Genomic DNA, 461,373 nt, shown 5'->3' on the forward strand with positions numbered 1-461,373 from the left:
CTCACGGAATACGGTACCATCCAGGATATTACGGATAGTCCCGTTGGGGGATTTCCACATCTGCTTCAGATTGAATTCCTTTACGCGGTCTTCATCCGGTGTAATGGTAGCGCATTTAATACCTACGCCTACTTCCCTGATAGCATTGGCTGCATCAATGGTTACCTGGTCGTTGGTAGCATCGCGGTGTTCCATGCCCAGGTCATAATATTTAATTTCAACATCCAGGTATGGAAGTATCAGTTTATCCTTGATGAATTTCCAGATGATTCGTGTCATTTCATCACCATCCAGTTCAACTACCGGATTAGCAACTTTAATTTTTTCTGCCATTTCGGGTTTTTTAAAATTAGATTAAAAAGCTTTTCACAACAATTATTCAAGCGGGTCCCAATTGGGATAATCACGAAAAATACGAATAGCTGGGAAAAAAACAAAATTTCGCGGATATTGTCTTTTTCAGGATTAAAAGGATTAGGGGAGATATAAGCGGATATATTCGCTCACTTCTCCCCTAATCCTTTTAATCCTGAAAAAGTCCAAAAAGTAAAATCAAGGTAATCAGTATAATCAGCGTAATCCTGAAAAAGACAACCTTCGCTTAGTGTTGCATCTGCTTGATCACTTCATCCGCAAATTCGCTGGTTTTCACCAGGGTGGCATCATCCATCAGGTTGTAGAAGTCGATGGTAACGCGTTTGCGCATAATAGCGGTGCTGAGGCCGTGAACAATGATTTCAGCCGCTTCTTTCCAGCCCATGTATTCCAGCATCATTACGCCGCTCAGGATTACTGAAGAGGGGTTCATGGTGTTGGTGTTGGCAAAGCGGGGTGCAGTGCCGTGTGTGGCTTCAAACACAGCGTAGCCGGTCAGGTAGTTGATGTTGGCGCCGGGGGCAATACCAATACCGCCTACCGCAGCAGCCAGTGCATCGGAAATATAATCGCCGTTCAGGTTCAGCGTAGCTACTACAGAATAGTCCTGTGGCGCCAGCAGGATCTGTTGCAGGAAGTTATCCGCAATTACATCCTTGATCAGCAGCTTTCCTTTTGCCAGGGCTACTTTCAGCTCTTTGTTGGCTTCTTCTTCGCCCAGGTCTTTCTTGGTTTTTTCCCAATGTTCCCAGGTGTATACTTTATCGCCGAATTCTCTTTCTGCCAGTGCATAGCCCCAGTTTTTGAAACCACCTTCGGTGAATTTCATGATGTTGCCTTTGTGTACCAGGGTGAGTGACGGACGTTTGTGCTCCAGCGCATAGCTGATAGCAGCGCGTACCAGTCGTTCCGTACCTTCAATAGATACCGGTTTAATACCCAGGGAAGAAGTTTCCGGGAACCTGATCTTTTTAACGCCCATTTCATTTTGCAGGAAATCGAGCAGTTTCTTTGCTTCAGGTGTCCCCGTCATATATTCAATGCCGGCATAGATGTCTTCCGTGTTTTCACGGAAAATCACCATGTCCACTTTCTCCGGATGTTTCACCGGGGAAGGTACTTTATTGAACCAGCGTATGGGCCTTACACAAGCATAGAGATCCAGCTCCTGGCGCATAGCAACGTTCAGGGAGCGGATACCACCGCCAACGGGAGTAGACAGGGGACCTTTGATAGACACCAGGTATTCTTTCAGTGCATCCAGCGTAGCCTTTGGCAGCCATTCACCTGTTTGCTGGAAGGCTTTCTCACCTGCCAGTACTTCTTTCCATTCAATTTTCCTATCACCGCCATAAGCTTTCTCTACAGCTGCGTCGAATACACGTACACTGGCTCTCCAGATGTCCGGACCTATTCCGTCGCCTTCAATAAATGGGATGATGGGTTGTGCAGGGACCTGTAACAGGCCATTGTTCATCGATATTTTTTCTGCCGGCATAAAACGGTTTCTTTATGCGTTACGTAATTGTTGTAATCGCGTGCAAAGGTAAGGCTTTTCCGTTTACGCAGGGGTAAGATTTACCCTTTATTTCAGCAAATTTAACACCTGCATATAACTTTTTGCTTATGTTAGGATTAATGTTATTTTGCTGCTCATTTTTTTGCAGCAACAAAATCTCAGATACCACCATGATTCCTGTTACATATCTCGCCCTCGGCGATAGTTATACTATAGGTGAACAAGTTTCTGCCTCCGAACGTTTTCCTGTACAGGCAGCCGCTTTACTCCGGGAACAGGGCTTTGATGTAACAGATCCCGAGATCATTGCCACCACCGGTTGGACCACCGGTGAACTGGAAGCCGGTATTGCCGCTGCTCATATAAGTAAAACCTATGATATAGTAACACTGTTGATAGGCGTAAATAACCAATACCGCGGCCGTTCCGTGGAGGAATATGAAACTGAATTTACCGCCCTGCTGCAAAAGGCGATTGTTTTTGCCGGCAACAATCCTTCACATGTGGTAGTGCTGTCTATTCCCGACTGGGGCGTAACGCCATTTGCGGCCGACCGCGACCGGGAACAGATCCGCCGGGAAATAGATGCGTATAACGCCGCCAATAAAGCCATTGCAGAAGAATGGCTGGCGCCTTACCTGGATATCACGCACTTTACCCGGGAAGCCGCCCGGGATCCGGAACTGGTGGCAGGTGATGGATTGCACCCCTCCGGAAAGGATTACAGCCGCTGGGCCAAAGCCTTGCTGCCTTTGTTGCAACAGGTATTGCACTGAGAACGAAAATATCCTACATTCATATTAAAGAAAACCTGAACCAATGGAAAGCCATATCGTAAAAATCCTGGCCGTTACCCCCGTAACACATAACGTCCGCCAATTCACCGTGGAAAAGCCCGCCGGATATACTTTTGTGCCCGGCCAGGCTACAGAAGTAGCGGTTAATAAACCCGGGTGGGAAGAAGAAAGACGCCCCTTTACCTTTACCAGCCTTACCGAATGGGATCACCTGGAATTTACCATCAAGATCTACGACGACCATAGCAGCGTTACCCACGAACTGGGGCAGCTGAAAACCGGTGATGAACTGATCCTGCACGATGTATGGGGTACCATTCATTATAACGGGGAAGGCACTTTCATCGCCGGCGGCGCAGGCGTTACCCCTTTCATCGCCATCCTGCGCGACCTGCAGCACAAAGGCCGGCTGGGCAATAATCAACTGATCTGCTCCAATAAAACCCTGGGAGATATTATCCTGAAAGATGAATTTGAAGAAATGCTGGGCAACCGTTTTATTAATACGCTTACCGCGCAGGAAGTTCCCGGCTACGACCACCACACCATCGATGAAAACTACCTGAAAGAGAAGATCAGGGATTTCAACCAGCATTTCTATATCTGTGGCCCCGATCCTATGGTACAGCAACTGAAAGCCATCCTCGTAAAACTGGCCGGAAACGATGCCCTGGTAACGGTAGAAATATAGCCCGCCGTTTTCACCGGCAATTTCCTGCTTTTTACCGGTGAGGGTACTTTATTAGCCTAAACCCTGTTTTCAGTAACAGCGTGCCGTTCTACATTTGTATCATAAATAGTAAAACAAATGAAAAACGAAGATATCGACGCATCAAGAAGAAAAGGCCGCTTTATAGGCGGTGCGGTTTTCATCATCGTTGGCGCCGGCCTGTTATTACAACGCCTGGATCTCAACCTGCCTCACTGGCTGTTCTCCTGGCAAATGATCCTGATAGCGGTTGGTATCGTGATAGGGGCAAAGCATAGCTTCAGATTTGGAGGATGGGTTGTGATGGTGCTGGTAGGCGGGATTTTCCTGGCAAACGAAATACTCAATCTGCCATACGCCACCGGCAGGTTTATATGGCCGGTAGCATTGATCCTGGTAGGTATTATGCTGATCTTTAAAAGGAACTATCACGGAACGGAATGGCCGTCCAAAAAGCACAGCTTCGGCTCCAGCGAGGAATTTGCCACCGGGGAAGATATGCTGAGCGCCAACGCCATTTTTGGCAGTGTGAATAAAGTAGTGATGTCTAAAAACTTTAAGGGAGGCGATGTAAGCGCTATCTTCGGCGGCGCAGTCATCAACTTCATGAACGCCGATATCAACGGCACCGCTACTATGGACGTTTCAGCCGTTTTCGGTGGTTGTGAAATCATTGTACCGGCCAACTGGAAGGTGCAGGTGGATATAGACGCCATCCTCGGCGGTGTGGAAGATAAACGTAATACCGGCGTAATATCTGCCGGACCCATTGAGAAACTGCTGATCCTGAAAGGATCCTGCGTATTCGGTGGCGTGGAAATAAAAAGTTACTGATCCTTAAACATCCATATCTCAACCTCTATTCTATCTTCTCCAACTTTTAAATTTTAATTTTATGCATTGGTTTGTTGCGAAAGTAGTATATCAGATCATCTGCGGTGAAGGCAATCACACCCCGCAATTTGATGAACAATTAAGACTGATCAGCGCTGTTACCAAGAAAGATGCCTGCGATAAGGCCCGTGGAATTGGTATGCAGGAACAATATGCTTTTAAAAATCAACAACAGGAACTGGTACAATGGAAGTTCATCAACGTACCGGAAGTATATACCCTGGATCAGCTGACAGACGGTATGGAATTGTACTCCCGCATCGAAGAGCCGGGTGACCCCAATTCCTACATCGCCTGGTTGCAGATGAAATCTGCACAGCTACAGGGACAACAGTACTTTGAACTTAACGTATAACAGATAAATCACCTTCTTTGGTAAAGCAACTGATTAAAGGTAATGCATGGTGGGCTTTCCTCGCCTCCTTCGCCATATGGATGTTCCTGTATGGCGGATTGCTGTGGTACTGGTTCGACCTTCCCCTCTGGCAGTCGGTCACCGACAGTGCAGTGCACGTCATACTACTGGGAGCCGCCGGTATTGTAATAAGCCATAACGTGGCTTATTACCGCCCGGCAGACGGCACCATGAAGTTTGGCTATGTAGCTGTCCTGAGCTTTGCTTTGTCGGTATTGTGGGTATGCCTGAGCCGCTGGATACTGGTATCTGCCTTCCCCGAAGATACATCGTATCTCAACTGGCTGAACAATGCTATCCCCGTTCACGCCATTGTTGGATGCATGCTGATTGCAGGTATCGGATTCAGGAGCCAGATGTGGTATGATGAGGAAGAACAACAGGAATATCGGCAACGTAAAGAAGCTACTGAAAAGATTGTAAGAGAAGCAGAACTCTTTAAACTGCGGCAGCAACTACAGCCGCATTTCCTGTTTAACAGCCTCAACTCTATTAATGCACTCATCATGCTGCGGCCAAAAGAAGCCCGCGAGATGGTACTGAAGCTTTCCGACTTTTTAAGAGGATCATTGAAACGTGAAGATGACCAGTGGATCACACTCGCGGAAGAACTCAACTACCTGCAGCTCTACCTGGATATAGAGAAAGTACGTTTCGGACATCGTTTAACCACCAACGTTGTTCCTTATGAGGAAGCCGATAAAATGATGATGCCGCCGATGCTGCTGCAGCCGGTAGTGGAGAATGCGATTAAGTTCGGACTATATGATACCACCGGTGATATCACCATCAGCATAAAATCATGGCTGCAGGATAACATGTTGTATATCGCCATACAAAATCCGTTCGACAACGAACTGCAGCAACCCAATAAAGGAACCGGTTTCGGCCTGACTTCCATACAACGCAGGCTGTACCTGCTGTTTGCACGGCAGGACCTGCTGGAAACCACGGCCATTGATAATATATTTACTACCATTATTAAAGTACCACAATCGCATGATAAAAGCAGTATTAATTGATGATGAATCATTGGCCCGTGAAGTGGTGAAGGAATACCTGTTAAGCTTCCCGCAAATAGAAGTGGTGCAGGAATGCAACGACGGATTTGAAGGATTAAAGGCCATACAACAGCATCAGCCGGATATCATTTTCCTGGATATACAAATGCCAAAGATCACGGGTTTTGAAATGCTGGAACTCGTGGAAAATATGCCTGCCGTGATCTTTACCACGGCCTTTGAAGAGCATGCTATCAGGGCCTTTGAAGTGCATGCGGTCGACTACCTGCTGAAACCCTTTTCCAGCGATCGCTTCGACAAGGCCGTACAAAAATGGCTGGATCATTTTCAAACACCTGTTGCCACCAATACGGAAGCATTGCTGGAAACCGCTGCGGCCACACCTTTGCAAAGCAACCGCGTGGTAATAAAGATCAATGGTAAAATCAAAATCATCCCGGTACAGGATATCCACTACCTGGAAGCAGCAGACGATTACGTGAAGATAATGACACAGGAAGGCAGCTTCCTGAAAAATAAAACAATGTCGTTCTTCGAAAAAATGCTGGACCCGCAACAGTTTACACGGGTGCATCGCTCTTATATACTCAACGTAAACCAGGTAACACGTATAGACCCCTACGAAAAAGAAAACCACCTGGCTATACTGCGCAGCGGCGCCAGGGTGCTGGTGAGTAAAACCGGTTACCCGCGACTGAAAGCTGCGTTGGGGTTGTAGCGGGAGGATCGCCTTCGGCGATTTTAAATTGTCTTGGAGCAGGATTACGCTGATTATACTGATTTTAAGGATTTGATTACGTTTGGATTTTATTAAAAGATTAGGGGGAGATAAAAGCGGATATCTTTGCTTCTATCTCCCCTAATTACTAAAATCAAAACATAATCAAATCCTTAAAATCAGTATAATCAGCGTAATCCTGCTCCAAGACAATTTAAAATCGCCGAAGGCGATCCTGCGCGAATAGTTTCTCCAGTTTTTCTTTAGAAAGAATTTTCTGCACCTGTATACCTGTAGCAATCATACGGCCGTTGCAAACGGCTTCGTAACTACAGGTGATTTCATGATGTTGTATTTGTGTGATAACGGCCGTAAAGTCCACCCGGCTGCCGGTTAAAGCAGGAGAGAGATGTTCCACAGTAAGCCGCGTGCCAATGCCTTCTTCGGATGATTCCTTCATATCAAGCACAAACAAACGGCAGCACCATTCTGCATCCCGCGCCAGTGCAAAGGTGGCATACACAGGATGAACGTGCCCGCTGTCAAAAGAGGCACAGTCTTCCGGCCGCACGATGCGGCTGAAATGTTTGGTATCACCGGGTTTGAATAACGAAAGCATACTTTTAAAATTTTATTGCACTACCAGCACCGGGATCTTTACCTGGTGACGCACCTGGTTAGCTGTTTCGCCATACAGCCAGTCTTTAAAGCCCCTGTGGCCGTGGCCTCCCAGTACCAGGAAGTCCGCTTTTTCTTCGTGTACGATGCGGGCAATTTCACGGGCGCGCCGGCGGAAGCCAAGTACGCCTTTGGCGCTGATATTGCGGCTTTTCAGCAGGGCAATATAGGTATCCAGCTGTTCCTGGTCGCGGCGTGTTTCCAGGTCGTCCGATTCTGTACCAAAGTATTTGGCGGAAGCGCTTTCCACAATGTGAATAAGAATATACTGCGTGTGTTCGTTTCCGTGAGCAATGGCGTTGGTCACAATATCCTTGTCGCGCTCCGAGAAATCAAGGGCCATAGCAATACATTGATAGGTAGGCTTTTCCATGTCTCCCAGCGACACCTGTGTGGTATGGATGCCAGCGGCGGCATCTTCGCGGTAGCGGCGGCGCAGGGGATACACGATGGTGATGAAAAGCAGCGCCACAAAGCCGAGGCAGCCGGCCATAATTAATCCATCTACAAAAATATTCCCGGTACCAGACATATAATCAAAGGCTTCTGATAATACCATCCGCATATTAAGGTACACCAATAAACTGGTGACCAGCCAGCTGAAAATTTTGGTAACGGGCTTAATGGCAAAGGTACCCATCGTTTTTTTATCGCTTACAAAATGGATGAGCGGGATGATGGCAAAGCCAAGTTGTAAGCTGAGCAATACCTGGCTGAATACCAGCAGTGCGCCTACTTCTTCATCGCCGGCAATGAGGATCACCAGCAGGGCAGGGATGATGGCAAGCAGCCGGGTGATAAGCCGCCGCAGCCACGGGTTAATGCGCAGGCGGAGATAGCCTTCCATTACAATTTGCCCGGCCAGGGTGCCGGTTACTGTGGAGCTTTGACCCGCTGCAATCAACGCCACCGCAAACAGGATAGGCGCCAGTTTGCTTCCCAGCAGCTGATCCAGCAGCCGGTGGGCATCCTGGATTTCGGCCACATCGGTTCTGCCGCTTTTGAAAAATACAGCGGCAGCAAGTATTAAGATCGCAGCATTCACCAGGAACGCGAGGTTCAGGGCTATGGTGCTGTCGATAAAGTTCATTTTAATGGCCTGCTTAATACCGGCGTCGTCCCGTTTTATTTTCCGCGTTTGTACCAGTGCTGAATGCAGGTACAGGTTATGCGGCATCACGGTGGCGCCGATAATACCAATGGCAATATATAATGCGGTGTTATCCGGGATGGTGGGAATAAAACCCTGCACTACTTCGTGCACCTGGGGTTTTACGAGGATCAGTTCTACCAGGAAGGAGGCGCCTACAATGGCAACAAGACTGATAATAAACCCTTCCATTTTACGGATGCCGTAGCGTTGCAGGATCAGGAGCAGGAAGGTGTCCAGCACGGTGAGGCTTACACCCCATACCAGCGGCAGCCCTGTGAGCAGCTGGATACCGATCGCCATTCCCAGCACTTCTGCCAGGTCGGTGGCTGCTATGGCGATTTCCGCCAATACATATAAGATGAAATTCACTACCGGCGGATAGGTTTCCCGGTTAGCCTGCGCGAGGTCGCGGCCACGCACAATGCCCAGCCGGGCGCTCAGGCTTTGCAGCAGCAATGCCATGAGGTTACTCATGAGCAATACCCATAATAGTTTATAACCATACTGGCTGCCGCCGGCCAGGTCGGTGGCCCAGTTGCCGGGGTCCATATAACCCACGCTTACAAGATAGGCGGGGCCAAAGAAGGCGAAGATTTTTTTCCACCTGGATTTTCCATTCGTTTCTACACTCTGATGTACCTCACTTAACGATGCTGATGAATGTGTATGCTCGATGCTCATAGTATATTGCTGATAATTAAACGGGTCTGACCATTATATTTTTTGCCACCTGCTCACTGATGGTGATGGCAGTGTGGCCTTTTACTTTTATTTCTATAGAATTGTCGTATTCATAATGCGCTGCTATTTCCAGCTGGGTGCCCAGTTTAATTCCTTTGGCGTTGAGAAAGGCCAGCAGGGCGGTGGATTGGTCCGATACCGCTGTAACTACCAGTCGTTTGGCGTTGGCCTGATCCAGCGAGGTTTGCGGACGTGGTTTGGCCAGTTTTCCGTTGGCATCGGGAATCGGGTCGCCATGTGGATCTATCACCGGGTTTCCGAGGAATTCGCTGAGCCGGTTGGTGAGTTTTTCACTGCGTACATGTTCCAGTTCTTCTGCCAGCTCGTGTACTTCTTCCCAGCTGAAGGAGAGTTTATCTACCAGGAAGCACTCCCACAGGCGATGTCGCCGTACAATCTGCAGGGCGGCTTTTCTGCCGTCTGCCGAAAGCGTGATGCCTTTGTATTTCTCGTATTCAATCAGCTTCTTCTCTTTCAGCTTTTTGGCCATGTCTGTTACCGATGCCGGCTTCGTATCCAGTTCATAGGCCAATGCGTTGGTGGTTACTACGGCGTCGCCTTCCTGCAGCTTATAAATCGATTTGATATGGTTTTCCTCTGCGATCGATAAATTCATGTTATCTAAAATATTATTTAGACAAATCTAAATAATAAATCTGAACATTTCTCTATCCGGTATGTTTTTTGATTTTTAACGCGCACATATAAAAATTATATCTAACTTTTCGCCCAGAATTAACTTTTCTAATGAAGCGTTTCCTTTTATTATTACTGGCAATCGGCGTGTTGGCAGCCTGCAAATCGAAGAAGAAATCAGGCAGCGGCGACGAGCCCATGACATTTGAAGACTTCCAGGCATTGTTTACGCCTGGCGCCCTGCCCTACAGGCTTACACCGGATACGCTCCAGCTGAAACAACCAGATTCACTGCGGCTGGATACTGCTGCTATGCGGTTTCTGACAGATACGCTGACGAAAGGAGATTTCGGTAAGAATGAGCCGGTGAAATACTTCCCGCTGCAGCGGATTCCCGGCAGCGTAGTAAACTATATGACTGTGAAAGCTGCGGGCAGATCGCAATCTGTAGGCTATCTCTGCTTCCTGGATAAAAAAGGGAAATACCTCAACAGAATACGTGTAGCCAACACAGGTAGTGCGGATGGTACAGTTACCTCCCTGGTAATAGACAGTAAGAATGTAGTGAAGATCAGCAGCGAAACAAAATTGTCGGGCAGCAGGAGCGCATTGAGAGAAGATTTTTACATGGTGAATCCCGATGGTTCGGTAACGCTCATCATGACTAACTCCAACGGACCTACGAACGCCGGGCAGATTTTCAACCCGATTGATACGCTGCCCCGTAAACATAAATTCTCCGGCGATTATACGGCCGGCGATATGAGCATCGTATCCATCCGTGATGGAGAGGATACCAGGTCTTTCCAGTTCTTCATCACCTTCTCAAAAGATAATGGTAACTGTAAAGGGGAACTAAGCGGCAGGGGACATTACATTGGCGGCAACCGGGGCGAATACAAGGACAAGGAATCTTCCTGTGGTATTGCTTTCCAGTTTACCGGCAACCGCGTGAGCATCCGCGAAATAGGCGGCTGCGGCGCTTATCGTGGTATCAAATGCTTCTTTGAAGGCGGCTTTGTGAAGAAGGTGGAAAAGAAGAAAAAGAAGTAGGATCGCCTTCGGCGATGAAATTGTCTTGGAGCAGGATTACGCTGATTATACTGATTTCACTGATTTGATTACGTTGGATTTTTATTAAAATATTGGGGGAGATAAAAGCGAATATACCCGCTTATATCTCCCCCCGTTATTAAAATCAAAACGTAATCAAATCAGTGAAATCAGTATAATCAGCGTAATCCTGCTCCAAGACAATTTCATCGCCGAAGGCGATCCCTCCGCTCTTTCCGCGTTTTTTTCAAAAAATATTTGGTAGAATAAAAATAGTTTATACCTTTGCGATCCAATCGAACGAAAGGGACGATAGGTAAGAAACAAAAGAGGGAGCTTAGCTCAGCTGGTTCAGAGCATCTGCCTTACAAGCAGAGGGTCACTGGTTCGAATCCAGTAGCTCCCACACTACAGTATTTGACATATTTTTCCAAAGATCTTTAAGAGGGAGCTTAGCTCAGCTGGTTCAGAGCATCTGCCTTACAAGCAGAGGGTCACTGGTTCGAATCCAGTAGCTCCCACACTGCAAAACAACACCTCCAAAAGATCTTTACGGGAGCTTAGCTCAGCTGGTTCAGAGCATCTGCCTTACAAGCAGAGGGTCACTGGTTCGAATCCAGTAGCTCCCACACTACACACCAATAAAAAAGGTCCTGCAGCAATGCGGGACCTTTTTGCGTTTAGCCGTCACGGGCTATCCATTATTTCTTAAATATCCTTTTCACCGCTTTGCCCAATTTATTCAGATTCGCAATTTGCTCCTGTATAGGCGCGAGCGTCAGATCTTCGGATTGAAGACCCGCTTCGAGTGAATCAAACTCCCTTTGTTCCGGGTACAGCAGGATTACGTTATTGTCTTTAAAATGACGTTCTAATTTAGCGGGAATGCCATCCATATAGGCATGATAGGAAAGCGTGCTTTTACGCGCAGTGACTACCACTACCAGGTCGTCCCTGGTTATTTCCCTGGAAAGGATCAGGAAATCCTCGATGGTATCAAACTGGCGGAAACTAAGGTCCACGCTCATTTTCGTTTGCTCTGCAAAAGCAGTGGTGATGGTTTGTGTTTTCTCATTACAGAAAACCATTAACCTGGCGCCCGCCTGTTTGGCCAGCATAAACATTTTCTGCATGTAATGCAGGAACCCCAGCTCATACTCCGCGTTGGGCGGCATTACCAGCACCATTTTTTTAGTGGTATTGAGTGGCGAATGGAAGTTGCACACATACACGGTTTCCCATACCCGTTGTAATACATTGTCGAGGGTGGTACCGAAGATGCTGCCCAGCCAGCGGTCGGTGGTGCTTGTTTTATCGGTCCAGCCCAATATCACATCACTGATCAGCAGTTCCTTTGTGGCGCGCGTAATACCGTCGGAAACGTTGAGGTCTATGCGGGTTACCACCTGCACCGCGCTTTCGGTGGCGGCGGCATGTATCACCGCTTTTTCCAGCATCTTGTTGGTGAGATGGATTTTTTCTTTAGCTTCTTCATTATCCTGTACTACAGCCAGCGGATAAATAGGAGTAGGGGCATTGCTGTCCTTGATCATTACTGCAAAGTCCAGCAGGGCCTCAATACGGTCGGGGTTGGAAACCGGTACCAGTATGCGTTCCGGCTGATCGTCCGCTGCCGGTTTACCTTCTGCCTCCTGTATGGCCAGCCGGCGGCCGGCATTTTCTGTTACAAAAGAGCTTACCAGGCAGGTAATGAGGATCAGTATCACCGTGCCATTCAGCACATGTTCATCCACAATATGCATATTATACCCGATGAGTATTACTGCAATGGTAGCGGCAGCGTGGGCGCTGCTGAGCCCAAAGATCACCTTGCGCTGGTTGGCGCTGTATTTAAACACCAGCTGCGTAAACAGGGCCGCCAGCCATTTGCTGCCAAGCGCCATCAGGGTGAGCGCACCGGCAATGATGAGGGCTTCAGGGCCCTTCAGTAATACCCGCAGGTCTACCAGCATCCCTACACTGATCAGGAAAAACGGGATGAAAATAGCGTTGCCCACAAATTCAATCCGGTTCATCAGCGGGGAGGTATGCGGGATCAGCTGGTTAAGCGCCAGCCCCGCCAGGAACGCCCCGATAATGCCTTCTACCCCTGCCAGTTCGGCCAGGAAGGCGGAAGCAAATACCAGCGCCAGCACAAATATGAAATGCGAAGTTTTATCGTCTTTGATCTTCTTAAAAAACCAGCGGCCAAGCATTGGCATCAGCCAGAGGATGATAGCGGCAAAAATGGCCAGCGAAATGCCAAGCCGCACCCAGAAATAAGTATTGAGGTTGCCTGCCTGCGCACCGGTGATCACAGCCAGTATCAGCAGTACGGCAGTGTCAGTAATAATGGTTCCGCCCACAGCTACGGTAACAGCCTCATTTTTTGTAATGCCCAGCCGGCTTGCCAGCGGATAAGCCACCAGCGTGTGGGTGGCAAACATACTGGATACCAGCAGCGTAGCCATGAAATTAAATTGCAGTACATAGGTGCATACCACAAACCCCATTATAAGCGGGATAAAGAAGGTAAAGGCGCCGAAAACCATGCTCCGGTAGCGGTTCTTACGGAATTCTGTCATATCCAGTTCCAACCCCGCGAGGAACATAATATACAATAGCCCGGCTTTGGCAAAGAGATCGATACTATCTTTCTGTATAATTTTAAAACCATGATCGCCAATCAGCATCCCGGCAATGATCAGCCCTATGATGCTCGGTATCCGCAGTTTGCGTAACAGGATAGGCGCCAGCAGTATTATAAACAACACCAGCGAAAAGATCGGCACCGGATCTTTTAACGGCAAATTCGTATTCATCAATAAAACCAGTCCGTTCATCATAACCATTTTTTAAATTCGGAAGTATCCTGAAATCAACAGATCTCTGCTAAAGATGGATAAATTAACGAATAATCCATGTAATTTTGCATAAAGCTTTTATTAAAGATGAGCGATCGTACAAGTACAAAAGGATTACCAGAGGAAGACGTAGATGTGCTGGTGGCGGAAGATGAACAGTTTCCGTTCAGCCTGGTAGTCTGGAATGATGAAGTGAATACATTCGACTGGGTCATTGCTTCACTGATGGAGGTATGCGGTCATACGCATGAACAGGCAGAGCAGTGTGCGCTGATCATTCATTTTAATGGAAAGTATGCCGTAAAGCAGGGAGAATACCTGAAACTGCGTCCCCTGTGTGAAGCCCTGCAGGAGAGAGGACTGAGTGTTACTATTGAAGAAATGGCAGGCAGCTGATTCCTGATATGTCCGTTTTCCGTCTTAACAAGCAACTGATTTTTCCACCCGTTCAGCTTTCCGAGCCAGACGGATTACTCGCCGTGGGTGGGGATCTGTCTGTTGAAAGATTGTTGCTCGCTTACCGGTCCGGTATCTTTCCCTGGTACGATGAACCCCCTATCCAGTGGTGGAGCCCCGATCCCCGCTTCGTATTGTTTCCGGATGAACTGAAAGTATCTGCCAGCATGAAGCAGGTGCTGCGCAAAAACCAGTTCCGGATCACGTTCAATGAAGATTTTGCAGGCGTAATTGCCCGCTGCAGCAGTATTCCCAGGGCAGGGCAAACCGGCACCTGGATCACTCCCGAAATGCAGGAAGCTTATATCCGGCTGCACGAGGCTGGCTACGCTATGTCGGTGGAATGCTGGCAGAATGATGCACTGGTAGGTGGCCTCTACGGCGTTAAAACAGGTCCCTTCTTTTTTGGTGAGTCAATGTTCGCTACTGTCAGTAACGCATCCAAAGCGGCTTTTATCACCTTTGTACAAACCTATGCACACGAGTTGGAAATGATCGACTGCCAGGTACATACCGACCACCTGGCCTCATTGGGCGCGGGATTTATTACCCGGGAGGAATTTCTGGAGATCATCGGTTTTTCGTAACTTACCCACTAATCTTCTTACTTATTAACTCCCGTTTATTTACTGGCACTTTAAATATTATCCACGATGAAAAAACTATCGCTGCTGCTTGCTATTGCTGTCTTTTCCGCGGTCACCGCTTTCCGGCCTGTTACCAGCGTCAGGGAAGACAGAAGCCTCCTGATCACTCAGCTGCAACAAACAAAAGATCAGCTCCTGAAGGATGTGCAGGGGCTCACAGATGCACAGCTGGAATATAAGCCTGCGCCGGATCGCTGGTCGGTGATTGAATGCGTAGAGCACATCACCCTGATTGAAAAAGCCATCATGGAAGGAGAACAGCACCTGGTACAGCAACCCGCCAATCCTGAAAGAAGAAAGGATATCAAAACTACCGACGAACAACTCATTAAGAATGTGGAAGACCGCAGCCACAAAGTAAAGGCGCCTGAATCCGGTATTCCCAGACATAGCTATTCCTCCAATGCAGAAACTATAAAAGCTTTCACCGACCAGCGGGATAAACTGATTGAATATGTAACCAGCACGAAAGACGCCATGCGTGATCACATCATGGATCACCCGGTGCTGGGGCCTATCGACGCGTACCAGTTATTGTTGCTGGATGCAGCACATACTAACCGGCATACACAGCAGCTGCAGGAAGTAAAAACAGATCCCGGTTTCCCGAAATAATTACCTGAGATCCCAGTCGATCAGCTGGTTGTGCCATTCCTGGCGGAAAGGAGTGGTTACCTTGATGTAGTTATCGGTATAACCTTCCATCATACCATCTTTACCCAGCGATTCAAACAGCACCTTTCTCGTTTGATGGAGGTGTTGTTCGTTAAAGTATTGCTGTTTTTTGTGGCTGAGGTTACGCAGCATTTTGTTGCGTTCGTTCCTGATATGAACGGGTACTACCGGTTTAATGTCCAGCGCACTGGTGTTGGTGCGTTCTGAGTAGGTGAATACGTGCAGATAAGACACATCCAGTTCATGCAGGAAGTCGTAGGTTTCGCGGAAATGCGCATCGCTTTCAGATGGGAAGCCTACAATTACATCCACGCCGATGGCGCAGTGTGGCATAAATTGTTTGATCAGGGCTACTTTTTCTGCATACAGTTCACGGCGGTAACGGCGGCGCATCAGCCCCAGGATCTCGTTACTGCCGCTTTGCAGCGGAATATGGAAATGAGGCATAAACCTGCGGCTGTTGGCCACAAATTCAATGATCTCGTTAGTGAGCAGGTTAGGTTCTATGGAAGAAATGCGATAGCGGGAAATGCCTTCCACTTTATCCAGTTCCTGTGCCAGTTCAAAAAAGGTTTCTTCTCTTTTCTTCCCCCCTTCAAAGCCTTTACCAAAATCACCCAGGTTTACACCGGTGAGCACAATTTCCTTTACACCGGTGGCAGCCAGGTCCTGCGCATGTTTTACCACATTGGCAACACTGTCGCTGCGGCTTTTGCCACGGGCCATTGGAATGGTGCAGAAGGCACAGGTATAATCACAGCCGTCCTGTACTTTCAGGAAAGTGCGGGTACGGTCGTTAAGGGAATAGGAGGCATGGAAACTATTCACCTCGTCGATGTCGCAGGAGCAGATTTTAGCGCTATCTCCTTTGGTGAGTGTTTTGAGGTGTTCGGCGATGTTGAATTTTTCTGCGGCGCCCAGTACCAGGTCCACCCCTTCAATAGCCGCAATTTCTGCGGGTTTCAGCTGGGCATAGCAACCGGTAATTACTACCATGCTGCCCGGTGCGCGGCGCTGTATGCGGCGTACCAGCATACGGCATTCCTTATCGGCATTGTCTGTTACAGAACAGGTGTTAATCACGTATACATCCGCTGTTCCGTCGAAATCCGTTTTTACAAACCCATCCTGTTCCAGCAACCTGCTTATTGAGGAGGTCTCTGAAAAATTCAGCTTGCAGCCGAGAGTATGAAATGCTACTGTTTTTACCTGTTCCATAAAGGGAAGCAAAGGTAGGAACTTTTTATGTCATAGTCAGGTAAGGAATTTTTGACTATTTTGCGCGGCGTTCTATTGTTTTTATGAAATCAATGCAAAAGTACCTTCCCGTTCTCCTGTTATCCATCTTATTGCTTGCCGGCTGGCAGCAGAAGTGGTGGAAAAGTGCGCCCACAGCCCCTTCCACAGGCAGCCGCCCCGTGGTAGCCCGTAGCAATTCCAACAGTCCCGCTATCGCCAACGAAGTTATTAACCGGCATGCCCATCTCGAATATACCAAACATGCCATTTGTCGGATGGATTGCCGTCAGGTGACAACTGCCGAAGTGGAGGAGATCCTGGCAGAAGGTAAGATCAACCCGGAAAAGTCCAACCCGGAAGACCATCCCTGCCCAACCTATGCGCTGGAAGGCTATTCCAGCGAAGGCCAGCACCTGCGGATCGTTTTTGCGCCCTGCGATTCGCAGAACGCCAAAGTAATTACCTGCATCGACCTGGATAAGGACTGGGTTTGCCACTGCGATTAAATCGGCCCTGGTTCCACGTAATTAGTAATTTTCTTCGTAGTTTTCCGCCATATTAAACCTTCCGAGGCGTTTATGAATTTTTTACTGAAACCGTTGCGTGTTATTTATGTGATATACGCCGCCGCCACTTTCCTGGGCATCATGTTTTTAATATTGCCGCCCATTTTCCTGGCCTCTTTACTGGGCCGGCAGAAAGGAGGTAACATTATATTTTATTTCCTGCGCTTCTGGGCCCATACCTGGTTCCCGCTGGTAGGAATGTGGGTAACCCGTAAATACTTATGCGAGCGCGACAACGAGCCCTGCATCTACGTGGTAAACCACCGCTCTTACCTCGATGCTGCCATCGCCGTAAAAGTAATGCGCCTCCCTTTCCGCCCGCTGGGAAAAGTGGAAATGTCTAAAATCCCGTTCTTCGGTTTTATCTATAAAAATTCTGTGGTACCGGTCGACCGCTCCAGCGCCGCCGCCAGGGCCCGCAGCGTACGGGAAATGATGACTGCCCTCAAAGCCGGCATCTCCATCCTCGTATTCCCGGAAGGCACCACCAACGACACCGGTCAGCCATTACGCCCCTTTCATAACGGCGCGTTCCGGATGGCCATCGAATTGCAAAAACCAATTAAGCCGGTACTGTACCTCGATGCAGGCCACCGCTTACCACATAAAGGACCTATGCACATCTCCCCCGGCAAATGCCGCGTGGTATTCCTGCCGCCAATACCCGTAACAGGAATGACACCCGATGATATCAATACCCTTAAACAACAGGTGTTTGATGCAATGGACACCGAATTACGCAAGTATCACAAATATCCAACCCTGCAGCCAATAGCATGAAGTACGCAGATGTAATATTGCCATTGGCGTTACCAAAAAATTATACTTACGCGGTTCCTGAAAATATGTCTACCCTGAAGGTAGGAAGCCGGGTAGCTGTACAACTGGGAAAACAAAAGAAATACGCCGGTATCGTGAAAGCCATTCACGAACAGGCCCCCCTGTATAAAACCAAGCCCCTGCTGGATATGCTGGATGCAGAGCCTATCGTATATCCCACCCAGTTAGCCTTCTGGACCTGGGTAGCCGCTTACTATATGTGTACAGAAGGAGAAGTGCTGAATGCCGCACTGCCGGCCCACCTCAAACTTTCCAGCGAAACACTCCTGCTCTTCAACGATGCTTTCGGCGACGACTTTACTTCCCTCAACGATGATGAATACCTCATCGCGGAAGCACTTCTCATCCGCAAAGAACTGCGGATTGAAGAAGTACAGATGATTCTCGATAAATCTGGAGTATACTCTGTTATCAAAACACTGATAGAGAAAAAGGTACTGCTGGTATACGAAGAACTAAAAGAAGTATACCGGGAGAAACAGGAGAATTATGTGCAGTTACATGCGGATTACCAGGAAGAAGAACAACTGGCGGCACTGTTCAATGACATGGGCCGCGCGCCCAGGCAGATGGAACTCCTGCTCGCTTATCTTCACCTGCTGAAAACACAGGGCGTTGTACTGCAAAAAGAACTGCTGAAAAAATCCGGCGCTACTACCGCCCAGCTAAAAGGACTGGTAGATAAAAACATCCTTTGGGTGGAGAAACGCACGATAGACCGTATTCCTACCGGTAAGGTAGATACGCAGATCGATTTTGACCTGAGTCCCGCGCAGGAAACCGCCCTCGCAGAAGTACAAACTCACTTTAAAGATAAACAGGTAACCCTGCTCCACGGCGTTACCTCCAGTGGTAAAACACAGGTATATGTGAAGATGATGGAAGCCTGCCTGGCCACCGGTAAACAGGTGCTGTACCTGCTGCCCGAAATAGGACTCACCACGCAGATCATCCGCCGCCTGCAGAAACATTTTGGCGCCAGCATCGGCATCTATCATTCCCGGTTCAACAACAACGAACGCGTGGAAATATGGAACAAGGTAAAAACGGGAGAGCTGCAAATTATACTGGGCGCCCGTTCCAGCCTGTTGCTGCCTTTCCGCGACCTGGGCCTCATCATCCTTGATGAAGAGCACGATGCGTCCTACAAACAACAGGACCCTGCTCCCCGCTACCACGCAAGGGATGCGGCTATTTATTATGCCGGCCTCTTTAAAGCTAAAGTCCTCCTCGGTTCTGCCACGCCTTCCCTGGAATCGTATTTTAACGCCCAACAGGGAAAATATGGACTTGTTGAACTGAATGAACGCTTTGGCGGTGTGGAAATGCCCGCCATAGAAATAGTGGATATCAAAAAGGAAATGGCGGAGAAAACAATGGACGGCCATTTTACTTCCGCCCTCAAAGCCGCCATCACACAAAGTATGGCCGACGGCAAACAGGTGATCCTGTTCCAGAACCGCCGCGGCTACGCGCCTTTCCTTTTATGCACTACCTGCGGATGGATCCCGCATTGCAAACAATGCGATGTTTCCCTCACCTATCACAAAAACCAGGATAAGCTGCATTGCCATTATTGCGGCACAAGATATCCATACGTACATACCTGCGCAGCCTGCGGCTCGCAAACCATTGAACCAAAAAGTTTTGGTACCGAGAAAATAGAAGACGACCTCCAGGTAGCCTTCCCCGAAGCCCGCATCGCCCGTATGGATGTGGATACGGTGAGGAACAAAGACAGCCACAATAAACTCATTCAACTGTTGGAAGACCGCAGTATAGACATCCTCGTGGGCACCCAGATGGTGGTAAAAGGACTGGACTTTGAAAACGTGAACCTGGTAGGGATCCTGAGCGCCGATAACCTCCTGGGCTTCCCCGATTTCAGGGTAAACGAAAGAGCCTTCCAGATGATGGAACAGGTTAGTGGCCGCGCCGGCCGTAAAAACGGGCTGGGAAAAGTACTGATCCAGGCCAGCAACACCCGGCACCCGGTATTGCATTACGTAATGGCGCACGATTATAAAGCCATGTTTGAGGCAGAAATTGCCGAACGGCAGGTATTTGGTTACCCTCCCTTTTTCCGTTTACTGAAACTTACCATCCGGCATAAAAACCAGCAAACAGCAGAACAGGCCGCACAGATCCTGGCCAGCTGGCTGCAGCCGCATATCGGCGCACAACTGGTAGGACCGGCAGCTCCGCTGGTAGCAAGAGTGCGCAATAATTATTTACAGGAAATGCTGATCAAACTGCCCCGTGAAGCCAGGCTGATCACCCATATCAAAAGGGTATTGCAGGAGTTTATTATTCAGCTGAAAACGGAAAAAAGATTCCGTTCCGTAGTGATCATTCCGGATGTAGACGGGGTGTAGGATTTATTCTTTCACCAGTATGAGGTCCTGCTGCTGAAGCCTATGGATCCTTTCCAGCAATTGCCCGAATACCGCTTTACTGCTTCCGGAGAAATCCGTTTTCTTATACCACTCCAGCACAAAAATGCGCAACTGGTTGCCGTCCTGCTCACACCGCATTTTAAAACCCAATGCAGGATCAGCTCCTTTATCATTTATTTCTGCCGAAAAATCTTCTTTGTTCGCTACTTTATAACCTGCCGGCAGGGGAACAATCACGCGTTTTTCCTGGTAATAAGGAAAAGTAATCTGCACGGGCAGATCGCCTGGCGGAAGCGGGATATCCACCGGCATATTACCACCCAGTAAAGGACCAACGTGGATAACAATACTGTTGTTTTTATTTTCTACGGAAGATGCGGTAAGCAACGTACTGTTCAGCAACACAGGCTTATCCAGGGTGCGGTTGTTAAACACTTCGTTTTCTGCTTTCACTTCCGTGGGTTTCCTGATACCCGGTTCAAAAGGAAGGATGGCATTGTATACCTGCAGCCTGCCATCCGGTGTGCTGCCGGTACCGCCAAAGGCTGTTTTCAGGTTAGAGGCAGGGTAGCCGCCAAAAGATTGCTTTACATCCCAGGTAGGATCTGTTACCGACCGGAGCGTAGCCTCGGTGGTAATGTTACTCAGGGTATACGGCGGCGCCGGCGTTTGAATAAAATCTGTCAGCACTTTACTTTCCCCGGCCACCAGTGTATCACGGCAGCGCAATGCAGGAATACCGGTCCACAACGACGGGTAACATGGAAAACGTGTATTCGTTTCCGTTGGCGCCAATGCCTGTTGCAGTCCGGGGAAATACAGCAATACATTGGTGGGCAGCTGCCGGTACACCAGCTGGCTATCCATCAGTAAACTGTCGCGGGAAGTGGTAAACAATACCTGCGTGGGGATATTCAGCATGTAATACACCGCATTCAGCAAACGGGTAAACCCTGCTTTCTCTGCCTGCTTATTACGGATAATGGAAATGATATCCGCCGTTTCGCCGGTTTCAGCAGGCGCTACCAGCCGGTAGTTGGATTTTATAAATTGTTCTACCAGGTAGATCATCTGCGGAACAGGAATCCGTTGTTTCAGGAAAGGCCACTTCTGCAATTCTTTTTCCAGTTGCTTATATTCTGCCTTTGATACCGCTACAAAAGGGATATAACTATCTTCTCCAAACTTCTGCCACGTCATATGTACGGTATCTTTTCCTTCTATTGCCTGCTTCAATCCGAAATCAATCCGTTTCAGCTGTGGCAGGTAAAAATACAGGTCGCTGTTGGGAAGGGCCGGCATATTCTGTACGCTTAACCGGTAGTAGTGGTTGTTACCGGCAATACTATCCTGCAACGCGGGTAAACCGGCGCTGGGCTTCACCACAAAATCAAGCGTTTTTGGCGCTATCAGCACAAAACTAAGTTGGTTACAGGGAATACCGGACTGCAGGTAGTCGGTGCCGGCGTAATCGTATTGTACTTTCAGGCTCAGCTCATACTCAATTTCACAGCCGGCTTCCAGCGTAAGGTTGTTAGCCACTATTGCTTTCCGCTCGCCGTCCATTTCAATCATCCTTACCTGGTCGTTGAGGCTGGTCACTGTGCCGCCGGGATGTATTACCCGGATGCGTAAGCCACGCAAGGCTTCGCTGGGTTCCATTGACATTACCAGGCGGGTGAGGCTATCTGCCGCGCGCTGTGTGTTAACCTTTATATTTTTATACAGCGTTTTATAGTGCGAGGTGGCTTGTGCTTTATCACGCGGACTTACATTAAAATCCCTGACCATTCTGTAATCAACGATCGTGTAAGGAGCATCGGTAGATGGAGTGGTATGCAGCTGTGGATTGTCTTTCCATATCTCAGGAAAGTAGCTGTTTACCTGCGCCTGCATAGATAGCGGCAGTATTACAATACCTGCAACAGCCAGAAGAAGGACCCATTTTTTCATACGGGTTAAAGATAAGACTCAAATTCCGGATTTTCACGACTCGCCTATGCGCTGAATAGCATCCGATTCAAAGATGCTCACGCCTTCATCATTCTCCTTTGCTGCTATGATCATGGTATTGGCAACGGTTGCCGCTTTGATGCCCCGGTATTTTTTCCATCTTCCCTGTAATAAAAAATAAAAAAGCTGGATAAGATATTTGCCGATCCATTCTCCTAACCTGAATTCTTTCCGTTGACCTATCAGCACCGAAGGCCGGAAGATATTCACGCTATGGAAACCCACTTTCTGAATGGCTTCTTCTGTTGCTCCTTTTGTACGCAGATAAAAGTTGCGGGAGTTAGGATTGGCGCCGATAGAAGACATCAGCAGGAATTGGGTGACGCCCTGCTCCTTCGCAATCCGGGCGCATTTCACAGGAATACCATAATCCACCGCCCTGAAATTTTCCTGGCTGCCGGCCTTTTTGATGGTGGTGCCGATACAGCAAAAAAGAATATCCCCGTGCAACGCCGCCGCCAGGCTTTCCTCTTGGGCAAAGTCCACAATGATGCTTTCCAGTTTCGGCCGGGCATGCGCCCAGGGCCGTCGCACCAGTACCTTCACTTTGCTGAAGGCCGGGTCGTGCAGCAGGGCTGCCACCAGATGTGTGCCGGTGAGACCTGTTGCGCCTATTACAATCGCCGTTTTATTCATGAAACTGGATTATAGGATTTATGATTTCTAAATGATTTGCGGCTATCTTTGCTGACCATAAATTTAAGTTATTATGCAGGTATCAGAAAATGTTCTGCTCAAATCATATAATACTTTTGGTATCAACGCCACTGCACGTTATTTCGCGTCCTTTTCCTCCGCGGAAGAGCTGACGTCGTTCACGGCACATCAACAGAAGGACGGCCTGCCCCAGATGATCCTGGGTGGCGGCAGCAACATCCTGTTTACACAGGATTTTAACGGCTGGCTGCTGAAAAACGAAATCAAAGGCATCACCGTTACCGGGGAAGACAACGACTACGTATATGTGAAGGCAGGAGCAGGAGAAAACTGGCACGGGTTTGTGCAACACTGCATCGCACAAAATCTCGCCGGCCTGGAAAACCTCTCCCTGATACCAGGTAACGTAGGCGCCAGCCCCATGCAGAATATCGGCGCCTATGGCGTGGAAATTAAAGATGTATTTCATGAGCTGGAAGCCCTTCACCTGAAAGATCACAGCATCGTTACTTTCAATAATGCCGATTGTCATTTCGGTTACCGCGAAAGCATCTTCAAAAAAGACTATAAAAACCAGTTTGCTATTTTATCCGTTACCTACCGGTTAAGCAAACAACCACATTTTAATACCAGCTACGGCGCTATCAATGAAGAACTCCGGCGTATGAATGTGCAGGAGCTTTCTATCCGGGCTATCAGCCAGGCAGTGATAAACATCCGTTCTTCCAAACTGCCCAACCCCGCAGAAATAGGGAATGCAGGCAGCTTCTTTAAAAACCCAACTGTCACTAAAGCCGTGTATGAACAACTGCATGCAGCGTTCCCTGCTATGGTAGCCTATCCTGTGGCAGATGAACATTTCAAGCTGGCTGCCGGCTGGCTGATTGAACAATGTGGCTGGAAAGGATACCGTAACGGCGATGCCGGCGTACACGCGCGGCAGGCACTGGTGCTGGTGAATTACGGTCATGCACAGGGAGGCGAAATTTATCACCTGTCCCAACAGGTAATGGATAGTGTAAAGGAGAAGTTCGGGGTAGAGCTGGAGCGCGAGGTGAACATTGTTTGATGCGGAGGGAGCGCCTTCGGCGCTGGTAAATTGTCTTGGAGCAGGATTACGCTGATTAACCGTGATTACCCTGATTTGATTATGTTTTGATTTTTATTTTGGATTTTATAAAGGATTAAGGGAGATATAAGCGAATAGATCTGCTTATATCTCCCTTAATCCTTTATAAAATCCAAAATAAAAATCATTAAAATCAATATAATCAGTGTAATCCTGCTCCAAGACAATTTACCAGCGCCGAAGGCGCTGCTCTACGCATTCGCCTTGATATGCATCATAATCTTTTCCGCATGATCCCGCGAGTTTTCAATAAACCACACATGCGTGTTCATCCCGCCGCAAACCACGCCGGCTAAGTAAATGCGCGGCATATTGGTTTCCATTGTTATCGGATTATACGCAGGCAGTTTGAGCTTATCATCCGACAATGCAATGCCGGACTTTTGCAGGAGGCTGAAATTAGGCTGGTAGCCGGTCATGGCGATGACGAAATCATTGGCAATGGTAACAGGACCATCGGGGGTAGCAATATCCACTTCTTTATCGCGGATGGCGGTGAGCGATGAATTAAACCACGCTTTGATAGAACCTTCTTTGATACGGTTTTCAATATCGGGCCGTACCCAGTACTTTACGCGGGAGCCAATGTCTTCCTGGCGGATCACCATTGTTACGCGGGCGCCTTTACGGTAAGTTTCCAGTGCGGCATCTACGGCGGAGTTATGGGCGCCTATCACTACTACATCCTGTATGGCATAGAAGTGAGGATCTTTATAATAGTGCGTTACTTTGGGCAGATCTTCGCCGGGTATGTTCAGCAGGTTGGGGATATCGTAAAAGCCGGTGGCAATTACTACATGTCGCGCATGATAGACGCTTTTTTTGGTAGTAATCGTATATTCGCCGGCGTTAGGCGTTACCTGTTCCGCTTCTTCAAACAGTTTTATATTCAGTTCATGCGAGGTGGCCACCCTTCTGTAATATTCCAGTGCCTCCGGCCGGGTAGGCTTCGGGTTGATGGACACAAAGGGAACGTTACCGATTTCCAGTCGCTCAGAGGTAGAAAAAAAGGTCATGTACAACGGGTAGTTATACAGGGAGTTCACCACACAACCTTTTTCGAGGATAATATAGCTCAACCCCGCTCTTTTGGCTTCCAGTGCACAGGCGAGACCAATAGGTCCTCCGCCGATAATCAATACATCAAACGCAGCAGTCATACGATCATATTTTATTTACAGCGCTGCCATATAATCCAGCAGGCGGTACATGGTTTCAGTATTTTGTGTCAGCAGGTTCATATGCTGGCGGATCTTTTCTTCATTTTGCACAAACGGCCCGCCGGCTGCAATGGCGCCGGCGCCGTGCAGGATCATTTCCTGCAAACTTTCTGCCGTTAATTCCATATGGAACTGGAGGCCAATTACACGGTCGCCGTAAATGAATGCCTGGTGGCTGCAGGCGGCTGAGGCTGCGAAGCGGGTAGCGCCTGCGGGCACATCAAAGGTATCGCCGTGAAAATGAAAGGTATTAAAATGATGAGGCAGCACTGTTTCCAGCGGGGCTGCCTGGTCCTGGAAGGTCAGGTCCAGCGGGAACCAGCCGATTTCCGGCTGCGTATGAGGGTATACGTTAGCACCGAGAGCCGCCGCCATCAGTTGTGATCCCAGGCAGATGCCCAATACCTTTTTATTTTGTTGGATAGCTTCCCTGATAAGGGCTATTTCGGTGGTCATCCACGGATGATGATCCTGTTCATACACGCCCATCGGTCCACCCATGATGATGAGCCAGTCGGCGGCTGCAAGCGCAGTAGTGTCGGTGCTTTCATACCAGCGGGTATAGGTTAGCTGGTGCTGATGACTATTGGCCCAGTCGGCAATGCAGCTGAGTCCTTCAAATGGCACATGTTGAAAGTAGTGAATATGCATATGCAGAACGCTAAAATGATGCACCGAAGATACGGCTGCTATTTCACTTCTGCTCTTACTACTCTTAAATATTCATAGCCTTTCATCTGCTTACTCTTTTCTCCGAAATATTTTGCGCGATAATCTTCGCCGCCGCCATCATAGTGCAGCTTCATATGATGTAATTCCAGGAAGGCATAGAGTTCTTCCGGACGGATACCGAAGTCCCAGTTCTCACCGCTGCGGCTTAGCAGCTTATTGATACGCACAAATCCATAAAATGCGGTTGGATTTTCCAGCACTGCTTTTTCTACATAAGTAAAGATGATCTGTGTACCCGGACTAAAATTTTTCACATGATGGAAAATCGTTTCCGCCTGTTTGGCTTCCTGCCGGGTAGTGATTCCTTCCCAGAGGAACAATGTTTTTAAATGTGCGCCGTAGAAGAGTTCCGGGAATACTTCAGAGATCTGTTGCGTGTTCAGATCCAGCTGCACATAATCCACATGAATGGTTGGTAATCCTACCAGGCCGGCAAGTATTTTCTTCTTGGTATACTGAAGTGTTGGGTGATCCATTTCTACATAATGCAGTGGTACGCCAACATTCAGGCGGTGAGCCCTGGTATCAAAAGTAGCATTGAGAATGATCACCTGGTTAATACCCTGCGATCTTACCGCATGGATGATCATGTCATCAATCAGCCTTGTTCTGGCAACAGCGGCGGTGAAGCTGCCGGGCCAACGGAGCTGGATACAGGCGGTAACTATTTTCCTGATGAAAGCAATTGCGCAACCCGCCAGTAAGATCTGATAGAATCTTGACAGAAACGCGCTGGCAAACGGATCATACAACAGGCGCTCTTTCCCAGGTTTTGTACTTTCTATTGCCCGGAATGCAGCCATATAAGTGCCGGATTTGGTGGCAGGCGACCGGCTCATAAATTATGTGTAGTCATCTTGGTTATTGAGATAAAGGATGCGAGTATCACAAATGATCGATGATCAAATATATGTAAAAATGAAAATAGGATTATCATGGGATTTTCCCCGGTATCAGGCCAGGCAGCAGATAGCCAGCAGGGTTCCGGCGCTGATCAATACCCATAGTATTACCCCGTGGATCAATGGTTTGCGCCCGATTCCACGCAACGCCTCGCGGCTGAGATTGGTGCCTATCAGGAACAGGGTGAGCGACAAACCCGTTTTAGCGCTTTTTACCAGGAAGGGGCCTACTTGCTGAAACAATGGTACCCAGGTATTAAGCAGCATAGCAGCGATGAACACGGCAATAAACCACGGAATCTTTATATTGCCCGCATCCGTTTTAAACAACAGGGTGGTAATGAAGGCCACGGGAACAATCCACAGGGCGCGGGATAGTTTCACCGTGGTGGCTATTTGCAGGGCCTCTTCTCCATATTTGTTGGCGGCGCCTATTACAGAGCTGGTATCATGGATAGCGATGGCGCTCCACAGGCCAAACTGTTGCTGGGATAAATGCAGCCCGTGGCCTACTGCCGGGAAAATAAAAAGGGCCAGTGCATTCAGCAGGAAGATGATACCCAATGCCACGGAAATCTGTTTCTCACCGGCTTTCATTACCGGTGCAATGGCGGCTATGGCACTGCCGCCGCAGATGGCGGTGCCGCAGGAAATAAGATGGGCGGTTTTTTTATCAATCCCCAGCAGCTTGCCCAGCACGGCTCCTGTTAGTAACGTACCGGCAATGGCCGTAATTGTAAAAAGAAATCCTTCGCTGCCGGCTTTCAGCGCGCTGTGCACATTCATGCCAAAGCCCATTCCTATAATTGATAGCTGCAGCAGCCAGTGGGTAATGCGTGGTGTTATTGCCGTGAAAGGATTGCCACTGGTTTGCGCCAGTGCAAATCCCAGCAGTAACGCCACCGGCGGGGTTACTACCGGCAGCAGCGTAATAGCTGCCGCAATGAGGAATATAATTTTCTGTGTGTTCTCCGGTAGCCAGGTGGCCGCTGTCTTCTCTTGTTGCATACACGAAACGTTTGTAATTGGATTACAAAGGTCCGTATCACAGGCCCGGAAGTCAAATGTCTATAAGTGATAGGTGATAACCAAAAGTTATGGACTTAATCAACAGAGAGAATGAACTTGTTGAACTTCACGGCGAAATCTTCCTTCAGGCTTTTATCAATGCCGTTGAGATAATTAACAGTAAAGCCGCGTTGCAACCTGCGCGGAGTGCCGCCATCAAGTTGAATGGGCCGGGAGTGCAGCACGCCTATGAGTTGTTGCCCCTGGAAAACAAGGGCCAGGCGATACAACGGGCTGGGATCATCAATACCGCTTTCATAGTTGAAATACAGCACATAGGGCTTGAGAGTGGTTTCTTCTTCCAGTTTGAAATTGTGGATAAAGGGTTCCATATCAGCGGCGCTGCGACCGGTATGTTGTTTCAGGTAGCTGCTTAAAGCAGATTCAATGATGGTACCGTTACGGATACTTTTCTTTTGCGTATAGCCGTTAATGGTAGCCCACATCTTTTCCCCGTTAGTGGCTACGGGCAGTTTGATGTCGCGTTGCAGTACGCCTGCATCCACGCCATTTACTTTTATTTTCCGACCCTTGCGAAAAAGGGGTTTGCTGAATTCATCTTTCGTAATATCAAAATCCACGCTTACCGGGTACCAATCCTTTTTTACAGGCGCACAACGCAGCGGGATATAATCTACCAGGGTAACCAGTGGTTCTCCGCCGGGATTATTCAGTATGGCGGCAGCGCCGTTAATTCTTTCGCCAACAATGGGAGCCTTGCTACGGGCGGGTTTGGCAGCAGTTTCGGCAGCAGTTTTTTTATTATCTTTTGCGACGTTTTCTTCGTTATCGTATTTGCTTGGTTTGTTATTCAGGTTGCACGATACCAGTAATACTGCCAGTATGAGGCAGGATAAATGTTTGTTGAGATGCATATGAAAGTTACTGTTTTATGGGAATGGAAGGACTCCGGCTTCCAGCCCGTACTGCATCTGCACAAAGATTGGGCCTAGAATTCCGTGAATATAACGGTGTCGCCTATCTGCAGGCGGCGAACCTGTTTCATAGTGGAAAACGGGTCCGGTGTGGCGTAAGTCAGGTTAGATACAGCGGGTTCAGTTTACAAAATATATGCATTAAAAAAGCAGGCTGTAAGCCTGCTTATATTCAAGGTGTTATTTTTCTTTTTTATCACCGGCTTCTTCATCCCATTCGTCATCTTCCTCCCAGTCTTCATCCTCTTCCCAGTCATCGTCTGCCTCGTCATCGTCAATCAGCAAACTTTGTTCGGAGCCGGGTTCTATGTGGTTTTCCCGCCAGTGGGCCACAATTTCATCTGCTTTCTTTTGCACAGGGGCAAAGTCGCTGATGACGGAACCTTCAAATTCAACCTCCACATCAGGTAAAGCCTGAAGGGCATTGAAGCAGTCCTGCAGGAGGCTGATAGTTACGGGAGCGTTGCGTAATGCGCTGTAAGATAGCCGGATAGCGTCGAACGGGCCGCCGTTATGAAATACTTCTTCCCCGTTGATCATGGGGAAAAGCCATATCAGTACGTCGTCGCCTGATTCTTCACTGTTAAGGATACCAAAAAAATCATCGAGTTGTTCAAAACCCAATGGGGCCAGCTGTGCAAATGCTTTGTTCCTGGCCGGAAATTTAGGATGCTCTTCTCCTGTAATTAAGAATAATTCACCGAACCTGGGCTTCTCTTTTGCAGCAAACCTAAAGTCAATGAGGATATCGTTTTCCATTGATGGCTATTCTGTTTTCTACTGTAATTTAATAGTTTAATCGGAAGGCGTTGAAAAAATATTCTACTGGATAACGGCGGCAGCTATCCGGCGGTAAGCGTGCAGGTATTTGTTCAGGCGGGCAATATCTTTTTCCTTTACGTCGGTCATACGCCTGATATCCATGTTGTCTGTAAGGTCGTTGAGTTTAACCATACAGGCCAAACGGTTCTGAAGGGTCCGATCCACAAAGTGGTCATAGTCTTCGTCCTCATCCAGCTTGGTCACACAGTAAAGAGCGGCCAGCAGGTGAGGAGCCAGCCCTTCCTGTTCAAGGGCTTCAAAGGTCCAGTTGGTGTCTTCCACCACATCATGCAGCACACCTACGATCTTTTCGTCTTCGGTGCGGCCCATTTGCATTACACGGAACACATGCCCTATATAAGGCTGCCCGTATTTGTCTACCTGGTCTTTATGGGCGGTGGTGGCTATTTCTATGGCTCTGCTCAGATTCATATAAAAAAATAAAGGGACTGCGATGGTTATCACAGTCCCCTAAAATTATGATTTATTTACATAAAATGGTAACGTACAAATGCTTCCATAGCGGCATATTTCTGTAAACCTAAACGGTCGTACAGGTCGGCCGTGTTGGCGTTACGGTCTTCTGCACGCTGCCAGAATTCGCGGAGATCGGTTCCCTGGAAAGGCACCACATCTTTCTGACTCTGGTGAATGAAGATGCCGAGACGCTTCTGCATCACCTGGTCGGGGCTCATGGGAACAGCCATTTCAATTTCATGTATTTCCCACTCCTGCCATGCACCTTTATACAGCCATACCCAGCAATCTTTCGCCCAGTCTTCTGTTTTCACAATTTCCAGTGCAGCAAAAATTATATCCAGGCACACCTTATGCGTTCCATGCGGATCGGCAAGGTCACCGGCGCAGAAGATCTGTTGCGGCTTCAGCTTACGCAGCAGCGCTACTGTCAGCGCCACATCTTCTGGTCCCATTGGTTTCTTTTCCACCAAACCGGTTTCATAGAAAGGCAGGTTCATGAAATGGGCGTTTTCTTCCGCAATACCTACATAACGGCAGGTAGCTTTTGCTTCGCAACGACGGATCAAACCTTTGATAGCGCGGATTTCAGGGGTATCTTTCTGGCTTGGCTTCTTGGTGCGGATAAATGCTTTTGCTTCATCCAGGATCAGGGAGCTTTTGCTTTTATCAATGTCGAACATACCTTCAAAACCTACGGCAAAATCGATGAAACGCAGCAGGAACTCGTCTGTTACAGCAATGTTGCCGGAAGTTTGATAAGCTACGTGTACATCATGCCCCTGTTCGTGCAGGCGGATGAAAGTACCACCCATAGAAATGATATCATCATCAGGATGCGGGGAGAAGATCAGCGCGCGCTTTTTAGCGGGTTCTGAACGCTCCGGGTGGTTTGGTAACTGCGGACCAGGCTTGCCACCAGGCCAGCCGGTAATGGTATCGCGGATGGCGTTAAACTCTTCGATATTCAGCTCATAGGCAGAACCATACTGTACGATCAGGTCGTTCAAACCATTTTCGTTATAGTCCTTGTCAGTGAGCATCAGGATAGGCTTGTTCAGTTTCAGCGCCAGGCTGGTTACTGCTTTGCGGATCAGGCCCGGAGTCCATTCGCAATCGCCGGTGAGCCACGGTTCGTTGAAACGGGTCAGTTCAGCCGCAGCTTGTTCGTCGATGATGAACTTGCAGTTAGGATGCTGTTGCAGCAGGGAAGCAGGCACCTGGTCGGTACTGTGTCCTTCTACAGAACGGCGAACGATTTTGGATTTATGCGAACCCCACGCCATCAGTAAGATGCGTTTTGCCTTAAAGATGCTGCTAAGGCCCATTGTAATAGCCAAACGGGGCACCTGGCTCATATTCGGGAACTCGTACGCATTGGCCAAACGGGTACTGTTGTCCAGTGTAACGAGACGGGTGTGTGAATTAATATTGGCGCCTGGTTCGTTGAAACCAATGTGGCCGTTGTTACCAATACCCAGCACCTGGATATCGATACCGCCCAATTCTTCAATACGTTTGTCGTAAGCCTCACAATATTTCTTGATCTGATCCTTTGGAATCGTACCATCCGGAATGTTGTACTGACCTTCAGGGATATCAACGTGATTGAACAGGTGCTCTTTCATAAAGCGGTTGTAGCTCTGTAAAGCATCCGGCTCTATAGGATAATATTCATCCAGGTTAAAGGTGATGACGTTCTTAAAGCTGAGTCCTTCTTCTTTGTGCAGACGTACCAATTCTGCGTACAGATATTTAGGAGTAGAGCCGGTGGCCAATCCTAAAATACATTTTTGGCCGGTAGCCTGTCTTTCGCGGATCAGTGCGGCAATTTCCTGTGCTACTGCTTTGGAACCCTCTTTGGCAGAAGGATGTATTTCCACAGCAATTTGTTCAAAGCTGTCGATCAGTTCGATTTCCTGATGATTAATCGTCATTTGTAAACGTTTTTGATTAGATGCGGTTTAAAAACGAGCCGGAAAATTAAAGAATTTACTGCTAATGCACATTATTATTTAGCAATATTTAAATTATATTTCTTTAGCTTGTTATAAACCATTTAATATTTGATCTCGTTAATATGTTTAGCACACAGCGGTTGAAGGCCGTATCATATATTTTGGTGTAGGAGTCATAAAATGAAAACCGTTCCGCATTTACCGGGACGGTTTTCGATTTTTAGTTTATGATAAACTCATCTGCAAACAACCATGCGCCGTTGCCAGCTCCTGCTGCACCGGCAGGGATCTTACCAAAGTTCTGCATCTGCACTTTCACAAAGCGGCCGCGAACAGCCTGCAAATGGCCTCTTACTTTATTGATGCCCGGCTGTGCAAAAGTGTTTTGTTTGTAAACTTCCTTATAGGTTTTACCATCGTCAGATACAGCAAACACCACCTGCTTCGGTGGGTAGATCCAGTCGCCCTTCACATTGATCGTATTAATGCCTACCAGGTGAATATCCTGCACACTGTCCAGCTCTACTACTGCTTCCATATCTGTTCCTTTAAAGCCAAACCATTCGTTATCGTTGTAAGCAGCATTGCCTTCCACTCCATTTACCAGGGTAAAGTCACTGGCAGGGCGGTGACCTGCATCCGCTGCGGAAGCCATGCTTACCTTTTTAGCCAGTCCTTTGTGAAACAGGAACGTTTGATCGTACTCGTTGCCAAAAGGTTTGCCATCCAGAAATACCTGTGCACGGAGTGTTCCGCTGCGGGTAATTTGTACAGGCGCTGTATAAGGAGTCGCCTGAGGGGCAGGAGCAGTACTATCGGTAGTGAAAAATATTTTACCGCCATCCAGTTTTGAATTCAATACTACGGCCACACCACCTTTGCCATTATCGGTTACTTTGCCGGTAACTTCAAAAACATGTTTGGCATAATTTACCTTTTTCAGGTCCAGTCTTTTTACATGTACTTTCAAACGGTCTACAAAGTTGTCGTAGTTACGCTTGTCCTTTGGCGACCACAGTACTTCTGATAATGCAGCTGCACGCGGGTATACCATGTATTCCAGGTAATTGGTGTTGTTGATGTATTCTGTCCATACGTTGGCCTGGGCGCCTTTGATGTATTTAGCTTCATCGCTGCTCAGCTCCGCCGGAATGGGCTCGTAGGCATATACCTGGCTTACCGGCAGGAATCCGCCTATCGCCAGTGGTTCATTCGTACCTTTGGACTGGTAGTGATCAAAGTAGCAGAATTCACCCGGCGTCATGATCACATCATGCTTTTGTTTGGCTGCTGCAATGCCGCCTTCAATGCCTCTCCAGCTCATCACTGTAGCATTGGGAGCCAGGCCGCCTTCCAGGATTTCATCCCATCCAATGATTTGCCGTCCTTTGCTGTTCAGGTATTTCTCCATCCGCTGAATGAAATAGCTCTGTAACGCATGTTCATCTTTCAAACCTTCCTGCTTCATGCGCGCCTGGCATTTAGGACATTTTTCCCAGCGTACTTTGGGAGATTCGTCTCCGCCGATGTGGATATATTTGCTGGGAAACAATGCCATCACTTCATCCAGCACGTCCTGCAGGAAAAGATAAACGCTGTCGTTGCCCGCGCAGTATACATCATCGTAAACGCCCCAGCGGGTGCCTACTTCATACGGGCCACCGGTGCAGCCCAGGTTGGGATACGCCGTAAGCGCTGCAAGTGAATGTCCCGGCATTTCAATTTCCGGGATAACGGTGATGAAGTGATCGCTGGCATACTGTACTACTTCTTTCACCTGTTCCTGTGTATAAAAGCCGCCATAAGGCTTGCCATCGTATTTATTGTCGGCATAACGGCCGGCCATTGTTTCTTTTCTTTTGGAAGCCACTTCCTGCAGGCGCGGGTATTTCCTGATTTCAATACGCCAGCCCTGGTCTTCTGTCAGGTGCCAGTGAAACGTATTTAACTTGTGCATCGCCATCAGGTCGATATACTTCTTTATAAAATCAACAGAAAAAAAATGACGGCCCACATCCAGGTGCAGCCCGCGGTAAGCGAAACGCGGCGCATCGGTAATATTTACGCCAGGTACAAACATGGCGCGCGCTTTTTCAACCGGCAGTAACTGGATCAGCGTCTGTACGCCATAAAAAGTACCGGCGCCGCTGTTGCCTTTGATGGTAATGAGGTGGTGATCCGCAGTAAGCGTATATCCTTCTGCGTTAGTAGTGTCATTGCCGGTTTGTAACAGGATGGCATTTTTATCTCCCTGTTCTTTCACCGCCAGTTCATACCCGGTTAGTTCTTTGAGCCAGGCATTAAATAAAGCGGCTGTTTTTTTGTCGCTTTCATTATTGGCAACAATCACCGTTTGCTTATCCAGCAAAAAAGAATCAGCTGTTTCGCTGACGCTGGCAGGCATAGGAATGATGCTCACACTGCCTTTAGGGGCAACGGGCTGCTGAGTGGTACAACTCCACAGTCTTGTTGCTGCCATCAGTAAGCACAGGTGAATTACTCTTTTCATTGTCATATAATGGATTGTTTTTTCTCTTATTTCATTTCAAGTTCACACAACACCGGGCGATGATCGGACGCTACTGTTTCTTCAATGATACGGGCGCCGGTGATCGTCCACCGGTGTTTGGGAGCAAGCATGATATAGTCCAGTTTTATTGTCGGTGAATCAGCAGGAAAGGTGGGTCCCATCTGGCTGGTGGCATCCGCAAATACCTGTTTGAGTACATTGATTTCCTTTGAAGCAGGAGGGGCGTTGAAGTCGCCCGCAATAATCACGGGAGTAGCCGTTGCCTTGAAATAGTCTGCCAATGCATTGGCCTGTGCAATGCGGTCGGTAGCCTTTTTACCTGCATCCAGGTGAGTAGTTACAAACTGGAGGGAGCTGTCTCCCGGAAGCTGCACGGTAACAATACCGGCGGCCCTGGGCTCATTGCCTTTTGCAGAAGGTAACATCAGGGTAGTATTGCTGCTGATGGGAAAACGGGAAAGGATGCCGGTGCCATAACCGCCGCCGTCAAAATCCATTGATTTGGCAAAATAGGTGTACATGCCGGTGATGGAGGCCAGTTCTTTCAGCTGATCACGCTGGCTGGTGCGGCCGGTGGCGCTGTCTACTTCCTGCAACGCTACCAGGTCGGGATTGGTGGCCAGTATTACATTGGCGATTCCCTGAAGATCCAGTACCTGTTTCATGTTTTCCCCGTGATGAATGTTGTAGGTGAGCACCTTTACTTTTTGCGTTTGCGCAAAAAGGACACTACCTGCAAAACATACCACCGTAAAAAGCAGCATTTTTTTCATATCAATATCATTTGAACGCTTCCGTCACTGGCCTTCCGGTCCACACCTGCGGTGTTTTCAACTCATCGTATTATCCTACATTCCCGCATCTTTCACTGCCTGCAGAATTTTTCCCGGCAACACATCATTCTTTGCTACCTGGCCGAAGTAAGGCTGTATATTATGACCAATATTGTGCCCGGTTCCATCGGGTTCATCAAAATGGATGAACAGGAAATCCGGTTTCTTTTCTTTGATATAGGCTACAGATGCCGCAGTAGCCAGGCTGTCGTTGTCGTGTGTACCAGGATCTTTGTTTACCGCTGCTTTTGGAAACAAATAACCGATACCGTCCCAGTTATAAATAACGCCTACCTCTGCCTTTGGTTTTTGTTCACGTAACAGGGTATATATAGAAGGAAACATGCCATACTGATCCAGCTCACGGGAAGGCAGTTCAGGTTTCCGGCTGTCCCATGCTGTATAACCGTGTACTTCAGGACCTGCGCCCATCACCATAGAGGCCCGGTTAACTGCACTGGGGGAAGGCAATACACTGCGGGCCTGTAAAGTCCACGCACCGTCCTGCACGAAGAATCCGCCAAGCAACAAACCTGTTACAATGATCAGTTTTTTCATTTCGTTGTTCACTTTTAAGCTAACATGCGTTAGGCTGTAAAATTAATAATGGGTTTTCAATAAATCCTTAGCTAAACATCGTGGGCTAAGATAGTAATGTTTTCTCGCCTATTTCACGGATTAATGTTACTTCTTTTTTCTGCGTGGCGGAGATGCCATATTCAGGAACGCCGGGAACGCCGCCCATACTCACATTGGGATTGCGATAGATCATCCCGCTTTCTTCATAGCCTTTTGCGGAAGTATGATATTCCGTAATACCGGTAGCGGCAATTAATTGTGCAATATTGTTGGCCCGAACGCCGGAACCGGCCATAATGGCGATGCGGTCGTTGGCTCTTTCTACCAGCTCTTTCAGCAGGGAAGCGCCTTCCAGGGCGGTATTGTGTGCGCCGGAAGTAAGGATCCGTTCGCAACCAATGGAAATAATATCTTCCAGGGCTTCAAACGGGTTGTCTGTCATGTCAAAGGCGCGGTGAAAAGTAACGCCCATTGGCCACGCGAGGTCAACGAGTATTTTGCATCTTTGTTTATCCACGCGGCCATCGGGCAGGAGGATACCAATTACCACACCGTTACAGCCCAGTAGTTTGCTCTGCTCAATATCGCGTTTCATCACTTCAAACTCCAGGTCGGAGTAAAGGAAATCGCCGCCACGCGGGCGGATAATAGGGTAGAGGTCTATTTTTACTTTTTCCCTGGCCAGCGCAATGGTACCATAGCTGGGCGTAGTGCCGCCTTCCAGCAGGTTGTCGCAGAGTTCTATCCGGTTTGCGCCACCTTCTTCTGCAGCAATGCAGGATGCTACTGATCCTGCGCATATTTCGAGGGTGAAAGGCATAAAAAACAGCTTTTGAATGAGGTATCAGTACAGGGATCAGCCGTTATCACTGATCCCTGCCTGCTAAAAATGATGTTTCCCGTCAATTAAAATATTGCTGGTATCACTGGTGCACACGGCATAGCTAAAGCCCTTCTGAAGGCAATAAGCCCCATGCTCTCCTTTTTTATTGAGGGCCAGGAAACCAACCTGGATTTCTTTTGCTTTGGACGGACTTCTTTTTACAATGCGGTCTACTGCTTCCTTACATGCCTTTTCCGGTGAATAACCCTGACGCATCAGTTCCACCACCAGGTGACTGCCTACTATTTTGATCACTTCTTCTCCAACACCGGTGCTGGTAGCAGCGCCAACTTCATTGTCTACATATAATCCTGCGCCGATGATGGGAGAATCGCCCAGGCGGCCATGCAGCTTAAACGCCATGCCGCTGGTAGTGCAGGCGCCCGACAGGTTACCGTCGGCGTCCATTGCTACCATGCCTATTGTATCGTGGTTGTATACATTCCCCGGCAGCATCAGCGGGTTAAACGCGGTGGCGCCGTTGGTGGGTGTATACGATTTGTTTTCTATGTTGATGATGGGCTTATATTCTGATGTTTTCAGCCACTCTTTCCATGCTTTTTCTGATTCCGGCGTCAGCAGGTTTTCTTTCCGGAAGCCGTTGGCCAGTGCAAACTGCAAGGCGCCATCGCCTACCAGCATCACATGCGGCGTTTTTTCCATCACCAGGCGGGCTACTGAAATAGCATGGGTAACGTGTTCCAGCGCACCTACAGCGCCGCAGTTCCCATGTTCATCCATGATGCAGGCGTCGAGTGTAACACGACCATCACGGTCGGGGTAACCGGAGAAACCAACGGTGTGGTTGTTGGGATCTGCTTCCGGTATCTTTACGCCGGCTTCCACAGCGTCCAGCGCGCGGCCGCCTTTCTTCAGCACCTCCCAGGCGGCAGCATTGGCCGCACGGCCAAAGTCCCAGGTAGATACCACAATAGGCTTTCCTTTTACTGGTCCGCGTTTTCCCTGCGAACGTGCAGGCGTTCCCGTTACTCCATCCAAAGAGAAAACAGCGGCGCTGAGGGCCGCTGTTTTCAGGAATGATCTTCTATTACTCATATAAAGCATTTTATACTTTTCTGCTTCCGCTGAAAGCTAGTCTTTCATTTCCCATGCCAGGGCGCTGGCGCCCAGAATAGCTGCATCGCTTTCTTTCAGTTCAGAGAACAGCAATTTAACCTTATTCTGGAAAATAGGAAGCAGGTTCTTCTCCATATGCTCCCGTACCGGTTTCATGATGAGGTCTCCGGCTTTGGTTAAACCGCCGAACAGCACAATGGCTTCCGGGCTGGAGAACATCACGAAATTGGCGAGGGCTGCACCGAGTATTTTGCCGGTGAACTCATATACTTCCATTGCCAGGGGATCGCCCTTCATGGCGGCTTCGTAGATGAGCTTGGAGTTGATTTCTTCCTTGGTGTGCTCCCGCATGATGCTGTGCGTATCCGGGCGGGTAGCCAGGAATTCAATGGCAGTATTGGTAACGCCGGTGGCGGAAGCATACGCTTCCAGTGAACCATGCGCTCCGGTACCGCTATGCAGCCTGCCGTCGGGAATCACAATACAGTGACCCAGCTCACCGGCAAAACCATCATGACCATAAATCAGTTGCCCGTTGGCCACAATACCGCTTCCCACACCTGTACCCAGGGTGATTACGATAAAGTCTTTCATACCCCTGGCAGCGCCGTAGATCAGCTCACCCAAAGCTGCCGCATTGGCGTCGTTGGTGAGTACGGTTGGTAAACCGAATTTCTGTTCCAGCAAACTGGCCAGTGGCACTACGCCTTTCCAGCGCAGGTTTGGCGCATATTCTATATTACCGGTATAGTAGTTCCCGTTAGGAGCGCCTACGCCGATACCTTTCATGTTTTCAATGCCGCCTGCCTCGTTAATAAGAATAGTCAGGTGTCCATGTAATTCATCCAGGAAGCCATTTACATCTTCATGCTGATTGGTCAACATCCGACCATCACCAATAATATTACCCCTGCGATCTACAATACCGAATTTGGTGTTAGTACCCCCGATATCAATGCCCACCGCTAACTGCTGACTCATAATCAATTCCTTGAGATTTTAAAATGGTTTTAACTCTAAATGCGAAGAACGCGAGATAAGCAAAGCACAGCGCCGGAATAACATAAGAGGCGTGGATACCAATGCTTGCAATGTCTGCCAGACCGCCCTGTACAGGAGGAATGAGAGAGCCACCGAGGATCATCATTACCAGGAACGCAGAGCCCTGACCAGTATATTTGCCCAGACCTGCGATAGATAATGCGAAAATGCTTGGCCACATCACAGAGCAGAATAATCCGCCGCTGATAAATGCAAATGTAGCCAGCTGACCGGTGGTAAATAATCCGATCAGAACAGAGCCAACACCCAGCAAACCAAAGATGGTAAGGGTTTTGGCAGGTTTGTCCTGGCCGGCAAAGAAGCCAATGATCTGCACCACTATACAGATAGCATATGGATATAAAACACTGATATCATTACCCTTGATGCTGTTGGCGCCGAGAATAACACCATAAGCTACAAAAGGAACAATTACACAGAGGATATTACGGGTGGTTTTAGATACGTTGAATACGCTGATGGCGCCGGTCCAGCGGCCAATCATCATACTTCCCCAGAACAGGGATACATACGGATCCAGTTCTGATTCTGCCAAACCTTTTACGGTCAGGAAACCAGGATGCTTCAGCAATGCGCCGAGATTACTGGCAATGGATACTTCCACACCCACATAGATAAAGATAGCCAGCATACCCAGGATCAGCTGCGGATATTTCATCGCGCCCCAGCCTTCACTATTGTTTGCAGACGCCATTTTGGTATAAAAGAGGATACCGATAATACCCACAATACCCGCAATGAACATAGGCAACTCAAATTTCAGTATCAGGCCCATGAGGATCAGCACAAACATAAATGTGATAGCCAGTAACGACCTGGTAGCTTTGGGAGAAGATTCAAACCCTTCTGTATCCTGACTTTCCGGCATCTTCACAAAAGCAAAAATAGCAGCTGCCACGAGGAACAGTCCAATAAGGAGGAAATATAAAGTATTGATCTTGCTGATATCCGTACTTACTTCGCCGCCTTTAATATTACCAAACAGCAACATGCTCACGATAATAGGTCCGATGGTAGTGCCGAAGGAGTTAACACCTCCTGCCAGGTTCAAACGGTGAGTACCTTTGGCAGGATCTCCCAGTAAAATTGCAAATGGATTGGCAGCGGTTTGCTGCAGTGAAAATCCTAAGGCTACTATAAATAAAGCCATGAGGATAAGGGCAAAATATCCAAACGTAACGGTTTGTTTATAGTCTGTATCCAGTACAGTTACTATCTTTTCCAGGTTAGCTTTTGTAAAACTGGCAGCATATTGTTTATGCTCCTCATCTTTTGTAAAGCCTCCGGAAACTGCGGAAATTAACTGCGGATTCGTGGTGTACTTTTCAGCTGATTCATTACTGCTGATCAGGAGGGAATAGGTGTCAGGATCTTTCTCACGGCGGATCTTCACCTGCCTGTCGGAAGTCTGCAACTGCTGCTCTACCTGGAAACCGCTGATGTCAGCAATCGTTTCTTTAATAGGAACAATCTTCTCCTTATTCACACATGGAATCATAATTACCGAGCCAAGCACGGAAATCAGCAACCCGTAAATAATACCCTTCTTGTACCCGATCTTGTTGAGGATATCCACTTTCCTTGCAGTGGAAGCCAGGTACAGGATCAGCGAACCTATAAAATAGGCACTGTAAAAAGAGAAGTCGATAAGCTGCGACTCCAGCTGGGTAAGGTTAAAGTGAGATTTGCAAAACGGGATAAAGATACTGTTGGATGCAGCCAGAAATCCCCAGAAAAAGAAAACCAGAATAAGCACAAAGAACGAAGGATGGGTGCTTTGTGCGCTTTGTTTTGATTGCTGAATCATAAACGTGTTAAGTTACGGTGAAATTTTGCCGGTTAAATGTATAATTATTTTTTTAAAATTTTTTAAAAAGTCAAAATATTCTTGCAATTTAGCGATCTGATAAAACGTTTTAGCAAAAATAATTGCGAAATATACAAGAAATATAGGAGAAGTTTAATTATGTTCGTGCTTATCAAAAAAAATAATTCTGACAGCTTATGTCCAACCAAACAGTAACAATGAATGTCCCTTCCAAACAGGCCGGGTATGCGCAATCAATGGCCATTATCGGCATATTGTTTTTCGTATTCGGGTTTGTTACCTGGCTCAATGGAACACTGATCCAGTTTTTCCAGATCGTATGTGAACTGAACGTATCCCAGGCGCTGCTGGTAACAATGGCCTTTTATATGGCCTACTTCTTCCTCTCCATTCCTTCTTCCTTTATCCTGAACAAAACAGGTTTTAAGAACGGGATGGCCTTAGGACTCCTCATTATAGCCATTGGCTCCCTGGTGTTTATACCTGCCGCCAACGCACGCAGCTTCGCTATGTTCCTCACGGGCCTGTTCATCCAGGGCGCGGGATTATCATTGCTGCAAACCGCTTCCAACCCTTACGCCAGTATCATCGGGCCAAAGGAAAGTGCGGCAAAGCGTATCAGTATCCTCGGTATCTGTAATAAAAGCGCAGGCGCCCTGGCCCCACTGATCCTCAGCTCTATTGTACTGAAAGGAGCCGACAAGCTGGAAAAAGATATTGCTGCTGCGGTAGACGCAGTACAGAAAAATGCTTTACTCGATAGCCTGGCTTCCCGCGTAATAGGGCCCTATGTAGCTATCGCCATCATATTAACCATACTGGCGTTTCTCCTGAAACGTTCTTCTTTACCGGAAATAGATACTAATACGGAAGATGCAGCCACCGCTGCAGCTACCACCGGTAAAACAAGCGTATTCCAGTTCCCTCAGCTGGTACTGGGCGTACTCTGCATCTTTGTTTATGTTGGCGCGGAAGTAATGGCCGGCGACGTGATTGGTCAGTATGGAAAAGCCCTCGGCATGAGTGTGGACGACACCAAGTACTTCACCACCTTTACCCTCGTAGCCATGCTGGCAGGTTATGTAATAGGGATCGCTACCATCCCGAAATACCTCTCCGGTAAAAAAGGATTACAGATCTCCGCTATACTGGGCGTACTGTTTACCGTGGCCGCCTATTTCGCTACCGGCTTCTCCGCGGTAACGTTCATCGCTTTACTCGGACTGGCCAACGCGCTCATGTGGCCCGCCATTTTCCCAATGGCCATCGACGGGTTGGGCCGCTTCACCAAAATAGGCTCCGCCTTACTGGTAATGGGTATCGCCGGTGGTGGCGTGATCCCGCAGATCTACAGCGGTATGTTTGACCAGCACAGCATGTTCAGCTTCCTTTACAGCAGCAGCATCGATTTCAGACACGCATTCCTGTACTGCATGGTGCCCTGCTACCTGTACATCCTGTTTTATGCCCTGGTAGGCGATAAAGTGGGCAAGAATTAACTACTCCTGATATTTTTTGAAAGGTTGTTCTGATTTTCAGAACAACCTTTTTTTATTCTCAATCATTTTTATATTTTTAGGTGTAAATTTTACGTTTAATAATCTTTTAATGATACAAGAAACCAGGGAGCAGTTTATCCACTTATTTGAAAAAGAGCCACTGATGGTCGTTTCGCCCGGACGAATCAACCTGATCGGTGAACATACAGATTATAATGATGGTTTTGTTTTACCCGCAGCTATCGATAAAAAAATTGTATACGCCATTGCGCTCAACAATACACAGCAATGTAACGTGCACGCCGTTTTCACCAATGAAACGGTGTCGTTCAGCCTGGAGGAGGTAAAGCCAACTCCCGGATGGATCAACTATCTCATGGGCGTAGTGTATCAGTTGCAGGAACGCGGGCTGCCCGTACAGGGCTTCGATTGTGTACTGGCCGGCGATATTCCCGTAGGCGCAGGCATGTCTTCTTCCGCCGCCGTGGAAGGAGGTCTTGTAGCCGCACTGGATCATATCTTCGCGTACGGACTGGATCGTATGCAAATGGCCCTCATCGGTCAGAAGGCAGAACATACCTTCCCGGGTGTAAAATGCGGCATCATGGACCAGTTTGCCAACCTGCATGGTAAAAAAGACCAGGTAATGCGCCTCGACTGCCGCAGCCTGGAATTTGAATATTTCCCCTTCAACTTCCCCGATTACAAAATAGTGCTGTGCAATTCTATGGTACATCACTCGCTTGCTTCCTCTGAATACAATGTACGCAGGCAGCAATGCGAGGAAGGGGTAAAGGCTATCCAGGTAAATCACCCCGCCGTGAAATCCCTGCGGGATGCAGATATGAACATGCTCAACGAAGTACGCGCACAGCTTTCTTCTAAAGTATATGACCGCTGTAATTACGTGATCGCTGAAATACAACGGGTACAGGACGCTACTGCACTGCTGAAAAAAGGCGACCTGCAACAATTCGGTGAACTGATGTATGCCACCCACGAAGGATTGAGTAAACTCTATGAAGTAAGCTGCCCGGAACTGGACTTCCTCGTATCACTGGCCAGGGAAAGAAAAGAAGTGGCCGGCGCCCGCGTAATGGGCGGAGGTTTTGGCGGTTGCACCATCAATCTCGTAAAAGCTGATAAAGTAGATGAATACGTATCCTTTATCAAATCACGGTACCTGGATCAATATGGTAAGGAGCCGGAAGTATATGTAACCATTATTGAAGAAGGGGTTTCCATTATTGATTAGGCGCCTTCGGCGCTTTTAAATTGTCTTGGAGCAGGATTAGGCTGATTATACTGATTTACCTGATTTTATTTTCTGGGATTTTTTTAAATGATTAAGGGAGATAAAAGCGAATACCCGCTTCTATCTCCCTTAATCATTTAAAATCAAAACGTAAGCAAATCAGGCAAATCAGTATAATCAGCCTAATCCTGCTCCAAGACAATTTAAAAGCGCCGAAGGCGCTCCCTGCGCTTAGTACTGGTCGTCCAGTGCGAAGATCGGCGTTCTGTTCATCCAGCGGCCACGGGTGAAGTCCGGAATGAATTGCACACTGCCGCTTTCTGCTACGGATTGCTCACTCAGCGGAGTGATAGCGTACCAGGTAGCCATGTCGTATACATCCAGCGGATAGGGCGCACCACGTTTGATACATTCCAGGAAAGAGTTGAGTACAAACCAGTCCATACCGCCATGACCCGCGCCTGCAGCATCGTTGGCATACCTTTTCCACAATGGGTGGTCGTATTTGCCAAAGTAGCTGTTGGGGTCTTTAAAGTCGCCGGTCTTTTCCCACTCGTCGTGCTTACTTTTCTTTTCTACGTAAATAGATTCCTGGTCATCCATCCACAAACCATTGGTACCCTGAACACGGAAGTTCAGTGAGTAAGGCCGCGGAGAGTTGGTATCGTGCGACAGCATGATCGTTTCACCATTATTGGTTTTGATCAGGGTAGACACGATATCACCCAGTTTGAATTCTACCTTTGCATTTGGATGGCTTTCACCGCCGTTATCCACAATGTATTTATGTAAACCACGGGATTTGGTAGCCACGGATGTCAGCGACAATAAGCGGTTACCACGGTTAATATTGATATAGTTGTTCACCGGACCCAGGCCGTGTGAAGGGTACAGATCCCCGTTGCGGTGTACAGAGTGGGCTGTTCTCCACTTGGCTTCGGACAATGCTTTTTCTCCAAATTCCACACCACCGCCATAATATTGCTTGCCGTTATTAAACTTAACGCCACGCAGATCGTGCTGGTAACCACCCTGCAAGTGGATCAGCTCACCAAATAAACCCTGGCGTACCATGTTCAGTACGGCCATCACATCCCTGCGGTAACATACGTTTTCCATACCAAATACAGGGATACCGGTTTCTTCACTGGTATTTACCAGTTCCCAGCATTCCTGGATATCTGATGCGCCACAAACTTCCACCGCCGGTGTTTTACCTGCTTTCATACAGGCTACCGCCATGATAGAATGCCATTCCCACGGAGTGGCAATGATCACCGCATCAATGTCGTCACGTTTCAGCATGTTGCGGAAATCTTCCGGACCGTTCGTGTATTCAGCTACTTTTCTTTTGCCGCCGTATACCTTTTCGATCATGGCCCGTACCTTTGGCAGGGTGTAAGTGGTGTCAGGATCCGCGAAAGCAACTACTTCCGCGTCTTCCCGATGGAGACAGAAATTCAGGTGACCGAGTCCGCGGGCGCCAACACCTATCAGACCGATTCTAACTTTTGGTTTCTTTTCGTTGGCAAATAATTTGGCAGAAGAGCCGAGCATAGAAAGTCCTACGCCAGCTGCTACCGTGTTTTTCAGAAAACTTCTGCGATGCAGTGGATTTTTATTCATTGTTCAAAGTTTATCAGCGTATACATTATACGTCTTAGGAGGGACTAAATTTATAAAAATTGATTTATCTAAACCAACCTACTGTAGAATAATCTTACATTTTTGTGATAAACGGCGGGGGATCACCACTTATCCCGTCCTCCACAGACGGGGGAAAGCAGATCAAGTCCACCTCAAAGGCATGTCAAAAGCTGGGTTTTGGCATGTACCAGGTATGCGCTATTCAGAGATAACTCATAGATAAGCCATATATAAGCCATAGTTAAGTCATATATAAGCCATACCTATAGAGATACGGGTTATCTATCACTTATCACTGTTTTTTTTATGGGTAAAGTATAACTATACCTGGGCTGGTCCCAGGATAGTTTATTGTTTATGGCTTTTCTTACTATGGTATTTCCCTACAGTTAACGGAACCTTAAAGGCCGGTTTAAGCTAAAATTGAATTAATAATAGGGAATTTGAGATTGAAGGATTCTGATTATCTGCTATATCTTCGCTCACATCGTAATCCGTAACTTTTATTTCAGGCAATGAAGAAAAACACGTTACTCCTCGCGGGGCTGCTCGGCTTCAATATGGCAATGGCCCAGGAGATCAAACCTTACGGCGCCCTGCCTTCCAAAGCGCAGGTATCCTGGAATGACATGGAATATTACATGTTCATTCATTTTGGACCCAACACTTTCACCAACAAAGAATGGGGACATGGGGATGAAGATCCGAAAGTATTCAATCCTACCCATCTGGATGCCCGTCAGTGGGCGCGTACCGCCAAGGCGGCCGGTATGAAAGGAATTGTGATCACCGCGAAACACCATGATGGCTTCTGCCTCTGGCCCAGCAAATACAGTACCCATACCGTACGCGAAAGCGCCTGGAAAGGCGGTAAAGGCGATGTGCTGGCTGAACTGTCGGCTGCCTGTAAGGAGTACGGTCTGAAGTTTGGCGTGTACCTCTCTCCGTGGGACCGCAACCATCCCGAATACGGTAAGCCTGGTTATAACCAGGTGTTTGCCAATACACTTAATGAAGTACTTTCCAGCTACGGCCCTGTATTTGAACAGTGGTTCGATGGCGCCAATGGCGGTAATATCAAACAACCGTACGACTGGAACCTGTTTCACAGCGTGGTATATAAAAATCAGCCCAATGCCGTGATCTTTAGTGATGTGGGCCCTGGCTGCCGCTGGGTGGGTAATGAGAATGGTATTGCAGGTACTACCAACTGGAGCACACTGAATGTAAAAGGTTTTGCACCGGGCGCAAATGGTCCGGCCACCAAATCACTCAATGAAGGTAATGAGGATGGCGAACAATGGATCCCCGCAGAATGCGACGTATCTATCCGGCCAGGATGGTTTTACAGCCCTGAAACAAACGATAAGGTAAAATCCGTGTCCTCGCTGCTCGATATCTATTACGGCTCTGTGGGCCGCAACGGTAACCTGATCCTTAATGTGCCGGTAGACCGGGATGGTCTTATTCACCCGAACGACTCTACCCGCCTGATGGAGCTGCGCCGTGTGCTGGATGCGTCTTTCAAAAACAACCTGGCAAAGCGTGCAGTAGTAACAGCCACCAACACCCGCAGCAACAATAAAGCTGTAAAGGTGGGTCACCTGATTGATGGCGCCAACACCACTTACTGGGCCGCCACCGACGATGCCACCACCACTACCATCACGCTTACCTATAAACAACCGGTTACTTTTAACAGGCTGGTACTGCAGGAATATATTGCGCTGGGTCAGCGGGTGAAGGCCTTCAACGTAGAAGTGCTGGAACAAGGCGCCTGGAAGCAAATTGCCAACGAAACCACCATCGGGCACAAACGTATTTTGCGTTTGAAGGATTACACCACTACACAGGTGCGTATTAACATCCTGGATGCAAAAGCGGCGCCGGTGATCAGTGAAGTGCAGCTGTACAAAGCGCCGGGGTTACTTACTTTGCCACAGATTGGCCGCACCGCCGACGGGAAAGTATGGATCCACAGCGAATCCGGCGACCCTGAGATTCACTACACCCTGGATGGCAGCGAACCTACCGTGAAGTCGCCGAAGTATATATCTGCAGAAACTACTGTTATCAACCTGCCCCAGGGCGGTGTGGTACACGCCAAAGCGTTCCTGGATAACGGCAAAACTGCCAGTGAAACAGCTACCGCCACCTTTGATATCGCTGCTGCCAAATGGAAAGTAATTTCCCCGGAGGCAACCAAAGACAATGACCCGGCTAAAGCAATAGATGGCAGCAACGCTGCTATTTATGTGGCAGACAATAAAGGATATCCGCATGAGTTGCAGGTGGATCTGGGCGAAACCCTTTCCCTGAAAGGATTTACGTACACTCCTCCCGGTAGCGGCGGAATCATTTACGGCTATGAGTTTTACACCAGCACCGATGGCAAAAACTGGGGCAGCCCGGTAGCCAGCGGTCAGTTTGCCAATATCAAAAACAACCCGGTACAGCAAACGGTGGCATTCAAAAAGACCAGCGCCCGCTACATCCGCTTTGTGGCTACTTCGCCGGCCGATGAAAAGCAGCCGCAGGCAGCCATTGCCGAGTTAGGGGTAATTACCCGCTAAACGCGGATGTTGTCTTTCTCAGGATTACGCTGGTTATACTGATTTGCCTGATTTTACTTTTTAGATTTTATAATGATTTTAAAGGATTTGGGGAGATATAAGCGAAAATATCCGCTTATATCTCCCCAAATCCTTTAAAATCCAAACAGATCAAATCCCCTAAATCAGTATAATCAGCGTAATCCTGAGAAAGACAACATCCGCGGTTGTTAAAATTCTTCTCTACTCAAAAAAAATTCGACTATTTAAAAGGATATTGTTATAACTTTGCCGATAATCTAAACTAAAGACAATATTTATAACAATTTAACGCTGAACTGAAGTTGGAAAAAACCGCAACTCATACCAACATTTCTGCATATCATCCCGCTTTAACCGAGGGGGTATATTCTGTTGGGTTCAATGTCTTTAGATTTCTTTCCCGACGACCTAGAATTTGATAGCGCTTGTCTGAATATGGCCGCTATCGCACCGCGATTCCCCAATCCTCCGGTGAACCTTTCCAGCAATGGAATTTCAAGTTAGTTTATTGATTCACGATTTCAATTTAAAAAGTTGGAAAATCAACATATCATCGTTAGGGTAGCCACTCCTGACGATATTCACTATTCAAATACCATCACAGACGAGATGGAATCATCTGCAAAAGCAAGAGGAACCGGCATTGCGAAGCGTTCCCCTGACTATGTAGAGCTGAAAATGAACGAAGGCAAGGCGGTAATTGCGGTTACCGACAAGGGCGAATGGGTAGGCTTCTGCTATATTGAAGCCTGGGGTCATGAGAAATTTGTGGCGAATTCGGGTCTGATCGTTAATCCCGCCTTCAGAGGCCACGGTGTGGCTAAATCGATTAAAAAGAGAATATTTGAACTGTCGAGGGAGAAATACCCGGATGCCAAGATCTTTGGTTTAACCACCGGCCTCGCAGTAATGAAAATCAACTCCGAACTCGGATACGAGCCGGTAACCTATTCCGAACTCACCGATGATGAAGAGTTCTGGAAAGGCTGCAGAAGCTGCGTGAACTTCGATATCCTCACTATGAAGGACAGGAAAAACTGCCTGTGTACCGCCATGCTGTACAACCCACTGGAGAAACTGAAGGAAGCAGAAGAAAAAGCAATGGCCGAAAAAGCGCCTCTTCCTGAACCTGAACCACAACCGCAGCCACAATTATCCGTGAGCGCCAGCGGTCATATGCACCACGCCAGACGCCGCCGTAGATTTAAAGGAAACATAAAGCTCTACGAGCGATGGTTACGTTTTAAAAGATTTGTTTTGCTGAAAAGCAAAAAAGAAGGTGGCGCCACCGGATCTAAAAAGAAATTTTTCCTGTTCTGACTACAGGGTCGTCAATATTGTTATCTGGATTTATAAAAAAAGATGTCATAATGAAAAAAGTAGTACTGGGATTTAGCGGAGGACTTGATACTTCCTATTGCGTTAAATATCTGACCGAAGAAAAAGGATATGAAGTGCATTCAGTGATCGTAAACACTGGCGGTTTTTCTGAAGAAGAATTGCAGGAAATAGAAAAGCGCGCTTACAGCCTGGGCGTTAAAAGTCATAAAACTGTTAATGCAATACGTTCTTATTATGATGGTGTGATCAAATACCTCATCTTCGGTAATGTACTGAAAAATAATACCTACCCGCTGAGCGTAAGTGCAGAGCGCATGAGCCAGGCACTCGCCATCGCGGAATATGTGAAGGAAGTAGGCGCCGACGCAGTAGCGCACGGCAGCACCGGCGCAGGTAACGACCAGGTACGTTTTGATATGGTGTTCCATATCATGATCCCCGGCGTGGAAATCATTACCCCGATCCGTGATCTGAAACTGAGCCGTGAAGAAGAGATCTCCTACCTCAAATCCAAAGGAGTAGAAGTGAACTTTGAAAAAGCCATGTACTCTATCAATAAAGGTATGTGGGGAACTTCTGTTGGCGGAAAAGAAACACTCACCTCCAATGGTATGCTGCCTGAAGCGGCATGGCCTACCCAGCTCACAAAGCAGGGAGAAGAACCCGTGAAATTAACTTTCGAAAAAGGTGAGCTTACTGGTGTGAATGACAAAAAATTTGGTCATCCGTCTGAAGCTATTCAATATTTACAAACCATCGCCGGTCCTTTTGCCATTGGCCGCGATATCCACGTAGGCGATACTATCATCGGTATCAAAGGACGTGTAGGATTTGAAGCCGCTGCGCCGATGGTAATCATCAAAGCGCATCACGCACTGGAAAAACATGTGTTAACAAAATGGCAGCTGAGCTGGAAAGATCAACTGGCCCAGTTTTATGGTAACTACATGCACGAAGGTCAGATCATGGACCCCGTAATGCGCGACATTGAAGCCTTCCTGCAAAATACCCAGGAAAATGTTTCCGGCGAAGTATTTGTTACCCTCATGCCTTACCGTTTCCAGGTTACCGGTATCAGCTCCCCTTACGATCTGATGAGCAGCAAGTTTGGTAAATACGGTGAAATGAACACCGGCTGGAGCGGAGATGACGTAAGAGGATTCAGCAAAATTTTTGGTAACCAGACCATGATCTGGCATCAGGTTAAAAATTCTATCTAAATCAGCAGGCAATGGCAAATGATAAAAAGATAAGAGCAGGAATTGTAGGCGGGGCAGGTTATACAGGCGGTGAAATGATCCGGCTTTTATTGAATCACCCGGATGTTGCTATTTCGTTTGTACATAGCCGTAGTAATGCAGGCAATCCTTTGTACGCAGTACACGCAGACCTGCTGGGCGAAACAGAACAACTGTTTACCGGCGATCTGAGCAACGATATTGATGTGATGTTCCTTTGCCTGGGCCACGGGGAATCTAAAAAATTCCTCGAAGCAACTGAGGTGGCTGCCCATGTAAAAGTAATTGACCTGAGCCAGGATTTTCGTTTAGGCGAAACCGTAAAGGACCGCACTTTTGTATACGGCCTGCCGGAAATGCAACGCGACCTGATAAAAACTGCGCAGAACATTGCCAACCCCGGCTGCTTTGCTACCGGTATCCAGCTGGGGCTGTTACCACTGGCCAAAGCGGGCCTGCTCACTGAAGTACATACCACCGGTATCACCGGTTCCACCGGGGCGGGGCAGAGCTTGCAGGCTACCTCGCACTTTACCTGGAGAGCCAATAATATTTCCACCTATAAAGTGCTGAATCATCAGCACCTGAAAGAAATACGACGAAGCCTGCAGCTGTTGCAGCCAGGCTTCAATGGTGAGGTGAATTTTGTTCCCGTACGCGGCGATTATCCAAGAGGAATATGGGTAACCTCGTACCTGCAAACCGACTTATCGCTGGAAGACGCTGTGAAGCTGTATAAAGACTTTTACGCCGGTCATCCGTTTACACATGTAAGCGATAAACAGATCGATCTGAAACAGGTAGTGAACACCAACAAATGTTTGATTCAACTGGAAAAAACCGGTAACAAACTGGTGATCCACTCCATTGAAGACAACCTGTTGAAAGGCGCTTCCGGTCAGGCAGTGCAAAACATGAACCTGATGTGCGGACTGGATGAAACGGCAGGACTGAAACTGAAGTCCATCGTATTCTAAGTGTTTTTATCATTTTCAATTTATTGCCGACATGAAACTTTTCGACGTTTATCCCGTTAACGATATCATCATAGAAAAAGCCCAGGACTCGCATGTTTGGGACAACAAGGGCACACAATACCTGGACCTGTATGGCGGGCATGCAGTGATCTCCATTGGTCATACGCATCCACATTATGTAAAGCGCCTTACAGATCAGTTGCATAAAGTAGGCTTTTATTCCAATTCTGTAAAGATGCCTTTACAGGAAGAGCTGGCGACCTTGCTGGGCAAGGTTTCTGGTAAGGAAGACTACCAGCTGTTCCTGTGTAACTCCGGTGCGGAAGCCAATGAAAATGCACTGAAGCTGGCCTCTTTTTACAACGGTAAAAAGAAAGTCATTGCCTTTAAAAAAGCATTTCACGGCAGAACCTCCCTGGCAGTAGCAGCTACCGACAATCCGAAGATTGTAGCGCCGGTAAATGAAACAGACAACGTGGTATTTTTACCCTGGGAAGATGAAGCTGCACTGGAACAGGCTTTCCAGCAATATGAAGTATCCTCCGTGATCATTGAAGGTATCCAGGGTGTAGGAGGTATCAACGTAGCCAGCGAATCTTTCCTGCGGAAGATCAGGAGCCTGTGTGATGCGCACAACGCCGTGTTCATTGCAGACTCCGTACAGTGTGGATATGGCCGCAGCGGTAAATTCTACTCGCACGATTTTGCGGGTATAAATGCAGATATCTACAGCATGGCGAAAGGAATGGGAAATGGTTTCCCGATCGGCGCTATCATCATTGCACCTAAATTCCATGCGGTGTATGGTATGCTGGGTACTACCTTCGGCGGTAATCACCTGGCCTGCGCAGCAGCCCTGGCAGTACTGGAAACCATACAGGCGGAAAAACTGATGGACAACGCAGCTACGGTAGGTAACTATCTCATGGAACAGCTACGCACATTTGATAAGGTGAAAGAAGTAAGAGGCCGTGGTTTGATGATCGGTATAGATCTCCCGGAAGAATTATCACAGGTGAGAAAAGAACTGCTGTATACCCATAAGATCTTTACCGGTGAAGCAAAACCAAACGTAATCCGTTTGCTCCCTTCCCTGGCGCTTACACAGGCCCACGCAGATCAGTTCCTGGAAGCATTCGGAAAAGCATTAAATAAATAAGTAAACAACCATGTACGGCAGGCAGTGTGCCTTTAACATCTTTCCACTGCCTGTTTAAAGCCTATAAGCGAAATGAAACAATTTATTTCTACAGCAGATGTTCCCAGTGTCCCGCGGTTAGTGGACATTGCGCTGAACTATAAGAAAGATCCTTTCAGGGATAAGGAATTAGGTAAGAACAAAACAGTGGGAATGATATTCCTGAATCCCAGTTTGCGAACACGTTTAAGTACACAGATCGCTGCAAAGAACCTGGGTATGGAAGCGATCGTATTTAACATCGACAAGGAAGGATGGGCGCTGGAAATGAATGATGGCGTAGTGATGAATGGCAACACCACCGAACACGTGAAAGAAGCGGCGGCAGTAATGGGACAGTATTTCGATATACTGGCCATCCGTACTTTTCCGGGGTTGAAAAATAAAGAAGAAGATTATACAGAGAAATATATTAACCAGTTCATTAAGTACGCCGGTGTGCCGGTAGTAAGCCTGGAAAGCGCTACCCTGCACCCTTTGCAGAGTTTAACAGACGTAATTACCATAAAGGAAAACTGGCAGCAAACCCGTAAACCTAAAGTGGTAATGACCTGGGCGCCTCACGTAAAAGCGCTGCCACAGGCTGTTCCCAACTCCTTTGCACAATGGATGAACGCATGGGGCGAAGCAGATTTTGTGATCACCCATCCCGAAGGCTACGAACTGGACGGGAAATTTTCCGGTAATGCACAAATTGAATACGATCAGGATAAAGCCTTGCAGGACGCGGATTTTGTATATGTGAAAAACTGGTCATCCTACAAAGACTATGGCAAAATCACCTGCACAGACCCTTCCTGGATGTTTACCAACGAAAAACTCAAACTCACCAATGCTGCCAAAGTAATGCACTGCCTGCCCGTAAGAAGGAATGTAGTGATTGCAGATGAAGTACTGGACGGTCCACAATCCATCGTTATCCGGGAAGCCGGTAACCGGGTATGGGCAGCCCAGGCAGTTTTGAGTGAAATACTGAAAGGATAATTATGATCGACTTATTTATTATCAAAGTAGGCGGGAACGTAATCGATAACCCGGCGTTGCTGCAAACCTTCCTGGAGAAGTTTGCAGCAATCCCCGGTAAAAAGATCCTGATACACGGCGGCGGCAAAATTGCTACCCGTATCGGTGATAAGCTGGGTATCGAATCGAAGTATGTAGACGGCAGACGGATCACCGATGCAGACACTATCGACGTAGTGACAATGGTATACGGCGGTTTGGTAAACAAACAGCTGGTAGCCAAACTGCAGGCCAATGGCTGTAATGCCATCGGTTTAACCGGCGCCGACGCCAACATCATCCCCGCTGTAAAAAGACCGGTAAAGGAAATCGACTACGGTTTTGTAGGAGATGTTCGCACGGAGATCCTGCATACCGGTCCGCTGAAAGCATTGCTGGATACCGGTATTACGCCGGTGTTTGCCCCGCTTACGCATGATGGTAATGGCCAGATCCTGAATACCAATGCAGATACTATTGCCTCTTCGCTGGCTATTGCTTTATCGCAGCACTACAGCGTACGGCTGATCTATTGCTTTGAAAAGAAAGGGGTGTTGCGTGATCCTGCAGATGATGAATCCGTTATTAATCTCATCAACAAAGAAATTTACCAGCAACTGCTGGAAGAAAAAATACTGACAGACGGGATATTGCCTAAACTGCAAAACGCTTTCGGGGCAATTGATAATGGTGTAAAAGAAGTGCTGATAGGACATGCAGATGATGTTCTGAGCAATACAACCCCGAAAGTGGCAGGCACTCTAATATGCTAACCTATGTGGAACGAAAAACTATATGATGTGGCGGTGGCCCTGCTTAAACAGATGATCGCCACTCCTTCATTAAGCCGCGAAGAAGACGGCACCGCGCAACTGATCAGTGAGTTCCTGACGGCAATGGATATTCCGCATGAGCGGCATCTCAATAATATCTGGGCCCTCAATAAACATTACGATCCCTCCAAACGTAATATACTCCTGAACTCCCATCATGATACCGTAAAACCCAATCCACAATATAGCCGCGATCCTTTTAGCCCGGATGTGGAAAACGGAAAGCTCTACGGGCTCGGTAGCAATGATGCCGGCGGTTGCCTGGTTAGCCTGATTGCGACGTTCCTGCATTTTTATCATCGTAGTAACCTGAGCTACAATATCATCCTCACAGCCACCGCAGAAGAAGAGATCAGCGGCGCCAACGGGATAGAAAGTATCCTGCCAAAACTGCCCGCTATTGAGTTTGCCATTGTGGGAGAACCCACTTTAACACAACTGGCCATTGCCGAAAAAGGACTGATGGTACTGGATTGCACCAGCTACGGCAAAGCAGGCCACGCCGCGAGGGAGGAAGGAGAAAATGCGTTGTATAAAGCATTGCCTGATTTAAACTGGTTCAAGGATTTCCGCTTCCCGAAAGTATCGGAAACACTTGGGCCTGTGAAGATGAGCGCCACCGTGATCAGTACTTCCAATAAAGCACATAACGTAGTACCGGCCGACTGTACCTTTGTGGTGGATGTACGGGCTACCGATCAATATACCCTCGAGGAATTACTGGAAATTATCCAGGCCAATGTATCCTGCGAAGTAAAGCCACGGTCCATGAGAATGCGGCCCTCCTTTATTCCAATGGAGCATCCGTTTGTGCAGGCAGGCATAAGTGTGGGTAAAACCTGCTACGGATCGCCTACCACGTCCGACCAGGCGCTGATCCCGGCTACCTCTGTGAAAATGGGTCCCGGCGATTCCGCCCGCTCACATACTGCAGATGAATATATTCACCTGCATGAAATAAAAGACGGTATCCAGAGCTATATTCAGTTACTTGAAATGATCCAGTAGTATGAATGGCAGCGTATCTTTGGTAAATATGATTTTTAATTTCATGCTTTAACACAGCATGGAAAAACTATAGTATTATGAAATTGTGGCAAAAAGATAAAGCCTCCTTAGCAGCGGTGGAAACATTCACCGTAGGAAAAGACCGTGAAATGGATGCCTTCCTGGCGCCGTTTGATGTGCTGGGTTCTATGGCACATATCACCATGCTGCAAAGTATAGGATTGCTGGAAGCAGAAGAACTCACGATATTAAAACAGGAACTCAAAAACATTTACCGGGAAATTCAATCCGGTGAATTTAAACTGGAAGAAGGAGTGGAAGATATCCACTCACAGGTAGAACTGTTGCTGACCCGCCGTTTGGGAGAAGTAGGCAAGAAGATCCACAGCGGCCGTTCCCGCAACGACCAGGTTTTGGTAGATCTGAAGCTGTTTCTGCGTCATGAACTGCAAACCATGACAGAGGAAGTACTTTCGTTATTCCACCTGTTACAGCAAAAAAGTGAAGCGCACAAAGCACACCTGATACCAGGTTACACCCACCTGCAAATTGCTATGCCTTCTTCCTTCGGATTATGGTTTGGCGCTTATGCCGAAAGCCTGGTAGACGACCTCACCATGTTACAGGGCGCCTATAAAGTAGTGAACAAAAATCCACTTGGCTCCGCAGCCGGTTACGGATCTTCGTTCCCCCTTGACCGTGAGCTTACCACCGCTTTGCTGGGTTTTGATTCGCTCAACTACAACGTGGTGTACGCCCAAATGGGACGCGGTAAAACAGAAAAAATAGTGGCTTTTGCACTGGCCGGCATTGCAGCCACCATTGCTAAAATGGCGATGGACGCCTGTTTGTTCATGAACCAGAACTTCGGCTTCATCAGTTTCCCGGATGAACTCACCACCGGCTCCAGCATCATGCCGCATAAAAAGAACCCCGATGTATGGGAACTGATCCGCTCTCATGGCAACAAGCTCCAGGCGTTGCCCAATGAAATTACCATGATGATCACCAACCTGCCTTCCGGCTATCACCGCGATCTGCAGCTGCTGAAAGAAAATTTATTCCCTGCTTTCCAAACGCTGAAAGACTGTATCCGTATGAGCCGCCTGATGCTGGAAAATGTGCGCATTAAGGAAAACATACTGGATGATGATAAGTACCAATACCTGTTCAGCGTGGAAGTGGTAAATAACCTGGTGTTGCAGGGGACGCCATTCCGTGAAGCCTATAAGAAAGTAGGCATGGATATCGAAAACGGCACCTTCTCACCTGATAAAGAAGTAAAACATACCCATGCAGGCAGCATCGGTAATTTAGGTACAGAACAGATTGCCGCGCAAATGGATGCCGTGATAAAAGGTTTCCCTTTTGAATCGGTAGATAAAGCGATAGAGAAATTGCTAAATAGTTGATAAGATACAGGCATAAAAAAAGCGAGGTGATCACCTCGCTTTTTTTATGCCTGTATCTTTTAGAATCCTATAGTCACTCCGGCAAAGAAATTAATGCCTGCCATCGGGTAATAGTAATTGTCGTATACCACGCGGTTGCTGGCCTGATCATAGCTGCTGTAAGTACTTCCGTTGGGTTCATACTTCACGTTGAAGATATTGTTCAGCATGAATTGCAGACCGAGTTCACGGAATAACGGTTGCGGCACTACGTAGTTGATACGCAGGTTGTTTACAAAGTAAGCATCCAGGCTGCCCGCTATATTGGAGGTGTTATCCATATACTGACGGCTTACATATTTACCCAGTACATCGATGTTGAGGTTCTTCACCGGTTTCACGGTTAACGTTAACCCACCTACGAAAGAAGGAGAGAACGAAATATCTGTTTTGTTGAACACCTGTGTATGCGGAGTATAGTCCGCATCGTAGGTAATGGCATGATAGTCCAGTACTTTATTCTGGCTCAAAGCTGCATTGGCAGCTACGCTCACCATGTTGCCCAGTTTTACATTTCCGTTTACTTCAATACCCATGCGGTAGCTTTTAGGAATGTTGGTGCGGATGTATGCGCCAACATCGTTGAGCATACCGGTTTGCACCAGCTGGTTTTTATAATTCATATAATAAACGTTCGCCTGGACAGCAGCGATGTTGTTGTTCCATGAATAGCCGGCTTCCACATCGCGGAGTACTTCCGGTTTGGGTGTTGTTGTGCCGAAGTTGTTTTCAAAATCGACGCGGTTAGGCTCTTTGTGCGCAATAGCAACCGAAGCGAATACACGGTTGGTAGGATTGATGTTGTAAGAGATACCTGCTTTCGGATTAAAGAAATTATAATTCACGTGTGCCATGTATGCAGGTGCGGCTTCAAAGCCATCCATGTTGTACATGATGTTGCGGTACTGCATATCTGCAAAAATGCTCAGTGCAGGCGTGAGTTTATATTCTCCTTTCCAGTAGATATTGAAATCGTTTTTGGCAGCGGGATAATTATAGTATTCGTGGTCTTTATTGATGCCTGTTTGCGCCCAGATGATTTTGCCATAATGATCGCCGGTATAGCGGTTCCAGCCGCCGCCCAGGCTCCAGTTGAATTTGTCGCCGGTGCGGTTTACGGAAAATACGGAGCCATAGAAGTAGTTATCGAGCCACAGCTGCCGGACAAGGTCGGTGGTATCTACTTTTTTACCGTTAATCACAGGGCCTTCCAGTCCGTATCCGGAGAACGCCTGCTGCGCTTTATATTGTTCGTAGTAGCCGCGTCCGCGGGTGAGGTGGAAAGCTACGTTGAAGTTGAGATGTGCATTTATTTCCTGGTTCAGGAATAGCTGGTAATGATCCTGTTGATAGTTGTCCGTTTCATTATCGTAGGGAGTGCCTGGTTTATCGGCGCCGGCAGAATTGTAGGTGCGGTCTGTTTCCAGGAGTGCCTGTGGTACGCCATTCCATGCCTGGTATGTTTTTTCTTTCCCGGAGAAGACATTCAGCCTGATGGCTGTTTTGGCAGAAACATAGGCGGCGGAAGTATAGAAAGAGCGCAGGTCTGAAGTGGCGCGGTCGATATACCCGTCTGATGAAATTTTGGAGAGGCGCGCATCAATGGTGAAGTGATCGTTGATGAGGCCGGAACCGGCTTTCACTGTATGTTTCCAGCTATTGAAAGAACCGTAGCTGTTGCTGATTTCGCCGTATGCTTTTTCATTGAATTCGTTAGTGCTGAGGTTCAGTGTGGCGCCAAAAGCGGCGGCGCCGTTGGTAGAGGTACCTACGCCGCGTTGCAGCTGAACACTGCTAACGGAGGAAGCAAAGTCGGGCATGTTCACAAAAAATGTTCCCTGCGATTCTGCATCGTTTACGGGGATACCATTTACGGTAACGTTGATGCGGGTGATATCGGAGCCGCGTACGCGCATACCGGTGTAGCCGATACCGGTACCGGCGTCTGAGTTGGTTACCACGCCAGGCTGCTGATCCAGCAGTATGGGCAGATCCTGACCGAGGTTTTGTTGCTTAATATCCGCTGCTGTTAAAGTGGTGTTTACGAAAGGCGAATTTTTGCCGGCGCGCAAGCTGCTGATCTCGACGGGCTTTACAAACAGTGCCGTTGTTTCCAGTGAAATATCCGTCAGTTGCGTGGTATTATTCGCAGTGATGGTAGTGGTAAATGTTTTGAAGCCAATATAGCTGGCGGTTAAGGGATAATTTCCTTTTTTAGGAAGACGAATACTGTAGTGGCCTCTGCTGTCGGTAACAGCGCCGGTTTGGTTGACGGAGATGGTAACACCCTCCAGTGGCTGGCCGCTGGCTTTACTGGTAACGGTACCCGTAACCAGGGATTGTGCATGTAAAGTGCCTGCTATGGATAGCAGCACTAATAACATTAGCTGTTTCATTTTAATGATATGTGTTTTCTGTTAGTTCATTCCTAACCAGCATTACCTGGTCCAGGTTCATTGGGTGTGATCTCAGCCTGAAAGTAAGGCACCCCATGTGTTGTGTTAATGCAAAGGTATACTTGTATCTATAATAAATCAGAAATTATTTTTTGGGAGAAGGAAAAAGGTGTAATTTTCAGAGATACTTCTCTCAGTCATCGTTTATAAATTTTTAATCATTTAAATCTTTATTTCTGATGATGAAACTTCAGTTTATCGGGCATCTTGGCCGCGATGTAGTGAAAAAAGAAGTCAACGGCGCCACTGTTTTCAATTTTCCGGTAGCGGTAAATGAGCGTTTTAAAAACGCGCAGGGCGTACTGGAAGAAAGAACCACCTGGGTGGATTGCTCGCTCTGGGACAAGGCCAATGTAGCTCCTTATTTAACGCAGGGTGTAATGGTGTATGTAGAAGGCGCTCCAAAACTGGAGGCTTATGTAAGTACCGTTACCGGTGCGTTATGCGGGGCCATCAGGCTCCGGGTGTTTTCGCTGCAGTTACTCAGCCGTAAGGACGAGGAAAAGCGGAAGACGCCGGTTGCTGAAATGACCGTACCCGAGGCAGAGCCCGTTCAGGAGCAGCCCGCTGACGATCTTCCATTCTAACAATGTATGAAGCATTCCAATATGAAAGCCAACCAGTTACGGTTGGCTTTTCGTGTTTCTTTTAAAAAAGATTTGGAGCGGATTGAAATATTTGTATCTTTGCACCCTCATTGCGAGGTAGAGCAGAGGTAGCTCGTCGGGCTCATAACCCGAAGGTCAGTGGTTCGAATCCGCTCCTCGCTACAAAATAGGTACGTCAGCGTCCATAAAAAAAGATTAAGAGCCGAAGAAATTCGGCTTTTTTTATTTCGGTAAGTTTGAGTTGTGAAAGCAACATCACCAGGTTTTAAATGTCATCATGCATAAGGCAGGTTTTGTAAATATTTTTGGTAAGCCCAATGCGGGGAAAAGCACGTTGCTGAACGCCATTATCGGCGAGAAGCTGGCTATTATTTCTCCCAAAGTGCAAACTACGCGGCACCGTATTACAGGCGTATTAACGGATCCTGCGTATCAGATCGTTTTTTCTGACACGCCGGGGATCATTGATCCAAAATACAAGCTGCACGAGAAAATGATGGGTGCGGTTAAATCTGCCCTCGAAGATGCGGATGTGGCTTTGCTGATCATGGATTCGAAAGATTCGATGGAAGAAAACCTGGAATTGTTTGATTCACTGAAACTGAAAGTACCTGTTATTCTCATCCTTAATAAAATGGATAATATCCTCAAAGAGGATATGGAAGTTTTAGTAGAACGCGCCAAAGCCTGGGGCAAAGCAGCAGCGGTAGTACCGGTATCTGCCATGCAGAAGAAAGGTATTAAGGAGCTGCTGGCTGAAATAATAAAACTGCTGCCTGATGGCAACCCGTTCTACCCGGATGACACACTAACGGACAAGTCTACACGCTTTTTAGTGGCAGAAATGATCCGTGAAAAAGTATTCCAGCTGTTTGAAGAAGAGATTCCTTATCACACCACGGTAATTGTTACACAATTCCAGGAGAAGGAAACACTGACGAAGATCACTGCTGAAATCATCGTAACCCGCGACACCCAGAAAGGAATTATCCTCGGTGAAAAGGGCAAATCCATCCGCGAGCTGGGAACATTGGCCCGGCAGGAGATAGAGAAATTTATTGAGCGGAAAGTATTCCTGGAACTGTTTGTGAAAGTACGCGGCAAATGGCGCGACAACGACACTTTCCTGAAGGAATACGGATATTAATCATTGCAAAATTCCTGGATGTATTATCCAGGTTAGTACGACAAAATATAATAAAAAATGGCAGGATTTACAGTAGCTATAGTGGGTCGCCCCAACGTAGGCAAGTCAACGTTGTTCAATCGTTTACTGGAACAACGGAAGGCCATCGTGGATGACCAGAGCGGTGTAACCCGCGATCGTCAATACGGTATTGCCGACTGGAACGGCAAAACCTTCAACGTAATCGATACTGGCGGATTTGTAACCAACAGTGATGATGTATTTGAGCGGGAGATTCGCAAGCAGGCAAAAGTGGCAATGGAAGAGGCCAATGTAATCATCTTCATGTGTGATGTAACCACCGGTATTACCGATCTGGATGCAGACGTGGCAAATATCCTGCGTCGTACCTCCAAACCGGTTTTCCTGGTAGTAAATAAAGTAGATAACAGTCAGCGTCAGCTGGAAGCCACAGAATTCTACAGTATGGGCTTCGATCATATCCACTTCCTTTCTTCCATGACCGGTAGCGGTACCGGCGAATTGCTGGACGACGTGGTAAGCTTTATTACCCCGGAGATGGAAGACGCAAGACTGGAAACAGATATTCCTAAAATAGCGATTATTGGTCAGCCTAACGTAGGGAAATCATCCCTGCTGAATGCACTGGTAGGCGTAGAGCGTAATATCGTTTCCGATATTGCCGGTACTACCCGCGATACCATTCACACCCGCTATAATATGTTCCAGAAAGATTTCATGCTGATAGATACCGCAGGTATCCGTCGTAAAACAAAAGTGCATGAAGACCTGGAATTTTATTCCGTGATCCGTGCCATCAAGGCGGTAGATGAATCTGATGTGGTAATGCTGTTGCTGGATGCTGAAAAAGGTATCACTGCACAGGATCTCAGCATTTTCAGTCTCGCTGCCCGTAAAGGTAAGGGCGTAGTGGTACTGGTAAACAAATGGGATCTCGTGGAAAAAGGTACCAACACCGCCCGGGATTACGAAAAAACGCTGAAAGAGCGACTGGCGCCGTTCTCTGATGTGCCTATCATCTTCACTTCTGTAACTGAAAAGCAACGTATTTTCAAGGCTATTGAAACAGCCCTGGACGTATACGAAAACCGTAAACGCCGGATCCAGACTTCCGTACTGAATGATGTGTTGCTGAAAGCGATTGAAGCGTATCACCCACCGGTGGTAAGAGGTATTCCTATCCGTATCAAGTATGTAACGCAGATCCCTACGCATACGCCGGCATTTGCCTTTTTCTGTAATCTGCCGGATGATGTGAAAACACCGTACCGTAACTACCTGGAGAACCAGATCCGTACGAAATTCAATTTCACGGGGGTCCCTTTGAAAATCTTCTTCAGGAAGAAATAAATAATGACCGAAAAAGCAGGCAGCAGATTTTGTATTTTATAAATTTTGCATACCTTTGCGGCGGTTTTAAAAATAAAACAACCTAAAAAATGAAAAAATTATTCGTATTCGCTGTTGCCGCTGGTATGTTCTTCGTTGCTTGTAACGGTGGTAGCACTCCTGCTGCTGATTCTGCTGCAATTGCACCAGTAGACACAATGAACGCTGCTCCAGTAGTAACTGCTCCAGTTGATTCTGCTGCTCACGTTGATTCTGCTGCTGTAACTGCTCCAGTTGATTCTGCTGCTGCTGCAACTCCAGCTAAGTAAGAGATTATTATCACAATAATATCTTTTCTTGCAAGAAATTGAAAAGCCCATCGCTTATGCGGTGGGCTTTTTAGTGTTTGCGCCTTCGGCGCTTTTAAATTGTCCTGGAGCAGGATTACGCTGATTATACTGATTTTCTTGATTTTTACTTTTTGATTTTATAAAGGATTAAGGGAGATAGAAGCGGATATATTCGCTTTTATCTCCCTTAATCCTTTATAAAATCAAAAAAAAATCCCAAAAGTAAAAATCAAGAAAATCAGTATAATCAGCGTAATCCTGCTCCAGGACAATTTCCGCAGCGCCGAAGGCGCGAAGGCGCGCTAATCTTCGAGTATACTCGCCAGGTTGATCAGCTCATCCTGTTTGTAGGCGTCTTTGTCGTCCCGGAAGCATTTGGATAATTCTTCCAGTAAGAACTGTACAATGCGTTTGTTGGATTGTGGTTTGAAGTAAGACGGCACCGGTGGTACAGATACCCTTTTCAGGTAGGTATCCACATCTTGCTGAGTGTAGATCTGGCCCTGTATGGGATCTATAAAGAACAGGATCCGGTGGTCATCAGGTTCTATCGGGGTGGAAAAATCAATGTAGCTGTCGAAATACGCCAGGATAAACTGCCGGGGAATGTTCACTGCATACACCGGTAAATCCAGCATGGCGCACAGGCCCTGGTAAATGATCCCATTGGTAACAGGGTTACCTTTTTTGGATTCTATCACCTGGTTAATAAAAAATTGATTTTTACGCTGGTAGGAAACTTCTTCTCCTTTGAGGCCAAAGTAGTTATAGATCATGCTGTTCAGCACATTGATCTGTTCCAGTGGTGTAAGATAATTATTGAGTTCCAGCCAGATATTACGTTTGATCCGGTCTATTTCCGCGATGATCTGTGCATCCATGAGATCGGGAAACTGGTACCGGGCCGCCAGTATGGCGCCCTGCATCAGGTCGTGTGTTTCTGAAAGTCCCCATACACGTAACGCCGCCTGCAAATCCTGGTAATGTACCCGGTGAATGAGCAGTTCTATCCTTTCCTGAATAGCCTCGTCAATTGTATTCTCCCACAAATTCTCCAGGTTCGGAATGATATCTTTACCGTACAGTAATATTTTACTGGCAACCGTATCAAATACCTCCAGATCCGGATCATCCAACAGGTGGAACAAAGCGTTTATTTCTCTGTTTTCGTTCATACCATCCATTATTATGATCATGTGGTAATCATTAAATAATGTGATCCTGTCGGCAAATTAAATAATAAGCATACCCTTCACACTGCAGTTATTATCATTGCCCCATTTTTCAGCATATTCTTACCACAGTGTTATTCAGCTTTCTTCTTTCTGGGAGGCGCCTTTTTCTTCGGTGGATTAGCTTTAACGTCTTCAATGATCGCTTTGGCATCTTCCACTGTTAAATCAGCTGCGTTATCTATTTTCTCCTTCGGTATCTTATAGTTCTTCAGGCCTTGCTTAATATAAGGGCCATATGGGCCCTTCAGGATCTGAATTTTCTCTTTTTCAAATATCTTAATGGTCCGTTCGTCTTTGGCAGTGCGTTTCTCCGCAATCAGCGGCGCTACTTCATCCAGTTCCACGGTGTAAGGGTCCATTTCCTTTTTCAGGGAATAAAACTTCTTATCGTGCTGTGCATAAGGACCAAAACGGCCAATGTTTACAATTACGTCGGAGTCCTCAAACTGCCCCAGGTTACGAGGCAATTTAAACAATTCCATCGCTTCATCCATCGTGATGGTTTCGATGCTTTGTGTGGACTTTAATTTGGCAAAGCGTGGCTTTTCCTCATCTTCCACACTGCCTATCTGGATCATCGGGCCATAGCGGCCCATACGGGCTACAATTGGCTTACCGGTAGCCGCATCGGTGCCCAGCGGACGTTCTCCTTTTACACGTTCTGCATTTTCCAGGGTGTTTTCCACATCTTTATGGAAGGGAGAATAAAATTCACTGATCATCGTGTTCCACACCTTCTTACCGCTGGCAATTTCATCAAATTCCTCTTCAATTTTGGCGGTAAAGCCGTAGTCCATTACATTATTAAAATACTGGTTCAGGAAATCGGTTACAATCATTCCCAGATCGGTGGGGAATAATTTTGATTTTTCCGCGCCGGTATTTTCTGCATCGGTTTGTTTAGTGATCTTATCTGCCTTGAGGGTCAGGATGCGGAAATCTCTTTTTATTCCTTCCTTATCTCTTTTTTCTACATAATTACGCTTCTGGATAGTAGTAATAGTAGGTGCGTAGGTAGATGGACGGCCAATGCCCAGTTCTTCCAGTTTCTTTACCAGGCTGGCTTCCGTGTAACGGGGAGCCGGGCGGGAGAACCTTTCCGTTGCTTTCATCTCTTTCAGATCCAGCGACTGTTTTACTGCCAGTGGCGGTAAGGAGCCTTCCTGTTCTTCTTCTGTTTCATCCTCATCGTCGCGGCTCTCCATATATACTTTCAGGAAGCCGTCGAATTTCAGTACTTCCCCGCTGGCGCTCAGCTCTTCGTGGTTAGTAGAGATGTCGATTTTAGCGGTGGTTTTTTCCAGTTCCGCATCCGCCATCTGGCTGGCGATGGTGCGTTTCCAGATCAGTTCGTACAGTTTGCGGGTATCGCTGTCATCTACTGTGGTGTTTTCCATGTAGGTAGGACGGATGGCCTCATGCGCTTCCTGTGCGGACTCATTTTTATTTTTGAATTTCCGGTGCTGATGGTATTTGTCACCGAAACTGGTTTTAATTGCTTTTTCAATTTCACCGATGGCGGTATCCGACAGGTTTACGGAGTCGGTACGCATGTAGGTGATATTACCGCTTTCATACAGCTTCTGGGCCAGTAACATGGTTTTGGAAACGCTGTAGCCTAATTTGCGGCTGGCTTCCTGTTGCAGGGTGGAAGTAGTAAAAGGCGCCGCCGGCGATTTTTTACCGGGCTTTACCTGTATGTCTTTTACAGTGTAGGCCGCTCCAACGCATTGTTCCAGGAATTTCTCCGCATCTTCTGCGGTTTTGAATTTACCGGGACCATCTGCTTTGAAGGAAATGCTTTTGCCATTTATATCCTTACCGGTGAAATAAGCTTCCACTTTAAAGGTGCTCACTGAATTAAAGGTGTTGATCTCTCTTTCCCTTTCTACGATCAGCCGCACTGCTACGGATTGTACGCGGCCGGCGGACAGGGAGTTGCGCATACTCATTTTGCGCCACAGTACCGGGGAGATTTCAAAACCTACGATGCGATCCAGGATACGGCGGGCCTGCTGTGCGTTTACACGGTCCATATCCAGTTTGCGTGGATGCTGTACCGCATTTTCTATGGCCGGCTTGGTAATCTCATGGAAAACAATACGTTTGGTCGTCTTTGGGTCCAGGTTCAATACCTCACACAGATGCCAGGAAATGGCTTCCCCTTCACGGTCCTCATCCGTTGCCAGCCATACCTCATCGGTATCCTTTGCCAGCTTCTTCAGCTCCTTCACCACCTTTTCCTTATCTTCCGGGATCACATACTTAGGCTTGAAGTTATTTTCAATGTCTATCCCCATGTCATCCTTCTCCAGGTCACGTATATGACCGAAGCAGGACCTGACTTCGAAGTCATTGCCCAATATTTTTTCTATGGTCTTGGCTTTCGCCGGGGACTCAACTATAACTAAATTTTTTGCCATGTATGCTTCTTTATTGTGCTGCTAAATACGCAAAATTCTGTAAAATAATTACTTCAATGAATTCCGCAATAATATAAAAGTACCTTCAAATTAAAAAATAAGGCCACTTTTAAACGTTAAAATACGTTGTAATGTAATGAAAAAAACGGGGACCCGCTAAAACACGTATATTAGAAACCACGAATCAGATGGATACCGGCGGTTTGTTATTTTAAAATTAATTATAATGGATGTAGTTATCGTTGGCACTGGCAATGTTGCGCATTGTTTCGGACACCTCTTAAAAATTCATGGTCACCAGGTAAAACAGGTGGTGAGCCGGGACAGGGAACACGCCAGGGAACTGGGAGAAATGCTCCACGCAGATTATACAAACGATCTGCAGGATATAAATATGGACGCAGATGTGTACCTGCTTGCGGTGAGTGATGCTGCTATCCCGGAACTGAACGATCAGCTGCGCTTAGGAAAGCGTATGGTGGCGCATACAGCAGGGGCTGTACCCCTGGCGGCTATCTCCCGGATATCGTCTAATACCGGGGTAGTATACCCCTTACAATCGATCCGCAAGGAAGTGAAGAGCTATCCGCCCATCCCGGTAATGCTGGAAGCCAGCAACGACGAGGTGCTGCGGCGGTTGCAATCGCTGGCCCAGAGTATTTCCGGCAGCGTTACCATTACTACTTCGGAACAGCGGCTGAAATATCATCTTACAGCCGTATTATGTAATAATTTTACCAATCACCTGATTGCACAGGCAAAGGCGTATTGTGAAAAGGAACAGCTGGACTTTAATTTACTGCAACCTATTATAAAGGAAACTTTCGACCGGCTGGAAAAATTTGCACCGGAGTCGGTACAAACCGGTCCGGCGTTGCGCCAGGATGAAACCACCATGAGCCTCCACCGCGAATTGCTGGCTGGTGATCCCTATCTGCAACTGGTTTACCAGGTAATGTCTGACGCTATTTACCAGTTCCATAATAAATAGAGAATAAGTGTTTCTTAATGCGTAATTGGCTATTTTTGGCCCCATGAACGTATTGGCTTTATTTAAATCTATCACCACCTTTGTGCTGGACGTGGATGGTGTACTCACCGATGGTACCCTGCAACTGCTGCCGGGTGGCGAAATGTCCCGCAGAATGAACATCAGGGATGGTTATGCTTTACAGCTGGCGGTAAAAAAAGGTTATCGTGTGGTGGTTATCTCCGGAGGAAAATCAGAAAGTGTGGTGAGCAGGTTACAGGGACTTGGTATAAAAGATATCTTCACCGGTGTACACGATAAGCTGGAGAAGCTGCAGGATTATGTTTTTGAAAATGATCTTCGCTGGGAAGAGATATTATATATGGGAGATGATATCCCGGATTATCTGGCTATGCAACTGGTGGCTTTGCCCACCTGTCCCGCAGATGCAGCGTCCGAAATAAAAAGTATTTCGAGGTACGTGTCCCCATTGCCCGGAGGCCAGGGTTGCGTGAGGGAAGTCATGGAAAAAGTATTGAAACTGAACGGACATTGGTTAATGGATGAAGGAATAGCATCGAAATAATAAAAGAGAAAATTATGAAGCTCTGGGCTGCATTTTTTAAACTGATCAGGTACCCGAATCTGATATATATTGGCCTTACCCAGTTTTTACTGCAATATTGCGTAGTAGAGCCGGTTTTACGCAGCTCCGGCGAAGAGCCGTCACTACCGGTTCCCCAATTTATTTTACTGAGCCTGTCTACCATACTGGTGGCTGCTGCCGGTTATATTATCAACGACTATTTTGATATTAACATAGACATTGTTAATAAACCGGATAAAATGGTGCTGGACAAAATTATCAGCCGGCGCTGGGCAATGGCCTGGCACACCATGCTAAACCTGGCCGGCGTGTCGCTGGGCTTCCTGGTAGCGTGGAAAACAGGACAGTTTTACCTCGGCTTCACCCAGGTGGTCTGTTCCCTGCTGCTCTGGTTTTATTCCACTTCTTTTAAAAGACAGGTGCTGATCGGGAATGTGATTATTTCATTGTTAACTGCCCTGGCAGTGGTGGTGGTAGGATTTTATGAAAAGCAGATCTATCATAGTTTTGAAGCGATCATGTCGCCCACGGGCAGGAAGCTGATCCAGGTCATCGGGGTGTATGCGCTGTTTGCATTCCTCATTTCTATGGTCAGGGAAATTGTGAAAGACCTGGAAGATATGATGGGCGACAGTAAAGACGGATGCCGTACCTTGCCCATTGCCTGGGGAGTGCTGGCCGCCAAACGTTTTTGTAATGCCCTGCTGCTGGCGCTGATCATTATTATTCTCCTGGTGGAGATCCGCGTGTGGATACTGGGCTGGTATATTGCCATCGGTTATTTATTCCTGTTTGTACAGGCGCCCTGTGTTTATATTTACCTGGTGCTTAAAAAAGCAAATCTGCCGGAACATTATCACCGGGTGAGTTCCCTGGTAAAAGTGATTATGCTCACCGGTATTTTATCAATGATATTTTTTAAACTTTATTTATAGAGATGTATAACCGCGCACCCGTAATCCTGGCTTCCCAGTCGCCGCGCAGAAAGCAGCTGCTGGAGCAGGCCGGAATCCCTTTCCAGGTGAAGGTGGTAGAAACCGCAGAAACTTTCCCTCCCGGACTGGCCATACCGGATATTCCTGTTCATATTGCGCGTCAGAAAGCGGCCGTTGTGCAGGAACTGTGTGAAACCGGCGATGTTATCATTGCCGCCGATACGGTAGTGGTACTGGATAACAACATTATCGGCAAACCCAAAGACCGTGAAGATGCCATTGATATTTTGTCGCGTCTCAGCGGACGCGAACATCGTGTAGTCACCGGCGTTATTATCCGGCAGGGGGAAAAGGAAGTTGCTTTTTCCAAAACAACGGCCGTACATTTCAAGCCGTTAACCACCGGCCAGATCACTTATTACGTGGATAAGTACAAGCCTTTTGATAAAGCCGGCGCTTATGCGATCCAGGAATGGATTGGCGCTGTGGGGATAGACAGTATTAACGGTTGCTTCTATAATGTAATGGGGTTGCCCGTAAGCAGGGTAGTGGAAGAACTGGAAAATTTTTAAGCAACAGTAACGGCGCAGGAAACTGCGCCGTTTTCATGATTGGTTTTTGCTTATTACATCTCTTTATTCCAATACCAGGATATTCACATCTTTATTTTTCAGCCAGCCGGCTTCTTGCAGTTTCTGTAAGTTGATAGTACCTACCACATAGCGCCATTCAGTAGATTCATATTTTTCAGAGATATTAAAGAACTCTGCCAGATCTACCTGGTCTGGTGTTTTGTAGCGCAGGTATACTTTCAGTTTTACATCGTTGGTAAAGCTGGGCTGATTGTTTTGTTTGATTTTTTTGTACTCGTAGCGGTAGTTGTATAACAGGGCAGAGATATCGGATAATACCGCGCTGCCGGTAGCAGTACCGCCGGCGCCTTTACCTACAAAGAACTGTTTGTCGGTGAATGCGCTTTCCAGCAGGATCCCATTGTATTCGTTATACACATCGTAGAGCAGGTTGTGTTCCCTGATCAGGTGCGGCAATACGTATGCAAATACGTGGCCGTTCTGACGGCGGCATTGTGCAATCAGTTTGATGGTACAGTTTCTCTGTTTGGCAAACTGTATATCAAAATCATTGAGGTGATGGATCCCGAAGTTGAATACTTCTTCCGGTTTCACAAAGGTGCCGAATGCGTGCAGCAGCAGGATCACTATTTTGAATTTCGGATCATATCCTTCGATGTCGAGAGTAGGATCTGTTTCCGCGAACCCCAGGTCCTGGGCCTGTTGCAGGGCAGTGGCAAAGCTGAGATTCTCTTCAAATATTTTAGTAAGAATATAATTCGTAGATCCGTTACAGATACCTTCCACGGCATTGAGCAGGTCGTTGTCATAATATTCTTCCAGGTTGCGGATAATGGGAATACTTGCACAGCTGGACGCTTCATACAGGAATGGCACTTTGTTTTCTGCCTGCAGCTGGTATAGCGCGGGCAGGTTTTCAGCGATCATACGTTTGCTGGCGCTTACTACGGCTTTACCGTTGCGGAGCGCTTTGCTCACTATTTCAAAAGCTGCTTCGGTGTCATTGATCAGTTCTACTACTACGTCAATGGTAGGATCTTCGAGGATTTCATTTTTATCTGTCGTAAAGTAACTGCTATCGATAGGTCTTGATTTATTAGGGTCTTTAATACAGATTTTTTTGATCCGTGCATTAATACCTTTTGTTCTGTTCAAAACTTCATAGAGTCCTTGTCCTACGACGCCGAATCCGAAAATGCCTAAATTGATGATCTTGTTTTCCATACTTTTTTTTGAGCTTTCAGCCGTAGTAGTCAGTCTTTCGCTGTGCAGAGATGATCAGGTTCTGAACATTGAAAGGGATATGCTAACCGCCAGCGGCTTATTGTAAAACAGTAATTTGCTTGCCGGCCGGATGATTTAATTTATCCAGCGCCTGTTTCAGGTCGTTGATCAGGTCATCGGCATCTTCGATGCCTACTGATAAACGGATGCAGGAGTCCTGCAGACCTGTTTTTCTCCGGAATTCTTCCGGAATGGTACGATGCGTCATGGTGGCCGGATGGGCCAGCATGCTTTTCACGCCGCCGAAGCTTTCTGCCAGCTTAAATAATTTGGTGGCGTTTACGATACGGATCGCATTTTTGATATTGTCGCTTTTCAGGGAAAAGCTGACCAGTGCGCCGTAATTTTTTTGTTGTTTACGGGCAATATGATGGTTTTTATGTGTGGCCAGTCCGGGATAAAATACTTTATCCACTGCGGGATGTGCGGCCAGCCAGTTGGCGATGGCATTGGCGTTGCTGCATTGTTTTTCCAGGCGCAGGTATAATGTTTCAATACCGCGTATGGTGAGCCATGCTTCAAACGGGCTGAGTATACTACCGGAAATATTCTGGTTATACCGGATCTGGTCTGCCAGTGTTTTTGAGTTTACTACTACGAGGCCGGCAATAACATCACAGTGTCCTGCAAGGTATTTGGAAGCGCTGTGGATCACCAGGTCGGCGCCCAGCGTTAGCGGCTGTTGCAGTAATGGTGTGCTGAAGGTATTGTCTACTGCCAGCAGGATATTATGTTGTTTGGCGATTTTGCTGATAGATTTAATATCAGAAACGCGCAAAGTAGGATTGGTAGGGGATTCCAGCCAGATGATCTTTGTATTGGGCGTGATGGCGGCCAGTACTTTATCGAGATTGCTGGTATCTACAAAATTCACTTTGATACCAAAGCGTTCAAACATGTGGTTAAAGATCTGGAAGATGCCACCGTAAGTGTCTTCCACGGCCATGATTTCATCGCCGGTTTTTAACAGCTTCAGCACCGCATCTATGGCCGACATGCCACTGGCAAACGCAAATCCGGCAAACCCTTCTTCCAGGTTGCAGATAAGGTCTTCCAGCACTTTTCTCGTGGGGTTGTTTGCCCGCGAAAACTCAAAGCCTTTATTGATGCCGGGCGATTCCTGCACGAAAGTGGACGTTTGATAGATAGGCACAGAAATGGCGCCTGTCAGTTCGTCTACCGGTATGCTGTGAATCAGTTGTGTAGCTGTTTTCATGTTATAAATTATTTTTAATGATGTTCAATGTGCACAATTGCCAACTGCAACGATATCATTAAAGATCAACTTAAACAACAACAAATCCATGAAAGGGGTGGGGAGGGGGCATAAAAAAAGCTCTCCCGATTGTTGGAAGAGCTCCTTTAGAAAGTTATATATATCTGTGAAGTATTATCTCTGCCAACTTATCTTTCCCCGATTTGCACCGGGGCAGGAATTAGCACCTTTTTCCTGATCATAATAATCAGGAAAGGTTGCTAAGGCATCGCAGGGCCAAGTCCCTCCGCCTTTCTGGATAAGTGATGTGTAAGAACTGGCGCAAAGGTAATATCACTTTGAGCAGATTTCCAAATTGGAATTGGAATTTATTTATTAATCGATGTTTTATTACCTTTGGATGATATTATTTTGTACCCAACCATATCTCTTATGTTTGTTAACCCGTTGCTCTCAGAAGAGCTGTTCCAGCACATCTGGGCATTCCGGCTATTTAAGCAGGATCATCTGACTACTACCGGCGGAGAATCAGTACAGGTGGTGTTTCCCGGTATTCATAACCACAATGGCGGGCCGGATTTTTCGGCCGCAAAAATCAGGATCGGAGCTACCCTGTGGGTAGGCCAGGTGGAGTTGCACCTGCGTACATCCGACTGGTTCCGGCATGGGCACCAGCACAATCCCCAATACGGGCGTATCATCCTGCACGTGGTGTTTGTACATGACATGCCCGCTGTGGGGATCAGGGAGGCGCCCTGCCTGGAACTGCAGCAGCATATTCCCAAACTGCTCCTGCAGCGGTATGAGGAACTGCGGCGGTTGTCGCCCTTTGTACCATGCGCGCCGCATGCCTCCCAGGTGCCGCCACTCATCTGGCTCAGCTGGAAAGAACGGTTGCTGGCGGAGCGCTGGGAAAGTAAGATCGGCAGCCTGCGGGCGTGGCTGCAGCACAATCGTTACAACTGGGAAGAAGTGTGTTACTGGGCGGTGGCGCAAAGCTATGGCACGCCCGTAAATGCCCTGTCGTTCCTGCAGGTGGCGCAGTCGCTGCCCTATAAAATGCTGATGCGGTACCGGCACCTGCTGCTCCAGCTGGAGGCCCTGCTGTTCGGTCAGGCCGGGATGCTGGAAGCGCCGCAAACAGACGGATATGCGTTACAGTTACAGGATGTTTATGGGCACCTGCAACACAAGTTCCGGCTAAGCCCTATGGCTGGCCATCAATGGAACTGGCTGCGGATGCGGCCTGCCGCCTTCCCTACCATGCGACTGGCTACCTTCGCGGCGCTTTTGCAGCAATCCCCTCATCTTTTTTCCCGGATCCTGGACGCCCCCGACATAACGGCGCTGGAACAGTTGTTCTTCGTACAGCCATCGGCGTACTGGCATACGCATTACCGTTTCGGGCATCCCGTAAACCGTACGCAGCGGCCGGGGAAACAGGCCGTGCAGGGCATCCTGATCAACACCGTGTTGCCTTTGCTGTTCCTGTACGGACAGGATAAGCACGGGAAATATTACCAGGAAAAGGCTTTGCATTTCCTGCAACAGCTACCGCCGGAAAAGAACCACATCACCGGCAGCTGGAGCCAGTTGGGCGTTACGCAGGAAAGCGCGATGGAATCACAGGCATTATTGCAGCTGAAGCAACACTACTGTGACGAGAAAAAGTGCCTGCAATGTGCGATAGGAGTGAAGATCCTCGCGGGCGGGTAAGGGATCGCCTTCGGCAATTTTAAATTGTCTTGGAGCAGGATTACGCTGATTATACTGATTTAGGGATTTGATTATTTTGGATTTTAAAAAGATTAGGGGAGATAGAAGCGGATATATCCACTTTTATCTCCCCTAATCTTTTTAAAATCTAAAAATCCAGAAAGTAAAAATCAAGCTAATCAGTATAATCAGCGTAATCCTGCTCCAAGACAATTTACAACCGCCGAAGGCGGTACTACCAGTTAAAAGTCACATCCTGTACAATATCCGGATGCACGCTCTTTGCCACAGGGCAGGTGAGTGCCGCTCTTTCCAGGATAGTTTTTTCCTTTTCACCGAGGGTGTGGCCTGCGGGGAAATCAAACACGATGGTTACGCCGGTAATACGGCGGGGATCCGACCCCATTATTTTCTGAACGCTTACTTTGGTGCCTTCAATAGCCCAGTTATTATCCAGCGCCTTGATGCCCATGATGCTGAGCATGCAGGAACCGAGGGCGGTGGCCACCAGATCAGTAGGGGAAAATCTTTCTCCCCTGCCCCGGTTATCAACAGGTGCATCGGTATCGATAACAGTGCCTGATTGCAGATGGGTGGCGGTTGTACGAAGTTCGCCGGTATAGATAATAGATGCTGTTTGCATGATATCTTTTTAAATGATCAATCCGTAAAATTAAATGTATTTTTATTATAAGTGTATCCCCTGGCAGTGAAGGCCCTGGTAAACTAAAAAAAAATTAGCTACGTTTGTAATATATACATAACAATACCTTTGTTCAAGCGTTTATTTATTATAATAATAGCCCACTGTGAAAAAAATATACTTAATCCTGTTTTTAGCAACAATATCCGGCGGCTTATTTGCGCAATCTACCTCACGGCAGCAGCAAAGCACGAAGAAAAGTGACAAGGAACAGCGTAAGCTGAAGAAGATCTCCATTTTCCGTGAACAGGAAGAGGGGGAAAATGTTTTCCAGCGCGACTTTTCTGCGGGAGCCCGGTTGAATACCGACGGATGGTCTGGCTTTGCGGAACTGGGATACCGGAAAACGAGGAAAAAAGTGAATTATTTCCAGTTTGAGTTTGGAGAGAAGAAAAGTAACAAGGAAGTAAAGATCAGCAGCGGTTACGCTTTTACCCAGCGTCCTTTTATATATGGTAAACAGAATAATTTCTACCAGGCTAAGCTGGGTGTGGGTCAGCGGTACCTGATCGGCGGCAAAGCCAATAAAAACGGGGTAGAAGTAGACGCTATCTATTACGGCGGCGTATCCCTGGGGCTGGTGAAACCTTATTACCTGAATGTGCAGAATGAAAACGGCGAGAATGTGGATATCAAATACACCCCGGAAACGGCGGACCTATTCCTGCACAAGGAACAGATCAACGGCGCCGGCGGTTTTGGAAAAGGCTGGAGCAATCTTAGTGTGGTACCGGGTTTACACGCCAAATTGGGCATGCGGTTCGACTGGGCCCACTTTAACGAGGTAGTGAGCGCCCTGGAAATAGGAGTAAACGGTGAATACTACACCAAAAAGATCCCTATTATGGTGGCAGTGGATGGCGTTGACCAAAATAAACAGTTCTTTTTTAATGCATATGTCAGCATCCAATTCGGGAAGCGCTGGAATAAGAGATAAGTATTAACTTTGCTCTTCTAAAGAAAGGAATAAGCGATGCAAGAACTACCCGTAATAGCCGCCGAACCGGCTACAACAAGAGTAAAAAAGCCAGACTGGCTGCGCGTTAAATTACCCATAGGCGAGAACTATAAACAGGTTAGAAACCTGGTAGATACCCATAAATTACATACGATCTGCGAAAGTGGTAACTGTCCCAATATGGGCGAGTGCTGGGGCGCCGGTACCGCTACTTTCATGATCCTGGGAAATATCTGTACCCGCAGCTGCGGTTTTTGCGCCGTTGCCACCGGGCGTCCGGAAGCAGTGGACTTTGATGAACCACAGCGTGTGGCAGAAGCCATTTACCTGATGAAAGTAAAACATGCCGTTATCACCTCTGTAGACAGGGATGAACTGAAAGACGGCGGTTCCATCATCTGGGCCAATACCATCAATGCTGTAAGGGCATTGAACCCGGAAACAACGATGGAAACCCTGATCCCGGATTTCCGTGGTCAGTGGGAAAACCTCCAGCGTATCATTGATGTGGCGCCTGAAATTGTATCACATAACCTGGAAACGGTAGAACGTTTAACCAAACAGGTGAGGATACAGGCCAAATACCACCGCAGCCTGGAAGTGATCCGTCGCCTGAAAGAAGGTGGCATGCGCACCAAGAGTGGTATTATGCTTGGTTTGGGTGAAACCAAAGAAGAAGTGGTACAGGCCATGCAGGATTTGTACGACAACGGTTGTGATGTGGTAACGCTGGGTCAATATCTCCAGCCAACGCCCAAACATTTGCCTGTTGCCCGCTTTGTTCATCCTGATGAATTTGCAGAATTACGCGAGATAGGTTACAACATGGGACTCGACTACGTAGAGTCAGGACCGTTAGTAAGATCATCCTATCATGCGGAGAAACATATTGTCAGCGGTCGTAATAAAGGATGACCGGAACTGATTTTCACTTAATTGTTAAAATCCACCCAAAGGGTGGATTTTTGTTTTCATAACGTTATCTTAGCGCCCGAATTCGTTTTACCTAAGCAACAGAATCATTTGTTGTTCACCTACTTCGCTGTTATACGTTGTATTCAGATACCTGGAACCGCCCTTGAAACCGTGCTGATAAAGTTTCAGAAGATTTTGAATTCGCAACTCTCTTATCAACCTACCTGTTTGCTGTAATGATTACAGCTTAACATGTTTTTGCGGCAATTAAAAATGTTGTAATGCGCACAGCGTTGCAGCAAATACGGGATAATAATGCTATGCCATTAAAGAAGCGAACCTTTTTTATGCGTGCCTTATTTTCTTTCGATTGGTACAATGATGAACTGAATGTCAAAAGCCTTTTATGAAAAGAGCATTTTATTTGTTAGCTGTGGCATGCGGATTATTTATATCCCCGCAGGTATTTTCACAGCAATCTACGGACTCTCTGTTAACCAGCGCTACCCTGCAGGAATGTGTACGGTATGCCCTTTCCCACCAGCCCGTCATCAGGCAATCGCGCATCGATGAAGCGATTACCGACAGAACAGTGAAAAGTAAGCTGGCCGACTGGTATCCACAGATCAACCTGGATTATAACATCCAGCATTACCTGGAACTGCCTACCTCTGTTTTTGGTGGTAATCCTACCAAAGTAGGCGTGTCTAATACTTCTACCGCGCAGTTCGGGCTGAATCAGAACCTCTTTACCCGCGACCTCTTACTGGCCACTAATACGGCAAGGGACGTACGAAAACAAAGCCGTCAGACTACCGCACGTAACCAGATAGACCTGGTGGCAGACGTGAGCAAGGCTTATTATGACGTACTCCTCACCACAGAACAGATCAAGGTACTGAGCGAAGACATTACCCGCCTGGAACGCAGCCTGAAAGATGCGAACAACCAGTACGCCAGCGGCATCGTGGACAAAACCGACGCCAAGCGCGCTACCATTTCGCTGAACAATGCCCGCGCACAACAGAAGGCAGCACGCGAACTGCTCACTTCCAAACAGGCATACCTGAAGGAACTGATGGGATACCCGCTGAACAGCGGTGATGTGCCGTTAACGCAGGACTCTTCTGCCGTAGCAGCAGAAGTAACCGGCGCAGATACACTGCTGACAGCCGACTACAAAAACCGCATCGAATACCAGTTACTCGAAACACAACAAAGTTTGCTGCAGGCTAACCTGAAGTATAACAAATGGAGTTACCTGCCCACCGTATCTGCTTTTATCAACTACTCTTTTGCTTATCAGAATGAGCAGTTCGGTAAGTTATACAGTGAGAATTTTCCCAACTCTTTACTGGGATTAAAATTATCCTTACCCATTTTCCAGGGAGGAAAAAGAGTACATAACATCCGCATGGCGGAACTCCAGATCCAGCGCACACAGTGGGATTTCGCGGCTTTAAGAAGCCAGATCAATTCACAGTACGCGCAGGCGATGGCTACGTATAAAAGCAACTACAACGACTATCTCACATTGAAAGAGAATGTACAGATGGCACAGGATGTATACGATATGTTGCAATTGCAGTACAAGGAAGGGATCAAAACTTATCTCGATGTACTGGTGTCTGAAACAGAACTGCGCTCTGCGCAACTGAATTTTTATAATTCCATGTTCCAGGTGCTGTCCAGCCGGATAGACCTGCAAAAAGCATTAGGAACCTTAACAGCTAATTATTAAATGGTAACCGGAACGGATATGAAAAAAATGAACAACATTGTCTTAATCAGCGCTGCCAGTATCCTGGGCTTTACGGCCTGTAAAGGTCCTGCCCAGAAAGGAGTGCCTGCTATGCCCCCTACACCGGTAAATATTACGGAGGCATCCGTAGCACCGGCCGTTTATTATGATAAATATCCCGCCACGGTGGTAGCGCTGAACCAGGTGGAACTGCGTTCCCAGGTGTCAGGGTTTATTACCGGGATCTTCTTTAAGGAAGGAGAAGTGGTGCAGAAAGGAAAGACCCTGTATGAAATAGACCGCCGTAAATATGAAGCGGCTTATCTGCAGGCACAGGCGAATGTGGCCAGTGCAAAAGCCAGCTTCGACAGGGCAAAAAAAGATGACGACCGTTACCAGCGACTGGCAGACCAGGACGCCGTAGCCCGTCAGATCCTGGATAATGCGAAGGCTACCCTGGAAACTTCCCGCAGCCAGCTGGCCGCAGCAGAAGCCAACCTCGCAGCGGTTCGTACTGACCTGGATTATTCCCTGATCAAAGCGCCGTTTACCGGGCGTATTGGTATTTCACAGGTAAAGCTGGGCGCCCAGGTGAGCCCCGGTACCACCCTGCTGAATACCATCTCCAGCGAAAATCCAATAGGTGTTGATTTCGTGGTAACAGAAAATGATATCTCCCGTTTTGCTGCGATGCAGGGAGGTAAAGCCAGCGACTCTACTTTCCGTTTGCAGTTGTCTGACGGTACAGAATTCGTTCATGCCGGCAAGATCCTCGCTATCGACCGTGGCGTGGATAACCAGACCGGTACCATCCGCGTGCGTATTGAATTCAGTAATCCTGACGACCGGCTGAAAGATGGTATGAGCTGCGTGTTGCGCGTACTGAATGAACAATCCGGCGAAAGACTGATCATCCCATACAAAGCGATCACAGAGCAGATGGGCGAATACTTTGTATTCATCGCAAAAGACTCTGTAGCAGCACAGCAGAAAGTACATCTCGGTCCAAAAATCGGCGACAGGATTGTGATTATGGACGGTGTTCAGGCCGGCGACAAGGTGATTACAGAAGGCTTCCAGCGCTTACGTGATGGCGGCAAAATACAGATAGGAATACCAGCCGCTCCAACAGGCGCGCCTGCGAAGAAATAGTTTATCAGTAGAATCAACAGCAGAAGATCATGATTGCAGATACTTTTATAAAACGACCCGTAACGGCTATAGTAATATCTATAGTACTGGTACTGGTGGGGATATTGGCGATGATGAACCTGGCCATTGGCCAGTATCCGGAAATTTCGCCCCCCACCGTACAGGTAACAGGTACCTATACCGGTGCGGATGCACAAACGGTAGAACAAACCGTTGCCACACCCGTGGAAGTACAGGTGAATGGTACGCCGGGCATGACCTATATCAACACCAACAACACCAGCAGTGGTCAGATGAGTATGACGGTAAACTTTGAAGTAGGTACCGACATCAACATTGCCGCACTGGATGTGCAGAACCGTGTGGGTATTGCGCAGCCTACCCTGCCGCAGGAAGTACAGCGTTTGGGCTTAACCGTTAGAAAACGTAACCCCAGCATTCTTATGCTGGTGGCCTTGTACTCACCCAAAGGCACACACGATATTACCTTCCTGGATAACTACACCAACGTATACGTAAAGGATGCATTGCTGAGAGCGAAAGGTGTGGGTGATATCTTTACCCGTGCAGATGATTTCAGTATGCGTATCTGGCTGAAGCCCGATAAGCTCGCGGAAATGGGCGTTACCGCCGATGATGTCCGCGCAGCGCTGGCAGAACAGAACGCGCAGATCACCGCAGGTTCCGTAGGGGCGCCTCCACAGCAAACAGGACAAACATTTGAATATAACATCTTCACCAAAGGACGTTTATCTTCTCCGGAAGAATTCGGGCAGATCGTGGTGAAAACACGTCCTTCCGATGGATCACTGGTGTACTTAAAAGATGTAGCCCGTGTTCAGCTGGGTAAATTCAACTATGCAGGTAATAACTTTGTGGATGGCAAACGTGCCGCCTATCTGCTGGTATACCAGGCGCCAGGCAGCAATGCCCTTGAAACCGCCGCCAATGTAACTGCCGCGATGGAAGAGCTGAAGAAGCAATTCCCCCAGGATGTGGATTATGTAGTGCCGTTTGAATCAGTATCCGTAGTAAAAGTATCCATTGAAGAGGTGGTACATACCCTTGTGGAAGCGCTGATACTGGTAGTGATCGTGGTATTCCTGTTCCTGCAGAGCTGGCGCGCCACCCTCATTCCGGTGCTGGCTATCCCGGTATCTATTATCGCTACATTTATCTTCTTTATTCCACTTGGATTTACTATCAACACCCTTACTTTGTTCGGTTTCGTACTGGCTATTGGTATTGTGGTGGATGATGCCATTGTAGTGGTGGAGGCAGTGCAGCATAATATTGATCATGAGAAGATGTCGCCGAGAGATGCCACCGCACTGGCCATGAAGGAAATATCCGGGCCGGTAATTGCGATTGCGCTTATCCTCGCAGCGGTATTTGTACCGGTAGGGTTTATACCCGGCATCGTAGGCCGCCTGTATCAGCAGTTTGCCATCACCATTGCCATCTCTGTAATGATCTCTGCTTTTGTGGCGTTATCATTAACACCGGCATTGTGTATCCTCCTGCTGAAACCTATGCACCTGGATAAAGATTCAAAAGGGCTCAACAAATTCTTCTTTAAATTCAACCGCTGGTTTGGACACACTACTTCCCGTTATTCAATGGGGGTTAAAAAGAGTATCCGCCTGTTCCGTCTCGTGATGGTGATCCTGGTTTGTATTTTCGTTGGTACGATGATGTTATTCAAGGCGAAACCCACCGGGTTTATTCCTACGGAAGATGAAGGCCGTTTGATCATCACTTTCGATTTGCCGGAATCATCTTCTACTGAACGTACCGTAGACGTAATGACGCATATGATGAAAGACCTGGAAAGCATACCGGGTATTGCCCACTATGCGGCGCTGGGAGGATTGAATGCAGTGAGCTTTGCCACTAAATCCAACAGTGGAACTATCTTCTGCTCACTGGAGCCGTGGAAAAACCGTGAGGCCGATTCGCTGCAAATTACCAACATGGTAGCCAAAGTGAAGAAAACACTCAGTAAATATAAAGAGGCCAACACAGTGGTGATACAACCGCCGGCTATCCCGGGTCTTGGACAAACTGCCGGTTTCTCCTTTGTACTACAGCAAAAGGGAGCAGGTGAAATCAAGGCGTTTGAAGGCGTGTTACAAAACTTCCTGGCTGCCGCTAACAAACGTCCTGAAATAGCGATGGCATTCTCCTTCTTTACGGCACGCACCCCTGGTTACCAGCTGGACATAGACCGTGAGAAAGCGAAGAAAATGGGGATCAAGATCTCTGATATTGCCACGGCATTGCAAACCTATATGGGTAGCGCCTATATCAATGACTTCACCATTTACGGCCGTAACTTCCGCGTGGTTACGCAGGCAGATTCAACTTACAGGGGAGATATTAAAAACCTGAGCCAGTTGTTTGTGCGCAATACAGCGGGTTCTATGGTGCCATTGAGTGCGCTCACTTCCTATAAAGTGATAGAAACGGCGCCGGTAATTTCTCACTATAACCTGTTCCGCTCTGCCGAAGTAAATGGTAACCCTGCACCGGGTTACAGCAGCGGTGATGCTATCCAGGCACTAAAAGAAGTGGCAGCAGAAACGTTGCCGGATGGATATGGCTATGAGTTCTCGGGTTTGAGCCGTGAGGAAATCCTGTCAGGTTCCAAAACGGTATACATCTTTGCGCTGTCTATCATCTTTGTGTTCCTGTTCCTGGCAGCTTTGTACGAGAGCTGGTCCGTACCATTCTCCGTACTCCTGGCAGTGCCTATTGGCGCCTTTGGCGCCATTACGGTGCTTACCTTCCTGCCTAAACTGAGCAACAACGTTTATGCACAGATCGGTTTGATTACCCTGATCGGTTTGTCGGCCAAGAATGCGATCCTGATTGTGGAGTTTGCGAAAGAGCGTGTAGACAAGGGAATGGACCTAGTAACGGCAGCAGTAGAAGCAGCCAAGCTGCGTTTACGCCCTATTATCATGACTTCCCTGGCCTTCCTGCTGGGTATCCTGCCGTTGGTATTTTCGTCCGGCGCAGGTGCGGAAGCGCGTAAAACAATGGGCTGGACCGTATTGGGTGGTATGTTCACTGCAACGTTCCTGGCCATCTTTATAGTGCCGGTGCTGTACGTGGTGATCACCCGTTTGGCTTATGGCAAGGAGAAACTCCGTAAGATGAAAGAAAATTATCAGTCTGTACCGGAGCACGATGTGCAGGGCAGACTGTAATAAGAAGAGAAGGGTTTATAATTGTACATACACGAAGGGGCGTTGCGAAAGCAGCGCCTTCTTTGTTTTATTCCGGAAGGATACGCTTACCGTCTTTATCGAAGTGACGGGTTAACTCCCACTCCGTATCTCCCACCAGGTACATGGTGCCCGCTACTACCGCGCCCACGGTGATATACCAGAACCAATCGGACTGGCTTTGAAAAAGGAGTGCGCATGCAACGCCGGTAACCACCAGTATAACGCCTACACGCCGCGAAATATAAGCGGCATATTCATTGGCGGAACGCCACATTTCAGGTGTTTTGGTAGACAATACGCTGCGGTAACCATACCAGGATTTGGTGCTTTTGGGCGGGAAACGGTGTATGAAATAACCCATGAGAAAGAAGAGGATACCCGCAAAAATAGCCGCATTACAATAAGTGGAATGTAGAAAGCGTAACCACATGGTCCGGGGGTTTGGTTACCATAAGTTACGAAAAAAAACGCGGATGTTGTCTTTTTCAGGATTACGCTGATTATACTGATTAGCTTGATTTTTACTTTTTGATTTTATAAAGATTTTAAATGATTAGGGGAGATATAAGCGAATATATTCGCTTATATCTCCCCTAATCATTTAAAATCAAAGTGATCAAATCCCTAAATCAGTATAATCAGCGTAATCCTGAAAAAGACAACATCCGCGTTAATGTTTTGTAGTATCCGCTGCCGGCTTCTTCTTTCCAAACAAGCCGTTCAGGGTATTCTTCACAGATTCGCCGGCTTGTTTACCCACATTGTCCAGTGGTTTGCCGGTGGCTGGTTTGGTGGAATCTTTCTTTCCGCTGAGCTGATCCTTCAGTTGATTTTTCAGGGAGTTGACGGCGGTATTTTTGATCTGGTTAAGGCTGTCTTTTACCGTATTTTTTACGGTGTCAATTTTGTTCTTTACCAGTTCGGTTGCCTGTGATTTGAGGTTATTGGCCGTTTCACGCAGGTCTGTTTTCACGCTGGGTTTGAGGATGTTTCCGGCCATCAATACCTGCAGGTGAACGCTGTCGCCCAGGTTAACGGGGATACCTTTGCTTTGTGCCTGCGATGCCAGGTTGTTCACCAGCGTGTTGCCTGCGGCGCCCATCATGCTACGTGGCAGGGCCAGTTGCAGCGTATAATCGAGCGACTGATCAAAGCCGTGGGAACCGGCAATATCCATTCGTATACCGTTCACCGTTACTTTGAACGGGTTTACTTTTACACGTCCGTTTTCAAAAGAGAAATAGTTTTTGATGTCACGCAGCGAGAGATCTTTCAGCTGTGTTACATTAAGGGAGTTGGCGAGCTGGTCAACCGGGGCAAACTGTTTCAGGAATCCTTGTACAAGCAGCAGGTTGCCATCTCCGGTAAGTGTACTCAGATCGGGTGACATGTCTTTTCCAAGTTTACCATGCATGGTTAACTGCGAGGTAATTTTACCGGAAAGGAATTTACCGATCGGCATTAATTTCTGTACCGTGTTGAAGGTGTTAAATGTTTGTTGTACATCCAGGTTTTGTACATCGTAGGCCAGGTTGATGTCCGGGTTTATTTTGCTGGCTTTGGTGCTGTAGCTGCCGTTGATTTCCATAGTACCCTGCAGGGCATTGGCTTTCAGCTGTTGCATGTTCACGGTTTCATCCTTCACCAGCAGCTTACCGGATACATTGGTAAGATCGGCTTTATCGTAGTGGATTTTATTCACATTGGCCTGGAGTCCCAGGTTCAGATTGGCGGGTACGGCAAACGGTGTAGCAGCAGCGGAATCTTTTTTTGCAGTGGCCGGATCTGCAGATGTGGTACTGCTGGTACCCATCCATTTATCGAGATTTATTTCATCTGCTTTGAAATTCATTTGTCCATCCAGCGGTTCGTTTTTAAACGTATAGGCGAGCAGGTTATTCACTTCTCCGTTGGCTTCAAAGTTGGTACCCAGGTATTGTCCGTTAAGGTCTTTTACGGTTACATTTTTAGGATTGAACTGTAAGAAGAGGTTATTCACTTTTACACCATCCGGATAATCCTTGCTTTTATAGAGCATATTGCTCAATTGCAGTGTGCCGGCAGCATAGAAGCGATCGTACTGTTGTTTTTCGATGGCGCTCATGTTGCCTTTGGCGCTGATGTCGGCATCCAGTAACCCGGATAAATTGGTACCTGCTTCGAGTTTTACAAATTGGGTGATTTTAGAAAGATCCAGTTTGCCTTTGGCAGCAGCATCCACATATAAATCAGATACAGGTGTTTTAACGAGCATTCGCAGGTCCAGCGGTGTGTTGTCCATTTCGAGGTGGCCGGTGGGCATGTCTATCACGGTATGATCCGGTACGCCATCGGGGTTGCTGATCTTCATGGCGATCTGGATATTTTTTACCGGTTTTGGAAGATCAGGATATTGGAAGAAGCCATCTTTTACGGCGAGGTCCAGTCCAAACGCAGGCATCTGCACAGGAGAGTAGCTGCCTTTTACGAATCCGCCAAAAGCAGCGGTACCACTGGTTTTTATCTTATCAAAATCTGTTTTATATACCGCAGGTATTAAAGACAACAGGTCTTTAAAATTGGTGGAAGGAGCTTTGAAGCTCATATCCATACCATAGGTAGAATCATTTACCAGCTTGAAGAAGCCTTGCAGCGCCAGTTCCAGGTTGTTGAGCGATGCTTTACCATCTTTAAACGTATAGGTGCTGGTGTTATTATCCACCTGGATACCTGCATCCAGCGTGGTTTTTACCTGCGACAAGTAGGGGATGAGGCCATAGCGGAAAGTAATGCCGCTGGCGGTGGTGCTGGTTTGCAGGAGAAACTGATCCTGTGTAAAATCGCCTTTGCCCTGGTGGTTCAGACCCGTAACCAGTAATTCCATATTGCCCTGGCGGTCGTCGTAACTCACCCAGCCATCTTCAATTTTATATTGCTGTAAACTAAGCGCGAAGCTGCTTTTACCGGTGTCGGCAGGATTTACGGCAGCAGTATCCGGTTTCATGATATCCCAGTTGGCAGCGCCGTTTTTATTTACAATAGCGTGTATGCGTGGCTGTAAGAGCGCAATGTTGTAGATATCCATTTTGTCTCCCTTTATCACACTCATCAGGTTAAGGGCCACATCTATCTGTTTTACAGCCAGAAGGGTATCGGCAGCAAACTCACCGGCGCCGGTGATTTGTAGGTCTTCCAGACCTACCGCCAGCCGGGGAAAGTGGCGGAACAGGCTGATATCCACATCTTTAAAATCCACTTTGGCGTTCAGCTGTTTATTCAGCTCCGTTTTTACTTTCGCTATTATCTTGTCTTTAAAGAAATAGGGTATGGCAATAGCGGCCAGTATCAAGACCACCATTGTGATACCCACAATTTTCAGGATCTTTTTGAGCATAGGTTTTTTGTATTTTGGGAGTGAAGATAAGCATAATGTGTAAACGAGGAAATGCGGGTGCAGGACCATCTCTGCACTATTTTGTATTTTTGCGTTAATATTCAGCGTATGACACCGGAAAGAAGAGAAAAATTATTAGCTGTATTGGGCAGGCGGCAGGCAAATTTAACCGTAGTGCTGGAGGATGTACAGGACCCTCATAATGTGTCGGCGGTGATGCGTACATGCGATGCCGTGGGGATACAGGATATTTATATCATCACATCAAAAGCGCCGCGGATAAAGAACTGGGGCCACAGAAGCAGCAGCAGTGCCAAACAATGGCTCACGATACATGATTTTGATAATGCAGCAGATTGTTTTGCCGCATTGCGCAGCCAATATGATAAGATATTAACCACACATCTTGCCGCGGATGCGGTGAGTCTTTACGATATTGACTTCAGTGGTTCTGTGGCATTGGTATTTGGTAATGAGCAGAATGGTGTGAGTGATGCCGCCAGGGCAATGGCGGATGGTAACTTTATTATTCCGCAGATGGGTATTATCCGTTCATTAAATATTTCGGTAGCCTGCGCAGTGAGTATTTATGAGGCCATGCGTCAGAAAACCATTGCAGGGCATTACAACAAACAGGGATTACCGGAGGAGCAGTATCAGACGCTATTAACTGAATGGGGATTCAAAGCTGCCGATCTTGAAGAAGAAAATTAACCGCTTCTTATGGCATTAACAGGTACACATTTCGAAGTTTCGCCGCCGTTGTCGGATATTGTGAAGCATTTTTATGTGATACAATCCGGCGGGGATTTCGTTACCACTACCGCGCACCTGTCGCCCAACTATGAAATGATGCTGCTGTTCAATTTTGGCGCCCCTGTACGGTTCTCTTTTGCCGCAGACCGGCTGGATAGCATGCAGATAGATAAAGTAGCTGTTTTAGGTCCTTTAAGGAAGATGTTGAACTACGAGTTGCTGCCGGAAACAGACCTGTTGGCCGTGGTGTTTAACCTGGACGGTTTTTACCGGCTGTTCCAGGTGCCTGTAGATGCACTGAACGGTGAACAGTTACATCAGCTGGATGATTTGTGGGAAGTATTGAAAAGAGCACCTTCTTCAGCAGAAAGGGTAAACATATTAAAGGATTATATCTCCACTGCTACACATGCGGCAGAGGATGGAGCATTGCCGCTGCTCAACGGGGCTGATTATTTTAATGATCCGATGTTACAGCCAGCGAAGGCCATTGCTGCGGATGCAGACTTGTCTGAACGTACCGTGCAGCTGCGGTTTAAAAAATATGTAGGCTATTCTCCCAAAGAAATGCTGCGGTTTCTGCGCTTCAAGCAGGTGATCAACAGCATAGTGCGTAATACTGCGGATACGATCGATTGGTTTGATCTGATCCACGACTTCGGGTATCACGATCAGAGTCATCTGATCAAGGATTTTCAGCATTACCTGGGAACTTCACCGGAAACGTTTATTAAACAGATTGCCCGTAAGGAATTTTGTACCACGAAGCCGGGTAAACGTTATTAGATAAGTGATTGCACAAAAAAATCCCTGGCCATTTGGCCAGGGATTCGCATTTATACTTACATAAACCCTTATGCACTGCAGGTAACGCAACCTTCTTCCATTGTGCAAACTGCACCCACTACTATTTCTTCTTCTGCATTGCCACCGGTAGCAACCATTGGCTGGATTTGCTGACCGCCTTGTTTTTCCACGGTAAACTGAACGGCCTGAGTGGCTGCCTGAGTACGCAGGTAGTACATACCGGTTTTCAGACCTTTCTTCCAGGCGTAGAAGTGCATGGAGGTAAGTTTGCCGGTAGTAGGCGTGTCAACGAACAGGTTCAGTGATTGTGACTGGCAGATGAAAGCTCCGCGGTCAGCCGCCATATCAATGAGGTTACGTTGTTTGATTTCCCAAACTGTTTTGTACAGTTCTTTAATATTTGCGGGTATTTCAGCAATGTTCTGGATAGAGCCATTGTGTGAAATAATCTTTGTTTTCATATCATTATCCCACAGTCCCAGTTCTACCAGGTCTTTCAGCAGGTGTTTGTTTACCACTACAAACTCGCCACTCAGTACACGACGGGTGTAGATGTTGGAAGTGTATGGTTCAAAACACTCGTTGTTGCCGAGGATCTGTGAAGTAGAAGCGGTTGGCATTGGAGCCAGCAGCAGGGAGTTGCGGATACCGTCTTTCACGATAGATTTTTTCAGGCTTTCCCAGTCCCAGCGTGCGGAAGGTTTCACGTCCCACATATCAAACTGGAGGATACCTTTGGAAGCAGGGGAGCCTTTGAAGGTTTCGTAGGCGCCGTCAACTTTTGCGAGATCGTTGGAAGCGTTTAAACCCGCGAAGTAGATAGTTTCAAATATTTCGCTGTTCAGTTTTTTGGCTTCGTCGCTTTCGAACGGATAACGCATGAGGATAAACGCATCAGCAAGTCCTTGTACACCCAGTCCTACAGGGCGGTGGCGCATGTTACTGCGTCTGGCCTCTTCAATAGGGTAGTAGTTGTTATCGATGATCTTGTTGAGGTTCAGGGTAGCCTGATAGGTTACTTCGTATAATTTCTGGTGATCAAATTTACCATCAATTACGAAGCGTGGCAGTGCCAGGGACGCCAGGTTACAAACGGCCACTTCATCTGAATCGGTATACTCGATGATTTCAGTGCACAGGTTGGAACTCTTGATGGTACCCAGGTTTTGCTGGTTGGATTTGCGGTTGGCTGCATCTTTATATAACAGGTAAGGGTTACCGGTTTCAATTTGCGCATCGAGGATGGCAAACCAGAGATCCTGTGCCTTTACTGTTTTGCGGGCGCGTCCTTCCTGTTCGTATTGAGCGTACAGGGCTTCAAATTCATCGCCCCAGCATTCGTGCAGTCCTGGTGCTTCGTGCGGGCAGAACAATGACCAGTCGCCATTGGATTCCACGCGTTTCATGAACAGGTCCGGCATCCAGAGGGCGTAGAACAGGTCGCGGGCGCGCATTTCTTCTTTACCGTGGTTCTTGCGCAGATCCAGGAATTCGTAAATGTCGGCATGCCACGGCTCCAGGTAGATAGCGAAAGCGCCTTTGCGTTTGCCACCGCCCTGATCCACGTAACGGGCTGTATCGTTGAATACGCGCAGCATAGGGATGATACCATTGGAAGTACCGTTGGTACCGCTGATGTAAGATCCTGTAGCGCGGATATTATGAATGCTTAAACCGATACCGCCGGCGCTCTGTGAAATTTTAGCCGTTTGTTTCAGGGTATCGTAAATACCTTCGATGCTGTCGTCCTGCATGGTAAGCAGGAAGCAGGAAGACATCTGCGGTTTTGGAGTGCCTGCGTTGAACAGGGTAGGCGTGGCATGTGTAAACCAGCGCTCACTCATCAGGTTGTATGTTTTGATGGCAGACTCAATATCTTCTTTGTGGATGCCAACAGATACGCGCATCAGCATATGCTGCGGGCGTTCCTGTACTTTACCGTCTGTTTTCAGCAGGTATGAGCGTTCCAGTGTTTTGAAACCGAAGTAGTCAAAGGCAAAGTCGCGGTCGTAGATGATGCTGGAATCCAGGATCTCTGCATTCTTCCTGATGATTTCCCATACATCGTCAGACAGCAGCGCTGCATTTTTGCCGGTTTTGGGATCAATATAATCATACAGTTTCTTCATCGTTTTGGAAAACGACTTGATGGTATTTTTATGCAGGTTACTTACTGCTATGCGGGAAGCCAGCAGGGCGTAATCCGGGTGTTTCGTAGTAAGGGAGGCGGCCGTTTCGGCAGCCAGGTTGTCGAGTTCGCTGGTGGTTACACCATCATACAAACCTTGTATCACTTTTTTCGCTACGTCTATGGCATCTACATATTCTGTATTGAAACCATAGCATAGTTTTTCAATACGCGCAGTGATTTTATCGAACTTCACTGCTTCTTTCCTTCCATCTCTTTTGATTACGAACATGGGTTTGCGAATTTAAGAGGTTAGTAATTCAAAATGTTTAAAAATCTTCTTCCAGGCTGAATGTCTGTGATTCTTTTGTACCACCCATTACGCCGGATTTCTGGTAATCTCCCACACGTTTTTCAAAGAAGTTGGTCTTACCCTGTAAGGAAATCATTTCCATGAAGTCAAAAGGATTAGACGCATTAAATATCTTGGTGTAGCCCAGTTCACCGATCCATCTGTCTGCCACAAATTCAATGTATTGCGACATCAGTTCGGCGTTCATGCCGATCAGTCCAACCGGCAGGGCTTCTGTAATAAATTCTTTTTCATAGCTCACGGCATCACGGATGATGTTGTGTACCTGTTCTTCACTCAGTTTATTTTCCAGCATGCTGTAAAGCAGGCACGCGAATTCGCAGTGCAGTCCTTCGTCCCGGCTGATCAGTTCGTTAGAAAAGGTTAATCCCGGCATCAGTCCTCTTTTCTTTAACCAGAAGATAGAGCAGAAACTACCGCTGAAGAAGATACCTTCCACGGCGGCAAATGCCACCAGGCGTTCTGCGAAGTTGCCATTCTCAATCCAGCGTAATGCCCATTCTGCTTTTTTCTTTACCGCAGGTACGGTGTCGATAGCGTGGAACAAACGATCTTTTTCTGCTGCATCTTTTACATAAGTATCAATCAGCAATGCATATGTTTCAGAGTGGATGTTTTCCATCATGATCTGGAAGCCGTAGAAACAACGGGCTTCCGGGATCTGTACTTCACTCATAAAGTTTACTGCCAGGTTCTCATTAACGATCCCGTCGCTGGCGGCGAAGAATGCCAGTACGTGAGAAATAAAATGACGTTCTCCATCATTCAGTCCTGCCCAATCTTTAAGATCACTGCTTAAATCTATTTCTTCCGCTGTCCAGAAACTGGCTTCGTGCTTTTTGTATTGCTCCCAGATTTTTGGGTATTTGATCGGCAATAGCACAAAACGGTCCTTGTTCTCTTTTAAAAGAATTTCATTCTCGTTACTCATCTTTAATTATTTTATGGGTACTGTCGAAGGTTTTTGGTTTTTCTTTTGGGGTCAGCATACCGAAATCTCACTTCTCTTTCCCACAAATCCCGTTTCAACATTTCTGCTTCCTAAAAATCCATACGTTCAGGATTACAAATGTAAGCATCCGGGTAAGGCATGCCCGATATAGTTTTCAACAGGTGTGGAAAAGATATACAACTTTAATGGGAGTATAGTGGCATCGCGTGTTTCACGCGTTTTGCACCTTGTGCATATGTGCGCATATGTAATATGATTAGCATGTGAAAAGCAGCACGCGAAAATCTGGCTTATATGATAATTTTTTAACTACTACGGCTAAATGTATGATGGTCAGTATAAAAATGTACCCGGAAAATTTTTGTTAAAAAGATAACCTTCCGTAGATATATATGCGATAATTTTTCATATTTACACTTTTAAGCTTTTTCATATGCCCGACCCGGTTATTGCCCTTCATGCTGTCAAGAAGAATTACCAGGATGTACCCATCCTGGATATTGCCCGACTGGAGCTGCCCGCCGGCATCTACTGGCTGCAGGGGGAGAACGGCGCCGGCAAAACTACCTGTATGAAGGTAATGGCGGGCTTAATCCCTTTCAAAGGGGAGATATTGCTGCAGGGAAAGGTGAGCAGCCGGGAACACCCGGTACAGTTTCGCCGCCTGATCAACTACGCGGAGGCGGAGCCACTTTACCCCTCTTTCCTCACCGGCCGCGATTTACTGGAACTTTACCTCAACACAAAAGGAGGGAACGCCCAGGAGATCCGGGCCATCAGCGAAAAACTGGGAGTGCATATATTTGTGAATAACCCGGTAAGCAGCTATTCGAGCGGCATGCTGAAGAAATTATCCCTGCTGCTGGCCTTCACCGGTAACCCGGCCCTCATCCTGCTGGACGAACCCCTGATCACCATAGACACCCGCGCACTGGCCGTTTTGTACGACCTGATCCGTGAATACAGCGCTAAAGGCGTTTCTTTTTGTATTACTTCCCACCAACCACTGGATGAGGAGGAATTAACGGTAACGGGCACACTGAAAGTAGCTCATAAAAACATTACGCTCAGCTAACATGCGTACCACCTCAGCGATACTCAGTAAGATATTCACACAACGGTTCTATATTCAGAATACGGGCTTTTTCCTGGTACTGTTTTACCTGCTGTTCGGCGTGGTAAATGGCGCCAACCTGCTCGCCTATCATAAAGGACTGATGCTCGGGTTCCTGGGCAACTATACCTTCCTGTTCCTGGTGCTCCTGCTGTGGACTTCCTACGCGCTCAAATGCGTGGGTTTTATACTGAAAACCTTTCAGCTGCAGGGATATGATTTCCTGTATGCTACTATAGGGAGTATCGGTAAACCGGCCCGCCGTGTCATCTGGCTGCGGCTTCATACCGCCATTTATATGCCGGTACTGGTGTATGCGGCTATTGCACTGGTGATTGCTGTTCAACAGGGATATTATCCACAGGCAGTGATCATCGCCGTTGTTAATATCGCCAATTGCATATGGCCGTTGGCGTTATATGAAAGAAAGCTGGAACAACCCGACGTGATCTTTTTTACCGGTCACTTGCAACGCTGGATCAACCGCCACTTTACGAAGCCGCCGGTATTGTTTTTCCTGTATGAACTGTTTACTAATTTTCCCCGTCGTATTGTGAGTACGAAACTGTTTTCCGCAGGAGTGCTGTGGCTCACATTCCTGATTATGGCAAGAGGGGATTATTTTGATCTCCGCGGATTGCAGCTGGGCGTTATGATCAGCGTGCTGTCGCATATGCAGCTGATGGTGCATCATCGCGCATTTGATGATACGTACCTCAATTTCATGGAAAATCTTCCTGTTAATTTATTTACCCATTATATGCGGCTGGCAGGCGTGTATGTGATTACTTTTTTACCTGAGATGATCATCATTACCGCTAATGCATATACGAAAACAACACCGTGGGGACTGATAACGGTTTTCTGCACGGCATTATCATTACTGATCCTGTTCCGGACCATGTTGTTTTTCCCGAAAATGAATCCGGAGGTGCATGTACGTTATACCATGCTTACCTCTTTCATTGTGCTGTTCATGATACTCGGACATTATGAATGGCCGGCTGTACTGTTGTTACAGACAGCATCGGCCATTATCTTCTTTACAAAATACCGTAGTTATGAACCTTATATAGAAACAGGTTCGTGACCCATTTTATCGCTCAGCCGCGCCAGTGAAAGCAACAGCAGCGGTATCTGTTTAATGGCCAGTTCATCTGTCAGGTTACCATCGGTATCAAATTTATGCTGGGCATTGCCGATCATGATCTCCGGTTTGTTGATCACAAACGCATTCAGGAACACCATTACCTGCCGTAAATGATACTGCATCCTGGCGGTGCCAATCTGCCCCTGCGATGCGCCCATAATAGCTACGGCTTTTTCGCTGAAGGGTTTGTCGGGGTGCCTGGAAACCACGTCTATCGCGTTTTTCAGGGCGCCGGGTATAGAGTAGTTGTATTCCGGTGAAACAATGATCACCCCATCTGATTCCTTAATCTTATGTACCAGCGGCACTACTTCCTCCGGCAACTGCTCCGTATGCAGGTCAGCATTGTACATCGGGATCTTATCGAAAAATACCTGCTCTACCGTGATGTTTGAGGGACACAGTTTTTGCAGTGCTTTCAGCGCCATTGTGTTGTAGGAGCCTTTCCGTAAACTGCCGGAAATGGCAACGAAATGATAATGTTTTTCAGCAGACATATGCTCATTTTTTATTTAAATGCGTTTTTCTTTGTTTATAAATTTCCGGTGAATAACTTCCTGCACCGGTATGTTCTCAATCTTACTTTCCAGCCAGGAAATAATATCCAGGTAAAGGAAGGAACGGCGTTCATACGGATCTTCTGAAATCTGCTCCAGCCGGTCTTTCAGATCCACGAAAGCATTGCGTAATGCTTTCGGATTGGCATAAATATAACGGCGGAGAAACTTCATGATTTCTTCCATCACCAAACCAAGATCCTTGTGTTTTGAAATAAAATGGTAAACAGATTTGATCAGGTATTCCACCAGGCTGTAATTCTCCAGTTCGTAATGTGCAATGAGATGCAGGATGCGGGCAAAGCACTGGATATCAGCCCGCAGGTTACCAATTTTTAAATTGATAATTTTATTAAGATAAACAATGGCTTTGCTGTTATCACCGCTACCAAAGTATAAGCAGGCAATCTTATAGTAAAATACCAGTACCCGGTGCTGGTCTATTTTCAGGGTATGCCTGCTGATCTCTGTTTCGAGTTCCGGCACCATCGCCAAACCCTGGCTGAACGTACCTTCCAGGAAGTAGCGGTTTATTTTGGCGGTATACAGGTATACAAAAGCAGAGGTGCGGGTGTTTTCGTGAAAATTGTCCTGGTTGTCCCGGATAAATTCTTCCAGGTCCTGCAGGGCGGTCTTGAACTTTTCAAAGTTGGAGGTATAAAAATGCGCGGTCAGTAAATTATGCTGCGCCTTAATATACAGGTCCATATCCGTTTGTTGCAGGGAGGGGTATTTGCGGAACAGGTCTACCCACTTCTGGGTGTAACGGTAATACATTACAAAGTCCTGCAGGATATAGTAATACCAGCTCGACGCCTGGTACATGTACACTTTTTCATAAAAGCTCATGTGCACATGTTGTAAAGGTGGCAGCTGGCTTTCAAAAAAGGACTTTACCATTTCGGCGTCCCGCTCGTTGCGGGCATGGCCCAGTTTGAGATACAAGCCATACATCCGCAGGGAAAGGGTAGACAGGCGGCTGATATTGGTAAGCTGCTGCTCTATCTGCCTGGACTCGGCGCTCAGTACTTCCGCCCGGTTTTCCAGGCTCCGCGTGATATGCCGCGATTCAATCAGCTTTTCAAACTCTACAATTTCATAAGTGAGCATCACCTCTTCCTGCTCCAGCGCCATCGTTTTGGCTTTGGCCAGTATTTTAAGGCTCTGGTTGTATAGTCCTTTATTATACAGTACCCGCGCATGATCCAGCTGCTCGCGCAGGTCGATCAGGGGATCTTTTTGTTTATATAACTGCCGCAAACTGGATAACAGGTGTTTGTAAAGATGTGCTTTTACGTTAGACAGCTGCTGCTTTTTGATATCCGTTATTTTCTTCAGTATCTGCTCTTCATCGTACTCTTTCATTTTGTCCAGCGTGGTGAACAATTGAATAAAAAGTACATCTTCCTTCGTGTTGTTTTTGTTGAACGCCAGCTGAAAATTGCGTTTTTCTGCTTTTGTTAAGGTTTTTATTAATATGAATAAAGCATCACTTTGACTGTTGGGCATCGTTATTAAAATCTTGTAAATTATTGATAAACAGTATATTAACGTGTATCAGAGGTGTTTAAAGGTTGTAATTAAAGCAAATTTAGCGATATGGCAATTAATTAAGGACCATTAGATTTGAAGGTATAAACAATTATAAAAGGAAGCAAAAGGATGGGAAAAACGTTATTTGATAAAATCTGGGATGGCCATATAGTGGTGAGCAAGCCGGGGCATCCCGATGCAGTGTACATCAACACGCACTTTATTCACGAGGTAACGAGTCCCCAGGCATTTGACGGGCTCCGTAAGCGTGGCATCCCCGTATTCCGTCCGGCTAAAACCAGGGCTACCGCCGATCACAACGTACCTACCTTACACCAGGATCAGCCTATCAAGGAAGCATTGAGCCGCCGCCAGGTGGAGATGCTGACAAAGAATACCGCTGAATTCGGCGTAGAACTTTACGGACTGGGCCACCGGTTCCAGGGCATTGTGCATGTGATAGGACCGGAGCTGGGCATCACCCTGCCGGGTATGACCATCGTGTGCGGCGACAGCCACACCAGCACCCACGGTGCTTTTGGCGCCGTTGCCTTTGGTATCGGTACCTCCGAAGTGGAACAGGTACTGGCCACCCAGTGTATCCTGCAATACAAGCCTAAGCGGATGAAGATTGAAGTGAACGGACAACTGGGCAAGGGCGTACTTTCTAAAGACATCATTCTTTATATCATCTCTAAAATATCCGCTTCCGGCGCTACCGGTTACTTCGTGGAATATGCAGGGGAAGCCATCCGCAGTCTCAGCATGGAGGCCCGCATGACCATCTGTAACATGAGCATCGAAATGGGGGCCCGCGGAGGGCTGATCGCCCCCGACGACATCACTTTCGATTATATCAAAGGCCGCGAATTCGCCCCTAAAGGAGCCGACTGGGATAAATCCCTGGCATACTGGAAAACACTTTACTCCGACAGCGACGCGGAATTTGACCAGGTGCTCACCTTTGATGCAGCGGATATAGAACCGCAAATCACTTATGGCACCAACCCCGGTATGGGCATGGGCGTTACCCGCCACATCCCTTCACTGGAGCAGCTCGAGGAGAAAGAAAGACCTTCTTTCAAAAAATCGCTCGAGTATATGGACCTGCAACCCGGTGCTGAACTGATGGGTAAAAAAGTGGATTATGTATTCATCGGCAGCTGCACCAACTCCCGTATTGAAGATTTACGCCTCGTAGCAGATTTTGTGAAAGGCAAACATAAAGCAGACGATGTAGTAGTATGGATCGTTCCGGGCTCCAAACAGGTGGAAGCCCAGGCGATGGAAGAAGGCATCGACAAAATATTTGCCGAAGCCGGTTTCCAGCTGCGTGAACCAGGTTGCTCCGCCTGCCTGGCCATGAACGAAGACAAAGTGCCTGCAGGTATGTACTGTATTTCCACCTCCAACCGTAACTTCGAAGGCCGTCAGGGTCCCAACGCCCGCACCTTCCTGGCGAGCCCGCTCACCGCGGCCGCAGCAGCCATTACGGGTAAGGTTACAGATGTAAGGGAATTATTAGAACAATAGTTAATAAGAAGAACAAGTTAAAGCCGAAAGCGATGGATCAATGGAACGCTGACTTATACAAAGAAAAACACGCCTTCGTGTTTGAATATGGTAACAGCCTGATCGACTGGCTGCAGCCACAATCAGGCGAAAGTATCCTGGACCTGGGTTGTGGCACCGGTGAACTCGCCGCGCAGCTGGCGCAAAAAGGCGCCACCGTAACAGGACTAGATGCTTCCGCCGCCATGATAAGCAGCGCCCGCGCACATTTCCCAGGCATCTCTTTTGAAGTTGGCGACGCTACAACTTTTTCCCTGCCACAGCAGTTCGACGGCATCTTTTCCAACGCTACCCTCCACTGGGTGCGTGAAAAGGAAAAAGCCATCAGCCGCATGTATGCACAACTGAAAAAAGGCGGCAGACTGGTGATTGAAATGGGCGGTAAAGGCAACGTACAGCAGATCCTTACTTACCTGGAAAAAGCCATGCAGCAGCGGGGTTATACCTACGAACCACGCTGGTATTTCCCTTCTCCGGCAGAATATACTACCCTGCTGGAAAAGGAAGGTTTTAAAATAGACAGGGTGCATTTTTTTGACCGCCCTTCAAAACTCGTTGACCCGGAAACAGGTATCAGCGACTGGCTGGAGATGTTTGGCGCTCACTTTTTTGCCGGTATTCCGGAACAGGATAAAGGCGCTATCCTGCAGCAGGTACAATATGAACTGGCGCCACACCTGGTGAAGAACGGCGAATTGTATGCGGATTATGTGCGCCTGAGAGTGGCCGCCACAAAAATTTAAACTGTAAAATCACTATGAGTAAAATATTTCAACACCTCGTTTCATCTGCGGTACCTGTACCCATCGAAAATATAGATACAGACCAGATCATCCCGGCACGCTTTCTGAAAGCCACCACCAGGGAAGGTTTTGGCGAAAACCTGTTCCGCGACTGGCGCTATGAAGCCGACAATACGCCAAAGGCGGATTTTGTGATGAACAATCCCATTTACAGTGGCCAGATCCTGGTAGGCGGTAAAAACTTTGGTTGCGGTTCCTCCCGCGAACATGCTGCCTGGGCTATTGCAGACGCAGGGTTTAAAGTAGTGGTGAGCAGCTTCTTCGCAGACATCTTTAAAAATAACGCCCTCAACACCTTCATTTTACCCATCCAGGTATCAGAAGATTTTCTGGACCGGATCTTTAAAGCCATAGCAACCGATCCTAAAGCCAAACTGGAAGTAGACCTGGAAAACCAGTTCATAAAAATTGTGAGCACCGGCGAAAAAGAAAACTTCGATATCAACCAGTACAAAAAAACATGCCTGCTCAACGGTTATGATGATATCGATTACCTGCTGAGCCTCCGTAAAGAAATTGAACAATACGAAACCACAAGAACATATAATTTCTAATCATCAAAAAGCTAAATACTAAAAGTTACACACATATATGGGCGTTGAGAAGAAAATACTAGTTATACCCGGAGATGGGATCGGACAGGAAGTGACCGCATGGGGACAAAAAGTGCTGACAACAATAGCCAAAAATTATCATCACACTTTTACCTTTGAAGAAGGGATCATGGGCCACGTTGCCATTGAAGCTACCGGCGATCCGCTGCCTGAAGAAACACTGCAGAAAGCAAGGAACTCCGATGCCATCCTGTTCGGCGCTATCGGTCATGCTAAATACGATAACGATCCTACTCTGAAAGTAAGACCAGAACAAGGTTTGCTGAAAATAAGGAAAGAACTGGGATTGTATGCCAACCTCCGCCCGATAAAGTTATTTGATGAACTGCTGGAAGCATCCAGCATCAAACCGGAAATTTTACGCGGTTCAGATATTCTCTTTTTCCGTGAACTGACCGGCGATGTGTATTTTGGTGAAAAGATCAGGACTGCCGACCGTAATACGGCGTCTGACCTGATGATTTACCACCGTTATGAAGTAGAACGCATTGCCCGTAAAGCCTATGAAGCAGCACGCACCCGCCGCAAAAAGCTGTGCTCTGTGGATAAAGCAAACGTACTGGAAGCAAGCCGTCTCTGGAGAGAAGTGGTACAGGAAGTAGCCAAAGAATATCCTGACGTGGAAACAGAACATATGTTCATCGACAACGCCGCCATGCAGCTGATCAAAGATCCTAAACGCTTTGATGTAGTGGTTACCGGTAACCTGTTTGGTGATATCCTTACGGATGAAGCTTCACAGATCGCAGGTTCTATGGGAATGCTGGCATCTGCCTCTATCGGCGACAGCACCGGTTTCTTTGAACCTATCCACGGATCTGCACATGATATTGCCGGTAAAGGTATTGCCAATCCGCTGGCATCTATCTTATCTGCTGCCCTCATGCTGGATATTTCCTTTGGCCTGAAAACAGAATCACAACGCGTGATAAAAGCGGTGGAAGCTACCCTCAGACAAGGTTACAGAACAATGGATATCGCCAACAAACACACGGTGAACGATTTTATGATGGGCACCGACGCTATGGGCGCCAAAGTATTAGAAAATCTGAATTAATCATTCAATAAAATTATTACACTATCATGGATAAAAATCGTGTATACGTCTTTGATACCACCTTGCGTGATGGAGAACAGGTGCCCGGCTGTCAGCTGACAACCGTTGAAAAAATTGAAGTAGCCAAAAAACTTGAAGCATTAGGCGTAGATATCATTGAAGCAGGTTTCCCGATTTCAAGTCCGGGCGACTTCCAGAGCGTGGTGGAAATTTCCAAAGCGGTTACAGAGCCCGTGATCTGCGCACTTACCCGTGCCAATAATAAAGATATCGACGCTGCCGCGGATGCCCTGCGCTTTGCAAAACGCAAGCGTATCCATACGGGTATCGGTTCTTCCGATATGCACATCAAATATAAATTCAACAGCACCCGCGACGAAATTTTACAACGTGCAGTAGCCGCTGTATCCTATGCCCGCAAGTTTACAGATGATGTGGAATTTTACGCAGAAGATGCAGGCCGCGCAGACAATGAATACCTGGCCCGCATGATCGAAGCCGTGATTGCAGCCGGTGCTACCACCGTGAATATTCCCGATACCAATGGTTACTGCCTGCCCGACCAGTATGGCGCAAAAATCAAGTACCTCGTAGACCACGTTTCCAATATCGATAAAGCGATCATCTCCGTTCACTGTCATAACGACCTCGGTTTAGCTACTGCCAATACCATTGCAGGTATTATCAACGGCGCCCGCCAGGTGGAATGTACCATCAATGGTATCGGTGAACGCGCCGGTAACACCTCGCTGGAAGAAGTAGCCATGATCCTGAAAACGCATCATACGCTGGGCTATCACACCCAGATCAACTCGAAAGGGATCTATGAAATCAGTAATCTCGTGGAAACCATGATGCACATGCCGGTGCAGCCCAACAAAGCTATTGTAGGCCGCAACGCATTTGCACACAGCTCCGGCATCCACCAGGATGGCGTACTGAAACACCGCGAAAACTATGAGATCCTGAACCCGGAAGATGTGGGGATCAACTCCAACTCCATTATCCTCACTGCCCGCAGCGGCCGTCATGCCCTGAAGCATCACCTGTCGCGCCTGGGATACAACCTGGAAAGAGTAAACATCGACGAAGTGTACCAACGCTTCCTGCTGATGGCGGATACCAAAAAGGAAATCAACGACGCCGATCTGCTGGAACTGATGGGCGACGGCGATGCGAAAACCTACGGCGACAATGCCATCAAGGTAACCTTACTGCAGGTGGTTTGCGGGGATCCCCTCCGCCCGATGGCTACCGTTAAGCTGCGTATCAATGGCGAAGAAAAGGAAGCCAGTGCTGCCGGTAATGGTCCCGTTAATGCTACCATCAACGCTATCCACGATATTATTAAAGATGATATTGAACTGGATGAGTTTAATATTCAGTCCATGCGCGGTGGCAGCGACGATGTGAGCAAAGTAAATATGCGCGTAAAACATAACGGTCAGTCGTACTACGGTTTCGGGATCTCTACCGATATCGTGAATGCCTCTGTGCATGCATACGTAGACGCGCTGAATAAGATATACTAGGACCGCCTTCGGCGATGGGGAAATTGTCTTGGAGCAGGATTACGCTGATTATACTGATTTGCTTGATTTGATCCTGTTTTGATTTTTAAAGATTAGGGGAGATAGAAGCGGATATATCTGCTTCTATCTCCCCTAATCCTTTAAAATCATTTATAAAATCCAAAAAGTAAAATCAAGCAAATCAGTATAATCAGCGTAATCCTGCTCCAAGACAATTTCCCCATCGCCGAAGGCGATCCTTCGCGCTGTAACTTTTTCTTTGCCACCCCGTTTTACAGGTGAAACTTTTTCCCTGATGAGAACAATTACCCTACTTCTGACCATTTTACTTTTTGCCGGCTGCACCAAAGAAACAGACAATTGCTCCCAGTATGGGTGGGTTGATATTGGCGACGCGAAATACATGGGTAAATCTACCGGCGATGCGAGAGGAAAGAACGGTGTTTTTTATGATGTAAGCTGCACTTTCTCCAATTCCTGTTACACTATTAACAAGATTGTGGAGGTAAGGGATAAAGACACGGTACTGCTAAAGGCGGAATACCTGTACAATACCTGCACCGTTTGCACCCAGGCATTTACTACCCAAACCAAAACCTATTCTTTTGTACCCGCCGATAACGGCACTTACTATTTAAAGTGGGAGGGGATTCCTAACCGGGTGGACACCATAACAATTCAATGATTTTAAAAGAAGATATCCATCAGCGGATATTTTTTATAATCCGGCAGATAGAAGTGCCACCATTCTGTAGAACTTCCTTTAAAGCCATGTTGCCTCATGGTATCTCTTAATAATTTTCGGTTGGCCGCCATTGCCGGATCCGGCGGGGTGTAGTTTTCATGTGCTTTTGTGGTGAAATCATCAAAGTCCGTAGGCATTGCCACGGGCTTATTTGTTTTCAGGTTTACCATACTGAGGTCTATTGCCACGCCGCGGTTGTGCCCCGATCCTTTGCGGGGATCTGCTGCATACAGGTCGTTGGGTACTATTTTAAACATCGTTTCCGTTACATGATAAGGACGGTAGGCGTCGTAAATGAGCAGGCCATATCCTTTTTTGCGCAGGGCTTCCTGCACGGCTTTGAGGGCTTTCGCCGCCGGCAGCCGGAGATAAATATCGGTGCGGGTATAGAGTTGTTGTTTGGTGAAGTTATTGGTAGTGGCGTAACGCACATCTTTTTTAATACCCGGGATATACTTTTCCAGGTTAACGAGCAGCTGGTTGCTGTCGGCCTTTACCAGCTGATCATATTGCTGCCGGGTACCCAATACCGCGAGGCCGTATTTATTAACCGGTATTTTCTGGGCGGATAGCTGACCGGAAATGGTCCACAGGAGCGCTGATAACAGTATTATTTTCATGTGCTTAAAATTGCGGAAAAAGCCCCGTATTTGGACCTGATTATTGAATTTTGCGAAAATTAGGCAAGAAAGTATGAAATACAGTGAAAATACAATTGCAATCACCTTATATTAATAGGTATTTTAGAACCCTTAAATTTTTAAACGATGGAACTGTTCAGATTAGATAATAAAGTGGCGGTTATCACAGGCGGTGGTAGCGGTATAGGACAGGCAATAGCACAAACATTCGGGGCACAGGGCGCACAGGTGCATATCCTGGAGCTGAATGAGGAAGGCGGTAAAACCACGGCAGAGGAAATCAGGGCAGCAGGTGGCCAGGCAACTGTGCATGCGTGCAACGTAGCCGACCAGGCAGCGGTGATCGCTGTAATGGATGGTATTGTGCAAACGGCCGGTAAACTGGATATCCTGGTGAACTGCGCGGGTATTGCTCATGTGGGTAACCTCGAAAACACAGCTGAACAGGACTTCGACAAGGTGTACCAGGTAAATGTAAAGGGCACCTATAACTGCATGTATGCAGTCATTAAACAAATGAAAGCGCAGGGCGGCGGTGTGATCCTGAATGTGGCATCCATCGCTTCCAGTGTAGGTATACCGGACAGGCTGGCTTACTCGATGAGTAAAGGCGCGGTACTGACCATGACATTATCCGTGGCGAAAGACTACCTCGGCGCTAATATCCGTTGCAACTGCGTGTCGCCCGCAAGAGTACACACGCCGTTTGTAGATGGATTTATTGCGAAGAACTACCCGGGCAGGGAAGCGGAAATGTTTGAAAAACTGAGTAAAACCCAACCGATCGGCCGCATGGCCAAGCCGGTGGAAGTAGGTAACCTGGCGTTATTCCTGTGTTCTGATGAAGCAGGCTTTATTACCGGAACCGACTACCCGATTGATGGCGGTTTTATCAGACTTAATAATTAATAATTAATGTGATGCGTGTTTTAAAGTGCGGACGATTACCCGTATCTTTCAAGTTATTCATTCATTAATTTTTAGTTATATCATGCAACATTTTCGAATAGGGCTGGCAATAGCAATAGCCGTATTATCTGCCTGTAATTCCGGTAATAACAAAGGCACAGCCACCGGGGATTCCGCATCGGTGGTAAAGCCGGCCACACCGGATGGCACTGTGTCTGTTACTTTTTCTGATAAGGAAAAAGATACTTCGCTGGTCACGATTAAATTTCAGCTGAAGGAAGGCACAAAGGAAAAAACTTTTGAACAGGCGATCCTGAAAGACGTGCCGGAGCCGGACCTTTATAAAGTGTTGTGGAATGAGCCCAACAGCTGTTATATCGGCGTTATGAAAGCGAATCATCAGCCACGTTATTACCACGCTTTTGTAGACAGTAAAAAAGACATGAAAATATTATGGGCTGCTACGCCGCCTGAGCCTATCTGGGTATACATGGAAGGTACGCTGGGCCTTGGTAAGGTATCCGCCGGAGGCGAAATGTTGCAGCAGTATAAAAAGAGCATCCAGTCCGGTAATATCCTGGCAGATTTTATTGCAGAAATCAAACCGGATGCTTCGCCCGACAGCCTGGAGCTGTATGTGGAATTTGGCGGTCTTCGTAAAAGTATGTTCATGCCCGTGCCCAGCGGCAGTAAAGGTGTGATTCAGCCAACAGGACAGGATGATCATGTGTATTTCTCTTTTGTAAAAGATGGTAAAGCAGAACCGGTGATTGACCTGCACGTGGAAAGCGGAAGGTTACAGATTAAAACACTGAAAGAAATTAAGTAAGACTAATAAATAAATAATATCGATATGAAACTGATCAGGTTTGGTTTACCGGGAGAAGAAAAACCGGGTGTTGCAACCGCAGCGGGGATGTTTGACGTAAGTGCATTTGGTGAAGATTTTGGAGAGAAATTCTTTGAAACCAATGGGCTGGCGCGCTTATCCGAATGGTATGGAGCGCATGCAGCGGAATGTCCGCAGGTACCTGCCGGCACCCGTTTGGGCTCACCTATCCTTCGTCCTTCCAAAATTATCTGCATCGGTCTTAACTACGCTGATCACGCGCGGGAAACCAATGCAGCCATTCCTGCAGAACCTATCGTGTTCTTTAAAAGTACCAGCGCACTGGTGGGTCCAAACGACGACCTGGTGATTCCGCGCAACAGTCAGAAAACCGACTGGGAAGTGGAACTGGCAGTGGTGATAGGCAAAAAAGCCAGTTATGTGGAAGAAAAAGATGCTTTGGACTATGTTGCCGGTTACTGCCTGCATAACGATTACAGCGAAAGAGCTTTCCAGATTGAAAGAGGCGGACAGTGGGTAAAGGGAAAGAGCTGTGATACGTTCGCGCCGTTAGGTCCGTGGCTGGCTACCAAAGATGAAATTGCCGATGTGAATAATCTTCGTTTATGGCTCACCGTTAACGGTCAGAAAATGCAGGATGGCAACACCTCCAATTTCATATTCAGTATAGCTTATGTAGTGGCTTACCTGAGCCAGTTTATGACCCTGCTTCCGGGAGATGTGATTTCTACCGGTACACCGGCTGGTGTGGGCCTGGGTATGAACCCGCAGGTGTACCTCAAAGCAGGAGATGTAATTGAACTGGGTATTGATGGTTTGGGTACCTCCAAACAAACTGCTGTAGCCTGTAAATAGTAATTATGAAAAGATATTGTCTGGCGCTGGACCTGGTAGATGATCCGCAGTTGATCAGCGAATATGAAGGGTATCATCGCAACGTATCCGCTGAAATAAAGAAGAGTATCACAGACGCCGGCATTACCGTAATGGATATTTACCGTGCCGGTAACCGCCTGTTTATGATCATGGAAGTAGATGACACTTTCTCCTTTGAACGGAAAGATGCGATGGACGCTGCCAACCCAGCCGTAAAGGTATGGGAGCAGCTCATGTGGAAATACCAGCAGGCATTGCCGGTAGCAAAGGAAGGAGAGAAGTGGATTATTATGGACCAGATTTTTGCATTGTAAAGTATACCGGGCAACGGAAGTTCCGGCGCCCGGTATGCAAAAAGTATTTACATGGTTATTGACGCACATCAGCATTTCTGGCAATACGATCCTGTCCGCGACGCATGGATCGATGAATCGATGGAAGTGATCCGTCGTGATTTTTACCCGGAAGACCTGGCCCCGGTGCTGGCCGAAAACGGTGTTCACGGCTGTGTGGCGGTACAGGCAGATCAGTCGGCCGATGAAACCGCCTTTTTACTGGCGCTGGCAGATAAGCATGATTTTATTAAAGGTGTGGTGGGCTGGACAGACCTCCGCGCTGAAAATATCGATGAACAACTGGCGCAATATGCCGCACATCCGAAGCTGAAAGGCTTCCGTCATATTGTACAGGGAGAACCGGATAACCGGTTTATTCTCGGTGAACATTTCTGCCGCGGTATCAAAGCGCTGGCGAAGCATCCCTTCACCTATGATATTCTCGTATACCCGAAACAGTTACCTGCGGTAGAAGAATTTGTACAGCAGTTCCCGGAGCAGCCGCTGATCATTGATCACCTGGCCAAGCCCGATATCAAAGCCGGTGAACTGGATGCTTGGGCAGCACATATGCGCCGCATTGCACAGTCGCCGAATGTATACTGCAAGCTGAGCGGCATGGTTACGGAAGCCAACTGGCAGCAGTGGGAACCGGCACACTTCCGGCCTTTCCTGGAAGTAGCGCTGGACGCCTTTGGCGCAAACAGGTTGGTGTATGGCTCCGACTGGCCCGTATGCCTGGTAGCAGCCAGGTACCACGAAGTGAAGGGAATCGTTACTGATTTCATCAGCACCTTATCAACAAGTGAACAGGAACAGATAATGGGAGGGAATGCCCGCTCATTTTATCATCTATAAAAAATAATATCATACATACTATGGATTTAGGATTACAGGAGAAAGTGATTATCGTTACCGGTGGTGCAAAAGGAATCGGGGAAGCTATTGCAAAGCTGATAACAGCTGAAGGCGGCATTGCTGTGATTGCCGGCCGGAGTACTGCCGACAATGAAAAAACCGTGAACGAAATTATTGCGGTGGGTGGTAAAGCGATGGCCGTTACCGCAGAACTGGGTAAAGTGGAGGATTGTAAGAAAGTGATCTCTGAAACGATAGCAAAGTATGGTAAAATAGATGGCCTGGTAAACAATGCCGGCGCCAATGATGGTGTAGGACTGGAAAGTGGCAGCCCGGAACGGTTTATGCAGTCGCTGCAAAATAACCTGTCGCACTACTACAACCTGTCGCATTTTGCATTGCCATACCTGAAGGTCACCAAAGGAAATATTGTGAACATCGGATCTAAAGTAGCCGATACCGGCCAGGGTAACACCAGCGGTTATGCTGCCTCCAAAGGCGCTATCAATGCGCTCACCCGCGAGTGGGCGGTGGAATTGCTGCCTTATTCCATCCGTGTAAATACGGTTATTCCTGCTGAAGTATGGACTCCGCTGTATGAAACCTGGATCAATTCGTTGCCCAATCCAAAAGAAAAACTGGCGGCTATCACCGCTAACATTCCATTCGAAAAAAGAATGACCACGTCAACAGAAATTGCCAACAGCACCGTATTCCTGCTGTCGCCACGTTCTTCCCATACAACCGGACAAATCGTATACGTAGATGGTGGATACACTCATCTCGACAGATCCATCAGCTAAGGACAAAGAGCCAATACCGTTACCAATATTCAATCACCTGAAACATTAAATTCTTCGTTATGGCCGGAGGCGCAGTAAGTAATTCCACTTATACCACCAGTAAAGATACAGGCGCAAAGCCTGGCAACTACCTGTTGCCGCTGATCCTGGTTACCAGCCTGTTCTTCTTATGGGGACTGGCATACGGACTGCTGGATGTGTTGAACAAACATTTCCAGGAAGTATTGAGCATCACTACCAAACGTTCTACTTTATTGCAGGGCGCTTATTTCGGCGCTTATTTCCTCATGGCATTACCGGCAGGTATGTTTATGAATAAATTCGGCTACAAGAAAGGAATTATCATGGGCCTGCTGCTGTACGCTACGGGGGCATTCCTGTTTTTCCCGGCAGCCGGTGCGCTGAGTTTTGATTTTTTCCTGCTGGCATTATTTATCCTGGCCTGCGGACTGGCCTGCCTGGAAACGGCTGCCAACCCATATGTAACGGTGTTGGGAGATCCGGCTACTTCTGAGCAACGGTTGAATTTATCACAGTGCTTTAACGGGCTGGGATCTTTCCTCGGACCTATTATTGGCGGCAAATTGTTTTTTGGCAGCGGCAGCGGAGATCTCACTACTGTAAAGCTCACCTACATTGTAATAGGCGTGGTGGTGTTGCTGATAGCAGGATTCTTTTACAGAACGCCATTGCCTGAAATTAAAGAAGACGAACAGGAAGGAGAACAAGTGATGGCAGATACCCGCCCGCTTTCTGCTCACCGTCATTTTGTGCTGGGCGTAATTGCGCAGTTCTTTTATGTGGCTGCGCAGGTAGGTGTGGGCGCGTTGTTTATCAATTATGTAACGGCCTACTGGCATGGTATTACTACTGAAAATGCCTCTTACCTGTTGTCAGTTGGTATGGCATTATTCATGGGTGGCCGTTTTGTGGGTACTGCGCTCATGCGTAAAGTAGCCCCCAATAAGCTGCTGGCGCTGTATGCGTTTGTCAACGTGTTGCTTTGCGCTTTTGTAATGACTGGTAACGGGGCTGCTTCCGTATATGCGCTTATTGCTATTTTCTTCTTCATGTCTATCATGTTCCCCACTATTTTTGCGTTGGGCGTAAAAGATCTGGGTATACATACCAAACGCGGCGCTTCTTTCCAGGTAATGTCTATCGTAGGCGGCGCTTCTGTTCCTTACCTGATGGGTATTGTAACAGAATGGCAGTCGCTGGCCATTTCCTACGGCATTCCTACTTTCTGCTTTGTGGTCGTGTTTTTATACGGCTGGAAAGGATATAAAAGAGTTTAGTCAGCTGATTTCTTTTTAATATTTAATCCGCAAAATCATTGTAACTTTCTTTAACAAAAGAGGATACCATGATTTTGCGGATTTTTGCTTCCTATGCTTGCTGGTTCCTGGTTGTAACCACGTTGTTTGCCGGGATGCCTGCTGATCCCGGGCCTGTACCTTCCCTGCAATTGTCGTTCACCCACGTTATGGGGCAGCAGCCGCTGGTAAGGAAACAGGTCACCTATACCAATGCTTCCGGAGAAGCTTTTACGATCAGCCGTTTCCGTTATTTTCTCAGCAACTTTTCACTGGAGGCTGCCAATGGCAGTGTTGTTACTTTGCCGCCTGCTTATTTCCTGGTAGATGATGCGATAGACAGTTCAAAAAATATCCGGCTGGATAGTATCCCTGCCGGCGAGTATAAAAGTATCCGTTTCCTGATCGGGGTAGATAGTATCCGTAATGTAAGTGGCGTGCAATCCGGCGCGCTGGCCGTGGAATCCGGTATGTTCTGGACCTGGAACAGCGGGTATATTATGGCACAGATAGAAGGCCACTCCGCAGCAGTGAACACACCTATGCAGGAGTTTCTGTTTCATTGCGGCGGTTATAAATCAAAAGACGGTGTGCTGAAATATGTGACACTGCCGCTTCCGCAGCCGCTGACAATTTCGGCAGGTAAGCAACCCCGTATTAATGTTACTGCCGATGTGGAAAAGTGGTTTTTACCTGATACCGTTAGTTTTAAAAAGATAACCGTGATTATGGCGCCGGGTGCAAAAGCAAGACAGGTTGCCGGTAACTATCAGCATATGTTTAACATAACAGGCATCTCTAATTAACCGCTGTGTGAATCATAGAGTGATATATATCATTGGGGCGTTTTGCCTGTTGCTGTTGCTGGTGCAGGCAGGTACAAAGAAGCGTGCGGTTAAAGGGCCGGAACCCTTTTTGTTGCAGCTGCCTGCGCATTTCCCACGACCTGTATATGACTTTACCCGTAACCCGCTCACCAAACCTGGTGTGGCATTGGGCCGGTTTATGTTTTATGATTACCGCCTGTCGCAGGACAGTACCGTTTCCTGTGGGTTTTGTCACCAGCAGTTTGCGGCTTTCGGCCATTTTGATCATGCACTGGCGCATGGCGTGGCTGGTCAGCAGGGCATCCGTTCGGTACCGGTGCTGTTTAATATGATCTGGCAAAGGGCGTTTATGTGGGATGGCGGCGTGAATCATCTTGAAATACAGGCACTCACTCCCTTAACAGACCATAACGAAATGGCAGTAGACCTGAAAGAATTGATGAAGAACATGCAAACAGATCCCAAATACAGGGCGATGTTCAAAGCAGCTTTTGGTACGGAGGAAATCACCAGCGGGCGCATGTTCAAAGCATTCACGCAGTTTGTTGCCACGATGGTATCTGCCGGTTCCAAATACGACAGTGTAATGCTTAAATTACCCGGTGTTGCTTTCACCGCCGAAGAAAACGCGGGGTACACCGTTTTCCAGGAGAAGTGTGCGGCCTGCCACAAGGAACCGTTGTTCACGGATCTTACATACCGCAGTAATGGGCTGCCTTATTTACCGGCATTGAATGATATCGGCAGAATGAAGATCACCGGGAGCACTGATGATAATCTTCGTTTTAAGGTACCTTCCCTGCGCAATATTCTCAAGAGCGCCCCTTATATGCACGACGGGCGTTTCTTCGATATTTTCCAGGTTTTTGACTTCTACGATCATGGTGTAAAGGTAACTCCCACCACCGACCCATTGGTGAAGCAGGGCATCCGGTTATCGGACCAGGAAAAGCGGCAGTTGTATTTCTTTTTGAATACACTTACGGATTATTCTTTTCTCGGTAATGCTTCGCTTAGTGAGGTGCGGATTGAGTAGGATCGCCTTCGGCGATTTTAAATTGTCTTGGAGCAGGATTACGCTGATTAACCGTGATTTGCCTGATTTGATCACATTTTTTTTAAATGATTAAGGGAGATAAAAAGCGAATATCCGCTTATCTCTCCCTTAATCATTTAAAAAAAAATTCCAGAAAATAAAATCAAAAAAATCACGGTTAATCAGCGTAATCCTGCTCCAAGACAATTTAAAATCGCCGAAGGCGATCACTTCTTCCAGCAATCTTCCATATGATCATCCACCATACCTGTAGCCTGCATGTAGGCATAGCAGATAGTGGAACCTACAAATTTAAATCCCCGCTTCAGCAGATCCTTGCTCATGGCATCGGAGATGGCTGTTTTGGCGGGAACGCCCGCCATGCCTTTGCGGTAGTGATTAACGACAGGTTTGTGGTTTACAAATGACCAGATATATTTATCAAAACTGCCGAATTCCTTTTGAACCGCGAGGTATGCCTTTGCATTACCGATCACGGATTTTATTTTAAGACGGTTGCGGATGATGCCTTCGTTCTGCATCAGTTCCTCTACCTTTTTCTCGTCGTACTTCACTATTTTTTTAGCGTCCCAGTTATCAAAGGCTTTGCGGTAGTTTTCTCTTTTGGTAAGTACGGTATACCAGCTGAGACCTGCCTGCGCGCCTTCCAGGCATAACATTTCAAAGAGATGTTTATCCTCATGATTGGGGGTACCCCATTCTTTGTCGTGATAGTCCTGGTAAAGTTTGTCTTTGTTTGACCAGTGGCATCTTACTTTTTCTATAGCTCCCATTCGCTGATGGTTTTATTTACCTGTAATTTATACTTTTCCAGGTCTTCGGCAGTTTGTTTAATGAAACTATTATCTTCCAGGCTGCCCACTACTGCATTCATTTCTTTTTCACTTTCATAGGCCAGCCGGCGGAATGGATTTTTGTAATCCTTTTCCCTGGAGCGTTTAATTTGTGTGGTGATCCACTCCATTGTTGCAACAGAATCATTCATCCATTGTGCGAGATCGGCGGTGGTCATGTTTTTCAGGGAGCTGTCTTTTATTTCCAGTAAACAGGCTACGGCATGCTGTAATTTGTCGGCTGCATATTCACTGCCTATTTCTTCGTAAGCCATGTGCAGTTGCGGCCAGCTGCTGATCTTGTTTTTCCGGATCTTTGTTTTGAGCGTAGCTACCGTTTCCGCTTTCATCAACTGTCCGCCGATGTTCAGCCAGTCGCCACGTTTGGCGGTTTTTACTGCGGCTTGTAAAGCAAGGAAAGAAGGTTTGTCTGCTGCCAGGATATTTTTGACGGCGTATAATACCACCATTTCCACGAACAGGGGATAAGCCCGGTGTACCTTCAGGAGTTCCACTTCGCGGGAACTGTTTTCAAATCCTTTGGAGAGAATGGTGAGCTTTGCTACTTCTTCCGGGTTGTTATTTAACAGGTCCTTTCCTTTTTTACGTATGTCCTTTTCCGTTAGCTCCTTCTTTGGAGCATTTTCCGGCAGGGCGTACCATGCTTTCCCGGTGGCGGTTTCCATGATGGCGAGTGCCTGGAATATTTCTTCTACTGAATCGGGCGCCAGGTAATCGTATTCAATGAGTTGTTGTTTATCGGTGCGTTTATCGCGGTCCACGTATTTCCAGGAGTTCCTGGCAATGGCGTACATGTTGTACAGGAACCAGTATCCGGGCATTATCTTCAGGCGGTTTTCGTGTTCATCATTTACCACGAGGCTGAATGGAATGGAGATATTCAGCTCCGACATATAGTTGCCTTTGGAGATAAGTGTGAAGCTGGCGAAACGGGAGTTATGTTTCAGGCTTACGCACAGGCCCGGCCAGAATCCTCTGCCGGCGATGATTTCACCGTCTGCGCCGCGTGAGTTGTGATTGGAGCCGATAGTGGCGCCTGCCGCCATATTGCTCTGACCCATGATCAGCGCCGCACACAGGAACGAGTTGTTATGGTGTTGTTCATGTGCCGGGAAGATGAGGGAGTTCAGTACTTCGCAGCAGGAGATAGTGGCGTTGTTACCGAGGTAGGAGTTGATCAGCCTGGCGCCATATTTCAGCTGTGAGTGGGAAGCCATTACAAAGCGAACCGCTTTCACGCCGTAGAATACGCGGCAGCCGTAGCCTATTATGCCATTTACCATTTCGCAGCCTTCTCCTATTTGTGAGGACGCTTCGCTGTTGCTGTTGATGGTAAGGTTTTTCAGTTTGTTGGCGCCTTTCAGGTATGCGTCGGTACCAATGGTCACATCTTTGATCATCTTACAGTTTTTAATTACTGTACGATCACCTACCATACCGTAGTAGCCGCGTCTTTTATCAAACTGTTTTTCTGTGAAGGTTTTGAATTGCTGCTGCAGTTGTTCATCATCGCGGTAGCGTGTCCACAGGTAAGCATCTCCGGGGAGCATGCCATCAAAGGGCATTACGCTTCTGCCGCCGTTTTCGTTGCAGAGTTCCATCCAGATGCGGCCACTTTCGTTTTCTCCTTCTTTCAGGATACCATTTCCGAATTTAGCATAATCGGTGGTAGCCATTTCGTTTACGTTGGCTACAATCACTTCGTTGCCGAGGATATAATGCGATAAATAATTTACATTGTGTACCACTACATTGTCGCCGAAATCGCAGGCGCAGATGGTACTGTTGTACAATCCTACCGGCATCCGCAGGTTATGGAACTCCAGGTAGTAGGGTTCCAGTTTACCGATACGTACCATTCCGAAAAAGTGACAGTGCTGTACCAGTTGCGGATCAAATTCGTTGGAAACAAAAATAATATTCCAGTCGTCGGAGGTGTTATCATTACGAACCAGCGATTCTATTTCGTGTGCGGTTAATTTCCTGTACTGGTCCTGCCTGCTCCATTGTTCATTACGGAGATAATATTCGTCTTTGCCTTTCGGTAACGTGGTTTCAATGAAATTATACCCCAGATCGGAGAGGGGTCTTTTTTGGATCTTATTCATGAGGATACATCATTTGAGGAGAAATGGCTATCTGGTTATTTTATTATGCGTGCAGCTAATAAAATAACCAGATGAGTATCTCCATTGTCTTTATTCTACTGTAACTGATTTCGCCAGGTTCCGGGGTTTGTCAACGTCCAGACCTTTGAGCACACCTATATGATAAGCGAGCAGTTGTAACGGTACTACAGAGATGATGGGTGCTACCATTTCATCTGCCGCAGGCACAAAAATCACATCATCCGCCATAGGGGGAATGGTGTTGTCGCCTTCTGTTACTACTGCGATCACTTTACCTTTACGGGCTTTAATTTCCTGAATGTTAGACACTACTTTTTCGTAGTAGCTGTCTTTGGTGGCTACAATTACTACCGGCAGGTTTTCGTCTACCAGTGCAATGGGGCCATGTTTCATTTCTGCAGCAGGATAACCTTCCGCGTGGATGTAGGAAATTTCTTTCAGTTTGAGCGCTCCTTCCAGGGCAACCGGGAAGTTGTATCCGCGGCCCAGGTAGAGGAAATCACGTGCATCTTTATATTTGGCGGCTACCTGTTTGATCTGGTCATCCAGTTTCAGGGCCGTTGCTACTTTTTCAGGAACCTGTTCCAGTTCATCTAGCAGGTGCTGGAACCTTTGCGGGGTGATGGTGCCTTTGTCGGCTGCCAGTTTTAAGCCTACCAGGCAAAGCACTGCCAGCTGGGCAGTAAAGGCTTTGGTGCTGGCTACGCCAATTTCCGGGCCTGCGTGGGTATAGGCGCCGGCGTGAGATAAGCGCGCAATAGAAGAACCTACCACGTTACAAACACCGAGGATGATGGCGCCTTTTTCTTTGGCGCTTTCAATGGCTACCAGCGTATCTGCAGTTTCACCGGATTGTGATACGGCAATGATTACATCGCCCGGACCAACTACCGGGTTGCGGTAACGGAACTCGGAAGCGTATTCTACTTCCACCGGGATGCGGCATAATTCTTCAATCATGTATTCGGCTACCAGCCCGGCGTGCCAGGAGGTACCGCAAGCTACAATGATGATACGTTTGGCATTGCTCAGTACATCGGCATATTCGCGCATACCGCCCATTGTGAGCGTACCTTTTTTCGCGTCTAAACGGCCACGTAAGCTATCGAAGATCGTTTGCGGCTGTTCAAAGATTTCCTTCAGCATGAAGTGATCATAGCCTCCTTTTTCGATGGCGGCCAGTTCGATATCCAGCTTCTGAATGTAAGGCGTTTGCCTTTCATTGGAAATGTTTTTCAGGATCAGTTCATCTGCTTTGATGATGGCAATTTCATAATCATTTACATACACTACTTCTTTTGTGTATTCAATGATCGGGGATGCATCAGAAGCCAGGAAGTGTTCGCCCTTGCCAACGCCTATTACCAGCGGGCTTCCCTTACGGGCGGCAATGAGGGTATCCGGGTTTTCTTCATCAATCAGAACGATCACATAAGCGCCTACTACTCTTTTTAAAGCAATGCGCAGGGCTTCTTCCAGAGAACACTGGTTTTGTTTTTTGATTTCCTCAATGAAGTGAAGAAGTACTTCGGTATCGGTATCACTGTGAAAAACATGGCCCTGGTTAATGAGCTCCTGTTTCAGCTGTACATAGTTTTCAATGATGCCATTGTGGATCATGGCCAGTTTACCGTCGCCGGATAAATGCGGGTGCGCATTGCGGTCGCAGGGTTCACCATGTGTAGCCCAGCGGGTATGCCCGATGGCAATATGACTCCGCAGGTCTTTCCCTTCTACGAATGCTTCGAGGGCGGCTACTTTGTCTTTTTTCTTGTATACCTGTAACCCGTTATTGATCAGGGCTACACCCGCGCTGTCGTATCCGCGGTATTCCAGTCTTTTGAGGCCTTTTAATACTACCGGGTAGGCTTCTCTCTGCCCGATATAAGCTACGATTCCACACATAAGGTTTTTGGATTTGTGCTAGGTTTTATCATTGCAATATCGCATTAAATGTTAAAATCACATCAGGAAATGTGAATATTGTTTAAGTAAAGATATGGTCAGCATGCATTCTACAATGGTCCTAATGTAAAATGAAAAAGGGAATACGGGAACGATCCTGGCGAATATTAAGATTCCTTAACATTAGCCTGCATCATTCACTGTATCCCCTTTTTATAATTTTTTTATTATGACGGAACTAAATAAAAAAATTTAAAATGCAATCATCTCTTCAGGAGCGTACGCTCGAAGAGCAAAAGTATTCTTTTATATTCATCTGTCCAGCTGCTGGGCGTAGTAAATCCATGATCTTCCACGGGATACACAGCCAGCTCCCAGTTATTCTTCCCTAATTCAATCAGTCGTTGCGACAGCCGCACGATATCCTGGAAATGCACGTTGGTATCTACCATGCCATGACACATCAGCAGTTTGCCTTTCAGTCCATCTGCAAAATAGATAGGGGAAGACCTGCGGTAGGCAATACTGTCGGTGAATGGTTCATTCAATATATTGCTGGTGTAGCCATGATTGTAATGCGCCCAGTCTGTTACAGACCTCAGCGCAGCGCCCGATGCGAACACATCTGGCTGGGTGAACAAGGCCATCAGCGTCATAAAGCCGCCATAGCTACCTCCGTATATACCAATACGACGGGCGTCCACCTGCAATTTTTCTGCCAGATATTTTGCGCCGTCCACTTCATCATCCAGATCTTTGCCGCCCATATAACGGTAAATGCCGGTACGCCAGTTACGGCCATAGCCGGCGCTGCCGCGGTAATCCATGTCCAGTACGGTATAGCCTTTATCGGTGAGCAGGTTATGGAACATGTATTCCCTGAAATAGGAACTCCACCATTTATGTGCATTTTGGAGGTAGCCTGCGCCATGTACAAAGATCACCGCTGCACCGTTGTTTTTTGCAGGATCTGGTGTGTATAAGCGGGCATATACCGGCTGGTTGTCACGCGCTGTAATAGTGATCAGCTGCGGATCGCGCCAGTTGTATGATTTAAATTCATCAGACTGCGCCAGGTTCGTTACCTGTACTGCTTTTGCGCCCGGTGTATTTGGCTGCACATACAATTCCCAGGGTTTATTGGAATACGAATAACGGAATGCAATCCATTTGCCATCGGGAGAAACAGTTACTTCATTGGCGCCGGGGAGAGTAGTAATCCTTTCGGCCTTTCCACCGGAAATGGCTATACGATAAAATTGCTTTTCGCCGGGGTGTACTTCATTGGTGGTAATGTAAAAATATTTTTTATCGGGAGATAGTTGTGCCTCCTGTACTTCATAGTTGCCGCTGGTGATAGGTTTGATGGTACCGTCGTTTACATTGGCGGTATACAGATGTGAATAACCGGTGGCTTCCGACTGGAACCAGCAGGTGTTTTCATCTATCCAGCCGATGTTGCTGCCGCCCATGCTCCAGCCAATACCGGGGCCGCCTATCCAGGCTTCGTCGCGCTGGCGGTTCAGTGTTTTCACCGTACCGGTTGCGGCGTCGAGCAGTACGATCCAGCGGTCTTTATTATCCTGTGAACGGATATCGGCAATGGCGTGTGTGCCTTGTTCCGACCAGTATGGACCGTTCACGATTACTTCTCTTACTTTGGGCGTATCTTTTTTCGTGTAGTCTTTTACGTAATCGGGCTGGTCTTTGATGCCGGGGAGACCGGTGGTTTTAATTGGCAGTACTGTATCGCGTTGGCGGTCGTAAACAAAGCTTTCGAAGCTGCCTTGCGGGGCGCCTACTTTGTCGCGGGCGGCAATATCAGTAGTGAAACCGGTGGCGGTTACAAATTCGGGAACGATGGCATTGCGGGCATCAGCAGGCGCTGTGAAAAGGCTATAGGTAACAAAACGTCCGTTGGGACTGATTTGCAGTTCTCTTAATCTTTTGTTTTGCAGATAGAGGGATCGTAATGGTTTGGGCTCGTATGCTTTATCGAAAGCGTCGGCAGCGTCTTTCTTTTCCTTCTTATCACGGATCACCTGTAACAGTTCCAGTTGCTGTGCTTTGAGGAACTTTTCTTCAGCGTTGCCGGTTTTACTTTCGTCTTTTTCGGCGGGCTTGCTGCCTGTTTCAAAGCTGGTCAGCTGACTGATTAAACCGGAAGCTTTGTCCCATCCGTAAAGGTCGCGGTTTTGCTGAAACACCACCTGTTTGCCACCGAAACTGAAAACCGGGTTAAACTCAACGGCTTTGGTATTGGTGATGCGGGTGGTTTTCCCGTTTTTTATCTCCAGTAAATAAATATCACCTTCAAAGGAGTAAGCCAGTAACGATTTATCCGTATTCCAGGTACCGCCGGCTTTGGCGTTGATCAGCGAACGCTCTCCGGCAGCAGTGATACGGGGTGTGTTGTTTTTAACGCCGGCATAGTAAAGGGAGTCGCTCAGTTGTTTGCCGGGATTCCAGCTGAAATAAACGGTCTGGTTGTCGGCGCCCCAGAAAACGTTATCAGGAGAAGTTCCTATCCATTTTGGATCGCGCATGATCTTTTCTACCGTGAGCGGCACTGCCTGTTGGGCACTGATGCGATTGGCTGATAAAAAAATAATGGCGGGTATAACCCATTTTCTCATAGCGGTTCATTATTTTGTTGGGGAATAAATGTAATGGTTTAATCATAAATTGCCGTAAGTTTTGGATGGACGTAACGCGGTCATCTGCCTTAAATCCGCACTATGCGCATATTACCCATACTTATTTCCCTCCTGTTCCTTACGGCTTGCAAGCCCAAACATCCCGTCCGGCAACCGGTGCCGGTATCTGAAGACACCACTTTTTTAACAGGCACCTTTTACGTGATCAGGCATGCAGAAAGAAACCCGGGGCCGGATTCTACATTAACCGTTGCCGGCCAGGAAAGGGCAGGGGCTTTATACCGGCTGCTAAAGGATTCCGGCCTGAATAAAATCTACTTTACACCTTATAAAAGAGCGGTGGCCACAGCTGATAGTTTGCGCATGCACCTGCGCGTGGATACCTGTTTTTATGCGGCAGATACCAGCGGGGAATCCTTTATTTACCAGGTTACCCGGCATGGGGACTGGGGAAAGCGTATTCTTGTGATCGGGCATTCCAATACCGTGATCCCTATCCTTCATAGCCTGAAAGCTAAGCCACATACGGATTCTATTGGGGAACATGAATACGACCGGTTGTTTATAGTTCGGAAAACAAGGGAAGGAACGGAGCTTAAAGAGATTTGTTATTAGCGGAGGAAAAGGCTTTCCCCTGCCATTGTTGTGTACTACAGCAGGATGCCTTTCATGAGTGTATATGCCACAGAGAAGTAGATCAGCAACCCGGTTACATCCACCAGGGTAGCCACAAAAGGTGCGGAAGATGTGGCAGGATCGGCGCCGCATTTCTTCAGCACCAGTGGCAGCATTGACCCGGAAAGGGTACCCCATAATACCACGCCCACGAGGGAAATGCCTACAGTGGACCCTATCAGCACGGTGTGTGCGCCATAGGTATTGAACAAAGTGTTCCAGAGCAGGATACGCAGGAAGCCGATAATACCAAGCGCGCCGCCCAGCAGCAGGCCGGAAAGGATTTCCCGGCGCATGACGCGCCACCAGTCGCCCACACTGATTTCGCCCAGTGCCATTGCCTGTATGATAAGTGTGGATGCCTGTGAGCCGCTGTTACCACCACTGGAAATGATGAGTGGTACAAACAGTGCCAGTACTACGGCCTTTGCAATTTCATCTTCAAAAAATCCCATTGCGGTAGCGGTCAGCATTTCACCGATGAACAATACTACCAGCCAGCCTACCCTTTTTTTTACAAGTTTGAGCAGGGGCATATCGAGATAAGGCTCGTCCAGGGCTTCGGTACCACCAATCTTCTGGATATCCTCGGTGTGTTCTTCATTGGCGATCCACAACATATCATCGATGGTTACAATGCCCAGCAGTACACCCTGGTCGTCTACCACGGGCAAGGCTACCCTGTTTTCCATCCGGAAAACCTGTATGGCCTCTTCCTGGTTATCGTTGGCATGGAGCGATACAAAGCGGTCGTCCATGAGGGTATGCACTACCGTTTCGGGCGATACGAGCAGGAACTCGCGGATCCGGAAGTCATCCAGCAGCTGCCCTTTTTCATCGATCACATAAATTACGTCGATGGTTTCACTGTCTCTGCCATGTTCCCGGATATAGTCCAGTACTTCCTTCACGGTCCATTCTTCTCTTACGGCAATGTAGTCGGGCGTCATGATACGACCCACACTGTTCTCCTTGTAGCCGAGGAGGGAGAGGGTGATGCGCCGTTCTTCGGGGTCGAGCAGTTTGATCAGTTCTTTTACCGCTTCGCTGGGAAGCTCTTCCAGGAAGGCGGTACGGTCATCCGCCGGCAGCTCATTCATGAGTTCTGCTATTTTCGCGGGCGATAAAGTGCGTATCACATCTTCCTGTAAAGGAAAGTCCAGGATACGGAAAGCCGCTGCCGCTCTGCCGATCGACAGGTGATTGATGATTATTCCGGCATCTTCGGGGACCTCGTGAATCAGTTCGGCTATATCCGTAATCAGCTGGTCGTCCAGGTATACTGACAGTTCGCGGTAGTTTCTTTCTTTTGTCAGTGTCTGGAATTTTTCCAGTAAAGCTTCATTTTCCATACAATTGCCTCTATCTGCGAAATTAAGTTAAAATAGTACGCTGCCGGGGCAGTTGTTATAATAATTCTGATACGTGCAGGCGGATATTGCTGCAAATGCTATCCAGCGGCAAATCGTTGGCGTCTTTGCCAAACGGGTCTTCAATTTCTTCGGCAATAAGCTCGAGGCTTGCCAGTACAAAGAATACGAATACGATCATGGGGATGATGAGGTAACCCAAACTGAACACGTATCCAAAGGGCATTGACATAACGTAGAAGAATATAAACTTCTTGATAAATACACTGTAGGAAAAAGGGATGGGGGTGTTTTTGATCCGTTCGCAGGCGCCGCACACATCTGCAAACGACTGCAGTTCGTTGTTCAGCACAATGAGCTGATCCCCGGTGAGCTGCCCGTTGCGGTACAGGTCCATCGTTTTAGTCATGATGAGCTGCGACAGCTGGTTAGGCACATGCTTACTTATATCAGTATGAAGTGGCTCCTGTCCTGGTATGGCTTCCATCTCATCATGGACATAAGTTTTACGCAGGTGATTTTTCAGGCCGTAAGCGAAGTTCGGGATCATTACTTTGAAGAACTCCCGGTCGGCCCTGTTCTCCAGCGGCAGCATGGCCTGGATCTTTATGGCCAGGTTGCGGCTGCTGTTCACCAGGGCGCCCCATTGCCGGCGGCCTTCCCACCAGCGGTCGTACGCCGTGTTGGTGCGGAACACCAGCAACAGGGAAATCACAAAGCCCAGCAGGCCATACATCAGCGTGATATTCTTTAACTCGCTCTTGTCAGACATCTTCCATACCTCCAGTTCCAGCCAGGCTACAATGGCGGAATAGATGGAAAGGGCAATAAACATGGGGAACAGCTTCCTTACCGTATCCGCTTTATGAATACGGAAAATGAACGTAAACCACTCCTTTGGATTGTAATTGATCATATATACTGGTTAATGAAAGGCAAAAAAAATATTTTCCGGGCGGCAAACCTAAATTTTTTAAACATGATTTTGATAACTTCCTGCTTTAACTTTACTTTACGTCTTCTTTTATTTGAAATTGCGCTATGATAAAGCCGTATTTGTACATTGATAAGTCGAAAGGTAAAGGCCGGGGAGTCTATACCAAAGAAAAAATCCCTGCCGGAACAAGAATCGAGACTTCACCCGTGCTCGTTCTCACTTACGACGATACCGAGATTGTGGATAAGACAAGACTCCATAATTATATTTTTCTCTGGGGTGCAAAAGAAACCCGTTCCTGCGTGGCACTGGGCTTTTGCTCTATCTATAATCACGATTATAATCCCAACTGTGAGTATGAAATGGACTTCAAAGAAGAAACCATGAGTATTATCACCCGTCGTGATATCAAGAAAGGAGAAGAGCTTTTTATCAACTACAATGGTGATGTAACGGATAGCTCCCCCCTTTGGTTTGATACCAAAAAGAAACAAACCGTAAAGAAGTAACAAAAAGTACGAATAGTACCGTTGCAGGCGGATGACAGTGAATAATAATTCCTGCCCGGCAACTATATTATTCGTATTTCTTTCGTAATATTGTATAAGCGCTTATATAATATTAACGTCAACCTTTTCATATGTCATTCTATCCATCACTCGGCTACCTTGTTTTTGGCAGCCGCCTGCGCAGGCTGAGCGAATACTTCCTCATGGAAGTAAATAAAGTATACGAACAGGCAGGCATACCCTTTGACGCCAGCTGGTTCCCGGTGTTTTACCTCTTATCAAAACAACAGCCGGTACCCATGATAGATATCGCCGAACAACTGGAAATATCCCACTCCGCCGTAAGCCAGATGGTAAACAACCTGAAAAAGAAAGGACTCCTGAAAACAACGCCGTGTAAGGAAGATGGCCGCCGGCAACTGGTAGCCTTCTCCAAAAAGGGTGAAGAGCTGCTGCAACAGATTCAACCCGTATGGGAAGCCATCACCAGCGCTATGGAAACACTGGTAACGGAAAACAAACAAAGCCAGCAGATACTGGCCGCCATCGCCCAGATAGAACAATCGGTACAGCAAAAGCCTTTGTCAGAAAGAATCAGACAACAGTTATAAATACTTCATACACCAGAAAAATCTATTGACATGAGTGATATTTTTAAGTACGGTATTGACCAGCTCACCGTAGCCCGCGCTATTGACATTGCCGCCGGCAAGGTGAAAGGCATACTGGTACCGGAAGTCATTACGCGTGTGCAAACCAGCTTCGGCTATGTACAAACCATTGTGGCGCAACATACTACCGTATATGGGATTAACACCGGCTTCGGCCCCCTCTGCGATACCAAGATTTCGGAAGCAGATACCCGCGCCCTGCAATACAATATCCTGCAAAGTCATAGCGTAGGCGTAGGAGAAAATATCCCGGAAGAAATTGCCCGCATCATGCTCATCACCAAAGTGCAGGCGCTGGCACAGGGTTACTCAGGCGTGGCATTGTCCACCCTTGAAAGGATCATCTGGCATATTGAGCACAGGGTAACGCCGCTGGTGCCTGAAAAGGGCTCTGTAGGCGCCTCCGGCGACCTCGCGCCTTTATCGCACCTGTTCCTCCCACTGATCGGGCTGGGGCATGTGGTGTACCGCGGCGCAAAAACAGATACGGCTTCCATGATGCAACAGGAAGGGATACAGCCGGTAGTACTGGGCCCTAAGGAAGGACTGGCACTCATCAACGGCACACAGTTCATCCTGTCGTTTGCGGTTAAAGCGGTGCAACGCCTGCACAACGCACTCGAAGCAGCAGATATCATCGGCGCGTTATCACTCGAAGGACTGATGGGCACCGCCAAACCTTTTGATCCCCGCTTACATGCTATCCGCCCGTATCCCGGCAATCAACTGGTAGCGCACCGTTTGAAGGCGTTGCTGGATAACTCGGAGATCATGTCGTCGCATGTGGATTGCGGCCGTGTGCAGGACCCCTATTCCCTGCGTTGCATGCCACAGGTACATGGCGCTTCGCGCACCGCCTGGCAGCACCTGCAGGAACTCACTACCATAGAGCTGAACGCCGTTACCGATAACCCCATCATCTTCAGCGCAGAAGATACCATCAGCGGCGGTAACTTCCACGGACAGCCACTGGCGCTACCCCTGGATTACGCCACAGTAGCCGCTGCGGAACTGGGTAATATCTCCGACAGGCGTTGTTATATGATGATTGAAGGAAGATACGGGCTACCAAAATTACTCATCCAGGATGCCGGGCTAAACTCCGGTTTCATGATACCACAATATACCACCGCCGCACTGGTTACAGAAAACAAAACACTGTGTTTCCCCGCCAGCGCCGACAGTGTGCCTACTTCACTGGGGCAGGAAGACCATGTATCAATGGGCTCTATCAGTGGCCGCAAGTTAAACCAGGTGATCAGCAACCTGGAATACATCCTCGCTATTGAACTGCTGTATGCTGCACAGGCAGTGGATTTCCGCCGGCCGCTGAAATCAGGCCCGGTGCTGGAAGCCGTGCATCAGTATACCCGTAAGCAGGTAACCTTTGCAGATAAGGACCGCATCTTCGCCAATGATATTGCCGCCCTGCATTGCATCGTTACCGATCAGTCGCTTGTACGTGTAGCCAATGAGGCTGCCGCTAATCATCAACTTAACTTAAACGGACTTTATAATGACCAGTTTGGACTTTATTAAAACATATGCAGCTCACCCGCATTATAAAGCGCCGCGTGGCGCGCAGCTGCACGCCAGATCCTGGCAAACCGAAGCGCCCCTGCGTATGCTGCTCAACAATCTCGATGCAGAAGTAGCCGAAAACCCCGATGAGCTGGTGGTGTATGGCGGCATCGGCCAGGCAGCGCGTAACCGCGAATCTCTTCAGAAAATTATCGAAATATTATTAACGCTGGACGACGAGCATTCCCTGCTGGTGCAATCCGGTAAACCTGTTGGTATTGTACGCACGCATCCGCAGGCGCCAAGAGTAATGCTGGCCAACAGCAACCTGGTGCCGAAATGGGCTACCTGGGAGCATTTCAACGAACTGCGTTCCAAGGGCCTGATGATGTACGGACAAATGACCGCCGGCAGCTGGATCTATATCGGTACACAGGGGATCCTGCAGGGAACCTATGAAACCTTTATGGAATGCGGCCGGCAGCACTTCAACGGCAGCCTGGCCGGCAAACTGCTGGTAACAGCAGGTATTGGCGGTATGGGCGGCGCGCAGCCACTGGCGGCCACTATGGCCGGCGCGGTGTTCATCGGCGCCGACATTGATCCTACGCGCATTCAGAAAAGACTGGATACCCGCTACATTGACCGTATGACCTATTCCTACGAAGAGGCCATTCAATGGGCGACGGAAGCGCAAGCCAAAGGAGAAGCATTATCTATCGGGTTGGTAAGCGATGCCGGTGATATGCTGGAAAGGATGTTGAAAGATAATATCATACCGGACATTCTCACGGATCAAACTTCCGCGCATGACCCGCTGAACGGGTATGTGCCCAACGGCATCACGTTGCAGGCCGCGCTGGAACTGCGTAAAAGCGATGCGGCAAAATACAGGGAGCTGTCGCTGAAAAGCATGGCGCGCCATGTAGGCTTTATGTTACAACTGCAGCAGAAGGGCGCCGTTACTTTTGATTATGGTAATAACATCCGCGAATTTGCGCGGGAAGGCGGAGAGCCCAATGCTTTCAACTTCCCCGGATTTACGCCGGCATATATCCGCCCGCTTTTCTGTGAAGGGAAAGGTCCTTTCCGTTGGGTAGCCCTCTCCGGCGACCCGGAGGATATTTATACCACCGACCGTGCGCTGATGGAAGCGTTCCCGGAAAACACGCATCTTATCAACTGGCTGAAACAGGCGCAGGAGAAAGTAGCGTTCCAGGGATTGCCTGCCCGCATCTGCTGGCTGGGCCTGGGCGAACGCGAAAAGGCCGGTCTTATTTTTAATGAGCTGGTGAGAACAGGAAAAGTAAAAGCGCCGATCGTAATTGGCCGTGATCACCTCGATTGTGGCTCTGTGGCGTCTCCCAACCGGGAAACGGAATCCATGAAAGACGGCTCCGATGCCGTGAGCGACTGGCCCCTGCTCAACCTCATGGCCAACACCGGCGGCGGCGCTACCTGGGTATCTTTCCATCATGGCGGCGGCGTAGGGATGGGATATTCACAACACGCCGGCATGGTTGTACTGGCAGATGGTACCGACCGCGCAGCCGATTGCTTACGCCGTGTACTCTTCAATGATCCGGCGCTGGGTATTTTCCGTCATGCGGATGCCGGTTATGAAAAGGCACAGGAATGGGGACAAAAATTTAACATCAGCATTTAATCATTGCCCATGAAAACATTAATCGGTCCTTTTGCCCAGATCCTGCCAATGACAGGCCTGTCGCTGAAAGGCGCCCTGCACGATGAACAGTTAACGGTGATAGAGAAAGGCGGGGTAGTGGTGGAAAACGGGGAGGTCATTGCCATAGCAGGGTATAAAACGCTGTTGCAGAAATACCCGGATTGTGAAATTGCTTTCCAGGACACACCACTGGTTTTATTGCCGGGATTTATTGATTGTCATACACACATTTGTTACGATGGTACCCGTAACCGCGATTATGCCATGCGCATTGCCGGTAAAAGTTACCTGGAAATAGCCCGTGCCGGCGGGGGGATATGGGACTCTGTTACCAAAACACGTATAGCCGACCCCGTTACCCTCACGGAAAATACCGTGGCCCGCGCTAACAGGCATCTGAAAGAAGGCGTTACCACCATTGAAGTAAAAAGTGGTTACGGGCTGAACCTGGAAAGTGAATTAAAGATGCTGCGCGCCATACAGCAGGCGGGCATACATACGCCTGCCACGCTCATTTCTACCTGTTTGGCTGCACATATGAAGCCGCGTGATTATACCGGCAGTGAAGAAGGTTACCTGCAATGGATTTTAACGGAACTGTTGCCGGTGATACAGCAGGAGCAGCTGAGCAACCGGGTAGATATTTTTATAGAAGAAACTGCTTTTTCTGCAAAGGCTGCAGCTGATTTCCTGCAACAGGCCATGCAGCAGGGATTTGTGGCAACGGTGCATGCGGATCAGTTCAGCGCCGGTGGCGCTGAAGTAGCCGTGAATGCGCAGGCGTTATCTGCCGACCACCTGGAGGCCAGCACGGAAAAAGAAATTGCTTTACTCGCTAATTCTGATACGGTTGCAGTAGTTTTGCCGGGTGCTTCATTGGGATTGGGGATGTTATATGCACCGGCGCGCAGGTTGCTGAATGCAGGCGCATGTGTGGCTATTGCGAGCGACTGGAACCCGGGATCGGCCCCTATGGGCGATTTACTGGTACAGGCTGCCGTAATGAGCGCTGCAGAAAAGTTATCCACCGCAGAAGTGCTGGCCGCGCTGACCGTAAGAGCGGCGCCCGCATTACAGCTGAAAGATGCAGGCCAGTTACTGGCAGGTTACGCCGCTGATATGCAAGCCTATCCCACCGCTGATTATCGTGATATACTTTATTACCAGGGCAAGATGAAGCCTGCACTGGTATGGAAGAAAGGCGTTTTAATATGATAACAAAAGAAAGCTATCAGCCCACTGTAGCCGGGTCCTGGACCGGTCGTATTGATGGTACCGACCCCGACCTGCTGCGCTGGCACCAGGTGATCAGGGTAACGGACCTGTTACAGTCGCCCTTACCTGCATTGCAGCCGGGCCAGAAAGGGATTGCCTTGCTGGGCTTCGCCTGCGATGAAGGGGTACGCCGTAATAAAGGCCGGGCGGGCGCCGCAAAAGGGCCTGCGGCGATACGGAAAGTGATTGCCAACTTCCCGGTTCACTTTTCCGCACAAACGCTGTTACTGGATGCAGGGGACATCCTTTGCCCCAACGGTGAGCTGGAAAATGCACAGCTGGTACTCAGCGAAGCGGTGAACGCAATTCTTACAGCTGGTTACCTGCCGCTGTTACTGGGCGGCGGGCATGAAATTACGTACGGGCATGCCAGTGGTATCCGCCGGTTTGCAGGAAAGCAATCCGTAGGCTTTATCAACTTTGATGCACATTTTGATATCCGTATTCCCGGTGCGGAAGGCGCCAGCTCAGGTACCGGTTTCTGGCAACTGGCGCAGGACGCCAAACAATCCGGTACGCCTTTTCATTACCTTGCGCTCGGCATCCAGAAGAATGGTAATACCCGTCAGCTTTTTAATATTGCGGGAGAAGAAGAAGCTACTTATGTAAGCGCAGATGCTTTTCATTTGCAGGATAAAGACACACTGTTTGCCGCCATCCAGCATTTTCTCAGTCAGGTAGATAAAGTATACCTGACCACCTGCCTGGATGTATTTGCGGCGCCATTTGCACCGGGCGTAAGCGCTACCGCTTACAACGGTATTATGCCAGGAGGTTTGTTCCTGCAGTGTTTCCGGAAAATACTGGAAAGCGGAAAAGTAGCAGGGGCTGATATTGCAGAATTGAATCCTTCACTGGATACAGATAACCGTACTGCGAAACTGGCCGCAGCCCTGGTTTTTGAGATCGTGATGGCATATTGCGGGGAAGAGGCGTTTTAGCGTGTAGCCGTTACCTTTAACGGGTATGCGCTAAAAGCCGGCTACGGCTTTTAGCGCTTTTACCTGCCAGGCGCATTGCGCCAGTTGTTCTTTCATATCCATTTGCAATAGCTGTATCAGCTGTTGCGCATTTACGGGCAGCGTCACCTTTTCTTTCTTCAGCTGCGTCACCGTTGCCTTTACAAACAATAATAATACGCTGGTATCATGCCATTGGCCGAGTAGCTCACCTGCTTTACGGGTGGGCGTGGCAAGGTTTTCTGTAAAAACGGAGGGGAGTATCTGTTCAAGTATATTGAGCTGGTAGTATAATGCTTTTACTTCTTTCCTGACTTCATGCCACACCGTATGATGCGCTTTGCTGGCGGGCACCGTAATTTTTTTATGCTGTTCTTCCAGGTAGCTGATAAGCGCAGCCGTAGCGGCTTTGGTGTCGGTGTCTGCAATCGCTTCCCTGAATTGTTCCGGCAGCGAGTCCAGTTTTTTCAGGGAGCAGTACTTCAGGGTGGCCTCCAGCATTTCATTGGCAGTAGCGGCTTTGTTTTGCAGTAACAGGTGGGCAAATGAAAAGCGCCAGGATACCTTTTTTTCATAGCGGCGCAGGTTTTTTTCCTGCAGGTGCGCGTCTCTCGAAGCGCCGCCTATCGACTGTACGAGCCTGGCAGTGCGCAGGTGTTTGCCTGATCCGAATGAATAGTCCGGCAATTGTTTTACCAGCAAAAAAAATGCCTTCAGCTTTTTTACGCCTACCCGCATGGCATGTATGGCATCGGTATCGCCGGGAGCCTCCTGCAGCGTGGCATATGCGGCGGTTACCGTATCGCATTCCTTACGGAGATAATGATATAGCGCTGTTTGTAGCATGCTTCTTAAAGTTAACGAAATCCGCTGAAACCATCAGAACACAATGGTTTTGTTGCCGTGGAGGATCACGCGGTTGTCGATATGTGCTTTCACCGCACGGGTGAGCACCTGCCGTTCAATGTCGCGTCCCAGCATCACCAGGTCTTCCACGGTGTGTTTATGGCTTACCCTGGCTACATCCTGCTCAATAATCGGGCCTTCATCCAGTTCGTTGGTAACGTAATGGGCGGTGGCGCCAATCAGTTTTACGCCTCTCGTATAGGCGTTGAGGTAGGGCCGTGCGCCGGCGAAGGCAGGCAGGAAAGAATGATGGATATTGATGATACGCTGCGGGTAATGGCTTACAAACTGTGGAGACAGGATTTGCATGTACCGGGCCAGCACGGTGAAATCCACCCTATGTTCTTCCAGCAGCCGGATAGCGGCGCGCTCCTGCAGTTCTTTGGTGGCGCTGCTTACCGGGAGGTAGTGAAAAGGGATGCCTAATGCGGTGCATTCCTTTTCCAGGGAAGCGTGATTCGAGATCACGAGCGGGATATCTACCGCCAGCTCACCGCTTTTCCATCTCCATAATAATTCCAGCAAACAATGATCATACGCCGATACCATGATAGCCATACGTTTGCGGCGATCGCTGTAATCTATTTTCCATTCCATTTGCAGCGGGGTAGCTACCTGCTGCTGGAAAGCCGCTTCCAGGGAGGCTTTGTTGAGGCGCTCCAACTGGAATTCCATGCGCATAAAAAATAATCCTTCCCGGGGGTCGGTACTGTGTTGACTTGCATCCAGTATATTTGCACCCAACAGGTACAGGAATTGTGATACACCGGCTACGATGCCTGGCCGGTCGGGACAGCAGATAAGCAAACAGGCGGTGATATGAGGGACTTCTTGTTTTAACATATGACTACCAAAATATAAAATATTAATACAATTCTCCGTTGAAAAAGATAGGACTAATGTCGGATACCCACAGCTATTTGCATCCACAGGTATTCAAATATTTTGAAGAAGTAGATGAAATCTGGCATGCCGGCGACATCGGTAATGTGGATCTGGCCGATAAACTGGAAAAATTCAAGCCTTTCAGGGCTGTTTCCGGGAATATCGACGGGGCAGATATCCGTATCCGTTATCCCGAAACCCTGCGTTTCAACCTGGAAGGAGTAGAGGTGATGATGACACATATTGGCGGATATCCGGGGAAATATGCCCCCGGTGTGAAGGAACAGCTGAAACAGCATCCGGCCAAGCTGTTTATCTGCGGGCATTCGCACATCCTGAAAGTAATGCCGGACGCGGCACTTCATTTGTTACACATGAACCCTGGCGCATGCGGACAACAAGGATGGCACAAGGTAAAAACATTGTTGCGTTTTCAGCTGGAGGCTGGCAATATTCAACAACTGGAAGTAATAGAACTTCCCTGATCAACAACATTACTTACAACCTACAACGTTTATGAACCTACGAATTTTGGCATGGCTGGTAATATTGGGACTGGGAACTGCGCAGGCAAGGGCGCAGGGGAAATTCCTGAAATGGCTGAAAACAGAAAATGATACAGCGTATATCGAAGAGCATACGGAAGATATCACTTTCCGGCTGTATGGCTCCCGTAAGTACACCAAGTACGATATTATGGACCGGAAAACAAAAACCGATATCCTTTACAGGCCCAATACCCCTTTTAACGTAGGATTTGGCGCCAACTACCGGTTTATAGGGCTAAACATCGGGTTTAACCTGCCGTTTATTAACAGTACAGAGCGGTATGGCAAAACGAAATATCTCGATTTGCAGTCACACGTATACCTCCGTAAAATTGTGGTGGACTTTTACGGGCAATACTATAAGGGCTATTATGTAGCCAACCCGGAAAAGGTGTACGGTAAAGCCTATGCCGCGCTGCATCCTTATCCGCAGCGGCCTGATATCAGGAATACCGACTTCGGCCTGAATGTGGGGTACATCTTCAACGACAAACGTTTTTCTTACCGCGCCCCCAACCTGCAGAATGAATACCAGAAGAAAAGCGCCGGTTCATTGATTGTAGGCGGGGAAATGTTCCTGGCCGCCATCAAGGGCGATTCTTCCCTGATCCCCACCAACATGGCGGATACCACATTTCTGCGGGATGAGCATTATTATAAAACCGGTATTAATTCATTAGCGGCCAATATAGGATATGCGTACACCTTTGTGGTGAAGGAGCATTTCTTTTTATCGTTATCGCTTACGGGCGGGTTAGGAGGGAATATCACCACCCTGTTCCTGGAAAACGGGGATGTGAGCCGTAAAGCGGGACTGCAATTCAGCAATACTGTGCGGGCTTCGCTGGGGTATAATTCCAGCCGTTATTTTGCAGGGATACATTATGTAGGCATGAACACAAGGAGTGGAATGTCCATACCGCATACCTATCAAACCTTTGGTACGGGCAATTTCAGGGTGAGCCTGGTGCGCCGTTTTACCCTGGAAAAGCCGTTGTGGAGGTCAAAAACGATCTAGCTTTGCGCCGGTGAAATCCATTTGGACCTGGCCGGTGGCTGGTATCTTTCCATTTGTAACAACAGGTCGCTGATATCATTGCTGCATAACAGCATATCGCGGTTTTCTGTTGTGAGGAAACCCTTTTCAGACATGGTTTTCGACAGGGCCATCAGGGCGTCGTAGAAGCCATTTACATTGAGCAGGCCGATCGGTTTTTTATGCAGGCCCAGTTGTCCCCAGGTGAGCATTTCAAACAATTCTTCCATTGTGCCGAAGCCTCCGGGCAGTGCGATTACGCCATCACACAATTCATTCATCTTTGTTTTACGTTCGTGCATGGTATCTACCAGGATCAGTTCTGTAAGACCGGTATGCGCCAGTTCTTTCTGTTGCAGGAAATACGGCAGTACGCCAATGGCTTTGCCGCCGGCATTTAAGGCGCCATCAGCCACTGCGCCCATCAGTCCTACTTTAGCGCCGCCATACACCAGTGCAAGGTTGCGTTGGGCCAGCGCGGCGCCCAGCCGGGTGGCCTGTTCCATATAAACGGGATCATGTCCGGCGCTGGAGCCACAATAAACAGCAATTCGATTCATATCCTTGGATTATAAAGTGTTCAATTCGGCCTGGATGTTTGTCCGGGTGGTGACCTGGTATTAATGCTGACACATGGGTTCTCTTTCGCGTCGTCATTTAAAAAGGAAACGGGCAGAAACTCTTTCTGCCCGTTTCCTGTATGTTAAAGCTTTGAATTAAGCTTTTTTCGCAGCTTCTGCACGGATTACGTTCAGTGCGCCACCTGCTTTAAACCACTCGATCTGTTGTTCGTTGTACGTGTGGTTTACCGGGAATTCGCTGGTGCTGCCATCTTTATGATGAAGCACAACGGTGAGTTGTTTACCGGGAGCGAAGGTAGTAAGACCGAGGATATCGATGGTGTCATCTTCCTGGATCAGGTCATAATCTTCTTTGTTGGCGAAGGTCAGACCCAGCATACCTTGTTTTTTCAGGTTGGTTTCGTGGATACGGGCGAAAGATTTCACCAGGATAGCACGAACGCCGAGGTGACGGGGTTCCATTGCAGCGTGTTCGCGGCTGGATCCTTCACCGTAGTTTTCATCACCTACTACTACTGCACCAAAGCCATGTGCTTTGTAGTCGCGCATGGTAGCGGGTACTGCGCCATATTCGCCGGTGATGGAATTTTTAACGGTATCGCTTTTATCGTTGAATGCGTTGATCGCACCAATGAGCATGTTGTTAGAGATATTATCCAGGTGACCGCGGTATTTCAGCCACGGACCGGCCATAGAAATGTGATCCGTAGTACATTTACCTTTTGCTTTGATGAGCAGTTTCAATCCTTTCAGATCGGTGCCTTCCCATGCAGCAAATGGCGCCAGGAGTTGTAAACGGTCGGAGGTAGGGGATACTTTTACCTGAACGCCGCTACCATCGGCAGCAGGCGCCTGGTAACCGGCATCTTCTACGGCAAAGCCTTTTGGAGGCAGTTCAAAACCTACCGGTTCGTCCAGCATTACTTCTTCACCGTTTTTGTTTTTCAGTTTGTCGGTCAGCGGGTTGAAGGTAAGATCACCTGCGATGGCCAGTGCTGTTACAATTTCCGGAGAAGCTACAAATGCGTGGGTAGAGGCGTTACCATCATTTCTCTTCGCAAAGTTACGGTTGAAGGAAGTGATGATAGAGTTTTTACGGGTAGGATCGTCGATATGACGGGCCCACTGACCGATACACGGACCGCAGGCATTTGCCAGCACTACACCGCCTACCTGGTCGAAGGTATTCAGCAAGCCGTCTCTTTCGATGGTAAAACGTACCAGTTCAGAGCCGGGAGTGATGGTGTATTCAGATTTCATTTCCAGTTGCTTGTCGATGGCTTGTTGTGCCAGGGAAGCAGAGCGGGAAATATCTTCGTAGGAAGAGTTGGTGCAGGAACCGATGAGGGCTACTTCCAGTTTTTCAGGCCAGTTGTTTTCTTTTACTGCCTGTGCAAATTTGGAGATAGGCCATGCCAGATCCGGGGTGAACGGACCGTTTACATATGGTTCCAGTTCGTCCAGGTTGATTTCGATCACCTGGTCGTAGTATTTGGAAGGATCTGCGTATACATCTGCATCCGGACGGAGATGGTCTCTTACTTCATCAGCCAGGGCAGCTACTTCTGCACGACCGGTGATTTTCAGGTAGTCGGCCATTTTGCTGTCGTATGCAAACAGGGAACAGGTAGCACCGATTTCAGCACCCATGTTACAGATAGTTGCCTTACCGGTAGCGCTGAAGCTATCTGCACCTTCGCCGAAGTATTCCACGATAGCGCCGGTACCACCTTTTACGGTGAGGATACCTGCAACTTTCAGGATAATATCTTTGGCAGAAGTCCAGCCGCTCATTTTACCTGTCAGTTTCACACCGATCAGTTTCGGCATTTTCAGCTCCCAGGGTAAACCAGCCATTACATCTACAGCGTCGGCGCCACCAACACCAATTGCCACCATGCCTAAACCGCCGGCATTAGGGGTGTGGGAGTCAGTACCGATCATCATACCACCTGGAAACGCGTAGTTTTCCAGCACTACCTGGTGAATGATACCAGCGCCTGGTTTCCAGAAACCAATGCCGTACTTATCAGAAATTGAGGAAAGGAAATCGTAAACTTCTTTATTGGTGTCAATAGCAGTTGCCAGATCTTCTGTAGCGCCTACTTTTGCCTGAATGAGGTGATCACAATGAACAGTGGAGGGAACCGCAACTTTATCACGACCGCAGGTCATAAACTGGAGCAATGCCATCTGGGCGGTTGCATCCTGCATAGCTACGCGATCCGGCGCAAATTCAACATAGGATTTGCCTCTTTCGTAGGGCGTGGTAGTAGGTGCATATAAGTGTGCGTACAAAATCTTCTCAGCCAGTGTCAGCGGGCGACCCAGCATTTTACGGGTTGCTTCCACCTTACCCGGGAGTGCCGCATACACTTTTTTAATCATGTCAATATCAAACACCATGGGAAAAAAATTATTTAAGAGCGGTTAAAAATTGCTCGCAAAATTAACTAAAATCGGCAAGTTTTTAAATTAAATACTTAACATCCGGCCAACTGTGTGTAAACTTCCGGTACTTTAACGGTTCCCATGATATTCAGCCCGTTATGGGGGAATAGCCTTACCAGCGGTTTTTTCCTTGTTTTTCCAGCCGGAATTTGATAAATTTGATTTATGAACCGGATAAAAGACTTTGTGGAATGGAAGGCGTTCGGTGTATGTGCCGCTATAGGCGATAAACTTGGGGTAGCCACATCCCGTATACGCATCTTTTTCATTTATGCCACTTTCCTTACAATGGGTTCCCCACTCATTGTATACATGATTCTTGCCTTCTGGGTAAATATGAAGCATTATATTCTGAATGCCCGGAGAAATCCACTGCGTTACTTATAGGATCATCGCGAAGGCGATGTTAAATTGTCTTGGAGCGGGATTACGCTGATTATACTGATTTTTTTGATTTGACCAGGTTTTGATTTTCTTTAAATATTCAGGGGAGATAGATGCGGATATATCTGCATCTATCTCCCCTGATTTGGTATAAATATTTTTGTTTTTTATTCCGGATTTTTATTCCAGATGGAACAGCGTCATGCCGTGATAATGGTTTTGCAACTCATTTAACGTGATCGGCTCTACGAGGTTCCTGGTTTCGTCCCGGTAGTGCAGCTGCAAAAGCGGGTTGTGTCCTTCCTCAAACCAGCGGACAGAGAACGGACCTCTCACATACAATGTTCCTCCTGCTTTCGACGATGCGGCTTCATCTTTATGAAACTGCAGTTTCAGCAGGGTGGCCTCGGTCAGGTGAACGGGTTCCAGGTTATCAAGGTCGTACCAGAACTCATTTTCATCCGTAGCCACCAACACTTTCTTGTCCTCATGATCTACCTGCAAAATCTTCCCTTCCTTTTCTGTCCCGCCATAATTTGTGATAATGGTATCACCTGATTTTAATTCGTGGATATTAATCATAGTGAACTGTGTTTTATGTGTTTCATGAATTTACTGAAAAAAGTGCAAAGCTTCGTGTAAAGAAAAAAGCGATTATCACCGGAAGGTGGTAATCGCTTTTTTCTTTATGTGGTGTGGTGCGGATTAAAACTTTCTCACTACCTGGCGGAGTTCCACCAGCTGTTCCAGCAATGGTTCCAGTAAATCCAGGCGGAGCATATTGGCGCCGTCAGATTTTGCGCGGGAAGGATCGGGGTGTGTTTCGATGAACAGGCCATCTGCGCCGGTAGCAATAGCTGCTTTGGCAATGGTGCTGATCATTTGCGGGTTACCACCGGTTACGCCGCTGGTTTGGTTGGGCTGTTGTAAGGAGTGGGTACAATCCATTACCACCGGCGTACCCAGGTGTTTCATAATGGGAATATTGCGGTAATCCACTACCAGGTCCTGGTAGCCAAAGGTGGTACCACGTTCGGTAAGGATAATATGATCATTACCGGCTCCCTTGATTTTTTCCACCGCGAATTTCATGGATTCGCCGCTGAGGAACTGTCCTTTCTTTACATTTACTACTTTACCTGTTTCGGCAGCGGCCAGCAGGATATCTGTTTGGCGGCAGAGGAAGGCAGGAATTTGTAACACATCCACGTAAGCGGCTGCCATAGCAGCTTCTGCAGCGGAGTGAATATCTGAAGTAACCGGAACATTAAAAGTTTTACCTATCTTCTGCAGCAGTTCCAGTCCTTCCACATCTCCGATTCCGGTAAAGGAATGCACGCTGGTACGGTTGGCTTTACGGTAAGAAGCTTTGAAAATATAAGGAATCGCTAATCTTTTACAGATGGTGGTCACTTTTTCCGCCACTTCCATCAGTATGGATTCTTCTTCAATCACACACGGACCAGCAATCAGGAAGAAATTTTCGGGGTTGTATTGCTCTTTGAATAAAGATTTTAAATGCTTCATATCTTGAAAAAATTGTGTCATTTAATTGAAGGTGCAAAGATAGGCATTCTCTGGCAAAGGGAGGCTATGAAGCCGCTTCATTTGGGCCAATTGTCATAACATTGTAATCCGAAAACCATGTGTGTAACCCGGCGTTCATTTTATTGTTATAGCATTGTCATGCGCGGAGACGGGGTGAGTGGAAATAGCGGCGAAGCTGTTAATATTACGGTCCGATTTAAAATAGCTTACAATTATATTTTTGTATGAAGAAAGATAAGATACTGGTTATAGGCGCCTGCGGACAAATTGGCGTGGAGCTGACCCTGGCTTTAAGAAAGATGTATGGAGATGCGAATGTGCTGGCTTCCGATTTGCGGGAAGAGCATGATTTGCTGAAGGGAACCGGTCCGTATGTGTCGCTGGATGTAATGAACAAGGAGATGCTGCATGTGCTGGTGATCCGTCATAATATCACCCAGATCTATCTGCTGGCGGCGATCCTGTCGGCCACCGGTGAAAAAAATCCCTTGCTGGCGTGGCATATCAATATGCAGAGCCTGTTGAATGTACTGGATATTGCGAAGGAAGAAAATCTTGATAAAATATACTGGCCAAGTTCCATTGCGGTGTTTGGTCCTAACTCACCGGCGCAGGAAACGCCCCAGCACACCATCATTGAGCCTACCACCATTTATGGTATCAGCAAATTTGCAGGTGAGCGCTGGTGCGAATACTACAATCACCGCTTTGGTGTGGATGTAAGAAGTTTGCGTTACCCCGGCCTGATCAGCTACAAATCGGCGCCCGGCGGCGGTACTACGGATTACGCCATTGAAATTTTCCATGAGGCCAAAGAGCATCAGCAATATACGAGCTTCCTGTCTGAAAATACTTATCTCCCGATGATGTACATGCCGGATGCTATCCGCGCTACCATTGAACTGATGGAAGCCGATGCGTCTAAAATAGCGGTACGTTCTGCCTATAACCTGGGTGCGATGAGTTTCTCTCCAAAAGAAATCGGTGCGGAAATAACAAAACACATCCCTGCCTTCACAATGGCCTACGAGCCTGACTACCGCCAACAAATCGCAGACGGCTGGCCAAACAGTATCGACGACAGCCAGGCGCGTGCGGACTGGGGCTGGAAGCCGGAGTTTGACCTGGCGGCAATGACGCGGGATATGCTGGAGCATATATAGGGTAACCGCCTTCGGCGGTTGTAAATTGTCTTGGAGCAGGATTACGCTGATTTTACTGATTTTAAGGATTTGATCACTTTTGATTTTAAAAGATTAGGGGAGATAAAAGCGAATATATCCGCCTTTATCTCCCCTAATCTTTTATAAAATCCAAAAAGTAAAAATCAATCTAATCAGCAAAATCAGTGTAATCCTGCTCCAAGACAATTTCCCCATCGCCGAAGGCGATCCTCCGCTGCATTACCCTTCGATGAAACCCACCGCAACCGTGGTGTTATTGAATTCGTCGATGAGAATAAAGGCGCCGTTGGCAGGATTGCTCTGATAAGGATCGGCGAATATGGGCGCCGCTGTTTTCAGCGTAATTCGGCCGATATCATTCAGCGTCATAGATGCTTTATCTGTTACCTGTACATGATTGGTTACATCTGTTATGTAATTGATCTGCTGCACCTTTGCTTTCACGCGGTTAATGCCGTGTTGTAACAGGTAGGTTTTGCCCGGAGTAAGCGGCAGCTGGTCCATCCAGCAGATATTGGCGCTTATTTCCTTCAGTTGCGGCGGCAGTTCATTTGTTTTCACGAGCATGTTACCGCGACTGCTGTCTATTTCACCTTCCAGGGTAATCACTACGCTTTCGCGTGCATGCGCCACCGGTAGTTGTTTTTCAAACTGCTCAATGGTTTTGATGCGGCTCTTTTGCCCGGAGGGGAGGGAGATCACTTCATCGCCCACGGAGAAATGTCCGCTGGTCACTTTGCCTGCAAAGCCGCGGAAATCGTGGTATTCGGTGGTTCGTGGACGAATTACGCTTTGAATAGGGAAACGGGCAGGGTGGTTACGGTCTTCATGATCGAACGACACCTGTTCCAGGTATTCCAGCAGGGTGCTGCCGTTGTACCAGTTAATGGAGCCGGTGCGGCTGGCTACGTTTTCGCCATACAGGGAGGAGATGGGAATGAACTTTACTTCCTGTCCTTTAAACCCGGCGTTATCGAGCATTTGCTGGAAATCTTCCACTATCTGGTTAAAACGGGCTTCGCTGTAATCTACCAGGTCCATTTTATTTACGCAAACCACGAGGTACGGAATACGGAGGAGGTTGGCGATAAAGAAGTGGCGGTGTGTTTGTTCCACGATGCCTCTGCGTGCATCTATGAGGATCAGCGACACCTGTGCGTTGGAGGCGCCGGTTACCATGTTGCGGGTATATTCGATATGCCCGGGGGTATCGGCAATGATGTATTTGCGGGTAGGGGTGGAGAAGTAGATGTGTGCTACATCTATCGTAATTCCCTGCTCACGTTCTGCAACCAGTCCGTCGGTAAGCAACGAGAGGTCTGTAAAATCCAGTCCTTTGCGTTTGCTGGCAGCGTGGAGCGCTTCCATTTTATCTTGCGGAATAGAATTGGTGTCGTATAATAAACGGCCTATTAAGGTACTTTTACCATCGTCTACACTACCGGAAGTGGCTATACGTAAAACCTCCATTATTTTTATTTTTTTGCTTTTAGCGACTGGCGTTAAAAGAGGTGTTCAATTAAGTTCAAGTGTGTGTTACCGGGAGTGCTGTTAAAAGTACCCGGCCTGTTTTCTCTTTTCCATAGCGGCTTCAGAGCGTTTGTCGTCTATACGTGCGCCACGTTCGGAGATCTTTGCTTCCATGATTTCGGCAATGATATCTTCCAGTTTATCGGCTTCCGATAACACGGCGGCGGTACAGGTCATATCGCCTACGGTACGGAAGCGTACTTTCTGGCGGAACGGTACTTCGTCGGCGGTGGTATTGAGGAAAGAGGAGTAAGGCCAGTAGAGACCGTCGCGTTCTATAATTTCTCTTTCGTGGGAGAAGTAGATAGAAGGTATTTCCAGTTTTTCGCGAACGATATAATTCCACACGTCCAGTTCTGTCCAGTTGGAGATGGGGAATACGCGTACGTTTTCACCGATATTGATTTTGCCGTTGAGGATATCGAACAGTTCGGGGCGTTGCATTTTGGCGTTCCATTGACCGAATTCGTCTCTTACGGAGAAGATCCTTTCTTTGGCGCGGGCTTTTTCTTCATCCCTGCGTGCGCCGCCGATGCAGGCATCAAACTTTCCTTCTTCGATGGCATCGAGGAGGGTAACGGTTTGGAGGGCGTTTCTGCTGGCGTATTTACCGGTTTCTTCCTGGGCTTTACCCTGGTCAATGCTGTCCTGTACATTTCTTACGATAATGTCCAGTCCGAGTGTATTTACGAGCCAGTCGCGGAATTCTATGGTTTCCGGGAAGTTGTGGCCGGTATCCACATGCAGCAGGGAGAAAGGTATTTTACCGGGGTAAAATGCTTTCTGTGCCAGTCGTACGAGTGTAATTGAATCCTTACCGCCGGAGAACAACAGCACTGGTTTTTCGAACTGTGCTACTGTTTCACGAAGTATATAGATGGCTTCATCTTCCAGTGCCTGAGGAAATTCCCAATTTATTTGATTAGTCATGGACTATAATAATTTATTCTGAAAGCTAATATTTGTTATCCGTGCAGGCCGCATTCTTTCTGCGACTGTTCCCACCACCACCGGCCGGCGCGGGGATTTTCTCCCGGCTCAATAGCGCGTGTACAGGGTGCGCAGCCAATGCTGATGAAGCCTTTATCGTGCAGTTTGTTGTAGGGCACGTTATGTTGTTCCAGGTAGGCCAGTACTTCGTCGTAGCCCCAGTGGATCAGCGGATTAAATTTATAGAGGTGGCGATGTTCGTCCCATTCGAGGATTTCCATGCCCTGCCGGTTTTCGGACTGTTCAGCCCGGAGGCCGGTGATCCATACTTTTACGCCTTCCAGTGCCCTGTTGAGGGGTATAATTTTGCGGATGCCACAACATTCCTTGCGGTTTTCCACTGATTCGTAAAAGCTGTTGGGTCCTTTGGCGGAAACCAGTTTTTCTACTGCGGTGGTGTCCGGGTAGTATACCTCAACCGGTTGTTTATAACGGGCCATAGTGAGGTCCATTACATCGTATGTTTCCTGAAAGAGGCGGCCCGTGTCCAGGGTAAAAACTCTAACCGGCAATTGGTTACGCCAGATAATATCTGATATTACCTGGTCTTCCTGGCCAAAAGAGGTAGAGAATGCAACAGCGCCGGGGTATTGTTCCAGCAGGTACTGTATGGCCTCCTCCACTGATTTGTTGACCAGCGCGGTGGTAATGTCTGTCATGTAGATCTTCCTTATTGAATTGATATGTCTAGTGCCAGCGGAGTAATTACGGTCACTCCTCTTACAAAAATACATAAAACCTATAAAAAAGATAGACTAATAGGGTAAAAAATTATTTCTTTCCTGTAAACGGGCTGTGGTGGCGGGGAGAAAATGGGTGGGGCTGGGGGAACTTGCTAAGATGGGGCATAGAAAGCAGCGTTAGAGTGAGCAAATTGGGGGAATGGGCAAAAGGTGGTATACCTGCTGTGAACATAGGGAGGATTCGCTGTGGAGTGGGATAGAAGTTACTTAGCACTGGGAGTATACGTGCTGTTAACCCGGAGGTGACGTGGAGGGGAGGTGGACTTGATCCTGAAACCCTTTACTGTAGAGGAAAAGCCGGCACGTGGCCGGCTCGGATATTTTACACCCTGATTAGCTATTTCGGGTCAGGATATCTTTCAATGTTTTGTTCTCGAGGATTTTCAGGGCGGAATCTCTCACTTTGCCCATTACTTCATTGAGGCCACAAACGGCTTCATCGCGGCAGTTTTCGCAGCGTTCGTAGTAATTGAGGCTTACGCAGGGAAGCAGCGCAATAGGTCCGTCGAGCAGGCGGATGATTTTCGCCAGTGCGATCTCTTTGGGAGGTCGCATGAGGTAATAACCGCCACCTTTTCCTTTTTTACTGCCGAGGATGCCGGCATTTTTCAATTCCAGCAAAATATTTTCCAGGAATTTGATAGAGATATTTTTTTCCTGTGCGATTTCAGAGATAAGGATGGGACCTTTATCTACATTCTCAGCCAGGTGTACTAATGCGTGAAATGCGTATTGCGTTTTTTTCGATAACATACTGACTTTTTTGCATCCCTCCACGGATGAACTAATAGTGCGGTGCACACTTTATATTCCAGCAAAGATAAGCAGTTTTTAGCTGCCAGCAGTGAGTGGCTGGCTTTTAGCCACCGGAGCGGGGTACGGCGGCTAATGCGTTTAGCTGCTGCTATCCTAAATTCAATACATCCCGCATGGTGAACACGCCGGTTTTGCCTTTCAGCCATTCTGCCGCCACTACGGCGCCGGCTGCAAAGCCTTCACGGGAGTGGGCGGTGTGTGTGATGGAAATATCGTCGATGGCGGAAGTATACGTTACAGTGTGTGTGCCCGGCGCCGGATCAATCCTTTTAGAGATGATGGGGAGTACTTCCGGTTGATTGCTTTCTTCGTTTACCCAGCCGGTTTTGCGGCTTACGGCGGCCAGCACCTGTTCTGCCAGTGTGATGGCGGTACCGCTTGGCGCGTCTTTTTTATGGGTATGATGGATCTCTTCCATCTTTACGTTGTATTGTGGCTGGCCGGCCATGAGGGCAGCCAGTTTCTTATTCAGTTCAAAGAAAATATTTACGCCGATGCTGAAATTGGTGGCGTGGATGAAAGCCTGTTTTTTTTCCAGGCAAAGCGCTTTTATTTCCGGCAGTTTATCCAGCCAGCCGGTGGTACCGGATACCACAGGAACATTTGCGTCAAAGCACTTTAAGATGTTGTGGTAGGCTGTTTCAGGCGTGGTAAACTCGATGGCTACATCTGCCTGGCCGAGGTGTTCTTTTTCCAGCAGGTGTTTGCTGCCGACGTCTACCCGGAGTATTATTTCGTGTCCTTTGGCAGTGGCAATCGCATCTATTGCCTGTCCCATTTTACCATATCCGATGAGCGCTATTTTCATGACCCTTGCAAGTTGTATTTAAAGTTGATGTATTAATGGTGATCAGCGGCCGGCGAAGTACCGGCTTTTGCCCTTTTTACCGCCAAAAGAAATATTTACGCCGATGCCCAGTGTACGGTTGTTGATGATGGTGGGGGAAACGCGCATGCTCAGGTCGTCCGACATATCGAAATTGCGGAGATGTGCAAATACGGTGGCATCTATAATGTTTACGCCATAGGCCAGGATGAAGAACAGCACGGAATAATCCACATATTGCCGGAACTGGTCGCGGCCCACCTTCAGTGATTCGGTATCGTAAGGTTTGGTATCCGGGCTGGTGTCGTTGGTATCCGGGTTGCCATCTACCCGGAGGCGGTAAGCATCGCGGTACAGCTTGTAGGTCTTCATGTTATCCACAAAGAAATAAACGCAGGTACCAATGGCGGCATATGCAATTGGAATTTTCCAGTATTCTTTATTGTATGCCTGTCCCAGACCTGGCACCACGGCGGAGTAAAGGGCTGCTTTACGCGGGCTGTGGGGGAGTTTGGAATCAGGGATATAAGCGCTGTCTGTGAAGATGGCCCTGTTGGCTTTTACAGTATCCGTACCTGGTGCAGGTATGGGCCGGATGATGGTATCCATTGTTTTGGCGACCGGGCGCAGGGTATCCTGCTGTGCGTGCACTGGCAAAACCACTACAGCCGCGATTAGAAACAACAAAAAGTATCGTAGTGAATGAAATATGTATTGAGCCTTATTAGCCACCGTATATATCTATTTTTTCCAGGATACTATCCAGCTCTTCATCCGAATAGAATTCAATTAAAATGCTGCCTTTACCGCTCTTTCCCCTGTCCAGTTTTACTTTGGTAGAGAAGTGAGTGGCGAGTTTGTCCTGTATTTTCTGAAAAGCAGGAGGTAGTTTTGCTTTGGCGGCTTTTTGCTGATGGTTTTTATCGGCCTGATTGATGGTGCGGGCCAGTTCTTCCGTTTGGCGTACAGACAGTCCGTTTTTCAGGATTTCATTATACAGGAAGAGTTGGTTTTCCACATTTTCCACGCCGGTGAGTACGCGGGCGTGTCCCATGCTGAGCTGGCCGTTGCGTACGGCCACCTGGATATCCGGGGGAAGTTTCAGCAGGCGTATATAGTTGGTAACGGTACTTCTTTCTTTGCCCATGCGGTCGGCCACCTGTTCCTGGGTGAGACTGCATTCGTCCATGAGTCTTTTGTAGCTGAGGCCGACTTCAATAGCGTTCAGGTTTTCCCGTTGCAGGTTTTCCAGCAGGGCGAGTTCCAGGAGTTCCTGGTCGTTTACCTGGCGGATATATGCGGGGATATCTTTGAGTCCGGCGAGTTTGCTGGCTCTCAGGCGTCTTTCACCGGCGATCAGCTGAAATTTTTTGGCGCTGATCCTTGATACGGTGATAGGCTGGATAACATCGTGCAGTTTGATCGACTGGCTTAACTCCTGTAAAGAAACCTCATCAAAGTCACGACGCGGCTGTTTCGGATTGGTGGCAATCAGATCCAGAGATATGCGTTCTATACCGGTAGCAGCAGCTACTACCTTATCACCCAGGGCGCCGGCAGTGTGCTTCAGATCTGTATCGATGTTTTGAAGCAGTGAGCGGATGCCTTTACCCAGCGCCTCTTTCTTACTTGGATTGCTCATCGTTTATAGCTAGGATTTTGTCTTTGGATTTAATTTTGGTGAAATCATGTTTCTGCAGGATTTCCTTTGCCAGGTTGAGATAGTTGATAGCACCAGTGCTGGCAGCATCATACATAATAACGGATTTACCGAAGCTGGGAGCTTCTCCCAGTTTGGTATTGCGGTGGATGATGGTATTGAACACACTTTCTTCAAAATGTTGTTTTACTTCATCCACTACCTGGTTGCTCAGGCGCAGGCGACCATCGTACATGGTCATCAGAATGCCTTCAATTTCCAGTTCTATATTCAGGCGGCTTTGTACAATTTTGATGGTATTGAGCAGTTTGCCGAGTCCTTCCAGTGCAAAAAACTCACATTGAACGGGTATGATCACGGAGTTGGAGGCTACGAGGGCATTTACGGTGATAAGGCCGAGGGAAGGGGAGCAGTCTACAATAACAAAGTCGTAGTCCGCTTCCACGGTATCGATTACCTGTTTCATCACTCTTTCCCTGCTGGGATGATTGATGAGTTCCAGTTCAGCGCCTACCAGGTCTATATGAGAAGGCAATACCTTCAGGTTGGGAGTATCTGATTCCAGGATAACGTCTTTGGCCAGCACGTCGTTCACCATACAATCGTACAGGCTCTGCTGCACATTGCGCAGGTCGAAACCCAGCCCTGTGGTGCTGTTTGCCTGCGGATCGGCGTCAACCAGCAGTGTCTTAAATTCCAGCACAGCCAGGCTGCTTGCCAGGTTTATTGCACTTGTAGTTTTTCCTACGCCACCTTTCTGGTTAGCGATTGCGATTATTCTAGCCATTGTGTAATTTAAAAATTCAAAGGTTATTTATAGGATAAAGGATAAATCAGCAATGATCACTTCTTCCTCAAACCTCTATGGTACTACCTATTTCGGGTAGTAACAGTTCAAGCCCGGCATCAATAAACTGCATCTTTGCTTCATCTGTATCAATCTTAACGTAGCCGAAAGTGTTGTAGTGTACCCCGATTATCTTCTCACATTCTATCATTTCAGCGGCTGCAATGGCATCTTCGATGCCCATTGTGAAATTATCGCCAATTGGCAGTATTGCAAAATCCAGGGAGGTAACAGCTGGTACCAGCTCCATATCCACGGTGAGTGCAGTATCGCCGGCATAGTAAAAGTTCCCTTCTTCCGTCATAAATATAAAACCCATCGGATTACCGCCGTAGGTTCCATCGGGTAAACTGCTGGAATGCTGTGCCGCCACGCATTTTACCGTACCGAATTCAAATTTCCATTTACCGCCGGTATTCATGGGATGCAGCTTTTCGATCCCCTGTTTACCCGCCCAGGTCACAATCTCAAAATTGGATACTACTGTTGCATTGGTCCGTTTTGCCAGGTCCACCAGGTCGGCCGTATGATCTTCATGTCCGTGGGAAACAAAAATATAGTCCGCCGTTATGGCATGGATATCTACCTTAGCCGCCAGTTCATTATGGGTGATGAAAGGATCAAACAGGATCTTTTTCCCCATAATTTCCACTGCAAAACAGGAATGTCCGTAGCAAGTATACTTCATAATTAATCCATTTGAATTCATCACGACAACTTCCGGGGAAATTTATTCTCCGTAATCCGTGATTAATCTACACCTTATATTTAAAAGTAACTCTATTAAAAGTAGCGTAACCGGACAAAAATACAACGATTACGTAAAATTCGGGTGCTGCAGTATATTTATTTATACACAAACTGTTCGCAGAACAAGCCCCGTAAGCTGTTAACGGGTTAATTTTTAGCCAGTTTCAGCAGGAGTAAGATTAATATATTAATAAAATATTAAAATTATTGTGGTGTACTGGTCAGCCAGCAAATGTACTGTTTCTCTTTTCTTAATAAAAAAAATAAAAACATACAATTCTTCGCGTTGTTATTCGTCTTGTAGGTACAACCACCGGTTTTAACTTTTCAGACCCGGTTAGTTATGTTAAATTGCTTAATCATTACATTTCTATATTAAATTTCTATAATGCGACCCGGACTTAATTCCGTTATACTCATCATTTTCCTTTTGTTACTGGATATTTATGTTTTCCAGGCGATAAGGGCAATGGTGTATATGTCTACTCCCAAAGTAAGGAACGTCACCTATTCCATTTACTGGTTTATATCCATTTCCGTTGTGCTGATGATAGCGTTGTTGCCCTATATCAACTGGCATAACTGGCCGTCTACGCTGAAATCATACCTGATGGCTATTTTCATGGGCCTGGTATTGGCGAAGCTGTTGGTAACAGTGTTCCTGCTCATAGACGATGTGAGAAGGGGCGTACTGTGGCTGATCCGTAAATTCAGCAGTGCGCCGGCAATGGCTGCAACGCCGGCAGCAGGCGGATTATCACGGTCACAGTTTATTAACCGGCTGGGACTCATCACCGGCGGCGCTTTTTTTGGAACGCTGCTATACGGATTCTCCAATAAATACAACTACCGGGTACATAAAATTAAAATGGCCTTCAGCCATCTGCCGGCCTCCTTTAAGGGGTTGCGGATTGTACAGATTTCCGATATCCATTCCGGCAGTTTTGCTAACCGGGAGGCGGTAATGAAGGGTATTAAGATGATCAATGATCAGAAGGCCGACCTGGTGTTGTTTACCGGCGACCTGGTAAACGACCGGGCGGTGGAAATGGCCGAATGGCTGGACGTATTCCGCGAGGTGAAAGCCCCGATGGGCGTGTATTCCACCCTGGGTAACCACGACTATGGCGATTATTACCCCTGGCCGGATAAAAACGCCAATGGCTACAGTGCATTGCAGCACCAGAACCTGGAGGACCTAAAAGCGGTGCATGGCAAGCTGGGCTGGAAGCTGATGATGAATGAGAACGTGGTGCTGGACCGCAACGGGGAGCAGATTGCGCTGATTGGTATTGAAAACTGGAGCGCTATCAAACGTTTCCCCCGTTATGGCGACCTGAAAAGGGCGTACGAGGGAGCGGAACATATACCGTTTAAAATTTTACTGTCGCACGATCCCACCCACTGGAATGCCCAGGTGCGCACAGAGTATCCCGATATTGCCCTGATGCTGGCGGGCCATACCCACGGTATGCAGTTTGGCGTGGAAATACCCGGTTTGAAATGGAGTCCTGCCCAGTATTTTTATAAAGAGTGGGCGGGGTTATATAAGAAAGGGGAACAGTTCCTGTATGTAAACAGGGGCTTCGGATTTCTTGGCTATCCCGGAAGAGTGGGTATCCTGCCGGAAATTACGGTGATAGACCTGGTATAAAAAGGTATTGTACGCATTGACCGACAGAAAAGCATTGTTTAACCACATATTCGTCCTGTTCGCGGATGTGGGGTTAAACGGTACTGATTTACGCTTATCTTGCAAGCGACGTACTTTTTAAAACATGCGCCTATACTTCTTAACCTTCCTGTTGTTATGTAGCCGTGTAGCATCGGGACAAAGCCTGGCAGAGCTGGAGCGACAGCTGGATTCGCTGTTACAGAAACAGCAGAAAAGCGAATTAGTGGCCGGTATCGGGTATGGGAACAATCCTGCTTATGGCAGTAAAGTGGCCAATTTTGAATATCCCCTTGTACTAAAAACATTCGTAGCGCCTTCTTTAAGTTATTATCATAAAAGCGGCCTGTATGCAGGCGTTAGCGCCTATTATCTTTTTAATTCCGTGAATAAGCCCTGGTTTGAATGGGACTTTACCGCCGGTTACGACTATACGAAAAACAGGAATTTTCTTAGCGGGGTCTCCTATACGAAATATATTTTTGCCGATTCTTCAGACGTTCCTTCCACACCCATCAAGAATGAAATTTTTGCCTACTTCTATTACCGGAAATGGTGGGTACAACCCGGTTTGAGCCTGGATTACGGCTGGGGAAAACATGTGTCGGAAGGCTTATATACCAAAGAAACGCTGCATGGCAATGATTTTAATATTATTGCATCTGTAAGGCATCCCTTTATTTTTTCCGGCGTTATAGGACAATTTGATGTATTGATGGTTACGCCTTCTGTGAACATGACGCTGGGAACGGCTAACTACTACAGCAACCTCAAAGCATTTCAGTATATCAGCCGGTCGCCCCATATGGTGAAGCTCAAAAACCCTCCCGGGGGGGAACTTAATTTTGAGGATCACACCGAATTTGAACCCCGTGCGATAGATGTAACGATGAATGTATCCTATTTTATTGGCCGGGTAAACCTGGCGCCCTCCTATACGGTTTTTAAGCCCTTAACCGGTACAGATCAGGGGATTATGAGTTATTTCACGGCCCGTATTTTATACAGTTTTTGATTTCATTAACAAATAGCACGGAATTTGTAATTACTGGAAATGTAATTACAACATAGGGGTATTTTTTACTCCGGACGTCTATATTTTAACCATTACTAACAATACATAGATTTATGAAAAAACTGTTTTTCGCCGTAGCAGTGCTGATGATAGCTGCTGTTTCAACCGTGTCAACTGTTAATGCACAAACAAAATTCCTTCGCTTTGGTGTGAAAGGTGGTGCTAATCTTGGAAAGCTTGATGGAGAAGGTTTTCAGGATGGATTTAAATTGGGATATCATCTTGGTGCTTTTGCACAGGTAAATCTGGTAAAGGGATTTGGTGTACAGGGAGAACTGGTATTCTCATCTACCAAAACTGAAACGACAGACAAATTCAGTTCTATTTATGAAAATGTAAGTACATCAGAAGATCGCAAAAATGTTAGCCTGAATTATCTGAGTATTCCTTTACTAGCTAATATTGACTTAGGTACGCCTCGTTTAAAATTGCAGGTAGGGCCTCAGTTTGGTGCGTTAGTTAGTGATAAAAAAGTATTGGGAGCCGCTAACGAAGCATTCAAGGGCGGAGAAATTTCCGGCGTGGCTGGTTTATGGCTACAGCTGCCAATTATCAACGTGAGTGCTCGTTACATTATTGGCTTTAATGACGTAAAAGGACTTAATAGTATTGCCAGCACTGATAACTGGAAAAACCAGAGCATCCAGCTGGGTGTAGGCGTATCTTTCTAGTATTTCGCGTTTAGCGTTAACTTTTGATGAAGCAGCAAAGATTAAAGTGTATACTTTATCTTTGCTGCTTTTTTTTGTGAGAAAAGGAAGCTGCTACGCATTCTTCCGTTCCTGCCAGAGCGTCACTTGGCATCAAACTTGACTATATAGGGATACATAAAAAAAAGAGGACTTTTGCCGGGTTGTATGACAGAATGTCCTCATGAGGCTTTAAATATCTCAGATGAATAGATTTTATTTAGGAAATTCGGAAGATGAAATGGAGTTCATGCCTATTATCCCTTTGAACGAAGACGGGGAAGGACAGGAGGATGAAAAGATTCCCGATGAACTGGCATTATTACCATTACGAAATACAGTATTGTTTCCGGGTGTTGTGCTGCCGATTACGGTGGGCCGGGATAAATCTATAAAAGCGGTGAATGACGCCTACAAAACCGACAAATCGATCGGGGTGGTAGCGCAGAAAGACAGTACGATAGAAGATCCGGCTGTGGCGGATCTGAGTGAAGTGGGCACAGTGGCGCGTATTGTAAAGCTCATTAAAATGCCTGATGGTGGCACCACTATCATCATACAGGGCCGCAAGCGCTTTAAGATAGATGAAATAGTGACGGACGATCCCTATTTCAAAGCCAAGATCAGTGTGCTGAACGATGAGGCGGCGGAAGATGATTCAGAATTTGAAGCGTATATATCTTCCATTAAGGACCTGGCAGCACAGATCATTCAGCTTTCCCCCAACCTGCCTTCAGAAGCGAGCATCATCCTGAAGAACATAGAGAACCCTTCTTTCCTGGTGCATTTTGTTTCTTCCAACCTGAACTCCGACCTGAAAGAAAAGCAGCAGCTACTGGAGATCAATAACCTGCGTACCCGTGCGGAACTGCTGATGAAGCTGTTGCAAACGGAATTACAGCTGGCAGAGCTGAAGAACAAGATCACCAACAAAACGAAGGCCGACCTGGATAAGCAGCAGCGGGATTATTTCCTGCAGCAGCAGATGAAGTCGATCAAGGAGGAGCTTGGTGGAGACGCCAACGACCGGGAGCTGAAGGAAATGAAGCGGAAGGCAGAAGAAAAGAAATGGCCGGCTGCCGCTGCGGAAGCTTTTTCAAAAGGGATTGAGAAGCTGGAGCGTATGCATCCGAGCACACCGGATTACAGCGTGGTGTACAATCACCTGGATCTGTTGCTGGACCTGCCCTGGGGCGAGTATACCACCGATAGTTATGACCTGAAAAAGGCAAAGAAGATATTAGACCATGACCATTACGGCATGGAGAAAATAAAGGAGCGTATCCTGGAATACCTGGCGGTGCTGAAACTGAAAGGGGATATGAAGTCGCCCATTCTGTGTTTCGTAGGCCCTCCGGGTATTGGTAAAACCTCCCTGGGACGATCTATAGCCAACGCTGTGGGCCGTAAATATGTTCGCCTGAGTTTGGGTGGTTTACACGATGAAAGTGAGATCCGCGGGCACCGTAAAACCTATATCGGCGCCATGCCGGGCAGGGTGGTACAGTCGATCCGTAAAATAAAATCATCGAACCCGGTGATGATACTGGATGAAATTGATAAGATTGGTAACGACATGCGCGGCGATCCGAGTTCTGCATTGCTGGAGGTACTGGACCCTGAACAGAACAGTACCTTTTACGATAATTACCTGGAGCTGGAATATGACCTGAGCAAGGTATTGTTCATTGCTACTGCCAACAATATCAACTCTATTCACCCGGCGCTGCGCGACAGGCTGGAGATCATTGATCTGAGCGGGTATTCTATCGAAGAAAAAGTAGAGATCGCCAAAAGGCACCTGTTGCCCAAGCAAAAGGATGCGCATGGTTTGAAGGATACAAAAGTAAAGATCAGCAATACGGTGATTGAGCAGCTGATAGCCGATTACACCCGTGAGAGCGGCGTACGTGAGCTGGACAGGCAGTTTGCCGCCATTATGCGTAACCTGGCCAAACAGGTAGCGATGGATGAGAAGTTACCGGATGCATTAACCGAAGAAGGGCTTCAGAAAATATTGGGTAAACCCCGTTATTCCAATGAAATCTATAAGGTTGGTAATCCGCCGGGAGTAGCGGTGGGGCTTGCCTGGACATATGTAGGCGGCGATATTCTTTTCATAGAAAGCAGTTTGAGCGAGGGTAAGGGGGATCTGAAGCTAACGGGTAACCTCGGTAATGTGATGAAGGAATCCGCCGTTACAGCGTTGACTTATCTGCAATCCCATGCGGAGGAATCGGGTATTGATCCGAAGAAGTTTACGCAGAAGAGTGTGCATGTGCATGTGCCGGAGGGGGCTGTTCCAAAAGATGGTCCGAGTGCGGGTATTACCATGCTAACTGCATTGGCTTCTGTATTTACGGGCCGGAGGGTAAAATCCTACCTGGCTATGACGGGTGAGATTACACTTCGCGGGCAGGTATTACCGGTAGGTGGTATTAAGGAAAAAATACTGGCCGCCAAAAGGGCAGGTATCCGTGAGATTATTCTTTGCTGGCAAAATGAAAAAGATATTAAGGATATCAATCCGTCTTATATAAAGGGGATGAAATTTCATTATGTGAGGCAAATGAACCAAGTACTGGAAATAGCGTTATTAAAGAAGTAAGCACGCGTAACATTGCTGCCAGTCATGACGGCAAACTATATACTGTTCATACCGGTTTTGTTGTGACCCCGTTATGAACTTCATGTTGATTGTTTTAAGGGTTGATAAAGCCATTCCATTAATCCGGAATGGCTTTATTGTTTTGTGTAAGTTAGTCGGCCAGCTGTCTTTTATACAGCTGGATAGTATTTTCCAGTCCGAAGTAGAGTGCATCGCATACGAGTGCGTGACCGATGGATACTTCTTTCAGCTGTGGTATGTGCAGTTTAAAGAAGCGGAGGTTATCGAGGTTGAGATCGTGGCCGGCGTTGAGGTCCAGGCCGATAGCGGTGGCTTCTCTGGCGGTATTTTTATAGTCGTTGAACAGCTGCAGGTTTTGCGGCTGTGTGCGTGCGTTCGTATATTCTTCTGCGTAAGGGCCGGTATATAGTTCTATACGGTCGGCGCCTGCGGTTTTAGCGCCTTCTACTTTTGTAACATCTGCATTGAGGAAGATGGAAACCCTGATCCCTGCTTTTTTGAGGGTGGAGATCACCTCTTTCAGTTGTGACTGGTAAGCGATGGTATCCCATCCGGTGTTGGAGGTGATGGCATCCGGCGGATCGGGTACCAATGTGCATTGGTGAGGTTTAACGGCCAGCACGAGGTCCATAAAGTCCTGGGAAGGATATCCTTCGATATTGAACTCTGTGGTGACCAGTGGTTTCAGGTCTCTTACGTCCTGGTAGCGGATATGGCGTTCATCGGGGCGGGGGTGAACGGTGATCCCGTCGGCACCGAAGCGTTCACAATCCTGGGCCACTTTTAATATATCCGGTAGATTGCCTCCACGTGCGTTGCGCAGGGTAGCAAACTTATTGATGTTTACACTCAGCTTTGTCATGCGGCAAAATTACGGCTTTTAGCTTTTACAAAAAATGCAGCGGAGAAAAAGTAGTGACTTCTTCTCCGCTGCATTTGTATTGGTTAGTTGTAAAAAACTAGTATCTGTAGTAGTCTGGTTTGAATGGACCTTCTGCAGGAATACCGAGGTATTCAGATTGTGCGGTGGTGAGTACATCCAGTTCCACGCCTACTTTTTTCAGGTGGAGACGGGCAACTTTTTCATCCAGGTGTTTAGGCAGTACGTATACTTTGTTTTCGTAGTTTTCTGAGTGCAGCCACAGTTCCAGCTGAGCCAGTACCTGGTTGGTGAAGGAGTTACTCATTACGAAAGAAGGGTGACCGGTAGCGCAACCGAGGTTTACCAGGCGGCCTTCAGCCAGCAGGATGATATCTTTACCATCGATGGTGTATTTATCTACCTGTGGTTTAATTTCAACTTTAGTGTTGCCGTAGTTTTTGTTTAACCAGGCTACATCGATTTCGATATCGAAGTGACCGATATTGGAAACGATGCATTTATCTTTCATCAGTTTGAAGTGTTCGCCGGTGATGATATCGCGGCAACCGGTGGTGGTTACGATGATATCGGCTTCTTTAACGGCGTCGTTCATTTTCTTTACTTCATAACCTTCCATTGCAGCCTGTAAAGCGCAGATAGGGTCAATTTCAGTAACGATAACGCGGGCGCCTGCACCTCTCAGTGATTCAGCGGAACCTTTACCTACATCGCCAAAACCGGCAACAACGGCAACTTTGCCGGCAATCATCACATCTGTAGCGCGACGGATCGCATCTACGCAGGATTCGCGGCAACCGTATTTGTTATCGAATTTGGATTTGGTAACGGAGTCGTTGATGTTGATAGCCGGCATTGGTAAAGTACCTGCTTTCATGCGATCGTATAAACGGTGAACACCGGTAGTGGTTTCTTCACTCAGGCCCTTGATGTGCTGGATCAGCTCAGGGTATTTATCAAACACCATGTTGGTGAGATCACCACCATCGTCCAGGATCATATTCAGCGGACGGTCGGGGCTGCCAAAGAACAGGGTTTGTTCAATACACCAGTCGAAGTCTGCTTCATTCAGACCTTTCCAGGCAAATACGGGTATTCCTGCAGCGGCGATAGCGGCGGCGGCGTGATCCTGCGTAGAGAATATATTGCAGGAGCTCCAGCGTACCTCGGCTCCGAGGGCTACCAGGGTTTCTATTAATACGGCAGTTTGGATAGTCATATGCAAACAACCAGCAACACGTGCACCTTGCAATGGTTTGCTGTTACCATATTCTTCTCTCAATGACATCAGTCCGGGCATTTCGGCTTCTGCCAGTTCTATCTCTTTACGACCCCAGGCCGCGAGAGACATGTCTTTTACCTTGTATCCGAGGCTAAAGTCAATGTTTGATTTTGCAATTGTTGACATTCTGAATTGTTTTTTGCAAATCTAGGGTTATTTTAACTTTTAACATAACCACCCCGCATATATAAGGCGTTATAAGCCCTAAAAATTTGTTAATCACTGTTTCCTGCCCCCCTGACTTATGGTTAGATAAATTAATTTGATTTAATATAAATATTATTATAGATTTGCTAATTAAAATATATGATTTTATATTTAATTGTTTGGAGATGTATGACAGGTGGAAGGGTATAGCATAATTGTAGAAATCATAAAAAACGCCCATGAGTGCGTCTTAGGCGCCCACCATCGCACGATTTGACAGATATATAATTGCCGGCGGGCTGGTTTTTCAGTTTCATCAGAAGAGAAGAAGAAACAACATAGAAGCCTGCCGGGAGAGCCAATTAGAGATTCGCATATAGGGTTTTACAAAGGACTGTTTTATCATTTTTGACTTAAAATCTATATGTATAAATAGAAATTTACACGCTTATATGTTACTCCTTTCCTATCCTACGAAATTAATTAAGCAAGGTATGCCCCATCGTATCCACGTGTTCCTGTGCCAGGCGTTATTCCTGATAGCCGCTTTTTCCCTGATCAGCACGGGTGTGCAGGCACAGGTAACCATCAATCCGCTTGGAGGTAATACGCTTACCGATGGATTAAGGATAAAGATCAATACGGATGGCACCTACGAGGTAACGAGGAACGGGCGATCAGAATCCAGGAAGGAAAATTCAAGCTCGGTGATGGGGATCCGGTCGAATTTCAAGATGCAGAATACCACCGGTTTTGTTACCCCTACGCCGTTTGACATTAACTTTGAGAAAATATCCGAGGTAATGGGTTCCGGTACAGTTGCGGATCCTTATAAGGTTTGTTTGGTTGATTCCCTCTCGTATTATGAAAATGCAGGAAAGGGGCCGTTTGTAGCCACCGTGTTGATGACCATTACCTACGTTGTACCTAACAGTTATTTTGTACTCGATTATACTTTTTATAACGACCGGCCTTCCACCACTTTTTACCTGTACCTGAGTGAATTTCCCACCATGCAGGATGATCCGGTGAGTCCTATACTGGACAATAACAGAAGTGCTACCGGGTACATGAATCCTCCGGGTGGTGGTCCCAATCCGGATATCGTAGGGTTTATAAGGCCACCGGGTTTTAATGCTGATTATCCCAACGCTACGGTAGGGGAATTTTCACATACCTATCACGCCTATACGACATTTTCTTCCTATGTGGCCAAGTCGGCGGGAGACAGGCAGGTCTTTAACAACTTCCAGCTGGTAAACGCAATTGATGAAGGAGGCGTAAATACGGCTCCTAAAGGACTGGCAGCAGCGATCACCCTCGGCATGAAACCAACTACCAAAGCCATTGGTACCCGCGTGGCGGTAGACTATGGATATAATAATACACCAGTTCATATAAATCTCCAGGGATCGCCCCTTAGTACGGGTACTGATCCTATTTCCGTGTCGTTTGAGAAGGATTCCGCCAACGGCGCTGAAGGAAACAACGGGGATCTCAACTCACCTAACCTGTACCTGGTAGTGAACAATAATGCTACCATTACCTCGGAGATGTATGTGAAAGTGGCACTGGTACCTCCATCGGGAGGATTGCACAACGCAGTACAGGGTACTGACTTTACTTTTTACGGCGGGTTTATGATTCCTGCAAAGGCATATGTTGCGGGAGACAAAATACAGTTAAGTAACATAAAGATCATCGGGAACAATGCCCTGGAATACAGCAGGCACATGACCTTTCAGCTGGTACCTGTCACAGAAAATAAACTGGTAAACATTACCGGGAAAACCACTTGCGTATACACTATCCAGGATGATGAGCCGAAACATATTACTTTGTCGGCTCCGGCAAAGATCCGCGAAGGCATTATTGATTCCGTGCGTGTAACGCTTCCTCCCGGGGTGCTGGCATCCGAAAGAACGCAGGTAGATCTATCGGTGGTGGCGGCAGGCACAGAGACTATTGCATCAGATTTTACCTATGATAATGTTGCCTATATAGAGATAGGTTCCAACGGGGTAAGTATCCCCGTAAGACCTGTAAAAGACAGTATCCTGGAAAAGGATGAACTGGTGAATTTCAAAGCGGATGCGGTGGTGATGGGACAACCCCAAAGCGCTTCCAAATCCCTGCAAATTGAAGATGCCAGCCGCCTTGATCCTACGTTAACGGTGCTTTCTTTTGTAACAGATGATCCGGCGTTGCTGAAAGAGCCTTACGACGGACTGGTAACCATTTCTTTGCCAACCGGTGTTACTACAGATCTGCCCATTGATGTGATCATCAATAAAAAAAGTACCTCTACTGCTACAGATGTTACAGACTATGAACTTGCCGGTCCTGTTACTATTCCACAGGGCGCCGGCGGCATCACCCTTCCTTTCAAAATTAAAAGTGATAATGCGATAGAAGGCACAGAGAAAATAGAGATCGAACTGGCTGCATCAGATCCTATCCCTTCCACTACTTATACCACAACTGTTACTCCTTTTGTAGTGAATATTACAGATGCGCAGCTGCCTATGACGGCTCCCATCATCTTACATATTTCTGCCAACAGCATTAATGAAGGCACTTCACCGGGAGTATGGGCAGAACTGCCTGCAGGACTTAGCACCGAAATTCCTATCCAGGTTAACTTTACACCCGGTGGCTCCTCCACGGCAGCAGCGGGCGCCTATACTTTTCCTTCCGGCACAGTAACTATACCTGCTGCCAGAACGCTTTCAGATACAGTAATAGTTGGCACCGCTGCCAACCAGGTGTTTGATGACACCCGCAGGCTGGTATTAGTGGGAAGCACCGCAGATGCAGGTATTCTGATAAAGGATAGTATTACGCTCACTATCAATGACGCTACCTCTCCGGCCCAGAAGATATTAACCATTGCCCCGCTGACGTATCACCTGCCTGAAGGCGATAGTACCCGTTTTACTATTGCGCTGCCTGCCGGATATACCTCTGCAAAAGACATTACAATTGCGCTGACAAGAAAAGTGGCCGGCTCTGACGCCGGGGTTACAGATTTTGGCTGGATTACAGAGGATACCATCCGGTTACCGGCCAATACAACTTCTCCTTATACTACTACCTACACTGTAATTAATGCAGTGGGTGATGATCATATTATTGAAAAAGATGAACGACTGGGCCTGACAGGCAGTGTATTTGGTTCAACCGGATACACGTTGTCAGATACAGCCATCATTATAGATGATGCCACGCGAAGAGATGCGAACGCCACAAAGATCACGTTCACGCTGCCATCTGCGGCGGTGAATGAAAATACTACCAACAATATCGGCTTCAGCTTACCTGCCGGTATAACCACCGAGGTACCGATTAAGATTACATTGGGTGGCGCTACTGGTACGGCTACACGTAATACAGATTACTACCTGCCTGCGGATACTACCTTTACGGGTGCGTCCGGCGTGGCTGTATTAAAAGTAGCATCGGATATTTTAGTAGAAGATGCAGAAGATATACATGTTACACCTGTAGTAAGTGATGCACTCAGCACAGTGTATACCTTCCTTCCTGCCACGATGGATATGAGCATTGGAGATGCGCAGTATCCTTTCCCTGCGGGCGACTCCGTGTTGCTGACCAGTACACCTGACCCGGTAACGGAAGGTGGTTCCGTTATTATTACCGCTACCTTTCCGCATGGCTGGAAAGCCGGCAAAGCGTGGACCATCAACCTGGCGAAAGATGCGGTGCGGTCAACGACGGCTGATACCAGTCATGGTACAATCCCTGCTTCCGTGACCATTGCGGCCAACGCCTTATCCGGTACCACCACAGCCATCACCACTAATACCAATAATGTATTTGACGACGATGGATTTATAAAAGTAGATGGCAATGCAGGCAACACCAACATGCCGGCTACCAGCGCGATCATCAATATCACGGATGGTACTGATCCTGCGCAGAAGAAGCTGACATTAACCGCAGTAACTACTCCGCTTGCAGAGGGCAGCAGCACTGCTTTCACGGTATCGTTACCTGCGGGTTATGCCGCCGCCAAAGATGTGGCGATTGCACTGAGCACCAATCCAACCGGCACCGATGCGGTAGCCGGTGACTATGTAACATTGCAGCCAGGCATCGTATTCCCTAAAAACAGCAACAGCTTCACTACCCCTGCACCGGTTATCAAAGCTGCTGCGGATGAAGTGATAGAAAACGATAAGCAACTGAAGATAAAGGGTACCGCTGCCGGCTATACGATTACTGATGCAGCTATTCAACTCAATGACGCCACGCGCAGGGATGCCAATAAAACAAAGATCACCTTCACGTTGCCATCAGCTGCGGTGAATGAGAACAGCACCAACAATATCGGTTTCAGTTTACCTGCCGGTGTAACCACGGAGATACCGGTTAAGATTACACTGGGCGGCGCTACCGGTACGGCTATACGTAATACGGATTACTACCTGCCTGCAGATACTACCTTTACCGGCGCTTCCGGCATTGCAGAACTGAAGGTTACATCAGATATCCTGGTAGAAGACGCAGAAGATATACATGTTACGCCTGTTGTGAGTGATGCACTCAGCACAGTGTACACCTTCCTTCCTGCCACGATGGATATGAGCATTAAGGATGCGCAGTATCCTTTCCCTGCCGGCGACTCCGTGTTGCTGACCAGCACACCTGACCCGGTAACGGAAGGTGGTTCCGTTATCATTACCGCTACCTTTCCGCATGGCTGGAAAGCCGGCAAAGCGTGGACCATCAACCTGGCGAAAGATGCGGTGCGGTCAACGACGGCTGATACCAGTCATGGTACAATCCCTGCTTCCGTGACCATTGCGGCCAACGCCTTATCCGGTACCACCACAGCCATCACCACTAATACCAATAATGTATTTGACGACGGTGGATTTATAAAAGTAGATGGTAATGCAGGCAACACCAACATGCCGGCTACCAGCGCTATCATCAATATCACGGATGGTACTGATCCTGCGCAGAAGAAGCTGACCTTAACCGCAGTAACTACTCCGCTTGCAGAGGGCAGCAGCACTGCTTTCACGGTATCGTTACCTGCAGGTTATGCCGCCGCCAAAGATGTGGCGATTGCACTGAGCACCAATCCAACCGGCACCGATGCGGCGGCCGGCGACTATGTAACATTGCAGCCAGGTATCGTGTTGCCGAAAAACAGCAACACTTTCACCACCCCTGCACCGGTTATCAAAGCCGCTGCGGATGAAGTGATAGAAAACGATAAGCAACTGAAGATAAAGGGTACCGCTACCGGCTATACGATTACTGATGCAGCTATTCAACTCAATGACGCCACGCGCAGGGATGCCAATAAAACAAAGATCACCTTCACGTTGCCGTCAGCTGCGGTGAATGAGAACAGTACTAACAATATTGGTTTTAGTTTACCTGCCGGTGTAACCACGGAGATACCGGTTAAGATTGCACTGGGCGGCGCTACTGGTACGGCTACACGTAATACGGATTACTACCTGCCCGCGGATACTACCTTTACCGGCGCTTCCGGCGTGGCGGTATTAAAAGTGGTATCGGATGTTTTAGTAGAAGATGCAGAAGATATACATATTACACCTGTTGTGAGTGATGCACTCAGCACGGTGTACACCTTCCTTCCTGTTACGATGGATATGAGCATTAAAGATGCGCAGTATCCTTTCCCTGCCGGTGATTCCATTATCCTGGGCAGCTCGCCTGATAGTATTTATGAAGGAAGCAGCGCTGTTATTACCGCTACCTTCCCGCATGGCTGGATAGCCGGTAAAGACTGGGTGATTAACCTGGCGAAAGATGCTGTATCTTCTACGGTGGCGGATGCCCGTCACACGGCAGTACCAGCCAGCGTTACCATCCTCAATACTACATCCGCTGCCTCTACTTCAGCCATTACCGCAGGTACCAATGCGATACTGGATGATGAAGGTATGCTGATCATTGATGGCAACAAGGGCAATACTAACATGCCAGCCACCAGTGCAGGCGTGTACATAAAGGATTACACCGAGAAACAACCTAACGCAAGAAAAATGACGCTTACCCCGGATGCCACTCTGGTTCCGGAAGGCAATAAAGTGATGGTGACCGTAACAGTGCCCTATGCGTCTACAAAAGATGTAAGCATCCAGCTGGCAGTAGATAATGCACTTACTACCGCCAAGAACGTTGATGACTATACGCTATCGGCTACTTCCTATGTGTTGCCGCACGGACAAACCACCGCCACCTTTGAACTACTGAAAACTGCGGCTGATAAGGTACTGGAAAAGAATGAATCATTGGTAGTGAATGCTACCGTTAACGGATATACGGTGAATAACCTCCCGCTGGCAATACAGGATCTTACCCGCAACGATCCCGCTAACCTGGCATTAAACATTACGGCCTGGAAAACACCATTGACAGAAGGAGATAGCGGCGCTGTAACTATTGGTTTGCCTGCCGGCGTTACCACCGATGTACCTGTTCATATATTACTGCCACAATCGGCAGGCAGCGCAGAAGCCGGACCGGATTATGCGCTGGCGCCTGATGTGTATCTGAACACCGGCAACAGTATTGTTACCGGACTGAAGGTTAAGAAAGATAACTTCACAGAAGGCCCGGAAAACTTTACCATCAATACCAGCGCTACCGATGGAATCAGTACTTACACCATTAATAAACCGGTGTTTATCATCGATGATGATCCGACACAATATCCGTTGCCGGCTCCTGTTGTGCTTAACAGTACACTGGCTGCTATTGATGAAAATGGTTCCGGCGCTGTGCTGAGTGTGCAGCTGCCAAATAACCTGCAGGCAGGTAAAGACATCACCATACATGTAACTAAAGACAACACGCTGAGTACCGCGGTAAATGCAGATCATAATGCTTTACCATCTCCCTATGATATTATTATTAATAAAGGACAAAACAAAGGCACCCATACATTTGCGCTGAAGGCGTTGAAAGACCTGGTGCTGGAAGATGATGAAAGGGTGGTATTTAAAGGAAACATTACAGATGCCACTTTTAACACCGCTATTGTAAAAGATACCACCATTACGATTAAAGACAGAACACACGATGATCCGGTTACCGGCTTCATACATCTTACTGCCGTAACTGCGGGTACTAAAGTACTGGAAGGAAATGCTTACCAGGTGAAGGTAAGCCTGGCGCCGGGTGTTACAGCCAGCAAGGATATCATTGTTACCTTAAACAGGGATGCCGCATCGGTGGCAGCAGCAGGGGATATCGATAATCTGCCGGCTACGGTGACCATTCCTGCAGGTGTACCTGAAGTTATTTTCTCCTTTACTGCCAAAACAGACTTTATACTGGAGAAACCGGAACTGTTGTGGATAGCTGCAACACCACAGGGTTTTGCAGGTATGAAGGGCGATAAATTATCTGTAACAATTGATGATGCTACGCGGTTAAATCCTGATAACCTGAAAGTAGAAATGCGTATAGACTCCTCCGTTATACACGAAGGCAGCAGCAGTGATGCAACCATCGGGTTTGTGAACAGCCAGATCACTTCTTCTGAAGATGTGGTGATTAACATCAGCAGAAACGCGGTGTCTACTGCAGATGACGCTGATTACAGCGGTGTTCCTGCGCAGGTAACACTGGCCGCCGGAGAGCATAATAAAGTATACCAACTGAAATCAACAGGCGACAATATCCTGGAAGGAGATGAGCAGCTACAGTTTACCGCGCAACTGGTAACAACAGGTTATACACTTTCCCAGCCGGGTATGGTGCTGATCCCTGAAACCGGCGATATGCGCGTGGTATTGCAAAAGAATAAAGACGCTGCCGAACCGGCCACACACGGCGCTTACACGATGAAATTACCAGGCAGCAGCACTGCCGCCGCCGATGTGAAAGTGGTGTTCTACGTAAGCAGCATTGCAGGTACTACCAATATAGCGCCGGTACAAACATCCGCAGTGATCCCTGCCGGACAAAACAGTATATCCGTTCCCGTGAATGTGATCGATAATAAAGTAATAGAAGGAGATGAGCAGGTGAAGTTGTCGCTGATGCTGGCACAAATGAAGCGGTTTAACAAGAACATCGCACTGGATGTGGATGATAAAGATACCGTTACACTGATTGTGCATGATGATGAAAGCACTGCCCCGGGCCGCGGGATGATGATCACCAAAATAGTGGATGCCACCGAGCCGGATGTAGCGGGATCTTTCCGCGTGCGGTTCTCGGACACACAATTATCTGCCGTGAAAGATGTAAATGTGACCTATACCGTTAGCGGCACTGCTGTAGCAGATACCCGTTACCGTAAACTGAGTGGTACGGTGCTGATCCCTGCGGGTCAGAATGGTACAGACATTAAAGTAACACCGATTGATAATAATATAGTAGAGGGAGATGAAGATGTGAAAGTGCAGCTGGGAGTGGTGAGCAGCAGCATGGTGGGTATTACCTGGCCGTTATCTGCCAGCGCAGCAGCCGGTGTAATCATTCATGATAACGATACGCTGGTGGTGGAAATATCGGCGGAAGCGGCTACTGCCGCAGAAGGAAGCGGGGTGAAGTTTACATTAAAATCGCCTGCGTCAGCAGCCTACGATGTGCCGGTACGCCTTCGCATTACACAGGATGCCGCCCGCACGTTTACTGCTGCGGAAGGTACGGTGAGTGGTAACATCTTAACGATTAATATGCCGGCACTCACGAAACAACATTCGTTTATTATCACTACCGGCGACAATGATATCAATGATGATGACGGGTTCCTGAAAGCAGCTATACTGCCATACATTGGTGGTAGCAGCACGCTGGTATACAAAGCCGGCGCCACTGACACCGCTGGGGTTGCCATCACGGATAACGATCCGCTGACGCTCTCCTTTGCTGCCGATAAGTTCAGTGTGAAAGAAGGCAATACCGGGGAGAACACTCCGCTGCGGTTTAACGTACAACTGAGCAGGCAAAGCTCCCGTCCGATTACGATTAATTATGATTTTGAAGCTTCCGTGGATGGGGTATCTTATCCTTATATGGACTTCAAAGCCACGCCGGGTGTTGATTTCGACAATACGGTTACTCAAACGGTGATCCCTGCGCTGCAGACTATCGGACAGCTAACGGTGAACATCAAGGGTGATACCACCTTTGAACAGAATGAAACCTTTATCCTGAAGATGACCACAGTATCGGTGCCCTCTGGTCAGCATACGCCAACTTTAGGCGAGCCATCCAAAGCTACCGGTGTGATCCTGAACGATGACCCGATGTGCGGCAGTTGTGATACCGATGGCGATGGCTTAACAGACAAGCAGGAGGATATCAATGGCAATGGTGATCCGTTTGATGACGATACAGATGGAGATGGTATTCCTAATTTCCTTGACCTGGATTCTGATGGAGACGGTGTGGCGGATTCAGTAGAGAAGTATAGTACGGATGGCCGTCAGATCAATAACAACAGTGGTAAGATCCGGGTGCATCCGGCGCTTTCCCCTAACAATGACGGTATGGGAAATGACGTGATGTACATTGAGAATATCGACAAGTATCCGAATAATGAAGTGGTGATCTTTAATCGTTGGGGCGGCGCCGTATTTAAGTTGCAGCATTACGATAACAAGTCGAAGAATTTCCGCGGTAAAGCGAATGCGGGTGGTAGCTCAGGAAACGATGTACCAGACGGCTCTTACTTCTATAATATTGAAGTAGAGATAGATGGTAAGAAAGAGCGTTACACCGGGTTTATTGTGATAAAACGTTAACGGGCATACGAATTTAAAGCAGGATGCATCTGACAAAAAAATATTTAAGCTGATACCTATGAAAAAGCATCTTATGAAAGCTTTAGGGGTTACTATCTTATGCTGGTGTTGTTGTTTACAGGTTGCTGCGCAGCAGGAACCATTATACTCGCAGTATATGTTCAATGGCATGATCATTAATCCGGCTTACCCTTCTATGGATGAATCTTCCAGTCTTACGGCGGTGGGCCGTAACCAGTGGGTGGGTGTGGAAGGCGCTCCTAAAACGGCCACGGCTTCATTTTATACTCCTATAAAGGCCACCAATACCAGTTTTGGCGTGTCGCTGATGAACGAAAAGATCACAGTGAATTCGCAAACGGCGGTGAACCTGAATATTTCCCAGCGGGTGAAGCTCAATGAGAAGATTTACCTGGCCCTGGGATTGAAGGGCGGCATGTCGCACTTCAGGGAAGACAACAGTTCCCTGACTACTACCGACCCGGTGTTTGCGCAAAACCAGAGTTACTGGAAAACGGATGTGGGCTTTGGTTTTATGTTGTTTACCGACCGGTTCTTTATTGGTTTGTCGTCGCCTACTTTCAAGAGTTTCGACCTCGGCAACAGTGTGAATAAAGTGGTAGTGGAGTCGCACTATTACCTGCAAACGGGTTACCTGATCAATATTAATGATGATGTGAAGCTGAAGCCGAATGTGTTGTTGCGGCAGGTGAAGGGCGCGGGTTTTCAATATGATCTGAATGCAAATATTCTCCTGAAGAACCTGATATGGCTGGGTGCATCGTGGCGTTCTGAAAAAACGATGACGGGGTTAGTGCAGGTACAGGCGACCAAGAATCTGCAGATAGGCTATTCATATGATACGCCTATGCAGTCGAATCTGAAAGGTGCGCAAACGGTGTCGCATGAAGTGATGATTAATTACCGCTTTTCCTGGTCGAAGTGGAAAGTGGTGGCGCCGCGTTATTTCTAATTTTAAAATCAAGAATGGTATGCGAAAATACAGTTTCTCTTCCCTCATACTTTTTCTGAGCATTGTTTCCCTGTTTGTTTCCTGCAGTTTTGTAAAAGACCGAGTGCAAATAGGCGGCTTGGGAAGTATGGCTAAGGTAAAGCGTGCGGAACGGCTTTACAAAAGACAAGAATATGAAAGGGCAATCTCGTTGTGTAATGATGTAATTAATAATGGCGCCAGCGAAGAAGTTTTGCGCCGCGCCAAGTTGCAGCTGGCGCGGGTGTACTTTGAAACCAGGCAGTTTGAGAAAACGATCAGTTTGTACGATGAGCTGTTGTACAAGCCGGAAAAAGATGTGCTGGTAACAGATGTAACCAATTACATTGATTTGCTGAAGCGCACCGGAAGAGTGGTGAAAGCCCAGGAGATCAGTGCAGTGTATGCGAATAACTATAAGAATAATGCACGCTTTACCAACCTGAAAGAATCGCTGGTGAATTATTATGGTTTCTTTAACCGTGATTCTATGGAGAATATACGGGTGGACAGTCTTCGCCTGAACTTGCCCGGGTACCAGTATGGACTGGCATTGTACCGTAATAACATTGTGTTTCTTTCCAATGATATCCGGAAAAACGAGCAGCAATCTTTTTATACTAATTCCAAATTATACCAGATTTCAGAAGATGGGGTAGAGCCTTTTAATAATAGCTTACGGGGTGTACTACAGGTAGGACCTGCTTCTTTCTTTGATAACGGGCAAAAGGTGATCTATACTTCCAACCGGTTTACCGATGTGAAGAACGACAAGAATTCTTATATTAACTATAACAATGGCACACAGCTGTTATCTGCTGTTTATCAGCCGGATCATGATGTGTGGAGTAAACCGCTGCCGGTGAAGCTGGGGAAGAACCTGGAAACTTATTCTTTCCTGCATCCATCAGTTGCACCTAATGGTAAACGTTTGTACTTTGCATCTGATATGCCTGGCGGTCAGGGTGGTACGGATATTTACTACACCGACTGGGACAAGGAAGCAAAACGGTGGAAAGCGCCGGTGAACCTGGGTCCGGAGGTAAATACCAATGGCAATGAGCTGTATCCTTTTGTGGTGGGTGATAAGTTGTTCTTTTCGTCGAATGGCCTTCGGGGATTTGGTGGACTGGACATCTTTGTGATAAATATTAAAAAACCGGAAGAAGGAACTGTACATTTGCCGTATCCTGTGAATACGCAGTTTGATGATCTGAATCCTGTACTGGACGAAAGCAAGCGGTTATTATATTTTACATCAGACCGTTCAGGAGCGCATGATAACGATCATATCTATGTGTTAAACCTGAAGAAAAATCCTTTGAAACAACTGGACCTGCCTTATCCCGGCAGGCAGGTAAAAGAAGACGAACGAGTGCCTTATACCATGAATCAGACGGATACCCGTCAACAGCTGACTTTAGTAGGAACCAAACAATACGACAACCTCCCCGTGCAACCGCTGGTGGTGGATAAAGTTGTACAGAAGCCCGTTCCCGCAGTAGCCGTTGCCGTTAGTCCCGGGCGAAAGATGGTGGATTACGCCAATGATGTAACAGACAGTTCTCCCGAAATTATTTCCTGGCAGCAGCCGGTCGGCGGTCCCAATGCCGCTACTAACGGTGTGGGGTACACGCTGGTAAGAGACAGTGCAGTGAAAGCGCTGGAGGCGTTGTGGAAAGTTCCCGGTGTGATTTACTACGATCTCAATTCTTTTGTACCGCAGGACCAGGAATGGCGTAAGCTGGATTCTATTTTCCGGATATGGAAGTCGAACCCGCACCGGATCATACTGGTGAACGGGCATACCGATATTATTGGTACAGAACGGTATAATCTGTCGCTGTCGAAGAACCGTGCTGTATACATCCAGGAGTGCCTGCTGAGCAGGGGTGTTACTCCTGATAAAATAAGGATCAATTATTTCGGGTCTACCCGCCCGGTATGGATTGCGGGGAGCCATCAACCGGAAGCCGACAGGGAGTATTTTATACAGCTGCAGGGCGTTAACAGAAGGTGCGAGATTAAGATTCAATAAACTATTTATCGGTTATTTTTTAGCGTATATCAAACTAATACAAATGAACAAATTTTCCTCACTAATGCTATTACTGGCGGTGGGCACACATGCCTTCGCACAGGAGATGCCTGTTGTGTTTAACAAGAGCTTCAGTGCTCCCAAAAACCAGTATAAGAAACTGGCTATTGCGGAGAACAATGCTATTGTTGCCATCGGGGGCGGAACAGATAATGGTTGCATTACCAAATTGTCTGCAACGGGTACTCTTATTTATAACGCCAAACTAAATAAAGGCGGACTGGTAGCATACCAGGACCTGATTTTACTGCCGAAGAATGAACTGGTGGCAGTAGGTGGCGGTACCATTGCTTATGGCAATGCCCGCATTACCAAATTATCTGCTACCGGCGAAGTAGTGTTTGACAAGAGCATCGGTAACGGTCAGGGTGGTTATTTTACCCGGATCATTACAGACCGTCATGGCAATTACATTACCGTTGGGGTGGATGGCAGCAAGCCTGCGCAGGCACGCATCACCAAGATGACGCCCGATGGTAAAGTAGCATTCGACAAGGGTTTTGGCACACACAATGTTTTTACCAATGTGCTGATAGATGAAGATGAAAACATTATTGCTGTAGGTGGCGACGTGGGTGATGGACAGGGAAAGGCTTACATGGTAAAAGTAGATGGAAAGGGAGAAAAACAATTTGAGCTTTCTTTTGGTAAGCCCGGCGCTACCTTTGAAAAGATGTTGCTGCTGGAAGACGGCGCCGTACTGGCTATGGGCGGTGGCGCTTATGGTACCGGCAACGCCAGCCGCATTGCTAAAGTAAATGCCGAGGGCCAGGTAGTATTTGATAAAGAATACAGCACCGCAGATGGTAAGTTCAATGCCATCAAAGTAAACGACCTGGGTCAGATCTTCGCCTGTGCAGAAGAAAAAGACCGTGGCCGCATTGTTAAGCTGCGTCCTGACGGCACTGAGTTATTCAATAAAGAAACAGATGCCGCTTTATACGCACTGGAAGTAGGTAAAAACGGAAAAGTGGTAGCAGCAGGCGGTAACGTGAGCAACAACACCGGTAAGATCGTGAAACTGCTTCCGGATGGTACTGTTTCCATTGATAAAAACCTGGGTTCTGTATTCCAGCACCTGTTACTCACCGAAGACGATGAGATCTGCGTGGTGGCAAAAGAGGGTTACCGTATGATTAAGCTGAGTCCTGATGGTGAAATGATGTTCGACAAGCAGCTGGGCAAGTATGATGCAAAAACCACACTGGCTTCTTTGCTGATGAGCCCTTCCGGCGAAATCCTGGCAGCAGGCGGTGGCGATGAAGATGGTAACCGGATCATTAAGATCAGTCATGGCGTATCTATTAACGATATCGCTGTTTCCGAGCCATTGAACGGTTTATCCAACGCTACGCTCACCATTACCTTATCCGGGTTTTTAAGAAGTAACGGTGTTCGTACACCCGTTAACGTTCATTACAAAACTATTCCGCATAAAGGTGGCGCAGGTTCATCCGACTTTGATGTGACCGAAGGAACAATTTCCTTTGTGCCTTCAGAGTTTGCGGCAGGAGCTATTATCTCCAAATCTATCCAGATTCCTGTAAAGAGTGACAACCTGCTGGAAGGTAAAGAAGCTTTCCATGTGGAAGTGCTGGATGCGTCGGAACTGTATCTTACCAGGTCAAAAGGAGAGGTAACGATACTTGATCAGCCGGCTATGGTAAAATTCATTGGCGGTAACAATGGTGCAGAGCCAGCTACTGATGTGGTGTTTTCTGCCGGTTTGTTTAAGAGAGATAATACTCCGCTGATCAATGCCACTTCCAAACCAGTTAGGTTAACTTACAAATTTGGGAATGGTACAGCGCTGCCGGGAGCCGACTTTGTGAGCAGCATCAAGGCGCCTTTTGTGATTGACAGCGGCGCTACTACTGCCAGTTTGAATGTAAAGATAAAGGACGATAACCGCTTTGAGCTGGCCGAAACCATTGTGCTGGTGTTAAGTGAAATTAAAGCGGAGAATGAAGCTGTTGTTGGTTATAACGGTGATGTAACTTCCATTTCCGCTTCCCAGTACATACAGGACCAACCCGCTTATATTACCCTGGTAAAACTGACCGATGCCAATGAATCTGCCACTGCACCGGTGAGTATGTTTAAATGTATCCTGGTAAAGGCTTCTGACCAGAGCGTACAAACCAATTGTACCGGTAGTGATATCAACATCTTCTTTGGTGTGGACTCTTCCAGTACGGCGGCTTATGGTAAGGACTATGTGATCATGAACGGCGACATGGTAAAAATTACCGGTGATTGCGCTTTCAGCGAAACCGATATACAGGTAGCGTTGGTAAACGACCGTGTAAAAGAGATAGATGCCCTGGTATCCGTGAAACTGCGTGATGCCACTGCTGCAGCCAATGCAGGGGCATTGAAAATTTCTCCTGAGCTAAAACTGAATAAGGCGGTAGCTGTTATCCATGATGATGATAACGATGAAGGCACCGTGCTTACAGCCAAATAATAACGGCTTGGATCAATAACCGATATACGCGCTTCAGGCACACCTGCATTCCCGCATAGTTAGCTATGCGGGAATTTTTTTAGAGAGATATTAAACTTAAAAGCAGCATCTTTTATATTAAAAGATAAAAGATGCTGCTTTTTTATGGATGGATAAATCCGCTTATCGGCCGTTATCGTACATAACGTTAGAGTAACATTATTTTTTTTAAAGAGTTGTGTCTTTTAATGGTTAACTTGGGAATAGCCTGGTATCTCCTTACCGGGCTTTTTTTATAGCGGTTTACGCATCACATAGTCGTCCATGATGTAGCCGCTGCCGATATCGGTTTTCTTTTCTTTATAAATGCTGAATCCCTGTTTTTCGTAGAACTGTTTTGCTTTGTTGAAGCGGTTTACGTCGAGTTCGAGGATGTTTGCCCCGCGTTCTTTTACCCGTTCGGCCACCTGTTCCAGGAGGAATTTGCCGATTCCTTTTCCCTGGTAATTTCCATCGAGATAGATCTTATGCAGTTTGAAGATGCCGGGTGTACCGGTGGTGCTGTAGGCGGCAAACCCGATGGGGTGGCTATCGTCCTGTAGAATGAGAAACTGATGTTGCAGCTCCGTGATCTGTTTGTTCAGGGAGGAGGTGCTGTACATCATGTCTATCATATATTCTATTTGTTCCGGTGTAAGAATAGGCTGATAGGTAGGTCTCCAAATCTTTTCTGTGAGGTCCTGTATAACAGGAATATCGTTTACGGTAGCTGTTTTGATGTGGTACATAAAGTTATAAGCTGTTATTTTCTCTCAGTATATTTTCTAGGGTTTCTTCCAGTTTATCCAGTGGAGTGTATCCCCGTGCGCAGAGATAAAGTTGTTTACCGGTATCGAGGATGGCAGCGGGGAACCCGGTGATGCCCCAGTTCTGGATCAGCTGGAATTCCTGTTGGGCTTCGTAGCGGTAATTTTCGTCGTGCAGGCGACTGATGAATTCATCTTCCGGCAGGCTGAATTTTTTGATCAGCGAGCGATAGGTGGTGTCGTTGTTCAGGCTCTGGCCATTATAGTTGAGGGCTACCTGCATATCGTGTGCGAAGGTGATGGCATTTTCCGGCTGGTATTGTTTAAATACCGTGAGGGCGATGCTGGGTTTTTCCGAATCCATCATTTCTTCCGAGGGAAGGAGTTTCTCCAGGAAGGCTGCGCCGAATTTCACGCCTGTTGCGTTTTCCACGTTGGTATGTTCGCGCTGGATATATGCCTTCATGGAGGAGAACGGATGGCGGTTATCACCGGTGATCATTCCACCGGAGAGGATATCGAATTCCATGTTCCCGTTGCTGCGTTCCTGCAGTTGCTGTACTACGGGGGTGAAGCCATAGCACCAGCCGCACAGCGGATCGTAAATATAAATGAATCTCATAACAGTCGGCTTTTAGAGCCTTTACAAAGGTAACTAAAAGCTGACTGCCAAAACAGGTGACCTCAGGTGTTCTCTTTTTCAAAAAAGTGTTCCTCATGCATTTTTTTGGAGAGTGCGCTATCCTTTCGTATAGCCTTGATGGATAGGCGTACTGCAAAGATGAGGGTGATCACTGAGGCTCCCATGAGGAAGATATTATTACCGAGAAAAAGGAAAAAATCGAATGTTCCGTGAAAGAAAACGGCGATCATGAGTGCTTTGAACAGGAGTGAACTGCTTTTATGCGGCACAAATTTAGCCATGCCGGCATAGTATCCCATTAGTACCGCAAAGACGCCGTGGGCGGGCACAGAAAGGAACATACGGGCGATCCCGGTACCTACGCCGAACCTGCTTACATACGCAATATTTTCAATGGTGGCGAAGCCCATCCCGATCATCACTGCGTATACGATGCCATCCAATGGTTCGTTGAATGCTTTTTTGGGATAGGCGAACAGCAGCAGTACCAGGAATTTGGCCAGTTCTTCAGAGATGCCGACCACGCCATAGGCGAATGCCGCGGTTCCGAGGAGGGTGCCATTATTTTCGCGGAGGCCCAGCTCCACTGCGAGGCCCTGTATTGCCAGTGGCAGGGCAACGCAGAGCATACCCAGCAGGAAACTTTTTACCAGGAGGCTGGTGGGTTCACGGTCGTATTTGTCTATCAGGTAAATAAAAAGACAGATGGCAAAACCCGGCGCCACCGCTAATGCCAATAGCATCATGGAAGGATATTTTTTTGTTGCTTACGTTGAAGCAGGTAATTATTCAGCATGTCAACAGTGTAACTGCTAAGATTGTTTGTTTTTGTGATGCCTCCTTTTTGTGCGGCGAGGGTACCGTACCTGATATCCTGGAATCCGTGAATGCTGTGGGCATCGGGATCTATGGAGATGAGCACTTTTTTTTCCAGGGCATAATGCAGCCAGGTCCAGTCGATATCCAGCCGGCGTGGATGTGCGTTGAGTTCTATTACCACGTTATGGGCGGCGCAGGCGTCGATGATGGCTTTATGATCCACAGGGTAACCGTTGCGGCTCAGGAGGAGGCGGCCGGTCATATGTCCGAGGATGGTAGTGTATGGATTTTCGATGGCTTTCAGCAACCGGGCCATTGCTTTTTCTTCTGTCATTTTGAGATTGGAATGCACAGAAGCAATTACAAGGTCAAATTTTGCCAGGATTTCATCGGGGTAATCTAATGATCCATCGTTGAGGATATCGGACTCTATGCTTTTAAAAATGCGGAAAGGCGCCAGTTTTTTATTCAGTTCATCAATCTCCGTGTGTTGTGCCAGGATCCTTTCTATATGGAGGCCGTTGGCATAAAAGGCGGAGCGGGAGTGATCGCTGATCACGAGGTATTCGAAGCCCTGTACTTTGGCGGCGATGGCCATTTCTTCCAGGGAAGATTCGCCGTCGCTCCAGTTGCTGTGGGAGTGGATGATGCCTTTGATATCGGATGCAACGATGGTTTCCGGCAGTTGATGGTTGCGGGCCAGTGTTAATTCGTTGATGCCTTCCCGTAGGAACGGCGGTATATAGTCCATTCCTGCCGCGCCGAAGATAGCTTCTTCGGAGGTGGCGTTGTGGAGGAAGGCAGCGCCGCCTGCGGCGTTGAACTTATCGATAAAGGCGGGGGAGCCGGTGGTAGTAAACAAGGTGGCTGCGAATTCGCCGGCGGTGCAGCTATGCGTGATTACTTTGAGTTTTTCGTTCAGCTGCCATACCAGGTTACCTGCGTTGGCGGTGGTGAGTGAAAAGCCGGGGAGGGCGGCGAGTTGTTGTTGCACCACATCTGCCGGTGCGGCGATGAGCAGTTCTATTTCATCGATGATGATGCTGTGGCGGCGGAAGGCGCCGGTGAGTGAAACCGCTGCAGGGGCCAGGAGCTGTTGCAGTTGTTTTTCCAGTTCGTGCCCGGTGGCGGCTACTTCCGCGAAGAGGAAGCGGTGGCGGTTGGAGAGATAGAATTCGATGTTCTGCCGAACGCTTTCCTGTGTTTTGGCGCCGAAGCCTTTGAGGAGCATCAGGCGGTTTTCGTTACAGGCATAGAGGAGTTCGCCCATAGATTCTATTTCCAGTTCTTTCCAGATGGTGGCTATTTTTTTGGGTCCCAGTCCTTTGATCTTCATGATTTCGAGGATCCCGGCGGGGGTAATTTCTATATAATGATTGAGAAGGGAGCATTGTTGGGTATCCAGCATTTCGAGGATATTTTTCCCGGTAGATTCCCCGATGCCTTTGATCCGGAATATTTCATCGCGGGGGGTATCTTTCAGGGGGGTGGGCAGCTTTTCTATGGTGAATGCTGCGCTGGCGAAGGATTTGGCTTTGAAGCTGTTTTCTCCGTGGATGTCCATTAGTTTGGACAGGAGGGAGAAGTTATCTGATATTGAATAATTATCCATGCCGTAAAAATACGGAGTTACGTGGAAATTGCGGAGGGGGAATGTGTTGGGAGATGGGTATAAAAAAAGATCCCGGCATAGATGCCAGGATCCTTATAACTACATTTTGTAATTCCGATCTTAATTAGCCGGAGCTGGAGGAACTGTTGGTGCAGCAGCAGGTGCTTTTTTAGGAGCAGCTTTCTTCTTAGCAACAGCTTTCTTAGCAGGAGCGGCTTTCTTAGCAGCAGCTTTCTTTTTAGGAGCGGCTTTCTTAGCAGCAGCTTTTTTAGGAGCGGCTTTCTTAGCAGCAGCTTTCTTTTTAGGAGCAGCTTTCTTAGCAGCAGCTTTTTTAGGAGCGGCTTTCTTAGCAGCAGCTTTCTTTTTAGGAGCAGCTTTCTTAGCAGCAGCTTTTTTAGGAGCGGCTTTCTTAGCAGCAGCTTTCTTTTTAGGAGCAGCTTTCTTAGCGGCGGCTTTTTTAGGAGCAGCTTTCTTAGCAGCGGCTTTCTTAGGAGCAGCTTTCTTTTTAGGTGCAGCTTTCTTAGCAGCCGCTTTTTTAATTGTTGCCATTGTTTTTTGAATTTGGGTTAGTAAAAAAATTGGGTATTAAAAAAAACTTTATGGCTAACACTGATTAGGCTTCCGCCTGAGCAGTGGTATCAAATGCTTTAACAGAAACGTAAGTCTTGTTTTCGCGACCTTTTCTGAATTCCACTACACCGTCTGCTACTGCGAAAATGGTAAAATCTTTACCAACGCCTACGTTTTGACCGGGATGATAAACCGTACCTCTCTGACGAACAATAATGTTGCCGGAGATAGCTGGCTGACCACCGAAGATTTTTACTCCCAGCCTTTTGCTGTGGGAGTCACGGCCGTTTTTTACACTACCTTCACCTTTTTTATGTGCCATTGTATGATTACTTTAAACTTGTCTAATAAATAAATTTAGCTTAACGGGATTAAGCTATTTCATTGATTTTGATTCTTGTAAAGTGGGTACGGTGTCCAACTTTCTTTCTGAAGCCTTTTCTTCTCTTCATCTTGAAAGCGATGACCTTGTCACCCTGAACATGAGCCAGAATCTCTGCTTTTACTACTGATTTTACATCAGTGCCTACGGACAGCGCACCAGCATTATCTGTTAACAGTACATCGGAAAACTCCACCTTGTCTCCAATATTTCCTTGTAACTGCTGTACAAAAATTTCCTGGTCTTTTTGTACTTTAAATTGCTGACCTGCGATTTTTACAACTGCAAACATAATTATCCAAAATATAATTTCCGCAAAAGTAACCTTTTGTTTTCTAATAGACAAAGTTTTTCGGTCTTTTTTAAATCACCATGTATAAACACATATGAAGGACCGCTTAAAGCTTAATCTTTTCAAAGATACATACTTTCTTGAATTTTAAATTATTTTAACAAATAATGATTTCCGGCGCCGGGTCGCCATATGCACATTTTTATGCTATTTCCGGATCATTTAAAAACAGCTATCTTGCTGTACAAACCAACGCAATTTTGTATACTTTTGTCGTTTACACGAATAAAAACAGATAGGATGAGGACATTTATTTACCTGCTTATTTAATTACCAGGGAGGGATATTTCTTCCGGAAATCCCTAAAAATCAGTGCAATTAAATCTCCGGATAAATAAATATCCTCAGCTTTAGTCTCTCAATTATAAAACAACAGGCATGAAGTTTAAATCACTGCTGGCCAAACCATTTGCTTCTATTGTACATAATAAAATAAAGAAGGAAATGTTAAGGGCGGTAGAAGATCAGGATACTATCCTGCAGGAGCTCTTGAAGACAGGCAGAAAGACGGAATTTGGAACAGATCACAAGTTTAGCGGGGTACAGACCCACGAAGAGTTTAAACAGGCTGTGCCTTTGCGGGATTATGAGCAGTTTAAGCCTTATATTGAAAAAATCAAGGAAGGCAAGCAAAATGTACTGTGGAAAGGGCAGCCGATTTACCTGGCTAAGACCTCCGGAACGACCAGTGGCGTTAAATATATTCCCATCTCCAAAGAATCTGTTAATAATCATATAGATACAGCGCGTAATGCATTGCTGAACTATATGGGAGAAACGGGCAATACGGCTTTTGCGGATGGCAAAATGATCTTTTTATCAGGGTCGCCGGAGCTGGAAAGGGTGGGCGGCATTCCTACAGGCCGGCTGAGTGGTATTGTAAACCATCATATTCCCCGGTACCTGCGTACCAACCAGCTGCCATCGTACGAAACCAACTGTATTGACGACTGGGAAACGAAGCTGGACAAGATTGTGGAAGAAACCATCAACCAGGACATGACGCTGATCAGCGGCATACCACCCTGGGTACAGATGTATTTCGACCGCCTGATGGAGCGCAGTAATGGTAAAAAGATCAAAGAAATATTTAAGAATTTTGATGTGATGGTATACGGCGGGGTGAATTTTGAGCCTTACCGTTCCAGGCTGATGGCCTCTATAGGCTCACCGATCCATACGGTGGAAACGTTTCCTGCCTCTGAAGGCTTTTTTGCCTTCCAGGATTCGCAGGAGCGCGAAGGGTTGCTGCTGAACACCAATTCAGGGATCTTTTATGAGTTTATACCGGCGCAGGAAATTTTTAATGAGAACCCTACACGGTTGTCGCTCAAAGATGTGCAAACCGGTGTAAATTACGCGATGGTGATCAACAACAACGCCGGATTATGGGGGTATAACCTCGGTGACACGGTGAAGTTTGTTTCCACTAATCCGTACCGTTTGCTGGTAACCGGCCGTATCAAGCATTTTATTTCTGCGTTTGGGGAGCATGTGATTGGTGAAGAAGTGGAACACAGCCTGATGAAGGCGGCAGCAGAGGAAAATGTGCAGATTACAGAGTTTACAGTAGCCCCGATGGTACAAACCAATGGTGAACTACCTTATCACGAGTGGTTTGTAGAGTTTGAGAATATGCCGGCCAACATGGAGGCATTTTCCAGAAAGGTAGATGAAAACATGCGTCAGAAGAATATTTATTATGATGATCTGCTGACCGGAAATATTTTGCAACCCCTGAAGATAAGGACTGTACGTAAGCAGGGCTTTATCGATTATATGAAAGCTATTGGAAAACTGGGAGGTCAGAACAAAGTGCCTCGTTTGAGTAACGACAGGAAGCTGGCGGATGAACTGGCAGCGTATTTACAAAAATAACCGGCGATTCAGGGCGGAACGGCTGTCAGGCTATTTTACCGGCAGCTGATTCTTCATTTTTTGTTAACTGTAAAAAGTAAATCACCGTAATGAATAAACGAAAGATTGCCATTTTCGGATCAACAGGATCTATTGGCATACAGGCACTGGAGGTGATCGCTGCGCATCCCGACAGATTTAGTGTAGAAGTATTGACTGCACAGCAAAATGCTGACCTGCTGATTGAGCAGGCGCTGAAATTCAAGCCCAATGCGGTAGTGATAGGCAGCGAAGCAAAGTACAAACAGGTAAAAGACGTATTATTTGATAAAGGCATCAAAGTATTTGCCGGTCCGAAAGCGATGGTGGAAGTGGCTGCCTGGAGTTCGATCGACATGGTACTGGCGGCCATTATGGGTTTTGCTGGTCTGGCGCCTACCTTATCTGCTATTGAACAGGGCACCCCGGTGGCATTGGCCAACAAGGAAACACTGGTAGTAGCCGGTGATATTGTAATGGCAACCGCCCGCAGGAAGAATGTACCCATTATACCGGTGGATTCTGAACATTCCGCCATCTTCCAGTGCTTGCTGGGAGAGCCTTTCAGCAAAGTGGAAAAAGTGATCCTGACCGCCTCCGGCGGACCATTCCTCGGTAAAAAACCAAACTTCCTTATCAATGTAAAGAAAGACCATGCGCTGCAACATCCTAACTGGAGCATGGGCGCTAAAATAACCATTGATTCCGCCACCCTGATGAATAAAGGGCTGGAGATGATTGAAGCGCGCTGGCTGTTTGGCCTGGCGCCGGAGAATATTGAAGTGGTGATACATGCACAATCTATCATTCACTCGATGGTGCAGTTTGTGGATGGTTCCCTGAAAGCACAGATGGGGTTACCGGACATGAAACTGCCTATCCAGTATGCGTTGGGGTACCCCGACAGGCTGGCCAATGATTTCTCCCGTTTCTCTTTCCGGAATTATCCCACGCTTACTTTTGAGCAGCCGGATACCAAAACCTTCCGTAACCTGGCCATTGCCACTGAGGCGATGCACAGAGGCGGAAATGCTGCATGCGTAATGAATGCCGCTAATGAAGAAGTGGTGAATGCCTTCCTGAAAAACAGGATAGGTTTCCTGCAGATGACGGAAGTAATTGAGGAAACGCTGGGTAAAGTACCGTTTATTGAAACCCCCACCCTGCACGATTATTATGAATGCGATAATGCCGCACGTGAACACGCTGCATCCCTTATCAATTCTATCGTTATATAAATTGCCAGTAAAAATTAACAAAGAGTTTTGCCGGAATATGTATTAAAACTGATATATTAGGCAGATTAAAGCAGAAACAATTAAATGACTACAGAGGTAATATTGGTGAAAGCCGGACAGTTGTTACTGTCACTTTCTATTTTGGTAGTGTTGCATGAGTTAGGCCATTTTATCCCGGCCAAGTTGTTCAAAACCAGGGTGGAAAAATTCTATTTGTTCTTTGATCCGTGGTTCTCTCTCTTCAAAATAAAGAAGGGTGAAACAGAGTATGGCATCGGCTGGCTGCCGTTGGGAGGATATGTAAAGATATCCGGAATGATAGATGAGAGTATGGATAAAGAACAGTTGGCAAAGCCCCCGCAGCCGTGGGAGTTCCGTGCCAAACCAGCGTGGCAGCGTTTGATCATTATGATCGGCGGCGTAACCGTAAATATTGTTCTTGCGTTCTTTATTTATGCAATGATCTTATGGCACTGGGGGGAAACCTACCTGCCTACTTCTGCCGCAAAATATGGTGTGGTAACAGATTCCCTGGCCCGCAGCATTGGTATGAAAGACGGTGATAAGATCGTTACCATTGATCACCATCATGTGGAAGCCTTTGAGGCAATCCCAGGAGACGTAATCCTGTCGGAAGCCAAAAGCATCCAGGTAGAACGCGATGGCAAAACCCTTGATCTTCCTATTCCGGCTGGCTTTACCAGGCAGCTGCTGAAGCAGAAAGCGCCTTTTGCCATGCCCCGGTTCCCCTATATTGCCGATAGCACCCTTCCGGGATCTGCTGCTGCCAGGGTAGGCGTGAAGAGCGGCGACCGGCTTATTGCTATCAATGGCGCGGCGTATCCGTACTATCAGGAGTTTGCAACCGAGATCAGGAAGCACAAGAATGAAAATGTAATAGTGACCCTGGTTCGCGGCAACGATACGCTGAACCTGGCCGCAAAACTGAGCGACAAAGGCACCTTTGGTGTATATCCAAGAGATCCTTTTGAGTATAAAGTAAAGAAGTATACTTTCCTCGAATCTTTCCCGGCCGGTTTTCACAAGAGCATCGACAAACTTGTAAAATATGTGCAGCAGCTTCGCCTGATCTTTGTTTCCAAAGAAGTAAAGGTGAGCGAGTCGCTGGGTGGATTTATGTCCATCGCCAAACTGTTCCCTGATGCGTGGGACTGGCAGATGTTCTGGGAGATGACTGCATTCCTGTCTATTATACTGGCTTTCATGAATATCCTGCCTATTCCGGCGCTGGATGGCGGCCACGTGCTTTTCCTGCTGTACGAGATCGTTACAGGCCGCAAGCCAAGTGAGAAGTTCCTGGAGTACGCGCAAATTGTGGGTATGCTGATCCTGTTTAGTTTGCTGTTGTTTGCAAACGGACTGGATGTGTGGAGAAACCTGCTGAGCGGATTATTTTAAAATATTACTGGCATTTGATCGGGATGAATGATCAAATGCCAGTTTTTTATAGTATCTTTGTAAACTGTTTTACAGGGGGATGCCTGGTTTTGACAGCATAGATCTTTGAGAGTGTAAGCATGCCGTGCGTTGGATAATTAGCACGATAATCTGAATATTCAAACTCTAATTGGCGAATCTAACTACGCCATGGCTGCCTAATTATAAATTAGACACCCATTATAGCCGCTTGAAGTTGTTGCCTTATGCGACTTCCGCCGCCGAATCATAAACCCATAGGGATAGGTATTCATGGTTTCTGTGAGTGAATACTGAAGCTACAACGGATAAGGAGATGGTTGGTTTGTTACGCCCCTGCCAGATCCCGACAAAACAATGCGTAAATAAGCATGTAGAAAGCTTTCGGCGAATATGTTTGGACGCGGGTTCGATTCCCGCCATCTCCACTTTTTTAAAACTGGTAGTACCAGGAAGTAGCAAAAAAATTAAAGGCAGTTCGTCATGAGCTGCCTTTTTAGTGTTCACATTTTGTGATGAAAACCAATCAATTGCCCATTCAGTCTTATGCTCTGAATTTCGTAAATACCAATAATCTCTTAAAGAATCTGCGATAGGAAATATTTAACAAGGCCTATGTATACTTGGGAGTTTGCGAAAATCGAACACTGTAATGTGGAATGAAAGAGCTTTTGTTCGATTGCCTGGTCTAAGATGACTTCAGACAGTTTTCGGAAATATGCAATAATGTCTTTGCATTGCTTTGCAGAATTAATCTTCAGTTTGTTTACCAATGTTCTAAACTGTTCTTTATCTGAGGGACTCATCGAGGAGTTTTTCTTCAAGTTTATCCAAATGTGATGATAGATCAGCAGATAAGTTTTGCTCAACCTAATTACACTTCAGAGGGACTGAAAAACCATTTATATCAATTCGATTACTACCACAAGTATACCATAGGGGAATAGATATTGAATGTTTCTTGACATCATGGCTAATTCCTCCACCTCTCTCGATAGCTTTGACCGTGTAGAAATACACCTCTCTCCCTGAAAAAGTACTGTTGGTGATGATTTTTTTTGCCCGGTATCTTGTGAAAGAGAATAATTTTCGTGTTCAGGGGGAGAAGATATTTGAAAACTGACTTCCTGCCCCTGCCATTTTTAAAAGCATTGGTCCTGGCTTTTATGTTAAAAGCCTGATAGCTTTAAACAGCAATGCACGGAGCAATCATTAGGAATGGTCATACATTCTTAATAATTAGATAACATTTAGCAAAATAGTATGGTATTCCCCTGAAAACCTGTGGACTATTCCCATTCGTGTTTACTTTTCGCAGCTGGCGATACCGTTAACCATTTCATTAACGTTTGTCTATCATTACTAGTCCATCCGTTTTAATACCTTTGTTCGAGTTATTTAGCAACCTATGAGTAATGTATCACAGCGGGTATACAACACCGATGAAGAAAAGCGGTTTGACCTGCTTTTTCGAAATACGTATTCCCGTGTATTGGCTTATCTTGCTAAAGTAAGCGGACAGTTGGAGGTGGCGGAAGATATTGCGCAGAATATTTACCTGCAATTATGGGAGAAGAAGACGGCTTTGCCGTTGACAGAAAAAGAAACACTGTATTACCTGTTCACTATTGCCCGGCATCATTTTTATCAACACACCCAGAAACTATTAAAGGAGCAACAGGAAAAGATGTCGTTTACAGTAGTTAATGATAAAAAAGAACTATTGCCGGTGGAACCCAACTCTACTTTTGGTGAAAAAGAGATGATGGTAGCTGCGACCCTTGCCGGTATAGAACCAGTTAAAACAAAATATTTCCTGCTCAACAAAGAGAAAGGGCTTAGCTACCGCAAGATTGCGGAGCAAGAGGGCGTATCGGCTAAAACTGTGATGCGGCATGTTAATAGTGTCTCCAAAATACTTAGGTCTAAACTGACCAGCCTCTTTTTCTCTCTCTTTTGAAATATTGTCTTCTCAGATTTTTTGGTAACAATTCCTTAACCCGCCTACCTGTCCACATTGGCCGGTTTATATGCTTTACTATATAAACACTTGTCAATTGAATCAGACAGCCATTCGTCAACAGATACTTCTTTATTACGCCGGGGAATTATTGCCCGCTCAACAGCAGGCGTTATTAGAAAGTCTTCAACTGGTCTCCACGGAGGAACTGGAAGTTCTTTACCCGTATTCAGAATGGGTGGAAATCAAGGGGGCGGTCTTTCCCACTGAAAAAATAGAAGTGGCGCTGCAAAAGCATCGGCAGTTGCGGCCGGTTACTGCAAACCAGCCTGCCAGGATCAGGCAACTCCCTGCTTTTCCGTGGCAGTTTAGAGTTGCCTGTGCAGCAGCCATATTGGTTGTATCCACTTTGCTGTTTACCCGTACTATGGATAAAAGCAAGGATACTGCACCTGCAGCGTTAACCGTATCCTACAAAACTGTACAGGTGGACAACGGGAAGAAAATACGAATCAACCTGCCTGATGGTAGTGTGATCACAGCTGGTGGCGGTACCACGTTACGGATACCAGAAGTTTTTACGGATTTGCAGCGGGAAGTATTCCTGGACGAAGGAGAAGTTTTTTTTGATGTTCACAGAGATACTGCCAAACCTTTCATCGTGCATACGGGCAACCTGGATGTCCAAGTGTTGGGCACTTCATTTAGTGTCAGGGATTATAAAGAGGAAGCGACGGGAACGGTAAGTGTCCGCACTGGTAAGGTTGCAGTGAGCAATCCTGCGCAAAAAGAAAGTACTGTATATCTTTTACCTGGCCACCGGACGAAACTGGACAAAGCAGCGCGTCGTTTTCATCAAAGCCAGATGGATACAACGAGTGCCTTTGGTTGGCTGGAAGGAGTCTATGTGTTCCGGGGCGCCACGTTACAGGAAATTACCGAACAATTAAAACATGGTTATCCCGTAAATTTTGAGGTGCGAAATTCCGTCCTGTTAACGAAACGGTTCTCTGCCACTTTCCGGAAAAACAGCATCGTAGAGATCATGGAACAGTTGCAACTGATGGGCAAACTACGCTATACCATAAATAACAACACCGTAATTATTCAATAAAAAAACACCCTGCTCAGAACAGGGTGCAGACAAAGATGTACAATCTAAATACATCCATGCAATGAACAAATGTACAAAAACACGGAGCAAACCGTGCAGGGGAATTTATGCCCTGAGCCGAAACAAATTAATCCGCTTATGCCTGTTGGTTCTTTCGCTGGGGGGGCTGGCTTTGCCACCGGTGCAAGGACAAGTAAAATCCCCTATAATCACCCTTTCTGCTGAGCAGCTTTCGTTGAAAGAAATATTCCGGCAAATTGAACAGAAAGGCAATGTGGTGATTAATTACAGTGAGGAAGCCGTGGATGCTACAACCAAAGTATCTGTAAAAGCCGAAAAGGTATCCGTTGCCCAGGCGTTGCAAGCCGCTTTGCGCAGTACTCCGTATGAGTTTGTGATCAGCGGTGGCGCGTATATTATCCGGCGAAAACCTTTCCCCGACCCTAAAAAAGGCCCTGGGGAGATCACAGGGAAAATTATTGATGAAGAAAATGGCGAACCGGTAATCGGGGCAACGATTCGAATCGCCAACAAAGGCGTTACCACCGATGAAAATGGTGCGTTTATCATTCACCTGCCGAAAGGTAAATACGAAGCGGAAATAAGTTCTGTAGGCTATGGTGTTAAAAAGGTTACGGACATCATCATCAGAGATGGTGAAACCTTTAGCCTTAACATTCCATTGAAAAGAGAAAAAGGACAGTTGGGTATTGTTACAGTATCTGCCCGGCGCCTGAAAGAAACTGGCACCAATGCCGCCATAGTAAATGAAATACGGGAAGCAGATGCTGTTGTAAACGGAATTTCCAAAGAACAAATTACCCGAAGCCAGGACAGGGATGCGGCAGAAGTAGTGCGCCGTATACCAGGGGTAAGTGTAATGCAAAATCGCTTTATAGTAATCCGGGGGATGGGGCAGCGATATAATACCGTGATGCTCAACGGCGTAATTGCCCCCAGCTTTGAGCCAGACAGCAGGGCCTTTAGTTTTGATATTATCCCCAGCGGGATGGTAGATCGTATTATGGTGTATAAAACGGCAGTGCCTGAACTACCCGGTGATTTTGCCGGAGGTGTGGTAAAGGTGTATACCACAGGTGTGCCAGTAAAGAACAGTCTCAATATTAATTATTCGTCTTCTTACCGTCCTGCATCTACCTTCAAGGATTTTTATGGCCAAAAGGATGGAAAATATGCTTGGCTGGGGTATGATGATGGTATGTATAAAAGGCCGGTGGGTTATGTGCCTTATGATGCTGATTTTGCCACCAGAATGGAGGCAACACAAAAGTTTAACAAAAACTGGGAAGCGGAAAAAAAGGGTACGGCCATTCCTGACCAGCGTTTGAGTATAGATGTTGCCCGAAGGATTTTGTTATCCAATAAAACCCGCTTAGGGGTAGTGGGTGGACTGGGTTATTCCCAAACTAAACAGTATAAAAGGCAGTATAGAAATCCGAGAGGCCAATCCAACGCAGCAGGTACTCTGGGTGGCGTGCAGCTTATCAATGCGGTGGATGAATGGTACGATCGGGATGTTCGACTGAACGGCCTGGTCAATGTATCGTTGGATATAGGTGAGCAGCACCACTTTTCTTTTAAAAATCTTTATACCCATCTGGGAAGTACACGGTATATGTACCGGAAAGGTTATATGCCCTTTGATGGGATGGCCGAAGTGGGTGTTCCTCCGGGAGATAATCTGGAGCAGTTTGTGCTGACCAATGATTACAGAGGGATTTATACCGGGCAGTTAAATGGCAGCCATGAACTCTTTGGGGGCATTACCAAAATCAACTGGCTGGCAGGTTATACAAAAAGCAGTTTTTATGCGCCGGATGAGCGCAGGCGTACCCATAGCGCCAGTGCGGGAACAGTGGACTGGAAGCCCTGGGTTATAAATTTTGTTGGTTTAGGTACACAGGGAAGAGATCAACGTGTTTACATGAATGGAACAGAAAGTGTAAAAACAGGGGGACTGGATCTGGAGCAGAAAGTAAGCATGGGCGATTTTCGGCCCATGCTGAAAGCCGGTTTTTACTGGGAAGATAAAACCAAATCCGCTTCGTACATATCCTTTACCCATATCGATGCTGCCATTGCTGGTGGGGCCGAAGCTGGATTTAATACCTACGAGGCATTCAATAAGTTAAAGGCAGGTTACCTGGCCACCGAAATACCCTTTCTGAAAAAGTTTAAACTGTATGGCGGACTAAGGATAGAAGATAACCTGCAGCATATGGGCACCACCTCACGGGATGCAGTAGGGGCCGGTGCCGGCCCGATACTGCTCAACCTGCAAAAAACATCACTGCTGCCTTCGGTTAACCTGAGCTATAATCTCACCCGGAATACACTTATCAGGGCGGCTTATTACAAAACCCTGAACCGACCAGAGTTCCGGGAGATCAGCGCCATCTATTATTACGATATGGCCAATAACAGCTATGTATACGGTAATCCCAACCTATTGCCCCAGGCCGATATTGACAACATAGATCTTCGTTTGGAACATTATCCCGGACCAGGTGAGATGATCACCCTGGCGCTTTTCCATAAAAAAATAACGAACCCTTATGAGCTATACGGTACTGCCTCTACTTCCGGGGTAACTTACAGGTGGCAGAATTCTGAAAAAGCACGTAACTATGGAGCTGAACTGGATGTGATGCTCGGATTGGGGCGGTACTTCACCGGGAGTGGCTGGCTATCTGGCCAGCTGCAGAAACTTTCCCTGTTGTTCAATGCCTCTTATGTCTTTAGCCGGCTGGAGCTGGGTAAGGCACAACGGGACCAGCAATTCGTTGATTATCGCCCCCTCATGGGGCAGTCGCCTTACCTGATTAATACAGGAATAAACTATACCGATGATCTATTGGGGTTAAAGCTGAACGTATCTTATAATGTCATTGGCAAGCGGATCGCAGCAATAGGTACACAGCAGCTGGCTACCGTGTGGGAATTGCCGCGCCATTCTCTTGACTTTACCTTTTCTAAACTTATCACTGAGGAACTGGAGCTGAAAGGTGGTGTCCAGAATATACTGAACAGCCGTTTTGTTTTTGCACAGGATATGAACCGTGACGGCACATTCGATATGATAGAGAATGACGGTGAATCGCTCTACCTTCTGGATCATGACAACCGCTACCAAAGCTGGTACGAGCGGGCTTATTTCACTTTAGGCATAGGTATTAAACTTTAAATGTCCCCGACATGAAAACTACAAAATATATAACACTGTTTATACTCGCCCTTTCAGGAATATTTACAGCCTGTAAGAAAATGAATATGGAAAAATCATTTGAATTTCCGATCTATGAACCGGCACCACCTCGCACCGTCGATATCAATCCCGACAGCACCCTGGCCTTTAAACTGCATTTCCATGATTCTACCTACAGTACCCAAATGGTGGCCGAAAAATTAAACTGGACATTGCCGCCATCCTTTAGTTTGCAGGCCAAATTAAACGACCGGGAGTCGCTGGAAATTCAATTACCCTTAAATGATTCAGGATATGTTTCCGCAGGTAAATATATTGTACGGAACAACCGGGCCGAAACCGGCATACTCACACCACAGCTCGTGGAATTATTTGGATGGAATTCTCAACCTTATTCCTTTTTTGCGGGCTATCCGAATCCAATCAACGTAGTGTCTGACAACGATACTGCTAAATACAGTTTTACGTTTGTGATGGAAATTGATTCCATGAACCGGAAAACACATCTTATTACCGGATTTATTGATACATTGCTGATAGTAGATAAGGCTGATACTTCCAGAAAAGTACTGATCACCGACGGGGAGTTCGCTATTTTATACAATCATTTTGAAATTGAAGTAAATGGCATATTGGAAACACCGGATGGCCAATGGGTTATAAGGCCTTACGGTCAGGCCTTCGACGGTGGCTGGGCAGGAGCCATGTTTTCGTATAACGATGGAAGACAATTCTCCGGTGGATGGCATACTGCCATTTGGTCACCTGAAAACGTTACTGCCTTTAATACCAACAAAGGCAAAGGTAAATATCTTTGGCCTTTCACCAGTATTAATACAGACTTTCCCATTTACTATTCCACTGTTGCCGGAGATTTTATTATACCTTCTGATACTACCATTATCACGCTGGATAATTTTTATACCAATCAATTTGCCAAAGGAAGTATTGAATATAAAGGCAAAGAAGTTGACCTGAATACGTATACCGATTTTGCTCCGGCCAGTCCTGAATATAAAATAAAAGTATTTTTTGCCTACCGGATATTTCTTTAGTAATGATGGTTAAGGAAGATTTTCAAGTTTATAGCTGAAGTGCCCCCAAAAAGTCAGACACTTTTGGGGGCACTTCAAATTCTGACCATCTTTATATTAGGTAGGCTACTTCATATCTACAGGGATAAAAATTAATGGTGTTGGTAAACAGGAAGCGCCTGGAGGTGAATAGGTGAAATGAATGGTTTGCACTTCTCCGTTTGCGGCGGGCGGGAATACCTGCACTAAAATAGCTTCCGGTGATTTTTTGGTGATAAGGCGATCTGATGGCAATTGAATGATGCCTTCTTTGAATTTTCCTTTGCTCACTATCATGGTATTGGCCATGCCGCCGCACCACTGGTTATTATCGCTGCGGGCGTTCCAGGTTACCAACGCGAGACCTTGTCCGTTGTTGCTTTTCCATTTCAGTTCCACGTTGTACATCACGCCGTAGTTGCCGGCCAGGGTGGCTCTTTTACCCGTGGTGCCTTCCCGGCCAAGTACCCAGGGGTCTTGTTCGCCGTCGGCCATCACCATTTGCACGATGCCTTTCTGTGTGTCGATGGTATCGTTGGAAACCACTTCATAGTTGCTTACGCCAAAAAGGCCGCGGCCTGCGCCGCTCTGGATTTTGGAGGGTAGTACGCTGGCGCGTGCAAGGGCAGTGGCAATGGATGTTCCGGGGGCTGTTTGCACAATACTGATCTCGCCTGGCTGGTCTATCACAAAATCATACAGGCCATGCACCAGTTCATCATATTTTACCTGGTATTTTTCCTGTGCAGGATCAATGGCCAGGATTTTTCCGGGTGCTATGGTGCGGACTTCGGTTTGCGGTGTAGCGGCAAAATAGTCTGCCAGTCCTTGTTTACCTACCTGGAAATAGCTGGCGCTGGGCTTTTGGGAAGAATATTTCAGCATACGGATATGCATGGGTGCGGCGCCGGTATTTTTTATCACCGCTACAATTTTTGTGGTGATCTTAGCAGGTTCTTTCACGCCGTTTACATTATATACATAAAGCCGTACTGTGCCTGGCGCTACTTTTTCTTTCAGTGCAATGGCTTCCGGCACGCGGATGTATTCCGGATCATCCGAAATAATATATTGCGGGCCTGATAAAACGATCTTCTCATAGTTGATCTTTGGCAGCTGTTCATTCAGGATACCAGGCAGTTCTACAATGCTGCCCTGTTTGGTGGTCAGCAGCTTTTGCCGGATTTCTGCCGGTACTGTTTGTGCTGCGGCAGGCAAAGTAAGTACAAGATGGCTGCTGATAAAGAGCATGGTTAGCCGCCTGGAACGTGTAAATAATTTTTTCATGATGTTATTTAATAGAGATAGATAATATTTTTTATCAATTAAGACAAACTTAATAAAAAAATTAAGAAACAAATAAACAAAAGAATATTATCTGTAAAAAACATCATTGAACGGAGAGGAGTTTGTCTCGGGCAATCAGGCAGCCGCCTATGATGCCGGCTTTTTCTTTTAGTTTGGACATCAGTAGTTGCGTATCGTTATTCACCAGGCTGAGGGAATACTTATTCAGTGCGCTGCGTATAGGGAGACGGATATACTCGTCGGTTTGGGAGAGGATGCCGCCCAATACTACCAGCTCAGGGTTAAAAATATTAATGAGCACGGAGAGGCCGCGACCGATTTTTTCGCCGATACCGGCTACCAGTTCAATACAGAGCACATCTTCGTTGCGGGTGGATTGTATAATGTCTGCCAGGTGAAGGGGTTCCGGCAACTTATTGTCCTGCTGCAGCGATGAGCCGGAGCCCTGCGCAATTTTTTCCTTGAACATCCTTATCAGCGCCTGTCCGGATGCTTCGGTTTCCAGGCATCCTTTTTTGCCGCAGTGGCAGATAAGTTCATTGGTAAACAGCGGAATGTGGCCCATTTCGCCTGCGAAGCCTGATTTGCCGCGGTATATTTTGCCGTCGATCATGATCCCAAGACCAATGCCATAGTCGAGGTTTACGAACAGTACATTTTTTTCATCGCGCACAATCCCGTTGTGGAATTCCCCGTATGCCATTGCCCTGGAGTCGTTTTCCAGGTAGGTGCGTATGCCGGTGATCTTTTCAATGATGGCGCTGAGCGGTTCTTCATGAAAATGGAAGAAGCTGTAACTGTAGCCGTTTTCACTGTTCACACGGCCGGAGAGGTTTACGCAGAGCGCCAGGATATTCCGGTGTGCAGCGGGCAGGTTGCTGATAAATCCCTGGATGATCCGGATGAGATGATCAAAGGACTCCTGCGTATTGGCCAGCAGGTAAGGCACCTGCATTTCATCTGACACCAGGTTTTTCTTGAAATCCAGCAGCCCTATATTCACATGATAATGTTTTACATCTATTCCTATAAAAAAGGCCGATTCCGCTACCAGTCCGTATATATTGGCGCGGCGGCCGCCTTTTGAATCTACTTTGCCTTCATCTTTTACCAGGCCGTCGCCTATCAGCTCATTAATTAGACTGGTGGTTTTGGGTACGCTGATGTTCAGCGCAAGTGTCAGATCTGTTATGGTAGCGTTGCCGGTTTTATCGAGATGGTTAATGATAGCCCGTTTCAGCGATTTATTCTTATAAGCCACCCCCGAAATGGTTTCTTCAGAAAAAAGATCAAAGATATTTTGATTCACCTGGGATTGCATTGGATCAGTTTTTTTCATTGTTCTAAGATAAATGAATTGATTTTAGTGAAAAGTAACCGTGTTACTTTGTTTTAAAAAAATATTTTTACGAAGTTCTATGTAATTAATAATTTAATTTATAAATTTACGAACGAAAGTAAAATAAATTACAAAGATAGCGTTATTTATGAGGAGTGATCTACAGAATAAAAGCCAGGCACCGGAAACATTAGCGGCGGCATCCCTGCATAGCTCTTATGCAGGGCAGTACCGCCAGGAACTGCTGGACAATGTGCTGCCTTTCTGGATGAAGCATAGCAAAGATGAAAAGAACGGCGGCTACTTTACCTGTTTGCAAAGGGATGGCCGGGTATTCGATACCGATAAGTTTATGTGGCTGCAAGGCCGGGAAGTGTGGTGCTTCAGTTACATGTATAATCACGTGTCGCCAAAAGAAGAATGGCTGCAGATGGCATTGCATGGCGCCGACTTTATGGAAAAATATGGCCGGGACGCTTCCGGTAACTGGTACTTTTCCCTGGCAGCAGACGGAAAGCCGTTAACACAACCGTATAATATTTTTAGTGATTGTTTTGCTGCTATGGCGTTTGCATCGTTGGATAAAGCATTGCCGAACGACCGCTACAAGGAAATAGCTGTATCCACTTTTGAAAACATCCTGCGAAGAAAAGATAACTGGAAAGGCCAATACAATAAAGCATATCCAGGCACCCGCGCGCTGAAAGGGTTTAGTTTGCCTATGATTCTGTGCAACCTGTCGCTCGAACTGGAGCATTTACTGGGCGCACAGCAGGTGAATGAGCTGATCCCGCCGGTGATCCATGAAGTGATGAATGTGTTTTACCAGCCTGCCCGTGGACTGATCCTGGAAAATGTATATGCCGATGGCCGTTTCTCCGACAGCTTCGAAGGCCGTCTTGTAAATCCCGGTCATGCTATTGAAGCCATGTGGTTTATCATGGACCTGGGCGTGCGGTTAAACGATACTGCATTGATACGCAAAGCCTGCGACATTATGCTGCATACCCTGGAATACGGGTGGGACCAGGAGTTTGGCGGTATTTTTTATTTTATGGATATCCTCGGCAACCCGCCGCAGCAACTGGAGTGGGATCAGAAATTATGGTGGGTGCATGCGGAAGCACTGGTGGCCTTGTCCAAAGGATATGAATTAACCGGTGATGAGCGCTGTTTGCAATGGTTTGAAAAAGTACATGCCTATGTGTGGGAGCATTTCAGAGACGTAGCATTCGGCGAATGGTACGGCTACCTGAACAGACAGGGCGCGCCTTTGCTCACGCTGAAAGGCGGTAAATGGAAAGGATGTTTTCATGTACCACGTGCGCTGTACCAGGTATGGAAAACATGGGAACGTATCCAGTCTTAATACTATAAAATATCAACCAGATGACCGCCAGTATCAGGTATATAATATTCGTTTTATTATTGACGGGCTGTATGCAGCTCCGGGCGCAATCCGCCAGCACGGATGTGCTGATCATCGGCGGTGGCGCCAGTGGTACTACTGCCGGTATCCAGGCGGCACGAATGGGAGCGGAAGTGATTATTATAGAAGAAACTACCTGGCTGGGGGGGATGCTTACTGCTGCCGGCGTGTCGGCTATTGATGGTAATCACCGTTTGCCTGCCGGTTTGTGGGGCGAGTTCAGGCAACAGTTATACCAATATTATGGCGGCGTGGATTCGGTGGCCACCGGCTGGGTAAGCAATACTTTATTTGAGCCGCATGTTGGCAACCAGGTATTGCAGCAGCTGGCATCTGCAGAAAAAAAATTGCAGGTATGGTATAACACCCGCTGGCAATCTGTAAAAAGAGAAAACGGTAAATGGACGGTTACCGTAACACAAGGGAAACGCCTGCGTGTGCTCACTGCCACCATCCTCATCGATGCCACCGAATTGGGAGATGTGATGGCTGCCGCCGGCGCACACTATCGCATCGGGATGGACAGCCGCCTGGATACCCATGAAGAACAAGCGCCTGCACAGGCCAACAACATCATACAGGACCTGACCTATGTAGCAGTGCTGAAAGATTATGGCAAAAACGCCAGCAAAATAATTCCCCGGCCGGAAGGCTACGATGCATCTGTGTTCCAATGCAGCTGCGATGTAAGCGATCCGGCTACATCCGACAGCCCGCAGAACAACTGCTACCGCATGATGCAATACGGACGATTGCCACATAATAAATACATGATCAACTGGCCCAAATGTGGTAATGACCTATACCTCAACGCGATTGAAAGCACACGTGCAGAAAGGGAAGCGGCGTGGAAGCAGGCGAAGCTGCATACGCTTCGTTTTGTTTACTATCTGCAAACAGCATTAGGATATAATAACCTGGGACTGGCAGATGATGAATTTCCGACTGCTGATAAACTGCCCATGATACCCTATCACCGGGAATCGAGAAGAGTGAAAGGGCTGGTAACCTTAACCGTTAATGAAGTAGCGCACCCCTATGAAAGCACGCAACCATTATTTCGTACGGGCGTTGCCGTAGGCGACTATACTATCGATCATCATCATCTGAAAAATCCGGCTGCGCCGGCGATAGATTTCGTCAGGATAAAAGTGCCTTCCTATAATGTGCCGATGGGTAGCTTGATTCCGCAGGGGGTAGAGGGTTTGATAGTGGCCGAAAAAAGCATCAGCGTAAGTAATATTGTGAATGGCGCTACACGCCTGCAACCGGTGGTGTTGCAGCTGGGGCAGGCGGCCGGCGTGATGGCGGCGCTGTGTATACAACTGCATCTGCAACCCGCGGCGCTTTCCGTACGTCAGGTACAACAGGCATTGCTGAATGCCAACGGCTACCTGATGCCATTTATTGATGTAACGCCTGCTGATCCTCATTTTGCCGCCGTCCAGAAAATAGGCGCCACCGGCATTCTTAAAGGAACCGGCGTGCCTTATATGTGGGCCAACCAAACCTGGTTTTATCCGCAGCAACCTGTTAGCGGGTATGAACTGGTGCAGGGTTTACGCGCTTATTATCCCCTGCTGAACACTTATTGGGCTGCTTCGGGTGATATGATAACGATAGCAGATTTTGTAAAGATTATTGCAGCAACAGGAACACCTGTAACTATACCACAAGTAAAGAATGACCTGGAAAGCGCCGGCATCAGGATTTCCGGCAGTGAGCCTCCACATCTCAGCAGGTTGGCGGCAGCTGTATTGCTAGACAAATACCTTCATCCTTTTGAGAAGCCTGTCACTATTTCAGGAAACCTGGAATAGCCTGTAGTTCGTATCAGTAACCACATTTTATTAACCAAAGTAATTGTTTATGAAACAATTCAGGCATTATTTATTATCCAGCCGATATGTATGGCTGCTCTTATGCTTCCTCGCGTGCCAGCTATCGTCGTTTGGCCAAACCAGAACGGTTTCGGGGATCATCACTTCTGCCGACGGGCTTCCTGTACCGGGAGCCACGGTTCTTGTTAAAGGAACCGGCCAGGGCGCTTCCACTGATACCGACGGAAAGTTTACACTGCCGCTTACATCAGACAAGGCCACGCTGGTAATTTCCATGATGGGATACACGCCGCTTACGCTCAGCGTAAAGCCCGGCGACCAGGTAAAGGCAACACTGGAGCGGAGTTTGAAAGATCTTGATGAAGTGATGGTAGTGGCCTATGGTACGCAGAAAAAAGGAAGCGTGATTGGTTCGGTAGCGCAGATCAGTGGGGAAGAACTGAAGAAAGCGCCGGCCATGAATATCACCAATATGCTGGCCGGCCGGTTGCCGGGCATTTCAGCGCTGCAGCAATCGGGCCGTCCCGGTGCTGACGATGCTGCGCTGCGGATCCGCGGCGTAAGCACGTATGGCGCCAACCAGGGACCGCTGATCATTATTGATAATGTACAGCGTCCTTCGTTTTCCAACCTCGACCCTGATGAAATTGAAAGTATCACCGTATTGAAAGATGCCGTTTCCACTGCCGTATATGGTTTACAGGCGGCCAACGGTATCATCCTCATTACTACCAAACATGGTAAAAACCAGAAGCCAACCGTTACCTATGATGGCTCCGTTACCTTCAATTCCAATACCCGCGTTCCAAAATTCCTCAACGGCCCGGATTATATGTCGTGGTATAATAAAGGAACCGATATGGACAACGACTACCTCGCGCATACCGGCGGAGATCCGGTGCCCTACGTGTACACGCAGGAACAGATCGATGCACTGAAGAACGGCACCAATACCAATCCGCTGCTGGGTAATACCGACTGGATGGGTGAACTAATGGGAAAAACAAGTATGTCGCAGCATCACAACATCAGCGTGCGCGGTGGTACGGAAAAGGTAAAATATTTCGTATCCGGTGGTATGCTCGACCAGGAGGGTGTTGTAGAGAATACCAATTTCAAACGTTATAACGTGCGTTCCAACCTGGATGCGGCATTGAACGATTGGATATCGGTAGGCGTGGACCTGGGCATGCGGCAGCAACTCACTGCCACACCCGGTATTTCTCCGGATAATACTGCTTACATGAACCCGTTCTACCAGGCGGTGCGTATGTTGCCTAACCTGCCGATGTATGCTCCCAACGGCTTACCTACTGCTTACAACAGCGGCGCCGGCTGGGTAAATCCTTTGGCTGCCGTGCAGAACTCCGGTTACCAGAATGGACAAACCAATGTGTTCCAGGGCAACCTGACCTTTAAAGTGAAAGTGCCGGGCGTAAAAGGACTGGAGTTAAAATTGCTGACGGCCTATGATAAAAGCAGCACGGAAAATAAAGGATGGTTAACGCCGTATACCGTGATGGGGCGCTATCGCGACCAGGTGAGCGGCGATTACACCACCATCAGTAGTTTGCCGGGCATCACCAAAACATCGTTACGACAATCATACACACAATATAACCGTAAAACATTCCAGCCAAGTGCGTCTTATACCAACCAGTTTGGCGATCATGCCATCAGTGCATTATTGTTGTACGAATGGTCGCAGCAAAAGTCCAGCCTGTTTTCCACAGGAGCCAGCAATTTTGCATTAAGAGATCTGCAGGAAATCAACTATGGCAGCAAGGCTACGGAAGATTTTATTTCTCCCACAGGCTCCAGTGATATCGATGATTCGCGGGCAGGCGCCGTAGCGCGTATCAATTACAGCTACAAAGACAAATACCTGCTGGAACTGGCCAGTCGCTACGATGCTTCCGTGAATTTTATGCGCAACAACCGCTGGGAAATATTTCCTGCCGTGGGCGCAGGCTGGGTAATCAGCAAGGAATCTTTCTTTGATAACCTGAGTAAAACGATCAGCTACCTGAAACTGAAAGGATCTGTAGGCCGCGTGGGTAATGATGTGGCGCAGCGTTTTGCATACCTGCAAACATTCTCGTTAACCACAGACCCGGTGGTTGTGATTGGCGGCAAACCTACGGCTGCATTATATACCAGCGCACCGCCCAATGTGAATCTCCGCTGGGAAACCTCCACGCAAACCAATATAGGGTTTGAGTCCGTTTTCCTGAACGGGTTGCTGGGCTTTGATTTTGAATGGTTCTATAAAATCACCAACGATATCCTCGACAGCCCTGGTAGCCTGTATCCCTTATCACTGGGCGGTTACGCGCCTGCTGTGCTGAATTATGGCATTGTAGACAACAGGGGTTTTGATCTGCAGATAAGACACCGCAACACCATCGGTAAATTACAGTACGGTGTTACCGGTAATATGAACTGGGCTAAAAACAGGATCCTGCGATTGAATGAAAGCACCGGTTTGCCTGCATGGCAAAGCCGCGTGGGTCGCAGCATCGGCGATAAAATGGGTTTTGTGGTGGATGGTATGTACCAGACCTGGGAAGAAGCAGCGAATGGGTCTTCACCAAGCGGCGGCGTTATTGCACCGGGCTTTTTCAAATACCGTGATCTGAACGGCGATGGCCGTATTACCCGCGCCGACGATATGACTTTTGTAGGCCGCAGCAATATGCCTCAGCTTACCTATGGTTTGAACATAGATCTGAAATATGGCGCTTTCGATTTCTCTGCGCTGTTCCAGGGCGCTGCACTGACCAGCATCAGCCTGGCCGGTACTTATGAAGGTTCCAGCGGAACCAGTGGCGTAGATGATAACACGCCCTTTACCAAAACTTTTTACAACTATGGCAACGCGCCCTATTACCTGGTGGAGGATTCATGGACACCGGACAACCCGGATGCAAAGTATCCCCGTTTAAGCGCTTACAAAGCTTCTCTATCATCGCATAACGCTCATGCCAATTCCGGTTGGGTAAGGGATGCATCTTACCTGCGTTTGAAATCCGCGCAGCTGGGATATAATCTTCCGAAGAGATGGCTGAACAGGGCTAAAGTGCAGCAGGTACGGTTGTATATCTCCGGCTTTAACCTGATCACCTGGGATAAGCTGAAATACCTGGATCCTGAGATGCCGAACGTGAACAATGGTTTTTATCCGCAACAGCGCATGTATTCAGGCGGTGCATCTATTACTTTCTAAACCACAACACAGATCTTTATGAACAAGGTAACTACCACCATACAACAGGCTTTACTGGCAATGGGTATCATCATAGCTGCGCATGGCTGTAAAGTGGATATTGACCCGACGGACCGCTACACGGAAACAGCGATATGGAGCAACTCCGCTAACATGGAGCTTTATATCAACGGGATGTACAGCGAGTTTAAAACATTCCAGTTCGGCGTTTTTCCTATTGGATATGATAACGCCACCGATGCGTTAAGCGATATAGAAAAATATACTTCTACCGTTGCCGGTAATGGAACAGTGAACATATTGGCAACTGATGCGTCCAGGGTAAATTCGGCAGGCCCGCAACTCAACTACTGGCAAACGGGTTATTCGCGTATCCGCCGCCTGAACGAGTTCCTGGACGGTCTTGCGAAATATGCCAAAGTAGATGAGGCCACCAAAAAGCAGTACGAAGCGGAAGCGCGTTTTATCAGGGGCTATGTATATTTCTGGCTGGTAAAACTGCATGGCAGTGTGATCCTGATGGACAATATCGGGCAGTATATGACCAAAGAACATCAGCGGGCTTCAGAAGAAGATTGCTGGAAATTTATTGCTGCAGATTTTGCCTATGCCGCGGAAAATCTGCCGGAGCAACAGGACGCGAATCATACCGGCAGGGCTACCAAAGGCGCAGCCTATGGGATGCTGGCGCGCACCTGGCTATATGCCGCTTCCATTGCGGAATATGATAAGAAACAATTTAACCAGGATGCACTCACCGGTGTGAATGCCTCCAATGCACCTGCGTATTACAGGAATGCTGCCGACGCCGCCAAAGCGGTAATAGATCTTGCGGCAAAAGGGTACTACGACCTGGAATCTGATTATGCTTCCATCTTCACCAATAAAGATACCAGGGAAGCCATCTTCAAACTGGATTATGTGTCGCCACAGGTGACTCACAATTTTGATCTGGGATTTGCACCTCCAGGGGATGCACCCGGTCAGTGCCTGGTATACGGCGTACCTACGGCTGAACTGGTGAATGAATATGAAATGAACGATGGCTCAAAATTTTCCTGGAGTAATGCCGCTATGGCTGCTAATCCCTACAGCAACCGGGAGCCCAGGTTTTATGCGTCGATACTTTATAACGGCGCTTCCTGGAAAGGACGTACGCTCAACACCACGCCCGGCAATGTTACGGAGGGTTTTGCAGAATATGCGGTCACCGGCGAACCACGCAAAACGGTAACCGGTTATTATATCCGTAAGATGCTGAATCCTGCTGTCAACGATTTTGTGGCGAACAAAAGCGCGCAGAGCTGGATAGAAATGCGCTATGCAGAAATACTGCTGATTGCTGCGGAGGCCAGGGCTAAACTGAATGATATTGCAGGTGCGCAGCTGGCGCTGAATATGTTGCGGAACAAACGCGGGCTGCCCAATACGCCCGCTTCCACCACTGCGGCCCTGATGACAGCTATAGAACACGAACGCAAGGTAGAATTGTCTTTTGAGGGACACCGTTACTGGGACCTCCGCCGCTGGCGTAAAGCGCATATTGTGCTGAACAACGTACGCTTTACCGGTCACCGGGTTACGCCTACCGACGACGGCTACAAATATGAAGTAGTGAACTGTGATAACATGAACAGGCAGTTCACGCCGGCCTTGTATTATATCCCTATCCCGGTGTCGGAACTGCAGAACAATGCAGCGCTTACCCAGATAAAAGGATGGTAGATCAAGATTCCCTGACAACAACCAAAATGAATCACATGAAACCAAACATATTTTTTATTGTCGTCGCCGCTACCGCCGCCCTGTTTTCCTGTCGCAAGCCCGACACGGTAGTTCGCAAGCAACAGAGCGCATTAAGCGATATTTATCTCACTACAGATGGAAAGGGAAGCGAACGCTTATTTGACGCGCGTTACAGCGCTAATAATGACACCATTTATTTTGATGTTCCCTGGTATTACCCGGCAACATCCGATAATGAGGTGGACCTAAAAAAGCTGATTGTACGGGCTACTATTCCCACAGATGCAATGGTGACGCCTGCCATAGGTGCTGTAACAGACCTGAGCAAACCTTTGAACATCACGATAACGGCCGGCAATGGCGCCAAATCTTCCTATGTAATAGTAGCCAGAAAAGTAGGGGATTATTCTATCAACAGTGCAAAGATCAGCGTTACAGCGGAAGGTGTGGCGCAGGAAATAGAAGGGGTGATACAGGAGAAAGACGTGATCTTTTATGTGCTGCCAGGTGTAGATCTATCCGGTGCTGTTTTCAATTATGAAATCAACAAACATTCTACGGCATCGGTGGCGGAAGGCGCTACGATCAGCCTTGCGCAGGATCAGCCTTTCACCGTAACGGGTATTGACGGCGTATCAAAAACCTATACGCTGCGCACCCGCGAGCCGCAGAAACTGGCCTACGGTGCAGGTATCAACAGGAAGCTGTGGACAAAAACCGGCGCGGAATTATCTTTCACTGCCAATATGGAAACTTCTCTTACCGTGAGCGGAGATTTCCTTGTGCTGGTACGCAGGACCAGTCCTTCCAAATACAGTGTATACAACCGGTTTACGGGCGCTTATGTACGAGAGATGTATTATCCTTTCACAGGGCTGTCGTTTCAGCTCGCCGGTGATACCACGGGAAAGCTGCTCGCAGCCTCCTGGGCGCCGAAAAACAGCAAATTCACGTTGTATAAATACAGCAGCGTAACGGATGCGGCTCCCGTAAAACTGGTAGACTGGACCAACAGCAATCCTACCGGCATCACCGGCGACGGTGGCGTAGGCAGGAGGGTGAATATTTTCGGCGACCTTGATAAAGATGCGGTGATCATGGCTACCGCCGCGCAATCTACTATTATCTACAAATGGCGTATTGCGGGAGGCGCCTTGCTGAGCAATGATCCTGAAATCATCAATTATAAATCCATCGCCGGCGGCGCTTCCAGCTTATGGGGATATTACGCCGAAGCACAACCTGTTTCTGCCGCTGCCAACGGCGATTATTTCCTTAACTACCAGTTTGAAACCGCACTGGTAAACGGCACTACCAACGAAAGATCGGCAGCGCTTACCCTGGGCGATCCGGTGGTGTTTACCATGCCTACCGCTTACGGCACGTTTAACAATGCCAATTACCTGGCCATTGTAAAATACCTGAATTCTTATGATCTGAACCAGGTACAGATGTCGCTTTTTGATGTCACCAATCCTTCAAAAATAAGCCTGCCGCCTACGGATGCCGCTTACCCGCAGTTCAACATATTTAACTCAGACCTGTTTACCGGCACTGCCAATGGCAACGGCACCGCCGATATCTGTATCGGCTACAGCGATAATAAACAGCGGATGCAGGTATATATGATGCTCACCAACGGAGGTGTCATGGCGCGCGAGTTCACTACTTATGCACCTTAAAAAAAGCAGGCTGCCGGCGATGCAAACCGGCGGTCTGCCTGCTGAATGCCTGTAACCATTAATCAATTTACCATGAAGCACAACGTACATTTTATCGGGTTATCCGTTTGCCTCCTGCTGGCAGCGGCATGTAAGAAGTCGGGTAAAGCCGATCCAACCACGGTTCCGCCGGTGGACACCAGCGGAACATTTGTGCCTGGCAGGAATGTGATCGTGTGGGTAGATGCCCGTTCCAACGTTTTCGGAACCTACGGAAGATTAAACGATACCACGCAGATAAAAACAGTGCTGGACACGCTGAAACAAACAGGCGTTACCGGCCTGGTGATAGATGTAAAGGGAAGCACCGGCTACACCATGTACCCCAGCGCATACGCCAAACAGGCAACGTCGATGGATGGTAAATCACTACCGGCTAACGTGGACTATGCAGGATTCATGATCAGCGAAGCGAGGAAAAGATCATTCAAGGTATATGCTTCCATCGTCACTTTTGTAGAGGGAGATGGCAGCAGAAGCATTGGTACCGTGTTTGACGATCCTGCGTTTAAAAGCCGGAACGAATCAATTGTATGCGATGTGAACGGCAACCGCGTGCCGGTTACAACTACCGGCCGCAATGCCTTTGTAAACCCGGCCCGCCCCGAAGTGCAGGCCCGGGCATTGAATATCATCAAAGAGATTGTACAGAAATATGATATTGATGGGCTGATTCTCGATTATGCCCGCTATACGGATATTGATGCCGATTTCTCCGACTTCAGCAAAGAACAGTTTATTGCCTTCCTGAAAGCAAAGTACAATGATAATGATGCTGCGAAGATGAATTTTCCCGGCGATATTGTTACTACCTGGAAAACCAGCAGCGGCCAGGTGTTGCCCGCTGCCACCGGCAAATATTACAAGAAATGGCTGCTGTACCGGGCCGGCGTGATCCACGATTTTTTTAAACAGGCCAGGGCAGCGGTGAAGAGCGTAAAATCTTCCGTGAATTTTGGCGTGTATGTAGGCGCCTGGTATGTTACCTATTACCAGGTGGGCGTGAACTGGGCCAGCGAAGAGTATGATCCTTTCAACGATCAGGCCATCCGGTTCGATTGGGCCTACCCGGAATACAATAAAACGGGATATGCCGAGCAGCTGGACATCATGATGACAGGAAATTATTTTACACAGATCCTGTTATCAGAAAATGCTGCTACCGCCAATCTTACCTATCACTGGTGGAGCGTGGAAGGCTCTATCCGCGGAACCCGTTACGTGACTAAAGATAAGGCGCCCTTATATGGTAGTATTGATATGGGGAATGTGGACTGGGCCAGCAAAGCAGAGATCACCAGGAGTATTAAATATATCACAGCCAATACTACCGGCGGGGTGATGTTGTTTGACCTGGTACATATTTATGCGCCGCAATACAATCGCCTGAAACAGCCTTTGTGGGATGCCGTGAAAGCGGGCCTGCAAAAATAAAAGCATTAAACAACGGAAACACATGCAGCATCGTGATAATAGCCTCGACGCATTGAGAGGGCTGGCTATACTGGCTATGGTACTCAGCAGCAGTATTGCTTTTGGCATACTGCCGGCATGGATGTACCATGCCCAGGAGCCGCCGCCTGCACATATTTTTATGCCGGAGTTGCCGGGTATTACCTGGGTGGACCTGGTATTTCCATTTTTCCTGTTCACAATGGGAGCCGCCATACCATTGGCATTGAGCCGGAAGGCAAAAGAGGGGGCCGGCTTTGGCGCTGTGTTATCGGTTGCCTGCCGGAGATACCTCTTGTTGGCTTTTTTTGCCTTGTTTACCATGCATGCCAGGAGCATTGTTTCAGCCGGTAATCCTTCGCCTTTTATGTACCTGTTACAACCGGCTGCGTTTATCCTGTTGTGTTTTCAATTGTATAAGCCGGCCCGGCAAACGAACCTGTGGACAGCTATAAAACTATTATCGTTTGCGATAGCGGGCGTCCTGTTGTACCTGCTGCCTTTTGAAGATGGCAAAGGTTTTTCTTTATACCGCTTCGATATTATCATGATGGTGCTGGCTAATATGGCCTTTGCGGGTACGCTGGCCTGGTGGAGCACCAGGAATAATCCCTGGTTGCGGATAGGGTTACTCCCTTTTGTGATGGCGGTGTTGCTGGGCGCGGGGGTACCTGGTTCAATGAATGAAGCGGTTTTTCAATGGTCGCCTTTCCCCTGGATGTATAAATTCTATTATTTAAAATACCTGTTCATCATTATTCCCGGTACACTGGCGGGCGAGTGGTTATTGCAGCACAATGCAGTCCGTCCGCCTGCGGACAATGCAGTACCTGCCCGCACGGGTATGCTGGCCGCTTTATCGTTTGCAGTGATCGTTACCAACGTGGTATGTTTGTTTGGCCGGTATCTGCTTGTTAATCTTGTTATTACTATCATACTTTGTTTGCTGTTATATTATTTTTCCGGGAGATTATTACACGCCGCAAAGCCGCTGCTGCTAGGGTTTTTAAAGGCGGGCGTATATCTTTTGCTACTGGGTCTCTTTTTTGAGGCATATGAAGGCGGTATAAAAAAAGATCCTTCCACTTTCAGTTATTATCTTGTAACCGGGGGGCTTGCATTTTTTATGCTAATAACCTTTTATTGCTGGCAGTTGAGCGGCGCCGGCGCCGGTATCCTGAACTATTTAAGCATGAACGGCCGGAACCCTATGGTAGCCTATGTATCGGGCAACCTGTTGCTGTTGCCGCTGTTGCGGTTAAGCGGGGGGATGAGCCTATATACCGCTATGCAGCAAAATATAGCAGGCGGTTTTTTAAGCGGCGTGTTGTTTACGGGAATTGTTTCCCTGATCACGGTGTTTTTTACAAAACGCGGATGGCTATGGAAAACATAGTCATGGCTGCTGTTAACAGGTAAACTATTTTATCAATCATACCGACATCACAACATTATGAATCTTGCGACCATCGACATTTTAATTATATTATTATACCTGGTCATTATCATCGGCCTGGGGTTCTGGATCTCCAAAAAGGCCTCCGGTAACATACAGTCTTACTTCCTTGGGAATAACAATATCAAATGGTACTGGCTGGGTTTCAGCAACAGCAGCGGTATGTTTGATGTAAGCGGTACTGCTTTTTATGTAGCATTGTTATTTATCTACGGGTTTAAGGCGGCCTGGCTGCCGTGGCTGTGGCCCATCTGGAACCAGATATTTGTGATGGTGTTCCTGGCTATCTGGATACGGCGGAGCAATGCCATGACCGGGGCCGACTGGATTATCAAACGATTTGGCGATGACAGGGGAGGCCGGTTGGCACATATGATTGTAGTGATATTTGCAGTGGTAAGCGTGATTGGTTTTATCGGGTATGTATTTGTGGGCATCGGGAAATTTGCTGCCAACATGCTGCCCTGGGATCTTTCCAATGGCATGTTCACCAATCAGCAAACCTATGCGCTGATTATTGTGGCGCTGACGACCCTTTATACCGTGAAAGGCGGTATGTACAGCGTGGTGGCTACCGAAGTATTACAATATGGCATACTGGTAGTGAGTTGTATACTGGTGGTAATATTCGCAGTAAAAGGTGTGAACTACGATCAGCTGCATCAGCAGCTGCCGCAGGGCTGGGCCTCTTTCTGGCCGGAATGGAAGCTGCACCTCAGCTGGGATAATACCTTCCCGCAGGCCAACCGTAAAATAGCCGAAGATGGCTTTACCTGGTTTGGCGCATTGATGCTGATGATGATCGGCAAAGGCATTTTTGCCAGCCTGGCCGGCCCGGTACCGGGTTTTGATATGCAGCGTATCCTTAGCGCCCGCCGGCCCTGGGAAGCGGCCAAGCTGTCGGGGTTCACTAACCTGGTATTGTACATCCCGCTGTTTATGATGGTGAGCGCTTTAACGCTGATAGCCTTCAACGTATTTATGCCTTCTTTACAATCGCAGGCAAAACCCGACTTTGAAACGATCCTGAGCCAGGTGGTAAGCAATTACCTGCCCGCAGGCATCCGGGGCATTGTGCTGGCGGGTTTGCTGGCCTCGTTTATGAGCGCATTCTCCGCTTTTGTGAATGCGGCGCCCGCCTACCTGGTGAACGATTTCTATAAAAAATATTTCAGACCCGACGCGCCGCCGAGGCATTACGTTAAATGTAGTTATCTCGTTTCTATCGGCATTATTGCTACGGGTTGTTTTTTCGGCCTGTTTGCAGATTCTCTCAGTTCTCTCACTATCTGGCTTTCCTCTGCATTATACGGTGGGTATGCTGCTGCCAACGTATTGAAATGGATCTGGTGGCGTTTCAATGGTTACGGCTATTTTGCCGGTATGCTGGCCGGACTGTTATCGGCCACATTTGTACCTAAACTGATGGAGTGGCTGAGCAATCATTATTTCAGCGGCTACAGTGAAGTGTTTGGTAGTGGTATCGGTACGCTGATCTCTTTCTTTATCATCCTGGTATTGTCGATGTCGGCCAGCGTGATCGGATGCCTGCTTACGCCGCCAACGGAAAAAGATACCCTGAAAATATTTTACGCCAACACCCGCCCGTGGGGGTACTGGAACACCGTATTGCAATGGGTAAAGCAGGATGATCCTGCGTTTGAGCCTAACCGCCAGTTTAAATGGGATATGTTGAATGTGCTGGTAGGCATCTGCTGGCAGATGAGCATGGTGATTATGCCGGTATTTTTTGTATTCGGCTATTTCAGAAATGGCTTCCTGGCCGCAACTGTATGGATACTTTGCATGATTGTTTTAAAATTCACCTGGTACGACCGTCTTAAAATTACTGCCGCATGAAAAAGATGATGTATTTTTTAATTTGCCTGTTAACACCCGCGAGTGTAGCAATGGCACAAGAGTCGCTGGATAGCAGCTATGCCAATAACTATTACAAAGAACGTGTAAAATTTTTCAGTGAGCTGCCTGCACCGGCCAAGGGCGTTGTGTTCCTGGGCAACAGTATAACGGAAGTGGGCCCCTGGAGCGAAGTGCTGCCGGGTATAACCGTGAGTAACCGCGGCATCAGCGGCGATAACTCCTTTGGGGTATATGCCCGTCTGGACCAGGTGCTGGCTTTGCATCCGCGGAAAATATTCCTGCTCATAGGCGTTAATGATATAAAAAGAGGAACGCCGCTGAATTATATAGTGGCCAATTATGAGCGGATAGCAGCTAAGGTAAAGGCCACGGCGCCGCATACTACCTTATACCTGCAAAGCGTATTGCCGGTAACGGAACCGGTGTTGGCGGATATTTACGCGAAGATCAGCAACCAGAAAATTAAATTGCTGAACGAAGGATTACAACAGATCGCAGCTAAATACCATTGTACTTACATTGATCTGCATAACGATGTTTTTGCAGGTGAGGATGGACAACTGAAGCGGGAGCTGACAACAGATGGTCTGCATCTCCAGCCACCCGCCTATATTTTATGGGTAGAATACCTGAAACGTAAAAAGTATTTATAGTATGAAAGCAATACCGTATTTTTTCAAACGTATCAGCTGTGTGGCTTTGTTATGTGTGAGCTTCGTTTCTGCGGCGGTAGCGCAAAAAATCGACAGCAGCTACAATAACACCTATTACCAGGGAAGGATGGAGCTGTTTAACACGTTGCCGCTGCAAAAGAAAGCCATTGTTTTTTTGGGCAACAGCATCACGGAACGGGGCGCCTGGGGGGAGTTGGTGCCTGGCGTAAAAGTAATGAACCGGGGTATCGGCGGTGACAATACTTTTGGCGTACTTGCCCGGCTGGATGGTATTGTGAAAGCCGCGCCGCGCAAGCTGTTCCTGCTGATCGGCATCAACGATCTGAGCAGGGGACTACCGCGGGAAGTGATATTGGGAAATTATGATCACATCGTGGCTTATATCCGCACCTATTCTCCCAAAACAAAAATTTATATTCAAAGCGTATTACCTTTATACGAACCATTTACAACGGCTGCATATCTTAAAAATAAAAAAGACAGCATCCTGCAGTTGAACGTGGGCATCCGGAAGATCGCGGAGAAGTATGGTCTGCCTTATATCAATCTTCATGAAATATTTGCCGATGCCAATGGCGACCTGGTAAAAGAACTGACGGCGGATGGCATCCACCTGAAACCTGCGGCCTACGTAATGTGGGTGGACTTCCTGAAAAAGCGGAAATACCTGTAGCAAGGAAAAGTATCGTTATGAATAATAAAAAATTATACGGGCCGGCATTATGGCTGTTGTTATGTATCCCGGCATTTTTGTACGGCGGCGCGCCAGCAAGGGAAATTTATGCGGTGAAGGGCGCGGACACCTTATGGTTTGATCACTACCGCCCGCAAACTGCTGCCAACGGCATCTCTGTGCTGTTTGTACACGGCGGCGGTTTTACCGGCGGAGACCCTGTAAACCAGGCGCCGTTTGCCGAAGGCCTTGCCCGCATGGGATATAATGTGTTTGTGATCAAATACCGTTTATACCTGAAAGGTAAAAGCTTTGGTTGTGAAACCGTGGCGCCGGAAAAACTGAAAGCTATCAGGCTGGCCGTAGAAGATACCCGTGATGCCACCAGCTATTTACGCGGGCATGCCGCTGCATTAAACGTAGATACGTTGAAGTTATTCCTGGCGGGCAGCAGCGCCGGTGCAGAAGCCGTGTTGAACCTGGTGTTCAATCCTTTTGTAAGCCGGAAAAACAGTAGCCATAAACCATTCCGTTACGCCGGCCTGATGGCCTTTTCCGGCGCTGTGCTGGATATGAACCCGGTATATGTGCAGCGGCCGTTTCCTGTGTTGCTGATGCACGGCACCAATGACCAGCTGGTGCCCTACGCCACTGCGGCGCATCATTTCTGCAACGCTACCGATGCCGGATGGATCATGATGTCGGGCGGCTATACGCTTTTTACGGAAATGCAGAAAAAAAGATGGCCGGTAACCCTTTACACGTATGAAGGTAAAGGCCACGAAGTAGCCAGCTTTATGTTCAGAAAGTTTAAGGAGATGGATAACTTTATGCAGAACGCTGTGCAGGGAAAAAAGCAGGCGCCGATGCATTTGATTGAAAAATAAATAGCGGATTATAAATTTTATAGGGAGATATGAAGATAACCGGAACATTCCTGGATGAGATCAGCCACGACATCCCCCATCAGAACTGGGGAGCCAAAGAATGGCGCAGGGATTTTGAGCACATGAAAGCAATCGGGATAGATACCGTGATCCTTATCCGCAGTGGGTACAGGCGTTTTATTACTTATCCGTCGGCCTATCTCATAAAAGAGCAGCAGTGTTACCGTCCGCCGGTAGACCTGGTAGAGCTGTTCCTGCAACTGGCAGATGAGCTGGATATGCAATTCTATTTTGGGTTGTACGACAGCGGCAAATACTGGGATTCCGGGGATATGCAGCACGAAATCGACAGCAACCGTTTTGTTATAGATGAGGTATGGAAAAATTACGGACATCATAAAAGTTTCAAAGGATGGTACCTGAGCATGGAGATCAGCCGTAAAACCAGGGGCGCTACCACGGCTTTCCGTACGTTGGGATTGCAATGCAAAGCCGTGAGCAATGGTCTGCCTACATTGATTTCCCCGTGGATCGATGGCAAGAAAGCAGTGATGGCGGCATCGGCGGTGATTACAAAGGAAGATGCCGTATCTCTCAAAGCGCATGAGCAGGAATGGAGCGAAATATTTGCCGGCGTACAAGGCGCGGTGGATGCCGTTGCGTTCCAGGATGGGCATATTGACTACCACGAACTGGATGATTTTTTTGCAGTCAATAAAAAAATGGCGGATCACTTTGGGCTGCAATGCTGGACCAATGCAGAAAGTTTTGACAGGGATATGCCTATTAAGTTTTTGCCTATCAAATTTGAAAAGCTGCGTTTAAAGCTGGAAGCTGCCAGGAGAGCAGGTTATGATAAGGCCATTACTTTTGAGTTCTCTCATTTTATGAGCCCACAGTCGGCCTACCTGCAGGCGGGACATTTGTATAACCGGTATAAGGAATACCTGGAAGAAATAACGGTTGCGGAGAAATGTGGCCGTTAACCTTCCCTATTTCAGCAAATTTTCAATGGCCTCCTTCAATGACGCATCACTGGGTCGTGGCGCATTGTTATCGGATAGCTTACCTGCTTTATCGATCAAAACATAATGCGGGATAGCATTTGTGTGTACTTTCCAACGCTATCCGCTATAAAGCTCAGCTCAAACTTTGGCAGCAGCCGCTGCATAAACAGAAGGTTCGAATACTCAAAATACAAGGCGCTGATTTCCCTGGTAGTGAAGTGGGAAAAAGTATCCGTTACTTCAAATATGCTTTTTGCCTGGCTGTTAAAGAGGGAAAAGTTTATGCTTCATAGTAGTATGTGGGTTTTGACGGGATCCGGTGACAAAATTTGTCCGCCGTTATCACATAAGATAAGCAGAAAATTGATATGATCCTATCCTCGGTTGAAAGATGTTTAACGGTGATTGTAATTTTAAAACAAATGAATAAATTTGCCACATGAGAATGACTGTAATGTTATAATATAAATTTTCAAGTCTACTAAGATCAATGTCCCGGAGGGGGCATCAATTCTTTATTGTCTGAACTTTTATAGTATAACATTATGCACAGCACCCTGAATCCACAACAAATACAGTCATTTATTACTGACGGCTTTGTCCGTATTGATAATGCTTTTTCTGCTGATTTTGCCAGCGAAGCAAGAAATATTCTATGGAAAGATATTCCGGCGGATCCCAACGACAGCAACACCTGGACAAAACCGGTTGTTTGGCTGGGTATGTATACACAGGAGCCATTTATTAAGGCTGCCAATACCACCGTTCTTCATAGCGCATTCGATCAGCTGGTCGGTAAAGAAAAATGGGTTCCCTGCATGAGCATGGGCGCCTTTCCCATTCGTTTCCCGTCGGAAGTTGATTCAGGGGATACCGGCTGGCACGTAGATGCGGGTTTTGCCGGTGCGGATCCGAATGACTTTTTCGCGGCCAGAATTAATATAAACTCTAAAGGCCGTGCCTTGCTGATGCTGTTTTTATTTTCGGATGTCGGCGAGCGGGATGCGCCAACCAGGATTCTAAAGGGCTCACATCTGGATGTTGCCCGATTGATGGAGCCGGAAGGTAAAGAAGGACTTTCTTTCATGGAGCTGGCAATGAAGTTGCCGGAATTGCCGGAGAGGGAGGAAGTGCAGGCCACGGGAAAGGCCGGCACCGTATATCTTTGTCATCCGTTCCTGGTTCATGCTGCCCAGCGACATCGTGGTCTGGTACCTAAGTTTATGGCACAGCCGCCGCTGTTACTCAGAAGCGGGTTTGATATCAGTGGTACGGGCCCGTGCAGTCCGGTAGAGGAAGCAATAAAAATCGCATTGGACGTTTAGCGTGTGTAATAAAGTAGATGTCCGGATATGCCTGCGGGATATCCGGACGTCTTTTTTTGCTCATTTTTCTCTGCAAAAGAAGTATTGTGAGCTATTTCGCCAGCAGGGCTTGCCTTTCAAAGATTACTCCGGGCCAGCCGTGAATGATAAATTGCCTGATATTTTGATGATCTGTACCATCCGGTGTATTTAATACAGCCTGGTAGTGTTCAGCAAATAAGTGAAGGGTATCTTCTTTGTTCAGGTTATTTAACTGCGCGAAAGCAAACACCTTTGCACTTCCCTGATTTTGGGTGGCTTCATTATATGCCTCTCCATTTTTAAAAGCTGCAGGCTGGTGTTGATAGTGAGTTTCTATAAATTCAATCACCTCTTTGAAACTAAGTGAATTGTCTTTTAATTTTTTAATCAGCGTAATCAGTTGCTCTTTCATCCAGCGTATTATGTATTTAAAATCAATGTGAGGCTGTGCAAAGGCTTTGGGGGCGGCACAACTCATTTAACAGGTCAAAAATAGAAAAAGATGACGTTGTCGTTCTGATTTTTTCAGGATGGGCGTAGCCATTTTTTCAGCAGCCGGGTAATCACAGGCATTACCACCCATGTTAACAAGGCTACCATGCAAATTGCAATAATAAACGCCCGCAGCGGCATGGGCAGGTTTTGAAGATAGGGGCCTACTGTGAATGACAACAACAGGCTTGTGGGGAAAACACCGCATAAGGTGGCTACAGCCATTTTCCATCTTGGAGGCGGCAGCGGATAGCGAAACCAGGCTTCCAGTCCTGTTAGCGGCCTGTAAACCGGTTCTTCGGTAAGCTTTGAGGCGTAAGCCTCCCAGTCTTTAAAAAGTTTTGAATTATAAAATGCGTCTCTTTCTGCTTCATCAGCAAAAGTTCGTAAGATGCCAATTTCATTGGAATCTGAACCCGGCAGCGATGTGATCATGGCAGCGCCATGAACGCCGCCATGTATAAATGATTCACCGAGGAATTGCCTGAGGGCTGCTTTAAATTCCTCTTCTTTTCCGGGAAGCACTTTTCTTGTAATGGCTACATGTATCGACATCTGTTAAATGATATTTAAAGGAAGCAACAAATAAATATACAAAAAATGTTTTCCCGGATGCCGATGGGTTTATAGCTGCTCTGTTTTGCTGATTCCACTAAATCCGCGATATAAGCTTTTAATGTTGTTGTAACCCTGACAGGATTTGGCTCCTCGTATTTTTTCCATAAGAGAAGCTGCTAATGGTTATCGAAGGCACGATGTAACTGCCCTGAAGAGGAAAGTAAGCCTGTGTTTTAAAGCCTGGCTTTCCCTGGTTATAGGTGGGTATCTGGAACGTATAACCCCGGTAGTTCGAATAAGCGGTACCATTAGCAGGGTTGCTCACTTCACCGGTCGGGAAATTAAACACCCGTGGGATGCGGCCAAAGCTGTCCAGCTGCTGCGTAAAATCGTTGACATTAAAAGTAACGGGGAAGACAGGTCCGGCGCTGGCTTCAGTATTGGCAGGTAGGATTTGAAGATAGATTTCCTTAAGAAAAAAGCCGCCTCCCAAAAAGGAAACGGCTTTTACATCATCACTCAAAAACAATTTCTATTTCTTTTCAGGCAACGCCACAAAGCGGATCACATTCTTTCCACTCAGGTAGTTCTTTGACGCAGCCTTAATGGATGCGCCGTTAACGCGGCCCAGTTGTTTTTCTATATTGGGCAGCTCTTTCAATTCTTCTTTACTTTCTATTTTCCCGGAGATAAATTGTAACCAGAATTCATTGCTTTCTGACTGTAATTCATATTGCTTCCGGAAGCCTGCTTTGAACTTCTGCACTTCATCGGCAGTGGCGCCCTGTTGCTGTAAATTGGCAATATCCTGCTGCACCAGTCCTACCAGGTGTTCTACGTGTTCAGGCGCACAGCCGAATGATACATTTACGGCAAAGCGCTGATCGGGTTCTTTCGACATATTTGCATTTACAGAAGGGGTGTATACTTCTCCGGCGTTTTCCCGCAGGCTTGTTAACAGGCGGTATTGAAGGATTTCAGACAACGCCTGCAGCTGCACTTTATTTTCGGTACTATACACGCAGTCGCCATTGTAAACCAGTAATACCGTGGCTTTATTGTCTGTTCCTTTGGTCACCGTTTTTACCAGCTGACCTTTAGGCACGCGCAGCGGCAGTTTAACGGCTTTCTCCTTTCTGTTCAGGGAAGGCAATGCACCGAGGTACTGTTCGAGCAGTGGCTTTATGCTATCGGTGTTGAAATTCCCTACAAATACGAAGTTGGTCTGCGAGGCATCCGCAAAGCGGTCGCGGTAAACTTCATAGGCTTTTTCCAGGCTGATGCTATCAAGTCTGCTTAAAGTAGATGGGCTTGTGCGGTAATTGTAGCCGCTTAATATAGCGGTCACAGTATCTTTAAATACATTGCCCGGATCATTGTAACGGGTTTGGATCTGCTCCCTGGATTGCGCCAACGCATTTTCAAATAGCACGGTATCTTTCCGGGGTGCGGTAAACCGCAGGTATACCAGTTGCATCGCCGTTTCAAAATCCTTTATGGTACTGGCGCCGCCAACTCCCTGGCTACGTCCGCTGATGAACGCGCCCACGGAGGCAGATTTGCCGTTTAATACCTTTGATAATTGAACCGGCGAAAGGTCGGCAAGACCGGACCCACTTATAATTCCGTTTGCACTGGAAGCGCTGGGGTAGTCTTCATTTGAATATTTATTGATACCACCCGGTGCAAATGACAGGAACTGGATCACATCATTTTTGTACGTGGTAGGTTTGAGCCATACTTTTACGCCATTGCTCAGGGTTAGCTGCTGTATTCCTAATGCGGGATACTTTTTTTGCGCTACTACTTTTCCGGGTGAGGGTATTTTCTTTAGCAGCGGCTGGTTGATAACATTGTCTTTGTACTGTGCCAGTGAGCTTGCTGCTATTGTTTTAAACCATCCATTAACGGCAGCGGAATCGGGAAGATTTTTTTTCTCTTTGTCAGGGGCAACGATGAAAATATCGCGGTTGGTATCTTTGATATATTCGTTGGCTACTGCTTTCAGGTCGTCAAGACTGATGCCGGGCAATTCCTTTTTCAGGAAGTTGTATTCCCAGTCGAACCCTGGTGAAGCCGCTCCTTCAAGGAACAGCGCCTGGTATTCTTTCACGTAGCTTTCAGAAACTGTTTTATCTTTTTCCTTTGCTGCTTTTTCCAGGTTTGTGAGGTAGGCCACTTTGGCGCGGTCCAGTTCTGATTGTGTAAAGCCGAAGCGTTTTACCTGTTCTACTTCCGACCAGCCGGCGGCAAAGGCTTCCGCCAGTTTACCGGGTTTAGCGGTCACGGAAAAGGAGAACTGATCCAGTCCGCCCATTAAGTTGCCGATGCCTGCGTTTACACCCAGGAATGGAGGATTGGGTTTTTGAGATAACTCCCCGATCCGGGCGCCGAGTATCTGGTTAAACAACGACCGTTTTACCGTGTTGAGATAGTCGGTAGTGGTGATCATTTTACCGGCGGTATGCTTTATCGCCATTTCCAGGTTGGTGACAGATACTTCGGGGTCGGTAATGGTGAGGAACTGATTTTTGCCTGTGAGAGCAATTTTATAATCGGGTCTGGGTTTTTCATTAGCGGGGTTTTTGAGGTCTGCAAATTGTTTGCGGATCTGTTGTTCTACCTGGTCAACATCCACATCGCCCACTACGATGAGCGCCTGCAGGTTGGGACGGTACCAGTCGTGGTAAAAACGACGGAGGGTTGCCGCCGGGAAATGCAGGAGTATGCTATCTGTACCAATGGGCGACCGGTTGGCATACCTGGCATTGTTTAACACCACGGGGAGTGTTTGGTCCTGAATGCGTGCTGCTACTCCTTCGCGCAGGCGTTTCTCTTCAATGATCACGCCTCTTTCTTTGTCAATATCGTCTGTTTCCAGCAGGGCTTCCTGTGCCCAGTCGCGCATAATATCCAGGCCACGGCTTACCATTTTTGGATCGGCGGTAGGAATAGGCAGCTGGTAAACGGTTTCATCGAACGATGTAAAAGCGTTCAGGTCGGCACCAAAACGTACGCCTGCTTTCTGCAGGTAATCGATCAGTTCATTTTTGGGGAAATGGGTGGTACCGTTAAAGTTCATGTGCTCCAGGAAATGAGCAAGACCACGTTGGTCCTCATCTTCCAGGATAGAACCTACTTTGTTGGCCAGGTAGAATAGCGCCCGTTTGGAAGGTTCATTGTTTTTACGGATGTAGTAGGTAAACCCATTTGATAATTGCCCGGTACGAACTGCAGCGTCCAGCGGAATGACCTGGCTCTGACCGGAGCCCTGCGCAAAGCTGTGTGCTGTTGAAAGACATAGCAGCCCTGCTATGGCCAGATAACGATAATGCATAGATGTTTATCTTTTGTTGGTTTTTGTATGTAACACGGTTCCGTTATAAAGAGGCGGATCAAAGCATTACAGCATGTCTAAGATACCCTCATTCTCAATAATAATCATTCCCTGCCTGTCTGTTGTAATACCTTTTTGCAGGGTATAGGTGTATTTCGGTACGGTACCTTCCATGATGGTTGGCAGGAATTCAAACTGTATATGATCGCCTTCGGTTTTTAGTGCGTCCCCCACTTCAAAGATATGGGTGGAGATAATAAAGAAGCAGTCCCTGAAAGCGGTGAAGGCCGCTGTTACGGCCAGTGTGGCGTCATAAGCATCTTTCACGTTGGTGCCTTTAAACAGTTCGTCGAAAATAACGAAGAGATGTTTGTCTGCGTCTACTTCTTCCGCTACCTTTTTTACGCGGAGTACTTCTGCATAAAAATGGCTGTATCCGCGGTTCAGGTCATCAGGCACATTTACAGAAGAGTAAATACCATCCAGTACCGAGAACTCCAGTTCCTGCGCGGCTACGGGAAATCCCATATGCGCGAGGTACATCATGATACCGGTTGCTTTCATCAGGGTGGACTTGCCCGCCATATTGGCCCCGGTGAGGAATAGCACGTTGCTGTTGCCGTTAAACGAAAGCGTGTTGGGCACTGCTTTATCCAGGCCGGGATGTTTAACTCCTTTGGCCGCCAGCACATTTTTTTCTTTCGGCAATGCCTTTGCATAGGTAAATCCTTTTGCTTTGGCAATGCCGGAAACGGTGAGATACACTTCTATTTCGTAGGTGAGCTCCAGCAGGATTTTTAACTTATCCTGGAATACATGTGCCAGCAGGTAGTGTAGCCTGGCGGTTTGCAGCAGTGATCTTTCGGCGCTTATATTTTGCAGCCGCTTATCCCGGAGGATGTTCCGGGCGCCTGCCACCCATTTTTCCCAGGGGGTATTTTTGTCACGGCCTTCTTTTTCCAGCTGACCAAGTAGGGTAGTGAAGCCTTTCAACAGCTGTACGCAGGTAGCTATTCCCTGCAGCTGCAGTTCATATGCATCATCCTTTACCAACAGGGCCGCTAATTTTTTCCGGCTCATTTGCCAGAGGGCCAGGGGAAAGTTGCTGTCGCTTCCTTCATCCAGGAAGGCTTCCGTGCTGCCCAGCAATTGTTCCTCAAAAGGGAACGGAATGGGCTGATCGCCGAAGTAGCGGAATGCGGCGCTCCTGGCATTGATCTGGTCCGCATCGGTTAACGGATGGAGGAACATGGCATCCAGCAGTTTTTCCGCGCCCCGGGTTTTTACCTGGTTGAAAAGGCAGAAGATGGAATTAGCATTATACTTTCCAAGCAGCGACAGATCGTCCAGTGTTTGTTTATCTGCAATAAAGCTCATGTGGTCTTCTTTATTGATTTTTTCCTGGCCAATATGTCCAGGATACCTTCATTTTTTATAATTACCATACCATGCCTGTCGGAAGTAATACCGGCAGCCAGTTTATGGGTATAAACAGGCTTGCTGCCTTCCATTAACGTTGGCAGGTATACGAAATTGATATTGTCACATTTCTCTTTGAGTACGTCGCCGGCTTCAATGATATGTGTAGATACTACGAACATACAGTTCTTCCTGCGTGCAATGGCAGATGTAATGGCGATGGTGGCTTCGTATGCGTCTTTCACATTGGTGCCGCGGAACAGTTCATCAAAGATGACAAACAGGTATTTATCGCGGCTTAGTTCCTGTGCAATGGTTTTAACACGCAGCACTTCTGCATAAAAGTGACTGGCGCCCTGGCTCAGGTTATCCGGCAGGTTGATGGTGGTGAAAATGCCATCTCTTACAGAAAACTCCATTTTTGCGGCAGGTACCGGGAATCCCATCTGGCCCAGGAACATAGCAATGCCCAGTGCTTTCATGAAGGTAGATTTCCCGGCCATGTTGGCGCCTGTCAGGAAAATAATATTGCTTGAGGGACTAATGGTGAGGGTATTGACCACCGGTTTGGTTAAAGACGGATGGTAAAAGTCTTCCAGTATAACTGTTTGCTTTTCCGCATCAAGGGCAACGGGGAAGCAGAATTTGCGCTCCCGGGCGGTGCGGGCAACAGACAGGTATACATCGGCCAGGTAGATATGTCCCAACAGTTGCAACACGATACCCCGTTGCCGGAAGCGGAGTATTTTATCATACTCCGCTACCGTGGCAAAGGAAAATTTCTGTTTGGTATGTTCCTGCAGCAGGGGTTGCAATTCTGCTGTTTGTAATAACCTGTCGATGGAGGCGAGTTCCTTGTTGTAAGGAAGATCCGCTACCTGTTGCCGGATGTTGTCTGCAAATGCGCGGGTTGCCTGTAAGATGCCGATCAGGCTTACTACGCCTTTTTCAATGGCTTTGTATTCCGTATCGGCGGCAATCAGGTGATTAAACTTCCTGCCCAGCGTATGTTCCTGGTCATTCAGTTTGGTGCGCTCATCGGTATTCTGCAGGTGTTGTTCTGCGGCATCAAACCAGTCGCCTTCATACGGGAAGCGGATCTCCTGTTGGGAAAACGCGCGGATGATGGTGCTGCGTGCATTGATAGCCGCTGCGTCTGAGAGCGGGCTGCGGAACATTTCTTCCATCAGTTCCGATCCTCCGCGGGTAAAGGTGCGGTTAAATATTGTATACACTGAATCGCCTCCACCTTTCCCGAAAATATTCAGGTCATTCAGCGTTTGTTTGTCGGTCATTAGGCTCATACCAGCTGTTTGTTTTATTTTCTTCTTCTCCTGATAAGTAAAATGCTGCTGCCTATCAGCAATAATCCGGGGATTACACCCATCAACCCGTATTTCACCACTTTCAGACTTCCTTTGGTGAGGAAGAGGGTGTTGTCTTTTGAATGCGGGCGACTTACATCTACCGGTACGGTGCCGTAAGATAGCCAATGGAACATACCGGGAATTAAAGAAAAGTTAGAAGCGCCGTAATATCTGATAGGCGGTTTCATACCACCGTTACTGATACAATCGGCATCTCCTATGATCATGATGCGTTGCTCTTTATTACCTACCTTTCTCGATAAGGCCATTGCTGTAACGAAGCTGTCTGCTTTTTCTCCGGCCATAATATCTACGGAAGCAGAATCATTGACAAAATCGATGGTCTGCGTTTCATTCCATGTTTTCATGGTATCGGTTTGAAGAACGGGGGTAGCTTTAAAGCCTTTATCTTCCGCCATTACCAAACCAGCAGCTTTTACCATGCCCACATACGCATGTTGTTTAGTCATAAGGTCAAACACAGGTGCGATGTCGGTTGCTGCTTTTGTTGGCCGGCATATCACGGCATTGGCCACTACATCCGTTTTAGGCTGTACCAGCTGACCAGGAATGCTTTTTACGCCGAACTGTGAGATGAAGGAGTCCATCACTGCTGATCCGGGTTTGATAGCTACCACCAGGTTTCCGCCATTGGCAATGTAAGCATCCAGTTTACGTTTTGAAACGGAATCCATATCCTGCTGCATATCGGAAATCACGATGATATCTACTCCTTTAGGGATCTGGTTACTGCCGGAGAGATCCAGTGTTTCCACATCGCAGCCCTGGTTGGTGAGGGCATAACGGAATGTTTTAACAGAAGAAAACAGGGTATAGTCCTTTATCCGGTCGCCTTCAATTTTACGTTCTCCCTGACCCTGCAGGAAGGCGATTTTTGGCAGCTTCATTACCATGCGTTTGAACACGGCAGATACTTCCGCTTCATCGGGGAATTTCATCATATCTTCATAGATTCTCAGGAATGCCTTCTGCCCGTTTTCTCTTTCTACCAGGCGAACAAAAACATTGCCTTCATCTCTGAGGTTGATTTGCTTTCTTATTTCTTCCGGTTTCAGGAACATGTCAATATCCAGGTCTTTGATCTCGGCTTCCTTTTGCGCCATTTCCGCGAGGGATTTGTTTTTATAAACAAAGTTCAGGCGGGGATTATTACTGGCCGTATCATAGTAATAAACGTATTTCAGCTTTGTTTCGGGTTTGAAACGGATATATTGTTTTAGTCGTTGTCTGTCTTCATTTACCATTTCAGGCATCCCATTGTAGCCTTCCCGGTCGAGGAGGTTTACATAGGTAGTGATAGTGAGGCCACCGTCCAGTTTGGCCATGATTGCCTGGCTGTTGGGTGTGAGGGTATTCCGTTTTGTTTCGGTAGCGTCGTAATAGGCCATGAATATTGGCCGGGACGTGGTATAGCCCAGTGCCATAGCAGCTATCACTACAATGGCATATTTGCTCCATACCGAGGAAAAAGAGGCGTGGGTGCGGTTAGCCTGTAATTTCAGGATGCTCAGCGCCAGGAACATAGCTATTACGATGATAAAATAAAGCACATCTTCTGTGCATATCAGCCCATCGATCATTTCGTTACACCGGCCGGAAATAGACAGCCAGTAAGTGATATCACGAACAAAATCAATACTCTGCCATACTTTGTTCATATAGCTGAGGGTTCCCAGCAGTACCAGCGTTCCGAGGGCGGCCACTACCTGGTAGGAGGTGAGAGACGACATAAACAGTCCGATGGCGGCATAGGCGCACATGAGGAGGTAGATGGCGAAGAGTCCTGATAATACCGGCGCCAGTTCAAACTTGTCTACTATAAACATGCACACCGTCACATACACAAGCAGCACCGCTATGAGGAGGAGGCTGTAGACCATCATCGCCAGGAATTTTCCGCGGATGATTTGTGAGGAAGTGATGGGAGATGAATATAATAATTTGATAGAACCGCTGCTCAGCTCCCGGCTCATCAGTCCCATTGTGAGCAGGGGCATATAGAGATACAGGTAACTTTGAACGGATGCCAGCAGTCCCCTTTGTCCGGAAAAAATATTGGCGGAGATAAAGGACAGGCCAAAGCCGCTGCTCTGGCCCCGCAACATTTCCTGCATGGTGTCTGCAAAACCCATCCCTGTCTGAAAAGTAAATACCACGAGGATCATCCAGGCGATCGGTGAATAAAACAAAGTGAATAACTCTGCTTTGGCGATCTTAAAAATTTGTCTCATTGAATATCTTTTATTGATTTTTTATTTGGTATTTTTTTTAGACAACCTGGCAAATACGGCGTCCAGTGAACTCTTTTCAATAATCAGTTCCATGAGTCCCCAGCCTCTGCCCACGCTTATTTCTGCAATGCGTTGCGCTGTTTTCTTTTCCCCGTCGTATCCGAGTCTGAAACGGGAGGGGGCCAGTTGTTCAATAGACCTGATACCTTCCAGCTTCAGCAGTTCTTCATGTGCGGGAGGGGTTTCCAGCATTATTACCAGTGAATTGGGTTCAATGTAGTTGTCGAACATTTCCAGGGTTCCGGAAAACACCATCTGCCCTTCTTCAATCATTTTGATTTCCTTGCAGGTGGCCTGTACTTCTGTGAGGATGTGGGTAGACAATAACACGGAGCGGTCTGTCGCAATTTCTTTGATCAGGTTCCTTACTTCCACGATCTGGTTTGGATCGAGGCCGTTAGTGGGTTCATCGAGCACTACAAATTTAGGGTTGTGCACAATGGCCTGGGCAATGCCCACACGTTGCTGGTATCCGCCGGAGAGGTTGCGGAGCAGGCGTTCCCTGAAATGTGCCACGCCGCATCTTTCCAATGCCTGCTGTACTGCTTTTTTTACCTGGTCTTTTTCCACCATCCGCAGGTCAGCGCAGTAGGTGAGGTATTCTTCCACGGTGAAATCGAGGTACAGCGGCAGCTTTTGCGGCATGAAGCCGATGTTGCGCTTGGCCGTTACCGGGTCTTCTTTCAGGTTGATACCGTTGATAAATACTTCTCCCTTTGATTGTTTTAACACCCCACAAATGATATTCATGGTAGTGGATTTGCCGGCTCCGTTGGAACCCAGCAGGCCCACAACTCCCTGGCTATGGATCTCAAAATTTATGTCTCTTACCGCCCACTGGGAGGCGTAACGGTGAGACAGATTTTCAACTTTTACGATGGCGTTTTCCATTCATTACGGATTGTTTATTAAATAAATTAGCAGGCATAAGCTTTTGCTTACACGATTATTGCGTTTGAATATTTTTTTATAAAGATGGGTTACTGAAAAATACCTTTCGCCGGGGACAAGCCCCGGGCGAAAGGAAAGGTCAGGAATCAGTAGGCGGCGTTTGCAATAGCGCGTACATCTATATGATATTTTGTTTTGTAATAATCCACCAGGATATCAAACTTCTGTTTTATGAGCGGATACTGGAGGTACGGTTGCATTTGTGCATCCGTCCGGGTTGTAATATGCATGATAAATGAAGTAACATCATTTGATTTGGCCGTTCCCCAGGAATAGGTGCCGTAATACCATTCGCCTATTCTGCCGCTGATGGGATCATAGCTGGTTGGTAAAAAGCCCCTGTTCCGGAAGGCTTCCAGGTTGTCCGGCAGCGACAATGGTGCGGTGGGCGCCGCCGCAGTAGCGTAATTGCTGACAGTATAGAATGCCGCAGGAATATCCAGGATATTATTACTGATGTAATAGCTCCAGATAGCGCTTATGAGAATATTCTTTTTCGCTGCTTTCTCCGCCGGGGTCATGGTACGCAGGGATGCGTTCATACCTGCGAAAGTGATGGACTTACCCACTACTTTGTAATCGAAGTAGAGATATTCCCTGCCCGGGGGCATTCCTATCCTGTATTGTTTGATGGTATCTGCCATCAGTACCCGGTAAGGAATCCCCTGGCTTTTCCTGAAATCTTCCGGGAGGAATTTCAACCACACATCATTGAGAAAGTTCAGCATATCCCCGGCATAGGCGGGATTGCCCAATACCGCCGTATCGATCTTTGATGCGCTGGTGCCGGATGCTTGCGTCCACTCAAAATCCTTTTGTGTAAACACATACAGGAAGTAAGACCCGTAGTTGTCATAGAGCTGCTGGATTTTATCATTTGCCTCTTTGGGGGCGTTCCCCTGGGGCAACACATAATCAGGTCCGATCGGCGTGGGTGCGCCAATTTCATTATCCTTCGAACAGGAGAATAATAATATGCTGGAGATGCAGCCGATGAGAAATATATGCTTCATGTTAAAGATGGTATTGCGTGTTAAATAGTTACTGTCCGATCCTGTCGGTCATAGTGCCGGAAGTATTTTGTTTCAGTGCCGGATTTCTCTGCAGTAAACTGTTAGGAAAAGGCAGCGTGTACATCGGGTCTTTTTCTTTCAGCGTGTAATGCAGAATGGCTTCTCCCAGTTCATGCTGATACCGGTGTGTAATAGCAGGCATGCCGTAACGGCGCAGGTCAAACCAGCGGAATCCTTCCAGGAAGAATTCTTTCCGGCGCTCGTCCCGTACTGCCTTTAGCAGTACTGCTTTATCGCCGATGCTTTCATCTGTATAACCGATGATACGCGTACGGCGCAGGTCATTCAGATCTTTCATGGCGGCGCTCAGTTTTCCGAGTTGCACATTTGCCTCTGCCCTGTTTAACACGGCTTCCCCGGTACGAAGACATTGAACAAGTTCTCCGGTTATGTTCGTATACTTCGATATGAGCGGCGCGTCGCCGTTTGAATTAGCGATGCCATATTTACGCCGTACATCCTTCTCCTCGTCATAAATGGACATAAGTTCCGGTGAAAACGTATAGGCGGTTTGGTCGCCCCCCTGTGATTTTCCGCCAAACATCCATTCCACTTCAGGGTTGGTATAGGTGAGGTAGTACCCGGTGGTGATGCCGGTCATATCCATCAGCACGCCTGCCTGTTCAAACACCTTATTGGCTTCGGCTACACAATCCTCCCATTTCTCCATATAGAGATATACCCTTGATAAAAGAATGTGAATAGCCGGCTGGTTGATGTGAAAATCCCTGCGGGCGATCGGCAGCGGGTCCATCAGGGTGGCCGCTTCTTTCAGATCGTTGACGATTTGCTCGTATACCTTTGCCACTGTCGACTGCTCCATGTATTCCGCAGTTACACTGGAGTTTAGCTTTAAGGGTACGGCAAGCGCCTGCGGATTGCTGTTGTAAGGTTCTCCGTAGAGATTTACCAGCCGGAAATAATAGAATGACCGCATAGCCAGGGCTTCACCTTTTACCCTGTCTTTTTCCTGCTGGCTGCCGATGGCGGTGTTGATATTATCCAGCACAGCGTTGCATCCCATGATCCGTTCATAAAAATAGTAGTAGGCCGTAGATGCAGGATCTTCACTGATAAGATCGCCCAATCCGTTCCTGTCGGCCAACCGGGGCTGCCAGGCATAAAAGAGGTAATCCGTTTTAACAGTAGCCGTTCCTACAATGGAGTAGCCGGTACCGGCGCCCCATTCAATATTAAGATCCACGTCGTCGTCCATGCGGGAAAGAAAACTTGTCGGCTCTTCATTTCCCATATAACCTGATCCCATCAACAGCTCCCGGAAGTCGGTGGCTGTTTTGGGAATGATCTCACTCTGGGATTGTTCTTCCAGGAATTTAGTGCAGCTGGAAGCCAGTAGCGTGAAGACAAAGAAAACAGAGAATAACTTATATTTCATGCGCTTCAATATTAGAAAGTCATATTAAAAGATAATGACGTTGTTCTGCGGGCAGGCCATCCGTTTGTTTCTGGATCGTAGCCTCTCCACGCATCGTCAAATGTTACCAGGAACGGGTTGGTCATACTGAGCGATGTACTCAGGCGTTTGATGTGTATCTTTTTCAGCAGTTCCTGTGTAAACTCGTAGTTAAACGCAATCTGCCGGCAGCGGATAAAATCAGCATCTGCCACCATATAATCGGATTGGTTATACAGGTCATATGGCGTTACCGGAAAAGGCTCTATCGTTGGCAGGTTAAACTCTATCCTGCGGGGATTGCCGGGCGGAACAGCAGGAACGTTGGTATATTTCTCATCGCCTGGTTGTTTCCAGCGTTCCTTCAGGATCCTGGGCGCATTCTGTTCGGGAGTGGGCGCACCGGAAGCATTGTAAAACACCGGCAGTCTTTTTTGATTTCCGAATGCCATTGCGAACTGTGTGCTTACAGACATGTTTTTATACCTCACCATTGTGTTGAATCCACCGGAAAAGTCGGGGTCCAGCTTACCTGATTTTACCAGGTATTCCAGGTCATTGGCAGTGGGTTTAATATTCATATTTTTGAAGGTAGGTATCCCATTGGCAGGATTTAAACCGGCATAAGCATAGGAGTAAAAAGTAGAGTAGGCTTCTCCGTTCACAATAGCTGTTCCATTCAGATAATCCTCTCTCGTATTAACCCTTTCGTTTTGTTTCAGCACATTCCGGGCAAGACCCGTATTCACAGAAAACTGCCACATGAAGTCTTTGGTACGCACCGGAACTACACTGATGATCAGGTCATAGCCGGTATTTTCCATCAGGGAGCCAAATACAGTGGCGGAATTCATCCCGTTTTCAACGGGTACGTCCCGTGAAGCGAGGATGTTACTGCTTTTCTTGTACCAGTTGGCGGTGGCGGTCAGGCGGCCGTTAAACATAGCAACATCCAGTCCGAAGTTCCATGTTTTTGTTTTCTCCCAACCCAGTTCAGGATAAGGCAGCGATTTGATGTTGAGGATATACTGTTTGAAAACGTTGCTGAGTCCTCCGTCGGTAGCAATCAGGTAAGGCGATACCGCTTCCACTGCATTTCCCTGGTAGCCGTAGGTGGCAGACACGTCGAAGGCATTCAGCCATTTCTGGGAGCTGAGGAATTTTTCATTGGCAACGCGCCATTTTCCACCCACCGACCAGGTTGGCTGGAACCTTTTGTTTTTATCCTGCCCGAAACGGTTGGAGGCATCCAGTCTTGCGTTGAAGTTGAAGATAAAGCGCTGATCAAAACCATACACCGCAGAAAAATATTCACTCAGGAAATTACTCTTCTGGTTAACGATTCTTGAATTTACGCGCATGAGGTCAAGGAGATTGTCGCCGTTGCCGGAGATGTTCGCAGACAGTGCCGGAACCGGTGCATAGCTTTCCCCGCGGTAACGGAGATAGCCATAACGGGTATCGGTGTTACCCTGCGTGAGTGCGGATCTCGCCTCCATTCCTCCCTGGAGGGTAACAGCATGCTTAGTGCCGAATAAGTGGTTATACACCAGGCTGTTTCTCCAGGTATATCCACTGTTGTTGGCATTCTGCAGTTGTACGAGTCCTCCGAAAGGCAGGCGGCTGGCCAGTTCCTGCGGAGAGTTGGATAGTACGCTGCCAAACTCATATCCTCTTGTTTGAGTGATATAGTAAGACAATTCCGTAGCGTAAGATTTTACATTGGAATTGGTAAGGGTATAAGATAACAATCCCTGGTATTGCAGGTCCTTTGTTAACTGCAGGTTCACATCTGCAGTAGACGACAGGTTAGTGGTCACATTTTTATTCCCGGTATTATTAATTTCATTCTGAATGTTATACCGGTAGCTGGTGTTGCCGGGGAAAACGGTACTGGATTCTCCTCTTTTCTCGTGATAGAAAAGGGAGCCGTCATCGTTATACATGGGAATGGTTCTGGCAGTACTGTAAGCATAGGTGAACGGATCTACGCCATATGCAAAGCCATCTGTTTCCCGGCGGCTTCCATTCAGCATAAAGTTTACGGTTAGCCGTTTCCCAAACCGGAGGGTGGTGTTGGAAGAGGCGGCGAAAGAAGTAAGGTCATTTCCTTTGGCTTCGCCGTTTTGCTGCTGCAGGCTAAGAGAGGTTCTGTTGGAGATCTTCTCGGTACCGCCGGAGATGCTCAGGCTGTGATTCTGACTGAACGGATTGCGGAACAGGAGAGAGAACCAGTCGGTATTCTGATTTTCCAGCTTCCGGTACCGTTCCACATAAGTGGCATAATCGATCTCTTTTCTCTGTAGTTGCTGGATCAGTGCAGCGTAGCCGATAGGCAATACTTCAGCAGTATAGCTGTCGCGCGCTTCGTATACTTCTTTTGAAAACTGCATCAGTTCCTGGGAGTTCATCAGGTCGAAGTCGCCGTAGGTAGGTTTCTGACCAACGGTGAGGTTGGAGGTATAAGATACCGATAATTGGCCGGGCCGGGCTTTTTTCGTGGTGAGTACAATTACTCCGTTGGCCGCCTGTGAGCCGTAGATAGCGGTGGCTGAAGCATCTTTTAAAACGGTAATGGTTTCAATATCGTTTGGATTGAGCCAGGAGATTGCGTTAGATGCGATCAGGCGTAGTTCGCCCATATCGTTGGCCAGTGATCCGCTGCCATTAGGTAAAGGCAGGGGATCGCGCTGGATCACGCCATCCACTACCCAAACCGGTTCCTGGTTGCCCAGGATGGTAGAGGTACCGCGGATACGGATCTTTGGTGTGGAACCTACCTGCCCTGACTGTGTTATTACAGACATGCCGGGTACTACGCCCTGTAACATCTGGTCGATGCTGGTTTCGCCGGCAATCTTGATATCATCGGCTTTTACAGAATAAACGGAACCTACGTAGTTCTTTTTATTCACGTTCATATACCCGGTGATCACTACGTCATTCATTTCAAAGTCTTTCCTGTTTAATGTGATGTTCAGTAACAGGTTGGCGCCTTCCGTTACCAGCAGCGACTTCGATTGTGTTTTATCAAGCGTATTGGCAGTAAAACCATTATTCCCTTTCAGGACAGCGATTTCCAGGGTTTCATAACCCAGCATGCTGATCACGAATACGGCATTTTCGGGAGGACGGTTAAAGAAGAAAGCGCCATCGGACCCGGTGATGGTGCCGCTGACCGTATTTTTTATCCGGACAGAAACGCCTGGCAGTGGTTCACCGGTTGCTGAGCGGATGGTACCGGTGATGGTGTTGGGAGGAGCCAGGATATTGGCCGGTACCGTTTTGCGGGACAATACAATTGTTTTGTCTTTGATCACATAGGTAACAGGAAAGTCTTTCAATACTTCATTCAGCAGATCTTTCAACGGCATATCACGTACAGAAAGCGATACATTCCGGGTATCGTTGATTGTATTATTATTACTGAAAACTACGTACCCTGTTTGTTGTTTGATGGCACTAAATACTTGTTTGATAGGGATGGCTTTGCCCGAAAGCGTAACGGTTTGTGCGTGACCCGAGGCATTTGCCTGAAAGATGGCGGCGGCTAATAAAATGACAGTAAGTCTCATTACCAGAAAGATTTTGGTTAGGCCCATGTTTTTTCCCTGACGATCGGGCGGCCAATAGCATTTTTTTTGCATAAATTGCATGAGATTTGGTTGTTAATAAATGTGAATTGCAATAAACCGTTTAGAAACCAACTAAGTCAAATACACCGTCACGGCCGCAATCCGTGACGGTTTTTTAATGGTTGGTTCGTTTAATAAAATAGTCAGGCCGGGCCATACAGGCCCCTTCTGTGATTCTCCGGTGAAGTGTATCTGATACTTATTTATTCAGCACAATCAATTTGCGTCCTTCTACTCTAAAGTCTACTTCTGTTCTCCTTAATATTTCCAGCAGGTCTGTTAATGAGATCTGTCTGCTCATTTCTCCCATGAATTGTATATCCGGTATACCATTTTCATAAACTACATCTATATTGTACCAGCGTTCCAGCTGTCGCATTACTTCTTCGAGATTGGCGCCTTCAAAGTTGAACAGGCCGTTTTTCCAGGCCATTATTTTTTCAATGTCCGGATTGTTTACTATAGCTATTTTTGCTCCCGGTTTATTGGCCCCGGAAATATTGTTGATCTGTGCCTGTTGCCCCGGTTTGAGGATTATGCTGGCAGGTTCACTGACTACTTTTACGCTTCCATCGAGCAATGTTGTATTGATCGTTTTTTCATTTTCGTAGGCGTTTACGTTGAACAACGTGCCCAGTACTTCTATGGAAGCTTTATTATTTACATTTACCAGGAAAGGTTTATTGACATCTTTTGTTACTTCAAAACAGGCTTCCCCGTATACTTCCACTTTTCGTTCCTTGCCCGCAAACACGGTAGGGTAGCGGATGGAGCTGGCTGCATTTAACCACACTTTGGTTCCATCAGGTAAGGTTAGCTGGAATTGGCGTCCTTTGGGCGTGGTCATTTTGTTATACTGGATACCGGACACGGCTTCCCCGGAAGGATCATACACCAGCTTTCCGTTGGATAATACTACGGAGGTGCCGCTCTGGTGCGCAACAATTCCGCTGGTCATGCTATCCAGTACAACCTGCCGTCCGTCGGCCAGGGTGAGTATAGCGCCCTGGCTGCCGGGAGTGATATCCGCCATATTTGATGCGATAACCGGCGACTGATCTTTTTTATTCATTACCAGCAGGTAGGCGCTTCCGGCAAGCAGTAATGCTGCAGCAGCAGCCCAGCCCCATCTGCGGATAAAATGAACCCGGTGAACAGGGGGCGCCACAGGTTGGTCAAATCCGGGGATCTGTTCACTGATCTTCCTGGAAATCCTGTCTGTATCATAGGCATAAAACCGCTGAAGATTCGTCACCAGCTGTTGCTGATCGGTTAGTTCTGCAAAAAGACGGCGGTTATCATCGGAGGTGTTGATCCACTCCGTTAACGCAATTTGCTCGTCAGCATTCAGACTATTGTCCAGGTATTTGCCAATCAGGCTGGCTATGTAATGATTGTTCTCCCTCATGTCGATACTACTAAAACAACTAACTCCTCTTTTTATACCGCCCTTCTCAAAAAAAAATCAGCGTTGCAGCAATAATAGTGCGGAAACGAGGACTGGCAGGGATATCAGCTCGTTTTTTAAAAGAGCGGTGCGTAATAATCCTACGCCTTTTGCTTTTTGGTTCAGCACGGTCTGGTAGGCCATATTGAGTTCATCGGCGATTTCCTGCGGCCGTTTTCCGTCGATAACGGAGAGGCGGACTACCTGCCGGCATTGTGGCGGCAGCTTTTCAATTTCCAGGAAAATAGCCTGTATCACCTCCGTTTTTATATAGGCTTTCTCAACATCTATGGAAAAACGGTCGGCTCCCCTTTCTATTGACTGGTGAATATCACCATGTCGTTTTTGTGCCTTGAGATAATTAAGGGCGGCATTTCTTGCGGCAGTGAACAGAAAAGCTTTCAGTTGCCCCAGTGTAGGGAAGTGTTCTTTTTTTTGAAATGCCTGGATGAAGCATTCCGAAACAATATCTTCTGCGGCCATTGTATCGGAAGTCAGCTGTTCCGTAAAAAAACAGAGCGGCCGCTGGTATAGCGCATAAATTTGATGCAGTGCTTTGTGTTCGCCCTGCTGAAAAGAAGATATCAGCTCTATTTCCCCGTATGCTTGCTTACTTGACAATGCTTATTTTATGTTCATGTTTGGAAGCACAAACTAGAGCAAAAATTCTCAAGGAAAAAGCGGTGTCTTTAAATGATTGAAAATTAATTGATTATGAATTAAGAATCAGGCTGGAAGTTCTCCCTGGCCCCGGGAGAATGTTTTTGATGGCCGGTTCCGGAAGGTATCTGCCCGTTTAAAAGTTACCTGCTGCTGGCGGAACCTTATTGACAATGTTATTGTTATCACATCTTACAAGGTTACCCAGGTAGTTTCTTTTCTAATAATCTAAAAAAGATAATTTTATGTCTATCGTAAAAGTAATTGAAGTAATCTCTTCATCAGAAAAAAGCATTGAAGATGCTATCAATAATGCTGTAAGCGAAGTTTCAAAAACCATACATAACATAGATTCTGTTTATGTAAAGGACATCAAGGCACATGTAAAAGATGGCAAGGTATCTACCTATGGTATCATTTGTAAAGTATCTTTCCGCATAGATGAAGCCGAACGGAAATAAAAAGGGAGCCTAACCATCATTAAAACCAGGCTGAGTTTGTATCATAAGACCCCGGATATCTTATGTAAAGGGATGCTCATGGCATATGTTTTGGGGCCATTTCCCTAAAAGGAGGGGATCATGAAAAACTCACTTTTCTTCTGTTATACGCTGTCATTATTGTTCCTCTTATGGGGGTGTAACAACAGATCTGCCGACAGCGAAAAAAAAGCCAAAGAAGCTAACCGCGCAAAAATCGACAGCCAGATGATGAGCAGCCCGTCTGCGGATTCATTGGCCGTTGTTCCTTCCAAAGCAGATGCTGATTTCCTGGTAGAAGCTGCCAGCGGCGGAATGACGGAGGTACAGCTGGGACAACTGGCTCAAACGAATTCCATGAACAAGCAGGTAAAGGCTTTTGGGGCCTTAATGATAAAGGACCACGGAGCAGGTAATGAAAAACTGAAAGCACTGGCCGCATCCAAAAATATAACGCTCCCTGATTCAGTATCCAATCATCAGCAAAAAATAAGGGAAAGACTGGAAAAAAAGAAAGGAGAAGCATTTGACAGGGTCTATATCAGCATGATGATTGAGGATCATAAGAAAGATATCCGGGCGTTTAAAAGCGCGGCCAGGAATGCTGCAGATGTGGAGATAAAGGCTTTCGCGCTGGACAATCTGCCGATGTTATCAGCGCACCTCGACTCCGCCCGGAACCTGCAAAGAAAAATGGGTATACCGGTTGGGCCATTGCCTTACCAGTAAGCAGACTCTGGCAGCCTAAGTGTATAGATAGTGTATAGATAGTGCATTGATAGTGCATTAATAGTGCATGAGGAGTGCATGCGAACAGTATAGATAGTGCATGGATAGTCCATCAGATACCCATGTCCGAAGTACCGGAGACGCATCCGCGAGGCAACAGGGATACCTACTTTTTAGTATATAAAGGCAAAAAAACGGGAATACGGGAGTAAATTTCCGGTATGAAAGATTTCCGGCATCAGAACAGACTATATTATAGCCCTGTTGAATTTGCAATGAATTATATCGGGGGGTACCTGGAAAATACCTATCCGCTGCTTCCTTATATATTTACCTTTCCAGCCGGAAGCCGGGTTCCATTGCCGGCCGTTCTGCAAGATTGGATACGGTAAAGCCGGTGGCATACATCCACCGGGCTATTTTTGTAAGCTTCTCTATATTGATGGTAGCTGCTTCATCGCCAGGGGTGTGATAAAGGGCATGTGGCAATGAGCTGAAGTACAATACCGGGATATTCTTTTTTGCGTAGGGATAGTGATCGCTGCGGAAGTACCATACTTCCGGGTGAGTGGCTTTATCCCATGCGGTGTCCAGTTTGAACCCCGGCCCTTTACGGTTTTCTTCCAGCCCTATTTTTGCCAGCGTGGAAGAGCTGAGGTGAGGCGGGATAAGGCCCAGCAGGGCGGCGCTGTCGGGCGCATTATTGCCGATCATATCTGCATTTAATACCGCCACCAGTGATTCCCGCGGTACCGTTGGATGATCCGCATACCAGGTAGAGCCAAACAGTCCTCTTTCTTCCGAACCATGCCAGATGAACAGGGCGGAGCGCTTACCCGGTTGCTGGTGGAAGGCCCGGCCAATGGCCAGCAGGCCAACGCTTACGCTGGCATTATCATCAGCGCCGTTGTAAATAGAATCGGCTACTCCGGGTACATTCCTTACCCCGTCATGATCCTGGTGGCCGCTGAATACCACGTATTCTTCTGCCAGCTTTGGATCGCTGCCTTTTACTTTCGCTACCACATTTACCGAAGGGTAGGTGAAAGATTCAGAGAAGATGTGCGCTTTCAGTTGTTGCCTTGGTTGCTGTACCAGCGGCAGGGCATCCTGCTGCAGCCAGATAATGGGAACGCCGGTTAACAGCTGCCTGTGAAAAAGACTGCCTTCTATCTGGTAGGAACCGCGGTTGTTATATTGTGTGGCTTTACCCCATCCTTTCTGCGCCAGTTCATCAGCAACAAAGATAATGGCCACTGCACCTTTGGAGGCGAGGTACTGCGCCCAGTAGTTCACCACTATGCCTGCGTATCGCGTAGGTATGTGCACACGCGGATCATTGATGCCTTTGGCAGAAAACTGCAATGCCACTACTTTTCCTTTTATGGTGGCGGCAGATACGGTGTCGGCGTCATTTATAAATACAATAGGCGCATCCACCGCTGCAAAGCCGGGTTCATATACAATAGCATCCTGCCACAAATGAAACGCCCGGTTGCCTATACTGATGGTGCTGTTGTTACTTACCCGTTCCCGTATCAGGGAAAAGAACTGGAAGTAGGTGCCATCATCGCCGGCGGGTTCGAGGCCGGCTTTACGCGCCTGCTCCGCCAGCCATACGGATGCCTTTAATTCGTCCAGTGTACCGGCTTCCCTTCCTCTGAAATGATCGTCGGCCAGGTAGTACAGGTCCTTTTTAATATCGTCCGCTTTTATGGCGTCTATGGGCTTTTGGCTTTGCGCCATTAATGCGCTGCCGGTTAACAACAGGGCAGCCAATGCGGCGGAGAAACGGTTTGTCATAAGCATATCTTTCTGCAATAAAAATAAGGTAATGAGGGCTAATATATTCATCCCGGTTACGCACGGGAATTTTTTTTGGAAGTTTCACTACCGGAAATTATATTTGTAGAATAGTATAGTATAGTACAGATGCAGATGGTACAGATCAACTAAAAAAGCACGTTATGAATGATTGGATCACAGCGCCGTTCCACGATTGATGTTTCCACCATTCGTATTCCATTTACGTTTTAAATTGAAAAAAATGATTGCCAAACACTTGCTGAAATGCGTCATTGTATTTCTTGCTGCATTTTGTTTGTGCATACCAGCGTATGCCCAGCAAAAAACATTCAAAGGTAAAGTCATCAGTTCCACAGACAAATCACCACTACCATTTATCTCCATAGTTGTAAAAGGCGCCACCGCCGGTGCAAAAACAGACGAGGAAGGCCGGTTTGTGCTCACCATGCCCGCAGGCAGCAGCACAGTGGTTGTTTCGGGAATTGGTTTCCGGCAGCAGGAGTTAGCGCTTACACAGGATTTCACCACTATCGCCCTGGAACCCTCTGTGGAAAACCTGAACGACGTAGTGGTAGTAGGATATGGCACTACAAAAAAAGCCACGTTAACAGGATCTGTTGCAGCGGTGAAAAGCGCGGAAATAGTAAGGAGCCCGCAACCCAATATCTCCAATTCACTCGTTGGCCGTATGCCGGGCCTCATTGCACCCAACACCAGCGGGGAACCAGGTTACGACGATGCCCGCCTGCTGATCCGCGGGGTGGCCACCACCGGCAACTCTGCCCCTTTAATTGTAATTGATGGCGTACCCAATGCACTCGGCGGATTTTCCCGCTTAAACGCCAGCGATATTGAAAGTATCAGTATCCTGAAAGATGCTTCTGCCGCCATTTATGGCTCGCAGGCAGCGAACGGCGTTATATTGGTCACCACCAAAAAAGGAGAAGCCGGTAAAACAAATTTCAGCTTCAGCCTGAACCAGGGTTTTATAAAACCTACCCGGTTGCCGGAATTTGTAGATGCCGCTACCTATGCTACTATCGTAAATGAAATAGGCTATTATAACAATCCTTCACAAGGCCAGCACCAGCGCTATTCCGATGCAGAAATAGAACTGTTCAGAAACGGGAAAGACCCCGTGTCTTACCCGAACACAAACTGGGAAAAGGAACTGATGAAACCATTGGCGCCTCAAACTTCCGCCAATCTATCCTTCTCCGGTGGCAGCAATAAACTGTCGTATTATATCTCCGGTGGTTATCTGAACCAGGATGGATTGTATCGCAACAGTCCACTCAATTATAAACAATATAACATCCGGGCAAACTTCGATATTAACTTCTCTTCCAAATTTAAAGCAACCATACAGATGTCCGGTCGTCAGGAAGAAAAGACCGCGCTGGCCGGCTTTGGCGCCTCCAATGTATTTGAATTCCTTTACCGTACCTATCCAACACTCCCGGCTTATTATCCGAATGGTATGATGGGCGCCGGCGTGGAAATGGGGAAAAACCCACTGGCAATGGCGCAGTTATCCGGCGCGGATAAAAGACCCATCACCACCGGTAGTATCATCGGTAAAGCGAGTTACGAATTAGCTAAAGGGCTATCAGTAGATGGAATGGTATCTATCGACAAGCGTTTTGAATTTGATAAACAGCTGGCTAAAAACTGGATCGTGTACCAGTACGATAAAGGCACACAAACCTATGACCCGGTGAAAGGCGGTCCCAATAACCCTTCCATGTCGGAAAGCCAGATCAACTATACACTCCTGAACTCTTTTCTCCGTTTGAGCTATGATAAACATTTTGGTAAACACCAGCTCAGCGCGTTTGCAGCAGTACAGCAATCGAAAACAACATATGAAACTTTTGGCGCCGGCCGTCAGAACTATATCACCACCTTGTTGCCGGAACTGAGCCAGGGTGGCGCCCTGCCAACAGATGCAAGTAACTATGGCAGCAGCTACATCATTACCCGCAGAAGTTATTTTGGCCGTATCAGTTATAATTATGCTGAAAAATACCTGTTAGATGTACAGCTCCGCGAAGACGGATCCTCCATTTTTGCACCGGGAAAACAATACGGATTTTTCCCCAGCGCAATGGCGGCATGGCGTATTTCAGAAGAATCGTGGTTTAATAAAAATGCTGTTAACAGTTTAAAGCTCCGCGCTTCCTACGGATTGCTGGGAAATGAAAATATTAAACCGGACGATGCGCCCGGTTATCAATATCTTCAAAACCTGAACCTGCAAACCAATGCGCTGAGCACCTTAACAAACGCAGGACAGCCTTATGGCGCAAATATCCCCACTATTGTATACGCCAAACTGGCGAATCCGAATATCACCTGGGAAACAGCGAAGAAGGCCAATATCGGTATAGACGCCTCTTTATTCAACCACTTTAACGTTACCCTGGATGTGTTCAGTGAAACGAGGGACAATATCCTGGCGCCGAGAAATTTAAGTATCCCCGGCGTAAGTGGTATCAGCAGCAGCCAGATCCCCGACGAAAATATCGGTAAGGTCACCAACAAAGGTATTGAAGCCTCGGTGATGTATGAAACCCGCTTCAACGACGTGAAATTCAATATCGGCGGTAACTTCAGCTTTATCAAAAATAAAGTCATCTTCCTGGATGAAGCGCCGGGTACCCTCTCTTACCAGAAAGTGGAAGGACACCCGATCAATGCCGGTCTGTACTACCGCAGCATCGGCATCTTCAAAGACCAGGCACAGATCGATGCCACACCACATGCACCCGGCACTAAGCCCGGTGACCTGATCCTGGAAGACTATGACGGTGATAAAACCATTACCGCAGCCGACCGCGTAAGAGTAGACCAGAACAATATCCCGCAAATCGTATATGGCATCACGTTAGGCGCCTCCTGGAAAAATTTTGATGTAAATATTTTATTACAGGGGCAGGGAGAATCCGCACAATACCTGCTCTGGGAATCCGGTGAATTTGGCTCCTTCCTCAAGGAATGGGCGGATAACCGCTGGTCGCCGGAAAATACCAATGCTTCCTGGCCACGCCCCGTATCCAGACCTAATTCCAGCAACCTCGGCGCATACCCAAGTACTTTCTGGAACTGGAATACTTCTTTCCTCCGTCTTAAAAACCTGGAGATTGGCTATAACCTGCCCACTGCTTTATTGTCGAAAGCATCTATTAAATCCGCCCGCTTTTATGTGAATGGCTTTAACCTGCTCACCTTTACAAGAGTGAAACAAATAGATCCGGAAGGCACCGATGGCAGCGGATATTTTTACCCGCAGCAAAAAGTGTTTAACGTAGGGGTGAATGTGAATTTTTAAGAGGGGAAACAAATCATTTACTATTTTAATTGCAAAGAAATGAAGACTAAAAATATATCACTGATCCTGGTAGCAGCCGGCCTGGCCGCACTGGGAGCATGTAAGAAAGATTTTCTTGACACCGCGCCTACCAGCATCATCACCGATGCTGCCGTATGGGGCGATTCCTCGCTGGCGGAAGCCTATGTTACAGGAAGATATATCGGTGTGGGCGGCAATAACGATGGTGGAAAACCCGGCTTTGGCCGCGCCTTTGAAGATGCCTGGATGAGTTCTGTAACAGATGAATCCGTAGTAGTATGGGACAACAATACCTGGTTTGTGCAACAAGGCGCCCTCACCCCGGACAGAACCGGCTGGATGAGCGATACCTGGATCAGGAGCTATCGCAGCATCCGCGAGGTGAATTACGCTTTGGCCAATATCGACAAAGTGCCGATGAGCGATTATGGAAAAGAACGGCTGAAAGGAGAGCTCCACTTTATCCGCGCTTACCGCTACCAGGACCTGATCCGCAACTTCGGTGATGTGCCTTTGGCAGGCGACCGCGTATACAACCTGGATGATACCAACTTCGATTCGCTTTTTATCCGCAAACCGGTGCAGGAATGTATTCAGTATGCAGTAAGTGAACTGAATACCGCCGCTACTATGATGAAGGATAAAAGTTATCCCGCTGGCCGCGGCTCCTATGCTGCCGCACTGGCATTGAAAGCGCGCCTGTTGTTGTACGCTGCCAGCCCTTTGTATACCAACGGTTCCAACGATAAAACAAAATGGGCTGCCGCCGCTGCTGCCGCCTCCGATGTAATGGCGCTGAATAAGTTTACGCTGTATAACAACTATAAAACTTTATTCACCATCAGCGGTACCAGTGAAGATATCTTTGAACGGGTATATTCTCCTACCAACGAACACACCAACCTGGAACTGGTAAACGGTCCCAATGGTTATGGCGGATGGGGCGGAAACACGCCGATGCAGAATCTTGTAGACGATTATGAAATGGCCGATGGCTCCCGTTTCGACTGGAACAATCCTGCAGAAAAAGCAAATCCTTACCAGAACAGGGACCCACGTTTTTATGCGAGCATCCTCTATAATGGCGCTCCTTACAGAACCCGCAACGTGGAAACATTTCTTCCCGGCGGTAAAGACAGTAAAGATGGCAATGGCAACTGGAATACCAGTCCTACCGGCTACTACATAAGAAAATATATCAACGAAGGCAACCCGGTTGAAAACCCGAACCAAACAGCTTATCAGCCCTGGAAATATTTAAGGTATGCAGAAGTGCTGCTGAACTACGCGGAAGCGCAGAACGAGGCCGCAGGCCCGGATAACACGGTGTATAAAGCGGTGAATGACATCCGCGCAAGAGCAGGCATGCCTGAACTGCCCAAAGGATTGTCGGCCGACAGTATGCGGATCCGCATACGCAACGAACGCCGCATCGAGCTGGCCTTTGAAGAGCACCGCTATTTTGATGTACGCCGGTGGAAGATTGCAGAGGTAACGGAAAACGTCCCCGCCTATGGCATATTGCCATCCAAACAACCCAATGGCGCCATCGTATACACAAGAATTATTGCGCTGGACAACCGTAAATTTGATAAAACAAAAAATTACTGGGCGCCCATTCCGCAGTCGGAAATTAATTCATCCGGAAGAAAACTCCGTCAGAATGCGGGGTACTGATATGCTCCTTAAAATGATACGGATAACGGGCATACCGTTATTCGTATTGCTCATAAAGACCTATAGCTATAAGTTTAAAAAGATTTTTTTATGATACGATTCATCCATTTGAAACAGGGCATCTGGTTATTGGCGATGTGCTGCTGCGGACAAGCCTTCGCACAGGATGCCAGGCCATTTACAATACCTGTGGAATCAAAGAATAATGCCGTGGTATTACAGGTAGATGCAAAAGGACAATTGTCTACCATCTACTTCGGTACCAGGCTATCCAACGCCACAGAGTACCAGCAGGTACCAATGGCATACAAACAAACCGAAGATTATTCAACCGTATCCAATGCCGCTTATACCGCTGCCGGTACAAAAAACCTGGTGGAACCCGCCATCGCGGTAACGCACGCCGATGGCAATAATGCACTGGACCTGCGTTATGTAAGTCATAAAGTAACTCCCCGCGGAGCAGATGTAGCAGAGATCAGTATCCTGCTCAAAGACCCGGTATATCCATTTGAAGTAACGTTGTATTACAAAGTGTATAAAGCTGAAGATGTAATAGAGCAATGGTCCGTGATCAGGCACCAGGAAAAAGGAAATGTAACCCTGCAGAAATTTGCTTCCGCCAATCTTTATCTTAAAGCGCCGCGTTACTGGCTCCGGCAGTATCATGGCGACTGGGCAAAGGAAATGCAGCCGGAAGAAACACCGCTCACCCACGGCATTAAAACACTGGACTCCAAACTGGGTACCCGCGCTAATTTATTCCAGCCACCGGTATTCATGGTGTCGCTGGATCAACCGGCTACAGAAGACCAGGGCAGCGTGTTATACGGATCCCTGGAGTGGAGCGGAAATTTCAGGATCGATCTTGAACTCGACAACCTGGATAACTTACGTATCATTGCCGGCATCAATAATTATGCATCTCCCTATGTATTAAAAACAAATACCGCTTTTGAAACACCGCCTTTCCTGTATACCTTCTCCACAAAAGGAAAAGGAGATGCCAGCCGTAAGCTGCAAAGCTGGGCGAGGAACTATAAAATACTGGATGGAAAAGGAGAACGGCTCACGTTATTAAATAACTGGGAAGCCACTAATTTCAACTTCGACGAACCGGTGCTGAAAAGTTTATTAAAAGATACCAAAAATCTCGGCGTAGATCTCTTCCTGCTGGATGATGGCTGGTTTGGGAATAAATTTCCGCGCAACAGCGATCACGCAGGGCTGGGCGACTGGCAGGAGAACCGCAAAAAACTGCCTAACGGCATCGCCGCGCTGGATAGCATGGGGCAACTCAACGGGGTGAAATTTGGTATCTGGATAGAACCCGAAATGGTGAATCCAAAGAGTGAGCTGAACACGAAACATCCGGACTGGGTGTTAAGACAACCCGGCCGCGAAGAACATTATTTCCGCAACCAGCTGGTGTTGGATTTGAGTAATCCGCAGGTACAGGATTTTGTATTCCAGGTGGTGGATTCGCTGTTTATAAAAGCGCCTGAATTATCTTATATCAAATGGGATTGCAATGCTGTTATTTACAATGCATGGTCCGCTTACCAAAAGCAGCAGCAGTCGCAGTTCTACGTGGAATATGTGCGGGGCCTGTATAAAGTACTGGCCAGGGTGCGCGCCAAATATCCCAAAGTGCCCATGATGCTTTGCTCCGGTGGCGGCGGCCGTGTGGACTATGCCGCGTTACAATATTTTACGGAATACTGGCCCAGTGATAACACGGATCCTTTGGAACGCATCTATATCCAGTGGGAAAACTCTTACTTCTATCCGGCCATTGCCAGCGCCAACCACGTAACCGACTGGGGTAAACAACCTATTAAATTCAGGGTGGATGTAGCCATGATGGGCAAGCTGGGGTTTGATATTGTAGTAAAGGATTTAAAAGAGAAAGATCTCGCTTTCTGCAGGGAGGCGATTAGCAATTATAATGCTTTGAAAGATGTGATCTGGCACGGCGACCAATACCGGCTGGCAGATCCGCACGGGGGCAGCGTAGCCGCCGTAATGTATCTCGACGAAAAGAAAGCTACCGGCGTGTTGTTTAACTACCTGGTGAATTACCGCTATGGCGAAGGCAGCAAATTCCCCATCCGGTTAAAGGGCCTGGACCCCGCAAAGAAATACCGCCTGAAGGAAATTAATCTTTATCCCGGGGAAGATACAGTTATCCCGGATAACACTATATTTACCGGCGAATTTTTAATGAACATCGGATTTAATCCACAGCTGAATGTTAAAAGAACCAGCGTGGTTATCCGGATTAACGAAGTATCCTGATTATCTATGAACAAATTCCAGTTAGAAGAACATCCCCACCAGCGGTTAAATATCTTAACGGGCGAGTGGGTATTGGTATCGCCACACCGTACCAAAAGGCCGTGGCAGGGCAAAGTAGAGAAAGTAAACAAAGACCCGTTGCCGGAGTACGACGCCTCCTGTTATTTATGCCCGGGCAACAGCAGGATGGGCGGGGATCAGAACCCTGCTTACACGGAGCCTTTTGCATTTACCAATGATTTCGGCGCACTGATGGCAGATACCCCTGCAGGCGCTGATGTGACCGACAGCTTATTACATGCGCGGGGTGTGAAAGGTACCTGCCGCGTGATCTGTTTTTCTCCGCGGCACGATCTCACGCTGCCGTTGCTGGAAGTTGCAGACATCCGGAAAGTGATCGCGTTATGGCAGGAGGAATTCCGCCAGCTTTCTGCGGATACGGATATAAAGTATATCCAGATCTTTGAAAACAAAGGCGACATCATGGGGTGCAGCAACCCTCATCCACACGGACAGATCTGGGCAACCAGCGATTTACCGGCGGAGCTGATCAAGGAAACATCTCACCAGAAAAAATATTATGCAGCTACGGGCAAAAGCCTGCTGCAAAGCTATGTGGCCCTGGAGCTGGAAAAGCAGGAAAGGATTGTTTGTGAGAATGATCACTTCGTGGCATTGGTGCCCTTCTGGGCGGTTTGGCCATTTGAAACCATGATCATCAGCAAGCGGCATGTACCGGATCTGCTGCATTTTAATGAAGAAGAGAAACAGGCGTTAGCGGATATTTTAAAAAGACTGACCATAAAATATGATAATCTTTTTGAAACTTCATTCCCTTACTCCGCCGGTATGCACCAGGCGCCCGTGAATTCGGGCGATCATCCGGAGTGGCACTGGCACATGCATTTTTATCCGCCGCTGCTACGTTCTGCGTCCGTGAAAAAGTTTATGGTGGGATATGAGCTGCTGGCCAGTCCGCAGCGGGACATTACACCGGAATGGGCTGCCAGGAAGTTACAATCGCTGCCTGAAACGCACTATTCTCTGCAAAAAGTTGTAAGTGTAGAAAAAACACAATAGCTTAGTAGGATAGTGTAGTACAGTTAATTCCAGATCAATTTTCCCTTACATGCAGGACGTATACGAACAGATACATGAACTGGACGGAATTCCGGGCCTTTCTAAACATGAACAATTTGTTCAGGGTATCATCAATGCCATCAACTCAAAGTTGTTGTCGAGAGGCGACTCATTGCCTTCTGTGAATAACCTGATCGGGGAGCTTGGATTTGCGAGGGAAACGATTGCCAAAGGTTATAAGGAACTGGTGGAAAGAGGGATTGTGGCGTCGCAAAACAGGAAAGGTTTTTTTGTGAGCAGCGACGATACCGGGCAGCAGCTGAAAGTAGCGTTGCTGTTATTTGCGTTTGATACTTTCCAGGAAACATTTTATAAAACCTTCCGGGCTCATCTTGGTGAAAATATCCAGCTGGATGTATTCTTCCATCATAACAACATCGAGGTATTTGAAAGCATTGTAGCTTCCGTAAAGGGCCGCTACGGGATGTATGTGGTAGCGCCTATCCCTCATCCGAAAACAGCGGAGATCCTGCGGGGGCTGCCAATGGATAAATTCCTGATGATTGACCGGTACGAGCCGTTACAGGCAGATTGTTCTTACATTGTGCAGGAGTTCGGGGAATCTTCCTACCGGGCATTCACCACGTTAACGGATACCATCCGGCAGTTTGATGAAATGATCTTTTATTACCGGCCGTCTACCGATACGCCGATAGAAATACTGAAGGCATTTAAGCGTTTTATAAAAGATCGTAAGATCAACGGTGTTATTAAAACGGAATATGTACCGGGCACGGTTGCCAAAGGAAAAGTATATTACACCATCAATAATACGGAGTTGTGGGCCATTCTGAAAGACTGTGTGGGAAAGAAAATGACGCTTGGAAAGGATGTGGGCATCTTATCTCACAATGATGATGTGGTAAAGGAAATTATCTGCAACGGTATCACCACTTACTCCACGGACTTTAAACTGATGGCGGAGAAGGCAGCCGTTTTTGTACTGAACCGGGAGAAGATCCAGGAAGTACTGCCTACCGTGCTGATAAGAAGAAAATCTTTGTAACTGTATTATTAATGCCACTTTCTACTATTATAAGCTTTGCTTTTTTCGTGGTGCTCATGACGGTATTGTCGTGGTACATTACAAGAAGGCACCAGTTGAAAACCGCCGCCGACGTATTTCTTGGCAGCCGTAGTTTAAACTGGCTGGTAATAGGCGGTGCGCTCATCATGACCAACATCAGCGCCAACCAGTTTATTGGTGAAAACGAATCTGTTTTCATCAATAACATGTCTATTATGTCGTGGGGTGTTACCTCTGTATTTGCGATGTTGCTGGTAGGCGAATTCCTGATGCCCATTTATCTGCGGATTGGCGCCGTTACTACGCCGGATTTTCTCGAAGTACGGTATGACAGCGGCACCAAGAAAATAGTATCCGTTATTTTCCTGCTCAGTTATCTCGTAAACCTGATCCCCGCTGTATTGTATGGCGGGGCGGTGGCCTTTAACGGTATCTTTCACCTGAATGAGCTGTTGCATATCAGCTACTGGTCCACCATCTGGATGCTGGCCTGCCTGATAGGCATCACGGGCTTTTTCTATAATGTATTGGGCGGTTTAAAGGTGATCAGTATCTCCGACACGTTGCTCGGCGGCGGTATGCTCATCGGCGGATTGCTGCTGCCTTATTTCGGGTTTAAATACCTGGGGCATGGCGATGCGGAAACCGGGCTGCTAACCGTACTTGGAAGCCACACCGGTCATTTAAATGCCATCGGCTCGGCACACGATGCGATTCCTTTCAGCACCATTTTTACCGGTATGTTGCTGGTGAATATTTACTACTGGGGCATGGAGCAGTTTATTGTGCAGCAGGCGCTGGGTTCCGTGAACCTGGAGCAAAGCCAGAAAGGGATTGCGCTGGCGTGTTTGTGTAAGTTATTGTCGCCGCTTATGCTTAATATCCCCGGTCTCATTGCCGTACACCTGTACATCCATCCGCAGGCAACGGCGGAAGTATTTCCCAGGATGGCGGCAGATGTGTTGCCGCCGGTATACACCGGTTTAATTGCGGCCATTGTTTTTGGCGCGGCGCTCAGCACTTTTAATGCGGGGCTGAACAGTGTAGGTACCTTGTTCACCATGAATTTATATAAGCCTTTCATGATAGCCCGCAAAGGCAGCGTAACGGATAAAGAACTGATCAGCAGAACCCGTATTTTCCAGGTGTTGGTATTGTTGTCGGGTATTATCATTGCGCCGTTTATCATGTTGTTCAAAGGCGGCTTTTATAATTATATCCAGATGCTGGCGGGGTTTTTCAGCATCCCCATTTTTACCATCATGGTGGTGGGTATGGCTACCCGGCATGTTCCGCCGGTGGCGGCCAAAGCGGGACTGGTATTTTTCCTGGCCGTAAACGTATTACTGCAATGGGTATTTGATACCGGTATCCATTATCTGCATCTGCTGGCGATCACCTTTGTAGTAACGGCGGTGCTGATGCTGATCATCGGCAAAATAAAACCAATGGCAGTACCTTATCAGCCGGCAGTCATCCCGGTGGTATCCGTGAAGCCCTGGAAAAACCGGCACTGGTACAGCGCTGCCTTACTGATATTAATGGTGTTGCTATTTATCATCTTTTCACCACTAGGACTTGCAAAATGAATAACGCTCTGATCTGGTGCAGATACTTTTTATCTGTTACAGGAATGCTTTGCCTGTTAACGCCGTTACACGCGCAGGAGGCCACTCATGTGAAACATATTTCTTTCGGGAAAAACAATTACATCGCCTACGATTTACGCAAAGGCACTTACTCCGTTTGGACCGGAAAGAAAGAAGTGATCCGCAACGCATTTGCTTTTTATGAAGATGCCGGTGAACCCGATACCCTAACGGTTCCCCGCACTTTTGCGAGTTCCCGCATAAAAGACGGAATGGGAGAAGGTACCCGGTATGTGATTACTTCTGCCGGTAACGGCATAAAAAAACAGCAGGTATTTTATGTATATAAAGGGAAAGATGGTTTTTATACTTCGCTCACCCTGCAGGGAAAGGGCGCACGTTCCCGGGCGATGAGCCCTTTAACAGGAGAAGCAGCCATGTATACCAGCGGGGTAGTGGTTCCTTTTGATAATGATGCCTGGATCAGGTACCGTGTAGCGGACCAACAAGGCCGGGCATTTACCAGTTCAGAGGTTACCGCGTTGTACGACAGTCTTACCAACGCCGGGCTCATACTCGGCTCGGTAGAACACAGCAACTGGAAAACAGGGGTAAAGGTGGAAAATTCACACGTTTCTGTGGTGGCCGGGTGGACTGATAGTCTTGTTACCCGCGATAAAATACCACATGGCATCGTTACGCAGGGCGATACCCTGTGCAGCTCCCCGAAGATCCTGGTGCTGCCGGCAGCTAACTGGCGCAAAGGCATGGAGCAATATGGCAGCGCTAACCGCCTCGCCGAACCCCGCTATATTTTTGAATGGACCGGGGCAAAGCCGCTGGGCTGGAATAGCTGGGGGAGCATGCAAACGAAATTAAATCTGGCTAAAGCCAAACAGGTTGTCGATTTTTTTGCAGACTCCTGTAAAACATTCCGTGGTAAAGACGGCAGCATCTACATAGATCTCGACTCCTATTGGGATAACATGACCAAAGGCGGCATGACCAGCGATTTCAGCCAGCTGAAAGAATTTGTGGCATATTGCAAACAGCGCGGATGTAAGCCCGGCATTTACTGGGCGCCATTTGTAGACTGGTCCAAATCCTCCCGCGTGGTAGAAGGAAGCCGTTATAATTATGAGGAAACCTGGACAAAAGTAAACGGGCAATACCACGATTTTGACGGCGCCCGCGCGATGGACCCTACCCATCCCGCTACCCGCGACCGCATCGCTTATCTCATCAAACGGTTCAAAGAAACCGGCTTTGAAATGATTAAGATTGACTTTATCGGGCATGCGGCTATAGAAGCAGATAAGTACTATGATCCTTCCGTGCATACGGGCATGCAGGCTTTCAAAAAAGGCATGGAGTTCCTCGTAGATCAGCTGGATGGCAAGATGCTGGTATACGCCGCCATTTCGCCGGGTATGGCCACCGGCAGGTATGTGCATATGCGCCGTATTGCCTGCGATGCTTTTAAAAATATTGATGAAACAGCTTATACCCTCAACGCCACCAGTTTGGGCTGGTGGCAAAATAAAGTGTACGATTTTACGGATGCAGATCACGTGGTGTTTGCAGGCGCCGCTCCCGGTGAAAACAGGGCCCGCCTTACCTCTGCCATCGTTACCGGCACCGTTATTACCGGCGACGACTACTCCGCGTACAGCAGCGCTTCCGGCGTGGCGCAGCAACTGCTGCAAAACCACGATGTGCTGGAAGCAGCACAATTGCCAAATGGTTTTGTTCCGGTAGATCATCACACCGGCGAAACGCCGTCCAGCCTGTTTATACACAACAGCGGCCGTTTTACCTACCTGGCCGTGGTAAACTACAACAAGCATCCCGCCGCCTTCGAAGCTGATTTTAGCCAGCTTGGGCTTGGCAGCGGGGAATATCTCTGTAAAGAATTATTCTCCGGTAAAATATCTGTAGAGAAAGGGAAGATCCATATAACGGCAGATGCGGCAGACGCCATGATCTTCCGGCTGGAAAAGAAGTAATGGAAGAGCGGCCATGTGCTATTTTATCTCTAACTTTAATAAAAAAAATGGAAAACAAAGGGCTGCTTTTTATTCCGGATATAAGTGGCTTTACCCGTTTTGTGAATGAAATAGAGATTGAGCACAGCCGCCATATTATCCAGCAATTATTGGAACTGCTGATAAACGCTAATCAGTCGGGCCTGGAAGTGTCTGAAGTTGAAGGTGACGCCATCCTCTTCTATAAGTTTGGATCCCCGCCGGAGCTGGAAGTACTGTATAAGCAGGTGGAAAAGATGTTCTGCGAATTTCACCGGTACCTGGTCAACTACAACCACCGTAAAATTTGCCAGTGCAAAGCATGTGTATCCGCTATTGACCTCACCCTGAAGGTAATTACCCACTACGGCGAGTTCACCACCTACCAGGTGAAAAATTTCAGTAAGCTGATAGGGAAAGATGTGATTGTAGCGCACCAGCTGCTGAAAAATGATATTGAACAACATGAATACTGGCTGGTAACAGACAACCTGCTGCACGATGAACCGCCGGAAGGACTGGCACAATGGATGACATGGGATGCCAGTACCAAACAAACAGAAACAGGCGCTATTCCTTTCCACTACACCCATTTAAGTGAACTGCGTAATGGGCTGCCACCTGATCCTGATCCACAGATAGAGCTTAATAACAAAACGAAAATGATTTCTGTGTCGAGAGAATTTGACACGGATATTAAAACGCTTATCTATACCGTGGTGCATTTTGAATTCAGGCACCTGTGGCAAACAGGCGTGAGCGCAATAGATGAGGTAGAACATTTTCTGCCCGGTGTAGGTAGTCGTCACCGTCATGTGATGGATAACGGCAAACATGTGATCATGTATACCAGCAGCTTTTCGTACAATCCCGAACAAAAGGTGTTATTCAGTGAAACAGATGAGAAGCGGCATAACGCTTTCTACTATACGGTTGAAAGGATAACAGACCGGAGAAGCCGGTTGACGATCGATTATTATCTCCCTAAAAATTTTATACGGCAATCTTTGTTCCGGCTCACGGAGAAAAAAAAGATGGAAGCCGGTTTACAGCAATCGCTCGAAAAGCTGGAACCTGTTGTAATGAATATGGTATTGCCGCTTGATTTTTAATAAGAGGGTAATACCCGGATTAATTGGCTATTGTATTAAATCCCCAGTCCTATGCATTGACGCAGGCATATTCTTTTTAATTCTCTCTCTATGCTGCTTGCCCCATTTCTCCATAGATGTTAACACTTCCGTGACGCTATGACAATAATCAGTAAGCGTGTATTCTATTCTTGCCGGATAATCGTCGTAAACCTTTCTTGAAATCAGTTCATTTTCTTCCAGGTGTCTCAATTCTTTCGATAGTACCCGATTTGTTATTCTGGGAATCGATGAAAGAATTTCATTAAATCTTTTATTTCCGTGATAAACAGAAATAATAATAGGCAGTTTCCATTTACCACCGATTACATATTGTGTGTCTTGTACGAATTTGATTTTATCCTCAAAATTCCATTCTTCTTTTTTACTCATTTAAGTATCCTTTTGTATACAAGTATCAAATGTATATCTTTTTATCGATAATTTTGACAGTCACAATTAAAAACTAATCAGAAATGAGAAAGACTTGGTTTATTACAGGAAGTTCACGAGGGTTGGGCAGAAGCATAACAGAAGCTGTACTGAAAAAAGGAGATAACGTGGTGGCAACTGCACGAAATCCTCAACGGTTAGAGGTATTCGTAAATCAATATCCCAATCAAATTATCGCATTGCCGGTAGATGTAACCAACAAAGCACAAATTGATAAAGCGGTGAAAGATACCATTGAAAAATTCGGACGAATTGATGTCCTGGTAAACAATGCGGGTGTGGGCATTACCGGTGCTATTGAAGAATTTAGCGATGAACAAATGGAAAGTCAGCTGCAAATAAATCTTTATGGACCTATAAATGTTACACGAGCTGTTTTGCCTTATATGCGCAGGCAACGTTCGGGTAGCATTTTTAATGTAAGCTCTATCGGCGGAAGAGTAGGTTCTGCTGGCTTTTCAATGTATCAGGCAGGAAAGTTCGGGTTACAAGGATTTACGGAAGTTTTAACACAGGAGGTCGCGCATCTTGGCATCAAGGTTACTTCGATAGAACCTGGTGGAATCCGCACGGACTGGGGCGCAGCTTCCATGACCTATGCTGAACCGATCGGGGATTACAAAAATGTTTTACAACCGCTAAAAGACTATCTGAAAACAATTAAGCCTATGGGGAATCCGGATAAAGCAGCGCAGGTGATTATTGACCTGGTAGAACACCCGGAACCACCTGTGCATTTGCTTTTAGGCTCGGATGCGGTTACCATTCTGGAAGCTGTGGAAATACAACGAAAGGCAGAATTAGAAAAATGGAAACACGTAAGTATTTCTACCGATTTCGGAGATGTGGAAAATCCGTGGGCTTCTGAAGAAACCCAAAAGCAGATTTTAAGCATGAAATAAAGCGTCGGTAAATTAAATGAACAATCAAAGAAAAAAATTAGAAGGAAAAGTGGTCATTGTAACAGGAGCATCAAAAGGTATAGGTGCGGGTATCGCCAGCGCATCAGGTCGTATGGGATTTCCGCAGGATGTAGCTAAAGTGGTTGTGTTTTAACAATAAAAATTATATTAAAATGAATAATCAAAGAGAACAGGTTTGGTTTATAACGGGAGCTTCAAATGGTTTTGGCTTAGCACTCGTAAAGCAATTATTAGACGCAGGGTATAAAGTTGCTGCAACTTCGAGAGATAAGACACAAATCGAGGAAAAACTAGGACAAAGTACTGGTTTACTAGCACTTACAGTTGATATTACCAGCGATGATGATGTCAAAAGAGCGATTGAACAAACGGTTGCCAAATTCGGTAAAATCGATGTTGCGGTAAACAACGCAGGCTATATGCTTTTGGGGGCTTTGGAAGAAGTATCTGATAAAGAATTTCGTCAATCTGTAAATGTAAATGTATTTGCATTTCAAAATGTAATCAGGAATGTAATGCCTTATTTCCGCAAGCAGGAAAGCGGACATTTTTTCAATTTTGCTTCATCTGCCGGATATTCTGCTGATGCATGTGCAGGTAGTTATAATGCTGTAAAATCAGCTGTTATAGGATTCTCCGAAGCATTGGCATTGGAAGCAAAACCTTTTAATGTAAAAGTGACTATTGTTTCACCGGGACTTTTCAGGACAAACTTTTTAGGAGCATTTCCGGTAGCTCAGAATAAAATTGAAGCATACGGCACACAACATCTGGTTGATGCAATGAACCAATATAACGGACAGCAGCCGGGCGATCCCGACAAATTGGTAAAGGTTTTAATTAATTCCGCGGGAAAGGAGGATGCTCCTTTGCATTTGCTGATGGGAGGAGATGCCTACGAAAGAGCTGTAAATTATTACAAATCTCAACTTGAAAAACTGGAACAATTGAAAGAGTTGAGCCTCTCAACCGGATTTGAATAAAACCCTGTATTTGAACACAACTCTAAGAGATTTGGATACAGTCAGCTTCTTGATATTCCTCAACTTTGGTTTATAATTTAAAAGCGAAAATTATTAAATCTTATGAAGGGAACATGTATGATAATTGGGTGCTGAAATGAAGGAGATTATTTATATGAACGAATGTAAAAAAGACGGAATAGTGTTTTTTGCAGCAAGCATTATGATGTGCGTTTACAATTGGATTTTCTCAAAGCAACCTAAATAATAATTTAAAAAATAATAAAATGAAAAATCAAGAAGTAATAACTGTAGATTATCAGCAGTTAAAGGCAGGAAAGAACAGGGTTTATTTTATGAGCCAGGGTTATAAATTAGCTGGAGATTTATACTTACCAACAGGATTTGACAGCCAAAAAAAGTATCCTACAGTTATTTATACCCGTGTGGGTACACAAGTGAAGGAGCAAACCGGAGCAACATATGGCAATAAGCTTTCAGCAAAAGGTTATGCTTTCTTAGTGTTCGATCCGAAAAACTTTGGCGATAGTGAGGGAGAAATCAGAAACTATGAATCCATGCATAATATGATTCCCAATACCACTGATGCAATAAGCTTTTTAAGAACCCTGAAATTTGTTGACAGGGACAGATTTTATGGTCTTGGGGCCTGCGCTGGTGCTCCTTATATCTGTAATGTAGCTATTGGAGATGCCCGGATAAAAGCAGTAGCAACATTGGTTGGTAATTTTGATGCAGCTGCCAGTTTATTTGGGGCTTATCAGAAAGATCTTCTTGACAAAATGCTGCAAACAGCGGCAGAAGCTAAACAGAAATATTATGAAACCGGGGAATATGAAACCGCACCTATTTTTGGTGGAATGCCTTTGCCCCCACCTGATAGTGCGTCAAAAGCGATGAAAGACGCATATGGGTATTATTTCCTTAGAGCCGGGCAAGATAAGTGCCCTAACTATTCTCCTGATTATCCCACTGTAGGTTTGCCTGTTGATCCGGCAAGGGTATTTATGAACCAGGCAAAGTATTTTACTACGCCATTTTTGGTTATTGCGGGAAGCGAAGCATTTACACATGACATGGACAGAGAGGTATATGAAATGGCGGCGGGAGAAAAGGAATGGGTGGTCATAGAAGGGGCATCACACATGGATTTGTATGATATTGACAAATTCCTTGATCCTGCAATGGATAAGGTTGATGAGTTTTTCAAGAAGCATTAGGTGCGTACAGTAGGATTGCTAAAATAGTGCAATCCTACTTTATAGTATTAAATCTTAATCTGATAGAATTCATTTAATGAAATTAATAGGTAAATATGAACAATCGGAAAATCTGGTTTGTGACAGGTGCTTCAAAAGGGATGGGCTTGCTACTCACAAAATTATTATTGGAGAAAGGTAACAAGGTTGCAGCAACGTCAAGAGATTCAAATTTATTAAAGTCAAACATTGGCATAGAAAGTGACCATTTTTTACCACTTGGATTGGATATTACAAATAGCGAAGATGTTAAAGAGGCAATTAATCAAACAATCCAATATTTTGGAGGGCTGGATGTTGCTGTTAATAATGCGGGATTTTCATTTATTGGCAGTTTGGAAGAATTAACAGATGAAGAATTCAGAAAAGCTTTAGATGTAAATTTGTTCGGAACGGTAAATGTGATTAGGGCTTCGATGACACAATTCAGAAAACAGCGTTCCGGGCGAATAATAAATGTAGCCTCCGCTGCCGGGTATTGCGCTGGTCCGAATATCGGTAGCTACGTAGCATCTAAATTTGCAATGGTTGGCCTCACAGAGGCATTGGCTTTAGAAGCGAAACATCTTAACATTAAGCCTACAGTGGTATTACCGGGGTCTTTCAGGACTAATTTTTTAGATGAAGGTTCTTTGAATTATGCAAGGAATCCTATTACTGACTATGAAAGTGCAAGTACATATAGTAGTTACGCAGAAAGAGCTGGAAAGCAGCCCGGTGATCCGGAAAAACTGGTTGCAGAACTGGTAAATCTGGTCGAGATGGAAAATCCTCCGGTTCATTTAATATTGGGACCTGACAGCTTTAAAATGATCATGGATAAAAGAGCACGGGATTTGAAAGAGTTTGAGGCCTTTAAAAAGATATCATTATCTACAGATTTAGAAATAAATTAACTGGAGTAATATTGTATTCTGCAAATACCCAATCAATATGAAAACAGAGAAGCCTTACCATATCAAATCAATATCAGAATATCATGACTTATTAGGTGTGGAAAAGCCACAGCATCCTTTAATTAGTTTGATTAACCATGAAGATATTAAGAATTATTCTGAGGAGAAATTAAGAAGCAAAACCTATGATTTCTATACTATCAGCAGGAAAATAAATTATACCGGTACGATGAGGTATGGACAGCATTACTATGATTTTCAGGAAGGTGCAATGGTTTTCCACGGACCTAATCAGGTCATTGTTTCTGAACTCGCAGACAACGTGAACTTACAAGGTTGGACAATGCTAATACACCCGGATTTTATAAGGGCTTATTCTTTGGCCGCAAAGATTACTCAGTTTGGCTTTTTTTCTTATGCTGTACATGAAGCTCTTCACCTCTCCGACAAAGAAGCAACAATTATTGAAGAAGTAATGGACACTATCCGAAAAGAATACAGTTCGAGGATAGACGTTTATAGTCAAGACATACTTATCTCACAAATTGAGTTGCTGTTGAATTATTGTAACCGGTTCTACAACCGGCAGTTTATAACAAGGAAAACGGCAAACAGTGAATTGCTTATCAACTTTGAAAAGTTGATGAATGATTATTTTGAGGGAAATAATCTTTCGTCAAAAGGAATACCTTCCGTCCAGTATTTTTCCACCGAACTGAATATGTCTGCCAATTATCTGAGTGATATGCTTAGAAGCCTTACGGGTCAAAGCACACAACAGCATATCCACGATAAACTAATTGAAAAAGCCAAATATATCCTGACCTCTACCAATATGACGGTCAGTGAAATTGCTTATGAATTGGGTTTTGAATATCCGCAGTCTTTTAGTAAGCTTTTTAAGAAACAAACGAATATTACACCGCTGGAATTCCGTCAGTCATTTAACTAAATGTGAGTATCACATTTTGTACCGGCTTATTTGAGTGCTAAATAGCTTAAATCGGACAGCGTTACAGCCATTAGGTTTAAAGGTTAACTTCTGGTTAGGTAATCTGAGGGCGTTTCGGGTAATTAAATCATTTTATGAATAAAACTATTTTTATCACAGGATCATCTACAGGACTTGGCAGAGCAACAGCGATATTATTTGCATCCAAAGGTTGGAATGTAATTGCAACGATGAGAACTCCGGAAAAAGAGGAAGAATTATCTAAGAAAGAGAATGTATTGGTTACTAAATTAGATGTGCTGGATATAGAATCTATACAACAGGCGGTGCACGATGGAATCCAAAAATTTGGAACTATAGATGTTCTTTTGAACAATGCGGGCTATGGAGCTTACGGAGCTTTAGAGACGTTTTCTAAGGAAAAAATTCAAAGGCAATTCAATACTAATGTAATCGGGCTTTTAGATGTAACAAAAGCCATTCTCCCTCACTTCCGCAAAAACAAAAAAGGACTTATCATTAATATTTCATCGGCCGGGGGTAGAATGGCATTTCCTTTAGGAACGCTTTATCACGGAACAAAATATGCTGTAGAGGGCATTTCAGAAGCATTGCTTTATGAGGTTGAACAATTTGGAGCTAAAGTAAAAATCATTGAGCCGGGTATCATTGCTACAGACTTTGGAGGAAGATCCTTTGATTTTTGTAACGATGAAAGTATACAAGAATATCAACCTATGGTAAGCGCTTTAATGAGTGCAATGCCTGAAATGTCCAAAAGCGCCTTATCTGCTGATGCAGTTGCACAGTTTATTTTTGAAACCTCAACTGACGGCAAAAATCAACTGAGGTACGTGATTGGACAAGACGCTAGAATGCTTTTGTCGAAAAGACAAAAGATGGAAGATGAAACTTTTATGAACAACATAAAAACACAATTCGGAATTTAAAATGCAAGTAATAGCAGGACTGCCAGGTTCAATTCTAAATAATGGAAGGGCTATTTATGAAATGGGAGCTGTTGGAACTGCAATAGGAAAAATTGTAGTCGATAGAATTGTGGGAAAAATTAGCTATGATAAGAATTCTGATGGTTTTATTACATCGGGAGGGTTAAGGCAGGAAAATTTCAACTTGAGTATGCCGGTAAATTAAACTCCTATTTGTCAGTACTTGATTTGAATAAACCTATATGTATCAGTTCCTTTGAGCTTTCTGAAATTATACCAGATCATTTGAAAACTCAACTACCTACTATTGAGGAGATGGAAAGGGAATTAATGGATAAATAATTGGGAAGCAATGAAACTAAAAGCGCTGGCTTTATTACAAAGCTTCAAAAGGAGAAGAGGGGTGTCTTAAAAGTAATTTAAAGGCACCCTCTCTTTATTTCATTATCTACTCATGAAATACAGGCATGGCTGGGAAATACCATCCGTTGTAAGTGAGCGTTTTTTTCAGTGTGGCGGTAGTGGCGTCATACATCAGCACCCTGTTCACATCTCCGGTGAAAGAGCCGTTCAGCGTGGTCATTACCAGTTCATTTTTATCCTTGTTATACGCAGCGCCGGCGCCGTAGAAATATTGTCCGGAAGGCAGGGTGATAAAAGGAGATGCAAGCGATGCTGTGTTGCCAATGATATAGCGGTACAATTGGGTGCCACCGGCAAAACCATTGTTGCGCACAATGTAAACAGCATTCTCTGTAGTGGAGGCAGTGATAGCCGCATGGCGCCACGCTCCCCACGGAGACGATACCGTGAAAGGCAGTTTCACGGCAGTGCGCGCCAACGTAGCGGGGTCTATGCGGATCAGGGAATCGGAGTTGGTAGCATATACGCCGCCATCTTTGCCGGCAGCAAAGGCCAGGTTAGCCGCGCCGAATTTCTTTACTACAGCGTACGTGGTGCTGTTTAAAGCAACAATACCATCTGTTTGGGACAACACAAAAATATAGCTGCCGGCTTTTAACATATCACCGGTGTAACCGGCTACACCGGTTACTTTAGCGCCTACTGCAAGGGAAGGTAACGTAACGGGGTATACGCCATTACCTGCACTCAGCAGTCCGCGGGTGGCATCCACACCAATAAAGGCATGACCATCATTACCAGGCAGGGTAGTGATGCGGCCGGTTTCCACGAGGCTGCCTGCATCTGTTACTACCAGTGGTCCACCGGCTTTTACAACAATATACATTTTGCCGTTGAATACAGTGGCATACTGCAGCGTATTGGAAGGGCCGCCCAATGCGCCTGTGGGGTTTTCTGCATGATAAATGTCGGGAACAAGACTATCGCCGCTGTAGGAGTAGAAGTGCAGGTCGCCGGTGCCGTGACCAAACCATCCTTCGTTAGCAATAAAGAATCCATTGCCGTATTTACCGGCGATTATTGATGCCGTAACGCTGCCGGTACCAGCTTCGTTGGTGCGTTGGCGTTCGAGAGGCTGTAATGCATCATCTTTTTGACAGGAAGCAACAAACAGCATTAATGCTGCAGAGAGAAAGGATAATAACTGTTTTTTCATATTTATTGTTTTGTTAAGAAAATACAATGCACTTTTCTCCGGGGTAAAAACCCTGGAAGAATGATCATAATACCGGTTATCCTCCCGGCATCACGCCTAAGGCTAAACGAAAAAAATAACAGCGCATAAATGGCTGGCAGGCCTACATTCATGGCATTTCACCCGAAAGCGTTGAATGATCAATTACAAAAGGCAGGTCTTCTGGCTTACCTGCTTTTCCGGGACCTTCCCATCTGCCGGGCAGGCAGACAGTGGTATGGAGTTCATCCGGAAAAACAATTTATCTGACGATAAATGCAGGATTACAGCTACGGGGATAGCTCCGGTTTTACACCGGATTCCCTTTTAATCCGCCGCGGGCGGAACCAAATGCGGAGGCAAACCTACGGTAATTAGGCATAAATGCCAAAATGAAGTGGTGGGGAGTGTTTCAAGGGGTGGGTTACCCCATTATGCCCTCTTTGGCCCGTATGTGGCCCCTTTATGGCCCGTATGTGGCCCCAATAAAAAAGCGTGATACCAATATTGAATCGCATCACGCTTTAGTAAAAAGTATTTATATAAAACTTATCCTTTCATCTGCCACGCTTTTGTTTTCGTAAACGCCCTTAATCCCTGGTGTGATAACGTTGCGCCAAAACCTGAATGCTTCCTGCCTGCCCACGGCAATCCCGCTGTAACCCGATCGCAGCAATTCCAGTAGCCGGTGCCTGCATTTACCTGTGAAAGGATTTCCTGCGCACGTTCTCCATTGGAGGAGTATACAGAAGCCGTGAGTCCGTACTCGGTATCGTTCATCAGTTCGATGGCTTCTTTATCACTGGTTACTTTCATGATGCCTATTACTGGTCCAAAGCTTTCTTCCTGCATAATTTTCATGTTGTGATCCACATCTGTGAGGATGGTGGGCTCAAAGAAGTTGCCTTCATGCACAATGATATGGCCGCCAAGTTTCAGGGTGGCGCCTTTTGCGCGCGCTTCCAGTACCTGGTTTTCGAGTACTTTTAATTGTTCTTTCCTGGTGATGGCGCCAAAGTATACGCCGTCGTCTGTGGGCAATCCCAGTTTCCAGGATTTAACCGCCTTTACAAATTCGGCTACATATTCGTCGTATACTTTTTCATGTACGTAGATGCGTTCTACAGCGCAGCAGCTCTGGCCGTTGTTATAAAAGGCGCCATCGGCAGTTGCTGCGGCTACTGCTGCAATATCTTCGATATCGTCTGTTACATAAAGCGGATCTTTTCCGCCAAGTTCAAGTTGACAGGGCAACATCCTGGACGCTACTTTTTCATAGATGTATTTACCGGTTTTATAGGAGCCGGTAAAGAAATAGCCATCTACGCGAAGATCCATCAGGTTTTCACCGGTAGCTTTTCCACCAATGGCTATTTTGAAAGCATTTTGTTCAAGACCGGCGTAATAGAAAAGTTTCTCTATTTCCATACCCGTGAGGGTAGCGTATTCCGAGGGTTTATACAATACGGTGTTACCGGCCAGCAGTGCAGGAATAAAAACGTTTACGCCTACCAGGTACGGATAGTTCCAGGCAGAGATATTGCAGATAACCCCAAGTGGTTCGTAAGAGATTTTTTCTTTTAGTGTATCCGTATTAGTTACCCATTCGTCCGACAGATATTTCTCTGCATTTTCCAGCATCCAGTTGATCCGGGTTACGGCGCCGTTGATTTCATTGCGTGATTGCTGCAATGGTTTTCCTGATTCGGAAGTAAGTATGCCCGCCAGTTTCTCTACTCTCTTTTCCAGCTGCTGGTTGAACCGGGCAATCACTTTGATACGCTCTGCCAGTGGTTTAGCCGACCAGTGGGCAAATGCCAGCCGGAGTAATGCGGTTTTCTCAACTACTCTTGCCAGTGAATCTTCTCTGAGAACGGCGAGGGTTTGTGCGGTGGCAGGATTAAAGATTCTCATTTCGTATGGTTTCTAACTGCTTGAAGAAATTGTGTTTTGATTTGTTGGGAGAGCGGATTGCTTTCTTTCTCCGGCATTCTTTCCGGATGCCATTGCACGCAAAGCATAAATCCTTTACCGGTTTTATCTTTGAATTCAATACCCTCAATCATTTCATCGCTGGTATCGGAGGTGGCGCTCACCATAATATTATTCCCCAGCTTAGCCGGATGGATTCCCTGGTGATGCGCACTGTTCACCTGTCCTTTTTCCTGGCCGGTAACGGCGTACAGCAAGGAATCTTTCCGGATATTTACCCCATGTATTTTATCGCTGGTATCTTTTTTATGAATTTTGTTGGCGGCTTCGCCGATGTCTTCATATACTTTTCCGCCTTCGAGTATATTGATGTATTGTAATCCGCGGCAGATGCCCAACACAGGCAGCTGTTGCTGTTGGGAGTACTCATAGATGCGTTTTTCAAAGGCATCCCTTTCGGGCAAAAATTCATGTGGCTGATGCGGATAGTTTTCAGCGCCGCCATACAGCGAAGGAATTACATCCACACCACCGGTAAGCACCAGGCCATCGCAGGTATAAATATCTTCCACATTATTACGCAGAAAGGAAAGGATCACCACTTCGAGGTCATCGCCCAGGTCTTCGGGTGTAAACCAGTTTTCATAATTGGCGGAGCTGGCTTCCGTGTAGCTGATCCCTATCTTTTTCTTCATGGTCTATAGCGCGTTTAGGTACAACTGTTTGAAATCTTCCCGGGTAACCGGTTTCGGGTTATTGGGATGGGCAAAATCGGCGAGTGCCAGGTCGGCCAGCGTTTCCACGTGTGCATCCGTAACGCCGATATCGCGGAGATGATGCGGGATGTTTATTTTTGAATTAAGATCAAAAAGATATTGTACCACTGCTTCGCCGGTTTCTTCTTTTAACTCCAGGGTTCTGGCGATGCGGCGGAATTTATCTTCAAATCCTGCAATATTAAATTGCATGCCATAAGGAATATTTACCGCATTGGCGAGGCCGTGATGCGTATCCAGCAGGGAGGAGAGGGGATGCGCAAGGGAATGCACCACACCCAGTCCTTTCTGAAAAGCGATGGCGCCCATCATAGAAGCCATGAGCATGTTGCTCCTGCTTTCCATATCCGGTTTGTTGGTGGCTTTTTCCAGTGAGTTTTTAATGAGATAGATACCTTCCAGGGCAATGCCATCGCATAAGGGATGTGGATTTTTTGCCAGGAATGCTTCCATGTTGTGGGTTAAAGCGTCCATGCCGGTGGCGGCGGTGATAAACGGGGGCAGGTCTATCGTGAGGGCCGGGTCTGCAAATACAATCTTCGCCATCAGTTTGGGCGAAAACAGTATTTTCTTCTGATGGGTTTCATCGTCGGCAATGATGGCGCTTCTGCCTACTTCGCTGCCGGTGCCGGCGGTAGTAGGTACGGTAATAAAATGAGGGACATCATTGGTCACATAAATATCGCCGCCTACGAGGTCGTCGTATTTAAAAAGATCTTCCCGGTGATTTACCCGCAGCACAATGGCGCGTGCCACATCCAGTGCGGCGCCCCCGCCAATACCGATGATACTGTCGCGTTGCGTATGATCCCAGAGATCAGTGCCTTTATACACATCGCTCTTCACGGGGTTTTTGTGGATGTCGCTGAATACTTCCACGGAAATATGATGTGCCTGCAGATCATTCACGATCGATTTAAAAAATGATAATCCTGCTATCGTTGGATCGGTAACGATCATAGGCCGTGATAACCCGTTTTTCTGTAACCAGGCCGGCAGCTCGCTGATTACGCCTGCGCCAAAACGGATGGTGGTAGGAAAATTATACTGAAATGCCATATGCTGATGCTTAGATGATTTCAAAATATCTTTTAAGTTCCCAATCGGTCACTGCTTTGGCATATTGCCGCCACTCCCATTCCCTGGTTAACGTAAAGTGTTCCACAAAAGATTCGCCAAAGAGTTCTTTTGCGAGGGCCGATTCCTTCATTTGTTGGGTGGCCACATGAAGGTTCTGTGGTAATACACCATTCGAGGTGTCTTTGTACCCATTACCGGTGGTTAATTTTTTTTCAAGGACCAATTTATTTTTCACACCGTACAATCCGGCAGCCAAACAGGCGGCCAGTGCGAGGTAGGGATTGGTATCTGAACCCACTACCCTTGTTTCCAGGCGGGTGGCCCTTTTATCGCACGGTAAAGCCCGTAATGCCACTGTTCTGTTATCTATGCCCCAGGTGAGCGTGGTAGGAGCCCAGGCGCCTTCTACCAGCCGTTTATAGCTGTTGATAGTGGGCGCTATCATGGGTAATATAAAAGGTAAACAATGCAGCTGACCGGCAATGTAACTTTTCATGACGGCACTCATTTTATATTCGTCGTTTTCGTCGTAAAATAAATTCTGTTTGCTGCCGGCATCCCAGAGGCTCTGGTGCACATGCCCGCTGCAGCCTGGCAAACTTTCATGGATCTTAGCCATGAAGGTAGCCATTACGCCGTGTTTGTATGCGATCTCTTTTACCGCGGTTTTAAAGAGTATGGCCTGGTCGGCCGCCTGTAAAACCGTACCATACTTAATGGCTGCTTCGTATACACCCGGACCTGTTTCCGTATGTAATCCTTCTACCGGTATATCAAATTTTACCAGTTGCTCAAACAGGCTGCTCATATACTCATTCTTTAACGCGCTGCGCAGGATGGAATAACCAAACATGCCGGGCGATAAAGGTGTAAGGTCGCGGAACTGTTTCTGGTGGACCGTATCGGGTGTTTCCGTAAAGTTAAACCATTCAAATTCCTGGGAGAAATATGGCAGGAAACCGCTTTTTTCCGCATCCGCGAGTACTTTCTTCAGGAGTTGCCGCGGACAGGTGTATACCGGTGCATTGTCTGCCTGTACAAAATCTCCCAGGAAAAAAGGTACGTCATTTTCCCAGGGAATTTTACGGAAGGTACCCAGGTCAATTTTTACCTGCGCATCGGGATAACCGGTATGCCAGCCGGTATATTTCACATTGTCGTACACGACATCGCTCATGTCCCAGCCAAAGGTAACATCGCAGAAGCCCATCCTGCTTTCTGTTACAGACGCAAATTTTTCTGCTGCAATATATTTCCCTCTCAATACACCGTCGATGTCCGCTACCGCTACTTTTACCTTACCCGACGGATGGGTTTTTACATACGTTAATATTTCGGAAGTTGTCATGTGTGAGCAGGTTTAAAGATTTTGTACAACAAAAAAGAAACGGCCAGCAGGGAAAAATAGATCAGGCCAAGTGCGAGGTTGAAGATAAACATCGCAACAATGGATATGGTGGCAATCACCAGTGCAATCACCGGGAAGGCAGGGTAGAAGGCCACCCGGAAAGGCCGTGGCAGATCAGGCTCCTGTCTTCTCAAAATAATAATAGACACCATTGAAATGATATACAAAGTGAGCGCGCCGAAAACGGATACGATAATGATTTCGGAAGTTTTCCCAGAAAGCAGTGCCAGTATCCCGATCACCATATTGGCAAGCAGCGCATTGGCGGGCGTATGAAACCGTGGTGAAATTTTACCGAGAGCAGCGGGGAGGTTGTGTACCCTGCCCATCTCGTAGGAAGAGCGCCCGGCGGCGAGGATCAATCCGTGAAAGGAAGCCACCAGCCCAAATAATCCTACCGTGATGAGCAGGTGATACATGGGGTGATTGCTCCCGGTAATTTTTGCCAGCGCCAGCGGAAGGGGTGAATCGGAGGTTTCCCCGCTTATCCCGTTTTTATATACAATCGCCTCCCATCCGGCGATGCCGGTGGCGGAAATAAATATCAGGATACAAAGAATAGCCAGCGTGAGGATGGCCCATCCGAAACCTTTGCTGATATCGCGCTGGGGATTTTTGGTTTCTTCGGCTACGTTGGCAATGCCTTCAATACCCAGGAAAAACCAGATGGCAAAGGGGATCGCGGCAAAAGCGCCGCCCCACCCGTTGGGCAATGCGTTGTTGGTAAGGTGAACTGCCTGGAATTTCGGAAACGACAAACCGGCGAAGAGCAACAGTTCTCCCACCGCAAAAATGGTGACGATCACCTCGAAGGAAGCCGCTGCCTTTACACCATAAACATTCAACCCGGTAAAGACAAAATAGATGGCAATGGCGCTGGTAAGGATCGGTACCTGCGGGAAAAAAGCGTTGAAATAAGCGCCGATGGCGAATGCAATGGCAGGCGGCGCCAAAATAAATTCAATGACCTGGGCTATCCCGGCAATAAAGCCGATGTTTTTTCCCATTGCCCTGTTTGCATAGTCAAAAACTCCTCCTGCTTTGGGGATGGCGCAGGCCAGTTCAGCATAGCTGAAAGTAAACGTTACATACATCACCATGATCACAAGTGTGGCAATGGCCATACCTCCTGTACCGCCCTTTTCAAGGCCAAGATTCCAACCAAAATACATCCCTGAAATAACGTACCCTACTCCAAGTCCCCACAACATAAAGGGAGTCAGTGTTTTCTTTAAGCCCTTGTTTTGTGTCATTTGAAAGATCTCTATTGCGTGTATGTGTAATATAATATAAATTAAAATATTATTTTACTACAGGGTCTACGTAAAAAATTAAAACGGGCCGGATATCTTTACCACATGAAACTGATGGCAAACGGACGTGCATGGATGGAAACAGAGGAAGGCCCTTTTTTCGGTTACGGGAGAATTGAGCTGTTGCAGAAGATCAGTGAGCCTGGGTCTTTGAGAAAGGCCGCTACGGAAATGAAAGGGAGTGCGTCTAATAATATATATTATTAGCTTAATGTTATTGGGCCAGGTGTTGTGGTTAAATTCTTTCCCGCCCGTTTAGCGTTGCTATTATTACCTTTGACTCCAAGTTAATCGCTTTATGAGTATCCGTATGCCAAAAATAGCGGGGATAAGTATGGTTACTATTTTCTCCCTGCTGATCCTTTTTCACCTGCTGATCATTGCAAAAGTTTTACCTTATTCCATTGTGTGGGGTGGCAGACTGAAATCGCCAATGGAAATGTACCGGTTAGAAGCCATCTCTGTGCTGGTGAATGTATTTTTCCTGCTGGTGGTGCTGGGGAAAAGAAAGGTATTGAAGTTACCGGCCAATGGCAAGGTTTTGAGCCTGGCATTGTGGCTGATGTGTCTTTTGTTTTTTGTAAACACTCTCGGCAATCTTATCTCCACCAATAAATGGGAGCAGCTGATCTTTACGCCAATGACGTGTATCCTGGCTGTTTGCGCCGCCATACTGGCCGGCACGCGATAATCCATCTGCCACCAAAAATGGATGAAAAGATTACAGGAATGATGCTTAAATTACAGGGGAATAAACCGATGCTTAGATGAAAACTGGAAAAACACTCCCCGCTGCCATTACCATCTTCGGCGCCAAAGGAGATCTGACTAAAAGAAAACTGATTCCTGCGCTTTATAATCTGTACACCGATAAACATCTTCCGCCTGTATTCGTCATCTACTGTGTGGACTTCCTGGCCGAAGATGAAGCTGCCTTTAAACTCGACCTGCTGGCAGGGATTAATGAGTTTAGCCGCAACGGGAAAGCAGATGAAAAAGAATGGGAAGGATTTGCTAAGAATATCTTCTATCTCCAGGGCGATTTCCTGAAAACGGAAACCTATACCGGCCTGAAAGGGAAACTGGATGCATTCGGTAAAAAGCAGAAACAGAACGGCTCCCGCATCTTTTACTTTGCAGTGGCGCCGCGCTTTATTGAAATCATTGCAGAAGGCTTATACAAACACACCATTTGCAACCGCGATGGCCTGGACCGTATCGTTGTGGAGAAACCTTTCGGCACCGACCTCGATACCGCCAAAAAACTCAACCGCTTCCTCACAAAACGTTTTGCGGAAAAACAGATCTACCGTATCGATCACTACCTGGGTAAGGAAGCTGTACAAAACATCATGGCCTTCCGCTTTGCCAACTATGTATTTGAACCACTGTGGAATAAAAAATATATCGATCACGTTCAGATCAGCGTGGCGGAAGAAGTAGGCGTAGGGAAACGTGGCGGCTACTACGAAGGCAGCGGCGCCCTGCGTGATATGGTGCAGAATCACCTGCTGCAGCTGTTGTGTATTGTTGCGATGGATTCACCGGAGTTTTACCAGTCGGAACTGATCCGCGATGCAAAAGTAAAAGTGCTGAAAGATATCAGGCCATATACACCGGCGCAGGTGCTGAAAAACGTGATCCGTGGCCAGTATACGGGAGGCAATGTACACGGCGCACCGCGTTTGCCTTATCGTAAGGAAGAACATGTGCTGTCCGCCTCCAATACAGAAACCTTTGTAGCCGCCAGGTTGTTTATTGATAACGACCGGTGGAAAGGCGTGCCCTTCTTTTTACGCACAGGCAAATCCATGCCGGTACAATCGTCTGTAATTGTTGTGCAGTTTAAAGATTCTCCCCATAAAATTTTTAAAGATGATATCACGCCAAACAGGCTGATCATCAGTATTCAGCCGGAGCTGGAAATAAGTTTATTGTTTGAAAGTAAAGTGCCAGGTTTGAAAATGAAACTGAAACCCGTGGAAATGGATTTCACTTACCAGGAATCTTATACAGAAACAATTCCGGAAGCATACGAAGCTTTGTTGCTGGATGTGCTGGATGGTAACCCTACCTTGTTCATGCGTGCGGACCAGGTGGAGGCTGCCTGGAAAGTAGTGATGCCAATCCTGGATACCTGGAAAAAATATCCTGCGAAAGAGCTGCATCTGTATAAGGCCGGCACCTGGGGGCCTACGGCGGCTACTGTCCTGTTAAAGCCTTACGCAAAGGATTGGTTCCGTTTGTCAGCAAGGGAAGACAGTATACAATAAAATAGTATTGCATAAAAAGAAGGGAGCCGTTTTCGTAAAACGACTCCCTTCTTTTTATTAAGGTGTGTAGGTAACATTACTGCCATAAAGGATACTGGATACACCGGAGAAATACACATGTTTATCGGTGCTGGTGAGATTATACCAGAGGTATATGCCATAACCGTTGTTCTTCGTTTGGGTAGCCAGTGAATTGGCAGTGCTCTGGCTGGTACTCTGGATATCTACTGCCGCCGGGCCTAACTGTGCCTTGGTAAGCCCGGCCACATTAGGTACGGAGTAGGAGCCATAAATAGCATTCCAGCTGTAGTTAACAAAGTCGCCCACTTTTTTTCCACCCCACGATAACCTGGAGGCCGCCGGACCATAGTAGTAGAATGAAATAATTTTTGTGGGCATCAGTTTGCGCAGTTCATCTACCAGCATTACAAAGGAACTGTCGTTTGGCTGCGTGGTGCCGTTGTTGCCGTAGTCGGCATACTCATCGTCAAAATCAATTCCATCCAGACCGTAGTAAGTAACGGTATCGCTGAGTTGTTGTGCAAAGGCGCGGGCAGCGGTTCTGCTGGTAAAGTTACAGAAGCCCGCTCCCTGGTGATTACCGAGAATAGACAGCAATACTTTCATCCCTTTATTTTGCAGGGGGACAATTTGCGTAGCCTTGTTGGCCAGCACGTTGGATACGTTGGGGTTGTTGTACAGCACTGCTTTCTGGGTAGTGGTGTTGTAGTTGATATTGGCCGCAAAAATGATGGCAATATCAAACAGCTGTTGCCCTCCGGTGGTTAAGGTGTATTTGCCGGTATTCAGTAAACTGTTGCTGTTTACTTCCACATAGCAGACGGACATCCCTCCGGCTTTGGTAACGGTTTCTACATGGGCGCCGGTGGTGTTTTTGCCGGGGTCTTGTGAAATACCGGTGGTGTTTTCTTTTTTACAGGCGGTGAAAAAGAGGGCGGCGCACGCCAATCCTGCGGCCAATAGCCGTAAAGGGTGGAACTGTTTTTTCATACTGGAATGAATGTTTAAATGTTTAGGAAATCTGGGTTCAAATTTTGGTTACGGGTTTTCCGGTCTGGTGGCTCTTATAACAAACTATGCTCAGGTTAACTTTGAATATTGACAGAAGAGATGACCGGTCATTCACCGGTCATCTCTTTAGGTGCTTTTATTTATCCCACCAGAGACGGGTACCCCCGTTATCTTTTGGTTCGCTTAGCAGCTGCACGGCTGCCGCTACTGCAGCGGGATTGGTGTTATATTCATTTTGCGGGAATGGCAGTCTGCGGATCTGAACATCTGTTGAGATGGTATTACCACTATTGTTGTTCACTACCGGGAACAATTTAGGATAGCCGGTACGGCGGAATTCTGTCCATGCTTCCTGTCCTTCGGGGAACATGGCGAGCCATTTCTGGGTCATGATGCGTTCCATTTTCTTAGCCTCAACATCGCCTTCATTCCATTTAATAGTAATGTCAGATGGTCTGCCTGTTGAGTTATTCGCAGGGTTTTTAGGGTCCGTATAGGCATCTGCCCGGCTTGTATCATCTGCAAGATAACCAGGAGCGCTTACCTGCCACTGTGCCATAGAGGTAGTAACGCCTTGTTCATACAGTTGTTGCGCACTGCCGCCAGTATTGCTCCAGCCTCTTATAGTTGCTTCTGCACGCAGGAAATACACTTCTGCGGCAGTCATTACCTGCATCGGTGTTTTCAGTGTAAAAGCAGGGGAAGCGCCGTCTTCTGTATTCAGGGAAGAATAGGTCTGGTACTTCGGTTTATCTACCAGGGCGCCGATGCGGATGCCTTTATATACGCCTTTAAGACCGGTGGCGGGATCAGTGGCTTTGTCCATATATCTTGAAACCCGTGGGTCTTTATAACCGGTGAGGTAGCATTGAATGGAAGCGCCGATGCGGATATCTGCCCAGTTTTTTGCAATGAAAACAAGCGGGTTGGTAAAGTCGCCGGTTACTTTTACGGTCATGTTATCGGCGTTATCTGTAATGATGCCGCCATTGGCCGGGTTCAGCGCTTTCTCTGCTTCCAGTTTTGCGGTGGCCAGATCAGCTTTTACGATATGCATGGCCAGGCGTAACCGCAGGGAGTTAGCGAACCGCAGCCATTGTGGGAAGTTGCCGTTGTAAACAACATCGAAATTCGAAAAATCAAACGGCAGTTGAGTACCGCTATTAATCTGGGCGCGCAAATTTTCTGTTGCCGTGTCCAGCTGTGCAAAAAATCGTTTGTATACATCCTGCTGGCTGTCGTAGGGAACAGACGACAAGCCCTCACCTACACGGCTATACGGAATAGGACCGTAAATATCCGTTACGCGGCTCATGGCAGTTACCTGCACTATTTGCGCCACCGCCCACACGGCAGGAAAGTTTTTATCTATGCCGCTTTCCCTTAGTTTCAATACCGGCGACATAACATTGAGGTAACCCACTTTATACGCTTCCCCATTCCAGCCTGGCACCAGGCCATAATTGGTATTATTGGAACTACTGAAGGGGTTGGGAGTCATAAAGTAACCGGAGAAGCAGTCCGCATTGAGGTTCTGTTGCACCTGGTAAGAATTGGGATCTCCACCGCCGGAGAAGTTAAGGATAGACATCTGCGCGGATTTCAGATACAGTCCCAGTGAATTAAAATCAGGTCCCAGCTGACCATCTGTTACGCCGGTATTATCAGTATTATAGCGGTCAAAATTTTTGGTACATGCACTCATTCCGGTTACCAGGGCTGCGGTAGCCACCAGCAAACCAGATCTGTAACGCTTCATTTTATTATACAGTTTCATCGTTTTCAGTTTTGCAGTAAATGATTAGAAAGTGGCATTTACGGTAACGCCATAGCTGCGGGAAGCAGGTAACATAAATACATCCACGCCACTCAGGCCGTTGGAGGTAGACATGGTTTGCTCAGGATCAAACGGAGCTTTCTTAGAGAAGTAGAACAGGTTACGGCCGTTGGCAGATACCTTCAGCGCCTTCACTGCGTTGCTCTTCAATGGAATGGTATAGCCCAGCGATGCTTCTCTTAATCTTACGGTAGTAGCGCTGTACATATATTCCCCGGAGGCGCCGGTTCTGCCGCCTACTACATTATACCAGGTTTGTGCATCCACGGAAGTAACCGGATTGCCATTCTGATCTACCCCGTTTACTTTTACACCGCCGGCATCCCTTGCCTGGCCGGAAGTGGCTGAAACGCCGTAGCCGTCCATCATGGCCTGGGTTACAGACATTACCTGCCCGCCGAATTTACCGTCTATCAGGAACGATAAGGTAAAGTTGTTGTATGCAAAATTATTGTTCCATCCTAACTGCCACTTGGTGTTGGCATTACCGAGGTATTGCATCTGGCCACCAGCAAGGGAAGGAGCGCCATTGGTAATGATCACACGTCCCTGTGCATCGCGGTTTAATACAGTGCCATAAATATCGCCAAACGAACCGCCTACTTTAAATTGTGAAGCGTAGTTGGCGCCGGTGCCGTCGCCGGTGAGGCTGAAACGGTCCACAAACGGCGACAGGGAAACGATCCTGTTGTCGTTTACCGCGTAGTTTAAAGCGGTATTCCATTTCAGTTTAGTGTCGCGCAACACATCATACCGTATCATTGCTTCTACCCCCTGGTTCTGGATATCGCCTGCATTAATGAAGTAGGTGTTATACAACGTTGCATTAGGTGCGGCAATTTCCATCGTCTGATTAGTGGTATTGGTTTTATAGTAGGTAACATCTACACTCAAACGGCTGTCGAAAAAGCGCCATTCCGTACCTAATTCAAGCGATTTTGTTTTTTCCGGTTTCAGATCTCTGAATGGAGCAGTAGTATTTACCTTTACAGTGCCACCTGTATTGATCAGGTTATCAGGCGTATTACTCTGGTATGCTAACGGAGAATTACCTACAATAGCATAGGAACCACGGATCTTACCATAGGTGATCGCCGTTGGCATTTTCAGCAGCTGGGTCAGGATTACATTCAATCCCACTGACGGGTAGAAATAGGATAACTGGTTGGTAAATGCCAGGTTGGAGGCCCAGTCATTTCTTGCCGTCAGATCCATGTATGCCCAATCTTTGTAGGAAATGTTCACACTACCAAAAACGGATTGCCACTGGCTGTGTTTCTCCTGCGTGCTGCCGGAGTTTGCAGCGTTGATCGTTTTCATATTCTGGATGGTGAATATATTCGGGAGATATAAACCTTCCTGTCCTGCTGCGAAGTAGATACCGTTTGTTTTTACATCACGGATACTACCGCCAACAAGACCCGTAAAATGAAAGTCATTTGCAGGGATATTAAAGTTGGCGATCAGGTCTCCGTATTGTTGGGTGGTGGTATTGTTGGTGTAGTTATAACCACCGTTTTTAGATGCCAGCGTGGTCTGGGTACCGGCGTATATCTTTTGCTCATATACATCATTCATACGGTCAATACTTCCTCTTCCCTGTACATTCAACCAGGAGTTAATGTCATATTTCAGGCTGGCATTGGCGAGTATCCTGTTGCGCGAAAGCGAATTGGTATTGCGGTTGAGAATCCACCACGGGTTCTGTTGCACATCTTCTGAAAAAGGCCAGTTCTGCACCATGAGATTATTCCGGGAAGGATCAGGTATTTCATACTGGTCTCTGTAGGGGCTGATATCTACTCCACGCGGGAAGAGATACAAACCGGTGAGCGGGTTGAAATAAAATCCGGATAATGGTGTGTTGTCAATTTTCTGGGTCATGTAATTCACATCTGCAGAGGCAGTGAGCTTATCATTCAGAAAGTGACCGGTTTCTTTGAAGCTCAGGTTATGCCGTCCGAGTTTATTGCCTTCCTCTAAACCTCTTGCAGAGGTATTGGCATATGAGAAATAAGTTTGCGCCTTTTCTGAGCCACCGGCCAGGCTGATAGCATTCGTGAAGTTTTGCCCGGTTTGAAGAAAGTCGGATACATTATCGGTTGCTCCGCTGATCTTGCTGCCCCAGCTTTTGGTAGTGGGGTCGGTGGACTGACCATAGTTGTTCTGGAACTTTGGCTTATAGGCAGCCTGGCTGATATTGAATCCGGATGATACGTTAATAACCGCGCGACCAACCTTGCCACTTTTGGTAGTAACAATGATCACACCGTTGGCGCCCTGGCTACCATAAAGCGCTGCAGCTGATGCTCCTTTCAATACGGAGATACTTTCAATGTCCTCCGGGTTGAGGTTGGAGATCGGGTCGCCGCCATCATAAGAGGAGCTGCCACCATAAATACTGCCTGGCTGGTTAGTGATGGTATTGTTCATTGGTACCCCGTCAATTACGTACAATGCCTGGTTACTGCCCAGTCCTGATTTACTGCCGCGCAGGATCACTTTGGCGGAACCGCCCACGCCGGAAGCGCTGGAGGAAATAGTTAAACCTGCTACTTTACCGTTCAGGGTATTTACGAGATTAGCGTCTTTGGCTTTGGTAAGTTCCAGTCCATCCAGTTGCTGGGCAGAGTAGGTAATAGATTTCTCTGATCTTTTGATACCGAGGGCCGTTACTACTACGGCGCCCAGCTGGCTGTCCTGTATGGCCAGGGTTACCTGGATGTTGGGATCATTGCCCACGGTTACCTGTTTGCTTTCATATCCTATGATACTGATGATCAGTACATCACCTGGGTTGGCGGCTAACGTAAATCCGCCCTGGGCGTTGGTTACGGTGCCTTTGGTGGTGCCTTTTATCTGGATAGATGCGCCTACGAGCGGTAGCCCTTTGGTATCGGTCACTTTACCCTGTATGTCAATAGCAGCTATGGCAGCGGCGGGAGGCGCCATTGCTTTGGCTTTCTGGCTGATCACAATTGTTTTATCTACGATGTTGTAGTTAAACAGTTTGTTATTCAAACACGCATTCAGCACCTCGGTGAGAGATGCCTGGTTCATATTGAGATTCACCGGAGGCGCCTTCTCCAGTAGCTTCTCGTCATATATAAATTCATAACCTGTCTGGCGGCTGATGCTGTTGAAAACATCATAAAGGGGAAGACGTTTCCCTTTGATGGTAACAGACTGAGAGAATGTTTTGGCGCTCAGATTAAGGGTGAATACCAGTGTCAGTATTGCAGTTAATCGCATAATCAACAGTAATTTTCTTTGCATACGTCCTCCTTTTCCGGGGACTTTGCAGGTACCAAGTAGTTCCATACTTTTGTGTTGTTGGCTTAATAATTCAATTTTCTAAATGATTCAGGGAGTTGGGTTGCCTTCTATGGCCGGGAGCATTGCAGTGCTTCCGGTTTTTTTTACAACCGGCAGTGGAATTATTTACGTCTTCATAACCTAAATAAAATTTAAAAATGATCAATTCATAAGTGGACAAATAGCGCTTATTGCTCAGGGGCATATGGTGTTACCACAACCCGGTTGTCATTAATATCAAAGTGAACTCGTTTTGTTGTTGACAGGATCTTTAATAAAGATGCTGCGTTTTCCCGCCGGGAAATGATCCCTGTTAAGCGCACGTCCGACAGATCACCCTCATAGGTAACCTCTATATTATACCACCTGGCTATCTGGCGCATGATGGTTTGTATGCTGGTATTGCGGAACCTGAATTTGCCTTCTTTCCAGGCCAGTGCCTGTTCCAGGTCTGCTTTTTCGATGGTGAATGCGGCATCGCCGGCATTCAGGCTGCCGCCGTAACCGGGTTGCAGCAGGCTCCGGATGTTGCCATGCACCAGTTGAACAGCGCCGGCTTCCAGGGTAGTGGTAATCGTTTTTTCATCGGTATAGGCCATGATATTGAAGCTGGTGCCCAGCACGTTTACTTCCATGTCAGGATTACCTTTTACTTTCACCCTGAATGGCTGTTGCGCATTGGCAGCTACCTGGAAATAACCTTCCCCGGAAATCTCCACCAGTCGTTCTTTCCCGCTGAATGTAGTAGGGAAGCGGATGCTGCTGGCGGCGTTCAGCCATACTTTGCTGCCGTCTGCCAGGGTAAGCTGATATTGCCCGCCACGGGGTGTTACCACGGTATTATATACTACTGTTGTGGCAGCGCCTTCTGCTTTATAGGCAAGGCCCTGCGCTGAATTTATGATGCTGCTGTTGCCCTGTTTCGCCAGTGCGCCGGTGTTGGTGCTGTCGAGCGAAATGGTTTTGCCATCTGCCAGTACCAGTACGGCGGTATTGGTACCCGGCGCCAGTGGACTGGCTTTCTGTGCGGCCGCTATAACGGGCTGCTGCTGCCGGTTCATATAAAGCGCGCCTGTGAGTATCGTGGCTCCCAGCACGGTGGCAGCGGCTGCATACCAGATCATTCTGCGGGTATGACCGGTAGTACGGGGAGGCGTTGTTTGCAGGATGTTTTGTAAAATGGCATCACCATCTTCCGCAGCCAGGCCGCTTTGCGGCGCTTCGCTGTTGTACAGGGCCGACAGGATATCTGCTTTGATTTCCGGCTCATAGTCGTTTCCGGCTACCATCGCTTTCAGGCGCAGCAGTTCTTCCTGGCTGATCCGGCCATTCTTATATTTTTCAAGCAGTAACTGTACTTCCGTTATGGACATTATCAGCGATTTTGGAAGGGTGATATGGGGTAAAGACGAGCAACCGGCAAAAAAGGAGTATCCGGGATAAAATTTTTTTTTCGGGAGAAGATATTACTTGCGGAAGATGAGCAGGAACAGCAGGAAGGGAACGATATCATTTTGTAGCCGGGACTTTACAAAAGCCCGTACGGCGTGCATAGCGAGGCTCATTTGCTTCTTAACGGTATGTACCGAAATATTCAGCTGTTGGGAAATTTCCTCGTTGCTCCAGCCCTGCCGGCGGGCCAGGTACACCTTTTTTCGCTCCGGTGGCAGGCCGGACACGGCTTTGTCCAGGATGGCGTCGTATTCCCGCTGCAGCAGCAGGTGATCGGTATCATTTTGTGCTTCCGGCTGGTTTTTGAGATGGAAATCATAGGCTTTCAGCCGTACTACCTGTTTTTTGAAGCCATCGTAAATATGGTTGCGGGTGAGGATAAACAGGTAATCTTTGAATTGTTTGATGTGGGGCATATCGGCTTTTTTCAGCCATACTTTCATAAAAACTTCCTGAACAATTTCCCTGGCCAGGCCGCTGTCTCTCAGGTAAAGCATGGCCACGTCATATACCTGCCCGCTGTAGCGTCTGAACAGGATGGTATACGCATCCCCGTCACCCACGGCAACTTTTTGCAGCAAATCACGTTCATCAGTCAAGGAAATGTCTGGCAAAGCTGGAAGTTTTGTACCCTCACAAAAACAATAACCCGGTAAATTTAGGGGACATGAAATTAATAATAAAATAATTTATACAGGAGGAAGGTTTTCGCCGCCGGGTTGAAAAGAAAGGAAATTATTGTGTATTTTCAGTGCATGCCGATTCACTGACCGCTGATTTCACTACGCATTTACACTGCGTTTCCTATGTATATCTTACAGTTAATTCTTAATGATCATTAATTTCTACTCTTATGAATGAATTTAAATTCTGGCAGATTATTGAAGAAGCGTGGGCTGCATCCCCGGCATTACTGGATATGCGTAATACAGCATTGAAAACCAATGATGCTATATTGATCGAAGACCTGACCGGCGAAGTGTACGGCGCTATCACCAATAATATCCGGGATATCCTGCTGGAACTGGATAAGGAGGAACTGACAGGGTTTAATCATATTATGGAAGAGAAATTATTTCAGATCGACCGGGAAGATATCCATGCCTATACTGATGGATCAGACGACGGATTTCTCTACTGCAGATGTTTTATTGTAGGAATGGGGAAAACGTACTACGAAACGATCGATGAAAATCCTTCAAAGGCTACCTGTGATGCAGAAGCAGAAATTGTAGGGTTTATCGGGTATATGGTATACCAGGAATTATTTGGAGAAGAATTTGAGCGGTATACGAGGCATAGCATCGAAACCTGCTCGAATGCCGATGGATGGGGTAAAGCCTAGCTGAAGGCGTGATTGAAGAAGTCAGTAAACCAGTGATCAATATTGCCCTGGAACGTCAAATAGCCTGGGCACAGCTTTCAGAACGCAGTTCCTATGCGGAACAACATATCGGGTACCTGAATATCCTGAAACGCGTGCTGGAAGAAGCATAGCACTTCATAGGCAAGGCAACAGGGCGATTCCTGCAAATGCCTGCCCGCCGCTTCGTAAGCCTGCTCAAAATTTTTATGCTCATCTGCCGGAATACTATATGGGATGATTTCAACAATGTAGTTTTTTATGTGTATTTTTTATAAAGATGTAGCGGTTGTATTGCTGTGAATGCTGCAAATCCAGCGCATGCTGTTGTAACAGGAAATACCTTATCTGTATAAATAAAAATCCCGTCCGCGCAACCGGGAGAAACCGCTTAATTACTGCGTTTGTTTGCTTATCTTAAGAAAATAAACGCTATGTTATGAAAAAACTAATCCTGCTATTTACGTTATGCTGTTCCTTCCTGGGCATACTCAACGCACAAGACTCGCCGTTAGGCGCCTGGAAATCAGTGTCAGGAGACGCAACCAGCGTACTGCTGATCACCCCCGACTGGTTTACCGTTACCGATTACAATAGTCAGCGCTTCATCACCTCATATGGCGGAACCTGGAAACAGGCGGGCGACACACAGGTGGATGTAGCCATTCTTTTTAATACTACCAATGCCTCGCAGGTAGGACAAAAAACTACGGTGCCGGTAGGCATGGAAAACGGGCAGCTGATCACCAGCAACTCCGGTGGCGGAAAACAGGAATGGACCCGTATCGATGATGGTACCGGCCCGCTGGCAGGCAGCTGGCAGATTACTTCAAGAGAAAGAGAGGGTAAGATGACCCCCATCCCCAACAGCGCCAGGCGAACCATGAAAATACTGACCGGCACCCGTTTTCAATGGGTGGCTATCAACCAGGAAACAGGCGAGTTCTTTGGTTCCGGCGGAGGCACCTATACTTTTGAAAACGGTACCTACACCGAAAAAATTGAATTCTTCTCCCGCGATAGCTCCCGCGTTGGCGCTGAGCTGTCTTTTAAAGGCAGCGTAAACGGCAACAACTGGGACCACAGCGGTAACAGCTCAAAAGGAGATCCTATTCATGAAGTGTGGAGCAAGGAGTAATTTACTTACCAACCTATGCCATAATCTTCTCCATGATTACTACTGCCACCCCATAAACTGCCATGCACACGATCCATGTAAATAGCGTTTATGGGGCCGCTGGTACGCTCTCCGAAGGTGAGGTGATAACCCATTTGCTCCAGGGCTCTGCGTGTTTTTTCTGATGTATTATTATTGAGCAGGATGCTTCCCGGCCGGGGCTCCCTGTCTTTGATGGTAGTACCGCCTAACGACAACCATAACTGGTTGGTATTTATATTCGCTGCTTCTGTAGCCTGCTGTACCGTCATTCCAAACTCCACTATATTCAGGAAAAACTGCAACAGGTTCTGGTCCTGTGTATCGCCGCCCTGTACGCCAAAGGCCAGAAAGGGTTTCCCGTCTTTCAATGCCATCGAAGGCGTAAGCGTTACCCGCGGGCGTTTACCGGGAGCAATCACATTAAAAGGACATACCGCAGAATCCAGTACAAAACTTTGCGCCCGCTGGCTCATACCAATACCGGTTTTGCCGGCAATACAGGCAGGCAGCCAGCCGCCACTGGGCGTAATAGATACCACCCAGCCATCTTTATCCGCTGCTTCCACACTGGTGGTGCCGCGCCACAGCCGGTCCATATAGGCGCTGTCGGGTTGATTTATATTGCCCTGTGGTAACATGGTGTTGCCGGCAATCTGCTTGCCGGCTTCTCCGCGCTGCAACATCGTAGTGGCGTCATGTTTAGGAACAAATCCGCCGGGCTTGCGGCCACTGCTGGTATCTGTCAGCTGCTTGCGCTCCTCCAGGAAATGCAGGTAAGGATTGGTTTTCCCGATGAAAGGGTAGGGATCGCCCGGTCCTGCGTTTGCATCATTTTGTGCCAGGTTGATCTGTTGGGCCCTCGCCTTGCCGTATTCTTTGCTCAGCAACCCTTTGATAGCAGGATTGGTATTGAACGCTGGATCGCCGTAATAAAAGTCACGGTCCGCAAAAGTGAGGTTCATGGTTTGATACAGCGTATGAATATATTGAGTAGAATTATATCCCATCGATTTCAGGTCAAAATTTTCCAGGATGTTGAGGCTTTGCAGCAGCATGGGGCCCTGTGTCCATTCCTGCAGCTTATATACTTCTATGCCTTTGTAATTAATATGCAGTGGTTCTTCTTCCACCGGCTTCCAGCGGGCCAGGTCTTCCAGGGTGATGAGGCCGCCCTGCTCCTGGCAGCCACGTACAAATTCCTTAGCAATGTCCCCTTTGTAAAAACGGTCGTATGCCGCCATGATAGCATCTTTCCGGCTTTTATGGTTGCGCAGGGCTTCCTGCTCGGCGGCTACCATTTTGGTGAGGGTAGCCAGCAGGTCTTTCTGCACAAAAATTTCTCCTGCTTCAGGCGCTTCCCTTTTCTCACCGGGATGTGTCAGGAAAACAGCTTTACTGTAAGGCCATTCGTTAATATATTTTTTCCCGCGTTCAATACTGTTGGCAGTTTGTGCTTCTATCGGGTAGCCGGCGGCCATTTCCATCGCCGGAGCTAATACCTGTTTTAAACTGAGGGTGCCATATTCTGCCAGCATGTAGCATAGTCCACCAGCGGTTCCCGGCGTGACCGCCGCCAGCGGACCGTATTCAGGTGGAAAATCGTATCCTTTTCCTTTATAAAATGCGGGAGTAGCGCCGGTAGGAGCCACGCCCAGCGCATTGATGGCAATTACTTTCCCGGTTTTGGGATTGTAGATCAGCGCCTGTGTTTCTCCGCCCCAGCTGAGCACATCCCACATGGTGCAGGTGGCGGCCAGCATAGCGCAGGCGGCATCCACGGCGTTGCCGTGTTGCTGGAAGATCATGGCGCCGGCTGTTGCAGCCAGTGGCTTACCGGTTACTGCCATCCAGTTTTTGCCGTGTAAAGGTGGTTTCTGCGTTTGCTGTGCCTGCATGCCGGTATAATAACCCAACACGAGGGAGAGAAGGAAGAAGCGTTTCATAGGGCTAATTTATAGTTTTACGTATAAAAAATATCCGGATTTACACGAAGGGTAATGGCGGTATCGCTTTTAACGCGGATGCATATCCAGCAGTACTTTGGCAGTAACAAGCAATTGCCCGGTATGCCGCATGGTATGCTCGGCGGCATGAAACACTAGTCCCAGCACAGTAGAGGGAAGTTGTTTTCTGCCTACGCCCCGGAAAGCAGTGAGGGTGTCTTCCGGGGTTGCCGACAACTGTATCAGCGATTGATGTACCTGTGCATTGAAATGATCCAGGAGCTCGTGGAGTGTTGCGCCGGGGTTGCCTTCACCAGCGAGGGCGGCAAACTGCTGCTGACTGAGCGCTTCTGCCCTGGCGTAGGTAAACAGCCGGTCGAGCACACCACTCACATGCTGAAGATGATATCCCGGGGAGGCCAGTCCGGCTGGCTTCTCCCATAAAAGATCTTCCGGGAAATCCTGCATTAAATTATTTATCTCCTGGTTGGCCTGCAGTAAAGCATGCGCCACAGGTTGCAGTAATGCCGGTATGTTTTCTACCGGCCCGCTCATCCAGTATTCCGTTGCCATGATATCTTTTTATACCTCTACGGCATCATAAACGATTACTTTCTCCCATAAATGACTACAGTTTTTTATAAACTCCAGGTGAATGGGATGGGTTTGATAGGTGGCCTGCCCGGCGAGGTCACTGAAAAAGATCAGTTCTGATACGCCCCAGCTGTTATCCACTACCTCGCGTTTTTCGGTACTCGCTACCACGCCTACACGCAGATCACGAACCGTTTCTATTTTCGACAGGGTTTTTACGCCGGCCACCAGTTTATCGCGGTCTTCTTTGGAATCCGGGTTCTTCAGCCAGAAGAACACATGATGCACAATCGGGTATTTCTTTTCCATATTTGTTGAGGGGATTGCTGCGGCAGCGGCAGTACCGGCGGCAAGCGCTGCTGCGGTTCCTAAAAATTTACGTCTGTTGGAAGTGCTCATATTGGGCTTGTTGAGGCGATGAAAATAATAAAGATTGTCGATTTATTATAATTATCCCTGTCAGGCCGACACTTATAGAGGGTGGCTTCCGGGGGAGTTCTTATTTTACCATCAAAACCGATTTCATACCGGATTACACTACTTTCATCCCATTTTGCCCCTGCTGCATAGCAACAATTGCTATTATTGCTTTAAATACATCAACCTTATGAATCAATTTAAGAAAATTGAATTCGGCATCGTAACCGCCATTTTTGTGTTGCTGATGTTTTCGATCCTATACCCCAGCATTATTTATAACGTATTTGAGCTGCAGGAGATCTATGGCAGAAAGTTCGCCACCTACCACCAGGTGTTCGACTATTACATTCATTACCTGCTGCCTTCTATGGGACGGGTAACGCTGGTGTATGTGACCTTCCTGCTGGTGAATTTTGTAATTGTACCGGAGTTCCTGGAGAAGGGGAAGTGGCTGGGAGGCATATTGCTGCTGATTCCGGTGGGAGCGTTTTATTTTGCCATGATGATGGTTGCCAATTCCTATTACAACGGTTACCTGTTAGGCGTATATGATACGGTGCGGGGTGCGCATATGTATTTTGCAAAAACGGCTTTTATTACTACTGTTTTTTCCGGCGTGTTGTATGTGGCATATTATTATTTCCGGAAGGCCTTCATAAGTATGCTGTATCCGCGCATTGTAACAGATTTGGCTTTCCGGCAAATGCTTACAGAAATTTGCTGGGCTGCCGGCGTATTTGCGGTATTGTTTTGCCTGTCGTTCTCCGATTCCAGGGACATGGCGCTGATGATCTTTTTCTTTGGTCCTTCGCAGATTGCCGTGTTCTTTATTCTCCGTTATAAAGTATTTCCAGCATTCGAGGATACTCACCGGAATAAGAGCTTACTGATACGGGATATTGTTTTCACTATCCTGGGAAGTAACGTGCTGATGGCGCTGATATGCCGCGCACTGGTACATCGCAACGGAGGCTGGTTTGCGGCGCTTGCCATGATCGGTATCGCAGTGTCCGCAGGTATTGTGCTGCCCGTTTGCTGGCTGTTGTTTAAAAGCCGCCGGAAGCAGGTGAACACGGTGGTAACGCTGAAGAAGGCGCTGGGGCATTCCACCGCCAACCTCGACTTTCTGCGCTCCCAGATCAATCCGCATTTTTTATTCAATGCCCTTAACACGCTGTATGGTACCGCCTTACAGGAAGAGGCGGCCCGTACCAGCGAAGGTATCCAGAAACTGGGTGATATGATGCGGTTTATGCTACATGATAACCATATGGAAAAAATTCCATTGGATAAGGAGGTGGCTTATCTGCAAAATTATATTGCCCTGCAACGCCTGCGCGTATTGTCATCTCCCGATATTCTGATAGAAGTAAATATAGATGAAAGTCAATGTCAGCATGAGATTGCGCCGATGTTACTGATCCCTTTTGTAGAAAATGCGTTTAAACACGGGATCAGCCTGCGGCACCGCTCCCGTATCGTGATTTCCCTGAGCTGTACTGCCGATCAGATCTTCTTCGATGTGTATAACAGCGTGCACCCCCGCCCGGAAAATGATCCGGAGAGGGAGGGTATGGGGATTGGTTTGAATAATGTAAAAGAAAGACTAAATTTATTGTATCCTCACCGGCACGAACTGAGTATCCGTCACACGGCTACTGAGTTTTTTATCCATCTGACTATTGATGTTAATAAATAAGTAAATGAAAAAAGAAGAAGAAGTGGTACCGGTCCCTGATGGCATGACGCGCTTTTTATGGTGGCTGGCCGCTGCTGATGCTGATGTTTTGCAGGAGTGTAAAACCGAGAAAGAGCGGTACCGTATCATCGGCGTATCCGTATTGGTTACGTGGATGTTCGCCACGCTGTCGTGGGGTTATTTCTTTTCCACCATCGTAAATGATGATATGGTGGTAGCCGGGCTGGCGCTGTTTTTTGGCTTTGCCATTTTATCGGTCGATCGTACCCTCATTGCGGCCATGTCGCGCACCAATGGCAGCATAAAAGTGATGCCGGTAATATTTCGTTTAGTCCTTGCCGTTACCATAGGTTTGTTTATTTCCCAACCTGTGGTGTTAATGTTATTTAAGAAAGATATCGATACGCAGCTGGAACTTGGCAAGCAGGCAAAGCTCGATGCTTACCGGGCGCAACTGGTAAAGCTCAATGCCGGCCAGATGGCCACCCTGCAGCAATCCCTTGATCAGGGCAAACAACAGCTGGCGCAGAAAACCGCAGAGCTGAAAGTATACAAAGATGGCTACATCAAAGAAACCGACGGCACCGGCGGCTCCGGCAGAATAGGAGAGTCGGACATTGCCCGCGTAAAGAAATCGGCTTATCTCAAATCGGAAGAAGAACTGCAGGCCATGCAAAGAGCCTGGGAGCCACAGCAGCAACAGCTGCAGGCACAAATGGCACGTATGCACAGCGTGGACAGTCTGAAGGAAGCCATATACGTTGGCACCCTCACCAACGGATTCCTGGCGCAGATAGAAGCCCTGAACGAACTGACGGAAACGCATCCGCCTGTAAAACAACGCTACCGCCTCATTGTATTTATCATTACCCTCATTGAAGTAATGCCGCTGCTCAGTAAAATACTGATGCCCAAAGGTGAGTACGATGAAAAGCTGGCCGCCGCCACTGCCCAGGGCGTAGCCTCCGCACGGCTGCAAACAGACACCGGCAAAGAATTAATGGAACACTACCAGGCTGCTGCACTGGCGGCCGATAAGGAAACGGTGGACCACTTGTTTGAATCTACCCGCGACCTGCGCCGCGAACAGGCCGATGCCCTCGTAAAAGAGTGGCAAAGCCGGGAAAACAGCCAGTACCAGAATCTCTGGCAGCAGGCCCGGAGACTCCTGCTCGGCAAAATTAGTTAGATCCCTGTATTGCTTACCCGTAAAATAGCCAAAGATGACTGCTATTGCGATAGATGATGAACCGGTGGCGCTGGCTGTTATCAAAAATCACGCTGCCAAGGTTCCCTTCCTGGAAATGAAGGGTTTTTTTACCAATGCTTTTGAAGCAATCGACTTTCTCAGCAAAGAAAAAGTAGACCTGCTGTTCCTGGATATTAAAATGCCGGATATCTCCGGACTGGATTTTTTATCCAGTTTGCCTCATCCGCCCATGACGGTTTTTACCACCGCCTATTCTGAACACGCAGTGAAGAGCTTTGAGCTGGACGCCATCGATTACCTGCTCAAACCCTTTTCCCTGATACGTTTTATGAAAGCCTGTAATAAAGCCAATAACCTGTTGCAGCTGAAGCAACAGAATGGCGCTCCCGCAGGCAAGGAACAAACAGACTATATTTTTGTGAAAAGCGGCTACGAACAATTCCGCATTGTGCTGGATGATATCCTCTACCTCGAAAGCGCCGGCAATTATGTGAACTTTATCCTCACCGACCGCAAGCTTATTTCCCGCCTTTCCATGCAGGAGGCGGTGGACCTGCTGCCTATCGGCTCTTTCACCCGTGTGCACCGCTCTTATATTGTAGCCAATAAAAAAATTGAACGCGCCGATCGCAACTCCCTTTACATCAAAAACATACCCATCCCCATTGGGGCAGCGTATGCGCCCGCGATTGAACGCATCTTTAATTTATAGAGGAATCGCCTTCGGCGATTGCAGCGAATTTTGTCTTATTCAGGTTTACGCTGATTTTACTGATTTAGGGATTTGATCACTTTTGGATTTTATGATTTGGGTAGATATAAGCGGGTATATTCGCTTATATCTACCCAAATCTTTTTAAATCCTTATAAATCCAAAAAGTAAAATCAAAAAAATCAGTAAAATCAGCGTAATCCTGAATAAGACAAAATCCGCGAAAAATATTTGCCAGAATGGACCAATTGGTCTAATTTGCTTCAGGTATGGGTAAAGCAGAAAAAACACGCCAGTTTATTATAGAAAAAGCCGCTCCTATTTTTAACAAAAAAGGGGTGGCCGGAACCTCTATCAGCGACATCCTCAAAGCCACCAGGCTGGCGAAGGGAGGCGTGTATGGCAACTTTTCCTCCAAAGAGGAAATAGTGATGGAAGTGTTTGATTATATCGCAGAAGAAGAGAAGCTGAACCTGCGGCAGGTGACCGCCACCGCCAATACTTCGGCCGGTAAGTTTGAAGCGTTGTTTGAGTATTATACCCGCTTCCCGGCAGAGCAGAAAATAGCCGGCGGCTGTCCCATGCTCAACTTCGGCGTAGAAGCCGATGATACCAACCCGGGACTGAAGAAAAAGGTGAGCGAACTGGTACTCTATTACCAGTCGCGCATCGCCAAAATGGTGCAGTATGGAAAGGAACACGGCGAGTTTAAAAAAGACTGGGACGAGCGGAAATTTGCTATCCGCATGTTTACCATGCTGGAAGGCGCTATACTCGTAAGCAGCGTACTCGGACATAATAAACAGATGCTCGTGGTATTGGAAGCGCTAAGAGAGGAAATCAGGCATCATTCTCTTTAACTTTTTTTATTCCTAAGAATAAACCAATCGGTCTAAAATGCAACACCAGGTTTTACCATTGTCACTACGGATGACCGGCGCGATATTATCCGCCATGAGCCGCCCGTTTCCGGTTACCACGGCAAAGCTGTTTTACCGGCTGTACTGTACACCACCCGCATTAAAGCTCCGGCCGGTACATCAGCAGTTCCGCGATCAGGCCGTATTGCAGCATTTGCAGGTAACCAGCTATCCTTTCGATAACGCTCCCCTGAAAGTAACTACTTACCGCTGGGGAACCACCGGGCCTAAAGTATTATTGCTCCACGGCTGGGGTGGCAGCCCCCTTCATTTTAAACAACTTATCAGCTCACTGGTGGCGCAGGGCTACCAGGTAGTATCCTACGATGGGCCGGCACACGGCCTGTCCGGCGGAAAACGCACCAACCTGGTACAATGGATGCATGTACTGGAACAGGTGATGCAACAGGAAGGCCCCCTGCATGCTATCGTAGGCCATTCCTTCGGCGGACTCAATGCTGCGCTCACACTTTCCCGTAAAAATGTACATGTGCCCCGCCTGCTGATGCTCAGCACAGCTTTGAGCGCGCCCGTATTCTTTGATGAAGCGCTCCGCCTGTTCCGTATTCACCCGGTAGTGATGCCGGTGCTGCAACGGCTGATCCGGCAAAGATTGAAAGAAGACCTTTCTGACATGGACCTGTACCGCTACATCAATAATATCAAAGCAGATAAAATATGGATGGCCTACGATACTACCGACACCCTCGCAAAAGCCACGGAAATAGATGATTACCTGCAGCAATACCCGGCCATACAATCGCTCCGCATCACTGGTGACGGCCATTTCCGCATCATGCGGCATGAAGCCGTGTTACAGGGAATCCTGAAGGTACTGGCAGCCGACGTAAAATAAGAAGGCAATGAAAGAGATGAAATAAAATCCGGACCTTTGGTGATACAACTTCGCTTACGTGAAAGAAAATGCCATCTTCTTCCGGAAATTCCCTTTGAATAGTTCTTTTTCTTTCTCTCTTAAAATTTATACACTTAAACTTGCTTTCCCCCGTGTAAATGAATATTTTAGGAGAATGAATTTTAAAACCCACGTATATGAGTAATGTTAATAACCGCAGGCAATTCCTGCGTCAAATGGGCGTGTACACTATGGGAATGGGGATGTTGCCCGCTATACTGGCCGCCTGTAATGAGGGGAAGTCTACTAAAAGTGAAGGCGATAGCGCCGCCGCTGCAAAGCCCGGTGAAGCCACTGCCCGTGAGCTTTTCTTTAAGATCTCACTGGCGGAATGGTCGTTCCATAAAGCGCTCTTCGCGGGTAAAATGAACCACCTGGATTTCGCCTCCCGCGCAAAGAATGAATTCGGCATTGAAGGAGTTGAATACGTGAACCAGTTTTTCAAAGACAAAGCAAAAGACCAGGCATACCTCACAGAAATGAAAAAACGCGCCGATGACCTGGGTGTTCGCAGCGTACTCATTATGTGCGATGGGGAAGGTGAAATGGGCGACCTGGATGTGAAGAAAAGAATGAAGGCGGTTGAAAATCATTACAAGTGGGTGGAAGCAGCAAAGTTCCTGGGTTGTCATGCTATCCGTGTAAACGCAGCAGGAGAGGGCTCTCCGGAAGAAGTAGCCAAAGCGGCTGCAGATGGTCTCACTAAGCTGGCTACCTTTGGAAAGGAACATGGCATCAGCGTGATTGTGGAAAACCACGGCGGCATGTCTTCCAACGGCGAATGGCTGAGTGGCGTTATGAAAACCGTGAACATGCCCAACTGCGGCACGCTGCCGGATCTGGGCAACTTCTGCATTAAAAGAACCAAGCCGGAAAGCAATACGCCGGAGGGCTGGGCTAAAACTACCTGCCTCGAAGAATACGACCGCTACAAAGGCGTGGCAGAACTGATGCCTTTTGCAAAAGGCGTGAGCGCAAAAACATACGACTTTGATGCCAACGGCAACGAAGTAACCATCGACTATACCCGTATCCTCAAAATAGTGAAGGACGCCGGCTTTAATGGCTTCATGGGTATTGAGTACGAAGGCGAAAAATTATCTGAAGAAGAAGGTATCAGGAAAACAAAAGAACTACTGTTGAGACTTGGCGGTAAGTAAAATATAGATAAGCGGAGGAAATATTTCCCTCCGCTTATCACTTACAGTGAAAATGCTTTCTTCAGGAACGGTACCACATATCCGTACGCATCCGCAGTAGCGGCGCTGTCGAAAATAGGATTGCTCGGATTGGCAAAGCCATGCGCCGCATCATAACGTTTAACCGTGAGCGTTTTACCTGCTTCGTGCATGTTCTTCTCAAATTCATCTACTACCTGCGGGTTAATGCCTTTGTCTTTATTGCCAAATAGTCCCAGTACCGGGCCGTGCAAAGTTTTCAGCTTACTCACATCTTTCTCAGGCATCCCGTAATACATCACTACACCCACATTTTGAGGCCCTGCCAGTAAGCCGGACTGTAAAGACAATCCACCGCCGAAACACCAGCCAATAGCAGCTATTTTAGCCGTTTTCCCGGCATAGGCAATTGCCCCCTGCATAATGGCCTGCAGTCGTTCCCTGGGGGCGCCCTGCATTAATTTGGCGGCATCTTCCCGGTTGGTGGCTACCTTCTGGTCATACATATCTACGGCCAGCACATTTACTTTGCCTCCCAGGTCGTTATACAGTTGCTCCGATTGCTTTTTTATGTAGTCGTTGAGGCCATACCATTCCTGGTATACCAACAGGTATTTATCCGAGGTTTCTTTGGCTTTGAACAGAAAGCCATGCGCAGATGTTCCATCTGTGGTGGGAAAGGTGACAGCTGCGCCGGTGGCTCCCTGGTAGGTGAATGGCAGCGGATCTTTGTGCGCCATGCGGAATTCTTCCTGGCTGGCCAGTGCGGCAAATTCAGTGATGGCGTCTGTATGGCAGCAGGGAGCCGTTTGGGAAAAAGCACTCACAGCCATGAGTAAGCAGCCCGTTAAGAAAATTAGTGTTTTCATGACAGTTTAATTTTGCTGACAGAAGATACGAATTTCTTTGTGCAGGGAAATAAAAATCCCCATGCGGCCATCTTTTCTTTCAATAAAAAAACAGGTAACTAACGGTAATGTATATACTAAAATGTAATCATTACTTTATTGTCACGGATCTTATATTTGAAATGTTGTTGTTCGCCGAGGTTGTTCAGCACATCTTCCAGCGATGCATGAAAAAAAGCAGCGTCTGTGATCGCGGGCGCTTTGGATGCATCTCCTTTCATTTCCACTTCTACGCCAAACCATTCTTCCAGTGTGCGGGAAAGCGCCATAGGATTAGCGTTGTTTATCAGCAAAGTATCGGATAACCACGTTTCCAGTTCTTCCGGGTGATAGGTTTCTTTTTCCATCAGGTCAATTTCATTATTGGCCAGGATCATCTGTCCGCGTTCCAGTATTTCGGGCTGGTTGTCGGTGGCGGAATGATAGGATTTTCCCACGCGGATCTTCCCGTTGAGGAGGTATACTGTAGCGCCATGCTGACTGGCAAAAGAACGCATTTTGAATTCGGTACCTAATACGGTAGCCCTTAATTTATCGCTGGTAACAGTAAAAGTGTCGGTAGATGGAACTACGGCAAAGAATGCATCGCCATCGAGGATCACTGCACGGTTGCCCTGTAAATAATTGGCGGGTACTTCCAGCACGGAAGCGGAATTAAGTATTACGCGGGAGCTGTCGGGCAGCGTAACAGAAGTACGACGGCCGGTGGCGCCTTTATAGGTTTGGTATTCGATGCCAGGCGTTTTCAGGTTCACAGGTGCATTTTCCGGCGCTTTTGTCTGGCAGCCGGTGATTACTATTCCGCCCGTTAATAACAACACCAGCGCATTACGGCTGGAAAAGCAACGGGAGATAGTATCAGGTTTAAATAGCATATTCCGGGAATTTTGTATGTATCCAAAAAGACCTAAAAGTAATAAAATAAACACCGGTAAAGGGAGATGCTTCAACAATTTCTGAGAAGCAATAGACAATATCTGTTAACGCTGTTAAAAAGATATGCTGATATTATAATGATTTTTGTTTAGAAGCCGGACGCACCCTAACTTTGCGGCCCATGGAAAAGCAGCTACCTTTATCATTTGATAATACCGCTATCGCATTTGAGGCAAAGACCGACAAGGCACTGAAAAAAGCCAACTTTCTCTTTAGTAATATCGGGAAGCCCTGGCTGGTAAAATTGGGCGCCGTGATGACCCCCATCGCCTTTAAACTGGGGTTACCCATTAAAGGCATTATTAAAAGCACTATTTTCTCACAGTTCTGTGGTGGTGAAACCCTGGACGAAGCAGCGACCACTGCACTGCAACTGGGTAACTATCATGTAGGGGTAGCACTTGATTATGGCGTGGAAGCAATGGAAGGAGAAGAAAGCTACGATGCCGCTGTTCCTGAATTCATCCGTGCTATCCAATACGCTGCCTCCAGACCCGATATTCCTTTCATCGCTATAAAAGTTACCGGCTTCGCCCGGTTCGATCTGCTGGAAAAAGTACACCGCAAGGAAACTTTAGCCCCGGCCGAACAACAGGAATATACCCGTGTGCGCAACCGCGTACACGCCATCGCTGAAGCAGGCGCCCGGCATAATGTAGCCATCCTCGTGGATGCAGAGGAATCCTGGATCCAGGACCCGGTAGACGCCCTCACCGATGAAATGATGTCACTGTTTAACAAAGGAAAGGTAATTGTGTACAACACCTTCCAGATGTATTGCCACGACCGTTATCCTTTCCTGAAGGTATCCCTTGATAAAGCGGTAAAGAATGGCTACCTGCTGGGCGCCAAACTGGTACGCGGCGCTTACATGGAAAAAGAAAACAAGCGCGCTGCAGAAAATAATTACCCTACACCTATCCAGCCCGACAAAGCGGCTACAGACAGGGATTACGATGCAGCGGTAAAATTCTGTCTTGATAACATCGACAAGCTCGCCGTTTTCATTGGCACGCACAACGAAAACAGCTGCATGTTTGCCGCGAGGTTACTCCACGAAAAAGGATTGCCGCACAACCATCCGCATGTTAGTTTTTCACAGTTGCTGGGCATGAGCGATAACATCACTTTTAACCTGGCGCATGCCGGCTATAACGTTAGTAAATACCTGCCGTATGGCCCCGTAAAAGAAGTAATGCCTTACCTGATCCGCAGGGCGCAGGAGAATACCTCCATCGCCGGGCAAATGGGCCGCGAACTGGCACTGATCAGAAAAGAAATGAAAAGAAGGGCAATGGCATAAAGTAATAAAAAGAGCGAAGCGCATCCCGGATGCGCTTCGCTCTTTTTATTACGGTACTACGCTTAAATGTTGCTTTCGCTCTGCGGCAATGGATACCTCGGCCACACATCATCATCAGGTCTGTCTTTAGGCAACGTTCCCAACAGGTTATATCTCCTTAGATCTATCCAGCGATGCCCTTCCATAAACAGGGAATAACGCCTGTTATACAGCAGCTCCGTAATTAATGCTGCCTGTGTTGCGGGGCCGGCATATACCGCAACATTATGTGCTGTGCGTATACGGTTGATGGCCACTATGGCATCGGGTAATGCATTTTTCTGCATCTTCGCTTCTGCATAAATCAATATCAGCTCCTCGTTCCGGATAATGCTGATGGGCGCATTGAGGGAGGCCCATACTATTACATCACGATTACCGGTTAAGCCGCTCTGGCTGGCGGAGGAAGTGCGCACCGACGTTTTGGAGATGCGGTCGTCGCCCGGTAGAATATTGGTGGCGAAAGAAGGATGCGCCACCCGTATTTCTCCATTGCCATTTGGCGGTAGGTACATAGTGTTGGCAAGATCGCCGCCATTGGTGGAAAAGGCATGATAAACACCCCTGGTTAAGGAGCCGTTCAGGTCAAAGAATGATTCATTGAGCGCGCTAAGTGCATTATCCCATTTCTGCTGGTAAATATACACCCGTGCGGCAATGGCGCGGTTAAATTTAATCAGGCCCGGGGCGTCTTTAAAACCCAGGAATCCATCTGACAAAGGAAAAATAACTTCCGATCCGGTCAGGTCAGCTTTTCCTTCATCCAGGAATTTTAATATAGAATCCATCACTACAACCGGATCGGTAATAACGGGGCCCAGGGTAGCGCCATTGGGTACGGGTATACGTACGCCATTGGTATTTGTCATGTTGAGATTCAGCAACAGCTGATAGCCGATCAGTGTTTTGGCAAATCCTGTAAATGCCTTCTTTTGCACATCAGATGCTACTTCTGTACGGGTATTGCTGATGGCATCGAGCAAAATGAAACACTGTCTTGCTACCTGGTAGCGGGCGGACCAGGGGTTGGTAATGTAAAAGGTGTTATTGTCCAGCAGTTTGGAACCGCCTCCCAGCAGATCGGTAGTATAGCGGGGCTCTGCACCGGAGAAACGGTAAATTTCCCGGCCAATAATACCGGTGCCATCGAGATAAGTGGAGAGACTGTTGCGCATACCGGATTCGGCGCCCGTTACCAGGTTAAACAGGTCGCTCCTGGAAGGATCGGTAGTAATACCGCTTACCACGGGTGTATTCAAACTGTTGATCTCTCCTTTCTGACAGGCATTGATGGCCAGCAGGAAAAGAGTTACCGTTATGATGGAAAGATACTTTTTCATATGTAATGATTTTAAGCAGATGGATAATGATCAGAAATCGACGCCAACATGAAAACTGGCCCTTTTGGATGCAGGGAACGGCATAACATCCACTCCTGTTGATAAACCGTTACTGCCGCGGGTTTGAGCGGTAGTAATGGTGTTACTGCCGAAATTGGATACTTCCGGATCATAACCCACGTACTTTGTCCACGTAAAGAAATTATTGGCGGATACGCCAACACGGATCGCTTTCAGCACCGCTGTATTTTTGATGGGAATATTGTAATAAAGACCTATCTCACGGATACGCACATACGAAGCATCCTGCACATAAATGGAAGCATCGCCGGCGCCGGGGCGGTAAAGCCCGGCCTTCGTGCCTTTCATCTCATCATCATAATCAAAAGAGGTAGCTCCGAGGTCGGTGAGCAGCTGGGTGAGGTTAATGTTGTCGCCGCCTTTTTTCCAGTGGATAAGGAAACGCAGGGAGAAGTTTTTGAATACGGTTAATTCATTGAAGAAGCTCATCTGGAAATCCGGTTCGGCATTGCCGATCAGCTTTAGCTCACCGCCCACAGTACCTTTGATTTGCGTGGCAGGTTGTCCTTCTTCCAGGTAAAAAGTACCGAGTGAATTACCAAAGGCGCCAATGGCATACGGAGGGATGATCAGTTTGGTGACTTTGGATCGGTTTTGCCACCAGTTGATGCTGCTGTTCCATCGTACATTCGGTTTGTTCACGGGTATCAGGTTTAAGCCCAGCTCTATTCCCTGGTTTCTTAGGTCGCCGCTGTTTTTCCACTCAGTGGCATAACCGGAGGAGCCGGGAAGCGCATGACGCAATAGTACATCATAGATCTTTTTGTTATAGTAGGTTGCTTCCAGGCTGATGCGGCCATCCAGTACGCTCACATCGAGGCCGGTTTCAAATTCTGCCTGGCGTTCCGGTTTAATATCGGGGTTGCCCTGCAGGTTTTCTACGAGTACGCCGGGGAAGCCGCCGATGTTGCTACCCAGCATCTGGGTAAATTTACTGCCATACGGAGGTACGTTGCCCGATTGGCCATAAGCTGCGCGCAGCTTTAGATTATCCACACCGGGTACGTGCCAGAAACCCATTTTGGCAATATTCCAGGAAATGGATCCTTTGGGGAAAACATAATATTTCTGGTATTCACCGTTGTTGGTAGACCGGTCGAAACGTACGCCGGCGCTGAAAGTAATGGCGTCTATCAGGGAAAGGTCTTCCTGTATGAAAATACCGTTGTCACGGTATTTCTGGCGGAATTGCCTGGTGGCGGTGTTGGCGCTGGCATCCAGGTTACTCTGACCGGATACGAGGTTGGTAGCTACCGTAACAATATTATCAAGGTAGCCGGTTTCCAGTGTGGCGCCGGCAGTACTGGTTAAACTGAGGTTGTTGTTGGGCGTAAAGGTATTCACTATGAATCCGCCGATATTGGTGTTGGTGTTATTGGTATTGCCCTGGATGGAATGTCCCTGCAAGCCGTTTTCTTCAAACTGGAGGTTGCGTGGAAATAAGGCAGCAGTTTTGAAATTGAAGTAATCAATACCACCGCGTCCTACCAGCCTGGTAGTAGAGCGGTCGCTCTGTTGCAGGCGTATCTCAATATTACCGCCACCCACAAAACGGTTGGTTTGTTCGTTGTTGATCATGTTGTCGCGCGTTTCCAGCGGGTTGGAGCTGGCAAAGGTATTGCGCGGATACTCACCCAGTGCATTGGGGAACAGGTTCACAAAATCAGGTGTGGACGACAACGCCACGCCGAGGGAAACACCGTTGTTGTCGTTATTGGTTAGCCCTCTGTCGGCGGAAGAGTTGATATAGTTGGTAGTAACGCCTACGGATACACGATCACTCACTTTGTGGTCTACATTCAGCCGGATGGAGTTGTTGAAATAGCCGGTTCCTTTCACAATGCCGTTTTCCTGCCGCCGGTTTCCGGAAAGATAGAAAGTGGTTTTTTCGCCGCCGCCACTGAGGGAGATACCGGTGTTCAGCACCAATCCTGTTTGCCCGAAGATCTCTTTTTCATAGTCATAGATTTTTCCGGCATTCTTTGCTTCTGTGAACTGTGCTTTATAGGCGGCGCGCTTGGCCTGTACATCAGGGTCGGGGTTATCAGCAGTACCTGCAAGATCGGCCGCTGTTTCGGGGGTAAAGGTGCGAACGCCCATCAGGTGCCGTACTTTGGTAAAGCCGGTTTCCTGGTTGAGGGAGATTTTTGTTTTGCCGGATTTACCTTTTTTGGTGGTGATAATAATTACGCCGGCAGCGGCTTTGGCGCCATACATGGCAGCGGCGGAAGCGCCTTTCAGGATTTCAATGTTTTCAATGTCTTCCGGGTTGAGGTCTGCAATACGGCTGGAGGGGTTATCCTGGTTGTTGGGACTGCCCGAAGTGGCAGCGCCGGTTACATCGTTCAGTCCTGCGGGAATGCTGCTGCTATTGAAGAAAATGCCATCCACTACATACAGTGGTTGCGAGTTGCCAAATACAGACGTGATACCGCGCATTTTTACGGAAATACCGCCACCAGGGGCGCCGGAATTGGCCGTTATCATGGCGCCGGGTACTTTACCGCTGAGGGCTGCGTCAAATGTTTGTGCAGGCGCCACACCACTCAGCTCCGTACCTGAAATAGTAGCTACCGCATTGGCAAGATTACTTCGCTTTACATTGGTGGCTAACCCTGTTACCACAATTTCATCCAGCCGGGCGAAATCTTCTTCCAGGCTCAGGTTTATCACGTTGTTACCAGGCGTAAGATGGATCGTTTTGGTTTTATAGCCGGTGTAGCTCACCATTAAACTTGTGGTGCCGGCCGTGATGGCCAGCGTATAATTGCCATCTGTATCAGTGATGGTCCCTTTGTTGGTGTTGGGAATGCGTACGGTAACGCCGGGAATGGGTTTGCCGCTGACGGCATCCCTTATTTTTCCGGTGATATTTTGCTGCGCAAATAGTGCAAGGGTACTGCATAGGCATAGCAGTACCAGCAAGCTGGATTTTGGTAGAAGCATAGCTTGTGATGGTTTAAATAAATGAATGATGATTAAAACGAGGTTACAATATCATGTTGCTGATTATTTTTTGGTTTATAGATAGTACAGATCCTGATCTGATTTTGGTTGTTTAATAAAGCTATTTTTGTTGTGATCCTTGCCGTAAGGGGAACTATAGGTTTTTCATCATCATCGCTGATGGCAAGGACTTCTCACTAAGCCGATCTTGTTGTAACGTAAAATGCTATAGCAGATTACGAAATTTTAAGGGCACTTCCGCTTTTTTTCTTTGACTTAAATATGTTATATTTTTTCAACTGGAAAACTTCGTAAATTGCGATCTTATGGAGCAGTATTTATCTTTATTACAACATATTATACGGGAAGGCGCTGTGAAAACAGACCGCACCGGCACCGGCACTACCAGCTGTTTTGGCTACCAGATGAGATTCAACCTGCAGGACGGTTTCCCGGTGGTGACCACCAAAAAACTGCATCTCAAATCGATTATATATGAACTGCTCTGGTTTTTAAGAGGAGATACCAATACCGGCTGGCTGAAGGAACATGGCGTGAGCATCTGGGATGAATGGGCCGATGAAAATGGCGATCTCGGACCCGTGTACGGAAAGCAATGGCGTAGCTGGGAAACCCGCAGCGGTAAGGTAATAGACCAGATCACCGAAGCTGTAAATACTATCAAAAACAATCCTGACTCCCGCCGTATTATTGTGAACGCCTGGAACGTGGGCGAATTGCAGGAAATGGCGCTCAGCCCCTGTCATTGCCTGTTCCAGTTTTACGTAACCCCTGCAGATCCTGCAAAAGGAGAAACCCGTGGTAAACTGAGCTGTCAGCTGTATCAGCGCAGTGCCGACGTATTCCTGGGCGTACCTTTCAATATCGCATCTTACGCGTTATTAACCATGATGATGGCACAGGTGTGCGACCTGGAAGCCGGCGACTTTATCCATACTTTTGGGGATGTGCACCTGTACAGCAATCATATGGAGCAGGCAAACCTGCAGCTGGGCCGGCAACCATTCCCGCTCCCGGTAATGAAGATCAACCCGGACGTAAAAGATATTTTCTCCTTTAAATATGAAGATTTTGAACTGGTGAATTACCAGTTTCACCCGGGCATTAAAGCACCGGTAGCCATATAACTTCCCATATGCGTATATCCATTATCGTAGCCGCTTCGGAAAATAACGTCATCGGTATCAATAATATGTTACCCTGGCGTTTACCGCTGGATCTTAAATATTTTAAATCCACCACACTGGGAAAACCCATTGTAATGGGACGTAAAACATTTGACTCCCTGGGTAAACCATTGCCAGGCCGGCCAAATATAGTGATCACCCGTCAAACGGATTTTCAGCCGGAAGGTGCGTTCGTAGTGCGTTCTGTAGAGGAGGGTGTTGAAAAAGCAAAATCTTTCGGCGGCGAAGAACTGTTTATCACCGGCGGCTCGCAGATTTTCAAGCAGGCGTGGCCGTTAGTAGAACGGATCTATCTTACCCGTGTATATGCCGTTGTTCACGGGGATGCGTTTTTCCCTCAGCTGGATGGTGCAGAATTTGAACTGGTAAGTGATGAACGCCATGAGGCAGATGAAAAAAATCAATACCCCTTCTCTTTCCAGGTATGGGAGCGGATTTAAGATACTAACGTAAACGCTTACTTGAAAATAACAGTACCCATACCGTTGGTAAGTTCTTTTTCCAGGGAGTTGAGGTGTTTCTGCATTTCAAGGCAACTTTTAGCCGCTTCGTAGTCGTTATCCCTGAAGGCCTTTTGAACTTCAGCCTGATTTTCATGGATTAACTTTTTCACTTTCCGCAGGATCAGGTAGTTGGTAGTGGAGAGCGTATCTTTTAAATATGCATCGTCGCCATAAACAGTATCTATTTCAAATTGTTCCTTCCATTTCATACTGAGATCGGCTTCCTTATCTTCCAGGATATTGGCAATCTCTTTTGAAAATTGTTGATCTTCATGATAAAGAAACCAGCGTTTATCCTGGAGATTCCCTGCATCATACAATGCTTTGTATTCCCTTAAAATCCTTTTCACCAGCTCACTTTCTGCCAGTGCCTCAAAATCATAGGGGAGATGGAATACATAATCTGCTACGGTACTATTGTCTTCTTCTTTAAAAGGCTTGTCGCCAAAACGTAACAGGATTTTTACCAGCGCCTTTTCCTGCTTTTCATGCCCGTTGATGAGCGAGTCAACCGAAATGCCTGTTTCGCCTGCTTCCATTGCGGCAATCGCTTCTTCGCTGAGGTCATCATCACTGGGGGCGGGATTGTTACGCGCGTATGCCTGCTCCCGTTTAACGAGGCGGTCGCGGATAAATTTATTGACCAGCTGGATCAGCCCCTGCTCATCGATATGGAGTAACTGGCTGCATTGGCGGATATAATCCTGCTGCCGGGTAAAATCTTCCGCTTTATCAATTTTGGAAATGGTTTCAGCGATTTCATTTACCAGCTGCGACTTTTTATTACTGTCGGCGCCGGCTTCCTGCATGCTCAGCTGCAGCTTAAACAGTACGAAGTCCTGCTTGTGGTCTTTAATAAATTCGCGGAACGCTTCCGCTCCGATCTTCTGCACATAGCTATCCGGATCTTCTTTGTCCGGCAGCAATACCAGCTTCACGTTCAGCCCTTCTTCGATGGCCATGTCCAGCCCGCGGAGAGCCGCTTTCACACCGGCGCTGTCGCCATCATAAAGGATGGTGAGATTATTGGTGTATTTCTTAATCAGCCGGAGCTGGTCTTGCGTAAGGGACGTACCGCTGGAAGCTACTACGTTTTCCACACCTGCCTGGTGAAGGGAAATTACGTCGGTATAGCCTTCTACGAGCAGGCACTCATTGAGTTTATCGATGGCGTGCCGTGCAAAGTAGGTACCATACAGTACCCGGCTTTTTACATAGATTTCATTTTCGGGAGAATTGATGTATTTGGGTGCCCGGTCTGATTTTACCAGGATACGTGCGCCGAAGCCCAGTATTTTCCCGGACTGGTTATGGATCGGGAAAATCACCCGGCCGCGGTAGTTATCGGCAGGCTGATCGTTGCGGATGGTAACCAGTCCCGTTTTTTGCAGGTATTCCAGGTTGTAGCCTTTGTTCAGCGCTGATTTGGCAAAAGAATCAAAGGTATTCAAACAGTAGCCCAGCTGGAACTTTTTGATGGTTTCTTCCGTAAATCCTCTTTCTTCAAAATAACTCAGGCCCACATTCTGGCCTTCATCTTTGTTAAAAAGGGTATCGGTAAAGTATTCACGGGCGTAGTTGTTGATGATAAACAAACTATCCGCCATCAGCTGGTGCTGCTTCAGTTCCGGGCTTACTTCCGTTTCTTCCAGCTCTATCTGGTACCGTTGTGCCAGCCACCGGAGCGCTTCTACGTAGGAGTACTTTTCATGCTCCATGATAAAGCTGATGGAATTGCCGCTGGCGCCGCACCCAAAGCATTTGTAGATTTCTTTGCCGGGAGATACGGTGAAAGAAGGGGACTTTTCGTTGTGAAACGGACACAGGCCCAGGTAGTTGGCGCCTCTTTTTTTCAGTTTAACGAAGGAACCCACAATTTCCACAATATCAATGCGGCTGAGGATCTGTTGTATGGAGTTCTGAGATATCACGGTTTGGTAAATGCAACTGCAAACATACGGGAAAATTAGGATTTGGAGAGAAGGAGGGTAGTATGTCCGGGTGATTGCTGTTCCCGGCAACTTTTCCTTATATTTGGTAGATTATAAACTAGCCAAATCAATCTTATTTATCAGATGAAAGAAGTATTTATAGTAGCTGTGGCCCGCACCCCTATCGGTTCGTTCAATGGCGCACTGGCAAGCATTCCGGCCACTCAGCTTGGCGCTCACGTTATTAAGGCGGCACTGGAAAGGGCGGGTATTGCCCCGGCAGAAGTAAATGAAGTATATATGGGCAATGTGCTCAGCGCTAACCTCGGCCAGGCGCCTGCCAATCAGGCCAGTCTCGCTGCAGGCGTGCCCAATAGCGTTCCCTGTACCACTGTTAACAAAGTATGCGCTTCCGGTATGAAAGCCATTATGTTGGGCGCCCAAAGTATTATGCTGGGCGACAACGACGTGGTGGTGGCCGGCGGCATGGAAAACATGAGCGCTACGCCTTACTACCTGGATAAAGCCCGTACCGGTTATAAACTGGGTCATGGCGCCGTTACCGACGGCATCATCCGCGATGGCCTCTGGGATCCCTACAAGGATTTTCATATGGGCAACGCAGCAGAGCTGTGCGCCACCGAATACAAAATTACCCGGGAAGACCAGGACGCTTACGCTGTTGAAAGTTATAAACGCGCGGCAGCAGCCTGGGAGAAAGGATATTTTAAAGATGAAGTAGCGCCGGTGCAGGTACCCGGAAAACAGGTAGTAACGGTATCAGAAGATGAAGACTACAAAAAGGTCATTTTTGAAAAAGTACCTTCCCTGAAACCAAGTTTTCAGAAAGATGGGACTATCACTGCTGCCAATGCCTCCAACCTCAACGATGGTGCGGCAGCTGTAGTGCTGGTAAGCGGTGAAAAACTGAAAGCGCTGGGATTAAAGCCACTGGCAAAGATCATCAGCTTTGCAGATGCTTCGCAGGCGCCGGAATGGTTTACCACTACACCCGTAAAAGCTATCAACAACGCGCTGACCAAAGCCGGGTTGAAAATCAGCGATATGGACGTGGCAGAAGTGAACGAAGCATTTTCCTGCGTGCCTATTGCCAATGCGAAAGACCTGGGGTTGTCGCTCGATAAAGTGAATGTATGGGGCGGCGCGGTAGCAATGGGGCATCCTATCGGGTGCAGCGGTGCGCGTATTGTAGTAACACTGAATGCTATTCTGCATCAGCAGCAGGCGCGTTACGGCGTTGCAGGGATCTGTAACGGTGGCGGCGGCGCCAGCGCAATTATTATAGAAAGAGTTTAATGACAGGTCGTCAGCTGATGGTTGTTGAAAAACCATCAGCTGACGACTGATTTTGATCTGGTAGCGAACGGGGCAGTTATACGGTTTCCGGTTACCGGGGTATTACTTCTCGGATACTTCTCCGGTACTTCTCAGATACTTAGGAGTCGTCTATGTGTCGTATTCCCCATACAGTTCCGATACAGTTCCTATACAGTCCCCATACAGTCCCCATACACTCCCCATACAGTCCCCATACACTCCCCATACACTCACAATACACTTCCAATACACTTCCAATACACTATCAATAAATGGCAATCACCGTATCTATGCTGTTTACCTGTATCCTGACGCTGTCTTTTCCCCGTTTTGCCATCTTCAGCGATTGCAGTGCTGCCTTCGGTGTTACCACATCTGGTACTATTTTCTCAAAAAACAGGTATTTGTCTTCCACCAGGCTGTAAACCGGGTAGGTGGATAATATGCCGGTGCTTTTCGTTTGCAGGGCGTAGTCGTCGTCGATATTGTAACGGTGAAACTCGCTGTCCGACAGCAGGGTGATGGCGGCTACCAGGGTGAGGGTACGCAGTGGGGGCAGGAGCAGGCCAAGCAGCAGCAGAAAAGGAAACCCGAAAAACCCCGTCAGGTAGGCGTACCTGGCGTCGTTATCCGGTTTGGTGAGGCCGTAGATAAGCATGCCGGTACCTGCGTAAAGGGTAAAGAACACCCGTTCGGTTTGGGTGCCCTTGAAGCCGTAGTCATTCAGCATCAATAACACGCATAGGAGCGCCAAACAGCCAAAAATCAGGTGAAGGTACCACAGGAGTGCCTGTAGCTCCGGCGCTTTTGCCTTTTTAATTTTGCAGGAAAGGGCGGCTAAAAAGCATAAGGTAAGGATAGTGATGGTAATCATGACGGCGGGTAAAGTTGTTGGCAGGTCTTGATAAAGTTTGAAATATAAATATATGTATTTATTTTAATTAATACTATACATACTGATTGTCGGAGGTATAATAATTATTAATCGGGGGTTTGCTTTGCTTTTTCGCTAACAAACAATATTTTTGCCCTGCCTTTCAATAAGGCATTTAAACTTTCAATTAAGAATAGCATGCGTCAGATAGCTTTCAGACAAGCCTTAAGAGAAGCCCTGCAGGAGGAATTTCGCCGTGATGAACGGGTATTCCTTATGGGGGAGGAAGTAGCCGAATACAATGGTGCTTATAAAGTGAGCCAGGGAATGCTGGATGAGTTTGGTCCAAAACGTGTTATTGACACGCCGATTGCTGAACTCGGATTTACTGCTATCGGAGTAGGTGCTGCACAGAATGGCCTGCGTCCGGTGCTTGAATTTATGACCTGGAACTTCGCGGTACTGGCGTTGGATCAGATCCTCAATACTGCTTCAAAAATGCTGGCAATGAGTGGCGGTCAGGTGGGTTGCCCGATCGTTTTCCGCGGACCAAACGGTTCTGCCGGACAATTGGGTGCACAACACTCTACTGCATTCGAAAGTTACTATGCCAACATCCCGGGCCTGAAAGTAATCTCCGTTTCCAATCCATATGATGCAAAAGGTTTGCTCAAAGCGGCTATCCGCGACGACGATCCGGTTGTTTTCATGGAAAGTGAACTGATGTATGGCGATATGGGTGAAGTTCCTGAAGAAGAATATATCATCCCGATTGGTAAAGCAGATATCAAGCGTGCCGGAAAAGACGTAACCATCGTATCTTTCAACAAAATGATGAAAGTAGCGCTGGGTGCAGCTGAAGAACTGGCAAAAGAAGGTATTGAGGCAGAAGTAATTGATCTCCGTACCATCCGTCCGCTGGACTGGTTCACCATCCTGGAGTCTGTGAAGAAAACAAACCGCCTGGTAATTGTTGAAGAACAATGGCCATTCGCAAGTATTTCTTCCGAAATTACTTACCGTATCCAGAAAGAAGGTTTCGACTACCTGGATGCGCCTATCCGCCGTATCACTGCACAGGATGCTCCTATGCACTACGCCCCCAACCTGGTTAAACAATACCTGCCGGATGTGGAACGTACCGTGAAACTGGTGAAAGAAGTGATGTACATGAAGAAATAGCAACCGCTATAAGTATAAAAAAGAAACGGAGCGAAGATTTTCTTCGCTCCGTTTCTTTTTATCTTTTTAAATATCTATCAGGAAAAAAGATCGCTGGAAAGGTACCTGTCGCCACGATCACAGATGATACAAACAATCACGCCACTACTTAAGTCCTTCGATACCCGCACTGCCGCTGCCACAGCGCCGCCGCTGCTCATGCCGCAAAATACCGCTTCTTCCCTTGCCAGTCTTTTGGTCATGATCCTTGCTTCTTCTTCTGAAATATCCATAATACGGTCTACCCTCGGTTTTTCAAATATTTTTGGAAGATAAGCCTCCGGCCATTTGCGGATGCCCGGGATTTTTGAACCTTCTGTAGGCTGGCATCCCACAATCTGTACTGCCGGGTTCTGCTCTTTTAAATAGCGGGATACCCCCATAATAGTGCCGGTAGTGCCCATCGCGCTTACAAAGTGGGTTACTTCCCCGTTGGTATCTTTCCAGATTTCCGGTCCGGTAGTTTTATAGTGCATGCCGTAGTTATCGGGATTGGCAAACTGGTTGAGCATATAATAGCCGCCTTTCTCCATCTGGGCATTGGCGTAATCAATAGAGCCTTCCATCGACAGCTCCTTTGGCGTGAGCGTCACTTTTGCACCATATACTTCCATTGTGAGCACCCGCTCCCGGGTGGCGTCTGCAGGCATTACCAGCTCTATTTCAATTCCGAAAATACTGGCAATCATGGCCAGCGCAATACCGGTATTACCGCTGGTAGCTTCTATCAGTTTCATACCCGGCTTAATATCGCCCCTGTCCAGCGCGCCTTTGATCATGCCATAGGCGGCCCTGTCTTTTACGCTGCCGGCAGGATTGTTTCCTTCCAGCTTGGCGAAAATTTTAACGGCCGGGTTAACGGATATCTTCTTTAATTCTACCATCGGCGTATTGCCGATCAGATCTATGATGGAAGCCATTGTATTAGTCCTGGTTTGTATCTGAAAATTTATGTTCTGCTTTATAATAGATCCGGGAGAAAGGTTCCACACTTTTAATCAGCCACACATTCCCGCCTATTACGCTATGATGGCCTATCACCGTATCTCCGCCAAGAATGGTGGCGCCGGCGTAAATCACTACGTGTTCCTCAATGGTCGGATGACGCTTGCTGCGCGCCATACTCTTCTCAATGCTCAGTGCACCCAGCGTTACGCCCTGGTACAGCTTTACATGCGGTCCTATCACGGTCGTTTCCCCGATCACAATGCCGGTACCATGATCTATGCAGCACCACGGTGCAATTACGGCGCCCGGATGAATATCCACTCCTGTGCGGGAATGCGCCAGTTCCGTGATCATCCGGGGTAATACCGGTATCTTCAGCTGGTACAGGGCATGCGCAATGCGGTAAAAGGCAATGGCATAAAATCCCGGGTAGGCACGGATTACCTCGTATAAACAGGATGCCGCCGGATCGCCCTGGTAAATGGCCGAGGCATCTTTTGTCAGTTCATCATATATCACCGGTACTTTATTCATAAAGTCGCGGCTCAGGCCCGCAGCATCTGCGGGCAGCTGATTTTCCATTGATTGCAGCAATTGCTGCAACTGGGCTTCCAGTTCATGGCCAAAACGCTCCAGCGCCACCGGATCAGCAATTACCTGACCCGTATGTTCAGGAAATAACCAGTTCAACAGGTGGCTCACAAATTCATCTACTGCACCCGTGGCAGGATAGGCGTTCGCCGCTGCCAGCTGGTGCCGCCGCTTCAACTCTTCCAGAAAATCATTCATATGCGGATCGAATTACAGGTATTGGCACTTTAATAGTTATTGAAATTACGCATTAATCCTGTAAAGGTAGTAGACTGTCTGCTAATATTCAAGCCTTCTTGTCTGCCCGGATATAGGCCGCTCGTAGAACCAATGTGGTCAATAGCCAGCGCGTATTCACCGGCCGCATCGCCCGGCCCCCGGGCTATTTCGAGGAATTCTTCCGGCCAGTGCGGACTATATGGTAATATCTCAATTGTTTCTGACATGTTAAATGATCCCTGATATAATGCAATTTTAAGGGATTAATCTTTATTTTTGCCCGTTGTATAAAAGGCGGGTATTGCCGGTCGTACAAAATAAAACTGATTATGGCTAACATTTTAATAATAGACGACGAAAAAAGTATTCGTAAAACACTCACGGAAATTTTAACTTATGAAGGTTATAAGGTAGATGAGGCCGCGGATGGTATGGAAGGATTTAAAATGTTCCAGGCAAAGTCATATGATGCCGTTCTTTGCGATATCAAAATGCCTAAAATGGACGGACTGGAATTTCTCGAGAAAGCCCGTGAGGTGAACGGAGATATTCCTATTATCATGGTTTCCGGCCACGGTAATATTGATACGGCAGTAGATGCGGTGAAAAAAGGCGCCTATGATTATATTTCAAAGCCGCCGGATCTGAACCGCTTACTCATTACCCTGCGTAATGCAATGGATAAAACCACCCTGGTAACCGAAACCAAAACCCTGCGCCGCAAGGTGAATAAGGTACCGGAAATGATTGGCCAGTCCAGCCCGATCCTGAAAATTAAAGAAACGATAGAAAAAGTAGCGCCCACAGATGCCCGGGTACTTATTACCGGCGATAACGGGGTAGGTAAAGAACTGGTAGCCCGGTGGCTGCATGAACGCAGTAACCGCGCCGCCGGCCCGATGGTGGAAGTGAACTGCGCTGCCATCCCCGGAGAGCTGATAGAAAGTGAACTGTTTGGCCACGAAAAAGGTTCCTTTACCTCTGCTGTAAAGCAACGGATCGGAAAATTTGAACAGGCCAGCGGTGGTACCCTTTTCCTGGATGAAATTGGCGATATGAGTCTCAGCGCCCAGGCAAAAGTACTGCGCGCCCTTCAGGAAGGAAAGATCACCCGCGTAGGCGGAGATAAGGAAATAAGTGTAGACGTGCGGGTAGTAGCTGCTACCAATAAAGACCTGCTGCAGGAAGTGGAAAGCAAAAACTTCCGCCTGGATCTCTATCACCGTTTAAGCGTGATCCTGATCCATGTTCCTTCCCTGAACGACCGCCGGGATGATGTACCTTTACTGGTAGATAGTTTCCTGGACAGCGTTTGCAGCGAATATGGCATTTCCCGCAAAGTAGCGGATAAAGAGGCTATGAAGGCTTTACAAAACCATAACTGGACGGGTAATATCCGTGAGTTGAGGAATGTGGTGGAAAGGCTCGTGATCCTTTCCGGTAAAACCATCACCGCGGAAGATGTAGACGATTTCGTGGTGCCGAGCCGCGACAAAAGGAAAGTAAGCTCTTAACCGGCTAACAATATGCAAAAACACCTGTATCTGATCAGTGGGCTGGGGGCGGATGAACGCATTTTCAATAACCTGCGTTTTCCCACCGGCTACCAGGTGCATCACCTGCATTGGATCCCTCCATTGCCGGATGAACCCATCAGCCGCTATGCGGCACGTATGGCCCAAAACATTACGGCTGATGGGACGGTTACCTTAATAGGCGTGTCTTTTGGCGGTATTATGAGCCTGGAAATAGCCCGGCACATCCCCATAGAAAAGAACATCCTGTTATCAAGCATTAAACGAAGCTCGGAAAAACCTCCCTACTATAACTGGGTAAAGAAACTCGGACTGCATAAGTTGCCCGACAGCCTGCTGTACCAGCGGCGAAGCGCTATTGTCAGGAAATTCCTCAATATTGAAACACCGGAAGAACGTACACTGGTAAACGAATATCTTGCGAAACGCGATTATACCTATACGCGGTGGGCGGTAAATGCTATCCTGCATTGGGAAAATGAGCAGGTACCGGAAGGAGTGGTGCACATCCACGGTGCGCGCGATATGCCTTTCCCGGTTAAATATCTTCAACCTACACACCTGATCCCCGATGGTGGCCATTTTATGGTGCTGAACCGCTCGGAAGTCATCAATCGTATCCTCGAAGAAGTGCTCTGAGAGAAGGTCAGCTGAATTCCTGCAGCTCTTCCAGGCTTTTTATTATAAATACATTTGCCGGCAGCGGCATAGTCAATTGCCAGGACTGTGGCCCCGATAACAGGATTTTGATGCCCGGGAACTGCTGTGCAAGCATGCCGGCAAACCGGTTCATCACCTGCTGCGTAACATTGGTAAGCAGATGGGTATAGATGTGGGTCACCGGCCTGGCCGGGGCAAATGCTTCCAGGTCTGCCAGGGGAACATTGGCGCCAAAACTGGTGACCAGTTTGCCACTCTTCTTCAGCAGGTATTGTGCGTACAACAATGGTATTTCATGAAATTCTCCCTCCGGGAGAAATAACAGGTAATGGGCAGTAGCCTGTTGGTTCATCTGCTGGCCGTCGATGGCCGTCATTATTTTGGTACGGATAATATTGGAGCAGAAGTGCTCCTGCGCCGGAATCACATGGCCGGTAAGCCATAGTATGCCTATCTTTTCAAGGAAAGGGTAAATGATTTTTGTAATACAGTGCTCAAATCCCAGGTGTAGTACCTGGCTGTAAAAAACGCGCTCAAAGCGGAAGTAATCGTAGTCGAGCGTGGCGGCAATCAGCTCATTTACCTGGAGGCCGGCGGCAGATCCTTCAGCGGCCAGCTGCAACGACAGCTTATTCTGTTCCTCTTCCGACAAAGCAGCTATGCGCGAGATCCTGATCCCGTGATGATATAAATACGCAATACGCAGTAAGGTTTTCAGATCCTCCCCGTCATAGATCCTGTGATTGGTATCCTTCCGCCTGGCGGAGAATAACCGGAACCGCTGTTCCCAGATCCTGATGGTATGCGCCTTTATACCGGTAAAGTTCTCAATATCCTTAATCGTAAATGTATTCAACGGAGGTATACTAAAACGTCAAATTTAGGCAATTCGGCGTAGGGTACACCATATACCTGAAAATTATAATAAACAATCTTTTAATCTATTTTTAAGAAAACTTTTGTAAAGTAATAGCAACTGGCTAACAACAGAATATTATATTTGCCTTTTTAAGCATCTAATAAGCGTAACTGAATGAACCTGGCATTTTGGAAAAAAAACAAAGACAGTCAGCCTAAGAAAAAGAAATCTGCGGTTAGAGAATGGTTAGACGCTGCGATCTTCGCTATTATAGCAGCCACGCTTATCCGCACCTTTATTTTTGAGGCCTATACGATCCCGACACCTTCAATGGAAAAAACCTTACTTGTGAACGATTTCCTGTTTGTAAGCAAGATCAGTTACGGACCACGTATCCCAATGACGCCACTGGCAGTACCTTTTGTGCATCACACGCTGCCTTTCACCAAATCTGCCAAAGCCTATTCAGAGGCGGTAAAATGGAAATACAGACGTTTACCCGGTTTTTCAGATATCAAGCGGTATGATGTAGTGGTATTCAACTTCCCGGAAGGAGATACCGTAGCCATTGATTCGCCGGATCCCAGCTATTATGGCATGGTGCGGCAGTTCGGCTGGCAGTCGGTTCAAAATTCTTACAAGATCATCCAACGCCCGGTAGATAAAAGGGAAAACTATATCAAACGTTGCATGGCTCAAGCCGGCGATACTATCCGGATCATCAAGGGTGCGGTATATATCAACGGACAGGCAGCACCGGTTCCTCCCGGCAGTCAGCATAAATATGTAGTGGAAACTACCGGCGATCAGCTTAACAGCAGCCGCCTGGAAGACCTGGGCATTGCTACTTCCGGTCCCGACTTCTACCAGCTCGATGCCGGCAGGTACATTTACAACCTCACCCCGGCTAACGTAGCAGCGCTCGAACAATTTAAGCCGATTGTAAAAGACATTAAAATATACCAGGAGTCTGATTTCACAGACTTCAATTACAATAATGTTTTCCCGCATGATACTGCACATTTCAAATGGACCGAAGAGAACTTTGGCCCGATGTATATTCCTAAGAAAGGTGTAACCGTTAAGCTGGATGAAAGCAACATTGCTTTATACGACCGCATTATCCGCGTATATGAAGGCAATACACTGGAAAGAAAAGATGGCAAGTTTATCATCAACGGTCAACCCGCTGATAGCTATACTTTTAAAATGAACTATTACTGGATGATGGGAGATAACCGTAACAATTCCCTTGATTCCCGTTTCTGGGGTTTTGTGCCGGAAGATCACGTGGTGGGTAAAGCCTGGCTGATCTGGATGAGCTATGGAGAAGGCGGTATCCGCTGGAGCCGTATCTTCAGAAATATTAAGTAAGCAACTGCCCGAAATATAATTTAAAGTAAATTACGGACCGGCACTGTGCCGGTCCGTCGTTGTCATACCCCGACAACGGCTATACGAAGAATCCTTTTCAACTGTTGTTATGGAGAAACAATTGCTGCATATCGAATACGAGGTATATGATGATCTTGCCGGTCTTTCCGATGCTGATGCCTGGCTGCTGAAAGAAGCCAGGGAAGTAACGGAATACGCTTATGCGCCTTATTCCCGTTTCCAGGTGGGGGCAGTGATCCGGCTGGCCAACGGTGAAATCATTGCCGGCTCTAACCAGGAAAACGCTTCTTATCCGATCGGGTTATGTGCGGAGAGAGTGGCGCTGGCTTCCGCGGCCTCTGTATATCCCAATATTGGTATTGATACCATTGCTATCAGTTATAATAACCTCAATGGTGAGAGCACACATCCCATTTCTCCCTGCGGGATCTGCCGGCAAACATTGTCGGAGTACGAAAGGAAACAGGAAAGCCCTATCCGGGTAATCATGGGGGGATTAAGCGGTAAGATATATGTGATCAGCCGTGCTAACGACTTGCTGCCCCTTTCATTTAGCGGAGATGAACTGGGTTTGTGATTATTACATATAGATAAGTTTTCATTTACAATATATTATTTATATATTTACCCGGCGCCCCATAAGTGCTGCGACCTATGAAACCCTGTCAGCTATCAGTTAGTATCTGTTGTATTGTATTACTTACTGCAGTGTATAGTGAACCGGCAGCCTGTTACTTTGATAAAAAAGAAGTGAACTACCGTCCGGGGCTACACGTTTTTAAGGATACCCTGAAAAGAGTTAACCGTTATCAGCATCTGGCACACGACTTGTACGAAAGGAAACTTTTTAAACAGGCAATAATGCAATGGAAAAAAGTTTTACACTTGCAACCTACCAATGCTTTTGCTATGTTTATGCTCGGAAAATCGTATATGGGTGCGGGTGAGCAGGAGAAGGGAGAACGCCTGTGCGATGAAGCCATCATAATGGGAGAGCTACATGATAAAAATATTTGCCACAGTGTAGAGGGATTTTAAACAGCGCATAAAGGATAGGCAAGCTCCTTTTTCGCTGCGCTGCTTACTGTGGTATTTTCTTCGGCGATTTCGGCCACGACGGCTGCAAGTTGCTAACGCTGCCACCCGTAAGGGCTGCAGCGTTTTATGAAAAAGAAAAGGAAGGCATCACGCCTTCCTTTTTTGTTTATCAGTTAAATCGTTATTACATTCTTTCCGGTACACGGATACCCAGCAATTTCATGCTTTGGGCAATGGTGTGAGCGGTGAGCATGATAATCTGTAAACGCAGTTTCTTCTTTTCTTCACTGGTTGCGCGGATAATAGAATAGGTAGGTACCCCTTCCACTTTCTCGGCATAAAAGGAATTGAATAACTGTGCCAGCTGGAACGCATAGTTGGCAATCACAGAAGGACTCAGCTCGCGGTACGACTCTGCGAGTATACCAGGAAACTGTTCGTTCAGTATGATCAGTTCCTTTTCCAGCGGCAGCAATTCTCCTTCGTAGGTGTATGACTCCAGACCTTCCGTTGTGCCGGCATCCCGCAAAATGGATTTGATACGCGCGTACGCATACTGGATAAACGGAGCCGTGAACCCGTGCAAATCGATTGATTCTTCCGGATTGAAGATCATTTTCTTTTTAGGATCTACACGAAGCAGGAAGAATTTCATGGCCCCCATGCCTACGGTATCATACAGTTCGTTGAGTTGCTCATCGGAAAACGCATCCAGGTTTTTGCCGGATTGCTGCGTTTTTTCGGCGGCTGTATTCACCATTTCCGTAATCATATCATCTGCATCCACTACGGTGCCTTCCCGGCTTTTCATCCGGCCATGCGGTAATTCCACCATGCCATAGCTGAGGTGGTGAATACCTTTGGCAGAAGGTTCTCCCAGTTTCTCCATAATCAGCTGGAGTACCTTGAAGTGATAGTTTTGCTCATCTGCTACCACATATACGCTCTGGTCCATCTGGTACTGCTCATATTTCAAACGCGCCGTACCCATGTCCTGGGTCATATATACAGAGGTGCCATCTCCGCGGAGCAGCAGTTTCTGATCCAGCCCGTCGGCGGTCAGGTCTATCCATACAGAGTTATCTTCTTTTTTAAACAGCACGCCTTTCTCCAGTCCTTCTGCTACCAGGTTTTTACCTAACAGGTAGGTTTCACTCTCGTAGTACATCTGGTCGAAATCAATGCCAAGACGTTTGTAGGTTTGATCAAAGCCTTCATATACCCAGCTGTTCATGGTGGCCCACAGTTCCCTTACTTCAGGGTTGCCGGCTTCCCATTGCTGCAGCATGATCTTCGCCTGCTGCATGATCTCTGTTTTATTACGCGACATCTCTTTGATGTCGTCCATGATCTTGGCCGACTTTTCTTTATCGTCTTTTACTTCCGGCTTATGCAGGGCAGTAGCCAGCTTCTCCAGCTTTTCAGTTTCGGCGCTGTCGAAGTCACGGAAATCATTTTCCAGTACACGGTCGATGATAATTTCTGCTTGTTCCTTCACTACAGATTCAAACTTCACGTAGTAATCGCCCACCAGGTGATCGCCTTTTATACCGGTAGATTGCGGGGTATCGCCATGTGCAAACATTTGCCATGCCAGCATGGATTTACAGATGTGGATACCACGATCATTTACCAGGTTGGCTTTGATCACTTCATAGCCATTGGCTTTCATAATTTCAGCAATGGAATATCCCAGGAAATTATTTCGCAGGTGACCGAGGTGTAAAGGTTTGTTGGTATTGGGAGATGAATATTCTACCATGATCTTTTTACCATTGGCAGGCTGTATCCCGATATTTACGTCACTATAATGTTGCTGCAGGAATTTTGTCCAGTAGGCATCGTTAATGCTCAGGTTCAGGAATCCTTTTACTACATTGAATCGCGCAATCAGTTCCGGATAGTGGGCAGTCAGGTATTCCCCGATACGTTGTGCAGTTTCTTCCGGTTTCTGCCGGCTGAATTTTGTAAAAGAGAAAACGACAATGGTATACTCACCTTCGAATTCAGGCTTGGTGGTATTAATAGCAATATCTGCTGCTGTTAATTGCTGATCGTAAAGTGAATTAATGGCGGCCACGGCGGCCGTTCTGATGGATTGTACAACACTCATGCTGAAAATGATTAATGCGAGGGGCAAAGATAGTTAATTAGCCGAAAGCAGCGAAGGTTGTCTGATAAAGACAACCTTCGCTTATCCGGAATATTTTATTCCTGCATTAAAAAGTGTAAAACACGCCGATCTGTGCTACAGAGTTTTTGCTGTCTACTTTGTCGGAATCATACACATTGGTAAGGCCAAAATTATACCTGCCACTGATACCCAGGCCCATATCGAATTTATAACCAAAGCCGAAGCCCAGTCCAAAGTCTACGGATTGCATATCGTCTTTGATATCTACGGTTACGTCGCCGGATTTAACCTTGGCTGCTGTGAGAAAGCCCACCTGCGGACCGGCTTCCAGGTAAAATTCAGGTACAATGGAATACTGCACCATTACCGGTACATTAATATAGTTAACCTTTACTGTGTTGGAAGTGGTTAACCATAATACACTTCTTTCTGCTTTGGTACCCTGGGTAGAATATAATACTTCCGGTTGGATAGCCCAGCTTTTATCCAGCCCGATGTTAACAAGACCGCCTGCGTGAAAGCCTGCGAGGGTTTTGGAGCCGTCGGTATCTGTTAGTTTGGAGATATTCAAACCACCTTTAACACCGAATTTTACATTTTGTGCTTGTACTGCCAGCATAGTTCCAATGGCTAATACACCAGACAGAATAAGTTTTTTCATGATGTGTTATTTTGTAAGCCCCAGTTGGCAAGAAGTGTGCCGGTTTACAAAGAGGAATAAAAATCCACCTGTTGCGGAAAACTATAAATCTTTCAGCATCCAGCTGTCACAGCCAAAATGGCCGGTATTACCCATTGGACCTGTCAGGTACCTGAATCCGAACTGTTCATATACTTTTCTGGCCCTGGCCAATTCCGGGGCAGTTTCCAGGTAGCATTGCGTGTAGCCGTTTTGTTTGGCGAAATCAAGGCACAGGGTGATTAGTTTGCCCGCCAGTCCTTTTCCACGGGCTTCGGGCAGGAGGTACATTTTCTGTAGTTCGCACACATGTGCTTCACCGCCATCCAGCGGGTGAATGCCGGCCCCGCCAATTATTTCACCGTTTGCCACAGCTACATAATAAACGGCACGGGGAATATCAAACAGTTGGGACAGGTGGTTGGTGGTAGGGTCTGAAAACGCGGTACCGGCCTTGTTCATGCCGAATTCTGTTAACGTGGTTTTTACTATGTAGGCAATTGCCGGATCGTCTGCTGGCGCTATTGTTCTGATGATGTATGGTTCCATAAAATGAAAATAGGGATTTTTTGATTTTCACATCAAAAAATCCCTATGGTCTTATAGTCAGCCGGTTAGAATATTGTAAACTCTACTCTTCTGTTTTTCTGCCTGCCTGCCGCGGTTTTATTGGAGGCAATAGGTTGTGTCATTCCATAACCTACGGCCTCAATTTTAGACCCGTTCACGCCTTTTTCAACAAAGTAAGCTTTAACGGCTTCGGCTCTTTCTCTTGACAGGGCGAGGTTCCGTGATTTGCTGCCAACATTGTCGGTATGGCCGCTCAGCTTCAGGTTGAGGTTTTTGCGTTTCAGCAGTTCTGCCACCCTGTCGAGGGCAGGATAGGAGCTGGGCTTGATACTGGCCTTCGCAAATTCAAACTCCAGGTTCTGAATGGCTTCTCTTACAAGACGGTTATCTTCTTCTGTAATCACTACTTTTTCTTCTTTCACTACTTCCGGTACTGGCAGCGGACAACCGGAGCCGTCTACTTTGGTATTGGCAGGTGTGCCCGGACATTTATCGAAGAAGTCGGAAACGCCGTCTCCGTCACTGTCTTTTGTCAGTTTATCCACATCAGCCGTCAACCTGGCATTGTTCTGATTGGCAGCATCCAGCGAGGCCGCGAGGGTGGTCTTCTGGGCTTCCAGCTCGTCATACATTACTTTGGCCGGATTAGACCACTGCAGTTGTTTTTTACCTTTCTTTCCCAGGGCAAATTCCAGTCCTGCGTAGCCATAGGAGTACTTATCCTTATTGGGGCCGTAGTTGTAACCGTCGAGGTTATCCCCATCGGTGTAGTACATCGTGTAGCCGAGATCGAGGTTAATATACTCTGAGAGCCTGAATTTGAGGCCGGCGCCAACGGGGATAATCAGTTCCTTGATGGCTTTATCTTCTGCTTTGTAGGGAAAGCTGGTGTTATCGTTTCTGGTTACGGTAGGTTTATAGCCGGCCAATCCGCCGCCCACAGAGGCGTACAGCTGAACAAAGTTCTCCCGGAATAACCAATTGACAGTAGTGATATTAAATACGGCATTCAAAGTTCCCGACCAGTTTAACTTGGTTTCGTATGATTTATATGGTCTTACAGGAAGCGAGCCATTACCGAGTTCCTTGCTGTTATCTGCCTGGAGTTTACCACCCACGTAATCTGCCCGCAGGGCGAGGAAATGAAGGATCTGGTATTTTACGTAGGCGCCGTAACCAAAGGATCCTTTCCATTTGGTAAAGTCATTACTGCCACCGGTGGCAGCCACTGGCGCCAATACGCCGCCGTTTACGCCAATTGACCATGTTTTATAGTCACTGGGTCCACTGAATAATTTCGCTGTGGGTACAGCTGCAGAAGTGGCGGAAGGTTGATCCTGAGCCTGGCTCATCATTGGGGTGGTTGCTAACAATAAGCACGCAGCCCTCCATAAAATGGATGTGTTCATAAGAAATAACGGTTAGGTTACACAATTTGTATGATCATAAAACAAAGGGTCAGGAATAAAATAGCTTAAAGGAAGGCGAGGTTATGAACAAATTAAGCGATACAGTTATTATTTAATAAAAGGTGTGTTTACCAACAGGCTAACTGCGATCTATGATCAAATATAGGGTACCTGACTGACATAATTTCATATTTTTTTGCTTGGCATAATCATTGACAAACCAACGACAAACACGAAAATACTTACAACTAAAGGATAATCTTTAATACTATGGGAAAAATAATAGGCATTGACTTAGGAACTACCAATTCATGCGTTGCCGTAATGGAAGGTAACGAACCGGTAGTGATTGCCAATGATGAGGGCAGGAGAACAACCCCATCTGTAGTGGCTTTTTTAAAGAACGGAGAAAGGAAAGTAGGTGACCCCGCAAAGCGTCAGGCTATTACCAACCCCGTAAACACTATTATGTCAGTGAAGCGTTTCATGGGCCGTCATTTTGACGAAGTTGCCAGTGAAGTGAGCCACGTTACATATAAAGTGGTAAAAGGGGACAACAATACCACAAGAATTGATATAGACGGCAGATTATATACTCCGCAGGAAATTTCAGCAATGATCCTGCAGAAAATGAAAAAAACGGCCGAAGACTACCTGGGCCAGGAAGTAACAGAAGCAGTGATCACTGTACCTGCCTACTTTAATGACGCGCAACGTCAGGCTACCAAAGAAGCCGGTGAAATTGCCGGTTTAACTGTTCGCCGTATTATCAATGAGCCTACTGCTGCGGCACTGGCTTATGGTATGGACAAAAAACATCACGACAGCAAAATCGCTGTATTTGACCTCGGCGGTGGTACCTTCGATATCTCTATCCTGGAATTAGGTGATGGCGTATTTGAAGTAAAATCTACCAATGGTGATACTCACCTGGGTGGTGACGACTTCGATAAAGTGATCATGGATTGGCTGGCAGACGAATTCAAAAAAGATGAAGCAGTAGATTTACACAAAGATCCAATGTCATGGCAGCGTTTAAAAGAAGCTGCTGAAAAAGCAAAGATCGAATTATCTTCTTCTCAGGAAACTGAAATCAATCTCCCTTATATCACCGCAGTGGATGGCGTTCCCAAACACCTGGTGAAAAAATTAACCCGCGCTAAATTTGAGCAGCTGAGCGACAGCCTGGTGGAAAGAACACTGGAACCTTGCCGCAAAGCGCTGAAAGATGCCGGTATGAACACTTCCGAAATCGACGAAATTATACTGGTAGGTGGTTCTACCCGTATCCCTAAGATCCAGGAAGTAGTAGAAAAATTCTTCGGTAAGAAACCTAATAAAGGCGTAAACCCGGATGAAGTAGTAGCCGTAGGTGCTGCTATCCAGGGTGGTGTACTGACAGGTGAAGTGAAAGACGTACTGTTACTGGACGTTACTCCGCTGTCACTGGGTATCGAAACAATGGGTGGTGTAATGACCAAACTGATCGAATCCAATACCACTATCCCTACCAAGAAATCTGAAACCTTCTCTACTGCAGCAGATAGCCAGCCTAGCGTGGAAATCAATGTGCTGCAGGGTGAAAGGCCAATGGCTAACCAGAACAGAACCCTGGGCCGCTTTATCTTAGGTGATATTCCTCCTGCTCCGCGTGGCGTTCCTCAGATCGAAGTAACTTTCGATATCGATGCCAACGGTATCCTGCACGTAACTGCAAAGGATAAAGGCACCGGAAAAACACAGAACATCAAGATTGAAGCTGGTAGCGGTTTGAGCAAGGAAGAAATCGAAAAGATGAAAGCCGAAGCAAAAGCCAACGAATCATCAGATAAGGAACAACGCGAAAAGATCGAAAAGCTGAATAAAGCAGATAGCCTGATATTCCAAACCGAAAAACAGGTAAAAGAATACGGCGACAAACTGCCTGCCGATAAGAAAGCAACTATTGAAGCGGCACTTGAAAAGCTGAGAGAAGCACACAAATCACAGGATAGCGCACAACTGGATACTGCTACCGCAGAACTGGAAGCTGCCTGGACTGCTGCTTCTGAAGAGCTGTACAAAGCCTCCCAGGGTCAACCGGAAGGTGCACAGCCTGGTGGCGGTCAGCAACAGGGCCAACCTCAGGGTGGTGGCAACGATAGCGTTACCGACGCAGAATTCGAAGAAGTAAAATAACGCGGATCTTGTCTTTCTCAGGATTAGACTGATTAAGCTGATTTCTTTGATTTTACTTTTTAGATTATAAATGATTTAGGGGAGATATAGGCGAATATAATCGCTTATATCTCCCCTAATCTTTTTAAATCATAAGTGATCAAATCCGTAAATCAACATAATCAGTCTAATCCTGAGAAAGACAAAATCCGCCCATTTTTTCCTACTTTGTTCCGGCTTAGCCGGGACCAGATGAGTTATAGTGTACGTTTTTATCTCCGTTATTATACTTACTACGGGCAGGATCTATACCTGCTTGGTAATTTACCCGCATTGGGTAATGAAGTCCCCCTGCATGCCCGCCGTATGCAATGGGGAAATGAAGAATGGTGGCATACGGATATTCAGCTGGCTCCCGGTGATACTTTTACCCTGCGATACCAATACCTGTTAAAAGAAGGGGAAGAAGTAGTATATGAAGGCGCCGTGCGTGAATTTGGTTTCATCCCCGGAGAACAGCATGATATTATTTTCATAGACGCCTGGAATGACGCTTATCACCCGGAAAATACCTGGTTAACGGCTCCCTTCTCACGTGTTTTTTATAAAAGAACTGCCACCCCGATTACTTCCATACTAACTGCCACGCATATATTCCGCGTACAGGCGCCCCTGTTAGCTGCCGGTAAAACCGTTTGTTTGCTGGGTAGTGATCAGTCGATGGGGAACTGGAACACCAGTAACCCCCTGCTGCTGCAATACGATGAACAGGGCTGGTTTTCTATAGCACTGGACCTTTCCGGCGAAACGACCCCTGTATATTATAAGTACGGTATCTACGACCTGGAGCTGCAACAATTTGTTCAGTATGAAACTGGCAGCAATCGTGAACTACATACCACTGCCACAACAGGGCGGCAGGTAATTTTACACGACGGATTTTTGCGCATTGTGCATAACCCCTGGAAAGGCGCCGGTGTGGCTGTACCCGTGTTCAGCCTGCGCAGCCCCGAAGGATTTGGTACCGGCGAATTTGCAGACCTGCCCGCATTGGCGCAATGGGCGCAGCACAAAGGCTTGCAACTGATACAGCTGCTACCGGTGAATGATACCATACAAACCGGCACCTGGAAAGATTCCTATCCATATGCCGCTATTTCTTCCTTTGCGCTGCACCCGCAATATGTCCGCTTACAGGATATAGGCAGCCTGTCTGCACAACACCCGTTGCAACGGCAATTCAACCGGCTACGGCAATGGCTCAACGAAAAAGAAACCGTAGACTATGAAGAAGTGATGTCGTTTAAGCTGGCCTATCTGCGGGCGCTGTTTGAAGCGGAAAGGACCCGCCTGCAAACAGCTGAATACCGGCAGTGGCTGGCTGCCAATGAATATTGGTTGCTGCCTTACGCAGTGTATTGCCTCCTGCGCGACCGCTATGGAACCGGCGATTTCGCCCGGTGGCCGGAGTATAACGTATATGATTATACGGCTATAAAGCGGCTGGCAGCGTCAGATAAAATTGCTGCAGCGGCAGTGCAGTATCACTTCTTTGTACAATATCACCTGCACCGGCAACTGGCTGCCGCCAGCACCGCAGTACACAGCTACAACGTAGCATTGAAAGGGGATATTCCCATTGGAGTGGCCCGCCACAGTGTGGATACCTGGATGAACCCGGATCATTACCACCTGGATATGCAGGCCGGCGCGCCACCAGACAGCTTTACCAGCGAAGGTCAGAACTGGGGTTTTCCCACTTATAACTGGAAACGGATGATGGAAAACGGATTGCAATGGTGGCAGCAACGGCTCCGTCACCTGTCTGTTTACTTTGATGCCTTTCGCATTGATCACATCCTCGGCTTCTTCCGCATCTGGCAGATTCCCCATGAGGCGATACAGGGAATCCTTGGATATTTTCATCCAGCCGTTCCCGTTACCCCGGAGGAAATCCGCCGTCGCGGCATTTACTTTGACGAAAACAGGTACTGCCTGCCCTATATAACAGACGCTATCCTCGGGGAACTATTTGGTAACTACGCAGGCATGATGAAAGAACAGCTGATGCGTCCCTTGCCGGATGGGCGTTACCAGCTGTTGCCTGCTTACAGCACGCAACGAAAAGTGGCGGAATCGGGATTGCCGGAAGCAATAAAAACAATTCTCTATACCCTGATTGCGGATGTATTGTTTATAAAAGTAACGGATTCCGGCAAAACGTTGTACCATCCCCGTTATGATATGGCCGCCACCAGGTCGTTTGCCGCGCTGGATGCCAGGAGCAGAGAAGCCCTGGCGGCATTGTACCACGACTACTTCTACCTGCGGCAGGAAAGCTGCTGGCGCAGGGAAGCGCTTGATAAGCTCCCCCTGATAAAAAGGGCTACGCATATGCTCATCTGCGGAGAAGATCTCGGCATGGTGCCCGCCTGCGTACCTGGCGTAATGCAGGCACAGGGTATTCTGAGCCTGGAAATTGAACGCATGCCCAAATCCGGGGATGCGCTCTTTGCAGACATATCAAAGGCGCCCTACCTGTCTGTTTTAACCCCTTCCACGCACGACATGAGCACCCTGAGAGGGTGGTGGAAAGAAAACACATCTGTCTCCCGGAAATACTATCAGCAACAACTGCAACATACCGGACCAGCTCCCGCCACCGCCACACCGGAACTGATCCGCGAAATTATCAGGCGGCATATGACGGCTCCTGCCATGTGGCGCATCTTCCAGGTACAGGACCTGTTGGCGGCGGAAGCCCCGGAAAGCAATGGGCATCCTGATACGGAAAGGATCAATATTCCCGCAGTAGCATCGCATTACTGGCGTTACCGCGTCCCGCGGAACCTTGCGGACAGATGACCGGGCGCAGTTAACAATATCATAAATGCGTTGTATTTTCACAGAAAGAACCCGTTAGTAAAATGAAGCTCACCCTTTTTCCTTTTGAACTGAAATTCAGGCACACTTTTACGATTTCCCGTAAGTCAAAAGATCTGCAACCCCTGCTGGTAGTAAAGCTGGAACAGGAGGGCAAGAGCGGGTTAGGTGAAACCGCCGACAATGCCTATTACCAGATGACCGTACCACGGCTGATGGCAGATCTTGAACAGCACCGTTCTTTTATTGAAAATTATAACCTGCATACCCCCGGGCTTTTCTGGCAGGATATGTACCCGCTGCTGAAAGATAATATGTTTGCATTATGCGCGCTGGACATCGCTGCGTGGGACCTGTACGCCAAACAACAGCAACAGAAACTCTACGAGGTATGGGGACTGGATATTTCGCATAACCCACTCACCGACTATACCATCGGTATTGATACTATTGAAAATATGGTGCGGAAACTACAGGAATTTCCGTGGCCTATCTATAAAATCAAACTCGGCACAACGGAAGATATTGCCATTATCAAAGAGCTGAGAAAGCATACCACGGCTGTTTTTCGCGTGGACGCCAATTGTGCCTGGGGAGTAGAGGAAACCCTGCGGAACGCTGTTGCCTTAAAGGAGCTGGGCGTGGAGTTTATTGAACAGCCGATGGCTGCAGCAGATAAAGAAGGAATGAAACGGGTATATGACAAAGTAGTGTTACCGGTTATTGCAGATGAAAGCTGTATTGTAGAGCAGGATGTAGCCCAATGCCACGGCTATTTTCACGGCATCAATATCAAGCTCACCAAGTGTGGAGGCATTACCCCGGCACTGCGGATGATTGCGGAAGCAAAGCGTTTAAACATGAAGGTAATGACCGGTAGTATGAACGAAAGCACGGTAGGCACCTCTGCAGTGGCGCATCTGTTGCCGCTGCTGGATTATGTGGATATGGACGGACCGTTGCTGCTGGCAGAAGATAGCGCCGATGGTATTAAGATGGAAAACGGTCGTATTATTTACGCCGACAGGTGGGGAACAGGTGCTGAGTTGCTAAATGAGGATCACTCTTCTTCTTTCCACGTCTGAGCAAGGAAAACATAGTCTTCAATGCAGCCGGTGGCCACTATTATTTTGCCGGCCAGCGGCATCAGCGGGTTAGGCATAAAAGGATTTGCCCCTGATGGGCGTATCAGGTAATCTCCCTGATCTGTTACCAGGAATACGCCGAGGTGTTCACTTTTACTGTGTTTACCAAATGTGCGGAGCACTAAACGCCCGGTAAGTGTAATAAAGGGACTGTTTTTGTCCCTGTTGCTGTTATCTGCTGACATATTCACGATACCCCAGTATTTGATTATTCTTTTCTTTCACCACTATCACCTTTGTTGAAGGCGAGTCCCCAATGGTGGCAGATTCCGAAAATACGTGAAATTTTACAGATGACATGGAACCGCTCACATCTTCTTTAACCGCGGGGTTATTTTTCTTGTTTATAAATACCTTCGGATCCCTTTTTTCGGCAAAGTTTTTTTCATCCAACAGCTTGTGTATCGCATTGTGCAGCGCGGGATCTGTGGCATGCGAGCCGTCGGACGGGTGGGGTACGGCGATAAAGTCGTCCAGCATTTTACCCCGTGCTTCGAGGTTATCTCGGCGGTTTTGCAGGGTGTTCACAAAAAGCTGTGTATCACCGGGGCTGCTGGGATCTTTGTCGTTGATCACCGGTTGCCACGACGGATCACCCAGCAGGTAAAACTGCGCGGCTGTTTTCAGTTCGTAGGGGTCCAGCGTGGGGCCCATTTCATTCAGGAACCGTTGCCTGGCCTCCAGCAGGGCTCTCCCGGTGGAGGCGCCGTTTAGTACATTGATTACAAAATACTGTGTAAGCAGATCTGCCAGCCCCTGCCCGGTGGGTGGGCCATAGGCAATATTGGAGCTGCCTACAAAAGCCAGGGCATGATTCAGCAGGTAGCTGTTGGCCATACTGATCCGCTTACCGCTGTTTTTCTTCGGGTCAAACAGCTGGCCGCCATAGCAGCATTCTGCCGCTACAATGGTGCCGTGAGTGATTTTATCTTTCAGTATATCTGATCTGAGCGCCAGTGGAAACTCGGTGGATTTTTGTCCGTAAAACCCCGGATTATAGATTGCCCCGTGGCAATTGATGAAATGCGTTTTCGCCTGTAGTTGTGCGGCGGTCCAGTTGGTACCGTTCAGCGTTTCATCGCTGCCGGGAAATATCAGCAGATTGGCGGTACTGCCAAAAATGTTCTGGAGCGTGTTCTGGGTGGAGTGCTGCCAGTCGAAAGTGCTCATTGAAAAATAGGGAAGGTAGTCGCCCTGTTGGGAGGGCACTGCCGCCAGTATATTGGTGATGAGCGTGTGCAGGTAAGAAGCATCCGCCACGCCGGGGATATCCGGCAGACGGCCTACTACCCGGGTGGGCGAAATAAATTTACCCGGGTCTGTATCATATGGCGTGTCGCACGCATAGGGTAAATCACTGGGGATAAAGGTATCAGGGTCATTATCTCCCGGTAATAAATTCTTCAGCCGCTGAAACGGAATGATGTCCTGTGAGCCCAGCAACAGGATGTATCCGGGTGAAAAGAACCGGTGCAGCTCATCAATCGCTTTTTTATTCTGGGCATCGTCCGTAGCCTGTGTCACTGCGGTAGATTGGCAGGCTTGCATCTGTGCGGCATCATCAAGGAAAATAATGTGGGCATCCAGGTGCCTGTTGTTATCAAATGCCTGTAATGCGTTTATATCATCCAGGATCTGCTGGTGAGTGTCGCCATATTTCTGTTGAAGGGCGGATTTATTGGTTATAATGAGTTTTGTTGTCAGCATATTAATGTGAGGGCCTGCCATAATTATCCTGATTAAGCGTTCAAAAATATTGAATTAAAGGGTAATATGGTACCGGTCTCCAAACAATATTAATATTTCCCTGCGCAAGGTATTTGCATACTGAAAAAGTAAACCGTATTTTTCAGGGAATCTACCGGAGCGCTATATGAAAAAATTCCACCTGTTATCGTTACTATCTGTTTTCTTTTATACCGGCACTTATGCACAGGTAATAGCACACTTTACTGTAAAGACAGGGAAGCTGGATCGTTATAACAGTATTGTATATACGGGCGTTCCGTCGTCTGCCGCCGGTCCGGTAATGCTGGAAGAAGTAACCGGTAATAAACGTATACCCGTTGCAGTTAGCCGGCAGGCGGGGCAGCTGTGCTGGATCCTCACAGGAGCCACTGCAGCCGGTACAGAAAGAAAGTATGAACTGAGCAAAGGTAAAGGAACAGGCGATACCCTTATGAAAGCGCTTTGCCAGGATGGGCATGTACTGCTGGAACAATCCGCGCAACCTATCCTGCAGTATAATTTTAAAACGGTACCCGCGCCTGCGGGTGCAGATACCGTGTATAACCGCAACGCATTTATTCACCCGCTCTGGGCGCCCAATGGAGTAGTGCTCACCAACATCTTCCCCAACGCCGGTCACCGGCATCATATGGGCATCTGGAACCCGTGGACGCATACGCTTTTTGAAGGACGTGAAACTGATTTCTGGAATGTACAGAAGAAAGAAGGCAAGGTCCGCTTTGCTGGTAAAATGGAAACCTTTTCCGGAAATGTATGGTGCGGGTTCAGCGCCAGCCAGGATCATATCGCGCTGTTGAAAGATGGTACCGAAAAAACAGCCATTCATGAAACCTGGCTGATACAGGCATATCCTGCCACCAATAATGGCGCCCGCCGCCTGTGGGATTTTACTTCTACCTTTACACCAGCTACCCCCACCGGCATCACGCTGTTGCAATACCGCTATGGCGGCGGATTCGGATTAAGAACCACTGCCGATTTTACAGATAAAACCAGCCAGGTGCTTACTTCTGAAGGGAAAACACGCCGCGACGCCGACAGCACCCGCGCCCGCTGGGTGAAAATCTCCGGCGCCACTCCAAAAGGAAAGGCAGGACTGCTGATCATGAACTATCCGGATAATTTTGATTCTCCTGAACCGCTGCGTGTATGGCCCGAAAATGCGGAAGGCGGCGAACTGATGTTCAATTATACCCCCACCCGCATGAAACCGTGGCAGCTATATCCGGATGCCCGCTACCAACTGAAGTACCGGGTAATGGTGTATAATGATGATATCACCGCAGCAGAAGCAGAGGCAGCCTGGCAGGATTATGCGTATCCACCGGAAGTGATCACGGCGCCGTAATGTGTTTGTGAGTTATCTCTTTTTCATTTATTTTCGTAACGTGAGTGATTCGGTTTCAATTCGGTTAACCTCGGAGAAGCCATGTGAACGGCAGTTTTGATATCAGCCCTGTATTTAGTAACCCTTAACCATCATCCAAATGAGTAATTTAAATGAACCTGGTAAAGACGTGCGTACTGACAGTCCTGAAAGTATCTGGGCCCTGATGGCTGCCTATGGGCTGGTAGCGCTGGCAGGATTCTATCTTGCTATCAGTAATTACAGCAAACTGCGGGCAAAATAATTTTTTCAAAACCGTATCTGATGAATAATTTCTCCGAGCTGAGAACAACGCTGCTGGAAATCCATGAAAAAGATAAAAAGCAGACCATCACTGCCCTGATTACCGCAGAAGTATTGGCGGTAGTGGTGTTTGGTCTTATCGGCTACAGCATATTTGCCGGCAGAAGCACAGAAACGCCTACGGGTGTTCTTTTTATATTGCTGTTTATGCCGGTAGGCGTATTAATCCCCTATCTTTTTATGTTTGCACAGATCAAAAAACGGCCGGAGAAAATCAATGATTTTGTGAACCGTCTTGAACGAGGCGAATCAGTGAATAACGTGGACACCTATACGGATTATAAACTTACTTTGCCCCTGCGGATTATCAGGGTGCGTTTATTTCCTATGGAATATGCGCATATACAACTGGGACAAAGCCGGTCGTTTTTTAAACTGCCTTTGTCTGCAGAGAATGTGCAACCGTTTAAGGCGCTCATCAGCCAACCATTTACAGGCGATGTGGTGAACAGTATAGGCGGCACTTCTGCATACTGGTCCTCTAACTGATAACAGTATTTGTAATGAAAACACTGGAAGAATTCAATGCCTTCCTGGATCAGCAGCTCAGAGATGAAGTGGAGTTGCTGGAACAGCAGCGTATTACCGGCCGCAACTGGGTACGCCGGATGTGGATCACCTCCCTGGCGCCGTTTGTTATTTTTGTTTTTTTTATGGTGCGTTTTTCCCTGCAGCCCGCTTCCGGAAATGAAGGGAACAAAACGTTCATGATAGTTGCACTGGTACTGTTCGTTACCCTGGGCGGTTATGTAACACGCTATTTTATGATGAAACGGGGAGGGGTAAACGAAGCAACAGATTACCAGTCTGATTTTAAGAACAAGATTGTAAAACCACTGATCAGCTTCCTTCATCCGGGCTATCATTACCAGCCCCTCAATCATGCCAGCTACGAAGAATTTACAGAAAGCGGGCTGTTTGAAAAGAAAGCCTACCAGGTGACCGGTAATGACCAGGTGTATGGTAAACTGGGGGAGATGAATTTTCAGTTCTGCGACCTCACGGTGACGCATATGCCGGTTGTAACCGTACGCGGACAAGGACCGGATACCGTTTTCTGCGGCAGCTATTTTATCGCGCAATTTTCACGGTACTTCAGTACGCCGGTGTATGTGTTGTCGCGCAACAATAACGCTGCCGGCGACGGATATATCCAAACCTGGCATCTTGGAAAGAAAGTGTTACCGGCTGATACCGCTTTTAATAAACTATTCATGGTGTACGCTCCCGATGATGCGGCGGCACAGCAGCTGCTTACGCCGGCGTTGATGGAAAGGATTGTTGCGCTGCATGAACGAACTGCGGCAAAATTGTTTATTTCTTTTTATAATAACCGTGTTTACATAGGCATTGATCACGGAACGGATTATTTTGAAACTACCCTGAACAAGTCGTTACATAACCGGCAGATGCTGAATAATTTTTACCTCGATTTTACGTCTATGTTACAACTGGCTGAAGATCTGAAAAGTCATCTGCCTATCTGGACCTCCCGTTCGTTTTCCCCGTCATGAAAAATCCGGATGAGCATGCCTGGCGTTTTTTTCTGGAGATATAAAGACCGCACGTTCCTTTTTAATTGGTAGACATCCTCCCTATATCCGCTGTTATTTTTTGAGGATTATTGATATTAGTAAAATATTAAATAATATTGTCTGACTATTGATGTTCTTTAGAACCCTCTACTGTATTGTGTTTGATGGGTTTCACTTACTGCGGTGGATAAGATATATATCCGGTACCGGTACGCGTAAAAAAAGAAAGCATTTTTTTCCGGAATGAATTCTATGTATATGTTTTCGCTGTATCTTTACTTTGCTTCCAAAAGAGGCAACCCGGTAATTGTAATTGTTAACTGAATTCTGAAAAACCTGGAATCATCCAAATGACCCTGTCAACCTTGACCATATTCGGCCCTGCATTGCAATCTGCTATTAGAATTGCAACAGCCATTGCAAAGGAGTATCACCATCCGCAGTTTACGCCTGCGCACTTATTGCGCGCCTGTTTGCATAAGGAAACAGGCCTGGCCCCTGCATTGCATCAAATGGACATTGATGTATACTACCTGGAAGAATGGGCGGAAGTGAGGCTGGATGAGATGCCCAGGGCATCGCGTATTCCGGATGAACCGGAGCCCGATGAAGCCGCAGCGGCAGTGTTGAATGAAGCCATCAGTATAGCACAGGATAACGACAGTGAACCGGATGCCTGGAGCCTGCTCATCGCTTTGTGTACACCGGGTGTAGGTTTTTCCTATGAACAACTCAAAACATTTCCATTCACACGCGACCAGCTCATAAGCGCCGGCAAAAAAGGAAAAGAAATCAATGCTGCCAATACCGCTGCACCGGGCGCTATTAAGCCCGGCGCATTGAAATATGTATATCGTATCACCGATCCGCAACTGCTGAAAACCTTTCACCCGGTAATCGGCCGCGACGGGGAAATCAGGGCAGTAACGGAAGTGCTTACACGTAAAGACCGCGCCAGCGTACTGATCATTGGTGAAGGCGGTGTAGGGAAAACTGCAATGGTAGAAGGACTGGCCCGCGTGATAGTACAGCAGCAGGTGCCGCTGCAGTTGCAATCCTCTGAAATTTACGCACTGGATTATGGCGCATTTATAGCAGGCGCCGCCTATAAAAGTGAACTGGAAGACCGTCTCCTCCAGATCATCCAGCAACTCAGGCAATCAGGCAGGCATATCCTCTTTATCGATAATCTTCACAGCCTGCTGGATAAACAATCCGGTACCGGCATGGCCAATGTGCTGAAAGCAGCGCTGGGTAAAGGAGAGATCATCCTGATTGGAACTACTACACCGGAAGGTTTCCGTAAACTTATTGAGCCGGACGCTATCCTGCGGCACCGTTTTGAAACAATCACACTGGCAGCGCCCGATGAAACACTGGCCGGAAAAATGGTAAATGCTGTGGTGCCGGTGTATGAAAACTTCTACCAGCTCACAGTTTCACCCGAAGGGATATACGAAGCCATCCGTTTGTCAAAACGTTACCTGAAGGAAAGAAGCCTGCCGGATAGCGCCGTAAACCTGCTGGACCGCACAATGGCCGCAGTCCGGGCGATGGAAGATACCAGCCAGCCGCTGTTGCAAACTTTACAGCAGGAATTTGCTGATCTAAATAGTAAGGAATCCTTACATGGAGCTGATCTTCATTGGTTTTACCGCCAAATGAAAGAAAGACTGGGTGTACTATTATCATCCCGTTTGCATACAGATACTGATCTTGATAAGATAACCGCTGTTCCGGAACTGCAATCTTCATTACAGCAATTGCTGGAGCAGCTGGAAACCATAGCCTCTACCCGGCAGGAGGAAGTAACGCCGGTGGATCTGGCCACCATGATTGCGGCCATTACAGGCATTCCCCTGGGGAAGGTGCAATCGCAGGAAAGGGAACGGCTGATCAATATGGAAGCGCAACTGCGCAGGCGGGTAGTAGGGCAGGACCATGCCCTTAAAGCGGTAGCAGATGCGATCCTGGAATCCCGTTCTGGCCTGAGCCGCCCCGGGCAACCAATAGGCTCCTTCTTTTTCCTGGGGCCAACAGGAACCGGTAAAACGGAACTGGCAAAATCACTGGCAGATTTTCTCTTCCAGGACGAACGCTCCATGATCCGTTTCGACATGTCGGAATTCAAGGAGGAACATGCCGCAGCGCTTTTATATGGCGCCCCTCCGGGATATGTGGGATATGAGGAAGGCGGACTACTGGTGAATAAAATACGGCAACAGCCCTACGCAGTGGTGTTATTTGATGAAATAGAAAAAGCGCATCCGTCTGTATTTGATATTTTTCTGCAGATCATGGACGAAGGGAAGCTGCACGACAGGCTGGGAAAAACAGGCGACTTCTCCAATGCATTGGTGCTGTTTACTTCCAACATAGGCAGTGAAGTCATTACCCGCTCCTTCCAGGAGGGCGTGATTCCAGCTTCCCAACAGCTGATGGAGTTAATGGCCCGCCACTTCCGGCCGGAGTTCCTGGGCAGGCTCACGGAGATCGTTCCCTTCGGACCTATCCAGTCTGCCAACGTAGAAAAGATCTTCGATATTCATTTACAGCATTTACTGCAACTGCTGGAGCAACAGCAGATCAGTTTTACCGTAACAACAGATGCCCGCCGGCACCTGGCACTGATGGGATATTCTCCCCAGTACGGCGCCCGGCCGCTGCGGGAAGTGATACGGGGACAATTACGGAAGCCATTGTCGAGAATGATCATCGACGGCAGCCTCCGGAAAGATATGACGGTAACACTGGATATAAAAAATGATCGGTTAGACTGGACAATAATTTGATGATTGTCAGATTCCAAAATTCTAAATTTATCTCAAATGAATGACAACTACGGAATTGGCGGCACAGAAGTGAAGCTGGACGCCAACGAAGCCATTGCGGAAATTTCGCACAACCGTACCTTGTTTGCTGAAAAGTTAACCCAGCAGGCGCCTGTTAAACCGGAAATAGTAGAAGGGCTTACTTCCGTAGAAGGGGTGTTTGAACACTTCAAACCGGCAGTGAATGTAAGTTTCCATGATGCGCAAGGTAGCCCTGTGCCGGAAAAACTACAGTTCCACCACCTGGGCGATTTCGGCGTAAAAGGTATCACCGCACAAAGTGCTTTTCTGAACGACCTGACCACTGAAAAGGAACAGTACCTGAAAATTATGAAGCAGCTGAAAACGAATAAGATCCTGAAATCAGCCCTGGCAGATCCGGACGCCCGTAAAGCTATGCTGAACGCTGTTCGTGGAATGATGAAAGACCTTAATACCAAATAATTAACCGTTGCCTATACGGGAACATAACCTCAATGATTATGGCAGAATTACAGAAAAACGAGGAACTGCAGAATGAAAGCCTGTCTTCACAGCAATCTGAAGTAAACCTTGCCGGAAGTATTGAAGACCTGGCAAAGTATGGCGGCTTCGACCTGCTGGAAGCAGCTGTGGAAGGTGCGCAAAACCTGAACCCCGATCGTAAGGCGCGCCGCAATATCTTTTTGACCGAAGCCGGCAAAAAAACAGAAAGAGATAAATTAAAGAAAATACTGTCCCTCTGGGAAAAAGTATTGTCCGAAACAAACGAACTGCCTGAAATGGTGGACTACTGCACTTCCCATGCAGAAGAAGCGGAGAAGGTGCTGTCAGCTAACCTCGGGGAAGCAGTAGAAGCTACCCGCGAGCTGGAGCAGTCGTACCGCAACGTGGCCCTCTTCTTCAAAAATACAGAGTCCGACAAGGTGAAAAACGTATCCTTCATCAATGTGGAACTGGAGCAGCTCAAAGACCTGGATAACACCCGCTTTATTGACGCTATCAGTACCGAGCTGGTGGCCAATTACGATCGCCTGGATCTTCGTACCAACTACAGCCTGCTGGTGATTCCCGGCTACCTGGGCTCCAATAAGGTGATAGAGAAATGGGCAAAAATTGCGCATGAAAATAAGGCCATGCTGGTAACAGATTTCGCGCATCTCGACGCACCCGATGATGTAATGGAGATGTTTGAACTGGCGAATCTGACCGGTGGGGAAATTCATCGCTCCAATGTTATCATGTCCTGTAATTGGCTGGTTGGCCGCGGGAAATTTGATGAAGTGGGAGAGCAGGAACACCTGTATGTACCACCTTCCGGCGCACTGGCAGGTAAGATCTATAAAACCCTGATGTCGCAGGTGACCGCCGGTAAGAAATTCGGTGGTATGAACGAAGTGGACGGGGTGAAATTTGAACTGAAGAAAAGTGAAATCGCCAGCCTGGAAAAAATGGGACTGGTACCAATGGTGAAAGAATATGGAAAAGTAATGGCGTTCAGTGCCAAAACACTGTTCAACGGGGATAACCTGGGCCTGCAAACTTATTCCGTAGTACGTGTGTTCGACTTTGTTACCAAAGTGCTCATGGACTTCCTGAACCGCAGGGCCTTTGAAAACTTCAACGCCAACACCCGCAAGGACCTGATGAAACAGATCATCCGCTTCCTTGATGGGATTACCGGGCCGGATAAGCTGATCGAAGATTTTAATATCCGCCGTTTCGAGCAGGATCCGATACAGAAAGACCGTATCCACCTGGATATTCATCTGAAGCCTTATTTCCCTGCCAAAAACTTCCTGATCAAAATGGAGGGGCAAAGAGGCGATGATGCGGCAGATTGGGATACTACTTACGAACAGGATGGTAAATAGCCGTCAGCGGTCAGCTTTGGGGCTTACAGGTGTATTTGGGCGTAACCTCCCATCCCGGAGCTGATTGTTTTAACCCCGTAGATAAAATATCATAAGCATTAAAGTCAATTGAAACGATGAAACATGTGCTGTGCAGTTTGCTGCTTTGTTTGTTAATCACAGGCGCCTTGTCAACGGTAAGTGCCCAAAAGGGCACCGATAGTATTCTGACCACTAAAGGCGCTGTGACGCTGATCACTTCCGGTGCGCCTATCAGCACCTTCCAGATCGGCGACGGGAAAAACACCGACTACGATTACCGCGTCGTAGATGGTAACATGGTTTTTCTGCGCCCTATAACTCCCTCTCCCCGGCCTACCAACCTGATAGTGAGAGAAGGAGAAAATATCCATTACATGATTATTGCCTTCCAGGATAAAGTGGAACTGGCGCGCCTGAAATATACGTTATCGGGTAAAACCAAAACCACCGGCGCGTTTACCACACCCGAAACAGCGCCACAGGCGCCCCGTGCCGGCTATGGCGAAAGGGACGGACAAATCTCCCTGTCAGAAGTGCCCGAAGAAAGCGGACACCTGATCAGCGTAGATACCGTAACAGTAGGCAAAATTGCGGAAGACTTCGGGAAAGACCGTAAAGTGAGCCGCCAGTATGAAGTGAAAGTGGAAAACGTGAGCGTAGGATATGCACAGGCCATGACACTGAACAACATGAACTACTTCTGTTTCCGTATCCGCAATAAAGGAAAGGTGCCCTTTGAAATAGTGAAGACCAGCCTGCTGCACAAGGAAAAGAAAGATACTGCCCTGCTACATGCGATGCCTATCCTCTATAAAAAAGGACCGGAAACCATAGCGCCAAAAGAAGAGGCCAATGAAGTATTCGTAGTGCCTTCCAAACAATTCCGGAAGGAAGATGAAGTGATCATTGTGCTGCAAACCACCGAAGGAAAACAACAGCTGGTATTGTATGTGCCGGTAACCGTATTCCCGAAATACATGCTGGCGAAGCAATAGAGAAACCAAATGAAGAAACAGGTTGTTCTGATAGGAATACTGCTGTTGCTGTTGCCGCGTTACACCACGGCCCAGCAGGTGGATTTCTGTGGTGAGGTGGTGCCAATGGAAAGAGATTTTGTTTCTTACCGCCTCATGGATGTAATTAAACGCAACCTGCGCTACCAGGGATACCTGCCGGCACTGCGGCTGAAAGCGGAACAATATTTCCCGGTGATAGAACCCATATTGCAACAATACCAGGTACCACTGGATTTCAAATACCTGCCTATTGTGGAAAGCGGATTAAGTAATGCCACCTCGCCTGTTGGCGCACAAGGCGTGTGGCAGATCATGCCCGGTACTGCTGCTGAACTGGGATTAACCGTTAGCGCGGGCTACGACGAAAGGAATCATCTGATCAAAGCCACACACGCCGCCTGTAAACTGATACGGCTGCTTCACCAGCAGCTCAACTCCTGGACACTGGCCGCAGCAGCTTATAACGCCGGTTCGGGAAACATCTCCCGGAATATAAAACGCCAGGGGAGCAGTGATTACTACCAGCTACTGCTGAATAATGAAACGGCTCAGTATATCTACAAGATCATCGCTATAAAACAGCTTTTTGAAAGTCCCGAATTATACCTGCCGGGTTTTGGATACAATGTGTTCAGTAAAAATTCTGCTAACGGTTCCGTCTTCTCTACGCCCGCACCAGTAAGCAAAGCGGGCGACAAAGATTTTAATTCTATCCGGATCTCTGTAGGTAAACAGGCAGTTAGCCGGTCCGCAATGGTGATATACGCTGCCCGGCTGAAAATCAGCAAAGCCTTTGAAGATGGCCAGCTGATAAGTATCCAGCTATTGGACGACCTGCAGGCGAATGGAGTGTACATCCGCAAAAATGCGAGCCTCTCCGGCAAAGGCTGGATGGTGGGCAACCGGATCTATGTGGATCTTGGCTTTGAAAACGCCGTGGTGTTATACGCCGCGGATGGTAAAAAAGGAGTGCCCGCCAACTTACTAAAAACCGGCGGAGATGTACAGTTGCGTGGAAGAAGTGATAACAGGAGCGCCATTTCCGGGCTACCTTTACCGGCTGATGCATTTACATCAGCACTTCATTAATAAACACCCGGAATGGAAAAGTATTGCTGGATTTTTCTTCCAGCTGTAAAAGCAATTCCTCTTTCATGTATTGCAAATTGGCAGCAGGATAACGTTCGGTTTGCTGGAATAATGAAATACGGATATCAAGCGTACGGCTGTAGCCCGCATTCATACCGGGCTGCAGGGCCATCCCTTTAACAACTGCGGCCGATTTCATTTCTCTTCCGAAAATAGTACGGCAAAGCGCCTTGATATCTTCCGGGGTAACCACACGGTTATGCGACAGTAAATGGGAACGGTACAGGTTAATTTTCTCATCGATATTCAGCCTGTCTTTTCCTCCCTGCGTATTGCTCAGCAGTGTGATGCTGTTGGGACGGGCATTGATGCTGCCATATTCCAGCAGCCGCGTACCCATGCGGATGTTATTCGCAGCGGTGCCGTTGGTGGAATAGAATTCCAGGAAGATATATTCTGCATTTTCTTTGGGCTTAACCATCACATATGGAATATTTCCTTTGTTATTGCCGGGTTGCAGTTGTTCTTCCAGCGAGGCAATCAACTGATGTAGTTCCCGCATGCGGTTGGTAACAAAATCATTCTTTACTTCTTCAAATAAAGAGCTCTCGTCGCGGATCACTTCCACCAGGTAGGCAATCACTTCTTTGGCTTCGCGGGTATCAAAACGCCCGATGCCACTGCTGCGGATCACCAGTTCCCCTTCCTGCATTTGTCCGGCTGTAGAGAAGTTGCGCACATAATAGTCGGTTCCTTCCAGATCGTATACGCGTTTGATATCAAAGAAGATATCCGGTGTTTGCAGGGGAATGATATTCAGATAACGATTCAGTTTCATGGACTGCTCGTTATTTTTTTTGTTGATGACCGGAAAGCAGTTGATGCTGCAATACAGGTCTTCCAGCAGGGTGTGGTGCAGCGCTTCCGGAAACTCGATGCGCAACCAGTGTACTTCTTTGTTTAAGCGGGCGGTATCCTGACCGAAAATCCTGGTGAGGGCCTCCGGTGTGCGGGAGGCGAGAGGAGGTTGCGTATCCGTGATCGTAAGGAAGTGACGGCGGAAGCGTTGCAGGATATGCTGGCTGTAACGGGAGTTATTATTTACCGCCACCTGGATCATATTATCCGTTTCTTCCTCTGCCACGCTCCGGCTATGGTGATAGCCCCCTTTTATCATCAGTTCCCTGTTGCCGCTGAATACTTTTGCCAGCGGGAGATAGTGGTAAAACATTTCCTGCTGATGGATATTCCGCAGGTCAAAAAAGAGAGACATGCCTTCCCAGGAGTGCGGCACATCTTCCAGTGCAACGCCTATCCATAAATGATTCGGGGCCATATCAGGAAAAGCCTGGCCCTGCAATATCTGCTCTTTAAACCAGTGATCGCGGGTTTCGTACAGCTTATTGCCAATGGCCAGGTATTGCACTTGTCCGCGGAACAGGCGGTGACTGGTCACCGGCGCAAAAAACAGGTCGCGGTTATGCGTGCCTGATTTGGTATGATGATAAAACTGGTGATCGGCGTGAATATCGGCTACGGGTTCGGTGGCAATGGCGTGGAGGATGCCATAGGCAGGCTGACTGCTGGTAATTGGTTCCGGCATCATGATCTGTGCGAGCCGCTCTACCAGCCGGGCATGTGAAACATCCACTTCTCCTGAAATTTTCTCCAGCTCGCTGGCGCAGGCTTCCAGCAGCAGTTGTACCACCGGGTCAAAAGAAGTTTCCACTTCCGCATCCGGATATCCCCATAGACGTGCAGCTGTTTTCAGCATGCGGTCTTTTATTCTTTCTTTTTTTTCTTTCATGAGAGCGGTTAATAAACAAGTAATCAATCGTACGACAACGGGCTGATGTAAAAGAAGCTGCTGTACTGGAACGGATGATTGTTTTTGGTGATGTTTCCTGAAACGGTTACCCTGATTTTCTTTTTCATCTTACGGGTAGATGGCAGTAACAACTCTTCCTGGTTTACAGCGGCCACTACCCTTATTTGTGAAATCCGTTTTTCATACCGGGTAATGGATGCTTTAACCGCATTTTCTATCTGTTCCTTTACTTCGTTATTGGAAGCTTTGATGTCAAAGTCGCTGTCCCACCATTGGCAGCCGTAATTGGGATCATCTTTATTTTCCCCCAGTACGGTGGTGATAAGCAGGTGGATATGCTGTGCGATAGAGTCTTCCAGCGAAATGGCCGGCATGTCTTTTTTCTGCAGCAGCTGCGAAAAGTCGATGGGTAATTGATAATATTTTCCTTTCATGATATCAGCTTAAAATATGCCCAGCACTTTTTTGCGGTCGTACATGATGAGAATTTCCTTTACACATCCTTTCTCGTCTTTCGCCAGGTTTACTCTTTCGATCTTGAACTTTTTCTTTCCATAAATCCGTTGGCAGAAGTGGGTGAAGTTATCCACGTCGTTGGTATTGAGCACTACTCTTGCGTTGAGGTTATTGCAGAGGTATTGTGCGAAGTCGTTAGCGGTTTTTTGTTTCAGCGTCACCTGGGTGAGCATGTATTTAAATTCATCATCGGAGATAGTAGGCCGCGGGTCTTCTTTCTTTACCGGTGCTTCCGGTGTTGGTGCGGGCAATGGTACCGGGTTAAAAGCCGGTTCAGGCTGTTCTTCGTGTTCCGGGGCTCTTGCAGGGAAAACGGTGATATGTTTTAACACCATATGGGTGCTGTCGCCGTTGATGATCAGTGACAGGGTTCTTTCACCGGGAGAGGAGAAAGTATAGGTAACAGAAGACCCGCCATGTGGTTCTGCATTATCCTGCAACAGGCGCCAGGTCCAGCTTTTGGCGGCTGGCGTGGAGTTGGTGAAGGTAACTGGTCTGCCTGCAAAAGCTTCAGCGGGGCCATCAATAACCGGGAAGACATCGGGCTGACTGCTGGTGGCGGCTGGTGTATTCATGATCACCAGTACTTCTTTGCGCCAGGTGCATTTGCCGGAAGTGAGGGTGATCATATAGCTGCCGGCCTTATTGAAAGAGTGATATACCTGTCTGCCGGTGGCTCTGGCGCTGGAATCGCCGAATTCCCAGGAATAGTCTGCATTTTTTTTATCAGCGCTTTCTGCATTAAAAGTGATCACTTCTCCTACGGCATATGCTTTACTGTTACTATTTTGAATATGACTGAGTTTTATATCTGTATTACTGCAATCTTCCCGGCCATCGAGCTGAAAAGCCAGCAGCACAACACTGATGAGGAACAGGCCCAGGAAGGTCCACAGTACCATCGGGTCAACATGACTGGCAATTTTTCCAAAGGGTCTGAATGAATTTACCTTGCGTTCATTTTCGGGTTTACGGGGGGCCATCGGTTTTTCAGGTTTTTACAATTTTAGTGTTTTTTTTAGATAAATTGCCAAAGATAAATGACCGTAGAAAAAATTTTTTCCCGGTTCAAAATTTAAGCCGTAATATTCATAATAATAAAATCAAACCGCTATTTTTGTTACTGGAGTTGTTAGCCCGGAACCATAGACGAAAGATAGTTATGCTAACAGTTTGCCGCTAATAGCAGAATCAGAGAAACCTAAATATGACCTCATGGTAAATAATGCGCAGAAGGCTGCCGTGCTGGAAGAAGTGATTGACCACGTCAATGCTTTACCATACGACATAAGAGCCGAGGTAGTGGTGGGGGAATTACTCGATAATCATGTGCGGGAGGAGGAAATAGTGGTGCAGTTGCAAAATGTGTTTACCCGTTCTTTTGCAACAGATATTACCGGGGTGAAGCTGGACGACAGCCAGCCCTATCAGCCGTTTATTAGTTTTTTCCTTTCGCGCGATGGTATTTACGACCGGCTGCCGCAGGGAATGTTTCATGAATTTAAGCAGGAGCCCTCTTCCAGGCAGAACGCCGTTGCCGAAATGGTGGTGCGGTATAAAAGGCAGCAGCAGCAGCAACAGCAGGCGCGCCGCTTTTTTCAGCCCCTGGAAAATGAGTTCTTCCTGCAACGTGTATACCTGGAACAACGCGAAAAGCACCTGTTGTTTGATGTATTCGGCAAGGATACGGACCAGTTGTTTCATGAATTCTGGGAATTGCCCCCGGGGCTTCCTGATGCCGCAGTGAACAGGCTGGTAAAGCTATTACCATATGTTCACCGGATAGCAGGTAACATGACCCTGGTTAAACTTTGCCTGGAACAGGTACTGGAAGAAACGGTAACGATCAGCTGGCAACGCCGGCCGCAGATGGTTAGCACCGGGAACAGTGTTCCGCTGGGCGAATGTATGCTTGGGGTAGATGCAATGGTGGGGACAACGTGCTATACAGATATGCCGGTGATAACGGTGAGCATCGGCCCGGTAAAACGCCAACGGATATACGATTACCTGCCCTGGCAACCTTATGGGAAGCTACTGGAAACCTGCTATGGCTACCTGTTTCCGGCGGATGTGGAAATTAATACCCTGCTGGTGCCTTCTTCCGCGGAAAAAAAAGTAATCCTGTCCGACAAGCAACCTGAGCAGGGGATTATGGGTTATAATTTTTTTCTCTGAAAACAGCTGGCAGCAGCTTACATGGAATCATTTTTGCTATTAACGACCATCTGAAAAAACCTGAAATGTTAGTACCCAAACCCGAAAAACCTTGACATACCAACAGAACTATGAGATACACCGCTAAGTTTTATATCATGCTGGCCGGCGCCCTGGCTATAGGCTCCTTTATAGTGGCTCTGCTCAGCAGGTACATCAAAAATTTCAGTCTTTATAAGAAGAAAGCACTGCTGTATTTAGTGTGTATGACGCTGGTATTTGCTGTAATCAGTTCCATTCCTTTCCTGTTTACCCACCAGAATCTCATGAACCAGTATCTTTTTTATGAAGTATGGTTCCTGGGATTAGGTGTAGTGCATTGTCACTTTATGTATACCCGCTTCTGGGCCAACGAAACCACCCTGGTATCTGAACTGGCTTTTATATTGGCGATCTGGTTATTTGGCGGCGCCGGATTTGTACTGGTAAACCGCTTCCTGGACAAGGACACGTTTCTTTATTACCCGATGCTCACCAGCATGTTTTCTTTTGTACTGCCCACCTTTGTTTATAAAACTTTTGAAAAGATGATGACCATCCCGGTAAAGGTGCATAAGTGGTGGCAATATCCTGTTTATAAAGATGTACCGGAAGTGAATGAAGAAGAAATGAAAGACCTGATTGTTATTGGCCTGGAAATGGAAAAGGGGCCGCATGACAACAGCCGTACTTACTTCCGGGCACGTACACCCATCAAGATGGATCTGGGCGACCTGTTCTATCATTTTATCAATGATTACAATGATCGCTATCCCAATACCCCGATTGATTTTGTGGATCACGCCGGGCAGCCATATGGCTGGGTTTTTCACCTGAAACCGCGTTGGTTTGGAAGCGCCAAAACACTGGACCCTAATAAGGCCGTGTTTATGAATGGTATTAAAGAAAACAGCGTGATTATTTGCAACAGAATTATGTTATCGTAAAAGCAGTATTATGGCAGAACCGCTAAAGCATTTTCCCGTTAACTGGGTGGATGGTATGAAGATAAAAAAGCAGCATTTTATAGATACGGAAAATGCTTTGCTGGACCAGCTCAGGGATGCCTTGGCGTGCAGTATCCATGCACTTAATTATGGACTGCTGCCACCCAAAGCAGAAAATAAAGAATCGCTGCGTTGCTGGTTTGTAAGCGACAACCAGCAGCAGTGGAGGATCAAGCTAACAGAATGCCGCGCGGTAACCCCCGGTGGTGGCCGTATTGAGATCCCTGAACATACTGTGCATTCATTGAAGTATGCCACCACTTTTCCCGAGGCCACTTACACCTGGGACCCGCAGCATACAGAAAACACCTACTACATACTAATACAGGTAAATCCCTTTAACAGGCAACCCAGCGGAGAGCCTTTGCTGGATGAAGATCCGCCAAGATTACCTTATGCTACACCGGAATACAGCCTCTATGTGGCGCCGGCGTCGCAGCTGCCCTCCGGGCAGTTGGGCAGCTACCAGATGGTGCTGGGCCGCATCAGCGTGTCTGATGGTCGTCCCCAGATGGATGACGATTATATTCCACCCTGCAGTATCGTTAGCGCACATCCTGCGCTGATAGATCTCTTTCATGAACTGGATCAGTTCCTCGGACAAATGGAATTATACGGCGTGCATATTGTGCAGAAGATCTATGGCAGAAACCAGCAGAATGACCTGGCGCTTGTAGTATTGTATATCACCGAAAAAATGGTACAGTTCCTCGGCACGAGGATCACACAGTTCAGGTGGCTGGCATTGCAGCAACCACCGGCTCAGATGCTGGAAATTATTGCGGGCCTGGCCCGTACTATGAAAAACGCTATTGATCAGCGTGCCGGCGCAGGTAAAGAGGAACTGCTGAACTATTTGTCCGAATGGTGCGAGCTGCGTCAGGGAGAACTGGAAGCACTCATGATCAACTGCGCTAACATCAAGTATAAACACCTCGATGTAAGAGAGTGCCTGCAACCGATGATTCCTTTTGTAAGGGCCGTGAATAAACTGTTTGAAAGCCTGAGCAGACTGGATTATATCGGACGCAAGCAGGACGGCAATATTTTTGTAAAAGAAGAATCACAGGAAGATGCAGAATACCTGCGGAAACATAAAACCAAACGCTGGTTTTTCACAGACTAATTAATATGGTTATTGCAGTAGTATAACGGCTATCACCAAACGTGTAGGCCGGCTGCCATAACACTATATGTTTCAACAGGAATTCAGCTGATAAATCAACAAGATAATTTCCATAAAAAAAACGATCCGCAATATGCAAGTATTAAACAGGCAGGAAAGAAATGTTTCCTTTATTTGGTTCCTGTTATTTTTCATCATAACAGTCGCTTTATTTGTATTGGCTGTATTCTTTAATTACCAGGTGCCTGCCAGGGAAAACGCATCCCTGCGGAAGGAATTAACTTCATTCAGGGAAGAGCAGGCATTCCAGTCGGAGTTCCTGCAAAAGCTGGATAAGGTAAAACATAACCTCGATTCTATTAACCTCCCTAACCAGAACGCGAATTATATGGATCAGGTGATTGCCGCATCCCTGGCGGATATGCGCAACTCTATTCCAAAAAACGCGGTAACGCATTATGGCCTTTATGATAACATTGTGCAGAACTGTTTATCGTTGCAACAAACAAAACAACAGCTCCGCGAACTACAGAATGCACAACAGAATATTGCAGGTTTGAAAGAGCAGGTAGCCGACCTGAATGCGAAGCTGGAAAGTAAGAGCAGGGACCTTGATAATTGCAGGCAAATGATGTTGTTAAACAGCCGCGCTCACTAACTTTGAGAAGGGTATTAATCCGGTAAATATTGGAATAATAATTATTTGTTAGGACTCTTGACTATTGAAATTTTCATCCTATATTTGGTACTTATAATTCATAAATAAATCCTAATTATTTTTCTTTATTGTAACCTTAAAAATTAACCCAACATGTCATTCAAAGCCAAATTTGAAGCCGGCGGTAACGAGTACAATGTACAGCATGTCGCCTACGATCTCACTCAGGAAGTAGATGCAACCGGTCGCCCTTCAGCCATTACGCGTGGCGGACGTATTAAGCTGACCGTAGAATCTACCGGAAAAACAGATCTCTTTGAGTGGATGGTAAACAACTTTGAAAGAAAAGATGGTACCATTACCTTTTACAAAAGAGACACTGATTCCAAACTGAAAACCCTTGAATTTAAAGAAGGGTATCTGGTAAAGTTTGAAGAGTCTTTTGACTACGAAAACAAAAACCCAATGGTAATTTCCTTTACCATTTCGGCCCGTGAAGTTAGCATGGGTAATGCAAAACATGTTAATGAGTGGGTATAAAAACTCCTTACATTATGCAGAAAGGGCTGTTACCTTCCGGTAACAGCCCTTTTTTGTGCGGGCAAAAGCTCCGCATGAAATCCTTTTATGAAAAACTAATCCATTCACCTTGTTCAGGGATAATCGCCGACAACTGTTCGGCGACAACAGCTTCCCTCAGCGCTTCCCTACTGAGGAAGCAGTATTAATAGCGCCCATATGCACCGCTATTACTTTCGGCTGCGTGGCATGGCGGATGGTTTTAATAACGTCTGCCGCGGTTTTTTATGGCATGGTATAAAGTTATTGATTAATTGATGGCCCACCATATCCATAAAATATAAACAGGTTGAAATAATAAGCGGCTCCATATGTACCAGGGTTTGGAGGGTAATCCACCAGGCGCCGGTAAGTTCAGCACCGCCACGCGGATGTTGGCAGGAAACATGGCTACCAGGAGTATTATTAATCCCCATCCGGCGTAATATTGTGTATCGGGAAACAGCAAACCAGTGCCCAGCAGTATTTCCAGCGCCCCGGTAAACAGCACCATGAATAACGGGTACGGAATCATTCCTTCGATCATATAAGTAAGCTTGCGTGGTTTGAGCAGATGCGTAAACCCTATCAGGAGAAATATAACGGCAGCGGATATACGGGCATCCACAGGGAGTTGCTGTAGCAGCGGAATCTGGAAGATATAACCAATCGCCAGTAATAAGAGGGCAATACTGCATAACCCGGAAAAGAAAGCCATTTGTATATTTTTTAGGACTCAAAGATCCACATCTTCCGGAGGAATAAAACTAACAAATGTTAGTTAATGGGGGAGGACAACTCAGGCACTTCTTTTTTTCCTGATCCGGCTTAAACTCTCCGGCTCAATTCCCAGGTAGGAAGCAATTTGTTTGACGGGGATATGCTGCACTACTTCCGGATGTTCCTGCAACAGCTGTGTATACCGTTCCTGTGCGGAGTACTGCAGGAAGGATAGTTCCCGGTTGTATTTCCGCAGGTATTGCTGCTCGGCTATCAGCCGCCCGATCTTCTCCGCCTGGTGGGAGGTGCGATATAATTGTTGCAGATCGGCATAATAACAGGCATACCCACTTACCGGCGTAACAGCCTGCAAACTAACCGCAGCGGGCTTTTGCGTAATGAAGGAGGCATAAGAAGTGGTAAAGTTGTGTGGAAAGGCAAAGTCCATGCTGATGTCTTTACCGTCGTGGAGGGTATATACCCGCACTACTCCTTCTGCAATATAATAAATGGCGTTGGCAGTTTTACCGGCTTCAGACAGGTGATCGCCTGCCGGAAAAGCTACCGGCTGCAGGATTGCTGCAAACAGTTCCCAGTGAACCATCGGTTCTTGCAGCAGTGCCTGCAGCTGTTGCCGGATAATTTGTGTGCCTTGCATTCAGGTCTTCCTCAATTGAATGGATTGAACGAAATGATGATGACCTTTTTCCAGGATCAGGCTGGCACGGTAACGGGTAGGCGCAATATTTTGCTCCAGGTTAGGCTTGTTGATATCATCCCAGATCTGTGTTGCCAATTCAATAGTGGCAGCATCAGAGAGATGTGCATAACGGTGGAAAAAAGATTCGGGGCTCTGAAAAGCTGTTCTGCGCAGGGTTTCAAAGCGCGCAATGTACCACTTGCGGATATCTTTTTCTGCAGCGTCTACATAGATGCTGAAGTCGAAAAAATCGGATACGAATACAGCCGGATCTTTTTGTTGCTGACGGTGACGAACCTGCAACACATTCACACCTTCTACAATCACAATATCGGGTTGCTCAATCCACTGCAATTGGCCTGGCAGGATATCATATTCCAGGTGGGAATACAGCGGCGCCGCCACTTTTTCTTTGCCCGATTTTACATCTGCAAGGAAATGGATTAGCCTTTTGATATCATAACTTTCCGGGAAGCCTTTTCTGTTCATGATATTATTGGCTTCCAGTACTTTGTTGGGATACAGAAAACCATCCGTTGTTACCAGGTCTACCCGCGGATGATTGGGCCATGCCTGTAATAATTTCTGTAATACCCTGGCGGTGGTACTTTTTCCAACGGCCACGCTTCCGGCTATGCCAATAATATAAGGCACTTTATGTACCTGGCTGCTGAGAAAATTGCTGGTGGCGGTATGCAGTTGTTGCGATGCTGTTACGTATAAGTTGAGCAGATGTGCCAGCGGAAGATATACCTGTGTTATTTCTTCCTGTGTGAGTGGTTCGTTCATGCCGTGCAATGCTTCCAGGTCATAATCCTGTAGTTGCAGCATGGCATCATCGCTTCTTTCTGCCCATTCTTTACGGGAGAAACTGATATAGGGAGTATAGCGGTCGCGTTTCAGAGAGGTGGTCATTCCAGTGCTTTATTGTTGTATATAGACAGTCTTTACATTCAGAAATTCGTGTGTGCCTTCCAGTGATAGTTCACGTCCGTAGCCCGATTGCTTTACGCCGCCGAAAGGCAGGCGTGCATCGGAGCGCACCATTGCATTAATAAAAACGTTGCCGCTTTCTATCTGTGTGGCCAGTTGTGCCGCTTTGTCGAGATCGCTGGTCCACAGTGCTGCGCCCAGTCCAAATTCCGTTTCATTGGCCAGTGCAATAGCATCTGCTTCATCGGCAGCTTCTATGATCACCGCCAGCGGACCAAAGGTTTCTTCTTTGAAAGCAGTCATTTTATTGGTCACCCCGGTAAGCAGGGTAGGTGCAAAGTTACAGCCTTCATGCGTGCCACCCAACTCCAGCTTTGCGCCCTGGTTAACAGAGTCCTGTAATTGTTTGGCCAGCTCCTCTGCCAGGTCGGGGCGGGCCATTGGGCCCATTTGTGTGCTTTCCTGTGTAGGATCTCCCTGTTTGATGCCCTGTAAAATTCGTTTTACTTCCGCGGTGAACGCAGGAACAATATCTTTTTCTACGATCCACCGTTTGGCGGCAATGCACGACTGACCCGCGTTTTGCATACGGCCCTGTACCGCTGTTTTAGCGGCGGCTTCGAGGTCGGCATCTTTCAATACAATAAAAGGATCACTGCCACCCAGCTCCAGTACTGTTTTTTTAATGTATTTCCCTGCAAGTGCAGCTACACTTTTCCCTGCAGGCGTACTGCCGGTAAGAGTAACGCCATGCACACGGGGATCTGCGATAACGGGTTCTATATCTTTGGAAGAGATGAGTAACGACTGGAAAGTACCGTCGGGGAAATTGCTTTCAGAGAATATTTTTTCGATGGCCAGTGAGCAGCCGCTTACGTTGCTGGCATGTTTCAGGATGCCGGTGTTACCGGCGAGGATATTGGGAATAGCAAAGCGGAATACCTGCCAGTAGGGGAAATTCCAGGGCATAATGGCCAGGATAATTCCTTTGGGTTCGTACGATACATAACTTTTATATGCGTCGGAACCGATAGGTTTATGTGCCAGCATTTCCACGATGTTTTCTGCATAATATTCTGCAGAGGTGGCACATTTCAGTACTTCGGCCCTCGCTTCTTTCAGCGTTTTTCCCATTTCCTGTGTAATCAGCGCGGCGTGTTCATCTGCATTGTCTTTCATGGATTGCGCCACCTGCATCATCCATTGCCGGCGTTGTTCCAGGGGAATCTGTAATAATTCCCGGTAAGCTTTATGACCCAGCTGTAATTTTTGCTCTATTTCTTCCGGTGTGTGTGCTGTATATACAGCGATGGTTTCCTGCGTAAATGGATTGATGCTTGTAAACATACGGGTAGCTTTTAGCGGTTAGCATTTAGCTGTGAGTGAATAGTCATACAAATTTACCGTTTTCCGGTAAAAGCTCGTCTTAAAAGCTGGCGCAACTGCTAAACACGAAAAGGCTATCTTTGCATCTCGCGGAAAACAGTACAATTTTATGGCGCTTAGCAGGTGGAATATCATGATAATGGCCCTTTGCACAGGGCTGATCGTTGCCAATATTTATTACAGCCAGCCTTTGCTGGTGTTGATGAGCAACGAATTTGGCGTATCAGAAAGTAACGCAGGACAGGTAACATTTTTTACGCAGGTAGGATATGCGCTGGGCCTGTTATTTTGTGTGCCGCTGGGCGACAAACTGGAGCGCAAGTGGCAGATCGTAGTGATGACACTGGCAGCAGTAGTAGCCCTGGTGGCGGCGGCGGAGTCTGTAAATATCACCATGTTGAAAATTACAGGTTTGCTGATTGGCTTTACTTCGGTAGTACCGCAGCTGATATTGCCACTGGCAGCGGGACTTTCTGATCCTGCAAGTCGTGGTAAAGTGATTGGTACGATTATGAGTGGCCTACTTGTGGGTATCTTATTATCCCGTACACTCAGCGGCGTAGTAGGACATCATTTCGGCTGGCGGGCCATGTTCTGGATAGCTGCCGGTATCAGTGCTTTGCTGGCGGTGATCATGATCATTTCCTTTCCTTCGAGTAAGCCAGATTTCAAAGGAAGCTACGGCGACCTGATGAAATCTTTGCTTACGCTGATCAAAGAACAGCCGGTATTAAGAGAAGCTTCCGCTATCAATGCCTGTTGCTTCGCCATGTTTGGCATGTTCTGGACAACGGTGGTATTTTTATTATCGGATGCCCCTTTTAAATATACCAGCGAACAGATCGGATTAATGGGACTTGCGGCTGCAGCCGGCGCTTTGGGCGCTCCATTGGTAGGAAGGATTGCAGACAAAAAGAATCCGCGTATTGCTGTTGGTTATGGCATCATCTTTTTGTTTCTCGGTTATTTTCTCTTCTATATTTTCAAAGCCAACATTATAGGTATTATCATCGGTATCATCGCCATTGATCTCGGTTTGCAGGGCATACACGTATCCAATCAAACCCGCATCTACACGTTGTTGCCGGATGCAAGGAACCGTTTGAACACGGTGTTTATGACTACCAGTTTTATCGGCACCTCACTTGGATCCGGCATCGGGTTGTGGGTGTGGTCTTTTGCGCAATGGAACGGTGTATGCGTGGCCGGTACTGCACTGATCACCATTGCACTGATCATTTACCTGGGCACGTATAAAAAAACGAAAGGAGCCGTTACCGCTTAAAAAAAAGCGTCGGAAAGGAATTTAATTTCCTCCCCGACGCTTTACTAAATCCTTATAGCAGCGTATTAGTCCACTTTCGTGATCTTCAGCATGTTTGTTGGCAAGTGTTCTTTAACAGGGGTGCTACCGGTGTTAACGGCTACATCTCCTGATTTGATGAATCCTCTTTCTTTCAGGATATTGATCTGATCGAATACGATATCATCCAGGCTTTCTTCTTCTTCGTAGTAGAAAGCGCGTACGCCCCAGCTCAGGCTCAGCTGATTTACCAGTGATCTTTCTTTGGTAAAGATATAGAGCGGGCTACGTGGGCGGTAGCTACTCAGCATAAAGCCGGTGTAACCGCTCTGGGTCATACCAATGAGGGCATCAGCGTCCAGGTCTTCCGCAATTTTACAGGCGTTGTAGCACAGTGCATCGCTGAGGAAGGTAGGAGAGTGACGGTGAGGGATCAGGTTACGGTTGTAAATGATCGCTTCTTTTTCCACTTCCTGGATAATTTTATTCATGGTCTGGATAACCAGTTCCGGGAACATACCGGTAGCAGTTTCGCCGCTCAGCATTACCGCATCCGCACCTTCCAGTACAGCGTTTGCCACGTCGGTGATTTCACTACGGTTTGGACGGGTGCGGTCCATCATGCTTTCCATCATCTGTGTAGCCACGATAACGGGTTTTGCACGGTGAATACATTTGCGGATGATATCTTTCTGGATCATCGGGATCTGCTCTACCGGCAGTTCCACACCGAGGTCGCCACGGGCAATCATCACGCCATCACTTTCCCAGATAATTTCTTTCAGGTTCTGGATAGCCTCAGGTTTCTCAATTTTAGAGATCACCTTCATTTTAGAATTACGTGCTTCCAGGCGTTTGCGTAATACGGCCAGGTCTTTTACGCTTCTTACAAAGGAGAGCGCTACCCAGTCGCATTCATGATCAATGATGAATTCCAGGTCAATAATATCTTTATCTGTCAGCGCAGGGAGGGAGATTTTGGTATCCGGGAGGTTAAAGCCTTTTTTGGAAGACAATACACCTGGCAGGGAAACTTCAGCTTTGATTTCGCCGCTGGCAGTGATTTCTTTTACAATTGTCTCGATTTTACCGTCGTCCAGCAGGATTTTCTGGCCAACTCTAAGATCTTTATACAGGTCAGGGTAGGAAACGTAAATTTTTTCCATGTTGCCCACCAGCTTTTCGTTTACGAAAGTGAGGATATCGCCTTTCTTCAGCGGGAGTGCATTGTTTTCGATTTCACCCACACGGAGCTTTGGGCCCTGTAAATCGGCCAGGATGGCAACTGTGTAAGGTTCTGTTTTATTGATCTGGCGGATATATCCAATAATCCGCAGTTTATCTTCGTGCGAGCCATGTGAAAAGTTGAGGCGGAAAACATTAACGCCGGCCTTCACCAATGTCAGTAAGCCTTCATAGGTATCGCATGCCGGGCCTACAGTGGCCACGATTTTTGTTTTGTGCGAAGAGTGTTCTCTACCCGCAGCGTTATCCATCTGCTTGTGATAGTATTTCGAAAGATCCTTTGTACTCATAAGTCTAATTTTTTAACTCGCAAGAATTTTAACAATCTTAAACCATTCGGGGTCAATTTCCTGTTTGGCTTTTACAGCTTTATCAAGAGGAGTGTAATGGATCTTGTCGTTAACAACACCGATCATTACATTATGGATGCCTTCGAGAAGGGCATCTACGGCTGCATAGCCCAGGCGGCTGGCCAGAATACGATCTGTGCAGGTGGGAGCGCCGCCACGCTGGATATGTCCGAGGATACTTACCCGGGTATCCAGCTGTGGGCACCTTTCTTTAATGATGCGACCAACTTCAGTAGCACCGCCGGTTTCATCACCTTCGGCCACTACAATCAGGTTAACCAGTTTTCTGCGGCGTTCGTTGGCCTGCAGTTCTTCAATAATGTCATTTACTTCGGTTTTGCGCTCAGGCAGCAATATGTGCTCCGCACCGGTGGAAATGCCGCTGTGTAATGCAATGTAACCGGCGTCGCGCCCCATTACCTCAATTACAAACAAACGGTCATGCGCATCGGCAGTGTCCCTGATCTTGTCGATAGCTTCCACCGCTGTATTCACAGCTGTATCAAACCCAATCGTAGAATCAGTTCCTGCAATGTCCTTGTCAATAGTACCAGGCAAGCCTATACACGGAATATCAAATTCCTGGCTGAACTTTTGCGCACCATTAAACGAGCCGTCTCCACCAATTACTACCAGCCCGTCAATGTTGTGCTTTTTCAGATTTTCGTAAGCCATTTTTCGCCCTTCATATTCATAGAACTCTTTGCACCGGGCGGTCTTCAATATGGTGCCTCCGCGCTGAATAATGTTGGCAACGGATTTTGACTCCATTGGGAAGATCTCGTTCTTCAACATTCCCCTATAGCCGTACATAATGCCATACACATTCAGCTGATGATAAATGCCCGTTCTTACAACGGCACGAACGGCGGCGTTCATGCCAGGAGCATCTCCTCCTGATGTAAGCACTGCAATGTTGTTCAGTTTTTTCATATAAATTGCTAAAAAAATATCTTAAAGGCGCACAAAAATAACATTTTGCAATTGTTTTCTAACTGTTATCTGATGAAATAACCTAAATTTTTAATTTCCATCAAACAAAGTAGATAAAAATTTCAAAAAATATTACGCATGTTAAAAAAAAATAATAAACGGTGGATCTTTATGAGCGTAAGTTTAATCGCCGGGCAGGCAATGGCACAGCAACAGCAAACGATTACTTATCCCGAATCCCCAAAAGTGGATACCATCGATAACTATCACGGTACCCAGATCGCAGATCCATACCGGTGGCTGGAAGACGATCACAGCCCCGAAACAAAAGCATGGGTAGACGCCCAGAATAAGGTAACAGAAAATTATCTCTCCAACATCCCCTTCCGCGCGGAAATCCGGAAAAGACTGGAGGAATTGTGGAATTACCCCAAAAACGGCGCCCCCGCCAAACACGGTAATTATTATTACTTTTTTAAAAATGATGGTCTGCAGAACCAGTCCATCCTTTACCGCGCTGCCACTTTAGGCGGTACACCGGAGGTTTTCCTCGACCCCAATAAGCTCTCGGCAGCCGGTACCACCGCACTGGGCAGCATGTCGTTTTCCAAAGACGGGAAACATTTTGCCTACCTGCTTTCCAAAGCAGGGTCCGACTGGCAGGAAGGTTTTGTAATGGATGTGGAAACCCGCCAAGTCCTGCCGGATAAACTGGAATGGGTGAAGTTCAGCGGCCTCTCATGGAAAGGTAATGGCTTCTATTACAGTCGCTACGACAAACCCGATGAACAAAGCAAACTGTCCAAAAAGAATGAATTCCAGAAAGTATATTACCACCGGCTCGGCGATCCGCAGGAAAAGGATGAACTGATCTATGTGGATAAAGAACACCCGCTGCGCAACGCCGGCGTGGACGTAACGGAAGATGAACGCTTCCTGATCCTCTCCACCTCGGAAGGCACTTCCGGCCGGGAACTGTGGTTCCGCGACCTGCAGAACCCCGCGCAAAAGGAATTCACCCTGCTCGTAAAAGGCTTCGCCAACGAGCCGGACGTAATAGATAATGACGGCGACAAACTACTGGTGCGTACCAATCACAACGCACCCAACTATAAAATTGTGCTGATAGACCCCGCCAACCCGGCGGAAGCCAACTGGAAAATAATTGTTCAGGAGAAGAAAGAAGCTCTCCAGGGAGTAGGCCTTGCCGGTGGCAAATTATTCCTGTCCTATCTGAAAGACGCTTCCACCAGGGTTTACCAGTATGATTATAAAGGTAAACTGGAACATGAAGTGAAACTGCCGGGACTTGGCACCGCCAGTGGCTTTGGCAGTAAAAAAGAAGATAAAGAATTCTTTTATACCTATACCTCCTTTATTACTCCGCCCGCTGTATATAAATATGATGTAGCCACCGGCGTTTCTACCTTATATAATAAGGCAGAAGTAAAATTCAACCCCGCGGAGTACGAAACCAAACAGGTGTTCTTTAAAAGTGCCGACGGAGAAAGTGTGCCCGTATTTCTTTCCTACAAGAAAGGTATACGGCTGAATGGTAATAATCCCGTGTTGCTTTACGGCTACGGCGGATTCAATATTGCCATGACTCCTTCTTTCAGCGTTTCCAACCTCTACTTCATGGAACAGGGAGGCATATACGCAGTGGTATCATTAAGAGGTGGCAGCGAATACGGCGAAGCCTGGCACAAGGCCGGTATGATGGAAAAAAAACAGAATGTATTCAACGATTTTATCGGCGCAGCCGAATATCTCATCAAAGCAAAGTATACCAATCCCGGCAAAATAGCGATCCGTGGCGGTTCCAACGGTGGTTTGCTGGTAGGCGCCTGTATGACACAGCGTCCGGAACTGTTTAAGGTAGCGCTGCCTGCTGTAGGTGTAATGGATATGCTGCGCTTTCAGAAATTCACCATCGGATGGGCCTGGGCAGTGGAATATGGCAGCAGCGACAATGCAGAACAGTTTAAATACCTGTTGAAATATTCACCACTGCATAACCTGAAACCCGGCGCCGCTTACCCGGCTACGCTGATCACTACCGCTGATCACGACGACCGTGTGGTGCCGGCGCACTCGTTTAAGTTTGCAGCTACGCTGCAGGCCGACAACGCCGGACCCAATCCAACCCTGATCCGTATTGAAACACAGGCAGGGCACGGTGCAGGCAAGCCCACTTCCAAAATGATTGATGAAGCCGCCGATATCTGGGCGTTCACCATGTATAACCTGGGCATGCACAAGTAAAGTTACAAGTGATTAGCTTTTAGCTGTTATTGAAATGCCCCGCATTTTGGTGAACAGCTAAAAGCTTTTTTTTCTTATCTTTAGAAATAGCGTATTGAACATGGCTCTATGAAGGTACTTATAACTGGTAGTAACGGATTATTGGGACAACATCTGATCCCGCTTTTTCTGCAAGATGGAAAATATGATGTGATAGCCACAGGCAGAGGCCCTAATCGTTTCCCCCTGCGGGATAAATACACTTATGAGGCTGTAAACCTCCGCGATGCAGGCAGCGTAAAGCAGCTGGTAGAAAAACATCAGCCGGATATCATTATTCATGGCGGCGCCATGTCGCAGGTAGATGATTGCGAAAAAAATAAAGATGCCTGCTGGGATACCAATGTAGGAGCCACCCGTTACCTGGTACACGCAGCAGAAAGTTGCAACGCCTTCTTCATCTTCCTGTCCACCGATTTTGTATTCGATGGCTTACAGGGTCCTTACAGTGAAGACGCTACCGTAAATCCTATCAATTATTATGGTACCAGTAAAGTAGCCGCAGAGCGACTGGTGATCAACAGCAAACTGCAGTGGGCCATAGTACGCACCGTATTGGTGTATGGCGTAGTGGCAGACCCCCATCGCAATAACATGATTACCTGGGTAAAAAATAATTTACAGCAGGGAAAGAAAGTGAAAGTAGTGGATGACCAATGGCGTACGCCTACCTTATGCCACGACCTGGCGAAGGGATGTTTGCTGATTGCAGATAAGAAAGCAAACGGTTTCTTCAACATCTCCGGAAATGAAATTCTCACTCCTTATGATATGGCCATTCAAACGGCTGAATACTTTAAGCTGGATACTTCCCTCGTAGAAAAGATCAGTGCCAAAACACTGGCACAACCTGCGGCCCGTCCTGCCAAAACCGGACTGATAATAGATAAGGCCGCTAAAGAACTGGGATATCAGCCCCGTACTTTTGCAGAGGGGCTGGAAATTGTAGCAGGTGAAATAAAAGCTTAACGGCTAAAATTCAAGAAATACTTTATTACCAAATACTTTCCGGATACTGTCGCGTTGCACGGTGGTATCTGCCACCAGTGAATGCAGTTCTACTGCAGTTCTGTACATACTGTCTCTTTTATAGAGTACCAGCGTTTTTCCCCAGGCGAGCTGCTGCTTCTGTTTTTTCACTGCAATACTGCTGTCTTTATACCTTTCCACTACTGCATAATAAGTAATGGGCGTAATTGCCGCTTTCGCAGTGGAGTCGGCCAGGGCTTTTTGTATGGAATCCGCGGCAGCTGCGGCGAGTTGCTTTGCGGTAACTTCCGTATCCGGAGGTGTTTCGGATTGGGATACTGCTTTGGAGATACCAGACAAATACCACCAGGCGGCTAATCCTATTACAATGGCGGCAACGGGAATAGCGGCCCACCACCATTTAAAACCACTTTCTTCCGTTACGGCTTCCAGCGTATCTTCCACTTCTTCTGTCATAATGGGCTCCAGCGCCTCCGGTGGTGGTGGCACAAAAGCCGGCGCCGTGCGGTTATCCGTTGTACGTTCAATAGGTGTAAGATCCAGGGTTTCTTTTTCTACCGGCAGTTCTTCCGCATGGAAATGAATGTTGCCGGTAAAGTCGCCCTGTAACTGGCCGATGCCCGGCAGCACCAACGGTTTCCCGGATTGAAGCTCCGCTTTCAGTTCCTCCAGGTATTTTTCCAGCTTCCGCTGTGCCACGGCAGGTACCAGGTTTTCTTTCAGGGCAATCCATTCCACACAGGAACCGTCGTCCTGCCATTGCTGGGTAAACATCACCTGTTCACGCGGCGCCGTAAGCGTTTGTGCGTGGGAGTTATAATGTGCCGGGAAATGTTGTACAGAAAATGTTCCCAGCTGTGGTACTACACAAATCCGCTGTTTAAACAGCACTTCCTGGATATATTGCTGAAGTATCAAGTGGAGAAATTTTTAGTGAATAATGCCGCGGATTTTGTCTTTCCCGCTGATTACGCTGATTATACTGATTTTATGGATTTGATCTTTTGTGATTTTATAAAGGATTTTCGAAGATATAAGCGGAGATACTCGCATTTGTCTCCCAAAATCAAAAAAAATCATAAAAGATCAAATCCATAAAATCAGTATAATCAGCGTAATCCTGAATAAGACAAAATCCGCATAAAGTTAAAACTTAATCATCACACCACCCACAATATTGAACCCATAAGTAGGGTAGAGGTAATATCGCTGGTAGTGTGTATTAAACAGGTTATTTGCATTCACCCAGAGTCCGAAATTTTTACTGATATCATAAGATGCGCCGGCATTCAGGTCCCAGGCGCCTTTGGTTTTGCCAAAGTCTTTGTTGGGAAGCAGGTAATAGCTGCCGCTCAGTGCAAAGAGGTCGGCGTTCAGGTGTAATTTTTTGGCGATGGTATATTGCGCAAACAGGTCGCCCTGGAAGGCTGGCAGATGCCACGGTTGCACTTCTGTTTCCTGTTTGTTATAGTTATACCAGTCGAAGCTAACGCGCGCCTGGAATTTTTCTTCTTCAATATACCCTACTTCGCCATGCAGCTGGAAAGCACGCAGCTGCGCTTCGTTACGGGTGGTGAATTTTTTGGTGTCGGCGCTATCGTTTACAAACAGCGGCATATTGTACCAGGTAACGGAGGCGAATTTGGTGTTGTAGTTGAAATGGCTGCCCAGTGTACCTTTGATACCGGTATATTTTTCTTCTACACGGGTATTCATCATTTCTCCCGGTAAGCCGGCGAGGAACGGATTTTTATTGGCAAGATTACGGTAGGAATTCTTTTCAAAATAGGAAATCCATCCACTGCTCAGGATCAGTTTTTTACGGATCAGGTGCGATTCATTCACGATGTCGGGCAGCAGGTAAAATTCGCCGTTGCTCCAGGTTGGATTTACACCGGCATGCAGCACAAATCCGGGCTTCATGATATCTACCGCAGGGTGGATGGAAGCGATGTTGTTGTTGATGGCGCGGTTGTTATCTTCTTTATAGGTAGAAAGATCAAACACGCCTTCTACTTTTATGTAGATATCTTCAAACACCTGCTTGCGTACCGGTACATTCAGCTGGAAGGTATTTTCTGTACGCTTGTAGGAATCGTTGAAAAGAATAAACTTCACTTTGGGCTGGAAGGTAAATGCCCAGTCGTTTTGCGGCCTGTTCTGCATACCCACGGAAGCCGTGATCTGGTTAAACGTTTGCTCGATATCCTTCTTTTTATAGCTGGCCGTATCGTGTCCATAGCCATAGTAGTGAACGGTGTTGCGGTCGTAGCCGATGCTTCCGTCGAACCGGAATTTTGGCAGCAGGTAAGTGCCGGAGGCCAGTACATTCAGGTTGCTATAGTCCTGGTCAGGAATTTCTTTGCCTTTGGAGCCGGTATAGTTTACATACAGGCCGTAGTTGTACATGTTTTGCCTGCCGCTGCCGAAGCCAGCCTGCACATACGGTGTTTTATAATTACCATATCCCAGTTTCACGAAGTTGTTCTGCAGGTACGACAATGAATCTTTACCCAGTGCCAGCGGTTTCAGTGGCATGGCCTGGTACATAAAGTTCAGGTTCAGCGCCGGTATCTCGTACTTCATGGAAGGCCGGGTAGTATCAATTCCCGGCAAAGAGGCCGTGAGATTGAGTTTGTAGGCATCGCGCAGTTTGGGCTGGTTGGTGGAAATGATATCAATCGTTTCCTGTTTCAATACCTCCTGTGCGGCGGCCGTTTGTGCAAACAGCATTCCTGCCAGGCCCAGTGCTGATATAATAAAAGTTCGTTTGTTATATATTGCTTGAATGTTCATGCTTTGTTGCGCTTAAATGTCAGATTCCAAAATCCGGGTGATTATTTCTTCGGTTTTTTGCCAGCCGCTTTTTCTTCCGCTTCCGCTTTTGCCAGTTTATCTTTCGCTTCCTGTTTCAGCTCCGGAATAGAGCTGTTGGTAACGATGCTCTGGTAAGTAGCCTTTGCATTGAAATAATCCTGTTGGCGGGCGTATACATCTCCCAGCAGGATATATGATTTAGCCACCCAGTATTCGTAGGACGGCGTATTTTTAATCACATCAAAACCGGCTTTTTCAGCAGCGTCCAGTTCATTCTGTTGCAGGTAGCAATCCGCGATGTTGTAGCGGGCTTCGGCGCCTGTTTCAGATTTGGTCATGTTGGCTACTGTTTTGAATTCAGACAGGGCCCCGGCATAGTCTTTTGCCTGCTGTAATGCTTTACCGCGATAGAAATGGGCGATGATCTGATCATCTGTACTGATATTGGCAGCAGCCAGTAACATTTCTGCGTAATTGGTTACTTCGTCCCAGCGTTTCAGCTGGTAGTTGCTGCGGAGTAATCCCCTGGTGGCGGTAAGACTATTTTCCTTGCTGGTAGCGAGGTCCTGCAGTTGCAGGTAGTAGCCTCTTGCCTTATCATAATTTTTTACCTGGTAGAAGTTGATGTTAGCCGCCTGTAGTGCAGATCTTTCTGCGTACAAACTGTTGTTGCGCGACAACACAAATTCATAGGCTGGCAATGCGCTCGTATAGTCTTTACTGTTATAGGCACATTCTGCTTTGTAGAAATAGGCCGGCAGGATAAACTGGCCATTCGGATATTTCTGGATATAGTTGTTGAAGCCGCTGGTAGCGCCTGTGCAATCGTTGCTGGTGAAGCGGGCTTCAGCAGCAGCATAAGTGAGCGAGTCTTCAGCGGAAGTGGTAACGGTTCTGCCGCTGGCTTTCAGGAAGGCGAGGTAGTCGTCGGTTTTACCCTGACTTACATAAATCGACTTCATACTTTGCAATGCTTCATTGGATTCCGGCGAGTTAGGGAATTTCTCCACTACCTGGCGGTAATAGGCCAGCGCTTTGCTGTCGTTGTCTTTGTTATAATAGCTCAGGCCCAGTTTCAGGAGTGCGCGTGGTGCATTCGGTCCGTTGGGTTGTTTCTGCAATACATTTTCCAGGAAAGGAATGGCTTCTGTATATTTTTCTTCCGAGAGATAGGTATTGGCTATCTCAATATCTGTTTCGTTATTAAAGCCGGACGATGGAAACTTGTTACCCAGTTGTTTAAGCAGTGCCAGTTTCTCACTTTGCTTGCCCTGTAAACCGAGGATCACGGCTTTCTGGTAGGTAGCGTAGTCGGCGCCGGGAGCGTTGTTGCTGATGATGCGGTCGTACAGCGATAATGCTTTCGGGAACTGGCGGAGCATGTAATAGCAGTCGGCGCTGCGGAGGGCGGCGTCGGTGGCGATACGTTCTGCATTGGGGCCGCTGGTGCGCTGGGCAGATTCAAAGTAAGGCAGTGCTTCCGTGAATTTGTCCTGTTTCAGGAGACTGTATCCCAGGTTGTAGCTGGCGGTTTGTGCATTCGCCTCGCCGGATACCGGGGCCGTGTTATTCAGATAGGCGTTCAGGTTAGTAACCGCCTGCTCTGTTTTGTTCTGGCGCAGCGCAATTTCCGCTTTCCAGAAGTGCGCCAGTTGTTTGATCTGCGGATCGTATGGGTTGCTGATGGCCACATCCAGCAGGCGGTCGGCTTCTGCCAGCTGCTGATCGTTGATCAGCTGGGTGGCGCGGCCGTAGGCTACTTTCTGGTAGGCTTTCCGCACTGTAGGGTTTTTGTCGGGAATCGATTCAATAGTCGCTAAACCATCTTTGTAGTTATTGCTGTTCATGAAAAGATTAACGAGTATTTCCCGGGCTTCTTTGTTATAAGCAGATTGCGGATATGTTTTTACAAACTGTGTAAGCTCACTGAGCGCAGCGTCGGGGTAGCCCAGCTCATACGACAGTTTGCCGTAGTTGAACCGGGAAATTTCCTGTTGCTGTGCGTTGGAGCTGTTGTTGGCGCAAAAGGCAAAAGCGTTGCGCGCATTGGCTTTCTGACCGGTACGGAGGTAGCAGTCGCCCAGCAGGTACATGGAATTTTGTCCCAGTGAATCTTTGGAGCTGCTCAGTTGTTTAAATCCGGCGATTGCTTTCGACAGGTTATTTGTCTGGTAATAAGCGTATGATAACTGGTAGATGTCTTCGTTTCTTACTTCATCAGCGTTATCCTGGAAGTCCTGCAGGTAGGGCAGCGCTTTGGGATAGTTCTTTTTTTCGAAGTAGGCTTTACCGAGCAACTGCTTCAGTTCTGCTTCGTAGTATTGTCCGCCTTGCCGCAGCAGGGGCTCTGTGTAGGCGATCAGCCGGTCTGTTTTTCCCTGGAAGTAATAGATTTCCGCGATGTAATAAGGAACTACATTGCTGTATTTTGGTTCGTTTACTACTTTCTGGAAACTATTGAGGGCTTCTGCATACTGGTGATTGTAGTAGCTGATGAAGCCATAGTAATAGTTGGCAGGTATACTGTATTTGCCGGGTACCTCTTTGATGGAGGCAAACAGGGGCTGCGCCTTTTTAAAATCTTTTAAATTGAAATAGCAATAGGCGAGTTCAAACTTCGCTTCCGCAATTTCTGCGTTGGAGAGGTTTTCGATATTGGCTTTTTCGTAGAGGGGAATGGCCTCTTTGAGTTTATTCTGCCGGAAATAATATTTGGCCAGCTGATAGCTCACCAGTTCTTCACGGGCATTGTTATTGGCCAGTTTCAGAAATTCCAGCGCCTGTTTTTCCGCATTGTCCTGTTGCAGTTTCAGTGCGCAGATGGTATAGTAGTAATACGCATCTGTTTTAACCAGGTCACGGTTGGTTTCGTGGAAATAGTCGATGTTATCAAGGGTTTGCCTGAAAAGCTGCATGGACACGGCATATTTTTCCTGCTGGAAATATTGCTGGGCGTCCTTGAATACTTTTTCCGGATCTGTGTAAATGCGTGTTTGCTGTGCCTGTGCGGCAGGCAGTGCTATCAAACCTGTACCCGTAAAGGCCAGGAGTGATATATACAGATGTCCGGGAACAAAAACTCTTCTTATAAATTGCATGCTATAGCTGTTATTTCTTGAATATGCGTTTAAAACGAATCCCGGGAGGAAATATTTTCCAGCCGGGGAAGTACTCTGCCGTGGCCTGACCTGGTAGTTCGTTTCTTTGGTGCCTGTGTGCCTCCGACATTCATGATGAGAAACGAACCAGGTGATATCAGCAAATATAAAAGTTATATCTTTTCCTTTCCGATTGTGTTTCTAACAATGTGGATAACTCCGGTAGCAAGGCAAAGGCTATTCATTTATCTTGCGGAAAATATTTTTTAAGTACAAAAACCTTACCTACTATGAGAAAACTGTTCTCTGCCGGCTACTCGAATGGCGCTGTAAGTTTTTCTATGCTGGTGCTCCGACTGGTATCCGGTGGTCTGATCCTCCTGCATGGCTGGCCCAAGCTGATCAATTTTACTGCCAAAATGAATTCTTTTCCTGATCCATTGGGGGTAGGACATAAAATTTCTTTGGGAATGGTGGTTTTTGCAGAAGTATTCTGCGCGGTGCTGTTGATCATGGGACTGTTAACCAGACTGGCTTCTGTGCCATTGGTGATTTGTATGGGCGTGATCATTTTTATGATTCACGGGCATGACCCGGTATCAGAAAAAGAAATGCCCATCCTCTTCCTGGCAGCATTTGTAACACTGCTTTTTACAGGACCGGGCCGGTTTTCACTGGATGGCGCATTGGGCAAATAAAATATTCAAGTAAACGTTTAGGATAAAAATAGCGGGGAACCATGTTTATCAGTACAACAACAATCAGGGTGCGTTATGGGGAAACAGACCAGATGGGATATCTGTATTACGGCAATTACGGCCTGTATTATGAAGTAGGCAGGGCGGAAGCTATACGCGAACTGGGTTTCAGCTACAGGGAGCTGGAAGAACAGGGCGTGATTATGCCGGTAGCCGAACTGAATGTAAAATACCTGCGGCCTGCCTATTACGACGACCTGATAACGGTGAAGACTATACTAAAGGAGATGCCGAAGGGTTCTAAGATACAGTTTCACAGCGAGTTGTATAACGAAAAGAATGAATTGCTGAATGTTGGGGTGACCACACTGGTATTCATTGACGTGAAAACGAAACAGAAAGCCGGCTTGCCGGAAGATCTGGAGAAAATACTGGCACCGTTTTTTGAATAGCAGTTTAAACAACGCATTATGGATAAAATCACCACCAGCATCATCACCATCGGAGATGAACTGCTGATAGGACAAACGATTGATACCAATTCTGCCTGGATGGCACAGCAGCTGAATGCAATGGGGATCTGGGTACACCGGCGTGTAGCCATCGGCGATATCGCGGAAGATATCCTCGATGCCCTGGCAAAAGAATCGGCGGTGTCGGATATTGTGCTGATCACGGGCGGCCTGGGGCCAACCGCCGATGATATCACCAAGCCTACCTTGTGCGAATACTTCAATACCAGGCTGGTACAGCACCAGGAAACGCTGGAGAACGTACTGCATATTTTTGAAAGCAGGGGCCTGCCCATCCTGCAGAGGAACCTGGATCAGAGCCTGGTGCCGGAAACGGCAACGGTTATTGAAAATAAAAGAGGCACCGCGCCGGGAATGTGGTTTGAGAAAGAAGGTAAAATCTACGTATCCATGCCCGGAGTGCCGCATGAAATGAAGGGGATCATGGAGCATTATGTGCTGCCCCGGCTGGCGAACCATTTTCAAACCCCGGCGGTAATACATCAAACCCTGGTTACCTCCGGTATGGGTGAATCCTTTATCGCCGAACGGCTCGTTGCTTTTGAAGCAAAATTGCCCGCACATATCAAACTGGCTTACCTGCCCAGTTACAGCCTCCTGAAACTCCGTTTAACCGGCTTTGGTAAAGATAAATTATCGGTAGCCGCAGAGGTGAGCATCCTGTTTCACCAGCTGAAAGACCTGCTGGCAGATATCACCGTAACCGACCAGGATATTTCAATAGGCGAAGTACTGGGTAACCTGTTAAAGGAGAAAGGTAAAACGATGGGTACCGCGGAAAGTTGTACCGGCGGACTGATTGCCAGCTGGATCACGGCGGTTCCGGGAAGTTCCGCTTATTTTAAAGGCAGTGCGGTAACGTATGCCAATGAAATGAAAGTGAAGATGTTAGGCGTGAAACCCGAAACCCTGCAGGCGCATGGCGCCGTGAGTGAGGCCACTGTGCAGGAAATGCTGACCGGCGCACTGGCACTGCTGCAAACCGACTACGCCATTGCCGTATCCGGGATCATGGGACCTGATGGCGGCACGCCGGAAAAACCGGTGGGCACCGTTTGGATAGCGGTGGGAAATGCAAAGAGAACAGTTACCATAAAACACCAGCTGCGTTACGACCGGGAACGGAATACGCAAATGACAGCTGTTTATGCCATGAATGAGTTGCGCAAACTCATTCTTGAATAGGGATATTCACGTATTTTGAATTGGTACAATTCCCTTATTTTTGTTGCGCACTAAAGCAAAAATCAATCTTATGGCCATTGTAGAATTGGTAATGCCAAAAATGGGGGAGAGCATCATGGAAGCCACCATTTTGCGTTGGCATAAAAAGGCGGGCGATCACGTAAATGTAGATGAAACCGTACTTGAAATTGCCACCGACAAAGTGGATAGCGAAGTTCCTTCCACTGCGGAGGGCGAAATCACAGAACTGCTCTTTAATGAAAATGATGTGGTGCCGGTAGGTACCGTCATTGCCCGCATTAATACCAATGCCGATGCAGCAGCGGTTTCCGCACCTGTTACGCCTGCAGCCCCTGCATCCACCGAACCAAAATTCACTACCGCGCCGGCGTATACACCCGCTGCCGAAGCGCCTGTTTCCGGTGGCGGAGCCAAATTCTACTCCCCGCTGGTACTTACTATCGCGCAACAGGAAGGCATCAGCTTTTCCGACCTGGAAAAGATCCCCGGTTCCGGCAACGATGGCCGCGTAACCAAAAGAGATATTCTCCAATACGTAGCCGACCGCCGCGAAGGAAAGATAATCCCGGATGTAACGCCCGGACCGGCAACATCCACGGCAGCGGCCACTACCCGTCAGCCGGTGGTTACCACCACCGTGGCTTCCCCTACCTATAGCGGTAATGTGGAAATCATTGAAATGGATCGCATGCGCAAACTGATTGCCAACCACATGGTAATGAGCAAACAAACCAGTCCGCATGTGACCAGCTTCGCCGAAGCAGATGTTACCAACATGGTGAAATGGCGCGACCGGGTAAAAGGTGACTTCGAAAAACGCGAAGGCGAAAAACTAACTTTCACGCCACTGTTTATAGAAGCCATCGTAAAGTGTATCAAGCGTTTCCCGCTGATCAACTGCTCGCTCGACGGCGACAAGATCATTATCAAGAAAGACATTAACATAGGCATGGCTGCCGCGTTGCCCAGTGGTAACCTGATTGTTCCGGTGATCAGAAGCGCAGATATGCTGAACCTCACCGGGTTAACCAAACAGGTAAACTACATGGCTAATGCTGCCCGCCAGAATAAGCTGAAGCCGGAAGATACCCAGAGCGGTACTTTCACTCTTACCAACGTAGGCACCTTTGGCAGCCTGATGGGTACGCCTATCATCAATCAGCCACAGGTAGCCATCCTGGCGGTAGGCGCCATCAAAAAACGCCCGGTGGTAATTGAAACAGAAGATGGCGATACCATTGGCATCAGGCACATGATGTACCTGTCCATGTCTTACGACCATCGTATTGTAGATGGTTCCCTGGGTTCTACTTTCCTGAGCGCAGTAGCGAAGGAGCTGGAGAATTTTGATCCGAAGAGAGGAATTTAAAGATAGCTATCGTTTAGCAGGAATGCAGCAGGGATCATTTTCTGCTGCATTTTTTTGTTTTTTTAAGGACAACAAAAAAGAGACACTCGAAAGAGCGTCTCTTTTAGTTCCTTAGTGCCGAATAAAGGGGATTATTAATAACGACGGTCGCGGGAACCATATCCTCCGCCGCCACGGTTATTACCACCGCCACCTTTGAAATTATTATTCGGTTGTTTAGGTCTTGCTTCGTTTACCATCAATTGCTTACCTTCGATTTCGCTGCCGTTCAAACTATCCATAGCCTTTGCTCCTTCTTCTTGATTAGGCATTTCCACAAAGCCAAAACCACGTGAGCGGCCTGTTTCGTGGTCTTTGATAACCTTAGCGGAGGTAACCTCTCCAAAATCGCTGAAAATCTGATGGAGATCCTCATCGTTCAACCTATAGTGCAGGTTGGCTACGTAAATGTTCATGATAACTGAAATTAAAAAAATGAAAAATAATATACTGAAGTTATGAAAATTACGCTAATAAAAAAGTTAGCGTTAAAATATTTTTGTAATTACCTTGTTTTTTACTACCATTTGACATAGTCAGATCCTTTGCAGTACCCCATTTGACTGGCATAGAAATATTATTTAAAATAGTGCTCTGATGCTTATAAACGCTCCTTTTTGCGGTTTTTTTTTCGTAAATTCAGTACATGATCCATTAAATTAAATTCATATGGGAGCGTTAAGTGAAACATGGTTTGCCGATGGTTATATAGACTTTGAGCTGAAAAAGTACACGCTGTTGGCTTATTTACAGGACATTAATCAACACTTCACCCAGAGCAGGCTGTACCCGCAGTTGTCAGACATCATCTTTCATTACAACAACCTGGTTGCTTTCCGGGACAACAAACAGTTTTTACAGCAGCAATTTCCAAAAAGGCTCACGGCAGTGAATATCCAGAAGCTGGAATTATTGTACGAGCAACTGATTGCCGACGATGAACTGATGGAGGAACTGGAATCCATCATCCATTACTCCCTGCCACAGCTAAACAGTACTATTAAGGAGGGAACGGAGATCTACGAGTACGTTGCAGAACACCTCAGTATTTTCCCCGTAGGGCTGGTGCCGCTGGAAACAGCCGAAGGCTACCTGCTGCTGTGCGACGGGCGTGGCAGGCAAACCCTGGTATATACCTACCGGCTCACCATTTTTGAAAGACATGATGAGAAATACCGGGGTATTCATACCCAATATCTCCAGGCTTATAAAAAAGACCTGGTACATACCATCAGCCATATCAAAAGCATGCTGATTCGGGAACGGAACAGTTTACCCAATCCCGCGGTGTATTGTGTGGAAACGCCATTGGTCGTGCCGGTAGATGAAACGCTGCTGCCCATTGCCAAAAGAAGCCTGGTAAAGTACATTGCGCAGGAAGCGGCGTAGCTAATTTAAAGCCGGCGCGCTGGTTTCCCCGTCGTAGTGGATTTCCAGGGTATGATCCTTCAGAAATGGGGCATAGTACTGCTCCATTACTTTCCTTATTTTCTCTTTGGATTGCTGGATGTAAGTAGGATTGTTTTCCAGCTGGGCACGGGAGGTTCGGTAAAGTTCCTTCTGTACGGCGGTATAAGTTTCGTCATCCTGCGACAGCAGCCAGCCTTTACGGTTGGAGGTTTCCATCCGGTCCATTTTTAACTCATAGCTGAGTAAACGGGGCGCCGGTAAACTGATAATGATCTTCTTATCAGTCATTTGCACTTTAAACAACTTATCGTCGATATTTACCCCGTATTTGGCCTGGTATGGAATAGTGACCCACACCGTATTTTCCAGGAAGGCTTTCTTCAGGTTATCTGTCCATTCGCCGTTGTTTTCAATATTACTCCTTTTGATGCTGGCGCTTCCCTGCACATCCAGGCTGGCCAGTTCTGCAATTTCCTTTACAATAGTGCTGTTGGAAATTACCTGCTGACTCACATTGGTACTGCCGAAACGCTTGCCCAGCCAAAAGATCAGGAGCGCGAATAATATAAATACAACGGGGTAGAGGACTTTTTTCATACCTAAATTTAGTAAAAAGTAAGGAGCCTTCAGCGGATAGCCGTTACCGTTACCTGGTAAGACTATCGATCAGCGCTGCATGTTCCGGATAAGCCGCCTGCAGTGGCGCTTTTTCAGCCAGCTCAAAATCTGCAAAATCAAACCCCGGCGCTACGGTGCAACCGGCAAGGGCGTATCCGCCGGGTGCTTCCAGGCGGGAAGCAAACCAGTTGCCTGCCGTGATGATCACCTGCAGGCTTTCGTTGTTTTGGATATCGCGGCCAAGCTTGTGTACCAGTAACTCTCCGCCGGGAGCTATCTCGTAGATAGTCAATGTACTGCCATCATAAAAATGCCAGATTTCATCGGCTGCGATACGATGGAATGCAGAAAATTCTCCTTCTTCCAGTAAAAAATAAATGCAGGTAGAAGCATTGCGGTTACCACTCATGCCGGCAGGCAGGGTTTTCATATCGAGCACCCACTCGGACCGGTAAGTTTCGCGGAAAGCGCCGCCTTCAACATGGGATTGCAGTTTCAGTTGTTCACGCCAATGGGCTGCGGAATATTGCATAGTAATGCCTGTTAGGAAAAGTAAGTTAAACAAAAAGTATGGTTATTATACTTTTTCGTGTATAGGTAGAGGTTATACTACATATAGATTTTCCGGGAGCAGGCAGGGCCTGTTCCCGGAATGTTGTTTTTTTTCATATTTGTGCAAAAAGTATCTTTTTCTTAGCTGGCTACTGCTACCTGGTGCAGGTTATCCACCTGCATGTGTGCAATAGTTCCCGTGGAAGGAGTAAAGTAAGAAGGCGTTTCATGATTAAACAGCAGGTAGTCTTTTATAAACATGGCCTGGTTATACCACGGTGTTGCTGTCACCGGTGTTTGCCACTCTGGTAAGTTTAGCTGGCGGAGCGCGCTCAGGGCTGTTTTATAGCGGATCATCCGGGCATATAACTGCGGCGGAATACCTACTATTTTGCTGAAGAGTCTTTCGAGCGTAGGGCGGGAAAGTCCGTAGCGGGCAGTGAGTTCGGCTATGCTTACATTTCCCTGCATAATCACCAGGTAATCTGCAATGTCATCTACTTCACGGAGATTACCCGGTTGCTGTGAAAGCGCCTGTAAACAAGCATCATCCAGCAATGCTTCTACACGTTGCGGCTCCTTTTCCTGTTGCAGGGCTGTTATCAGCTCCTGCCACATAGGCTGTCCGGCGGCCAGCAGGTTGCGGTAGTAGTTGGTGAAATTAGCGGCATCCATGCCTAAAAGACGGTAGCATCCGTAGGCGTTCAGCTGCACTACTGCTGCTTTTACCGGTCCCTGTACCTGTAACTGGCAGGCGCAGGTCATATGACCGAGTACCGAGCCCGCAGGCAAGGTGAATGCCTTGTGGTTCACCGGCTTCACTTCTGCTTTCCCTTCAAGGATGAATACCATGTACTGATCGCCCAGGGCAAACAGGTTTTGTGGTAATTGAATAATACCACGGGTATCATCTTCCCAGTAATAATATTGTTTTACAAATGGACGTAATGCATCCGCGGGATGATGGATATGGAAGTTCATAGGTACAATAATGTGGTGTTAAGGATATCGCTATCGCTGCAAATCACACCATACGCTAAAAGTGGCGATGTTATTGTAAATATATGTTAAATAATTTATATTAAGAAAAATATATTTGGAGAAGGGTAGAATCACCTGGGGAAGAAGATGTTGTGCTACTTAAGTTTTTTTAAAAGTTCTTTTGCAGGAACTTTTATTGGATTACCATTTTTATCCCTACGACTAATTTTTTGTTTTTAGCCGCACTAGACTCAACAAGCTTACGCATGGCCTTTTTTATACCTTGCATCACTTTGTCGGAAAATTCTATTAGTTCTTTTTCTTGTGAAACTGGCAGTTGTGTTCCCCGCGCCGTTGCAACCAGCTATGATATATAATTCCGGCATTTCTCGAAAATGCGTCAACCTTCATGATCAGCTGTTAATAGAATTATTTGCAATCAAGTATTAACAAAAAACGCTGCAGGTTCCTTAACAGGCGCCTGCAGCGTTTTCTTTTATTGCGGTTCATTTACTGTTGCGGATCCCAGCCCCAGTTGATCCCTTTTTCTGTGGCAGGCACGCCGCTTTCCAGCCACTGTGGAGCCGGTGCGCCTTTCAGGAAGTGATCAAAAAACTGTTGCTCCCTGCGCTGAATATCTTTACGGTTCTGGCGTTGTACCAGGTTATGCGCTTCGTTGTTATAATTCAGCAACCATACCGGCTTGCCTAAACGACGTAAACCGGTAAACATTTCGATGCCCTGGTACCAGGGAACGGCGCCATCGGCATCGTTGGCCATGATAGCTACCGGCGTGTTTACACGCGGCAGGTTGAACAACGGTGAGTTTTCAATATACAGTTCAGGCTTTTCCCATAAGGTAGCGCCGATACGGCTTTGTGAATGCTCATACTGGAACTGCCTGTTCATGCCGCTTTCCCAGCGGATACCACCATAGGCGCTGGTCATGTTGGCCACCGGAGCACCAGCCCATGCTGCTTTAAAGAGATTGGTTTGCGTGATCAGATAAGCCACCTGGTACCCACCCCAGCTCTGACCCTGGATCCCCATATTTTTTCCGTCTACCCACGGTTTTTTAGCCAGATCTTCTGCAGCACTCACAATATAATCGTAAGCACTTTTACCAGGATAACCATTTTCATAGCTGATATCCGGAGCTACTACCAGGTAACCACGGCTCACAAAAAATGAAATGTTGAGTCGTGATGGCGTTGGCGCCGGCGCCTGGTAATTGTACAATCCATCTGTTAATTTCTCGTAGAAATAAAAGATGACCGGGTAGTGTTTCGTGCTGTCAAAATTTTCAGGTTTATAAAGAATGCCCTCTGCAGGTTTACCGCTGAAGGTAGTCCATTTATACAGTGATGCGGCGCCCCAGTTGTAATCCTGTTGCTGGGGATTGGTACGACTGATCTGTACAGCTTTTGCGATATCATCTCCTGTAAAAACATCCGGTGAAAGCTCATACCGGCTACGGGTATACGAAAACACGTTCGCGTTTTTTGCTTTCAGCAGATCAGTGTAGGAATAAGGTCCCAGTACCACGGGTTGCAGGCGGGCAGCCTTACCGCTTTTGCGCGGCAGTTCCAGTGAATAGCAGCCATTGTATTTGGTACTGTCCTGGAAAGCCGATAACATCAGGCGATCACCGGGCAGGAAAAATTTCTTATCGGGATCGAGGCGCAGGTAACGGAAACGTATTTTGTTGGTACGGCCCATGCCTTTGGTGATGTTTACCGGCGCTGTTTTACCGGAAGGATCTACCTGCCAGATGTCGTAGCGATCGTAGATGTACACGTAAACATCATCCGTCATCCAGCCGGCAATACCATAGGCATCCGGTACATCAGGATGATCGTCTTCCTCATCATATACTTTGGTGGGAATGTTTCTGCTTACATTTACCGCGGCGCCGGTAGCGTTATTATAACTGAACCACTCCCGGTTTGCCAGGTCGTACCAGATGATATATTTTCCGTTAGGGGAGATGAAAAAGCTACCATCCAGTTTTTCTTTGATCTTTTTTCTCGTACCATCATGTATGTTTACGAGGTAAGCTGTTTTCAGTGTGCGGCCCACCCATTGCATGGGAATGCGCGCTCCTTTATCCGTATAGCCGAGCGCGTTAGGGCTGTTGCCTTCCGCCGTGGTGATCACGGTTTCCAGGTCTTTATCGCTTAACTGGATCACCCGTTTGCTGCCCGGATAGTATACGGCGGCATAACTTCTTTTCAGTTCTTTATCTGCATTTTTTAACTGCATGGGCTGCAGGTAATCATCTTTATAATTCCAGATATCCACTTTAGCTACTTCGAAATCCACGATGGTGGTATCTTTCACCGGCAGTATGGGAGCGGTGCCAAAAAACAGGCGCTGACCATCTTTGCTGAAATAAATCAGGCTGTTGGGGCTGATGCTCCAGTTGGCCGGAATGCCGCTGCTGTTTCTATCAGCTACTTCGTAGGCGCTGTCTTGTCCGGGTTTGAAATAATAGAGTTTATAAAATTGCTGTAATGCTCTGGCCGAATCGCGGGTACCGAAATATGCCGCCTGCTCTCCTTTTTCATCGAAGGAAAATTGTTTATAATCGCTGTTGCCGTTGCTCAGTGCAGTGGCCTTCCTGTTGGCGGTATGCCACAGGAGTACACCGTTGCGCGACAGTGAATCTTTTTTATCTGCTTTTGTTTCTATGAGCAGCTGGTTACCGGGTTTGCTGAAAGCAAATTCGGTAACATTCTTAACGGTATCCTGTGTACCGCTCAGCAGCTGACGGATCACCAGCGTGCCGCTTTCAGTACCGGCAGCAGGCATCTTGTCGTTATCCGCACGATCGTCGTCATCCATCAATGCAGGCGCTTTGATTCCTTTGGCTTTGGCGGTATCCGCCGCTGGTTTTTCCAACAGATAGGCAAGCAAACCACTGCCTTTTTCCGGGGTTTTAAAAGATTTTACCCCGGGGAATTTCAGGATACCGGGTTGTCCTAATGTAATGATGGCCAAAGAATCTTTGGGCATTTCCGCTGCTTTCTTCTTTTTGATCTTTGCCTCGCGGGTATCTTTAAAAAACGGTTTGATGCTGCAGATCACGTAGCGGGAATCTTCCGTGATAACCGGGCTGCTGCCGCGGGCAATGGTAGTTGACTGACCGGTTTTACGGTCATAAATCACCAGGTTGGCATCGCCTTCCTGCGGTACCACTGAATACACTACCCACTGCCCGTTATTACTGATCAGTTTAGTGCCGATGCTTTGCCAACTGTCGTAAACACTGTGGTCCAGCGGCTTTTTTGCAGGTTGCTGTGCATAGGTAAGAAGGGAGGAGCCCAGGAGGGACACCCCTAATAAAACTTTTCTCATAAGCGCAAAGTAATAATTACGGCGCTCAAGTTACAAATAAATGAGGATGAGCGGGGCTATTACGATGCGGTTTTGCCCTTCACCACACGCAGCATTTGTAGTCCTACGGAAAGTATGATACAACCCAGGCCGGCATAGAAAGCGTTATTCAGGAATTGGTTTTCATGAAATAACACAAAGGCCATCACGATGCTGTAAACCGGTTCCAGGTTAAAACACAGGTTCACGGTAAAAGCGGATATTTTCTTTAATGCACTCATATTCAGCAGGTACATCAGCACGGTGCAGAACCAGGCCAGTATAAACAGGTAGAGTAAATCCATAGATGAGGGCAGCAGGGAAGGAGCCGGGAAGAAGTAAAGGTATAAAGGCATGGCGAGGCTGAGCACAACGAAACCTGTTGACAGCTCATAAAAAGTAATGGTTTGAGTATCGAAGCGTTTGATCAGTCTTTTATTGAATACGGTAAACAACGCGGCAAACATGGCAGAAATAATCCCGAGGATAATACCAGTGCGGTATTGCGTATCAAAGTGAAAGATCAGCAGGATGCCCAGCAGGGTGAGCATGCTTAGCAGCATTTCGGCCATATCGAAGCGGCGCCTGTTAATGAGGGGGTCAAATATGGCGGTGAACAGGCTGGTGAGTGAAAAGCAGATGACACCGATAGATACGTTGGAATATTTAATACTGCCGTAAAAGAAAAGCCAGTGCAGGGCTATTACCACGCCGGTGCTGCCAATGGGCAGGATATCTTTCCAGGGGAGCTTTTTAAAAGTGCCCTGGAAGCGGAATAAAACATACAGAGTAATGGAGGTGATCAGTAACCGGTACCATACCAGTAATCCTTCGTTGAGGGAAATCAGTTTACCCAATATCCCGGTAAATCCAGCCAGAAATACGGAGAGGTGTAGCTGGAGAAATGCTTTCTTCATGGTCCGTTAAAATGTATTTAGGGACCAGGTCATTTTTTGAATGAACAGGTCCCTAAATGCTATGCAATTGATGTGATTTATTAATTAATTCTGGACTCTTCTTTTATAATTGCGGAAGAGGCTTTGCCATTGTATTTTGAGTACGCCGAGGATACCTTCTTTTACGATGCCTTTGCTCATTTTGGAGTATCCTTCTTTCCGGTCTTTAAAGGTAATAGGTACTTCTTTTATTTTAAAGCCGAGCTTCCATGCCGTAAATTTCATTTCAATCTGGAAGGCGTAGCCTACAAACTGTATCTGATCCAGGTTAATGGATTCCAGTACGGTATTGCGGTAACATACAAATCCTGCGGTGGGGTCTTTTACGGGCATCCAGGTGATCATGCCTACATAAATGGAGGCGCCATAAGATAATACGGCGCGGTCCCACGGCCAGTTTTCAGTTTTGCCGCCTTTTACATAGCGGGAACCTACGGATACATCTGCTCCTTCTTTGGCGCAGGCGTTGTACAGGCGGGGGAGATCTTTAGGATTGTGTGAAAAATCCGCGTCCATTTCTATGATGTACTGATAGCCCCGGGCCAGCGCCCATTTGAAACCGTGGATATAAGCTGTACCCAAACCTTGTTTGCCGGATCTTTCTTCCAGGAATAATTCGTTGGGATGCTGCTGTTGTAATGATTTCACAATAGCGCCGGTGCCGTCGGGCGATCCGTCATCCACAATGAGGACATGAAAATTCTGCTGTAAGGAAAATACAGCGTCAATGATGTTACGGATATTATCCTTTTCATTGTACGTAGGAATGATGACAAGCTTTTCCAATTCAGCAGATGATATTTTTGGACTGCGAAAATAATTCAATTCCGGCGCAAGATATGACGTTCCCGGATAACATTATATTTTTTTTAACATCATATTATGGAAGATTTCAGTCAGTTTCTGTTTGGTATTGAGCGGAAAATCCGCTTTCATCATCCAGTCGTAGTACTGAGGTTCAGCCTTTAGCACGTCTCTTACAGGGCGGCCTTTATACTTACCAAAGTTAAATACTTCCTGTCCGCCCTGCATCACGAGGCGGCGTGCAAAGTCGATATAATCTTCCTCTTTTGTAAAATCGGCCAGTGAGTCGATATCCTGCTGCAACTGTTCATAGCGGCCCAGCTGGGCTTCCAGGATTTCGTAGGTGGCCAGTGCGTCTGCTTCGGCGCTGTGTGCGTTTTCCAGCAACTTATCGCAGTAGAACTTGTAGGCGGCGCCCAGGGTGCGCTTTTCCATCAGGTGGAAGATCCGCTGTACGTCTACGAATTTGCGTTTGGATACGTCGAATTCGATGTCTGCCCGCAGGAATTCCTCTACCAGGAGGGGAATATCGAAGCGATTGGAGTTATAGCCGGCCAGGTCGCAGTTGTCCATGAACTGTTTGAGTTCATGAGCGGCCTGTTTAAAGGCAGGCGCGTCTTTTACATCCTCGTCTTTAATACCATGAATTGCTGTAGATCCTGCTGGGATCGGCATTCCGGGGTTAATACGTTTCACTTTGGACTGGGTGGTTTTGTCCGGAAACACTTTGATGATAGCAATTTCAATGATACGATCGGAAGCCACGTTGGTACCGGTGGTTTCCAGATCGATTACGGCCAGCGGCCTTTTGAGGAGCAAAGAAGGCATTATGAATAATTTATAATTTAGTTTAATGTATTTACTAATCTGACGGCAATAATGCTTTCAGGTTGCTAAAATCGAGGCCATCGTATGTTCCGGAGCTCATCAGCAGCAGGTTGGTGTCCTGGTATTGTTGTGCGGCCAGGAATGCTTCCAGTTTTTCCCTGTTGTGGAAAACGTGGAGGTCATTACGGCCAAACCGCTGTGCAATCAGTTCCGGCGCCAGGTCTGGCATTCTTTTTATTTCCAGTGCATGTTTGCTGTAAAATACAACGGCGGTATCTGCTGTATCGAGGGCGCCGTGGTATTGTTCCAGGAAATCTGCATTTAAACTGCTATAGGTGTGTAATTCCAGCACGGCTATCAGTTTCCTGTCTGGAAACTGGTGTTTGGCGGCTTCCATAGTGGCTTTCACTTTAGAAGGAGCATGTGCAAAATCACGGTAAATAACGCAATGATCATTTTTTGCTACCAGTTCCAGTCTTTTTGCAGCGCCCTTAAAGGTAGCAATTGCTGCCAGGAATTCCGCATCGGACAGGCCCAGTTCATTACAAACCAGTTTGGCGGCGTGGAGGTTCAGCAGGTTATGATCGCCAAAAACCTCCAGGCTGGCTTGTTGGTCCGCGAAAATAACACGGGTTACGCCGTTGGTAATGGTATGTTCGGGAAGGCCGTAAGGTATCAGTTTAAGGTGGCTGCCAGTAGCGGTCACCAGGCTAACGAGTTCAGTATCCGTATTGTTGTAGATCAGTACCTGGCCGGCTTCCATCTGCCTGATAAAAATAGCAAACTGCTCTTTATATATTTCGTAGGTAGGAAATACGTTGATGTGATCCCATGCAATGCCTGTTAATACCGCAATCTGGGGGTGCAGGAAGTGGAATTTGGGCCGTTTTTCAATGGCTGAGGCGGGGTATTCGTCGGCTTCGCACACAATTACGGGGGCGTCTGTAATATTTACGGACTGGGCAAAACCTTCCAGCCGGGCGCCTACGAGGTAGTCGAACGACTGGTGATTAAGTTGTAAAGCGTGCATGACCATCGCGGTGGTGGTGGTTTTACCATGACTTCCCCCGATGGCTACCCGTGTTTTATTTTTACTTTCCTGGTAGATATATTCCGGGAAAGAATAAATTTTCAGCTGCAGTTCCCGGGCTTTTATCAGTTCGGGATTGTCGTCCCGGGCATGCATGCCGAGGATAACTGCGTCCAGATCCGGCGTTATCCGGGCAGAATTCCAACCCATGCTGGCTGGTAAAATGCCCGCCTGTTGCAGGTTTGACAATGCCGGTTCGAAAATCTCATCGTCACTGCCGGTTACCTGGTAACCTTTATTTTTGAGCGCAATGGCCAACTGATGCATTACGCTGCCGCCTATGGCAATAAAATGTACTTTTGTCATAACGCTGGATATTTTCGGCTTGCCGAAAATTACATTGTTGTTTTTTTTAATGTATTTTCTATATTTGCAAAATAACGTTACAAAAGACGATTAAAAAAGTGGTCGTATCATATTTCCTGTGAAATTTCGTTTTAGTCATAAATTATTTAAAACTGCCAGTATGCAATCTTATGTAAGAATTTTGGGCTACACCGCTATGGTTTGTATCTTTGCCGCTTTCTTGACGTCTTGCGCAAGCCATCAGAAATTAGGCTGTCCCATGAAGGGCATGGCCAAGTCGCCTGCGATAGAACATAACAAAGCATGTTAAATGAATTGGAAAACGTTAACCAGCGAGGAACAACTATCTGAAATCAATGCAGCATCAGCGCATCAGCCGGTAGTTATTTACAAACATAGTACGCGATGCTCTATCAGCTCAATGGCCAAGGCCAGGTTGGAGCGGTCGGCTGAACCGGAAGGGTTAACGTTTTATTACCTGGACCTGATCACCTACCGGCCGGTATCCAATAAAATAGCGGAAGTGTATGATGTTCCGCATGAGTCTCCCCAGGTACTGGTTATCCGTAACGGCGAATGTGTTTACAATGAAAGTCATGGCGGCATCGCAATGGACGAAATAGTTGCACAGGCTGGCGTATAACCACCCAAATAGGCTAGCTTTGTAAATTCAACAGCATAGCCAATGAAACATCGTATAGTAGTAGCAGTTACCGGGGCAAGTGGTTCTATCTATGCCCGTCAGTTGTTACAAAAGCTGCAGGCAGCACATGAACAGCTGGACCAGGTTGCCGTGGTGATGACAGAAAACGCTAAAACGGTATGGGAAACAGAGCTAAGGGACGAAGAATATAAACACCTGCCTTTCCGTTTTTATACCCAACAGGATTTCCACGCTCCCTTTGCTTCCGGGTCCGGACGCTTTAACACCATGATCATCTGCCCCTGCTCAATGGGCACACTGGGACGCATTGCCACCGGCATTTCCAACGACCTGATTACACGCGCGGCAGACGTAGTGCTGAAAGAAAGAAGAAAGCTGATCTGCGTAGTGCGGGAAACTCCCTATAATCTTATTCACATCAAAAATATGGAAGCAGTTACCCTGGCCGGTGGTATTATCTGCCCTGCCACTCCTTCCTTTTACAGCGTTCCCGCCAACCTTGAAGAAATGGCCGCCACGGTAGTGGACCGTATCATAGATCTCGCCGGCCTGGAACAGCAAACTTACCGCTGGGGAAGTGGTAGTAATAATAAACAGGATTAATTATCTTAGTCCCTCATTCTTCATTCTATAACCATTATCATGCAAATAGCTATCATCAACGGACCTAACCTGAACCTGCTCGGCAAGCGTGAAACGGGCATCTATGGCAGCGAATCTTTCGAACAGTATTTCAAACACCTGCAAAAACAATTTCCGGCAGTAACTTTTAGCTATCACCAGAGTAATATAGAAGGGGAAATTGTGAACTATCTGCATGAAGTAGGATTTTCATATGATGGCGTGCTGCTTAACGCCGGCGCCTATACGCATACCTCCATTGCCATCCGCGACGCCATTGCCGGCATCAAAACACCCGTGATGGAAATTCATATCAGCAATGTGTATGCAAGGGAAGAATTCAGACACACCTCACTGATAGCGCCTAAATGTATCGGCTGTATCTGCGGACTCGGGCTGAAGGGATACCAGCTGGGCGTGGAGTATTTCGGGATGAATGATTTGTAAGGGCGCCTTCGGCGCTGGAAATTGTCTTTTTGCCGGATTAGGATGATTAACCGTGATTACCTTGATTTTATTATGTTTTGATTTAAAAGATTTTGGGAGATACAAGCGGATATTTTCGCTTATATCTCCCAAAATCATTTTATCTAAAATCCCGGAAAATCAAATCAAGGTAATCACGGTTAATCATCCTAATCCGGCAAAAAGACAATTTCCAGCGCCGAAGGCGCCCTCCGCTAACAACAGCCGGCTTCCTGTGCTTTGAAAGCCTCTCTGGGCTTCAGTCCCAGCAGCTCAAACATCATGTGGTCTTCTTCAAAGGAAGGATTGCCTGTTGTTAATAATTTTTCTCCTGTAAAAATAGAGTTAGCGCCTGCCATAAAGCATAATGCCTGGTCGGACATACTCATTTCCGCACGGCCGGCACTCAAACGTACCATTGCCTTTGGCATCAGGATGCGCGTGGTGGCAATCATGCGCACCATATCCCAGAATTCAACCTTTGGCAAATGCTCCAGGGGCGTACCTTTTACACGCGTGAGCGCATTGATGGGAACGGAATCCGGATGAGACGGTAAGCTGCTGAGTGTCCACAGCATGGCGATACGGTCTTCATGCGATTCGCCCAAACCTATAATACCACCGCAGCATACGCTTACACCTGCTTTCCTGACATTGTCCAGCGTTTGTAAACGATCGTCGTAAGTACGGGTAGTGATAATTTCTTCGTAGTGATCGCGGGAAGTATCGAGGTTATGATTGTAGGCAAACAGGCCGGCATCGGCTAATTTCTTTGCCTGGTCTTCATTCAGCATGCCTAATGTGCAGCATACTTCCATGCCAAGTTCATTTACACCTTTTACCATATCCAGCACACGGTCGAAATCGCGGTTGTCGCGCACTTCACGCCATGCGGCGCCCATGCAGAAACGGGTAGATCCCGCCTCTTTTGCTTTTTGGGCATAACTCATCACGTCCTCTTTTTTCAGGAGGCCATGCACATTGATGTCAGTATTATATCTGGCAGCCTGTGGGCAGTAAGCGCAATCTTCAGGACATCCGCCTGTTTTAATGGATAAGAGGGTGCAAACCTGCACCTCCGCCGTATCCTGGTATTCACGGTGAATAGAGGCAGCACGGTAAACCAGTTCCAGTAAGGGCGTGTTGTAAATAGCTTTAATTTCTTCTAACGTCCAGTCATGACGGATCATAGATCTGATTTTGTTTGAATAGCAAACGTAGCAAATTATTACGAAATACAAATTACCAATTAGTAGGAGTGAAAATGAGGGAAATTTGATTATTCTGTTGAAATACACTTAATTGCGGGACTCAATTTAAATAACCAACATCCAGAAAACCACTTCTATGAAACATTTCCCCAACGGCAGTAAGCTGTCCGTGCTCGTTCTGTTTGCCGCGATGGCATTTTCCAGTTGCAGTAAAAATGATGATGACCCAATCCTGCCTCCTCCGCCGGTGTACACCCTGGATCAACTCTACAATCAGGCTGTAGACGACGCCATGATTGCAGACAGCACCGAAATTACCGATGCACTGTGGCCCATCACTCCAGACAACCCGGACCTCCAATGGAAAACCATCAATGGCCAGCAGTATGTGTTGCTGGCTACCTTTATGCGTTTCCCCGGAAGTTACCCGGCAGGGGATTCCATTAACACGGTATGGGGCGAATCCTGGCTGTTCATCCCCAAACAGATGAAAAACCGGATCGGACCTTCCTTTACAGCCACGTCAGATACCATTCAGCGTATCTGCCAGTTACTGGGACTGCCACCCGTTAATTCAAAAACAAATACCCATATCGCTACCATGTGGGTAAGCGCTTCGAGGTTGTACCGGCCCGCCGGCAACCCTGCCATTACCACCAAAACCACCGGTGCGGTACCTATCAGCGGCGTATCGCCGGAATTTTCCACCTGGTTTAACAACTACATTATTTTTGCTTATTACCGCCCGCTGACATCAGCTACAGATATGCATTATCCGTGGACGCGGCTGGGGTATACCTACGACTGGGCGCAGGGCGCCAGCAGGGTAGGATTGAGCGAGTATGTGATGCAGGCCGGTTCGGGCGCATGGGTGGAGAAAGTGAACAGGGCAGCAGACTTCTTTAAAAACTAAGTTCACACAAACATAAAATTAATTTCAGCGGCCTGAGCCCGGTATTTTACCGGACTCAGGCCGCTTTGCTTTGGGGGTAAAAACCAATGTTGGGAGTAGCGCATCGCTACGTTGAGGCAGGCCCTACCCTGAGAGGTTCCCGCGTATATTCATATTATTCCGGTAGAAAAGACAATGATAAGGCATAGATAACCTGTATCTCTATAGATATGGCTTATATATGACTTAACTATGGGTTATATATGGCTTATCTATGGGTTATCCTATTTTGGCGGGCGCCAATAACCGGGCTGTGGCTTAGCTTATACTGTTCCTTTTATCCATAAAAATGCCCCCAAAAAGCACCTGGCTTTTTGGGGGCATTACAGAAACCTTCTCTTTATATTTTACAGGTACTGAAAATTCGTTTTGGGCGTAATATTCAGTAATGTCTGGTAAATCAGCTGAATCGTATTTTCAATATCATCTTTCTTCACCATTTCCACAGTAGTGTGCATATAGCGCAATGGTAAGCTGATCAGGGCAGATGGCGTACCGTCGTTGCTGTAGGCAAAAGCATCGGTATCAGTACCGGTGCTGCGGCTTACAGCATGCAGCTGGTGAGGAATGTCGTTCTTTTTGGCAGTTTTGATGATGAGATCACGGAGGATGTTATGTACCGCCGGACCGTAAGTGATGCTGGGACCACCGCCGCATTTTATTTCTCCCTCAATATTTTTGTTGATCATCGGGGTGGTAGTATCGTGGGTTACATCGGTGATGATGGCTACATTCGGCTTAATGCGTTTGGCGATCATTTCGGCGCCGCGTAAGCCCACTTCTTCCTGTACCGCATTTACGATATAAAGACCAAAAGGTAACTGCTGTTTCTTTTCTTTCAGCAAGCGGGCTACTTCTGCAATCATAAAACCACCGATACGGTTGTCGATAGCGCGGCAGATGTAGTAGTCGTAGTTCAGTTCCTCGAAACCATCTTCAAACGTACATACACAACCTACGTGTATCCCCAGTTCCTCAACTTCTTTACGGGAGCGTGCGCCGCAATCGAGGAAAATGTTTTCCACCTTTGGCTGTGGTTCTTTACCATCGCCGCTGCGGATACGGGTATGGATAGCCGGCCAGCCGAAAACAGCTTTCACGGTACCTTTCTCGGTATGGATATTTACGCGCTTGGAAGGAGCAATCTGCTGATCAGAGCCGCCATTGCGGATTACATAGATCAAACCTTCCGGGGAGATGTAGTTTACAAACCAGGAGATTTCATCTGCATGGGCTTCTATCACCACTTTAAACTCCGCTTTAGGATTGATAACACCCACTGCAGATCCGTAGGGATCTACAAAATATTCATCGATGTAAGGCGTCAGGTATTTCAGCCAGAGCTTTTGTCCTTCTTTCTCAAAACCGGTAGGAGACGGGTTATTCAGGTAGGTTTCCAGGAATGTCAGGGATTCCTTGTTGAATATTGATTTCTGTTTTTTAGACATAATATTTGCAGATTGTGACGCGACAAATGTAAGGAAAACGCGGGATTGTGCTGCCCGGTTTAAACGATCATGAGATATAATAGGGCTGACAAGGCCATGAAGCCATCCAGTACGAAGTAGAACAGGTAATCGGAATCGGTGTGCTGCGCTTTACGGGTGATGAGTGCGGTGGCGATAACAGGTATTATCAGGGTAACAACAGCAGGCAGCGTGGTATAGGGCCACATTAAACCGGCGCTTATGGCGGCTATCACGAGAGACGAATAGTAGAGCCGCATCAGGTTTTTCTCGTCCAGGGCGGTGATCAGGCTACGGATGCCTTCTTTCTTATCTGATTCCAGGTCGCGGTAATCAAATAAAATACAGATCGCGTAGATGAGTCCAAAGCGGTGTATAGTAAGATACACCAGTGGCTGGGTAACTATGTTGCTGGCTATCAGCGCAGGAAGCACAGTAGTTACATACGTCCATACGAAGGTGAGGAATAAGGTTTTGCCGATGGCTATTTTGCTGAGCCACCGGAATGCTTTGTGCGGCACTTTGGGGGCAGAGTATAAAAAAGTGAGTACTGCGCTGCCGCTTAGTACCAGCCAGTGTTCGCGGAGTTGCCAGAAAAACCATAGAGAACCTGCCAGGCCAATGCCGCATAAAGTGAGCATGAGGGCACGGTGACGGTTACCCCAAAGTATTCTTTCCGAAGCCGAGTAGCTGCCGGGTGTGAGGTACCAGTGAAAATTGTAGCTGCAGATAGTGGAAAAGAAAACAAAAAGATAAAAGGTATTATGCGGGTAGTCGAGGGCCAGCAGCTGGTTGGTTTGCCAGATCATCCCGATGGCGCATCCGGAAATATAAACAGAAGTGAAGAGAATAAGATTGAAAAGGCTGCGGAGCATATGTTTAGCTTTTAGCCTCCCGCTTTTTAGTACTAAAAAGCGGGAAGCCAGTTGCTACAAAGGTATATTGCCATGTTTTTTTCGCGGCATATTTACCACTTTATTTTCAAGCATTTTGAAAGCCTTGATCAGTTTGATACGGGTCATTTCCGGTTTGATCACTTCGTCGATGTATCCCTTTTCTGCTGCCAGGTAAGGATTTGCGAACCTCTCTGTATAGTCGGCCACCAGTTCGTTCATGCGTGCTTCCGGATCAGGGGCGGCATCGATTTCTCTTTTGAAGATGATCTCCACGGCGCCTTTGGCGCCCATTACGGCAATTTCGGCTTGTGGAAAAGCGAAGTTAAGATCTGCGCCGATGTGTTTGGAATTCATCACGCAGTAAGCGCCGCCATAGGCTTTGCGGGTGGTAACGGTAAGTTTGGGTACGGTGGCCTCGCTGAGTGCGTACAGCAGTTTGGCGCCGTTGGTGATAATGCCGTTCCATTCCTGGTCGGTGCCTGGCAGGAAGCCGGGAACGTCTACCAGTACCAGCAACGGGATGTTAAACGCATCGCAGAAGCGGGTAAACCGGGCGCCTTTTACGGAGGCGTGAATATCCAGTACCCCGGCGAGGTGGGCCGGCTGATTGGCTACTATACCGATACTTCTGCCGGCGATGCGGGCAAAGCCCACGATCATGTTTTCTGCAAAATTTTTATGTACCTCAAAGAAGCTGTCGGCATCCGTAATCTGTGCGATGGCCTCTTTCATGTCGTATGGCTGGTTCGGATGTTCCGGGATGAGCGTGTTGAGGGCTTCCCTTAGTTCATTGCCAGGTTCGTACGGGTATACCGGCGCTGTTTCTTCACAGTTCTGCGGCACATAGCCCAGGAGCTGTTTAATATACTGGATGCATTCTATTTCATTGGCGCAGGCGAAATGGGTTACACCGCTTTTGGCGGCATGTGTTTGGGCGCCACCCAGTTCTTCTGAAGTTACTTCTTCATGGGTAACGGTTTTTACTACGTTAGGCCCGGTCACAAACATATAGGAGGTTTGTTCCACCATCATGATGAAGTCGGTGATAGCAGGGGAGTATACGGCGCCGCCGGCGCAGGGGCCCATAATGGCGGAGATCTGCGGGATTACGCCGGAAGCCCTGGTGTTGCGGTAAAAGATATCGGCATAGCCGCCAAGACTCACCACGCCTTCCTGGATACGCGCGCCGCCACTGTCGTTTAAACCAATGAGGGGAGCGCCGTTTTGCATAGCCAGGTCCATGATCTTGCAGATCTTGCGGGCATGTGGTTCGGATAAACTACCGCCATATACGGTGAAGTCCTGTGAGAAAACATAGGTCAAGCGGCCGTGGATAGTTCCGTAGCCGGTTACTACACCGTCGCCGAGAAACTGCTCCTGGTCGGCCGTGAGACCGCGGTTGCGGTTAGTGACCAGCATATCCAGTTCTTCAAAAGAGCCTTCATCCATCAGCAGCTGTATCCTTTCGCGGGCGGTGAGCTTACCTTTTTTGTGCTGGGAAGCAATACGTACATCTCCTCCGCCAAGCATTGCTTCGGCGATCTTTGCCTGTAGTTCTTCTATTTTATCCATATGCTAAAAATCAAAAGTAAAGCTAAAAATAAAAGGATCCCTTTAGTAAAAGGAATCCTTAAATGTATGATATTTTAGAATGTAACGTTTGTCAGGGAATGTTGTAAGGTATTTTTGGCGTAGCGAGGGTATCGCTGATATTTCCGGCATTATCGCGGATAAATACCAGGAAGTGGATGCTGTCGTTCAGGCTCTGGTAGGTTCTGAAATCTACGGGATCGAGCCGGATAGCTACTTCTGCTTTTACGCTGTTTCCCCTGTTGGCGCCAATTTCAGGCATCCGCCTTACTATGTAGAAGGTATCCTGTATTTTAGTATCGTAGAGGGGGGCTATCTGCAAAGTATCTTCTATATCACCGTCCCCGTCCCGGACATCGAGCGTTACAAACATTACCTGGGTATTGGCTACCACGCTGTCGAGCGAATATCCTTTAAAGCTGAGAGTGGGTTTGGTACCTATTTTATCCTTTTTACAGGCGTAAAATAACCCGGCCAGCAGGAACAAAAACAGAATTTTCTTCATAAAACAAACCTACATTAATTTAGGAAATATACAAATATTCGGTTATCGCTATCCATCTATACCAAAACGTTTTTTTGTGACAATTGTTACTTACTGCGGATAGATTTATTCTTCTACCTAACTTTGTGCGATTTTAAATTCAGCTTTGCATGACCGCCGTATCACCGGAATATATATTTTCATTAACCGAAAGTGGGCTGGAAGCCGCTGCACTGGAGCTGTTTCAGTACCAGTACCGGGAAAATGACCTGTACAGGGCCTATACTGATGCCCTGCACATCCCGCCTGCTTCGGTGAAAAGCATGCTTGAAATTCCCTTTCTCCCCATACAATTTTTCAAATCACATACCGTGGTATGCGGCCGGTTTGAGCCGGAACTGATCTTTGAAAGCAGCGGCACCACCCAAACGGTGAACAGCCGGCACCTGGTTAAACACTCCTCCATCTATACCCAAAGCTTCATGACGGCCTTTGAGCAGTTTTACGGCCCGGTGAGCGACTATGTGGTAGTGGGGCTGTTACCTTCTTACCTGGAGCGGCAACATTCTTCGCTGGTGCGCATGGTACAGGAAATGACCATCCGCAGCGGGCATCCGGAAAGTGGCTTTTACCTGTATGAACATGATAAGTTGTTCCGCCAGTTGCAGGAGCTGGAAGCACGCGGACAAAAGGTATTGCTGATAGGCGTTACTTTCGGATTGCTGGATTTTGCAGAACAGTACACTCTTTCCCTGAAAAATACTATTGTGATGGAAACGGGTGGCATGAAGGGGAGAAGGGAGGAATGGACCCGTGAGGAAGTACATGCCTTCCTGAAAGAAAGACTGGGAGCAGCCTGTATCCATGCGGAATACGGCATGACGGAGCTGTTATCGCAGGCTTATTCCAGGTGTGATGGTTTGTTTGAAACGCCTCCGTGGATGAAAGTACTGCTACGGGATGAGAATGATCCTTTCCAGCTCACTGCCGGCAAAGGCGCGGGCGTAATGAATGTAATTGACCTGGCTAATATTTATTCCTGTGCGTTCATTGCTACCGAAGACATTGGCCGTATGCATGCCGATGGCCGGTTTGAAGTACTGGGCCGGCTCGATAATTCTGCTTTGAGAGGCTGCAGCTTGATGGTTAGCTAGTATGTTGAATTTATATGATGTATTTATTCGTCCATTGCGGCCAGGTGCAGAAGCGCCGGCAATTTCCCCGGATCGTGCATAATAGCGGAAAGGGACGACATATAAGGAAAGGAGTGATGATCCATCCCAAATTTATGAAGCAGGTATACATCCAGTTGCTCCGGTGAAGTATGTCCCTGTATGTAATCACCGAGGTAAAAGAGAAAACGTTGTCTTTCCTTTTCAGATAATAACACCAGCGCTACCTTGTCTTTCAGGCTGTTATGCTGGCCCGACCGGAAAATCCTCAGCGCCTGTTTGTAGTGGGCCACCGCCAGTTCATCAGCGGAAGCGGGCAATAATTGTGTGCAGAAATAGTCTACAGCGATATCATCAAAGAACCCGGTTCCATCGTCGGTATCCGGCTCGTTGTGCCAGGTAGCCCACTGGATCAGCTGTTCCGTGGTGATATAACCGGTAAGCATCGCCTCCAGCTGGTGGATAACACCTTCGCGTGTGGGAGCGGTATCGGAAGCATGGGAAATAGCAGTTACAATATCCTGGTAATAATGCTCATTGATTTCACTGGCAGTCTGGAACAGCAACCTGCTCACTTCAGTGTTTGATTCTTCTCCGGCCTTCTGTTGCAGCGGGGATACGCTGCGTAATTCATCTATTACTTCCTGTCTTGTTTTGGTACCACGTAAATATGCTTTCAGTAATGTTACAAAGTAAACGGACGTTACAGGCGACATTTCATTTTTCATGGGCCGAGTTTAATTCATATTTCATTGGGTACAGGCCAAAAATAGGATAAAATGCTGAAAAGTGGATGCTGTTATCCCACCATTTACTATCCTATCCTTACCGGTTATCCGCCTTTAACATTTTTTTGGGTTGCGGAGAAAACTAAAACAGGTAATTTCCCGTAAGCTTTCTGCTACAGTATGCAAAACGATCATATGCGGGCAGAAGCTTTTCATACAACTGTACAACAATCAATGACAACCTGTAATCCAAAGGACTGGGTGAAGTTATACGCAGAAGATTTATTTAAATTTGCGTATAGCAAGGTATCAGATAGCGAGCTCGCACAGGATCTGGTACAGGATACTTTTCTCAGCGGACTGCAAGCAATAACACAGTTCCGGGGCGATAGCAGCGAAAAAACCTGGCTGACGGCCATCCTGAAAAATAAGATAATTGACCACTACCGGAAATCCGGCAAAATAGTTTTAACATTAGATAGTATAACGGCTCATAGCGACGATCCTGATCCGCACCATATCTTTTTTAATGAGAAAGGACACTGGCGCCGGGAAACAGCTCCCAAAGCCTGGAAACAGGAGGCGCATGATCCATCAGAACAGGCAGAATTTTTCCGGATTTTACACGCCTGTATGAATAAACTGAGCGGTATAGGGAAAACCCTTTTTCAACAAAAATATTTAGAAGAAAAAAAATCGGCAGACATCTGTAAGGATCTGGCTATTACCGCGTCCAATTACTGGGTTATTATTCACAGGGCTAAATTACAACTGAGAGCCTGCCTGGAAAAAAGTTGGTTCAGTAATTGACATGGGATATCACATACATACCTTAATGCCTTGTTGTAAAGAGGCTACCCTGCTGGCGGAAAAGCAATTACAACAACCGTTGCCACGGTGGCAGCGGGTAGGATTGCAGTTTCACCTGTTATTCTGCCGTTTCTGCCGGCGGTATGTGAAACAAAGCAAAGCCATTGATAAGCACCTGCACAACATTACAGCAGAAGCCACATTGAACGAATCCGTGAAACGTAAGTGGGAAGTACTGATAGCAGCGCAACTGGAAAAATAATTGAATTACCGGTAAGGATTTTTTAGTCACCACGTCTACCTGTCAAACACATATATTTTCTCACCAGTTTTTAAATTTTTAAGAAGATGAAAAACAACAATCCTATCAGCAAAAAAGTACTGTTTTCCGGCTCTCTTGTTGCCGGTGCTATCCTCGGTATGGCTGCATTGCAGGTAACTGCAAAACCCGCCGGTTATACTAACCTGGGTTCCGGCGCAGCAGTAAGAAACGCATTAACCGGCGCATCCGGCAATACTGCCAACGCAATTGAACTGGCATGCGGCGCAAAAAAAGACAGCGCAGCGGCAGGTAAAACAAAAGAAGGTAAATGCGGCCAGGGTAAATGTGGTGAAGGAAAATGCGGTGATAAAAAAAGTAAGAAAGGAGACAAAGCTAAAAAAGACAGTACCAAATCCGGTAACTGATTTTCCAGATAAAGCAAAGACCGGTATGGTACGCACCCGCCGGTCTTTACCTTTATCTTAACCTCCTAAAATGTACAATCATGGTAGGTGTAGGTTTTCGCAGGGAGTTTGCGGAAGAAATGATCAGCGGTGAACACATCCGGCCCGACTTTATTGAGTTTGCCCCTGAAAACTGGATGAACATCGGCGGATACTGGAAAAAAGTATTGCACCGTGTAGTAGAAAAATACCCGGTGCTGTGTCATGGGCTTTCCCTGTCTATCGGCAGCCCAGAAGCACTGGACAAATCATTTCTGCAATACGTAAAAACATTTCTCCGGGAATACAACGTACAGATCTATTCAGAGCATCTCAGCTATTCCAAATGTGATAATGCACATCTGTACGACCTGCTGCCCATCCCTTTCCGGATGGATGCGGTAAAGCATATTGCAGGCCGTATACAGCAGGTGCAGGACTATTTGCAGCGGCCACTGGTAATGGAAATTGTATCCTATTACACACCGGTAGCGGCGGAAATGAGTGAAGTGGATTTTATTAATGAAGTGGTAAAACAATCCGGCTGCCAGCTGTTGCTGGATGTGAATAACATTTATGTAAATGCTTTCAATCATCAGTATGATGCCAAAGCATTTATACAACAACTGCCTCTCGGTAAAGTGGCTTATATCCATATGGCAGGTCATGAGCAGGTAGCCCCCGATCTGATCATCGACACCCACGGGGAACCGATCATAGATCCGGTGTACGACCTTTTTGAATGGACCATTCAACACCTGCAACCAGTGCCGGTTTTACTGGAAAGGGATTTTAATATCCCGGAAATGGCCGAACTGCAGGGAGAGTTAACAAGACTGAAAAATATTTGTCATAAACAATGGAAACGGAAAGATGAACTTGTTGCCTGACACTTATCATATCCAGCAAGCTTTTTCCGCCTATTGCAGAACAGGTGAAAAAGTAAAGCTGCCCGGCGTGGCGCCTCACCGGCTGAAACATTATCGCCAGCTGGTGTTTAACATGATCCATGACACGATGGAAAATGCATTCCCCATTGCATTTAAACATATTCCCACCGCAAAGTGGAATAAAATGGTGAAGGAGTTTTTTTCGAGGCATGCGTGTCAGTCGTACCAGGTATGGAAACTACCCCTGGAGTTTTACACATACGCGGTAGAACATAACTGGGAAGATACTTACGGCGTTCCCTTCCTCAACGACCTCCTCGCTTTTGAGTGGGCGGAAATGGAGGTGTATAACATGGAAGATATACCTGCGCCCGCCTATTCCCTTTCCGGCAACTGGCTGGACACACCGCTGGTACTCAATCCTGAACACCGGTTGTTGTCTTTTCATTACCCGGTTCACCTGGTAGCGAAGCCAAAGGACATCCTGAAAAATAAGGGCGTTTATTTTGTGCTGCTGTTCCGTCATCCGGAAACAGGACATGTGGAGTTCACGGATCTGTCGCCCTGGCTGGCTTTTTTAGCCGAGCAGTTAACATTGGGTATCACGGTAAGGGATACACTGGATTATGCGCCGCAGCTGAATATAACGGATACGGGTACACTGGAACAGGATACGCTTGCTTTTCTAAAGCACATGCAGCAATTGCATTTTGTGCTGGGCTTTCAACAATAAAGAAAGTCATGAGTTACACTTTCCCGCAGAAGTCGTAATTCCGGCCCCGTTTTTAGTGATGATCATATGCAATTAGCCAGGGAAACGATTGGTAGTGAACTACAGCGGTTTGAGGAGATTTTTCATGATGCCATGCAAAGTGATGTACTGTTGCTGAACAGGATCATGGAGATATTGTTGCCCACAAAGGGAAGCAGATGCGTCCCATGTTTGTGCTGCTGTGCGCGGGGTTGTGTGGCGACATCAACGATGGCAGTTACCGCGCCGCCCTCCAGCAAATGATAGAAATACCAACATCGGCAAACCTACCGGCAACGATATTAAAGAAAAGAAAGTAACCCTCCCTCTCATTTATACCGTGCAGCATGCGGCCCCGGCGCTGCGGAAAAAGATCCTTCACATTGTAAAGCACCGGCATACCGATAAAGAGAAAGTGAATTTCGTAGTGGAAACCGTGAACCGCTCCGGTGGCCTCGATTATGCCACTCAAAAAATGATAGACTACCGCGATGAAGCATTCCGGATCCTCTTTACCTTTTCACCCTCCCCCACGCGCGACGCGCTGGAAGAATTGGTGCGTTATACTACCGACAGGGCATACTGATCCTGGAATTCCAGTATCCGGAAATCAGTTCCATCAACCTGAAAAATGAAAAGGAAGAGCTGTTAAAACAGTTTGATCACGCTTTCCTGATCCGGTTTCCGCACATCCTCCGGTACGCTGTAAACACCATTAACACTTATAAAACCCGGATTAAGAATAAGTCGGTGGTTGCGAATGAAGAATGTGAAAAAAGGATCATGGAGATGAAGGCGGGGTAGCCCCTCCGGATTAAATTTTTAAAAATAATTCACAAAAAACTATGAAAAATCCATTTAGCTAATTACATTTGGTACAGTAGCGTTAAATAAACAACCAGAATTTAAAGAGCATTGATAGTATTGATGACCAGTTAGACCCTGTGTTTGCTGTAGTTTCCCCACTGTGCATTGGTACTACCAATTATTGAAAACCAGAATTACAGATCGAATGAAAATTTCACGTTAATTAATCTTGTTTCCATGACTCAACGTTCATTACATCCTGACAGGGTTACCCGCTATCCCTAACTGCTTCACGGGCGTTATCCTTTCACAGTCGACATTATTTTAGCATCCTGCTTATGCTGTACGAGGGCATTTTGCATGGCAGATACTGTGCTGTAATAGCTGGCGTGCGCTGACTCTAAATCACAGACATTCCCCTAAAGGGAACAGGGCAGCCTATGCCCGTTCATGTCAAAAAAAAATTAATGTGGTGTAAAGCTTCTTTTACGCCCTGGGATTCTCATTCCTAAATATTGCATGTATGAAATACTTTTACTTTTTCCTGCACAGAGGTATTTATTTTTTTGCAGCCATGTGCCTGGTGAGTACCTCATCGGAAGCACAGAATGTGTTGTTTAAAAATAATAAAGATACCTCCGGTGTGAACGCAGATTCACTTGCCTTTTCCAAAGTGACATCTACCAGGCGCGACACGCTGGGATATTTTCCCAACAATGAACTCTTCCTGAAACGTAGTGCCAGTGGGGCTATTTCTTCAGTAGACATTGGAGAAGTTAAAAAACTCCCTTATACCAGTATCGATCAGATGCTGATAGGAAGGGTAACGGGAGTGGACGTACGAATTCCTTCGGCAGAACCCGGAAAACGCAACAGCGTATTCGTAAGAGGTACCTCTTCCCTGCTATTGAGCAACCGCGATTTGTTTTACGCGCAACCTACCTATGTGGTAGACGGCGTGCCACTGATCATGGAACACGCATTTGCCTACGACATCCAGCGGTTCGATTTTAACAGGATGGGAACAGAAACCAACCTGCTTGGTTTCCTCGATATCAACGATATCGAAAGTATTGAAGTGCTGAAAGATTTTGCAGCCAGCGCAAAATACGGTCCCAATGCAGCCAACGGCATTATCAACATCACTACCAAAGCGCCCCGTGTAGGGCAAATGCGGGTGTCTGTAAATGCTTATGCCGGCGTATCGTTAAAACCCGCGGTAGATGCGGTAAACGGCAGATACGAAAGTGATTTCCGCCTGCCCTTCTACCAGAAATATGCGGATGAAACACAGTGGCGTAACTTCCCCCGCTACCTGGCAGATTCTTCCCAGGCCCGCTACTATGGCCCCGCTAACTGGGACGATCTTTTTCTCCGGAACGCATTTACGGAAGGGATCCAGGCAGCCGTAAGCGGAGGTACCCCTTACGCGAACTTCCGTTTCAGCATCGGGCAATCCTCACAGCAGGGCGTATATGATAAAACAGGGATCAAACGCTACGATGTAAACTTCGGCATCAATATTCAGCCCATCAGGAACCTGATTTTTACAACAGATATTTCCGTAGCTAACCAAAACCGGAAACGGAATGAATTTATCCGCGACCGCGCCGGGGATGAAGACTATCTCTTTAACTACGATGCACCTTTATCACCCAACAAAGCCTACCTGCAACAGTATTATACGGCGCTGGAAAATACCATTAACCGGAACAAGAATAATTCTGCCCGTATCATCGCCAATGCGAAGTATAGCTTCTTATCGCACTTCACCTGGAATACCCGTTTCGCTATAGACTACGGGCAAAACTTCCGCGACTTCTTTGTGCCTACGGCGCTCGGGGAAGGCAACAGCTATGTATCCAACTACGATGGCCTGAACAGGCGGATGATCCTCGATAACTCCCTGCAGTTTGCAAAAACTTTCCCCGGAAAACATCATGTTGAAATAACGCTCGGTCAATATGGTCAATGGGACAAATGGCGCTATGACTATGGCCGCGCCTACAAAGGTTCCAGCGATTATGTGAAGATTTACCAGCCAGGTACAGATCAGCAGAAAGAAGGCCGCTTCGGCAACTTCCGCCTGATGTTTAATGCCAAAGATTTTACGCAATCGAGGCTGGCATCTTTCTATACCAACATCGGGTATAACTTCAACGAAAAATATTTTGTTTCCCTGTATGTAAGAAGGGATGGCAGTTCTTACCTGGATGCGGACAACCGCTGGCTGATATCGCCCACTTTATCTGCATCCTGGAAAGTACATAAGGAAGATTTCCTGAAAGAATCTTCCTGGCTGAGCAACCTGAATGTCCGCGCCAGCTGGGGCCGTGTAGGCCGTTTGCTGATGGATGAAATGTATACCGGCGGCCCGGTATATAATGTGGACGCAGGTTGGAACGGTGTGCCCAATATGTCTACCTACAACGGTTTCCCTGTTATCAACGCTGCTTACACCACCGGTTATGTAGTACCGGGTACTTCCTGGCCGGTAGTGGAACAGCTGAACGGCGGCATTGACATTGGTCTTTTTCACGACCGGTTACGTGCCTCGCTGGACGTATACGCCAAAACAGACCGCAACCTGGTACTGAAGGTGCCTACGCTGGAGGAAGAAGGATACACCGGGATTGTAAAAAATGGTATGGACATCCGCAACTATGGCTATGAGCTGTCTATCGATGCGGATGTATTGAAAGGAAAGAAATTCCAATGGACCACCGGTATCAATATCTATACAAATCAGAATAAGCTGATGGCTTTGCCCGACGGAATTACTGACCTGGTGATCAACAACCGCCGCTTCCTGGTAGGAAAGCCGGTAGACCGTTACTGGCTGCTTCTCAATGAAGGCATTTACAACTCCGATGAGGAAGTACCTGTAAACCCAAAAACAGGCAGAAAAATGTCGTACCAGGGCGTTACCCTGAAAAAGGGAGATCCCAAATGGACGGATTTAAATGGCGATTTTAATATCAATGACGGGGATCGTGTAATGAAAGGCCGCTTATCACCTGCTGCTACCGGAGGTTTCACCAACACCTTCCGCTATGGCGCGTGGGATGTGAATATCCTGCTGAATTATTCTTTTGGTCGTAAGGTGATCAACCAGGCGCTGGCCGATCGCTTTGATTTTGCCAACAGGGAAGCGATCGATGATCCAAAGGCGATCAAAGAAATCAGCTGGTGGTCGAAAGTAGAAGGCGACTATAGCAAGATCCCGCAATACAATCCCTGGAGCGCGGTATATGCTTATCAGCCCAATCAAACCCTTTTCCTTGAAGATGGCTCCTTTGTAAAGCTCCGCGCATTAACGGTAGCCTATAACATGCAAACAGACTGGATGAAACGTTCGGGTGTTGAACACCTGCGTATTTACGCCACCGGTAACAACCTGCTTACCTGGACAAAGTATAAGGGCGGCGATCCGGAAGCGGTGAGCTACTTCGGGTATGATGAAGGGTATTATAACTGGGCGGCTCCACGCACATTTACACTGGGCTTTAATTTTCAATTCTGATGTTAAAAAACAAGATCATGAGAAAGATAGGGTTGATACTATTACTGGCGGTAAGTATGCCGTCCTGTAAAAAAATGCTGGATGTGCCATCACATCGTGCCCTGACAGAAGAAAATATGTGGCAGACTAAAAATGATGCACGCGCGGGATTGTCTGCCTGTTATGCGTTGATGCGCGCTGCCATGTCAAATGAAAACGCGCACTGGGTGTATGGGGACCTGCGCGGAGGCGACTTCCAGTCGACCAAGCGCGGTGATCTGCGTGCGGTAGTGGAAAATAACCTGAACGCCAGTTATTCTACAATGGAAGAATGGCGCGACTGGCGAAGATTTTATACAGCCATTGCGCAATGCAATCTTACGATACAAAAATTACCACAGGTAACTGCTGCCGACTATCGTTACTCACAAAACGAGATGACGCTGGACCGCGCACAGGCCATTTACATCCGTGCATTTTTGTACTATTATATAGTAAGGATCTGGGGAGATGTGCCATTGGTAACTGCTCCGTCTGATGGGACGTCAAAAACGATTGCCCGTGAAAAATCGGACAAAGTACTGGACTTTGCAGCAGCGGAAGCAAAAGCCTGTATTGATGGTTTACCCTGGAAATACAATGGCAAGTCGCCGGAACAACAGGGCGATTACCGCGGCCAGGGCGAATCGCATCACATCTCCATCACCATCACCAAAGGAATGGCGTACACGCTGCTCGCTCATATCTATAACTGGAAAGGAGAGTACGATAAGTCGCTCGAGTATGCCAACACCGTGATCAATAACCAGTCGAACACCGGTTACGGCTTTGTGAGCCTGAACGATCTTACCCGGCTGGATGGCGCTTTCCGCGGACGTATCGGGGCCAATATCTTCCAGATAGATATGAACTTTGACCACGCGGAAATATCTTCTACCGGTCAGCTGGAAGACTGGACCCTCCGCGAACCTTATATCCCGAAAAGGGAGTCTGAAATTTATGTGCCGAAAGACAGTGTACTTAAAATTTACAGTGAACCGCGCGAACAACGGCCTACCTACTTCTTCACAAAAATGGAGGAAACCTATCCCATCTTCTTTAAGATGAAACAGATCAATGGCGCGGTGAAAGACCCCGTGTTGAAAATGTATTCGTCCTGTATTATCGTATTCCGTTATGAAGAGCTGTACCTGCTGCGTGCAGAAGCCAAAGCCCGGTTAGGACAAACAGCAGAAGCACAAAAAGACCTGAACCAGATCCGTAACTCCCGCGCACTCAAAAATGTAAACGTAGCTATGGCCGGCCAGGAGCTGCTGGATGCCATTTTGCTGGAACGGAGAAGGGAGTTGATGGGTGAAGGTTGGTACTGGTACGACCTGGTACACTTTAAAAAGATCCCGCAATATACCAGGCTTACACAGGCTGATGTAGACAGGGGAGCGGCCCTGTGGCCACTATCGCAGGAAGCGCTGTCCAACAATGGCGCGCTGGTTCAAAATTCTTTCTGGAAATAATAAATCACTGCCATGAAAAAATATCTAATACTACTGGCTGTCACGGCTTGTTTTGCATGCGAAAAAGGGATGCAGGACTACCGGAATGCAAAGCCCGTATCGGAAGTGAAAGTAAGTACTTATGATTTTCTCAAACAGCAGGGAGGATTATACGACACCCTGCTATTACTGATAGACCGCGTAAAGCTTACCGATACGCTTAAAAGTCAACAGGTCACTTTTTTTGTTCCGCAGGATAACAGCATCACTACTGCCATCAGGAACGTGAATTTTTCCAGGGAACGTCTTGGCGATAAAGGCAACTGGACGCTGGACAGTATTCCGCTTAAAGTATGGGACAGCCTTTTGCGGCGCTACATTGTACGCGGACTGGTAACTGCTGATTCGCTGAGATATGCGGATGGCAGCGACCTGGAATCTTTATACGGTCATGAGATGAACGGTAAAACAGCCAGCACCAATGCTTCCGGCGCAGTGGGCGCCGGTACGGCAGTGTTGCAGTACAGCGATAAAAATGATTCGAGGTTTACAAAAGACTGGTCCATTGCACTCACGCAAAATGTGGATATCAAATCTACCAATGGTTTGATGCACATCCTGGAAACCAGGCATGTATTTGGTTTCACCTCCTTTGTGGGAAAAGCCTATCCCAAATCGCTGGAACCGCTGCAGGGGCCATACCTGGGCTACCCGATTGAAATACCCGGTATCGTAAACGCGGCGGATTATGATGAAGGTCCCAAAGGAGTGGCTTACGATTACCGTAATCCCAATGGCGGTCATACTTATCGTCCTGATGATCCCGGCACTGAAAACTGTTCGCAGGGAGATGCTTCCACAAGTCCTGGTGGCAACTACAATATTGGCTGGACCAGCGACGGCGACTGGGTACGCTATACCGTTGACATCAAAGAAGCCGGCAAGTATAAAGTGGAACTGAGGATTGCCGGTAATGGCGGTGGTCTTATTTATCTTCTGATAGATGAAGTAAGGGTATGTGAAGATATTCCGATACAGGGTACCGGCGGCTGGCAAACCTGGCAGGGAGCCTTTGGTACGGCAGATCTTCCCGCAGGAAAACACCTGATGAAAGTGATGATCAAGAAAGCAAATCTTAACCTGCACCGTCTCATCTTCACCAAAATAAATCCATAAAAATGAAAAGGCAAGTATATACGCTATTAATAGCCGGCACACTGGCAATGATGGCAACAGGCTGCTACAAGCAGCTGTTGCCGGATGAGAAAGAACACTTCAGCAACAACGCCAACTTCGACGGGGATACGTACCAGGCTAATTTTGGACGTACCAATGTGTTCTACGGAAAATTCAACGCGGATAATTCAACACAGCCACTCACTTTTGAAATGAAGAACATTGCCCGGCCAGATGGTATGCCCGCGCCGGAATTACTGGAAGAAGTGAACACCTGGCAATGGAAAGAATACTACAGCGGCACCGAAAAATCTGTGGCGGAAATTGAAGCTAAACGCATCCAGGTAAAAAGGCCAATCCTGGACATGCGCTCCACCTCGGGCGATCTTGTTTTCTGGGCCACTGATACCTCCAAAATAAAACAGGGCATCTACACTTTCGATATCCTCGTGAAGAACAAAGGCGGACAGAAAACTTTCCAGAAAAGAAAGCTGGACCTCCGCCGTCCTCGCCCGTATGAGCCTTACGAATTTGATGATATCACCGGTCTGCAAAAGAAAGAGTCTAATACCAATAACCTTGTTTACAACCATCCTACCGTAATAGACGTGCAGGATATGCAGAACAACGCCATTAACAGCGACCAGGTAAATGTATACTTCGTTAAAACAGGTACCACGAAGAATACGCTCACATTTAAATTTTATGATCAGGATTCCTTACCTATTAAAATGTCGAAGTTTAATGTTACCAAATGGGATAGCCTGAGATATTACAGCAACACCGCCGGCCTCAATGTGAATTTTGGCTTTAACCGGAAGTTTTCATCAGACAGTGCCACTGTTACCTGGGATGTAACCAGCCCATACCCGGTACTGGCCGATGTAGGCATTAATGAAAAAGCCAGCATCATGTTCACCTATGAGCGGGTTTCCTATGGTATCCGCCGGCAGGCAGGTATCGGTTATGGCTTTGCCGTATTTGAACCCGGCAGCTGGGACGTGATCTTCAAGTTTAAAGTAAATCCCAAGTTTACCAACGATTAAACTGGTAACTGTATTCTGAAACATTAAAATATTAGTGCCATGAAAAAACGGTACATACATACGCTGGTTGTTCTATTCCTGTTACTTGCAGGAGCCGGCAGCACGGTATATGCCCAGCAGGCTGTTACCATCAAAGGCCGGGTGACGGATGCCGCTTCGAAAGAGGGTATTCCGGGCGTAACCATCATCGATATAAAAAATAATAAAGGACTGGGTGTTACCGATCCCACCGGGCGATTCACCATTTCCGTGGAACCGGATAAAACCATCCAGTTCCGCTACATCGGCTACCGCCTGGAAACAGTTAAAACAGGAAAGGTAACCACGCTCAATATTACCATGAGCCCGGAAAATAAATCACTGAAAGAAACGGTGATCATCGGTTACCAGAAGCGTACCAAAGAAACATCCTCCGGATCTGCCGGTGTGATCGACGGAAAAGCGCTGCAGGACGTACCGGTATCCAATATCCAGGAATTGCTGCAGGGTAAAATTGCGGGTCTTAATATCCAGAACAATTCCGGTGCGCCGGGTTTTCGTGGTACCATGTCCGTGAGAGGGGTTTCCCAGCTGGATGTAAGCGGCAGTGGTGATAATGCCTATCTCACCAGTAATAATCCATTGCTGGTAATTGACAACGTACCGGTAGATTTCGACGGCGGTATTTCTCAATCGATGTTACAACCCGGCGCAGCCACCGGCCCGCTGGCGTTGATTCCACCGGAAGACGTAGAGTCCATCGTAGTAATGAAGGATGCACAGGCTACAGCCTTGTATGGTTCCCGCGGCGCCAACGGCGTAATTGTGGTAACCACCAAACGTGGTAATTCACCTACCCCGATCATTGACATCAACAGCAGTTTGTTTGTGAATCTGCCGCCAAATCTGCGGCCTACCATCGGTGGTAATGCAGAGCGGAGGTATCGTATTAACTCCATCATGAAAAATGCACGGGATGCACAACAGGCGCGCAGCATACTGGGAGATCCCAATTCCCAGTTCCTGACAGATAGCCTGAATGCGTTTTATAATAATTCTACCGACTGGCAGGGATTATTTTACCAGACCACTTTAAATACCAATAACAACGTCCAGATCAGCGGAGGTAACCTGAAGATGAATTACAAGGCCAACTTTGCTTACCAGATGAACCAGGGCGTATTGAAAAATACCGGCTTTAATAAATACAGCCTGAACATGCAACTGAATATGCAGCCAAGCAAGAAGCTGCGTATCGGCGCACAGTTGTTCAGCGCACTGGGTCAGAAGCAACGTGGTAACGGCGGTGGATTAACCAATAATGGTGCGGGAAATTCCTTCACTTCTTCCCTGATGCCTGGCCCTTCTACCTTTGTAGGCAACCCCCAGCTGAGCGGATATGAGAATAACATAGACGATAATAACACCCTCAATATCCGCGGCTTCGTGGATGTGGACTATGAAATTATCAACGGTTTGCGTATCAACTCCACTACTTCTTACGACTACTATACAGATACGAGGGACCGGTTTAACCAATCGTTTTCCAATAACAACCAAACCGGTTTGTACGGTTTCGTAGGCCGCCATGATGAGCTGAACACCAGGAACGGCGTGAACTACAGCTACAGCAGCAGACCGTCCGACCTGGAGAAAAGCCATAACATATATGCCAGCGTATTCAGTGAAATAAACATCAAATCAGATGACCAGCATGTGAAAGACATCCGCAATGGTCCGAACGATTATTACTGGGGCCCCCGTGGTTATTCCCCGAGGTTTTATCCCGGTAACCCCTGGAACAATGCGAATGAAATAAACGTAAACGGTACGCCGGTATCTTATGTGTATCATGCGGCGTCATGGGCAGGATTCTTCTCTTATAACTACCGCACCAAGTATGTATTAGATCTCGCTTACCGGTTAGATGGAAACTCTTCTGCAGGTATCAATAACCCCTATACGAAAAATCCATCTGTAGGCGTACGCTGGAACTTCAATAAGGAAAACCTGATGCGGCGCTGGAACTGGCTGGATTATGGATCGGTGCGTGTAACCTATGGGGTTAACAGTCGCCCTACCGCTACCATCCTCAATTCACTGGGTGCTTATGAAAGTGTGAAAAATTACAACAACGCCGTGTCCATCAATCCTAACTACAATATACTGGCTAACCCCTACATGGAACCGGAGAAATCTTCGCAGTTCAACTTCGGGGTAGACCTGGGCTTGTTTAAAGGCCGCCTGGAAGTGATCTATGATACTTATTATAAAAACAACTACAATCTGGTACGGGATATCCCGTTGCCCAATTCTACCGGGTATGGTAAGATGCAGGTGAATGGTGGCGCTATTGTGAACTACGGCCATGAGCTGTCCATCACCACGCGCCCCATTATGAACCGTGATCCTAAAGGATTCCAGTGGATCTTTTCAATAAACGGCGCCTACAACAAAGGCGTGCTCACGGAATTACCGGGAGGTTCGCAGCTCTTTATAGCAGTGGATCAGAACACTTACCAGAGCATTGCATTGAAAGTGGGCAGAAATCCGCAGAGCAATTACATGTACCAGACAGACGGCGTATACAGCAATACCTCAGACGTACCGGTAGATCCCATCAGGGGCGTACGTTACAAAGCATTTAAAGGTCCTGGTACGCAATACTTCCAGGCAGGAGATCCTATCTGGAGAGATCTGAACGGCGACTACGCACTGGATGGCGCGGACTACATGATTATGGGTAACCCCGAACCCATGTTCACCGGTGGTTTGAATAATACGTTGAGCTACCGGAACCTGTCGCTCAATATCAACTGTACTTTCCTGGCAGACCGCAGCATCCTCAACAATGCTATTGCCGCGAGGATCTACCGCCTGCAGTATCCCCAACTGTTGAGTACAGACGGTACCGCCGCCGGCCCTATCAACCTGTATGATATCAATCAGATTGACTACTGGAAAAATCCGGGCGATAAGGCTTCGCATCCTGCCATCGTAGGATCTTTTGATCACGATGCACAGGTAGCGCCTAACAGGCTGGATCAGAGCCTGTACATGGAAGATGGCTCCTACTTCAAAATTAACCAGATCACACTGGCTTACCAGTTCCGTGATTTTGATTTTATGAAGCGGTTAAAACTGCGTGTATTGCGTGCTTATCTCACGGCATACAACGTAGGCATCTTCTCAAAGTATACAGGGCCTAATCCTGAAACCGTGACCTCACTCGGAAGGGACGATATCAACGGATATCCCAATGCCACCAGTTTGACATTCGGTATAGGCGCTCAATTTTAATGACACTTAAATTATTTTCAGATGAAACATTGGTTTAAAATAGGAATACTTTTCTGCCTTTTGCTGGGAGTGGGTTCCTGTAAGAAGTTCCTGGAAGTAAAGCCACTGGATACACTTTCCGGAAAGGATTTCTGGAAAACAAGAGGCGACGCACAGAAGGCCATCAATGGCGCCTACGCAAAATTGCTGCAGAAGTTCACCAACGGTGTTGTATATAATGTAGGCGATTTCCGGCCCGGTAACTGGAACTGGTTTGATAAGAACGGTTTCCGCAACCTGGCGGCCAACCGCCTGCTGCAGGCCGGCGGCGATGGTATTGAAGATATCCCGGACTGGGGATTGTTTTACCAGGCCATTGCTACTGCCAATCTTTGTATCGACAGGATACCCGGTATTGAAGATCCTGCCTTCAGCTCGAAAGAGAAGAAAGCCCTGGTAGCAGAAGCCCGTTTTATACGCGCCTTCATCTACTTCTATATGACACGCCTGTACGGAGATGTGCCCCTGCAAACAGACCCGTATGATATCACGCTGAGGCCGCGTGAAAAAATGCTGACCGTGCTGGACTTCTGTCTCAAAGATCTCGAAGCATGCAAAGAGGATATGGTGATTTCCTACGATGATCCTACCAACAGGGCCGTACGTGGTACTAAAGGCGCTGCACTGGCGCTGATGGCACATATCAATATGTGGAGCGCCGGTTTTGATCCCGCCAATCAACAAAAATACTGGACACAAACTGCCGATCTGATCAAAGAACTGATGGATCTGCACGAATACAAACTGCTGCCTTACACCAAAGAAACCTTCCAGACCATTTTCAAAGGCCGCTCTGAAGAAGGCATCTTTGAACTGTCGCTGGATGCCAACTATGGGGGCGCTTTCCACTATCTCATCTGTCAGTGGACCTTGCACGATCCCATTATCCGGGATGGACTGAACGGTAACAGCGAAATTACCCCGATGGTAAGGCACCTCGACAGGGTATATCCCCGTGGTGAATCTGACAGAAGGCTGGACCTGTGGTTTGATGATCCTTATGCCTCCAAAGGAGAAAAGAAACCGATGTTCCTGAAATTCTCTGCGATCACTAATCCTATTACCAGGGACTACGACGCCAACTTCATCCTGTTCCGCTATGCAGATGTAATCCTGCTGAGAGCAGAAGCACTGGCCAACCTGGGTAACAGAAACAGCGAAGCCATAGAGATGCTGAACCTGGTACGCGACAGGGCAGGTGCAAAACTGTACGCCGGCGGTGGTGGAGAGCCCCTGAAAACGGCTATTTTCTATGAAAGGGAAAAGGAGCTGATGGGAGAAGGACATCTGTGGTATGACCTCATCCGCACCGGCAGGATCGGCGACAGAACCCTGACGGAAAATCCGCTCACACCAGACCTGATGGAGAAAGGCGCATGGACCTGGCCTATAGCCACATCCGCAGTAAACAATAATCCACTGGTCACCAGAAATCAATACTGGATACAATAACTGTAAAAAATATTCACTATGCGAAAGCTATTGCCCATAGCCGGCATCCTGCTGATAACAGGCCTGTTGTTATCTTCCTGTAAAAAAGATTACTATATCGACAGCGGTATCGCAGATCCGCATTATAAAGGAACCATTTACGAATACCTGGTTCAGAACCCGGACCTCTTTGATACCGTGGCCTATGTAGTAGAAAAAGCCGGGCTGAAAGAAATGTTGCAGAACGATTCCGTTACTTTCTTTACGCCAACAGATCAGAGTATCGTGGATGCGATCGACGATCTGAACGAATACCGTTACCGGATGGTGGAAGACAGCGTGAAGCTGGCCGATATTCCCCCTAAAGTATGGAAGAAATTCCTGGGTATGTACATGCTCAAAGGGAAGTATACCGCCAATAAATTTGCGCGTATCGACCCGGTGAATGTATATGCTTACCCGGGAATTAACTACGTGATGAACAGCGGCTATATCCTCAACATCGGGTTAATTTACCAGAACTACAACGGCGTGGAAGCAGTAGGCGCACGCGTACTGCTGCTCACAGACATCACCTATGATCCGGTGACTTTTGCCAATAATCAGAAAGTACAGGTGATGACCTCCGATATTCAGCCAACAAATGGTGTATTACATGTGCTGAGTTTCCGGCACAACTTCGGTTTCCGGCCGGGAGAGTTTGTCAGAATAGCGGAACAGGAACTGCAGAATCAATAACTCATTAACGCATTCAGTATGAAAAAATATACGTATTTAATAGCGCTGCTGGCAGTGTTAGGCGCCTGTACCAAAGATAAGATCAGCTCCAAAGGAGACGACCCTTATAAAGAACAGGTGCAGCCGGCGATCTATATCAATAAAGATGGTATCAGTCCAACCCGTGCACACGTAGGAGAGGAAGTGCTGATCAGCGGAAAAGGATTCCTGAAAAACAAGGATAAACTGGCCATCCTTTTTAATGGCGTGAGTGCGCCTATCCTCGCGCTTACAGATACCACCGCGCGCGTAAAAGTGCCTGCGCAGGCAGCCACCGGTAATGTAGCCGCACAGGTAGACCAGCAGTATTTCTTTGGTCCTTTCTTCCGCGTAATTGGCGTTTTCGAAATGGATACCCTTTTCCCCAGTAAAGTAGCCGCTAACGGAGGCATCTCGGATATTATACCTGTGGAAGACGGAAAGTATTTAGTAGTGGGTGATTTTACAGATTTCGATAACTCCGGCAAGGAAGGAAAGCTTAACCGCGTGGCCAGGATTAATCATGATGGTAAAGTAGACGGCTCTTTTGGCCCGGATAAGAAAAACGGTACCAATACCTTTGTGGCTACCGCCGCCGCGCTTCCCGGCGCCGACCGGAAATACCTGGTAGCAGGGGCCTTTAATAACTATGAAGGCGTAAACTTTGTAAACAGTATTGCATTGCTGAACAACAACGGCTCACTGGCTGCCGACAAAATATTCAGTCCTACCGGGAAGGAAATTACCGTGTCTTCCCTGAAGGGCGGCATTTCCGGGCAGGTAGCCAATATGCATGTGCAGGCGGATGGCAGGATCCTGCTCACAGGCTTCTTCCGTTTTTATGTACAACCCAACTACAACCTCACTGGCGCTGCCGGTCAGGATTCCGTACATCTCGATTCCGTACAGATAAACGGACTGGTTCGGTTAATGCCGGATGGAAGCCTGGATAGTACCTACAACTACGACCTGGCGAAACACATGGGTAAAGAGGGCCCCAATGGTTATATCAACCGTTCTATCCTCCTGCCCGATGGAAAAATGCTGATTGCCGGTACTTTCACCAAATACAACGGACAATCGGTGAACCGTATTGCCAGGTTAAATGCCGATGGTTCTATTGACCCTTCCTTTTCAGCAGGCGCCGGCCCGGATCAGAACATCCTGAATATGACCCGCCAGGCAGACGGAAAGCTGATCATTGTTGGCCGGTTTAATACATTCGGCGGACTTAAACTCGCTAACATAGCCCGTATCAACGAAAACGGGGTGGTAGATCCCACGTTTAATGTAGGTGCAGGCTCCAATGGTTACCTGTTCAACGCGCATGTAATGCCCGGAGGAGAAGTAATTGTGAGCGGTATCTTTACTGAGTTCAGCGGATTGGTTCGCAATAACATGATTGTGCTCACCAACAAAGGCGCTATTCATCCTTCGTATAACACCATTGGCGGCGTAACGCTGGACCAGAACGCCAACAGTGGCGGTATTACACAGATCCTGCCACAGGTGGGAGAGAAGTCGCTGCTGGTAGTAGGCACCTTTACGAAGTTCGATTACCGTGACGCCAACAGGTTTGTACGGATTACTTACCCATGATCCCCCAAAAGCAGCGTACCTTTGCCGTATGTATGTTTTACCGGAGATAATAAAAAGTATTTCATCACAACATGATCAACATAAAGAACTGAATCTTTTTTATGGCGGGAAAAGCGCCTCACTGGCGTGGACGCCTTATACCAGGTTCCTGCTGGCCACCTATCCGCGTGAAATTTTACAATTGAACGCGGATGGGTTGACAGCAGGTTTGGTTAATTACCTCACTACCCAGGCCCAGCTTACTTTTTGCGCTGCCAACCAGTATATGAATGTTTCCGGTGTTGCCGGCGAATCTTTAAAGGAGGTATATGTTACTTTAATGGAGGATATTGTTACCGGCCTCAAAAGAAAACAAACCAATTTCGATGACCTGGAACAACTGCATGGGCAACGCTTAACAAAGTGGCTGCTGCACACCAATCCATTTGTAAAGGAACTGAACAGCGACCAGGAGCCTCATGTTAAAAGGGTAGTGTGTGCAGAATATACACCCGCCACGCAACTAGCTGTACTGCGGCTAAGCCTGGCTACCATCAAAGGTCCTGTGCTGGATATCGGTTGCGGTCAACATGCCAACCTGGTACGATACCTGCGCAAACAAGGTATCAAAGCATATGGAATAGACCGGTTTATTGAACAGCCGGAAAGTTATCTCGGGTCTGCCGACTGGCTGGAATACCGCCTGGAGCCCAACAGCTGGGGCACTATCATTTCCAATCTTTCTTTCTCCAATCATTTTCTGCATCATCATCAGCGCAGCAACAGCGCTTATATGAGTTATGCCAAAAAGTATATGGAAATACTGGCATCGCTGCAAACCGGCGGTAGTTACCATTATGCGCCGGCTTTGCCTATGATCGAATCTTACTTGCCTGCTGCGCAATATGAGATCAGCCACGACAAAGTAGGCGATCACTTCAGCAGTACCGTGATCACCAGAAGATAGTTATCCGTACCTTCACCGCTATGGTATATGGTCCGGAACAGGCAGCAACGGTAATAACACAAACTCAGAACTGGGTCAGGGAACTTGTGATCGGTTGTAACTTCTGTCCCTTTGCAAACAGGGAGGTGAAGAAGAACAGCATCCGGTACCAGGTGAGCGGCGCAGTATCGCTGCAGGTGGCCAGTGATGAGCTGTTGCAGGAGTGTTTGCTGCTGGACAGCGAACCGGCGGTATCTACTACGCTGCTGATTTTTCCCACGGGCTTTCCGGTGTTCCGCGATTATCTCGACCTGGTATCGGTAGTGGAAAAAATGATCTATAAAAAGAAGTACACCGGTATTTACCAGCTGGCGAGTTTTCATCCGCTGTACCAGTTTGCCGGCGCCGATCCGGAGGATGCGGCCAATTATACCAACAGGTCCATTTATCCGATGCTGCATCTTTTGCGGGAAGCAGAAATAGAGAAAGCATTGCAGCAATATCCCCACCCGGAAAACATCCCTGAACGTAATATCAGTTTTGCCCGCGAAAAGGGCACTACGTACATGAAAATGCTGCGGGATAGTTGTTTATAGCCCCGACTTTGTAGAGTTTCTTATAATCAGCGAAGAAGGAATCACCTGTTGCTGCTCCTGTAGCGGGAAGCTGCTGCTTTTGAGCGCTTTGAACAATACGGTGGCGGCGGCGTGTCCCATGTCAAAGGCGGGTTGCGAAACGGTGGTCAGCGATGGTTGCAGAAAGCGTGCAGTGCTCAGGTTGGAGAAGCCGATCACCTGTACATCGCCGGGAATAGCGAGGGATAGCTCTTCACAGGCGAGGTAAACAGCTGTGGCCAGTTTTTCCGTGGTGGCAATGAGGCCGTCGTAATGGTTTTGTTGTAAGGCTGTTTGCAATAGTTGCCGGGTAGCTGCGGGTTCATTGGAGCAATAGAGAATACTGGCGGGAGTAAGCGGAAGCTGATGATCGGCCAGTGCCTGCCGGAATCCTTCTGCCCGCCTGTTGCTGATAGAAAGCTGCCTCGAAGCCGACAACAGGCCGATATTACGGCATCCGCCGGCGATAAGGTGCGTAGTGGCGTTGTAAGCGGCGTTGGCGTCATCTGTGGTGATCCTGGCAGCTGTTACTTCTTCACAAACCCTGTCGAAAAACACCACGGGTATTTCTTTCACCAGTTGGGCCAGTCCGTGTGCTGCTGCCGATGTTTCCGTTGTAACAGAAATAAGTACGCCGTCTACCCGTCCGCTCTGGAAATCTTTCAAAATAGCCTCTTCTTTCGCGAAACTTTCATGGGTAAGATAAATAAGCACATGGTAGCCTTTCTCCTGTGCAACAGATTCAATACCGTTGATGGCTTCTGCAAAAAAGCTGTCGGCCACCTCCGGGATGACCACCGCTATGGTATGACTGGATTTTTTCCGCAGGCTGCTGGCATATGGATTGGGTACATAATTCAGTTCTGCGGCGAGCGCCAGCACCCGCTGCTTTGTTTCTTCGCTTATTTCATGACTGTTGCTCAGCGCTTTTGAAATGGTGGCGGTAGATAACTGCAACCTTTCCGCAAGCATCCTGATGGTGACGTTTTCCATATAACGGCCGTGTTACTTAATCGGTTAAGTAAATAAAGTTATTCTATTATGCGGAAGATTTTTAAAAAGATCGCATATTTAGAGCAGGATATTTTCCTGTATTTCCACGAACTTTTAAAATCTGATATTATGGATAGCGTTAACGGGCAGCCAAATCCTGCACCACTTACTTCACTGGATCAGTGGGAAGATGATTTACTGGAGCGATATCCTGATCCTGCCAATATCAACAAGGAAAAAAGCACTGCTGAATTCCGGAATTATGAAGCGCCTCCACGCGATACCGTGCGGGAATTTTACCGGTTAAATCATACGTACCAGTCTTACGCATTTGTAAAAGAAAAAGAGAAAGAATTTCTTTCTTTCAATAAAAGAGAAATGTCGGTATGGGATGCTTTCGATTTTCTCAACCAGCTGGTAGATGATTCCGATCCCGATACAGACCTGGATCAATTCCAGCACCTGCTGCAAACATCTGAAGCTATCCGTGCTGATGGTCATCCGGACTGGATGGTGCTCACCGGCCTGTTTCACGATATGGGTAAAGTATTATGCCTGTTCGGCGAACCGCAATGGGCAGTGGTAGGGGATACTTTCCCTGTTGGCTGCGCCTTCTCCGATAAAATCGTTTTCCCGGAATTCTTCAAAAATAATCCTGATATCAACAACCCGGATTACAACACAAAGTACGGCGTATATGAACCCAACTGCGGTTTGGAAAATGTACACCTGAGCTGGGGACACGATGAATATATTTACCAGATCATGAAAAATCATTTGCCGGAACCTGCCCTGTACATGCTGCGCTATCACTCCTTTTATCCGCAGCACAGGGAACATGCTTACGGTCACCTGATGAATGCGCATGATGTAGAAATGTTTAAATGGGTGGATCTGTTTAATCCGTACGACCTGTACTCCAAGAGTCCAACTCCACCCGATTGGAAAGTATTAAGACCATATTACGAAGACCTGGTAGCAAAATATCTACCATCTACCTTGAAGTTTTGAACAGTGATATTATGGATTACCGGTGCAGATACAGCTTGCTGACGTCTCTCCGGTGATCCTTTTTTTTACATGCCGGAAAGTGTTATATTATATCCAGGTATTACCCGCGTTAAAAAAACTGCTGATCAACCGCTCCACTTATGAGTAATCAACTTGTGTTCAAAGACTACCTGGTATTTGCGTTGTATTTTGTGATTGTTGCTACCTACGGATATTGGATTTATAAAAGAAAGAAGAAAGGAGCTGTAAGCGCTTCAAAGAATTTTTTCCTTGCAGAAGGATCTCTTACCTGGTGGGCCATCGGGGCTTCCATCATCGCTTCCAACATTTCAGCGGAACAGTTTATCGGGATGAGCGGCGATGGCTTTTTTGTGGGCATCGCAGTATCCGTGTATGAATGGGTGGGCGCGGCTGCGCTGATCATTGTGGCCGTATTCCTGATGCCGGTGTATATCAAAAATAAGATCTACACCATGCCACAGTTTTTGAAAACGCGCTACAATGAAACCGTAGCGTTGATTATGTCTGTATTCTGGTTGTTTTTATATGTATTTGTTAACCTCACTTCTATTTTGTACCTGGGCGCTCTCGCTATCAACGGACTACTTGGGGGCGCCTATTTTCATGAAGTGATGGTGGCGCTGGCCATCTTCTCCGTAGTGATCACCCTGGGTGGCATGAAAGTAATTGGCTACACAGATGTAATACAGGTGGGCGTGCTGATCATCGGCGGACTGGCCACTACCTGGATGGCGTTAACGGTGGTAAGCGAAAAGTTTGGTATGGGAAAAGATGTGCTGGCCGGCTTTAATATCCTGATACAGGAAGCGCCCGACCATTTTCATATGATGCTGAAGAAGCCCGCTGTGGGCGCACCGCAGGACTATGTGAACAAATACCTCATCCTGCCGGGCTTTGGTATGTACATCGCCGGACAGTGGATCAGCAACCTTAATTACTGGGGTTGTAACCAGTACATCACGCAACGTGCACTGGGGGCAGATCTGCAAACCGCCCGTACAGGTATCTTATTCGCCGGCTTACTCAAAATACTGATGCCGGTAATTGTAATGCTGCCGGGTATTGTGGCGTATGTGTTGTACCAGCATGGGCACCTGCCGCAGCTGGAAGGAGGGCAAAAAGACGGCGCCTATGCGGCCATTTTAACCCTGCTGCCGGCCGGTTTGAAAGGGCTCGCCATTGCAGCGCTTACCGCCGCTATAGTAGCTTCGCTGGCCGGTAAGTCCAACAGTATTTCCACCATTTTTACTTTAGATGTTTACAAGAAATATATCAACACCAAAGCAGATGAAAAGCAGCTGGTATGGACAGGCAGGCTCACTATTATAGCCGCCATCGTAATCGGCGTGTTATTTACCTGGAACGATGTACTGGATATTGGCGGCGCCGGTGGTTATACTTTTGTGCAAAAGTATTCCAGCTTTATCAGTCCCGGTGTATTTGCCACTTTTATCCTCGGCATGTTCTGGAAAAGAACCAGCGGCGTTGCTGCTATAGCCGGTATCATCACCGGTTTTGCGGCATCCCTGTTCTTTAACCAGCTGGCTGTAAGGATCTTTGGTCCTGAAACAGTGTTGTATTCTGCATTTCACAACGCCAACGGCGAATATGAAATTCCTTTCTTTATCAGCCTGGGATGGTCTTTCCTTACCACAGTGCTGGTAATGGTGGCTATCAGCCTGGGCGGGCCGAAGGTGAGTGCCAAAGCTTTTGAGCTGGACTATGAAATGTTTAAGCTGAAGCCTTCTTCCGTGATTTTAATTGTAACGATATTGTTGTTGCTGTCGGTTATTTATGTGAGGTTTTGGTAAGATGTTTTGCTGTTTGCTTGTTATTTTCAATTAAACGACTGCCGGTACTCCAGCGGTGTCACCTTCATTTTGCTTTTAAACAGTTTGCTGAACGACTGCGGGTGTTCAAACCCCAACTCGTACGCAATTTCGCTTACTGATAAGCCGGTGGTAGACAACTTTTCTTTTGCCTTTTCCATTAATTGGGGCTTTACGGACGAAAGCCATCTGAACAGGACGTTCAAGAAATACACCGGTATCAATCCTACCGACTACCGGAAAAAGATGTGGGCAGAGAGAAATTACCAGCCAGGGTTAAGCGGCTGATAATTTCCCGGAATTTTTACATGGCCATTAATACCGCCACATAATGACAGATAGCCGCTGCCAGTACCAGCAAATGCCATACGGCATGGGTATAAGTATATTTATCCCAGATATAGAAAATAACCCCTATCGTGTATAATCCGCCGCCAATAGCCAGCATAATGATCACCGGCAGGGGAAGGTTGTCGAAAAACCGGCGGCCGCCAAATACCATGATCCAGCCCATCAAAAGATAAATGATAGTGGACACAATATCATATTTTCCCGTAAACCAGGTTTTAAACAAGACGCCGACCAGTGTAAGTCCCCATAGGATCGACAACAGCGTAATCCCAAAGGCATTATTCATATACACCAGCAGGAAAGGCGTATAGGTGCCGGCTATTAAAAAGTAAATACTGATATGATCAAATATCAGGAACAGCTTTTTTACGGCCAGCTCCTGTGATAAATGGTAAATAGTGGAGTTTGTAAACAGCAATATAAAGCAGAAGGTGTAAATACAGGCGCCTACAATGCCCGGCGTATTACTGTGTGTGGCGGCAATACCCGCCAGCATGGGTAATGCGCTTACCCCGAAAATAACGCCCAGCCCATGTATCAGCCCGTTCACGATTTCCTGTTTACGGCTGTACCCCTTTTCATTCATTATAACTGCCATGCCTTCCTTTTTTCCAGGCAAAAATAAGCTAATATTACTCAGGAGGCAGATCGAGTTTATCTATAAGCGGATTTTGTCTTTCTCAGGATTACACTGATTATACTGATTTTAAGGATTTGATCATATGTGATTTTTAAAGGATTAGGGGAGATAAAAGCAGATATATTCGCTTTTATCTCCCCTAATCCTTTAAAAATCATTTAAAAATCCAAAAAAATAAAATCAAGGTAATCAGTATAATCAGTGTAATCCTGAGAAAGACAAAATTCGCACATGGTAGTTGATTCTCAGCATAAATAAGCGTAAGTTAGATCACCAATATATTTCTTCAAAGCACTTCAATCCTGTGGACACGAACGAAATAAATGAAGCCACTATTAAAGAGGCGCTGAAACGCAACGACAGGGAGGCGCTGGGGCAGTTGTTTCGCCTGTATTATCCCCGCTTGCTGGGATACGCGTGCAAATTTGTTACAAAAGAAGCCGCGGAAGATATTGTGCAGGATGTGTTCATACAATTGCAGCATAAAGGCGCCGCCGGCGATATCAGGCAAAGCCTGCCCGGATACCTTTTCCGCTCCGTACACAACAGCTGTGTGGATCACCTGAGACATGAAATGGTACACCGGCGCTATGTAGATGCCGCCCTCACCGCCCTTTCCCTGGAAGAAGCAGCCTGGTACGACCCCGAAAAGGGACGGCAAAGCCTGGTGCTCACCGCGGGCGACGAGGAAGTACAACAAGCCATCGGGCAACTCCCACCCAAATGCCGCGCTATACTGGAACTCCGCTACAAAGACGGCCTCCGGACGAAAGAAATATCAGGTATCATGGGCATATCTGCCCGCACCGTGGAAACACAACTCTATAAAGCCATGAAACAGCTCCGCTCCAGTATAAAAAAGGTGAAAATCCTGATCTGGTCGTTATACTGATCGCCCTCCCAAGCCGGTCAATAATTTTTTTATCCACGTACGTAGAATTGATTTACTCATCCGTCTTTATATTATCATGGAAGAACAAGATTTTGATTATAATCTCCTTGTCAGGTTTATTGAAGGGAACGCAGCTGCCCGTGAAAAGGAACAGGTGATGAATTGGTTGCATCAAAACGAACAACATAAACAGCTGTATTTCCAGGTAAAGGATATCCTGGATTATGCCGCCGCGCCCGGCGTAACCGCCGCAGAAACGGAACAACGCTGGCAACAGGTATCCGCCCGCCTGGCAGCAGCGCCTGCCACCGCAAAAGTATTATACCCGTGGTACCGGGTGGCTGCAGCAGTAGCCGTATTGATGATCCTCGCGGCCGCCGTATTGTATACCTGGTTCCCCGTGCGCCACGCCCTGGTAACCATCATTAATAAGGAAGCCGCTCCCAAAGTAGTGATGCTGCCGGACAGCAGCCAGGTATGGTTACTGAAGGGCGGTGAACTAAGCTACGTCCCCGGATGGGAAAAAGAAAGAAAAGTGACACTGAAAGGAACCGCTTTTTTTGAAGTAAATAAACACACGGAACATCCTTTCACCGTAAAGATGCAGCAGATGGACATCATAGTACTGGGTACTTCTTTCATTGCCAACAGCGGCGCTGCCACCGCCGCAGCTGCGGTGAGCGATGGCATGGTAAAAGCAGTGCTGCCGGGAAAAGAATGGACACTGAAACCCGATGAAGGTGTTTTCTTTGAAAATGGAAAAAGCAGCAAACAGGTAGTGCACAGCAGCTATTACCGGATGATGAAAGCAGGCTACTTCGATTTTAATAATACCACGATGCCCGAAATCGCGGAAATTTTGCAGGTGGTATATGGCTACCAGGTAACCGTCAGGCAGCCGGAAGTATTGCAGCAACGCAGTATGAGCGGACATATGGCCATCAGCGATGAGGCCAGTCTCCGTAAAGCAATGTCAATTATTATGCACGTAGAGATAATAAAAGACGGACAACAAATCATTATTCAACCAAAATAAACAGATCGAACGATAGTGAATGATCCTGCCGGCAGGAACAGTGTACTGAAAAGGAAAACCAAAATTAAAATCAGATAAATCAAATCCCGTTATGAAGAATTTGCTTCCACTTACGTGGGGACTGGCATTGCTATGCCTGACTACCAACGTGTTTGCCGCGAACGACGGCTTACGGCAAAACTTTGCCGGTAATGGCCATAACAATAACGCCTATACGCCGGTAAACGTAAAGGTTTCGCGCGATACGCAGCTGGCGCTAAAAGTTGCGCTGGAGGAAATATACAGGGTAAAAGGCATCCTGTTTATTTACAACGACCAGCAAATAGACGGGATCACTTTCCCCCGCCAACTGCTGAAGCTGGAAGGAGCCCCGCTGATAACAGCCATCGATAAAATACTTACCAGTCACCAGCTGCGATGTAGTAAACTCAATAATAAACAGTATCTCATTGTAGCCGCATCAGAAAAAGATGCGCCCGCTGCGCAACTCACGGAGCCCCCGCGGAAACCGGCAGTGGTCATCTCCGGAAATGTAAAAGATGGTATCGGTAACCCGCTGCCGGGAGTAACGGTGAAAATCAGCCGCACCGGCAAAGGTATCATCACCAACACTGCCGGCCATTATGCGATCGACGCAGAACCACTGGATACCCTGGAGTTCTCTTTCATCGGTTATAAGAAACAACTGCAGCCGGTACGCAATCGCCTGGAAATGGAAATCACGATGGAAGCAGAAGAGGGAGGACTCAATGAAGTAGTGGTAATAGGTTATGGCAAGCAACGGAAAATAAGTTTGATCGGCGCGCAAACGGGCATTAAAATAGAAGAATTGAAACAACCGGTCCGCAACCTCAGCACCCTGCTGGCCGGCCGCCTCGCCGGCATCATCGGCGTACAACGCAGCGGCGAACCCGGCTACGACGATGCCCAGATATGGATCCGCGGCATCTCCACTTTTACAGACAGCCGTCCACTGGTACTGGTAGACGGCGTTGAACGGCCTTTCTCCAATATTGACCCCGAAGATATCGAGAGCTTTAATATCCTCAAAGATGCCTCCGCCACGGCTGTATACGGCGTAAGAGGCGCCAACGGCGTTATCGTGATCACCACCAAAGGTGGCAAAGCACAAAAAACACAGATCAATGCCGACCTCAACAAAGGCATCACCCAATTTACCCGCCTGCCACATTATGCCGATGGTGTAACCTATATGAAAATGGCCAACGAAGCCACTACCACCCGCGGAGGTACCGCCCAGTATTCGGAAGAGGCGATCCGGAAAACCGCCACCGGCGAAGATCCGGAGCTGTATCCCAACGTGAACTGGATAGATGAAATTTTCCGAAAGAATGGCAGTAATAAACGCGCCAACCTGAATATGCGCGGCGGCACAGACGTTACCAGCTACTACGTTTCTGTTTCTTATTATGATGAAATAGGATTGTTTAAGAGAGATGATCTCGCCAAGTATAATTCTGACATCAAATTTACCAGGTATAATTTCACTTCCAACCTGAACATGAAGGTGACAAAAACCACCCGCCTCGAATTTGGCGTGCAGGGTTATATCGGCAATGGTAACTATCCCGGTACAGGCACCGACGCTATTTTTGATGCAGCCATTAAACTGCCGCCAATAGTGCATCCTCCCAAGTATTCGGATGGCCGCATCGGCGGACAACGTACCGGCGACGTAACCAATCCCTACGACCAGCTCACCCAAACCGGCTATGCCACCGAGTTCCGGAACCAGATCTTTTCAAATATCCGCCTCCGGCAGGATCTCGGTTTTCTCGTGAAAGGACTGTCGTTTACCACCATGTTTTCTTTCGATAGCTATAACCTGCATAAAATGGCCCGCACCAAAACAGTGGATAACTGGATTGCCACCGGCAGGGATGCAGACGGTAACCTTATATTTGAACAAACCCGTATCGGGACCAACTATTTGTCCTACGCACGGAGCAACGGAGGCAACCGGCAGTTCTATACTGAAACCGCCCTTAACTACGATAACACATTTGGCAAACATCGCGTAGGCGGACTACTGCTGTATAACCAGAGCGATAAAATTGACGCTTTCAAAGATGATTTTATTGGCTCTATTCCACGCCGGCAGCGCGGCCTGGCAGGAAGAGGAACTTACTCCTGGAGCGACAAATACCTCGCAGAAGTGAACTTCGGATATAATGGCTCTGAAACATTTTCCCCCAACAGGCGATATGGATTTTTCCCCTCCGCCGGTTTGGGCTGGGTAGTATCCGGTGAAAACTTTTTCAGAACCATCACCAACACCATCCAGTTCTTAAAGTTCCGTTTCTCCTACGGACTGGTAGGTAACGGGGAAATCCTCGATGGCGATAACATCCGCCGCTTCGCCTATATCCCTATCGTGGCATCTACCACCGGGTATACGTTCGGAAAAGACCGCAACAATACTTTTAACGGATATGATATCGGTGAATATGCGTCCGACGTAACCTGGGAAACCGCGAAGAAAACAAATCTCGGGATGGAAATCACCACGTTCAAAGACAAGCTGAATATCCAGGTGGATGTTTTTAAAGAGAACAGGAAGAACATTTTCCTGCGTCGCTCTTCCATACCCGCTTTGATAGGGCTGCGCAGCAATCCTTATGGTAACCTCGGCAAAACAGAAAACAAAGGCATCGACATCTCGATAGATTACAACCATAAGATCGGCGCCGTACAGCTCAATCTTAAAGGCAATTTCACCTACAACAGGAACAAAGTAATAGATGATGATTTGCCCGCGTGGGCCTATCCCTACCTGGAAAGAAAAGGACAGAAAATTGGTCAGCGTTTTGGCTACATCGCTGAAGGACTGTTCGCCGATTCAGCAGAGATCCTCCGGAGCCCGGTGCAGAACGGTAATGTACGCCCCGGCGACCTGAAGTTTAAAGATATCAATGGTGATGGTATCATCAATGCCTACGATCAATCGGCCATCGGGTACGGTTCCGTTCCTGAAATTGTATATGGCTTTGGCGTAAACGCCGCGTACAAAAACTTCTCCATCGGTTTATTCTTCCAGGGTATTTCCAATGTGGATATCTATGCTTACGGAGAAGGCTTTGTACCCTTCCAGCAGGGCGGTACCCGCGGTAACCTGATGGATGTGATCACCGACAGGTGGACGCCCGAAAATCCTAATCCCCATGCGTTTTATCCGCGCCTGTCGTTTGGCGATGTGAATGATAATTATAAATCCAGCACCTGGTGGGTAAAAAATGGACGCTACCTGCGACTGAAAAATGCAGAGATCAGCTACACCCTTCCGCCGCAGTGGCTGAAGCGGGTAGGGGTACAGCGTTCCCGCATTTATGTGATGGGGTATAACCTGGTTACCTTCAGTCCTTTTCAGTTGTGGGACGTAGAGCTGGGCGAAGGCCGTGGTACTAAGTATCCGCAGCTCACTACCTATAACGTAGGCGCATCATTTCAGTTTTAAAGCTAAAATCTAAAGGGATGAAAAACATGATTGTAAAATATACTTTGCTGGCTGTGATCCTGATGATGGCGGCCGGTTGTAAAAAAGGTTTCCTCGACCAGGTGCCGGATGACCGTATTACCATCGAGGAAATTTTTTCCAGAAAAAGAACTACAGAAGAATATCTCGCCAATGTATATTCCTACGTGAGGGATGAAAGTAATCAGTGGCAAAGTAACCCGTGGACGGGCGCCTCTGATGAAGCAGACATGACCTGGGCCAGGAGCGGCTACAATTCTTATTTCATGAACATCGGCAGCTGGGATCCTACTTCCGGGTTCTTTGATTTCTGGATAGATAATTATAAAGGCATCCGCTCCGCTACCTATTTTATGGAGAACGCCGATAAGTGTAAGGAAATACTTGCCCAGCCTGGCGGCGCAGATATCATAAAACGCTATAAGGCGGAAGCCCGCTTTCTGCGCGCTTATCTTTATTTCGGATTGTTACGCCAGTACGGCCCTGTTCCGTTGCTCGGTGAAAGCGCTTTATTACCGGACGTTCCTTTTGAGCAAACACAAATTCCCCGCAGCAGCTACGACGAATGCGTGAATTTTGTTGCATCTGAACTGGACCGTGCTGCGCAGGACCTGCCATTGCAGCAATCCGATGAACTGGAGTATGGCCGCATCACCAAACCTGTTGCAATGGCTGTAAAGGCCAGGATGCTGCTGTATGCCGCCAGTCCGCAGTTCAATGGCAACGCAGACTATGCCAGCTTCACCAACCAGGATGGGCAGCCGCTTGTAAGCACTACCTACGATGTGAATAAATGGAAAAAAGCGGCGGATGCGGCCAAAGCCGTCATCGACCTGAACCTGTTTCAGCTATACCGGGTAAATGATGCCAGTGGCGCCTATGATCCGTTTGCATCCTGCCGCGATGCCATCATGTCGCCGTGGAATAAAGAGGTGATTTTTGCGCGGGCAGGCAACGGTGTAGACCAATGGGAAGTGCATTGCTCTCCACGTTTTGCCGGTGGCTGGAGCGGCGTTGCAGCCACCCAGCAAATGGTAGACGCCTTTTTTATGGAGAATGGAAAAGCCATTGATGAAACCGGCTCGGGGTATGTGTCTTCGGGCTTCTCTACTACAGATGCGCGCTACACTACTGCCGGTACTTACAACATGTATGTAGGAAGAGAGCCGCGCTTTTATGTGTGCATTACCTACAACGGTATGACCTGGTTTAATAAAAGTGAAGGAGAGAAGAAAGTAGAACTGTTTAATACCGGCAACACCGGGAAAAGAGGCACCTACGATTATTCCCGCACAGGTTACCTCGTCCGCAAAAACTATCACCCCGATACTTATCCCCGGCTGAGCCGTTACGTATACCGGCCGTTTGTGCTGTTCCGTCTTGCTGAAATGTATCTCAGTTACGCGGAAGCCCTGAATGAAGCAGCACCCGGAAACGCAGATATCCTGAAATATATGAACCTTATCCGCGACCGCGCAGGTATTCCCGCTTTACCCGGCGGCCTTTCACAAACGGAAATGCGGGAGCGTATCCGCCGCGAACGCAGGGTGGAACTGGCTTTCGAATGCCACCGTTACTTCGATACCCGCCGCTGGAAAATTGCAGAACAAACCGATGGCGGACCTTTTTATGGAATGGATGTAGACGCAGGTACCAGTTTAACGGATCTTTCTTTCTACAAGAAAACAGTATTTGAAACAAGGATCTTCCAGAAAAAACACTACCTGTTTCCAATACCGCAATCCGAAATAGACAGGAATAAAAAGTTGGTGCAGAACCCCGGTTGGTAATGCAGCGGAGGTTGTCTTTTTCAGGATTAACCTGATTATACTGATTACTTTGATTTTACTTTTTTGATTTTATAAATGATTTTAAATGATTTTGGGAGATAAAAGCGAATACCCGCTTATATCTCCCAAAATCATTTAAAATCAAAAGTGATCAAATCCCTAAATCAGTATAATCAGGTTAATCCTGAGAAAGACAAAATTCGCGCTTTAATAAATTGGCTTTAACCCCTTCGCTTTCCAGTAGTCGATAATGGGTTGATACGGACCGAATTTATGTTGCGCTACAGAGAAGCTATCCACAAAAGGGCCGTGGTCATAGTCAATAGCTTTTTCCGCGATATGCGGATAATCAAAGTTTTTTGGATTGGGCCTGGTGTGGATCTTGTCGTTGTTTACAAACGCAGCAATGTCCATCGCTTCTTTATCGGAGAGGAATGGTTTGCCGGGTATTACCTTATCGTAAGGCATATTGTTTTTCAGCCATTCTGCCTGTTTGATAACGCGGTGCATACTGGAACCGGGTTGATAGGCGGTATTGCCCCACAGTGGCGGATATACATAAGTGCTTTTGTCTGCGTTCCATTGTCCTTCTCCGTTCTGGCCATGACAGCGGGCGCAGTTGGTTTGATAAAGCACCTGCCCGTTTTCAGGATTGGCGGCAATATCAGGGAAGGTAACATGCATATTTTGGGCGCCTTTGAAAGGTTTGTTTTTTGGAACAAAGGTGCTGATCCATTTAAAGTAAGAAAGAAAGGCTACCATCTCTTTGCTGTCCAGCGGGAGCGGTTTGCCGTTGTGCGGACGCATCACGCAGTTGTTCACCCTTTCGGCCAGTGTAAGCACCTTTCCCTCTCTGCCGCGGTATTGCGGGTAGTTATCGTGCGACGACATGAGGTTAAAGGAAAATGCTTTGGTACCTGCATCCTGGTGACAGTTGGTGCAGTTCATTTTATTACCAAGATACTTTCCTGCGCTGCCATCCGGCCCGATATAACGGGCCGTGTTGAGCATCAGCTCCCGGCCGTACTTCACGGACTCGCCAAATTGATCATTGGGAATGAGGGTGGTATCGATGTTGATGTATGTTTCGGTTTCGGGTATTGCAGCTGCGGTTGCTTTTGTTTCTCCTGTTACCGGCGATCCGCAGGAAGATATGATGGCTATTATCCCCCAGCAACCCATCACGCAAATCACAATTAAGCGTCTCATGTATAGTTTTTTTAAGTGCACAATTATTGTTAATAGCCTGGCTGAATGATATAAGGGGCCAGTCTTTCTGCCGGGATAAAAGACGCCCGGTAAGACGACATGCCTGTTCTCAGCAGCCAGAGAAACCTTCCCTGGAAGTTGGTCAGTATCACAGTATTTCTTTTGGTAGCGCATTGCAGCAGGGTAGTGTCGCCCACTAAATAACTGCTTCCCATTCTCTCATTATAATTTTCCCGCGGCAGCTGGGTATTGATGCGAAGCTGCGCCTGTTTTGTGTTTTCATCCAGTTTAAAGGAAAGCGTTCTGGATGTTTTTTTGCTCACCCCATTGTCGAAGAACATCAGTTCACCGTGTTCATTGATATGCAGGCCGTGCGCCTGGTCAAATAGTGCGGCAGCCGGCATGTCGAAATCGCCGTTTTTCCCGAATGTCCAGAGGCGTTTACCGGTACGGGCATCTATCTTCCATATCTGCCCGTTGTTATAAAAAGAGATGAGGTAATTACCATCTTTATCAAACGCGATGCAGTTGGCGTGCATCCAGTCTTGTTTTTCTTTTAAGATGTTTTTATCTTCCAGCGGATTCAGTGCATCAAATACTGTCCATTTCCATACCTGTTTGCCTTGCCTGTCCAGCACCAGGATGCCATCGCCTCTTACGGTATCCTGTTTACTGCCGCCTTTACTGCTCAGGTCACAGATCCTTTCCTCCACGCAAAGCGTTACAAACTCATTGTTGGGATTCAACAGTATTTCGTGATGGATGGTTTGTTTGAAATCCTGTTGTCCTTTTTTGAGATTGGCCAGTGTATCGCCGGAAAGAGAAAGTTCCAGGATCTGGTCGCCGTAGCTGGTTTCGTAGCCAGGGCCGCCCAGCAGGGTAAGGAAGGTGTTGTGATCTGTAAACCGCGCCACTTTAAAACCGGTGCCGCTTACCTGGTGGTACCAGGTAACATCGCCTTTTGCATTGAGCAGGAAAAGAACACCCGGATCTTCGCGGCGGGTAAGCATTACATAGCCTGTCCTGAAGGTAGCCGGTAGCACGGAACTGTCGGGGCATACAACGCTGAACATATCTTTCATCCATACCGGGAAACCGGAAGTGTTGAAAGTATAGGTTTTGCTGGGATAAAGATTTTTACCATGACCGGTTAAGATGCGGTATTCATACGCTTTTCCCGGCAGCAGGTTGGTGAGCACTATCGTATGACTGATCCGGTGTTCCGACAGTGGCGTGGTAGTGCGTTGTTGTGCCTGTTCTTTTGGCCAGTATTCCACTGCTGCGTCTACCGTGTCGGTACAGAGGATATCCGTTTTTACCTTGATGGCATTTTGTCCCTGCGGGTTGAGCGTGATGGAAACAATATCGTTGCCGCCACTATTCATACAGCCGGGTGCAAACAGCAACAACGCTGCCGCCATTGATAGCAATGGCAGCAGGCGTTGTATTTTATTCAATTTATTCATTTGCAATATTGAATAATTTAGAAAGACAGTAAAGCCGGTTATTGACGGCGGTCACTGTTGCTGAGATTTTTATTAAGATCTGTTTGCGCCTGTGGGTAAGAGAAATATTTATCCCGTGCCAGGTTGATGGTGGGTGTTTTTCCTACCGCGGTGAGGTAAGTGTTTACCGTGCTTTCATATTTACCCATGCGGATCAGGTCCTGTCTGCGTTTGCATTCAAAGAAAAATTCCCAGCCGCGTTCCTGCAAAATAGCATTGCGCAAACTTTCTTTGGTGAAGGTACCGGCAGCGCCCAGGTTGGTAGCATGGGAGCGGTCTTTTACCTGGTTAATCAGCCCGATGGATTCGCTGTTGGGGCCATTCAGCTCATTCAGCGCCTCGGCTCTGCACAGCAGGATATCTGCATAGCGGAGTATCGGGAATACGTGACCATCGTAATAAGTAGTAGAACCGGCAGGATCGGCAAACTTGGTAGTGGCTACATCCGGCATGTAGTAGTAGCCATCCGGTGGATTGGTTTGTCCCGGAGGCGCCTGCATGTAATGCAAACCATCGGTACCGATATAGTCAGAATAGAACATCTTTTTACGGTCGTCGTTAGCTGCAAAAGTATTCCAGAAGTACCAGGTTAAAGCGAAATACTGCCATCTGTCGGTTACCTGTGGGTTGTTGATAGGGCCGAAGTGGTTCATGATTTCAACGGCATCTACCAATGGATCGGCGAGGGCGCTGAAAATACTTTCCTGGCACCATTTGTTTTTCTCTGCAAATAACCCGGCGTAGCTTGGATACAGTCCGTAGCCGAGCTTCATGATTTCGGTGGTAAGATCCAGTGCTTTCTGCCATTCATGTTCACGCATGTACAGTTTGCAGAGTAAGGACATGGCGGCGCCTTTGGTAGCACGGCCAATATCGTTGGAGCTGTAGATGGCGTTGTTTAAATAGTTGACAGGAAGATGGGCCGCCGCAAATTCCAGGTCGCTGATGATCATTTTATTGATCTCTGCTACCGGTGTGGTAGGCAATGATGCTTCATAATCCGGCTGGGCCACATTCTTTGCTACCGTTTCTTCCGTTACTACTATTACCGGCCCGAAAGCATCTGTGAGATCCACATATCCCAGTGCGCGCAGGAAGCGGAGTTCCGCGGAGAACTGGTCTTTTTGCGCATCTGTGATGCTGGTCATTTTAGGAATATAGTATAAAGATATGTTGGCATCTGCCACCAGTTTGTACTGGTGCTGCCAGGCAAAGGCAAGATAGGTATTGGCGGGCGCCCACTGGCAATCAGACATCAGGCCCACATCTCCGCCGGAGCTGGCGTGGCCTACATCGGTAGTCAGATCTGAAATGGTTACCTGGAAGCCTGCATAATACATCCATGCATCCGATCTGCCGCTTGGTTGTTTGAGTCTTGAATAAACGCCGTTCACAGCAGCTTTGGCATCACTCAATGTGAGGAAGGCGTTGGCGTCTGTGAGATAACTGTATACTTTTGGTTCCACCTCTTTTTTGCACGAACTGGCGCCGAGCAGCAAGGTGGCTAATGCGATATATGCGTATTTCATTTGTTCCGGAATTTACAGGTTAAAAATTCAATTTAAGACCCGCGGTAAAGGTGCGGTAAGCAGGGAAGGCAGTGTAATCCAATCCTGATGAAAGGTTGGCGTTGCTGCCGCTGCTATTGAGATTGCTGTTTACCTCAGGGTCCGATCCTGTATATTTAGTAATCGTGAATAAGTTTTGTACGGAGCCATATACTTTAATGCCTCTCAGGCTTTTCAGGAAAGTTTTGGCAACCGGGATATTATAACCGAGCATCAGCATTTTACAACGCAGGTAAGAGGCGTTTTCCACAAAGCGGGAGTTCATCATGCCGCCATAAGCAATGGCATATCCATCTCTTGGAATATCGGTGTTTTCGTTGTTGGTAGTCCACCGGTTCAGCGCCGCTTTACCCGGACCGGATTCCAGCACAAGACCGGTACCGTTATACAGGCTGTAGTCCAGTGCGCCCTGCAGGAAGATGTTCAGTTCAAAACCTTTATAGGCAAAGTTGTTATTGATACCATAGATATAATGCGGGTTGGCATTGCCGAGATAAGTGCGGTCGTTGGCATCAATAATGCCATCCGGTTTTCCACCGGGACCACTGATATCCTTGAATTTAGGATCGCCTGCTTTTGAATTTGGTTGTGCCGGATGCGCTTCACCGGTTTTTATCACGCCATCATAAACATAACCATAAAAAGTACTCAGCTCCCTTCCCGGTTCCAGTTTGGTGAAGTCCATACCACGACCGCCATACAGGTTAGCCGTTTGTGTAATGATATAAGGACGGCCGCCCAGGTCCAGGCAGTTTTGTTTGTTGTAGGCAATGTTCACCGTCGTATTCCAGGTGAATGCGTGATTGATGATATTCTCTGTAGTAACGGATAATTCAACGCCCTTATTTTCAATGCTGCCGGCATTCACGGTTTGTACCGCAAAACCGTTCCAGTCGCCGATAGGCATGTCAAAGATCAGCCTGTTGGTTTTTTTCCGGTAGTAATCGATGGTAGCGGAAACGCGGTTGTTGAAAAAGCCCATGTCAATACCCAGATCCAGTTGCGCGGTGCTTTCCCATTGCAGGTCTGCATTAGCTAAACGGGTGGCAACAATGCCACCATAACTGTCGCTGCCTTGTCCAAGCGACACATTGGTAGGCCCGAACGTGGGCATGTAAATATAGTCACCGATCCTGTCGTTACCGGTAACACCGTAACCACCTCTTACTTTCAGGTTGGAAAAGATGTTCAGGTTTTTGATGAATTCTTCTTCACCAGCTCTCCAGGCAAGGGAGCCCGATGGGAAAATACCAAAACGGGTGTTACCCCCAAACCTGGAAGATCCATCCCGGCGCACTGTAAAAGTAGCCAGGTATTTATCTTTCAGGGAATAGTTTATCCTGCCATAGGCGGATGCCATCTTAGAGGGAATCAGGTTGCTGGTACTGGATAAACGCTCTGTACCTGCTTCCAGGTTCTTGTACAGAAATGCGTCTGTACTGAACTTCTGTACCAGTGAATAATGTTTCTCGGTTTTATCAGACTGGTAAGATACCCCTGCCACTACGTTGAGAGAGTGGATGGCGTTAAATACTTTCCTGTAAGTGAAGTAGGCTTCTACCAGGTTACGCGTGATGGCTATGTCATTTAAGCTGGCTTTGCCCTGTACTTTTTCACCGTCTACCAGGTCGCGCGGAAGATAAGTGCCTTCTTTGGTAGTGGTGTATTCTGTACCGCCATTTACCCGGAAGTTAAGGCCGTCCATAATCTGGTAGTCCGCATATGCATTAATATTCACCTTGTTTTCAAACCGGTCGTTGGTAGGGGCCATTAACCAGGCCAGCGGGTTGTCTCTTCCCTTGAACCGGGCATAGGTGCCATCCTCATTATACACGGGGATGGCCGGTGAAGCGGTGAGTACGCCATACATTACGTTAGAGGGTACAATGTTACCATCGTAAGTTTTGAAATTGGTATAAGCGTGTGAGGCATATACGCTGGCTCCTGTTTTAAACCGTGCTGCGAACTGCTTATCGTAATTGAGTCTTACAGAATATCTTTCAAAAGAAGTATTTTTCAGCGCACCATCCTGTTTGAAGTAGCTGCCTGATAAGGCTACCCTGTCTTCCGGGGTACCGCCGCTTACACTCAGGTTATGGCTTTGCACCATTCCGGGCCGTGTGGTTAATTTAAACCAGTCGTTATCCCGGCCACTGGCCAGGTCGGCCGCGGTATAGAAGGCCGGCTGTCCTTTTTCAATGGCTTTGGCATTGGTGACCTGCATATTTTCCAGGCCATTCATTTTGTCGTATTCTTTGATGATCCTTTGGGTACCGTAGTAGCCATCATACTGAATGGCCGCCCTGCCGCTTTTACCTCTTTTGGTGGTGATCATCACTACGCCGTTGGCGCCGCGGGCGCCGTAGATGGCGGTGGAAGATGCATCTTTCAGGATCTGTATATCGTCGATATCATTCGGGTTGATGTCTTTCCCGGTTTCGGAAGGGAAGCCATCTACCACGTATAATGGTTCGTTGGTGGATTTGATGGAGTTGCCGCCACGGATGCGCACAATGGTTTGTCCGCCCGGCGCAGCGTTCGACTGGCTCACCTGCACCCCTGCGGCGCGGCCCTGGATGGCCTGGGCAGCGTTGCTGGTTACACCGCCGAGGTTCATCTGGTCGCTGGATATGGAGCTGACAGAACCTGTCAGGTCTTTCTTTTTGGTAGTACCATAACCCACAACCACTACGTCGGTGAGGTTAGATACTTCTTCAGAAAGCGTTACTTTAAAGTTGGTGGTTTTACCATCAAACTTTACGGACCAGGCTTTAAAACCCACCATAGAAATTTCCAGCGTTTCACCGGGATTGGCATTGATCTTAAAGGTGCCGTCGGTGCCGGTAACCGTACCGAGTTTGGTGCCTTTTACCGTAACGGTAGCACCGGGTAAAGGCTGGCCTTTGTCGGTGGTAACCACGCCATGTACCTCGATAGGCGGCGGTGGCGTAGTGGCCGGCTGTATGGCCGGTTTTGTTTTTACAATGATAGCGCCGCCTTCAATACTGTACGTGAGGGGCTGATTACGCATGAAAATATTCAACGCATCATTTACAGGCATATTGCTCACCGTGATATTGGCCCTGCCGCTTTTTTCCAGCAAGGCTTCATCTGCCAGGATATTGAGGCCGGTTTGTTTATTGATTTCCCGGAAAACCTCTTTGGCGGTAGCATTTTTCATTGAAAGGCTTACTACCTGGTTCTGGCTGCTGGCTACGCTCACCTGTGCCGTGGTGGCGAAACATAGCAGGGCCAGGAACTGACTGACCTTTAGATGTTTGGTTGGACGCCGGTTGTGCTTACACCGGGAACTGGCAATAGTACGTAATTGCATACTTGTGCTGAGTTTTAATTGAGAGAATGGTTTGGTTGTGCTATCTGTTTTAATAAATTACCATGACAGCTCCGTCATGCTGGTTGATATGATTGTTCACCTGCGGGCGTTAATCGCCCTGTACAATCAGTTTTTTTCCTTCTAAACGATAATTGACATTGTTGGCATTCAACATTTTTAAAACATTCACCAGGCTGCTGCTGCGGCTGATCATCCCAAAAAATTTCCTGGGCTTTATGTGACCTTCGTATACAATCTCCACGTCGTACCAGTGGGAAAACTGCCGCAATACAGTAGTAAGGTCTGTGCTCTCGAACTGGAAGTATCCTTCTTTCCAGGCTATTATTTCTGCGGTATTTACACCGGTTACTCTTTTTACATTTCCATTAGGGCTCACCTGCGATTGTTCGCCCGGCGCCAGTTGTATGCTGCCTTTTTTACTGTTTATTTTCACTGCACCCTGCAGCAGGGTAGTATTGATAGTGGCTTCGTCGGCGTAGGAGTTGATATTGAAATTTGTTCCCAGTACATCCACGGTCATCTGGTTTACCTGGATGCGGAAAGGGCGGTGCGCATCATGTGCAATTTCAAAATACGCTTCACCGGTAAGCTCAATGCGGCGTTCATCGCCTGAAAAAGTAGCCGGGAAGCGGATCGAAGAGGCGGCGTTCAGCCATATCCTGCTGCCATCGGCCAGTACCAGCGGATAGGTTTCCCCTGCCGCTGTAGTTAATGTATTATAGATAGGGGCGCTGCCGGCGCCTTTTGTTTTTACGTATACCAGTTGTCCGCCCTGGTTGTGGATAGCGCTGTTGCCCTGCTGCGCCAGTTGCTGAATCCCGGCGCTGTCCAGCACTATTTTTTCCCCGTTGGCCAGGGTGAGTACCGCTTTATGCTGACCAGGCGCTGCTGCTGCCGGCGTTACTTTTTTCGCTACCGTGGCTACCGGAGCGGCTGGCTGCCGGAAATAATAAACAGCCGGGATGGCGAGCCCAATGATCACGGCTGCCGCGGCGGCAAGTTTAAACGGACCAACATTCCTCCGGGTGGGAGGCATGGATATTACCGGGGCGCCCTGGATATGCTGTAACAGCTCTTTCCTGACCCTGTCGCCGGGCTCGCGGAAGTTGGAGCTGCTATCCGGTTTTACCTGCCGGAATGCCGCCTGCATTTCGTCCAGGAGTATGCGGCCGGAAGCGTCGTCCCGGAGATAGTCCATCAGCTCAAGGGCTTCCTGCGGACTACAGGTCCGTTGTTGCCAGCGTTGCAGCAATAACCGGTAATATTCGTTGTTCCTTTCGGTGGGCATATATATACTATCCCAAAAAAAGAAGATAGGGTGGTCCGGGGAAAAAAAAATTATCTGGAGGAGTCGAGGAGGATCCCTGAAACCAGTAACAGGGGGAGAATACCATCTGTATTGGTATAGAAGAAAAACTTAATACTTTTCATGGCCAGCACCATATGTTCTTTTACCGTATTACGGGAGATGCCCAGTTCTACGGCTACTTCTTCATAGCTTTTGCTTTCTTCGCGGCATAGCCTGAATACTTTTTGGCGCTGAGGGGGCAATTGTGCGATGGCTTTATGCAGTAAAGATTCGTATTGTTTCCATAATAAGGCGGTATCCGCATCTTCCGTTTGCTGCTGTAGTTCCTGCATTACCTGTAAACGGAGAGCTGCGTCGGCGCTGATCTTCTTCATCAGCTTAAATACATGATTCCGGGTAATACGGTACAGATAACCACTGAACGATAATTCAGGGTTGATCCGCTCCCTAATCTCCCAGATCTTTATAAACACTTCCTGCAGTGCATCTTCGGCCAGTTCCGGGATATTGATGAAGTGGAGAATATACGTGTAAAGTGAAGGGTAGTACTGGTCATATAAGGCGATATATGCTTCAGTATCCCCTTGCTGCAGTCGTTGCAGCAGAACCGCTTCTTCATTGCTCACTGGATGCTCGATTTGATGACTAAAGTAAGCAATTGGCGGAAAATTTCTGCAAAAATTTAGGGATCGCCTTCGGCGATGGAAATTGTCTTGGAACAGGATTAGGCTGATTATACTGATTAGTTTGATTTGATTTTTTTTGATTTATAAAGGATTAAGGGAGATAGAAGCGGATATATTAGCTTTTATCTCCCTCAGGAAAATCTAAAAAAAATCCAAAAGTAAAAATCAAGTTAATCAGTATAATCAGCCTAATCCTGTTCCAAGACAATTTCCATCGCCGAAGGCGATCTAAGAAAACGCCGGTGCATACTCCGCCGCAAAGGAGGAGAAGCTCCGCGCCGGCTTACCGGTTACGTCCATTACTGCTGTAGAAACGGCTGCCGCTTCGCCGCGGGCGTAATGGGCATAGTCTTCAATAAGTCCTTCGGCCTGCCAGGCGGGAAACCCTGCGTGCAAGAGAGCGGGCAGCAGTTCTGCTCCGGTAACGTTGATGTAGCGGATAGTGCGTCCCAGCGCATGCGACAGACTTTCCGCCAGTGCGGCATGGGTGAGCGGTTGTGGCCCGGTAATATCGTAGGTTTTGCCTTCATGCCCGTTGGTGGTGAGGGCGGCAGCCGCAACGGCGGCAATGTCGCGGGTGTCTACCACGCTGATGGGAGCGTTGCCGGCGGTGGCAAAGAATTTATTTTGCGCGGCAATTATTTCGCGGAAACCCAGTAGCCCCTGCATAAATAAATTGGGTCGCAGGAAAGTATAGGCCATGCCGGATAAGCGGATCTCTGCTTCTACCGTGGCATGGTACCGTAGAAAACGTACGGGCGATTGCGCGGCAGCATGCAGCTGCGAGAGCTTTACGATATGTGGCAACCCGCTTTTTACGGCAGCGGCTACAAAATTACTTTGCAGTTTTTCGGCTTCTTCAGAAGAATTGGTGAGCAGGAAAGCTTTCTCTATGCCTTTCAGTGCAAGGGCCAAACTGTTTGCATCGTTGAAATTGCCGGTTACTATTTCAGCGCCGGGTAAGGCGGCGATAGTGTTTGCGTTATGGTCTGTTGTCCGCACCATTGCGCGGAAGGAAACGCCCTGTGCGGATAAATGTTTGGCCAGTGTAGTACCAATGTGCCCGGTAGCGCCGGTAATCAGGATATTTGCCTGTTTCATAGCTGTTTGTTTTTATGATGTAAAACTCGGCTTTCCGCCAGGCAGGAAATTGTAAGAAAACGAAACGGATTTGATAGTTGCGGGGATTTACTATCTTCGCCCCCGGTTCTTTATGTATTACTAATCGAAGCAAATAATGGTTCCCGCTGAAAAGCGGGATTAAAAGGGAACTGTGTGTAAATCACAGGCTGTCCCGCAACTGTAAGCTTCCGGCAGCATAATATGCTGCAACTGGTAAATAATATGCCACTGTTCCGGCCAGGAATGGGAAGGCGTTTACCAGCGGAATAAGCCAGGAGACCTGCCTTTATTTCACTTTGACAATGCTTTCGGGGATTGAAGCGTGTCAGGTTTCGGTATCGGTAATTATTAAGAACAGGCGTATGCATGATTACATCATGCGCTTGTTCCTGTATGTATACCATGCCTTCTCCTTCCGTATCTATCTTCTCAAAAACATTGCTGTACTATATAAAAGAGCGTGAACGTCATGTATCACCTTTTAAACAATCAGTAATGATTATCCACAACTTAGGCTATCCGAGGATAGGTAGCCAGCGTGAATTGAAAAAAGCCTGCGAAAGCTACTGGACAGGCAAAATTACCCTCGATGAATTACAGGCAACCGCCCGTAATATCCGTTTACAAAACTGGGCGTTGCAGCAACAGGAAGGGATCGACTGGATTCCCTGCAATGATTTTTCCTTTTACGACCAGGTGCTGGACACTACCCTGATGGTGGGCGCCGTGCCGCAGCGCTATCGTGCATTACAGGAAAAAAAGATCCACGAAACAGACCTGCTTTTTGCAATGGCGCGTGGTTACCAGCGCGATGGCGACGATATCACTGCAATGGAAATGACGAAATGGTTTGATACCAACTATCACTATATCGTTCCCGAATTCACAGCCGATCAAACATTTCATTTCTTCTCCCGCAAAGTAACCGACCAGTTCCTCGAAGCAAAAAAAGAAAACTATGCTGCCAAGCCGGTGATCCTCGGCCCGGTATCTTTCCTGTTACTCGGAAAAGAGAAAACTGCGGGCTTTAACCGTTTATCGCTGATTGGTAAACTGCTGCCGGTATACCTGGAGGTGCTGTCGCAGCTTACCAAAGCCGGCGCTGAAGTAGTGCAGCTCGATGAACCCTGCCTGTCGCTCGACCTGGATGAAGCAACCCTGCAGGTATTTACCGATACTTATGCGCAAATTCACGCGGCATTCCCGCAACTGCATATCCTCCTGGCTTCTTATTTTGAATGCTATGGAAAAAATCTGCCGGTGGCGCTGGCATTGCCGGTGCAAACATTGCATCTCGACCTCGTACGTTGCCCATTGCAACTGGATGATATCCTGGCAACAGCGATCGCCCATACTTCTTTACACCTCTCGCTGGGCGTAGTGGATGGCAGGAATATCTGGAAGAATGATTATACACGATCTTTACAGCAGATACAAAAGGCAGTAAGCGCGTTGGGAAAAAAACGTATCGCCATTGCTCCTTCCTGCTCATTGCTGCATGTGCCATGCGACCTTGATAACGAAACGGCCCTTTCTCCCGAAATTAAAAACTGGATGGCCTTTGCCAAACAGAAATTGCAGGAGCTGAAAGACCTGCGTGATATCGTGAACGGCAATACCGCGTTGCTGGATACCAACAAAGCGGCTATCCATAGCAGGGCCACGTCGCCACTCATTCACCGGAAGGAGGTGAAAGACCGGGTAGCGGCATTTACCGCCGCAGATGCACGCAGGAACAGCATGTTCCCGGTACGTCAAAACATCCAGCAGCAACAGTTTGGGCTCCCGCTGTTCCCTACTACCACCATCGGCTCTTTCCCGCAAACAGACGATATCCGGCAGTTAAGGGCGCGCCTGAAAAAAGGAGAGCTGACTACCGAACAGTATGAAGCCGCCATTGAGAAAGCCACCATAGACGTGATCCGCTGGCAGGAAGAAATTGGCCTGGATGTATTGGTACATGGCGAATTTGAGCGGAACGATATGGTGGAGTATTTCGGAGAACAACTGCAGGGATTCCTCTTTACAAAAAATGGCTGGGTACAGAGTTACGGCAGCCGTTGTGTAAAACCACCGGTTATTTTTGGAGATGTAAGTCGCCCGGCAAACATGACCGTGCGCTGGAGCAGCTTTGCACAGGCGCATACCAACAAGCTGATGAAAGGCATGCTCACCGGTCCCGTTACCATTTTGCAATGGTCTTTTGTGAGAGATGACCAGCCGCGTTCCACCACCGCCAACCAGATTGCATGGGCGATCCGCGACGAAGTAGTGGCATTGGAACAGGCAGGCATTAAAGTGATCCAGATAGATGAACCGGCTATCCGGGAAGGCTTACCTTTGCGTAAAGAGAACCGCGCAGCCTACCTGGAATGGGCAGTACAGGCGTTTCGTATTTCCGCCAGCGGCGTTAGGGATGAAACGCAGATTCATACACACATGTGTTACAGTGAATTTAATGATATCATTGAGCATATTGCCGCGATGGATGCAGATGTGATTACCATCGAAACTTCCCGTTCGCAGATGGAGCTACTGGATGCCTTTGCTGATTTTAAATATCCTAACGAGATAGGACCCGGCGTATACGACATTCATTCTCCCCGCCAGCCGTCTGCGGAAGAAATGATTTCACTGCTGGAGAAAGCCGCTGTTACGCTGCCAGCCAGGAACCTGTGGGTAAACCCGGATTGCGGTTTGAAAACCCGTAAATGGCCGGAAACAAAAGTGGCATTGTCGAATATGGTCCGGGCAGCGGAAGTGATGCGGGAGAAAGCATCTTTGTAAAAAAGAAAAACAGTACAAACATGACTATAGAAGAAAAAATTCTTCATTCGGAAACCCGGATCTTTAAAGCCGTATTTCCCAGTACTACCAACCATTACGATACGTTATTCGGCGGTACCGCTATGTCGCTCATGGATGAAGTAGCGTTTATTACTGCTACCCGTTTTGCACGTAAAAAAATGGTGACGGTATCTTCCGGGAAAATAGATTTTAACCGGCCCATTCCGGCAGGCACCATCGTGGAGCTGATCGGAAAAATAACCGAAGTAGGCAATACCAGTGTTAAAGTGTTGGTAGAAATATACATTGAAGAAATGTATTCCTATTCACGGGAAAAGGCTATCACGGGTACTTTTAGCCTGGTGGCCATTGGGGAGGATAAGCAACCGGTAAGCGTGAAGTAGTCAAAGAAGAAGAGGGGTGATACAGTTTAGCTGATCACCCCTCTTTGTGTTAATCATGGATACTATTCAAGGTTAAGATCTTTTACGCCCAGTACTTCTGTGGAAATTTCGCCTAACCATCCGGCTTCTGCGCGGATAGCCGTATGTACTTTTATAAAGTTGATTCCTTTCAGCACCACCGGTTTGCCGGTTTTATCTACTGCCCAGTCCAGTTTTATTTTTGCATCACTATCATCATTCGCGAGGTTATCTGCATAACCCCAGGAGAAAGCGGGTGAAACATAGTAAGGAGAGAACGGATCGCTGGAAGTATTTTTGATGTTGAGATCTGTTAGTTTTGTGCCGGTAAAAGTGATGCTGTCGCCTTTCCACTGCGGGTAATACGACTGATCATGAAATACATTTTTTGAGAGATAACCGGTGTGCCCCTGGTTGTCTTTCCAGCGGATATACTCTGTATCGCTGGTATACGGATCATCCGGATTGGTGACCCTGTCTTTTGTTTCGTCAGGTTTATAGTAAGTGACCTGGTAGTTCTTTACCGTTTTGGAGCTGTTGTATTCCGAACCGGCAATTTCGTACCATTCATCATCAGGTAAGCCGTTTTTATTGGCATCTGCAGATACGGAGATAACGCCGGGTTCTGCAAACTGGTTGAAAGCATTGCCTAATACGATGAAAGAATATTCGCCGGGTACATTTTTGATGGTATGGTCAAAGCCCATCACTACATAGCCGCCGAACCCGCCGAGGGAAATCATATTTTCCTTCCCTAAAGCCGCCAGTGCGTAATCCGCCATTTGTTTGGCAGAATCGCCTTGCTTCCATAGGGGCAGTTCATTGGTAAATTGTCCGGGCGCGGGGAAGTATTCAAAAACTTTAGTCACCTTATTGAGGAAAGGACCGGTGGGTTCCGGATCTTCTATGGGTGGCGTTACGTCTTTATCCTTGGAACAACTGCTTACCATAACAGCGATGAACGTGGCTGCGAGTAGAAATTTACTTTTCATTTGTATAGATTTAGTTGGTTATGATTATTTGGTTGCAGAAACAAAAGCTATGTGCGCAGGTATTTCACCCGTGGTGACCGACCATTTCTTTTTGCCTGCTTTATCAAAGCAGTATAGGGTTCCGGAAGAGACGTAGTCCTTCGCATCCGTTACAAAAATTTCTTTAGTGGCGGGGTTTATTGCTACGCCGTAGGGCATACGGATGGATTTATCCGTACCATCTGTAATGAAATTAGTGTTTAACACCGTTTCTGTTTTTACGTTTACCATGTTATAGGTGATGGTCCATTGGCCGGTGTTATAACTGAAAACAGAACCGTATACGTAAGCGGTGTCACCGGAAATACACAGGTTACTCACCGGAATATCAAATTGTTTCTTTACTGCATCTGTTTTGGCGTCTATCACAAAAAGGCGGGATGGTGTATTGTAGTAGTCGCCGCGGGAAGTCACATAAATATCGCCATCGTTGTCGGCCTTGAGGCGGTCGAGGTTAATAGCTACATCAATCTTTTTTATCTCTTTAAAAGTATTCAGGTCTATTACCGACACGGTGCGATCATAATCAGGTGCGCGGTAACCGCCGGAATTGGCTACGTACAGCTTGTTGCCTACTACGGCCATTTCTTCCGGTTGATAGCCCACAATTACTTTGCGTGTAATTTCCAGGGTAGTAGTATCTATCTCTGCTACAAAACCGATGGGCGCATTGGGTTCTATCAGTACCGGGCCTGCATAGGAGCTTACGTATGCTTTGCCGTTGGCGAAGGTTATGTAGCGGCAATTGAGGATGTCGATCTGTTTGATCCGTTTGGTACTTGCTGCATCCATTACTTCTACTTTATTGGAAATATTGATCACGGCATAAAGTTTCGTGCCATATACTTCTATGTCGTTGCCTACATCGCCCAGTTCCTTTACTGCAGTGGGATTGGCAGTAGCATAGATATTACTTTTGTAGATGCCCGTAGTATAATCGTAATAATCCAGGGAAGCTTTATTACTGCCCATATTGCCTTCATTCAGCAGATAAAATCCATTGAGCAAAGAGCCTGGTGTGGCGGTATCTACCGGTGTTACTTCGGGCGGAACAATTCTTTCTCCTTTCCGGCACCCGGTGATGGCCTGTGCTGCCAGGGTGGCTACCCATATTGTATTCCTCAATTGTTTCATCATGTTTATTAAATATTCACGGTTAAGATGAAGCGGTAATTTCTTCCCGGCATGGGGTAGCTGATCACCACTTCATAGAACTGGTTGGCGAGGTTGTTTACCTGTGCCGTTACATGGAACCGGGTATGTTTATAATTGAATTGTTTACCCAGTGAAAGATCGCTGGTATACCAGGGTTCCACGTAGTTCTTTAACTTATTTTCCTTGCTGTTGTATCTTTCCCCGGTATAGATAAAGCTGTAGTTGGCTTCCCATTGTTTATAGTCGGCGCCGAGGATCAGCGAGCCGCTGTGACGGGGAATATAAACGATCTGATCTCCGTAGAAGCTGTCGGACGGGTCGGTGAAATCCTGTGCGCGTTGGTAAGTGTAAGTGAGGCGTGTACTGAACTGCACCTGTTTTTTTATAAGCCACAGCACTTTTGCTTTTACATCTACGCCTTTTATTTTTACAAATCCCAGGTTCTCCATTTGCCAGCTGAGCATGCTGGCGCCGGGAACGGCTACTATCTTATCATTTACTTCATTGTAGTAGGCATCTGTTTCAATACCTGCCTGTGTGATCCAGCTGTTGGCAAAGGTTTTATTCCAGGTGAACCCTACATCGTATTGTGTGGCGAATTCCGGCTTCAGGAAGCGGTTGCCGATTTCGGTATAATACAGGTCGTTAAAGGTAGGCATGCGGAAGATCTGTTTGTAAAACCCGCGCAGCCGGAAATCCGGTGAGTGGGTGGGTTGCCACGAAACAAATACTGCCGGTGTAAATTTTTGCTGGTACGGCGCCGAGGCATTTTTCTTTACCGTTTCATTCACAAAGGTACCCAGCAGGCTGGCCTGCGCGCTGAAGCGGTTGAAGCTGATATTGGTGGCAGCGGCGGCCAGGGTGGTAAAACGGGTAGGGTAGCTGAAGTTGGTAAGATCGGCATCCAGGCGGTTCCATTGGAAGTCGCCGGAAGCCGCAATGGTCCACCAGTTGGTGAGGGCGTACTGGTGTGCCATTGAGAAATACATTTCATATTGGCGGTAGTGGTTATCGATATAAAGGCGGGCGGTATCCGGCGCCAGGAAGCGCGTATAGTCGTAAGCGTATTTTCCGTTCAGCAGGATGCTGTAACGTTTGGAGATATCTTTCCGGAAGCTGGATTGCACAAAGATGTTCTGATCCCATTGGCGGTCCACATGTCCGAATACGCCGTTGACGATGAACCCCGGCAGCCCGCGTTCCGACTGGTAGTAGTACACTTTGGTGCTCCATTCGCCGCCATCCAGCAGGCCATTGAATCCACCTTCCACACGCACGGCATTGATATCGCCGTTCTTCCGGTAAGCGCTGGTATCATATACCAGGCGCCCGTTTTCGTCGCGCTTCTGGTAAGAGAATTTATACCTGCCAGTTGCATTGATCCATTCGGTGCTGAAGGAGGCAGCTACTTTGCTGCTGATCTTTTGCTGCCATAGCAGGGAAGGGTTGAACAGGCCAAAAGAACCGGTTTTTATAGTACCCCTGAGATGTGTTTTTTCTCCCGGTGCAAATTTGGGTTTGAGAGAAGTGAGATAGATGGCGCCGGCTGATCCAAAGTCTTTCGCCGGCTGAAAGATGTTACTTTTCTGCCCGTTGTACAGGGCAATTTCTTCCATATTATCCAGCGAAAACCGGCCCAGGTCTACCTGGCCATTCTGGGCGTTACCCAGTTGGATGCCATCATAAAATACGCCTACCTGGTTGGTGCCCATGCTGCGGATATCAACGGTTTTGAGACCGCCGATACCGCCATAATCCTTTACCTGCAACCCGGCGAAAAAGCGGATGGCATCCGCCACGGAGTGGCTGCCCAGCCGCTCCAGTTCTTTCGCCTGCATTTTCTGCCCGGGGCTTACTTCCCTGGCAGTGCGCAGCGCTGTAACGGAAACCTCCCGGAGGTCTTTGGATGTTACACTGTCGGCCTGCTGTGCAAAGGCCGCAACTACTCCGCAGAGCAATAGCAGCAACATGCCGGCGGCTTTCGCCGGTGTTTTGAAACGCATCATTCCCAAGCTTGTTAATGTTCCATTAACAGCTTTCGCAATAAGAAAAATAATCAGGAAAGAGACAAGATACGGGGGATACCCGCAGATTGAATTTATTCCCAAGCTTCATTCCACGAAAGCTTAAAAAATCAGTGGTATGGCAGGTATTCTGACTTATCTCTGCTTCAGGCGACCTTCCCATTGAACGTTCAACAGTGGTCTGATTGGCGATGCCTGAGCATTGTATGAGACTTACAGCAGCGGGACTGTCCGGGATTTTCACCCGAGTTCCCTTTTAATCAGGCATATCCGGAGTGGACATACCTGAACCATAGCGGGGCAAAAGTAGGTTATTATTTGATCGATTCAAAACATGGGGCAGATATCCGGACGGCAGGCAGCTTGCCGGTATCTGAACTGATCATGTGGAAACCTGCATTTACCAGTTCTTCGAAATTATGCCATGTTGAGTAGGTGGGAAAACAAATCCGCCGTTTTTGCCGCTTTTTGCCGGATTATGCCAGGCCCTTTTTATTGATAGTGTATGGGGAGTGTATTGGGAGTGTATCATGAGTGTATGGTGAGTGTATGGGAACAGTATGGGGACTGTATAGGGACTGTATGGGGAATACGATGCATAGACGACTCCTAAGTATCCGAGAAGTATCTGAGAAGTATGTGAGAAGTATGCAGGAAGTAATGTCATCTCCCGGCGGCAGCTGCTTCCTCGCAATTATCTTTGCGCCTGGTATCAATGAGATACTGGATCTTCCATCCATCGGGGAGCTTCACCATTTGAAAGGAGTCTACCCCGCAGTGGGAGAACTGCCCTTTGAAAAAGAAGCGGTAGGGCGTCCATACGGAGGCCAGCCGGCCATCTATCAGGATGCTGCCAAACACGATACGCTCGTCGGCAGCCTTTGCAGGCAGTCTGCGTATAAATGACGTAAATTCACTGATAGGAGTGGTAAGGACAGTATCCTTGCCCGCTTTGGTTTCCATTACAGACTGCAATATCGCCCCCGGTGTGAAACAGGCGGCTACTGCAACGCTGTCTGAATTATTCATGGCCGTGAACAGCTGGTTAATAGTGGCTTTCACTGCTTCTTCCTGCGATTGGGCATAGAGTGAGGTGCTGACGATGGTTAGTAGGAGGCTGAATATAATAGAGCGCATTTTTTTTCTTACAATATACCGAATTTGCCTCTGTTCCCGGTGCGCTAACCAATGATTCCTTTTTCTTTTAAAACATCTTCCTCGTTTTCATGACTAACATACATGATTATTTTGAGTGCATCATTAACGTGATATAAAATGTAAGTAATCTCAAATTCAATGATCTCACTTGGATTTTTTGCGTAAACAGCTCCCCACCTCACCAACGCCCTGGTGTAATATTCCCCCATCGGCGATGTTTCCACTTTAATGACTTTCATTTCCTGCATGCCAATCTTCCGGTTAAATTTAAACATCTCTTCCAGCCATTGCGTGAACTTTTCATCGTTTTTGAAAGTCATGCTTCCTGATGGCCCTGCGGCCATAAAGTTTTCTGCATAACAGTTGGCGATGATACCGGCGTTGTTGGCTAAGGAGGCACGACCATATGCAGTGAAGAAGTTTGTGAATGATGCCATAACGGATAGTTTTTGAGAGATTGGATTTAGATTTTTTCTTCAAAGAAATATCAGAAGAAACTAAAACGGGCTTAGAAAGAGTAGAAATTTCATTGAAGGTAAGGATTGGGGTAATTTGATGGAGGATGTATTACGACATATTATGTCGTTGTAATCGCTCAATTACGACATAATTTCGACAATATGTGTCGCAATACTTGACTTTACGACACATACTCGGTATATTCGATTAATAAATGTCGTAATGTATCGTAATGAAAAGCAGTCAGGAAAATATAAATCGCGAACTGGAAATCATCAAAAACTCTCTTGAACAATTTAAAGAGGGAGCTTCTCTTGATGACCTTAAAAGAGCGGCGGGACTAGAAATCGGATCCCGTACCTTGCAAAGGCGGTTGGATAAATTGCAGGAACTGGGGATCGTTATCAGCTCTGGCAAGACGCGCGCGACCCTTTACCATTTGGTTCAGACACAAGCCGAACTCAAAGAAGAAAAGGGAAAAGAACAAGATGAAGATTTAGTGCCTTTGTCCAGCAAGAGCAAGGAGATCAGAAAATTGATCACACGGCCAATCGCCCGTCGTCGTCCAATTGGATACAATATGGACTTCCTGACCTCTTACCGTCCTAATGTTGATAGCTATCTTACATTGGATGACAAAAAACGACTCACGGAATTAGGACATACAGCACGGTTGGATCAACCTGCCGGAACCTATGCTAAAGAAATCCTGCAAAGACTGCTTATAGACTTATCCTGGAACTCAAGCCGCCTTGAAGGAAATACTTACAGTTTGTTAGATACGCAGCGTCTTGTTTCTCAGGGTCAGGTGGCGGATAATAGAACGGCGGCGGAAGCACAAATGATCCTTAACCATAAGGACGCCATCGAGTTTATCGTACAGGCTGCAGATGAAATCGGATTTAACCGCTATACACTTACGAACCTGCATGCATTGCTGTCGAACAACTTGCTGCCCGATCCGGCAGCATCTGGAAGGCTACGTACATTTGGCGTAGGGATTACGAATTCAGTCTTTACACCGCTTGGTATACCTCAGCAGATCGAAGAAATGTTCGAATTAATACTTGAGAAAGCGAGAGCAATTAAAGATCCATTCGAACAGGCGTTTTTCATCATGGTGCAATTACCTTATTTGCAGCCTTTCGACGATGTTAATAAACGTGTATCACGCCTTGCCGCAAATATTCCGTTGAACCGGTACAACTTTGCACCCTTAGCTTTTGTTGATGTGCCCGATGACATTTACGTGCAGGGGATACTGGGTATTTATGAACTCAATCGCATAGAATTATACAAAGATGTATTTATGTGGGCTTATGAGCGCTCTGCACTGAGATATGCCGCTCTACGTCAATCGCTGGGAGAACCAGATCCCTTCAGATTAAAATACCGGGAAGCGATCCGGGACCTTATAACTGAAATAATTTCCAATGCCATGCAGCAAAAAGAAGCAATGGCCATCATCCAACAGAAAGCAGTAACACTCCCAGAGAAAGATCGGTCCAAATTTACTGAAGCTGTTGAAACGGAATTGCTGTCTTTGCATGACGGAAATTTTGCACGTTATTGGGTCAGACCGTTAGAATTTAAGCGGTGGAAGGAAGTATGGGAGAAACAATAAAGCCGCATAAACCCTAAGATTTACGCGGCCTGAAATACATTACTTTATAACAATCTCCGCCACCACCGGCAAATGGTCCGATGGATACGGCTCATTCACTACACTGCTGCTTTTCACCGTAAAACCCGGGGCGTTTGTCCACATAATGTGATCAATCACCCGGTTGGGGTTGTTCACCGGGATGGTGAACCCGCAATCGGTACAGGAAGGGGTGAATTTTTTCAGCAATACCTGGTAAGATGCGCTTTCCGGTTTGCAGTTAAGATCGCCTGCAAGGATGAAGGGGATCGATTTGGCGGCTGCAATTTTGTTAATCTCAGCTGCCTGTTCATCTCTTACGGCTGCATTGCTAACATCCATATGGGTGCAGGCGAAAACGAATTGTTTGCCGCTGCGTAAAGTGATACCTGCCAATGCTACTACACGGTCTTCACTGGCGGGATTCGCTGTTTCCGGCAGGTGTATGGTTTGCGTACCGGTTAAAAGAAACTTCGATAAAATGGCTACACCATATTCGCCGCCATCATGATCAATGGCTTTGGCAAAGTATACCTGCATACCGGTTTTGGCAGCCAGCTGCGCAGCCTGGTCAATACTGCCGGAGCGTTTTGTATTTACATCCACTTCCTGTAACGCTACGAGATCGGGGTGTTGGCCGTTGATTACGTTAGCAATAGCATCTACTTCAATTTCACCTGTTTTACTCTTTGTTGGAGGATTACAGTGGTGAATATTGTAGGTCATGATCCGGAGAGTATCGCTTGCCGATGCTTTGAAAGAACAAGCACACAACAGGATAAAAGAGAATATTTTCATGATGGTTGTCTTATGTTAGCATTATTCCCAACCGGGATTTTGTGGTCCGAGTGCAGGGTTACGTTGTATCTGCGTCAGCGGAACCGGGAACAGGTAGTGTTTCGGATCTACAAACTGCCTGCCGGTCATTACAATAATATAACCGTTAGCATCTGCAGCGATATTGCTTACCTGTGATGGTACTGCTGCCAGCGATTTCTTCATACCCTTTACATCAGCAGCCAGCAGGCTGCCCTGTTTCCAACGAATAATATCATACCAGCGTTGTCCTTCGCGCGCCAATTCAATCCTGCGTTCCCTCCGGATCTCCGTGCGCAGATCCTGACCATTGGCGGCCAGTTCTGTAAGGATCATTCTTTTCATACCCACCCGGTCGCGGAGCTTATTAATGGTGAGGTCTATGTCGCCCTGTGTAAGCGTACCCTGTTCCATTTTTGCTTCCGCATAGGTTAGCAGCACTTCTGCCAGCCGCATCACATGGATATCGTTCTGATCTTTACTTACCTGCGACACGGTGCTTACTTCCACGTATTTGGTGTAGTAATAACCGGTGATGGTAACGCAGCCCAGCTTATCAGACACAAATTTTGGCGCCGTAAAAATAGCGGGATTGGTGTTGGCAGGGTTGCCATCTCTTTTACCACCCCAGGTGGCGCCGGGTGCAAGAATGGTTTGCTTCATGCGCGGATCACGGTTCTCAAAAAGATTCGCATAGGTATCTTCTTTATACAGCGGCGATTTATCGATGGTAAGACCATCACTGCAGAGATACGCATCCACCAATGCTTTGGTGGGATTGTAACGGGAAGCCTGGTCGGGCACCTGCGATTCACGGCTGATGTTGTGCATGCTCACATCGGTAAGATTGATGCGGGCGGCAATGGTTTCTTTGTTTGCGCCGGCACTGAGTTTACCTTTATAAGTGAACAGGTCGTAGTAGTCCTGTGCAGGCTTACCCGTGCTGTAAAGAGAATATACATTGAGATCCATTACATCTTTGGCTGCTTTTTCTGCTACATCCCAGCGGCTGTCGTACAACGCCATGCGGGCTTTGAAAGCGAGCGCGGTGCCTTTGCTGAAACGGCCCAGCGTGGGGCCGGTTTGCCGCTCTTTTTTCATCATGCCGGCGGCTTCTTCGAGTTCGGACAGGATAAAGTCGATGATCTCTTTACGTTTATTACGCGGACCATACAGTTCATCAATATTCAGTGGTTTGGTTACCAGCGGAAGATCGCCAAAGTAAGATACCAGGTTCATGTACATGTATGCCCGGATGGTTTTGGCTTCACCGGCCATCTGGTTTTTTATTTCCTGCGATACACTGGTAGCACGCTCATAATTGGCAAGGAATACATTGCACTGGCGGATACCGGTGTACTGACTGCGCCATTCTGCATCCACTGCCGAGAGGTCAGGACCGAAGTTGCCGCTGCCAAAGATACGGTAGGTATCTCCGGTGGAAGAATTGATACTGTTGTCGCCCATCTGGTCCATCGCTACGGTATTGTTGTTCTTCACGTTGGCATAAAGCCCGTTCAGCGCCAGTGTTAACTGTTCTTCTGTTGTCCAGTACGTTTCATCAGATATGGCATCCAACGGCGTACGGTCAAGGAATCCTTTCCGGCAGCTGGTAGATGTTACCGCTAATAACACGCAGGTATATAGCAATATCTTTTTCATAATTATTTAAAGTTGATGTTTAAACCAAATACAAATGTTTTTACCTGTGGATAGAAACCGCCGTTGCTCACGGGTGTTTCCGGATCATATCCGTAAAAGAAGTCGGAAGCGGTGAACAGGTTATCGGCAGAGAAATAAAGCCGGAAACGGTCTATCCTCAGCTTTTCGGTAAGGCTTGCGGGAAGCGTATATCCTACCTGGATATTTTTTAACCGGAGATAAGAAGCATTTTCGAGCCAGAAGGTTGACAGGCGCTGGTTATACGAGTAACCATAAGCAAGCCGCGGATAGCTGGCGCCAGGATTTTGTGGCGTCCACCGGTCCAGGTGGATCGGCTGCGGATTGGAACCATCGTTAATAAAAGCATGACGCGCAGCACTGGTGATCCATCCATCTGCTTTACCTACTCCCTGCAAAAAGAAGCTGAAGTCAACACCTTTGTAGGCAACATTTCCCTTAAATCCATAGGTATACCTGGGGATAGCGCTGCCTATCACCTGGCGGTCGTCTGCGGCGGTGATCTTTTTATCGTTGTTTAAATCTTTGTAAATGATATCGCCCGGCATCATAGGATAACTGGCATCATAAGGGAACAGCGGCGTGTATTTGTTGGTGGCGGCATCGTAAGAGTAGTCAGAGATCTGCGAAATGCGGTCCGCCACAAAACCATAAAAGGCATCAATCGGCTGACCCACCGTTCTGATCTGGTCGGCAATAGTGGCCGGCGCATTGCCTAAGCTCATCACCTCATTCTTTACATCAGATAAATTTCCGCTCACACCGTAACTGATATCACCGATCCGGTCCTGCCAGCCTATCATCAGCTCCCATCCTTTGTTGCGCACTTTACCGGCATTCTGGTAGGGGTAACTGCCATTCATGCCAAGTACATCCGGCAATGGTACTCTCAGGAGGATGTCGTTGGTATTGTTGATGTAGTAATCTGCTGTGAGGCTTAACCGGTTGTTCAGGAAGGTGAGATCCAGGCCGATGTCCTGTTTGGTCATCGACTCCCAGGTGAGCAACGGATTGGGAATACCTGTTTGGCGGTAACCGATGGTCAACACATTCCCGATAGGCATGGTGGATACAGAGCTGATAGAGGAAAGATATCCGAAATCATCCTGTACTTTATCATTACCCTGCGTACCATATGATGCCCTGATTTTACCAAAGTTGATAATACCTTCCAGTGATTTGAAGAAAGGTTCTTTTGAAAATACCCATCCTGCCGATCCGGAGAAGAACCAGTTCCAGCGGAGGTCTGCCGCAAAGCGGGTAGATCCGTCGTAACGGAAGTTACCTTCCAGCAGGTATTTGTCGCTGTAGGCGTAATTCACCCGGCCAAACATGGATTGCAACGCATTCTGGCTGCCATCTGAACCGTTGAGCGGGTTGAGTGTACCGAGGTTGATGCTGCCCAGATCCTGTGTAGGCAGGTTGGTTCTGCTGGCGGTGAAATTGCGGCTCACCGTTTCTTCAGAAGAAGCCGCGGCCAGCGCTTTCACGTAATGTTTACCTGCAAAGGTCTTTTCATATTCCGCCATCCCGATCACCGTCTGGTACAAAGAAGTATAATCCCGGTTGTCAATTTTGTTGGGATTATTGGTCTGGTAGATCAGTGAATTATCATCAGGACTGTAGTAGTTAATGGTTTTTGTAAAGATCTGTCTGAAAGAATTGCTTTTCACGAGGCCATACTGTCCTCTTAAACGAAAGTCCTTTGTAATATTCAGCGTAGCCTGGATGTTACCGGTAATTTCCTGTGAAGAGAAATCATTGGTGCCGCCATCTGTTACAAGAGCAACCGGGTTCACCGAACCGCCAAGATATCCCCAGCCACCGGTAGTAAATCTTACCGGTACCAGCGGAGAGATCTGGTGGGCTGATTGGATAGGGCCGCCTGTACCACTTACATCGGCACTGGAACCAGTCTGGTTCCGGTCGATATAACCCAGGTTGGCATCGAGCTGCAGAATGTCGAACAACGTGGTGTTAAGCCTTAAACGCACATTGTGCCTTTTGGCGTTATAGTTATCACCGGTGATAAGGCCGCCCTGTTTCAGGAAGCCATAAGACAGGTAATAGTTAATGTTGTTAGCGCCTCCGGAAAGGTTCAGCATATGGTTTTGCTGTGGTGCGCCCGACTTGTACATTTCTTTCAGCCAGTTGGTATTGGCGTAATAATTCGGATCGCTGCCGTTTTTGGCAATATCAATCTGTTCCTGCGTATAGGTAGGATTATTGCCTGCATTCACTTTGGCTTCATTCAGCAATGTCATGTAATCCACAGAACCCAGGAAAGTAGGTAATGCAGTAGGCGTTTGTACGCCAAAGTAATTGGCATAAGTTAAAGACGGCTTGCCGCTTTTACCTTTTTTAGTGGTTACAAGAATAACGCCGTTGGCGCCACGTACTCCGTAAATAGAAGAGGAGGCTGCATCTTTAAGCACGGATACGGTTTCAATATCGTCCGGGTTCAGGATGTTGAGGTTGCCGCCGGGAATACCGTCTACCACCACCAGCGGATTGGCATCATTGAGCGTGCCTATACCACGGATACGGATGGTATTTTGATCAGCGCCGCCGGGAATAGCCGTGGCATTAACCACGGTAACACCTGTCATCTGGCCTTGCAGCGCAGAAACAACGGAGGTAGCGGGCCGGCCTTTGAAGTCTTCGCTGCTCACCATGCTCACCGCACCGGTAAGGTTGGCCTTTTTCTGCGTGCCATAACCTACCACTACTACCGCATCCAGGCCCACCGTAGATGGCTTCAGGCGGAAGTTGTAATCCTGTTTACTATCTGCCGTAATAATAATTTCTTCATATCCCAGCATTTTTACAGACAGCTTTTCACCCGGATTCACCGCAATCTTAAACTCTCCCTTATCGTTGGTGATAGCGCCTTTATTGGTGGATTGATTTAATATCCTGGCGCCGGGAATGGGAACGCCTTTTTCATCGGTAACGGTACCGGTTATTTCTTCAGCTGCCACCACCGGCATCGCCTTTCTTTTAATAACAATGGTGTTGTTATTGATCGTGTAAGTAAAAGGCTGCCCTTCAAAGCACTTGTTCAATGCTTCTTCCAGCGTGGCATTTACCAGGGTGAAGGTTACGGGCCGGGCATCTGCCAGCATCTCCGTATTGAGCAGGAAATTGTAACCGGTTTGTTTTTTTATTTCTTTAAACACCTCCCTTAACGGGGTTTGTTTCTCAGAAAGATTAACCCTTTGCGCATAGGTAACTGCGCTTACCTGCAGCGAAAGGAAAATAACAAGAGAGAAGGAGAGCTTGACTAACCTGAGTGTCTCCCATGACAGTAGACCTGCCTTTTTCAAGGCATGAGCATTACGCTTCATAAATAAAGTTTAGTTTACGAATTATTGACCTGGCCGATATGTTGTGGACGATAGGTTAATTAATGACAGTGATTTTTCCTGCTTCTATTTTAAATTGTACGGTTCCCGTTAATGCCAGCATATTTAATACTTCTGTAACATTTTTAAAACGGGAGATACTACCCGCAAAAGATAATTTCTTTGTGCCACTGCTATATTCAATATCCACGTTGTACCAACGTGAAATTTTACGCATGATGGATGTCAGGTCTTCATCATTAAAAATAAAGTAGCCATTCTTCCATGACATTACCTGTTCTATATCAGCTTTGTTCACCTTAAAACCTTTGTTCCCGGTAAATATCCCTTCCTGTCCGGGGTTTAGGATCACTTCAGCTGCCTGGTCGTTGCGCAGCCTTACTTTTCCTTCCAGTAACGTAGTGTTTATAGTGGCTTCATCCGTGTATGCCATCACGTTAAAATGTGTACCCAGCACTTCTACCTGCATTCCTTTTACTTTCACCACAAAAGGTTGCTGCTGGTTATGCGCTACTTCAAAATAGGCTTCTCCCTCCAGCTCTACCATTCTTTCCTTACCTGTAAACTGGGTAGGGAAGCGTAGTTTACTGGCAGCATTCAGCCATATCTTACTGCCATCCGGCAGTGTCAGGTTGTACTGCCCGCCCCGCGGAACGGCCAGTGTATTAAATACTGCTAAGGAAGTTGTTTGTGGTTTATCCGCCAGCTGGTAGATCAACTGACCGTTACCGGACTTATTCACCGTGGTATTGCCCTGCGCTGCTATCTGCCCTTCTGTGACCTTATTCAGCTCTACTTCGCTACCATCGGCCAGGATAAGCACGGCCTTATTGGTGCCGGGTAGTATGTTGTGCTTTGTTACAGGTGCTTTTTCAGCTGCCACTGCCAGCGGTTTGTTCCGCTGCAACAGGTGGCTGTTAAAATACAGGAAGCCGGATGCTGCCACCACCAATACCGCTACAGCTGCTGCTACGGCTTTCCAGGGGAATAGCCGTTTTACGTTCTCTTCCCGCGCAATACTTGCAGAGAGCCTGTTATATATCTTTTCTTTTAAGACTTCGTCGGAATGAGCTTCATCGGAAAAACAAAAGTCATCCTCATACTGCTGCAACCGGACCAGTTCTTCCTGGCTGCAATCCCCTCTCAGGGACCTTTCGTACAGATCAAGGTATTCTTCTTTTGTCATCACAGGCGATTCATTTATTCTATAGAGACAATTATTTTCCCTAACACACCTACTTTTTAAAAAAAAGAGTATTTTGTCAGGGAAGGAAGCGCCAACAGGTGTTACAGTGACCATCAACCAGGATCAATTCCTACATATTTCATCTTAATTTAACACGGAGGTAATTTTATTTTGTCAATTTTTGTGACATGATTAGGTGGGATGCTAACACAGCAGATGCTGATTTATGGCTTGCAGTCAAAGACGGTGAAAAAACAGCTTATAACCTGTTATTTAACCGTTATTGGGGAAAGATGTATCAAACCGCTAACAACATACTAAGCGATCCGGAAGCAAGCGAAACAATTGTGCATGATGTATTCCTCACGTTATGGCTTAAAAGAGAAGAACTGCAGATTAATCACTTTCGCAATTATATTATTTCTGCTACCCGTTATCATGTGTACCGCGTGCTGAAGTCGAGAAAAGTATTCCAGGTAGTAGAAGCAGCGGAACATATGGCAGCCATCGGTAACGCTGCTGAAGAAAAAATACAGGAGCAATCTTTCCGCCGGCAACTACACGCTTCCCTCAGCAATTTACCGAAACGCAGTAAAGAAATTTTCCTGTTGAGCAGGGAGGAACAACTCAGTAACCAGGAAATAGCAGAACGTTTGAATATCTCCAAAAGAAGCGTGGAAAACCAGATCACACATGCGCTGCAACACCTGCGACTGTACCTCAAACATTTAATGATGGTGGGAATCATGGTGCTTCCCACCTTTCTTCATTAAATGGTTTTACCCTGTAAACAGGTGGGGCAGTTACCTCTTCCCGTATAACTGTATTTCCTTCACTGCTATCCTGCTGTTTTCAGGCTGTATACCTGTAATAAGATAACGGACATACCTCACTGCTGCATGATGGAAAAGTACCGGCTGATAATTTTGCCCGGATACCCGTTCAGTATTCTTTACACTTATCCAGTCGCTGCCGTTGGCAGATACAGCAATGCTGTAAGTGTACCAGTCGCTGTCTTTCCCCCACACCACGCGGCTGCCACTCAGTTGGTATTCATTTTTCAGATCCAGGGTAATGCTTACAGGAATACTTCCTGCGCCGGATACCCATCCTGTGGCGGTGTTGCCGTCGATAACCGCACGCAAACCTTCATCCGCAGGCTGCACAAAGCCGGCTTTACCGGTGAGCTTAATCTCCTGGAGTTGTTTGGCAGGGATGGTGTCTGTATAATACGCCGCCATTGTTTTTTTATCTTCGTGTATCCATTGCCGGTGGGCGCCATCTTTTACGTATTGATACGGTGCTGCGGTTGTTTTAATCACCTTACTGCCTGGAGCCATGCCGGCGCTTTTTACATTGATCTGTATATTTCCTGCGGTGGCAGCGTGACGGATAACACCGTACGCAATACCGCCTTCCGTTTTCTGCAAAGCGATACCTGCTGCCGGAATATTTCCGCCTATGAGAGCGCCTTGTCCTGATACGCTGATCTGAACAGTATAGGATTGCCCGGCGGTTTCGTTGGATACAAGCGTGCCGTTCCGGTCGCATACCTTCACATAAAAAGGCGTCATAGAAAAGCCGTCGGCAACGGAAACAGCAGCAGCTTCCGGAATTTCAATTTCCAGGTGATGAGGCGTGCCGGGTGTTTTCACCATATGTGTGCAGGCAGCTTTCCCATCCAGGATACCGATGGCTTTCAATTCGCCGGGCTCGTATTTGCCGGTGTGAAAAACAAAGTAGGGGCTGCCGCCTTTGGCCGCTACAAAAGGCGCGGTGCGGGCGTTTTGCTCCCTGGTTATTTCGCCGCAGAATTTGTTGTTCCGGTAAAGCTGTACAGCATCGCAGTTGGAGAATATCATGATTGCGCTATCCAGTGCCGGCTGGTTGTTGTAGCTGCCAATGTATACCATAGGCCCATAGGCGGGATTACGGGCATCCTGCATGGCCTGGAGCTGGTAGTAACTGAATTTCTCATAGCGGTCAAGATCGGTAACGCCGCTGAAAGCGGTGATGGGATCGGAGCCACGGGTGTAGTCGTTGTAGCTCCATACAAAGTAACCGCCTATCCTGGGATTAGCGTCCAGTCCGCCATGATCCCAGTAACCGCCCAACGCTTCGGACGTTTCCCCGTTCAATGCATTTTGCCGCAGTACACATTGGTTGACTAATCCTTTTTCTGTGTACATCCTGCTGGCGCGCAGGCTGTTTTCTTTTTCGGCATCGGCCATCCAGGTATCGCCCCATTCACGGGTAATAAACGGGCGTGACGGCATCGGATCGGAGCCATCTTCATTTATTACTTTATAGGAAACGTTGTAATGATCTTTACTGCGGGCATTAAAATCGTCGGCTACAAACAGCTGGTTGCCGGGCATTTCGTTCCGTGCGGTTTGCACGGCCTGCTGCATCCATGCTGCTGTAGCAGGCGACTCATTGAGAGACGTTTCCCAAAGGAAAACAGACGGGTGGTTGCGGTCGCGGCGGATCATCTCCCGGATGTCGCGGTAAGTGTTTGCAACGAACAGGGAGTCTTTGGAAAAGAACTGCCATCCGGGTTCGCACTCAATCACCAGCAAGCCTGTTTTGTCGCAGGCATCCAGGAATGCGGGCGATGCGGGATAATGCGCGGCGCGCACCGCATTGAAACCTCCTTTCTTGAGCTGAAGGGCATCGCGGTATTGCAGGTTATCTGTTGCCGCGTCGCCGGTATATTCGTATGCCTGGTGCCTGTTGGCGCCACGCAGGTATAATTTTGCTCCATTGATATAAAAGCCGTCGGCAGCAAAGGCAATATTTCGTATGCCCGTATACGTGACCAGGCTATCCACCCGTGCATTGTCTTCATAAACAACGGATACCAGGTGATACAGGTAAGGATGATCGGGATGCCATAAATGAGGTGCGCTCACGGTAAGCGATTGCCGGATATCCGCATCTGCCTGTGCGGGAATGTGCTGCTCACTGGCTGCTGTTGCTACCGGCAAGCCACTGCTATCCACCAGTGTTGTTTTCAGTGTGGCATGTACCGGTTTACCGGAAGCATTCACGATATTGGTTTTTATGGCAACAGCCGCGGCATCCCTGCCAACGGCGGGGTAGGTGATAAATACGCCGCCACCGGCTACCTTATTGGCTTCCAGCGGATGGGAGATAAACACTTTTTCAGTAACCACCATCGACACATTCCTGTAGATGCCGCCAAAGTAGTTGAAGTCGAGCTTCGACTGTGGTTTTCCCGGTGGAATCTGCGGGTTATCTTTATTGGAAACCTTTACTGCCAGTACATTATCTTTTTCAAAATTCACATACGCGCTGATGTCTACCACAAAGCCCATATAGCCGCCTGCATGGGTGGCTATTTTGTGGCCATTGAGATATACATCCGCGATGGTTTGCACACCTTCAAAACAAACGGTGATCCTTTTATTACGGTATGAGGGCGGCATTTTAAAATATCTCCTGTACCAGCCAATGCCCTGGTATACCGCATTGCCGCCGTTATGCTTTTTCTCAATACGCATTACGTGCGGGATGCTGATGCCTGACCAGTTTTTATCATTGAATGTTACCTGCTCCGCGCCGGTGATATCGCCTCTTTGAAAGGCCCAGTGGGTATTGAAGTTAAGAACGGTCCTGGTTTGCTGTGCGGACAAGGTGAAAGGAAGAATAAAACAAACCAGCAGGCCGGTAATGAAACGATACATGTGAATACTTTTTAAGCATAAAAAAATCCCGCTCATCTTTCAACTCGCGGGATTTCTTTTGATTGTTACAGTTGTATTAGTAGCCTGGGTTTTGTGTCAGGTTTTTGTTGATATCCCTTTCTGCCTGTGGTACCGGCCACAGGTAATCCCTGTTTTCCACAAACGTGCGCTGCTCTACGGTGATATGATCTCCGCTGAGGGTGAGTTTACCATTGGCGGGATCTACGGTGCCCAGCCGTGCGCCGTACACCGTACCGGATCTAACGGCAGTGCCTATCTTCCAGCGCTGCACATCATACCAGCGTAAGCCTTCCAGCGCCAGTTCCACCCTGCGTTCGCGTCTTACGAGTGTACGCATTTTATCAACGGTGTTATATACTGTTCTGTCTACCGCCGGCATGCCTGCGCGGGTTCTGATGGCATCTATCGCATCATACACGGTATTGTCAATAACGCCTGATTCAATTTGTGCTTCTGCATAAGTGAGCAGTATTTCGGCGTAGCGGATCACCATCATATTCAGCCCGGTGTTCCACATATCCGTATAGTCGGAGAGGTTAGACGTGAATTTTTTCGGAATGTAAGCCGTTTTGGAATTGTTATCCCCGTTATAGTAATCGCCGGATGTGCTTTGAATGGAGTTGTAGTATTTACCCTCATACAACTGGCCAGGGCACACGATGGTAGCGGTTAAGCGTGGATCCCTGTTGTTGTACGGATCATTTTCGGAATAGCCGGATGTTGGATCATCAATGGTCTTTCCGTTTTTCATTTCGTAGGCATCCACCAGTGCCTGTGTAGGGTCGAGGGAACCCCAGCCGCCAAAGGAAGAGGATGGCATTACACCGATATCGGCATTGGGATAGTCATTCTCTTTGTATTGTACATCGAGGATCACTTCTTTATTGTTTTCGTTCTGGATACGGAACAGGTTCTGGTAGTTAGGAAAGAGTTCATAACCCAGGGCCATGATCTTTTTACAATCAATGATACAGGCGGCGTAGTTTTTATCATACAATTCCAGCCTGGCTTTCAGGGAAAGTGCAGCGCCCTGTGTAATGCGGCCAACCTCACTACCACTGTAGCTTACCGGCAGGGTAGGTGCAATGGCTTCCAGTTCATCCAATACAAATTTGCGTACTTCGGTAGCGGCTGTTCTGGAAATGGTATTGGCTTCTTCCGTGGTAACGGAGTTTTTAGCCAGTGGTACATCTCCGTAAAGCTGTGTAAGGGTAAAGTACTGGTAAGCTCTCAGGAAACGGGCTTCACTCTTAAACTGTGTTTTTAAAGTTTCGTCCATCGGCGTTTTATCAACGTTTTCCAGGAACCAGTTGCATTTCTGGATGGAGGTATAGCTCCAGCGCTTGGAGGCGTTGGTATTAGCCGGTGTAATGTTGCCATTGCCATAGTCCGTATAGCCTTCCCAGTAGTACTGGCTGTACATATTATCGCTCACGGCGTCCATATAGAGCAGGGTGTAGTCGCCTTCCCAGTCTTTGTAGCAGCCGTTCAGAGCTGCCTGGGCGTCGCCCTGTGAATTCCAGAGGGATTCGTTGCTGTAGGCATTTGTTGGCTGCCTGTCGAGGAAATCTTTGTTGCATGCGGATTGCAGCGCAGCAGAGAAGAGTATTATATAGAGGATGTTCCTTTTCATGATGTTGATTGCTTTTCGTTAAAAACTAACATTTACGCCAAACGTGTGCACTTTCACCTGCGGGTAGTAATAAATACTGCTGGTAATAGATGCTTCCGGATCTATCCATTTATACAGGCCGTCGAAGGTGAGGATATTTTGTCCGCTATAGTAGAAACGTACTTTGTTGATACCGATCCTTTTCACCACTCTTTCCGGCAGTGTATAACCTACCTGCAGGTTTTTAAGACGCAGGTAAGATCCGTCTTTCACCCAGAAGGAAGAAGGCGTGCCGCTGGGATCATTTTGCGTATAGCCACTCCAGATGCGTGGTAACGCTGCTGAAGTGTTTTCCGGCGTCCAGGTATCCAGTAAAGCGGAAGTGGGTTTACCGGCAGAAGAACTTACACTGCCCAGTTTACCGGCGTCGATGTATGTTTTCACACCAGCGGCGCCCTGCAGGAAGATATTGAGATCAATATTTTTCCAGGAACCGCCGAGGTTAACGCCAAAGGTTACTTTCGGGAAATAATTGCCCAGGTATACTTTGTCGGCACTGTTAATGGTGTCATTACCGTCCTTGTCTTTGTATCTCAGATCGCCCGGGGCAGTTCTGTTGGATTGATAAGGCGATTTGGCTACTTCGTCGGCCGATTGGAAAATGCCATCTGCTTCGTATCCGTACAGGGCATTGATAGGGTAGCCCACCTGTCTGAATGTATAGCCGGTAATGGTTGGTCCTGTGCCATGAAGGTCGGTTACTTCATTCTTAATAAAGGCTGCGTTCACGGAGGCATTGTACTTGAAATCACCTGCGTTGTTTGCGTAGCTGAGTGAAAATTCCCATCCTTTGTTCAGCACAGAGCCAGCATTTTGAACAGGCGCGTTCAAACCATATACCCCGCCAACCGGTATGGCCAGGAGGATATCATGAGTTGGTTTATAGAAATAATCTGCAGTAAAGTTTAAGTTTCCATCCAGGAAGCCTGCGTCGATACCCACACTTGTTTCAGTGGTACTTTCCCATTTGATATCTTTATTAGCTCCATTGACAGGCGCTACGCCGGCTGCAATAGCGGCAGTTGTACCACCAAAAGTATAGTTCTGGGTTCCATCAATGCTGGTTATCCACGGATAGTAAGGAGCTGCCGGGTACTTAGTATCATCCGGGCCTATTACGTTCTGGTTACCCAGTTGTCCCCATGAACCTCTTATTTTAAGATTGGAAACATATTTTTTCAGTGGCGTGAAGAAGTCTTCCCTGTCTAAGTTCCAGCCGGCAGAAAAGGATGGGAATAAGCCCCACCTGTTGCCGGGAGCAAAACGGGAAGAACCGTCATACCGAAGGTTTGCTTCAAACAGGTATTTGCCGTCGAAGTCGTAGTTTAACCGGCCAAAATAAGACTGAAGCGCCAATTGATAAGAGTAGCCGCTGGTTTTCTGTCCATCTGTTGAACCCAGGTTAACATCGGTTAACTGGTTGTTCAGGAAACCTTTCCGGTAACCGTCATCAAAGCTGAATTTGGTCAGCTCCTGGGAGTAACCACCCAGTATTTTGAAATTATGTTTACTGAAGGATTTGGTATAATCCAGCAATGCCTGCTGCGTAACAGTGCTGCCAAAGGTGCTCTCATCTGTTACGGAATTGGGTCCCTGGTAAAATGTTTCGTTACCCGCAGCATCATAATACTGCTGGTCAGCAATAAACTTTTTGTTATGGCTGATCTTCATCACATAGGCAAGGGAGGGCTTGAAATGCAGTCCTTTCACAATTTCCCAGTCTACGCCTACGTTGCCAATCAGGTCATAATTATTGTATTTATTCAGGCTGTTTCCTTCCAGCCACGCCATTGGGCTACCATCTGAAATATAGCCATAGTGGCCATTTTCATATTTGTAAGGAATGGTAGGGGAGATGCGGTTGATCTGTCTTACCAGCTGCGTGAAATCGCCGGTGTAAGGGTTGCTGGGCTCATTTCTGCCGGAAGAAGTAAAGGCGATATTACCGATTACTTTTATGTTGTCTTTGATTTCAGAAGTGATGTTCAGCCTGCTGGTGTAACGTTTTGCATTTGTTTTTTCCATGAGGCCGTTCTGATCAAATACACCCAAAGAGAAGGCATACTGTGTATTGTCGCTACCGCCGGAAACACCTACATAGTGGTTCTGTTGTAAACCGCTGCCCTGGTAAAAGAGGTCGAGCCAGTCGGTATTGGGATAGTTAAAAGGATCAGAACCATCTTTGAATTTCTGGATTTCTGCATCTGTCCATCGGGCAGTTTTTCCTTCATTGCTCAGCGCCTGGTTATATAACGTAGCTGCCTGCCAGGAAGGTAAAAAGTCTGGTAAGCCGGTGGCCTGTTGTTTACCCACATACCCGGTATAGGTAACCTGCGGAGGGCCTTTCCTGCCTTGTTTGGTAGTGATAAGAATAACGCCGTTGGCTGCACGGGAACCATAGATAGCGGAAGATGCCGCATCTTTCAGTACCGATAAAGTGGCAATATCGTCGGGGTTAATATTGTTAAGACTACTCAGGTTAGTAACTACTCCATCTATCACAATTACCGGGTCGGCATTGTTTAGCGTACCAATACCCCGGATACGGATCTTTGCGGCGTCGTTGCCGGGTTGTCCGCTGTTGGCAGCTGTTACGGTAATGCCTGGCATTGTACCCTGTAATGCGTTACCCAGGCTTGTTACCGGCCTGTTAGTAAGTTGTTCTGTGCCGATAGAAGTAACGGAACCGGTAAGGTTCGCCTTTTTCTGCGTGCCATAACCTACTACCACAAACTGTTTCAGGGCGCTTACATCCGGCGCCATTGAAATATTGATCTGTGTTTTTCCGGCGACCTTGATTTCCTGGGTGATGTACCCGATACTGGTTACCACCAGTACCGCGTTCTCCGGTACGTTTGCCAGCTGGAAGCTGCCATCTGGTCCGGAAACAACCCCTTTCTGTGTACCTTTTACAACAATGGAAACACCTGGAAGCGCTGCCCCGGTTTCATCTATTACCTTTCCTGTAATGGTAGCAGGGGGAGGTGCGGTTACCGGCGCTGCTGCCGGTTTTTCATTTTTTGTAATGAAGATAGTATTGCCCTGGATCTCAAAGCTCAACGGCTGCTGACGCAATACTGCTTCCATCGCGGCCTGTGGCGAGGCATTTTTTATGTCTACCGAAACAGGGTTGCTGTTCTTCAGATCATTTTTATCGTAAAAGAAAACATAGCCCGTTTGTGCTTTAATCACGTTCAGCACTTTCTGGAGACTCGCCGCTTTGGCGGAATAAGTCACCGTTTGGGCGCTGCCCTCAGCGCTTACCTGCAAGGCAGCAAGGAGCAGCATAAAAGAAGTTAGCTTCATAACTAACAAAGTTTTGGTTGAGAGCCCCGCAAATTTCCAATATCTGCGGGTACCGGAATTACAAATAGCCTTAAGTTGCATACTTTTGCAATGTTTGGTTGAATTAATAAATAATGTTTACCGACTTGTTTGTTGATTAAATTGAACAGCAGCCGGGGTAGGACGCCAATCTCAGCCCCGGTTTTTTATTCAATGCGCATAGAACGCCGCTGGCAATAGCTTTGATTTTTTCATTGTTCCATATTTTTCATTGTTCATAACTATGGTAGGATAACGATCCGGTTACCATTCTCAATTCTATATTTAATTCTTGTTTTTGAGAGTCCTTTTAACACCTGCGATAAGGTGAGGTTACGGCCTATTTCCCCGGTAAATACCCTTTGTGGAATGTTGCCTTCGTATGTTACTTCTACGTTGTACCAGCGCGATAACTGGCGCATTACCGCAGGAAGATCTGCATCATTGAAAGAAAAGAATCCTGCTTTCCAGGCCAGTACCTCAGACAGGTCTACATGGTCCAGCACCTGGATCGACTGCCCTTTTGCCGCTACCCTGGCTTGTTGACCGGGCTTCAGCGTTTGTTGCTGCTGCTGCACGCTTACCCGCACAGCTCCCTGCAGCAATGTAGTATTGATACTGGCTTCGTCTTTATATGCGTTGATATTAAAATGTGTGCCCAGTACGTCGATGGTAGTATTGCCGGCCTTTACACGGAAAGGCATCTTATCATTTTTTACCACTTCAAAATACACTTCACCGGTAACGGTTACGCTTCTTTCGTTGCCGGTAAAAGCAGTGGGATAGCTGATAGATGAGGCGGCATTCAGCCATACGCCGGTGCCATCGGGCAAAATAAGCTGGTATTGTCCCCCCAACGGGGTGCTCATGGTGTTATATAGTATCTTATCCTCAGCGCCACCGGTACCATTGTAGGCGAGCTGACCGTTACTCAGCTTGGTGATCCGGGTATTGCCCTGTTGGGCCAATACGCCATTACCCGCACTGTCGAGCGGTATCTGGGAGCCATCAGAGAGGGTGAGTACCGCCCTGTTGCCGCCCGGTGCAATGTCTTTTACCGGTGAAGCAGCTACTACGGCCGGGGGAGGAGTTGGTTTTGAGAGGTAATAAGCGCCGGTTGCTAAAACAATGATACAGGCGGCAGCCCACCAATAGCGTTGCAGAAAATAGATCCGGTTCCGGGCAGGCAGCGTTGCCGGCTGCTGCGCAAGTTTATCGGCATCCAGTATTTCTTTTACGGCCTGCTGCCAGTAGGTGTGGTCGTAATCCGCACTGCCAGCTGCTTCCAGCGGCCAGTTGGCGTGATATGCATCCAGCTGCCGGACTATTTCCCCCGATTCATCTTCACTGATCAATTGCAATAGTTCCCTGTACTCCCCGGTGGTGGCGCGATGCAGGCGTACCTGTTCCAATAAGTATGTTAGTCTTTCTGATGTGGACAACGGCCTTGTTTTAAAGCATTCGGAATTCAGTTGATATCGCCGGGAACTACCTTGTTGCAGAAAGTCCCCTGCATATACGTACCGTAAGCAGCCAAAGAGTACCTATGTCTTTCAAAAAAAAGTTAAGAAAAATATAAAACACCCCATCCAAGCAGGAGTAGCGGGAGGATGATACCCTGTTTGGTCAGGTATTCCCGGATAGATTTAAGGGAACGGACCAGGGAATTTTTAACAGTTTGCGGCGAGAGTTGCAGCTCACTGGCAATTTCTGCAATTTTAAGATCCTTCTCCCGGCTGAGCAGGTAGATCTTTTGCGCCTGCGGCGGCAATTGAAGGATGGCCTGCTTTACCAGCAGTGCCGTTTCAGAAAAAGCAATATTTTCTTCGGTAAGATTGGAGTGGTCGGTGTTTTCGCGGGTAATGATCTGGCTGGCCTTATTCCGCACACCCTGCTTCTGCAACCAGCTATAACAGCGGTGATACACCATTTTGAAGATCCAGTTATGGGGAACCATTACCTCTGTCAGCTTCTCCCGGCTGAGCCATATGCCCAGGAATATTTCCTGTATGATGTCTTTCTCCGGCCCTTCTACCTGTATAATACGGGCAATTACCGGCTTGATTTTAGGCACATACAGGTGGAATAATGCTTCAAATGCAGATTCATCCCCCCCGGCAATTTGGTGGAAAAGTGCAGTTTCATGTACTGTGTCATTGTTCATCCGTGTATATCCAGTTCCCCTTAAAATTAAATATCACTCTATCTTCGTTAATCCAGCCATAAAATAGACGAATTACCTGGTATGATCGATAAAGATGTAGCTTGCAAAGTACAAAAAAATCGTGGTACCCTGTCAGGCGGGCAATTCCGGTTTGGGAAGGAAGATAATATCAGTGATCCATCACCACTACATTAGCCGTTTTTTTCTTTTTAGCGGAGGCCATTAACAACAAGGGAAGCGCCGCAATAAATATAATGCCTACCAGCAAAAAAGCATCGCTGAAACTCAGCAGGGTGCTTTGTTTTACCACCGAATTATCCAGCAGTTTCAGGGCTTTATGATGTGCATCCGTAGCGGTGGCGCCCTTGCTCAGAAAGAAATGCGCGTAGCTGTTTAAGCGGTTGGCTACCGCGGGGTTATCGGTAGTGAGATTGCTTACCAGATCGGACCGGTGCTGTGCATTCCGGTTGGCGAGGTAAGTATTTACCATTGCAATGCCAAAGGAGCCGCCCAGTTGCCGCATCATATTATTTAAAGCTGCTCCCTGCGGAATATCGGCCGGCGCCAGCGAAGACACGGCCAGGGTGGTAAGCAGTACCGTTACCAGTGCCAGGCCCACGCCCCGCCAGATGAGGGAGGTAGTAATAGTGGCTGCGCCGGCATCCTGGTTGAGCGCCGACATCTGCCAGCTGAAAAGAATAAATAACCCCATCCCCGCTACAATGAGAAACACCGGCGATATGCCGCGTTGCAGGAGCCGTGCAGAGATGATGAGCCCACCTATGGCTAAACAGGCGCCGGGCAACAGGAGCATCCCTGTTTGCAGCGGCGTGAAATTAAGCAGCCGCTGTGCAAATACCGGCGTCAGGAAAACGGAGCTGAAAATGCCCATGCCGGAAACAAACGTCAATACCGCGGCAATGCTCAGGTTCCTGCTCTTCAGCACCCGCAGGTTTACTACCGGGTCTTTGACCCGTAGCTCCCACCACACAAATACCAGGATGGCAAAAGTAGCGATCACAGAAAGCCAGGTGATGTAGGGCGCTTCAAACCAGTCGTCGGTTTCTCCTCTTTCCAATACGGTTTGCAATGCACTCACGCCAACGGCGAGGAGCAGGATCCCGGTCCAGTCGATCCGTTTGGCCGGCGGCACATTACCGGGTTCTTTGAGCAGTATATAACAAAGGGTTGCCACGGTGATACCTATCGGTACATTAATGTAAAAGATCCAGGGCCAGGAATAAAATTCCGTGATATAGCCGCCGAGGGTAGGGCCGATAGTGGGACCAACAAACACGCCTACGCCAAAGAGTGCGCTGGCCACATTCTGTTTTTCTTTGGGGAACAGTTCAAAGATGATCACCTGCGATACTGACAGCAGCGCGCCGCCGCCAATGCCCTGGAGAAAACGGAATACCACCAGCATCCAGATGTTGGCGGCTTGCCCGCACATCAGCGAAAAGAAGGTGAAGGCAATGATGGAACCGATATAATAATTGCGTCTGCCCAGTTTCGCGGCCAGGAAGCCGGTAATGGGAATGATGATCACGTTGGCAATGGCATAGGCAGTAATGACCCAGGAGGTATCTTCCAGCGTGGCGCCCAGGTTGCCACTCATATGCGATAAGGCTACGTTTACAATGGAGGTGTCTATCAACTCCATGATGGCTGCTGTAATCACCGCCAGGATCAGTACTGTCCGTTTCATTGCCGTTATTTAATATACCGATTGGTATATTATTGGATAAATTTTTTATTCGCCGCTACCATTCATAGCAGCCAGTGCTGCAGCAGGATTGGTGAGCGATAACTGGTAAATCAGTTCGGTATCGCCTACACGGATTTCATAGTCATTTTTTCCGAGTGCGGTTAAAAGATCCGTTGCAACCTGTGACGGAGGGATGCCTTTACTACCGCCGATGTTCTGTGATAAATCGGTATTTACCAAAGGCGGCATCAGTTCAAAGATGTGCAGCTTGGGGAACGTTACCCGCATGGATTGGGTGTAGGAGCGGAGGGCAGCTTTGGTAGCTGAGTAAGTGGCTATCTGTGCGCCCGGTGCAAAGGCAACAATAGACGTTACATTTACAATGGCTGCTTCCGGCTGTTTGTTGAGTAACGGCAATAATTTTTCGGTGAGGCGGATCACGGCGAAGAAATTAGTGTCCATTTCTTCGACTGCCTTTCCCGCTGCATTCGCGTTTTCCGACAGCTCATAGGCAAATGCGCGGCCTGCATTGTTGATCAGGATATTTAAAGATGGATATTCCTCCTGCAGGGTGGCTACCAGTTGGGCCACCGCTTTATCGCTGGTTACATCGCTCACGATGCCTTTTACACCCGGCATTTGCTGTGTGGCCTTTTCCAGGCGGGCGGCGTCTCTGCCGGTGATAATTACCTGGTTACCCTGCTGGGATAATTGCCTGGCTATTGCCAGCCCGATACCTGCGCTGCCGCCGGTAATAAGTACAGTATTTCCTGTTGTTTTCATGCGTATTGTGTTTATACCGATTGGTATATTTATAATGAAAAAAATTGCGTTAGAGTGCGTCCACCATTTTTCCAACCGACTGCATGATGGCGTTGCGGTAATTCATTTTGCCGGTTAGTTTGGCAATCATGATACAACCTTCAATAGTGGCGATCATGGTGAGTGCGATTTGTTCTGCATTTACATCTTCACTGAATTCCCCTTCCTCTTTTCCTTTTTCGATCAACCCGGTAATACCGGTTTTCCACGACAGGATGGCATCAATCGCTTTCTGTTTCAATAAAGGATGCGTGTCGTCTGCTTCAATTGCCGTATTCAGGATGGGGCATCCGCCGGCAGGGAACGGGTGTTTCAGGAAGTTTTCATAGATATGCACATATACCATCAGCTTGTCCCTGCAGGTGGTTCTTTTGCCCATTTCCTGCCGGATAATGCTGGTCACCTTTTTCAGGTTGTAATCAAAACACGCCAGGGCCACTTCGTCTTTATTGGCGAAATTGCCGTAAATACTTCCTTTTGTCAGCCCCGTAGCATTCGTCATATCATTCAAAGAAGTACCGGTGTAGCCCTTCTCGTTAAAAACAGGGGCCGTCATCTCCACAATAAACTGTTTTGTTTTCTCTGCCTTGTTCATATTCCTCTTTCTTTTGACAAAGCAAAAATATACCATTTGGTATAAAATAAAAAATATAATTTGGGAAGCCTGTGAATTCATTGATTCACAGGCTTCCCAAATTATAACACTTAGCAGTTGCAGCTACTTCGAAATAATCTTTTCTTCCTGTTTACTGGTGAGCAGATCGATATCATTTACCTTTTCCGGAAACCATACCATCATTTCTCCCTTGCCCCTGTTGGCCCAGGCGTAGTAAGGGATGGCCGTAAATGTTTGTTGCGTGGTGGAAACAGTAAGCCCGTTGTTGCTCACGTGCACTGCCGGCACCTGGCTGCTGATAACAGTTACGCCATTCAGCAGTTCCGGTCGCCAGGCGGCAGCGAAAACAGCATCGGAAGGAATGATGATATTGCTGGTACTGCCATTGTTATCGGCCCATTCGCCGCAATAAACAATAGGTCCGCGTTGCAGGGCTACTTTGCCGGCATCTTCTTTAACCTTTTCATTTGCTTTTATCTTTCTTACTTCCATCGGTAAGATTACTTCTACGCGGTCATTTTTTTTCCAGGTCCGCGCAATCACAGCGTATCCTTTTTCCATGTTATAGGTAACGGGCATGCCATTTACACGGATAACAGGCAGCGGGGTATTGTTGCCGGTAAAGCTGTATAAACCGGAAGGAACGGCCGTATTCTGCGCCCATCCGGGAATGCGTACGAGGAAATTAAATGCCACCGGCTTTTTGGCAGGGGAGATGTTAAATACCAGGTCGCCATTCCAGGGATATTGATGCTGCTGGTTAATGGAAACGGTGTTGCCGGATACTTTCAAGGTAGCGCGACTGGCTACAAAAAGATTCACGTATACATTATTATCTTTTTGTGCATACACATAACCGGGAATGGAAGGGATCAGGCGGGTAAGATTGGTAGGGCAGCAGGAGCATTCAAACCAGCCGGCACGTTGGGGTTCCAGGTGTTTGTGTGAAAAGGAATTTTTTACCTGCATGGCGTTGCTGTAAAAGAAAGATTTGCCATCGAGCCCCAAACCTGAGATGAGCCCGTTGTATAACATCTTCTCCAGCACATCCATATACTTCGCATCCCCGTGCAGCAGGAACATGCGGTAATTCCAGTACACACCGGCAATGGAGGCACAGGTTTCATTATAAGCGGTGGTGTTGGGCAGTTCGTAGTTGTCGCCAAACCGCTCACCGGCAGGCACGGCGCCCAGTCCGCCCTGTACGTACATTTTGTAGGTAACCATATTCTGCCAGATAGTATCTACTGCCTGCAGCAGGCTTTTGTCGCCGGTTAATGCGGCTACATCGGCCATAGCAGCGTATAAGTAACCTGCCCGCACAGCATGTCCTTCTACTTCATATTGTTCGGTAACCGGCTTATCATCCTGCCAGTAAGTCCCGCTTTTCCAGGGATCTTTGCTGTTGTGGTCATAACCGGTATAGCGACCGCGTTCTTCAATAAAGAACTTTGCCGTTTCCAGGTATGCCGGCTTGCCGGTGATGCGGTAAAGCTTCACCAGCCCCATTTCCACAATTTCATGACCCGGCGCTACGTGCTTTTTTCCGGGGCCGAATACGCTGCATACCAGGTCGGCATTTTTGAGAGCGATGTTCAGCAGCGTTTTCTTTCCCGTAGCATAATAATGCGCAAAAGCGGCCTCATACAAGTGGCCGGCGTTGTACAGCTCATGGCTCCCTTCCCGTTCCTTTACCCATCTCTCCGGTCCTGCCCATGAATGCGGCGCGGCGGGATTAATGGTTCTGGCGGTGTACAGGTAGCCATCTTTTTCCTGCGCGTTGGCAATTTTAACGATCAGCGAATCAATGTAGCTGTCCAGTTTTTTGTCCGGGAAAAGGCTCAGGGAGAAGGAAGCCCCTTCAATTGTTTTGTAGATGTCGGTATCGTCAAACGGAAAGGTGGTACAAAACTTACCCGAATGGGCTGCCGCCATTTCAAAGTTTTTTACCCTGCCTGTATTTTCACAGCGCTCAAACGAGGCGGGGATGGTAACCAGGTGATTTGTACGCAGGCGTGGCAGCCAGAAGCTGTCTGTGAGCTGTACTGCCGTGAAGTTGACCGATTTAACCGGGTAGTCCTTTACCTGCGCCCATGCTGTGGAGGCCGCGCAGATACTGATGAACAGGCATATCTTTTTCATATAACAGATTATAACGTGAAATTTATCCAAAGGATGGGGAGCCGGGTGGGCAGGTGTTCCCGCTCCGGTATCCTGGTTCAAAATAGTAATTTTTATTTATTAATCGTCAAATTGACAATTAATTTTACAGCCGCATGAATTCGGGGATTCATCGAAGAAAAGTTACAGATAGATTTGTCTGGTTTAGGTTATTTGCACAAGCTGGTAAGGTATGAGGCTTTTGTAAGTGAGCTGCAGCGGTTTATCGTGTGATTTTCTGAAAATAAAAATGGACAAACCGAAGCAATTTTCGATTTGTCCACTCTCGTGCCCAGAACTGGATTCCCAATTGCCTGGTTATAAATGTCTTGTAAATAAAATGTGTCAAATTTGTGTCTTAATGTCCAAGGTTGGGTCGCTCATTTCCACTTCTTCGCACTTTCTCCCTATCAAGGCGAAAATATGATAAATTCTCGTAGGATTATACTAGAGAGGACAGATTATTCTAAGTGACTAAATTCTTACTAAAACTTTCTATTTCCCCAATCTCAATACTTGATGAGTATGAAAAATATATTAAAAATTTTTTATGTAAAAAAGGGGAGTTGCTTCTTTCCAAACTTACTATTTAAAACGTAAAATTGCACTGCTAATCAGGATCATTTCTCGATTAAAACTAAATTGTTAGTTAAATTGCGTCCTGTATAATGGTCCCCGAAAAAAGGTCCGGTATTTAAGATAGAAAAAATCATCTTAAATTGCCAAAGTAATGACTAAAAAGAGCAGACGTAAATTTACCGGGGACTTCAAAGCAAAAGTTGTATTAGAAGCCCTGAAGGAGCGCAGCACAATTGAGGAGCTGGCGAAGAAGTATGAGCTACACCCAACACAAATAAACACGTGGAAACGGGAAGCTGCCGCGAAATTGGCTGGAGCATTTGACTCTGACGCTCCCACCAGCAATAGCGAAGACCAGGAGGCACAAATGGAGAAACTATATGCCCAAATCGGTCAATTGAAGGTGGAGAATGATTTTTTGAAAAAAAAGTTGCGGTGAAGTCACTAGTCTCCCGTAGAAAAATGATTGAATCTTCAAATCCATCAATAAGTATTCGTCAGCAATGTCGGCTATTGAGCTTGCATCGTAGTGGATTATACTACCAGCCGCTTGCAGAAACGGAGGAGAATCTGACAATAATGCGCTTGCTTGATGAGCAGTACTATAAGACTCCATTTTTCGGGGAACGGAAGTTAAAGATCTGGTTGCGTGGCCTGGGATACTTCGTCAACCGCAAGCGGCTTGGCCGCTTAATGAAGCTAATGGGCTGGGAGACGTTATATAAAAGACCTGGTACGAGTGATCCGAATACATCACATAAGGTATACCCCTATTTACTTAAAGGGTTAGCGATTACGAGGGCCAATCAGGTATGGGCAACGGACATTACTTATGTGCCCATGCGTAAAGGCTTCATGTACCTTTGTGCGGTAATTGATTTGCATACCCGGTACGTAGTAAATTGGAGTGTCAGCAATACGATGACTGCAGACTGGTGTAAAAGCGTAGTTGAAGAAGCGATAGCGACAAGTGGTAAACCTGAAATATTCAATACTGATCAAGGGAGCCAGTTCACCAGTGAAATATTTACCAGCATCCTGAAAAAGCATGAAATACAGATCAGTATGGATGGAAAGGGAAGAGCGATTGACAATATTTTTGTTGAGAGGTTATGGAAAAGCGTGAAGTATGAAAATATTTATTTGAACGTATACGAAGACGGAGTAAGTTTGTATCAAGGATTGCAACAGTACTTTGAGTTTTATAATACAGAGCGCTTCCATCAATCACTGGGATACAAAACACCAGCGGATCTTTACAGAAAGATTGCTGCCTAGCCCCTGACGGGGCTTGTGCTAACAAAACAGATGCGCAGGCGCATCCATTTTGTTAGCACTTGAAAAAGCTTAGATCTACAAATTATCGGTCCTGACATTGGGGACCATTATACCTGATTGTTTAGTAAAAGTGATATTTTTAACCTATTTTATTTACTTTTTGCTAAATGGATATTTAACAGCACGTTATGATATCAGCTATAGACACACTAAAGCAAGGTCTGAACCCTCAACAGGCAGAAGCAGTCGATTCAATAGATGGGCCGCTCCTGATTATTGCTGGCCCTGGCTCCGGAAAAACTAAAACCTTAGTTGATCGGATCGTACATTTGGTGTTAAAAGGGATATCCGCTGAAAACATCATGGTGGCAACTTTCACCGAAAAGGCCGCACGGGAACTAATTACAAGAGTTTCTAATAAACTGGAGGAGTTTAACTTAAAGGTTAATCTCAATGAAATGTATATAGGAACCCTGCACGCTATCTTTCTGCGCATTTTAGAGGATAACAGGAATTTTACTCGTTTAAAAAGAAATTATCGCTTACTGGATCAATTCGACCAAAAGTATATGCTGTTTCGTAATCTTAAAGAATATTTAAAGGTTGACGGCAATGAAGCTTTATTGGGTAATCACTTCATAAATAGATGGGAGAAGACAAGTCGGCTCATATATTATATATCTAAGGTTAGTGAGGAATACTTGGATGTGGAAAAATTATGTAATGCTCCTGAAGAAGAAATAAGAGCCATTGGCGAGTTTTATAAAATATACCAGAGGCAATTAGAGGAGGAAAATGCCCTAGATTTTTCAACTATACAATCTGAGACACTTCTTTTACTTGAAAATCATCCGCAAGTACTAGAAAAGCTCCATGAGAAAATTCATTATATCATGGTGGACGAATATCAAGATACGAACACAATACAAGAAAGAATATTGTTAATACTATCTGGTACTAATCAAAATATATGCGTAGTTGGCGATGATGATCAGGGGCTATATCGTTTCAGGGGGGCGACAATTCGAAATATTTTAGAATTTTCAAAAAATTTTCAGCCTAATAAATGTAAGCAGATTAGTCTTACAATTAACTACCGTTCCCATCCTGATATAATTAATTTTTACAACGGGTGGATGAAAGAACTAGATTGGAAGGAAGGTTCTAAGCAATTTCGATACAGTAAAACAATAAAACCGCATGATGGCACTTATATAAATAACCCTTCAGTTATTAAGGTATCACATGATGGTTCTCAAGATGAATACTTTAAAGAAGTATTGGAATTCATCCAGCACTTAAAGTCCAAAGGAGTTTTGAAAGATTACAATCAAATTGCATTTCTATTCCGGTCAGTTAAAAACGAAAAAGTAATTGCCTTAGCTAATTACTTGGAAAAAAATGGTATTAATATATTTTCACCCCGTTCAGCCCTATTTTTTGAGAGAGATGAGATACAACTATTACTAGGTGCAATAATTTTCATTTTCCCTACATTATTTGAGGACTTAAAATGGAATGAAGAAGCGAATCTTGACATATGGAATACTTACAATACTTGGAAATCTAAGTTTGCTAATGCTATTAGAGGAGATATAGAAAAGCATAGGACTCTTTTGCAATGGTGTCAGAAAAGATCAAAGGAGCATCTTAAGATGGAAGGCAACACTACTTATGCCTTTGCTGCTCTTATATACCAGCTTTTGGAATTCCCTATGTTCTCAGAGCATTTGACTATGGATATGACAGTGAATAAAACTCTGTTACGTGCAGCCTATAATATCGCACAATTAACTAAACTGCTTTTCAAGTTCGAGTATATATACAATATCACTGTATTTACCCCTAAATATTTGCGAAAAAACTTGCAGGATATGTTTAATACATACTTGCGGTTCATAATTGAAGGTGGTATAGAAGAGTATGAGGAATTTGATGAATTTACGCCTTCTGGTTGTGTTTCATTTATGACAATACACCAATCAAAAGGATTAGAGTTTCCCATAGTGTTTATTGGCTCATTAAACCTAAACCCGACCAAACAGCATGATCAAATAGACATTATTTTGCAAAATGAATATAATCATAAGCCACCTTTTGAGCCGTTAGACAAAATTAAGAACTACGACTTTTGGAGGCTCTATTACACCGCTTATTCAAGACCTCAGAATTTACTTGTACTTACAGCAAATGAAAAAACAGGACAAGGACGTAATCCATCAAAATACATTGAACAATCCTATAACAAATTAATAAGCTGGCGCAATGATGAATTTAAGGTAGAAAGGTTGAATCTTGAAGAGGTAAAGCTACCAAATATAAAAAAAGAGTATTCTTTTACTTCTCATATCTTATTATATGAAAACTGTCCCCTACAATATAAGTTTTACAAGGAGCTTGAGTTCGCGGAAGTTCGCACAGGAGGCGTTTTGGGAGGCAGCCTGCTTCACCAAACCATAGAAGATATACACAAAGCAGTATTGCGCAATGAAACAAGTAGCCTAACAGACGCTAATATTATTGAATGGTTTAATAATAATTACTATTTGCTGTCCAAGAGCCAGCGTTCCTATTTGCATAAAGGACAATTAGATAGTTTACTTAGGCAAGTATTAAGATATAGGGATCGGCAATCTGGAAAATGGCATCTCATACGAGAAGCGGAAGTTGATGTATCATTGGTAAAAGAGGAATATATATTGAAAGGTACTATTGATTTAATAGAGGGCGAAAATGGAACTGTAGAATTAATAGATTTTAAATCAGGGGATAAACCGGACGTTAATAGTTCTAATTCAAAAGTAATACAAACAATAGCGCAGTATCGCAGACAGTTAGAGGTATATGCTCATTTAGTGGAAGAACGTACTGGGCAAAAGGTGAGCAAGATGCACTTATACTACCCGAAAGAAGAAGATAGCAGTCCTTATATTACCTTCAATGCCAATAAGGAAAATATTCAGCAAACCATTTCAGTTTTTGATGAAGTGGTCAATAACATAGAATCAAAGAATTATAACATGAATCATATTACAAAATCGGAAAAGCATTGCGGAAGCTGTGATATGCGTTACCATTGCAATCCAAAACAATATTCAAACTAAAACACTGAAATGGATAATCAAGATACGTTAGGGCTAAAAATTGAGCAAGACATAAAATCTGTTGAAGAATATAAATTTGAGCCAATTAAGGGATATCCAATGCTACATTGGAAGGGTAAAAGGCCTTTCTATGGCACGCAATATTATCCTGCGCAATTAAAGGAAAATTATGGAGAAGAGGTTAATGGCTGGATGAATAAAATATTTTGGGGTGATAATCTGCAGGTAATGAGTCACTTATTGAAGCAGTATCGTGGCCAAGTGGACTTAGTTTATATTGATCCACCGTTTGATAGTAAAGCTGACTATAAAAAGAAAATACAAGCAAAAGGGAAAAGCATTTTAAATAATTCTACTGCATTTGAGGAGAAACAATATTCTGATATTTGGTCTAATGATGCATATCTTCAGTTTATGTATGAACGCCTTTTAATCATGCGTGAGTTAATGTCTGAAGAAGGAAGTATATATGTCCATTGTGACTATCATAAAGTACATCATTTAAGATGTATAATGGACGAGATATTTGGACAGGAGAATTTTAAGAATGATATTAAATGGGTTCGATCGACAAATCCTAAAGGCTCTCAACATGATGCAAGTAAGTTTGATCCTTTTACAGATAATATCCTTTTTTATACGAAAACTAATAAGTTTTACTTAAATATAAATGAAGCTAAAAAGCAATTATCAAAACAGGAATTAGAAGAAAAATATCATAGGATTGATGAGAAAGGTAGATTTTACGATGGTCCAATCATACGTTCCTTAGGTATGGGAGAAAGACCCAATTTAGTTTATGAATATAAGGGATATACTCCTCCTGCATCAGGGTGGAGGGTAAATCGACAGGAATTACTTAAGATCGATGAAGAAGGTAATTTAGGCTGGTCAAAGAACAATGTCCCATTTCGTAAAATCCGTCCAGAAGATGATAAAGGACATCCAATTGGCGACATATGGAATGATATCTCATTAATAAACTCACAAGCGGATGAAAGATTAGGATATCCCACTCAAAAGCCTGAAGAGCTACTTGAAAGAATACTTTTAGTAAGTAGCAAAAAAGGAGATATAGTATTTGATTGTTTTATGGGATCAGGTACAACACTGGCGGTGGCAATGAAAACAGGTCGTAAGTTTATTGGTGCTGATATTAATTTAGGAGCCATTCAAACTACAACTAAAAGACTTATTGGTATTTCCGCTGAATTGAGAGGACAACTTCAAGACGAATTGAAATACACTGGGGTATCCGTTTATAACGTAAATAATTATGATATATTTAGAAATCCTGTTCAGGCTAAAGATATACTCATAAAAGCGTTAGAAATTCAGCCATTACCTAATAACAATGTTTATGATGGCGAGAAAGATGGCCGAATGGTTAAAATAATGCCCATTAATCGTATTGCTACAAGAGCAGATTTGAATGAACTAATAACAAACTTTGATTACCGATCATTTGAGAAAATAAACGAGAAAAACCCAGGTAAGCCCGTTGAAAGTTTGCTCTTGATTTGTATGGGGCATGAACCCGACCTCGCGGCAACCTTACAAAATGCGGTGAACTATAGGTTGGATATTGAGGTCGTTGATATTCTTAGGGATAATACTAACCTTGAGTTTAAACGGGATGCTGAGGCCGAAATAATAATTGAAGGTGGTCAACTTATCATTCGCGAATTCTACCCTATGAACTTATTACAAAAACTGTCCCTTATGAAAGAGAATGTAGAAAATTGGAAGGAATTGGCAGATAGTGTAATGATTGATTTCAACTATGATGGAGCAGTATTTGAACCTACCATTGTGGATGTGCCTGAAGGTAGTGATATTGTGAAAGGAGTCTACAATATACCATCAAATTCGGGCACTATACGAGTGAAAATTACTGATCTATTATCCGAAACATTTGAACAAACTATTACCAATGGCTAAAGCGGCGAAAGCAAAAAAACAACAGGTAGATTTTCCATTTTATACATATCTTAATCTATTCCTTAATCAGGAAAGGAAGAAAATATATGCCTCCTACAATCAACTAACTAAGAAGTTTCTCAATTTTAATAATCCTGAAAATGCTACTGCGTTTCTTCGAAAGCCACAGTTTGAAGCATTGGAAATGTACATTTTCTTGAAGGAATACTGCAACAACAAATATTTATTTGAGATCTTTGAAGATTGGTTTAAAAAGCAGCATCAATTTGAGGGACGCACTTCCGCTGGGGCTGATACAAAAGGGAGAATTTCTCTGTTCGATCCGATTGAAGCTAATAAACAGGAAGATATCCAACTATTTAATGAAATCTTTACGCAGATAAAGTCATTCCAGCAGATATATCCAAACTATATCTTTGCCTTAACAATGGGCTTGGGTAAAACTGTACTCATGGCAACGTCTATATTTTATGAATTTCTGTTAGCCAATAAATACCCCAAAGATGGACGGTATTGCCAAAATGCCTTAGTGTTTGCACCGGATAAAACAGTTTTACAGTCGCTTAAAGAAATAGAAACTTTTGATAAATTAAAAGTGGTTCCCCCTGAGTATGTAAACTGGCTAGAAACTAATCTGAAATTCTTTTTTTTAGATGAAACTGGAGATGCCTTAAATGCCATTGAGAATTCCAAATACAATATTATCATTTCTAATACGCAAAAGATAATCTTAAAGAAACAAAAGAAAAAGACCGCTTCACAAGCTCTTTTTGCTGATCATATTACTACATATAAGGCTAAGTCATTGAATAAAGATTTTGAGGATCTTTATGGATTTGAGATTGATACAGATACCGAACTAGTTACAAACCAAAGATTCGCGAAACTCACAAGACTAAAGCAACTAGGTATTTATGTTGATGAGGCTCATCACGTTTTTGGTAATGCATTAGCTCAAGACTTCGGATTAAAAGCATCAGCAACTTCGTTACGTGTTACCATCAATGAATTGGCTGAAAACTTGAAAGAGGCAGGTACAACTGTAGTCGGTTGTTATAATTATACTGGTACACCATATGTTGGCAGCCGATTACTGCCTGAAGTGGTATATGCCTATGGTTTTAGAGAGGCTATCAATAACAAATATTTAAAGAAAGTTGATGTCAGAGCTTTTGAAAACATTAAAGATCAAACCCTAGCTTTTGTGCGTTTGGCTGTTACCGAATTTTGGAAGGAAAATAATGGAAAGCGATATGAAAATATGCTACCTAAGATAGCATTCTTTGCGTCCTCCATAGATGAGTTGCAAACCGACCTAAGACCGGCTGTGGAGCAGGTATTGTCAGAATTAAGTATTTCTACGGATAAGATATTAGTAAATGTTGGCGATAGTACTATCACAAGCAATGACGACATAAGGGAATTTAGAAATTTGGACACACCAGGTTCCGATAAGCAGTTTATTCTATTGGTAAATAAGGGAAAAGAAGGATGGAACTGCAGATCTTTATTCGGTGTAGCTCTTCATAGAGAACCTAAATCTAAAATTTTCGTTCTACAAGCGACAATGCGTTGTCTTAGGGCTATTGGTGATTTACAGGAAACTGGACAGATATTTCTTTCAGATGAAAATATTAAAATTTTGGATGCAGAACTCCAAGAAAATTTTAAACTTTCTGTTGACGACCTCAATAATGCTGGTGATTCATCAGAATCGATTGAAGTCCGCTTAGTACCTCCTCCTATTAAAATAAAGCTCAATAAAGTTCGGAAACTTCATCTAATAAGAGAGAGGGAAATAGTTCCAGTTATTGACCTTGAATTAGACAGAGCAGATAGAGAGCGATATAAAATACTCGGCAGTAAGCGTAGCATCTATGATGTTTCTAAAAAGATTAGTGCTGATAAGGATTACAGTGAGTATAAAGACAAAAGTCATTTTACAATATATACGCTCGTTGCAGAAGTGTCACGTTACTTAAATATTCCACCTCTGCGTGTAAAAAGTATCCTATCATCAACAAAGCAAGGTTTAGAATTAGTGGTGACATCTGTGAATGAATTTAATGAATTACTTTACGATTGGATAATACCCAAATTATTCAACGAACTTTATGAATTAGAAGCTTTTGAAAAGTTAGATGAAGTAGAAATAGAATTAATCAAAAAACCCAAAGACGGTGATTGTTATCGCGTAAAAGCTAATAAAACTTTGTTAGCCTCACTAGCAGATCCCAAGTTCTCTGGTTTCAGTAGTAAATCATTCCATCTTGATAACTATGCATTTGATAGTAAACCTGAGAATAACTTATTTTGGACTCTACTTCATGACGATAATATTGATAATGTTTGGTTTACAGGTATGCTTACGCATGGTCAAACAGATTTTTACATCAATTACATTGATCCATTTTCTCACACAGTAAGATCTTATCACCCAGATTTTTTAGTACAGCTAAAAGATGGCTCTTATATTATTGTAGAAGTAAAAGGGGATAATATGATTGAAAATGAAATAGTAAAGGCCAAAGCAGATTATGCTAATCAATTAGCTGTAGCAAGTAAAATGTCATATCAAATTATCAAAGGCACAGATGCTATGAATGGTATTGGGATAATATGAGGATATTAAGTTGAAATAGTCACGACTTAATCTGACAGTAAGGGATTAACTTTAAGTAACCACACTTATTAATTAATCCCCCTAAAACTGTCAGAAATGAAAAGTAATGACAAGTTAATTAAAACCAAATTAGGATTACTCAAATTAGCAGAAAATTTGGGTAACGTATCCCAAGCTTGCAAAGTAATGGGTTATAGCCGGGATAGCTTTTACAGGATTAAGGAATTATACGATACTGGAGGAGAAACAGCCCTACAGGAGATTAGCAGATCCAAGCCGATATTGAAGAATCGGGTTGAGCCTATAGTTGAAGATGCTGTAGTTAAGCTCGCTTTCGAGTACCCTGCCTTTGGTCAACAACGGGTAAGTAATGAATTAAGAAAGCAGGGAATTTTTATCTCCGCCGGAGGCGTACGGAGTGTGTGGCAAAGACATGATTTAGAGATATTTGAAAAAAGACTACATTCTCTGGAAGTCAAAGTAGCTCAGGATGGAGTAATTCTTACTGAAGCTCAGATGATGGCCATTGAGCGCAAGAAAGAGAAACGGGAAGCCTTTGGCGAAATTGAAACAGAACATCCAGGTTACCTTGGAGCACAGGACACTTACTATGTCGGTAACATCAAA

The 461,373-nt window shown here is 47.1% G+C and carries 366 protein-coding genes, 4 tRNA genes, 1 other RNA gene, 2 pseudogenes and 4 riboswitches (2 of these 377 cut by a window edge); of the genes and pseudogenes, 203 read left to right on the top strand and 170 right to left on the bottom strand.

Annotated elements, in window-relative coordinates; all coding sequences use genetic code 11:
• Together ACMXI2_RS02945 and icd are read right to left on the bottom strand one after the other, a co-directional pair.
• A protein-coding gene (locus ACMXI2_RS02945; protein WP_111579434.1) for an NADP-dependent isocitrate dehydrogenase crosses the window boundary here: on the bottom strand, positions 1-333 show its 5' end (the start). 897 nt of this gene lie to the left of the window's left edge; only the first 333 of its 1,230 coding nucleotides appear in the window; the start codon lies at positions 331-333; its stop codon lies off the left edge, out of view.
• A gap of 268 nt (positions 334-601) precedes the next feature.
• On the bottom strand, positions 602-1,873 hold the full coding sequence (icd, locus tag ACMXI2_RS02950; protein WP_483780230.1) for an NADP-dependent isocitrate dehydrogenase: 1,272 nt from the start codon (positions 1,871-1,873) through the stop codon (positions 602-604).
• 191 nt (positions 1,874-2,064) lie between these two features.
• On the opposite strand from icd, the gene ACMXI2_RS02955 reads away from it, so the two are divergent.
• The 6 genes from ACMXI2_RS02955 (at position 2,065) to ACMXI2_RS02980 (ending at position 6,449) form a co-directional block, all read left to right on the top strand.
• Positions 2,065-2,670 (top strand): SGNH/GDSL hydrolase family protein, encoded by a 606-nt coding sequence (locus ACMXI2_RS02955; protein ID WP_483780231.1) that lies wholly within the window; start codon positions 2,065-2,067, stop codon positions 2,668-2,670.
• Positions 2,671-2,713: 43 nt separating this feature from the next.
• Positions 2,714-3,382, top strand: coding sequence for an FAD-binding oxidoreductase (locus tag ACMXI2_RS02960; RefSeq protein WP_483780232.1), 669 nt, complete (start codon positions 2,714-2,716; stop codon positions 3,380-3,382).
• 117 nt (positions 3,383-3,499) lie between these two features.
• On the top strand, positions 3,500-4,234 hold the full coding sequence (locus ACMXI2_RS02965; protein WP_483780233.1) for a LiaF transmembrane domain-containing protein: 735 nt from the start codon (positions 3,500-3,502) through the stop codon (positions 4,232-4,234).
• Positions 4,235-4,295: 61 nt separating this feature from the next.
• On the top strand, positions 4,296-4,649 hold the full coding sequence (locus ACMXI2_RS02970) for a DUF4288 domain-containing protein (protein ID WP_483780234.1): 354 nt from the start codon (positions 4,296-4,298) through the stop codon (positions 4,647-4,649).
• Between the two features lie 17 nt (positions 4,650-4,666).
• Entirely contained in the window at positions 4,667-5,731 is a 1,065-nt protein-coding gene (locus ACMXI2_RS02975; RefSeq protein ID WP_483780235.1) for a sensor histidine kinase, read from the top strand.
• A complete protein-coding gene (locus tag ACMXI2_RS02980; protein WP_483780236.1) occupies positions 5,709-6,449 on the top strand; it encodes a LytR/AlgR family response regulator transcription factor in 741 nt (246 codons plus the stop codon). The genes ACMXI2_RS02975 and ACMXI2_RS02980 overlap by 23 nt, the downstream gene beginning before the upstream one ends.
• A gap of 214 nt (positions 6,450-6,663) precedes the next feature.
• On the opposite strand, the gene ACMXI2_RS02985 is transcribed toward ACMXI2_RS02980, so the two are convergent.
• The 3 genes from ACMXI2_RS02985 to ACMXI2_RS02995 are packed head-to-tail and all read right to left on the bottom strand — an operon-like array spanning position 6,664 to position 9,637.
• Positions 6,664-7,068 carry a thioesterase family protein gene (locus tag ACMXI2_RS02985; protein ID WP_483780237.1) on the bottom strand — a complete coding sequence of 135 codons (405 nt, stop codon included), beginning with the start codon at positions 7,066-7,068 and terminating at the stop codon, positions 6,664-6,666.
• A gap of 12 nt (positions 7,069-7,080) precedes the next feature.
• Entirely contained in the window at positions 7,081-8,961 is a 1,881-nt protein-coding gene (locus ACMXI2_RS02990) for an Nramp family divalent metal transporter (protein WP_483780238.1), read from the bottom strand.
• Positions 8,962-8,977: 16 nt separating this feature from the next.
• A complete protein-coding gene (locus tag ACMXI2_RS02995; protein WP_483780239.1) occupies positions 8,978-9,637 on the bottom strand; it encodes a metal-dependent transcriptional regulator in 660 nt (219 codons plus the stop codon).
• 131 nt (positions 9,638-9,768) lie between these two features.
• Between ACMXI2_RS02995 and ACMXI2_RS03000 the strand changes: the two genes are divergently transcribed.
• From ACMXI2_RS03000 to ACMXI2_RS03015, 4 genes are all read left to right on the top strand, one after another.
• A complete protein-coding gene (locus tag ACMXI2_RS03000; protein WP_483780240.1) occupies positions 9,769-10,710 on the top strand; it encodes a hypothetical protein in 942 nt (313 codons plus the stop codon).
• A 331-nt stretch (positions 10,711-11,041) separates the two neighbouring features.
• Positions 11,042-11,116, top strand: a tRNA-Val gene (locus ACMXI2_RS03005).
• A gap of 40 nt (positions 11,117-11,156) precedes the next feature.
• Positions 11,157-11,231 (top strand) — tRNA-Val (locus ACMXI2_RS03010).
• Between the two features lie 33 nt (positions 11,232-11,264).
• Positions 11,265-11,339, top strand: a tRNA-Val gene (locus tag ACMXI2_RS03015).
• 72 nt (positions 11,340-11,411) lie between these two features.
• On the opposite strand, the gene ACMXI2_RS03020 is transcribed toward ACMXI2_RS03015, so the two are convergent.
• On the bottom strand, positions 11,412-13,556 hold the full coding sequence (locus ACMXI2_RS03020; RefSeq protein ID WP_483780241.1) for a cation:proton antiporter: 2,145 nt from the start codon (positions 13,554-13,556) through the stop codon (positions 11,412-11,414).
• Between the two features lie 105 nt (positions 13,557-13,661).
• Between ACMXI2_RS03020 and ACMXI2_RS03025 the strand changes: the two genes are divergently transcribed.
• From ACMXI2_RS03025 to ACMXI2_RS03035, 3 genes are all read left to right on the top strand, one after another.
• Positions 13,662-13,970, top strand: coding sequence for an ATP-dependent Clp protease adaptor ClpS (locus ACMXI2_RS03025; protein WP_483780242.1), 309 nt, complete (start codon positions 13,662-13,664; stop codon positions 13,968-13,970).
• Positions 13,971-13,978: 8 nt separating this feature from the next.
• A complete protein-coding gene (aat, locus tag ACMXI2_RS03030) occupies positions 13,979-14,617 on the top strand; it encodes a leucyl/phenylalanyl-tRNA--protein transferase (RefSeq protein ID WP_483780243.1) in 639 nt (212 codons plus the stop codon).
• A gap of 66 nt (positions 14,618-14,683) precedes the next feature.
• A complete protein-coding gene (locus tag ACMXI2_RS03035) occupies positions 14,684-15,292 on the top strand; it encodes a DinB family protein (RefSeq protein ID WP_483780244.1) in 609 nt (202 codons plus the stop codon).
• Here the strand turns inward: ACMXI2_RS03035 and mtaB are convergent, their stop codons facing one another.
• A complete protein-coding gene (gene mtaB / locus ACMXI2_RS03040) occupies positions 15,293-16,570 on the bottom strand; it encodes a tRNA (N(6)-L-threonylcarbamoyladenosine(37)-C(2))-methylthiotransferase MtaB (protein WP_483780245.1) in 1,278 nt (425 codons plus the stop codon). It lies immediately after the preceding gene.
• A gap of 92 nt (positions 16,571-16,662) precedes the next feature.
• Here mtaB and ACMXI2_RS03045 point away from each other — a divergent pair, with 92 nt between their 5' ends.
• The 3 genes from ACMXI2_RS03045 (at position 16,663) to priA (ending at position 20,372) form a co-directional block, all read left to right on the top strand.
• Positions 16,663-17,097, top strand: coding sequence for a DUF4258 domain-containing protein (locus ACMXI2_RS03045; protein ID WP_483780246.1), 435 nt, complete (start codon positions 16,663-16,665; stop codon positions 17,095-17,097).
• Between the two features lie 72 nt (positions 17,098-17,169).
• Positions 17,170-17,937: a lysophospholipid acyltransferase family protein gene (locus ACMXI2_RS03050; protein WP_483780247.1), complete on the top strand. Its 768-nt coding sequence runs from the start codon at positions 17,170-17,172 to the stop codon at positions 17,935-17,937.
• The gene (priA, locus tag ACMXI2_RS03055) at positions 17,934-20,372 is read left to right on the top strand and encodes a replication restart helicase PriA (RefSeq protein ID WP_483780248.1); all 2,439 of its coding nucleotides are present in this window, start codon (positions 17,934-17,936) and stop codon (positions 20,370-20,372) included. Before ACMXI2_RS03050 ends, priA begins: the two co-directional genes overlap by 4 nt.
• A gap of 3 nt (positions 20,373-20,375) precedes the next feature.
• Here the strand turns inward: priA and ACMXI2_RS03060 are convergent, their stop codons facing one another.
• Together ACMXI2_RS03060 and ACMXI2_RS03065 are read right to left on the bottom strand one after the other, a co-directional pair.
• Positions 20,376-22,346: a hypothetical protein gene (locus tag ACMXI2_RS03060; protein ID WP_483780249.1), complete on the bottom strand. Its 1,971-nt coding sequence runs from the start codon at positions 22,344-22,346 to the stop codon at positions 20,376-20,378.
• 33 nt (positions 22,347-22,379) lie between these two features.
• Positions 22,380-23,042: an oxidoreductase gene (locus ACMXI2_RS03065; RefSeq protein ID WP_483780250.1), complete on the bottom strand. Its 663-nt coding sequence runs from the start codon at positions 23,040-23,042 to the stop codon at positions 22,380-22,382.
• Positions 23,043-23,115: 73 nt separating this feature from the next.
• On the opposite strand from ACMXI2_RS03065, the gene murB reads away from it, so the two are divergent.
• Complete coding sequence (murB, locus tag ACMXI2_RS03070; RefSeq protein ID WP_483780251.1) at positions 23,116-24,132, top strand: UDP-N-acetylmuramate dehydrogenase; 1,017 nt, start codon at positions 23,116-23,118, stop codon at positions 24,130-24,132.
• A gap of 251 nt (positions 24,133-24,383) precedes the next feature.
• On the opposite strand, the gene ACMXI2_RS03075 is transcribed toward murB, so the two are convergent.
• From ACMXI2_RS03075 to ACMXI2_RS03145, 15 genes and pseudogenes are all read right to left on the bottom strand, one after another.
• Positions 24,384-25,352, bottom strand: coding sequence for a YpdA family putative bacillithiol disulfide reductase (locus ACMXI2_RS03075; protein WP_483780252.1), 969 nt, complete (start codon positions 25,350-25,352; stop codon positions 24,384-24,386).
• A gap of 15 nt (positions 25,353-25,367) precedes the next feature.
• Positions 25,368-26,063: a type 1 glutamine amidotransferase gene (locus ACMXI2_RS03080; protein WP_483780253.1), complete on the bottom strand. Its 696-nt coding sequence runs from the start codon at positions 26,061-26,063 to the stop codon at positions 25,368-25,370.
• A gap of 38 nt (positions 26,064-26,101) precedes the next feature.
• Positions 26,102-26,983: a class I SAM-dependent methyltransferase gene (locus tag ACMXI2_RS03085; RefSeq protein ID WP_483780254.1), complete on the bottom strand. Its 882-nt coding sequence runs from the start codon at positions 26,981-26,983 to the stop codon at positions 26,102-26,104.
• A 114-nt stretch (positions 26,984-27,097) separates the two neighbouring features.
• Complete coding sequence (locus ACMXI2_RS03090) at positions 27,098-28,054, bottom strand: YeiH family protein (protein ID WP_483780255.1); 957 nt, start codon at positions 28,052-28,054, stop codon at positions 27,098-27,100.
• 95 nt (positions 28,055-28,149) lie between these two features.
• A complete protein-coding gene (locus ACMXI2_RS03095; RefSeq protein ID WP_483780256.1) occupies positions 28,150-28,989 on the bottom strand; it encodes a hypothetical protein in 840 nt (279 codons plus the stop codon).
• A 240-nt stretch (positions 28,990-29,229) separates the two neighbouring features.
• Positions 29,230-29,808: a hypothetical protein gene (locus ACMXI2_RS03100; RefSeq protein ID WP_483780257.1), complete on the bottom strand. Its 579-nt coding sequence runs from the start codon at positions 29,806-29,808 to the stop codon at positions 29,230-29,232.
• Positions 29,809-29,871: 63 nt separating this feature from the next.
• On the bottom strand, positions 29,872-30,303 hold the full coding sequence (locus tag ACMXI2_RS03105; protein WP_483780258.1) for a phosphohydrolase: 432 nt from the start codon (positions 30,301-30,303) through the stop codon (positions 29,872-29,874).
• 56 nt (positions 30,304-30,359) lie between these two features.
• Positions 30,360-32,291, bottom strand: a pseudogene (gene nagB, locus ACMXI2_RS03110) (glucosamine-6-phosphate deaminase); the annotation flags it as partial.
• A gap of 235 nt (positions 32,292-32,526) precedes the next feature.
• Complete coding sequence (locus ACMXI2_RS03115) at positions 32,527-34,821, bottom strand: family 20 glycosylhydrolase (protein ID WP_483780259.1); 2,295 nt, start codon at positions 34,819-34,821, stop codon at positions 32,527-32,529.
• A gap of 20 nt (positions 34,822-34,841) precedes the next feature.
• Complete coding sequence (locus tag ACMXI2_RS03120) at positions 34,842-35,609, bottom strand: endonuclease/exonuclease/phosphatase family protein (RefSeq protein WP_483780260.1); 768 nt, start codon at positions 35,607-35,609, stop codon at positions 34,842-34,844.
• A 75-nt stretch (positions 35,610-35,684) separates the two neighbouring features.
• Entirely contained in the window at positions 35,685-36,227 is a 543-nt protein-coding gene (locus ACMXI2_RS03125) for an alkaline phosphatase family protein (protein ID WP_483780261.1), read from the bottom strand.
• A gap of 85 nt (positions 36,228-36,312) precedes the next feature.
• Complete coding sequence (locus ACMXI2_RS03130) at positions 36,313-37,068, bottom strand: copper homeostasis protein CutC (RefSeq protein WP_483780262.1); 756 nt, start codon at positions 37,066-37,068, stop codon at positions 36,313-36,315.
• A gap of 63 nt (positions 37,069-37,131) precedes the next feature.
• Complete coding sequence (locus ACMXI2_RS03135; protein ID WP_483780263.1) at positions 37,132-38,187, bottom strand: glycosylasparaginase; 1,056 nt, start codon at positions 38,185-38,187, stop codon at positions 37,132-37,134.
• Between the two features lie 36 nt (positions 38,188-38,223).
• Positions 38,224-39,189 carry an ROK family protein gene (locus ACMXI2_RS03140; RefSeq protein WP_483780264.1) on the bottom strand — a complete coding sequence of 322 codons (966 nt, stop codon included), beginning with the start codon at positions 39,187-39,189 and terminating at the stop codon, positions 38,224-38,226.
• The gene (locus tag ACMXI2_RS03145; RefSeq protein WP_483780265.1) at positions 39,161-41,077 is read right to left on the bottom strand and encodes an MFS transporter; all 1,917 of its coding nucleotides are present in this window, start codon (positions 41,075-41,077) and stop codon (positions 39,161-39,163) included. The genes ACMXI2_RS03140 and ACMXI2_RS03145 overlap by 29 nt, the downstream gene beginning before the upstream one ends.
• A gap of 197 nt (positions 41,078-41,274) precedes the next feature.
• Here ACMXI2_RS03145 and ACMXI2_RS03150 point away from each other — a divergent pair, with 197 nt between their 5' ends.
• Complete coding sequence (locus ACMXI2_RS03150) at positions 41,275-42,597, top strand: sugar MFS transporter (RefSeq protein ID WP_483780266.1); 1,323 nt, start codon at positions 41,275-41,277, stop codon at positions 42,595-42,597.
• 109 nt (positions 42,598-42,706) lie between these two features.
• Positions 42,707-43,852: a galactokinase gene (gene galK, locus ACMXI2_RS03155; RefSeq protein ID WP_483780267.1), complete on the top strand. Its 1,146-nt coding sequence runs from the start codon at positions 42,707-42,709 to the stop codon at positions 43,850-43,852.
• Between the two features lie 231 nt (positions 43,853-44,083).
• Here galK and ACMXI2_RS03160 read toward each other — a convergent pair whose 3' ends face one another.
• Complete coding sequence (locus ACMXI2_RS03160) at positions 44,084-45,478, bottom strand: Gfo/Idh/MocA family protein (RefSeq protein WP_483780268.1); 1,395 nt, start codon at positions 45,476-45,478, stop codon at positions 44,084-44,086.
• 536 nt (positions 45,479-46,014) lie between these two features.
• Here ACMXI2_RS03160 and ACMXI2_RS03165 point away from each other — a divergent pair.
• The 9 genes from ACMXI2_RS03165 (at position 46,015) to argH (ending at position 57,102) form a co-directional block, all read left to right on the top strand.
• Positions 46,015-48,072 carry an alpha-L-fucosidase gene (locus ACMXI2_RS03165; RefSeq protein WP_483780269.1) on the top strand — a complete coding sequence of 686 codons (2,058 nt, stop codon included), beginning with the start codon at positions 46,015-46,017 and terminating at the stop codon, positions 48,070-48,072.
• A gap of 555 nt (positions 48,073-48,627) precedes the next feature.
• A complete protein-coding gene (locus ACMXI2_RS03170) occupies positions 48,628-49,413 on the top strand; it encodes a GNAT family N-acetyltransferase (protein WP_483780270.1) in 786 nt (261 codons plus the stop codon).
• 50 nt (positions 49,414-49,463) lie between these two features.
• Positions 49,464-50,654, top strand: a complete 1,191-nt coding sequence (locus ACMXI2_RS03175) for an argininosuccinate synthase (RefSeq protein WP_483780271.1) — start codon at positions 49,464-49,466, stop codon at positions 50,652-50,654.
• A gap of 11 nt (positions 50,655-50,665) precedes the next feature.
• Positions 50,666-51,649 (top strand): N-acetyl-gamma-glutamyl-phosphate reductase, encoded by a 984-nt coding sequence (gene argC, locus ACMXI2_RS03180; RefSeq protein ID WP_483780272.1) that lies wholly within the window; start codon positions 50,666-50,668, stop codon positions 51,647-51,649.
• 31 nt (positions 51,650-51,680) lie between these two features.
• Positions 51,681-52,808, top strand: coding sequence for an aspartate aminotransferase family protein (locus tag ACMXI2_RS03185; protein ID WP_483780273.1), 1,128 nt, complete (start codon positions 51,681-51,683; stop codon positions 52,806-52,808).
• Positions 52,809-52,880: 72 nt separating this feature from the next.
• Positions 52,881-53,831 carry an N-acetylornithine carbamoyltransferase gene (locus ACMXI2_RS03190; protein WP_483780274.1) on the top strand — a complete coding sequence of 317 codons (951 nt, stop codon included), beginning with the start codon at positions 52,881-52,883 and terminating at the stop codon, positions 53,829-53,831.
• A gap of 2 nt (positions 53,832-53,833) precedes the next feature.
• On the top strand, positions 53,834-54,622 hold the full coding sequence (gene argB, locus ACMXI2_RS03195; RefSeq protein ID WP_483780275.1) for an acetylglutamate kinase: 789 nt from the start codon (positions 53,834-53,836) through the stop codon (positions 54,620-54,622).
• Positions 54,623-54,625: 3 nt separating this feature from the next.
• Positions 54,626-55,690, top strand: a complete 1,065-nt coding sequence (locus ACMXI2_RS03200) for a M20 family metallo-hydrolase (protein WP_483780276.1) — start codon at positions 54,626-54,628, stop codon at positions 55,688-55,690.
• 77 nt (positions 55,691-55,767) lie between these two features.
• Positions 55,768-57,102, top strand: coding sequence for an argininosuccinate lyase (argH, locus tag ACMXI2_RS03205; protein WP_483780277.1), 1,335 nt, complete (start codon positions 55,768-55,770; stop codon positions 57,100-57,102).
• A 59-nt stretch (positions 57,103-57,161) separates the two neighbouring features.
• Here the strand turns inward: argH and ACMXI2_RS03210 are convergent, their stop codons facing one another.
• Positions 57,162-59,537 carry a TonB-dependent receptor gene (locus ACMXI2_RS03210; protein WP_483780278.1) on the bottom strand — a complete coding sequence of 792 codons (2,376 nt, stop codon included), beginning with the start codon at positions 59,535-59,537 and terminating at the stop codon, positions 57,162-57,164.
• 239 nt (positions 59,538-59,776) lie between these two features.
• Between ACMXI2_RS03210 and ACMXI2_RS03215 the strand changes: the two genes are divergently transcribed.
• From ACMXI2_RS03215 to ACMXI2_RS03235, 5 genes are all read left to right on the top strand, one after another.
• Positions 59,777-60,184 (top strand): single-stranded DNA-binding protein, encoded by a 408-nt coding sequence (locus ACMXI2_RS03215; RefSeq protein WP_483780279.1) that lies wholly within the window; start codon positions 59,777-59,779, stop codon positions 60,182-60,184.
• Positions 60,185-60,295: 111 nt separating this feature from the next.
• Positions 60,296-60,367, top strand: a tRNA-Met gene (locus ACMXI2_RS03220).
• A gap of 115 nt (positions 60,368-60,482) precedes the next feature.
• Positions 60,483-61,352 (top strand): GTPase Era, encoded by an 870-nt coding sequence (gene era / locus ACMXI2_RS03225; RefSeq protein ID WP_483780280.1) that lies wholly within the window; start codon positions 60,483-60,485, stop codon positions 61,350-61,352.
• 57 nt (positions 61,353-61,409) lie between these two features.
• Positions 61,410-62,723: a ribosome biogenesis GTPase Der gene (der, locus tag ACMXI2_RS03230; RefSeq protein ID WP_483780282.1), complete on the top strand. Its 1,314-nt coding sequence runs from the start codon at positions 61,410-61,412 to the stop codon at positions 62,721-62,723.
• A gap of 89 nt (positions 62,724-62,812) precedes the next feature.
• Positions 62,813-63,031 carry a hypothetical protein gene (locus tag ACMXI2_RS03235; protein ID WP_483780283.1) on the top strand — a complete coding sequence of 73 codons (219 nt, stop codon included), beginning with the start codon at positions 62,813-62,815 and terminating at the stop codon, positions 63,029-63,031.
• Positions 63,032-63,354: 323 nt separating this feature from the next.
• Here the strand turns inward: ACMXI2_RS03235 and ACMXI2_RS03240 are convergent, their stop codons facing one another.
• Both ACMXI2_RS03240 and topA read right to left on the bottom strand, forming a co-directional pair.
• Positions 63,355-64,227, bottom strand: coding sequence for a transglutaminase-like domain-containing protein (locus ACMXI2_RS03240; protein ID WP_483780284.1), 873 nt, complete (start codon positions 64,225-64,227; stop codon positions 63,355-63,357).
• 131 nt (positions 64,228-64,358) lie between these two features.
• Positions 64,359-66,710: a type I DNA topoisomerase gene (topA, locus tag ACMXI2_RS03245; protein ID WP_483780285.1), complete on the bottom strand. Its 2,352-nt coding sequence runs from the start codon at positions 66,708-66,710 to the stop codon at positions 64,359-64,361.
• Positions 66,711-66,936: 226 nt separating this feature from the next.
• Here topA and ACMXI2_RS03250 point away from each other — a divergent pair, with 226 nt between their 5' ends.
• The 4 genes from ACMXI2_RS03250 to ACMXI2_RS03265 are packed head-to-tail and all read left to right on the top strand — an operon-like array spanning position 66,937 to position 69,794.
• Complete coding sequence (locus ACMXI2_RS03250; RefSeq protein WP_483780286.1) at positions 66,937-67,701, top strand: Rossmann-like and DUF2520 domain-containing protein; 765 nt, start codon at positions 66,937-66,939, stop codon at positions 67,699-67,701.
• A gap of 43 nt (positions 67,702-67,744) precedes the next feature.
• Positions 67,745-68,266 carry a KdsC family phosphatase gene (locus ACMXI2_RS03255; protein ID WP_483780287.1) on the top strand — a complete coding sequence of 174 codons (522 nt, stop codon included), beginning with the start codon at positions 67,745-67,747 and terminating at the stop codon, positions 68,264-68,266.
• 14 nt (positions 68,267-68,280) lie between these two features.
• Complete coding sequence (locus ACMXI2_RS03260) at positions 68,281-69,222, top strand: geranylgeranylglycerol-phosphate geranylgeranyltransferase (protein ID WP_483780288.1); 942 nt, start codon at positions 68,281-68,283, stop codon at positions 69,220-69,222.
• A 2-nt stretch (positions 69,223-69,224) separates the two neighbouring features.
• A complete protein-coding gene (locus tag ACMXI2_RS03265) occupies positions 69,225-69,794 on the top strand; it encodes a Maf family protein (protein WP_483780289.1) in 570 nt (189 codons plus the stop codon).
• Between the two features lie 63 nt (positions 69,795-69,857).
• Here ACMXI2_RS03265 and ACMXI2_RS03270 read toward each other — a convergent pair whose 3' ends face one another.
• Together ACMXI2_RS03270 and ACMXI2_RS03275 are read right to left on the bottom strand one after the other, a co-directional pair.
• Positions 69,858-71,039 carry a homoserine dehydrogenase gene (locus ACMXI2_RS03270; protein WP_483780290.1) on the bottom strand — a complete coding sequence of 394 codons (1,182 nt, stop codon included), beginning with the start codon at positions 71,037-71,039 and terminating at the stop codon, positions 69,858-69,860.
• A 97-nt stretch (positions 71,040-71,136) separates the two neighbouring features.
• Entirely contained in the window at positions 71,137-72,315 is a 1,179-nt protein-coding gene (locus tag ACMXI2_RS03275) for a trans-sulfuration enzyme family protein (RefSeq protein WP_079468975.1), read from the bottom strand.
• Between the two features lie 185 nt (positions 72,316-72,500).
• Positions 72,501-72,620, bottom strand: a riboswitch (SAM riboswitch).
• A 127-nt stretch (positions 72,621-72,747) separates the two neighbouring features.
• On the opposite strand from ACMXI2_RS03275, the gene ACMXI2_RS03280 reads away from it, so the two are divergent.
• Complete coding sequence (locus ACMXI2_RS03280; protein ID WP_483780291.1) at positions 72,748-74,031, top strand: DUF2851 family protein; 1,284 nt, start codon at positions 72,748-72,750, stop codon at positions 74,029-74,031.
• 235 nt (positions 74,032-74,266) lie between these two features.
• Here ACMXI2_RS03280 and ACMXI2_RS03285 read toward each other — a convergent pair whose 3' ends face one another.
• Positions 74,267-74,674 carry an OsmC family protein gene (locus tag ACMXI2_RS03285; RefSeq protein WP_483780292.1) on the bottom strand — a complete coding sequence of 136 codons (408 nt, stop codon included), beginning with the start codon at positions 74,672-74,674 and terminating at the stop codon, positions 74,267-74,269.
• A 166-nt stretch (positions 74,675-74,840) separates the two neighbouring features.
• Between ACMXI2_RS03285 and ACMXI2_RS03290 the strand changes: the two genes are divergently transcribed.
• The 5 genes from ACMXI2_RS03290 (at position 74,841) to ACMXI2_RS03310 (ending at position 82,712) form a co-directional block, all read left to right on the top strand.
• Positions 74,841-75,671 (top strand): hypothetical protein, encoded by an 831-nt coding sequence (locus tag ACMXI2_RS03290; RefSeq protein ID WP_483780293.1) that lies wholly within the window; start codon positions 74,841-74,843, stop codon positions 75,669-75,671.
• A 36-nt stretch (positions 75,672-75,707) separates the two neighbouring features.
• On the top strand, positions 75,708-76,607 hold the full coding sequence (gene lipA / locus ACMXI2_RS03295) for a lipoyl synthase (protein WP_079468971.1): 900 nt from the start codon (positions 75,708-75,710) through the stop codon (positions 76,605-76,607).
• A gap of 406 nt (positions 76,608-77,013) precedes the next feature.
• Positions 77,014-78,348, top strand: coding sequence for a TolC family protein (locus ACMXI2_RS03300; protein WP_483780294.1), 1,335 nt, complete (start codon positions 77,014-77,016; stop codon positions 78,346-78,348).
• 27 nt (positions 78,349-78,375) lie between these two features.
• Positions 78,376-79,500, top strand: coding sequence for an efflux RND transporter periplasmic adaptor subunit (locus ACMXI2_RS03305; RefSeq protein ID WP_483780295.1), 1,125 nt, complete (start codon positions 78,376-78,378; stop codon positions 79,498-79,500).
• A 29-nt stretch (positions 79,501-79,529) separates the two neighbouring features.
• Complete coding sequence (locus ACMXI2_RS03310; RefSeq protein WP_483780296.1) at positions 79,530-82,712, top strand: efflux RND transporter permease subunit; 3,183 nt, start codon at positions 79,530-79,532, stop codon at positions 82,710-82,712.
• A 67-nt stretch (positions 82,713-82,779) separates the two neighbouring features.
• Here ACMXI2_RS03310 and ACMXI2_RS03315 read toward each other — a convergent pair whose 3' ends face one another.
• Positions 82,780-83,163, bottom strand: a complete 384-nt coding sequence (locus ACMXI2_RS03315) for an SdpI family protein (protein ID WP_483780297.1) — start codon at positions 83,161-83,163, stop codon at positions 82,780-82,782.
• Between the two features lie 240 nt (positions 83,164-83,403).
• Positions 83,404-86,106 (bottom strand): AsmA family protein, encoded by a 2,703-nt coding sequence (locus ACMXI2_RS03320; RefSeq protein WP_483780298.1) that lies wholly within the window; start codon positions 86,104-86,106, stop codon positions 83,404-83,406.
• Positions 86,107-86,214: 108 nt separating this feature from the next.
• Between ACMXI2_RS03320 and ACMXI2_RS03325 the strand changes: the two genes are divergently transcribed.
• Together ACMXI2_RS03325 and ACMXI2_RS03330 are read left to right on the top strand one after the other, a co-directional pair.
• Positions 86,215-86,820: a TrmH family RNA methyltransferase gene (locus tag ACMXI2_RS03325; protein WP_483780299.1), complete on the top strand. Its 606-nt coding sequence runs from the start codon at positions 86,215-86,217 to the stop codon at positions 86,818-86,820.
• A 9-nt stretch (positions 86,821-86,829) separates the two neighbouring features.
• Positions 86,830-87,648, top strand: a complete 819-nt coding sequence (locus tag ACMXI2_RS03330; protein WP_483780300.1) for an AraC family transcriptional regulator — start codon at positions 86,830-86,832, stop codon at positions 87,646-87,648.
• Positions 87,649-87,716: 68 nt separating this feature from the next.
• On the opposite strand, the gene ACMXI2_RS03335 is transcribed toward ACMXI2_RS03330, so the two are convergent.
• The gene (locus tag ACMXI2_RS03335; protein ID WP_483780301.1) at positions 87,717-90,089 is read right to left on the bottom strand and encodes a ribonucleoside-diphosphate reductase subunit alpha; all 2,373 of its coding nucleotides are present in this window, start codon (positions 90,087-90,089) and stop codon (positions 87,717-87,719) included.
• 37 nt (positions 90,090-90,126) lie between these two features.
• A complete protein-coding gene (locus ACMXI2_RS03340) occupies positions 90,127-91,101 on the bottom strand; it encodes a ribonucleoside-diphosphate reductase small subunit (RefSeq protein WP_079468962.1) in 975 nt (324 codons plus the stop codon).
• A 454-nt stretch (positions 91,102-91,555) separates the two neighbouring features.
• Here ACMXI2_RS03340 and ACMXI2_RS03345 point away from each other — a divergent pair, with 454 nt between their 5' ends.
• The gene (locus ACMXI2_RS03345) at positions 91,556-92,197 is read left to right on the top strand and encodes an ABC transporter ATP-binding protein (protein WP_483780302.1); all 642 of its coding nucleotides are present in this window, start codon (positions 91,556-91,558) and stop codon (positions 92,195-92,197) included.
• A gap of 1 nt (position 92,198) precedes the next feature.
• On the top strand, positions 92,199-93,326 hold the full coding sequence (locus ACMXI2_RS03350) for a hypothetical protein (RefSeq protein WP_483780303.1): 1,128 nt from the start codon (positions 92,199-92,201) through the stop codon (positions 93,324-93,326).
• Here ACMXI2_RS03350 and ACMXI2_RS03355 read toward each other — a convergent pair.
• Positions 93,305-93,883 carry an NADPH-dependent FMN reductase gene (locus tag ACMXI2_RS03355; RefSeq protein WP_483780304.1) on the bottom strand — a complete coding sequence of 193 codons (579 nt, stop codon included), beginning with the start codon at positions 93,881-93,883 and terminating at the stop codon, positions 93,305-93,307. The two genes, ACMXI2_RS03350 and ACMXI2_RS03355, sit on opposite strands and share 22 nt — an antisense overlap.
• A gap of 15 nt (positions 93,884-93,898) precedes the next feature.
• Positions 93,899-95,452 carry a hypothetical protein gene (locus ACMXI2_RS03360; RefSeq protein ID WP_483780305.1) on the bottom strand — a complete coding sequence of 518 codons (1,554 nt, stop codon included), beginning with the start codon at positions 95,450-95,452 and terminating at the stop codon, positions 93,899-93,901.
• A gap of 153 nt (positions 95,453-95,605) precedes the next feature.
• Here ACMXI2_RS03360 and leuC point away from each other — a divergent pair, with 153 nt between their 5' ends.
• The 6 genes from leuC to ACMXI2_RS03390 all read left to right on the top strand — a co-directional run bounded on the left by leuC (position 95,606) and on the right by ACMXI2_RS03390 (position 101,739).
• On the top strand, positions 95,606-97,009 hold the full coding sequence (leuC, locus tag ACMXI2_RS03365; RefSeq protein WP_483780306.1) for a 3-isopropylmalate dehydratase large subunit: 1,404 nt from the start codon (positions 95,606-95,608) through the stop codon (positions 97,007-97,009).
• A 32-nt stretch (positions 97,010-97,041) separates the two neighbouring features.
• Positions 97,042-97,791 (top strand): class I SAM-dependent methyltransferase, encoded by a 750-nt coding sequence (locus ACMXI2_RS03370; RefSeq protein ID WP_483780307.1) that lies wholly within the window; start codon positions 97,042-97,044, stop codon positions 97,789-97,791.
• Between the two features lie 14 nt (positions 97,792-97,805).
• Positions 97,806-98,405 carry a 3-isopropylmalate dehydratase small subunit gene (gene leuD / locus ACMXI2_RS03375; protein WP_483780308.1) on the top strand — a complete coding sequence of 200 codons (600 nt, stop codon included), beginning with the start codon at positions 97,806-97,808 and terminating at the stop codon, positions 98,403-98,405.
• Between the two features lie 37 nt (positions 98,406-98,442).
• The gene (gene leuB / locus ACMXI2_RS03380) at positions 98,443-99,522 is read left to right on the top strand and encodes a 3-isopropylmalate dehydrogenase (RefSeq protein ID WP_483780309.1); all 1,080 of its coding nucleotides are present in this window, start codon (positions 98,443-98,445) and stop codon (positions 99,520-99,522) included.
• Positions 99,523-99,548: 26 nt separating this feature from the next.
• Entirely contained in the window at positions 99,549-101,054 is a 1,506-nt protein-coding gene (locus tag ACMXI2_RS03385) for a 2-isopropylmalate synthase (RefSeq protein ID WP_483780310.1), read from the top strand.
• 295 nt (positions 101,055-101,349) lie between these two features.
• Positions 101,350-101,739: a hypothetical protein gene (locus ACMXI2_RS03390; protein WP_483780311.1), complete on the top strand. Its 390-nt coding sequence runs from the start codon at positions 101,350-101,352 to the stop codon at positions 101,737-101,739.
• Between the two features lie 2 nt (positions 101,740-101,741).
• Here ACMXI2_RS03390 and ACMXI2_RS03395 read toward each other — a convergent pair whose 3' ends face one another.
• Positions 101,742-102,419 carry a M15 family metallopeptidase gene (locus ACMXI2_RS03395; RefSeq protein WP_483780312.1) on the bottom strand — a complete coding sequence of 226 codons (678 nt, stop codon included), beginning with the start codon at positions 102,417-102,419 and terminating at the stop codon, positions 101,742-101,744.
• 147 nt (positions 102,420-102,566) lie between these two features.
• Here ACMXI2_RS03395 and ACMXI2_RS03400 point away from each other — a divergent pair, with 147 nt between their 5' ends.
• The 9 genes from ACMXI2_RS03400 to ACMXI2_RS03440 all read left to right on the top strand — a co-directional run bounded on the left by ACMXI2_RS03400 (position 102,567) and on the right by ACMXI2_RS03440 (position 110,250).
• Entirely contained in the window at positions 102,567-103,349 is a 783-nt protein-coding gene (locus tag ACMXI2_RS03400; protein WP_200817216.1) for an SDR family NAD(P)-dependent oxidoreductase, read from the top strand.
• Positions 103,350-103,431: 82 nt separating this feature from the next.
• Positions 103,432-104,178 carry a hypothetical protein gene (locus tag ACMXI2_RS03405; RefSeq protein WP_483780313.1) on the top strand — a complete coding sequence of 249 codons (747 nt, stop codon included), beginning with the start codon at positions 103,432-103,434 and terminating at the stop codon, positions 104,176-104,178.
• Between the two features lie 24 nt (positions 104,179-104,202).
• Positions 104,203-105,054, top strand: coding sequence for a fumarylacetoacetate hydrolase family protein (locus ACMXI2_RS03410; RefSeq protein ID WP_483780314.1), 852 nt, complete (start codon positions 104,203-104,205; stop codon positions 105,052-105,054).
• A 5-nt stretch (positions 105,055-105,059) separates the two neighbouring features.
• Positions 105,060-105,389, top strand: a complete 330-nt coding sequence (locus ACMXI2_RS03415) for an L-rhamnose mutarotase (RefSeq protein WP_079468948.1) — start codon at positions 105,060-105,062, stop codon at positions 105,387-105,389.
• Between the two features lie 51 nt (positions 105,390-105,440).
• Positions 105,441-106,268: an amidohydrolase family protein gene (locus tag ACMXI2_RS03420; RefSeq protein ID WP_483780315.1), complete on the top strand. Its 828-nt coding sequence runs from the start codon at positions 105,441-105,443 to the stop codon at positions 106,266-106,268.
• 20 nt (positions 106,269-106,288) lie between these two features.
• Positions 106,289-107,071, top strand: coding sequence for an L-fucose dehydrogenase (locus ACMXI2_RS03425; RefSeq protein ID WP_483780316.1), 783 nt, complete (start codon positions 106,289-106,291; stop codon positions 107,069-107,071).
• A 59-nt stretch (positions 107,072-107,130) separates the two neighbouring features.
• A complete protein-coding gene (locus ACMXI2_RS03430) occupies positions 107,131-108,369 on the top strand; it encodes a sugar MFS transporter (RefSeq protein WP_483780317.1) in 1,239 nt (412 codons plus the stop codon).
• Between the two features lie 68 nt (positions 108,370-108,437).
• Positions 108,438-109,193 (top strand): MbnP family protein, encoded by a 756-nt coding sequence (locus ACMXI2_RS03435; protein WP_483780318.1) that lies wholly within the window; start codon positions 108,438-108,440, stop codon positions 109,191-109,193.
• 7 nt (positions 109,194-109,200) lie between these two features.
• Positions 109,201-110,250, top strand: coding sequence for a cytochrome-c peroxidase (locus ACMXI2_RS03440; RefSeq protein WP_483780319.1), 1,050 nt, complete (start codon positions 109,201-109,203; stop codon positions 110,248-110,250).
• A gap of 227 nt (positions 110,251-110,477) precedes the next feature.
• Here ACMXI2_RS03440 and ACMXI2_RS03445 read toward each other — a convergent pair whose 3' ends face one another.
• The 4 genes from ACMXI2_RS03445 to ACMXI2_RS03460 form a co-directional block, all read right to left on the bottom strand.
• Positions 110,478-111,044, bottom strand: a complete 567-nt coding sequence (locus ACMXI2_RS03445; protein ID WP_483780320.1) for a DNA-3-methyladenine glycosylase I — start codon at positions 111,042-111,044, stop codon at positions 110,478-110,480.
• Positions 111,032-113,233, bottom strand: coding sequence for a DUF4954 family protein (locus ACMXI2_RS03450; RefSeq protein WP_483780321.1), 2,202 nt, complete (start codon positions 113,231-113,233; stop codon positions 111,032-111,034). The genes ACMXI2_RS03445 and ACMXI2_RS03450 overlap by 13 nt, the downstream gene beginning before the upstream one ends.
• A gap of 90 nt (positions 113,234-113,323) precedes the next feature.
• Positions 113,324-115,159: a glutamine--fructose-6-phosphate transaminase (isomerizing) gene (gene glmS / locus ACMXI2_RS03455; protein WP_483780322.1), complete on the bottom strand. Its 1,836-nt coding sequence runs from the start codon at positions 115,157-115,159 to the stop codon at positions 113,324-113,326.
• A 263-nt stretch (positions 115,160-115,422) separates the two neighbouring features.
• Entirely contained in the window at positions 115,423-117,795 is a 2,373-nt protein-coding gene (locus ACMXI2_RS03460) for a S9 family peptidase (RefSeq protein WP_483780323.1), read from the bottom strand.
• A gap of 102 nt (positions 117,796-117,897) precedes the next feature.
• Between ACMXI2_RS03460 and ACMXI2_RS03465 the strand changes: the two genes are divergently transcribed.
• A complete protein-coding gene (locus ACMXI2_RS03465) occupies positions 117,898-118,431 on the top strand; it encodes a histidine phosphatase family protein (RefSeq protein WP_483780324.1) in 534 nt (177 codons plus the stop codon).
• A 35-nt stretch (positions 118,432-118,466) separates the two neighbouring features.
• Here ACMXI2_RS03465 and mgtE read toward each other — a convergent pair whose 3' ends face one another.
• Both mgtE and ACMXI2_RS03475 read right to left on the bottom strand, forming a co-directional pair.
• Positions 118,467-119,843: a magnesium transporter gene (mgtE, locus tag ACMXI2_RS03470; protein WP_483780325.1), complete on the bottom strand. Its 1,377-nt coding sequence runs from the start codon at positions 119,841-119,843 to the stop codon at positions 118,467-118,469.
• A gap of 55 nt (positions 119,844-119,898) precedes the next feature.
• Positions 119,899-120,777, bottom strand: coding sequence for a bestrophin family protein (locus ACMXI2_RS03475; RefSeq protein WP_483780326.1), 879 nt, complete (start codon positions 120,775-120,777; stop codon positions 119,899-119,901).
• Positions 120,778-120,902: 125 nt separating this feature from the next.
• Here ACMXI2_RS03475 and ACMXI2_RS03480 point away from each other — a divergent pair, with 125 nt between their 5' ends.
• The 6 genes from ACMXI2_RS03480 (at position 120,903) to hutG (ending at position 127,402) form a co-directional block, all read left to right on the top strand.
• Entirely contained in the window at positions 120,903-121,307 is a 405-nt protein-coding gene (locus ACMXI2_RS03480) for an SET domain-containing protein (protein ID WP_483780327.1), read from the top strand.
• A 131-nt stretch (positions 121,308-121,438) separates the two neighbouring features.
• The gene (locus tag ACMXI2_RS03485; protein ID WP_483780328.1) at positions 121,439-121,918 is read left to right on the top strand and encodes a MarR family winged helix-turn-helix transcriptional regulator; all 480 of its coding nucleotides are present in this window, start codon (positions 121,439-121,441) and stop codon (positions 121,916-121,918) included.
• Positions 121,919-121,948: 30 nt separating this feature from the next.
• Positions 121,949-123,517: a histidine ammonia-lyase gene (gene hutH, locus ACMXI2_RS03490; RefSeq protein WP_483780329.1), complete on the top strand. Its 1,569-nt coding sequence runs from the start codon at positions 121,949-121,951 to the stop codon at positions 123,515-123,517.
• The gene (gene hutU / locus ACMXI2_RS03495; protein ID WP_483780330.1) at positions 123,495-125,165 is read left to right on the top strand and encodes a urocanate hydratase; all 1,671 of its coding nucleotides are present in this window, start codon (positions 123,495-123,497) and stop codon (positions 125,163-125,165) included. Before hutH ends, hutU begins: the two co-directional genes overlap by 23 nt.
• Positions 125,166-125,174: 9 nt before the next feature.
• Positions 125,175-126,401: an imidazolonepropionase gene (gene hutI / locus ACMXI2_RS03500; protein WP_483780331.1), complete on the top strand. Its 1,227-nt coding sequence runs from the start codon at positions 125,175-125,177 to the stop codon at positions 126,399-126,401.
• On the top strand, positions 126,398-127,402 hold the full coding sequence (gene hutG / locus ACMXI2_RS03505) for a formimidoylglutamase (protein WP_483780332.1): 1,005 nt from the start codon (positions 126,398-126,400) through the stop codon (positions 127,400-127,402). Before hutI ends, hutG begins: the two co-directional genes overlap by 4 nt.
• 30 nt (positions 127,403-127,432) lie before the next feature.
• On the opposite strand, the gene ACMXI2_RS03510 is transcribed toward hutG, so the two are convergent.
• The gene (locus tag ACMXI2_RS03510; RefSeq protein WP_483780333.1) at positions 127,433-128,266 is read right to left on the bottom strand and encodes a CHAD domain-containing protein; all 834 of its coding nucleotides are present in this window, start codon (positions 128,264-128,266) and stop codon (positions 127,433-127,435) included.
• 33 nt (positions 128,267-128,299) lie between these two features.
• A complete protein-coding gene (purU, locus tag ACMXI2_RS03515) occupies positions 128,300-129,169 on the bottom strand; it encodes a formyltetrahydrofolate deformylase (RefSeq protein WP_483780334.1) in 870 nt (289 codons plus the stop codon).
• Between the two features lie 56 nt (positions 129,170-129,225).
• Between purU and ACMXI2_RS03520 the strand changes: the two genes are divergently transcribed.
• Positions 129,226-129,696, top strand: coding sequence for a metallophosphoesterase family protein (locus ACMXI2_RS03520; protein WP_370909782.1), 471 nt, complete (start codon positions 129,226-129,228; stop codon positions 129,694-129,696).
• A gap of 31 nt (positions 129,697-129,727) precedes the next feature.
• Positions 129,728-130,777, top strand: a complete 1,050-nt coding sequence (locus tag ACMXI2_RS03525; RefSeq protein ID WP_483780335.1) for a DUF4421 domain-containing protein — start codon at positions 129,728-129,730, stop codon at positions 130,775-130,777.
• Here the strand turns inward: ACMXI2_RS03525 and ACMXI2_RS03530 are convergent.
• Both ACMXI2_RS03530 and ACMXI2_RS03535 read right to left on the bottom strand, forming a co-directional pair.
• Positions 130,774-131,355 (bottom strand): LOG family protein, encoded by a 582-nt coding sequence (locus tag ACMXI2_RS03530; RefSeq protein WP_483780336.1) that lies wholly within the window; start codon positions 131,353-131,355, stop codon positions 130,774-130,776. The two genes, ACMXI2_RS03525 and ACMXI2_RS03530, sit on opposite strands and share 4 nt — an antisense overlap.
• A 156-nt stretch (positions 131,356-131,511) precedes the next feature.
• A complete protein-coding gene (locus tag ACMXI2_RS03535; protein ID WP_079468923.1) occupies positions 131,512-133,782 on the bottom strand; it encodes an aconitate hydratase in 2,271 nt (756 codons plus the stop codon).
• Positions 133,783-133,992: 210 nt separating this feature from the next.
• Here ACMXI2_RS03535 and ACMXI2_RS03540 point away from each other — a divergent pair, with 210 nt between their 5' ends.
• Positions 133,993-134,214, top strand: coding sequence for a PspC domain-containing protein (locus ACMXI2_RS03540; RefSeq protein ID WP_483780337.1), 222 nt, complete (start codon positions 133,993-133,995; stop codon positions 134,212-134,214).
• A 177-nt stretch (positions 134,215-134,391) separates the two neighbouring features.
• On the opposite strand, the gene ACMXI2_RS03545 is transcribed toward ACMXI2_RS03540, so the two are convergent.
• Both ACMXI2_RS03545 and kdsA read right to left on the bottom strand, forming a co-directional pair.
• Entirely contained in the window at positions 134,392-134,793 is a 402-nt protein-coding gene (locus ACMXI2_RS03545; RefSeq protein ID WP_483780338.1) for a hypothetical protein, read from the bottom strand.
• Between the two features lie 123 nt (positions 134,794-134,916).
• Complete coding sequence (gene kdsA / locus ACMXI2_RS03550; RefSeq protein WP_483780339.1) at positions 134,917-135,738, bottom strand: 3-deoxy-8-phosphooctulonate synthase; 822 nt, start codon at positions 135,736-135,738, stop codon at positions 134,917-134,919.
• Positions 135,739-135,983: 245 nt separating this feature from the next.
• Between kdsA and ACMXI2_RS03555 the strand changes: the two genes are divergently transcribed.
• On the top strand, positions 135,984-136,922 hold the full coding sequence (locus ACMXI2_RS03555; protein ID WP_483780340.1) for an NAD-dependent epimerase/dehydratase family protein: 939 nt from the start codon (positions 135,984-135,986) through the stop codon (positions 136,920-136,922).
• Positions 136,923-137,162: 240 nt separating this feature from the next.
• On the opposite strand, the gene ACMXI2_RS03560 is transcribed toward ACMXI2_RS03555, so the two are convergent.
• From ACMXI2_RS03560 to ACMXI2_RS03600, 9 genes are all read right to left on the bottom strand, one after another.
• Positions 137,163-138,413 carry a sulfate adenylyltransferase subunit 1 gene (locus ACMXI2_RS03560; protein WP_483780341.1) on the bottom strand — a complete coding sequence of 417 codons (1,251 nt, stop codon included), beginning with the start codon at positions 138,411-138,413 and terminating at the stop codon, positions 137,163-137,165.
• An 81-nt stretch (positions 138,414-138,494) separates the two neighbouring features.
• The gene (gene cysD / locus ACMXI2_RS03565) at positions 138,495-139,403 is read right to left on the bottom strand and encodes a sulfate adenylyltransferase subunit CysD (RefSeq protein WP_079468918.1); all 909 of its coding nucleotides are present in this window, start codon (positions 139,401-139,403) and stop codon (positions 138,495-138,497) included.
• A gap of 35 nt (positions 139,404-139,438) precedes the next feature.
• On the bottom strand, positions 139,439-140,122 hold the full coding sequence (locus ACMXI2_RS03570) for a phosphoadenylyl-sulfate reductase (protein WP_483780342.1): 684 nt from the start codon (positions 140,120-140,122) through the stop codon (positions 139,439-139,441).
• Between the two features lie 417 nt (positions 140,123-140,539).
• Complete coding sequence (locus ACMXI2_RS03575) at positions 140,540-140,959, bottom strand: RrF2 family transcriptional regulator (RefSeq protein WP_079468916.1); 420 nt, start codon at positions 140,957-140,959, stop codon at positions 140,540-140,542.
• A 151-nt stretch (positions 140,960-141,110) separates the two neighbouring features.
• On the bottom strand, positions 141,111-141,830 hold the full coding sequence (dapB, locus tag ACMXI2_RS03580) for a 4-hydroxy-tetrahydrodipicolinate reductase (protein ID WP_483780343.1): 720 nt from the start codon (positions 141,828-141,830) through the stop codon (positions 141,111-141,113).
• 42 nt (positions 141,831-141,872) lie between these two features.
• On the bottom strand, positions 141,873-142,499 hold the full coding sequence (locus ACMXI2_RS03585) for a DUF5683 domain-containing protein (protein ID WP_483782386.1): 627 nt from the start codon (positions 142,497-142,499) through the stop codon (positions 141,873-141,875).
• A gap of 73 nt (positions 142,500-142,572) precedes the next feature.
• Positions 142,573-143,490, bottom strand: a complete 918-nt coding sequence (locus tag ACMXI2_RS03590; RefSeq protein WP_483780344.1) for a ParB/RepB/Spo0J family partition protein — start codon at positions 143,488-143,490, stop codon at positions 142,573-142,575.
• Complete coding sequence (locus ACMXI2_RS03595; protein ID WP_483780345.1) at positions 143,474-144,295, bottom strand: ParA family protein; 822 nt, start codon at positions 144,293-144,295, stop codon at positions 143,474-143,476. Before ACMXI2_RS03595 ends, ACMXI2_RS03590 begins: the two co-directional genes overlap by 17 nt.
• A 67-nt stretch (positions 144,296-144,362) precedes the next feature.
• Positions 144,363-145,043 carry a metal-dependent hydrolase gene (locus ACMXI2_RS03600; RefSeq protein ID WP_483780346.1) on the bottom strand — a complete coding sequence of 227 codons (681 nt, stop codon included), beginning with the start codon at positions 145,041-145,043 and terminating at the stop codon, positions 144,363-144,365.
• A gap of 450 nt (positions 145,044-145,493) precedes the next feature.
• Here ACMXI2_RS03600 and ACMXI2_RS03605 point away from each other — a divergent pair, with 450 nt between their 5' ends.
• The 4 genes from ACMXI2_RS03605 (at position 145,494) to lon (ending at position 151,149) form a co-directional block, all read left to right on the top strand.
• Positions 145,494-146,759: a metallophosphoesterase gene (locus ACMXI2_RS03605; RefSeq protein WP_483780347.1), complete on the top strand. Its 1,266-nt coding sequence runs from the start codon at positions 145,494-145,496 to the stop codon at positions 146,757-146,759.
• Between the two features lie 124 nt (positions 146,760-146,883).
• Positions 146,884-147,792: a hypothetical protein gene (locus tag ACMXI2_RS03610; RefSeq protein WP_483780348.1), complete on the top strand. Its 909-nt coding sequence runs from the start codon at positions 146,884-146,886 to the stop codon at positions 147,790-147,792.
• 113 nt (positions 147,793-147,905) lie between these two features.
• Positions 147,906-148,523 (top strand): porin family protein, encoded by a 618-nt coding sequence (locus ACMXI2_RS03615; RefSeq protein ID WP_483780349.1) that lies wholly within the window; start codon positions 147,906-147,908, stop codon positions 148,521-148,523.
• A 223-nt stretch (positions 148,524-148,746) separates the two neighbouring features.
• Positions 148,747-151,149, top strand: coding sequence for an endopeptidase La (lon, locus tag ACMXI2_RS03620; RefSeq protein WP_483780350.1), 2,403 nt, complete (start codon positions 148,747-148,749; stop codon positions 151,147-151,149).
• 151 nt (positions 151,150-151,300) lie between these two features.
• Here the strand turns inward: lon and ACMXI2_RS03625 are convergent, their stop codons facing one another.
• Positions 151,301-152,032 (bottom strand): pyridoxine 5'-phosphate synthase, encoded by a 732-nt coding sequence (locus tag ACMXI2_RS03625; protein WP_483780351.1) that lies wholly within the window; start codon positions 152,030-152,032, stop codon positions 151,301-151,303.
• Between the two features lie 97 nt (positions 152,033-152,129).
• On the bottom strand, positions 152,130-153,458 hold the full coding sequence (ahcY, locus tag ACMXI2_RS03630) for an adenosylhomocysteinase (RefSeq protein WP_483780352.1): 1,329 nt from the start codon (positions 153,456-153,458) through the stop codon (positions 152,130-152,132).
• A 515-nt stretch (positions 153,459-153,973) separates the two neighbouring features.
• On the opposite strand from ahcY, the gene ACMXI2_RS03635 reads away from it, so the two are divergent.
• The 4 genes from ACMXI2_RS03635 to ACMXI2_RS03650 are packed head-to-tail and all read left to right on the top strand — an operon-like array spanning position 153,974 to position 168,799.
• Positions 153,974-163,243: a T9SS type B sorting domain-containing protein gene (locus tag ACMXI2_RS03635; protein WP_483780353.1), complete on the top strand. Its 9,270-nt coding sequence runs from the start codon at positions 153,974-153,976 to the stop codon at positions 163,241-163,243.
• A gap of 58 nt (positions 163,244-163,301) precedes the next feature.
• Positions 163,302-164,216 (top strand): PorP/SprF family type IX secretion system membrane protein, encoded by a 915-nt coding sequence (locus ACMXI2_RS03640; protein ID WP_370909805.1) that lies wholly within the window; start codon positions 163,302-163,304, stop codon positions 164,214-164,216.
• A gap of 19 nt (positions 164,217-164,235) precedes the next feature.
• On the top strand, positions 164,236-166,272 hold the full coding sequence (locus tag ACMXI2_RS03645) for an OmpA family protein (RefSeq protein WP_483780354.1): 2,037 nt from the start codon (positions 164,236-164,238) through the stop codon (positions 166,270-166,272).
• A 43-nt stretch (positions 166,273-166,315) separates the two neighbouring features.
• The gene (locus ACMXI2_RS03650; RefSeq protein ID WP_483780355.1) at positions 166,316-168,799 is read left to right on the top strand and encodes a Calx-beta domain-containing protein; all 2,484 of its coding nucleotides are present in this window, start codon (positions 166,316-166,318) and stop codon (positions 168,797-168,799) included.
• Positions 168,800-169,071: 272 nt separating this feature from the next.
• Here ACMXI2_RS03650 and ACMXI2_RS03655 read toward each other — a convergent pair whose 3' ends face one another.
• The 7 genes from ACMXI2_RS03655 to rplU form a co-directional block, all read right to left on the bottom strand.
• Positions 169,072-169,566, bottom strand: a complete 495-nt coding sequence (locus tag ACMXI2_RS03655; protein WP_483780356.1) for a GNAT family N-acetyltransferase — start codon at positions 169,564-169,566, stop codon at positions 169,072-169,074.
• A gap of 4 nt (positions 169,567-169,570) precedes the next feature.
• Positions 169,571-170,206 (bottom strand): DsbA family protein, encoded by a 636-nt coding sequence (locus ACMXI2_RS03660; protein WP_483780357.1) that lies wholly within the window; start codon positions 170,204-170,206, stop codon positions 169,571-169,573.
• Between the two features lie 62 nt (positions 170,207-170,268).
• Positions 170,269-170,973, bottom strand: a complete 705-nt coding sequence (locus ACMXI2_RS03665) for a PrsW family intramembrane metalloprotease (protein WP_483780358.1) — start codon at positions 170,971-170,973, stop codon at positions 170,269-170,271.
• Complete coding sequence (locus ACMXI2_RS03670) at positions 170,970-172,658, bottom strand: helix-hairpin-helix domain-containing protein (protein ID WP_483780359.1); 1,689 nt, start codon at positions 172,656-172,658, stop codon at positions 170,970-170,972. Before ACMXI2_RS03670 ends, ACMXI2_RS03665 begins: the two co-directional genes overlap by 4 nt.
• Positions 172,659-172,778: 120 nt before the next feature.
• Entirely contained in the window at positions 172,779-173,207 is a 429-nt protein-coding gene (locus ACMXI2_RS03675; protein WP_483780360.1) for a hypothetical protein, read from the bottom strand.
• 64 nt (positions 173,208-173,271) lie between these two features.
• Positions 173,272-173,550 carry a 50S ribosomal protein L27 gene (rpmA, locus tag ACMXI2_RS03680; RefSeq protein WP_079468897.1) on the bottom strand — a complete coding sequence of 93 codons (279 nt, stop codon included), beginning with the start codon at positions 173,548-173,550 and terminating at the stop codon, positions 173,272-173,274.
• A gap of 49 nt (positions 173,551-173,599) precedes the next feature.
• Positions 173,600-173,902: a 50S ribosomal protein L21 gene (gene rplU / locus ACMXI2_RS03685; RefSeq protein ID WP_079470010.1), complete on the bottom strand. Its 303-nt coding sequence runs from the start codon at positions 173,900-173,902 to the stop codon at positions 173,600-173,602.
• 438 nt (positions 173,903-174,340) lie between these two features.
• Between rplU and ACMXI2_RS03690 the strand changes: the two genes are divergently transcribed.
• The 8 genes from ACMXI2_RS03690 to ACMXI2_RS03725 all read left to right on the top strand — a co-directional run bounded on the left by ACMXI2_RS03690 (position 174,341) and on the right by ACMXI2_RS03725 (position 185,888).
• A complete protein-coding gene (locus tag ACMXI2_RS03690) occupies positions 174,341-175,840 on the top strand; it encodes a GH3 auxin-responsive promoter family protein (protein ID WP_483780362.1) in 1,500 nt (499 codons plus the stop codon).
• Between the two features lie 89 nt (positions 175,841-175,929).
• Positions 175,930-177,096, top strand: a complete 1,167-nt coding sequence (locus tag ACMXI2_RS03695) for a 1-deoxy-D-xylulose-5-phosphate reductoisomerase (RefSeq protein ID WP_483780363.1) — start codon at positions 175,930-175,932, stop codon at positions 177,094-177,096.
• 84 nt (positions 177,097-177,180) lie between these two features.
• A complete protein-coding gene (gene rseP / locus ACMXI2_RS03700; protein WP_483780364.1) occupies positions 177,181-178,515 on the top strand; it encodes an RIP metalloprotease RseP in 1,335 nt (444 codons plus the stop codon).
• A 75-nt stretch (positions 178,516-178,590) separates the two neighbouring features.
• Positions 178,591-178,964, top strand: a transfer-messenger RNA (tmRNA) gene (gene ssrA, locus ACMXI2_RS03705).
• 977 nt (positions 178,965-179,941) lie between these two features.
• A complete protein-coding gene (locus tag ACMXI2_RS03710) occupies positions 179,942-180,493 on the top strand; it encodes a sigma factor (RefSeq protein ID WP_483780365.1) in 552 nt (183 codons plus the stop codon).
• 97 nt (positions 180,494-180,590) lie between these two features.
• Positions 180,591-181,607 (top strand): FecR family protein, encoded by a 1,017-nt coding sequence (locus ACMXI2_RS03715; RefSeq protein ID WP_483780366.1) that lies wholly within the window; start codon positions 180,591-180,593, stop codon positions 181,605-181,607.
• Positions 181,608-181,668: 61 nt separating this feature from the next.
• Entirely contained in the window at positions 181,669-184,812 is a 3,144-nt protein-coding gene (locus ACMXI2_RS03720) for a TonB-dependent receptor (protein ID WP_483780367.1), read from the top strand.
• Between the two features lie 11 nt (positions 184,813-184,823).
• The gene (locus tag ACMXI2_RS03725) at positions 184,824-185,888 is read left to right on the top strand and encodes a hypothetical protein (protein ID WP_483780368.1); all 1,065 of its coding nucleotides are present in this window, start codon (positions 184,824-184,826) and stop codon (positions 185,886-185,888) included.
• A 105-nt stretch (positions 185,889-185,993) separates the two neighbouring features.
• On the opposite strand, the gene ACMXI2_RS03730 is transcribed toward ACMXI2_RS03725, so the two are convergent.
• On the bottom strand, positions 185,994-187,193 hold the full coding sequence (locus tag ACMXI2_RS03730; protein ID WP_483780369.1) for a copper amine oxidase: 1,200 nt from the start codon (positions 187,191-187,193) through the stop codon (positions 185,994-185,996).
• Positions 187,194-187,296: 103 nt separating this feature from the next.
• A complete protein-coding gene (locus ACMXI2_RS03735) occupies positions 187,297-188,553 on the bottom strand; it encodes an ROK family transcriptional regulator (RefSeq protein WP_483780370.1) in 1,257 nt (418 codons plus the stop codon).
• A gap of 148 nt (positions 188,554-188,701) precedes the next feature.
• On the opposite strand from ACMXI2_RS03735, the gene ACMXI2_RS03740 reads away from it, so the two are divergent.
• From ACMXI2_RS03740 to ACMXI2_RS03800, 13 genes are all read left to right on the top strand, one after another.
• Positions 188,702-189,922 (top strand): n-acyl-d-glucosamine 2-epimerase, encoded by a 1,221-nt coding sequence (locus ACMXI2_RS03740; RefSeq protein ID WP_483780371.1) that lies wholly within the window; start codon positions 188,702-188,704, stop codon positions 189,920-189,922.
• A gap of 20 nt (positions 189,923-189,942) precedes the next feature.
• Complete coding sequence (locus ACMXI2_RS03745) at positions 189,943-191,802, top strand: FAD-dependent oxidoreductase (protein ID WP_483780372.1); 1,860 nt, start codon at positions 189,943-189,945, stop codon at positions 191,800-191,802.
• A 49-nt stretch (positions 191,803-191,851) separates the two neighbouring features.
• Positions 191,852-195,049, top strand: a complete 3,198-nt coding sequence (locus ACMXI2_RS03750) for a SusC/RagA family TonB-linked outer membrane protein (RefSeq protein ID WP_483780373.1) — start codon at positions 191,852-191,854, stop codon at positions 195,047-195,049.
• An 18-nt stretch (positions 195,050-195,067) separates the two neighbouring features.
• Positions 195,068-196,774 (top strand): RagB/SusD family nutrient uptake outer membrane protein, encoded by a 1,707-nt coding sequence (locus ACMXI2_RS03755; protein WP_483780374.1) that lies wholly within the window; start codon positions 195,068-195,070, stop codon positions 196,772-196,774.
• A 35-nt stretch (positions 196,775-196,809) separates the two neighbouring features.
• On the top strand, positions 196,810-198,477 hold the full coding sequence (locus tag ACMXI2_RS03760) for a DUF5018 domain-containing protein (RefSeq protein ID WP_483780375.1): 1,668 nt from the start codon (positions 196,810-196,812) through the stop codon (positions 198,475-198,477).
• A gap of 72 nt (positions 198,478-198,549) precedes the next feature.
• The gene (locus ACMXI2_RS03765; protein ID WP_483780376.1) at positions 198,550-199,950 is read left to right on the top strand and encodes an alpha amylase family protein; all 1,401 of its coding nucleotides are present in this window, start codon (positions 198,550-198,552) and stop codon (positions 199,948-199,950) included.
• A gap of 22 nt (positions 199,951-199,972) precedes the next feature.
• Complete coding sequence (locus ACMXI2_RS03770) at positions 199,973-201,364, top strand: DUF5009 domain-containing protein (protein WP_483780377.1); 1,392 nt, start codon at positions 199,973-199,975, stop codon at positions 201,362-201,364.
• Positions 201,365-201,421: 57 nt separating this feature from the next.
• Positions 201,422-203,284, top strand: coding sequence for a sodium:solute symporter family protein (locus ACMXI2_RS03775; RefSeq protein WP_483780378.1), 1,863 nt, complete (start codon positions 201,422-201,424; stop codon positions 203,282-203,284).
• Positions 203,281-203,958, top strand: a complete 678-nt coding sequence (locus ACMXI2_RS03780) for a GDSL-type esterase/lipase family protein (protein ID WP_483780379.1) — start codon at positions 203,281-203,283, stop codon at positions 203,956-203,958. Before ACMXI2_RS03775 ends, ACMXI2_RS03780 begins: the two co-directional genes overlap by 4 nt.
• A gap of 1 nt (position 203,959) precedes the next feature.
• Positions 203,960-204,652, top strand: a complete 693-nt coding sequence (locus ACMXI2_RS03785) for a GDSL-type esterase/lipase family protein (protein ID WP_483780380.1) — start codon at positions 203,960-203,962, stop codon at positions 204,650-204,652.
• Positions 204,653-204,669: 17 nt separating this feature from the next.
• Positions 204,670-205,539 carry an alpha/beta hydrolase gene (locus ACMXI2_RS03790; protein ID WP_483780381.1) on the top strand — a complete coding sequence of 290 codons (870 nt, stop codon included), beginning with the start codon at positions 204,670-204,672 and terminating at the stop codon, positions 205,537-205,539.
• Positions 205,540-205,568: 29 nt separating this feature from the next.
• The gene (locus ACMXI2_RS03795) at positions 205,569-206,525 is read left to right on the top strand and encodes a DUF4434 domain-containing protein (protein ID WP_483780382.1); all 957 of its coding nucleotides are present in this window, start codon (positions 205,569-205,571) and stop codon (positions 206,523-206,525) included.
• A gap of 566 nt (positions 206,526-207,091) precedes the next feature.
• A complete protein-coding gene (locus ACMXI2_RS03800; protein ID WP_483780383.1) occupies positions 207,092-207,871 on the top strand; it encodes a phytanoyl-CoA dioxygenase family protein in 780 nt (259 codons plus the stop codon).
• 91 nt (positions 207,872-207,962) lie between these two features.
• Here the strand turns inward: ACMXI2_RS03800 and ACMXI2_RS03805 are convergent, their stop codons facing one another.
• From ACMXI2_RS03805 to ACMXI2_RS03865, 13 genes are all read right to left on the bottom strand, one after another.
• Positions 207,963-208,304 (bottom strand): HopJ type III effector protein, encoded by a 342-nt coding sequence (locus ACMXI2_RS03805; protein WP_483780384.1) that lies wholly within the window; start codon positions 208,302-208,304, stop codon positions 207,963-207,965.
• Between the two features lie 113 nt (positions 208,305-208,417).
• Positions 208,418-208,939 carry a hypothetical protein gene (locus ACMXI2_RS03810; protein WP_483780385.1) on the bottom strand — a complete coding sequence of 174 codons (522 nt, stop codon included), beginning with the start codon at positions 208,937-208,939 and terminating at the stop codon, positions 208,418-208,420.
• A gap of 118 nt (positions 208,940-209,057) precedes the next feature.
• The gene (locus tag ACMXI2_RS03815; RefSeq protein ID WP_483780386.1) at positions 209,058-209,465 is read right to left on the bottom strand and encodes a hypothetical protein; all 408 of its coding nucleotides are present in this window, start codon (positions 209,463-209,465) and stop codon (positions 209,058-209,060) included.
• A gap of 9 nt (positions 209,466-209,474) precedes the next feature.
• Complete coding sequence (locus ACMXI2_RS03820) at positions 209,475-212,279, bottom strand: M16 family metallopeptidase (protein WP_483780387.1); 2,805 nt, start codon at positions 212,277-212,279, stop codon at positions 209,475-209,477.
• A gap of 66 nt (positions 212,280-212,345) precedes the next feature.
• Entirely contained in the window at positions 212,346-213,656 is a 1,311-nt protein-coding gene (locus ACMXI2_RS03825; protein ID WP_483780388.1) for a MutS-related protein, read from the bottom strand.
• Positions 213,653-215,002 carry a MutS-related protein gene (locus tag ACMXI2_RS03830; protein WP_483780389.1) on the bottom strand — a complete coding sequence of 450 codons (1,350 nt, stop codon included), beginning with the start codon at positions 215,000-215,002 and terminating at the stop codon, positions 213,653-213,655. The genes ACMXI2_RS03825 and ACMXI2_RS03830 overlap by 4 nt, the downstream gene beginning before the upstream one ends.
• A 14-nt stretch (positions 215,003-215,016) precedes the next feature.
• Positions 215,017-217,317 carry a Gldg family protein gene (locus ACMXI2_RS03835; RefSeq protein ID WP_483780390.1) on the bottom strand — a complete coding sequence of 767 codons (2,301 nt, stop codon included), beginning with the start codon at positions 217,315-217,317 and terminating at the stop codon, positions 215,017-215,019.
• A gap of 21 nt (positions 217,318-217,338) precedes the next feature.
• Positions 217,339-218,268: an ABC transporter ATP-binding protein gene (locus ACMXI2_RS03840; protein ID WP_483780391.1), complete on the bottom strand. Its 930-nt coding sequence runs from the start codon at positions 218,266-218,268 to the stop codon at positions 217,339-217,341.
• A 146-nt stretch (positions 218,269-218,414) separates the two neighbouring features.
• Complete coding sequence (locus ACMXI2_RS03845; RefSeq protein ID WP_483780392.1) at positions 218,415-219,341, bottom strand: hypothetical protein; 927 nt, start codon at positions 219,339-219,341, stop codon at positions 218,415-218,417.
• Positions 219,342-219,369: 28 nt separating this feature from the next.
• Positions 219,370-220,797: a RagB/SusD family nutrient uptake outer membrane protein gene (locus ACMXI2_RS03850; protein WP_483780393.1), complete on the bottom strand. Its 1,428-nt coding sequence runs from the start codon at positions 220,795-220,797 to the stop codon at positions 219,370-219,372.
• Positions 220,798-220,808: 11 nt separating this feature from the next.
• Entirely contained in the window at positions 220,809-224,390 is a 3,582-nt protein-coding gene (locus ACMXI2_RS03855) for a SusC/RagA family TonB-linked outer membrane protein (RefSeq protein ID WP_483780394.1), read from the bottom strand.
• A 259-nt stretch (positions 224,391-224,649) separates the two neighbouring features.
• Positions 224,650-225,858 (bottom strand): FecR family protein, encoded by a 1,209-nt coding sequence (locus tag ACMXI2_RS03860; protein ID WP_483780395.1) that lies wholly within the window; start codon positions 225,856-225,858, stop codon positions 224,650-224,652.
• Positions 225,859-225,915: 57 nt separating this feature from the next.
• Entirely contained in the window at positions 225,916-226,518 is a 603-nt protein-coding gene (locus tag ACMXI2_RS03865; protein WP_483780396.1) for an RNA polymerase sigma factor, read from the bottom strand.
• Between the two features lie 284 nt (positions 226,519-226,802).
• On the opposite strand from ACMXI2_RS03865, the gene ACMXI2_RS03870 reads away from it, so the two are divergent.
• A complete protein-coding gene (locus ACMXI2_RS03870; protein WP_483780397.1) occupies positions 226,803-227,018 on the top strand; it encodes a dodecin family protein in 216 nt (71 codons plus the stop codon).
• A 120-nt stretch (positions 227,019-227,138) separates the two neighbouring features.
• Complete coding sequence (locus ACMXI2_RS03875; protein WP_483780398.1) at positions 227,139-227,765, top strand: DUF4142 domain-containing protein; 627 nt, start codon at positions 227,139-227,141, stop codon at positions 227,763-227,765.
• A gap of 330 nt (positions 227,766-228,095) precedes the next feature.
• Here the strand turns inward: ACMXI2_RS03875 and ACMXI2_RS03880 are convergent, their stop codons facing one another.
• On the bottom strand, positions 228,096-229,568 hold the full coding sequence (locus ACMXI2_RS03880; RefSeq protein ID WP_483780399.1) for a M28 family peptidase: 1,473 nt from the start codon (positions 229,566-229,568) through the stop codon (positions 228,096-228,098).
• A 244-nt stretch (positions 229,569-229,812) separates the two neighbouring features.
• Here ACMXI2_RS03880 and ACMXI2_RS03885 point away from each other — a divergent pair, with 244 nt between their 5' ends.
• The 8 genes from ACMXI2_RS03885 to ACMXI2_RS03920 all read left to right on the top strand — a co-directional run bounded on the left by ACMXI2_RS03885 (position 229,813) and on the right by ACMXI2_RS03920 (position 243,790).
• Positions 229,813-232,902 (top strand): SusC/RagA family TonB-linked outer membrane protein, encoded by a 3,090-nt coding sequence (locus ACMXI2_RS03885; RefSeq protein WP_483780400.1) that lies wholly within the window; start codon positions 229,813-229,815, stop codon positions 232,900-232,902.
• A 39-nt stretch (positions 232,903-232,941) separates the two neighbouring features.
• Positions 232,942-234,600 carry a RagB/SusD family nutrient uptake outer membrane protein gene (locus tag ACMXI2_RS03890; RefSeq protein ID WP_483780401.1) on the top strand — a complete coding sequence of 553 codons (1,659 nt, stop codon included), beginning with the start codon at positions 232,942-232,944 and terminating at the stop codon, positions 234,598-234,600.
• A gap of 90 nt (positions 234,601-234,690) precedes the next feature.
• Positions 234,691-236,898, top strand: coding sequence for an alpha-galactosidase (locus ACMXI2_RS03895; protein ID WP_483780402.1), 2,208 nt, complete (start codon positions 234,691-234,693; stop codon positions 236,896-236,898).
• Between the two features lie 6 nt (positions 236,899-236,904).
• A complete protein-coding gene (locus tag ACMXI2_RS03900; protein ID WP_483780403.1) occupies positions 236,905-237,978 on the top strand; it encodes a UDP-glucose--hexose-1-phosphate uridylyltransferase in 1,074 nt (357 codons plus the stop codon).
• Positions 237,979-238,027: 49 nt separating this feature from the next.
• Complete coding sequence (locus ACMXI2_RS03905) at positions 238,028-239,044, top strand: GntR family transcriptional regulator (protein ID WP_483780404.1); 1,017 nt, start codon at positions 238,028-238,030, stop codon at positions 239,042-239,044.
• Positions 239,045-239,055: 11 nt separating this feature from the next.
• A complete protein-coding gene (locus ACMXI2_RS03910; protein ID WP_483780405.1) occupies positions 239,056-240,654 on the top strand; it encodes a solute:sodium symporter family transporter in 1,599 nt (532 codons plus the stop codon).
• Complete coding sequence (locus ACMXI2_RS03915) at positions 240,651-242,660, top strand: alpha-amylase family protein (protein ID WP_483780406.1); 2,010 nt, start codon at positions 240,651-240,653, stop codon at positions 242,658-242,660. Before ACMXI2_RS03910 ends, ACMXI2_RS03915 begins: the two co-directional genes overlap by 4 nt.
• 47 nt (positions 242,661-242,707) lie before the next feature.
• A complete protein-coding gene (locus tag ACMXI2_RS03920; RefSeq protein WP_483780407.1) occupies positions 242,708-243,790 on the top strand; it encodes a DUF2652 domain-containing protein in 1,083 nt (360 codons plus the stop codon).
• Positions 243,791-243,817: 27 nt separating this feature from the next.
• Here the strand turns inward: ACMXI2_RS03920 and ACMXI2_RS03925 are convergent, their stop codons facing one another.
• Positions 243,818-244,201: a winged helix-turn-helix transcriptional regulator gene (locus tag ACMXI2_RS03925; protein ID WP_483780408.1), complete on the bottom strand. Its 384-nt coding sequence runs from the start codon at positions 244,199-244,201 to the stop codon at positions 243,818-243,820.
• Between the two features lie 83 nt (positions 244,202-244,284).
• Between ACMXI2_RS03925 and ACMXI2_RS03930 the strand changes: the two genes are divergently transcribed.
• From ACMXI2_RS03930 to ACMXI2_RS03965, 8 genes are all read left to right on the top strand, one after another.
• Positions 244,285-245,163 carry an oxidoreductase gene (locus tag ACMXI2_RS03930; RefSeq protein ID WP_483780409.1) on the top strand — a complete coding sequence of 293 codons (879 nt, stop codon included), beginning with the start codon at positions 244,285-244,287 and terminating at the stop codon, positions 245,161-245,163.
• Positions 245,164-245,179: 16 nt separating this feature from the next.
• Positions 245,180-245,317, top strand: a complete 138-nt coding sequence (locus tag ACMXI2_RS03935; RefSeq protein ID WP_483780410.1) for a hypothetical protein — start codon at positions 245,180-245,182, stop codon at positions 245,315-245,317.
• Between the two features lie 19 nt (positions 245,318-245,336).
• Positions 245,337-246,167 carry an SDR family oxidoreductase gene (locus tag ACMXI2_RS03940; protein ID WP_483780411.1) on the top strand — a complete coding sequence of 277 codons (831 nt, stop codon included), beginning with the start codon at positions 245,337-245,339 and terminating at the stop codon, positions 246,165-246,167.
• Between the two features lie 266 nt (positions 246,168-246,433).
• Positions 246,434-247,387, top strand: a complete 954-nt coding sequence (locus tag ACMXI2_RS03945; RefSeq protein WP_483780412.1) for an alpha/beta hydrolase — start codon at positions 246,434-246,436, stop codon at positions 247,385-247,387.
• A gap of 95 nt (positions 247,388-247,482) precedes the next feature.
• A complete protein-coding gene (locus ACMXI2_RS03950; protein WP_483780413.1) occupies positions 247,483-248,322 on the top strand; it encodes an SDR family NAD(P)-dependent oxidoreductase in 840 nt (279 codons plus the stop codon).
• A gap of 37 nt (positions 248,323-248,359) precedes the next feature.
• Positions 248,360-249,274 (top strand): helix-turn-helix domain-containing protein, encoded by a 915-nt coding sequence (locus tag ACMXI2_RS03955; RefSeq protein ID WP_483780414.1) that lies wholly within the window; start codon positions 248,360-248,362, stop codon positions 249,272-249,274.
• 134 nt (positions 249,275-249,408) lie between these two features.
• Positions 249,409-250,224 carry an SDR family oxidoreductase gene (locus ACMXI2_RS03960; protein WP_483780415.1) on the top strand — a complete coding sequence of 272 codons (816 nt, stop codon included), beginning with the start codon at positions 249,409-249,411 and terminating at the stop codon, positions 250,222-250,224.
• Position 250,225: 1 nt separating this feature from the next.
• Positions 250,226-250,429: a hypothetical protein gene (locus ACMXI2_RS03965; RefSeq protein WP_483780416.1), complete on the top strand. Its 204-nt coding sequence runs from the start codon at positions 250,226-250,228 to the stop codon at positions 250,427-250,429.
• 243 nt (positions 250,430-250,672) lie between these two features.
• Here the strand turns inward: ACMXI2_RS03965 and ACMXI2_RS03970 are convergent, their stop codons facing one another.
• The 6 genes from ACMXI2_RS03970 to eat all read right to left on the bottom strand — a co-directional run bounded on the left by ACMXI2_RS03970 (position 250,673) and on the right by eat (position 258,270).
• A complete protein-coding gene (locus tag ACMXI2_RS03970; protein WP_483780417.1) occupies positions 250,673-251,803 on the bottom strand; it encodes a DUF5074 domain-containing protein in 1,131 nt (376 codons plus the stop codon).
• A 174-nt stretch (positions 251,804-251,977) separates the two neighbouring features.
• Positions 251,978-252,188: riboswitch (cobalamin riboswitch) on the bottom strand.
• 182 nt (positions 252,189-252,370) lie between these two features.
• Positions 252,371-253,735, bottom strand: a complete 1,365-nt coding sequence (locus ACMXI2_RS03975; protein ID WP_483780418.1) for an aldehyde dehydrogenase family protein — start codon at positions 253,733-253,735, stop codon at positions 252,371-252,373.
• Positions 253,732-254,448 (bottom strand): gamma-glutamyl-gamma-aminobutyrate hydrolase family protein, encoded by a 717-nt coding sequence (locus ACMXI2_RS03980; protein WP_483780419.1) that lies wholly within the window; start codon positions 254,446-254,448, stop codon positions 253,732-253,734. Before ACMXI2_RS03980 ends, ACMXI2_RS03975 begins: the two co-directional genes overlap by 4 nt.
• 3 nt (positions 254,449-254,451) lie before the next feature.
• Positions 254,452-255,588 carry an iron-containing alcohol dehydrogenase gene (locus tag ACMXI2_RS03985; protein ID WP_483780420.1) on the bottom strand — a complete coding sequence of 379 codons (1,137 nt, stop codon included), beginning with the start codon at positions 255,586-255,588 and terminating at the stop codon, positions 254,452-254,454.
• Between the two features lie 10 nt (positions 255,589-255,598).
• On the bottom strand, positions 255,599-256,957 hold the full coding sequence (locus tag ACMXI2_RS03990) for a glutamine synthetase family protein (RefSeq protein WP_483780421.1): 1,359 nt from the start codon (positions 256,955-256,957) through the stop codon (positions 255,599-255,601).
• The gene (gene eat / locus ACMXI2_RS03995; RefSeq protein ID WP_483780422.1) at positions 256,954-258,270 is read right to left on the bottom strand and encodes an ethanolamine permease; all 1,317 of its coding nucleotides are present in this window, start codon (positions 258,268-258,270) and stop codon (positions 256,954-256,956) included. Before eat ends, ACMXI2_RS03990 begins: the two co-directional genes overlap by 4 nt.
• Before the next feature lie 394 nt (positions 258,271-258,664).
• On the opposite strand from eat, the gene ACMXI2_RS04000 reads away from it, so the two are divergent.
• Positions 258,665-259,021 (top strand): hypothetical protein, encoded by a 357-nt coding sequence (locus ACMXI2_RS04000; protein ID WP_483780423.1) that lies wholly within the window; start codon positions 258,665-258,667, stop codon positions 259,019-259,021.
• A 76-nt stretch (positions 259,022-259,097) separates the two neighbouring features.
• The gene (gene zwf / locus ACMXI2_RS04005) at positions 259,098-260,603 is read left to right on the top strand and encodes a glucose-6-phosphate dehydrogenase (protein ID WP_483780424.1); all 1,506 of its coding nucleotides are present in this window, start codon (positions 259,098-259,100) and stop codon (positions 260,601-260,603) included.
• A 57-nt stretch (positions 260,604-260,660) separates the two neighbouring features.
• Here zwf and ACMXI2_RS04010 read toward each other — a convergent pair whose 3' ends face one another.
• The 5 genes from ACMXI2_RS04010 to ACMXI2_RS04030 all read right to left on the bottom strand — a co-directional run bounded on the left by ACMXI2_RS04010 (position 260,661) and on the right by ACMXI2_RS04030 (position 268,853).
• Positions 260,661-261,614, bottom strand: coding sequence for an endo-beta-N-acetylglucosaminidase H (locus ACMXI2_RS04010; protein WP_483780425.1), 954 nt, complete (start codon positions 261,612-261,614; stop codon positions 260,661-260,663).
• Positions 261,615-261,771: 157 nt separating this feature from the next.
• Complete coding sequence (locus ACMXI2_RS04015) at positions 261,772-263,412, bottom strand: RagB/SusD family nutrient uptake outer membrane protein (protein WP_483780426.1); 1,641 nt, start codon at positions 263,410-263,412, stop codon at positions 261,772-261,774.
• A 24-nt stretch (positions 263,413-263,436) separates the two neighbouring features.
• Positions 263,437-266,724, bottom strand: a complete 3,288-nt coding sequence (locus tag ACMXI2_RS04020) for a SusC/RagA family TonB-linked outer membrane protein (RefSeq protein WP_483780427.1) — start codon at positions 266,722-266,724, stop codon at positions 263,437-263,439.
• Positions 266,725-266,975: 251 nt separating this feature from the next.
• Complete coding sequence (locus ACMXI2_RS04025; protein ID WP_483780428.1) at positions 266,976-268,160, bottom strand: FecR family protein; 1,185 nt, start codon at positions 268,158-268,160, stop codon at positions 266,976-266,978.
• Between the two features lie 93 nt (positions 268,161-268,253).
• A complete protein-coding gene (locus ACMXI2_RS04030) occupies positions 268,254-268,853 on the bottom strand; it encodes an RNA polymerase sigma factor (protein WP_483780429.1) in 600 nt (199 codons plus the stop codon).
• 239 nt (positions 268,854-269,092) lie between these two features.
• On the opposite strand from ACMXI2_RS04030, the gene ACMXI2_RS04035 reads away from it, so the two are divergent.
• The 3 genes from ACMXI2_RS04035 (at position 269,093) to ACMXI2_RS04045 (ending at position 270,740) form a co-directional block, all read left to right on the top strand.
• On the top strand, positions 269,093-269,584 hold the full coding sequence (locus tag ACMXI2_RS04035; protein WP_483780430.1) for a DUF4240 domain-containing protein: 492 nt from the start codon (positions 269,093-269,095) through the stop codon (positions 269,582-269,584).
• 8 nt (positions 269,585-269,592) lie between these two features.
• The gene (locus ACMXI2_RS04040; protein ID WP_483780431.1) at positions 269,593-269,736 is read left to right on the top strand and encodes a hypothetical protein; all 144 of its coding nucleotides are present in this window, start codon (positions 269,593-269,595) and stop codon (positions 269,734-269,736) included.
• A gap of 305 nt (positions 269,737-270,041) precedes the next feature.
• On the top strand, positions 270,042-270,740 hold the full coding sequence (locus tag ACMXI2_RS04045) for a hypothetical protein (protein ID WP_483780432.1): 699 nt from the start codon (positions 270,042-270,044) through the stop codon (positions 270,738-270,740).
• 5 nt (positions 270,741-270,745) lie between these two features.
• Here ACMXI2_RS04045 and ACMXI2_RS04050 read toward each other — a convergent pair whose 3' ends face one another.
• From ACMXI2_RS04050 to ACMXI2_RS04060, 3 genes are all read right to left on the bottom strand, one after another.
• Positions 270,746-272,704, bottom strand: a complete 1,959-nt coding sequence (locus tag ACMXI2_RS04050; RefSeq protein ID WP_483780433.1) for a gamma-glutamyltransferase family protein — start codon at positions 272,702-272,704, stop codon at positions 270,746-270,748.
• Between the two features lie 69 nt (positions 272,705-272,773).
• On the bottom strand, positions 272,774-273,277 hold the full coding sequence (locus ACMXI2_RS04055) for a DinB family protein (protein WP_483780434.1): 504 nt from the start codon (positions 273,275-273,277) through the stop codon (positions 272,774-272,776).
• A 9-nt stretch (positions 273,278-273,286) separates the two neighbouring features.
• Positions 273,287-273,697: a Dabb family protein gene (locus ACMXI2_RS04060; RefSeq protein WP_079468824.1), complete on the bottom strand. Its 411-nt coding sequence runs from the start codon at positions 273,695-273,697 to the stop codon at positions 273,287-273,289.
• A gap of 208 nt (positions 273,698-273,905) precedes the next feature.
• Here ACMXI2_RS04060 and ACMXI2_RS04065 point away from each other — a divergent pair, with 208 nt between their 5' ends.
• The 6 genes from ACMXI2_RS04065 (at position 273,906) to ACMXI2_RS04090 (ending at position 280,335) form a co-directional block, all read left to right on the top strand.
• On the top strand, positions 273,906-275,417 hold the full coding sequence (locus ACMXI2_RS04065; RefSeq protein WP_483780435.1) for a sensor histidine kinase: 1,512 nt from the start codon (positions 273,906-273,908) through the stop codon (positions 275,415-275,417).
• Between the two features lie 4 nt (positions 275,418-275,421).
• Complete coding sequence (locus ACMXI2_RS04070) at positions 275,422-276,606, top strand: DUF4407 domain-containing protein (RefSeq protein ID WP_483780436.1); 1,185 nt, start codon at positions 275,422-275,424, stop codon at positions 276,604-276,606.
• A gap of 34 nt (positions 276,607-276,640) precedes the next feature.
• Entirely contained in the window at positions 276,641-277,339 is a 699-nt protein-coding gene (locus ACMXI2_RS04075) for a LytR/AlgR family response regulator transcription factor (protein WP_483780437.1), read from the top strand.
• Positions 277,340-277,608: 269 nt separating this feature from the next.
• Positions 277,609-278,199 (top strand): TetR/AcrR family transcriptional regulator, encoded by a 591-nt coding sequence (locus tag ACMXI2_RS04080; protein WP_079468820.1) that lies wholly within the window; start codon positions 277,609-277,611, stop codon positions 278,197-278,199.
• Between the two features lie 37 nt (positions 278,200-278,236).
• Positions 278,237-279,115: an alpha/beta hydrolase gene (locus ACMXI2_RS04085; protein ID WP_483780438.1), complete on the top strand. Its 879-nt coding sequence runs from the start codon at positions 278,237-278,239 to the stop codon at positions 279,113-279,115.
• 197 nt (positions 279,116-279,312) lie between these two features.
• Positions 279,313-280,335, top strand: a complete 1,023-nt coding sequence (locus ACMXI2_RS04090; protein ID WP_483780439.1) for a sugar phosphate isomerase/epimerase family protein — start codon at positions 279,313-279,315, stop codon at positions 280,333-280,335.
• 41 nt (positions 280,336-280,376) lie between these two features.
• Here the strand turns inward: ACMXI2_RS04090 and ACMXI2_RS04095 are convergent, their stop codons facing one another.
• Both ACMXI2_RS04095 and ACMXI2_RS04100 read right to left on the bottom strand, forming a co-directional pair.
• Positions 280,377-281,222 carry a dienelactone hydrolase family protein gene (locus ACMXI2_RS04095; RefSeq protein WP_483780440.1) on the bottom strand — a complete coding sequence of 282 codons (846 nt, stop codon included), beginning with the start codon at positions 281,220-281,222 and terminating at the stop codon, positions 280,377-280,379.
• Positions 281,223-281,338: 116 nt separating this feature from the next.
• Complete coding sequence (locus ACMXI2_RS04100; RefSeq protein ID WP_483780441.1) at positions 281,339-282,136, bottom strand: FecR family protein; 798 nt, start codon at positions 282,134-282,136, stop codon at positions 281,339-281,341.
• A gap of 182 nt (positions 282,137-282,318) precedes the next feature.
• On the opposite strand from ACMXI2_RS04100, the gene ACMXI2_RS04105 reads away from it, so the two are divergent.
• Positions 282,319-283,500 (top strand): proline dehydrogenase family protein, encoded by a 1,182-nt coding sequence (locus tag ACMXI2_RS04105; protein WP_483780442.1) that lies wholly within the window; start codon positions 282,319-282,321, stop codon positions 283,498-283,500.
• A gap of 62 nt (positions 283,501-283,562) precedes the next feature.
• Here ACMXI2_RS04105 and ACMXI2_RS04110 read toward each other — a convergent pair whose 3' ends face one another.
• Positions 283,563-284,879 (bottom strand): RagB/SusD family nutrient uptake outer membrane protein, encoded by a 1,317-nt coding sequence (locus ACMXI2_RS04110; RefSeq protein ID WP_483780443.1) that lies wholly within the window; start codon positions 284,877-284,879, stop codon positions 283,563-283,565.
• Positions 284,880-284,909: 30 nt separating this feature from the next.
• Positions 284,910-287,906, bottom strand: coding sequence for a SusC/RagA family TonB-linked outer membrane protein (locus tag ACMXI2_RS04115; RefSeq protein ID WP_483780444.1), 2,997 nt, complete (start codon positions 287,904-287,906; stop codon positions 284,910-284,912).
• Positions 287,907-288,232: 326 nt separating this feature from the next.
• On the opposite strand from ACMXI2_RS04115, the gene ACMXI2_RS04120 reads away from it, so the two are divergent.
• Positions 288,233-289,054, top strand: a complete 822-nt coding sequence (locus ACMXI2_RS04120; RefSeq protein ID WP_483780445.1) for a thymidylate synthase — start codon at positions 288,233-288,235, stop codon at positions 289,052-289,054.
• An 8-nt stretch (positions 289,055-289,062) separates the two neighbouring features.
• Positions 289,063-289,554: a dihydrofolate reductase gene (locus ACMXI2_RS04125; RefSeq protein ID WP_483780446.1), complete on the top strand. Its 492-nt coding sequence runs from the start codon at positions 289,063-289,065 to the stop codon at positions 289,552-289,554.
• 17 nt (positions 289,555-289,571) lie between these two features.
• Here the strand turns inward: ACMXI2_RS04125 and dnaG are convergent, their stop codons facing one another.
• On the bottom strand, positions 289,572-291,548 hold the full coding sequence (dnaG, locus tag ACMXI2_RS04130; protein WP_483780447.1) for a DNA primase: 1,977 nt from the start codon (positions 291,546-291,548) through the stop codon (positions 289,572-289,574).
• A 144-nt stretch (positions 291,549-291,692) separates the two neighbouring features.
• Between dnaG and ACMXI2_RS04135 the strand changes: the two genes are divergently transcribed.
• Positions 291,693-292,865 (top strand): acetyl-CoA C-acyltransferase, encoded by a 1,173-nt coding sequence (locus tag ACMXI2_RS04135; RefSeq protein WP_483780448.1) that lies wholly within the window; start codon positions 291,693-291,695, stop codon positions 292,863-292,865.
• Between the two features lie 286 nt (positions 292,866-293,151).
• Here the strand turns inward: ACMXI2_RS04135 and ACMXI2_RS04140 are convergent, their stop codons facing one another.
• A complete protein-coding gene (locus tag ACMXI2_RS04140; protein WP_483780449.1) occupies positions 293,152-293,760 on the bottom strand; it encodes a hypothetical protein in 609 nt (202 codons plus the stop codon).
• 156 nt (positions 293,761-293,916) lie between these two features.
• Here ACMXI2_RS04140 and ACMXI2_RS04145 point away from each other — a divergent pair, with 156 nt between their 5' ends.
• On the top strand, positions 293,917-294,942 hold the full coding sequence (locus ACMXI2_RS04145) for a pyruvate dehydrogenase complex E1 component subunit beta (protein WP_483782387.1): 1,026 nt from the start codon (positions 293,917-293,919) through the stop codon (positions 294,940-294,942).
• A gap of 77 nt (positions 294,943-295,019) precedes the next feature.
• On the opposite strand, the gene cysM is transcribed toward ACMXI2_RS04145, so the two are convergent.
• The 3 genes from cysM to ACMXI2_RS04160 are packed head-to-tail and all read right to left on the bottom strand — an operon-like array spanning position 295,020 to position 296,966.
• Positions 295,020-295,901 carry a cysteine synthase CysM gene (gene cysM, locus ACMXI2_RS04150; protein ID WP_483780450.1) on the bottom strand — a complete coding sequence of 294 codons (882 nt, stop codon included), beginning with the start codon at positions 295,899-295,901 and terminating at the stop codon, positions 295,020-295,022.
• Positions 295,902-295,905: 4 nt separating this feature from the next.
• Positions 295,906-296,718 carry a serine O-acetyltransferase gene (locus ACMXI2_RS04155; protein WP_079468803.1) on the bottom strand — a complete coding sequence of 271 codons (813 nt, stop codon included), beginning with the start codon at positions 296,716-296,718 and terminating at the stop codon, positions 295,906-295,908.
• Positions 296,719-296,747: 29 nt separating this feature from the next.
• The gene (locus ACMXI2_RS04160) at positions 296,748-296,966 is read right to left on the bottom strand and encodes a hypothetical protein (protein ID WP_483780451.1); all 219 of its coding nucleotides are present in this window, start codon (positions 296,964-296,966) and stop codon (positions 296,748-296,750) included.
• A 102-nt stretch (positions 296,967-297,068) separates the two neighbouring features.
• On the opposite strand from ACMXI2_RS04160, the gene ACMXI2_RS04165 reads away from it, so the two are divergent.
• The gene (locus ACMXI2_RS04165; protein WP_483780452.1) at positions 297,069-298,253 is read left to right on the top strand and encodes a sigma-54-dependent transcriptional regulator; all 1,185 of its coding nucleotides are present in this window, start codon (positions 297,069-297,071) and stop codon (positions 298,251-298,253) included.
• Positions 298,254-298,265: 12 nt separating this feature from the next.
• Entirely contained in the window at positions 298,266-298,913 is a 648-nt protein-coding gene (locus tag ACMXI2_RS04170) for an alpha/beta fold hydrolase (RefSeq protein WP_483780453.1), read from the top strand.
• A 7-nt stretch (positions 298,914-298,920) separates the two neighbouring features.
• On the opposite strand, the gene ACMXI2_RS04175 is transcribed toward ACMXI2_RS04170, so the two are convergent.
• The gene (locus ACMXI2_RS04175; RefSeq protein ID WP_483780454.1) at positions 298,921-299,790 is read right to left on the bottom strand and encodes a MerR family transcriptional regulator; all 870 of its coding nucleotides are present in this window, start codon (positions 299,788-299,790) and stop codon (positions 298,921-298,923) included.
• Positions 299,791-299,967: 177 nt separating this feature from the next.
• On the opposite strand from ACMXI2_RS04175, the gene lepB reads away from it, so the two are divergent.
• From lepB to ACMXI2_RS04190, 3 genes are all read left to right on the top strand, one after another.
• Positions 299,968-301,167, top strand: a complete 1,200-nt coding sequence (lepB, locus tag ACMXI2_RS04180) for a signal peptidase I (RefSeq protein WP_483780455.1) — start codon at positions 299,968-299,970, stop codon at positions 301,165-301,167.
• Positions 301,168-301,276: 109 nt separating this feature from the next.
• Positions 301,277-301,765: a cytidine deaminase gene (locus tag ACMXI2_RS04185; protein ID WP_483780456.1), complete on the top strand. Its 489-nt coding sequence runs from the start codon at positions 301,277-301,279 to the stop codon at positions 301,763-301,765.
• A 77-nt stretch (positions 301,766-301,842) separates the two neighbouring features.
• Positions 301,843-302,226: a hypothetical protein gene (locus ACMXI2_RS04190; RefSeq protein WP_483780457.1), complete on the top strand. Its 384-nt coding sequence runs from the start codon at positions 301,843-301,845 to the stop codon at positions 302,224-302,226.
• A 184-nt stretch (positions 302,227-302,410) separates the two neighbouring features.
• Here the strand turns inward: ACMXI2_RS04190 and argS are convergent, their stop codons facing one another.
• From argS to ACMXI2_RS04210, 4 genes are all read right to left on the bottom strand, one after another.
• Positions 302,411-304,339 carry an arginine--tRNA ligase gene (argS, locus tag ACMXI2_RS04195; protein WP_483780458.1) on the bottom strand — a complete coding sequence of 643 codons (1,929 nt, stop codon included), beginning with the start codon at positions 304,337-304,339 and terminating at the stop codon, positions 302,411-302,413.
• Between the two features lie 106 nt (positions 304,340-304,445).
• On the bottom strand, positions 304,446-305,021 hold the full coding sequence (locus tag ACMXI2_RS04200) for a porin family protein (RefSeq protein ID WP_111579571.1): 576 nt from the start codon (positions 305,019-305,021) through the stop codon (positions 304,446-304,448).
• 81 nt (positions 305,022-305,102) lie between these two features.
• A complete protein-coding gene (locus ACMXI2_RS04205) occupies positions 305,103-305,588 on the bottom strand; it encodes a GNAT family N-acetyltransferase (RefSeq protein WP_483780459.1) in 486 nt (161 codons plus the stop codon).
• Between the two features lie 65 nt (positions 305,589-305,653).
• On the bottom strand, positions 305,654-307,018 hold the full coding sequence (locus ACMXI2_RS04210; protein ID WP_483780460.1) for an OmpA family protein: 1,365 nt from the start codon (positions 307,016-307,018) through the stop codon (positions 305,654-305,656).
• Between the two features lie 270 nt (positions 307,019-307,288).
• Here ACMXI2_RS04210 and dnaK point away from each other — a divergent pair, with 270 nt between their 5' ends.
• From dnaK to ACMXI2_RS04225, 3 genes are all read left to right on the top strand, one after another.
• A complete protein-coding gene (gene dnaK, locus ACMXI2_RS04215; protein WP_483780461.1) occupies positions 307,289-309,196 on the top strand; it encodes a molecular chaperone DnaK in 1,908 nt (635 codons plus the stop codon).
• A gap of 231 nt (positions 309,197-309,427) precedes the next feature.
• A complete protein-coding gene (locus ACMXI2_RS04220; RefSeq protein ID WP_483780462.1) occupies positions 309,428-312,040 on the top strand; it encodes a 4-alpha-glucanotransferase in 2,613 nt (870 codons plus the stop codon).
• Positions 312,041-312,102: 62 nt separating this feature from the next.
• Positions 312,103-313,143 (top strand): dipeptide epimerase, encoded by a 1,041-nt coding sequence (locus tag ACMXI2_RS04225; protein WP_483780463.1) that lies wholly within the window; start codon positions 312,103-312,105, stop codon positions 313,141-313,143.
• Here the strand turns inward: ACMXI2_RS04225 and ACMXI2_RS04230 are convergent.
• Positions 313,119-313,394, bottom strand: a complete 276-nt coding sequence (locus ACMXI2_RS04230; protein WP_133256249.1) for a hypothetical protein — start codon at positions 313,392-313,394, stop codon at positions 313,119-313,121. The two genes, ACMXI2_RS04225 and ACMXI2_RS04230, sit on opposite strands and share 25 nt — an antisense overlap.
• A complete protein-coding gene (locus ACMXI2_RS04235; RefSeq protein WP_483780464.1) occupies positions 313,375-314,931 on the bottom strand; it encodes a hypothetical protein in 1,557 nt (518 codons plus the stop codon). The genes ACMXI2_RS04230 and ACMXI2_RS04235 overlap by 20 nt, the downstream gene beginning before the upstream one ends.
• Positions 314,932-315,076: 145 nt before the next feature.
• Here ACMXI2_RS04235 and ACMXI2_RS04240 point away from each other — a divergent pair, with 145 nt between their 5' ends.
• The 9 genes from ACMXI2_RS04240 (at position 315,077) to ACMXI2_RS04280 (ending at position 324,987) form a co-directional block, all read left to right on the top strand.
• Entirely contained in the window at positions 315,077-316,300 is a 1,224-nt protein-coding gene (locus ACMXI2_RS04240; RefSeq protein WP_483780465.1) for a DUF6807 domain-containing protein, read from the top strand.
• Between the two features lie 139 nt (positions 316,301-316,439).
• Complete coding sequence (locus ACMXI2_RS04245; RefSeq protein ID WP_483780466.1) at positions 316,440-316,583, top strand: hypothetical protein; 144 nt, start codon at positions 316,440-316,442, stop codon at positions 316,581-316,583.
• A gap of 20 nt (positions 316,584-316,603) precedes the next feature.
• Positions 316,604-317,131 (top strand): hypothetical protein, encoded by a 528-nt coding sequence (locus tag ACMXI2_RS04250; protein WP_483780467.1) that lies wholly within the window; start codon positions 316,604-316,606, stop codon positions 317,129-317,131.
• Positions 317,132-317,145: 14 nt separating this feature from the next.
• Positions 317,146-318,156, top strand: coding sequence for a DUF3137 domain-containing protein (locus tag ACMXI2_RS04255; RefSeq protein ID WP_483780468.1), 1,011 nt, complete (start codon positions 317,146-317,148; stop codon positions 318,154-318,156).
• 371 nt (positions 318,157-318,527) lie between these two features.
• Positions 318,528-320,969, top strand: a complete 2,442-nt coding sequence (locus ACMXI2_RS04260) for an AAA family ATPase (RefSeq protein WP_483780469.1) — start codon at positions 318,528-318,530, stop codon at positions 320,967-320,969.
• 36 nt (positions 320,970-321,005) lie between these two features.
• The gene (locus tag ACMXI2_RS04265) at positions 321,006-321,452 is read left to right on the top strand and encodes a hypothetical protein (RefSeq protein ID WP_483780470.1); all 447 of its coding nucleotides are present in this window, start codon (positions 321,006-321,008) and stop codon (positions 321,450-321,452) included.
• Positions 321,453-321,490: 38 nt separating this feature from the next.
• On the top strand, positions 321,491-322,861 hold the full coding sequence (locus ACMXI2_RS04270; protein ID WP_483780471.1) for a DUF5458 family protein: 1,371 nt from the start codon (positions 321,491-321,493) through the stop codon (positions 322,859-322,861).
• A 116-nt stretch (positions 322,862-322,977) separates the two neighbouring features.
• Positions 322,978-323,877, top strand: a complete 900-nt coding sequence (locus ACMXI2_RS04275) for a hypothetical protein (protein WP_483780472.1) — start codon at positions 322,978-322,980, stop codon at positions 323,875-323,877.
• Between the two features lie 9 nt (positions 323,878-323,886).
• Positions 323,887-324,987: a lytic transglycosylase domain-containing protein gene (locus ACMXI2_RS04280; protein WP_483780473.1), complete on the top strand. Its 1,101-nt coding sequence runs from the start codon at positions 323,887-323,889 to the stop codon at positions 324,985-324,987.
• Here ACMXI2_RS04280 and ACMXI2_RS04285 read toward each other — a convergent pair.
• Genes ACMXI2_RS04285 through ACMXI2_RS04295 form a run of 3 tightly spaced genes read right to left on the bottom strand, consistent with a single transcriptional unit; the run spans position 324,968 to position 328,314 of the window.
• The gene (locus ACMXI2_RS04285; RefSeq protein ID WP_483780474.1) at positions 324,968-326,794 is read right to left on the bottom strand and encodes a hypothetical protein; all 1,827 of its coding nucleotides are present in this window, start codon (positions 326,792-326,794) and stop codon (positions 324,968-324,970) included. The genes ACMXI2_RS04280 and ACMXI2_RS04285 overlap by 20 nt on opposite strands.
• A gap of 23 nt (positions 326,795-326,817) precedes the next feature.
• Positions 326,818-327,249, bottom strand: coding sequence for a GPW/gp25 family protein (locus ACMXI2_RS04290; RefSeq protein WP_483780475.1), 432 nt, complete (start codon positions 327,247-327,249; stop codon positions 326,818-326,820).
• A 9-nt stretch (positions 327,250-327,258) separates the two neighbouring features.
• Positions 327,259-328,314: a PKD domain-containing protein gene (locus tag ACMXI2_RS04295; protein WP_483780476.1), complete on the bottom strand. Its 1,056-nt coding sequence runs from the start codon at positions 328,312-328,314 to the stop codon at positions 327,259-327,261.
• A 232-nt stretch (positions 328,315-328,546) separates the two neighbouring features.
• On the opposite strand from ACMXI2_RS04295, the gene ACMXI2_RS04300 reads away from it, so the two are divergent.
• From ACMXI2_RS04300 to tssD, 5 genes are all read left to right on the top strand, one after another.
• Positions 328,547-329,509, top strand: a complete 963-nt coding sequence (locus tag ACMXI2_RS04300; protein WP_483780477.1) for a type VI secretion system baseplate subunit TssG — start codon at positions 328,547-328,549, stop codon at positions 329,507-329,509.
• Positions 329,510-329,619: 110 nt separating this feature from the next.
• Positions 329,620-330,474 (top strand): TssN family type VI secretion system protein, encoded by an 855-nt coding sequence (locus ACMXI2_RS04305; protein WP_483780478.1) that lies wholly within the window; start codon positions 329,620-329,622, stop codon positions 330,472-330,474.
• A gap of 10 nt (positions 330,475-330,484) precedes the next feature.
• Positions 330,485-331,660, top strand: a complete 1,176-nt coding sequence (locus ACMXI2_RS04310) for a hypothetical protein (protein WP_483780479.1) — start codon at positions 330,485-330,487, stop codon at positions 331,658-331,660.
• Positions 331,661-331,793: 133 nt separating this feature from the next.
• Positions 331,794-332,318, top strand: coding sequence for a type VI secretion system TssO (tssO, locus tag ACMXI2_RS04315; protein WP_079468772.1), 525 nt, complete (start codon positions 331,794-331,796; stop codon positions 332,316-332,318).
• Positions 332,319-332,471: 153 nt separating this feature from the next.
• A complete protein-coding gene (tssD, locus tag ACMXI2_RS04320) occupies positions 332,472-332,858 on the top strand; it encodes a type VI secretion system tube protein TssD (RefSeq protein ID WP_079468771.1) in 387 nt (128 codons plus the stop codon).
• Between the two features lie 289 nt (positions 332,859-333,147).
• Here tssD and ACMXI2_RS04325 read toward each other — a convergent pair whose 3' ends face one another.
• The 4 genes from ACMXI2_RS04325 to ACMXI2_RS04340 all read right to left on the bottom strand — a co-directional run bounded on the left by ACMXI2_RS04325 (position 333,148) and on the right by ACMXI2_RS04340 (position 336,576).
• On the bottom strand, positions 333,148-333,594 hold the full coding sequence (locus ACMXI2_RS04325; RefSeq protein WP_483780480.1) for a DoxX family protein: 447 nt from the start codon (positions 333,592-333,594) through the stop codon (positions 333,148-333,150).
• Positions 333,595-333,675: 81 nt separating this feature from the next.
• Positions 333,676-334,254 (bottom strand): Crp/Fnr family transcriptional regulator, encoded by a 579-nt coding sequence (locus ACMXI2_RS04330; RefSeq protein WP_483780481.1) that lies wholly within the window; start codon positions 334,252-334,254, stop codon positions 333,676-333,678.
• Entirely contained in the window at positions 334,255-335,211 is a 957-nt protein-coding gene (gene coaA, locus ACMXI2_RS04335; RefSeq protein ID WP_420987944.1) for a type I pantothenate kinase, read from the bottom strand.
• A gap of 9 nt (positions 335,212-335,220) precedes the next feature.
• On the bottom strand, positions 335,221-336,576 hold the full coding sequence (locus tag ACMXI2_RS04340) for an NAD-dependent succinate-semialdehyde dehydrogenase (RefSeq protein WP_483780482.1): 1,356 nt from the start codon (positions 336,574-336,576) through the stop codon (positions 335,221-335,223).
• Between the two features lie 148 nt (positions 336,577-336,724).
• On the opposite strand from ACMXI2_RS04340, the gene ACMXI2_RS04345 reads away from it, so the two are divergent.
• Positions 336,725-337,900, top strand: a complete 1,176-nt coding sequence (locus tag ACMXI2_RS04345) for an MFS transporter (RefSeq protein WP_483780483.1) — start codon at positions 336,725-336,727, stop codon at positions 337,898-337,900.
• Positions 337,901-337,965: 65 nt separating this feature from the next.
• On the opposite strand, the gene pyk is transcribed toward ACMXI2_RS04345, so the two are convergent.
• Both pyk and pfkA read right to left on the bottom strand, forming a co-directional pair.
• Entirely contained in the window at positions 337,966-339,453 is a 1,488-nt protein-coding gene (gene pyk, locus ACMXI2_RS04350) for a pyruvate kinase (protein ID WP_483780484.1), read from the bottom strand.
• A 12-nt stretch (positions 339,454-339,465) separates the two neighbouring features.
• Entirely contained in the window at positions 339,466-340,446 is a 981-nt protein-coding gene (pfkA, locus tag ACMXI2_RS04355; RefSeq protein ID WP_079468763.1) for a 6-phosphofructokinase, read from the bottom strand.
• Between the two features lie 171 nt (positions 340,447-340,617).
• On the opposite strand from pfkA, the gene ACMXI2_RS04360 reads away from it, so the two are divergent.
• Entirely contained in the window at positions 340,618-342,711 is a 2,094-nt protein-coding gene (locus ACMXI2_RS04360) for a prolyl oligopeptidase family serine peptidase (RefSeq protein WP_483780485.1), read from the top strand.
• 108 nt (positions 342,712-342,819) lie between these two features.
• Positions 342,820-343,719: an SDR family oxidoreductase gene (locus tag ACMXI2_RS04365; protein WP_483780486.1), complete on the top strand. Its 900-nt coding sequence runs from the start codon at positions 342,820-342,822 to the stop codon at positions 343,717-343,719.
• Positions 343,720-343,722: 3 nt separating this feature from the next.
• Here ACMXI2_RS04365 and ACMXI2_RS04370 read toward each other — a convergent pair whose 3' ends face one another.
• The 3 genes from ACMXI2_RS04370 to ACMXI2_RS04380 all read right to left on the bottom strand — a co-directional run bounded on the left by ACMXI2_RS04370 (position 343,723) and on the right by ACMXI2_RS04380 (position 349,655).
• The gene (locus ACMXI2_RS04370; RefSeq protein WP_483780487.1) at positions 343,723-344,658 is read right to left on the bottom strand and encodes an HU domain-containing protein; all 936 of its coding nucleotides are present in this window, start codon (positions 344,656-344,658) and stop codon (positions 343,723-343,725) included.
• A 228-nt stretch (positions 344,659-344,886) separates the two neighbouring features.
• Positions 344,887-346,536, bottom strand: a complete 1,650-nt coding sequence (locus ACMXI2_RS04375; RefSeq protein WP_483780488.1) for a hypothetical protein — start codon at positions 346,534-346,536, stop codon at positions 344,887-344,889.
• A 41-nt stretch (positions 346,537-346,577) separates the two neighbouring features.
• Positions 346,578-349,655, bottom strand: a complete 3,078-nt coding sequence (locus ACMXI2_RS04380; protein WP_483780489.1) for a tetratricopeptide repeat protein — start codon at positions 349,653-349,655, stop codon at positions 346,578-346,580.
• A gap of 290 nt (positions 349,656-349,945) precedes the next feature.
• Between ACMXI2_RS04380 and ACMXI2_RS04385 the strand changes: the two genes are divergently transcribed.
• The 4 genes from ACMXI2_RS04385 (at position 349,946) to ACMXI2_RS04400 (ending at position 353,461) form a co-directional block, all read left to right on the top strand.
• Positions 349,946-350,353: a DoxX family protein gene (locus ACMXI2_RS04385; RefSeq protein ID WP_079468758.1), complete on the top strand. Its 408-nt coding sequence runs from the start codon at positions 349,946-349,948 to the stop codon at positions 350,351-350,353.
• A 41-nt stretch (positions 350,354-350,394) separates the two neighbouring features.
• A complete protein-coding gene (locus ACMXI2_RS04390; RefSeq protein WP_483780490.1) occupies positions 350,395-350,805 on the top strand; it encodes an acyl-CoA thioesterase in 411 nt (136 codons plus the stop codon).
• An 18-nt stretch (positions 350,806-350,823) separates the two neighbouring features.
• Positions 350,824-352,071: a CinA family nicotinamide mononucleotide deamidase-related protein gene (locus tag ACMXI2_RS04395; protein ID WP_483780491.1), complete on the top strand. Its 1,248-nt coding sequence runs from the start codon at positions 350,824-350,826 to the stop codon at positions 352,069-352,071.
• Between the two features lie 70 nt (positions 352,072-352,141).
• Complete coding sequence (locus ACMXI2_RS04400; RefSeq protein ID WP_483780492.1) at positions 352,142-353,461, top strand: dihydrolipoamide acetyltransferase family protein; 1,320 nt, start codon at positions 352,142-352,144, stop codon at positions 353,459-353,461.
• A gap of 134 nt (positions 353,462-353,595) precedes the next feature.
• On the opposite strand, the gene ACMXI2_RS04405 is transcribed toward ACMXI2_RS04400, so the two are convergent.
• Positions 353,596-353,916 (bottom strand): RNA recognition motif domain-containing protein, encoded by a 321-nt coding sequence (locus ACMXI2_RS04405; RefSeq protein ID WP_079468754.1) that lies wholly within the window; start codon positions 353,914-353,916, stop codon positions 353,596-353,598.
• Between the two features lie 253 nt (positions 353,917-354,169).
• Here ACMXI2_RS04405 and ACMXI2_RS04410 point away from each other — a divergent pair, with 253 nt between their 5' ends.
• Positions 354,170-354,889 carry a hypothetical protein gene (locus ACMXI2_RS04410; RefSeq protein ID WP_483780493.1) on the top strand — a complete coding sequence of 240 codons (720 nt, stop codon included), beginning with the start codon at positions 354,170-354,172 and terminating at the stop codon, positions 354,887-354,889.
• Here ACMXI2_RS04410 and ACMXI2_RS04415 read toward each other — a convergent pair whose 3' ends face one another.
• The 8 genes from ACMXI2_RS04415 to ACMXI2_RS04450 form a co-directional block, all read right to left on the bottom strand.
• Positions 354,890-355,507: a DUF4230 domain-containing protein gene (locus tag ACMXI2_RS04415; protein ID WP_483780494.1), complete on the bottom strand. Its 618-nt coding sequence runs from the start codon at positions 355,505-355,507 to the stop codon at positions 354,890-354,892. It lies immediately after the preceding gene.
• Positions 355,508-355,556: 49 nt separating this feature from the next.
• Positions 355,557-356,060 carry a cupin domain-containing protein gene (locus ACMXI2_RS04420; protein WP_483780495.1) on the bottom strand — a complete coding sequence of 168 codons (504 nt, stop codon included), beginning with the start codon at positions 356,058-356,060 and terminating at the stop codon, positions 355,557-355,559.
• A gap of 161 nt (positions 356,061-356,221) precedes the next feature.
• Positions 356,222-357,061 (bottom strand): DUF6597 domain-containing transcriptional factor, encoded by an 840-nt coding sequence (locus ACMXI2_RS04425; RefSeq protein WP_483780496.1) that lies wholly within the window; start codon positions 357,059-357,061, stop codon positions 356,222-356,224.
• Positions 357,062-357,571: 510 nt separating this feature from the next.
• Positions 357,572-360,418: an alpha/beta hydrolase family protein gene (locus ACMXI2_RS04430; protein WP_483780497.1), complete on the bottom strand. Its 2,847-nt coding sequence runs from the start codon at positions 360,416-360,418 to the stop codon at positions 357,572-357,574.
• 59 nt (positions 360,419-360,477) lie between these two features.
• Complete coding sequence (locus ACMXI2_RS04435; protein WP_483780498.1) at positions 360,478-361,353, bottom strand: DMT family transporter; 876 nt, start codon at positions 361,351-361,353, stop codon at positions 360,478-360,480.
• An 84-nt stretch (positions 361,354-361,437) separates the two neighbouring features.
• Positions 361,438-362,178 (bottom strand): polyprenol monophosphomannose synthase, encoded by a 741-nt coding sequence (locus ACMXI2_RS04440; RefSeq protein WP_483780499.1) that lies wholly within the window; start codon positions 362,176-362,178, stop codon positions 361,438-361,440.
• A 72-nt stretch (positions 362,179-362,250) separates the two neighbouring features.
• The gene (locus tag ACMXI2_RS04445; RefSeq protein ID WP_483780500.1) at positions 362,251-363,024 is read right to left on the bottom strand and encodes an exonuclease domain-containing protein; all 774 of its coding nucleotides are present in this window, start codon (positions 363,022-363,024) and stop codon (positions 362,251-362,253) included.
• A 34-nt stretch (positions 363,025-363,058) separates the two neighbouring features.
• Entirely contained in the window at positions 363,059-364,420 is a 1,362-nt protein-coding gene (locus tag ACMXI2_RS04450) for a UDP-N-acetylmuramate--L-alanine ligase (RefSeq protein ID WP_483780501.1), read from the bottom strand.
• 310 nt (positions 364,421-364,730) lie between these two features.
• Here ACMXI2_RS04450 and ytxJ point away from each other — a divergent pair, with 310 nt between their 5' ends.
• The 3 genes from ytxJ to aroQ are packed head-to-tail and all read left to right on the top strand — an operon-like array spanning position 364,731 to position 366,152.
• Entirely contained in the window at positions 364,731-365,063 is a 333-nt protein-coding gene (ytxJ, locus tag ACMXI2_RS04455; protein WP_483780502.1) for a bacillithiol system redox-active protein YtxJ, read from the top strand.
• Between the two features lie 42 nt (positions 365,064-365,105).
• Positions 365,106-365,687 carry a UbiX family flavin prenyltransferase gene (locus ACMXI2_RS04460; RefSeq protein ID WP_483780503.1) on the top strand — a complete coding sequence of 194 codons (582 nt, stop codon included), beginning with the start codon at positions 365,106-365,108 and terminating at the stop codon, positions 365,685-365,687.
• Between the two features lie 39 nt (positions 365,688-365,726).
• Positions 365,727-366,152, top strand: a complete 426-nt coding sequence (gene aroQ, locus ACMXI2_RS04465) for a type II 3-dehydroquinate dehydratase (RefSeq protein ID WP_079468741.1) — start codon at positions 365,727-365,729, stop codon at positions 366,150-366,152.
• Positions 366,153-366,385: 233 nt separating this feature from the next.
• Here the strand turns inward: aroQ and bioB are convergent, their stop codons facing one another.
• Positions 366,386-367,360, bottom strand: coding sequence for a biotin synthase BioB (bioB, locus tag ACMXI2_RS04470; protein ID WP_483780504.1), 975 nt, complete (start codon positions 367,358-367,360; stop codon positions 366,386-366,388).
• Positions 367,361-367,517: 157 nt separating this feature from the next.
• Here bioB and ACMXI2_RS04475 point away from each other — a divergent pair, with 157 nt between their 5' ends.
• Positions 367,518-368,294 (top strand): hypothetical protein, encoded by a 777-nt coding sequence (locus tag ACMXI2_RS04475; RefSeq protein WP_483780505.1) that lies wholly within the window; start codon positions 367,518-367,520, stop codon positions 368,292-368,294.
• 386 nt (positions 368,295-368,680) lie between these two features.
• On the opposite strand, the gene ACMXI2_RS04480 is transcribed toward ACMXI2_RS04475, so the two are convergent.
• The 4 genes from ACMXI2_RS04480 to ACMXI2_RS04495 form a co-directional block, all read right to left on the bottom strand.
• Positions 368,681-369,781, bottom strand: a complete 1,101-nt coding sequence (locus ACMXI2_RS04480; protein ID WP_483780506.1) for a M42 family metallopeptidase — start codon at positions 369,779-369,781, stop codon at positions 368,681-368,683.
• Positions 369,782-369,840: 59 nt separating this feature from the next.
• On the bottom strand, positions 369,841-370,674 hold the full coding sequence (locus ACMXI2_RS04485) for a UbiA family prenyltransferase (RefSeq protein WP_483780507.1): 834 nt from the start codon (positions 370,672-370,674) through the stop codon (positions 369,841-369,843).
• Between the two features lie 54 nt (positions 370,675-370,728).
• On the bottom strand, positions 370,729-372,267 hold the full coding sequence (locus ACMXI2_RS04490; RefSeq protein WP_483780508.1) for an acyl-CoA carboxylase subunit beta: 1,539 nt from the start codon (positions 372,265-372,267) through the stop codon (positions 370,729-370,731).
• 91 nt (positions 372,268-372,358) lie between these two features.
• Positions 372,359-372,790: a hypothetical protein gene (locus ACMXI2_RS04495; RefSeq protein WP_079468735.1), complete on the bottom strand. Its 432-nt coding sequence runs from the start codon at positions 372,788-372,790 to the stop codon at positions 372,359-372,361.
• A 149-nt stretch (positions 372,791-372,939) separates the two neighbouring features.
• On the opposite strand from ACMXI2_RS04495, the gene ACMXI2_RS04500 reads away from it, so the two are divergent.
• On the top strand, positions 372,940-373,923 hold the full coding sequence (locus ACMXI2_RS04500; RefSeq protein WP_483780509.1) for a LuxE/PaaK family acyltransferase: 984 nt from the start codon (positions 372,940-372,942) through the stop codon (positions 373,921-373,923).
• A gap of 23 nt (positions 373,924-373,946) precedes the next feature.
• Here the strand turns inward: ACMXI2_RS04500 and ACMXI2_RS04505 are convergent, their stop codons facing one another.
• On the bottom strand, positions 373,947-374,669 hold the full coding sequence (locus ACMXI2_RS04505; protein WP_483780510.1) for a hypothetical protein: 723 nt from the start codon (positions 374,667-374,669) through the stop codon (positions 373,947-373,949).
• A gap of 180 nt (positions 374,670-374,849) precedes the next feature.
• Between ACMXI2_RS04505 and ACMXI2_RS04510 the strand changes: the two genes are divergently transcribed.
• The 16 genes from ACMXI2_RS04510 to ACMXI2_RS04585 all read left to right on the top strand — a co-directional run bounded on the left by ACMXI2_RS04510 (position 374,850) and on the right by ACMXI2_RS04585 (position 394,474).
• Complete coding sequence (locus ACMXI2_RS04510; protein ID WP_483780511.1) at positions 374,850-375,479, top strand: sigma-70 family RNA polymerase sigma factor; 630 nt, start codon at positions 374,850-374,852, stop codon at positions 375,477-375,479.
• 25 nt (positions 375,480-375,504) lie between these two features.
• Complete coding sequence (locus tag ACMXI2_RS04515) at positions 375,505-375,741, top strand: anti-sigma factor family protein (RefSeq protein WP_483780512.1); 237 nt, start codon at positions 375,505-375,507, stop codon at positions 375,739-375,741.
• Positions 375,742-375,827: 86 nt separating this feature from the next.
• Positions 375,828-376,166, top strand: coding sequence for a hypothetical protein (locus ACMXI2_RS04520; RefSeq protein ID WP_483780513.1), 339 nt, complete (start codon positions 375,828-375,830; stop codon positions 376,164-376,166).
• A gap of 80 nt (positions 376,167-376,246) precedes the next feature.
• Complete coding sequence (locus tag ACMXI2_RS04525) at positions 376,247-377,074, top strand: HvfB family MNIO-type RiPP peptide maturase (RefSeq protein ID WP_483780514.1); 828 nt, start codon at positions 376,247-376,249, stop codon at positions 377,072-377,074.
• Positions 377,058-377,807 carry an HvfC/BufC N-terminal domain-containing protein gene (locus ACMXI2_RS04530; protein WP_483780515.1) on the top strand — a complete coding sequence of 250 codons (750 nt, stop codon included), beginning with the start codon at positions 377,058-377,060 and terminating at the stop codon, positions 377,805-377,807. The genes ACMXI2_RS04525 and ACMXI2_RS04530 overlap by 17 nt, the downstream gene beginning before the upstream one ends.
• 232 nt (positions 377,808-378,039) lie before the next feature.
• The gene (locus ACMXI2_RS04535; protein WP_483780516.1) at positions 378,040-378,411 is read left to right on the top strand and encodes a polyprenyl synthetase family protein; all 372 of its coding nucleotides are present in this window, start codon (positions 378,040-378,042) and stop codon (positions 378,409-378,411) included.
• A gap of 744 nt (positions 378,412-379,155) precedes the next feature.
• Positions 379,156-382,155 (top strand): SusC/RagA family TonB-linked outer membrane protein, encoded by a 3,000-nt coding sequence (locus ACMXI2_RS04540; protein WP_483780517.1) that lies wholly within the window; start codon positions 379,156-379,158, stop codon positions 382,153-382,155.
• Positions 382,156-382,172: 17 nt separating this feature from the next.
• Entirely contained in the window at positions 382,173-383,648 is a 1,476-nt protein-coding gene (locus ACMXI2_RS04545; RefSeq protein WP_483780518.1) for a RagB/SusD family nutrient uptake outer membrane protein, read from the top strand.
• A gap of 12 nt (positions 383,649-383,660) precedes the next feature.
• Positions 383,661-384,803, top strand: coding sequence for a carbohydrate-binding protein (locus ACMXI2_RS04550; RefSeq protein WP_483780519.1), 1,143 nt, complete (start codon positions 383,661-383,663; stop codon positions 384,801-384,803).
• Positions 384,804-384,805: 2 nt separating this feature from the next.
• A complete protein-coding gene (locus ACMXI2_RS04555) occupies positions 384,806-385,849 on the top strand; it encodes a DUF5007 domain-containing protein (protein ID WP_483780520.1) in 1,044 nt (347 codons plus the stop codon).
• A gap of 39 nt (positions 385,850-385,888) precedes the next feature.
• A complete protein-coding gene (locus tag ACMXI2_RS04560; protein ID WP_483780521.1) occupies positions 385,889-389,128 on the top strand; it encodes a SusC/RagA family TonB-linked outer membrane protein in 3,240 nt (1,079 codons plus the stop codon).
• Positions 389,129-389,149: 21 nt separating this feature from the next.
• Positions 389,150-390,619 (top strand): RagB/SusD family nutrient uptake outer membrane protein, encoded by a 1,470-nt coding sequence (locus tag ACMXI2_RS04565; RefSeq protein WP_483780522.1) that lies wholly within the window; start codon positions 389,150-389,152, stop codon positions 390,617-390,619.
• An 18-nt stretch (positions 390,620-390,637) separates the two neighbouring features.
• Positions 390,638-391,336: a fasciclin domain-containing protein gene (locus tag ACMXI2_RS04570; RefSeq protein WP_483780523.1), complete on the top strand. Its 699-nt coding sequence runs from the start codon at positions 390,638-390,640 to the stop codon at positions 391,334-391,336.
• Between the two features lie 18 nt (positions 391,337-391,354).
• Positions 391,355-392,953, top strand: coding sequence for an IPT/TIG domain-containing protein (locus ACMXI2_RS04575; protein ID WP_483780524.1), 1,599 nt, complete (start codon positions 391,355-391,357; stop codon positions 392,951-392,953).
• Between the two features lie 28 nt (positions 392,954-392,981).
• Positions 392,982-393,899: a class I SAM-dependent methyltransferase gene (locus ACMXI2_RS04580; RefSeq protein ID WP_483780525.1), complete on the top strand. Its 918-nt coding sequence runs from the start codon at positions 392,982-392,984 to the stop codon at positions 393,897-393,899.
• A gap of 20 nt (positions 393,900-393,919) precedes the next feature.
• Positions 393,920-394,474 (top strand): DUF1415 domain-containing protein, encoded by a 555-nt coding sequence (locus ACMXI2_RS04585; RefSeq protein WP_483780526.1) that lies wholly within the window; start codon positions 393,920-393,922, stop codon positions 394,472-394,474.
• On the opposite strand, the gene ACMXI2_RS04590 is transcribed toward ACMXI2_RS04585, so the two are convergent.
• Positions 394,469-395,485, bottom strand: a complete 1,017-nt coding sequence (locus ACMXI2_RS04590; protein WP_483780527.1) for a LacI family DNA-binding transcriptional regulator — start codon at positions 395,483-395,485, stop codon at positions 394,469-394,471. The two genes, ACMXI2_RS04585 and ACMXI2_RS04590, sit on opposite strands and share 6 nt — an antisense overlap.
• Before the next feature lie 129 nt (positions 395,486-395,614).
• On the opposite strand from ACMXI2_RS04590, the gene ACMXI2_RS04595 reads away from it, so the two are divergent.
• Positions 395,615-396,496: an inositol oxygenase family protein gene (locus ACMXI2_RS04595; protein ID WP_079470001.1), complete on the top strand. Its 882-nt coding sequence runs from the start codon at positions 395,615-395,617 to the stop codon at positions 396,494-396,496.
• A gap of 140 nt (positions 396,497-396,636) precedes the next feature.
• Positions 396,637-398,328 carry a sodium:solute symporter family transporter gene (locus tag ACMXI2_RS04600; RefSeq protein ID WP_483780528.1) on the top strand — a complete coding sequence of 564 codons (1,692 nt, stop codon included), beginning with the start codon at positions 396,637-396,639 and terminating at the stop codon, positions 398,326-398,328.
• Positions 398,329-398,354: 26 nt separating this feature from the next.
• Here ACMXI2_RS04600 and ACMXI2_RS04605 read toward each other — a convergent pair.
• Both ACMXI2_RS04605 and trhA read right to left on the bottom strand, forming a co-directional pair.
• Positions 398,355-398,510: pseudogene (locus tag ACMXI2_RS04605) on the bottom strand (helix-turn-helix domain-containing protein); the annotation flags it as partial.
• Between the two features lie 140 nt (positions 398,511-398,650).
• Positions 398,651-399,295 (bottom strand): PAQR family membrane homeostasis protein TrhA, encoded by a 645-nt coding sequence (gene trhA, locus ACMXI2_RS04610; RefSeq protein WP_483780529.1) that lies wholly within the window; start codon positions 399,293-399,295, stop codon positions 398,651-398,653.
• A 346-nt stretch (positions 399,296-399,641) separates the two neighbouring features.
• On the opposite strand from trhA, the gene ACMXI2_RS04615 reads away from it, so the two are divergent.
• The 4 genes from ACMXI2_RS04615 (at position 399,642) to ACMXI2_RS04630 (ending at position 406,548) form a co-directional block, all read left to right on the top strand.
• Positions 399,642-400,229 (top strand): RNA polymerase sigma factor, encoded by a 588-nt coding sequence (locus ACMXI2_RS04615; RefSeq protein WP_483780530.1) that lies wholly within the window; start codon positions 399,642-399,644, stop codon positions 400,227-400,229.
• Between the two features lie 76 nt (positions 400,230-400,305).
• Entirely contained in the window at positions 400,306-401,265 is a 960-nt protein-coding gene (locus ACMXI2_RS04620; protein ID WP_483780531.1) for a FecR family protein, read from the top strand.
• A 91-nt stretch (positions 401,266-401,356) separates the two neighbouring features.
• Positions 401,357-404,740: a SusC/RagA family TonB-linked outer membrane protein gene (locus tag ACMXI2_RS04625; RefSeq protein WP_483780532.1), complete on the top strand. Its 3,384-nt coding sequence runs from the start codon at positions 401,357-401,359 to the stop codon at positions 404,738-404,740.
• 17 nt (positions 404,741-404,757) lie between these two features.
• Positions 404,758-406,548: a RagB/SusD family nutrient uptake outer membrane protein gene (locus ACMXI2_RS04630; RefSeq protein WP_483780533.1), complete on the top strand. Its 1,791-nt coding sequence runs from the start codon at positions 404,758-404,760 to the stop codon at positions 406,546-406,548.
• A gap of 207 nt (positions 406,549-406,755) precedes the next feature.
• On the opposite strand, the gene ACMXI2_RS04635 is transcribed toward ACMXI2_RS04630, so the two are convergent.
• From ACMXI2_RS04635 to ACMXI2_RS04665, 7 genes are all read right to left on the bottom strand, one after another.
• On the bottom strand, positions 406,756-407,757 hold the full coding sequence (locus ACMXI2_RS04635) for a c-type cytochrome (RefSeq protein ID WP_483780534.1): 1,002 nt from the start codon (positions 407,755-407,757) through the stop codon (positions 406,756-406,758).
• Positions 407,758-407,786: 29 nt separating this feature from the next.
• Positions 407,787-409,223 (bottom strand): aryl-sulfate sulfotransferase, encoded by a 1,437-nt coding sequence (locus ACMXI2_RS04640; RefSeq protein ID WP_483780535.1) that lies wholly within the window; start codon positions 409,221-409,223, stop codon positions 407,787-407,789.
• A gap of 38 nt (positions 409,224-409,261) precedes the next feature.
• The gene (locus ACMXI2_RS04645; protein WP_483780536.1) at positions 409,262-410,791 is read right to left on the bottom strand and encodes a RagB/SusD family nutrient uptake outer membrane protein; all 1,530 of its coding nucleotides are present in this window, start codon (positions 410,789-410,791) and stop codon (positions 409,262-409,264) included.
• Between the two features lie 19 nt (positions 410,792-410,810).
• Positions 410,811-414,164, bottom strand: coding sequence for a TonB-dependent receptor (locus ACMXI2_RS04650; protein WP_483780537.1), 3,354 nt, complete (start codon positions 414,162-414,164; stop codon positions 410,811-410,813).
• Between the two features lie 109 nt (positions 414,165-414,273).
• The gene (locus tag ACMXI2_RS04655; RefSeq protein WP_483780538.1) at positions 414,274-415,473 is read right to left on the bottom strand and encodes a FecR family protein; all 1,200 of its coding nucleotides are present in this window, start codon (positions 415,471-415,473) and stop codon (positions 414,274-414,276) included.
• Positions 415,474-415,523: 50 nt separating this feature from the next.
• A complete protein-coding gene (locus ACMXI2_RS04660; RefSeq protein ID WP_483780539.1) occupies positions 415,524-416,120 on the bottom strand; it encodes an RNA polymerase sigma factor in 597 nt (198 codons plus the stop codon).
• A 288-nt stretch (positions 416,121-416,408) separates the two neighbouring features.
• Positions 416,409-417,281 (bottom strand): SDR family oxidoreductase, encoded by an 873-nt coding sequence (locus ACMXI2_RS04665; protein WP_483780540.1) that lies wholly within the window; start codon positions 417,279-417,281, stop codon positions 416,409-416,411.
• Positions 417,282-417,401: 120 nt separating this feature from the next.
• A riboswitch (cobalamin riboswitch) is annotated at positions 417,402-417,604 on the top strand.
• A 64-nt stretch (positions 417,605-417,668) separates the two neighbouring features.
• Here ACMXI2_RS04665 and metE point away from each other — a divergent pair.
• Both metE and ACMXI2_RS04675 read left to right on the top strand, forming a co-directional pair.
• Entirely contained in the window at positions 417,669-420,089 is a 2,421-nt protein-coding gene (metE, locus tag ACMXI2_RS04670; protein WP_483780541.1) for a 5-methyltetrahydropteroyltriglutamate--homocysteine S-methyltransferase, read from the top strand.
• A 20-nt stretch (positions 420,090-420,109) separates the two neighbouring features.
• Complete coding sequence (locus ACMXI2_RS04675; protein WP_483780542.1) at positions 420,110-420,493, top strand: acyl-CoA thioesterase; 384 nt, start codon at positions 420,110-420,112, stop codon at positions 420,491-420,493.
• A gap of 62 nt (positions 420,494-420,555) precedes the next feature.
• Here ACMXI2_RS04675 and ACMXI2_RS04680 read toward each other — a convergent pair whose 3' ends face one another.
• From ACMXI2_RS04680 to ACMXI2_RS04700, 5 genes are all read right to left on the bottom strand, one after another.
• On the bottom strand, positions 420,556-421,503 hold the full coding sequence (locus ACMXI2_RS04680) for a hypothetical protein (protein WP_483780543.1): 948 nt from the start codon (positions 421,501-421,503) through the stop codon (positions 420,556-420,558).
• 24 nt (positions 421,504-421,527) lie between these two features.
• Positions 421,528-422,679: a YncE family protein gene (locus ACMXI2_RS04685; protein ID WP_483780544.1), complete on the bottom strand. Its 1,152-nt coding sequence runs from the start codon at positions 422,677-422,679 to the stop codon at positions 421,528-421,530.
• A gap of 5 nt (positions 422,680-422,684) precedes the next feature.
• Entirely contained in the window at positions 422,685-424,703 is a 2,019-nt protein-coding gene (locus tag ACMXI2_RS04690) for a TonB-dependent receptor (RefSeq protein WP_483780545.1), read from the bottom strand.
• 121 nt (positions 424,704-424,824) lie between these two features.
• Positions 424,825-425,031, bottom strand: a riboswitch (cobalamin riboswitch).
• Between the two features lie 353 nt (positions 425,032-425,384).
• The gene (locus ACMXI2_RS04695; protein ID WP_483780546.1) at positions 425,385-425,858 is read right to left on the bottom strand and encodes a nuclear transport factor 2 family protein; all 474 of its coding nucleotides are present in this window, start codon (positions 425,856-425,858) and stop codon (positions 425,385-425,387) included.
• Between the two features lie 44 nt (positions 425,859-425,902).
• Positions 425,903-426,316: a hypothetical protein gene (locus ACMXI2_RS04700; protein ID WP_483780547.1), complete on the bottom strand. Its 414-nt coding sequence runs from the start codon at positions 426,314-426,316 to the stop codon at positions 425,903-425,905.
• Positions 426,317-426,570: 254 nt separating this feature from the next.
• Between ACMXI2_RS04700 and ACMXI2_RS04705 the strand changes: the two genes are divergently transcribed.
• Complete coding sequence (locus ACMXI2_RS04705) at positions 426,571-427,962, top strand: Fic family protein (protein ID WP_483780548.1); 1,392 nt, start codon at positions 426,571-426,573, stop codon at positions 427,960-427,962.
• A 39-nt stretch (positions 427,963-428,001) separates the two neighbouring features.
• Here the strand turns inward: ACMXI2_RS04705 and ACMXI2_RS04710 are convergent, their stop codons facing one another.
• Genes ACMXI2_RS04710 through ACMXI2_RS04725 form a run of 4 tightly spaced genes read right to left on the bottom strand, consistent with a single transcriptional unit; the run spans position 428,002 to position 435,027 of the window.
• Positions 428,002-428,778 (bottom strand): endonuclease/exonuclease/phosphatase family protein, encoded by a 777-nt coding sequence (locus ACMXI2_RS04710; RefSeq protein WP_483780549.1) that lies wholly within the window; start codon positions 428,776-428,778, stop codon positions 428,002-428,004.
• A gap of 21 nt (positions 428,779-428,799) precedes the next feature.
• On the bottom strand, positions 428,800-430,458 hold the full coding sequence (locus ACMXI2_RS04715; RefSeq protein ID WP_483780550.1) for a RagB/SusD family nutrient uptake outer membrane protein: 1,659 nt from the start codon (positions 430,456-430,458) through the stop codon (positions 428,800-428,802).
• Positions 430,459-430,460: 2 nt separating this feature from the next.
• Positions 430,461-433,823 carry a TonB-dependent receptor gene (locus ACMXI2_RS04720; protein WP_483780551.1) on the bottom strand — a complete coding sequence of 1,121 codons (3,363 nt, stop codon included), beginning with the start codon at positions 433,821-433,823 and terminating at the stop codon, positions 430,461-430,463.
• A 55-nt stretch (positions 433,824-433,878) separates the two neighbouring features.
• Positions 433,879-435,027 (bottom strand): FecR family protein, encoded by a 1,149-nt coding sequence (locus ACMXI2_RS04725; protein WP_483782388.1) that lies wholly within the window; start codon positions 435,025-435,027, stop codon positions 433,879-433,881.
• A 188-nt stretch (positions 435,028-435,215) separates the two neighbouring features.
• Here ACMXI2_RS04725 and ACMXI2_RS04730 point away from each other — a divergent pair, with 188 nt between their 5' ends.
• Positions 435,216-435,800 (top strand): sigma-70 family RNA polymerase sigma factor, encoded by a 585-nt coding sequence (locus ACMXI2_RS04730; protein ID WP_483780552.1) that lies wholly within the window; start codon positions 435,216-435,218, stop codon positions 435,798-435,800.
• 30 nt (positions 435,801-435,830) lie between these two features.
• Here the strand turns inward: ACMXI2_RS04730 and ACMXI2_RS04735 are convergent, their stop codons facing one another.
• From ACMXI2_RS04735 to ACMXI2_RS04775, 9 genes are all read right to left on the bottom strand, one after another.
• Positions 435,831-438,734, bottom strand: coding sequence for a glycoside hydrolase family 2 TIM barrel-domain containing protein (locus ACMXI2_RS04735; protein WP_483780553.1), 2,904 nt, complete (start codon positions 438,732-438,734; stop codon positions 435,831-435,833).
• A gap of 76 nt (positions 438,735-438,810) precedes the next feature.
• Complete coding sequence (locus ACMXI2_RS04740) at positions 438,811-440,388, bottom strand: RagB/SusD family nutrient uptake outer membrane protein (RefSeq protein ID WP_483780554.1); 1,578 nt, start codon at positions 440,386-440,388, stop codon at positions 438,811-438,813.
• A gap of 18 nt (positions 440,389-440,406) precedes the next feature.
• Positions 440,407-443,733: a TonB-dependent receptor gene (locus ACMXI2_RS04745; RefSeq protein WP_483780555.1), complete on the bottom strand. Its 3,327-nt coding sequence runs from the start codon at positions 443,731-443,733 to the stop codon at positions 440,407-440,409.
• 260 nt (positions 443,734-443,993) lie between these two features.
• A complete protein-coding gene (locus ACMXI2_RS04750; RefSeq protein WP_483780556.1) occupies positions 443,994-445,193 on the bottom strand; it encodes a FecR family protein in 1,200 nt (399 codons plus the stop codon).
• 122 nt (positions 445,194-445,315) lie between these two features.
• The gene (locus ACMXI2_RS04755) at positions 445,316-445,915 is read right to left on the bottom strand and encodes a sigma-70 family RNA polymerase sigma factor (protein ID WP_483780557.1); all 600 of its coding nucleotides are present in this window, start codon (positions 445,913-445,915) and stop codon (positions 445,316-445,318) included.
• Between the two features lie 169 nt (positions 445,916-446,084).
• A complete protein-coding gene (locus ACMXI2_RS04760; RefSeq protein WP_483780558.1) occupies positions 446,085-447,623 on the bottom strand; it encodes a DHA2 family efflux MFS transporter permease subunit in 1,539 nt (512 codons plus the stop codon).
• Positions 447,624-447,668: 45 nt separating this feature from the next.
• Positions 447,669-448,406, bottom strand: a complete 738-nt coding sequence (locus tag ACMXI2_RS04765) for an SDR family oxidoreductase (RefSeq protein WP_483780559.1) — start codon at positions 448,404-448,406, stop codon at positions 447,669-447,671.
• 49 nt (positions 448,407-448,455) lie between these two features.
• On the bottom strand, positions 448,456-449,040 hold the full coding sequence (locus ACMXI2_RS04770) for a TetR/AcrR family transcriptional regulator (RefSeq protein WP_483780560.1): 585 nt from the start codon (positions 449,038-449,040) through the stop codon (positions 448,456-448,458).
• A 123-nt stretch (positions 449,041-449,163) separates the two neighbouring features.
• Entirely contained in the window at positions 449,164-451,203 is a 2,040-nt protein-coding gene (locus ACMXI2_RS04775) for a glycoside hydrolase family 127 protein (protein WP_483780561.1), read from the bottom strand.
• 748 nt (positions 451,204-451,951) lie between these two features.
• On the opposite strand from ACMXI2_RS04775, the gene ACMXI2_RS04780 reads away from it, so the two are divergent.
• The 6 genes from ACMXI2_RS04780 to ACMXI2_RS04805 form a co-directional block, all read left to right on the top strand.
• Positions 451,952-452,239, top strand: a complete 288-nt coding sequence (locus tag ACMXI2_RS04780; protein WP_111580750.1) for a transposase — start codon at positions 451,952-451,954, stop codon at positions 452,237-452,239.
• A gap of 23 nt (positions 452,240-452,262) precedes the next feature.
• A complete protein-coding gene (locus ACMXI2_RS04785; RefSeq protein ID WP_483782389.1) occupies positions 452,263-453,078 on the top strand; it encodes an IS3 family transposase in 816 nt (271 codons plus the stop codon).
• A gap of 188 nt (positions 453,079-453,266) precedes the next feature.
• Positions 453,267-456,182 (top strand): ATP-dependent helicase, encoded by a 2,916-nt coding sequence (locus ACMXI2_RS04790; RefSeq protein ID WP_483780562.1) that lies wholly within the window; start codon positions 453,267-453,269, stop codon positions 456,180-456,182.
• 9 nt (positions 456,183-456,191) lie between these two features.
• Positions 456,192-458,123: a site-specific DNA-methyltransferase gene (locus ACMXI2_RS04795; protein WP_483780563.1), complete on the top strand. Its 1,932-nt coding sequence runs from the start codon at positions 456,192-456,194 to the stop codon at positions 458,121-458,123.
• Positions 458,116-460,746: a TnsA endonuclease N-terminal domain-containing protein gene (locus tag ACMXI2_RS04800; protein ID WP_483780564.1), complete on the top strand. Its 2,631-nt coding sequence runs from the start codon at positions 458,116-458,118 to the stop codon at positions 460,744-460,746. Before ACMXI2_RS04795 ends, ACMXI2_RS04800 begins: the two co-directional genes overlap by 8 nt.
• Before the next feature lie 96 nt (positions 460,747-460,842).
• A protein-coding gene (locus tag ACMXI2_RS04805; RefSeq protein WP_483777119.1) for an IS481 family transposase crosses the window boundary here: on the top strand, positions 460,843-461,373 show its 5' portion. Its footprint extends 522 nt past the window's final position; the window shows 531 of its 1,053 coding nt (coding positions 1-531); its start codon is at positions 460,843-460,845; its stop codon lies off the right edge, out of view.

This window comes from Chitinophaga sp. G7 BAM 1005 (genome assembly GCF_057126945.1).

What these genes read in the sequence shown, in the direction of transcription:
- ACMXI2_RS03925 (WP_483780408.1), bottom strand. Translation starts at nt 244,201, where the DNA reads ATGAGTAAAAAAGAAGAATGGAATTTTGAGGATAAAATCAAATTCGTA.
- ACMXI2_RS03675 (WP_483780360.1), bottom strand. Translation starts at nt 173,207, where the DNA reads ATGGCAACAATTAAAAAAGCGGCTGCTAAGAAAGCTGCACCTAAAAAG.
- ACMXI2_RS03840 (WP_483780391.1), bottom strand. Translation starts at nt 218,268, where the DNA reads ATGGAAAACGCCATCGTAAAAGTTGAAAATCTGTCTCACCGTTACGCC.
- ACMXI2_RS03955 (WP_483780414.1), top strand. Translation starts at nt 248,360, where the DNA reads ATGAAAACAGAGAAGCCTTACCATATCAAATCAATATCAGAATATCAT.
- ACMXI2_RS03890 (WP_483780401.1), top strand. Translation starts at nt 232,942, where the DNA reads ATGAAGACTAAAAATATATCACTGATCCTGGTAGCAGCCGGCCTGGCC.
- ACMXI2_RS04025 (WP_483780428.1), bottom strand. Translation starts at nt 268,160, where the DNA reads ATGTCCATAACGGAAGTACAGTTACTGCTTGAAAAATATAAGAATGGC.
- ACMXI2_RS04475 (WP_483780505.1), top strand. Translation starts at nt 367,518, where the DNA reads ATGAAACATTTCCCCAACGGCAGTAAGCTGTCCGTGCTCGTTCTGTTT.
- ACMXI2_RS03315 (WP_483780297.1), bottom strand. Translation starts at nt 83,163, where the DNA reads ATGTGGTTACGCTTTCTACATTCCACTTATTGTAATGCGGCTATTTTT.
- tssO (WP_079468772.1), top strand. Translation starts at nt 331,794, where the DNA reads ATGCAAGTATTAAACAGGCAGGAAAGAAATGTTTCCTTTATTTGGTTC.
- ACMXI2_RS04755 (WP_483780557.1), bottom strand. Translation starts at nt 445,915, where the DNA reads ATGAACAATGACACAGTACATGAAACTGCACTTTTCCACCAAATTGCC.
- ACMXI2_RS04715 (WP_483780550.1), bottom strand. Translation starts at nt 430,458, where the DNA reads ATGAAAAAGATATTGCTATATACCTGCGTGTTATTAGCGGTAACATCT.
- ACMXI2_RS04055 (WP_483780434.1), bottom strand. Translation starts at nt 273,277, where the DNA reads ATGGCAACGGAATACTGGATGAGCGGGCCGGTAGAAAACATACCGGCA.
- ACMXI2_RS04135 (WP_483780448.1), top strand. Translation starts at nt 291,693, where the DNA reads ATGAAAGAAGTATTTATAGTAGCTGTGGCCCGCACCCCTATCGGTTCG.
- ACMXI2_RS03650 (WP_483780355.1), top strand. Translation starts at nt 166,316, where the DNA reads ATGAACAAATTTTCCTCACTAATGCTATTACTGGCGGTGGGCACACAT.
- ACMXI2_RS03105 (WP_483780258.1), bottom strand. Translation starts at nt 30,303, where the DNA reads ATGAATCTGAGCAGAGCCATAGAAATAGCCACCACCGCCCATAAAGAC.
- ACMXI2_RS04405 (WP_079468754.1), bottom strand. Translation starts at nt 353,916, where the DNA reads ATGAACATTTACGTAGCCAACCTGCACTATAGGTTGAACGATGAGGAT.
- ACMXI2_RS03640 (WP_370909805.1), top strand. Translation starts at nt 163,302, where the DNA reads ATGAAAAAGCATCTTATGAAAGCTTTAGGGGTTACTATCTTATGCTGG.
- ACMXI2_RS04000 (WP_483780423.1), top strand. Translation starts at nt 258,665, where the DNA reads ATGGTTACTATTTTCTCCCTGCTGATCCTTTTTCACCTGCTGATCATT.
- ACMXI2_RS03600 (WP_483780346.1), bottom strand. Translation starts at nt 145,043, where the DNA reads ATGAAGTATACTTGCTACGGACATTCCTGTTTTGCAGTGGAAATTATG.
- ACMXI2_RS03510 (WP_483780333.1), bottom strand. Translation starts at nt 128,266, where the DNA reads ATGCTACAAACAGCGCTATATCATTATCTCCGTAAGGAATGCGATACG.
- ACMXI2_RS03355 (WP_483780304.1), bottom strand. Translation starts at nt 93,883, where the DNA reads ATGTCTGCTGAAAAACATTATCATTTCGTTGCCATTTCCGGCAGTTTA.
- ACMXI2_RS04585 (WP_483780526.1), top strand. Translation starts at nt 393,920, where the DNA reads ATGGTATATGGTCCGGAACAGGCAGCAACGGTAATAACACAAACTCAG.
- ACMXI2_RS03655 (WP_483780356.1), bottom strand. Translation starts at nt 169,566, where the DNA reads ATGTACCACATCAAAACAGCTACCGTAAACGATATTCCTGTTATACAG.
- ACMXI2_RS02965 (WP_483780233.1), top strand. Translation starts at nt 3,500, where the DNA reads ATGAAAAACGAAGATATCGACGCATCAAGAAGAAAAGGCCGCTTTATA.
- ACMXI2_RS04500 (WP_483780509.1), top strand. Translation starts at nt 372,940, where the DNA reads ATGACCGCCGTATCACCGGAATATATATTTTCATTAACCGAAAGTGGG.
- ACMXI2_RS03765 (WP_483780376.1), top strand. Translation starts at nt 198,550, where the DNA reads ATGAAGCACAACGTACATTTTATCGGGTTATCCGTTTGCCTCCTGCTG.
- priA (WP_483780248.1), top strand. Translation starts at nt 17,934, where the DNA reads ATGAAGTACGCAGATGTAATATTGCCATTGGCGTTACCAAAAAATTAT.
- mgtE (WP_483780325.1), bottom strand. Translation starts at nt 119,843, where the DNA reads ATGGAAAATGAAGCTTTACTGGAAAAATTCCAGACACTGACAAAAGAA.
- ACMXI2_RS03975 (WP_483780418.1), bottom strand. Translation starts at nt 253,735, where the DNA reads ATGAGAATCTTTAATCCTGCCACCGCACAAACCCTCGCCGTTCTCAGA.
- ACMXI2_RS03885 (WP_483780400.1), top strand. Translation starts at nt 229,813, where the DNA reads ATGATTGCCAAACACTTGCTGAAATGCGTCATTGTATTTCTTGCTGCA.
- ACMXI2_RS04550 (WP_483780519.1), top strand. Translation starts at nt 383,661, where the DNA reads ATGAAAAAATATCTAATACTACTGGCTGTCACGGCTTGTTTTGCATGC.
- zwf (WP_483780424.1), top strand. Translation starts at nt 259,098, where the DNA reads ATGAAAACTGGAAAAACACTCCCCGCTGCCATTACCATCTTCGGCGCC.
- ACMXI2_RS04560 (WP_483780521.1), top strand. Translation starts at nt 385,889, where the DNA reads ATGAAAAAACGGTACATACATACGCTGGTTGTTCTATTCCTGTTACTT.
- ACMXI2_RS03425 (WP_483780316.1), top strand. Translation starts at nt 106,289, where the DNA reads ATGGATTTAGGATTACAGGAGAAAGTGATTATCGTTACCGGTGGTGCA.
- ACMXI2_RS03200 (WP_483780276.1), top strand. Translation starts at nt 54,626, where the DNA reads ATGTGGAACGAAAAACTATATGATGTGGCGGTGGCCCTGCTTAAACAG.
- ACMXI2_RS02980 (WP_483780236.1), top strand. Translation starts at nt 5,709, where the DNA reads ATGATAAAAGCAGTATTAATTGATGATGAATCATTGGCCCGTGAAGTG.
- ACMXI2_RS04620 (WP_483780531.1), top strand. Translation starts at nt 400,306, where the DNA reads ATGGAAGAACAAGATTTTGATTATAATCTCCTTGTCAGGTTTATTGAA.
- ACMXI2_RS03065 (WP_483780250.1), bottom strand. Translation starts at nt 23,042, where the DNA reads ATGAATAAAACGGCGATTGTAATAGGCGCAACAGGTCTCACCGGCACA.
- ACMXI2_RS03255 (WP_483780287.1), top strand. Translation starts at nt 67,745, where the DNA reads ATGAACGTATTGGCTTTATTTAAATCTATCACCACCTTTGTGCTGGAC.
- ACMXI2_RS04290 (WP_483780475.1), bottom strand. Translation starts at nt 327,249, where the DNA reads ATGAAAGGAAAATATTATCAATTACCCATCGACTTTTCGCAGCTGCTG.
- ACMXI2_RS03410 (WP_483780314.1), top strand. Translation starts at nt 104,203, where the DNA reads ATGAAACTGATCAGGTTTGGTTTACCGGGAGAAGAAAAACCGGGTGTT.
- ACMXI2_RS04295 (WP_483780476.1), bottom strand. Translation starts at nt 328,314, where the DNA reads ATGGCCCCCCGTAAACCCGAAAATGAACGCAAGGTAAATTCATTCAGA.
- ACMXI2_RS03095 (WP_483780256.1), bottom strand. Translation starts at nt 28,989, where the DNA reads ATGCATCTCAACAAACATTTATCCTGCCTCATACTGGCAGTATTACTG.
- ACMXI2_RS04160 (WP_483780451.1), bottom strand. Translation starts at nt 296,966, where the DNA reads ATGTCAGAAACAATTGAGATATTACCATATAGTCCGCACTGGCCGGAA.
- hutU (WP_483780330.1), top strand. Translation starts at nt 123,495, where the DNA reads ATGACCAGTTTGGACTTTATTAAAACATATGCAGCTCACCCGCATTAT.
- ACMXI2_RS04495 (WP_079468735.1), bottom strand. Translation starts at nt 372,790, where the DNA reads ATGAAGAAAATTCTGTTTTTGTTCCTGCTGGCCGGGTTATTTTACGCC.
- ACMXI2_RS03185 (WP_483780273.1), top strand. Translation starts at nt 51,681, where the DNA reads ATGAAACTTTTCGACGTTTATCCCGTTAACGATATCATCATAGAAAAA.
- ACMXI2_RS04520 (WP_483780513.1), top strand. Translation starts at nt 375,828, where the DNA reads ATGAAAAACAACAATCCTATCAGCAAAAAAGTACTGTTTTCCGGCTCT.
- ACMXI2_RS03400 (WP_200817216.1), top strand. Translation starts at nt 102,567, where the DNA reads ATGGAACTGTTCAGATTAGATAATAAAGTGGCGGTTATCACAGGCGGT.
- ACMXI2_RS03635 (WP_483780353.1), top strand. Translation starts at nt 153,974, where the DNA reads ATGCCCCATCGTATCCACGTGTTCCTGTGCCAGGCGTTATTCCTGATA.
- ACMXI2_RS03535 (WP_079468923.1), bottom strand. Translation starts at nt 133,782, where the DNA reads ATGGTGTTTGATATTGACATGATTAAAAAAGTGTATGCGGCACTCCCG.
- ACMXI2_RS03145 (WP_483780265.1), bottom strand. Translation starts at nt 41,077, where the DNA reads ATGATTCAGCAATCAAAACAAAGCGCACAAAGCACCCATCCTTCGTTC.
- ACMXI2_RS03445 (WP_483780320.1), bottom strand. Translation starts at nt 111,044, where the DNA reads ATGGGAGCTATAGAAAAAGTAAGATGCCACTGGTCAAACAAAGACAAA.
- ACMXI2_RS04080 (WP_079468820.1), top strand. Translation starts at nt 277,609, where the DNA reads ATGGGTAAAGCAGAAAAAACACGCCAGTTTATTATAGAAAAAGCCGCT.
- ACMXI2_RS04090 (WP_483780439.1), top strand. Translation starts at nt 279,313, where the DNA reads ATGAGTAATGTTAATAACCGCAGGCAATTCCTGCGTCAAATGGGCGTG.
- ACMXI2_RS04385 (WP_079468758.1), top strand. Translation starts at nt 349,946, where the DNA reads ATGAGAAAACTGTTCTCTGCCGGCTACTCGAATGGCGCTGTAAGTTTT.
- ACMXI2_RS03820 (WP_483780387.1), bottom strand. Translation starts at nt 212,279, where the DNA reads ATGCATTATCGTTATCTGGCCATAGCAGGGCTGCTATGTCTTTCAACA.
- ACMXI2_RS04760 (WP_483780558.1), bottom strand. Translation starts at nt 447,623, where the DNA reads ATGAAACGGACAGTACTGATCCTGGCGGTGATTACAGCAGCCATCATG.
- ACMXI2_RS03250 (WP_483780286.1), top strand. Translation starts at nt 66,937, where the DNA reads ATGGATGTAGTTATCGTTGGCACTGGCAATGTTGCGCATTGTTTCGGA.
- ACMXI2_RS03130 (WP_483780262.1), bottom strand. Translation starts at nt 37,068, where the DNA reads ATGCCTTTCACCCTCGAAATATGCGCAGGATCAGTAGCATCCTGCATT.
- ACMXI2_RS04545 (WP_483780518.1), top strand. Translation starts at nt 382,173, where the DNA reads ATGAGAAAGATAGGGTTGATACTATTACTGGCGGTAAGTATGCCGTCC.
- ACMXI2_RS03370 (WP_483780307.1), top strand. Translation starts at nt 97,042, where the DNA reads ATGGATCAATGGAACGCTGACTTATACAAAGAAAAACACGCCTTCGTG.
- ACMXI2_RS03430 (WP_483780317.1), top strand. Translation starts at nt 107,131, where the DNA reads ATGGCCGGAGGCGCAGTAAGTAATTCCACTTATACCACCAGTAAAGAT.
- ACMXI2_RS03090 (WP_483780255.1), bottom strand. Translation starts at nt 28,054, where the DNA reads ATGCAACAAGAGAAGACAGCGGCCACCTGGCTACCGGAGAACACACAG.
- ACMXI2_RS03525 (WP_483780335.1), top strand. Translation starts at nt 129,728, where the DNA reads ATGAACCTACGAATTTTGGCATGGCTGGTAATATTGGGACTGGGAACT.
- ACMXI2_RS04375 (WP_483780488.1), bottom strand. Translation starts at nt 346,536, where the DNA reads ATGAACATTCAAGCAATATATAACAAACGAACTTTTATTATATCAGCA.
- rpmA (WP_079468897.1), bottom strand. Translation starts at nt 173,550, where the DNA reads ATGGCACATAAAAAAGGTGAAGGTAGTGTAAAAAACGGCCGTGACTCC.
- ACMXI2_RS04255 (WP_483780468.1), top strand. Translation starts at nt 317,146, where the DNA reads ATGAAAACACTGGAAGAATTCAATGCCTTCCTGGATCAGCAGCTCAGA.
- ACMXI2_RS03570 (WP_483780342.1), bottom strand. Translation starts at nt 140,122, where the DNA reads ATGACAGACATTACCACCGCGCTGGTCAACAAATCAGTGGAGGAGGCC.
- ACMXI2_RS04445 (WP_483780500.1), bottom strand. Translation starts at nt 363,024, where the DNA reads ATGCCTTCTTTGCTCCTCAAAAGGCCGCTGGCCGTAATCGATCTGGAA.
- ACMXI2_RS02990 (WP_483780238.1), bottom strand. Translation starts at nt 8,961, where the DNA reads ATGAGCATCGAGCATACACATTCATCAGCATCGTTAAGTGAGGTACAT.
- ACMXI2_RS04705 (WP_483780548.1), top strand. Translation starts at nt 426,571, where the DNA reads ATGAAAAGCAGTCAGGAAAATATAAATCGCGAACTGGAAATCATCAAA.
- ACMXI2_RS03115 (WP_483780259.1), bottom strand. Translation starts at nt 34,821, where the DNA reads ATGACAATGAAAAGAGTAATTCACCTGTGCTTACTGATGGCAGCAACA.
- ACMXI2_RS03940 (WP_483780411.1), top strand. Translation starts at nt 245,337, where the DNA reads ATGAATAATCAAAGAGAACAGGTTTGGTTTATAACGGGAGCTTCAAAT.
- ACMXI2_RS04395 (WP_483780491.1), top strand. Translation starts at nt 350,824, where the DNA reads ATGGATAAAATCACCACCAGCATCATCACCATCGGAGATGAACTGCTG.
- ACMXI2_RS03850 (WP_483780393.1), bottom strand. Translation starts at nt 220,797, where the DNA reads ATGAAATATAAGTTATTCTCTGTTTTCTTTGTCTTCACGCTACTGGCT.
- lepB (WP_483780455.1), top strand. Translation starts at nt 299,968, where the DNA reads ATGAACCTGGCATTTTGGAAAAAAAACAAAGACAGTCAGCCTAAGAAA.
- ACMXI2_RS03260 (WP_483780288.1), top strand. Translation starts at nt 68,281, where the DNA reads ATGAAGCTCTGGGCTGCATTTTTTAAACTGATCAGGTACCCGAATCTG.
- ACMXI2_RS03810 (WP_483780385.1), bottom strand. Translation starts at nt 208,939, where the DNA reads ATGTCGATACATGTAGCCATTACAAGAAAAGTGCTTCCCGGAAAAGAA.
- ACMXI2_RS03555 (WP_483780340.1), top strand. Translation starts at nt 135,984, where the DNA reads ATGAAGAAAGATAAGATACTGGTTATAGGCGCCTGCGGACAAATTGGC.
- ACMXI2_RS03710 (WP_483780365.1), top strand. Translation starts at nt 179,942, where the DNA reads ATGAGTAATGTATCACAGCGGGTATACAACACCGATGAAGAAAAGCGG.
- der (WP_483780282.1), top strand. Translation starts at nt 61,410, where the DNA reads ATGGCAGGATTTACAGTAGCTATAGTGGGTCGCCCCAACGTAGGCAAG.
- ACMXI2_RS03330 (WP_483780300.1), top strand. Translation starts at nt 86,830, where the DNA reads ATGGCATTAACAGGTACACATTTCGAAGTTTCGCCGCCGTTGTCGGAT.
- ACMXI2_RS04770 (WP_483780560.1), bottom strand. Translation starts at nt 449,040, where the DNA reads ATGAACAAGGCAGAGAAAACAAAACAGTTTATTGTGGAGATGACGGCC.
- ACMXI2_RS03725 (WP_483780368.1), top strand. Translation starts at nt 184,824, where the DNA reads ATGAAAACTACAAAATATATAACACTGTTTATACTCGCCCTTTCAGGA.
- ACMXI2_RS04785 (WP_483782389.1), top strand. Translation starts at nt 452,263, where the DNA reads ATGATTGAATCTTCAAATCCATCAATAAGTATTCGTCAGCAATGTCGG.
- ACMXI2_RS03475 (WP_483780326.1), bottom strand. Translation starts at nt 120,777, where the DNA reads ATGATCAATTACAATCCAAAGGAGTGGTTTACGTTCATTTTCCGTATT.
- ACMXI2_RS03845 (WP_483780392.1), bottom strand. Translation starts at nt 219,341, where the DNA reads ATGAAGCATATATTTCTCATCGGCTGCATCTCCAGCATATTATTATTC.
- ACMXI2_RS04365 (WP_483780486.1), top strand. Translation starts at nt 342,820, where the DNA reads ATGAAGGTACTTATAACTGGTAGTAACGGATTATTGGGACAACATCTG.
- ACMXI2_RS03735 (WP_483780370.1), bottom strand. Translation starts at nt 188,553, where the DNA reads ATGAAAAAAACTGATCCAATGCAATCCCAGGTGAATCAAAATATCTTT.
- ACMXI2_RS04720 (WP_483780551.1), bottom strand. Translation starts at nt 433,823, where the DNA reads ATGAAGCGTAATGCTCATGCCTTGAAAAAGGCAGGTCTACTGTCATGG.
- aroQ (WP_079468741.1), top strand. Translation starts at nt 365,727, where the DNA reads ATGCAAATAGCTATCATCAACGGACCTAACCTGAACCTGCTCGGCAAG.
- ACMXI2_RS04210 (WP_483780460.1), bottom strand. Translation starts at nt 307,018, where the DNA reads ATGAACACATCCATTTTATGGAGGGCTGCGTGCTTATTGTTAGCAACC.
- ACMXI2_RS03480 (WP_483780327.1), top strand. Translation starts at nt 120,903, where the DNA reads ATGATAAAGCCGTATTTGTACATTGATAAGTCGAAAGGTAAAGGCCGG.
- ACMXI2_RS03540 (WP_483780337.1), top strand. Translation starts at nt 133,993, where the DNA reads ATGAACCGGATAAAAGACTTTGTGGAATGGAAGGCGTTCGGTGTATGT.
- ACMXI2_RS04070 (WP_483780436.1), top strand. Translation starts at nt 275,422, where the DNA reads ATGAAAAAAGAAGAAGAAGTGGTACCGGTCCCTGATGGCATGACGCGC.
- ACMXI2_RS03420 (WP_483780315.1), top strand. Translation starts at nt 105,441, where the DNA reads ATGGTTATTGACGCACATCAGCATTTCTGGCAATACGATCCTGTCCGC.
- ACMXI2_RS04050 (WP_483780433.1), bottom strand. Translation starts at nt 272,704, where the DNA reads ATGAAACGCTTCTTCCTTCTCTCCCTCGTGTTGGGTTATTATACCGGC.
- ACMXI2_RS03265 (WP_483780289.1), top strand. Translation starts at nt 69,225, where the DNA reads ATGTATAACCGCGCACCCGTAATCCTGGCTTCCCAGTCGCCGCGCAGA.
- ACMXI2_RS03960 (WP_483780415.1), top strand. Translation starts at nt 249,409, where the DNA reads ATGAATAAAACTATTTTTATCACAGGATCATCTACAGGACTTGGCAGA.
- ACMXI2_RS03880 (WP_483780399.1), bottom strand. Translation starts at nt 229,568, where the DNA reads ATGACAAACCGTTTCTCCGCCGCATTGGCTGCCCTGTTGTTAACCGGC.
- ACMXI2_RS03345 (WP_483780302.1), top strand. Translation starts at nt 91,556, where the DNA reads ATGCCCGACCCGGTTATTGCCCTTCATGCTGTCAAGAAGAATTACCAG.
- ACMXI2_RS04580 (WP_483780525.1), top strand. Translation starts at nt 392,982, where the DNA reads ATGTATGTTTTACCGGAGATAATAAAAAGTATTTCATCACAACATGAT.
- ACMXI2_RS03855 (WP_483780394.1), bottom strand. Translation starts at nt 224,390, where the DNA reads ATGAGACTTACTGTCATTTTATTAGCCGCCGCCATCTTTCAGGCAAAT.
- coaA (WP_420987944.1), bottom strand. Translation starts at nt 335,211, where the DNA reads ATGACCACCTCTCTGAAACGCGACCGCTATACTCCCTATATCAGTTTC.
- ACMXI2_RS03210 (WP_483780278.1), bottom strand. Translation starts at nt 59,537, where the DNA reads ATGAAACAGCTAATGTTATTAGTGCTGCTATCCATAGCAGGCACTTTA.
- ACMXI2_RS04735 (WP_483780553.1), bottom strand. Translation starts at nt 438,734, where the DNA reads ATGTATCGTTTCATTACCGGCCTGCTGGTTTGTTTTATTCTTCCTTTC.
- ACMXI2_RS03080 (WP_483780253.1), bottom strand. Translation starts at nt 26,063, where the DNA reads ATGCATATTCACTACTTTCAACATGTGCCATTTGAAGGACTCAGCTGC.
- ACMXI2_RS03305 (WP_483780295.1), top strand. Translation starts at nt 78,376, where the DNA reads ATGAACAACATTGTCTTAATCAGCGCTGCCAGTATCCTGGGCTTTACG.
- ACMXI2_RS04330 (WP_483780481.1), bottom strand. Translation starts at nt 334,254, where the DNA reads ATGCAAGGCACACAAATTATCCGGCAACAGCTGCAGGCACTGCTGCAA.
- ACMXI2_RS04285 (WP_483780474.1), bottom strand. Translation starts at nt 326,794, where the DNA reads ATGAAAGAAAAAAAAGAAAGAATAAAAGACCGCATGCTGAAAACAGCT.
- ACMXI2_RS03350 (WP_483780303.1), top strand. Translation starts at nt 92,199, where the DNA reads ATGCGTACCACCTCAGCGATACTCAGTAAGATATTCACACAACGGTTC.
- ACMXI2_RS03970 (WP_483780417.1), bottom strand. Translation starts at nt 251,803, where the DNA reads ATGAAAAAACAGTTATTATCCTTTCTCTCTGCAGCATTAATGCTGTTT.
- ACMXI2_RS03165 (WP_483780269.1), top strand. Translation starts at nt 46,015, where the DNA reads ATGAAGAAAAACACGTTACTCCTCGCGGGGCTGCTCGGCTTCAATATG.
- ACMXI2_RS03645 (WP_483780354.1), top strand. Translation starts at nt 164,236, where the DNA reads ATGCGAAAATACAGTTTCTCTTCCCTCATACTTTTTCTGAGCATTGTT.
- ACMXI2_RS03610 (WP_483780348.1), top strand. Translation starts at nt 146,884, where the DNA reads ATGCGCCTATACTTCTTAACCTTCCTGTTGTTATGTAGCCGTGTAGCA.
- ACMXI2_RS04020 (WP_483780427.1), bottom strand. Translation starts at nt 266,724, where the DNA reads ATGCGATTAACTGCAATACTGACACTGGTATTCACCCTTAATCTGAGC.
- ACMXI2_RS04780 (WP_111580750.1), top strand. Translation starts at nt 451,952, where the DNA reads ATGACTAAAAAGAGCAGACGTAAATTTACCGGGGACTTCAAAGCAAAA.
- ACMXI2_RS04510 (WP_483780511.1), top strand. Translation starts at nt 374,850, where the DNA reads ATGCAAAACGATCATATGCGGGCAGAAGCTTTTCATACAACTGTACAA.
- ACMXI2_RS03560 (WP_483780341.1), bottom strand. Translation starts at nt 138,413, where the DNA reads ATGGAGGTTTTACGTATAGCCACTTCCGGTAGTGTAGACGATGGTAAA.
- ACMXI2_RS03830 (WP_483780389.1), bottom strand. Translation starts at nt 215,002, where the DNA reads ATGAGCCTAATGACCGACAAACAAACGCTGAATGACCTGAATATTTTC.
- metE (WP_483780541.1), top strand. Translation starts at nt 417,669, where the DNA reads ATGATTACATCATGCGCTTGTTCCTGTATGTATACCATGCCTTCTCCT.
- ACMXI2_RS03120 (WP_483780260.1), bottom strand. Translation starts at nt 35,609, where the DNA reads ATGAAAAAAATGCTGCTTTTTACGGTGGTATGTTTTGCAGGTAGTGTC.
- dnaK (WP_483780461.1), top strand. Translation starts at nt 307,289, where the DNA reads ATGGGAAAAATAATAGGCATTGACTTAGGAACTACCAATTCATGCGTT.
- ACMXI2_RS03905 (WP_483780404.1), top strand. Translation starts at nt 238,028, where the DNA reads ATGCAGGACGTATACGAACAGATACATGAACTGGACGGAATTCCGGGC.
- ACMXI2_RS02985 (WP_483780237.1), bottom strand. Translation starts at nt 7,068, where the DNA reads ATGCTTTCGTTATTCAAACCCGGTGATACCAAACATTTCAGCCGCATC.
- ACMXI2_RS03275 (WP_079468975.1), bottom strand. Translation starts at nt 72,315, where the DNA reads ATGAAAACAGCTACACAACTGATTCACAGCATACCGGTAGACGAACTG.
- ACMXI2_RS04220 (WP_483780462.1), top strand. Translation starts at nt 309,428, where the DNA reads ATGAGTTATAGTGTACGTTTTTATCTCCGTTATTATACTTACTACGGG.
- aat (WP_483780243.1), top strand. Translation starts at nt 13,979, where the DNA reads ATGTCCGTTTTCCGTCTTAACAAGCAACTGATTTTTCCACCCGTTCAG.
- murB (WP_483780251.1), top strand. Translation starts at nt 23,116, where the DNA reads ATGCAGGTATCAGAAAATGTTCTGCTCAAATCATATAATACTTTTGGT.
- ACMXI2_RS04380 (WP_483780489.1), bottom strand. Translation starts at nt 349,655, where the DNA reads ATGCAATTTATAAGAAGAGTTTTTGTTCCCGGACATCTGTATATATCA.
- ACMXI2_RS03240 (WP_483780284.1), bottom strand. Translation starts at nt 64,227, where the DNA reads ATGAACGAAAACAGAGAAATAAACGCTTTGTTCCACCTGTTGGATGAT.
- ACMXI2_RS04170 (WP_483780453.1), top strand. Translation starts at nt 298,266, where the DNA reads ATGCAAAAACACCTGTATCTGATCAGTGGGCTGGGGGCGGATGAACGC.
- ACMXI2_RS03745 (WP_483780372.1), top strand. Translation starts at nt 189,943, where the DNA reads ATGACCGCCAGTATCAGGTATATAATATTCGTTTTATTATTGACGGGC.
- ACMXI2_RS04600 (WP_483780528.1), top strand. Translation starts at nt 396,637, where the DNA reads ATGAGTAATCAACTTGTGTTCAAAGACTACCTGGTATTTGCGTTGTAT.
- ACMXI2_RS04010 (WP_483780425.1), bottom strand. Translation starts at nt 261,614, where the DNA reads ATGAAAAAACAGTTCCACCCTTTACGGCTATTGGCCGCAGGATTGGCG.
- ACMXI2_RS03135 (WP_483780263.1), bottom strand. Translation starts at nt 38,187, where the DNA reads ATGAGTAATAGAAGATCATTCCTGAAAACAGCGGCCCTCAGCGCCGCT.
- ACMXI2_RS03695 (WP_483780363.1), top strand. Translation starts at nt 175,930, where the DNA reads ATGAATAAACGAAAGATTGCCATTTTCGGATCAACAGGATCTATTGGC.
- leuB (WP_483780309.1), top strand. Translation starts at nt 98,443, where the DNA reads ATGGGCGTTGAGAAGAAAATACTAGTTATACCCGGAGATGGGATCGGA.
- kdsA (WP_483780339.1), bottom strand. Translation starts at nt 135,738, where the DNA reads ATGAAGCATTTAAAATCTTTATTCAAAGAGCAATACAACCCCGAAAAT.
- ACMXI2_RS03660 (WP_483780357.1), bottom strand. Translation starts at nt 170,206, where the DNA reads ATGAGATTCATTTATATTTACGATCCGCTGTGCGGCTGGTGCTATGGC.
- ACMXI2_RS03100 (WP_483780257.1), bottom strand. Translation starts at nt 29,808, where the DNA reads ATGGAAAACGATATCCTCATTGACTTTAGGTTTGCTGCAAAAGAGAAG.
- ACMXI2_RS03150 (WP_483780266.1), top strand. Translation starts at nt 41,275, where the DNA reads ATGTCCAACCAAACAGTAACAATGAATGTCCCTTCCAAACAGGCCGGG.
- ACMXI2_RS04360 (WP_483780485.1), top strand. Translation starts at nt 340,618, where the DNA reads ATGAGCGTAAGTTTAATCGCCGGGCAGGCAATGGCACAGCAACAGCAA.
- bioB (WP_483780504.1), bottom strand. Translation starts at nt 367,360, where the DNA reads ATGATCCGTCATGACTGGACGTTAGAAGAAATTAAAGCTATTTACAAC.
- ACMXI2_RS03670 (WP_483780359.1), bottom strand. Translation starts at nt 172,658, where the DNA reads ATGGATAATTATTCAATATCAGATAACTTCTCCCTCCTGTCCAAACTA.
- dapB (WP_483780343.1), bottom strand. Translation starts at nt 141,830, where the DNA reads ATGAAAATAGCGCTCATCGGATATGGTAAAATGGGACAGGCAATAGAT.
- ACMXI2_RS04680 (WP_483780543.1), bottom strand. Translation starts at nt 421,503, where the DNA reads ATGAAAAGTAAATTTCTACTCGCAGCCACGTTCATCGCTGTTATGGTA.
- ACMXI2_RS03720 (WP_483780367.1), top strand. Translation starts at nt 181,669, where the DNA reads ATGAACAAATGTACAAAAACACGGAGCAAACCGTGCAGGGGAATTTAT.
- ACMXI2_RS04305 (WP_483780478.1), top strand. Translation starts at nt 329,620, where the DNA reads ATGAGATACACCGCTAAGTTTTATATCATGCTGGCCGGCGCCCTGGCT.
- ACMXI2_RS04300 (WP_483780477.1), top strand. Translation starts at nt 328,547, where the DNA reads ATGGTAAATAATGCGCAGAAGGCTGCCGTGCTGGAAGAAGTGATTGAC.
- ACMXI2_RS04310 (WP_483780479.1), top strand. Translation starts at nt 330,485, where the DNA reads ATGGCAGAACCGCTAAAGCATTTTCCCGTTAACTGGGTGGATGGTATG.
- ACMXI2_RS02955 (WP_483780231.1), top strand. Translation starts at nt 2,065, where the DNA reads ATGATTCCTGTTACATATCTCGCCCTCGGCGATAGTTATACTATAGGT.
- ACMXI2_RS04730 (WP_483780552.1), top strand. Translation starts at nt 435,216, where the DNA reads ATGATTAGGTGGGATGCTAACACAGCAGATGCTGATTTATGGCTTGCA.
- ACMXI2_RS03730 (WP_483780369.1), bottom strand. Translation starts at nt 187,193, where the DNA reads ATGAAAAAATTATTTACACGTTCCAGGCGGCTAACCATGCTCTTTATC.
- ACMXI2_RS04275 (WP_483780472.1), top strand. Translation starts at nt 322,978, where the DNA reads ATGAAACATGTGCTGTGCAGTTTGCTGCTTTGTTTGTTAATCACAGGC.
- ACMXI2_RS04690 (WP_483780545.1), bottom strand. Translation starts at nt 424,703, where the DNA reads ATGATGCGTTTCAAAACACCGGCGAAAGCCGCCGGCATGTTGCTGCTA.
- topA (WP_483780285.1), bottom strand. Translation starts at nt 66,710, where the DNA reads ATGGCAAAAAATTTAGTTATAGTTGAGTCCCCGGCGAAAGCCAAGACC.
- ACMXI2_RS04205 (WP_483780459.1), bottom strand. Translation starts at nt 305,588, where the DNA reads ATGGAACCATACATCATCAGAACAATAGCGCCAGCAGACGATCCGGCA.
- ACMXI2_RS03025 (WP_483780242.1), top strand. Translation starts at nt 13,662, where the DNA reads ATGAGCGATCGTACAAGTACAAAAGGATTACCAGAGGAAGACGTAGAT.
- ACMXI2_RS04340 (WP_483780482.1), bottom strand. Translation starts at nt 336,576, where the DNA reads ATGTTTACAAGCATCAATCCATTTACGCAGGAAACCATCGCTGTATAT.
- ACMXI2_RS03605 (WP_483780347.1), top strand. Translation starts at nt 145,494, where the DNA reads ATGCGACCCGGACTTAATTCCGTTATACTCATCATTTTCCTTTTGTTA.
- ACMXI2_RS03930 (WP_483780409.1), top strand. Translation starts at nt 244,285, where the DNA reads ATGAGAAAGACTTGGTTTATTACAGGAAGTTCACGAGGGTTGGGCAGA.
- ACMXI2_RS04015 (WP_483780426.1), bottom strand. Translation starts at nt 263,412, where the DNA reads ATGAAACTGTATAATAAAATGAAGCGTTACAGATCTGGTTTGCTGGTG.
- ACMXI2_RS03075 (WP_483780252.1), bottom strand. Translation starts at nt 25,352, where the DNA reads ATGACTGCTGCGTTTGATGTATTGATTATCGGCGGAGGACCTATTGGT.
- ACMXI2_RS03945 (WP_483780412.1), top strand. Translation starts at nt 246,434, where the DNA reads ATGAAAAATCAAGAAGTAATAACTGTAGATTATCAGCAGTTAAAGGCA.
- pfkA (WP_079468763.1), bottom strand. Translation starts at nt 340,446, where the DNA reads ATGAAAAAACTGAACAACATTGCAGTGCTTACATCAGGAGGAGATGCT.
- ACMXI2_RS04650 (WP_483780537.1), bottom strand. Translation starts at nt 414,164, where the DNA reads ATGCAATTACGTACTATTGCCAGTTCCCGGTGTAAGCACAACCGGCGT.
- argC (WP_483780272.1), top strand. Translation starts at nt 50,666, where the DNA reads ATGGCAAATGATAAAAAGATAAGAGCAGGAATTGTAGGCGGGGCAGGT.
- ACMXI2_RS04515 (WP_483780512.1), top strand. Translation starts at nt 375,505, where the DNA reads ATGCCTTGTTGTAAAGAGGCTACCCTGCTGGCGGAAAAGCAATTACAA.
- ACMXI2_RS03625 (WP_483780351.1), bottom strand. Translation starts at nt 152,032, where the DNA reads ATGACAAAGCTGAGTGTAAACATCAATAAGTTTGCTACCCTGCGCAAC.
- ACMXI2_RS03800 (WP_483780383.1), top strand. Translation starts at nt 207,092, where the DNA reads ATGCACAGCACCCTGAATCCACAACAAATACAGTCATTTATTACTGAC.
- ACMXI2_RS04345 (WP_483780483.1), top strand. Translation starts at nt 336,725, where the DNA reads ATGGCGCTTAGCAGGTGGAATATCATGATAATGGCCCTTTGCACAGGG.
- ACMXI2_RS04060 (WP_079468824.1), bottom strand. Translation starts at nt 273,697, where the DNA reads ATGAGCACTTCCAACAGACGTAAATTTTTAGGAACCGCAGCAGCGCTT.
- ACMXI2_RS04245 (WP_483780466.1), top strand. Translation starts at nt 316,440, where the DNA reads ATGAGTAATTTAAATGAACCTGGTAAAGACGTGCGTACTGACAGTCCT.
- ACMXI2_RS04540 (WP_483780517.1), top strand. Translation starts at nt 379,156, where the DNA reads ATGAAATACTTTTACTTTTTCCTGCACAGAGGTATTTATTTTTTTGCA.
- rseP (WP_483780364.1), top strand. Translation starts at nt 177,181, where the DNA reads ATGACTACAGAGGTAATATTGGTGAAAGCCGGACAGTTGTTACTGTCA.
- lipA (WP_079468971.1), top strand. Translation starts at nt 75,708, where the DNA reads ATGCAAGAACTACCCGTAATAGCCGCCGAACCGGCTACAACAAGAGTA.
- ACMXI2_RS04530 (WP_483780515.1), top strand. Translation starts at nt 377,058, where the DNA reads ATGAACTTGTTGCCTGACACTTATCATATCCAGCAAGCTTTTTCCGCC.
- trhA (WP_483780529.1), bottom strand. Translation starts at nt 399,295, where the DNA reads ATGGCAGTTATAATGAATGAAAAGGGGTACAGCCGTAAACAGGAAATC.
- ACMXI2_RS03860 (WP_483780395.1), bottom strand. Translation starts at nt 225,858, where the DNA reads ATGAGGGAGAACAATCATTACATAGCCAGCCTGATTGGCAAATACCTG.
- icd (WP_483780230.1), bottom strand. Translation starts at nt 1,873, where the DNA reads ATGCCGGCAGAAAAAATATCGATGAACAATGGCCTGTTACAGGTCCCT.
- ACMXI2_RS03775 (WP_483780378.1), top strand. Translation starts at nt 201,422, where the DNA reads ATGAATCTTGCGACCATCGACATTTTAATTATATTATTATACCTGGTC.
- rplU (WP_079470010.1), bottom strand. Translation starts at nt 173,902, where the DNA reads ATGTTTGCAGTTGTAAAAATCGCAGGTCAGCAATTTAAAGTACAAAAA.
- ACMXI2_RS04140 (WP_483780449.1), bottom strand. Translation starts at nt 293,760, where the DNA reads ATGATTACCATCACTATCCTTACCTTATGCTTTTTAGCCGCCCTTTCC.
- ACMXI2_RS03595 (WP_483780345.1), bottom strand. Translation starts at nt 144,295, where the DNA reads ATGGCTAGAATAATCGCAATCGCTAACCAGAAAGGTGGCGTAGGAAAA.
- ACMXI2_RS04460 (WP_483780503.1), top strand. Translation starts at nt 365,106, where the DNA reads ATGAAACATCGTATAGTAGTAGCAGTTACCGGGGCAAGTGGTTCTATC.
- ACMXI2_RS03910 (WP_483780405.1), top strand. Translation starts at nt 239,056, where the DNA reads ATGCCACTTTCTACTATTATAAGCTTTGCTTTTTTCGTGGTGCTCATG.
- ACMXI2_RS03435 (WP_483780318.1), top strand. Translation starts at nt 108,438, where the DNA reads ATGATTTTGCGGATTTTTGCTTCCTATGCTTGCTGGTTCCTGGTTGTA.
- leuD (WP_483780308.1), top strand. Translation starts at nt 97,806, where the DNA reads ATGAGTAAAATATTTCAACACCTCGTTTCATCTGCGGTACCTGTACCC.
- ACMXI2_RS03415 (WP_079468948.1), top strand. Translation starts at nt 105,060, where the DNA reads ATGAAAAGATATTGTCTGGCGCTGGACCTGGTAGATGATCCGCAGTTG.
- argB (WP_483780275.1), top strand. Translation starts at nt 53,834, where the DNA reads ATGATCGACTTATTTATTATCAAAGTAGGCGGGAACGTAATCGATAAC.
- ACMXI2_RS04165 (WP_483780452.1), top strand. Translation starts at nt 297,069, where the DNA reads ATGGCTAACATTTTAATAATAGACGACGAAAAAAGTATTCGTAAAACA.
- ACMXI2_RS03280 (WP_483780291.1), top strand. Translation starts at nt 72,748, where the DNA reads ATGTTTGTTAACCCGTTGCTCTCAGAAGAGCTGTTCCAGCACATCTGG.
- ACMXI2_RS03750 (WP_483780373.1), top strand. Translation starts at nt 191,852, where the DNA reads ATGAAACAATTCAGGCATTATTTATTATCCAGCCGATATGTATGGCTG.
- ACMXI2_RS04700 (WP_483780547.1), bottom strand. Translation starts at nt 426,316, where the DNA reads ATGGCATCATTCACAAACTTCTTCACTGCATATGGTCGTGCCTCCTTA.
- ACMXI2_RS03965 (WP_483780416.1), top strand. Translation starts at nt 250,226, where the DNA reads ATGCAAGTAATAGCAGGACTGCCAGGTTCAATTCTAAATAATGGAAGG.
- ACMXI2_RS03875 (WP_483780398.1), top strand. Translation starts at nt 227,139, where the DNA reads ATGAAAAACTCACTTTTCTTCTGTTATACGCTGTCATTATTGTTCCTC.
- ACMXI2_RS04480 (WP_483780506.1), bottom strand. Translation starts at nt 369,781, where the DNA reads ATGTCTAAAAAACAGAAATCAATATTCAACAAGGAATCCCTGACATTC.
- ACMXI2_RS04795 (WP_483780563.1), top strand. Translation starts at nt 456,192, where the DNA reads ATGGATAATCAAGATACGTTAGGGCTAAAAATTGAGCAAGACATAAAA.
- ACMXI2_RS04570 (WP_483780523.1), top strand. Translation starts at nt 390,638, where the DNA reads ATGCGAAAGCTATTGCCCATAGCCGGCATCCTGCTGATAACAGGCCTG.
- ACMXI2_RS03035 (WP_483780244.1), top strand. Translation starts at nt 14,684, where the DNA reads ATGAAAAAACTATCGCTGCTGCTTGCTATTGCTGTCTTTTCCGCGGTC.
- pyk (WP_483780484.1), bottom strand. Translation starts at nt 339,453, where the DNA reads ATGAGTACAAAGGATCTTTCGAAATACTATCACAAGCAGATGGATAAC.
- ACMXI2_RS03920 (WP_483780407.1), top strand. Translation starts at nt 242,708, where the DNA reads ATGGAAAACAAAGGGCTGCTTTTTATTCCGGATATAAGTGGCTTTACC.
- ACMXI2_RS04505 (WP_483780510.1), bottom strand. Translation starts at nt 374,669, where the DNA reads ATGAAAAATGAAATGTCGCCTGTAACGTCCGTTTACTTTGTAACATTA.
- hutG (WP_483780332.1), top strand. Translation starts at nt 126,398, where the DNA reads ATGATAACAAAAGAAAGCTATCAGCCCACTGTAGCCGGGTCCTGGACC.
- ytxJ (WP_483780502.1), top strand. Translation starts at nt 364,731, where the DNA reads ATGAATTGGAAAACGTTAACCAGCGAGGAACAACTATCTGAAATCAAT.
- ACMXI2_RS04420 (WP_483780495.1), bottom strand. Translation starts at nt 356,060, where the DNA reads ATGCAATATTCCGCAGCCCATTGGCGTGAACAACTGAAACTGCAATCC.
- argH (WP_483780277.1), top strand. Translation starts at nt 55,768, where the DNA reads ATGAAATTGTGGCAAAAAGATAAAGCCTCCTTAGCAGCGGTGGAAACA.
- ACMXI2_RS03450 (WP_483780321.1), bottom strand. Translation starts at nt 113,233, where the DNA reads ATGAATAAGATCCAAAAAAGACCCCTCTCCGATCTGGGGTATAATTTC.
- ACMXI2_RS03050 (WP_483780247.1), top strand. Translation starts at nt 17,170, where the DNA reads ATGAATTTTTTACTGAAACCGTTGCGTGTTATTTATGTGATATACGCC.
- ACMXI2_RS03360 (WP_483780305.1), bottom strand. Translation starts at nt 95,452, where the DNA reads ATGCCCAACAGTCAAAGTGATGCTTTATTCATATTAATAAAAACCTTA.
- ACMXI2_RS03575 (WP_079468916.1), bottom strand. Translation starts at nt 140,959, where the DNA reads ATGTTATCGAAAAAAACGCAATACGCATTTCACGCATTAGTACACCTG.
- ACMXI2_RS04045 (WP_483780432.1), top strand. Translation starts at nt 270,042, where the DNA reads ATGAAAAAACTAATCCTGCTATTTACGTTATGCTGTTCCTTCCTGGGC.
- ACMXI2_RS04200 (WP_111579571.1), bottom strand. Translation starts at nt 305,021, where the DNA reads ATGAAAAAACTTATTCTGTCTGGTGTATTAGCCATTGGAACTATGCTG.
- cysD (WP_079468918.1), bottom strand. Translation starts at nt 139,403, where the DNA reads ATGACTAATCAAATAAATTGGGAATTTCCTCAGGCACTGGAAGATGAA.
- era (WP_483780280.1), top strand. Translation starts at nt 60,483, where the DNA reads ATGCATAAGGCAGGTTTTGTAAATATTTTTGGTAAGCCCAATGCGGGG.
- ACMXI2_RS03530 (WP_483780336.1), bottom strand. Translation starts at nt 131,355, where the DNA reads ATGAATCGAATTGCTGTTTATTGTGGCTCCAGCGCCGGACATGATCCC.
- ACMXI2_RS02995 (WP_483780239.1), bottom strand. Translation starts at nt 9,637, where the DNA reads ATGAATTTATCGATCGCAGAGGAAAACCATATCAAATCGATTTATAAG.
- ACMXI2_RS04635 (WP_483780534.1), bottom strand. Translation starts at nt 407,757, where the DNA reads ATGAGACGCTTAATTGTGATTTGCGTGATGGGTTGCTGGGGGATAATA.
- ACMXI2_RS04775 (WP_483780561.1), bottom strand. Translation starts at nt 451,203, where the DNA reads ATGAAAAAGATATGCCTGTTCATCAGTATCTGCGCGGCCTCCACAGCA.
- ACMXI2_RS03935 (WP_483780410.1), top strand. Translation starts at nt 245,180, where the DNA reads ATGAACAATCAAAGAAAAAAATTAGAAGGAAAAGTGGTCATTGTAACA.
- ACMXI2_RS03520 (WP_370909782.1), top strand. Translation starts at nt 129,226, where the DNA reads ATGTCGGATACCCACAGCTATTTGCATCCACAGGTATTCAAATATTTT.
- ACMXI2_RS04725 (WP_483782388.1), bottom strand. Translation starts at nt 435,027, where the DNA reads ATGACAAAAGAAGAATACCTTGATCTGTACGAAAGGTCCCTGAGAGGG.
- ACMXI2_RS03045 (WP_483780246.1), top strand. Translation starts at nt 16,663, where the DNA reads ATGCAAAAGTACCTTCCCGTTCTCCTGTTATCCATCTTATTGCTTGCC.
- ACMXI2_RS03385 (WP_483780310.1), top strand. Translation starts at nt 99,549, where the DNA reads ATGGATAAAAATCGTGTATACGTCTTTGATACCACCTTGCGTGATGGA.
- ACMXI2_RS04415 (WP_483780494.1), bottom strand. Translation starts at nt 355,507, where the DNA reads ATGAAAAAAGTCCTCTACCCCGTTGTATTTATATTATTCGCGCTCCTG.
- ACMXI2_RS04640 (WP_483780535.1), bottom strand. Translation starts at nt 409,223, where the DNA reads ATGAATAAATTGAATAAAATACAACGCCTGCTGCCATTGCTATCAATG.
- ACMXI2_RS04800 (WP_483780564.1), top strand. Translation starts at nt 458,116, where the DNA reads ATGGCTAAAGCGGCGAAAGCAAAAAAACAACAGGTAGATTTTCCATTT.
- ACMXI2_RS03760 (WP_483780375.1), top strand. Translation starts at nt 196,810, where the DNA reads ATGAAACCAAACATATTTTTTATTGTCGTCGCCGCTACCGCCGCCCTG.
- argS (WP_483780458.1), bottom strand. Translation starts at nt 304,339, where the DNA reads ATGAGTGTTGTACAATCCATCAGAACGGCCGCCGTGGCCGCCATTAAT.
- leuC (WP_483780306.1), top strand. Translation starts at nt 95,606, where the DNA reads ATGGGAAAAACGTTATTTGATAAAATCTGGGATGGCCATATAGTGGTG.
- ACMXI2_RS04590 (WP_483780527.1), bottom strand. Translation starts at nt 395,485, where the DNA reads ATGGAAAACGTCACCATCAGGATGCTTGCGGAAAGGTTGCAGTTATCT.
- ACMXI2_RS04110 (WP_483780443.1), bottom strand. Translation starts at nt 284,879, where the DNA reads ATGAAAAAGTATCTTTCCATCATAACGGTAACTCTTTTCCTGCTGGCC.
- ACMXI2_RS03835 (WP_483780390.1), bottom strand. Translation starts at nt 217,317, where the DNA reads ATGAGACAAATTTTTAAGATCGCCAAAGCAGAGTTATTCACTTTGTTT.
- ACMXI2_RS04695 (WP_483780546.1), bottom strand. Translation starts at nt 425,858, where the DNA reads ATGCGCTCTATTATATTCAGCCTCCTACTAACCATCGTCAGCACCTCA.
- ACMXI2_RS03085 (WP_483780254.1), bottom strand. Translation starts at nt 26,983, where the DNA reads ATGAGCCGGTCGCCTGCCACCAAATCCGGCACTTATATGGCTGCATTC.
- ACMXI2_RS04265 (WP_483780470.1), top strand. Translation starts at nt 321,006, where the DNA reads ATGAATGACAACTACGGAATTGGCGGCACAGAAGTGAAGCTGGACGCC.
- ACMXI2_RS04190 (WP_483780457.1), top strand. Translation starts at nt 301,843, where the DNA reads ATGAAACCCTGTCAGCTATCAGTTAGTATCTGTTGTATTGTATTACTT.
- ACMXI2_RS04390 (WP_483780490.1), top strand. Translation starts at nt 350,395, where the DNA reads ATGTTTATCAGTACAACAACAATCAGGGTGCGTTATGGGGAAACAGAC.
- ACMXI2_RS04430 (WP_483780497.1), bottom strand. Translation starts at nt 360,418, where the DNA reads ATGAGAAAAGTTTTATTAGGGGTGTCCCTCCTGGGCTCCTCCCTTCTT.
- ACMXI2_RS03805 (WP_483780384.1), bottom strand. Translation starts at nt 208,304, where the DNA reads ATGAAAGAGCAACTGATTACGCTGATTAAAAAATTAAAAGACAATTCA.
- ACMXI2_RS04450 (WP_483780501.1), bottom strand. Translation starts at nt 364,420, where the DNA reads ATGACAAAAGTACATTTTATTGCCATAGGCGGCAGCGTAATGCATCAG.
- ACMXI2_RS03390 (WP_483780311.1), top strand. Translation starts at nt 101,350, where the DNA reads ATGAGAACAATTACCCTACTTCTGACCATTTTACTTTTTGCCGGCTGC.
- ACMXI2_RS04555 (WP_483780520.1), top strand. Translation starts at nt 384,806, where the DNA reads ATGAAAAGGCAAGTATATACGCTATTAATAGCCGGCACACTGGCAATG.
- ACMXI2_RS04035 (WP_483780430.1), top strand. Translation starts at nt 269,093, where the DNA reads ATGAATGAATTTAAATTCTGGCAGATTATTGAAGAAGCGTGGGCTGCA.
- ACMXI2_RS02970 (WP_483780234.1), top strand. Translation starts at nt 4,296, where the DNA reads ATGCATTGGTTTGTTGCGAAAGTAGTATATCAGATCATCTGCGGTGAA.
- ACMXI2_RS04745 (WP_483780555.1), bottom strand. Translation starts at nt 443,733, where the DNA reads ATGAAGCTAACTTCTTTTATGCTGCTCCTTGCTGCCTTGCAGGTAAGC.
- ACMXI2_RS04675 (WP_483780542.1), top strand. Translation starts at nt 420,110, where the DNA reads ATGACTATAGAAGAAAAAATTCTTCATTCGGAAACCCGGATCTTTAAA.
- glmS (WP_483780322.1), bottom strand. Translation starts at nt 115,159, where the DNA reads ATGTGTGGAATCGTAGCTTATATCGGGCAGAGAGAAGCCTACCCGGTA.
- ACMXI2_RS04325 (WP_483780480.1), bottom strand. Translation starts at nt 333,594, where the DNA reads ATGGCTTTCTTTTCCGGGTTATGCAGTATTGCCCTCTTATTACTGGCG.
- ACMXI2_RS04075 (WP_483780437.1), top strand. Translation starts at nt 276,641, where the DNA reads ATGACTGCTATTGCGATAGATGATGAACCGGTGGCGCTGGCTGTTATC.
- ACMXI2_RS04260 (WP_483780469.1), top strand. Translation starts at nt 318,528, where the DNA reads ATGACCCTGTCAACCTTGACCATATTCGGCCCTGCATTGCAATCTGCT.
- ACMXI2_RS04490 (WP_483780508.1), bottom strand. Translation starts at nt 372,267, where the DNA reads ATGGATAAAATAGAAGAACTACAGGCAAAGATCGCCGAAGCAATGCTT.
- ACMXI2_RS03915 (WP_483780406.1), top strand. Translation starts at nt 240,651, where the DNA reads ATGAATAACGCTCTGATCTGGTGCAGATACTTTTTATCTGTTACAGGA.
- ACMXI2_RS04120 (WP_483780445.1), top strand. Translation starts at nt 288,233, where the DNA reads ATGGAGCAGTATTTATCTTTATTACAACATATTATACGGGAAGGCGCT.
- ACMXI2_RS03125 (WP_483780261.1), bottom strand. Translation starts at nt 36,227, where the DNA reads ATGAAAAAACTGATCATTGTAACAGGTTTGTTGCTTGGCGGATTCTTC.
- ACMXI2_RS04235 (WP_483780464.1), bottom strand. Translation starts at nt 314,931, where the DNA reads ATGGCAGGCCCTCACATTAATATGCTGACAACAAAACTCATTATAACC.
- ACMXI2_RS03160 (WP_483780268.1), bottom strand. Translation starts at nt 45,478, where the DNA reads ATGAATAAAAATCCACTGCATCGCAGAAGTTTTCTGAAAAACACGGTA.
- ACMXI2_RS03740 (WP_483780371.1), top strand. Translation starts at nt 188,702, where the DNA reads ATGAGGAGTGATCTACAGAATAAAAGCCAGGCACCGGAAACATTAGCG.
- ACMXI2_RS04155 (WP_079468803.1), bottom strand. Translation starts at nt 296,718, where the DNA reads ATGAATGATTTTCTGGAAGAGTTGAAGCGGCGGCACCAGCTGGCAGCG.
- ACMXI2_RS03235 (WP_483780283.1), top strand. Translation starts at nt 62,813, where the DNA reads ATGAAAAAATTATTCGTATTCGCTGTTGCCGCTGGTATGTTCTTCGTT.
- ACMXI2_RS03980 (WP_483780419.1), bottom strand. Translation starts at nt 254,448, where the DNA reads ATGAAGAAAAAGATAGGGATCAGCTACACGGAAGCCAGCTCCGCCAAT.
- ACMXI2_RS04685 (WP_483780544.1), bottom strand. Translation starts at nt 422,679, where the DNA reads ATGATGAAACAATTGAGGAATACAATATGGGTAGCCACCCTGGCAGCA.
- ACMXI2_RS03950 (WP_483780413.1), top strand. Translation starts at nt 247,483, where the DNA reads ATGAACAATCGGAAAATCTGGTTTGTGACAGGTGCTTCAAAAGGGATG.
- hutI (WP_483780331.1), top strand. Translation starts at nt 125,175, where the DNA reads ATGAAAACATTAATCGGTCCTTTTGCCCAGATCCTGCCAATGACAGGC.
- ACMXI2_RS04065 (WP_483780435.1), top strand. Translation starts at nt 273,906, where the DNA reads ATGAATCAATTTAAGAAAATTGAATTCGGCATCGTAACCGCCATTTTT.
- ACMXI2_RS03485 (WP_483780328.1), top strand. Translation starts at nt 121,439, where the DNA reads ATGTCATTCTATCCATCACTCGGCTACCTTGTTTTTGGCAGCCGCCTG.
- ACMXI2_RS04645 (WP_483780536.1), bottom strand. Translation starts at nt 410,791, where the DNA reads ATGAAATACGCATATATCGCATTAGCCACCTTGCTGCTCGGCGCCAGT.
- hutH (WP_483780329.1), top strand. Translation starts at nt 121,949, where the DNA reads ATGAGTGATATTTTTAAGTACGGTATTGACCAGCTCACCGTAGCCCGC.
- ACMXI2_RS03780 (WP_483780379.1), top strand. Translation starts at nt 203,281, where the DNA reads ATGAAAAAGATGATGTATTTTTTAATTTGCCTGTTAACACCCGCGAGT.
- ACMXI2_RS04625 (WP_483780532.1), top strand. Translation starts at nt 401,357, where the DNA reads ATGAAGAATTTGCTTCCACTTACGTGGGGACTGGCATTGCTATGCCTG.
- ACMXI2_RS02960 (WP_483780232.1), top strand. Translation starts at nt 2,714, where the DNA reads ATGGAAAGCCATATCGTAAAAATCCTGGCCGTTACCCCCGTAACACAT.
- ACMXI2_RS04125 (WP_483780446.1), top strand. Translation starts at nt 289,063, where the DNA reads ATGCGTATATCCATTATCGTAGCCGCTTCGGAAAATAACGTCATCGGT.
- ACMXI2_RS04740 (WP_483780554.1), bottom strand. Translation starts at nt 440,388, where the DNA reads ATGAAAAGGAACATCCTCTATATAATACTCTTCTCTGCTGCGCTGCAA.
- ACMXI2_RS03175 (WP_483780271.1), top strand. Translation starts at nt 49,464, where the DNA reads ATGAAAAAAGTAGTACTGGGATTTAGCGGAGGACTTGATACTTCCTAT.
- galK (WP_483780267.1), top strand. Translation starts at nt 42,707, where the DNA reads ATGATACAAGAAACCAGGGAGCAGTTTATCCACTTATTTGAAAAAGAG.
- ACMXI2_RS04565 (WP_483780522.1), top strand. Translation starts at nt 389,150, where the DNA reads ATGAAACATTGGTTTAAAATAGGAATACTTTTCTGCCTTTTGCTGGGA.
- ACMXI2_RS04425 (WP_483780496.1), bottom strand. Translation starts at nt 357,061, where the DNA reads ATGAACTTCCATATCCATCATCCCGCGGATGCATTACGTCCATTTGTA.
- ACMXI2_RS04095 (WP_483780440.1), bottom strand. Translation starts at nt 281,222, where the DNA reads ATGAAAACACTAATTTTCTTAACGGGCTGCTTACTCATGGCTGTGAGT.
- mtaB (WP_483780245.1), bottom strand. Translation starts at nt 16,570, where the DNA reads ATGGAACAGGTAAAAACAGTAGCATTTCATACTCTCGGCTGCAAGCTG.
- ACMXI2_RS03325 (WP_483780299.1), top strand. Translation starts at nt 86,215, where the DNA reads ATGACACCGGAAAGAAGAGAAAAATTATTAGCTGTATTGGGCAGGCGG.
- ACMXI2_RS03320 (WP_483780298.1), bottom strand. Translation starts at nt 86,106, where the DNA reads ATGCTCAAAAAGATCCTGAAAATTGTGGGTATCACAATGGTGGTCTTG.
- ACMXI2_RS04765 (WP_483780559.1), bottom strand. Translation starts at nt 448,406, where the DNA reads ATGAAAACAACAGGAAATACTGTACTTATTACCGGCGGCAGCGCAGGT.
- ACMXI2_RS03870 (WP_483780397.1), top strand. Translation starts at nt 226,803, where the DNA reads ATGTCTATCGTAAAAGTAATTGAAGTAATCTCTTCATCAGAAAAAAGC.
- ACMXI2_RS03020 (WP_483780241.1), bottom strand. Translation starts at nt 13,556, where the DNA reads ATGATGAACGGACTGGTTTTATTGATGAATACGAATTTGCCGTTAAAA.
- ACMXI2_RS03465 (WP_483780324.1), top strand. Translation starts at nt 117,898, where the DNA reads ATGCGCATATTACCCATACTTATTTCCCTCCTGTTCCTTACGGCTTGC.
- ACMXI2_RS03340 (WP_079468962.1), bottom strand. Translation starts at nt 91,101, where the DNA reads ATGAGTAACGAGAATGAAATTCTTTTAAAAGAGAACAAGGACCGTTTT.
- ACMXI2_RS03000 (WP_483780240.1), top strand. Translation starts at nt 9,769, where the DNA reads ATGAAGCGTTTCCTTTTATTATTACTGGCAATCGGCGTGTTGGCAGCC.
- purU (WP_483780334.1), bottom strand. Translation starts at nt 129,169, where the DNA reads ATGTTAAAACAAGAAGTCCCTCATATCACCGCCTGTTTGCTTATCTGC.
- ACMXI2_RS03545 (WP_483780338.1), bottom strand. Translation starts at nt 134,793, where the DNA reads ATGATTAATATCCACGAATTAAAATCAGGTGATACCATTATCACAAAT.
- eat (WP_483780422.1), bottom strand. Translation starts at nt 258,270, where the DNA reads ATGACACAAAACAAGGGCTTAAAGAAAACACTGACTCCCTTTATGTTG.
- tssD (WP_079468771.1), top strand. Translation starts at nt 332,472, where the DNA reads ATGTCATTCAAAGCCAAATTTGAAGCCGGCGGTAACGAGTACAATGTA.
- ACMXI2_RS04485 (WP_483780507.1), bottom strand. Translation starts at nt 370,674, where the DNA reads ATGCTCCGCAGCCTTTTCAATCTTATTCTCTTCACTTCTGTTTATATT.
- ACMXI2_RS03335 (WP_483780301.1), bottom strand. Translation starts at nt 90,089, where the DNA reads ATGTTCGTAATCAAAAGAGATGGAAGGAAAGAAGCAGTGAAGTTCGAT.
- ACMXI2_RS04250 (WP_483780467.1), top strand. Translation starts at nt 316,604, where the DNA reads ATGAATAATTTCTCCGAGCTGAGAACAACGCTGCTGGAAATCCATGAA.
- ACMXI2_RS04790 (WP_483780562.1), top strand. Translation starts at nt 453,267, where the DNA reads ATGATATCAGCTATAGACACACTAAAGCAAGGTCTGAACCCTCAACAG.
- ACMXI2_RS04225 (WP_483780463.1), top strand. Translation starts at nt 312,103, where the DNA reads ATGAAGCTCACCCTTTTTCCTTTTGAACTGAAATTCAGGCACACTTTT.
- ACMXI2_RS04630 (WP_483780533.1), top strand. Translation starts at nt 404,758, where the DNA reads ATGAAAAACATGATTGTAAAATATACTTTGCTGGCTGTGATCCTGATG.
- ACMXI2_RS04435 (WP_483780498.1), bottom strand. Translation starts at nt 361,353, where the DNA reads ATGAAGAAAGCATTTCTCCAGCTACACCTCTCCGTATTTCTGGCTGGA.
- ACMXI2_RS03285 (WP_483780292.1), bottom strand. Translation starts at nt 74,674, where the DNA reads ATGCAAACAGCATCTATTATCTATACCGGCGAACTTCGTACAACCGCC.
- ACMXI2_RS04575 (WP_483780524.1), top strand. Translation starts at nt 391,355, where the DNA reads ATGAAAAAATATACGTATTTAATAGCGCTGCTGGCAGTGTTAGGCGCC.
- ACMXI2_RS03755 (WP_483780374.1), top strand. Translation starts at nt 195,068, where the DNA reads ATGAACAAGGTAACTACCACCATACAACAGGCTTTACTGGCAATGGGT.
- ahcY (WP_483780352.1), bottom strand. Translation starts at nt 153,458, where the DNA reads ATGTCAACAATTGCAAAATCAAACATTGACTTTAGCCTCGGATACAAG.
- ACMXI2_RS03270 (WP_483780290.1), bottom strand. Translation starts at nt 71,039, where the DNA reads ATGGAAAACAAGATCATCAATTTAGGCATTTTCGGATTCGGCGTCGTA.
- ACMXI2_RS03665 (WP_483780358.1), bottom strand. Translation starts at nt 170,973, where the DNA reads ATGATGCTATTGGCATTAGCGGTGGCGCCGGGTTTTGCCATCTGTCTT.
- ACMXI2_RS04105 (WP_483780442.1), top strand. Translation starts at nt 282,319, where the DNA reads ATGGAAAAGCAGCTACCTTTATCATTTGATAATACCGCTATCGCATTT.
- ACMXI2_RS04410 (WP_483780493.1), top strand. Translation starts at nt 354,170, where the DNA reads ATGGGAGCGTTAAGTGAAACATGGTTTGCCGATGGTTATATAGACTTT.
- ACMXI2_RS04665 (WP_483780540.1), bottom strand. Translation starts at nt 417,281, where the DNA reads ATGAAACAGGCAAATATCCTGATTACCGGCGCTACCGGGCACATTGGT.
- ACMXI2_RS03460 (WP_483780323.1), bottom strand. Translation starts at nt 117,795, where the DNA reads ATGAGAAAATGGGTTATACCCGCCATTATTTTTTTATCAGCCAATCGC.
- ACMXI2_RS03770 (WP_483780377.1), top strand. Translation starts at nt 199,973, where the DNA reads ATGCAGCATCGTGATAATAGCCTCGACGCATTGAGAGGGCTGGCTATA.
- ACMXI2_RS03215 (WP_483780279.1), top strand. Translation starts at nt 59,777, where the DNA reads ATGATGAAACTTCAGTTTATCGGGCATCTTGGCCGCGATGTAGTGAAA.
- lon (WP_483780350.1), top strand. Translation starts at nt 148,747, where the DNA reads ATGAATAGATTTTATTTAGGAAATTCGGAAGATGAAATGGAGTTCATG.
- ACMXI2_RS03895 (WP_483780402.1), top strand. Translation starts at nt 234,691, where the DNA reads ATGATACGATTCATCCATTTGAAACAGGGCATCTGGTTATTGGCGATG.
- ACMXI2_RS03300 (WP_483780294.1), top strand. Translation starts at nt 77,014, where the DNA reads ATGAAAAGAGCATTTTATTTGTTAGCTGTGGCATGCGGATTATTTATA.
- ACMXI2_RS03060 (WP_483780249.1), bottom strand. Translation starts at nt 22,346, where the DNA reads ATGAAAAAATGGGTCCTTCTTCTGGCTGTTGCAGGTATTGTAATACTG.
- ACMXI2_RS04240 (WP_483780465.1), top strand. Translation starts at nt 315,077, where the DNA reads ATGAAAAAATTCCACCTGTTATCGTTACTATCTGTTTTCTTTTATACC.
- ACMXI2_RS03615 (WP_483780349.1), top strand. Translation starts at nt 147,906, where the DNA reads ATGAAAAAACTGTTTTTCGCCGTAGCAGTGCTGATGATAGCTGCTGTT.
- ACMXI2_RS03690 (WP_483780362.1), top strand. Translation starts at nt 174,341, where the DNA reads ATGAAGTTTAAATCACTGCTGGCCAAACCATTTGCTTCTATTGTACAT.
- ACMXI2_RS03985 (WP_483780420.1), bottom strand. Translation starts at nt 255,588, where the DNA reads ATGGCATTTCAGTATAATTTTCCTACCACCATCCGTTTTGGCGCAGGC.
- ACMXI2_RS03395 (WP_483780312.1), bottom strand. Translation starts at nt 102,419, where the DNA reads ATGAAAATAATACTGTTATCAGCGCTCCTGTGGACCATTTCCGGTCAG.
- ACMXI2_RS04185 (WP_483780456.1), top strand. Translation starts at nt 301,277, where the DNA reads ATGGAGAAACAATTGCTGCATATCGAATACGAGGTATATGATGATCTT.
- ACMXI2_RS03825 (WP_483780388.1), bottom strand. Translation starts at nt 213,656, where the DNA reads ATGAGCTTTATTGCAGATAAACAAACACTGGACGATCTGTCGCTGCTT.
- ACMXI2_RS04085 (WP_483780438.1), top strand. Translation starts at nt 278,237, where the DNA reads ATGCAACACCAGGTTTTACCATTGTCACTACGGATGACCGGCGCGATA.
- ACMXI2_RS04595 (WP_079470001.1), top strand. Translation starts at nt 395,615, where the DNA reads ATGGATAGCGTTAACGGGCAGCCAAATCCTGCACCACTTACTTCACTG.
- ACMXI2_RS04280 (WP_483780473.1), top strand. Translation starts at nt 323,887, where the DNA reads ATGAAGAAACAGGTTGTTCTGATAGGAATACTGCTGTTGCTGTTGCCG.
- ACMXI2_RS03900 (WP_483780403.1), top strand. Translation starts at nt 236,905, where the DNA reads ATGAACAAATTCCAGTTAGAAGAACATCCCCACCAGCGGTTAAATATC.
- ACMXI2_RS03405 (WP_483780313.1), top strand. Translation starts at nt 103,432, where the DNA reads ATGCAACATTTTCGAATAGGGCTGGCAATAGCAATAGCCGTATTATCT.
- ACMXI2_RS04655 (WP_483780538.1), bottom strand. Translation starts at nt 415,473, where the DNA reads ATGCCCACCGAAAGGAACAACGAATATTACCGGTTATTGCTGCAACGC.
- ACMXI2_RS03795 (WP_483780382.1), top strand. Translation starts at nt 205,569, where the DNA reads ATGAAGATAACCGGAACATTCCTGGATGAGATCAGCCACGACATCCCC.
- ACMXI2_RS03790 (WP_483780381.1), top strand. Translation starts at nt 204,670, where the DNA reads ATGAATAATAAAAAATTATACGGGCCGGCATTATGGCTGTTGTTATGT.
- ACMXI2_RS04710 (WP_483780549.1), bottom strand. Translation starts at nt 428,778, where the DNA reads ATGAAAATATTCTCTTTTATCCTGTTGTGTGCTTGTTCTTTCAAAGCA.
- ACMXI2_RS03310 (WP_483780296.1), top strand. Translation starts at nt 79,530, where the DNA reads ATGATTGCAGATACTTTTATAAAACGACCCGTAACGGCTATAGTAATA.
- ACMXI2_RS04400 (WP_483780492.1), top strand. Translation starts at nt 352,142, where the DNA reads ATGGCCATTGTAGAATTGGTAATGCCAAAAATGGGGGAGAGCATCATG.
- ACMXI2_RS03990 (WP_483780421.1), bottom strand. Translation starts at nt 256,957, where the DNA reads ATGACAACTTCCGAAATATTAACGTATGTAAAAACCCATCCGTCGGGT.
- ACMXI2_RS03590 (WP_483780344.1), bottom strand. Translation starts at nt 143,490, where the DNA reads ATGAGCAATCCAAGTAAGAAAGAGGCGCTGGGTAAAGGCATCCGCTCA.
- ACMXI2_RS04100 (WP_483780441.1), bottom strand. Translation starts at nt 282,136, where the DNA reads ATGCTATTTAAACCTGATACTATCTCCCGTTGCTTTTCCAGCCGTAAT.
- ACMXI2_RS04270 (WP_483780471.1), top strand. Translation starts at nt 321,491, where the DNA reads ATGGCAGAATTACAGAAAAACGAGGAACTGCAGAATGAAAGCCTGTCT.
- ACMXI2_RS03190 (WP_483780274.1), top strand. Translation starts at nt 52,881, where the DNA reads ATGAAACAATTTATTTCTACAGCAGATGTTCCCAGTGTCCCGCGGTTA.
- ACMXI2_RS03140 (WP_483780264.1), bottom strand. Translation starts at nt 39,189, where the DNA reads ATGAGTCAGCAGTTAGCGGTGGGCATTGATATCGGGGGTACTAACACC.
- ACMXI2_RS03785 (WP_483780380.1), top strand. Translation starts at nt 203,960, where the DNA reads ATGAAAGCAATACCGTATTTTTTCAAACGTATCAGCTGTGTGGCTTTG.
- cysM (WP_483780450.1), bottom strand. Translation starts at nt 295,901, where the DNA reads ATGGCTTCCATCATAGATCTGATCGGCAATACGCCGATGGTAGAATTA.
- ACMXI2_RS04115 (WP_483780444.1), bottom strand. Translation starts at nt 287,906, where the DNA reads ATGCTTCTACCAAAATCCAGCTTGCTGGTACTGCTATGCCTATGCAGT.
- ACMXI2_RS04525 (WP_483780514.1), top strand. Translation starts at nt 376,247, where the DNA reads ATGGTAGGTGTAGGTTTTCGCAGGGAGTTTGCGGAAGAAATGATCAGC.